The following is a 420,279-nucleotide window of genomic DNA, read 5'->3' on the forward strand; positions in this document are numbered from 1 at the left end:
ATCTCTGGGAGACGATCCACAAAGCCTTCACGCGCTTCTCGCCCGAGGAGTGCCGCAACTACTTCACCGCGGCCGGCTACGAGGATGATGCTTATGCTTCAAGCTGATCGGGACCCGCTCTAGCCCATCTGGGCGCTGTAGATAGGCCAGAACGTTCCTAAATTGATTGCACAGTTCTGCCAGCTCGCAAAAGTTGGTGGCAGCATTTTTAATGTCATTCGATGACATCCCAATAAGTTGAGACCTACCGTCGCCTTCCCTTTCGCGTTCGGCATTCTCAATCATCCGCTTTAGATCGGGATTACCGCCGCCAAGATCAAATATGGGCTGAGTCAATCTGACATTTTGCCTGCGAGGTTCCTTAACCGTCGATATGTTTCCGTGAACGACATAATTTCTAGTACGCTTTGCCCTTCCGATGGCTTGATTGATCTGCTTCCACGCGGAAAAGAAACGATCATCCGAAGTGTAGGCAGAGCAAGTCATCGTAACAGCTTCGCTTACGATGCTTAGTCGCGTCTCAGTTGCGCTTGGGGTGTAATAGATCGCCATACCAAGCGCCCCGCCGTGTTGGGTGATGACCGCCCCAAGCAGACGAGCAAGCGCGTTTTCTAGACCGGCCCAGCCCGCGACAGCGGCTGCCACGCCCTCATGGACGGCCTTGGTCTCAGCCATCAAGGCAATTTCCTCCGCTGATGGCGGAGGCAATGGCGGCGCTTCGGCAGGCTCGTACGGCTCAATTGTTTCGCCGTTCCAGCGCCGCTGGCCTTGGAACTCTAGGAACTCCATGTAAGCGAGGTAGGGGATCTCGACCGCTTCCGGCGGGGCACTCTCGCGTGTGTAGATCGGTTCGGGATAGAAACCCTGAGGGCGCCCATCTTCATCAAAGACGGCGTAGATGACGGGATCTGACATGACCGACCGCGCGGCTGACCAGCGATCATCTAAAAGCCCACAGCCTGAGGCTGCGGACAAGGCTGCGCTGGACACCCCGCCCGACTGGGATCGCATGGGCCAGATAGCCGACCGGCTGCTCGCGCCCCGCCGAGAAACGGGCGAACCGCGAGATAAGAGGCACGCTCCTAAGCGATGATCAGCTTATGACCTCTGGCGCTGCGAGAAAGCCACACGGCGGAATATTCAGCGATTTTGTCACGGTGCTGAATATTGAGGCCAAGGGTTGAGTGCTAAGACCAGCCATGCGTTTAGGCGCTTGGGTTGGATCAATGCCAAACTATCACCCCGATACACCAACCGGATGCCCCTACCAAGGTGCGCGGGCGCACAACGGATTGATTTATCGGGGGGCTAGACGGGCGCAGGTTGCAGAGAGGGATTTCCTTTCTCATGCCGAGCGCCCTCAGTCCGAATGTGACAGAACTGTGTGCGATTACTGGGGATTATCAGTCTGGCTTTCAATCGAAGATGCGAAATTTGGTAGAAAAGCGAGTTCGTTTTTGCGAAAGCAGCATATCGCGGAAGGCCCCGTCACTGAGGCGGACGGTTGTATAATGCACACTCCAAAAAACGATCAACCAAATCACCATACATTTTGGAAAGATGTAAATGTTAATCTGGCAGAACGATTTACTGTAATACTTGCTCCTGAAGTTTAGTATCATGACCGCATGGCTCCCCGATACTGCACGGATTGATCTGGGCGGCCAACAAACGTTGGCTGCAAATGAAGTATTGTTTTATTACGACGAGCCGCTAATATTTACATCGGTGTTTTTATGCACGCCTGTTATTTGCTATAAATACGCAGAAAGTGACGAGGAAGAGTTCTCCTACTATATCGTAACCGCAACAAGCGAGAGAATTCTTTCGGCGCTGAGGGAAGGTCATCTTTCAATAAGGGGCGCCCTAGCGATGCCGACTTGTTGGATAGCCCAGCGTGGCCAAGGTGGAGTTGTTGGAGGATGTTGGGTTTGCTCATTCGGTGACATTCCGGAAATTGAGTTGCCTACCAGAAATACTGGGCTGCGACCTGACTTCGGATCTGTCCCTGACCAATTGACCCTTAGAAGCGCAGAGGCTCCTTTCATATCGATAAATTTTCTTGGAGGTAAACTACATGCAGGCGATATTAATTTTATTGATTTTAGAAATCTAGTCGAGAGCACTTACACTTGCTTGCGAGATATTGTACAAAGGGTCTTGCTTGAAAATTCGAGCGACGCGTTGTCGGTCGGTCAGTTGGAACGTATGCTTCATATACCATTCCAGCAGCCGCGGCTGGCTAGCCTTAAGCTCGATATAGGTCGACCAAGCCTTGAGTTCTCTGCTCGACACGACAATGCTAATGTTGATCTTGCTCGTGTAAATGAAGGGCTGGATAGAAATCGCGCTAGGTTTTTGGAAGTTGCCGGCCTTATTGGTGATCGAGCGGACGGAAGACGCATTCCGGCCGCGTTTGCCCGTGAATACATTGAAGCAATTGAAAATCTTATCGGGCTTATACCATCTCAAGATAGCATTTTTGATACTGTCGAAATCGTGGCAGAAGGCTCGCAGCGCGAGCGTGTCCGGATAGACTCTGAGGCAGGTCAAAGAATTATAGACGCCTACAAAATTGCTCAAAAACAATCAAGAACGCTTTCCGGCCAAGTGGTTGAAGTCAATTTTAGAAGCGATACATTTATCATTAAAACGGATACGGGAAGAGAAGTTACCTGTGTGGTTCCGCTTGGTTGGACCGGAGATCGTCCACGAAGGGCGGGGGAAGTGGTTACGCTATCAGGCAGACTACAGAAACGAAAGAGGAGAGATCTCTTCCTCATTGATAGAGATCCAAATTAAGTATGGTTTCATCGGCGTCTTAACAAGCGGCGGCGAAACCTCTCAGCCGTGTAGGTGTCGTTGGGCGCCGTCAGTCCGCCGATAGGTGAGGCGCTTGCCCGCCATGCCTTCTACGAGGCGGCAGGAACGCTCATAATCGCCGTATCCGACCGCGACGCGGTGATTGTAACGGAAATCGAACTCGGCAAGGTAGCGGTGCAGGTGCTTCTCAGCGCAGTGCTGATAGATGCCCTTCATGCCGCGCTTGAAGATCGAGAAGTAGCCCTCAATCGTGTTTGTGTGGACGACGCCACGGGCATACTCGCCATGCGAGTGCTTGACGGTGCTGTGCTCACCGAAGTGAGCCGAGAGACCGAAATACAGGCGGCTCTCGTCAGTGTAGACCTTGGTCTCAGTAGCGATATTAGCCTTCACAATGTCCATGACGGCGGGCTTTGTGGCGACCGCCGGATGGAATGAGCGAACCGAGCCACCACGCTCGACCAGCGAGACGACGGCGAGCTTGTTAGCCGGGCCGGTTCTGCCGCCCTTCGTGTAGGGGCCAACGCGGTGCGGGGACACGCGGCTCTCTTGGGTCTTGCCGATGTACGTCTCATCGGCCTCAACGGTCTTGCCCTCGCCACCAATGGGACCAGCGTCGTCAGCCGGGCGCATAGCCTCGCGCAGACGGTGCGCCATGAACCAAGCGGTCTTGTAGGTGATGCCGAGCATACGGTGCAGCTGGTGCGCGGAGACGCCCTTCTTGCTCGACGCCATCAGGTGCGTGGCCATCACCCACTTATGCAGCGGGATCTTGGAACGCTCCATGACGGTGCCGACCGTGACGGTGAACTGCTCGCGGCAGGCGTTGCACTGATAGACGCCGGGGCGGTGCTTCTTGCCCTTGAGGCCGGTGATCGCGGCTTGGTCGGCATTGCCACAGTGAGGGCACGTCTTGCCGTTCGCCCACCGACGCGACTCAAGCCACTCACGGGCGGCAGTGTCGTCGTGGAAGCGGGGATCGGAGAGGTTCATGGCGGGCAAGTCCGTTCGATTGGCCGAACTTACACCCGCCCACCTGCTTTGTCACGTATATAATTGCGATAAAAATCGTATCGTAGGCTCTTGGTCTTTTAACCTGTGATGGCGGCGCATGTCCGTCCTGCGATGCCGGAACGGCACCACACCCGGCACGTTGACCAGCGCGTTTCCATCGGCCACCCATCCCGACAGCGCATAAGAGTTCAGCATGGGCGAACCCCCATCATCGGCCGGTCGGAGCGGATCCCAGGTGTCGGACGATGCGGGCGCGGCGGCCCTGAGCGACAGCTTTCGCCAATTCGCGGACGTGGTCCCTCTCATGTTGTGGCGTTCCGACCAATATGGTCAGGCGGTCCACCACAATGAGTGCTGGTTGGAATTCACCGGGCGCACCCTGGAGGACGAGCTCGGGCGGGGCTGGCGCGAGGGCCTGCACCCCGAGGATTTCGAGCGCCACGCCAAGATCGTCGAGACGGCGCTGGCGGCGCGGGAGCCCTTCACCGTCGAATTCCGCCTGCGCCGGCACGACGGCGTCTACCGCTGGCTTCTCGACACGGCCCGCCCCCTCGTCGAGGAGGGGCGGTTCCTGGGCTATCTCGGCTCCTGCTTCGACATCACCGACCGGAAGCATGCCGAGGAGCATATCGAGCATGCGCTCGCCGAGAAGGAGGCTTTGCTTGCCGAAGTCTACCACCGGGTGCGCAACAACCTTCAGGTGATGGTGAGCCTGATCGGCCTCTATGGCCGCGCCGCTCCCGATGCCTGCCGGGGCAGCTTCGAGGCGCTGGGCCAGCGGGTGCGGGCCATCGCGCTCGTGCAGCAGCACTTGCACGAGGCGCCCCACATCGCCTCCATCGACCTGCGCGACTACCTGCGCCGCCTCGCCTCCGGCCTCGGGCAATTGCGCCGGGCCGGGCGGATCGGCGTGCAGGTGAATGGCGGCGGCAACGGTCTCGTGGAGCCCCGCACCGCCAACGCGCTCGGCATGATCGTCGCCGAGATCGTGGCCGAATGCCTCGACGCCACGGCCGAGACGGTGGCCTGCTCCATCGCTATCGGCATCGAGGCGCCGCCGGATGCGCCAACCACCGTGTCCATCGTCTCCAACGTCCGGGACGTGGCCGAGCCAAACCGACCGAACGTGCCGAAGCTCGGGCCGCGCCTCATCGCGGCCTATGCCGCGCAGGCCGAGATCCTGGCGAGCGGCGAGGCAACCCCAAGCGACCCGCTGCGGCTCGAACTGCCCTTGCCCCGCGCCCCCGAGGCGCCTTAAGTCCGACCATGCTGCCGCCGATCACGACCATCATCGACAATTTCGAGTTCATCGACGATTGGGAGGAGCGCTACCGCTACCTGATCGAGCTGGGCCGCCTGCTGCCCCCCGGTGACGAGGCCCTGCACAGCGAGGCCAACAAGGTGCAGGGCTGCGCCAGCCAGGTCTGGCTCGACCTCGCCGTCGACGAGGCCGAGGGTGCCCCCAAGCTCCGGGTGAAGGGCGACAGCGACGCCCATATCGTGCGCGGCCTCGTCGCCCTGATGGTCGCCCTGTTCGACGGCAAGTCCCCGCGCGAGGCCGCCGAAACCGATGCCTTCGCCCTCTACACCAAGCTCGGCCTCGGCGAGCACCTGACGCCCCAGCGCTCGAACGGCGTGCGGGCCATGGCCGACCGCATCCATCGCGACTCGGTGCGCCTCTCGGCCTAGCCGTTCATCCGCCACAGGCGGGTGCGCGCGCGCTCCGGCCCGCGCGCCTCGCGCTGCAACCCGTAATGCTCGGCGAGACGAGCGAGGGCGATGCGGGCCACCACCTTGGCCGAACGCGCCGGCCAGCGGCGCTCCGCCTCGATCCGCTCCAGCCCCTTCAGGAATCCGCAGAGGTCGAGGAGCAGGTCGGACAGGTCGGTTCCCACCGCCGCCATCGCCCCGCGCACCCGCTGGCGCGCCGCCACCGCGCTGTCGGACCCCGAGGCCGGGTCCCGCGCGCCGCCGCCATCGACGCGGGGGGCGGTCCAGTCCGCGCCCATCTTCGGCAGCATCAGCGCCTGGGCGATGTCCCGGCGCAGGCGCTCGCCCGCCTCGTATTCCACGGGGTCGATCATCGGGCGGCCATCGCGGTCGCGGCGGCGGGCCATCCAGGCGAGCGGGCTCTCCCCGGCATCGCGCAGCGGCGGTTCGTGAAGGCCCCTGCCCCGCACCGCGTCGAGATGCTGGTTGCGGAACGGCTCGACCTCGCCACCCTGCTCCCGCCGCAGCCGCGCGAGGCCCGGCGCCGTCACCACCACGCGCCCGCCCGCCATGGCCGCGGCGAGATCCGCCGCGCGCAGTTCCTCCCCGGCGCGCCGGGCGAAGCGACCACCGCCGAGGGAGACCCCGCCCGCGTCACGGCGGACGATCAGCGTCTCGCCGTCGAACGGATCGGGCCGCGCCTCGGCGCCCGGCGTGGCGAGGGCCGCCAGCAGGCGCGAGGCATCCCGCGAAAGGATCACGCTCGCCTGCGCCGCTCGCCGCTTCTCGCCCCGGCGCGTCGGCCCGAGGGCTCCGGTTTCCGTGCGCTTGTTCATGGTTTGTTCCCTCAACAAGACTCAATCGACTGCCAAGGGGAAGCACTAACAGAAAATAGTCTTAAGTCAAGAATTCAGGCCGCGCCGTCCACAGGTCGGGTCGGCTTGTGGCGCAGCACCTCGGCGATCTCGTCCTCGTCCTTGCCGCGGATGTCGTAGCCCATGGCTTCGAACCGCTCCACCAGCGCGTCGCTGTCGGCGGCGGACCGGGCGGCCCATTCCGCGAGGCGAGCGTTGATCGCCTCCAGATCCTCGGCGGGGCTCGCCTCGCCGGTTACGGGATCACGCGCCATGATCGTTCCTCGCCGCTGGGTCAGCTCGGCTTCAACGCGGCGGGCGCGCAAGCGTTGCCCTGCCCCGGACCGGAGTCCGGGGCTGGGTCGGAGGATCAGGCGGCCTGCCCGAGCCCGCCGCGCGGCTGGCCGAGACCGATCGCCTTGGCGAGGTTGGAGCGGGCCTGGGCGTAGTTCGGCGCCACCATCGGATAATCCGGCGGGAGGCCCCACTTGGCCCGGTACTGCTCGGGGCTGAGGTTGTACTTCGCCCGTAGGTGCCGCTTCAGCGACTTGAAGTTCCGCCCATCCTCCAGGCAGACGATGTATTCGTCGGTCACCGACTTCTTGATCGGCACCGCTGGCTCCAAGGGAGCGGTGAGCGCCGGCGCCACGACCTTGCCGGTCGCCACCCCGACCAGCGCATGATTGATGCGCTCGATCAGCGGGACGAGCTCTTCCGCCGGGACATTCTTGTTGCCGACATAGGATGTGGCGATCTTGACGGTCATCCGCATCCGGTCGAGCGCGACTTGCTGTCTTTTCATGACCTTAGATCCTTACCGCAGGGGCGGTTAATGATGAGCCCGAGTCTTTTCTCGTTGCGTGCTGAGTTTCTTAACGCGCAGAGTGAATTTTCATTGACTATTGTGCTCAATGCAGCCGGAGCCTGACTTCGAGACGACGACACCATGCAGCATTTGATTCGGATATGACATCGAAAAAGGCATCGCAAGACTCATGTTTGGGAAAATTGACGAATCAATTGCTTCAACGATTGCGTATTTGACTTGGTAAATCTCTCCTGCGGTAGTATTTCAGTCTATAATTCGATCTTCAGTTGCTTTTCGTCTCGCCGGCCGCCCCGCTTGCCACCGCCGGCCGCACACGGCACACCCGGCACCCTGGAACCGCGGACGGAGTGGGCACGGATGCTGAAGGGTAAGGGCGGGGACGCACCGGTCGCCGAGATCCGTCCCTCGCAGGTCACCGTCCACGGACGGGTGATCGAGGACGATTACGCGTGGCTCAAGGCCGCGAACTGGCAGGCGGTGCTGAAGGACCCCGCCGCGCTGCCGGAGGACATCGCCGCCTACCTGCGCGCCGAGAACGCCTTTACCGACGCCGCGCTCGCCGGCACCGCCGACCTGCGCAAGCGCCTCGTCGCCGAGATGCGCGCCCGCATCCGCGAGGACGACAGCGGCGTGCCCGAGCCGGACGGCCCCTTCGCCTACTACACCCGCCACCGGGATGGCGGGCAGCACCCCCTGGTCTGCCGCCGCCCCACCCGACCGGAGGCGCCGCTCGGCCTGCCGGAGGAGGAAACGATCCTCATCGACGGCGACAAGGAGGGCGCGGGGCTCCCCTTCTTCGAGATCGCCTCGGCCTCCCATTCGGACGACCACGCCCTTCTCGCCTGGGGCGCCGACACCAAGGGCTCGGAACTGCACGCGATCCGCGTGCGCGACCTCGCCACGGGGGAGGACGGGCCGGACCTGATCGAGGCGACCTCCGGCGAGGCCGTCTGGACGGCGGACGGCAGCGGGTTCTGGTACGTCGCCCTCGACGCCAACCACCGCCCGGCGCGGGTGATGCTCCACCGGCTCGGCCACCCCCAGGCGGAGGACGAGACGGTCTACGCCGAGCCTGATGCCGGCTACTTCGTCCATATCGGCAAGACGCAGTCGGGCCGCTTCCTGGCGATCGTGGCGAGCGACCACGAGACCTCGGAGGTGCGCCTCATCGAACGTGCCGCGCCCGAGACGCCGGCCATCCTCGTCCAAGCCCGGACGCCGCTGCTGATCTACTCGGTGGACGACCACGGCGAGAGCCTGTTCATCCGCACCAACGCGGACGGCGCCGAGGACTTCAAGGTCGTCACCGCGCCGCTCTCCGATCCCGGTATGGAGAACTGGCGGGATCTGGTGCCGCACCGGGCGGGGGTGATGATTCGCCACCTGCACGTGCTCTCCGGCCACATGGTGCGGCTGGAGATCGAGAACGCGAAGCCGCGCATCGTGGTGCGCGACCTGCTCGACGGGCAGGAGCACCCGGTGGCCTTCGCAGAGGAGGCCTATTCCCTGGGCCTCCAGCCCGGCAGCGAGTTCGCGACGGCGCGGATCCGCTTCGTCTATTCCTCCATGACGACCCCGGCCGAGACCTTCGACTACGATTGTGCCAGCCGCGAGCGCTACCTGCGCAAGCGCCAGGAGGTGCCGAGCGGGCACGATCCGGACAAGTACGTGACGCGCCGCCTGTTCGCGACCGCCGAGGACGGGCAGGAGGTGCCGATCTCGCTGCTGCACCGGAAGGGACAGGCCCTCGACGGCTCGGCGCCGCTGCTGCTCTACGGCTACGGCTCCTACGGCACGCTGATGCCGGCGGCCTTCCGCACGAACTTGCTTTCGCTGGTGGATCGCGGCTTTGTCTACGCCATCGCCCATGTCCGGGGCGGCACCGAGAAGGGCTGGCGCTGGTACCTCGACGGCAAGCGCGAGAAGAAGCCGAACACCTTCACGGATTTCGTGGCCTGCGCGCGGGCGCTGATCGCGGCCGGCTACACGGCGGAGAAGCGCATCGTCGCCCATGGCGGCTCGGCGGGCGGAATGCTGATGGGGGCGGTGGCCAACATCGCGCCGGAACTCTTCGCCGGCATCGTCGCGGACGTGCCCTTCGTGGACGTGCTGAACACGATGCTCGACGCGGAATTGCCGCTCACCCCGCCGGAATGGCCCGAATGGGGCAACCCGGCCGAGAGCGTCGCGGCCTTCGAGACGATCCTCGCCTATTCGCCCTACGACAACGTGCAGGCGAAGGCCTATCCGGCGATCCTGGCGCTGGGGGGCCTCACCGACCCGCGCGTGACCTATTGGGAGCCGGCGAAGTGGGTCGCCCGTCTGCGCGCGACGATGACGGGCGGGGGGCCGATCCTGCTCAAGATCAACATGGAAGCCGGCCACGGCGGCGCCGCCGGCCGCTTCGACCGCCTGGAGGAGGTCGCCCTGATCTACGCCTTCGCCCTGGCGGCGGCGGGGGTGGAGTAGGAAAGCCGAAGCTCCTCGGCGAGTTCGGGGTGGCGGTCCAGCACGCGCATGAGTTGGATCGTCGGCCCGCTCGGTTCCACGAGGCCGCGCTCGTACTTGTCGAACGCGTTCTCGCCGACCCGCAGCAAGGTGCCGGCCTCGCGCTGGGAGAGTTTCAGCTTGCGCCGGACCCGGCGGATGGTCGCCGGGCTCGGCAGCCCGTCGATCCTCTCCTTCAGGGTCCGCAGAGCCGCATCCACGACGGTCATGTCATCGCCGACATGAACCCCCTCCCCCTCGCCTTCGGGGTAATAGCCCGGCAGGTCGACGGTGAGCGTCTCGCCCTTGTACGTCACCGCGAAGGGGCGCACGCCGCGCGCGAGCGTCAGGCCCGTCTCCGGCGAGGTCATCGTCTCGGGCAGGATCGGCGGGGGCATCTCACCGCTCCTTGAACGACATGAGGCGAAACTCGGTCACCACGTCTGCCTGAACCTTCACATAGAGAATCAGGCCGTCGACGGGTGCGTGATAAACGTCCTGCCAGACGCGATGGTCGGCGAAGGTGGTCATCGACTTCACGAACATCGCGCGTTCGAGGCCTGCGATCGTCGCGGCGATGCCATGCCGGTCGAACCCCAGCGCCGTGGCATCGCGCAGCGCGGAGGTCGTGATCGCCAGCGTCTCCCGTACGCCAAGCACCTGCTTGACCGCATCGAGGTCGTAGGTCGGTCGACGCTTCTCCATAGCAGGATACGCTGCCACCATAAAGGTGGCAGATCAATGTGTCGCTACGGTTGCGGCGAGACCGGCTCCGGGGCCACCGGGGCGGGCGCTTCGCTGCGTTCGCGGGCCTGGCGCTCGGCCTCCTCGGCGGCGAGCTTGTCCGCGTAGGCCTTGAGGGCAGCGGCGCGGGACTTGTCGAACTCGATCCGGTCGCGGCGGCGCTGGCGCTCGATCTGGTCCGCCTCGTTCAGCTCCAGCGTCTCCAGTTCGCGCTGCAGGACGAAGGCCGCGAGGCCGGTGGAGAGCGGCCCAACATCGACGCTCCGCGCCGGGTCGGCGAGGCTGCCGGTGAGGCCGTACTGGATGGATGGCGGACCCGCCGGCCAGCCCTGGGGCACCGCGCCGCCGGTGAGGGTGCCGCGCGCGTCGAGGCGGCCATCGCGAAGGTCTTCGCTGACGCTGCCGGCCCAGCGCGCGGGGCCGAAATCGATATCGAGGGGGCCGGCGCGCAGGACGCCGCCGACGATGGTGGCGGGCGCCGAGACCGGCGCCGGAGACTGCGCTCCCGCCTTGGCGAGTTCCTGCGAGACCAATGCGCCGAGCCGCCCCTCGCGGAGCGGATCCTCCATCTCGGTGGCGACCGCGAGGGCACGGCCGGGGGCGGTGGGATCCAGGCCCGCAATGGCGAGGTTCTTCAGCGTCAGGCGCCCGCTCCCGGCGAGGTTGGCCGCGAGCGCCGGCAGCGTCTCCGCGCTCGCCGCGAAGCGCAGCCCGGCGGTGAGGCGCCCGGTGAGCGCCCGCCCGCCGGAGAGACCGGCGAGGGACAGGTCTTCCGCGCTCCCCTCCCCCGTCACGGCGAGGCTATCGCCCCGGCGCGCCAGGGTCGCGGTGCCGGACAGGCGCCCGTCCGCCAGCCGCGCCGTCAGCCCGCCGAGGGTGAGGCTGTCCGGCTCGATGCCGAGGGTGAAGGCCGCGTCGGAGGCCACGAGCCCCCGCCCCAGATCGAGGCTTCCGACGCTGAGGTCGAGGCTGCCCTGCGGCCGGGGCGGCAGCGGGGCGGCCCGCCCGCCCTCCTGCGGCATGAGCAAAGCGGCCGCGAGGCGGGGCAGCGACAGCCGCGCGAGGCGGGTGCTGCCGCGCAAGGCACCGTCTCCGGCGCGGATGAGGGTGCCCTCGACGGACGCGCCCGCGACCGTTCCGGCGATCGCGGCCTGCGGATCGCCCCCCTCCGCCGACAGGGTCGCCGTGAGGTCGGCGGGCCATGGGCCCGGATCGAGCCGCGCCGCGCCGGCCAGCGTCAGGAACGGCGCGATGTCGGCGCCGCGCAGGGTGATCCGCCCGCCCTCCGGCGCCGCCCCCTTCGCGGGCAGCAGGATCGGCTGATCGGTGGCGAGATTCACGCCCGCCACGGTGCCGGCGAGGGTGACGGAGAAGCCCGTGCCCTGCGGCTCCTTCGGAAGGCGCAGTTCGGCGGCCGGACCGCGCGGCTCGGCGGTGAGGTGCAGTTCCGCCGGCTGCTGCAATCCGGGAATGTCGGTGCGGCCGAACCATGCGCCCGCGCGGGGCGTGGCGAGCGTGCCGTTTCCGGCGACGAACCGCCCATCGCGGCTGCGGATCGCGAGGTCGAGGGTGCCGCCGCCCGCCTTGCCCTTGGCCTGTACACGCAGGACACCGCTTTCCGGCGCGTCCCGGTCGAGGATGACGGCGAGGTCGAGGGGCGCCGTGCGCAGGAAGGCGGGGATCGCCTGAAGCTCGTCCGACCACACCCGTTCGAGCAGCCCGATGAGCGGCGCGGCGGCGGGCGCCTGGAGCTTGCCGGCGATGCGGCCGGTGCCGTCCGCCGCGATCGAGCCGGAGAGCTTGGCGCTGGCGCCCGCCAAGTCCGTCACGTCGAGGCTGTCGACCACGATGCGGTTTCCGTCGGACTGGATCCGCGCGGCGATGGTGCCCGCGCCGGAGCCGACCGCGCCGAAGCGCACGTCCCTGGCCTGCAAGGTCAGGCTCAGGTCCATGGTCTGGAGGGCGGAGAGCGCCGTGCCGGAGGGCGGCAGGGCGGAGATGTCGAGCCCGCTCGCCAGCAGCTGCGCCTCGAACCGGCCGCGCCCCCCGCTCTCGGGGGCGACGTAGCGGGCATTGCCGCTGAGGCGGGCGGTGCCGAACCCGGCGCGCAGGTTGCGCAGGGAGAAGTCCGAGGGAGAGGCGGCGACATCGGCCGAGAGGTCGATGGGTCGCCCGTCGAGGAGGCCCAGCCACGGCCCCTCGGCGCCGAGGCGGCGCAGCAGACGCCCGAGCCCGTCCGATTGCTTGGCCAGCAGCGAGACCGGCCCGGTGAGTTGCAGCGGCGACCCTTCGATCTCGCCGCTGGCGGTGATCCGCGCCTCGCCGGGGGCGGTGGCCGCAAGGCGCCGGAGCAGCAGCCCGCCGCCCCGTTCCGCCGTCCCGGCCATCGCGATGTCGCTCCATTCGGCGCCCCCGAAGGCGGCGCTGTCCATGGCGAGGTCGAAATCGAGCATCACCGGCAGATCCCAGCCGCCGCGCGGGATGCCGCGCGCCAGCAGCGCCCCACCCTCGGTGGAGGTGAGGAAGGCATCGAGATCGAGCCGGCGCGCCTTGAGCGCGAGGGAGGCCCGCCACTGGTGCAGGTCGAGCCGGCCGCTGCCTTCGAGGCGTAAGGACTTGCCGCCGGGATCGACATCCAGGCTCGCCTGATCGAACCGCACCTGCGTGCCGCGCGACTTGAAGGTTCCGGCGAGGGTGAACGGCAGGTACGCCCCCGCCGCCTGGCTCGGCGGACCGACGACGAGGCGCGCGTTGCCCTCGGCGCGCACGAGGCTCGCCTCCGCGTCGGCCTCGTCGGGGGCGAGGCCGAACCTCGCATCCACCTCGAACAGCGGAAAGGCGTCGCCGCCGCCGGAGATCTTCACCGGCAGGCGGCCCTCGGGATCGGGCGTCCCGCTCACGGCGCGGAACGGCACGCCGCCGCTCGTCGCCTCGACGCGCCAGGGGCCGATGAGCGCGGGCGCCTGCACCCGCACGTCGTCGGCGGTGAACTGGTCCGTCCGGCCGGTGGAGAGCACCGCCGTGGTGACGAGGAATTGCTGGATCTGAAGGTTCTCGATGGCGAGATCCTTCGCCCGCAGCCCGTCGAGCAGGCCGCGCGGCAGGCGGATCGATTCGCCCTCGCCCACCGGCAACCGGATCTCGGCCCGGCCGATCCGCGTCTCGGTGAAGCGCGCCTCGCCCTTGAGGAGGGGGGCCAGCGCGATCTCGGCCTTCACGAAGCGCGCATCGAGCGCCACGCCGTCCCGGCCGCCGATGACCAGCCGGTCGACGCGCAGGCGCGGCGAGGGCAGCAGCCGCACCTCGACCGTGCCCTGGCTCTGCACGGGCACGCCGAGCGATTGCGACAGGGTGCGGTCGATGAAGGCCCGGTGGGCCGTCCAGTCGATAAAGGGCGGAATGGCGAGCGCCGCGATCAGGACGAGGACGATCGCGCCTGCCAGCGCGGTCAGCAGATCACGCACCGTTCCCGTTCCAGACCTCGCCGCGTGCCCCCGTGGGCCGCCCGCCCGCGCCTATAGCATGAAGGGGGCGGGCTCGCGCGAGCCCTCAGCGGCCCGTGGCGCCGCCAGCCCTGGGGATGGGCGACGGGACGGGCGGCGGGGTCGGGGCGCTGCGCGGCTGGTTCATCGTCGCACCGCTGTTGGACGACGGGCTGGCGCCGATCTCCTGCGACCGCTGGGTGCTCATCCGCGACATGGATTCGTTGGCGGCGTTGGGATTGTTCTGCTGCACCTGCGCCATGGCCGGCGCGGCGGCGAGGGCGAGGGGCATGGACAGGGCGACGAGGGCGGTGATCCGGCGCATGGCGTGACCTTGCGGTGTCTGTTTTCGGGGCGTCTGACAGGTCAAGCGGTGGCCGGCGACGGGGTTCCGGCCTCGACGCCGTTCGCGATTTGGTCCAGTGAGGGGCGATGTCGAACCGCCCGAATGCCCTGCCCACCGCGGACGGCCCCTCCGCTTCGATCACCGCCCGCGCCCTCGGCTCCCTGAGGCGGGATTCGGATTCCTATCTGGATGGGTTGAACCCCGAACAGCGCCTCGCCGTCGAGACGACGGAGGGGCCGATCCTCGTGCTCGCGGGCGCGGGCACGGGCAAGACGCGGGTGCTGACCACGCGCATCGCCCACCTGATCTCCACCGGCCGCGCCCGGCCGTTCGACATCCTGGCCGTGACCTTCACCAACAAGGCCGCCCGCGAGATGAAGTCGCGGATCGGCACGCTGATCGGCCCGGCGGGCGAGGGCATGCCCTGGCTCGGCACGTTCCACGCCATCGGCACCAAGATCCTGCGCCGTCACGCCGAACTGGTCGGGCTGAAATCGGACTTCACCATCCTCGGCACCGACGACCAGCTGCGCCTGATGAAGCAGGTGCTGGCCGACCAGAACATCGACGAGAAGCGCTGGCCCGCCCGGTCCCTGGCCCACACGATCGACGGCTGGAAGAACCGCGGCCTCTCGCCGGAACAGGTGCCGCCTGGCGAGGCGACCTCCTTCGCCTTCGGCAAGGGCGGCGCGCTCTATGCGGCCTATCAGGCCCGCCTCGCGACCCTCAACGCGGTGGATTTCGGCGACCTGCTGCTGCTGTGCCTCAAGCTCTGGCGCGAGAACCCGGACGTCCTCGAAAACTACCAGGAGCGCTTCAAGTACATCCTCGTCGACGAGTACCAAGACACCAACGTCGCCCAGTACCTGTGGCTGCGCCTGCTGGCGCAGAAGCGCAAGAACGTGGCCTGCGTCGGCGACGACGACCAGTCGATCTATGGCTGGCGCGGCGCCGAGGTCGACAACATCCTGCGCTTCGAGCACGACTTCCCCGGCGCCACCGTGGTCCGGCTGGAGCGCAACTACCGTTCGACGGGCCACATCCTCGCCGCCGCCTCGGGCCTCATCGCCAAGAACGAGAGCCGCCTCGGCAAGACGCTGCGCACCGAGGACGAGCCCGGCGAGCCGGTGACGGTGACGGGCGCCTGGGATTCGGAGGAAGAAGCGCGCCTGCTCGCCGAGGCCATCGAGTCGCTTCAGGTGAAGAAGCACCCGCTCTCGGAGATCGCGGTGCTGGTGCGCATCTCGGCGCAGATGCGCGAGATCGAGGACCGGTTCGTGCAACTCGGCCTGCCCTACCGGGTGATCGGCGGCCCGCGCTTCTACGAGCGGGCCGAGATCCGCGACGCGCTCGCCTACCTACGCGTCACCATGAACGGCAGCGATGATCTCGCCTTCGAGCGGATCGTCAACACGCCCAAGCGCGGCCTCGGCGACGCCACCTTGCAGCAATTGCACGGCTACGGCCGCGCCGAGCGGGTGCCGCTGCTCACCGCCGCCCGCCGCCTGTGCGAGACCGACGAGCTCAAGCCCAAGGTCCGCCAGACCCTGCGGGCGCTGACCGAAAGCTTTTCCCGCTGGGCGCGCCTCGTGGAGAGCCAGCCGCACAGCGAGGTCGCGCAGACGATCCTGGAGGAATCCGGCTACACCGAGATGTGGCAGAAGGAGCGCTCCGCCGACGCCGCAGGCCGGCTGGAGAACCTGAAGGAATTCGTCCGCTCCATGGAGGAGTTCCCCGACATGGCGGCCTTCCTCGAACACGTCTCCCTGGTGATGGAGGCCTCCGAGGCCGAGGGCGCCGACAGGGTCTCGCTGATGACGCTCCATGCCGCCAAAGGCCTAGAATTCGACACGGTGTTCCTCCCCGGCTGGGAGGACGGGCTGTTCCCGAACCAGCGGGCGCTGGACGAAAGCGGCCGCGCCGGCCTCGAGGAAGAGCGCCGCCTCGCCCATGTCGGCCTCACCCGCGCCCGCAAGCGCGCGAAGCTCTCCTTCGCGGTGAACCGGCGCATCCACGGGCTGTGGTCCTCGACCATTCCCTCGCGCTTCATCGACGAATTGCCCGCCGCCTCGGTGGATGTGGTGGACGCCCCCGCCCATTATTCGGCCGGCGCTTCGCGCTTCGACCGCAACCCACAGCCCTTCGGATCGAGCTACGGCACGCCGGGCTGGCAGCGGGCGCAGGAGCGCACGAATGCCAATACCGGCGGGCGCGGCTTCGGCGCCTCGCCCGGCCGGCGGGGCACGGCCTCGTCGGGTCCCCGGCAGATCGAGGGCGAGCTGATCGCCAAGTCGACGGGCACCCCGTCGGCCTACAGCACCGGCCAGCGGGTGTTCCACACCAAGTTCGGCCCCGGCGAGGTCGCGGCGATCGACGGCAACAAGCTCACCGTCGATTTCGACAAGGCGGGGCGGAAGATGGTCCTCGACAGCTTCATCCAGCCCGCCTGAGCGTGTCCGCCGGGACACGGCGAACCGCCTGATTCGCCTTTCTGCGCCCCCGGCCCAAAACCGTCACCCGTGAGTCACACCCGGCGAACAAATCTGGCGCGCGGCCGATTTTGGTGTGTCGGTTGCTTCGCCGGCTCCGTTCCGGGGGTGAAATGGTTTACTCTCCACAGGCAACCTTCGATGCCCCGGAACTTCGATGAGTGACAAGAATTGGCTCATCGCTATGCTTGAAAGTAGCAGGAGTACGTAGATTACGTCGGTTCAGGTACACGTCCAGATAGGCCAGCCCCGTTGGAGTGTTGACCCATGAAGAGACGCCGCGCACGCCTTGAATTGGTTGAAGACCGAACGACCCGCCTCCACCGCACACGCTTCGACGAGGAACGGCACCTCAGCCCGATCCAACCCCTCACAGACCGACAGGCCGAGTATCTCGAAGCCCTCGGCCGCTCCCCTCAAGTGATCGTCCTCGGCCCCGCCGGCACCGGCAAGACCTTCATCGCCGGAACCCGCGCCGCCGACCAGCTCCGCCAGCGCCGCATCGCCAAGGTCGTGATCACGCGGCCGAACGTGCCCTCCGGCCGGTCGCTCGGCTTCTTCCCCGGAACCCTTGAAGAGAAGATCGCCCCCTGGGTCGCCCCGCTCACTGAGGCGATGAAGGAGCGGATGGGCGCCGGCGCCTTCGAGATCGCGCTCAAGGCCGGGGACATCGAGATCGTCCCCTTCGAGGTGATGCGCGGACGCACCTTCAAGAACTGCCTCGTGATCCTCGACGAGGCGCAGAACACCACCACCAGCGAGATCAAGATGTTCCTGACCCGCATCGGCGACGATTGCCAGGTCATCATCAACGGCGACGTGTCGCAGACCGACCTGCGGGAGACCTCGGGCCTGCGCACGGTGATCCACCTCGTGAAGAGCCGGATGATGCCGATCCCGGTGGTGGAGTTCACCCGCGCCGATATCGTGCGGTCCGGCATCTGCGCCGAATGGGTCGCAGCCTTCGAGGAAACGAATCTCTGACTTGACCGTTACTCACGGCGGACCGGCAACGGTCCGCCGTGCCCTCGCGGGCACGAGAAAGCTCCCCGAACCTCCCCCAGCGGGAGGACAAACCGGGTGTCATCCCGGCAAACGGAAGAATTGGAGTCTCCCTCGTGAGGAAACTGACCCTGACCGCCGCCGCCTTCGCGTCCCTGTTCGGCGCGGCGCTGGCGACCCCCGCCCTTGCCGTCCCCGCCTCGCCGACCGCCATCGCAGCCCCCGAGGCGATGACCACGACGGTGCAGATGGAGCGCCGGATGATGCACCGTCGCATGGAGCGCCGGATGATGCACCGTCGCATGGAGCGTCGGATGATGCACCGTCACATGGAGCGTCGCATGATGCACCGTCGCATGATGCGCCACCATATGTGATCGGCTTCGGCGCCTTCCGGCATGCACCGGGGGGCGCCACCCCAGACGACGACGAACCGAGCCGGGCCGGCGTTGCCCCGGCGCCGCAAGATTCTTATGTCGGGGCGCTTGCGGTCCCCGGAACGGCCAGCGCCGCCGGCGCGGCTTCCGGAGGACCGTCCCGGGAGACGGACGATGCCCCCCTCCAACCGCCTGTTCGACGACCTCGCCCGCCTGATGACGGACGCCGCCGGTGCCGCCCAGGGCGTCCGCCGCGAAGCGGAGACCGTCGTGCGCGCCCAGGCCGAACGGCTGATCCGCGATCTCGACGTGGCCTCCCGCGAGGAGCTCGACGTTCTGCGCGATCTCGTCACCACGCTCCGCACCCAGAACGAGGCCCTGACCGCCCGCGTCGCCGCCCTGGAAGCCAAGGCCGGCTCCGCCGCCGCCGGGGTCGCGGGGCTGAGCGAAGGGGCTTGATTCCGGCGGAAACGGTTTTGCACAGGAAGCCGCTCCGGCGATTCCGTTTCCTGTTCACCGATCCTGCAATCGGCTTTGTGTCGCGAGTCGCGCCCGGTTTATATTGGGCCATGGACTGATTCGGGGCCGGTGGAAGGATGAGAGCGGACGTTTCCTAGTCGTTCTCGTCGTCCACCGACCAATCAGTCAAACAACTCTCGATCTCGGGGCGTCGAGGCGCCTCCCGTCACGTCGTCTTTGCGCCGGCACGGAGTACATCCGCGCCGTCAACCTGGATCGTCATGCCGCTGCTTCACATCGACTATTACGATCCGAACCGGTCCGAGCACCCGCTCGACGTGGTCGAACGGCTGGCCTCGCTGCGCGACTGGATCTTCGACCGGGCGGAAACGGACGAGATGTCCGTGACCAGCCCCGGCCGCTGGACTGATTATCACGTGGCCTTCACCTGGATCGAGGATGTGGAGGCCCTGCACGTGGCCTGCGCCTTCGACCTGAAGGTGCCGGAGCGCCGCCGGCCCGAGATCCAGAAGCTGATCGGCCTCGTGAACGAGCAGCTCTGGATCGGCCATTTCGACCTCTGGTCCAGCGACCATGTGGTGATGTTCCGCCACTCCCTGCTCCTGGCGGGCGGGGCGGTGCCGACCCAGCCGCAATGCGCGACCATGATGAAATGCGCGGTCGATGCCTGCGAGCGCTACTATCAGGCGTTCCAGTTCGTGCTCTGGGCAGGCAAGAACGCCCGCGAATCCCTCGACGCCGCCCTGTTCGAGACCGAAGGCGAGGCGTGAGCGCCGAAAACGGAATGCCCGCCTCGCTGATGCTGGTCGGCGCGGGCAAGATGGGCGGGGCGATGCTGGCGGGCTGGCTCGATGCCGGCCTCGACCCGGCCGCCGCCACCGTGATCGACCCGGCGCCCTTGCAGACCATGGCGCGGCTCTGCGCCGAGCGGGGCGTGGCCCTCAACCCGGCCGACCCCGTGCCGGCCGCCGTGCTGGTGCTGGCGATCAAGCCCCAGGGGCTCGACGGCGCGGCACCCGGTATAGACCGGCTGATCGGGCCGGACACCCTCCTCGTGTCTGTGCTGGCCGGCAAGACCGTCGCCGACCTGCGCGGGCGCCTGCCTGCGGCGCGGGCGGTGGTGCGGGCGATGCCGAACCTGCCGGCGAGCATCGGCCACGGCGCGACGGGGGCCTTCGCCAACGGCGAGGTCTCCGAGAGTGGGCGGTCGGGCGCAGATGCGCTGCTCGCGGCTGCCGGCACGGTGGCATGGCTCGACGACGAGACGATGATCGACGCCGTCACCGCCGTGTCGGGCTCCGGTCCGGCCTATGTCTTCCTGATGGTCGAGACCCTGGCCCAGGCCGGGATCGAGGCCGGTCTGGCGCCGGACGTGGCGACGCGGCTGGCGCGGGCGACGGTGGCCGGCGCGGGCGCCCTGCTCGACGCGGACCCGACCGAGGCCGGCGCCCTGCGTCAGGCCGTGACGTCTCCCGGCGGCACCACGGCGGCGGCCCTTCAGGTTCTGATGGCCGAGGACGGGATGGCGCCGCTGATGCGCCGGGCGGTGGCCGCCGCCAAGCGCCGCGCGGGCGAATTGTCGGGCTGATCCGGGGCCGCTCTTTCTGCGGCATCCCGCGCCCGCCCCTGACATGGGGCCGATCCGCGCCTAAATGGGATGCAGGACAGACCGGAACGACGACCTGCGATGACCGAACCCAAAGGCCCGCCCAAGCGCCCCCGCAAGGCCGCGGCCCCAGCCGCCTCCCCCGCCGCAACGCACACCTCTGCACCGGAGCACGAGGCGGCGCCGGCCGCCCCGAAGCTCCCGCCGCGCGAGGCCGCCGTCGAGGCGCTGATGCGGCTCGCCGCCGAGCAGCCTTGGAACGACATCGAAGTGAGCGACATCGCCCGCGAGGCGGGGCTGACGCTCGGCGAATTGCGCGAACTGTTTCCCTCCAAGGGCGCCGTGCTCGGCGGCCTCGCCCGCATCATCGACCGGAAGGTTCTGGAGGGCGACGGATCGGACCTCGCCGACGAGCCGACGCGGGAGCGCCTGTTCGACGTGCTGATGCGCCGCCTCGACGCGATGACGCCTTACAAGATCGCGCTGCGGCGGATTTCCTACGCCCTGCGCGGCGACCCGTTCTCACTGCTCGCCCTCAACGGCGTGATGCTGAACTCGCACCGCTACATGCTGGCCGCCGCCGGCATCGACACGGAGGGGCCGCTCGGCCAGTTGAAGCTGCAGGGCGTGGTGATCGCCTTCGCCCGCGTCACGCAGGTGTGGCTGGACGACGAGGATCCCGCGCTCGCCCGGACCATGGCGCGGCTCGACAAGGAGATTCGCAACGGCGAGCGGTTCATGGAGCGGGCGGAGGACGTCCGCCGCCTCACCGCCCCCCTGCGCGCCGTGGGCCGCTCCCTCCTCGACCGCCGCTCGCGGGCGGACCGGGACGAGACCGCTCACGACGAGCCGCCGAGGATGTGAGCGCCGAAGGAGAGCATTCCCCTCGCCTCGCTTGCGGGGAGAGGGCCGCGACGACCCCGTCGTCGGCGCGGTGAGGCGGCAGCCGAGGGTGAGGGGGCTCACAGGACGAGCCTCACCCGGCACGCCCCCTCACCGCCGCTCCGGCTTCGCCTGCGCTTCCCACGGACACGACAAGGTGTCCGTGGGCCTCTCCCCGCAGGCGGGGAGAGGGGTTGCCCGCGCTTGGTGAGGGGCGGGTAAGAGAGCGTCGGCGGTGAGCATTCCCCTCGCCCCGCTCGCGGGGAGAGGGCTTCGGCGACCTTGTCGTCGCCGAAGCGAGGCGGCAGCCGAGGGTGAGGGGGCTCGCCGAAAGGAGCTCTCCCGGCGAGCCCCCTCACCACCGCTCCGGCTTCGCCTGCGCTTCCCGCCGACACGACAAGGTGTCAATGGGCCTCTCCCCGCAAGCGGGGAGAGGGGTTGCCCGTGCTTAATGCAGGCCGGGTATAAAATTGCGTCTCAGGACAACCGCCCCGCCAGCACGTCCCGCACGGTGCCGACCATTTCGCCGCCGGTGAGGCGGTCGCGCTCCACGGTGAGGGCGTCGGGGATCATGTCGGCGATGCCGTCGTCGGTGTCGTCGCTCGCGAAGACGATGCGCAGGTTCGGCCGCAGCGCACGCGCCTCGACGGCGAGGCGGCTGCAGCATAGGCCGCCCTGTAACGCCGCGTCGATGACCATCACATCGACAGGCAGACCCAACGCCAGCACCGTCATCGCATCGACCCCACGGTCACAGACCGTCGCCTGGAAGCCGACGCGGTGGACATGCGCCGCCGCCTCGTCGCGCCAGCGTTTGTTATGCCCGACCACGAGCACTTGGATGCGGTAGCAACCCCCGGTAGCGGAAGGAAACCGTACGGAGGGTCCGACGGCGGCTGATCCCATGCGCGTAAGACCACCACTTCGCGTTGCGATGCGGTATGCTAAGCCGTCAACGTGAATTCACGCAAGGGTGGAATCGCGAAATTGCCCCAAAGGGCGCCCAGCTTGCCCAAAGGGAAGGCATGCGCCAAAGGCGCCGCCGTATTGGGCAACCGCCTCGGAATCGGTTGACGCGGCGGGGACGTGGCGGGCAACACCACGCTGCGGCCGGCTCTCAGCCGGATCACGGAGCTTCCGATTCGATGTCGTCCAAGCCGTCGCCCGTCTCGCCCCTCGCGCCCACCCCCTATCCCGATCTTCCGCCGGTCGCCGGGGTCCGCCTCGCCACGGCGCAGGCCGGCATCCGCTACAGCGGGCGCACGGACGTGCTGTTCGTCGGGCTCGATGCCGGCACGCGGGCGGCGGGGGTGTTCACCCGCTCGAAATGCCCCTCGGCGCCGGTCGATTGGTGCCGCGATTCGCTCGCCAACGGCGCGGCCCGCGCCCTCGTGGTCAATTCGGGCAACGCCAACGCCTTCACCGGCCGGCTCGGCCGCGAGGCGGTGGCGCTGACCGCCCGGATCGCCGCGCAGGCCGCCGGTTGCGCCGAGGACGAGGTCTACATTGCCTCGACCGGCGTGATCGGCGAGCCGCTGCCGGCCGAGCGCTTCGAGGGTGTGCTCGCCGAATGCGCGGGCCGCGCGCAGGACGGCGCCGAGGCCTGGGCCGAGGCCGCCCGCGCCATCATGACCACCGACACCTTCCCCAAGCTCGCCACCCGCGAGGCCGAGATCGGCGGCACCAAGGTTCGCATCAACGGCATCGCCAAGGGCGCGGGGATGATCGCCCCCGACATGGCGACGATGCTCGCCTTCGTCTTCACCGACGCCGCCCTCTCCAAGGGTGCCGCGCAGGCGCTGCTGGCGCAGGGCGCGAACGACAGCTTCAACTGCGTGACCGTCGATGGCGACACCTCGACCTCCGACACGCTGATGCTGTTCGCCACGGGCCAGGCCGGCAACGCGGAGGTGGCGGATGCCGCCGACCCGGCGCTCGCCGGCTTCAAGGCGGCTTTGGACGATCTGCTCGTGGAACTGGCGCAGCTCGTCGCCCGCGACGGCGAGGGCGCGCGCAAGTTCGTGACGGTGAAGGTCGGCGGCGCCGAGAGCGATGCCTCGGCCCACCGCATCGCGATGTCCATCGCCAACTCGCCGCTGGTGAAGACCGCCGTGGCCGGCGAGGATGCCAATTGGGGCCGGGTGGTGATGGCGGTGGGCAAGGCCGGCGAGCCCGCCGACCGCGACCGCCTCGCGATCTGGTTCGGGGATGTCCGCGTCGCCGTCGATGGCGCCCGCGACCCCGCCTACAGCGAGGAGGCCGCGAGCGCCGTGATGCGCGAGCCGAACGTAGAGATCCGGGTCGATCTCGGCCTCGGTTCGGGCCAAGCGCGGGTATGGACCTGCGACCTGACCAAGGGCTACATCGAGATCAACGGGGATTACCGCTCGTGAGAGCGGCCCCCCTCGCCCTCCTCGCGGCGCTGGCGGTCGGCACGGCGCGCGCCGACGAAAGCCCCTGCGCCCGGCATATCAGCATCACCGGGCACGCTTCCTCGACACAGGCGCCGGATTACGCCGAGGTCGCCGTCGGCATCGAGGCGAAGGGCGCCAACGCGGCGGCCGCCCTCGATGCCGCTTCCAAGGCGGTGGCGGGCCTCTCCGCCATCGCCCGCGAGGCCGGCCTGTCGCCCGCCGAAATCGGCACGGCGGCGGTGAGCCTCCAGCCCGTCACCCGCACGGTCAACCGGCCGGGGGGCGTCACCGAAGAGCCGGACGGCTATTCGGCGACCAACGTCGTGCGCCTGCGCGTCGGCGACATGGCTCGCCTCGGCGACATCCTGCGGAAGGCGCTCGACTCCGGCGCGAACCGCATCGACGGCATCACCTTCGGCCTGCGCGACCCGGACGCGGCCCGCGCGGCCCTCGAAGTGGCCGCCGCCAAGGATGCGCGCACCCGCGCGGCGGCCCTGGCCGAGGCGGTGGGCGCCAAGCTCGGGCCGCTCTGCACCCTCACCGCCCTCGACGCCGGCCCCGCGCCCTTCCCGATGCGCACCATGGCGGCGCCGTTCGCGAAGGCGCGGCCGGTGCCGATCGAGGCCGGCATGATCGAGAGCGCGGCGTCCGTCTCGGCCACCTTCGCCCTCGACCGATGAGCAGCCTGCGCCTCCTCCTCGTCGTCGCCGTGGCGCTCGTGGATGCCGATGGGCGCGTGCTGGTGAGCGAGCGCCCCGCCGGCAAGCAGCTCGCCGGCCTGTGGGAGTTCCCCGGAGGCAAGGTCGAGCCCGGCGAGCGGCCGGAAGAGACCCTGATCCGCGAACTCGCGGAGGAGCTTGGCATCACGGTCGCGGAGCCCTGCCTCGCGCCCCTCACCTTCGCGAGCCACGCCTATCCCGACTTCCACCTGCTGATGCCGCTCTACGTCTGCCGCCGCTGGGAGGGCACGCCGCGCTCCCTCGAGGGACAGGCGCTGAAATGGGTCCGCCCGAAGGCCCTGCGCGACCTCGCCATGCCCCCGGCCGACGCGCCGCTGATCCCGTTCCTGATCGACCTGCTGGGGTAAGCGCCCCGCCCAGGCATGGCCGCAGACCAAAGGCACGACGCCCCCGTCATTGCGAGGCGGAGCCGAAGCAATCCAGGGCGCGCTCCCTCCGGATGTGGCAGTGCCGACTGGATTGCTTCGCTGCGCTCGCAATGACGGCGCGGGCGGCGAGCCGCGTTCGCGAAGCGGCTAAATATTTTTTATCCGAACCTCAAGACGAAGGGGCACCACGACGCGTCATAGCCCGGTGTCCCAAAGCATTTCGCAGCGCACCATTGCATACGGTTCGTGCTGCGTCCGCGAAGAAGGCTAGGTGAACCAGCAAATCAAAAAATTTGACGGGCGGAATCGTGGGCTACAAGTAAAATAAACGCCGAACACGGGTCACCAAGAGACACCGGAGGAGGCGCCGCATGGACGTTCACGAGTACCAGGCCAAGGAGCTGCTCGCGAGCTTCGGAGTCGCGGTTCCGAAAGGCGCCATCGCCTTCAGCCCGGACCAGGCGGTCTACGCCGCCACCGAACTCGGCGGCTCCTTCTGGGCGGTGAAGGCGCAGATCCATGCCGGCGCCCGCGGCAAGGCCGGTGGCATCAAGCTCTGCCGCACCTACAACGACGTCCGCGACGCGGCCAAGGAACTCCTCGGCAAGCGCCTCGTCACGCACCAGACCGGCCCCGAGGGCAAGCCGGTCCAGCGCGTCTACGTCGAGACCGCCGACCCCTTCGAGCGCGAGTTGTATCTGGGCTTCGTCCTCGACCGGAAGGCCGAGCGCGTCCGCGTCATCGCCAGCCAGCGCGGCGGCATGGAGATCGAGCAGATCGCCGCCGAGGAGCCTCAGGCGCTGATCCAGGTCGTGGTGGAGCCCGCCGTAGGCCTGCAGCAGTTCCAGGCCCGCGAGATCGCATTCAAGCTCGGCCTCAACATCAAGCAGGTCGCTGCGGCGGTGAAGACGATCATGAACGCCTACCGGGCGTTCCGCGATTGCGACGGCACGATGCTGGAGATCAATCCGCTGGTCGTCACCAAGGACGACCGGGTGCTGGCGCTCGACGCCAAGATGTCGTTCGACGACAACGCCCTGTTCCGCCGCCCCGGCATCGCGGACATGCACGACCCGTCCCAGGGCGACCCGCGCGAGGCCCAGGCCGCCGAGCACAACCTCAGCTACATTGGCCTCGAGGGCGAGATCGGCTGCATCGTCAACGGCGCCGGCCTGGCCATGGCCACGATGGACATGATCAAGCACGCGGGTGGTGAGCCGGCGAACTTCCTCGATGTCGGCGGCGGCGCCTCCCCCGAGCGCGTGGCGACCGCCTTCCGGCTGGTCCTCTCGGACCGCAACGTGAAGGCGATCCTCGTCAACATCTTCGCCGGCATCAACCGCTGCGACTGGGTGGCCGAAGGCGTCATCCAGGCCGCCCGCGAGGTGAAGATCGACGTGCCGCTGGTGGTGCGGCTCGCCGGCACGAACGTCGAGGCCGGCAAGAAGATATTGGCCGAAAGCGGCCTCGACCTCATCACCGCCGACACGCTGACCGAGGCCGCGCGCAAGGCGGTCGACGCCTGCAACGCCGCCAAAAACAACCGCTGAGTTCAGGGGGGAGATCGCGCCATGAGCATCCTCATCGACGAAACCACGCCGATCATCGTCCAGGGCATCACCGGCGACAAGGGCACCTTCCACGCCAAGGAGATGCTGGATTACGGCTCCAACGTCGTCGGCGGCGTCACGCCCGGCAAGGGCGGTCGCACCCATCTCGGCCTGCCGGTGTTCAACACCGTGAAGGAGGCCGTGGAGGCCACGGGCGCCACCACCTCGATCACCTTCGTCGCCCCGCCCTTCGCGGCGGACGCGATCATGGAGGCGGCCGATGCGGGCCTGCGCCTCGTCTGCTCCATCACCGATGGCATCCCGGCCCAGGACATGATGCGGGTGAAGCGCTACCTCTACCGCTACCCCAAGGAGAAGCGGACGATGGTGGTGGGCCCGAACTGCGCGGGCATCATCTCGCCCGGCAAGTCGATGCTCGGCATCATGCCCGGCCACATCTACCTGAAGGGCAATGTCGGCGTGATCTCGCGCTCCGGCACCCTCGGCTACGAGGCCGCCTCGCAGCTGAAGGAACTCGGCCTCGGCATCTCGACCTCGGTGGGCATCGGCGGCGACCCGATCAACGGCTCGTCCTTCCTCGACCACCTCGCCCTGTTCGAGATGGACCCGGACACCGACGCGGTGCTGATGATCGGCGAGATCGGCGGCCCGCAGGAGGCCGAGGCCTCGGCCTGGATCCGGGACAACATGTCGAAGCCGGTGATCGGCTTCGTCGCCGGCCTCACCGCCCCGAAGGGCCGGCGCATGGGCCATGCCGGCGCGATCATCTCGGCGACCGGCGACAGCGCCGCCGAGAAGGCCGAGATCATGAAGAGCTACGGCCTCACCGTGGCGCCGGATCCCGGCTCCTTCGGCCAGACCGTCGCCGACGTGCTCGCGCGGGCGGCGTAGCCGCTTCCAAAAGCCTCATCGTCTTTGCGAGCGATAGCGAAGCAATCCAGGGCAGCGGGACGTCTCAGACCGTGGCGTGTCCCTGGATTGCTTCGCTCCGCTCGCAAAGACGGAGCCCGGTTTGAGAGAGGGCGCAGGCGTCGCCGCGACCTTCGAGACGAACGACAGAAAAGAGGGCGACCCCATGCCCACCACGCTTCACGCCAGCCCCTCGGCCTCGGTCACAGGCTTCGCGCCGCCGGTCATCACCGGCACCTCGTCCGAGGGCGCGCTGGACATCCTGTTCCAGGCCCTGCTCGACGTCGCCCGCCGGCACGATCCCGAGCTGGAAGCGGTGCTGCACGGCACCGCCGACATCTCGCGGTTCTCGCCGGAGATGCTGGCCCGCGCCCTTCAGGTGCAGGGGATCTGGTTTCAGCTGATCTCCATCGCGGAGCAGAACGCCGCCATGCGCCGCCGCCGCCACACGGAGCGGACGGAGGGGCGCGCGGCGCTGGGCGGCTCCTTCGCGAAGGTGTTTTCCGAGGCTCGCGCCCGGGGCATCCCGCCGGAGACGATCCAGGCGCTGCTCAACGACCTGCGCATCCGCCCGACGCTCACCGCCCACCCCACCGAGGGCAAGCGCGTGACCGTGCTGGAGAAGTTCCGCCGCATCTACCTCGTGCTGCGCGAGCTGGAGATGCCGCGCTGGACCGACCGCGAGCGCAACGGCCTGATGAACGAGCTGCGCGACCAGATCGAACTGGTCTGGATGACGGGCGAGTTGCACCTTGAGAAGGCGACGGTGGAGCGCGAGGTCGCCTGGGGCCTGCACTTCTTCGATGAATCGCTGTTCGAGATGCTGCCGGAGACCATGGTCTCCCTGGAAGAATCGCTGAGCGAGGCCTATCCCGACACCCCGTTCAAGGTGCCGCCCTTCTTCCAGTTCGGCTCGTGGATCGGCGGCGACCGGGACGGCAACCCGTTCGTGACGGCGGCGGTGACGCGCACCACGCTCCAGCGCAACGCCCTCGCCTCGCTCAGCCGCTACCGCGACGGCGTGCGCGAACTCGGCCGTACCCTGTCGCTCACCGAGCGGACGCTTCCCGTGCCCCCGGCGTTTCGCGATGCCCTCGCACATCAGTTGGCCGAGAGCGGGCAGGCGCGGGCCATCGAGCGCCGCAACCCCGGCGAGGCCTATCGCCAGTATCTGTCCTGCGTGTTGCGCAAGATCGAGGCGACCATCGCCCGCAACGAGGGGCGGCACCCCTCCGGCCCGGATTATCCCAGCGCGGATGGGTTGATCGAGGATCTGCGCACCCTGGAACGCGGCCTCGCCGACGCGAAATGCGGCGCGCTGGCCCGCGACCTCGTGCGGCCGGTGCGGCGGATGGTGGAGATCTTCCGCTTCTCGACCGTGCGCCTCGACCTGCGCGAGAACACCACCCGCACCAGTGAGACCCTGCGCGCCCTGTGGCAGCAGGAGAACGGCGAGGGCGAGCCCCCCGCCCTCGATTCCCCCGCATGGCGGTCCTGGCTCGACGCGAGCCTCGCCCGTCCGCGCGACCCGGAGCGCTCCTTCGAGAACCTGCCGGACGCCGCCCGCGAGACGCTGGCCACCTTCGCCCTCGTGGCCGAGATGCGCGAGAACCTCGACCGCGAGGCCTTCGGCGCCTTCGTCCTGTCGATGACCCGTTCGGTGCCGGACATCCTCGGCGCCTACCTGCTCGCCAAGGAGGCGGGGGTGTTCCTCGACGCCTCCGGCACCGAGATCTGCCCGCTGCCCATCGTGCCCCTGTTCGAGACCATCGACGACCTGCGCGCCGCGCCCGCCATCATGCGCGAATTGCTCGCCGTCCCGGTGGTGCGCCGCTCCACCCGCTGGCAGGGCGGGGTGCAGGAGGTGATGATCGGCTATTCCGATTCGAACAAGGATGGCGGCTTCGTCGCGGCAAACTGGGAACTCTACAAGGCGCAGAGCAAGCTGACGCGGCTCGGCCAGGAGCTCGGCGTACCGATCGCCTTCTTCCACGGGCGCGGCGGCTCGGTGAGCCGGGGCGGCGTACCGACCCATCGCGGCATCGCGGCCCAGCCGCCGGGCTCGATCCGGGGACGCTTCCGCATCACCGAGCAGGGCGAGGTCGTCTCGTTCAAATACGCGAACCGGGGCACCGCCGCCTACCAGATGGAATTGCTCGCGGCCTCGGTGTTCGAGCATGCGCTCGCCGGCGACGGCAACGGCCAGCCGGCGGGCCATGACGACGCCCTGGAAGCCCTCGCGGGGGCCTCGCGGGCGGCCTACGTCAACCTGCTCAACACGGAGGGTCTGGTCGATTACTTCCAGGCCGCGAGCCCGCTGGACGAGATCGCGCTCCTCAACATCGGCTCCCGCCCGGCCCGGCGCTTCGGCGCGCGCTCGCTCTCGGACCTGCGGGCGATCCCGTGGGTGTTCGCGTGGTCGCAGAACCGGCACGTCGTCACCGGCTGGTACGGCGTCGGCTCCGGCCTCGCGAGCTTCATCGACGTGCGCGGCAGGGAGGGCGAGGCCACCCTGAAGCGGCTGTTCGCGGATTCGCGGGTGCTGCGCCTCGTGCTCGACGAGGTCGAGAAGACGCTGCTGATGGTCGATCTCGACATCGCCCGCGCCTATGCCGGCCTCGTGCAGGATGCAGGCATCCGCGACCGGATCTTCTCCGCCATCGAGGCCGAATACGCCCTGACGCGGGAGATGGTGCTGCGGGTGAGCGGCGGCTCGGAACTGGCCGAGCGCTTCCCCCTGTTCCGCGACCGGCTGAAGGGGCGGCTGCCGACGATCAACCAAGTCTCCCGCGAGCAGGTCGAACTGCTCGCCCGCTACCGCAGCGAGACCGACGAGGACCGGAAGGAGGCGGTGAAATCCGCCCTCCTCCTGTCGATCAACTGCATCGCCGTCGGCTTCGGGGCGACGGGGTGACATGAGCCTTTCATTGCCATCCCATCTATCCCCCTCATCCTGAGGTGCGGCGTAGCCGCCTCGAAGGAGGGCTCCAGACACTGCCGCGACGCCTGGAGCCCTCCTTCGAGGCCCGCCAGGGCGGGCACCTCAGGATGAGGAAGAGTTGTGGGACAGAAACGATCTTTTCGCCTGTTCCAAAAGGATAGCAACACCAGTTGAAACCCCGGCGCCCCATCCCACCCGCGCGGGACAAGATCACCCAAGGAGGAAAACAAGAATGAGCTTCACCCTGATCCAACAGGCCAAGGCGCGCCTGCACCGCTCGGAACTCGCCGTTCCCGGCTCGAACCCGACCTTCATGGAGAAGTCGGCCTCCTCGGCCGCCGACGTGATCTTCCTCGACCTTGAGGATGCCGTCGCGCCCGACGACAAGGAGCAGGCCCGCAAGAACATCATCCAGGCGCTGAACGACCTGGATTGGGGCAACAAGACCATGATGATCCGCATCAACGGTCTCGACACCCACTACATGTACCGGGACGTGGTGGACATCGTGGAGGCCTGCCCGCGCCTCGACATGATCCTGATCCCCAAGGTCGGCGTGCCGGCCGACGTCTACGCCATCGACGTGCTCACCACCCAGATCGAACAGGCCAAGAAGCGCGAGAAGAAGATCGGCTTCGAGGTGCTGATCGAGACCGCGCTCGGCATGGCCAACGTGGAGGCCATCGCCCAGTCGTCCAAGCGCCTGGAGGCCATGTCCTTCGGCGTGGCCGACTACGCCGCCTCGACCCGCGCCCGCTCCACCGTCATCGGCGGCGTGAACCCCGACTTCTCGGTGCTCACCGACAAGGACGAATCCGGCAACCGCCAGACCCATTGGCAGGACCCGTGGCTGTTCGCGCAGAACCGGATGCTGGTGGCCTGCCGCGCCTACGGCCTGCGCCCCATCGACGGCCCGTTCGGCGACTTCTCCGATCCGGACGGCTACCGCTCGGCGGCCCGCCGCTGCTCGGCCCTGGGCTTCGAGGGCAAGTGGGCGATCCACCCGAGCCAGATCGAGCTAGCCAACGAGGTGTTCACCCCCTCTGAGGCCGAAGTGACCAAGGCCCGCCGCATCCTCGAAGCGATGCAGGAGGCCGCAAAGGCCGGGCGCGGCGCCGTCTCCCTCGACGGCCGCCTCATCGACATCGCCTCGATCCGCATGGCCGAGGCGCTGATCGAGAAGGCCGACGCAATGCGCTAGCCGCGCGCACCGGATAGGAGGCGTGACTTCGGTTGCGCCTTCTGTCCGTACTGATAGGGATATTGTCGCGGGCCTGACCAGCCCGCCCGTGATGGGCCGCACGCGGCCGGTTGCGGCCGGGAGTAAGCGAATGGTCTTCGCTCTGACGATCGTCAGAAGAGCAGACGGCGAGTGGAGAGTTCATCTCCGACTCGCCGTCCACATGTTCGGTCTGACGTGGCTAAACCCTAACGGGTAATCGCCAGGAGCCGGTGTAGCCATCACCGGCTCCACTCCCGAATATAAGCGAAATCGCCCGCCGCGCCAAGAACCGACGCTTTCGGTTGCGCCACTCGAATCCAACTTGATAGGAAAGTTTCCGCGGGCCTCACCAGCCCGCCCGTGACGGGCCGCACGCGGTCGGTTGCGGCCGGGAGTCGGACGAATGGTCATCGTTCTGACGATCGTCAGGAAGGGAAACGGCGAGTGGAGTGTCAGGCTCCGCCTCGCCGTCCATCCAATCTTCCTGAAATGGCTAAACCCTAACGGGTGATCGCCAGGGATCGGTGTATGCCGCACTGATCCCACTCCCGAATGATAAGCCAAATCGCCCGCCGCGCCAAGAACCGGCGAAGCTTCCCCTCAAGACAGTGGATGGCCTGTCAGAACGGCCGCTCGTCCGGCAGGCGGGCGGCGGCGATCTCCTCCGGCGTGGGGTCGCGCCGCAGCGTGATGCCCTCCCGCCAGGTTTTCGCGATGAGGCCAAGTCGGGCGAAGCCGTCGAGCCATCCGTCCATCGGCCAGATCCCGTGGCGATCATGGAAGCGCTGCGCGTTGGCGACGATGTCGCGAAAATGCTGCAGGGGCGGGTCGTAGGCCGCATGGTGCTGGTGAAAGGCCAGCGGGCCGCCGAGGAACAGGATCGGCACCCCCATCGCCGCCGCGCGGAAGGCGAGATCCGTATCCTCCGCGCCGTAGCCGGAGAAGCTCTCGTCGAACCCGCCGATCCGGTCGTAGGTCGAGGCCCGCACCGCGAAGGCCAGCGACCAGAACAGGCCGGGCTGCGGCGAGGCCACGATCCCCGATTCGGGGAAGTGCCGCACTGGATGCAGATGCCCCGCCGCCGCGAGGTCGGCCTCGTGCCAGCCGTCCCGCACGGCACCCGCCGGGAGGTAGCGTACCGCGCAGCAGATCAGCCCGTCGCGCTCCGCGACCGCCGCCGCGAGGCCCGCGACGAGATCCGCCGAGGGGATGCAGTCGACATCGAGATAGACCAGCGTGTCCGCCTCGCCCGCCGCCCGGCGCCCGGCATTGCGCGCCGCCGCCAAGGGTAGGCCCTCGCCCGCGAGGGGGACGCGCTCCACGGGGAAGGGCAGCGGCGGCAGCGGCGTCGTATCCCCGCCCATCTCCACGATGATGCAGCGATCCGGCGCCTGCCCCCGCGCCAGCCCTTCGAGGAGCCGCGCGAGATGCGCCCCCCGCCCCTTGTTCAGGGTGACGACCGCGAGGCTCATGCGGGGATCGCCACGAAGCGCTCGCTCGGCCCGCACAGGCGCTCGATCATTTCCGGCTCCAGGCGGAAGCCGGTGGGGTCGTCGCTGATGAGGCCGGTGGTCTGCGATTCGTGGGCGTGGACCGCCTTCGCCTTGGTGGCTGCATGGGCCGACACGTCGAGGCGCATCCCCTCCGGCGGGGGGCCGACCTCGGTCTCCGGCGGCAGGGTCCAGCCCCAGACGGGGTATTCATAGATCCGCACGCCGGGCATGTGGCGCCGGGCGAGGCCGACGATGGCGGCGGAGGCCTTGTGGTCGCAATGGGGATCATGCCGCCACGTCACGAACACGGCACTCGCTGCGCCCGCCCGCGCCGCCTCGGCCACGGCGAGCGCCGCCGCCTCGGCCTCGTGCCCCTCGCTCGGGACATGGGCGTCGGGCAAGCGCAGGAAGGTGACGTGGGCGGGGTCCATGCCGAGCGTTGCGGCGGCGCGGCGGGTCTCGTCCTCGCGTAAGGAGCGCAGCCGCTCCGGCGGATAGAGGGCCGAATGGGTGTGCGAGCCGCAGCCGTCGCTCACCACGACGAGGCGCACGTCGCGGCCCTCGGCGCGGGCGGCGGCGATGAGCCCGCCGCAGCCGAGGCTCTCGTCGTCCGGATGCGGCGCAACCACAACGAGACCGCCCGGCCCCGCCAGGGCGTCGAGGGTACCGAACGGCAGGGAATCGGCGGCGGCGAGGAAGTCGTCGGCACGCATCGCGGTCGGGGCTCTCCAGGTTCGGCCGGACCATCGGCCAGGCCGGCTGAACGAGCCCTGAGCGCGTCAGCGGTCGTTCTCGGTCGTCAGGTTGCCGAGCCGCGTGCCCTCGTCGACGCCCCGCGCCTCGCCGAGGCTCACGCCGGGATGGGGTGATTCGGTGAAGACGATGCCGGCGGCGGTGAGCGCGCTGCGCAGCACCTCGATCTGCCCCGAGGGCGAATCACCGTAGCCGTTCTCGAAGCTGCTCACGAGCGAGGCCTCGCAGCCCGCCTTCTTCGCGAGGTCCGCCTCGGACCAGCCGAGCAGCCCCCGCGCCGCCCGCGACTGCGCCGGGCTCATCGCCAGGGGCACTGCGCCGCTCTGGACGCCTTCGTCGGATCCCGTCACGCCAAGCCTCCCGTCATCGTGGTCCACAACGGCGCCGGCCCGGCAACGTTTCCTTGCGGCGCCCGCCGTGATCATAATTGTGCTGAAATTCCGCGCCATGGACGGCGTCGCCGGGTCCCGCAGGGGGGCGGCGCCGGACAGACCAACGAGCGCGAACGCGCGACTGAAGGGACAGAACGATGAGAGCGGTGCTGATCGCCACGCTGGCCTGTACCGTGACGGCCGCGAGCGTGGTCGCGACGAGTCAGGCGCAGGCGCAGATGGGCGGCCCGACCACGGGCTTTGGCAAGGGCTATCGCCGCCCCGGCGGCGAGGATGGCAAGAAGCCCCAGTACGTGCCGGGCGCCAAGACGCAGGAGAAGAACTTCCCGCTGGACTCGACCTGGACGGCGGTGAGCCTGAACGGCAAGCCCTTCGGTGGCGCCGACCGGCCGAGCTTCATCGTGGACAAGCAGTACCGCGCCCGCGGCTACGGCGGCTGCAACACCTTCGCGGCGACCGCCTTCCCGCTGAAGGAGCAGCACATCGCGGTCGGCCCGCTGGCACTCACCAAGAAGGCTTGCGACAAGGCGCTGGCGGCCAGCGAGCAGGCGTTCTTCGTCGCCCTGCGCACGGCAGGCGCCTGGGATCTCGTCGGCTCGCAGCTGGTGCTGAAGAGCCCGAGCGGCGAGTTGAAGTTCGACCGCGCCCTGTAAGAATCTGTTCATGACGATCCCGGAAAGCCGTTTGGGTTCAGGCGGCTTTCAGGGCTTCCGGTATTCTCTCTCCCGACGACAGGGAGGTCGCGTATGCCGGTCGGTTTGGGTTCGGGACATGGCGCCGCGCCACGGTGCGGCCTGACGCCGGCGCGAGCCGCCGGCCCCAGCGGCTTCAACCCCCTCGCCCTGTGGATCGCCGCCGCCGCGCCGGTCGCCGCGACCCTGCTCCTCCTCTCGCGGCTGGCCGCCTGACCAGGCTCCCCGCCACCCGGTGAACGCCATCCCCGACGCCGAATCGAAGCCGGCCACGCCCCGGCGCGGCACATCTCTGCTGCTCGGGCTGCTGCCGCCCGTGGCGCTCGCCCTGCTGTGGGAAGGGGGCGTCGATGCGGGGCTGTTCTCCGGCCGCTTGCTGCCGCCGCCGAGCCGGATCGGCGCCACCCTCCGGGACCTTGCGCTCTCCGGCGATCTCGCGATCCATATCGAGGCGACGCTGACCCGCGTCGGCCTCGGCTTCGCCTTCGGGGCGCTGGCGGGCATCCTGGCCGGCGCCCTCGTCGCCACACTGCCCCGCCTGCGCGCGCTCATCGATCCGAGCCTTCAGGCGCTCCGGGCCGTGCCCTCCCTCGCCTGGGTGCCGCTGTTCATCCTGTGGTTCGGCATCCTGGAGACGCCGAAGGTGCTGCTGATCGCCGTCGGCGTGTTCTTCCCGGTCTATGTCGGGGTGGCGGGCGCCATCGCCTCGGTGGACCGCAAGCTGGTGGAGGTGGGCCGGGTCTTCCGCCTGTCGAAGGCGGCGCAGGTGCGCCGGATCCTGTTGCCGGCCGTGCTGCCCGCGACCCTCACCGCCCTCAGGACGGGGCTGGGTCTCGGCTTCCTGTTCGTCGTGGCGGCGGAACTGATGGGCGCCTCGGAGGGCCTCGGCTACCTGCTGGTCGACGGCCAGCAATTCGGCAAGCCGGACCAGATCATGGCCGCGATCATCGCGTTCGCCGTGGTCGGCAAGCTCGCGGATGCGCTCCTCGTCGGCCTCACCGCCCCGTTGGTGCGCTGGCAGGATACGGCGCGCGATTCGCTCTGATCAGCGCTCGCCGCGCTCGCCGGACCGCTCGGTCAGGCCCTCGGCCCGGCGACCGTCCTGCCCCTGGCACGGTTTCGGTGATTCGACCGGCGGGAACAGCTGCGCCAACCCGGCCGCGACCCCATAGAGCACGGGGTCGGCATTCGGGCCGTCATGCGGCGGGTGAAGGTCACTTTTCAGCATCGTCCTGGTCCGGCCCTCGCGACAGGCGGCGAGCACCGGCCTTTCACAGCGTATGGGAACTTTGCCGGAACAATGCGGCGCGCGCGACTTCGTTGCACGCCGCCCCATGTTTTTCCTGAATAAGCATTATTTTCCTTCACGGCCGCGCACAGGCACCCGGGCGTGACAGGAAACCGCTCAGCCGCGGCGGCGGAGGATCACCGTGCCGGGCGGGACAGGCAGCGGGCAGGCGACGGGCCGCACCGTCATGATTACCGCGCTCCGGCACTGGGCCCGACACGCTTGCGCCGCGTCGATCTGATCGCGCCCGCAGCCTTCCGCGAAGCAGAATTGGCCGAGATCCTCGCAGGTCGCCAGGAAGCGGCCGAGGGGGGCCGGCGGGGGGACGGGCCGCAGCAGATCGGCCGCCGGGGCGGGCGAGGCGGCGGCGAGCGCCATGAGACCGACAGCGAGCTTCCAACGTGTCATCGCGCCCTCCGTGGCCCCACTTAGCATTGGCAGGCCGGACTCACCTGTGCCATTCCCGCGACAGGGAGCGGGAGCCGAGAACGGCTTTCAGGACAAGCGGAGCGCGGCGTGCTCGCCATCGGCGACCTGACCAAGACCTATGCCGACGGCACGCGGGCGCTGGAGCGCATCGCGCTGACCGTGCCGCCGGGGGAGATCCTCGCCCTGGTCGGCGGCTCCGGTTGCGGCAAGACCACCCTGCTGCGCCTGATCGCCGGCCTCGACCGGCCGAGCGCCGGGGCGATCTCCCTCGACGGGGAGGCCATCGCCGGGCCGCATCCCGGTGTCGGACTGGTGTTCCAGGAGCCGCGCCTGCTGCCCTGGCTCGATGTCGCCGCCAATGTCGGCTTCGGCCTGTCCGCCCTGAAGCGCGGCGAGCGCCGGGCGCGGGTGATGCACGCCCTGGAACGCGTCGGCCTCGCGGACCATGCCGGGCGCTGGCCCCGCGACCTTTCGGGCGGCCAGCAGCAACGCGTCTCCATCGCCCGCGCCTTCGTGGCCGAGCCCCGGGTGCTGCTCCTCGACGAGCCGTTCTCGGCGCTCGACGCCTTCACCCGCAAGGGCCTGCACGGGCATCTCCTCGCCCTGTGGGAGGAGCACCGCCCGACGGTGATCCTCGTCACGCACGATGTCGGGGAGGCGGTGGCGCTGGCCGACCGGGCCGTGGTGATGCGCCCGCGCCCCGGACGGCTCGACGAGACGATCCGCATCGGCCTGCCGCGCCCGCGCGATCCGGCCTCGCCGCAGAGCGAGGCGGCGGTGCGGTCGATCCTGTCCGCCCTCGACCGTTCGCTGAAGCCGGCCCCGTCCCGGCTCGACGCCGCGCCCACCAACGCCAATTGGTGGTAGCCCCCCTTCCCGGAGAGACGCCATGCCCCTCTACGCCCTCGACGAGCACGTCCCCCAGCTCGCCGACCCGGACCGCACCTGGATCGCGCCGGACGCGCAGGTGATCGGGCAGGTGCATCTCGGCGTCGATGTGGGGATCTGGTTCGGAGCGGCCCTGCGCGGCGACAACGAGCCGATCCGCATCGGCGACCGCAGCAACGTGCAGGAGGGCGTGGTGATGCATGTCGATCCGGGCTTCCCGCTGACCCTCGGCGAGGACGTCACGGTGGGCCACGGGGCCATCGTCCACGGCTGCACCATCGGCGACGGCACGCTCATCGGCATGGGCGCGACCGTCCTGAACGGGGCGAAGATCGGGAAGGGCAGTCTCGTCGGCGCCAACGCCCTCGTGACCGAGGGGAAGGAGTTCCCGGACAACAGCCTGATCGTCGGCGCGCCGGCCAAGGCGATCCGCACCCTCGACGAGGCGGCCATCGCGGGCCTGCGGGAGGCGGCCCGCCGCTACGTGGAGAACGGGCGGCGGTACAAGAAGGGCCTGCGGCGGGTGGATTGAGCGGGGCACTCAGCCCTCCCCCCTCTGCGGGGGAGGGTGGCCCCCGAAGGGGGTCGGGAGAGGGGAGCGACGGTGCAGGATGAAGCATCGGGAGCGATCCATCCGGCACTATCGATCCCCTCTCCCCCCCTGCTTCGCAGGGTACCCTCCCCCGCAGAGGGGGGAGGGAGAGTTGGCCTCAGTTCACCTTGCCCTTCACCACCTCGTAGACCTTCTCGGTCAGCGGTCCGGCTTCGGCGAGGATGCCTTCAAGCTCGTCCAGGCGCTCCTGAGCGAACTCGCGATCCTCGAGCCCCTTCGCGTTGACGTAGACGTTCAGCGCGGCGCTGCGCAGACCGGCATAGGCCGAGAGCACGGCCACGCCCGCATCCGACACGACGTTCAGGTTGCCCTTCTCCGCCGTGATCGCCGCGAGGTCGATCACCGCCCGGCAGGCCCGGCAGCAGGAGAGCGGCACGTCGCACGCCTCCTTCAGCGCCGCCTGGATCTTTTCGGATCGGGCGGCCTTCTCCTCGTCGGTGCCCTTCGGCAGGCCGTAGGCGCCCATCACCGCATCGAAGGCGGCGACGTCCTGGGCGATCATGCCGGTGAGGCCGACGCGCAGGCCCTCCGAGCGGGCCAGCACGTCCTTCAGTTCCGCCTCGACCTCGACGTACTTCTTCTTGCCGATGGTCAGGTTGCACACCATCGAGACCAGGGCCGCGCCCATGGCCCCGGAGATGGCCGCCGCCCCGCCGCCGCCGGGGGTGGGGGCGGCGCTGGCGAGTTCCGTCAGGAACGTCTCGATCGAGTCGGATTCGGGCCGGGTCTTGTCGCCCATCACGCCATCTCCTTGGCGAGCGCGTAGATCTCCTCGGCGTCGAACATCGTGTCGGTGCTCTCGAACAGCTTGCCGATGCAGGCGCGGTGCAGCTTGAGCTTCAGGCCGCCGATGCCGAGCGCGCCGAACGCGCTCTTGCCGTGGCGCTCCTTGCCCTTGTCCATGGCATCGAGGCCGCCGATGCCCGTCGGGGGCTGGGCGTTGTAATCGGCCAGGAACTCCACCGCCGGATCCTGGCTCCAGGCCGCTTCCGGCAGCAGCTCGACGCCGATGGCGCCGGCCGTGAAGATCAGGTTCTTGCCCTTGGCGAGCGCGATCCGGGACGCCTCGTCCGGCGTCGCCGCTGCCTGGACGTTCACCTTGAAGCGCTTGTTGATGGCGTCCGCCGCGGCCTGCGTCTTGTCCAGCGCCCGGCCGGCGATGGTGACGTGCGCGCCCTCGCCCGCCAGGAGCGCGGCCGAGCGCATGCCCACCGGGCCGGTGCCGGCGAGCACGACGGCACTCTTGCCCTGCAGCGAGCCGGCGGCCTTGGCCACCAGCGCGACGCCGGCGGCGGCGGTGGTGTTCGAGCCGTTCGAATCGAGCATGCAGGAGACGCGGAACGGGCCGAAGAAGCGCTTCTTCACCGCCTCGAACACCGCCTCGCCCTCGGCCATGGAGCCGCCGCCGACGAAGATCGCGGTCGACTTCTTCTCCGAGCCGCCCCGGGTGTAGATCGTCCCGTCGACATAGGCGCCGACATTGTCCGGCGTGACGTTGCCGTATCCGGTGATGTGATCGGCCCCACCATCGTAGCCCACCACCACGTCGAAAACGCTCGGGGCCGCATCGGTGTCGAACTGGAACAGCAGCTTTTTCATACGTCTCGGACCCTTCAGTCGATTGCGATCATGAGCCGGCTCATCCCGCCCAAGCCCTCATCCTGAGGTGCCCACGGAAGTGGGCCTCGAAGGAGGCCTCCAGAGCCCGGCGCGATCCCTGGAGCCCTCCTTCGAGGCCGCTGACGCGGCACCTCAGGATGAGGTTCAGGGGTGAAACGGTGAGGCGAAACCTACCCCTCGACCACGTTCTGCGGCTTGCCGGCGACGAACGCCTCGACGTTGTCGACGAGCTGGTCGGCCAGGATCTGCATCGCCTCCTTGCTCGCCCAGGCGACGTGCGGCGTGACGATGAGGTTCGGCAGGTCGGCGTCGCAGAGGATGTTGCCGTCGCGGGGCGGCTCCTGCGCCACCACGTCGAAGCCGGCGCCCGCGATGGTGCCGTCCTTGAGGGCTTCCAGCAGCGCCGCCTCGTCCACGAGGCCGCCCCGGGCGGTGTTGATGAGGATGGCGTTCTTCTTCATCCGCTTCAGTTCGGCGGCGCCGATCAGGCCCTTCGTCTCCGGCGTGAGCGGGACGTGCAGGGTGATGACGTCGGACTGGGTGAGCACCGTCTCGAAGTCGGACAGGCCCTCCTGCGGGAAGGTGTCATAGGCCAGGACCTTCATGCCCAGGGCCTCGGCCCGCTTGGCGATGGACTTGCCCAGCGCCCCGTAGCCGACGATGCCGAGCGTCGAGCCGGCGATGTCGTAGATCGGGTAGTCGAAGTAGCAGAACTGGCGAGACTTCGCCCAATCGCCCCGCTTCACCGAATTGGCGTAGGGCACGATGGCCCGGCGCAGGGCGAACATCAGGCCGACCACGTGCTCAGGCACGGTGTTGAAGGCGTAGTTGCGGATGTTGACGACGGTGATGCCTTGGGCCTTCGCCTGGGCCTTATCCACCACGTCCGTGCCGGTGGCGGCCACCGCGATGAGCTTGAGGTCCGGGAGCTGCTTCAGCACCTCGGCGCGCATCGGCACCTTGTTGATGAGGGCGATCTCGGCGCCCTTCAGGCGGGCGACCGTGTCCTCCGGCGTCCAGGTCGATTCGTGCTCGACATACTCGTGCTCGAAGCTGAACGGCTTCAGGGTCGCATCGAGCGATTCCCGGTCGAGAAACACGATCTTTTTCGCCATGGGTCGTCGGCTCCCTCTCCGGCGGCCGGGCGGCTGCCGGCTCTGTCTGGATTGTCATTCTTATTGGCGTCCGGCGGAGGGGGCGAGCCCTCCGCCGGCCACGGATCACGCCTTGTGCAGCGGATTCTCGCGCAGGTAGCTCGACGCGGCGGCGACGCCGGAGCCGGGCGTGACCTTCACGCCGCAATCGATCATCGCCATCTCCGCGCCCGCGATGGCGCCAAGCAGCGACAGCTCGTTGAGATCGCCGAGGTGGCCGATGCGGAACACCTTGCCCGCGACCTTGGACAGGCCGGCGCCGAGGGAGAGGTTGTAGCGGTCATAGGCGTGGCTGATCACCTTGGCCGCATCGGTCCCCTCCGGCACGACGATGGCCGTGACGGTGTCGGAGTTCCACTTCGGCTCCTTGGCGCAGGTCTTCAGGCCCCAGGCGGCCACGGCCTGGCGGGTCGCCTCGGCGAGCACGTGGTGGCGGTGATAGATGTTCTCCATCCCCTCCTCCTTCATCACGGCCAGCGCCTCGCGCAGGCCGTAGAGGAGCGGCAGGGCCGGAGTATAGGGGAAGTAGCCGCCCTTGTTGGCGTTCAGCTGATCGGCCCAGGCGAAGTAGACGTGGCCGAGCCGGTCGTTGGCGCCGCCCTGGCCGCCCTCGGCGACCTTCAGCGCCTTCTGGCTGACGCAGAGCAGGCCGAGGCCGGCCGGCAGCATGAAGCCCTTCTGCGAGCCCGCCACCGCGCAATCGACCTTCCACTCGTCCATCTTGAAAGGCAGCGAGCCGATGGAGGAGATGCCATCCACGAACAGGAGCGCCGGGTGGCCGGCGGCGTCCATCGCCTTGCGCACGGCGCCGATGTCGCTCGTGACGCCCGTGGCCGTCTCGTTGTGGACGATCATCACCGCCTTGATGGCGTGGTCCTTGTCGGCGCGCAGGGCCTCCTCGATCTTCTGCGGATCGGCGCCGGTGCCCCACTCCTCGTCCTGGACGATGACGTCGAGGCCGAGGCGCTGGGCCATGTCGACCCAGAGATGGCTGAACTGGCCGAAGCGGGCCGCGATCACCTTGTCACCCCGGCAGAGGGTGTTGGTCAGGGCCGATTCCCAGATGCCGGTGCCCGAGGACGGGTACAGCAGGATGGTGCCCTCGGTGGAGCCGTAGACCATCTTGGCGTCCTGGAAGAGCGGCTTGGCGAGCTCGGGGAAGCTCGGCGAGCGGTGATCCTCGGACTGCACCGACATCGCCCGGATCACCCGGTCGGGAATCGTGGTCGGACCGGGGATGAAGAGGTGGTTGCGACCGGGGCGCCGGGTTGCGGCCATGATGTCTCCTCCGAATTGGTTTCGCGCACGGGATCGGGCCCGGCGCGGGAAGTGTCGCGCTCGTCGGGGTGTCGGGCTTCGGGGAGTTGCCGGGAAGGCCCGCCCGCTCTCGCGGCCGGCGCCCGCCCTGGACCCTGGGCGCTGCGGAGCGGCAGGCGGCGCGTGCCGCTCGCGTCGCGGCGCGCTGAACCCTCGCGCCGGTCGCCTCCGATGTGCCGTCCTATCCTCGCGGCGCCGGATCTCGCGCCGCCTTCCCTTCCGCGCTGGCCCCACCGGCGGCCCGGCCGGGGCCGTCGGATCGCATGTATTATGGGAGCGTCACGCTCCAAAGCAAAACCTATTAATCTTCGACGGGGCCGCAAAAAAATTTGGCGTGCAGTGCAACCTCTTGCCGGGAAGGTTGAACGAAGCTTCTCTCGACAGTCGCTCCGACCTAACGCGCAGGCATCGTCATCAAAACGAGACGTAATCGCGCTCTGGATCCCAGCACATGTCGCAGGGAGACCAAAGAGTGGCAGAGGACGACGACAGGCCGATCCGCGTCCGCACGCTGTTCCTGTCCGACCTGCACCTCGGCACGAGGGGGTGCCAGGCGGGGATGCTGCTCGGCTTCCTGAGGGACTACGACGCGGACACCATCTATCTCGTCGGCGACATCGTCGACGGCTGGCAGCTCCGCTCCGGCTGGTACTGGCCGCAGGCCCATAACGACGTGGTGCAGAAGCTCCTGCGCAAGGTCCGCAAGGGGACGCATATCGTCTACCTGCCGGGCAACCACGACGAGTTCCTGCGCGACTATGTCGGCACGACCTTCGGCGGCATCGAGATCGCCGACACGGCGATCCACGAATCGCCGGACGGGCGCCGCTACCTCGTGATCCACGGCGACCAGTTCGACATGGTGATGCGCCACCAGCGCTGGCTCGCCCATCTCGGCGACGGCGCCTACACCCTGGCCCTGTGGCTGAACACGATCCTCAACCGCTTCCGCCGCCGCTTGAACCTGTCCTACTGGTCGCTGTCGGCCTGGGCCAAGCTGAAGGTGAAGAACGCCGTCAGCTTCATCGGCAAGTTCGAGGAGATCCTGGCCGAGGAGGCCCGCCGCCGGGGCGCCCAGGGGGTGATCTGTGGCCACATCCACCACGCGGCCGACCGCGCCATCGGCGATCTGCGCTACCTCAACACGGGGGATTGGGTGGAATCCTGCACCGGCATCGTCGAGCATTACGACGGCCGGATCGAGGTGATCCACTATCCCTCGCTCCTGCGCGCCAAGGAGGCGGCGGCGCAGGCCGAGACGCAGCAGGCCCTGCCGCCGGGCCGGAGAGCGGTCGCTTGAGGCTGCTGATCGCCAGCGACGCATGGCACCCGCAGGTGAACGGCGTGGTGCGCTCCCTGGAGCAGATGGTGCGGCGCGCGCCCGCCCATGGCTTCAAGGCGAGCGTGCTGAGCCCGTCCGAGTTCCCGTCGATGCCCCTGCCGGGCTATCCCGAGATCCGCCTCGCCTGCCCGGTGCCGGGTCGCCTCGCCGCCCGCTGGGACGAGGCGGCGCCGACCCATGTCCACATCGCCACCGAGGGGCCGGTGGGGTTCGCGGTACGCCGCCGCTGCCTCGCGCAGAGGCTGCCCTTCACCACGAGCTACCACACCCGCTTCCCCGAATACCTCGCCGCCCGCGCCCCCGTGCCGGAGGCGTGGTCCTACGCCTATCTGCGCCGCTTCCACGGCGCCGCGAACGGCACGATGGTGAGCACGGGAAGCCTGCAAACCGAGCTGGAATCGCGGGGCTTCGGCCGGATCATGCGCTGGACGCGGGGGGTCGACACCGACCTGTTCCGCCCCGCCGCGCCGGGCACCCCGGAGCCCGCCGACCTCGCCGGCCTGCCCCGGCCGTTCTTCCTGTTCGTGGGGCGGCTCGCCATCGAGAAGAACGTGGCCGCCTTTCTCGCCCTCGACCTGCCGGGCACCAAGGTGGTGGTGGGCGACGGGCCGGACCGGGCGCGGTTGCAGGGGCTAGCGCCTCAGGCACGCTTCCTCGGCACGCGGACGGGGGCCGACCTCGCGGCGCTCTACGCCGCCTGCGACGCCTTCGTCTTCCCGAGCCTCACCGACACGTTCGGCATCGTGCTGCTCGAAGCGCTGGCCTGCGGCCTGCCGGTGGCCGCCTTCCCCGTGCCCGGCCCGCTCGACGTGATCGGCACGAGCGGGGTCGGCGTGCTGGACAACGACCTGCGCGCGGCCTGCCTGCGGGCGTTGGCCCTCTCCCGCGACGCCTGCCGCGACGAGGCCCTGCGCCGGGGCTGGGACGAGAGCGCCCGGCAATTCTACGGGAACATCCTCCTCGCCCGGCGCCTCGCCGAGCCGCAGGCGGCGTGACGCCGACGCCCGGAGATGCCAGGAGGGCGCCATGCCGCCCTTCGACCCCCGCCACGCCGCCAGCTACCCCACCGTCATCGGCTGCGACGAGGTCGGGCGCGGTGCGCTGAGCGGACCGGTGGTGGTCGCCGCCGTGTGGTTCGACCCCGCAGCCATTCCATCGGATCTCATCGCCGCCCTGGACGACAGCAAGAGGCTGCCCGAGCCGGTGCGGAACCGTCTCGCGCCGCTGATCCGCCGGCATGGGCGCGTCGCCCTGGCGGCGGGCTCGCCCGCGCTCATCGATAGGATCAACATCCGCGCCGCCACCCTCGACGCCATGGCGCGGGCGGTGACGAAGCTCGGGATCGACGCGCCGGTTTATGTCGACGGGCGGGATGCCCTGCCGGGCTTCGCGGGGAAGGCCCTGGTGGGGGGCGAGCGGCTGGTGCCGCAGATCGCCGCCGCCTCCATCGTCGCGAAGGTCATGCGCGATGCCTTCATGCGGCGCCTCGCCCGGACGCATCCCGGCTATGGCTGGGAGCGCAACGTCGGCTACGGCACCGCCCTCCACCGCGCCGGCCTCGCCACCCTCGGCCGCAGCCCGCACCACCGGACGAGTTTTACGAAGACGTTCGGATAGGCTCGACCTTCCGCCCATCCATCTCTCTCGTCCCGATCGTCTGGCCGGAAAGGTGCCCCCTCCGTCATTGCGAGGAACGAAGCAATCCAGGGACGCGCCACGGTCGGAAGCGGCCCTCCCGCCCCTGGATTGCTTCGCTCACGCTCGCAAAGACGGTGAGGTGTGAGGCGCCGTCGCGTCCTTCCCGGTCAGATGGAACGCGGGGGTGGGGCCGCTCCGCCTAGAACAGGCTGAGCTGCGCCCCCGGCGGCCGGAAATCCTGCGTGTTCAGGGCTGAGCGCCCGAACGAGAAACCGAGTCTTCGTCCCGCGAGCCGCACCCGCTGGCCCACCATCTCGGCATAGGGCCCCTCCCCCCGGAAGCGGTGGCCGAAGCGCGAATCGTTCTCCTGGCCGCCGCGCGATTGGCGCAGCAGGGCGAAGGCCCGCTCCTTCCGCTCGGGAAAATGCTCCGCGAACCAATCGGCCACGAGGTCCTTCACCTCCCGCGGCAGGCGCAGCAGCGCGTGGCCGATGCGGCTCGCCCCATGGGCGCGGGCGGCCTCCAGCAGCGATTCGATCTCGTGATCGGTGAGGCCGGGGATGATCGGCGAGACATTGACCATCACCGGCACCCCCGCCATCGCCAGGGCGCGCATGGCCGCGAGACGCTTCTCCGGGCGGGGCGCACGGGGATCGAGGCGGCGGGACAGGACCGGATCGAGGGTCGGCAGCGAGATCGCGACGAGGGCGAGGTCGCGCGCGGCCATCCGCGCCAGCAGGTCGAGATCGCGCAGGATCAGGTCCGACTTGGTGGTGACGCTCACCGGATGGCGGGCTTCGTCCAGCACCTCCAGCACGGCGCGGGTCAGGCGCTGCTCCCGCTCGATGGGCTGGTACGGGTCGGTGGCGGTGCCCAGCGCGATGGTCTCCGGCCGATAGCCCGGCGCCGCCAGTTCCCGCCGCAGCAATCGCGCCGCGTCGGGCTTGGTGAACAGCCGCGATTCGAAATCGAGCCCCGGCGAGAGCCCGAGATAGGCATGGGTCGGCCGCGCATAGCAGTAGATGCAGCCGTGCTCGCAGCCCCGGTACGGGTTGATCGACCGGTCGAAGGGGATGTCCGGCGAGGTGTTGCGGGCGATGATCGAGGCCGCCCGCTCGGGCCGGACGTCCGTCCGCAGGGGCGCGGGCGCCTCGCGCTCCCAGCCATCGTCGAAGGCCTCCCGCCCGGCGGGCTCGAAGCGGCCGGTCGGGTTCGCCGTGGCGCCGCGCCCTCTCCGTCCCTCGGGCGGCGTGGTGCTTCCCGACAGGCGCAGGGCGGGGGGCGGGTCGTGGCGCATGGGGCTCGCTCCTCGGCCGGAACGTAACACGAACATTCCGCTCGGTCTGCCGAAAATGCGGGCAATGCGAGAGACTTGAACTCCCTGATGCGGAAGGGGCGTTGTCCCGCGTGCAGAATCGGGTATGCGCGCCGCATGCTCTCCGCCGTGACCCTCCTGGACGATCCGGCCGATCCGGACGCGATCGACCGGCTGGCCGACACCCTCAGCGTGCTCGTGTCCGGCGTGGCGGGCGGACTCGTGGGCGACGCCATCATCGTCGTGCCCCGCGAGGCCCCGGCGGTGGCCACCGTCGCCGAGGCGACCGGCGCGGTGCTCGTCACCCATGCCGGCGGGGCGCCCTTCGCGGCGGGGGCGGCGCTGGCCCGGCGCGATTGGATCCTGTGCCTGGAGGCGGGGGACGTGCCAGCCGAGGGCTGGATCCGCACCCTCGACCGCTTCGTCGGCATGGCGAAGCCGGAGATCGGCATCGGCCGCCTTCAGCGGGCCGCGCCGCTGCGCACCCGCCTCCTCGCCCGCGTCGAGGGAGTCATCGGCGCGCGCGGCGTCAGGGCCGGCGACGTGGTGCGGAAGGAGGACCTTCTCGGCCGCTCCGGCCGGACCGGGCGGCTGCGTATCCGCGCCCTCAACGGCCGGATCGACCGTTCCTGAGATACAACCTCGACGCGGCGAAAGCTCATCCAATGTAATTGCAAGCTGCATCCCTGGCGGAACGGCCGGAAACTTGCTCAGTTGCCGGCAACGATAAGCCGCCGCCCTGGCGGAGCCGCGACGGGAAGACTTGGATGGATGCCTCCGGCCTGATGGCGCGCAAGTCGGTCGACGACATCGTCTCGGGCGGGGAAGCGGAGGAACAATCCCTCTCGCGGACCCTGGGGCCGCTCTCGATCATGGCGATGGGCATCGGTGCCATCATCGGCGCGGGCATCTTCGTGCTGACCGGCACCGCCGCCGCGCAATATGCCGGGCCGGGCATCATGCTCTCCTTCGTGCTGGGCGGCATCGCCTGCGCCTTCGTCGGCCTGTGCTATTCCGAGATGGCGGCGCTGATCCCCGTGGCGGGGTCGAGCTACACCTATACCTACGCGACGCTCGGCGAATTCTTCGCGTGGCTGATCGGCTGGGACCTGATCCTCGAATACGCGATGGGCGCGGCCACCGTGGCGGTCGGCTGGTCGGGCTACGTCACGAGCATCCTCAAGGATGTCGGGATCGTCATTCCGGCCCAGATCGCCCACGCGCCGGGCACCGCCATCGAGGGCGGCGGCACCGCCCTGTTCAACCTGCCCGCCGTGCTGATCGTGGCGGTGCTGACCCTGCTGCTGATGCGCGGCACCAAGGAATCGGCCAAGCTCAACAACGTGATGGTGGTCATCAAGCTCGCTGTGGTTCTCGCCTTCATCGGGCTCGGTTGGCGCTACACGAACAGTGCGAACTGGTCCCCCCTGATCCCGCCGAACGACGGCACCTTCGGCCAATACGGCTACAGCGGCATCCTGCGCGGCGCGGGCGTGGTGTTCTTCGCCTTCATCGGCTTCGACGCGGTCTCGACGGCGGCGCAGGAGGCCAAGCGCCCGCAGAAGGACATGCCCATCGGCATCCTCGGCTCGCTGGCCGTGTGCACGATCCTCTACGTGCTGGTGGCGGCGGTGCTCACCGGCCTCGTCCCCTACAAGGAGCTGAACGTGCCGGACCCGATCGCCAAGGGCGTCGACGTGATCGGCATTGGCTGGTTCGGGGCGCTGATCAAGCTCGGCGCGCTCACCGGGCTCACCACGGTGATCCTCGTGCTGCTCTACGGCCAGAGCCGGATCTTCTACACGATGGCCTCGGACGGGTTGCTGCCGAAGATGTTCTCCCACGTCCACCCGACCTACCAGACGCCCTACCGCAGCCAGGCGCTGATCGGCACCTGCGTCGCCCTGGTGGCGGCGCTCGTGCCGATCAACATCCTCGGCGAGATGGTGAGCATCGGAACGCTGGCCGCCTTCTGCCTCGTCTGCGGGGCGGTGATCCACCTGCGCCGCACCGAGAAGCGGATGAAGCGCCCGTTCCGCGTGCCCGCCGTGCCGCTGGTGCCGATCCTCGGCATCCTGTTCTGCCTGCTGCTGATGGCGGGCCTGCCCCTCGACACGTGGCTGCGCCTCGTCATCTGGATGGCGGTCGGCCTCGTGATCTACTTCTTCTACGGACGGAAGCACTCGGTGCTGCGGAAGAAGAACGGGACGACGGCGTAACCGCCCTCCCCCGTCATTGCGAGGCGGAGCCGGCTGGATTGCTTCGCTTACGCTCGCAATGACGGCGTGGGTGGACTCACCCCCGCCGCAAGTGCTCATCCAGCCGGGGCATGATCTCGACGAAGTTGCAGGGTCGATGCCGGTAGTCGAGCTGCTGGCCGAGGATGCCGTCCCAGGCGTCCCGGCAGGCGCCGGGGGAGCCCGGCAGCACGAAGACGTAGGTCGATTTCGCCACCCCGGCGGTCGCCCGCGATTGCAGGGTCGAGGTGCCGATCTTGTCGTAGGAGATCCGGTGGAACACCGCCGAGAAGCCGTCCATGCGCTTCTCGAACAGAGGCTCCAGGGCCTCCGGCGTGACGTCGCGGCCGGTGAAGCCCGTGCCGCCGGTAGTGAGCACCACGTCCACCGCCGGATCGGCGAGCCACGCCTCCACCTGCCCCCGGATGCGCGCCACCTCGTCGGGGACGATGGCCCGGCCGGCGAGGCGGTGCCCGGCCTCGGTCAGGCGCCCGACCAGGGTGTCGCCCGAGCGGTCGTCCTCGGGCTTGCGCGTGTCGGAGACGGTGAGCACCGCGATCCCCAGGGGGATGAAGCGGCGGGCTTCGGAAACATCGGCCATCGGTCAGGGCTCTCCCGGTCGTGACGGGAGATATGGGACGGACCCGAACGAAGGGTTAGGCCGCGTGTCGTCGCGCGGCCGCTCCGGCGGCCGGCACCGCCATCGGCTCGGGCAGGCCGGTCGCCCGAAGGACGCCCTCGGCCCCGCTCAACGCGCCCTCGCGCAGTTCCAGCCCGAGGAAGCGGTCGCGCTCGAACGGGCCGGGCATGGCGAGGCCGGCGGCGAGGTCGCCGCGGAAGCCGAAGCGGGCATAGTAGGGCGCATCGCCCATGAGCAGGATCGCCCCGTGGCCCAGCGCCTCGGCCCGGCCGATGGCCGCCTGCATCATCACCGAGCCGAGCCCCTGGCCCTGGATCGCCGGATCGACGGCGAGCGGCCCGAGCAGCAAGGCGGCCCGGCCCAGCCCGGCCTCGACGTGCCACAGGCGCAGGGTGCCGACGAGCCGGCCCCGGCGCGTCGCGGCGAAGGCGAGGCCGCGCGCGGGCAGACGCCCCTCGCGCAGGCGCTCGGAGGTCTTGGCGCGGCGGTTGCCGGGGAAGCAGGCGTCGAGAAGGCGCTCGCGCGCCGGCACGTCGTGGGGGAATTCCGAGCGGATCTCGATCACAAGCGTGCCCTCCCAGGGTCGACCCAGGTGACGGAATAGGGTTTCGAAAGGACGTGTCCTTTCGCGGGTGCAGGGCGGCGCCCTGCAAGGAGCCTCAGGGCTTCGCCCCGAGACCCCACCCAAGGGCGTGACGCCCTCAGGACTCCCCCTCAGATCACGATCTGCTGGAGCGGCGGGAAGCCGTTGAAGGCGACGGCCGCATAAGTCGTGGTGTAGGCACCCGTTCCCTCGATCAACACCTTGTCACCGATCGAGAGGGAGACCGGCAGCGGGTAGGGCTGCCGCTCGTAGAGCACGTCCACCGAATCGCAGGTCGGGCCGGCGATCACGCAGGGCTCGGTCCGCTCGCCGTCGTGGCGGGTGCGGATCGGGTAGCGGATCGCCTCGTCCATCGTCTCGGCCAAGCCGCCGAACTTGCCGATGTCGAGATAGACCCAGCGCACCTCGTCCGCGTCCGTGGACTTCTTCGAGACGAGCACGACCTCGGCCTCGATCATCCCGGCATTGCCGACCATGCCGCGACCCGGCTCGATGATCGTCTCCGGGATGCGGTTGCCGAAATGCTTGGTGAGCGCGCGGAAGATCGCGTCGCCGTAGCTCTCCACACCCGGGACCGCCTTCAGGTACTTGGTCGGGAAGCCGCCGCCGAGGTTGACCATCGACAGGAAGATCCCCCGCTCGGCGCACTCGCGGAAGATCGTCGCGGCCGAGGCCAGCGCTCCGTCCCACGCCTCGGTGTTGCCCTGTTGCGAGCCGACGTGGAACGACATGCCGTAGGCGGCGAGGCCCTGGCGGTGGGCGTGCTCCAGCACGTCGGTCGCCATCTCCGGCACGCAGCCGAACTTGCGCGAGAGCGGCCAGTCGGCGCCCGCGCCGTCGCACAGGATGCGGCAGAACACCTGGACGGCGCCCGGCTCGAGGCCGGCGGCGGCGGCGGCGCGGGCGATCTTCTCGACCTCGGCCTCGCAATCCACCGCGAACAGGCGGATGCCGTGCGCCAGGGCGCGGCCGATGCAGCGCTCCTTCTTGATGGTGTTGCCGAAGGAGATCCGGTCCGGCGTGGCGCCGGCGGCGAGCACCATCTCGATCTCGGCGACCGACGCGGTGTCGAAGCACGAGCCCATTTCGGCCAGCAGGCGCAGCACCTCCGGCGCCGGGTTCGCCTTCACGGCATAGAACACGCGGGTGTCCGGCAGGGAGCGGGCGAAGGCCGTGTAGTTGTCGCGCACGACATCGAGGTCGAGCACCATCACGGGGCCCTCGTCGTGGCCGAGGTCACGGCGCGCGCGCAGGAAGTCGCGGATCCGGTCGGTCATGGTAGGCTCCCATCCACGTCTCGAGAGCGCCCTCTGCCGGGGCGCGATGTCGAAATCAGGCGGCTTCGCGAGGCCGCCGGCGTCAGGGGGCGATGCGACGCGCGGTCCGGCGTGCTTTGGAGACACGTCGACCCGAGCGGGCGCAGAGCACCCGGAAGCTGCCGTGGATTGGAAGGGAGAATCCCCACCGCACGCCGGGCAAAGAGAAACAAGCCTCTTCGGTGCCGACCTTTGGAGGGTCGGCGAGACCAAAAAAGCCCGTTCGTCGTTGCTTTAAGCTGCGTCCCCCGTGGAGAGCGGGGTTCGCCGGTTTCGCCTCCGGCTGCCGGTTGTTGTCGGGGTCCGGTGTTGCCACCTGGATTGCCGGAAGCGGGGGATCCACCCCCACGACCATCGATCCTAAGACCCCTGGCGGCTGTCCGGCAGTTGACCGGATACCCACCAACCGACACGCGGCCACAGGCACGTGCGAAATTGGGCAGGGGGGACATAATCCCAGGCGGCCCCGACGGCAAGACCGAATTGTGCGCTATCCGCAAAATGCAACCGGCTGGGCCGATGGTGTTGCAGCGGCGCCGCATCCGGGGCATCTCCCTCCGGCAGATGATCCGACGGACGGGCGATGGCAGGGCCGAGAATATCGCAATCGGGCGCAGCGCGGGCCACCGCGTGAACGCTCCCCTCCGCGAGATGCCGCCGGCGCGGCCGGTTCCCGATGTGCGCCCGGCGACGCTGGGCGACCTCGACGCGCTGGTGGCCCTCGAACACGCCGCCTTCGCCACCGACCGGGCGGAGCGGCGGGCGATCCGCCACGCGATCCGCTCGCCGACCATGGACGTTCTGGTGGCGCTCCTCGACGGCGATGTCCTGGTGGGCGCGGCGGTGCTGGAGCGACGCCGGGCGAGCCGGATCGCCCGCCTCGCCTCCATCGCCGTGGCCCCGAACCGGGGCGGGCTCGGCCTCGGCGGCCATCTCCTCGACGCGGCGGAGGACACCGCCCACGCCCATGGCTGCGACCGCCTGCGCCTCGAAGTCCGCGCCGACAACGGCGCCGGCATCCGCCTCTACGAGCGGCGCGGCTACACGCGCTTCGCAGTACGGCCGGATTATTACGAGGACGGGATGGAGGCGTGGCGCTACGAGCGGCTGCTCGGGTAGCCTGCCGGGGGGAGTCAGGGGGCGCCTTGCTTCGGTGGGTCGGCGGGTCTGGGTTCCGGGCTCTTGCCTGCGGCAAGCCCCGGAATGACGGTGTGGGTTTCATGACGAACCCCGTCATTCCGGGGCCGCGCAGTGGAGCCCGGAATCCAGACCCGCCGACCTCCCCGGCCTTGACCCCGCCCGATTAGGGGATTCTTACGCCGCCGCCGATACTGTCATCGGGTCTGCCGCACCGCACGAGACATCCGTTTTGGCCGTCATCGCCGCCTTCATCATCAATGCGGGGCTGAACTTCGTCCTCGGCCTGCTGATCGCCAAGCTGCTCGGCCCGGCCGATTTCGGCCGCTTCGCCCTGGCGACGACGGGCGCCATCGTCCTCAACACCGTGCTGTTCGAGTGGCTGCGCCTCTCGGCGACGCGCTTCTATTCCGGCCGCGTGCGGATGGACGAGCCGTGGATCCGCCACGGGCTCGACCGGGCCTACCTGCGCTTGGGGATTGCGCTCGCCGCCGCCGCCGCCCTCTGCGGCGCCTTCGGCTACGGCGAGGGCGCGGATGGACGCGAGGCGGTCCTGTGCGGCACCGGGCTCGCGGCGCTCGGCATCGGCGTGTTCGATTATCACGCCGCGCTCGCCCGCGCCCGGTTCGACGGCAAGCTCTATCTCGGCCTCGTCGCGGTGAAGAACATCGTGGCCTTCGTGATGATGGCCGGCGCCGCATGGTTCCTGCCGCAGCCGGCCTGGGTGCTCGCGGCGGCGGGCGTGAGCCAGCTCCTCGCCGTCGTGGTCCTACGCGGCCCCCTGCGCGACCCCGCCACGTCGTTCGAGCGGACCCGCCTCTCCGCGACATGGAGCGTCTTCGCCCGCTACGGCCTGCCGCTGATCGCGGCCAACGCCGCCTACCAGCTGCTCTCCTTCGTGAACCGGGGCGCGGTGGCGGCGAATGCCGGCTTCACCGAGGCGGGCTATTTCGCGCTCGCCGCCGACGTGACCTCACGCGCGCTGATGACGCTCGGCACCGCCCTCGACCTGCTGCTGTTCCAGATCGCCGTCCATGCCGAGGAGCATCGCGGTCGCGCGGCGGCCGAGGCGCAGGTGGCGCTCAACGCCGCCACGGTCTTCGCCCTTCTGGCGCCCTGCGCCGTGGGGTTCTGGGCCGTGCTGCCCGCGCTCCAGGCCCTCGTCGTCCCGGAGGCCTATCGGGGGCCGTTCGAAACCTACAGCATCGCCCTGATGCCGGGCCTCTTCGGCCTCGCGATGATGTTCTACGCGGTGAACCCCGCCTTCCAGATCCGTCGGCGAACCCTGCCCGTCGTAGCGGGCGCGCTGGTCGGGCTCGGGCTGAACGGGATCGGGCTCCTCGTCCTGCCGCCGCTGTTCGGCGGGATCGGCGTGGCGCTCGCCCAGACCCTCGGCCTCCTGGGCGCCTGCCTCTGGCTCGGCTGGCGGGCGCTCACCGGGCGTGACAGGCTCGTCCTGCCCTGGGGGCAGATCGGCACGGCGGCCCTCGCCTGCGGCGCGATGGGCCTCGCGCTGGCCCCCTTCCGGCACCTGCCGCCGGCCGTGGCGCTCGCGGTGCTGGTGCCGGCCGGAATGGCCCTCTACGGCGCACTGGTCTGGGTGTTCGACATCGCCGGCCTGCGCGGCCAGGTGATGGCCCGCCTGCGGCCGACGCGGACGGTCGCGGCGGAGTAGCACCCCTCGCCGTCATTGCGAGCGGAGCGAAGCAATCCAGCCGGCACCGCCTCATCCGGATGGGGCGCGCGCTGGATTGCTTCGGCTTCGCCTCGCAAGGACGGGGTGGCTGATGGCACCCCGCCGCGCTTGCTCAGTCGATGTCTTCGACCGCCTCGCCGCCGCCATAGACGCGCTGGGCCAGCGACGCCTCCATGAAGGGGTCGATATGGCCGTCCAGCACCTCGTCCGGGTCGGTGGACTGGGTGCCCGTGCGCAGGTCCTTCACCAGCTGATAGGGCTGCAGCACGTAGGAGCGGATCTGGTGGCCCCAGCCGATATCGGTCTTGGAGGCGGCCTCCGCATTGGCCTTCTCCTCGCGCTTCTTCAGCTCGGCCTCGTAGAGGCGGGCGCGCAGCATGTTCCAGGCGGTGGCCCGGTTCTTGTGCTGCGAGCGTTCCTGTTGGCACGCCACCACGATCCCCGTGGGATTGTGGGTGATGCGCACCGCCGAGTCGGTGGTGTTCACGTGCTGGCCGCCCGCGCCGGAGGAGCGGTAGGTATCGATCCGGCAGTCGGATTCCTTGATCTCGATCTCGATCCGGTCGTCGATCACCGGATAGACCCAGACGCTCGCGAAGCTGGTGTGCCGGCGGGCGTTCGAATCGTAGGGCGAGATGCGCACCAGCCGGTGCACGCCGGACTCGGTCTTGAGCCAGCCATAGGCGTTGTGGCCCTTGATCAGGAGCGTGGCGCCCTTGATCCCGGCCTCTTCGCCGTCGGTCATCTCGACCACGTCGACCTTGAACTTCCGCCGCTCGGCCCAGCGGGCATACATGCGCTGGAGCATGTTGGCCCAATCCTGGCTCTCGGTGCCGCCCGCGCCGGCATGGACTTCGACATAGGTGTCGAACCCGTCCGCCTCGCCGGAGAGCAGGGTCTCGACCTGCCGGCTCGCGGCCTCCTTCTCGACGGCGAGGATCTGCTGCTCGCCCTCGGTGATGGAAGCGGCATCGCCCTCCATCTCGCCGAGTTCGATCAGCGTCGCCGCGTCCTCGAGGTCGCGTTCGAGCTTGCGGATGATCTGAACGGCTTCATCGAGCTGCTGCCGCTCGCGCATGACCTTCTGCGCGGCCTCGGCGTCGTTCCACAACTCGGGGTCCTCGGAGCGGGCGTTCAGCTCCGCGAGGCGTTTATCGACTGTATCCCAGTCAAAGATGCCTCCTCAGCAGTCCTATAGACTGCTTGGCGGCATCCGAGGCTTGCTCGATCTCGGCGCGCATCTGGTGTTTCAAAGTGAGGTGTCAGGGCCGGGGTGATACCGGTGGCGTCCAGCGGTGTAAATGGCGCCGTCGCTATTCCGGCTCCGGCACGGGGGGCGGGTGAGACGCATTCGGCGAGCCCCCTCACCCTCGCTCCGGCTTCGCCTTCGCTTCCCACCGACACGACGCGGTGTCGGCAGGCCTCTCAGGCTGGCGCCCATTGGTGGAACACCGCGCTGTCGAAGGCGAAGACCGGCTCGTCGCGCTGGTTCACCCCGGTGTTGCGGGCGAAGACGAGACCCCAGCCCGGCCGCGAGGCCGAGGCGCGCTTGTCCGTCACCTTCGTGGCGAAGCGGATCGTATCGCCCGCATAGACCGGCCGGATCCAGCGCATGTTGCGGAAGCCGGGCGACGGCCCCGATTCCGGCACCGGCCCGCGCGCGGCCGTGAAGGCGCGGTCGCGGGCGCGGGTGGTGAGCAGGCGGTTCATGTAGGCCGCCGCCGTGTGCCAGCCCGAGGCGCACAGCCCGCCGAAATGCGTCTGCCGTGCCGCCGCGTCGTCGAGATGGAAGGCCTGGGGATCGTAGGCCTTCGCGAAGGCGACGATTGCGTCCGCATCGAAGCTATAGGCCCCGAGCTCCCGCGTCGCGCCGATGGCGACATCGCACAGAAAGGGGACGGCTTCGGCATCGTCGGGCTGCGTGTCCGGAGCCGGCACGCCGGTCGTGACCGGTCGCGGCGGCAGGGGCTGTGTGCCGCGCCGCGCCAGCATGAAGGTGAAGCGCTGCGTCATCACCGTCTCGCCGCGCCCGTTCTTCAGGCCGAGCATGGCGTTGACGAAGCCGAGCCCGGGCTTGGTGGACGAGTCGCGCAGGCCGGTGATCGTCAGGCTCACCCGCAGGGTGTCGCCCGGCAGGACCGGGGCGAGCCAGCGCAACTCGTCGATGCCCGGCGCCCCCAGCGACGAGCCGCCCTGGAACGGCCCCTGCTGCAGGAGCCGCATCCCCAGCGCCGCCGTGTGCCAGCCCGAGGCGATGAGCCTGCCGGCGAAGGTCTTCTCCGCCGCCGCCTCGTCCAGATGGAAGGGCTGGAAGTCGAAGGATCGCGCGAAGCCGACGATGTCCTCGCGGGTCACCGTCAGCGGCTCGCCGGTCAGCACATCGCCGACGGCGTAATCCTCGAAGGCCAGTTCGGGCATTCAGCTCTTGGGGGTGATCAATTGGCGAAGCGGAAATGCAGCACGTCACCGTCCTGCACGACGTATTCCTTGCCTTCAAGCCTCAGCTTGCCGGCATCGCGCGCGCCGGACTCGCCGTTGAGGCTGGTATAGTCCTTGAAGGCGATGGTTTCGGCGCGGATGAAGCCCTTCTCGAAATCCGAGTGGATCACCCCCGCCGCTCCCGGCGCGCGGGTGCCCTTGGTGATCGTCCAGGCGCGGGCCTCCTTCGGGCCGACCGTGAAATAGGTGACGAGGCCGAGAAGATCGTAGCCGGCGCGGATGACGCGGTTCAGGCCGGGCTCGGCGAGGCCCACGGCCTCTAGAAACTCGGCTTGATCCGCCTGCGGCATCACCGCGATCTCGCTCTCGATCTTGGCCGAGACCACCACCGCCACGGCGCCCTCGGCCTTGGCGCGGGCGAAGACGGCCTGCGAATGGGCGTTGCCCTGGTCGGCATCGCCCTCGTCCACGTTGCAGACGTAGAGGACGGGCTTGGCGGTCATCAGGCCGAGGGTCTGGAACAGCCGCTCCTCCTCGGGCTTGCGCTCCACGAGGCGGGCGGGCTTGCCCTCGCGCAGCAGCGGCAGGGCGCGGTTCACGAGGTCCAGCGCCTCCTTGGCCTCCTTGTCGGAGCCCTTGGCCTTCTTCTCCAGGGCGACGGCGCGGCGCTCCAGGCTGTCGAGGTCTGCGAGCATCAGCTCGGTCTCGATGGTCTCGATGTCGGCGGCCGGATCGACCTTGCCCTCGACATGGGTGACGTCCCCGTCCTCGAAGCAGCGCACCACGTGTGCGATGGCATCGACCTCGCGGATATTGGCGAGGAACTGGTTGCCGAGCCCCTCGCCCTTCGAGGCGCCGCGCACCAGCCCGGCGATGTCCACGAAGGTCAGCCGGGTGGGGATGATCTCCTTCGAGCCGGCGATGCGGGCGAGGTCATCCAGGCGCGGATCCGGCACCGCCACCTCGCCGACGTTGGGCTCGATGGTGCAGAACGGATAGTTCGCCGCCTGCGCCGCCGCCGTCTGCGTCAGCGCGTTGAAGAGGGTCGACTTGCCGACGTTCGGCAGGCCGACGATGCCGCATTTGAAGCCCATGGGTCAGTTCCGTCGCAGCACGTCGTCCGGCGACGCGCGAAAGGGGTTGATGAGTGTCATGCCCTCGAACACGGCGCCGTGCGTCATGTCCTCGGTCAGGAAATAGCGGCATCCGTGGAGATGGGCGGAGGCGACGAGCAGGCAGTCGAACCATTGGTAGCCGAGAGATTCGCGGACGCGCCAGGCGAGTTCGGTATCGTCCTCGCCTAGCCCCCGCGACCCCCATAAGCCGATCACGGCGATCTCGCCCTGAACGTCATGCAGATTGCGGCTTGGCTCGTTCTTCAGAATCCAACGAGTCAGTTCGTTGAGGACTTGCAGGTTCGTGACGGCGAGGCCCGCATCGCTGATGGCCGCGAGCCACTCGTGGGCACTTCGCCGTTTGGCGGGATCTCGTTTGTCGCGGACGTAGATCAGAACGTTCGTGTCGATGAAGAACGACTCAGTCGTAGAGCTGGTCACGCGTAGGCGCCTTGCCGTTCTCATCCGTCAAATCCATGAGCGGCCCGGCCAGGAAGCGCTCAAGCGCCTCACGCTGGGTCAGCGGCGGACCGACGACCTGCTCGACAGCTTCGGCCACCAAGCGAGACAGGCTCTTGCCGTCACGCGCCGCGGTCAGGCGCGCCCTCTGCAAAAGTGCCTCATCCAAGCTCACGGTGACGTTCGTCATCGCTCCACTCCCGCTCCACGATCCTCGATATCGTGTCCCCGTGTTTTCGTGTCAATTTTTCGCGCCCAGCGGCTTCACCTCGTCCCAGCCGCGCCCGGCCATGGCGAGGTGGACCTTGTTCTGGAAGCTCGCGTCCTCGCCCGCCGCGAGCACGGCGGCGTGGTCGGCCACCGCCCGGCACAGGTCCTCGACCCAGGGCATCTCGGCCTTGCCGAAATCGTTGAGGACGTAGGCATGCACCAGCGCCTTGTCGCCGGGGTGACCGATGCCGAGGCGCACCCGGCGATACTCGTTCCCGCACTGGGCCGTGATGGAGCGCAGGCCGTTATGCCCGGCATTGCCGCCACCCTGCTTCACCCGGAGCTTGGCGGGAGGCAGGTCGAGTTCGTCGTGAAGCACGATCACGTCGGAGAGGGCGATCTTGTAGAAGCGCTGCGCCTCCGCGACCGAGCGGCCCGATTCGTTCATGAAGGTCTGGGGTTTGAGCAGGATCGCGCGCTCGGATCCGAGCGCCACCTCCGCCGCCTCGCCCTGGAAGCGCCGCCGGAACTGGGCCGCCCTGTGGACGCGGGCGATCTCGTCGATGGCGAGGAAGCCGATATTGTGCCGGTTGGCGGCGTAGCGGGGGCCTGGATTCCCGAGGCCGACGATCAGACGCATCCTGTCCCGGAGCGTCCCGCAGGCCGCCCCGTCCTCCTATGATGCGCTCACCCAAGGGCGTGCGCGCGGCGGGAAAGGCCCGCGCATAGCAGATCGCCGGAAGGCCCCCAAACCGGACCCTCAGGCGGGGGCGTGCCGGCGCAGCAGGTCGCGGATCATGCGGAAGGGCAGGAGCGGCAGCTTGATCAACGCGCCCAGGGCGACGACGACGAGGACAGTCAGGATCGCAAGGACGGTCTTGAACACGGCGGCGGCCTCCGTGGCGCTGCGGCCACAACGCGCCGCGAAAACGCAGTGAGCGCCCGAAACCGGGCAACACTGTGGACACATGGCACCCATGGCTGCGTCGGATCGCGCATCGGATCGCCCTGGGATCACTCATGAGCCCATCGCATCGCAGGCATGGCAAGGGGCGCGGAGCCGTCCCGGATTGCGCCACGCTCATGCCATCGTCCGAGGGCATCCGCTCCGCCGCCGCTGGAGTTCGCTCCGGCGGCTGTTGAGTGGAAGGAAGTCCGATGTCCAAGACCCTGGCGGCCCTGCTGGCCCTCGCCGTTGGCGCGGCCCCCGCCGTGTCCCTCGCCGAATCCTCGCCCGCGCGGGATGCGCTGAAGCGGTCCTGCACCGGCGACTACATGGAATTGTGCAGCGAATTCGCCCCCGGCGGCCCGGAGGTCGAGGCCTGCTTTCGGGCCAACATGAAGAAGCTCTCGCCCGATTGCTCCTCGGCGATCACCGCCTACAAGAAAGAGCAGAAGGCCACCCGCCGGGTCAGCGAGGCCCGCTGACGGCCCTCGCCCGCGCCGGCATCCAGGACGCGCTCAGGATGCCCGCGCGAGGGTGATGATCGCCTCCCGCGGGACCGCGTCGGGCAGGATGGCGGCGGGCGCCTTGCCCTCCTCCGAGTCGCGCAGGACATCGTCCATCTCGGATTTCGGCATGGCCCGGCCGAACAGGTAACCCTGCCCGAAATCGCAGCCCTGATCGGAGAGCCAGTCCACGCTCGCATCGGTTTCGATGCCCTCGGCCGTGGTGGCGAGCCCGAGGCTGGAGCCGAGCTTGATGATGGCGTCGACCAGCTTCGCCCGCTCGTCGCTCATCGTGATGGCGTCGACGTAGCTGCGGTCGATCTTCAGCTTGTCGAACTTCAGTTCGCGCAGGTGATACAGGCTGGAATAGCCGGTGCCGAAATCGTCCAGCGCGATGCGCACGCCGAGCCGCTGCAGGGAGGTGAGCGTCGCCCGCGTCGCCTCGAGGTCCTGGATCAGCGCGCTCTCGGTGATCTCCACTTCGAGCCGGCCCGGCGGGAAACCCGTCTCGGTGAGGATGGCGAGGATCCGCTCGGCGAGCCACACGTCCTGGAACTGGTGCGGGGCGATGTTGACCGCGAGGATCAGGTGGGCGGGCCAATCCCGGGCATCGAGGCAGGCCCGGCGGATCAGGTTGTAGCTGAGTTCGGCGATCATCCCCGTCTCCTCGGCCACGGGGATGAATTCGTTCGGGCTGATCAGCCCACGCTCGGGATGGCGCCAGCGGGCCAGCACCTCGAGGCCGACGATGTCCTTGTGCGGCAGGGCCACGACCGGCTGGTAGAAGGGCTCGATCGCCCCCTGCTCGATCGCCGTGCGCAGTTCCGCCTCGAGCCGGGCGCGGGCGCGCAGCTCCTCGTCCATGGCGCTGCGGAAGAAACGGTAGGTCCCCCGCCCCTCCTTCTTGCCCTGGTACATGGCAAGGTCGGCCGCGTGCAGGATGGCGTCCGCGTCGGTGTAGTCCGGCGAGACCGCCGCGACGCCGACCGTGGCGCCGACCTTGAGTTCATTCTGGCTCCAGTTGATCGGCATGGCGATGGTGGCGATCACGCCCTGGGCGAGGCGGGTCAGCCCCTCGCTGCCGTGAGAGAGCGGGACGAGGAGGGCGAACTCGTCGCCCCCCAGCCGGGCCGCGACGCCGCCCTGGGGGAGCAGCCCCTTGAGCCGCTCGGCGACGGCGCAGAGCACCGCGTTGCCGGCGGCGTGGCCGTAGAGGTCGTTGACCGGCTTGAACCGGTCGAGATCGATGAGGAGCACCGCCGAGGGTTCGGCCGTGGCGTGCTGGCGCACCCGCTCGACTTCCTCGAGGAAGCGGCGACGGTTGGCGAGGCCGGTGAGGCCGTCATGCCGGGCGATGGCCTCAGCGTTGGCGGCGGCGGCGTCGCGCTCCAGCATCAGGCGGCGCATCAGGATCGACTTGCGGATGCTCGCGCCGCAGATCGCGACGCCCATACAGGCACCGAGGATCATGAAATCCCCGAGCCGATAGGCCTGGACGGCCTCATGGAGCACGTCGAAGGAGCCGAGGGTGATCCCCACGAACCAGATGCCCGCCCCGATCAGGAGCAGGCACAGCGTTTCGTAGAGTTCTCCCTTCCGCCACTGGATGATCGTCGCCTTGGTCATTCCGGCCACCTTTCACGCCGGCATCTCAGCACGAATCACCTAAAACGTCGTGAAGTCGGTTCCGGAAAGATCGCTTTCGCCGGCAGGGGTTCGGTCACTGGAATTGTATCGTCTTCCCGGATCGCATCGAAGACTGTTTCGAGCCTGAGACGCGCGCGGTACGCCGCGCCGTCAGGAAGGACGCCGCATCCGCGACGCCCGGCGCGGCGGCGGCCTGCAGATCGGCCCGCGTGAGACCGAGCCGGGCAAGATCCTCCTCGGACGCGCAGGCGAGACGGTGGAGGATGCGCCGGTTCATCGCCGGGCGGCCGAACTCCTCGCGCAGTCCCGCCGCCACCCGAGCCAGTCCCTTGCGCAGGCGATCCGCCACCATGTCCCTCTCCTCTCGCGGGGATGAGGGGCAAGGATGCCGCCCGTGCCCTAGGAAAGACAGGGACGATTTCGTACGGTTCGCCCGAATTGTCCGAAGATTGGACCAGTACGGATGAGCCTCGCAGATCAGATCGGCCGCACGGAGGCCGTCGCCGCCGGCATCCGCCAGCGCATCGCGGCGCGGGCGCTGCCCCCCGGCGCGCGGATCCCCTCGGTGCGCGCCCAGGCCGAGGCGATGGGCGTGTCGAAATCCACCGTGGTCGAGGCCTATGAGCGGCTGGCCGCCGAGGGGGCGATCGTTTCCCGGCCGGGCTCCGGCTTCTATGTGGCGGGCAAGACGAGGCCGCTCTGCCTGAAGGCGATGGCGCCGGAACTCGACCGCGCGGTCGATCCGCTCTGGCTCGCCAAGCAATCGGCGCTCGCCGGCTCGACCATGATGACGCCGGGGGGCGGCAACCTGCCGGAGAGCTGGCTGCCCGACGAGGCGGTGCGGCGGGGCCTGCGGGCGGTGGCCCGGGCCGACACCGCCGTCCTGACCCGCTACGACCAGCCGCTGGGATACGGCCCGCTGCGGGCGCTGATCGCCCGGCGGGGGGCGGAAAAGGGCGTGGTCGCCGACCCGGACCAGATCGTCCTCGTCGATTCCGCGACGCAGGCGCTCGACCTGATCGGCCGGTTCCTGCTCCAGCCCGGCGACACGGTGCTGGTGGACGATCCCTGCTACTTCAACTTCGTCGCCCTGCTGCGGGCGCAGCGGGCCACGGTGATCGGCGTGCCGATGACGCCGGAGGGACCGGATCTCGCGGCGCTCGCCGCGCTCCTGGCGGAGCACCGGCCGCGCTTCTACCTGACGAACTCGGCGCTCCAGAATCCGACCGGCACGAGCCTCCTCCCGGCCACGGCCCACCGCATCCTGCGCCTGTGCGAGGCGCACGAGACCCTGGTGGTGGAGGACGAGATCTTCGGCGATCTCGAACCCGACGCGGCGCCCCGCCTCGCCGGATTCGACGGGTTCGAGCGGGTGATCCAGATCGGCGGCTTCTCGAAGACGCTCACCGCCGCCGCCCGCTGCGGCTGGATCGCCCTGCGGCCGGATTGGGTCGAGCCGCTGGTCGATTTGAAGCTCGCGCTGAGCCTCGGCAACGGCCATGTCTGCGCCGCCCTGGCCCACGGTCTCCTGACCGACGGCAGCTACCGCCGCACCGTCGCCGAGACCCGCCGGAGGCTGGCGGGGGCGATGGCGCAGGTCTCCCGCGATCTCTCGGGCTGCGGCCTGCGGATCTGGGCAGAGCCGCGCGGCGGCTACTTCCTCTGGATGCGCCTGACGGACGGGCGCGACGCCGCCGACGTGGCCCGCCGCGCGCTCTCGCGGAACATGCTGCTCGCCCCCGGCGTGGTGTTCAGCCCCTCCGGCGGCTGGCGGGACTTCCTGCGCTTCAATGTCGGCCATTGCGCCGACCCACGGGTGATGGAAGGCCTGCGCGCGGTACTGGGCTGAGGCCCTACCAGACCAGCCGCTCGATCACCGCATCGGGATGCACCGTCTGCCGGCTGAGCCATGCGGCGATGTCGCCGAGGGTGTGGTGGTCGGCCGTCACGCCCAGTTCCTCCGCGTGGATGCCCCGGGCGACGAGGAGGCTCGCGATGCCGAAGGCGCTCGCCCCGGCGATGTCGGTGCGGATCGCGTCGCCGATGGCGATGACGCGGGCCTTGTCGTCGGGCGGGCCGCCGTCGAGGGAGGCGGCGAGGGCGAGGGCCGCCTCGTAGACCGGCCGGTGCGGCTTGCCGGCATAGACCACCGCGCCGCCGAGATCGGCATAGGCGGCGGCGAGCAGCCCGGCGCAGGGGATCAGCCGGTTGCCGCTCTCGACCACGAGGTCGGGGTTGGCGCAGATCATCGGCAGACCGCGCCGGGCGAGGCGGGTGAGTTCGTCGCGGTAATCGTCCGCCGTCTCGGCGCGGTCGTCGAACAGGCCCGTGCAGACGACGAGGTCGGCCTCGTCCTCCGGCACGAGGGTGAGGTCGAGATCCTTGAACACGCCGAGGTCGCGCTCCGGTCCGAGATGGCGGATGCGCGCGCCGGGCCGGGCCGCGATCAGCTCGCGGGTCAGGTCCCCGGAGGTGAGGATCGCGTCATAGGCCTCGCGCGGGACGCCGAACCGGTCGAGGATGCGTCCGACGCCGTCCCCCGGACGGGGGGCGTTCGAGACCAGCACCACCCGCCGCCGCCGCGGACCCGGCAGGGCGCGGAAGCGGATCAGCGCCTCGCCCGCCGCGACATGCGCCGTCTGGCCGTCGTGGAGCACGCCCCAGACATCGCAGAGGATCAGGTCACGCTCCTCCGCGATCCCGGACAGGCCGGCAAGGGTGGGGATCGGCGCGGTCATCGAACAATCCTGGTCGTTGGCATCAATGGGATTTCGCGAGCGTGTGCTCGGCGAAGAAATCGAGCATCGCCCGCGAGGCGTCCGGCCCCTCCGGGTCGGTGTAGGAGCCCTCGGGCCGCCCGCCCGACCAGGCGTGGCCGGCGCCCCGGATGCGCCAATCCTCCACCACGACACGGCCCTGGCGGTCGGTGAAGCGGGTGCGGGTGAAGGGATGGCCGCCGAAGCGGTCGCTCGCCCCCTCGAAATGCTCCGCGCCGGCGGTAAGGCCGGCGGCCTCGGCCTGGGCGAGGATCTGGTCGGCGTTGCGCACGCTCACCGTGTTGTCCTCCATGCCGTGGAAGACGATGGTGGGGATGCGCTTGTTCGCGACCGGCGCGCCGAAGTTCGGCCCGGTGCCGAGGCCGGGAGCACCGACCTGCATCGCCATCAGCGCCGAGCCGAGGTCGCGGGCGCAGCCGGCCGCGAGCCCCGAATGCACGCCCACGGCGGCGTAGAGATCCGGGTAGGCATGGGCGATGTTGAGCGCCGCCGCGCCGCCCGCCGACATGCCCGCGATGTACACCCGTGCCGGATCGATCGGATAGGCGTCCATGATCGCGCGGGTGATGCCCGCGATGATCGCCGGCTCGCCGCTCTCCCGGCTCTGGTCGCCCGGATCGTACCACTTCCAGCACTTCTGCGGATGGGCCGACCGGCTCTGCGCCGGGTAGGCCACGAACAGACCCAGGCGCTCGGCCAGCACGTTCATGCCGGTGCCGGCGGCGAAATCGTCCGGGTTCTGGGTGCAGCCGTGCAGCATCACCACGAGGGGCGCGGGCGCCTGGGGGCTGCTCGGCACGAACAACTTGTAATCCCGCGCGCCGGCGGCGACCGCATGGCTGCGCGGCAGGAAGGCGCTGGTGCCGCCGCTCCGCTCCGGGGGCGGGGCGGGCGGGCGATGGCCGAGGCCCTTCAGCACGGGCGCGATGCCGCGCACCATGGTCTCCACCACCTCGCGGACGCGCAGGCTGGGCGACGGGTCGGCCGCGCCGTGGCGATGGGGGGTCGCGGCATTCGACGAGGGCGAGCCGCCGCGCCCGGTGAGGGTGCGCTGGATGAGGGCCGTCGCCTCCTCCAGCCGGCCGAGGCCGGTCAGCCGGGTGGCCTCCGCGAGATCCGAGAGGGGATCGCCGGAGGGACGTTTCCCGGACGTCTGGTCGGACTTGCCGAAGATGTCGGACATGGGGGTCGCCTCGTCTCGGGTTGCGGTCAGCGCAGGCGGTCAGCCAGCGCCGCACGGACGGCGGGGCTGGCCTGGAGGCTGCCGAGCACGGTCAACGTGCCGATGGTCTCGCGGGCGAGTTCGGGGGTGACGTCGGGCCCTATCGTTGCGAGCCCGAGGACGCGGATGTCGAGCATCCGCCCTTCGGCGCGGGCCGCCTCGAGGTCGGCCCGGCCGATCCGGCAGAGACCCAGCTCGACGCTGCGGCGCTCCACCGATTGCTTGGTGATGTCGGAATGGCGCCCGATCTGGTTGCGGATCGCCGTGCGGATGAAATCGCTGCGGTTGGCATAGACGCCCTCCGCGACGAGCAGATCCACGTAGCCCAGGTCGACATGGCCGAGGTTGATCGTGATCTTCTCGCTCTCCGGCACCCGCGCGCCGGCCAACCCATGGCCCTGTGCCATCGCCGACCCTCTACCATCCGTGTGGATGGTATATAGAGGGGCTATTTTGCATTGCAATAGAATTCCGCCGCATTGCAGCATGGCGGATCGGCGTCACGCGGGATCGGCGGTCCCGATGTAATCCGCCCAGATCGCGTTGGCGCCGAGGCTCGCGCGGAAGGCATCGTGGCGCTCGCGTTCGGCATCCGTCAACCGGCTGCGGAAGGTGCGCGGCCCCTGCCCCGTCGCGCCGGAGATGTCGGAGGCGGCGGGGGCGGCGGCCTCGGCCACGAGGAGGCCGAGGCTCGTCTGCTTGCCGCCGAGCAGCTCGACATAGACCTCGGCGAGGATCTGGGCGTCGAGGAGCGCGCCGTGCTTGGTGCGCCGGGAGTTGTCGATGCCGTAGCGGGAGCAGAGGGCATCGAGGTTGTTGGCCGCGCCCGGATGCTTGCGCCGGGCCATCGGCAGGGTGTCGACCACGTCCTCGAGGCGGATCGGCGGCGGGGCGGCGGCCCCGAGCCGGGCATATTCCATGTTGAGGAAGCCCACGTCGAAGGGCGCGTTGTGGATGACGAGGCGCCCGTCGGCGAGGAAGTCGAGGAGGTCGGGCACGATCTTGGCGAAGACCGGCTTGTCGGCGAGGAACGTGTCCGAGAGCCCGTGCACGGCATAGGCCCCCTCGGAGACCGCCCGCTGCGGGTTGATGTAGCAGTGGAAGGTGCGGCCGGTGGGGATGTGGTTGAACAGCTCCACGGCGCCGATTTCGATGAGCCGGTCGCCGTTCTGGGCTTCGGTGCCGGTGGTCTCGGTGTCGAGGACGATCTCGCGCAGCATTCTGTCTGGCCCTGCCGGTCGGGCGGCGACCCTACGCCTTTCCGGGAATGGGGGCCACCGACGGTGAGGCGGTCAGGTCCGCCACGATCCGCGCCACGGCCGCTTCCGCCGCCGGAAACCCGCTCCCCGTGTCGATGACGTAATCGGCCCGCGCCCGCTTTTCCGCATCCGGCATCTGCTTCGCGAGGATCGCCGCGAAGGCCGCCTCGGTCATGCCGGGGCGAGCGAGCACCCGCTCGCGCTGGATCGCGGCCGGGGCGCTCACCACCGCGACGGCGTCGCAGCGCCCCTCCCCGCCGGTCTCGAAAAGGAGCGGGATGTCGAGGACGACGAGCGGCGCATCCGCGTGCCGGGCGAGGAACGCCTCCGATTCCCGCCGCACCAGGGGATGGACGAGGGATTCGAGCCGCTTCAGCCGCGCGGCGTCGCCGAGCACCGCTTCCCGCAGGGCCGCGCGGTCGACGCCGCCCTGCGCATCGAGCGTTCCGGGAAATTCGCGGCCGATGGCCTGCGCCGCCGCGCCGCCCGGCCCGTAGAGGTCATGGACCGCCGCGTCGGCATCGTGGACCGGCACGCCGCGCTGGGCGAACAGAGCGGCGGTGGCCGACTTGCCCATGCCGATGGAGCCGGTGAGCCCCAGGACGAAGGGCCTGCCGCTCACGGCCGGAGATCCGCGACGATGAGGTCGCGCAGGCGCGCCGTCACCTGCGGGCGCACGCCGAACCACGCTTCGAAGCCCGGCACCGCCTGGTGCAGCAGCATCCCGAGCCCGTCGACCGCCGCGAGCCCCCGTTTCCGCGCGGCGGTGAGGAGTTCCGTTTCCAGGGGTGCGTAGACGATATCGGCCACCGCCGCCCCTGCCGGGAGCGGCGCGAGGTCGATCGCCAGCGGCGGCTGGCCCTTCATGCCGAGCGAGGTCGTGTTCACGAGAAGCCCCGCCTCGTCCAGCGCGGCGGGCAGGTCATCCCAGGCGAGGGGCTGGGCGATGCCCGGTGCCAGGGCAGCGACCGCCTCGGCCCGGGCCGGCGTGCGGTTCGCGACGCGGATGCGGGAGACGCCCCGCTCCGCGAGGCCGACCACGATGGCGCGCGCCGCGCCGCCCGCGCCCAGGATCACCGCCTCGCCGCGCTCCGGCCATGCGGTGCCGAGGCTCTGGTCGAGATGGGCGCAGAAGCCCGGCGCGTCGGTGTTGTCGCCGTGGACCCGGCCGTCGCCGCCGACGACGAGGGTGTTCACCGCGCCGATGCGCTGGGCCCGCTCGGTCAGCGTGTCGGCCAGCGCGAAGGCCGCCTCCTTGTGCGGGATGGTGACGTTCCCCCCCGCGAAGCCCGATTCGGGCAGGCCGCGCAGGAAGGCTGGGAAGTCGGCCGGCGACACGTCGATCCGCTCGTAGGAGCCACTGATCCCGTGCTCGGCGAGCCAGTGCCCGTGGATCAGCGGCGAGCGCGAATGGGCGATGGGGTGCCCGGCGACGAAGGCCTTGATCATGCCGCGCAGGCTCCGGCGAGGCGGCAATCGGGCCCGCCCGCCTCCTCGATCTGAAGGGTGGCGTGCCCGATGCCGAACCGCGCGCGCAGGCCCTCGCAGGTCTCCACCAGGAAGCCGTTGCCGGGGTGCCCCTGCGTCATCACCAGATGGGCGGTGAGCGCCACGCTGGTCGTGCTCATCGACCAGATGTGGAGGTCGTGGAGGTCCGCCACGCCGGGGCGTTCGCGCAGAAATCCCTCGACGGCGGCGGGGGAGATCTGCGGCGGCACGGCGTTCAGGGACATGGCGACGCTGTCGCGCAGGAGCCCCCAGGTCGCCCAGACCACGAGGCCCGCCACGACGAGGCTGACCGCCGGATCGATCCAGGCGAGGCCGGTCATCCAGATGACGAGACCCGCCACCACCACGCCGGCCGAGACCGCCGCATCCGCCGCCATGTGCAGGAAGGCGCCCCTGATGTTGATGTCGTCCTTGGCGCCGCTCACGAACAGCCACGCCGTGATCCCGTTCACGAGGATGCCGATGGCGGCCACCACCATCACCGTCACCCCCGCCACCGGCTCGGGGTAAAGGAGGCGCAGAACCGCCTCCCACATCACCGCCCCCATGGCGATCAGCAGGAACACCGCGTTGAACAGCGCCGCCAGGATCGAGGAGCCCCGCAACCCGTAGGTGAAGCGGGCCGTCCGCTGGCGGTGCACCAGCACCGAGGCGACCCAGGCCGCGATCAGGCCGAGCACGTCGGACAGGTTGTGGCCGGCATCGGCCACGAGGGACATCGCGTTGGCGGCGTAGCCGTAGCCGGCCTCGACCACCACGAAGACCGTGTTCAGGGCGATGCCGAGGGCGAAGGCCGTGCCGAAATGCTTCGGCGCATGGGAATGGGCCCCATGGGAATGGCCCGCGTGGGAATGGTCGCCGTGGCCATGGCTCCCGTGCGAATGGTCGTGTCCCGCCAAGGATCGTCCCCCCTCGTCCTAGAAGCGCAGCAGGCCGGCGTCCCGCAGCCGGGCCAGCAGCGGCATCAGCGGCAGGCCGAGGACCGTGCTGTGGTCGCCCTCCACCCGCGCGAACAGGTGGATGCCCGGCCCTTCGAGCTGGTAACCGCCGACGCTGGCACGGACCCGCGCCTCGCCCGCACAGGCGAGGTAGGCCTCGATGGCCTCCGCTGCGAGGGGGCGCATCGTCATCCGCGCCGTCTCGACGAAGAGATCGGCCCGCCCGTTCCGCACCAGGGCGACGGCGGAATGGAGCGCATGGGTGCGCCCCGCGAGACGGGCGAGATGCTGCCGCGCGGCATCCAGGTCGGCGGGCTTGTGGAACACCGTGCCGTCGAGGTCGAGCACCTGATCGGCGCCGATCACCACGCGATCGGGATGGCAGGCGGCGACCGCCTCGGCCTTGGCGCGGGCCAGCGCCTTCGCGAGATCGACGGGCGAGAGGCCGGCGGAGGCCGCCTCCACCGCGCGCTCATCGACGCCGGGCGCTTCGGTCTCGACGGGCAGGGCCGCGCTGTCGAGGAGCAGGCGCCGTGTCGCGCTGGTCGAGGCGAGGAGGAGCGGCGCCGGGCCGAGCCAGGGGGAGGTCATCGCCCCAGTGTCACGGAACGCTTCGCAGCCGCAAGGGGATGGGCCGTGTTGTGCGACGCGCCCCACCGGCGGATTCGAACCGCGCGGCAGGGCTGTCGCTGGGGCCGCTACGCCACTTGGCCCCTGACGAGACCTTGGCAGGAATCGGTTAGCCGATTGTCAACGCGCCTTGCGCGTCAGACCGGGCACCGCCTTGTCGCTGATGACATGGCGCTCGGCGATGGCGGTGTTGATCTCCCACAGGAGCAGGTCCGCCGCGAGCCGCAGCGCGCCATGGCCGGTCCGGCCCAACGCCTTGCGCAGCTCAACGGCCAGCCCGGCGGCATCGGCCAGCGGGTCGGAAGCCGGAGCGGGCGCCGCCGTCGGCGGCTGCCGCACCGTCATCACACCGGCATGGCTGGGAATCGAACCGGACCACGCATGGATGTCCGTGACATCGAGCAAGACACCCCGGCCCGTCATCACGCCGCCCATGCCAAGCGCATATTGGCCACGGATCTGGACCCAGCGGATGTTGCCCTCCGCGTCGATGACCCGGAATTCGCTCAGGAAGGGGCCGCCGCTGCGCGTCACGTCCAGGTGGACCTCCCGCATCAGGTCGCGATCCTCGTCCTGAACGCGGCTCATCACCTCTTCCAGATGCACGGGGCGATCGGGGCTATGGCCCTCAACTTGCAGCAATGCAGCCGCGCGCCGGTCGAGTGTGGCGAGATTCGTGCTCGCATCGACCTGCCACAGGCCAACATCACTGTCGGCCGTCGGCATAGCAGTCCGACGGCCCAAACGAGACCCCATCAACGCCCCCAGAAAATTGTGGCCGTGAATGAGTATCTACCGAGTCTTACACGACAAACAAGCAGGTTTTATCAAGGTTCACTTGAATTTTAGGTATTCATGGAATCGAAGAAATCAGTGTTCGTTTTCGTCTGACGCAGCTTGTCCAGCAAGAATTCAATCGCGTCGGTGACGCCCATCGGGTTGAGGATGCGGCGCAGTACATAGGTCTTCTTGAGCGAATCCGGCGGGACCAGAAGCTCTTCCTTGCGCGTGCCCGACCGGGTGATGTCGATGGCGGGGAAGATTCTTTTATCGGAGACCTTCCGATCGAGAATAATCTCCGAGTTACCGGTACCCTTGAACTCCTCGAAGATCACCTCGTCCATGCGCGACCCGGTATCGATCAGCGCCGTGGCGATGATGGAGAGCGAGCCGCCCTCCTCGATGTTGCGGGCGGCGCCGAAGAAGCGCTTCGGCCGCTGGAGGGCGTTGGCATCAACACCGCCGGTCAGCACCTTGCCGGAGGACGGCACCACCGTGTTGTAGGCGCGGCCTAGCCGGGTGATCGAGTCGAGCAGGATGACCACGTCGCGGCCATGCTCCACGAGGCGCTTGGCCTTCTCGATCACCATCTCGGCGACCTGCACGTGGCGGGTGGCCGGCTCGTCGAAGGTGGAGGCGATGACCTCGCCCTTCACCGAGCGCTGCATGTCGGTGACTTCCTCCGGCCGCTCGTCGATGAGCAGCACGATCAGGTAGCACTCGGGGTGGTTGAGGGTGATCGACTGCGCGATGTTCTGCATCAGCACGGTCTTACCCGTGCGCGGCGGCGCCACGATCAGGGCGCGCTGCCCCTTACCGATCGGGGCCACGATGTCGATGATGCGGGGCGAGAAGTCTTTCTTGGTGGGGTTGTCCAGCTCGAGCTTGAACCGCTTCGTGGGGAAGAGCGGCGTCAGGTTGTCGAAATGGACCTTGTGCTTGATCTTCTCGGGGTTCTCGAAATTGATCGTGTTGACCTTGAGGAGCGCGAAATAGCGCTCGCCGTCCTTGGGGCCGCGGATCGGCCCCTCGACGGTATCGCCGGTCCGCAGGCCGAAGCGGCGGATCTGGGTCGGCGAGATGTAGATGTCGTCCGGACCCGGCAGGTAGTTCGAATCGCTGGAGCGCAGGAAGCCGAAGCCGTCCTGCAGCACCTCGACGGTGCCGGCGCCGATGATCTCGACATCCTTCGAAGCGAGCTGCTTCAGGATGGCGAACATCAGCTCCTGCTTGCGCATGGTCGAGGCGTTCTCGACCTCGACCTCCTCGGCGAAGGCGGTGAGTTCGGTCGGCGTCTTGGCCTTGAGTTCGGAGAGCTTCACCTCCCGCATGCCCTCGAGGGCGGCGATGGGCGTCTCGGCCGGCTCAACGGTCTCAAGATCGGCGAGGGCGTCGGAGTCTGGCGTCATGGAGTCTATAGGACCGACGAAGGGACGGGACAGGGAGGTCGGTTTCGCGTCAAACGCCCCGGGGAGAGGCGCCGGAGGGCGGGCCGCACCGCGGCGTGTGGCCCGTACATCGACTATGGCGAACCGTCTTGGCAGGACCCTGAGGGCTCACCGGCGCGCTACGGCGCTGACCTTGTGAGGAGGGCATGACCTTCATACCGTGTTTTCGCCACCGGCTCAAGGGCCTTCCGTCTTCCGGTGGCGGACGCGCCGGGAACCCGGCCCGCGCGTGCCCGTTCCTCCTGCCGTTCACCGCGCCGCAGCGAAGGCCGGACGGAACCTCGGACGGGTTCCACGACAGGATTGCGAAAGACCGTTTGCATGCTCGATGACGCCACCGGCCGCACCATCGTCGCCCACGAGCCGCGCCGGATCCCGTGGCTCGACCTCGTGTTCGGTTTCGGGCCGATGGTGCCGATCGCGGCGGGGGCCTTCGGCGCGTGGTGGCTGCAGGGCCAGCCGCTCGATTACCTCGTCATCCTCGTGACCTTGCTCTACTCGGCCTCGATCCTGTGCTTCCTGGCCGGCGTGCACCGGGGCGTCAGCTTCCGCACCGAGGGCGGCCCGCGCCTGTCGCAGATGGTGACGATGCTCGTGCTCTACGGGCTCGGCCTCGGGAGCCTGATCACCGTGGTGACGGGCAAGGTCGTCCTCGGCCTGTCGATGCTGATCCTCGGCTACGCGCTGGTCGCCGTGCTCGACCCGCTGGAGGCCCGCAGCGGCAGCGTGCCCCTGGCCCATGCCCGCCTGCGGCCGATCCAGATGCCGATCGCCGTGGTGAGCCTCGCGGTGGTGCTCTGGATCAAGCTCAACGCCCCCTACTGACGGGCCGCGCTTGCCGCTTCCCGACCGCCTGCGCTAGAGCCCGCCACGAGAAGCCCCCTCGGGGCGCGGCAAAAAGCGAAACGAATCACAGCCATGTCGAAGGGCGAAAACCGGGCCGACACCCTGAAGCCCCGCCTGCCCCGCGGCTTCGTGGACCGGCGCGCGGGCGAGATCGCCGCGCAGGCGCGGATGCTGGAGACGATCCGCGCGAGCTTCGAGCTCTACGGATTCGAGGCGCTGGAGACGCCCTTCGTCGAGTACACCGAGGCGCTGGGCAAGTTCCTGCCCGACCTCGACCGGCCGAATGCCGGCGTGTTCTCGTTCCAGGACGACGACGAGGCGTGGCTGTCGCTCCGCTACGACCTCACCGCGCCGCTGGCCCGGTTCGTGGCCGAAAACTTCGATTCCCTGCCCAAGCCCTATCGCAGCTTCCGCAACGGCTACGTCTTCCGCAACGAGAAGCCGGGGCCGGGCCGCTTCCGCCAGTTCATGCAGTTCGACGCAGACATCGTCGGCGCGCCGACCGTGGCGGGCGATGCCGAGATCTGCATGCTGATGGCCGACACCCTGAACCGCCTCGGGTTGGCCGGGCAGTTCGTGGTGAAGGTCAACAACCGCAAGGTTCTCGACGGAGTGATGGAGGCCGCCGGCCTCGCGGGCGCCGACAAGGCGGGACAGCGCCTCACCGTGCTGCGGGCCATCGACAAGCTTGACCGCCTCGGTGTCGACGGCGTGCGCGACCTCCTCGGGCGCGGCCGCAAGGACGAGAGCGGCGACTTCACCAAGGGCGCCGGCCTCGACGAGGCGGCGGCCGAGCGCATCCTCGCCTACGTCTCCCTTCAGGCGGATCCGGGCGAGGGCGCCGACCGGGTGGCGTTCTGGGAACGGTTCTTCGAGGGCTGGCACGCGGCGGTGGGCGAATCCGAGACCGGCCGCGAGGGCATCGCCGAATTGCACGCGATGATGCGCCTCTGCGGCGCCGCGGGCTACGGCCACGACGTGATCCGCGCCGACCCGAGCGTGGTGCGCGGCCTCGAATACTATACCGGCCCGGTCTACGAGGCCGAACTGACCTTCCCCGTCACCAACGAGGACGGGCAGGTGGTGCGCTTCGGCTCGGTGGCCGGCGGCGGGCGCTACGATGGGCTCGTCGGACGCTTCCGCGCCGAGCCCGTGCCGGCGACCGGCTTCTCCATCGGCGTGTCGCGCCTGTTCTCGGCCCTGCAACTGGTGAAGAGCCCGCTGCTCGCCGGCACCGAGGCCCCCGGCCCGGTGGTGGTGCTCGTCCTAGACCGCGAGAACATGGCCGATTACCAGCGCCTCGTCGCCCTCCTGCGGGCGGACGGCATCAAGGCCGAGCTCTATCTCGGCACCGCCGGCATGAAGGCGCAGATGAAATACGCCGACCGCCGCAGGGCGCCGGTGGCGATCATCCAGGGCTCGAACGAGCGCGTGGCCGGCGAAGTGCAGATCAAGGACCTGATCGAGGGAGCCCGCGCCGCCGAGACCATCGGCAGCAACGCCGAGTGGAAGGCCGCCCGCCCGGCCCAGTTCTCCTGCGCCGAGATGGACATGGTGGCCGAGGTGCGGGCCGTGCTGGCGCGGCATTTCTGAGACGCGGACTTCACCCGCTCCGTCATCGCGAGCGCAGCGAAGCGACCCAGGGCAGCGGGCCGCTTCCAGAGGTGGAGCCGCCCTGGATTGCTTCGCTTTGCTCGCAAGGACGGAAAAGGAGATGATGATGACCGACCGCATGCCGGAGCTCCCGGCCGAGGCCCTCACCGACGCGCAGCGGGAGGCCGCCGCCGTGTTCCAGGCTGAGCGCGGAGTGCCGGTCTTCGGGCCGTTCACGCCGCTGCTGCGCAGCCCCGAGATGATGCAATGCGCGAGCCGGATGGGGCTCTACCTGCGCTACAACAGCGTGCTGCCCCTGCGGATCAGCGAGTTCGCGATCCTGATCGTGGCGCGGGAATGGAGCCAGCAGGTGGAGTGGCACATCCACCACCCCATCGCCCTCAAGGCCGGCGTCGCCCCGGAGACGGCCGCCGCCCTCGCGGAAGGGCGCCGCCCGACCACGATGAGCGAGGACGAGGCCCTGGCTTACGATTTCTCCCTCGAACTCCAGCGCAACCGCGCGGTGAGCGAACCAACCTACGCCGCCCTCGTCGCCCGGTTCGGGGAGCAGGGCGCGATCGACCTCACCGGCATCAACGGCTACTACGCGCTCCTCGCCATGACGATGAACGTCGCCCGCACCGCTCTGCCGGAGGGCGCCCCGCGCCCCCTGCCGCCGCTGGTGCCGTGACGCCCCCGCTTGTGGCGGCGGCCGCTTCGGTCTAACCCCCGCCATCCTTCTTCCTCCGGCCGGACGAGAGCCATGGTCGCCCATACCCGCGCCGACGCGGCGCGCCGCCCCGCCGACCCCAGCGTCGCCGGAGCCCGCATCCTCGTCGTCGAGGCCCGCTATTACGACGGCCTCGCCGACGAACTCCTGGCCGGCGCCCGCGCCGCCATCGAGGCCGCCGGCGCACAGGCCCATGTCGTCACCGTGCCCGGCGCCCTGGAAATTCCCGCCGCCGTGGCGATCCTGTTCGAGACCGGCGCCTACGACGCCGTGGTGACGCTCGGTTGCGTGATCCGTGGCGAGACCGGCCATTACGACATCGTCGCGGGCGAGAGCGCCCGCGCCCTCATGGACCTGTCGGTCGAGCGGCACATTCCGCTCGGCAACGGCATCCTGACCGTCGAGAACGAGGAGCAGGCCTGGGCCCGCGCCCGCGTCTCCGACATGGACAAGGGCGGCGGCGCGGCCGAGGCGGCGCTGGCGGTGCTGGCGATCAAGCGGGCGGCGGCACGATGACGGAGGACCGCATGGCCGAGGGCGAGACCGTTCAGGAGGGCAAGTCCCCCGCGATCAACCCACGCAGCGGCGCCCGGCTCGCCGTAGTGCAGGCGCTCTATGACATGGACATCTCCGGCAAGGGCGTCCTCGACGCGCTCGCCGAGTTCGAGGCCCATTGGATCGGCCGGGAGATCGACGGCATCGTCCATCCCCCCGCCGAGACCGCCTTCTTCCGCGATCTCCTGCGCGGCGTCGTGGACGAGCAGCGCGCCATCGACCCGCAGCTCGACGCCGCCCTGAGCCAGGGCTGGCCCCTGCGCCGGATCGAGACCGTGCTGCGCGCCATCCTGCGCGCGGGCGCCTACGAGCTGATGTTCCGCCCCGACGTGCCGGCGCGCGCCGCGATCTCGCAATATGTCGACGTCACGCACAGCTTCTACAACGCCGACGAGCCCGGCCTCGTGAACGCCGTGCTCGACCGCCTCGCCCGGCAGGTCCGGCCCGACGAAGTATCCGAGAAGCCCGGCACGAAGCGGGGCTGAGCGTGTCCGGGGGGGCGCCGCGCCCGAGCGAGGACGGGCTGATCGCCCGCTACTTCGCCCCCCTCGCCGGCCCCGGGGCCGATGGGATGCGCGATGACGCCGCCACCCTCACGCCCTCCCCCGGCTGCGACCTCGTCCTGACGACCGACGCCATCGTCGCGGGTGTCCACTACTTCCCCGACGATCCCCCCGCCTCCATCGCCCGCAAGGCGCTCGGGGTGAACCTGTCGGACATCGCCGCCAAGGGCGCGGTGCCGCGCGGCTTTCTCCTGACGCTGGCCCTGCCCGACGATTGGTCGGAGGCATGGCTCGCGGCCTTCACGGCGGGGCTCGGCGAAGCCGCGCACGCGGCCGGCTGCCCGCTGCTGGGCGGCGACACGGTGCGCTCCGGCGGCCCGGCGCTGATCGGTGTGACCGTCTTCGGCGAGGTACCCCAGGGCGGGATCGTGCGGCGCACGAGCGCGCGGATCGGCGACCGGCTCTGCGTCAGCGGCACCCTGGGCGACGGCGCCCTCGGGCTCCTCCTCCGCCGGCGACCCGCCTGGGCCTTGGCCCTCGATGGCGCGATGCGCGACCACCTCGCCGACCGCTACTGGCATCCGCGCCCGCGCCTCGCCCTCGCGCCCGTCCTGCGCCGTCATGCGAGCGCCTCTATGGACGTGTCGGACGGGTTCGCGGGCGACCTTGCCAAGATGCTGAGCGAGGGCCGCAGCGCCGTCATCGAGGCCGATGCGGTGCCCCTCTCCCCCGCCGCGACGGCCGCCCTCGCCGCCGAACCCGGCCTGATCGCGCCGATCCTGACCGGCGGCGACGATTACGAGATTCTCTGCGCCGTCCCGCCCGAACGCCTCGACGCCTTCCTGGCCGAAGCCGCCGCCACCGGCATCCCGATGAGCGCCGTCGGCACGGTCATCGCGGGCGATGGCCCGCCCGCCTTCGCGATGGCGGACGGCACGCACCGCGTCTTCGCGGCGGGATCCTTCAGCCACTTCTGAGGCCGGGGCTCCCCCACCTCAAGTTCTTCCCCGTCGCACCTGCGAAGAAAACGCGCCGGCAAAACGCTTTTATTTCGCAATGCACCAAAAGCCACGATGATCCGAAGGTCTCGTTTGCGCTCTGCGGCGAAGTTTGGCAATCAATGCATGGTTCTGGGAAGGAAAGCCCGAATCCGAGCGTCTCGTCCCGCGGCCTCGACGGCCGAGCTCGTCAACGACAAGCCCCAGCCAGGCATCCAAAACCCAAGGACGGTCGAATGCTTCCCCTGATTCTGATCATCGTAGGCGGGCTCTGCGCCATCGCCTACGGCATCGTCACGATCACCGACGTGATGAAACGCGACGCGGGCACGCAGCGCATGCAGGAGATCGCGGGGGCGATCGCCGAGGGTGCGCAGGCCTATCTCAAGCGCCAGTACCTCACCATCGGCCTCGTCGGGATCGTGCTGTTCGTGGCGCTCGCCGTGTTCCTCGGGCTCAAGGTCGCCTTCGGCTTCCTGATCGGCGCCGTCCTCTCGGGCGCGGCCGGCTTCATCGGCATGAACGTCTCGGTGCGGGCGAACGTGCGCACGGCGCAGGCCTCGTCCTTCTCGCTGGGCGCCGGCCTCGACGTGGCGTTCAAGTCGGGCGCCGTCACGGGGATGCTGGTGGCGGGCCTCGCGCTGCTGGGCGTTGCCCTCTACTACCTCGTGCTGACCCGCGGCGCCGGGCTCGACCCGTCGAGCCGCGAGGTGATCGACGCGCTGGTGGCTTTGGGCTTCGGCGCCTCGCTGATTTCGATCTTCGCCCGCCTCGGCGGCGGCATCTTCACCAAGGGCGCCGATGTCGGCGGCGATCTCGTCGGGAAGGTCGAAGCCGGGATCCCGGAGGACGATCCGCGCAACCCCGCCACCATCGCCGACAACGTCGGCGATAACGTGGGTGACTGCGCCGGCATGGCCGCCGACCTGTTCGAGACCTACGCGGTGACGGTGGTCGCCACGATGGTGCTGGCGGCGATCTTCTTCTCCGGCCCCACCGGCACCGGCCGGTCGGTGCTGGAGCCGATGATGCTCTACCCGCTCGCCATCGGCGCAGCCTGCATCGTCACCTCCATCGCCGGCACCTATGCGGTGCGGCTCGGCGCCAACCAGTCGATCATGGGCGCCCTGTACAAGGGGCTCATCGCGGCGGGCGCGCTCTCCATCGTCGCCATCGCCGCCGTGACCTACGCGATGTTCGGCGGGTTCTCGACCGCCTTCACCACCTCCACCGGCGTCACCTTCACGGCCGGCGGCCTGCTCGGCTGCGCGGTGATCGGGCTCGCCATCACGGCGCTGATCGTGGTCATCACCGAGTACTACACCGGCACGAACTTCCGGCCGGTGAAGTCCATCGCCGATGCCTCCGTCACCGGCCACGGCACCAACGTGATCCAGGGTCTGGCGATCTCGCTGGAATCGACCGCGCTGCCGGCCATCGTGATCGTGGCCGGCATCATCGCGACCTACGCGCTCGCCGGCCTGTTCGGCATCGCCATTGCGGTGACGGCGATGCTGGCGCTCGCGGGCTTCATCGTGGCGCTGGACGCCTTCGGCCCGGTGACAGACAACGCGGGCGGCATCGCCGAGATGGCGGGCCTGCCGCCGGACGTGCGCAAGTCCACCGATGCCCTCGACGCGGTGGGCAACACCACCAAGGCGGTGACGAAGGGCTACGCCATCGGCTCGGCGGGCCTCGGCGCCCTGGTGTTGTTCGCGGCCTACACCTCGGACCTGAACTACTTCATCGCCAATGCGAGCCCGACGCAGTACCGCTTCTTCCAGGGCGTGAGCGTCGATTTCTCCCTCTCGAACCCCTACGTCGTCGTCGGGCTGCTGCTCGGCGGGCTGATCCCGTTCCTGTTCGCGGGCATCGCCATGACCGCCGTGGGCCGCGCCGCCTCGGCGGTGGTGGAGGAGGTCCGCCGCCAGTTCCGCGAGAAGCCCGGCATCATGCAGGGCATCGACCGGCCGGATTACGGCCGGGCGGTCGACATGCTCACCCGCGCGGCGATCAAGGAGATGATCGTCCCCTCGCTCCTGCCGGTGCTGTCGCCGATCGTGCTGTTCTTCGTCATCCAGCCCATCGCCGGAAAGTCCCAGGCCTTCGCCACGGTCGGCGCGATGCTGCTCGGCGTGATCATCACCGGGCTCTACGTCGCGATCTCGATGACCTCGGGCGGCGGCGCCTGGGACAACGCCAAGAAGTACATCGAGGACGGCCACCACGGCGGCAAGGGGTCCGAGGCCCACAAGGCCGCTGTGACCGGCGACACGGTCGGCGACCCCTACAAGGACACCGCCGGCCCGGCCGTGAACCCGGCGATCAAGATCACCAACATCATCGCCCTGCTGCTGCTGGCGGTGCTGGCGCACGCTTAAGTGATAGCCGATCCAATGATCAGTTTCGGGACATCAAAGTTCCGCATCGGATAAACCTAGAGTAAACAAGGGGTCGCTGTTCAATCAGCGGCCCCTTGCCTTCATTTCCCGGCGATTTTGGCTATGAAGGCGAAGTTTGGCCCAGATCCATGCCGAGGCGGTCAATCCCTACGGCTTTCCGCTTGGCGCAACAAACGGGTTGGTCTCGGTGGCCGAGCCGTTCTTGGCGTAACACGCCTCCAATCGGTCGAGGGCGGCCGCGCTCTTATCCAGCGCCACCTTAATGGTCGCGCCCTCGCCCTTCACGTCCAGGCCATCCGCGAGCTTGAGCGACCGCAGAAACTTCTCGTCCTTCACCGGCAACGACACCGTATTGCCGGAGGCGGCCACATCCGCCTGCAGCGTCGAGGACCCGGCGGCGAGTTCGACCGGATAGCTCTTCCCGCGCCCGAGCTTCCACTTCGGCGAGCTCATCGTCAGGTCGAGTCCGTCCGCGTCACGGGTGAACCGTACCTCGACCCCGTCATCCGTCGTCCGGGTCATCGTGCATCGCTCGAACTTCGGGCCTTTCGAGACCGCCTCAACCTTCCAGGGACCGATGGCCACGGCATCCGCTGGCGCTTCCGCATGGGCGACGAAGGTCATCCCCGACAGGGCGATGGTAGCGATGGCGAGGCGCATGCGGGGCTCCCAATTCGTTGGACGGGATCAGGTCACGAGAACGCCAGTGGTTCCCGAACGACCTGTCACCATCCATGGCAGCCACCGACGACGGGGGAACGAGCCTACCGGTCGGACGCATGGACGCGCCGCAACGGCCGCAGCATACGTCCCACGCTTGCGCCGCGAGCGGTCGGTCATCCTCCTTCGCCCGTTTCGTCCGCTTCGGAAGGTGGGCCTCGTTCGTCCGGGGGCGGCGGCAGGTGTGGTGGCGGCAACCGCCCCGGGCTTGGCGGCGTCGGAAGGCCGGTCCCCTCGTCCACCGGCGGCAGGTCGTCGGGTTTGGTGCCGTCACTCATCCTGATGTCTCCCGTGCCCGGGCCAACGCAAAGGACGGCACACGTTTCCGCCGTTGGACGGTCCCCTGTCTGGCGTTCGGGCCAACACGGGCTTCGGCGCTCAGGTCTTGGGGACCTCCATGCCGCGCCCGACGGCGGGCCGCTCGCCGACCCGCGCCAGCCATGCATGCACGTTCGGGGTGTTGACGAGCGTACCCGCGAGCGGCTCCTTCAAGAAGGACGTCGCCGCCAAGGTCCAGGCATAGCAGGCGATGTCGGCGATGGAGTAGTCCGCCCCCGCCAGGTACGGCCCCTCACTTAGACGCCGGTCCATGACGCGCAGCAGGCGGTCGGCCTCGTCAGTGAACCGTTTGATGGCCAGCGGCGCCTTCTCGTCGGAGCGTACCGCGAAGAAGCCGAGTTGCCCCAGCATCGGCCCGAGGCCGCCCATCTGCCAGTGCAGCCATTCCAGCGCCTTGTAGCGGGAAGCCCCCGAGGGGGCGAGGAAGCGCCCGGTCTTCTCAGCGAGGTAGGTGAGGATCGCGCCGCTCTCGAACACGGATAACGGCCCGCCCTCGGCCTCGTCGTCGACGATGGCCGGGATCTTGTTGTTGGGCGAGACCTTCAGGAAGTCGGGGGCGAACTGCTCGTCCTTGCCGATGTTCACCGGCACCACCGTGTAGGGCAGGCCGCACTCCTCCAGCATGATCGGGATCTTGCGGCCGTTCGGGGTCGACCAAGTGTACAGCGTGATCATGCGGTCCCTTCCGTCTCGCGGCTTCCGTCGGTCCCGGCCCCTATCGCAAGGTGGGGGATTCGCCGGGCTTGAGGTGCGGGTCGCCACCGTCGGGACCGCTCAGGGAGACGTGGTCGTTCAGGCGTCCCAGATGTTCGAAGACGTGCTCGAAGGCCTCCGTCACCGCCCGCTCGAAGGAGCCGTCCCCCTTGCCCTGCGCCTCCCTGAGGGCACCCAGCAGCGCCCTGTGCTTCTCGGTATCCGTCGACATCGCGTTCCTCCCAGCCGGTTGCAACCCCGGCTCGGGAAGCCAATCTGCCGACGGCATGCCGGTTCCCGGCGTACCGGTCCCGCGATGCGGCCCTTGCAGGGTGCGGTGACGGGCAAGCCGACAAGGGGTATGCGGGTCCGGCCGCATTCCGAGCCCATCGCCATGGAGACCCGCGCGTGGAGCGTGCCGCGAACCTGACCACGGACGACTTCCGCGCCCTCGCGGACGCACTGCCGCAGATGGCTTGGGTCGCCGAGCCGAGCGGCGACATCATCTGGTACAACCGGCGCTGGTACGACTATACCGGAACCACCATCGAGCAGATGCGGGGCTGGGGCTGGCGCGACGTCCACCACCCCGACCACGTCGAGCGCGTGGTGGACCGCATCGGCGAGGCGTTCCGGACGGGCGAGCCGTGGAAGGACACATTCCCGCTCCGCGGCGCCGACGGCGAGTATCGCTGGTTCCTGTCGCTGGCCCAACCCCATCGCGGGCCGGACGGACGCATCCTGCGCTGGTTCGGGACCAACACCGACATCACCGAGCGCAAGGGGATGGAGCGCCGGCTCGCGCGCCACGCCATCGACCTGCGCCGCTCGAACGAGGAACTGGAGCAGTTCGCCTACGTCGCCTCCCACGACCTCAAGGCGCCGCTGCGCGGCATCGAGAACCTCGTCGGGTGGATCGAGGAGGACCTGGAAGACTCCCTGACCGGCGACGTCCGGACCAACATGGAGCTCCTCAAGAGTAGGGTTCGGCGGCTCGACAGCCTACTTGACGACCTCCTCGCCTACTCGCGGGCGGGGCGGGCCGACGCGACGATGGACACGGTGGACACGAAGGCCCTCGTCGAGGAACTCGCCGTGCTGGTCAGCCCTCCAGAGGGCTTCGCCATAACGGCGGATGCTTCCCTGCCGACGTTACAGGCGGCACGGGCCCCGTTGACCCAGGCCTTGCAGAACCTGATCGGCAACGCCATCAAGCACCACGACCGGCCGGCCGAGGGACACATCCGGGTCGAGGCGAGGTCGGCAGGGGACGTGGTCGAGTTCGTCGTGACAGACGACGGCCCCGGCATTCCCGAACAGTTCCGCGAGCGCGTGTTCGGCATGTTCCAGACGCTCAAGCCCCGCGACGAGGTCGAGGGCAGCGGCATGGGGCTCGCCATCGTGCGCAAGCTGGTCGACCGCCAGGGCGGAAAGGTCTGGCTCGCCGATGGGCCGGACGGGCGCGGGCTGGCGGTGCATTTCACGTGGCCGCGCGACGGCCGGAAGGGACAGGCGGATGGGCTCGACGGTTAACATCCTGCTGGTCGACGACGACGAGGTCGACGTCCAGGGGCTCAAGCGCGCCTTCAAGAAAAGCAGGATCGGCAACCCGATCACGGTCGCCCGCGACGGCATCGAGGCGCTTGAGATCCTGCGTGGCGAGAACGGACGTGAGCGGCTGCCGAAGCCGCACCTGATCCTGCTCGACCTGAACATGCCGCGCATGAACGGCATCGAGTTCCTGGAGGCGTTGCGCGCCGACGAGGACCTGCGCTCGGCGGTGGTGTTCATGATCACCACGTCGAAGGCGGACGAGGACCGGATGCGCGCCTACGGGCACAACGTGGCCGGCTACATCGTCAAGCGCGATCCGGCCAACACCTTCATGGAGGCGGTGGCGTTGCTGGAGCACTACTGGAAGGTCGTCGAGTTTCCTGCATAGTCTTCGCTGTGACGCACCCGACCCGCATCCTCCTGATCGACGACGATGCGGTCGACCGTGCGGCCGTCCGGCGGGCGCTCGCCAAGTCGGGGCTCAAGCATACCCTGACCGAGGCGTCCGGCGGCGAGGAAGGCCTGCTCCTCGCCTCCGAGGCGACCTTCGACTGCGTGCTGCTCGACTACCGGCTGCCGGGCATCGACACCTTCGCTCTGCTCAAGACGTTGCTCGCGGCGGAGGGCGAGGCGCGGGCGGTGCTGATGCTGACCGGCGAGGCCGACCCGGAGCTCGCGACCCGGCTGATGCGAGCCGGCGCGTTGGACTACCTCGACAAGGCCGAGGTCACGCCCTCAGGCCTCGCCCGGGCGATACGCTTCGCCGCGGCGCGTCGGGCGTTCCAGGACGAGCTCGCCGCCGCGCGGCGCGAGGCGGAGGCGAAGTCGCTCGAACTCGACACGCTGAACAGACAGAAGTCGCTGCTGTTCTCGATCATCGCCCACGACCTGCGCAACCCGTTCCAGGCTCTCCTTGGCCTGTCGGAGGTTCTCGGGAAAGCTGTCGCGGCGCGCGAGCCCGCCTCCATCGAGCGTCGGGCGAAGGGTATCCACGAGGCGGCGACGCAAGCCTACGCCTTGCTGGAAAGCCTGTTCTCCTGGGCGAGCCTGCAGATGGATACGATGGCGGTCACCCTGACCGACGTCGACCTCGAAGCCGTGACCAACGAGGTGGTGCGGGGCGCGGCGGAAGCCGCCTCGGACAAGGGGCTGACCATCGAGGTTTCCTGCGGCGGGATCATCGTCCGTGCGCAGCGGGACATGCTGACCACGGTGTTGCGCAACCTTGTCGGCAATGCCGTCAAGTTCACGCTGCCCGGCGGGACCATTTCCGTCGCGGGCCGCCAGGATGGGGACGACGTCGAGATCTCCGTTACGGATACCGGGGTCGGCATGCCGCCGGGCAAGGTCGACGACCTGTTCCGGCTGGATAGGCGGACCACTACGAACGGCACGGCGGGCGAGCGGGGAAGCGGGCTCGGCCTGCTACTGTGTCGCGACCTCGTCGAGCGACAGGGCGCCGTGCTGACCGTGACGAGCGCCGTCGACCGGGGCACGACCTTCCGGTTCCGTCTGCCTGCACCGCTCGTGGCCAGACAGGTTCCCGCCTCCGCAGCGTCGGCTTCCTGACCTCAACCGACAACCCTGACCGTTCGGAGGTGACGAAGCCTCCGTCAGCTCGGGAAAAACGGCGCCTCCCTGGACGACTTTGGCGTCACTTGTCAGGTATCGGACATCTTCCCGCCAGGAAGTCCGCTAGTGGACAACCCGACGGCCAGCACTGCGACCATCCCCGTGAACATCCGACCTTCGCCCCCCATCGACGGCAACCTGCTGCTCGAAGCCCTCGACGCGGCCGACCGCGCCCTCCTGGCACCGCACGCCGAACGCCGAGAGGTCCGGCGCGGCGACGTGTTGTTCCGTGCCGGCGACGACGTCAGTCACGTCACCTTCCCCGCGCATCATTGCGTCGTCACCTTGGTGGTGCCGCTCATGGACGGGAAGTCCGTCGAGACCGCCACGGTCGGTCGCGAGGGCGCGATGGGCGGGGTCGTCAGCCACGGTTACCTACCGGCATTCGGACAGGCGGTCGTCCAGGTCGGCGGCCCGGTCATCCGGATCGACGCTGCGCGTCTGTCGGAGGCCAAGCAGGCCTCGAAGGGCATCCGCGACCTGTTCGTGCGCTACGCCGACTGCCTGCTGGCGCAGGTACTGCAGTCGGTCGCCTGCAACGCCGCCCACACCATCGAGCGGCGCTGCCTGCGCTGGCTCCTGACCCTGCAGGACCGGATCGGCACGCCCGAACTCCCTGTCACCCACGAGCTCCTGGCCGACATGCTCGGGGTGCGCCGCGCCTACCTGACCGAGGTGCTCGGGCGGATGCAGCGCGACCGCCTGATCACCATCGGCCACGGACGCATCACCCTTCCGGACAGGGAGCGCGCCGAGGCAGGCTCGTGCGAGTGCCACGCCGCCGTGCGGAAGCACTTCGAGGAGGTGATGGGCGCCGTCTACGCCCCGAGCGGCCGCATCGTCGCCGTCGACGTCGGCGAGCCGGAACGGCTGCGTCCCCCGTCCGGGCTCGTGAAGGACGCGACCCCGTGAACCAGGTCACGCGTCCCGTCCGGGTCGAGGAGGACGCGCGGCTGTCCGCGCTCGCCGCGTTCGACATCCTCGACACCCCGCCCGAACGCGGCTTCGACGACATCGTCCATCTCGCGCGCCGCCTCTGCGCCGTACCGGTGGCGCTTGTCAGCCTGGTCGACCGCGACCGCCAGTGGTTCAAGGCCCGCGCAGGCTTTCCGTCCTGCGAGACCGACCTCGACCGCTCGGTGTGCAAGTTCGTGCTGGCCGAACCCGGCGTCCTGCAGATACCGGACCTCACACGCGACGCGCGCACCTGCGCCAACCCGCTCGTGACCGGCGAGCCACACCTGCGATTTTACGCCGGCGCGCCCATCCGCACGCCCGACGGGCAGGTGCTCGGCAGCCTGTGCGTGATCGACCACGTCCCGCGCCCGGGGGGCCTCTCCACGGAACAGGTTGCGGACCTGGAGGCGCTCGCCCGCCAGGTCATGGACCAGCTCCTGCTGCGCCGCTCCAGGTCGGACCGGGATCGCGCCGGGCGTCAGGGCGAGGCTGTCGCCGTGACCCTGGCCGGCGTCGCTGCGGCGGGTGGCGACCTCGACGAGAGCTTCCGGGCCGTGCTTGCCGGCGCGATGCACGCCGTCCCCGCCGCCGAGGCCGGCACGGTCGAGATCCGCGAGGGGGATACCCTGGTCTACCGCGCCGTCACGGAGAGCCTCGCGCCGCATCTCGGCCTTCGCGTCCCGCTCCGGGGAAGCCTCGCGGGTGCCTGCTACCGGGAAGGCGTCCCGCTCCTCGTCCCCGATGTCCTAAGCGATGACCGGGTCGATCCTGAACTGGCCGAGCGGCTCCGCCAGCGCTCGTGCATGCTGGTGCCCGTCCGCCGTGGCGGCGTCGTGGTCGGTGTCCTGAAGCTGCAATCGAGCCGCCTGGGCGCGTTCGCGGAGGAGGACCTACAGGTTCTCGGCGTCCTCGCCGGTTCCGTCGCCTCCGGCCTTGCCGAGGCCGGCGAGCGCGCCGCCAACCGAGCGGCAGCCCTGACCGAGTACCGGCGCCGCGCCGTGTTCGACAGTGCGCAGGACTATGCCATCATTCTGCTCGACCTCGACGGCCGGATCACGGACTGGAACGCCGGCGCGACCCGCATCCTCGGCTGGCGTCCCGAGGAAATGTGCGGCCAGACCGCCGACGCGTTCTTCACGCCCGAGGACCGGCGCGACGGCATCCCGGCCATGGAGATGCAGTCGGCCCTTGAGAAGGGCACCGGCATCGACGAGCGCTGGCACCTGCGCCGCGACGGTGAGCGCTTCTGGGCCAACGGCGAGATGATGGTCCTGAGCGACGAGGCAGGCGCCGCAATCGGATTCGTGAAGATCCTGCGCGACCGGACGGAGCAGAAGGAAGCCGCCGCCCGCCTGCAGGAGAGCCAGGACCGCTACAGGCTTGCGGCCCGGGCCACCAACGACGCGATTTGGGACTGGGACCTCGCCACCAACCACGTTCTCTGGAACGAGGCCCTCACCGAGGCCTACGGCCATGCACCCGAGACGGTCGAGCCGACCGGCGACTGGTGGATCGCGCAGATCCATCCCGAGGACCGCGCCCGCATCGACGCCTCGATCCACGCCGTCATCGACGGCGTCGGCACGACCTGGACGGACGAGTACCGCTTCCGCCGCGCGGACGGCTCCTACGCGCATGTCCTCGACCGCGGCCACGTCATGCGTGACGCCCAGGGCCGGGCCTGCCGAATGATCGGCGCGATGCTCGACCTGACCGAGCGCAAGCGGGCCGAGGACGCGATGAGGGAGAGCGAGCGCCGCCTCGGGATTGAGCGCGGCTTGCTGGAGTCGATCTTCCGTCAGGCCCCCGTCGGCATCTCCATCGCCGGGGCCGAGGCCGGCATGCCATCGTCGTTGAACGCCAAGGCCGAGGAGATCCTCGGCCATGGGCTCGGGACGGAGGGCGACGCCCGCTACGTCTCCTACGGCGCCCTGCACCCGGACGGTCAAAGGTACGAGCCGGCCGAGTACCCGACCCTCCGCGCCCTGCGGAAGGGCGAGACGGTGCGGGGCGAGGAGATGCGCTATCGCAACCCTGCGACGGGCGAGCTGCGCCTCCTGGAGGTGTCGAGCGGACCCGTGCGCGACGCCGAGGGCGCGATCCAGGCCGCGGTGACCGTCCTGGTCGACGTCGGCGACCAGCGCCGGGCCGATGCCGAGACGCGCCGCCTCGCCGCCCTGGTCGAGCAGAGCCAGGACTTCATCGGCCTGGCTGCCCCCGACGGGAGCGTCGATTTCGTCAACGAGGCCGGCCGACGCCTCATCGGCCTGCCCGACCTCGCCGCGGCCAGGGCCATGCCCATCGTGGACTACTTCGTGCCGGAGGAGCGCGCGCGCGTCCTCGACGAGGTTCTGCCGGCGGCGGAGCGGGACGGCTTCTGGGAAGGCGAACTGCACTTCCGCCACGTGGTCACCGGGGTGGCGGTCCCGGTCTTGTACAACCTCTTTCCCGTGCGCGACGCTGACGGGCGCAAGCTCGGCTACGGCACCGTCACGCGCGACCTCACGGAACAGCACCGCGCCCGCCAGGCCCTGCAAGCCAGCGAGGCGACGTTGCGGGCCGTGCTCGACACGGTACCGGTCGGCATACTGTTCGCGGAGGCGCCGTCCGGTCACATCGTCGCCGGCAACCGGCGGCTGGAGGAGATCCTCCGCCATCCCATCCTGCCGTCGCCCAACGCCGACAGCTACGGCGAATGGGTCGCCTTCCACGAGGACGGCCGGCTGGTCGAGGCCGCCGATTACCCGCTCAGCCGCATCATCCGAGAGGGAATGGAACACGCCGAGATGCGCTGCGAGTACCAGCGTGGCGACGGCACCCGGCTCTGGATCGAGATCGCGGGTGCGCCGATGCGCGACGAGGCCGGCACGGTGGTCGGCGCGGTCGTCGCCGTGTCCGACATCGACACCCGCCGCCGGGCCGAGGAACGGCAGGACCTGCTCAACCAGGAGCTCTCGCACCGCATGAAGAACCTGCTGGCGATGGTGCAGGCCATCGCCGCCTCGACCCTGCGCGGCGCCACCGACATGGACGCGGCGCGCGAGGTCCTGGGCAGCCGGCTGGTCGCGCTCGGCAAGGCGCACGACGTGCTCCTCGGCGGCGCTGCCGAGAGCGCCTCCCTGGCGGCAGTGGTCCGGGAGGGGGTCGGCGTCCAGGAATCGGCGGGGCGGCGCGTCGCGTTCGAGGGGCCGGACGTCGAGATCGGCGGCAAGGCCGCCTTGTCCCTCGCCCTGACCCTGCACGAGTTGACCACCAACGCGGTCAAGTACGGCTCCCTGTCCGTACCCCACGGCAGGGTCGCGTTGACGGCCTCGCTGGTTGGGCCGGAAGATGCGCCGCGGCTGCGCATCGCATGGATGGAAATTGGCGGTCCACTGGTCGTGCCGCCATCGCGAAAAGGGTTCGGGTCGCGGCTGATCGAGCGTGGGCTGACGGCACAAGTCAACGCCAACCTAGCCCTCGACTACCGCCCGGAGGGTGTGGCGTGCGTCGTCGAGGCGGCGCTGGCCGACTTCCAGGCGGTCGTTTGACGGGGCGACGCAACGAAGGGTCGCGCGGGCCGTTGCCGCTCGCCATGACGGATGCCCCGGACGCGAAGACGGCCCTGGTGGTCGAGGACGAGATGCTCTTCCGCTTGGAGGTCCGCGACCTCCTCGAAGCGAAGGGCTACGCCGTTGTCGAAGCCGGAAACGCCGCCCAGGCGCTGGAACATCTGGACGGCACGGTCACCCTGATGATCACCGACGTGCGCATGCCGGGCACGATGGACGGCCTGGCGCTCGCGCGCGAGGTCACCCGCCTTCGGTCGGGCGTGGCCGTCGTCGTCGTGTCGGCACAAGTGACGCCTCGCCCCGAGGCCTTGCCCGGGCACGTTCCCTTCGTCGAACGCCCATTCATTGAAAGCCGCTTCCACGCCGCCATCGACCGGGCCGTGTCGGCGAGGACCGAAAGCCGATGATGACGTCGACTTCCTGTTCGGCCAAACCGCACGAGGCCTCGACCCGACCAAAGGCCGCATCCGATTTCCGTTCTGTCGCCCCCGAGGGCGTTAGTTCCCGAATGGACGCCCTTTAGAGATCCAGGCCATGAGCATCGAGGATCTTCGGGGGGAGGTCGAGCGGCTGCGCCGGCGCGAGAGCGAGTTGCTGGCGGAGGTCGCCCGCCTGCGTGCCGGTCGGGAACCGCATGCACCTTCGACCGCCAGCGAGGCCGGCGTCGGGACCCTCAGGCCCGATCTGCTGTTCACCGCCGCCGACAAGACGCGGATGGCGATGATCGTCACCGACCCGAACCTCCCCGACAACCCCATCGTCTTCGCCAACCGCGCCTTCCTGGAACTCTCCGGCTACGCGGCGGAGGAGTTGATCGGACGTAACTGCCGCTTCCTCCAGGGGCCGGAGACCGACCCGGCCCACGTCGCCCGCATCCGGGATGCCATCGCGGCACGGCGGGACGTGGTCGTGGAGTTGTTGAACTACCGGCGCGACGGCAGCCCCTTCGTCAACGAGCTCTACGTCAGCCCGGTCTTCGGCCCGCATGGCGAGCTGCTGTTCTTCTTCGGCAGCCAACTCGACCTCACGCGTTTCCGTGAGCAGGAGGGCAACGCCGTCCGGCGGGGCGCCTCCTTCCGCAGCCTGCTGGAGGACGGCGAGGCCGGGTTTTGCATCATCGAGATGCGGTTCGACGGGGAAGGCCGGGCCGAGGACTACCGCTTCGTCGAGGTCAACGCCGCCTTCGAGCGCCAGTCCGGGCTCGCGAACGCCGAGGGCCGCTGGATGCGCGAGCTCGAACCCGAGCTTGAGCGGCACTGGTTCGACACCTACGGCGAGGTCGCCCGCACGGGACGCGACGCGCGGTTCAGGGGCGCGGCGTCCCGGCTGGGGCGCGTGTTCGACGTGCATGCGGTGCGCATCGGCAGCCAGGCGCAGAACCGGGTCGCCGTGCTGTTCGAGGACGCCACCGTCAGGCAGGAGGGCGAAGAGCGGCGGGAGGCCCGTGACCGCGACAACCTGGTCGAACGCGACTTGGTCTGGCGGACGAGCCGCGACCTGCTCGTCGTCTGTGGTCTCGACGGGAGTATCCGCGCCGTCGGCCCGGCCTGGGCCGAGACGCTCGGCTGGCCGGCCGGCAGCCTCATCGGGGTGCGCATCGACAGCCTCGTGCATGCGGACGACCAGGAGGCCGCGTCACGCGCCTTCGAGATGCTGCGCGCCGGCCTGCCCCTCTCCGACCTGGACGTCCGCTTCAGGACGGCGGACGGCGGCCACCGCTGGATCTCGTGGAACGCCATCCCGCAGGGGGACCGCTTCCACGCAACCGGCCGGGACGTGACCGAGCGTCGGGCCCTTGAGGAGCAGTTGCGGCAATCGCAGAAAATGGAAGCGGTCGGGCAGCTGACAGGCGGCGTCGCGCACGATTTCAACAACCTGCTGACCGTCATCAAATCCTCCACCGACCTCCTGAAGCGCCCGAGCCTGAGTGAGGAGCGCCGGAGCCGCTACGTCGACGCCATATCCGACACGGTCGACCGTGCCGCCAAGTTGACCAGCCAGTTGCTCGCGTTTGCGCGACGGCAGGCGCTGCGCCCGACCGTATTCGATGCCGCGCAGTCGGTGGCCGCCATCGCCGACATGGTGCGCACGCTCACCGGCGCGCGCATCCGCGTTGAAACCGACACCGATGCCGGCCAGGATGCGGACGGCGAGCGGCTGCCCTGCCACGTCGATGCCGACCCGAGCCAGTTCGACACCGCGCTGGTGAACCTCGTGGTGAATGCCCGCGACGCGATGCAGGGCGAGGGTCGGTTGCGCATCGCGGTCAGGCGCGTCGACCGCATCCCGACCTTGCGCTCGCACCCGGCAGTGCCGGGCGACTTCGTGGCCGTGTCGGTCTCAGACACCGGCGGCGGCATCGAGCCTGACTTGCTCGAACGCATCTTCGAGCCGTTCTTCACGACGAAGGGCGTCGGCCACGGCACCGGGCTGGGCCTGAGCCAAGTGTTCGGCTTCGCCAAGCAGTCAGGCGGCGACGTCGCGGTCGATAGCGAGGTCGGCGCCGGGACCACCTTCACCCTGTTTCTCCCCCGCTCCGCCGATGGCTCGGCTCGGGAACCCGCGCGTGACGATCCTGGACCACTGCCCGAAGGCCACGGCACCCCGGTCCTGGTCGTCGAGGACAACGTCGAAGTCGGCGCCTTCGCCACGCAAGCGCTCGGCGAACTCGGTTACCAGGCCGTCTGGGTGAAGGACGCCCAGGCCGCCCTGGCGGAGATCGAAGCCTCAGGCCAGCGGTTCGAGGTGGTCTTCTCCGACGTGGTGATGCCCGGCATGAACGGGGTCGACCTGGCCAGGGAGATCCGGCGGCGGTGGCCCTATTTGCCGGTCGTTCTGACCTCCGGCTACAGCCACGTGCTGGCCTTCGAAGGCACCGACGGCTTCCCGCTGCTGGGCAAGCCCTATTCAGTGGCCGACCTCAGCCGGGCCCTGCGCAAGGCCCTGCGGGAGCGGTTGGCACTGACGTTCGGCTGACGGGTGATGCACGCGGCTGAAAGCGTCGGGCGAGTGCGCATCCGCCAGGGACCGCGCGCGTTATCTTTCGGCGCCAGCCGGACGCGCCAAGGGGACAAGGTCATGCAATCGGACACGCCACGCCCAGGGGACGAGCCGTTGCCACCCATCGTCGACCCGCCGCCGGACCCGGCGCCGCCCGAGGGCGATCCGCCGACGGAGCCGCCGGCACCGCAGCCACCCGGTCCGATCAACGCGTTCTGACCGCACGCGCCGCTGCGGTCGGCCGCCACTCCCGACCGTGCCACCACATCATTGAGTTTGCATCTTCCGACCCGTCGCGGGCGAAGCGGTCGGAAACTATCGAGCCAGCATGCACGCACCCACACCGGACCCGGGAACGATGGCCCGCGAGGAACTGGAAGCCGAGGTTCGCCGGTTGCGTGGGCATTCGGCTTCCCTCGCGCAGATGTTCGAACAGGCTCCGAGCTTCATCGCCCTCCTGAGCGGCCCCGAGCACCGCTTCACGCTGACCAACGCCGCCTACCAACGCATCGTCGACGGTCGCGACGTGGCCGACCGTACCGTGGCGGAGGCACTGCCGGAGGCTGCCGCCCAGGGTTACGTCGACCTGCTCGACGAGGTGTTCCGCACAGGCCGACCTCACACGGCGACGGGTGCCAGGCTCGATCTCCAGCCCGTCGCGGGAGGGGCGATCACGGAGCGCTACCTCGACTTCGTCTATCAACCGGTCGCCGGCCCGGACGGGCGGGTCGAGGGCATCTTCGTCGAGGGCCACGACGTCACGGAGCGTACACGTGCGGAGGTCGCTCTGCGCGAGAACGAGGCGCGCTACCGGACCCTGTTCGAGAGCATCGAGGTCGGGTTCTGCATCGTCGAGATGAAGTTCGAGGGCGAACGCGCCATCGACTACCGCATCGTCGAGGCCAACCCCGCCTTCGTCGCGCAGACCGGAGCAGACGTCGCCGGCAGGTGGGTGAGCGAGTTCGCGCCGGACCTGGAGCGGCATTGGTTCGACACCTACGGCCAAGTCGCGCTGACCGGCGAGCCCGCCCACTTCGAGCATTACGCCGACGTGTTCGGGCGTTGGTTCGACGTCAGGGCCCTGCGCACCGGCGAACCCTCCGCGCACCGGGTCGCGATCTTCTTCTCGGACATCACCGAGAGGCGCCGTGTCGAGCAGCGCGCCGAGGCCGGCGAGCGCGAGTTGCGCCTGATCGCTGACGCCCTTCCGGTGCTTATCGCCTTCATCGGCGCGGACCACGTCTACCGCTTCGCCAACGAGGCCTATGTCGACTGGTTCTTTATCCCCGCCGGCGAGATTGTCGGCCGGGACGTCCGGGACCTGCTCGGGCCGGACGCCTACGCGGCACGTCGGCCGTACATCGACCGGGCCCTCGCGGGTGAACCCGTCACCTTTGAGATGGACTGGCCCCACCGCGACGGGCGTCCCCGCGTCGCCGAGATCCGATACCTGCCGCGCCGGGACGCCGACGCTCGCGTCGACGGCTTCCACATCTTCGTGCAGGACGTGACCGTCCGGGTGCAGACCGAGGCCGACCTCGCCCGCCAAGTCGCCGCCCGGACCGCCGAGCGCGACCAGATCTGGCAGGCCTCGTCCGACCTGCTGTGCGTGGCCAATTTCGAAGGCTACTTCGTCGGCCTCAACCCAGCCTGGCCGCAAACGCTCGGCTGGACCGATGCCGAGATGAAGGCGCGCCCGTTCCTCGATCTCGTCCACCCCGACGACGTCGAGGCGACCGTGGCGGCGGCGGAGGGTCTGTCGCGCGGGGAGGCGCAGCTTACGTTCGAGAACCGCTACCGCCGCAAGGACGGCAGCTACGTCTGGCTGTCCTGGAACGCCGTGCCGCGCGACGGGCTGATCTACTCGTCCGTACGCGACGTGACCGAGAGCAAGCGGCAGGCCGAGGCGCTGGCAAAGACGGAGGAGGCCCTGCGGCAGGCGCAGAAGATGGAGGCGGTCGGACAACTCACCGGCGGCCTCGCGCACGACTTCAACAACCTGCTCGCGGGCATCTCAGGCTCGCTGGAACTCATGCAGACCCGGATGAGCCAGGGGCGGATGGGTGACCTCGACCGATACATGACCGTCGCCCAGGGCGCGGCCAAGCAGGCTGCCGCCCTGACCCACCGCCTGCTCGCCTTCTCCCGCCGCCAGACCCTCGACCCGAAGCCCACCAACGTGAACCGTCTCGTCACCGACATGGAGGAGCTGATCCGGCGCACCGTGGGCCCGGCCGTCCACCTTGAGGTCGTCGGCCTCGCGGGCCTGTGGCCGGCGCTGATCGACCCGGGGCAATTGGAGAACGCGCTGCTCAACCTGTGCATCAACGCCCGCGACGCGATGCCGGACGGCGGTCGCATCACCATCGAGACCGCCAACCGCTGGATCGACGAGGCCGGCGGCCGCCAGCACGATCTCGCTCCCGGCCAGTACCTCGGCGTCTGCGTGACCGACACCGGCACCGGCATGGCGCCGGACCTGATCGGAAAGGTGTTCGAGCCGTTCTTCACGACCAAGCCCACCGGCGAGGGCACCGGCCTCGGCCTGTCCATGGTCTACGGCTTCGCCAAGCAGTCCGGCGGGCAGGTGCGGATCTACTCCGAGGTCGGTGAGGGGACGATGGTCTGCCTGTACCTGCCGCGGCACTACGGCGAGGCCGACGAGGACGAGGTGGCCCGCAGGCTTGCCGAAGTGGAGCAGGCCGGCCAGGGCGAGACGGTGCTGATCGTCGACGACGAGCCCTCCGTGCGCATGCTGGTCACCGAGGTGCTGGAGGATCTCGGCTACACCGCCATCGAGGCCGCCGACAGCGTCGCCGGGCTGAAGGTACTTCAGTCGGACGTGCGCATCGACCTGCTAGTGACCGACGTCGGCCTGCCGGGCGGGATGAACGGGCGGCAGATGGCCGACGCTGGCCGTGAGCGGCGCCCCGACCTGAAGGTGCTGTTCATCACCGGCTACGCCGAGAACGCCGTTCTGGGGAACGGCTATCTCCGACCCGGCATGCAGGTCCTGACCAAGCCGTTCGTGCTGGAGACGCTCGCCACCCGCATCAAGGAGCTCATCGCGGAACGCTAGGCGGGGCGTCTGACCGGTCGTCCGTTCGCCGCAGGAGATCAGATTCCGGCATGCCAGGCATAGCCCTGGTCCTCCCAGTAGCCGCCCTTGCCCTCGCCGATTTCGGCGAAGCTCTCCACCACCTCGACGCGCATCACGTACTTGGCCTGCTTGTAGCCGAGGTTGCGTTCGAGGCGCAGCCGCAGGGGGGCACCGTTCGCCACGGGCAGGGCTTTTCCGTTCAACTCGTAGGCGAGGATGGTCTGGGGGTGGAAGGCATCCACCAAGTCGATGCTCTCGTAGTAGCGAACGGACGCGTCGTCGCCGGCGGAGCTTCCCTCGGCGGCTTGCTGGCCCCCGGAATCACGCTTGTCCTCCCCCTCGCCCGATTGCTTCGTCATCGCAGGGTTGGCGTTGCCGCCGGACGAGACGTCCTCCGTCCCATCCCCTTCGGCGCCCTCGTCCTCGCCCTGGTCCATCGTGTCGGCGCAGCGGAACACGACGTAGCGCGCCTGCGGTTTGAGCCGTGCCCGGTCCAGGATCTCGGACAGGGGCACGCCGGTCCACTTGCCGATGCAGCTCCACCCCTCGACGCAGTCATGCCGGGTGATCTGCGTCCGGGAAGGAAGCTTGCGCAGCTCGGCCAGGGAGAGCTTCAGCGGGGTCTCGACGAGGCCGCCCACCTCCAGCCGGTAGTCCGCGAACTTGCGCCGCGCCAGCGCCTTGTAGGCCCTGTCCGGTGGGTCCTCGGTGCCGTTCGGCTTGAACCACGGCGAGATGTCGGCCTCGGCGTACTCGGGCGCGAGCGTTCGCTCCGTGAGGAGCAGCCGTTGTACGAACAGGTTGGCATCTTCGCCGGTCTTGAGCGTGCGCCGGAACCAGTCGGCCTCGCCGAGGCGGTCGCAGCCACCGAGCATCGCGGTGCCGGCCACGGCGGTGGCGCCGAGCAGGAGGGAGCGTCGGCTGGGCGGCTGGATCATGCGCGGTGCTCCCGAACATCATCCCCCGCAGCGGGCTCGATCCGGCGCTCGATCACGAACCAGCCGGTGAGCATGCCGCGCATGTTGTTCCAAAACCCAGAGAGCACGACCAGGGCGACGTGGACGAACACGAACAGAACCAGCAGGGCCGCCACGACGAAATGGACCGTGCGGGCCGACTGTCGCCCATCGAACAGTGTCAGCAGGAACGGGAACGCCGCATCCATGGCCGGCGACATCGCCAGCCCGGCCAGCACCTGCACCGGCAGCAGCACGAACAGTACGACGGCGTAGGTGAGCTTCTGGATGACGTTGTAGCGCTTGGCCTCGTCGCCTTGCGGGAAGCGCAGGGTCAGGTGCTCCCATACCGAGGCGGCGAAATGCCGGACCTGGTCGCGCTGGGGCACGACGCGGAAGCGAAGTTGGCCGCTCAGCAGCCCGTACAGAAGGTACAGGGCGCCGTTCAGGACGAAGGCCCAAGCGAAGAAGAAGTGCCAGGAGCGCCCTCCCGTGAGATCCTGGTCGCTCGGCAGCGTCAGCCACGACGGGAAGCCGCGGTCTGCCGGCTCGCCGTCGGCACCGGGCGAGGAGCCGAGCCAGCCGGTCGTGTCGAACGTGCGGCCCAGGACCGTGGTGACGCCCTTGGGCGGGTCGTCCTCGGTCGAGGTCATCGACAGCATCGGCGTGTCGAAGGTCGAGACCTTGCCCCAGTACAGGGCCGGGTGGGCGTTAAAGATCTGCAGGCCGCTCATCAGCAGAACGAGCAGGCATAGTGCGTTGATCCAGTGGGTGATCCGGATGACGGCGGGGTGCCGGAACATCCAGCGCCGATGCTCCACCTCGCCGGTGTCGGGGGCGGAGCGCGTCAGGTAGGTGCGGGGCACGAGGGCGGCTCGTCCTGGGGACCGAGGGGCGCGGCGACCGGACCGAGGGCCGGGCCGCCGCGTTCGGGATGGCCGCTTACATGCGGTTCATCATCATCTTCCGCTTCATCATCCGGCGCTTCATCATCTTCTTATGCATCATGCGCTTCTTCATCATCATGCGCTCGCTATGCGTCATGCGGACTTGCGTGATGCCTGCCGGGCCGGCCTGAAGGCCGTTCGGACCCATCGGGGCGGCCGAGGCGGCGCCGGTTCCGAGCGCGAGGCCTCCGAGGACCGAAGCGGCGAGCGCGAGGGTGGTGATCTTCATTCGTCGTCTCCTGTACGGGGAAGGGCTCCCCTTTCGCACAGTGGGGCAAGACGAAGAACGCGCCGCAAGTTCCTGATTTATCAAATTAATTTACCTGATTGATGGTCTATGGGCGCAACTCTCCGGACGCTAGGGCGAGGCCCCACGCCGCGCCCTGGCCGGGCGTACGCCGACCTGTACGGAGGCCCAGTTCGAAAGGTTTCAGCATGCGTCGCGACCGGATCATCCGAAAGCGGCGGCGACAGGCCCTTGTCTTTCGACACGTTGGCGATCCGCCCCGGTCTTCCCGGCGCCTGCTTCTCATTCAGGGCGCTCGGCATGGGCGCCGACGGCTTGCCAAACCTCAAGTAAATCGCGGAGAACACCGCCCGCCTCCCTTACGAACGCGGCGGCAAGACGGAGGGACGATGATCACCATTGGCATCCGTGCGGCTCCGAGGGCCGTGACCTTCGCGATCTACGACACCAAGAAGGCGCGCGTGCTGAACATCGAGGAGATCAAGATCCCGGCGGCGTTCGCGACGCCCGAGGCGTTGAAGTACGTGCGCAGCAACCTCTTGGACGTCCTCAGGGAGTATGGGGTGCAGCAGGCCGGCATTCGCGTCACCGAGGCGGCCGCGCGAGGCGGCAACCTCGCACGGGTGCAGATCGAGGGCGTCATCCAGGAAGCCTTCGCGAGCAGCGACCTCGGTGCCTACTACGTCGGCCAGATCGCATCCATTTCCTCGCGCATCGGCATCGACCGCGCACGGTTCAAGCCGCTGGTCGCCGGCGACGAGGCCTGGGAGGTGAACGGCTGGGCCAGGATGACCAAGGAAGGGCGCGAGGCACTCCTCTGCGCCGTGGGAGCCGCCCGTGCTTAAGCCTCACCAGAGAGCCGAGCTCAACTTCGACATTCTGAAGGAGATCGGGTTCGACGGACGCAACTCGCGCACCTACGTGGTCAGGGACCACCAGCTCGACGCCGAGATCGTGGCCAAACAGGTCGCCAAGGCCGGGTTCAACGATCCGGCGGCGTTTTTCGCGGAGGCACAGGCTCTCTACGCCAGCGCGCATCCGAACGTGGTGCAGATCCACTACGCCTGCCAGGACGCCGACTTCCTGTACCTCGCCATGCCCTACTACCGGGACGGGTCGGTGAAGGGGCTGATCTCAGGCGGGCGCCACGTGACGGTGCGGGAAATCGTGACGATGGGCTGCCAGGTCCTCACCGGGCTCCACAACATCCACGCGAAGCGACTTATCCACTTCGACGTTAAGCCGGACAACATCCTGCTCTCGCCCCGCGGCGAGGCGCTCCTGTCGGACTTCGGTCTCGCCAGACGGATGAACTTCGCCGGCAAGGCCGAGCAGGATAGGCACTACGGCCCGATGTACCCGCCGGAGGCCTTCAGGTCCGACCGTTTCGACCGAACCTTCGACATCTACCAGTTCGGCCTCACCCTCTATCGCATGTGCGTCGGGAACGAAGCCTTCCACGCACAACTGGCGAAGTTCGGACCGAGGATCGCCGACCGCGATGCGTTCCGGTTCGCGGTCACGACCGGTCGGTTCCCGAACCGGTCGGAATTCCCGGCACACGTTCCGAACAAGCTGCGTAAGATCGTCCTCCGATGCATCGAGGTAGACCCCGCCGACCGTTACCAGTCCGCCATCGACGTCGCGAACGCCCTGGCCGCCATCGACGACAAGACCTTCGACTGGCGTTTCACAGAGAAGGCTGGTACGAGGACGTGGATGAAGAACGAAAACGGAACAGACCTCCGTTTCGAGGTGAAGCCGGACCAGAGCTGCGCCCTGTACAAAACCACGAACGGAGGTCAGCCTCGCCGGGTCCGCGACGGATGCAGGTCATCCATCTCGGAGAAGGAGGCGCAGAAACTGCTAGGGTCATACTGATGGCCAAGATCAAGAACGATCCAAGTCGCTACCTGACCCGGGCCTCGCTGGGCGGGCGACACGCCGCCGCCGGTTCCGAGAAGGACGAACCCGGTCGGGTCCGGACCGCTCAGGACTTCCGTGAAGCCCACGTCGATGACGGCATGTACGTCACGTTCAAGACGCGCGACCGTCAGCCCAAGGACCGTTAGGTCGACGTCCGAGGTTGTCGGGCGGCCGTGTCATCCGACCCTGCGACGGTACCACTTGCTGCCGTCGCCGCGCTCCTCGCTCTCGAAGTATTTCGTATGGGTCACCCGGATGCCCATCTTCGCGTTGAGCTTGCCGCGCGTCAGGGGTTTCCCACGGGAAATGGCTTCCCGGGCGAGCGACGGCGGCAGGAGCTTGAGCACTTGGTGATCGGGCACCCAACCGCTCTCCGGCAGCACCCCCTCGATCTCGCGCATCACGCGGTCCCAGAACTCCTCGGCAACAAGGTCGCTGACCCTCTCCCGAAGTGCCGCCACCTCGGCCTCCCGTTCCGCCAGCCGTGATTTGAGGGTCGCGTTCTCCCGGATGGCCACCTCGGCGTCCATGTACGCCTCATCCATCAACTCGCGTGCAGCCCTGCTCTCGGCCTCCGCCTTCCGTCGGTCGTCGTCGCAACGGAGCGCCGCCTCGACCAGCGCCGCGTCCCAGACGCGCGCGACGAAGCCGACGAGCTCGCCCTGCAAGCGTTCCGGCAATCCCTTCACCTCCAACCGTGGCTGGTAGTTGCGCGCCGCCTTCCAAGTCAGCAGGTGCGGTCCGACCTGGCGCGGCGTCCCGCCACGCCAGCGCTTGCGTAAGACCTCGATCACGCGCGCCTGGGTGACCGTGTCCCCGGTCCTGTGAACCTCGTCCGCGGCCAGCCAGACCTGCTTCTCAGACGGCATCAAGGAACCTCGCGCGACGCACGAAGCCTGCCGCGAACGCAGTCAAGGATACCTTAAGACCAGGGAAGCGGAGAACGGGAAGCGCATCCCGCTTCCCGCTTCCCTCGGAGCCGCACGGCATCCGTCCCCGAGCCCCCGTGGCGCGCCTAGTCGAACCGGAACCCGTAGAGGCCGCCCGTCTCGTGGTCCGTCAGGCGTACCGGCAGGATCGCCTCGGCGACCCCGGGATCGTGCTGCAGCCCGGTCCGATTGAACTCGTCGCTGTTCATGGCGACCAGGTACTGGCCGTGAACCCGGCCGGCGACGGTGGACCCGAACCTCACGGCCGCCCTCACCTGACGGGCATCGACGCCGTCGAAGAGGTGGCTGTCGTGGAAGACGAACCCCGGCCCCCCCGAGAAGCGTTCCGCCGCCACCTGAAACAGCATCATGTCGAAACAGAAGAGCTTCATCATGTCGATGCCGCCGAGATTGCCGCCCCCCGAGATCGAGATCTCCAGTTTCGGTCCCGTCTTCGACGCCGAGACGATCAGGTTGCCCTGGTGGTCGTCGTAGAGCGTGGCGATGCACTCGTCGACGAGCAGCATCGCCCTGCGGATCGACGCATCGTGCGTCTTGAGGTCCTCCTGGAGCCGCAGCTCAAGGGCCGCGCTCTCCAGCTTATGCTGCGTCACGCTGTTTTCGAGCATGCTGGCGTGCTTGAGCTTGCTCGTCAGGGTCTCCTCGCGGCTGATCAGCCGCGCGAGATCCTCGCGCATGACTATGAGGTCCTCGAACGCCCCCTTGCCATCGAGTTTCCGAAGGATGGCGGACCGCTCCTCATCGTAGCGCACGAGGGCCGCATCCACCTTGACCCTGCGCTCCGCGGCCTCCTCCACCTGCCTGGCGAGATGACGCCGACGGTTCTCGGCCACCGAAGCCTGGAATCGCTCGACCTCGTCGAAGCGTCGCAGCGCTACGCCGGGCAATTCCACGCCCGCGGCTTGGTACAGCCGCTCGACGGAGGCATGCCCCGGCGCGGTCGCCTCGCCCATGGACGTTTCGAGGTACGCGATGGTCTCCTCAAGGGTCGCGAGCTCGATGGCCGCCTCGGACATCGCGTCCTTCAACTGCGCGGCCCGGTCAGCCATTTCCCGGTAGTTCTCGTGGACCTCGAAGGTCTTGAGTTGACCCCGCAGCGTCGCGATCTGCTTCTCGGTCCTCGCAAGCTCCGGCCTTATCTCGGCCACGGTGCCGAACAGCGACCCGAGTTCGCCCTCCTTGATCGCCTGCTTCAAAGTGGCGGTGATCTTCTTGCGCGAGCGTAGCTCCTGGAACTCGCGTGAGACCTCCCACCCCAGCCCGAGAAGGTAGGACAGGTTGACCTGCCAGTCCCAGGGCTGCTGTTCCGCGTTCTGTTTCTCAATGCTGGTGAACCCGCCCGATTTCCGGCGCCGGATGAAGTAGCCGATCATCGAACGGAAGGTCGGCGCGAAGCTCGTCTCGAAGGGGCTGTTCGAGCGGTCGGCCGGCATGCCGAACCATCCGCGACCGAGTTCCGCCCTCCATTGCTCCAGCGTGATCCGACGCGTCGGCGCGCGAACCCGTCCCTCGGGGGCTCCGTCAGGCGGAGCGGCGTCCAACTCGGTGACGACGACGCCCCGGTCGTCCCCGCAATCCCGGCTCACGAGGACGTCGCGGCCGGCGACGGTGAAGACGCCCGAGAAGGAGTGCTCGACGATCCCGGGCTTCTTGAAGGTCGAGCTCTTGTCGGCGTTGCTCCCCAGGAGGAAGTGGATGGTCTCGACGAGGCTGGTCTTCCCGACGGAATTGCGGGTCTGCCGCTCCGTGGAGGAAGCCGTGACATCCGCCAGGAGGACGTTCAGCCCTGGCCGGAACGCCAGCGACTTGAACGTGGGGATGGTTGAGGTCACCGCCTTGATCATCCGCCGGCCCTCACGATGAGGCCGTCGACCATGTCCACCGCCCCCATCGCGTACAGGAGCGAGACCGCCAGCACGAACCAGTCGAACGGCAGCGGCGACACGTTCTGGCGGCCGGCCCGCTCGGCAAGCACACGCTCCCAAACGTCCGAGACCGGCGCCGGCTCACCGAGCACCGACAGGATGTCGCCCCCGACCGAAAGCAAGGCACGGTCGGGCCGAAGATGCTTTCCGGGCAGGATCACGCGGCCTCCTCCGCGACCGGTCGGTCCTTGAAGATGGTGCAGCCCTCGAAGAAGTGCGCCAGCACCGTCCAGACGGCGACCTCGCGCCGCGTCGTCGCACGATGCCCCGCCATCGTGAACTCGTAGAGATCGTCCATGATCTCGCCCGGCCCCAGGCCCTGCAACTCAAGCTCGCGGTACTTCTCCTTGAAGGCGGAAGCCAGGGCCGGGGCGAGCAGCGGGTCGGGATGACCGAGCAACAACCGCTCGACCGTCGGCGCGCCCTGGAAGCCGTTCCGGATGCGGTCCTGGAACGCGTCCTCCAAGCCGTTGAAGTCCAGCTTGTCGAAGGGGACCTCCCGCGGCTCCTCGTCGATCTCGCGGCGGACGCTCACCTTCGCCATGACGTCGTCGACCACCTCCAGGATCTCGACCGGCTGCACGTTGCGGAAGTCCTCGTCGGTGATGGCGTTGGCCAGCAGGTCCTCGATGTCCTCGATGTCGAGGCCGAGGAGATGACGTTCGAACTGCTCCTTGCCGAAGGTGCGGATCTCGCAGTCGGACACCTCACTCCTCAGGCGCGAAATCTCCTGCGTGATCTGCGCCGGGGGTTCGAGGTAGTTCGTCACGAAGACCCAGGCCTTCATGCCCGGCCACTCGGCGCGGGCGCCCTCGAAATCGCTCCGGACCTTGGCGACCGCGTGCCTCATGGAGGCGTCCCCCGCATGGTCTCCCGAATTCACCGGCCCGTAACAGGCGAAGATCGTCTCGGGCTCCACCAAATGACCGTCGCACTGAAGGTCGCCGCGGGAATAGTCCGTGCTGGTGGACTCGAAGTTGTGACCGTGGACCTTCCCCATCAGGGCCGCGAAGAAGGCCTGCAGTTCGGTGCCCTTGCAGCGTCGCAACGTCAGTTCGAGGGTGTTCTTGAACGCCCTTCTCTTCGGTGCCGTGAGACCCAAGACAACCATCCCCGAATCGCACGCCTTCCAGCGGCCCCATGGTAGGCCGCCGGGAAGCGAACGTAGCAGAAACGTCAGTAAGGCACCGGCCCTCCCCAGCAAACATCGTCAGGATGAGGCATTGACGTCATCGGTGACCAGGGCGCTCCCGGGTACCGGGCCACGGTTCATCGACCGATCCCCAGGGCCCAGGCTTCATCGCCCCCGGTTCGACCTGTCCGGTTGACCAGCGTCGTCCGAGCTGGAAGGGTCAGTCCACGCCACGGAGCGTCCCGTCGACGGCATCCTCGACAGGTCGGTCCAGGCTTGCACGCGGCACTTGCGAGAGGGCCGCCGTCGTTCAAGAGACATCGCCATGAAACCCGCGAGCCAGCACCTGACCGACTGACCGCCGGAGTGCCGCCGCGTGCCGGGCCTCCGCATCCCGCGAGGCTCCGATGGCATCCAGAACCCTGTTTTCGAGCGACCACCATTTCGGACACCGGGCGCTGCTGGGCGAGCGGATGACCACCCGCCGTCCGTTCACCTCCATCGAGGAACACGACGAGGCGCTGATCGCGAACTGGAACGCCGCGGTTGGCCCCGAGGACACCGTCTGGCACCTCGGCGACTTCTGCTACCGATGCGGCGAGAACTACGCCCGGTCCGTCTTCGCCCGCCTGCGGGGCCGACGCCGCTGCCTCGTCCGGGGCAACCACGATAAGATCGGCGCGCGGTTGCCCTGGGACGGCATCGTCGACGTGGCTCGGGTCGTCGTCCCAGGTCCGGACGGCGCGGCGCAGGGCATCTGGCTGAGCCATTACGCCCACCGGGTCTGGCCGCGCATGCACCGCGGCGACCTGCACTTCTACGGGCATTCTCACGGCACCCTGCCGGGCACCGCGGCCAGCACCGACGTCGGCATCGACTGCTTCGGCTTCCGGCCCGTCACCCTTGATGAGATCCGGGCCCGGTTGGCCGAGAACGCATCGGCGGCGCCAGGAATGCCATGACCAGTCACCGCGCAGGATCCGTCCACACCTATCCACCGGCCGGGCGGTGCGGATTACCGAAGTCCGCTCGACGGCTTGACGTCCTGACTGCCGATTGCCAATTTGTTCCGACCCTGGGCGGTTACCCGTCCCCTCGCGAGATCACCGTGCCTCGTTCCCTGCACCTCATACGGAGAGCCCCGGCCACCGGCCGAACCTCGCTTTCCCCCCACGCCCTGCAGGGGGCCTGACCGACGCGCGGCGTCCGGCGGCCCCACGGAGGCCGCTTTGACCGACGCTGTCACTGATCCCGCCGATGCCATCACCGGGCCCGGCCGCTCCACCATCCCGTCCTTCGTCGCACCCCTGCCCGAGACAGAAGACCCGGCCCGCCAGGTCGGCGAGATCTTCCGGAGGCTGAGCGGCTGCCACGCCACCTACGGCGAGAAGGCGTTCGTCCGCATCGTCGCCGCCGTGCTGGTCGCCCTCGGCAGGGCCGCCATGGAGGAAGCAGAGGCGCAGGCCCTGCGGCTGAGGGAACGGTCTGCCCCGGCCCGCCCCGGAATCAGGGTGTCCGCGACGGCCCGCCGGGTCGACTTCGACGCCTGGGACCCCGGCGACCGGGACTGATCCTCGCAGGCACGAACTTCCAGGAACATCCCATGTCCCGCCGCCTGAAACGCATACCGCGCACCGCCGGTGCCAAGCCGGCCAAACACTCCACCCGATTCGAGAAACCCGCAGGGGCCTGACCGGCGCGCATCGACGAGCGGCGGCCCCATGCCGGAGGCCGCCATGCGCACCAGGAAGACTCCCGCCAGCACGCTGCTGAACCACGCCCGACGCCAAGCACGCCAAGCCGAGCGGGGCGACTTTCCCGAACTTCTTGCCGAGGACGAGGCGGCTCCGCGCGCGGCGCCCGAGGACGACCACGCCGCCATCCTCGACCGGGCCTCCGTGCCGCGGATGCTCGCCACCGCGATGCTGGTCGAGGCCATGTCCGTGCGCGAGCAGGCCGCTATCGGCAGGCGCAACGGCCTCGCCGTCGTCGTGGAGGTCGCCCACCCCGAGATGGTCCAGCCGGTGGGCGATGCCCTTCGGAGCGCCGGCGCTTTCACGGAGATCTTCCGGCGCTCCGGCGCCAAGAGGACACAGGATCTCCCCGACCAGGGATGCGGTACGGTGGCCGCCCTGCTCGGGGGCGGCTCCAACGTCGCGGGCGTCTCGCAGGCGCCCGAGCGCTACCTGCCGTCCACCCTGACCGCGGCCGCCGACATCCGGCTCAAGCTGGGCGCCCCGACGCCCAAGGCCGTCAGGACGGTCATCACGCTGGTCACCGGTCGCCGACCCCGCAAGCTGCCGCCGCTCGCCGGGCTGACGTTCCTCGACGCCTGCTCCGCCATCCGCCGCAACTCCAGCGCGGCCACCTGCGGGAAGCGGCTCGCCGCGGTGGTCGCCGCGAGGCAGGCCGTCGTCGCGACCAACGACGCCCCACCCCTGGAACAGGTTTTCGGGCTCGGCGAGGCGAAGGCTTGGGGCTTGGCGCTCGTGGCCGCCGTCGACGCGTGGCGCACCGAAGGCATCCCCTGGGCGGAAGCCGTCCAAGGTGACCGCGCGGTCATCGTCGCGGGGCCGCCCGGCAACGGCAAGACCAGCTTCGCCGTCAGTTTGGCCAGGAGCCTGAAGCTCAAGCTTCACGTGGCCAGCGCGTCCGCGTGGTTCACGAACAACTCCGGACACCTTGGCGACGTGATCCGAGCCATCTCCAGCACGTTCCAGGAAGCATCCGCGAACGGTCCGGCCGTGCTACTCATCGATGAATTGGACGGCGTACCGTCCCGCGAAAGCCTGGATAATCGTCACAGGGATTTTTGGACGCCAGTAATCACGGCCCTGTTGCAGGAGATCGACTCGGCTGCTTCGTCGAGCGCCAACTTGATCATCGTCGCGGCAACAAATTACCCGGACAGACTTGACCCGGCACTCGTCAGGCCGGGTCGCCTCAACAGGGTTTTGAGGATCGGCCTCCCGGACGCCGAGGCCATCGTCGGCATCCTCGGCCAGCACCTCGGCGACCACGTCCCGCCCGGGGAGGACCTGACGCCGCTCGGCATCCTCGGGCTCGGTGCCACCGGGGCCGAAGTCGCCGGCTGGGCCAGGGGCGCCCGCGCCGCCGCCCGGGCCGCCGGCCGCCCCGTGGCGATGGCCGACCTCGTTCGCCAGGTCTGCCCGCCCGAGACACGGGACCCCGCAACCGTCCGGGCCATCGCGCGGCACGAGGCCAGTCATGCCGTGATCGGCGAGGTGACCGCCACGTCGACGCTCGACGTCGTGACCATCGTCGAGCGTGGGGCGTGGGCCGGCAGCACGAACGCGCGCCTGAGAAATCCCGTCATGATGACGTCCGCGCAGGTCGAGGCCCTGGCCTGCACCCAACTCGCCGGGAGGGCGGCCGACGAGGTCTTCGGCGAGCCGACCTCGGGCGCCGGGGGCGAGCGCTTCAGCGATCTCGCCACCGCGACGGCCCTGCTCGCCTCGAAGGCAGCGTCCTGGGGCCTCTCGGGCTCGCTCCTTTACCGGGGCGACCATTCTGAGATGCACGCGCTTCTCCGTGCGGACGGTGCGCTCAGGAATAGCACGGCGCGCGAACTCGACCGCCTCTACGTCCAGACCCTCGGCCTGGTCCGCGCGAACGTCGACCGCATCGAGCGCGTCGCCTCCCGGCTGGTCGAGCGGCGCGTCCTGGGCGGGGACGAGGTCCGCGCGATCATCGCGGAAACCCCGGGGACGCCGGCCGGCGAGGCGGGCGCCGTCGAAGGAGGCCCCCATGCCCGGTGACGTCGACGCCCGCATCGCGGAGATCGTCCTCGGCCTGGTCCGCCTCTCGCGCCTCCTGCCGCCAGACGACATGGACAGCCTGTTGGGGTCCGTGGCCGTCGAGGTCGAGACCGGCATGGAGATCGTCGAGGAACGCCGCCTGACCCGCCGGGCGGACGGCAACGTCGTGGCCTTCCCCGGGGCGGGACGCCCGTGACCGGGCGTCGCCGTCCGCCACGCGTTGTCCACAGCCGTCTCACCGAAAATCCACCGGCCAGGGAATTGTTAACCGGCCGTCAGCCTGGGCGATGGCACGTTAACTCCACCGCCCGAACATCCATCCACCGGCCAGCGCTTGGCCCCACCGAAGGAGAGCAAGCATGCCCTGCATGACCCTACGTCTCCCCCGGACCGGCGCTTCCCGAATAGCGGCGACATCCCCCCACCGGAACTGACCTCGGAGCGCCCACGGGCGCCCGAACCTTCGCGTGACCACGAAGGCCCGCCCCGTCACGGGGTGCGGTGTCCAGCTTTCTTCCCGGGAGATGCCACGATGTTCAATCGCCACACGACCCTTGCCGACATGTGCGCCGGCCGCCAGACCCTGTTCTCGGCCCCGGCCCTCGTCGCCCCCAAAGGGTGACAGGCTAGTCCCGGCCAAAGGGGGACACGGGAACGGTCGCGCGAGCGGCTCCCGATCTCGTCGGCATCGACTACGCGCGGACCGATCCGGACCGCGTACCCCGGTCGCGCAAGCACGGGCCCTCGGTCGGAGACCTGCCCGATCCGGTCAGGCGCCGGACGCACGGCTTCGACAGCGAGTCCGAGCGGACCGTCATCACGGTCCTCGCCTCGTTCTCGACCGTCCGTGCGATCCACGAGCAGGTGAAGGTCCACTTCCGCCGCAACGGCGTCCTGCACGTCTACTTCATCGACGTCGTCGTCGAGCATCGCTGCGGCCATCGCAAGGCCTACGCGGTCAAGGACACGGCCAAGTCGGCGAAGGAAGACGACACCTGAGCGAAGCTGGAGCTCATCTGCGAGCAGGACACCGCAGGGGTCGCCGATGACTTCAGACTGGTGACCTTCGAGGGGCTCGACCCCGCGGCGGTCGAGAACGCCAGCCTGATCACCCGCTGCGGCGCCGAGCAGGACAGCGAGGCTTGGGAGGCCGTCCGCGCGACGCTCCCGAACCTTCCCGGGACCGTCACCGCCGCCGCCATCGGGCAGGCGTCCGGATACGGCGTGAGGGGGATGAGGGCGGCCTTCGCCCTCATCCCGGCGGGTCTCCTGAGGAACCCGCCGGGCGAGCGCCTCCACATGGACACCCCCTTAACCAACGGGTCGAGCCTGATCGGCGCTAACCACGCCGCTTAACAGACCCTGCAGCTCGCACCGGGAGGATGTCCTTCAAAGCCACCCTCCCGGCACCCTCAAAGGAATGACGAATACATGCCAAACACCCGACTTTATCTCTCCCTCAACGACCGCGTCCGGCGGAACGGCGAGTGCTACCGCCCCGCGGAACGTCTCGCGCAGGCCTGGGTGCTGATGCACGTTGTGGACGGCGAGATGCTCGTCGACGACGACGATGCATGGCACCTCACCGACAAGCGCCAGCAGGAGCTTCGGGACGCCAAGCTCATCGCCGTCGACGAGAACTACTTCTCTGCGGCCGCGAGGGACCTTGCCCTCCGCGACGACGACCTCCTGCTGCACGACCTGAACGACGAGGAGTTGCGGACCATCGCCTGGAAGGTCGAATGGTGCACGCGCGTCCAGCGTGCCCGCGCCGGCCTGGATGGCCACGGGAAGAAGCCCGCCCTCTCGCAGGAGGGTCTCGCGGCCTTCATCGAGCGCGAGCGCGACGCCGTGCATCGCTGGTACCTCGACCGGTATCGGATGGCGCGGCCTCCCGGACGGCGGATCGCCGGGCAGGAGGCCAAGACCTACGACTACCCGGGGCCGACGACCCTCAGAGAATGGCTGGCCGATTACGAGGACGCCGAGTTCCGGTCCAGCGCCTTCAAGCCCGGCTACCGCCGGTGCGGGAACCGCAGGCAACTCGACGCCCGGGTCCTGGAGATCATCGAGCAGCAGATCGACCAGTACGCCAGCCGCGGGATGCCCGCGAAGGACGATGTCTTCATGGACGTCGACGCGGCGGTCCGTAAGCGCAACAAGGAGCTGCCCAAGGACGCCCAACTGTCGGTGAACGAGCGGGCAGTCCGACGCCGCGTCAACAGGATGGCGCCGATGGTCGTCGACGCCGGACGGCTCGGCCCGGAGGTGGCGGGCCGCAAGTACGCACCGGTTGGCCAGGGCCTGCGGACCTACGACGGGCTTGAGGTCATCGAGCGGATGGGCCGCGTCGAGATGGACGATTGGGAGATGGATCTCTTCGCCATCCTCAACGACGCCGAGGTCTACGACACGTTGACCCCGAAGGTCCGCGAGGCCGCGCAGAAGGTCGACCGCAGGGTCCGCTGCACGGTCACCGCCGGCATCGACGTCGTCACCCGCTGCATCGTCGCCTTGAACGTCACGCCCGACAAGCCGTCCACCATGGGCTCCCGGCGCGCCCTCCACTCGATGTTCATCGACAAGTCGGGATGGGCCAAGCTCGCCAAGGCTACCTCGGAATGGAACATGGCGGCGAGGTCGCGCGAGGTCGCGACCGACGGCGGACCCGCCTTCGAGGGCGACTTCCGCGACACGGTCCGGCGCGTCGGCATCACCCACCGCTACCCCGGCGGCAATCCCACCTCGCGCGGCCACATCGAGTCGTTCTTCCGGACCTTCAAGCGCTTCTGCCGCACTTTCACCGGCCAGGCTTTCTCCAACGTGGTGAAGCGCGGCGACTACGAGGCGGAGGCGCTCGCCAGCGTCATGGCCCACGAGATCGAGCTCCTGCTCGTCCGCTTCATCGTCGACGACTACCACCTCCGCCCCCATTCCGGCCTCTCCGGAATGAGCCCGCTCTCGGCCTGGGAGCGGTCCTCCAACGACCTGCTCCCCCCGCCGGACGAGGTGCAGAGGCACGTGGCGTTCGGCATCCGGAAGCGGGGCCTGCGCATCCGCCCGCCGGGCATCACCTTCATGCACGTGCAGTACAAGCACCCGAAGATGGGCGTCCTCCTCGGCCTGGTGGGCAAGCGCGAGCTGACCGGGGTCATCAACCCCAACGACCTGGGCACCATGCTCGTGCTCGTTCCGGAGGAAGCCCGGCGCGCCATCGGCGCCGCGGGCGACTTCATGGAGTTCAAGGCGGACGAGTTCCGCGGGGTGCCGCTGACGAGGCTTGAGCACTTCAACGACGAGATCAAGCGCTTCGCCGCCGACGAGGACGCCGCCGGCCGCAGCGTCAGGTACGAGGCGCGCCAGTTCATCAAGCGGGCGGCGGAAGAGGCGCGCATCCGGGCCGGCGTCCCGTCCGACATCATGACGAACGACCAGCACCTCGCCTTCTTCGAGCGCCTTGAGCGCGGCGGCGACCGGGCGTCGGCGCCCAGGCCGAAGCCCGTGGGCGCGCCGATGTCCGCCGCGGACGAACCGGACACGCTGGGCGTGTCGGTCGCGAGGAAGCCGGGCTCCGGCCGGGTGGCCGACCCTGCCAAGCCGACCAAGCGTCGGTCCGTGAACCGCTACCGTGACGAGGAACGCTCATGACCGCCCAACTCGAAGCCGCCACCCGCCTCTCCTTGGACGAGGACGACTACTTCCGGGGCGTCAGCGCCGGCATGCCCGAGGGCAGCCGGCGCGTGATCGACGGCCTGGAGAAGGTCAAGTCGGTCTACGTCGAGTGCGACCGCGACGACGCCCTCCTCACGGGATTCAACCGCTACCTGGAGCGGTACGTCGCGACGCGCCGCCTCCCCCGGCAGGAGGCGGACTGCTTCTTCCTCGTCGGGGCGAGCGGCGCCGGCAAGACGGCCGCCATCGGGCGCCTGCTGAGCGGTCACGCGGCGCTGCGGCCCGTCCCGACGCCCTACGGGCTCAAGCCGCGCTACGTCTCGATCAAGCTCAAGGGCTACGCGCCCCCTCGCCTCGTCGGCCTGCAGATCGTCCGGGAAGCTGGATACGGGCTGGCCATGAAGACCGGACGCGGCGAGGTCTGGGACGGGATGGCCGGACATCTCCAGTCGCAGGGCGTGTTCCTGGTCCACATCGACGAGGCCCAGCACCTCCTGAAGCGGAACGCCTCCCAATCCGACCGCGAGGAACTCGCGAACGCCATCAAGGGCGTGGCCATCGACACGAAGTGGCCCGTCGCGTTCGTGTTCTCCGGCCTGCCCGAGGTTCTCGGGCTGCCCATCGGCGACGATCAGGTCGAGCGGCGCGGGAACTTCGTCCGGTTCGCCGACGTGGCGATGCCCGAGGAAAAGGATCTCGTCCTGAACATCCTCTCCCGGATGGGCGAGGCGGTCGGCATCGCGTCGAGCCACCTGGCGGATACCGACCTGCCCGAGCGCCTGGCCTTCGCGGCCCGGCACCGGTACGCCCGGATCTGCCAGCTCGTGGAGGGAGCCCTCCAGGAGGCGATGCACTGGAAGAGGGAGGCGCTGACCTACGGTCACTTCGCCGTCGCCTTCGAGCGCCGCTCCCTGGCCTACGGGCAGGACGACAAGAACCCGTTCTTGGCGGAACACTGGAGGGGGCTGCGCCAGGGCTCGTTCCTGACCATCGACGACGCACCGGCGCAATCGTCGTGAACGGGGGCGCAACCACCCTTCCGGCCCGGGATACGTTCCTGAACCTCGGGCATCCTTTGCAGCCGAAGGAACCGGCGATGGGCTACGCAGCCCGCCTCGCCGCCTTGAACGGCGTCGACCTGCGGACCCTCCTGAGGGACATGCGGATCGACGTCGAGGCCCTGGGGCGCGGCGACGGGCGCACCCTGGACGCCCTTGCCGCCTTGAACCGGCAGAACCCGGCCAGCCGGTCGGACCTCGGTCGGTACACGCCCTCGCACGACGTCGGCGACAAGAACGTCGTGGTCGGCGGCCACCGCTTTCCACCCGGATCGGCATTGGCGTCGGCGACGCGGGTGTGCCCGCACTGCGTCGCGGAGGATCTCGCCCGGTTCGAGGGACCGACGGAGGCCCGGCCGTGGTCGAGGCTCGAATGGCTGCTGGAGCCGGTGAGGGTCTGCGGCCGGCACGGGACGGTCCTGGTGCACGTCGAGGCCAACGCGACGCTCCGGGCCGGCCACGATTTCTCGGCGACGCTGGCCGACCGCGTCCTCCCCGTTCTGGACCGGCTACGCACGGAGGCGGCACCCGCCCCCGGAACCGCCTTCGTGGACTGGTTCGCCGCCCGTCTCGACGGCACGTGCGATCCGGGCAACTGGCTGGACGACGTGCCGCTGCACGCCGCCTCGGCCTTCTGCGAGGCGCTCGGCGTCTCGGTCATCCACGGTCCCGGAACGCATCCCTCGGACATGGGCGACCTCGCGCGGGCGGCGGAGGAAGGGTACCGCATCGCCGCGCGGGGGGCGGACGCGGTCGAGGATGCGCTCGACGGCATCGTCGGACGCCTGAGCTTCGGGAAGCGCGGCTCCATCGGCCACGGCAAGGTCTACGGACGCGTCCACGCGGTCCTGCGTTCGAATCGCCAGGACCCAGCGTTCGAGAAATTCCGCCACGTCCTGCGGGAGCACGCATTTTCCAAGCTACCCATAAGCCCGGGGACGGCCTTCCTCGGCGTGCGGCTGGACGAGCGGCGCATGCACACGCAACGGAGCGCCGCCTTTTCGAGCTCGCGGTCCGACGTCGGCCTGCTCCGGCTGATCGGGGCCGAGGCCGTCGCGGAGGGGCGCCGGCTCTGGATCACCGTCGAGGAATTCGGGAAGGTCGTCGCGAACGTCGAGGACCACCTCACGGCCAAGGACGTCGCCGCCCGGACCGGGTTCTCGGTGAAGCAGGTCGGGCACCTTGAGGAGGCGGGATTGCTGCCCGTCCTGCCCGAAGCCGACCGGAACGCGGGCTCGAAGCGCCGCTTCCTGCGCCCAGAGGTCGATGCCTTCATGTCGAGGCTGTTCCAAAACGCCGTGCCCGTGGCCAACCCCGCCGAGCCGCGGATGACGATTGATCGGGCCGCGCCCGGCCTGCGGGTCGGCACCGTCGAGATCCTGAACCTGATCCTCGATGGACGGCTCGCATGGGTGGGACGCCATACGACGGGCAGGCGCTACGGCGACCTCCTGATCGACCGCAACGAGCTCTTCAGGGTCATCCAGGGCGAAGGCTCCGCCGACGACGTCACCGAGACCGAGGCGGCCGCGATGTTGGCCGGCGTCGACCCGAAGAACCTGTGGTGCCTCGTCAGGGAAGGCATGCTGGAGTGGTCGCCCGGATACCGCCCGCGCGATCCGCGGTCGGTCAGGGCGCTGACCAGGGCGAGCGTCGAGGCATTCGCCTCCGAGTACGTCACACTCATGGAGGCGACCGCCTACCTCGGCCTCTCGCCGCAGCAGGCGATGCGCCGGCTCGCGGAAGGCGGTGTCCGAGAGGCGGCGCCATACGACCGGGTCCGGACGAAGCTCTATCGACGCCGCGACCTGAAGGCGTGTCGACCGGGAGCCGACGCCGCCTGAACTCGGCGCTCAGTGCATCCCGAAAGCCGACGCCGAGACCGGTTCAAGGTCCGCCTGCGGATCGTACGAGACCTGCATGATCCCGAAGGCCATGGCGGCGCAGCACATGCGGCAGGCGTCGTACCGAAGCTGGAAGTCCGCGGCCGCCCAGGCCTCGGCCGTGACGGGGGCGTCGCCCGCGATGTCGGCACGAAGGAGATCGAGCTCCTTCCGGATGTGCGCCGCGTCGAACGCGACCACGGAGACGCGGGAGGCGAAGTGTTCCAGCATCTCCGGGTCGACCGGGACCTCGTGATCGTCGAACCGGAACCAGCGCAGCCCCGTCTTCGGGTCCGGAGGAGTGATGCCGTCGCGCTGGGCGCACATCGACATCATCTCGACGACGCTCTCGACGGCCTCCGCTCGCGTGGGGACGGGTTCCGGGGTGCCGACGATCCGGGGAACGCCCGGCGGCAACCCCTTGAACTCAAGGTCGGCATGCCAGCCGCCGCCCTCCTGGTAGAGGTGCACGCCGGCCGCCTTGGATAGCTGCCAGTACGCCTCGGAGGCGGCGAAGAGGTTGCTGCGGGCTTCGACCTGCGCGCCCGTCACGTCTATAAGTTGGACCTTCAACTGCCGCAGCATCGAGGCCGCCTTCGCCCGGTTCTGCGGATTGTTGTGATTGTAGCCCATGGCGACGCCTCGTCCCGCCTTCGGCGAACTTGCCGGCCGGTCGAGGGATTCTCGGATCCGAGGCTGCAAGCGACAAACCTCGCGAGGGGCATCTCACGTGAGGTTGCGCGGCCTCCAAATTATGTGCGGAACTTTGGTGTTTCAGGCAGGCAACTATGGTGTTGCCTGCCCGGCCTGCCCTTCGGGCTCAATGCGGAATATTGGGTCGGCTATTATTAAGCTCAAGGCCGGCGCGGATCCGTTCGCGCCGGCTTCCCCGCCAGCCCGCACCGTCATTGCGAGCGAAGCGAAGCAACCCAGGGACGCGCTACGGTCGGAAGCGGCCCGCTGCCCTGGATTGCTTCACTGCGTTCGCAATGACGGGTGTGGCGACGGTCCAGGCGCCGGCAGCATCGCCAGGGAGGCCCTGGCGATGCGCTCCAAATCCTCGCGCGGGGCGCCGTCCCGCGCTTGGGCCGACATGCCCTGGAGCACGGCGGCGAAGGTGGCCGCCAGGGCGTCGACATCCGCGTCGGGCGGCAGGTCGCCCTCGGCGCGGGCGCGGTCGAGCCGTTGATGAAAGCCCGCCTTGCTCGCCTCCCGGAGCAGGCGGAGGGCGTCGCGGACCTCCTCGGAATCCGGCGAGACGCTGCCGGAATTCTGCACCACGAGGCAGCCGCACGGCACATCGCGCGAGGACAGGATCGCCGCCGCCTCATACAGGAAGCGCTCCATCCCCCGGCGCAGGTCCGCCTCGTCCGCGAGGGCCTTCCAGGGGGCGGCCCAGTACGTCGTCTCGTAATGCTGAAGCGCTTCGAGGAAGAGCGCGTCCTTGTTGCCGAACGCCGCGTAGAGGCTCGGCGGGTTGATCCCCATCGCCGCGCAGAGTTCCGCCACCGTCGAGGGGCCATAGCCGCGCGTCCAGAACACCTCGAGCGCCCTGTGCAGGGCCTGATCGCGGTCGAAGCTGCGGGGACGCCCCTTCCCCCGGACCGGCGTGATCGCGCTCATCTCCTCCCCGCGTGCTGTTCCTCGCGTGCCGTGCCGCACATCCTGCGGCCGGATCCGCGCATCCGCCTTGACGCTCCGTAGCGGTCATTACAGATATAGCATCCGTAGCGGCCGCTACAATAATTGATTCCCGGCGAGGCGGCGAGCCATTCCCGCTCCAGGGTGCGCCCATGCGCCCCTTTGCCCTGGCGTACCCGGGGCGAAGCGCCATCTCGCCTTCCGAACCCTCTCCAACCCAGCGAGACGATCCAGCATGCCGTCCTTGTTCGATCCGATCCGTATCGGCGCCATCGAGGCGAAGAACCGGATCTTCATGGCCCCCCTCACCCGTGGCCGCGCCACCCGCGAGCACGTGCCGACGCCGATCATGGCGCAGTACTACACGCAGCGCGCGGGCGCCGGCCTGATCCTCACGGAGGCCACCGGCATTTCGCAGGAAGGCCTCGGCTGGCCCTTCGCGCCGGGCATCTGGTCCGACGCGCAGGTCGATGCGTGGCGCCCGGTGGTGAAGGCCGTCCACGACCATGGCGGCAAGATCGTCTGCCAGATCTGGCACATGGGCCGGATGGTCCATTCCGACTTCCTCGGCGGCAAGCCCCCGGTCTCGTCCTCGGCCACCACCGCGCCGGACCAGGCCCACACCTACGAGGGCAAGAAGCCCTATTCCCAGGCCCGCGCCCTGGAGGTCGCCGAGATCCCGCGCCTGCTCTCCGATTACGAGAAGGCCACCGCCAACGCCCTGGCGGCCGGGTTCGACGGCGTGCAGATCCACGCCGCCAACGGCTACCTGATCGACGAATTTCTGCGCGACGGCACCAACCTGCGCACCGACGAGTACGGCGGCTCCATCGAGAACCGCGTCCGCCTGCTCCGCGAGGTGACGCAGGCCGTGGTGAAGGTCGCGGGCGCCGAGCGCACAGGCGTGCGCCTTTCGCCGAACGGCGCGATCCAGGGGACGAACGATTCGAACCCCGAGCCGCTCTTCGTCGCCGCCGCCAAGGCGCTGGACGAGATCGGCATCGCCTTCCTCGAGATGCGCGAGCCCGGCTACGAGGGCACCTTCGGCAAGGCCGATCATCCGCCGATCGCCCCGGCGATGCGCAAGGTGTTCCGCGCGCCGCTGATCCTGAACGCGGATTACGACGCCAAGAGCGGCCAGGAGGCCCTGGACCGGAACGAGGCCGACGCCATCGCCTATGGCCGGACCTTCATCGCCAACCCGGACCTGCCGGAGCGCTTCGCCAAGGGCGCCCCGCTGACCAAGGACAACGCCCAGACCTGGTACTCGCAGGGGCCGGAGGGCTACACCGACTACCCGACGCTCACCGAGCAGAAGGCCGCCTGAGCACTCTTCCGCATGCCGGCCCCGAACCGGGCCGGCATGCCCAGGCCCTTGCAGCCGCACGATGATTCGGAGCCGGCTGTTTCCACTTTTCCGTGACGTGCCCTAGGCATGGCCGTTAGGGGCGATTAAGTGTCGGGCATACCATGACCAAGCCGATGCCCGGCGCATGCGCCCTCCCCGACATGTCCGAATCCCGCCGGGACGCTGCGGACCGGGCGGCGGAGCTCGATGAGCTCGGCATCCTCGATACGCCCGCCGAGCGCGCCTACGACGATCTCGCCGCCGTCGCGGCCCATGTCTGCGCGGCCCCTGTCGCGCTGGTGAGCCTGCTCGATTCGGACCGGCAATGGTTCAAGGCCGAGATTGGCCTCGGCCTGCGGGAACTCGGCCTCGACCGGACGATCTGCGTCCACACCCTCGCGATCGGCGGCGAACTGACGATCCCCGACCTCACCGCCGATCCGAGGACCGCCGACAGCCCCCTCGTCACGCAGGACGGCTACCGCTTCTACGCCGGCGCGGGCATCCCCGGCCGGAACGGCGTGTTCCTCGGCGCCCTCTGCGTGCTCGACCACAAGCCCCGCCCGGAAGGCTTGAGCTCCGCTCAGAGGTCCACGCTCGCCGCCCTGGCCCGGCAGGTCTCGACCCTGTTCGAGAACCGCCGTGCCCTCTCCCTCGTCGCCAAGCGCGAGGCGGAACTGGCCGCCACGGAGCGCCGCTTCCGGGTGATGACCGCCTCCATGCCGCAGATGGTCTGGACCACGCTGCCGGACGGGTTCCACGACTATTACAACGACCGCTGGTACGAGTTCACCGGCGTGCCCTACGGCTCGACGGATGGCGAGGGCTGGAACGGCATGTTCCACCCGGAGGACCAGGAGAAGGCCTGGGCGCGCTGGCGCCACTCCCTGGAGACGGGCGAGCCCTACGAGATCGAGTACCGGCTGCGCCACCACAGCGGAGTCTATCGCTGGACCCTCGGGCGCGCGATGCCGATCCGCGATGCGGAGGGCCGGATCGAGCGGTGGTTCGGCACCTGCACCGACATCGATGACCTGAAGCGCGCGGAGGGCGAGGCGCGCCGGCTCGCGGCCATCGTCGCGGCCTCGAAGGATTTCATCGGCCTCGCGGGGGACGACGGCAGGGTCGATCACCTCAACGAGGCGGCCCTGGCGATGGTCGGCCTGCCCGACCTCGATGCCGCCCGCGCCCTGACGATCCCCGATTTCTTCACGGCCGAGAGCCGGCTTGCGCTCGCCGATACGGTGATGCCGGCGGTGCGCCGGGACGGCTGGTGGGAGGGCGAGCTCGCCTTCCGCCATTTCACGACCGGCGAGAGCCTCGCCGTGCATTCCACGATCTTCACCGTGCGCGATGCCTCCGGCGCGCTGGCGGGCTTCGCCACCGTCACCCGCGACCTGCGCGAGGCGAAGCGCGCGGAGGAGGCCCGCGATCTGCTGATCCGGGAATTGTCCCACCGGATCAAGAACATCTTCGCCGTGGTCGGCGGGCTCGCCGCCTTGACCGCGCGCAGCGATCCGGCCTCGAAACCCTTCGCGGCGGCGTTCCGGGAGCGGCTCGGGGCCCTGGCCCGCGCCCACGAATATGTGCGCCCCCACTCGCCCGACAGCGCCCCGGCGGTGGCGGGCCAGACGGTGCTCGGGCTGATGCGCCTGCTGATGGCGGCCTATGTCGAGGGCGGCCGTCAGCGCGTGGCGATCAGCGGCGACGACGTCGCGATCGGCGAGCGCACCGCCACGGCGCTGGCCCTCATCATGCACGAGCAGGCCACCAACGCCGTGAAGTATGGCGGCCTCTCCCAGGCCAGCGGCCAGGTGGCCCTCACCGGCAGCCACGCCGACGGGCGCTACACCCTCACCTGGGCCGAGAGCGGCGGTCCGGTGGTGGCCGCCCCCCCGACGCGAAAAGGGTTCGGCACGGTGCTGGCCGAACGCAGCATCGCCGGGCAGCTCGATGGGGTGCTGGAACACGATTGGGCGCCGGGCGGCCTCGTGATGCGCCTCGACGTGCCGGTGGCGAACCTGCGCCATTGATGGCACGCGGCGGCCCCTACGGCCTCGTGGTGCTCGATGTCGATGGGACGCTCATCGACAGTTTCGGCTGGTTCTGCGGGGTGCTGAACGGCGTCGCCGACCGCTACCGCTTCCGCCGCGTGGAGGCGCACGAGGCCGAGGCCCTGCGCCGGCTCGGCGCGCGGGAGATCCTGCGCCATCTCGGCATCCCGCGCTGGAAGGTGCCCTTCATCGCCCGGCACATGCACGGGCTCGCCGCGCGGGATGCCGCGAGCCTGCGCCCGTTTCCCGGCATCCCCGCCATGCTGGCGGGGCTGTCCGGCACGGGGGCAGGGCTCGCGATCCTCTCCTCGAACCGCGAGGATGTGGTGCGGCAGGTGCTCGGACCGGCGGATTCGGCGCGCATCGGCGCGTGGTCCTGCGGCGCCTCGATCTTCGGCAAGGCGCGGCGCCTGCGCCGGCTCGTCGAGGCCTCGCGGCTACCGCCGGAGCGGGTGCTCTGTGTCGGGGACGAGGTTCGCGACTCGGAGGCCGCGCGGGCGATGGGCTGCGCCTTCGGGGCGGTGGCCTGGGGCTACACCGATCCGCAGGCGCTCGCCGCCCTCGCGCCGGACCACCTGTTCCGGGAACCGGACGAGGTCGTTTCCGTCGTGGTGGGATGACGGCGCGGGTGGATCGGCCGCGCCGACCACCCGGCTGCCGCCCCTATTGACCGCGCGTGGCGCCCGGCACGACGCTGGTGCCGGAGCCCGAGCCGAACGGCTCGTAGCGGGTGAGGCCGCGGAAGAGCTGGCTGAGGAAGGCGCGATCCTGGCCGCTGGTCGGCGTCGTGCGCTCGATGAAGTCGAACACCTTCCCGTCCTGCAGGCCGTAGAGCGCCACGCGCTCCACCTTGAAGCCCGGCGTGAAGTAGACGGCGATGACCTTCTGGTCCTGCACCTGCTCGCCCAGGAACATCACCGTGCGGCTGGTGTTCTGGGAGATGTAGTACCAGGACTTGTTGCCGACCGTGGACACGGTGGAGGGCGTGCCGAGAATCTGGAGCACCTGCTCCGGCCCCATGCCCGGCTTCACCGTGGCGAGGGCGGCCTGATCGACCTGATAGCCGTGGCGCAATTCCTCGCCGATACAGCCGGACAGACCTGCGCCGACGAGGCCGAGCAGGGCGAGGCGTGCGAAAGACGAGACGAGACGGCGCCGCATCGGCCCCCCAAGCAATCCGTTGACGACCGGAACGCGGCGGACCGGCCACACGATGTGCGGCGGCGCTTGCGCCCCGGGCGTCGGTTGGCCTACCGCGTGGTCATGGCTTTGACAAGGCAAGCTTGGCCACACCGCCGTGGCCATCTCGTTCCCTCGCACGCGGGCTCCTCCCGGTGATCGCCCGGTTCTTCCGGCGCGGCGCCGCGCGCCGGCGCCCCGTGGAGGCGCTGCACGCGGCCATCGTCGCCGCCGCGCGGCAGCCCGGCCTCTATACCGCCCTCGCCGTGCCGGACACGGTGGAGGGGCGGTTCGAAGCCCTGTGCCTGCACGTCTACCTCGTCCTGCGACGGCTCGACCGGATGCCGCCCCCAGCCGCCGATTTCGCGCAGGAGCTTGTGGATACGGTCTTCGCGAACCTCGACGCCAATGTCCGCGAACTCGGCGTCAGCGACGTGGGCGTGAGCAAGCGCATGAAGAAGATCGCCTCCGCCTTCTACGGCCGGGCGCGCAGCTACGATGCCGCCCTGGCGGCAGGCGACGATGCCGGGTTGCGCACGGCGCTGGCCCGCAACGTCCTGGCGCCGGATGCCGACCCGGCGGGCCTCGCCGCCTATGTCCGCGCCGCCGAGGCATCGCTGTCCGCCGTCGATTTCGACTCCCTGCTCCAGGCAGGGCCACCCTTCCCCGAACCGGCCGCCTTCGCGCGGCCCGCGACCACCACGGACAATCCGGCATGAGTGCCACGCCCCGCCAGCCCCTCTCCCGCCCCATCGAGGTCGGCCGTCTGCCGCGCGGCCGGGCCGAGGTCTCCGTCGAGGCGACCGCGGAGGAATGCGCCGCGCTGGCCCGCGACTTCGGCATCCCGGCGGTGCGCGACCTCGTGGGCCGCTACGCCCTGACGGGAACGGTGAGCCGGCTCACCGTCACCGGCACGGTGGAGGCGGTGGTGACGCAGGTCTGCACCGTGACGCTGGAGCCCTTCGACACTGCCGTGCGCGAGCCGGTAGAGGTGGTGTACAGCGACGCCCCGCCGCCGGAGGAGCCGGAGGAGGGTCCGCCCGAGGGCGCCCCCGAGCCGCCGGACCCGATCGTGAACGGCCGCATCGACCTCGGCGCGCTCACCGCCGAATTCCTCGCGCTCGGCCTCGATCCCTATCCGCGCAAGCCCGGCGTGGATTTCGAGCCGGTGGCCAGCGGGCCGGAGAGCAGCCCGTTCGATGTCCTTCGCCGGCTCCGCGACGAAGAGGCGTGAGAGGCGGAACCGAGCCCCACACCGAATTCGTTTGCCCATGCGGCGGGCATCGCTATGGTCCGCCGCGCCCGGCGGTCCCCCGCCGGATCCCTCCCCGCCGAGGCCGCGAACCGTAATCATATGTCCGACCGCGTCCGCATCTCGCTCGACGCCATGGGTGGCGACCACGGCCCCGCGACGGTGGTGCCCGGTGCCGCCATCGCCCGCGAGCGCCACCCCGGCATGACCTTCCTGATGTTCGGCGACGAGGCGATTCTCGCGCCGCTGGTGGCCGCCGAGCCACGGCTGAAGGATTGCGTCGAGATCCGCCACACCACCGTCTCCATCGCCATGGACGACAAGCCGAGCCAGGCCGTGCGCCAGGGGCGCGGCAAGTCCTCGATGTGGCAGGCGGTGCAGGCGGTGCGCGACGGGCAGGCCGATGCCTGCGTCTCGGCCGGCAACACCGGCGCGCTGATGGCGATGTCGAAGATCTGCCTGAAGACCATGTCGGGGATCGAGCGCCCGGCCATCGCCTGCCTGTGGCCGACCGTGCGCGGCGAGAGCGTCGTGCTCGATGTCGGCGCCACCATCGGCACCGATGCCGAGCATCTGGTGGAGATGGCGGTGATGGGCTCGGCCATGGCCCGCATCGTGTTCGACCTCGACCGGCCGACGGTCGGCCTGCTCAACGTCGGCACCGAGGAGATGAAGGGCAACGAGGCGGTGAAGGAAGCCGCCCGGATGCTGCGCGAGATGGAAGCCGCGGGCCTGACCTACCATGGCTTCGTGGAGGGCACGGACCTCGGCAAGGGCACGGTGGACGTGGTCGTCACCGAGGGCTTCACCGGCAACATCGCCCTCAAGACCGCCGAGGGCACGGCCAAGCAGATCGGCTCCTATCTGCGCTCGGCCATGACCCGCACCCTCTCGGCCAAGATCGGCGCCTTCTTCGCCCGCCACGCCTTCAGGGCGCTGAGGGACAAGATGAACCCGAGCCGCGCCAATGGCGGCGTGTTCCTCGGCCTCGAAGGCATCGTCGTGAAGAGCCACGGCTCCGAGAACGCCGCCGGCTTCGCCTCCGCCGTGGACCTCGCCCACGACATGGCCCGCCACGACATGATCCGCACCATCCGCGAGATGCTCGACCAGACGCCGGCGCTCGCCCCGGCCTGAGCGCCGCTTGAGGAGACGGGCGGGCCGCACGACGGGCCTGCCGGAAAGGACCACACGATGTCAGCCCTGCGTTCCGTCGTCCTCGGCACAGGCTCCTGCCTGCCCGAGCGGGCGGTCACCAACGCCATGCTCGCCGAGCGGGTCGAGACCTCCGACGAATGGATCGTCCAGCGGACCGGCATCCGTCAGCGCCACATCGCCGCCCCGCACGAGACCACCGTGACACTGGGCAGCCGGGCCGCCCAGGCCGCCCTCGACGCAGCCGGGCTCGGCCCCGACTCCATCGACCTCGTGATCTGCGCGACCTCGACGCCGGACCACACCTTCCCCGCCACGGCCACCGAGATCCAGGCGGCACTCGGCATCGGCCAGGGCGCGGCCTTCGACCTGCAGGCGGTCTGCGCCGGCTTCGTGTTCGGCGTCACCACCGCCGACAAGTTCCTCGTCACCGGGGCGGCCCGACGCGCGCTGGTGATCGGCGCCGAGACCTTCTCGCGAATCGTCGATTGGGAGGACCGTACCACCTGCGTGCTGTTCGGCGACGGCGCCGGGGCCGTGGTGCTGGAAGCCCGCGAGGGCGGCGAGCGCGGGGTGCTCTCCTCGGCCCTGCGCTCGGACGGGCGGTATCGGGACAAGCTCTACGTCGACGGCGGCCCCGGCTCGACCGGCGCGGTCGGCCATCTTCGCATGGAGGGCAAGGACGTGTTCCGCTTCGCCGTGGGGCAGGTGACGGACGTGATCGTGGACGCCTTCGCGAAGGCGGGCGTGACCGCCGACGATCTCGACTGGTTCGTGCCGCACCAGGCCAACCGCCGGATCATCGAGGCTTCCGCCGACAAGCTCGGCATCGCCCGCGAGAAGATCGTGATGACCGTCGACCGCCACGGCAACACCTCCGCCGCCTCGATCCCGCTGGCCCTCGACGTGGCCGTCCGGGACGGCCGCATCAAGCCGGGGGACCTCGTGATGATCGAGGCGATCGGCGGCGGCTTCAGCTGGGGCGCAGCACTCCTCCGTTGGTAATGGGCGAGGCCGCGAAACCCGTGGTTGACCAGGCCGCCGCAGCGGATTAGCGTGGTGGATCATAGAGATACGTCCCACAGGGCACGGCGGGAACACCGCCCGGAGGCCCGCATCGGGACAGGGCCAAGCCGGCGAGGGGACGAGGAATGGCGGGGAAGACGGTGACGCGTGCCGACCTGAGCGAGGCCGTCTATCATCAGGTCGGGCTGTCACGGACCGAGTCCGCCGCCCTGGTCGAAACCGTGCTCTCCGAGATCTGCTCCTGTCTCGCCAACGGCGAGACGGTGAAGCTGTCCTCGTTCGGTTCCTTCGTGGTGCGCAGCAAGGGCCGCCGGGTCGGCCGCAACCCCAAGACCGGCGTCGAGGTGGCCATCGAGCCCCGTCAGGTGATGGTGTTCAAGCCCTCGAACGTCCTCAAGGCCCGCATCAACGGCCTCAACGGCGAGGGCGAGGACGACGACGAGTGAGGGTCCCCTTCATCGTCATTGCGAGCGCAGCGAAGCAATCCAGGGAAACGCCACGTTCTGAAAACGGCCCTCCGCCCCTGGGTTGCTTCGCTCCGCTCGCAATGACGGAGGGTGGAATCCAGGCTTGAGCGGGAACCCCGGCGACGGCAGAGTTCCCTTCACACACCGGATCACCCCGAATCACGATGCCCCCAGCGCTCGCCTCCACCGACGACACGAACGAGGCGCGGGAGAAGAGCGCCGGCGCCTTCCGCACGATCAGCGAAGTGGCGCAGGAACTGGACGTGCCGCAGCATGTCCTGCGCTTCTGGGAGACGCGGTTCGGCCAGATCCGCCCCATGAAGCGGGCCGGCGGCCGGCGCTACTACCGGCCGGAGGATGTCGACCTCGTCGCCGGCATCAAGCACCTGCTCCATGTCCGTCGCTACACGATCAAGGGCGCGCAGCGGATCATCAAGGAGAACGGCATCCGCTTCGTCCAGGCGGTCGGCCGGGGCGAGGCCATGGCCGCGCCGCCGCCGCTGCAGGACCTCGATGCCGGCGCCGAGGGGCACGCCGCCGACGATTCGGCGAGCACCGCCCTCCCCTCCGTCGATCAGGCCGCCCTGGAGGACGCCCTCCTCGAGATGCGGGCCTGCCGGGCGATCCTCGACGGGCTGCGCCAGCCGCCGGACTAGCGAAGGCAAGGCCCGGCAAGGCTTTGTCGCAAGGGCCGAACTTTACCGGGAGACTTGCGTTGTCGCCCGCATGGCCGCCCCTAACCAGAAGTTGTCGCCCAGCCAGGAGTTGATGGCCCGCATCCTGCGGATCGTCCGCGCCTGCCCGGACGCGGCCTCCGAGATCCTCGAACTGATCACCTTGGTCAGTCAGGTCGAGGCGGCGACCGCCGTCGACCCGAAATACCGCGACGCGCGGCGGGTGATCGCGCGCCTGCGCGCGCCCCTGTGGGAGATGGGCCCCGCCGACCGCCAGAAGCTGCTCGCCGCCGCCGAGACGATCCGCAAGGTCTGCCGCCTGAAGGAGGACGAGATCCCCGCCTCCCCCATCGCCGACGCCGGCGAGCGGGCGCGGGTGGAGGAACGGCTGGCCTCGACCCTCAGCGGTGAGTTCACCCCGGCCCAGATCGCCCGCGTCACCGGCATCGTCGCGGCGGCGCTTCAGGACTGAGGCGGGTTCGTCGGCGGGCGCCCCTCGACGCGCGCCGTGGACGTTCCCACATGCCCATCAGGCGGGCCGGTCCACTGCCCGCGATGGAGACCTGCCCCGTGACGATCGCCACCGCCCTCCCCGGCCGCTGCTTCCCGGCCCTGTTCGGCGTCCTGTTGCTGGCGGTCCCCGCCGCCGCCCAGACGACGGTGACGCGCTCCAAGACGGTGGCACCGGGCCAGACGGTGCGGCTGGAGATCGCGCCCAACCTCAAGAAGGATTGCAGCTCCGGCCCGATGCCGGAGTTCAAGGTGTCCGGCGCGCCGAAGAACGGCTCGGTGATCACCAAGGTCGGCAAGCTGAAGACCCCCGCGAGCTACCGCTGCCCGAACAAGGAGGCCGCCGTTCAGGCACTCTTCTACCAGGCCAATGCAGGCTACAGCGGCCAGGACGAGGTCACGTTCGAGGTCAAGTCTTCGGACGGGCAGATCCAGACCCAGACGATCAAGATCACCGTCGGCGGCGCCACCGCCAAGCCATCGACCGATGCCAAGAAAGAAGGCACCGACCTTTAAGCCGCAGGCAGTCGAATTCGCTCAATGCATCGTTTTTCGGCGACGACAACAGAGGCTCTTGGAAGAATACCACTCCGTAGTCTGACGAGTGCGGAATTCGTGTCCACGAGTGTTGCACGCAATCACCATGATTGCGTCGTCGTCGCCGCACTGCGACAAATGGCGGACCTGTCGGTTGCATCCGAGCCGGGACAGGATGAAGCTGTCCCGGTCTGAGAGGGTGACGCGAATGCCTATGCAAGCGACGAACGACCTCTTCCAGAGCTTCGCCCGCGGCTACGAAGCGCGCCGCGACACGGAGATGAGCCTCTCCGAGTATCTCGAAGCCTGCCGCGACGAACCGCTGATGTACGCCTCCGCGGCGGAGCGCATCCTGGCGGCGATCGGCGAGCCGGAATTCGTGGATACGGCCAAGGATTCCCGCCTCGGCCGGATCTTCATGAACCGGACGATCCGCACCTACCCCGCCTTCCGCGAATTCTACGGCATGGAGGAGACGATCGAGCGGATCGTCTCGTTCTTCCGGCACGCGGCGCAAGGGTTGGAGGAGCGCAAGCAGATCCTCTACCTCCTCGGCCCGGTCGGCGGCGGCAAATCCTCCCTCGCCGAGCGGCTGAAGCTGCTCATGGAGTTCCACCCGATCTACGTGCTGAAGGCCGGCAACGAGGTCTCCCCCGTCTTCGAGAGCCCCCTCGGCCTGTTCGACCCGGAGGTGATGGGCGAGGAGATCCAGCGCCGCTACGGCATCCCGCGCCGCCGCCTCACCGGGCTCATGAGCCCCTGGGCGCTGAAGCGCCTCGACGAGTTCGGCGGCGACATCTCCCGGTTCAAGGTCATCAAGGTGCGCCCGTCGCGCCTGCGGCAGATCGGCATCGCCAAGACCGAGCCGGGCGACGAGAACAACCAGGACATCTCGTCCCTCGTCGGCAAGGTCGACATCCGCCGGCTGGAAACCCTTTCCCAGGCGGACCCGGACGCCTACTCCTATTCCGGCGGCCTGAACCGGGCGAACCAGGGCGTTCTCGAATTCGTCGAGATGTTCAAGGCGCCGATCAAGATGCTCCACCCGCTGCTCACCGCGACGCAGGAGGGCAACTATGTCGGCACCGAGAATATCGGCGCGATTCCCTTCACGGGCGTGATCCTCGCCCACTCGAACGAGGCCGAGTGGCAGACCTTCAAGACCAACAAGAACAACGAAGCCTTCATCGACCGCATCTACGTCATCAAGGTGCCCTACTGCCTCCGGGTGACGGAGGAGCAGAAGATCTATGACAAGCTGATCTCCGGCTCCGAACTCTCGGACGCGGCCTGCGCGCCGGGCACGCTGGAGATGCTGGCGCGATTCTCGGTGCTCTCGCGCCTACGCGACCACGCGAACTCGAACCTGTTCTCGAAGATGCGCGTGTACGACGGCGAGAGCCTGCGCGAGGTCGATCCCCGCGCCCGCTCGATGCAGGAGTACAAGGATTCGGCCGGCGTCGACGAGGGCATGGACGGGATCTCGACCCGCTTCGCCTTCAAGGTGCTGGCTGCGACCTTCAACCACGACACGACCGAGGTGTCCGCCGACCCCGTGCACCTCATGTACGTGCTGGAGCAGTCGCTCCGCCGGGAACAGCTCCCGCCGGAGACCGAGAAGAAGTACCTCGAGTTCATCAAGACGGAACTGGCGCCCCGTTACGCCGAGTTCATCGGCCACGAGATCCAGAAGGCGTATCTCGAATCGTACCACGATTACGGCCAGAACCTGTTCGACCGCTACATCGACTACGCCGATGCCTGGATCGAGGATCAGGACTTCAAGGATTCCGAGACCGGCCAGCTCATGAACCGGGAGCTCCTGAACCAGGAGCTGACTAAGATCGAGAAGCCGGCCGGCATCGCCAACCCGAAGGACTTCCGCAACGAGGTGGTGAAGTTCGCCCTGCGCTCGCGGGCGCAGCATGGCGGGCGCAACCCGAGCTGGACCAGCTACGAGAAGCTGCGCGAGGTGATCGAGCGGCGGATGTTCTCCCAGGTCGAGGAGCTTCTGCCGGTCATCTCCTTCGGTTCCAAGAAGGACGGCGACACCGAGAAGAAGCACGGCGAGTTCGTCGAGCGGATGGTGTCGCGGGGCTACACCGAGCGGCAGGTCCGCCGTCTGGTGGAATGGTACATGCGGGTGAAGCAGGCGGGCTGAGGGCCGGGTTCGAACACCCTCAGCCGCCACAGTTTCGGACGATCGGCCGGCGAGACTTCCAGCCGGCCGGACACGCGGGCGAGGGCTTGAGCACCTGATGCACATCGTCGACCGACGCCTCAATCCGGGGGGCAAGAGCCTCCCGAACCGTCAGCGCTTCCTGCGCCGCGTGAAGGACGTGGCCCAGCGGGCGGTGCGTGAATCGGCCCGAGAGAACGACATCAAGAACCTCGGCAAGGACGGCCGCGTCACCGTGCCGGCGGATGGGGTGCGCGAGCCGCGCTTCAGCCGCCAGCCCGGCAGCGGCCGGCACGACCACATCCTGCCCGGCAACAAGACCTACGTCGAAGGCGATACGATCGACCGCCCGCCGGGCGGCGGCGGGAGCGGCGGCGGCTCCGGCGAGGGCGGCGACGGCGGCGAGAACAGCGAGGACGCCTTCCAGTTCGTCCTCACCCGGGACGAGTTCCTGGAACTGTTCCTCGAAGACCTCGAACTGCCGGACCTTGCCAAGCGCCGCCTGTCGATCGTGGAGACGGAAGGCCTGCGCCGGGCCGGCTACACGGTGACGGGCTCGCCCGCCAACCTCGCCCTGACGCGGACGCTGCGCAACTCGATGTCGCGCCGCATCGCCCTGAAGCGGCCGAAGCCCGAGGAGGTCGAGGCCCTGGAGACCCGCATCGCGGCGCTGCTCGAGGGCGACCCGGTGCGGGCCGACCTCGAAGCCTCGCTCGCCCTGCTGCGGGAGCGGGCGAAGCGGATTCCCTACGTCGACCCCATCGACCTGCGCTTCCGCCGCTTCGAGCCCTATCCGCGACCCATCGCGCAGGCGGTGATGTTCTGCCTGATGGACGTGTCCGGCTCGATGACCGAGCACATGAAGGACCTCGCCAAACGGTTCTACATCCTGCTCCACATCTTCCTCACGCGGCGCTACCGCCACGTGGAGATCGTCTTCATCCGCCACACCGATCGGGCCACCGAGGTGGACGAGGAGACCTTCTTCGGCTCCCGCGAGACCGGCGGCACGCTGGTCTCCTCGGCGCTGATCGAGATGAAGCGGGTGATCGCCGAGCGCTACGACCCGAACGACTGGAACATCTACGCCGCCCAGGCCTCCGACGGCGACAACGTGTCGAGCGACGGCCCCACCGCGACGGACCTGCTGCGGGCCGACATCCTGCCGGCCTGCCAGCACTTCGCCTATCTCGAGGTGGGCGACGAGAACGGCCCCCGTGCCGGCTTCGTGGAGCACCGCACCACCCTGTGGCGGACCTACGAGGCCATCGCCAAGGCGGGCGGCCCCATCGCCATGCGCAAGGTGAACCACCGCCGGGAGATCTACCCCGTGTTCCGCGAGCTGTTCGGCCGCAAGGACAAGGCGGAGGCTTGACGGTGGTGGGCATGGCTCGTCCGTCCCGCCACGCCGCTCCCCCTCCCCCCTCTGCGGGGGAGGGTACCCTGCGCAGCAGGGGGGGAGAGGGGAGCGCCCGTGCCGGACGGGGCAGGCGTTTGACGACGGGCGGCACCACATCCTGCGCCGTCGCTCCCCTCTCCCGACCCCCTTCGGGGGCCACCCTCCCCCGCAGAGGGGGGAGGGAGATTTCCGAGATCCTTCGGGAGATGCCATGACACGCCTCGCACCCCCGCCGATCGCCCGCGCCGACAAACCCCTGTTCACCGGCAACGACTGGGATTTCGACACCATCCGCCGCATCCACGATGCCTGCGAGGTTGAGGCGCGGCGGCTCGGGCTGTCCTGGTATCCGAACCAGATCGAGATCATCACCGCCGAGCAGATGCTGGACGCCTATGCCTCCATCGGCATGCCGCTGTTCTACAAGCACTGGTCCTTCGGCAAGCATTTCGCCCAGCACGAATCGGGCTACCGCCGGGGCCTGATGGGGCTCGCCTACGAGATCGTCATCAACTCGGACCCGTGCATCTCCTACGTGATGGAAGAAAACACGGCGACGATGCAGACGCTCGTCATCGCCCATGCCGCGTTCGGCCATAACCACTTCTTCAAGAACAACTATCTGTTCCGGCAGTGGACCGATGCCGAGGGCATCCTGGACTATCTCGACTTCGCCAAGGGCTTCATCACCCGCTGCGAGGAGCGCTACGGCCACCAGGCCGTGGAGCAGGTGCTCGACGCCGCCCACGCCCTGATGAGCCAGGGCGTCCACCGCTACCCGCGCAAGAAGCGGCCCGATCTCGCCTCCGAACAGCGCCGGGAGCGCGAGCGGGTGGAGCACGGCGAGCAGATCTACAACGACCTGTGGCGCACCCTGCCGAACAAGCCGGGCGCCGCCCCCTCCGACATGGCCGCCGAGCGCCGCCGCGCCCTGCTGGAACTGCCGCAGGAGAACATCCTCTACTTCCTGGAAAAGGTCGCCCCGCGCCTGCGCCCCTGGCAGCGGGAGATCCTGCGGATCGTGCGCCTCGTCGCGCAGTACTTCTATCCGCAGCGCCAGACCAAGGTGATGAACGAGGGCTGCGCCACCTACGTCCACTACCGGATCATGAACGCCCTCTCCGAGAGCGGCCAGATCACCGAGGCCGCCTATCTCGAATTCCTGCAATCGCACACCAACGTCATCCGCCAGCCGAACTACGACGACCGGTCCTATGGCGGGCACAACCCCTACGCGATCGGCTTCGCGATGATGCAGGACATCGCCCGGATCGCGGAAACGCCGACGGACGAAGACAGGGAGTGGTTCCCCGACATCGCCGGGCGGGGCGACGGGATGGAGGTGCTGCGCGACTGCTGGGAGAACTACCGCGACGAGAGCTTCATCGCGCAGTTCCTCTCGCCCAAGCTGATGCGCGATCTGCGCCTGTTCCACGTGGTGGACGATCCCGACGAGCAGGCCCTGCGGGTCGAGGCGATTCACGACGAGCGCGGCTACCGCCGCCTGCGCCGCTCCTTCGCCCGGCAATACGACGTGGCGTGGCTCGATCCCGACATCGAGGTGGTGGACGTCGATCTCGAAGGGGATCGCCGCCTCGTCCTCCACCACAAGGTGCTCAACAAGATCACCCTGCAGAAGGACGACGCCCGCCGCGTGCTGCAGCACCTCGCCGACCTCTGGGGCTACGACGTGGTGCTCAAGGAGGTGGAGGCGTCCGGGAACGTCCTCAGCGAGATGAGCGCAAGCGCCCGGCCGACCTTCTTCTGAATCCTCGTCCTATCTCCGGCGAACCGGCACCGTTCCCCCGTCCTCGCGAGCCGGAGCCGAAGCGAGGGCGGGGGAGCGACGCGACCGGTCGACCGGAACAGCCATCACGCCCGCTGCGCGTGGACCAGAACGGCGGCGGTCGCCTCGGTGCAGACGCGGTTGCGGCCGAGGCGCTTGGCCCGGTACAGGGCGGAATCGGCCTGCGCGACCAGAGTCTCCCAGTCGCGGTCGGATCGCGATCCGCGGCAGGCGACGCCGAAGCTGCCCGTCACGGCGGGTCCGTTCTGCCGCGCGTCCGGCGCGGCGAGGCAGACCCGCATCCGCTCCGCCATCTCCCTGGCCGCCTCCTCATCGAGGCCGGGGGCGAGGATCAGGAACTCCTCGCCGCCGTAGCGCGCGAGCAGATCGTCGGACCGCACGATGGATTTCAGCACCATCGCCACCCGCCGGAGCACGGCATCGCCGCAGGCATGGCCGTGAAGGTCGTTGACCGTCTTGAAGTGATCGATGTCCACGAGGATCGCCGCCACCGGCAGGCCTGACCGCGCGGCGGAGGCGATCATCCCCGGCGCCTGATCCGACACCGCGCGACGGTTGTAGAGGCCGGTGAGCGAATCCGTGTGCACGAGCACCTTGAGGTTGCGGTTGGTGCGGCGCCGCGCCCGTTCGAGCACGGCCTTGCGCCGCAACTCCCCGCGCAGCACCGCGAGGCCCGCGAACATGCCGTCGATCTCCGGGCCGCAGGGGGCGCGGGGCGCCGGCTCTTCCAGCCGCCCGACCGACAGGGCGAGGATGTCCTCGCGCACGGCGATGAGCGGCGCGAACAGGCGCTTGCGGAACGTCAGCCCGAGCCAGAGCAGGACCAGAACGACGGACGCCGTGATGCCGGCCGAGGCCAGGGTCGCGGCGATGGCGGCTTCGCGGGCCTTCTCGATCCGGCGCAGGGTGAGCGCGCCGAGCCGGTCCTTTAGGGCGGTCGGCGCGGCGAGGCCCGGCACGTAGCGGCGGGTGAACTCGGCGGCGCTGCCCCTCAGGGTCGGCTCGGCGAACACCTCCATGGCCATGGGTAGGCTGCCGGCAAAGTAATCCGCTTCCACCCGCGCCAGTGCCTCGCTCACGGCGGGGTCGTCGGCGTAGTTCTTCCCGAACGTGGCAAGGTTCCGCCAGAGGTGCCGGATGGTGTCCCGGGTGCGGAGCACCGCGAACCTCGCCTCGTCGACCGGCAATCCGCCCGTCAGCGTCATCACGGCGTAGGAGCCGAGGCGGCCGGCCTGCTCACGCAGGCTGCTGGCCTCCGCCTGAAGCAGCACCTCGGCGCCGACCTCGGGCGCGTTGCGCAGGAGCCGGCGCCCGAACTCGCTGCGAAGCGTCTCCGCCTCGTCCGCAACGGCGAACATCGCCTTGATGGCCTCGGAGATCATCGCGCCTGAGCGCTCTTCCGGCGCCTTGGCGCAGATGGCATCGACCTTGGCCCGCGCCGCCACGAGACGGCGCGCGACGGAGTCGAGCACCGCCTTGTCCTGCAAGGCGGCGCTCTGGACCTCCGCGAGACGCCGATCCGTGGTCGCACGGATGGTGGCAAGCCGGCTCAGCACCTCTTCGGAGGATGGCCCGAACGGATCCATCGCCGCGTTGCTGGGGCCGCGCTCGGCAGAGATCATGTCGGTGGCGGCCATGACGAGGCCGAAACGCGACGCGTCGTCGACCGCCCGCCCTGCCCGGCTCAGCTCGGTGAGGTTGGACACGACGAGGGTGCCGCCCAGCGCCGAGCAGCCGAAAGCCGCCAACGCCCCCACGACCCATTGCAGATGTTGAATTCGGATCGTCACCGCCATGCCAGTCCGGGAAGACCCGGACCTCACGCCAGACGTGGCGGGAGCATCCAGGGTTCGCAGCATGGTTTTAGCGCAAACACCACAACGACAGGTGAAGTGGAGCCGGCGAATGCTCCGGAGAGAGCGCCGAAACTAAGCGGAACCTGTCATTTCTGTGTGAGTGTCATCCGATGGTGGACAGGAGACGGGGTGCGATTGCCCCGGGCGGCGTGCCGTGCTGCATGGAGCGCATGAGTGGCACGATCATGAGCCTCGCGCAGACGCAGGCTTTCCTCGACACCGAGTTCCCGCAGATGCAGGCGGGGGGCCGCGCCTATCACCTGGAAGCGGTGGGGCCGCTGACCGCGCGGATGCGGCTCGAGGCGCATGAGCGCTTTCTGCGGCCCGGCGCCACCGTGTCGGGGCCGGCGATGATGGCCCTGGCCGACTATGCCCTCTACGCGGCGATCCTCGCCAATATCGGCCCGGTCGCCCTGGCGGTGACGACCAACCTCACGTTCAACTTCCTGCGCAAGCCCGCCTCCGGCGATCTGCACGCGGAGTGCCGGCTGATGAAGCTCGGGCGGCGCCTCGCCATGGGCGAGGTCGCGATCACCTCGGTCGGGCACGAGGACGTGGTCTGCCACGCGACGGGCACCTACTCGATCCCGCCGCGCTGAGGCCTCAGCCCCGCGCCTCCGAGAGCCGGGCGGCGTAGCGGGCGATGAGATCCACCTCGAGGTTCAGCCTGTCGCCGGCCTTCCGCTCGCCCCAGGTCGTGACCTGAAGGGTGTGGGGAATCAGGAGCACCGAGAACAGGTCGCCATCCACGGTGTTCACGGTGAGCGACGTGCCGTCGAGGCAGACCGAGCCCTTCTCGGCGATGAACTTCGCGAGCGCAGAGGGCGCGCGGAGCGTGAAGCGCTCGCTCGGCCCCCAGGCCCCGCCTGTCACCGTGTCGCGGGCGACGATCTCCGCCAGCCCATCGACATGCCCGGTGACGAGATGTCCGCCGAGTTCGTCACCGATCTTGAGGGAGCGTTCGAGGTTGATCCGCCGGCCCGGCGCCCATTCCCCGACATTGGTGCGCGCCAGGGTCTCGGCCGCCGCATCGACCTGGAAGATCGCGCCGCCCTCGGCCGGCTCGATCGCGACCGCCGTGAGGCACGGGCCGGAGCACGCGATGGAGGCGCCGAGCGCGATCCCCGCCGGATCGTAGGCGCAGCGGATGGCGATGCGGCGCAGTTCGCCCTCCCCCGCCACCGAGAGAACCGTGCCGACATCGCTGACGAGACCCGTAAACATGCCTCAGACGCTCCGCGCATAGGTGACGGCCCTGTCATGCCCGAGGACCAAGTCCTCGGCCATGGCGAATCCGGCGATCCGGCGGGCCAGCGCCGGGCCGATGGCGGGCAACCCGCCTTCCGGCCCCGCCGGTTCCGGGCCAGTGAGCAGCGTGACGGCATCGATGAGGTCGGCCTGCGCCAGCGCATCCGCGAGGCGGGGGCCGCCCTCGCTGCACAGGCGGGTGAGGCCGCGCTCGCCGAGCAGGCCCAGGGCCGCCGCCAGATCGATCCGCCCCTCGGCACCGGCCGCGACCGGCACCACCTCGACGCCGAGCGATTCGAGGGCGCGGCGGGCATGGACCGGTGCGGAGCGGGTGGTGAGGACCAGCACCGGCACGTCCCGCGCCGTGCGGGCCAGGACGCTCGCGGGGGAGAGGTGCAGGGCGGAATCGAGCACGATCCGCAGGGGCGAGCGCGCCGCCAGCCCCGGCAGCCGAACGGTGAGCGACGGGTCGTCCGCCCTGACCGTGCCAATGCCGACGAGGATCGCGTCGGCATGGGCGCGCCAGAGATGCACCGCCCCGTCCGCCACCGGCCCGGTGATGCGCAGGCGTTCGGTGCCGGCCCCGGCGGCGAAGCCGTCGCGGGTGCGGGCGAGCTTCAAGTGCAGCATCGGCCGCTTGAGGGTGACGCGGGTGATGTGGCCGCGATGGTCGCGGGCCGCCTCCTCCCGGCACAGGCCGGTGTCGACGGCGATGCCCGCCGCGCGGAGCAGGTCGTGGCCGCGCCCGGCGACGCGGGGATCCGGGTCTTCGAGGGCGCTCACCACCCGCCCGATCCCGGCGGCGATGATCGCCTTCGAGCAGGGCGGCGTACGGCCATGATGGGAGCAGGGCTCCAGCGTGACGTAGAGCGTGGCGCCGCGCGCCGCCGCGCCGGCCTGGGCGAGGGCCTGCGGCTCGGCATGGGGGCGCCCGCCCGGCGCCGTGACGGCGGCTGCGATGATCGTGTCCGTATCCGGCGCGACCACCACCGCCCCCACGGAGGGGTTCGGCCATGTCCGCCCGAGGTTCCGGCGTCCCAGCGCCAGGGCGAGGCGCATGAAATTCGCGTCCCGGCTCACGGCTTCAGAGCCCGGCGGCGAGGGGCGGGCTTCGGCTCCGGGTCTGGCTCCGGGTCGAGGGCGGGCACCAGGGTGCCGCCGAGGGTGCCGAGCAGGTCCTCGAAGTCCTTGGCTTCGCGAAAATTCTTGTAGACCGAGGCGAAGCGCACATAGGCGACGTCATCGAGGCCCTTCAGCCCCGCCATCACCAGTTCGCCGATCGCCTCCGAGGCGACCTCGGCCTCGCCCGCGCTCTCCAACTGGCGGGTGATGCCGCTGACGAGGCGCTCGATTCGCTCCGGCTCGACCGCGCGCTTGCGCAACGCCACGTCGATGGAACGCTGGAGCTTGTCCCGGTCGAAGGGCACGCGCTTGCCGGAGCGTTTCACCACGGTGAGTTCGCGCAGCTGCACCCGCTCGAAGGTGGTGAAGCGGCCCCCGCAATCCGGGCAGACCCGGCGGCGGCGGATGGCGGCGCCATCCTCGGAGGGGCGCGAGTCCTTCACCTGCGTGTCGGACCCACCGCAATAGGGGCACCGCATCGGGCGGGTTCTCTCGGTCGAAACGGAAACGGCCGCGGATCGGGCTGATCCGCGGCCGTCTCGTAACAAAGGGGTTTCCAAAGGGCGAGCCCTTTGGCGGGGCGCGGGGCGGAGCCCTGCCATTCCCAGGGGCCTTGCCCCTGGACCCCGCCAAAGGACTTGGTCCTTTGGGATCCCGGACTCAGCCGTAGATCGGGAAGCGGTCGGTGAGGGCGTGGACCTTCTGCTTCACGCTCTCCTCCACGGCGCCGTCACCGGCTTCGCCCTTGGCGGCGAGCCCGTCCAGCACTTCCACGATCAAGCCGCCGATCTGCTTGAACTCGGCGACGCCGAAGCCGCGCGAGGTGCCCGCCGGGGTGCCCAGGCGGATGCCGGAGGTGATGGTCGGCTTCTGCGTGTCGAAGGGCACGCCGTTCTTGTTGCAGGTGATGTGCGCCCGCGACAGCGCGGCTTCCGCCGCCTTGCCGGTGAGGCCCTTCCGCTGCAGATCGACCAGCATCAGGTGATTGTCGGTGCCGCCGGAGGTGATGTCGTAGCCGCCGGACATCAGCGTGTCGGCGAGCGCCTTGGCGTTCTCCACCACCTGGCGGGCGTAGATCTTGAACTCGGGCTTCAGCGCCTCGCCGAAGGCCACGGCCTTGCCGGCGATGACGTGCATCAGCGGGCCGCCCTGGATGCCGGGGAAGATCGCCGAATTGAACTTCTTGGCGAGCGCCTCGTCGTTCGTGAGGATCATGCCGCCGCGCGGGCCACGCAGGGTCTTGTGGGTCGTCGTGGTGGCGACGTGGGCGTGCGGGAACGGCGACGGATGGACGCCGGCCGCGACGAGGCCCGCGAAGTGGGCCATGTCGACCATGAAGTAGGCGCCGACGGAATCGGCGATCTCACGGAACTTGGCGAAGTCCCAGTGGCGCGGGTAGCCCGAGCCGCCGGCGATGATCACCTTCGGCTTGTGCTCCTGCGCGAGCTGGGCGACCTGCTCCATGTCGATGCGCTGGTCGTCCCGGCGCACGGTGTAGGAGACCGGCTTGAACCACTTGCCGGAGACGTTCGGCGGGGCGCCGTGCGTGAGGTGGCCGCCGGCCGCGAGGTCGAGGCCGAGGAAGGTGTCGCCCGGCTGCATGAGGGCGAGGAACACGCCCTGGTTGGCCTGGGAGCCCGAGTTCGGCTGCACGTTGGCGAAGCCGCAATCGAACAGGCGCTTGGCGCGCTCGATGGCGAGGTCCTCGGCGATGTCCACGAACTGGCAGCCGCCGTAGTAGCGCCGGCCCGGATAACCCTCGGCGTACTTGTTGGTGAGCACCGAGCCCTGCGCTTCCAGCACCGCGCGGGAGACGATGTTCTCGGACGCGATCAGCTCGATCTCGTGCTGCTGCCGGCCGAGCTCCTGCTCGACGGCGCGGGCGATCTCGGGATCGGTCTCCGTCAGCGGAGCGGCGAAGAAGCTGTTCGAGAAGTGCTTGTCGGTGGCGGTCCCGGCGCTCATGGCGTGCCTCTGTTCTGATTGGGTGCCCGGCCGTGGCGCGGCGCAGGCGGCGTTTCTCACAGGAGTCCTACACGGGGCGCCGGGCGAGGCCAAGCGCAGGCATTTTTCGGGATGGCTGAGAAAAATTGAAAGGGGGTTCGCACCGCCTCTCGGCAGCGGCTGCAGACAACCGCGGCAGAGGCTGGGACGAAAATCTTACATTTGGCCATTGCATTTTTGTGAGAACATAAGGTAAACATTTGAGTCGAATTAGGAGGCAGCAATGATTCGAACCGATGAACTCAGAGCTGCATATAAAGCTTCAGCGCAACTTGTTGAGTTATTACTTTTAAAACTTGCAGTTGCTGAGATCAAAGCCGGGTTCAGAGAGGACGAGTCGCGCGGCCGCAATGGCCAGTGGATTATCGGTGACGGCAACTATGTAGTCTCGCAGCGAGAGACTAAAGGAAATAAGCAAATAGATGCGACCACCGATAAGATCATAGACGTCCTTGATAAGGTTCTGTCGTCCGTCGGCGGCGGAAGCGGCGCTTGGTACGGAACACTTGTTCACACTCGTGCCGCCGCACTCTTACGAGCCCTCGATATTCCTGGCATTCGCCAAGACGGCATCGAACAAAGCTTCAGTTTCGGCGATCTCGTCAGTTACGGATTCAGCGGCAGCATACGAACTGATGTCATCCAGCGAAATGAACAGACTGGTGAAATTACAGCGGTTTGGGACATAAAGACAGGCGGCGCGACTCTTTCACCGAATCGTGTCAATAGAATTCGAAGTCATCTAAATATTCCTGAAGATGTACCAGTAATAGAGGTTCACATCAATCTCGGAGCGACAATCAAGGCAAATGCGCTCGTGCTCAATTTGATCGTTCACTAAAGGTTAGAGGCTTCAAATGACGATGGATCTGTACATGCTCTGCGATCGCCCTCTGGTATCGATCGATGAATGGCAGGGCGCGATCGAGGAAATTGGCTTCGATCTCGCGCTCCCCTTAACCTGCGACGTGGCTACAGCTGAGGGTGCGCTGACGGCAACTTGGCGCGGAGAGCCTGTGGTCTTCGAGTTCTCACCGTTTCCATATCACGAGATAGAGGAAACTTATCCCGATATCGAATTCGGACCGACATGGCCCCATGCCTACGTCATGTACACCGGATCGCTCGGCGGCTTGGTCGGGGCGATCATCGCGGCGGCGGCCATCGTGCATCGCACGGGGGGACGTGTCTTCGATCCTCAAGGGAGCTGTTTCCTGAAACCGGACGAAGCCGTGCGCTATGCAAAGGAAACGGAGGGACAGCTCCTCACCTTCCAACGCACGGCTCAGCACTGAATGAGGCTGAGCCGCCGCATGGCGCGGGGCGGGCTCAGGCTCCCTCCTCCGATCGGCTCCTCCGGGGTCGCGGCGCCGGCGGTGGCGCCTCCGGGGTCGGAGCCGGGTTGACGCCCGGGGGGCCTGCGTTCGGACCACCGGCAGGCGCGGCCGGCTTCGTTCCCGACCCCGGCCAGAACGCCTCGAACAATTGCTGCATCGCCTTGAGGTTCTGCTCCTGAACCTCCGCGCCGGTGCGGAACATCTGGCTGATGACGTCGGCGCCGGCAGTCTCGCCCTGCGGCGGGCGGGGCGCCTCCATCTGCGGGGCGGACGTCGGCGCCGGAGCGGGCGTCGGGGTCGGGGTGGCCGGCTGCGGCGTCATGAAGGTGCGGGCCATGTCCGTCCACAGGGAGACGAAGGCCATCGGCGCGGGCGTCGCCGCGGCAGCGGGCGCCGGCTTGCGGGACGCCTCCCCCTGGGGCTGGTTGAGCATGACGTGGACGATGCTCGCGACCACCGCGCCAGCCATCATCGGGAGCATCTGCCGCAGCACCTGCGACCCCACGCCACTCGCGGTGGAAGCCTGCTGCAGCACCGCCTGCATCAATTGCGCGGACCCAAACATCTGGCCCAGCGCGTCGAGGCCCAGCGGCATCGCGGTGCGGGCCGTCTCCGGCGCGGAGAACATCCGCGCGAAGCCCGTGGGGTCGAGGCCGGCGCCGCGCTGGAGGCCGAGGGTCAGGGCCGGCATCAGCGCCTCGAAGGCACGCTGGGTCTGATCCACCGTCAGACCGAACTGCCGGGCCATCGCCTGCATCTCGGGTCCGCCGGCGGCCTGGACCATGTCGAGGGGATTGAACATGATGCCTCGGTGTCCGCCCGGCCCCGCGGCCCGTCGGGTCCGCTCATCTGTGCGGGGTATCGTGGCCCGCCCCGGGCGGAAACGCCAGTTCCCCAGTGACAATCCCTGTCGATCCCTGCCCGGACCGTATCCTATTCGACCGTTCGGCGAGCCGGACGACCGTCCGGCGGGCGAGGACGAGCCCCGCGACGCCAAACACCAGGGAGCCGACGCCCATGCCGGCCACGATGCCACGCGTGCCGAACAGGGCGCTGCCGAGATAGGCCGGCGGCACGGTACCGAGCGTCGCCCGGCCCCAGTTGAGCAGCGACGAGCGCAGGGGGAAGCCGAGATTGTTGAAGGCGGCATTGCCCAGGAACAACAGCCCGTTGAAGAACCAGATCGCCCCGCCGACGAGGCAGAAGAACGCGAACAGCTCCGCCGCGTCGCCCTTCAGCCCGAACAGCCCGGCCAGCGGCCAGCGCAGGGCGATGAGCAGCAGCCACACGGTGGCGGCGTAGACCAGCGTCGCCTTCACGCAGGAGCGCAGGGTCTCGCCCATCCGGTCGAAGCGCGACGCGCCCCAGTTCTGCGCCAGGATCGGCCCGATGGCCCCCGACAGGGCGAAGAGCCCGCCGAAGGCCACGGGAGTCAGCCGGTCGATCACCGCCGCCGCCGCGATGGCATCCGGCCCGTAGCCGGCGAAGAGATGCGTGAGGAAGGCGCTCGCCACCGAGGGGGCGAGGTTGGTGAGCACCGCCGGCCCGGCGATGGTCGCCATGCCGGGGGCGTCGGCCACGACCTCTGCCACGCGGGGCCGCCGCAGCAGGCCATGGCGGGCGAGCGCCCGCCAGCCGATGACGACGAAGGTCGCGCGGGCGACGCAGACGGTGATTGCAGCGCCCTCGACGCCGAGCCCGGCCCCGAAGATCAGCAGCGGATCGAGGAAGGCGGTGACGATGGCCCCGCCGAGCGTCACCCACATGGCCCGCAGCGCGTCGCCCTGCGCCCGCAGCAGGCCGGTGAACAGCATGCCGAGGCCGAGGAGCACGTTCGACGGCAGGGTGATCGTGAGGAACAGGACGGCGACGCGCAGGGCCTCGCCCCTTGCGCCCACGAGGCCGAGGAGCTGGCCCGCGAAGGGCAGCATCAGCGCGGCGAGCAGCCCGGAGACCAGCACGCCGAGGGCCATGGAGGAGGCCGCGAGCCGCCGCGCGAGGGTCTTGTCGCCCGCGCCGAGCGCCCGACCGACCTGCGCGCCGGCGGCGATCATCAGGCCGATATTCACGGCGGTGGCGAAGAACTGCACCACGGAGGCGAGGCCCACCGCCGCCGTCAGGGCCGGGTCCCCCAGGCGCGAGACGTAGAGCAGGGACATCAGGTCCACGACGAAGATCGCCATCAGCCCCACCGAGCCGGTGGCGCTCATGACGAGGACGTGGCGCATGATCGAGCCGGCGACGAAGCGCCCCTGCTCCGCATGGCCCGCGCCGGGGGGCACGGGCGGTCCGTCAGCCATCGCGTCGGCCGCCTTCCGTCTCAAGTTCAGGTTCGCCCAGGGTTTCGTCTTCGTTGTCGTCCCGGGCCTCGTCCTGAACCTCGCCGGGCTCGTACGGTTCGGCCCCGGGCTTGGCGAGCACACGCTCGGCCGCATCCCGCCGGTCCTGGCCGAGGAGATCGCGGGTCTGCGCGTTGAGGGCGCGGGCCGGGCGCACGGGCTGGGTCAGCGGCTCGGGCCGGACTTCCCCCGCTTCGGTGCCGCCGAGCCAGGTCGCGCCTTCCGGCAGGGCGCCGGCCTGCTGCAGCACGAGGCGGGCGATGTCGCGCTTGCGCACGTCCTCGGCCCGCGCGGCGGCGGCCTCGGCGGAGAGGCCGAGCCCTTCGAGCGCCGCCCGGCCGAAGGCCAGGGCCGATTCGGAGGTCTCGCGGATCTGGAAATCCACGTCGCGGTTCATGAGCTCGACGGCGTGAAGGCGGTCGTAGGCGCGCACGAAGGTCCGCACCGCCACGAATTCCTCGTGGACGATATCGACGATCTTCAGCGCCGCCTCGCGGTCGTCCACGCAGATGCAGACCAGTTCCGCCTTGCCGATGCCGGCCGCGCGCAGCACGTCGAGGCGGGTGCCGTCGCCGTAATAGATGCGGAAGCCGAAGCGGGTCGCCGCGCGCAGCTGCGCCACGTCCTTGTCGATGACGGTGACGGGCACGCCCTCGGCGAGCAGCACCTGCGTCAGGATCTGCCCGAACCGGCCGAAGCCGATCACCAGCACTCGCGCGTCGGCGGCGCCCTCGGCGAGTTCGGTGGGGGATTCCTCCGCCGCCGCCTGCGCCTCCCGCGAGAGCCGGGCGTCGATCAGCCGGTCGAGGCCCTTGGCCATGATCGGCCCGATCAGCATGGTCAGCGCCGCGAGCGCCACGGCGAAGCGCGTCGCGGTCGGGCCGGTGAGGCCGAGATCGGCCGCCTGCGGCAGGAGCACGAAGGCGAATTCGCCGGCCGGCGCCAGCACCGCTGCGCCGCGCAGCGCGCTCAGCGTGTCCGAGCCGAACAGCCGGAACAGGCCCGCGACGAGGGCGACCTTCACGAGGATCGCCGCGAAGGTCGCGCCGAACAGGGCGGGCCAGACGGTCTTCACGAGGCCGCCGTCGATGGACATGCCGACGCTCATGAAGAACAGGCCGAGCAGCATCCCACGGAACGGCTCGATGTCGGCTTCGAGCTGGTGGCGGAAGTTCGACTCGGCGAGCAGGATGCCGGCGAGGAAGGCGCCCATGGCCATGGAGAGGCCGACCTTCTCCATCAGCATCGCCGTGCCGAGCACGACGAGGAGGGCGGCGGCCGTCATCACCTCGCGGGCGCCGCTCGCCGCGAGCAGGCGGAAGAACGGGTTCAGGCCGTAGCGCCCCACGAGCACGGCGGCGGCGATGGCCGCGAGCACCCGCCCCGTGGAGAGGGCCGCCTCGCCGAGCCACGGCCCGCCCGTCCCGTGCCCGGCCGAGGCGGCGAGCGGCATCAGGGCGAGGATGCCGACGACGCTCAGATCCTGGAACAGCAGCACCGCGAAGGCGCGCGAGCCATAGGGGCTACCGAGGTCGCCGCGCTCCTCCAGGAGTTGCAGCGCCACCGCCGTCGCGGACAGGGCGAGCGCGATGCCGACGACCGCCGCCGCCCCGAGCGGCTGGCCGGCGAGGACGCCCGCGCCGCCGAGCACGAGGGAGCACAGCACGAGCTGCGCCGCGCCGAGGCCGAAGATGTCGCGCCGCATGGAGACGAGCTGCGACAGGTGCAGTTCGAGCCCGACGATGAACAGCAGCAGCACCACGCCGATCTCGGCGACGCTGGCGGCGGTTTCCGGCTCGGCGATGAGCGACAGGCCGGAGGGCCCGATCAGCACCCCGGCGACGAGATAGCCGAGCACGGCGCTCTGCCCGAGCCAGCGGAACACCGGCACGCCGACGACGGCCGCGGCCAGGAAGGTCAGGACCGGGGGCAGAAAGCTCGCGTGTTCGCCGGGGCTCGCCATGCCGTTCCGCTCGGGCCTTCTCCGCGATTGAGAGTTTCGCTTACCCCGTAGGCGCCGCCGATGCGAGCGTGGCTGCGTGCCACGCGGCACGCGGGGGATGTCGGTCCGCGTGCATCCCCCTCTCCCCGCCTGCGGGGAGAGGTCCACGGACACCGTGTCGTGTCCGGGGGAAGCGCAGGCGAAGCCGGAGCGGTGGTGAGGGGGCACGCCGGATGAGACTCCTCCGGCAGCCCCCCCCACCCCCGGCTGCCGCCTTGCCGCGCCGACGACGGGGTCGTCGCGGCCCTCTCCCCGCAGGCGGGGAGAGGGGCTCCGTCGCCGAGCCGGCGCCCGGCGCGCGTTGCATTGCCTCTCCAGGCGGCTTGCGCGCATTCCCCTCTCCCCGAAGGCGGGGAGAGGCCCACGGACACCTTGTCGTGTCCGGGGGAAGCGAAGGCGAAGCCGGAGCGGCGGTGAGGGGGCACGCCGGACGAGACTCCTCCGGGGCCACCCCTCACCCCCGGCTGCCGCCTCGCCGCGCCGACGACAGGGTCGTCGCGGCCCTCTCCCGGCAGGCGGGGAGAGGGGTTCCGTCGCCTACAACCCCACCGGCGCGGGGGGCACCAGCCGCGGCTGCGGCTGGTCCTCCGATCCGGTGCCCAGCGCGCATTGCACCATCACGCTGTCGGTCCAGCGGCCGTACTTGTAGCCGACCGAGGGCAGGAACCCGACCCGGCGGAAGCCGCAGGTCTCGTGCAGGCGCAGGCTCGCCTCGTTGGCAGCGTCGATATAGCCGATCATCTGCCGGTAGCCCCCCGCCGCGCAGGCCTCGATCAGCGCCGGCAGCAGGCGCCGGCCGATCCCCGCGTGCAGATGGCCGTGATGCACGTAGATCGAGTGCTTCAGCGTGTAGCGATAGGCGGGACGCTTGCGGAAAGGCACGGCGTAGGCATAGCCCGCCACCTCCCCGTTCCGCTCGGCCACGAGATGCGGCAGGCGCTTCTTGCGCATGGTCTTGCGGCGGCGCTTCAGGTCGTCAGGGAGAAGGCGCTCCTCCTCGAAGTCGCCCGTATCGCCGACGCCCTTGCCGATGTGGTGCTCGTAGATCGCGATCATTGCCGCCACATCCGCGTCGGAGGACGGGCGGATGACGATCTCGGGCCAGGATTCGGGGCTGCCGTCCGGCGCCATCAGGCCCCCTCGCGCAGCACGTAGGTGTGGAAGCGGATGCGCCCGTCCGGATCGACCTCGCGGTAGACGCCCTGGATCTCGGCCTCGAAGCCGGGGAACAGGTTGGCCGAGGCCTCGAACATCTTGAAATAGTCGAGCATGGGCTTCGCCCGCTCGTCCAGGCGCTCGCCCGGCAGCACCGTGCCGATGCCCGGCGGGTAGACCAGCATCAGCGTCGTGGCGATCCGCCCCTCGGCCTCGGCGATGGGCACGTAATCGACCTTGTTGCGGGTCAGCATCTGCGCCGCCTGCTTCGGCGGCATCACCATCTCCGGCAGGTGCTCGGGCATGAACTGCTTGCGCTGGAGCGCGGAGGTGCCGTGCTCCCGGTGGAAGGTGTGGAAATCCGCGCAGAGGTCGCGCAGGCGCACGCCCCGGTAGCGGTTCGGCCGGCGCTTCACGAATTCCGGCATGGCCTCCTCCAGCACCACGTTGTCGTCGTGCAGCCGCTTGAAGGCGACGAGCCCCGAGATCAGCGTGCCGGCCTTGGACGATTCGACGCCCGGGGTCAGCAGGAAGAGCAGCGAGTTCAGATCGTTCTTCTCGGCGACGATCCGGTTCTCACGCAGGTATTGCGCCACGATGGGCGCGGGCACGCCGTGCTCGGCATAGGCGCCGGTCTTCCGGTCGAAGCCGGGGGTCAGCACCGTCAGCTTGTTCGGGTCGGTGATGGCGTAGCCGGGCGCGACATGGGTGAAGCCATGCCACGCGGCGCCGGGCGCCAGTTCCCAGAAGCGGGCATCGGAGGCGAGCTGGTCGGTCGGCACGCTCTCCCAGGTCTGCTCGCCGTCCGGGCCGTTCACCCGGTCGGGCACGAAGGGGTCGAAGAACCAGCGGCGGGCGGGGTCGGCCTCGTTCTCCTCGAACTCGCGGCGGATGGCGCGGACCTTCTTGCGCCACTCGATGCCGAGCCGGATCGTGTCGTCCCACAGGATCATGCCCGAGCGGCCCTTCATCATCTGCGCGCCGACGTCGAGCGAGGCGAACAGGGGATAGAAGGGCGAGGTCGAGGCGTGGACGAGGAAGCTCTCGTTGAGCCGCTTGTGCTCCACCCGGCGGGTCTGGCCGCGGATGTGGCTGTCCTTGGTGTGGATCTGCGAGGCCTGGCTGAAGCTCGCGAGCTGCTTGTGGGTCGATTGCGTGGCGACGATCCCCGGCGATGTCTCGTCGAGGCCGGTCAGCCCCATGGCGTAGCGGCCCTGGAACAGCGGGTGGAACTTCATGAAGCCGGCCCAGGCCTCATCGAACAGGATGTAATCGCAGAGATGGCCGATCTTCTGCACGATCATCCGCGCGTCGTAGATCGTGCCGTCGTAGGTGCATTGCTCGATCACCGCGACGCGGAACGGCCGCTCTCGGCGCCACGCCTCCCGGTCGGTCACGAGGGGGTTTTTTCTGATTTTTTCCCGGATCCGTCCTTCGTCCAGCGCCTCATGGCAGATCGGGCCGATCAGGCCGAAGGCGTTGCGGTCGGTCTCCAGGAAGATCGGGATGCCGCCGCCGAGGAACAGGGCGCCGTGGTGGGCGGCCTTGTGGTTGTTGCGGTCGAACAGGACGAGGTCGTCCTCGGCCACCAGAGACGAGAGCACGATCTTGTTGGAGGCGGAGGTGCCGTTGAGGACGAAGTAGGTCTTCTCCGCCCCGAAGATCGCGGCGGCCTCCTTCTGCGCCCTGAGGGCCGGACCCTCGTGGGTCAGCAGGTCGCCGAGGTCGAGGACCGAGTTGTCGAGGTCGTCGCGAAAGATCGCCTCGCCCAGATGCTCCACGAAGATGCGGCCGATGGGCGAGCGGTTGTAGAAGATGCCGCCGTTATGGCCGGGGCAGGTCCAGAGCTGGTTGCCCTTCTCGGCGTAATCGACCAGCGCGCCGAAGAAGGGGGTCTTCAGCGTCTCGGCATATTGCGTCACCCGGCTGACGAGGCCGCGGGCGATGAATTCCGGCGTCTCTTCCGCGAGGAAGATGTAGCCGTCGATGAAGTCGAGCAGTTCGACGGGGATGTCTTCGAGGCGCTTGCGGCGGACCATGATGACGATGGGCATTTCCAGCCCGCGCCGGCGCATCATGTCGATGAGGGCGGCGGCCTTGCCGTCGAGCCCGCGCTTGCCCCAATCGACCACGAGGCAGCCCACCGCCGCGTCGGTCTGCACGGCGATGGCCGCGTCCTCGACGCGCCGCGCGCGCACCACCTCGAAGCCCCGCTGCTCGACCGCCGACACGATCTGGTTGACGCGCGCGCCCTCGAGATCGTCCGGGTCGAAGGCCGGGGTGCACATCAGAACGGTAAAGCGGCGGTGGAAATCCATGCCGGGGCCCCTTTGGCGGAGAGTTCGCCCCGTGCCTTGTCGGACGCTCTGTGACCGTTCGATGACGAAGCCGGAAGAAGACGTCCGCTCAAGCGCGGCGTTCAGCCTCTGGGACGCCGCATCGGCGGGCGGCGGGAGCCGTCGATGAACTCCAGCCCCCCTGCCGCGCTGTACATGTGCAGGCGCGAGCCCGGCCAATCGGGGCCGGCGGCGAGCCGCGCCTCGACGCGCTGGGCAAAGTCCTCCTGATCGAGCCGCAGGATCCGCGCGAGGCCGAGCGCTGCGCCGTAGCCGCCCCGGCAATCCTGCACCGGGCGGATGAGCGCCCCGTCGCGCGAGACGATGGGTCCGGCGGGCCGCGCCGAGGCGACGTCGATTAGGACGGGGTTGCGGGGATGGGCGGTCCACGGCCCCCGGAAATCCGCCGCGTGCCAGAGATGCAGGGAATCGGAGAACGAGCCGCCCCCCACCCGCACCGTGGCGAAGAGCCACCAGCGCCCGTCATGGCGCAGGAGCGTCGCGTCGCTCGCCACGACGCCCTCGACCAGCACCGCCTCGTGCACCCAGCCGCCGGGAAATTGCGTCGCCCGGTACAGGTCGATCGTGGCCGACCGGCTCGATTCGGGAATCATCCAGACCTCGCCCCCCGCCTCGAACACGAAGGGGTAGGACAGGTGCGTGTCGCGCTCGAGCACCGGTTCCGGCCGCCCGACAGGCCCGCGCGGCCCGAAGCGCACCGCCGAGATCACGCCCTTGGCGCGGCTGTAGTCGAACTCCTCCACGAACAGCGTCACCGCCCCGTTGCGGGCGACGGCCACCGGATCGGCATAGAAGCGGCGCCCGTCGTCGGGCAGGTCGGTCCAGCCGCCGGGCGGGTGGCGGCGCAGGTCGATCAGGTCCGGCCCCTGCGTCCGGCGCCAGCCGACCCGCCAGCGCTCGCCGTGGAAGCACAGGCCGTAGAGCCGCCGGGCGATCCGCCGGCCGAGGTTTTCCGCCGCCCGGCGCCGGGCGGTCCAGCCGTCGATGTCGAAGCCCCCCGCCGGGACGAGGGGCGCCAGCACCCCCTCCGGCAGCTCGCGCGAGGCGCCGCCCGAGAGCGCCGCCTCGATGAGCGTGATGGTGCGGGCGAGGTAATCCTCGAAGGCGACGAGCATCACCGTCTGCGATTCCGCGCCGAGCCGCCCGGCGGCCACCGCCGCGCCGTCGCCGTCGCGCAGGGCCGCCACGGGCACGCGGCCCGCGAACAGCGAGGCGAGCATCCCCGCCTCGCCCGGTACGCCGTCGACGTCGAGGCGCCACACCGCCCCGTCTTCGCCCGAAGGCCGTTCGCACAGGTCGATGACGAGGTCGGGCGCGGTCGCCTCCGCCGCCTCGTAGGGCGCGAGCGCCACGGGCGCGGCGGGGGTGGCGAGGCCGGGCCGGGGCAGGCCGTGGATCGTCGCCTCCAGCCGGAACAGCAATTCGGCGTTGGCGGGCAACGCGGACGCGCCGCCCTCGACCGCCTCGATGCTGAGCCGGCAATCATCCCGCTGGGTCAGGCGTTCGAGGAGCCGTAGGTGCCAGCCGCGCAGGGCGGTGCGGTCGAGCCGCACGCAGACGCGCCGGACCGGCCGGGACGGGATCGCGGGACGCAGGCCTGCTTCCAGCGCGTGCGGCATCACGGCCCTCATCGGAAGCCATCGCGGCGAGATACATGATCCCCCCGCCTCTTCCGCGCGTTCCGGGGAAACTCCGGACGCCTCCTCCCAATCATTGCAACCGATCCCGGCCGCCAAGACTTGCGTTTGCCAAGACCTTCTGCGGCCGCAATGGTCCTGTCCATCGGCACTATTGGGTATTCTCAGGTCGCGGTCCAGCCATCTCCGGCCGATCCGGCGCCCGCAGACTGCCGGGAAAGCGGGGATACTGAGTGCGTACGCGTCGTGTCCCGGACAGTCCGTTGCCGGTCATGCCTGCAAACGCGCCGCGGCAAACCAGTAACAGAGTGCCTTTCCGGCCTCGTTCCTGCCCGGTTCGCGAGCAATGACCGTTGACAGGATAGCCCTGCCCTCGCCACATCCGTCGTATGATCGTCGAACCTGCAACTCCCGAGTCCGGCCCGGCCGCGAACCCAGCAGCCAAGCCCCCGCTCAACATCCTCCTCTGCGCCCCGCGCGGCTTCTGCGCCGGCGTGGTGCGTGCCATCGACGTGGTGGAGCGTGCCCTCGCGATTCACGGCCCGCCCGTCTATGTCCGCCACGAGATCGTCCACAACAAGTATGTGGTCGAGAGCCTGAAGCGGAAGGGCGCCGTGTTCGTCCGCGAGCTCGAAGAGGTGCCGGACGGGGACGCCCCGGTGATCTTCTCCGCCCACGGCGTCGCCAAGACGGTGCCGGCCAACGCCGATTCGCGCGGGCTGACCACCATCGACGCCACCTGCCCGCTGGTGACGAAGGTCCACCGCGAGGCGGAGATCCACCACAAGCGCGGGCGCCACGTGCTGCTCGTCGGCCATTCCGGGCACCCGGAGGTGGTGGGCACGATGGGCCAGTTGCCCAAGGGCTCGATCACGCTGGTCGAGGATGTCGACCAGATCGAGGCCCTGACGCCGGCCGATCCCGACAACCTCGCCTGGGTGACGCAGACCACCCTGTCGGTGGACGACACCCGCCACGTGGTCGAGGCCCTGAAGCGGAAGTTCCCGAACATCACCGGGCCGCACAAGGACGACATCTGCTACGCCACCACCAACCGCCAGGAGGCGGTGAAGCAGGTGGCGCCGCTGGTGGACGCTCTGATCGTGGTGGGTTCCTCGAACTCGTCCAACTCGCAGCGCCTGCGCGAGGTCGCCGAGCGCGTCGGCTGCCCGATCACCCGGCTCCTGAACCGGGCCGAGGAAATCGACTGGCCGGCCTTCGAGGGCATCGCCAAGCTCGGCCTCACGGCCGGCGCCTCGGCCCCCGAGGTGCTGGTGGAGGAGATCATCGACGCCTTCGCCAGCCGCTACGACGTGACGGTGGATACCGTCTCGACGGTGGTCGAGGACATGGTGTTCCCCCTGCCGCGCGAATTGCGCAGCGAGGCTGCGGAGTAAGCAGTCTCCGGGCCGCCCTCGCGCGGCCCTTCCCGTCCGCACCCTCATCCTGAGGTGCCCGCGTCTCGCGGGCCTCGAAGGAGACCTCCAGGATCCGCCGCGATCCCTGGAGCCCTCCTTCGAGGCCGCTTGCGCGGCACCTCAGGATGAGGTTTGAGGGCTGGAAGTCATCATCTCAGAAATTCCGAGCGCACGACGTGGCCGTCTACACCGAGGTATCCGACGCGGCGCTCGCTGAGTTCCTGGCGGCCTACGACATCGGCACCCTGCTGTCCTGCAAGGGCATCGCCGAAGGGGTCGAGAACTCGAACTACTTCCTGCACACGACCGGCGGTTCGTTCATCCTCACCCTCTACGAGAAGCGGGTGCGGGAACAGGACCTGCCCTTCTTCGTCGGGCTGATGGAGCATCTGGCGAGCCGCGGCCTCGCCTGCCCGCAGCCGGTGCGCGACCGCAGCGGCACCGCCCTCGGGCGCCTGTGCGGGCGGCCCGCCGCCCTCGTCAGCTTTCTCGAAGGCGTCTCTCTGTCCTCGCCGGGGCCGGAGCATTGCCGCGAGGTCGGCGTGGCGCTCGCCCGCCTGCACGCGGCCGGCCGCGACTTCCCGATGGTGCGCGAGAACAGCCTGTCCGTCGCCGCCTGGCGCCCGCTCTTCGCGCAGGCCGGCGATCAGGCCGATTCCGTCTCCCCCGGCCTCGCCGCGCGCACCCGCGACGACCTCGCCGTGCTGGAAGCCGCCTGGCCGAAGGACCTGCCGCGTGGCGTGATCCATGCCGACCTGTTCACCGACAACGTGTTCTTCATCGGCGACGGTCTGTCGGGGCTGATCGACTTCTACTTCGCCTGCACCGACGCCTTCGCCTACGACCTCGCGATCTGCCTGAACGCATGGTGCTTCGACGCGCAGGGCGCCTTCCACCGGGATAGGGCGACCGCCATGATTGCCGGCTACGAATCCAGGCGTCCCCTTGAGCCGGCAGAGGTCGAGGCCCTGCCGATCCTGTGCCGGGGGGCGGCCCTGCGCTTCATGCTGACCCGTCTGGTGGATTGGCTGAACGTGCCGCCGGGCGCGCTGGTGAAGCCGAAGGACCCGCGCGAGTACGACCGGCGCCTCACCTTCCACCGGCAGGCCACGAGCGCGGCCGATTACGGGCGCGCGGCATGAGCGAGGACGGCAAGGTCAAGATCTACACGGACGGCGCCTGCTCCGGGAATCCGGGGCCGGGGGGCTGGGGCGCGATCCTGATCTTCGGCGAGACCCGCAAGGAGATCTCCGGCGGGGAGGCGCACACCACCAACAACCGCATGGAATTGCTCGCCGCCATCGAGGCCCTGGAGGCGTTGAAGCGGCCCTGCCGGGTCGACCTGTTCACCGACTCCCAATACCTGCGCCAGGGCGTGACCGCCTGGATCCACAACTGGAAGGCGCGCGGCTGGCGCACCGCCGACAAGAAGCCTGTGAAGAACGAGGACCTCTGGCGCCGGGTCGATGCCGCCCGCGAGCGCCACGAGGTGGAGTGGCACTGGGTGAAGGGCCACGCCAGCGACCCGCTGAACAACCGGGTCGATGCGCTCGCCGTAGCGGCCATGGTGCCGTTCAAGCGGCGGTAGGAAAATCAGGCGGCGCGAGCCCGCCTCCCCACCGTCATTGCGAGCGTAGCGAAGCAATGACGGGAGAGATCAATCCGTCGTCCCGTCGATCCCGAGCCAGTGGCGGCCGTCGCGGGCCAGCAGGTCGTCGGCCTCCTTCGGGCCGGCGCTCCCGGCGGCGTAGGGGGCGGGGCTCGCCTGCGGCCAGCCCTTGAGCAGCGGGTCCACCGCCGCCCAGCCCGCCTCGATGTTGTCCGCCCGCTGGAACAGCGTCGCGTCGCCGATCATGCAATCGTAGAGCAGGGTCTCGTAGCCCACGTTCGGCGTGTTCGCGAAGAAGTCGTCGTACTTGAACGCCGTGCGCACCCGGCCGATCCTCATCTCCGGCCCCGGCACCTTCACGTTGTACTCCGTGCTGATCCCGTGATCCGGATCGATGGTGATGCGCATCACCGTCGGGCTCAAGGAGTCGGTCGGCGTCTCCTCGAACATCTTGAACGGCGCGGGCTTGAACAGCACCGCGATCTCCGTCCGCCGGCCGGTCATCCGCTTGCCGGTGCGGATGTAGAACGGCACCCCCGCCCATCGCCAGTTCTCGATGTGGAGCTTCAGGGCGATGTAGGTCTCCGTCGCCGAATCCTTGGCGACATGCGGCTCGTCCCGGTAGCCCGGCACCTGACGGCCCTCGGACGTACCCGCCGTGTACTGGCCCCGCACCGCGTCCTCCGGCGGGATCGGCCGCACGGCCTGCGCGAGCTTGGCCTTCTCCGTGCGCACGGCCTCCGCGTCGAAGGAGTTCGGCGGCTCCATGCCGACCATGCAGAGCAACTGGAACATGTGGTTGGGCACCATGTCCCGCAGCGCGCCGGTCGGCTCATAGAAGCCGCCGCGCTCCTCCACGCCCACCGTCTCGGCCGCCGTGATCTGCACGCTGTCGATGTATTCCCGCCGCCAGACCGGCTCCAAGAGCCCGTTGGCGAAGCGGAAGGCCATGATCGACTGCACCGTGTCCTTCCCCAGGAAGTGGTCGATCCGGTAGAACTGGCCCTCGTCGGCCTGTTTGAGGATGCGGGCGTTGAGGTCCCGCGCCGAGGCGAGATCGGAGCCGAACGGCTTCTCGATCACCACCCGGCGGAAGTTGTCGCCCTCTTGGCGGAGCAGGCCCGCCTGCCCGAGCCCGTCGACGATGGTGCCGAAGAACCGCGCGGCCACGGCGCAGTAGAACACCGCGCTGCCCGTGACCTTCTCCTTCACCGCCTGGAAGGTCTCGGGCTTCTCGAAGTCGCCCTTCAGGTAATGCAGCCGGTCGCGGATGAAGCCCCAGCTCTTCGCGTCGATGCTGGCGGCGTGGAACTCGGAGGACGGGTCCTTGCTGAACTCCTCCATCGTCTTGGTGAGGCCGTCGCGGAGGCTCTGGTCGTCGCCGTCGCCATGGTCGACGCCGATGATCGAGAAGCCCTCCGGCAGCAGCCCCGCCCCCGCGAGGTTGTAGAGCGAGGGCATCAGCAGGCGCTTGGTCAGGTCGCCGCCCGCGCCGAAGATCACCAGGGTGCAGGGCGGAGCAGGCTTCGTCCCGCAGGCGGCCTTGTCCTTCAGGGGCGTGGTCTCGGGCATCGGCGATCCCTTTCGGTTGCGGCGCCGCAACGAAATCGGCGGAACAACCCCTCGTGCCGAAGGGCGTTCCTCACTCGTCGGGGCGCACCGCCTGCCCGCCGTAATCGATGGGCAGGCTCGGCCCCTTCAACTCGGAATCGCTCGGGAGCGCGCGGGCGTCCCAGCCGCCGCCGAGGCCGCGGATCAGGGTCACGGCCGCCGTGTAGCGGTTCAGCAGCACCTGAAGGGCGGTGATCTCGTTGTTCACCAGAAGCCCCTGCGCCGTCACCACGGTGGTGAAGTTCTGCGTGCCGGCCCGGTATTCGTTGAGGGTGATCTCCACCGCCTTGCGGGAGGATTCCACCGCCGCGTCCTGGGCGCGCTGCTGCTGGCGCAGGATGCGCTGGGCGGCCATCTGGGTCTCGACCTCGGCGAAGGCGGCGAGCACCACCTGCCGGTAATTGGCCACCGCCGCGTCGTAGCCCGCCTGGGCGGCGCGCACGGCCGCGACGCGGGCGCCGCCCTCGAACAGGGTCTCGCTCCCCGCCGCCGTCACCGCCCAGACCTGATTGACCGGCGAGAGGATGCCGTTGCTCGTCAGCCCCGAGATGCCCCCCGAGGCCGAGATGGTCACCGTGGGGAAGAAGGCGGCCACCGCCACGCCGATCCGCTCGCTCTGCGCCTGCACGAGGCGCTCGGCCTGGGCGACGTCGGGGCGCCGCTCCAGCAAATCGGCGGGGATGCCGGCGGGCACCTCCGGGGGAGTGCGCGGCAGGCTGGCGACGGCGATCGCCACCTCGGACGGCGGGCGCCCGATCAGGGTGGCGATCGCGTTCACGAACTGCACGCGGGTGAGGCGCACCGCGATGGATTGCGCCTCGATCGTCTGCACCTGCGTCTGCGCGGTGATCACGTCCGAGCGCGCGGCGACGCCGGCCGCGTATTGGTTCTCGGTGATCTTCAGGGTCTTGCGGAAGTTCTCGACGTTCTCGTCGAGCACCTTCTGCAGGGCGTCGGCGTAGCGCACCGAGAAATAGTCGGCGGCGACCTCGGCCTGGATCGACAGGCGCGTCAGGGCGATGGTGGCGGCGTCGGACTGGGCGAGCGCCGTCTCGCTCTCGATGTTGCGGCGGGTGCCGCCGAACAGGTCGAGTTCCCAGCTCGCCTGCCCCTGGATCGAGACGCTGGTCCGTTCCGAGCCCGCCGTGCGCGAGCGGGTGATGGAGGGCGCGCCGATCACCGTGGGGTAGAGCGCCGCCTGCGCCGAGGCGACCAGCGCGCGGGCCTGCCGGTAATTCGCCACCGCCTGCCGGAGGGACTGGTTGTCCACGTCCACGAGGCGGATCAGCCGGTCAAGGGTGGAATCGTGGAACACCCGCCACCAGTCGCCGCGCTCGACGGCATCGGCGGGCCGGGCCTCGCGCCAGCCCTTACGGCGGGCGGCGACGTAGCCGGGGCTGTCCTCGCGCACACCGCCCTGCTTGTAGGCGAGCGGGGTTTCGACGGAGGGCCGGGAATAGTCCGGGCCGACCACGCAGCCGGCGAGGGCGGTGGCGACGGCGAGGGTGGCGGCAAGGCGAGACACCAAGCGTGCGTTTCCTCGCCCCGATCCCATCCCCGGCCTCATCCTGAGGTGCTGCGCAGCAGCCTCGAAGGAGGGCTCCAGACGGAGCCGAGATCCCTGGAGCCCTCCTTCGAGGCCCACTGACGTGGGCACCTCAGGATGAGGGGCAGGGTGGGATGAGTGTCGCGGCCCTCTCCCCGCACGCGGGGCGAGGGGGTGCGTCCCGGCACCGTCGGCGTCGTCCCAACGAAACACCCGCATCACTCCCCCGCCGGAACGGGGAGCGCCCCGCCGGCCCGGCCGCGACGGTTCTGCCAGCGCTGCCGGAGGCGGTCGAGGGAGAGGTAGACGACGGGCGTGGTGTAGAGGGTCAGGATCTGGCTCACGATCAGGCCGCCGACGATGGCGATGCCCAGGGGCCGGCGCAGCTCCGCGCCCTCACCGGTCGAGGCGATGAGGGGCACGGCGCCGAGCAGGGCAGCGAGCGTCGTCATCATGATCGGTCGGAAGCGCAAGGTGCAGGCCTCGCGGATCGCGTCCACCGGATTCGCGGCGCGGGTGCGCTGCGCATCGAGGGCGACGTCGACCATCATGATCGCGTTCTTCTTCACGATGCCGATCAGCAGGAACACGGCGATGAGGGCGATGATGGTGAACTCCGTGCCCGTCACCAGCAGGGCCAGCACCGCGCCGACGCCGGCCGAGGGAAGAGTCGAGAGGATGGTGAGCGGGTGCACGAAGCTCTCGTAGAGGATCCCGAGCACCGCGTAGACGGCGAGGATCGCGGCGAGGATCAGGAGGGGCTGGCGAGACGCGGAGGACACGTAGTTCTTGGCCGCGCCGGCATACTCGCCGTGGATGCTCGCGGGCAAGCGTAAGGACGCTATCGCCTTGTCGATCGCCTCGGTGGCATCCGACAGGCTCTTGCCCGGCGCGAGGTTGAACGAGATCGTCGTCGCCACGAACAGGCCCTGGTGGCTGATCTGCACGGGGGCGTTGCCGGTCTCGAACCGGGCGAAAGCCGAGAGCGGCACCATCGTCTCCTTGGCCGAGGAGACCGGCGCGCTGGACGAGGCGCCGCCCTTGCTGGCGGCCAGCGCGTTGGACGAGGCGTTGCGCGCCGAATCGGAGGCGATGGCCGCCGCGTTGGTGCTGGCATCGGTGCTGGCGGTGGAGGTCGCGGCCGTGGCGGCGGCGAGCGCGCCGGCCGTGCCGCTGCCGACCGCCCCCGTGCCCAAGGCCGCGCCGGACGTCGTCGTGGCGGCGGCGGTGGGGCTGCTCGTGCCGGTCGAGGCGTTGGTGTTCACCGTGCCCCCCGCCGCGACGGTGCCCGCGACGGCGTTGGTGGTGGCCGAGCCCTTGGCGTTGCCGCCGGAGGTCGAGACGTAGATCCGCTTGATCGTCTCCGGCGTCTCCAGGTAGCGCGGCGCGATCTCCATCACGACGTGGTACTGGTTCAGCGGGTTGTAGATGGTCGAGACCTGCCGCTGGCCGAAGGCGTCGTAGAGCGTCTGGTCGATCTTGTCGGGGGTGATGCCGTAGCGGAAGGCGGTGGCCCGGTCGATCACCACCCGGCTTTCCAGCCCGCCCTCCTGCTGGTCGGAGGTGACGTCGGAGAAGGTCGGGTCCTTCTGGAGCGCGGCGACGAGCTTCGGCGCGGCGGCGTAGAGTTCCTCCGGCGTGTCGCCCTGCAGCGTGTACTGGTACTGCGCGAAGCTCTGGCGCCCGCCCATCTGGAGGTCCTGCCGGGGGAAGACGTAGAGCCGCGCGCCCGCCACCTGCGCGAGCTTGGGGCGCAGGCGGCCCATGACGGTGCTCATCGCGTCGCGCTCGCCCAGCGGCTTCAGCCCCACGAACACGTTGGCCGAGTTGGTGCCCCGCCCGCCGGTGAAGCCGACGACGCTCTCGACCGCCGGGTCCGCGCCGACGATCCGCGTTGCCTGCTTGAGCTTCGTCTCCATGGACTGGAAGGAGATGCGCTGGTCGGCCTGGACGCCGCCCATCATCTGCCCGGTATCCTGCTCGGGGAAGAAGCCCTTCGGCACGATGACGTAGAGGTAGACGTTCAGCCCCACCGTCGCCAGCAGCGTCAGCAGCACGAGGCGGGGGTGGCGCAGGGCGATCTCGAGGGTGCGGGCATAGCCCGACAGCATCGCGTCGAACCCGCCCTCGAGCGCGCGGACGAGGATGTTGCGCCGCTGCGGTCCCTCGGGTCCATGCCCCTCGCGCTTGAGCAGCCGCGAGCACATCATCGGCGTCGTAGTCAGCGACAGGACGAGGGAGATCAGGATCGCCAGCGACAGGGTGACGGCGAATTCCTGGAAGATGCGCCCGACGAGGCCGCCCATCAGCAGGATCGGCAGGAACACGGCGATGAGCGACAGGCTCATGGAGATGACGGTGAAGCCGACCTCCCGCGCGCCGATCAGCGCCGCCTGGAACCGGGGCTTCCCCTCCTCGATGTGGCGCTGGATGTTTTCCAGCACGACGATGGCATCGTCCACGACGAAGCCGGTGCCGATGATGAGCGCCATCAGCGACAGGATGTTGATGGAGTAGTTCAGCAGATACATCGCCGAGAAGGTGCCGACGATGGAGATCGGCACCGCCACGGCGGGGATGAGCGTCGCCCTGCCGGAGCGCAGGAAGGCGAAGACCACGAGGATCACGAGGCCCACCGCGACGAGGAGCGTCTCCTCCGTCGCCTCCAGCGAGGCGCGGATGGTGAGGCTGCGGTCTCCGGTGAGCTTGATGTCGATGCCGCCGGGCAGCGCGGCGGTGATCTGCGGCAGGGCCGCCTTCACGCCGTTGATCGTGTCGATGACGTTGGCGCCGGGTTGCTTGTAGACGAACAGCAGCACGCCGGGCTTGCCGTTGACGATGCCGAGGTTGCGCTTGTCCTCGACGCCGTCGAGCACTTGGCCGACATCGGTGAGCTTCACCGCCGCGCCGTTGCGGTAGGCGACGACGATGTCCTTGTAGTCGGCGGCCTTGCGGCCCTGGTCGTTGGCGTAGAGCTGGTAGCGCCGGTTGCCGACATCGATGTCGCCCTTGGGCGAGTTGGCGTTGGCCGAGGCCAGCGCCGCGCGGATGCCCTCCAGCCCGATGCCGTAGTGGAACAGGGCGGTGGGATCGAGCTCCACCCGCACCGCCGGCAGGGACGAGCCGCCGACATCGACATTGCCGACGCCGGGCAGCTGCGAGAGCTTCTGCTGCACGACCGTGGCGGCGGAATCGTAGACCTGTCCGCGGGTCAGCGTGTCCGAGGTCATGCCGAGGATGATGATCGGCGTCTCGGCGGGGTTGAACTTCCGGTAGGTCGGGTTCTGGCGAAGGGCGGTCGGCAGGTCGGCGCGGGCGGCGTTGATGGCGGCCTGCACGTCACGGGCGGCGCCGTCGATGTCGCGGTTCAGGCCGAACAGCAGCACGATGCGCACCGTGCCGAGCGAACTCGTGGACGTCATCTCGTTGACGTCGGCGATGACCCCGAGCCGCCGTTCCAGCGGCGCGGCGACAGTGGTCGCCATGGTCTCGGGGCTGGCGCCGGCCATCTGCGCCTGGACGAGGATGACGGGGAAGTCGATCTGCGGCAGCGGCGCGACGGGCAGCTTCAGGAACGCGAACACGCCCGCCAGCAGCACGCCGATGGTGAGCAGCGTCGTGGCGATCGGCCGCCGGATGAATGGGGCGGAGATGTTCACGGGGAAACGCCCCCTACGGCATCGTCGCTCCCCTCTCCCCCCCTGCTGCGCAGGGTACCCTCCCCCGCAGAGGGGGGAGGGAGATCGCCGCGCTTGAGCGAGGCAAGGGGGTCCTGACTGAACGCATCCCGTACATGCCCTCCCCCCTCTGCGGGGGAGGGTGGCCCCTGCGTCAGCAGGGGTCGGGAGAGGGGAGCGACGGTGCCGGAGAGGTCGCGCCCTAGCCGGGCCCCGACAGCCGCTCCGACCCTATCGAGCACGGCCCCGAGGTTCATCAGCACGAGGTCGTTCGGAAACCGCAGGACGTCGAACCCCTGCGCCTTCAGCCACTCATCGCGTTTGGCATCGCGCTGGCGACGCTCCTCCGTCTCGTGCGGCTCGCCATCGAGTTCGACGATCAGACGCGCCGAGGCGCAGAGGAAGTCGGCGATATAGGGCGGGATCGGGGCCTGCCGCCTAAACTTGACGCCATGAAAGCGGCCTGCACGAACTTGCTGCCAGAATTGGTCTTCCGCCTTGGTCCGCAGCCGACGCTGGTCCTTGGCAAAATCGCGAAGTCGCGGCGAGACCGGCGCGCAGCGGCGACGGGCGGGGTCTCGTTCGGAAACCGCGCTCCCCTCTCCCCCCCTGCTTCGCAGGGTACCCTCCCCCGCAGAGGGGGGAGGGAGATCGCCGCGCTCGCTCACGGCACCGCCTCCCCGCCCTCCAGCCCCGGGCCGCGGCCGGCGATGCGGCGTTCCAGGCGGTCGAAGGCGAGGTAGATCACCGGGGTCGTGAACAGCGTCAGCACCTGGCTGACGATCAACCCGCCCGCGATGCAGATGCCGAGCGGCTGGCGTAGTTCCGAGCCGACGCCCGTGCCGAGGATCAGCGGCACCGCCGCGAACAGCGCCGCCAGCGTCGTCATCAGGATCGGCCGGAAGCGCAGAAGGCACGCCTGCTCGATGGCGTCGCGTGGGCTCATGCCGTCCTCGCGCTCGGCCTGGAGCGCGAAGTCGATCATCATGATCGCGTTCTTCTTCACGATGCCGATCAGGAGCACGATGCCGATGATCGCGATGATGTCGAGGGACAGCCCGAACAGCATCAGCCCGAGCAACGCCCCGATCCCCGCCGAGGGCAGGGTCGAGAGAATGGTGATCGGGTGGATGAAGCTCTCGTAGAGCACGCCGAGCACGATGTAGACGGTGACGATGGCCGCCAGCACGAGGAACAGTTCGTTCCCCAGCGCCGCCTGGAAGGCGAAGACCGAGCCCTGCGGCACCACCCGGAAGGAGGGCGGCAGGTTGATCGCCGCCTTGGCCGCGTCGATCGCCTCCACCGCCTGCCCCAGGGCCGCTCCCGGCGCGAGGTTGAACGACACGGTGGTGGCCGGGAACTGGCCGAGATGCGAAATCAGCAGCGGCGCCCGCTTCTCGGTGATCCGCGCCACGGAGGAGAGCGGCACCTGCCCGTTCGTCGCCGTGGAGGACGGCAGGTAGATGCCGTTCAGGCTCTCCAGCGTCTTGTGCAGGTTCGGGTCGGCCTCGAGGATCACCCGGTACTGGTTCGACTGCGTGAAGATGGTCGAGATGATGCGCTGGCCGAAGGCGTCGTAGAGGGCGTTGTCGATGGTCGCGGGCGTGATGCCGTAGCGGCCCGCCGTCGGACGGTCGATGGTGACGTAGGCGGCGAGCCCCTGGCCCTGGTGGTCGCTCGTCACGTCCGCCACCACGGGCGAAGCGGCGAGCGCCTCGGTGAAGCGGGGCACCCAGGTCTCGAAATCCTCGAGGTTCGGGCTCTCCAGCATCACCTGGTACTGCGTCGCCGAGACGGCGGTGTCGATGGTCAGGTCCTGGACCGGCTGCATGTAGAGCCGGATGCCGGGCTCCGCGTTCGTCGCCGCGCCGAGGCGCCGGATGATCTCGCTCGCGCTGGAGGTGCGCTCCGCGCGGGGCTTGAGGTTGATGAGCATCCGCCCGGAATTCAGCGTGACGTTCTGGCCGTCGACGCCGATGAAGGAGGACAGGTTCGCGACGTCCGGGTCCTTCACGATGATCGCGGCGAGCCGCTGCTGCCGCTCGGCCATGGCGGCGTAGGAGACTGACTGGTCGGCCTGGGTGATGCCCTGGATCACCCCCGTATCCTGCACGGGGAAGAAGCCCTTCGGGATCACCACGAACAGATAGGCGGTGAGCGCCACCGTCCCGAGGGTGACGAGGAGCGTAACCCCCTGGTGGTCGAGCACCACCCGCAGCGCCCTGCCGTAGGCGGCGATGGTGCCCTCCGTCGCTCGCCGGCCCATCCGCGCCAGGGGCCCCTCCCGCCGGACGGCTACCCCCGCGGGGACGTGCTTCAGGAGCCGGGCGCAGAGCATCGGCACCAGCGTCAGCGAGACCACCGCCGAAATGACGATGGTGGCCGCGAGCGTGATCGCGAACTCGTGGAACAGGCGGCCGACCACATCGCCCATGAACAGCAGCGGGATCAGCACCGCGATCAGCGAGACGGTGAGCGAGATGATGGTGAAGCCGATCTCGCGGCTGCCCTTGAGGGCCGCTTCGAGGGGCGTATCGCCCTCCTCGACATGGCGGGCGATGTTCTCGATCACCACGATGGCGTCGTCCACGACGAAGCCGGTCGCGATGGTGAGCGCCATCAGCGACAGGTTGTCGAGGGAGAAGCCGTAGAGGTCCATGATCGAAAGGGCGCCGACCAGCGAGAGCGGCACCGACAGGCTCGGGATCAGCGTCGCCGAGACACTGCGCAGGAACAGGAAGATCACCAGCACGACCAGCGCGATGGCCAGCCCGAGTTCGAACTGCACGTCCTCCACCGAGGCGCGGATCGTCGTGGTGCGGTCGGTGAGTGGGGCCACCGCCACCGCCTGGGGCAGGCTCGCCTGCAATTGCGGGAGCAGCTGCTTGATCTTATCGACGGTGGCGATGACGTTGGCGCCGGGCTGGCGCTGGATGTTGAGGATGACGGCGGGCGTCTCGTCGGCCCAGGCGCCGAGCTTGGTGTTCTCGGGCGCGTCCACCACGTCCGCGACGTCCGACAGGCGCACCGGCGCGCCGTTGCGATAGGCGATGATCGCCGAATCGTAAGCCTTCGGGTCGCGGATCTGGTCGTTGGCGTTGATGGCGTAGGATTGCTTCGGCCCGTCGATGGTGCCCTTCGGCGTGTTGACGTTCAGGTTGGTGATCGTCGTGCGCAGGTCGTCGATGTTGAGGCCGTAGGCCGCGAGCTGGCGGGCGTTGAACCGCACCCGCACCGCCGGACGCTGGCCGCCGGAGATGCTCACGAGGCCGACGCCGGCCACCTGGCTGATCTTCTGCGCGAGGCGCGTCTCGGAGAGGTCGCGCACCTGCGTGAGCGGAAGGGTCTTGGAGGTGAGCGCCAGCGTCAGGATCGGCGCGTCGGCGGGGTTCACCTTGGCGTAGACCGGCGGCGCCGGCAGGTCCGAGGGCAGGAGGTTGCCCGCCGCGTTGATCGCGGCCTGGACCTGCTGCTCGGCGATGTCGAGGGCGAGATCGAGGTTGAACTGGAGCGTGATGACCGACGCACCCGCTGAGGATTGCGAGGTCATCTGGCTGAGGTTGGCGAGCTGCCCGAACTGCCGCTCCAGGGGCGCGGTGACGGAGGAGGTCATCACCTCGGGGCTGGCGCCGGGATAGAAGGTCTGGACCTGGATCGTCGGGTAATCGACCGACGGCAGGGCCGAGACCGGCAGGTTCAGGTACGACACCCCGCCGACGATCAGGATCGCCAGCATCAGCAGCGTGGTGGCGACCGGGCGCAGGATGAAGAGGCGGGACGGGTTCATGGCCGGAGCGCCCGACGCGAACCGTGCATCCCCTCGCCCCGCTTGCGGGGAGAGGGCTCAGCCGACCTTGTCGTCGGCTGAGCGAGCCGGCAGGCGATGGTGAGGGGTCGGCGCCGGATGAGGCTCCTGCGGCCAAGCCCCCTCACCCCCGGCTGCCGCCTCGCCTCGCCCCCGGCAAGGGGGGCTCGGCCCTCTCCCCGCAGGCGGGGCGAGGGGATGCCAAACCCGTTCATCACTGAGCCTGCCGGTGGCGCCTGTGACCGCCCTGCTGGGGGGCGCCCTCGGCGGTCGCCGCCTTGGCCGCGTCGCCGCCCGGCGCCTGCGGGCCGGCGGCCAGGGCGTCCTTGCCGCCGGCGGCCGAGGCCTGCGCCCCTTCGGTGATGCGCACCTTGGCGCCGTCCTTGAGGCGGTCGGTGCCGTCGGTCACCACCCGGTCGCCGGGCTTGAGGCCGGAGAGCACCACCGTGTGGATGCCGTCCGTCTCGCCGGTCTTGATCGGCCGGACCGAAACCTTGTCGTCGCCGTCCATCAGGTAGACGTAGGCGCCGGGGCTGCCCTGGAGGATGCCGCCGTTCGGCACCAGGGTGGCGTCGTGCAGCGTCTCGACGGTGAGGCGGGCGTTCACGAACTGGTTCGGGAACAGCTCCTCGTCGCCGTTGTCGAACAGGGCGCGCAGCTTCACCGTGCCGGTGGTCGTGTCGATCTGATTGTCCACCGTGTCGAGCTTGCCGGTGGCGATCTCGTGGGAATCGCCCCGGTCGTAGGCCTTCACCGCGAGGCTCGCCCCCGCCCGCACCCGGCGCATCACGCGGGCGACGTCGTCCTCCGGCAGGGTGAACACCACCGAGATCGGGTGAAGCTGCGTCACCACCACGATCGCCGTGGAGGCCGCGGAAATGTAGTTGCCCTGGTCCACCTGCCGCAGGCCGACCCGCCCGTCCACCGGCGAGGTGATGTGCGTGTAGGCGATGTTGAGCTTCTGCTGGTCCACCAGCGCCTGATCGGCGGCGACGGTGCCCTCGTTCTGCTTCACCAGCGCAGCCTGGGTATCGACGTTCTGCTTCGAGATCGAATCCTGGCGGTTCAGGGTCTGGTAGCGCTGGAAATCGAGCTTGGAGTTCTGCAGCAGCGCCTGATCGCGGGCGAGCTGGCCCTGGTACTGCGCGAGCAGCGCCTCGTAGGGGCGCGAATCGATCTGGGCGAGGGCATCGCCCGCCTTGACCATCTGGCCCTCGCGGAACTTCACTTCCGTGAGGTAGCCGCTGATCTGCGATTTCACCGTCACCGTGGCGAGCGGCGTCACTGTGCCGAGGCCCTGCAGCACCACCGGCATGTCGCCCGTCGTGATCGGCGCGATGCCGACCGCCTGGGGCATGTCGGAGCCGCCGCGCCGGCCGGCATGGCGCCCGCCCGTCTGCCCGGCGGCCTGTTCGGTGCCCGTCTGGGTGCGGGAATCGTACCAGCGGTGCCCGATGGCGCCGATGGCCGCGAGGGCGACCAGCAGCACCAGCCAGCGGATGGGGCGGAAGCGACGGCGCGTGCGAACGGGGGCCTGGATCGGCCCCGGCTCGTAGGCACGAGCGGTCTCGGTACGGATCGGCGAACTCTCGTTCATTCCCGACTCAAGCACATTCCGGGTACGCCACCTATCGGCAGGATCGCCGCGCGACCCCAAAGCCGGGCCGCCTCGAATCGGTGTCGCATGGATCCGGTGACGAACCCTGAACTAGGCGTCCAATGAGCCTGCACTAGGGCGACGACGTTTCGGAGGTATTGCTGACCGGAGCGCCATAGGAACGCAGAACCTCGCGAAAGGCCTCATCCACTGGCAGCGGCACGAGCGACGTCCTGAGGACGACACCGAGGCCGGTGAAGAGAAGGGCGAGGAACAGACACCGCGTCATGGAGGACAAGCCCGCTGCAAGGCGCGACCGATAGCCTCCGGATGCGGAAAGGGCCACCGGCCGACAAGCCGGTGGCCCTCTACACGCGGCCGGTGCGACGCACCGCGGGAAAGGCGGAGCGAGGGGGCAGAGCCCCGCCGGTAACGGGCATCGCCCTGGCCGTGACGCCAACCTATTCCTCGGCTGATGAATGTCAACAATCGTCAGCCGTCCCGATGCGTTCGGTTAGGTGCTCGGTGCGCGAACGCACATTCGAAAGCGCCCGGGCACCGTGCTAGAGCCTGCGCCATGAATCCGGTCTTCGCAGAGCTCCCCACCACCGTCTTCGAGACGATGTCGCGGCTCGCCCGCGAGCATGGGGCGGTGAATCTCGGCCAGGGCTTCCCCGACGATCCCGGCCCGGCGGACATCCGCGAGGCCGGCGCCCGCGCCCTGATCGACGGCCCGAACCAATACCCGCCGATGATGGGCCTGCCCGCTCTACGCACGGCGATCGCCGCGCATTACGCCGCGCATCAGGGCCTGACCCTCGACCCCGAGACGGAGGTGATGGTGACCTCGGGCGCCACGGAGGCCCTGGCCGGGGCGCTGCTGGCGTTGATCGAGCCGGGGGACGAGGTGATCCTCTTCGCGCCGATGTACGACGCCTACCTCCCCCTGGTCCGCCGGGCCGGCGGCGTGGCGCGGATCGTCAACCTGATGCCGCCCGCCTTCCGCCTCGACGCGGCGGCCCTGGCCGAGGCCTTTTCCGACCGGACGAAGCTCGTCCTCCTCAACAACCCCCTGAACCCGTCTGCGACCCTGTTCGGCCGGGACGATCTCGACCTACTCGCGACGCTCTGCTGCCGGCACGATGTCGTCGCCCTGTGCGACGAGGTGTGGGAGCATATCGTGTTCGACGGCGCCCGCCATGTGCCGCTGATGTCCCTTCCGGGGATGCGCGAGCGGACGGTGAAGATCGGCTCGGCCGGCAAGATCTTCTCGCTCACCGGTTGGAAGGTCGGCTTCGTCACCGCCGAGGCCCGGCTGATGCGGGTGCTGGCGAAGGCGCACCAGTTCCTCACCTTCACCACGCCGCCGAACCTCCAGGCCGCCGTCGCCCTCGGACTCGGCAAGGAGGAACCGTGGTTCGCGGCGATGCGCGCGGGCTATGCCCGCTCCCGCGACCGCCTCGCCCTGGGCCTGACCGAGCGTGGCTTCACGGTGCTGCCGGCGGCGGCGACGTGGTTCCTCAACATCGACATCGCGCCCCTCGGCCACCACGACGACGTCGCCTTCTGCGAGGCCCTGGTGACACGGCATGGGGTGGCCGCGATTCCCGTCAGCGCCTTCTATCCCGATGGCGCGGTGCGCCACCTCGTGCGCCTCTGCTTCGCCAAGGCCGATGCGACGCTGGATGCGGCGCTCGACCGCATGGGAGCGGTCGCGCGAATCGCGGCGTGAGACTCCTTGCGCGCAACCGGAGGTGCTTCCACATCGTTGCTCATGACGATGTCGAGCGCACGCATTCCTCCGCAGGGTTTTCCGCCCTCACAGGGTTTCCCGCCCCGGCAGGATTTCCCGCACCAGGCCGGATCGTTCTCCGGCTCCCGGACCCGCCCCCTCGGGGGTGAGCCCGATTTCGCGGCCTTCGACCCGGGCCGCGAAAACCTGGGCCGCGAAGCGAGCCTTGCCCGGCTCGAAACCCTGGCGCACCTGATGGACAGCGCCTTCGTGATCCCCGGCATCAACCGGCGGGTCGGGTTCGACGCGCTGATCGGCCTCGTGCCCCTCGTCGGCGACGTGGCGGGCATGGTGATCTCGTCCTTCATCGTCTACGAGGCCCGCCGCCTCGGCGCGCCGCGCTGGCTGATCGGCCGGATGGCGCTGAACGTCGCCTTCGACGGCGTGATCGGCGCCGTGCCGGTGGCCGGCGACATCTTCGATGCCGCGTTCAAGGCGAACCGCCGCAACGTCCGCCTGCTCCGACGCTGGATGGAACGGCACGGCGGCGTGCGGCCGAACGAGATCGAGGGGACCGCGACCCGGCTCTCCGACTGAGCGGGCGGGCGCCGCGCCTTGACAACGGCGCCCGTGACGGCAAGTCCCGGGCATGACCGACGCCGTCCCGATGCCCGGCGCCCAGGCGCCCCTGGTCCGCGGGGGCCTCTCGCCCCTCAACCGGCGGCGGCTCGCCAATTTCCGGGCGAACCGGCTCGGCTACTGGTCCTTCGTGATCTTCGCGCTGCTGTTCGTCGTCAGCCTGTTCGCGGAGTTCATCGCCAACGACAAGCCGCTCCTCGTCTCCTACAAGGGCGAGTGGCTGGTGCCGGTGCTGGTCGATTACCCGGAAGAGAAGTTCGGCGGCTTCCTCGCCGTCACCGATTACCGTTCGCCGGAAATCCGCAAGGAGATCGCCGGGAATGGCTGGGCGATCTGGCCGCCGATCCCGTTCTCCTACGACACGATCAACGAGAACCTGCCGACCCCCTCCCCCTCCCCGCCGACTTGGATGCTCTCGGACGCGCAGTGCAAGCCGGTGGCCGAGCGGCTCGGCGGCACGGGCTGCGCCGACATCCCCTGGCATTGGCTCGGCACCGACAACACCACCCGCGACGTGCTCGCCCGCGTCATCTACGGCTTCCGCATCTCGGTGCTGTTCGGGCTGATCCTCGCCACCGTCTCCTCGGCGATCGGCGTCCTCGCCGGGGCGGTGCAGGGCTATTTCGGCGGCTGGGTCGATCTGGCGTTCCAGCGCTTCATCGAGGTCTGGGGCGGGATTCCGACCCTCTACCTGATCATCATCATCTCGGCCTTCATCGCGCCCGGCTTCTTCGTGCTGCTCGGCATCATGCTGCTGTTCTCATGGGTGGCGCTGGTAAGCGTGGTCCGCGCCGAATTCCTGCGCGCACGCAACTTCGAGTACGTGCGCGCCGCGCGGGCGCTCGGCCTGTCGAACGTGCGCATCATGCGCGTTCATCTCTTGCCCAACGCGATGGTCGCGACGCTGACCTTCATGCCGTTCATCCTGAACGGCTCGATCACCACGCTGACCTCCCTCGACTTCCTGGGTTTCGGCCTGCCCCCCGGCTCGCCCTCGCTCGGCGAGCTCCTGGCCCAGGGCAAGGACAATCTGACCGCCCCCTGGCTCGGCCTGACGGGCTTCGTGGTGATCGCCGCGATGCTGAGCCTCCTCGTCTTCGCGGGCGAAGCCGTGCGCGACGCGTTCGATCCCCGGAAAACCTTCGCGTGATCCCGTTCCATTGCGGCGAATGAGCCAGATTGACGCAGGGGAGGAAAGGCCTACCCCCCGATCCGGCGGACCGCGATCAATTGCGTGCAATTGATACAACTTTTAGTGGATTAATTCGACATCTCCAGGCTGCCGGGGCCGGGTTTCAGCCACCGGTAACGTTTTCTTTTCTCAGCAGAAAACTCTTCCGGCTTCGATCGGATGATAAACTCGTCGGCGCGAGTGATAAAACGTGGGATCTTTCATTCACCAGCCCACCGGCATCGTGGCCCGCAAAGGAACTGTGCGTAAACTATCAACCGATCACAGGTCACCTTCGGAAAACACCTTGCTTTTTTCGGCGATCCTCATAACTCGACGCCGAGGGGCCATTTCATCAAAAAACCAATGAGGGTATCGAGGATGTCAGAAACCGCGCCGACATCGCAGTTGGACTACATCGAACGCACCGTCGACGTCGTCGCGGCTTATGTCTCGAACAACTCCGTGCCCACGGCGGAGCTTCCGGCCCTGATTGCAAGTGTGCATGAGGCGCTGAACAGGGTCGCCTCCGGTCCCGTCGCCCAGACGTCCGAGACCGTCGAGAAGCCGACCCCCGCTCAGGTTCGCAAGTCGATCCGCCCGGATGGTCTGGTCAGCTTCATCGATGGCAAGTCCTACAAGACGCTGAAGCGCCACCTGACCAAGCACGGGCTCGATCCGCACACCTATCGCGAGCGTTACGGCCTGCCGGCCGACTACCCCACGACTTCCGCGAACTATTCGGCCCAGCGTTCCGCCCTGGCGAAAAGCCTCGGCCTCGGCCAGCCCGGCCGTTCGGGACAGGGCGGCGACGTCATCGACGAGGCGGAAGAGGATGCCGCTCCGGCTCCGCGCGGGCGCCGCAAGGCCGCGACCGCCGCCGCCAAGACCCGCTCCAGCCGCAAGACGGCGGACGCCGAGTAATACTTGAAGGAAACTTCGACCGGCCGTTCGGCGACGCAACAATTCCTGGTTGCGTCGCCGTTGAACGTTCCGGCCCGCCTCAGGCGGCGATCCGCCCGTCGAGGGGGAACACCTTGGCGGGGTTCATCATCCAATCGGGGTCGAACACCGCCTTGACCCGCATCTGCTGCTCGAGGTCCTCCTGAGCATATTGGAAGCGCATCAGGTCGCGCTTCTCGATGCCGACGCCGTGCTCGCCCGTGAGGCAGCCGCCGACCTCGACGCAGAGCTTCAGGATCTCGTCGCCCGCCGCCTCGGCCTTCTGCAATTCGCCGGGCGTGTTGATGTCGAACAGGATCAGCGGGTGCAGGTTGCCGTCGCCGGCATGGAACACGTTGGCGACCCGCAGGCCGTGGCCCGCGCAGATCGCCTCGATCCGCTCCAGCACCGGCCCGAGCTGCCCGGTGGGGATGGTGCCGTCCATGCAGATGTAGTCGGAGATGCGGCCCGTGGCGCCGAAGGCCGACTTGCGCCCCTTCCAGATGGCGGCCGATTCCGCCTCGGAGCGGGAGACGCGGATGCTGGTCGGCCGGAAATCGGCGGCGATGGCCTCGATCCGCGCGAGCGTCGCGTCGCACTCGGCCTGCGAGCCCTCGACCTCGATGATGAGCATCGCCTCGGCGTCGCGGGGATAGCCGGCCTTCGCGAAATCCTCGGTGATGAGGATCGCGTTGCGGTCCATGTATTCGATGGCCACGGGGATGATGCCGGCGGCGATGATCGCGGCGACGCAATCCCCCGCATCCTCCACCTTCGAGAAGCCGACGAGGACCGGCCGCGCGCCCTCGGCGGCGCGCAGGATGCGCACGCTCGCCTCGGTGACGATGCCGAGCTGCCCCTCCGAGCCGCAGACGAGGCCGAGCAGATCGTAGCCCGCCGCGTCGAGATGGTCGCCGCCGAGCTCGACCACGGTGCCGTCGTTCATCACCAGGGTGACGCCCATGAGGTTGTTGGTCGTCACGCCGTATTTCAGGCAATGGGCACCGCCGGAATTCATGGCGATGTTGCCGGCGATGGTGCAGGCGAGCTGGCTCGACGGGTCGGGGGCGTAGAAGAACCCCTCGTGCGACACGGCGCCCGAGATCGCGAGGTTGGTGATGCCGCTCTGCACGCGCGCCACCCGGTCGGCGAAGTCGATATCGAGGATCTTCGTCATCTTGGCGGTGCCGAGGATGATCGCGTCGCCCTGCGCGATCGCCCCGCCCGCGAGCGACGTGCCCGCTCCGCGCGGCACGACCCGGACGCCGTTGGCGTGGCAATAGGCCATCACCTTCGAGACCTCCTCGGTGGTCGAGGGGAGCACGACGGCGAGCGGCATCTGGCGGTAGGCGGTGAGTCCATCCGTCTCGAAGGCGCGGCGCTCGTCCTCGGAGGTGATCAGCGCCTCCGGCGCGACGAGGGGCGCGAGGCCGGCGATGATGTCGTCCCGCCGCGCGAGGATCGCGGGATCGGGGTCGGGGAAGCGGATGGTCATGGGAGTCCCTCGGTGCGCGAGGTGGTCTGGCGTTCACCGTATCATGCACCTCCGCCGGGGGGCGGGGCAACGGTGGTAGCCGGGTCACAATCCGGCCATGGGGCGACCTTAAGCGTCGCAGCCAACGAACCGTACCGGAACGCCATGACGCCCTCGGCCGCGCCCGCCCTCTTCGACGAAGCCTTCGACCCCGCCGTCGCCCGCGACGCGGAGGGCGCACGCGAACTGGGCCTTCGCAGCCTCAACCTCGGCATCAGCGCCCTGCAGGAAGTCACCGCCGCCTTCGACGGCCCGCTGGGCGAAGCCTTCGAGCGCGCGGTGGAGACGATCCTCGGCACCGAGGGCCGGGTGATCGTGAGCGGCATCGGCAAGAGCGGCCATGTCGGGCGCAAGCTCGCGGCGACGCTCGCCTCCACCGGCACCCATGCCTTCTTCGTCCACCCGACCGAGGCGAGCCACGGCGACCTCGGCATGATCGCCCGCGACGACGTGATCCTCGCCCTGTCGTGGTCGGGCGAGACGGCGGAGCTGTCCGATCTCGTCGGCTTCTCCCGGCGCTACTCGATTCCCCTGATCGCGGTGACGCGCAACGCCGCGAGCACGCTCGGCAAGGCCGCCGACGTGGTGCTCGAACTGCCGCGCGTGCGCGAATCCTGCCCGCACGACCTCGCCCCGACCTCGTCGAGCCTGATCCAGCTGGCCCTGGGCGATGCCCTGGCGGTGACGCTCCTGGAGCGGCGCGGCTTCACCTCGGCGCGCTTCCACACCCTCCACCCTGGCGGCACCCTCGCCGCCCGGCTGAAGACGGTGCAGCACCTGATGCATGGCGGCGCCGAGATGCCCCTCGTGCACGAGGACGCGCTGATGTCCGAGGTGCTGATCGAGATGGCCGCCCGCCGCTACGGCTGCGTCGGCGTCACCGGCCCGGACGGTCGGCTCGTGGGCATCGTCACGGACGGCGACCTGCGCCGCCACATGGGCCCGGCGATCCTCGCGACGCCGGTCCACCGGGTGATGACCCGCGACCCGATCACCCTCGAGCCGCACAAGCTCGCCCATGCAGCGCTCGAACTGATGAACCGCCGCCTCATCACGGCGGTCTTCGCCGTGTCGGACGGCAGGCCGGTCGGCATCGTGCACGTCCACGACCTGCTCCGCGCCGGCATCGCCTGAGGGGCGTTAGAGCGTCCCGATCCGGCTACTGGTCATCGGCAATTCGAACATGGAGCCGGGCTGCGCCCGGTCCGCGAACGTCTCGATGCCGCTCCAGAGGGCGAGGATGCGTTCGGCCTGCTTGACCAGAGGCGCCTTCGTGAGGCCGGCAGACAGGAAGAAGCCGATCAGCCGGGAGGCGCGGAAGGCGTTGAACTCGGCCTTGTTGCGCCGGATGCGGCGATCTCCCGACAGTACGATCCAGCGCCCCTCGCGGCTCAGCGTGGTGATCCACTGAAGATCGGTGACGCCCGGCCCGAAGCGTGAGCGGATATGAGTGATCTCGTGTTCGTCCGCGAACAAGGCATGGAGTGCACGGGCGAGGGCAGGCGGAAGATTCTCGTCGACGATCACCTTCACGCGGCGTGCAGGGAGTCTTCGAACCGCACGGCATCGCGGACGACGGCGGGCGGGACCTCGTAGAGGCGGGCCACACGCTCGACTGATCCTTCCGCTTTCACGGCCTCGGCCAAGGTGACTGTCGGCACCCCGGCCTCAGTCGCGATGGGCTGGCCGAAGGCACGCTCGGGGTCGATGACGATCGTGGCCTTTCCCTGATAGGGCCGCCAACGGGTGACCACCTCGCCGTCGAGATCGAGGTCGCGAAACGTCTGCTCCAGCACGGCCTTGATGACGTACTGACCCCGCTTGAGATCGAGCACCTCACTCGCCCCATCCGCCTTGAGGCTATCGAGGAAGATGGTCCGCCCGTCCGTCTTGAAGCGTCTGGTCGAGAACGGGCGTGGATCGTCCACGGCCTCGCGTGCCGCGGCAAGACAAGCTCGGATCACGCGGAGATCGACGTTCTCGCGCATGAATGCCTGGATGAAGCGCAACTCGATGAGATCGCGAAAGCCGAGCTCGAGCTTGTCGTCATTCGCCGGCAGTTCCGGCTTCCACAGCGGCGGCATCCGTCGGGGCTGGCCGCCGGACCTGTATGCATAGCCGCCGAGCCAGCGATTGATGTTCCTGGCCGGCATGTGAAGCAGTCGCGCGGCCTCTGGGACGGTGTAGCAACCGATCCCGAGCGCGGGGACCTCTAGGGCCGGAATGATCGAACGCGGTGACATATCGCGCGGATATCCTAGCAATCAGAGCCGCGCCAGCAACTCCGCCTTCTTGGCCTGGAACTCCTCCGCGGTGAGCACGCCGCGGGTGTGGAGATCCGCCAGCCGCTCGATCGTGGCGAGGACATCGCCGCCGGAACCCTTCACGGTTTCCGGCTCCGGTGTCGCGGGCTTCGGCTCCGGGGCCTCCGCGCCGATGCGTTTCAGCGTCTCGAGGGCGATGGGACCGGCCGAGCCGGTGAAGCGGAGCACGCCGTTCGCTTGCGAGACGCCGGAAATGTCGTGCTCGCCCGTGTCGTAGACGACGACGCCCGAGGCTTCCTCCACCGCGAGCCGCCGGCTGCCGGGGAAATACGCGTAGCGCATCCCGTTCTGCGAGCCCGTCGCGGACGGGTGGCCGAGATCGCCGGGCCACCACGCCTGCGCGGCCGCTGCGGACGCGAAGCCCTCCGCCGGCAGGGTGCCGGCGAGTTCGGTGCAGAGCGCGGACACCCGCGCCCGCAAGCCATCGTCGAACATGCGGCCGACCATGGTCATGCCGCCCGCGCTCCACTGGCCCATGCCGCCGAGATCCGGATGGTCGAACTGGGCCATCCGGCCGTGACCGCGCTCCAGCGCCCGCACGAGATGGCGCACCGCGTCGAGGCTCACCCCGTGCCGGTCCGCGATCGTCTGCAGGCCGGTGACGTGATCGACCCCGCCCCCGTCGATGAAGCCCGTCGCCGCAGCCGATTCGGTCTCGTCCATCCGCGCCATGGCCGCACCCAGAAGGTTCTTGAGGAAGGATAGGACAGACACGAGACCGGCCCCGGGGACCGCGAAGCCTCGCTCAGTCGGCGTCGGCGGGAAAGGCCCCCGCGATCACGAAATCCGTGATCGGCCGGCGCCCGTTCGGCGCCTCGCGGGGGCGCTGCTCCTCGGTGAGGTCGGCGGTCGCCGTCTTGCGGCCCACGGCGAAGGCCGCCTCGATCCGGTGATGCTCCGGCAGGCGCAGCACCTCCGGCGCGCGGGCATGATCGAACCCGGTCATGCCGTGGGCGTGCCAGCCCTGGCGAATCGCCTGGAGCTGGAAGGCGAGCGAGGCCGCGCCGGTGTCGAAGGAGTGGCTGTAGGAGGGCTTCAACTCGTCGCCCACCCGCATCCGGGCGTTGGAGACGAGGAACAGGATCGCCCCCGTATCGGCCACCCATTTCTGGTTGCCGGGCACGAGGAGGTCGAAGAAGGTCTGCCAGTTCCCGTCGCCGCGCAGGGCGTAGAGGAAGCGCCAGGGCTGGGAATTGTAGCCCGAGGGCGACCAGCGGGCCGCCTCGATCATCCGCATCAGCTCGGCTTCCGGCACCGCTTCTCCGGTGAAGGCCCGGGGCGAGTGCCGCTCGATGAAGAGGGGGTCGATCGCGTGGTCGGGCTTACGAGGCTCGGTCAAGGTCAGCATCTCCGCAATGGCGGCCGACCATGCCCGAGGGGCGCCCCGCGAAGCAATCGCTGCGATGCAATCAGCGGATCCGGCCGGGGCGGGCCGGCTCGAACACGATGCGGCGGTGGAACGCGCACCAGCTCTTGCCGTCCTGCACGGGCGCGCCGCAGCAGATCGCCTGATCGCTCGGCTCGCCGATGATGTACTTGCACACGAAGGCGCCGGACTGGGCGAAGGGCACGCGCAGGTCGGCCGAGGGCTCCTTGATGCTCTCGGCGTCCCCGATCTGCGACATGCGGACGAGTTGGTTCATCGGTCGTGTCCTGACGGCGACCGCCCGGGTCGCCTCTCTGAAGTGCGGAAGTGAAACGCCCTACGGCCGCGCGAGGAGAGGCACCCACTGTTGGCAATGTGGCGCCCTACATCCCGCGTGCAACCGGTTCGCGACCGGCGCAGAGCTGTCATGGTATTGTCGTAGCTGGGGTGCACTGCCTTGAAAACAAGTGCGTCCTGCACTGCACGCAATAGACCACGGTGAGGGATGCGTAGCTGAGCGCCCCGGCGTGACGGAATGCAGCCGCCGCGAAGCCGGCGATGCGCCGAACCCCGTGCATCCTCCGCCGCCCTGTGGTTCATTCGCGCCGTTGCATTCAGACGGAGCGACCATGACGCACCCGCCCCTCGTCTCGCCGGCTTGGCTGTTCGAGCGCCTCTCGGCGCCGGACATCGTGGTGCTCGACGCCTCGTGGTACCTGCCCGCCGCCGGCCGCGACCCGGAGGCGGAGTACCGCGCCGCCCACATCCCCGGCGCCATCCGCTTCGACCTCGACGCGATGAGCGACACCGAATCGCCCCTGCCGCACATGCTGCCCCGGCCGGAGGTGTTCGCCTCGCGGATGCGGGCACTCGGCGTCGGCGACGGTCAGCAGGTGGTGGTCTATGACGGGATGGGCCTGTTCTCGGCCCCGCGCGTCTGGTGGATGCTCAAGACCTTCGGGATGCGCGACGCGCTGGTCCTCGACGGCGGCCTACCCGCCTGGACCGCCGCCGGCTACCCGACCGAGGAGGGCGAGGGCCAGCCGCGCGAGCGCCGCCACTTCACCGCCCGCCTCGACCACGGCGCCGTGGCCGACGGATCGGACATCGCCCGCGCCCTGGAGAGCGGCGCGGTCCAGGTGGTCGATGCCCGCTCCGGCACGCGCTTCCGGGGCGAGGAGGAGGAGCCGCGCCCCGGCGTGCGCCCCGGCCACATGCCGGGAGCCAGGAACCTGCACTACGCCGCCCTGCAACGCGACGGCCGGATGAAGAGCCCGGAGGAGCTGGCGGAGGTCTTCGCCGCCGCCGGGGTGGACCCGCGCCTGCCGGTGATGACCACCTGCGGCTCGGGGGTGACGGCGGCGATCATCAGCCTCGCCCTGGAGACGATGGGCCACCCGGCCCGCAGCCTCTACGACGGCTCGTGGTCCGAATGGGGCGCCGACCCGCAGCGCCCGGTGGAGAAGGGCTGAGGTCTTCGAATCCAGCCGGACAAATGGCGTGATCTCACCCGTGACCTCATCCTGAGGTGCCCGCCTTGGCGGGCCTCGAAGGAGGGCTCCAGGGATCGCGGAGCCCTCTGGAGCCCTCCTTCGAGGCCGCCGCTTTGCGACGGCACCTCAGGATGAGGGCAGAGGAGGGGAGAACGGGCGTGGACGTTTCCTACGCCGTCCGCACCGCCCGGCGCTTGTCGATGGCGACCCACTGCATCAGCACCACCATCACCACGATGGTGGCGATGTAGACGGCGAGTTGCAGGGCGGTCGGGCGGTCGGTGTAGCCGACCAGGGCGTGCAGCACCCGGCCCGTCCACGAATTCTCGGCGATGATCGCGGAGCTGTTCCAGACCGTGTGGCCGAGGATGTCGATCACGCCGGCATTGGCCAGGAACTGCGCCGCCTGCGAGGCGAGGCCCGCCGCCAGGAAGGTGATGAGCACGCTCGTGACCGAGAAGACGTAGCGCGCCGGGATCGAGGCGAGGCCGAGATAGCTCACCGCCGAGAGGAGCACGCCCGCGCCGACTCCGGCCAGCGCGCCGAACTGGATGTCCGCCCCCGAGGTGCCCGAGGCCACGAGGCCGTAGAGGAACAGCACCAGCTCCGCGCCCTCGCGCAGGATCGCCGCGCCGACGACGATGGCGAGCGCCGCCGCCTCGCGCTGGCCGCTGCGGACGGCCTCGCCCGCCGCGCGCAATTCGCCCGCCATTTCGCGGCCGTGCTTGCTCATCCAGGTGTTGTGCCAGATCAGCAGCAGCACCGCGACGATCAGCACCGCCGCGTTGAGGATGTCCTGCCCGCTGCCCTCGAAGGCATCGGAGATCCGCTCCGCGAACAGTGCGACCAGGGCCGCGCCGCCGAGCCCGCCCGCCACGCCGAGCAGCACCCAGCGCATCCGGCCGGGAATGCCCCGCGTCGCCGCGAGCACGATGGAGATGATGAGGCCCGCCTCGATGACCTCGCGGAAGGCGATGACGAAGGCACCGATCATGATGCGTAATCCCTGAAGATGCGCGGGACCCGCGCTACCAGATCCAGAACAGCAGCACCCAGTTGGCGACGGAGACCGCCGCCGCCCCGGCGATGCAGGCGCAGGCGAGCGCCCGGCGAAGCCCCCCGGCCGAAAGGCCCGCGACCCGCCACGCGAGCCACGCGCTCCACAGGGCCGCCCCGGCCAGCAGCGTCGCGCGGATCTCGGCCACGTAGGGCACGACGATCCCATCGCCGCGCAGGAAGGTGATCGTGAGCGCCGAGAGGCCGAGGAAGACGCCGCAGCCCGCGATGGGAATCAGCGTCTGCGTGAGGTGGTGGAAGCGCCGCAGGGAGAACGGCCCGAGCATCCGCGCGGAGAGCGCCACGAGGGCCGACAGGCCGAGGCCGAGCACCAGGGTCGCCGCGCCCATGTAGGCGAGCAGGACCGCCCCATCCAGAAGGGTCATCACGTCGTTCTTGTCGGGGTAGTTCGTCAGCACGAACCAGGGCGCGGAGGCTTCGAGCGGCCATGTCGTGCCGTGCTCGATCAGCCAGGTCGCCGCCGCCTGCTTCATGTCGAGGAAATACGGGCTCGACGACCATTGGAACGCGCCGACCGCCAGCCCCAGCATCCCGAACAGGATCAGGCTCGTCTGCTCCCAGGAGGGCTCGTCCCCCGCCACATGGACGATCTCGTCGTTGGGCGAGCGCAGGGCGAGGCGCACCGCGCCGCGATGGCCGGAACAGCGCCCGCACATGTGGCAGGCCCCTGCCCCGCGCATGGCCTTCACCGGCACCAGCGGCGCGCAGTTGAAGCTCGCCGTGCCCCTGGCCGGCTTCGGCGAGGCGGCCCAGGCGGCGCGGTCGACCTGGAAGCTCAGCGGGGCGAGCTTCGACAGCACCGCGAAGACGCCGTTCACCGGACAGAGGTAGCGGCACCAGACCCGCTTGTTGCGGCCGTAGAGCAGGCCGACCACGATGGCCGCGAGCGTCGAACCCCCGAGCACGGCGAGTGCCGGCTTCGGATAGCCGTAGACGCTGGTCATCTGCCCGTAGACCGTGGTGCCGGCGAAGGCGATGAACGGCCAGCCGCTCCAGGTGATCCAGCGCGGCACGGCATAGCCCCGGCTCCACCGGCTCGCGGCCTCGGACAGGGCGCCCTCGGGGCAGAACACGCCGCACCACACCCGGCCGACGAGCACCATGCTCACGAGCACGAAGGGCCACCAGATGCCCCAGAAGGCGAATTGGGCGGCCAGCGTCAGGTTGGACCAGATGTGCTGCGTGTTGTCGGGCAGCGGCAGGAAGGCCGGCACCGCCACGAGGAACACGTAGAAGCCCACCACCACCCATTGCACCGCGCGGATGGCGCCGGCATGGGCGCGCAGCCAATCGCCGAAGCGGGCGATCCCGGCCTCGACGGCGCCGGCCCGGCGCGGGACAAGGGCCCCGGAGGCCAGCGACAGGTCGCCGGCCATGGATCCACCCGCGCGCGCACTCACCGGGCGCGCACTCACTTGGCCACCAGCTTGGCCTTCGCCTCGGGGTGGAAATCGTCGAACACGTCGTAGCTGCCCGCATCGAGGGTGCGGAACACGATCGCCGAGGTCGAGCCGGCGGCGAGCGCCTTCTCGCGCTTCAATTCCAGGCTCTCGAACTCCACCGGCGACTGGCCGGTGTTCGAGATTTCCAGCTTGAAGCGGGTGTTGGCCGGAACCTCGATGATGGCGGGCAGGATCACCCCGTCACGCATCTCCACCTTGATCACCGGCATGTCGTCGGCCCGCACGGCGGCGCCCGTCGAGAGCAGGAGAAGCGCGGCGAGGGTGAGGTGCGGGATCACGGGAACGCCCATCCTTTTCAGTCGGAGCCCTTCTCTCGGGCTCAGTAGGAGCCCTTCTTGCCGGTGCCGGCGAAGGTGAAATCCTGCGTCATGTCGAAGGCCTCGAACCACGGGCCGACGCCGGTCTCCTTGTCCACGTGGCGGCCGAAATGGCTGTGCTTGCCGGGCGGCGCGACGCTGACGGTGATCCGGTAGCGGCCGGGGCCGAACAGTTTGACGTTGTCGCCGTAATGGGGGCCGTCATTGGCCACCATCGGCATCAGGGCGCCCTCGACCTTCTGGTCGGTGGGCTTATCCCCATCGAGTTTCACCAGGGTGAAGCGCACATCGAGCGCCGGGACGAAATCGCCCTCGGCGAAACCATTGCGGTTGTCCTTGGCGGCGCGAATATCCGTCTCGAGGTGGATGTCGGATTGCGCGGCCGGGCGCATCATGTCCGGCGGGTCCATCTCGATGGGTTGGAGATAGACGGCGGCGACTTCGAGCCCGTTCTTGGTGAGATGCGGGCCGATCGGCACCTCTTTGGCGCCGGCCGTGGCGACGGCAAGCAGCAGGGCCGGAACGGCAAGGGCGAGTCGGAACGGAGCAGGGGCGCGCATGGCTTCGCCACATAAGGCCAACCGAGCGAAGTTCAAAGACCTTCGCTGCACAATGAAATCATAACAGTTCTAAAGAGGAACGGCCAGCACAGTCGTTCCAACTAGCTCCTTAGAACCGCTAAAATATTCAGACGCTCCGCATACGTGAATAGCAGACTCGCACGACCTGTGGCATGCGGTCACCTGTCCGAGCGACCGTCACCGCAACGTCGTACAGATTCGCGGATGATCGGCTAAGGGCCGTGGCGAGCCGTTCCGCGCCCCTTGCCAACCCCAGGTGGCGTGGCTACGGACTAACATTATAGCAATTGCTATATCGGGGGATCGGGTGATGGGCCAGCAGGGAGGGAGCGCGTCGCGGACCGCACGGGCGAGCGGCTTCGTACGCCTGCGCCGCGCCGTCGCCGGCCTCGCCTTCCTCGGCCCGGCGGGCACGGCCTCGGCCGCCGACCTCGCTTCGCCCGCAGCGCCATCGGCGAGCTATGCCGACTGGTCCGGCCCCTATCTCGGCCTCGAGGGCAGCGCCAGCGGCTCCTACGGCGCTTACTCGTTCGGCCCCTCGACGGTCGGCGGGCGCGGCGTACCGGCCTTCAAGAGCGGAGATTCCACCGGCCGCAGCGACCGGGGCCGCGACGCCACCACGGCGGTCGGGGGCGCCTATGCCGGCTGGAACTGGCAGAACGGGCCGTGGCTCTACGGCATCGAGGCCGCGATCGACGCGGCGAACCTGAAGCGCCCCGTGCCCTCGACCATCGTGGGCTTCGGCTACGAGGGCGTGGACCCGGCCTTCGACGTGATCCGCGCCAAGACGGATGTCTACGGCACCCTGCGGGCGCGGCTCGGCTACAGCTTCGACCGCTATCTCGTCTACGCCACCTTCGGCCTCGCCGGGGCGAATGCGCGGGTGCTGGCCACCTATCCCGATCTCGCCACCGGCGCGGTGAGCACTGCGAAGACCGATCTCGGCTATGTCGGCTTCACCCTCGGCGCGGGCGTGCAATACGCCATCTCCGACACCCTCGCGCTCGGGCTCGACTACCGCTACGTCGATCTCGGCGAGAGCGGGCGCTTTTCGCTCGGCGCGGTGCCGGGGCTCGGGCCGGTGACGAGCCGGGCGAGCTTCACCTCGAACCAGATGTTCCTGCGGCTGATGTGGTTTCCGGGGGGCCTGAAGGTGCCGCCGGACCCGGACGAGACCGCCCCGCACGATCCCGACAATGGCGACACCGGGCGCTTCTCCCTGCACGGGCAGACCACGCTGATCGCGCAGGGCGTGCCGGGCTTCCGCTCGCCCTATCTCGGCGACCAGAGCCTGATCCCGCATCAGGCCCGCCAGACCACGACGGCGACGATCTTCCTCGGGCTGAAGCTCGCGGAGGGGACGGAGCTCTATTACAACCCCGAATTCAGCCAGGGCTTCGGCCTGTCGCGGACGCTCGGCGTCGCGGGCTTCGTCAACGGCGAGGCGCAGAAGGCCGGGGCGCCGTTCCCGAAGCTGCGCTCCAACCGCTACTACATCAAGCAGACGATCGGGCTCGGCGGCGAGACCGTCGAGGTGCCGGACGGCCCGAACCAGGTGGCGACCCGCTACGATGCCGAGCGCATCACCCTCATCGCCGGCAAGTTTGCGCTGGGGGACTTCTTCGACGGCAACGTCTACGCCCACGACCCCCGCGTGGACTTCTTCAACTGGTCCCTGTGGGGCTCCTCGGCCTGGGACTTTCCGGCCAACCTCCCCGGCTTCACCCAGGGCGTCTACGCCGAGTACAACCGGCCGGAATTCGCCGTGCGGGCCGCCTATACGCAGGTGCCGAAGGAGCCGTCGAGCGACGTCCTCGACCCGCGCGTCTTCCGCCGGGCCGGGCTCAACATCGAGTTCGAGGAGCGCCACGTGCTGCCGATCCTCGACCAGCCGGGCAAGGTCCGCATCGGCCTGTTCTCGAACGAGGGCAATTCCGCGAACTATCGCGATGTGGTGACGCTGACCCAGCTCGGCGTCTTCGGCGACATCAACGACGCGGTGGCGGCCACCCGCCGGCCGCGCCGCAAGAGCGGCGGCTACATCAACCTCGAACAGGCCCTGACGCCGGAACTCGGCCTCTTCGCCCGCGCCAGCATCGGCGACGGGCGCACGGAGAACATCTCCTTCACCGACATCGACCAGAGCTTTTCCGGCGGCCTCTCCTTGAAGGGCAAGGCCTGGGACCGGCCGGACGACACGGTGGGCCTCGGCGCGGCGATGAACGGCCTCTCGCCCTCGCACCGGGCCGCCTTCGCCAACGGCTATTACGGCCTGCTGATCGGCGACGGGCAGCTCCGCTACGGCACCGAGCGGGCGATCGAGACCTATTACGCCCTGAACCTCACGAAGTTCGTGACCCTGACCTTCGACTACCAGTTCATCGACAACCCCGCCTACAACCGCGACCGCGGCCCAGCGCACTTCTTCGCCTCGCGGCTGCACGCGGATTTTTGAGGGGCTGTCAGTCCTCGTTCGGATAGGCCGTGACGAGGCGGGCGACATCGTCGCCCGGCGGCACGATCCAGACCGCGAGGATGCAGGGATCACGGCCGTCCGGCGTGCGGATCCGGCATTGGACGGTGTACTTCACGCCCCAGAGACTGCCCTCGACCGCAGCGGTCGGGTTGCGATCCGGGTGTTCCGTGAGCGCGTTCGCCATGGCGTCAAGGCGGTCGAGGCCGAAGCCGAAGGCTCGAAAGAAGGCGGCCTTCGGCCCGCCGGCCGGATGATCCGCCTTGAGCAGGTAGTCGGTGAGCTTGGCCGGTGGAACGATACGCGGCGGAACGGGCGGGTTCACGCGTCGGAGCGCCGCGTGAGAAGGAAGGCCGGCACCGTCTCCACGGCATGGAACGGTTCGATGAACTCGACCTCATACGCCTCGCCTCCGCCATGGACGAAGACGACGGCGCCCCTCGCGCCCGGCGGCAGGACCCTGCCGTCCTTCAGGGTGTGACTGACGGACAGGTCGACCATGCTGTGTTCGGGGATCGGCGCATCCCTCAGCATCCGGCGCAATCCACCGACGAAGCCTTGGGAGAAGACGCCCCCGTCGATGGCCTTGCGCATGAGCTTCAGCAACTCCTCCTCGGGCAGATCGAGGGGCCGGGTCTGAAAGCGACCGTCCTTCCACCAGGAGAAGCGAATCTCATCGACACCGGTCGCCTTGATTCTCAGGCGCTCGATGCGGGCGCCGCCTTCATCGGCATGCGCGATTTCATCTGCGTAGGGTGTCGATCGCATCGGCCGTCCCAGGTCGGACCCGAACTCCCTATAAACCGTTCCGGCGGCGGGCGCATCGCGCGTCACGCCGCGTCCTCCCCCACCGTCTCCCCAAACACCGCCTCGAAGGCCGCGCGGAGCTGCATGTCGACCTCCGCCATGCTCACGAGGTGGCCGAGGTCCACGAGGCTCGTCACGCCGTGCTCGCGCACGCCGCACGGCACGATGCCGGTGAAGTGGGTGAGGTCCGGCTCCACGTTCAGGCTGATGCCGTGGAAGCTCACCCAGCGGCGCACCCGGATGCCGATGGCGGCGATCTTGTCCTCGACGCTCGCGCCCTTCTCCGGCCGGCGCACCCAGACGCCGACCCGGTCCTCCCGCCGCTCGGCGCGGACGTTGAAGGCGTCGAGCGTCGCGATCAGCCACGCCTCCAGGCTCGCCACATAGGCCCGCAGGTCGGCCCGGCGGCGGGTCAGGTCGAGCATCACGTAGGCCACCCGCTGGCCGGGGCCGTGATAGGTGTATTGGCCGCCCCGCCCGCTCGGGAAGACCGGGAAGCGCTCCGGCGCGACGAGATCCTCGGCCCGGGCCGATGTGCCGGCCGTGTAGAGCGGCGGGTGTTCCAACAGCCAGACGCATTCGGCCGCCTGCCCCGCCGCGATGGCGGCGGCCCGCGCCTCCATCCAGGCGACCGCCTCCTCGTAGCCGACGAGCCCTTCGCTCACCCGCCACGCGACGGGGGGCGAGCCGGGAGCGGGCAGGAAACTGGCCGGAGAGACCGCGAGGCGGGCAGCGTTTACCAAGACTTCACCATCATGAAGGGATGGTCTCACAATCATTCCGGGTGAACGGTGGCAAGGTCGATTTGGGCGTGGGCGTGTTCGAGACCCTCAAGGTCGATCTGACCGTCGTGCTCGGCCGGGCGCGGATGCCGCTGCACATGCTGCTGCGCATGGGGCGCGGCGCCGTCATCGCCCTCGATGCCACCGATTCCGACATGGTCGAGATCCTGGCCAACGACCATCCCGTCGCCCGCGGGCAGATCGTCGTCACCGGCGACCGCATCTCCGTGGAGGTGACGGAACTGATCCGCAAGGAAGCCGCGATCATCGACCCAAGCGTCACCATCGGCGACGGCGCGGCGCCCTTCCTCGACGACGGCCCCCTCGCGGCCTGACGAAGGCGGGCAACATTCGCTTGTCGGGGCGGAAGCGATCTGTTATCGCCTCCCGCGCCGGACGACACGAGGCCCCACGGGGCACGGGACGACTGAGCTTTCGGAGAGACGATACTCTCATCCGATGCGGCCATGGCGGAATTGGTAGACGCGCTAGCTTGAGGTGCTAGTCCCGCGAGGGGTGGAGGTTCGAGTCCTCTTGGCCGCACCAACTGTTCTTCTGAAACAGTGGTGCTAGACTGTGGCGAAGACCGGCGCGCGACCGCGCCGAGAGCCATCTCCGCTTTTGGCAACAAACCAACCCGATCGACATGGCCGCGACGGCGCGCGTTCGCGACACTGCACGGGCGATAGCAGCCTGCGGGCTCGTCCGGGCCTGTTTCCACTCGGACCCACCGTGTAGCGGCCACGATGATCAGGACCGCCCGCGCCCATTCTAGCTGCCGGGTGACGAATAGCTGAATCGCACCCGCTGAAAGCGGCAGTTCGATTTATCGTGTGACCCGGAGAGTTGGACGGCTTGATTTTATCCAAGCTCTTCTTCACTCTTCATATCGGCACCACGACGTTTGAGCGGTGCTCCGCGCCGTGAAAGCGTGGTTTGACCCTCTTTCATCGAGATTATCCTGTCCATGCGCCACCCTCGCGTGCGGCGTCCGTTCATCGTCGAATCCCGTGGCTCCTCGCGCGATGGCAATTCCATCGCGATCCCGAAGCGGGCTCCGCAGGCGACCCAGCCACAGCAGAAGACCCAGGGCGCGGCGCGCCCTCTCTTCGATCCCTGGGCCGCCATCACGGCGCCGACACCGGCCAATGCCACGGCCGAGCGGCGCATCCTCCCGAACATCATGGCGCCGTCCGAGCCCGCCTCCAATGAGCCGGAGCCCGAGCTTCACGCCGAGCCGCCGCTGCCGCGCGTGCGCCGGGTGAAGCCCCGCGCCGTCGCCGCGCCGAGGCCCGCCGCTCCGGTGGCGGAGGCGCCCAAGGCGCCTGCCCCTCTCCCGGTCGCCGAGCCGAAGCGCCTCGTGGCCGCCCCGCGCCTGTCGCCGCGCGACGAGCGTTCGGCGCGCGCCGCCCTGCCGGCCGGGCAGCGCTGGAAGGCCCGCCTCCCCCGCGCCTGCTGGTAGCACCGGGAAGTCGCCACAGATGGATCGTCCGGCCCTTCGGCCGGAGGCGATGGACGTCTCCGGTCTCCTGTCCCCGCGCGTGCGCGGCATCCGCACGAGCCAGATCGGCCTCGTGGCCGACCGGGGGCGCGACGACCCCGACGTGGTGAAGCTCTGGATCGGCGAGGGCGATTTGCCGACGCCGCCCTTCATCGTGGAGGCCGCCCACCGGGCGATGCAGGCGGGGCATACGCGCTACGCCACCTCGCTCGGCCTGCCGCGCCTGCGCGAGGCGCTCGGCGCCTATCACGCACGCCATTGGGGCGTGGCGATCCCGCCCGACCGCTTCGCCGTGACGGCAGGCGGCATGAACGCGGTGATGCAGGCTGCCCAGGCCCTGCTGGAACCCGGCGACGAGATCATCATCCCCTCCCCCGCCTGGCCGAATCTCGGCGAGGCGGTGCGGGTGACGGGCGGCGTGCCCGTCTCGGTGCCGTACCGGGTGGATGCGCAGGGCCGGTTCTCCCTGCCGCTGGCGGACATCGAGGCGGCGCTGACCCCGCGCACGCGGGTCATCATGGTGAACTCGCCCTCGAACCCCACCGGCTGGATCATGCCGGCGCAAGAGATGGTGGCCCTGCGCGACCTCGCCCGGGAGCGGGGATTGTGGATCCTCGCGGACGAGGTCTACGCGCATTTCACCTATGACGGGCCGATCGCGCCGTCCTTCCTACAGATCTGCACGGAGCACGACCGGCTGATCGTCGCCAACACCTTCTCGAAGAACTGGGCGATGACCGGCTGGCGCGCCGGATGGCTGATTTTCCCGCAAGGTCTCGCCGAGACCTTCGCCAAGCTCGGCCAATACAACACCACCTCGATCCCGACCTTCGTGCAGCACGCGGCCATCACGGCGCTCGACGAGGGCGATGGGTTCATCCGCACCATGGTGGGGCGCTGCGCCGAGGCCCGCGCCATCCTGATCGACGGGCTGTCGCGTCTGCCGGGGGCGTCCATCGCGCCGCCGGAGGGGGCCTTCTACCTCATGGCCCGCCTCGTGGAGGACGAGCCCAGCCTGCCCTTCGCCCTGCGGCTGCTGGAGCAGGCGAAGGTCGGCGTCGCGCCCGGCACCGCCTTCGGCCCCGAGGGCGAGGGCTTCGTGCGGCTCTGCTACGCGATCAGCCCGGAGCTGGCGCAGGAAGCCGTGCGCCGGATCACCGCCCTGCTGGGGCGCTGAAGCCCGTCAGGTCACGGGAAGCCGCAGCACCTTCGGGCGCCAGATGCCGAGGGCCACGTTGGCGGTCGCCACGGCCAGCAGCACCCAGAGGCTGTTGCGCTCCGGCCCGATCGAGGCGCCGAGGAGCAGGGGATCGAGCTTTCCGGCGAGCGCCGCCGCGCTCATGCCGGCCTCGCGCTGCATCGGCCCCTGGATGTAGACGAAGCCGCCCTCGAACATCAGCACGCCCGTGGCGAGCTTCAGCCACGCCCAGCCCGCGCCCCGGTAGACGGGGTGGATCGCCATGGCGAGCAGGCCGGCGATCAGCACGAGGGCGAGGGACGGCAGGAAGATCCAGGTCGCGACGGCGCCCATGGCCCCCCGGATCAGCGCGTAGCCGGCCAATTGCGAGGGCGGCGGCGCGACGGAGAACATCACGAGCAGCGCCGCCATGGCGCCCATGAGGCCGATGGATCCCATCGTGTGCAGGAACTTGAGCAGCCGCCGCATGAATTCGGGCTCCGGACGCCCTGGCAACATAGGTTGCGCCACTCAGCCGGCAAACACATCATCGTCTTTGCGAGCGCAGCGAAACCATCCAGGGACACGCCATCTCCGGAGGCCGCCCGCTGCCCTGGGTCGCTTCGCTGCGCTCGCGATGACGGAGGAGGGCAATAACGGCGAGGATCGCAAATGTTGGACAATGCCGGCAAGCATGGCCCGCCCCCGCCACCATCCCCCCGTCTTTGCGAGCGCAGCGAAGCAATCCAGGGACGCGCCATCGTCGGAGGAGGCCCGCTGCCCTGGGTCGCTTCGCTGCGCTCGCGATGACGAGAGGGTGAGAGAGGCGACGGCTAGACCGCCGCGCCTTCCACGAGGATCTCGCGCTTGCCGGCATGGTTGGCGGGGCCGACGAGGCCTTCCATCTCCATCCGCTCCATGAGCGAGGCGGCGCGGTTGTAGCCGATCTGAAGCCGGCGTTGGATGTAGCTGGTCGAGGCCTTCTGGTCGCGCAGCACCACCTGCACCGCCTGATCGTACAAGTCGCCGCCACTCTCGCCGAAGGCACCCGCATCGAACACCGCGCCGTCGATCTCCAGATCGTTCGAGGCGCCCTTGCCCTTGCCGCCCTTCTCGGAAGCCGGCTCCTCATCGTCCGCCGTGACGGCGTCGAGGTAGCTCGGGCGGCCCTGGCGCTTCAGGTGCGCCACCACGCTCTCGACTTCGCTGTCCGAGCAGAACGGCCCGTGCACGCGGGTCGTGCGCCCGCCGCCGGCCATGAACAGCATGTCGCCCTGGCCCAGAAGCTGCTCCGCGCCCATCTCGCCGAGGATCGTGCGCGAGTCGATCTTGCTCGTCACCTGGAAGGAGATCCGGGTCGGGAAGTTCGCCTTGATCGTACCGGTGATCACGTCCACCGACGGGCGCTGCGTCGCCATGATCAGGTGGATGCCGGCCGCGCGGGCCATCTGCGCGAGACGCTGGATGGCGCCCTCGATGTCCTTGCCGGCCACCATCATCAGGTCGGCCATCTCGTCGACCACGATGACGATGTACGGCAGCGGGGCGAGGTCCATCTCCTCGTCCTCGTAGACCGCCTCGCCGGTCTGGCGGTCGAAGCCCGTCTGCACCGTACGCGTCAGGACCTCGCCACGGGCGGCGGCCTCGGCCACGCGGGCGTTGTAGCCGTCGATGTTGCGGACCGCGATCTTGGCCATCTTCTTGTAGCGCTCCTCCATCTCGCGCACGGCCCATTTGAGGGCGATGACCGCCTTCTTCGGGTCCGTCACGACGGGGGAGAGGAGATGCGGGATGCCGTCGTAGACGGAGAGTTCCAGCATCTTCGGATCGACCATGATCAGCCGGCACTCTTCCGGCTTCAGCCGGTAGAGCAGGCTCAGGATCATCGTATTGATGGCAACCGACTTGCCCGAGCCGGTGGTGCCGGCGACCAGCAGGTGCGGCATCCGCGCGAGGTCGGCGATGATCGGCTCGCCGCCGATGTTCTTGCCGAGGCACAAGGCGAGCTTGTGCTTGGTGTCCACGAAGTCTTCCGAGGCGAGGAGTTCGCGCAGGAAGACCATTTCCCGCCGGGCATTCGGCAACTCGATGCCGATGGCGTTGCGGCCGGGGACCACGGCGACGCGGGCCGAGACCGCCGACATCGACCGGGCGATGTCGTCGGCCAGCGCGATGACGCGGCTCGACTTGGTGCCGGGCGCCGGCTCCAGCTCGTACAGGGTCACGACCGGGCCGGGGCGCACGGCGAGGATATCGCCGCGCACGCCGAAATCGCCCAGCGTCGCTTCGAGCAGCGTCGCGTTCTGCTCCAGGGAATCGGCCGAGACCAGGCTCGCCTGCGACGGGCCGCGCGGCTCGGCGAGGAGATCGAGGGCGGGCACCTCATACTCGTGCGGCGCACGAGGCGGCGCCGGGCGCCGGGCGGGGGCCGGACCCGCCGGAGGGGCGGCGACCCGCGAGGGCACGGGCGCGGGCGCGGCCAGGACCGGCTCGGGCTCGTCGTCCTCGGCCTCGTCATGGATGACCGGCTCGGCGCGCGGGCCGGCATCGAAGACCGGCTCGCGCCGCTTGACCGGCGCGCGTTCGGCTTCGGGGATGTGGTCGGCCCAGGGCACGTCGCCATCGGAGAAGGCGCGCCGGGCCGCCAGCGCCGGGGAGGCGCCGTCGATCTCGTCGCCCCGGCCGGCGCGCAGGCCCTCGACGCGGTTCGCCACGGAGGCGCGGGCGCGCATCAACCCCTGCGCCAGGGCGCCGATGCCCACGAGCCCGAGGCCGGGCTCGTCGCCGTCGCCCTCCCCGTCGCGGCCGTCGCGGTTCCGGTCGGGAACGCGGCGGACGGGATAGGGCTCGTCCGGGCTCTCCTCCTCGTCCGGGAGGAAGCGGCAGGCGCCGGTGAGGCAGATGATCGCCACGGCCGCGAAGCCGAAGCCGGAGAGCGGCGCGAGGCCGGAGAACAGGCTGCCGAGAACCCGGCGAACCATATGGAGCATGCCGTCGCCGGCCACGCCGCCGAGGCCGGTGGGCAGCGGCCAGCGGGCGGTGGGCGGCAGGGCGCTCGCCACCGCGCTGGCCGCGCAGAAGCCGATGATCCACAGGGCGATGCGCGCCCCGCCGCCGGGCAGGGTGCGCTCCCGCATCAGCCGCACGCCCCACAGGGCCGGCGGCAGGACGAAGGCGAGGGAGCCGAGCCCGAGCAGCTGCATCGCGAGATCGGAGACCACCGCCCCGGTCTGGCCGAGGACGTTGTGGGCGGCGTGCTCGGTGGCGTGGTTGAGACTCGGGTCGTCCACCGACCAGGTCGCGAGGGCCACCGTCATGGCGACGGCGGCCGTGAACAGCACGAGCCCGCCGAGCTCCGTCAGGCGCTTGCCCAGGAATGGGCGAAAGCCATCGACGAAGGTCTCGTAGGGCGACGCGGGGCGGCGAAGCGAGCGCATGCGGGACCGGACGCAGAACGAAGGACTCGTCGATGACGCTGGCAGAGAGGGCTTAACGAGCGGCTAAGGTTGAGGAAGGCTTGCGTGGACATCCCACGGGCGGTCCCGCCTTCGGGCGCGTGCAAAGCCGGTCCCGTTGTGGCACATGCCCCGCATGAAGATCGACGGCCGCTCCTATCGCACCATCTTCGCCGACCCGGACGGCCTCAGCGTCCAGGTGATCGACCAGACGCGCCTGCCCTTCGCCTTCGAGCTGAAGCGACTCGCCACCCTGGACGACGCGGCGGTGGCGATCCGCACCATGATCGTGCGCGGGGCGCCGCTCATCGGCGTCACCGCCGCCTACGGACTGGCGCTCGCCATGCGCGAGGATTCCTCGATGGAGGGGATCGAGCGGGCCTGCGCCACCCTCGCCGCCACGCGGCCCACCGCCATCAACCTGCGCTGGGCGCTCGATCGGGTCTCCGCCAACCTGCGTCAGATCGAGCCGCACGAGCGCTTCGCCCGCGCCTTCGCTGAGGCCGGGCGAATCGCCGAGGAGGACGTGGCGAGCTGCCGTGCCATCGGCGCCCATGGCGGCCGGCTCATCGAGGATCTGCACAAGGCCAAGGGCCGGCCGATCACCGTGCTGACCCATTGCAACGCCGGCTGGCTCGCCACCGTCGATTGGGGCACCGCCCTGGCGCCGATCTACGATGCCCATGATCGGGGCATCCCGGTGCATGTGTGGGTGGACGAGACGCGCCCGCGCAACCAGGGCGCGGCGCTCACCGCCTTCGAGCTTCACGGCCACGGGGTGCCGCACACGGTGATCGCCGACAATGCCGGCGGCCACCTGATGCAGCACGGCAAGGTCGACCTCTGCATCGTCGGGTCCGACCGCACCACCGCCGAGGGCGACGTGTGCAACAAGATCGGCACCTACCTGAAGGCCCTGGCGGCGCGGGACACGAACGTGCCGTTCTACGCCGCCCTGCCCTTCTCCACGATCGACTGGACCCTGCGCGACGGCGTCGCCGAAATCCCGATCGAGGAGCGCGACGCCCGCGAGGTCACGCATCTCACCGGGCGCACGGAGGATGGCGGCTTCGCCACGGTGCAGGTGGTCTCGCCCGGCAGCCCCGTCGCCAACCCGGCCTTCGACGTGACGCCGAACCGGCTCGTCACCGGCATCATCACCGAGCGCGGCGTCTGCGAGGCGAGCGCGGAGGGGTTGCTCGGCCTCTACCCGGAGCGCCGCAAGGCCGCCTGAGCCTGCGGCGGCGCATCGCAGGGACCGCTCCGGGCGTCGGGCGTTGCCCGCTGGATTTCATTTTCCAGCGGACAGGGCAGGCCGATGTCGGACGATCACGGGGCGATCTGGGACGAGTTCAAGGACGCGGTCAACATGACCCCGGCCGCCCTGCGCAAGCACCTCGACAGCGAGGACAGCAAGGAGGTCGGCCAGAAGAAGGGCGGCGGCGAATCCACCGGCCACGCGATGGGCCGGCGCATCCTGGAGATCAAGGACAAGAAGAAGGCCGACCTGACCGACGACGATTACGCCGCGATGAAGAAGGTGGTCGGCTACGTTCACCGCCATCTCAAGCAGGGCGGCGAGGCGCGCAAGGACCCGGATTCCGCGTGGCGCCTGTCCCTGATGAACTGGGGCCACGATCCGCAAAAGGATTGAGCGGCGCGCCCCCACTCAGTCGCGCGGGGGCACCACCCAGGAGGGGGCGATCACGTATTCCTTCGGCCGCCTGCGCTGGCCGAGGCGCCCTTCCGATTGCTGATCGTTGTAGTAATCGAAGCCGGTGAGGCCGAAGCCGCCGCCATTCATCACCTGCGCCACCGGCACGGCGGGCCGCACGAGGTCGGGCCGGCCGGCGGGGGCGACGGGGCCGAGGACGGTGCCTTCGAGGACGCTCGGCGCATCCGGCGCGATGAACACGAAGCCCTGCGGGCGCACCGGGACGGGAACCTCCTGAGCCCAGGCGCCGCCGGCACAGGCGGCCGTGGCGAGGAAGGCGGCGGTCAGCGCCTTGCGCAGGGTCGATGAACTCACGCGATGCTCCGTCGGTGACTGGGATGGGGACCGTAGCAGATCCACCGGAGCCGAGAAACGCCGGCTCAACCGCGAGACTGGAGAACCACCGGCGGCGTCGCGGGCACCGGATCGCATCCGGTGATGAAGGCGTTCAGCGGCGCCGGGCGTGACTTGCAGGCATAGGCATCGGTCGGGCCGGGGGCCGGCACGGGATCGCGCGCGATGATCGGATTGGGCGCGCAGGCCGAGGCGGCGGCGGCGAGCAGCAGGGCGGCGATGGTGGACAGACGGCGCATGCGGCTCTCGGGACGCGGGACGGGACACCCCCGTGCCAACCCTGCGCAGGCGGGCGGCGCCTGACAAGCGCCACCACCGGGCGAAAGGACCCTTTGACGAGTCCTGTCGCCCGGCGGCAACATGCGCGAGCGGCTCAAGACCCGTCAGACGGCCTGCGCCATCGGCACGACATTGTGCAGGGACTTGTCGGCCGCATCGAAGAACTTGCGCAGGTTGCGCGCCGCCTGCCGGATGCGCTGCTCGTTCTCGACCATGGCGATGCGGACGTAATCGTCCCCGTGTTCGCCGAAGCCGATGCCGGGGGCGACCGCCACGTCGGACTTCTCCAGCAGCAGCTTCGAGAATTCGAGGCTGCCCATGGGGCGGTAGCGCTCGGGGATCGGCACCCAGGCGAACATCGAGGCGGCCGGCGCCGGGATCTTCCAGCCGGCCTTGCCGAAGGAATCGACCAGGGCCTCGCGGCGCTTCTTGTAGGTGGCGCGCATCTCGTGGATGCAATCGTCCGGCCCGTTGATGGCGGCGGTGGCCGCCACCTGGATCGGCGTGAAGGCGCCGTAATCGAGGTAGGATTTCACCCGAGTCAGCGCCGCGAGCAGCCGCTCGTTGCCCACCGCGAAGCCCATGCGCCAGCCGGCCATGGAGTAGGTCTTCGACAGGGAGGTGAACTCCACCGTGCAGTCGATCGCGCCCGGCACCTGAAGCACCGAGGGCGGCGGCTCGCCGTCGAAATAGACCTCGGCATAGGCGAGGTCGGAGAGCAGGATCAGCTCGTGCTTCTTCGCGAAGGCCACGAGGTCCCGGTAGAAATCGAGCCCGGCGACATAGGCGGTCGGGTTCGAGGGGTAGCAGACGACCAAAGCCACCGGCTTCGGGATCGAGTGCTGCATCGCCCGTTCCAGGGCCGGGAACATGGCGGGCGTCGGCTCGGCCGGCACGGAGCGGATCACGCCGCCGGCCATGAGGAAGCCGAAGGCGTGGATCGGGTAGCTCGGGTTCGGCACCAGCACCACGTCGCCCGGGGCGGTGATCGCCTGGGCCATGTTGGCGAAGCCTTCCTTCGAGCCGAGCGTCGCCACCACCTGGGTGTCGGGGTTCAGCTTCACGCCGAAGCGGCGCTCGTAATAGCCGGCCTGGGCGCGGCGCAGGCCGGCGATGCCCTTCGAGGCGGAATAGCGGTCGGTGCGCGGACGGCCCGCCGTCTCGCACAGCTTGGCGATGACATGCCGGGGGGCATCGAGGTCCGGGTTGCCCATGCCGAGATCGATGATGTCGGCGCCGTTAGCTCGGGCGGCGGCCTTGATCCGGTTCACCTGCTCGAACACGTAGGGCGGGAGGCGCTTGATGCGGTGGAAGTCGGTCATCGGCGTTTCCATAGGGCGCGCCCGTGTCGTTCAGGTCCCTGCCGGGGCGCGAACCGCTGCGTATAGCAGAGCCGGCCTCGCCCGCCGACCCTTAAAAATCGGTCACTGCGGCGCCGGCGCGGCGGAGTCCGGCGCCGGGGCGGGCGGGGGCGCGATGCCCTTGGCGACCCCCTTGGCCGCGCTCTCGGCCGCCTTGCCCCGCGCCACGTTGCGCCCTCGGGCGTTCTCCAGCTCGGATTCAAGGGCCTTCTGGCTCTCGGCGTTCTTGGCGCGGACCGTGCGCTTGGGGGCATCGACGCCCACCGCCATGAAATCGGGCGTGTCCTTCGGGCGGGTGCTCGTCACGAAATCCGGGGCATCGACCTTGCGAGGCCCGTAGCCGGCATCGGACGCGAGAGTGCGCACCGTGTCGCCGGAGCAAGCCCCCAGGGGCGCGACAAGGAGGGCGAGGGCAACGCAGCGTCGCAGGGCGAGCGTCATGAAGGATCTTCCCGCGCGGTGTATCCGTTGCGCGATGAGAACATGGGTCGGTTGTCGCGGGGGAAACCCGCGGCGGGGTGGCGAAACGTCCGGCTCGCTCCTTAATGTGTCGGAAACGAGGCTCGCCGGCACAGGCGGGCCGCGATGATCCAGGGAGGCATGCCGTGACGAGCCCGCAGCAAAGGCAGGCGGCGGAGAAAGCCGCGCTCAATCCGGCCACCCCGGCGCCGGAGGCCGGTCCCGCCCTGCCCGATTTCGAGGCGATGTCGCGCAATGCCGGCCAATTGGTCGAGGCGCTCGGCCGCAGCGCCGCCCGCTATCTGAAGCCCGAGACGCAGGTCGGCGCCTCCCCCGAGGTCGGCGAGATGGTGCGGACCCTCGGCAAGGTCGCGGAATCGTGGCTGACCGACCCGAGCCGCACCGTGGAGGCGCAGGCGCGCCTGTCGCAGGACTTCCTGACCCTGTGGGGCTCCACGTATCAGAAGCTGCAGGGCCAGCAGGCGCCGCCCGTGGCCGCGCCGGAGCCGCGCGACAACCGCTTCGCGCACCCTGACTGGTCGGAGAACCCGTATTTCGACTTCATCAAGCAGGGCTACCTGATCGCCACCCGCTGGGCGGAGGAACTGGTGGAGGATGCCGAGGGCATCGACGAGCAGACGCGGCACAAGGCGCAGTTCTACCTGCGGCAGGTGACGAGCATGCTCTCGCCGTCGAACTTCCTGGCGACCAACCCGGAACTGATCCGCCACACGCTCTCCGAGAACGGCGCCAACCTCGTCCGCGGCCTCAAGATGTACGAGGAAGACGTGGCGGCCGGGAACGGGGCGCTGCGCGTGCGCCAGACCGACCCGACCGGGTTCGAGGTCGGCCGCAACATGGCGGTGACGCCGGGCGAGGTCGTGTTCCGCAACGACCTGATCGAGCTGATCCAATACGCGCCCACCACCGAGACGGTGTTCAAGCGCCCGCTCCTGATCGTGCCGCCGTGGATCAACAAGTTCTATATCCTCGACCTGAACCCCCAGAAGAGCTTCATCAAGTGGATGGTGGACCAGGGGCTGACGGTGTTCTGCATCTCGTGGGTGAACCCGGACGAGCGGCACGCCGAGAAGGACTTCGAGTCCTACATGAACGAGGGGATCGAGGCTGCCATCGACGCGGTCGGCGCCGCGACGGGCGAGACCGAGGTGGCGGCGGCGGGCTATTGCGTCGGCGGCACGCTGCTCGCGGTGACGCTCGCCATGCAGGCCGCCACGGGCCGCAAGCGCATCACCAGCGCGACGCTGCTGACCACGCAGGTCGACTTCACCCATGCCGGCGACCTGAAGGTCTTCGCGGACGAGGAGCAGATCAAGCAGGTCGAGAAGACCATGGAGGAGCGCGGCTACCTCGAGGGCGCGCGCATGGCCAACGCCTTCAACATGCTGCGCCCGAACGATCTGATCTGGCCCTACGTCGTCAACAACTACATCAAGGGCAAGGCGCCCTCGGCCTTCGACCTGCTCTACTGGAATTCGGACGCCACCCGGATGCCGGCGGCGAACCATTCCTTCTACCTGCGCAACTGCTACCTGGAGAACAACCTCGCCAAGGGCCGGATGGTCATCGGCAACGTGCGCCTCGACCTGAAGCGGGTGAAGATCCCGGTCTTCAACCTCGCCACGCGCGAGGACCACATCGCCCCGGCCCTCTCGGTGTTCAAGGGCTCGAAGCGGTTCGGCGGCCCGGTGGACTACGTCCTGGCGGGCTCCGGCCACATCGCGGGGGTCGTGAACCCGCCGGCCAAGCCGAAATACGGCTTCTGGACGGGGGGGCCGGTGAAGGGCAAGTTCCAGGATTGGCTGGAGAAGGCCGCCGAGACGCCCGGCTCGTGGTGGCCCTACTGGCTGCGCTGGATGGAGGCGCAGGCGCCCGAGCGGGTGCCGGCCCGCAGCCCCGGCGGGGGCGCCCTGCCCTCCCTCGGCCCGGCGCCGGGCACCTATGTCCGCGTCCGGTCCTGAGGCCGGACGCCGCGTACAGGAGAAGACGCAGGATGAAGCTGATCCGCCACGGCGCGCCCGGAGACGAGAAGCCCGGTCTCGTGGATGCGAAGGGGGGCCTTCGCGACCTCTCGGGCATGGTGAGGGACATCGCCGGCCCGGCGCTCTCGCCGGAATCCCTCGCGCGGCTGAAGCTGATCGACCCCGAGCGCCTGCCGCTCCTGCCGCCTGACACGCGCCTCGGCCCCTGCGTCGGCGGCACCCGCAACGTGGTGGCGATCGGCCTGAACTACGCCGATCACGCCGCCGAGACCGGCGCGGCGATCCCCTCCGAGCCGATCGTGTTCAACAAGGCGCCGTCGAGCCTGTGCGGGCCCAACGACACGGTGATCCTGCCCAAGGGCTCCTCCTGCACCGATTGGGAGGTGGAGCTGGCGGTGGTGATCGGCCGCCCGGCGAGCTACGTCCATGCCAACGAGGCGCTGGACTACGTAGCCGGCGCCTGCATCTGCAACGACGTCTCCGAGCGGGACTGGCAGATGAACCGGGGTCCGACCTGGACCAAGGGCAAGAGCGCGCCGACCTTCGGGCCGCTGGGTCCCTGGCTCGTGACCCTCGACGAGGTCGGCGACCTCAAGAGTCTCGCCATGAGCCTCGACGTGAACGGCGAGCGCCGCCAGACCGGCTCGACGGCGACCATGATCTTCGATGTCCCGCAGATCGTCGCCTATTGCTCGCACTTCATGCTGCTGGAACCCGGCGACGTCATCACCACCGGCACGCCCCCCGGCGTCGGGCTCGGCATGAACCCGCCGACCTACCTGAAGGAGGGCGACGAGATGGTGCTGCGCATCGCCAAGCTCGGCGAGCAGCGCCAGAAGGTCGTCGCCTTCGACGCCTGGACCGCGAAGGCCGCCGCAGGGGCTTGATTTTTCCCGGCCGAGCCCGGCAAGAAACGGCATGAGCGAGCCTGCCGTGACCCTCCGGGACGACATCCGCCACGATTGGACCGTGGAGGAGATCCGCGCGATCCACGATGCCCCGTTGATGGACCTCGTGTTCAGGGCGGCGACGATCCATCGCCGCTACAACGACCCGACGGACATCCAGCGGGCCTCGCTGCTCTCGATCAAGACCGGGGGCTGCCCCGAGGATTGCGCCTATTGCCCGCAATCGGCCCACCACAAGGAGGCCGGGGTGGAGCGCGAGCGGCTGATGAAGCCGGAGGCCGTGCTGGCCGAGGCCGCCGCCGCCAAGGCCGCCGGCGCCCACCGCTTCTGCATGGGCGCGGCGTGGCGCCAGCCGAAGGACGGACCGGAATTCGACGCGGTGCTCACCATGGTGCGCGGCGTGCGCGCCATGGGCATGGAAGCCTGCGTGACGCTGGGGATGCTCTCGCCCTCGCAGGCCGGGCGCCTCGCCGAGGCGGGGCTCACCGCCTACAACCACAACCTCGATACCGGGCCGGATTTCTACGGCGACATCATCTCCACCCGCACCTACGACGACCGGCTCCGCACCCTGGAGAACGTCCGCGCGGCGGGGATCGGCGTGTGCTGCGGCGGCATCGTCGGCATGGGCGAGGAGACGACCGACCGGGCCGCGATGCTGCAGGTCCTGGCGAACCACGCGCCCCACCCGGAGAGCGTGCCGATCAACGCCCTCGTGGCCGTGCCGGGCACGCCGCTGGCCGACCAGCCGGCCGTCGACCCGTTCGACCTCGTGCGGATGTGCGCCACCGCCCGCATCGTGATGCCCCGCGCCCGGGTGCGCCTCAGCGCCGGCCGCAAGAGCCTGACCCGCGAGGCGCAGACCCTGTGCTTCCTGGCCGGCGCCAACTCGATCTTCTACGGCGAGCGCCTGCTGACGACGGCCAATGCCGACGAGGACGCGGACGTCGCCCTGCTGGCCGATCTCGGCATCCGCGTGCCGGTGGAGACCCGCGCGGCGGCGGAATAGGCGACACCGCACCCCACGAACCGCCCACTCGTCCTCCCATCCTGAGTGCCAGGCCGGAAAGGTCGCGACGGCGCCTCACACCTCACCGTCTTTGCGAGCGTGAGCGAAGCAATCCAGGGGCGGGAGGGCCGCTTCCGATTGTGGAGCGTCCCTGGATTGCTTCGTTCCTCGCAATGACGGAGGGGGACGCGACCTTTCCGGGAAGACTCCGAGGTGCCCGTCTCAGGATGAAGAAGAGAGGTGGGCAGCCTTTCCCCCCTCACGCCGCCGGCAGCACGATCCGGAAGCGGGTGCCGCTCGGCGTGTCGTCGAGGCAGAGGCTGCCGCCGTTCATCTCGATGAGTTCGGCCGCGATGGGCAGGCCGAGGCCGGTGCCGCCGGCCTTCACCGAGCCCTGGAACGGCGCGAACAGGTTCTCCCGCGCCCGCCGGGGCAGGCCCGGACCGTTATCCGAGACGAGGATCGTCACCTTGTCCTCCGGTCCCGCCGCCGCCGTGACCCGCACCGTCGCCCCCGCGACCGCCGCCCCGTCGAGGGCCTGAACCGCGTTGCGCACGAGGTTGGCGAGCGCCCGCGCCAATTGCTCGGAATCGGCCAGGACCGAGAGGCCGCCCGCATCGACGCTCACCGCCACCGGCTTCGCGGCGAGGGCGGCGATATCCGGCAGATCCGCCAGCAGGGGCGCCAACGGCGTCGGCGCGAGCTGCGGCTCCGGCTCGATGGCCCGGCCATAGGCGAGCGTTCCCTCGCAGAAGCGGATCGCCCGCGCCAGGGTGCCGACGAGGAGCGGCGCGATGCGCTGCACCGAGGGGTCGGCGGCCGATTCGAGGCGGTCGCCGAGGAGTTGCGCCCCCGTGAGGAGGTTGCGCAACTCGTGGCTGATCTTGCTGACGGCCAGCCCGAGTTCCGCGAGGCGCCGCTTCTGGCGCAGCTGGTCCGCGAGGCCGCGCTGCATCTTCGCCAGGGCGGCCTCGGCCTGCCCGATCTCATCGGTGCGGTTGGACGGCGTGATGATCCGCGCGGCATCCTCCGGGGCATCCGCGAAGGCGGTGATGTTGGTGGCGAGCCGGCGCACCGGGCGCACGATCAGCACCTGCAGCGTCACGAAGACGAGCCCCGCCGCCACCGCCGCGATGATCAGCGAGGAGACCGCGAGGCGCAGCGCGTAATCGATCATCGCCGTGCGCAGGGGTGCCTCATCGAGGAGGATCTCCACGCGGCCGAAGCCGGGCTTGCCCTGCCCGAGGACGCGGATCGGCTCCGTGACCGGCGAGACCAGGGTCCGCCACGCCCCGCGCAGGGCGCTCCAGGTCGTGACCTGCCCGAGATCGACCGTGTCCGCGACCCGCTCGGGGATCGGCTCGATGGCGAGAAGGCGCTGCGCCCCGCTACCGCGCACGGCGATGGCCCGCGCGTTGACGCCCTGGAGCAGCCGGCTCTCCAGCTCCTCCGAGACGGGTTCCGCCGTGCGGCCGTCGAGGACCAGGGCCGCCACCTGCGCGGCGGTCAGCCGGTCGTCCATCCATTCGATGCGGTAATTGGCGACGGCGGGGACGAAGGTCAGGATCTCGGCCACCACCACGAAGGCGACGGTGACGAGGAACAGCCGCCCGGACAGGCCGAGCCTGCGCGGGCGCAGGTCGACACCGGCCACCGGGGCGGCCGACACCTCCCGAGCCGGTCCGACAATGCTGTCGGTCTCCGCTTTCACGCGAACTCACGCCCCCCCGCTTCCACCGGCTTCAGACGGCCAGACGATGGAGCAGCCCGCCGTCGATAGCGCTGGCTCGCCCCAGCGTCGAGGGCAGGATGGCGGGCTGCGTATGAATACCTCTGCAACGATGACGCGCGTCAGGCCCGGCGTCGCATCCGCCGGCTGAGGACGAGGGTCACGAGGCCGAAGGCACCCAGCGAACCCAGCCCGGCCACCATCTTGGGCGTGACGAGGGCGGACAGGGCGATGGCGTCGTCGCAGCCCGAGGCGCCCTCGGCGAGGCAGGCGGCGCGGGCCGTCTCGTGGGCGGCGACGACATCCTCGATCCCCGCCCCCGTGGTGGCATAGACGAGGGCGCCCGGCAGCAGGCCGAGGAAGGTCGCGGCGGCGAAGGTCCGTAGTGTCACGCCGCAGGCGGCCGGCGCGAGGTTCGTGACCCAGAACGGGAAGAGCGGCAGCACCCGGAAGGTGGCGATATAGCCGAAGGCGTCCCGCCGGAGGGCCGCCGCGAACCGTTCGAGGCGCGGGCCGCCGAAGCGCTGGAGCAGATCCCGGCCGGGGCCGCGCCCGATGGAGAAGACGAGGGAGCCGCCGGTCGTCGCGGCGCAGACCGCGAGCAAGGCGCCCGGCACGATGCCGAACAGGAAGCCGCAGACCATGGTGAGGAACAGCGTCGCCGGCACGGAGACGATCACCGCGCCGAGATAGACGAGAAACGCCACGACCATGGCCCGCCCGTAGCCCTCCGCCACGAAGCCCTTCAGCCACGCGCGGGAGGCGAGCAGCCTGTCGAGGCTAAGGAGATGCGCCGCGCCGGAGACGAGCACCGCCACGGAGAGGCCGACGAGGAGGAGGAAGGGCAGCCAGCGGCGGACCCGCCGCCAGCGGCTCTCCAGGGGCGCCTGCGCGCTCACCCGGCCTTGCGCATCCGCAGGATCTTGAAGAAGCCGCCGGGGAAGGTCGGCTTCAGGCCCAGCACCTCGACGCCGTTGCGCCGGGCCCAGGCCTCGATCCGCGCGGCCTTGAAGTCCGACGACCAGCCGATCTTCGTGCAGAGGGGGGCCACCACCTCCTCGACCTTGGCGAGCGGCCCGGCATCCTGGCCGAAATGGTTGGCAAGCACGATGCCGCCGCCCGGCCGCACCACCCGCAGGAACTCGGAGAGCGCGGCCTCCGGGTCCGGCACGAGGGTGATGAGGAACTGCGCCACCACCGCGTCGAAGCTCGCATCGGCATAGCCGAGGTGGCACACATCCATCACCTGAAGGCCGCGCACATGCGACAGGCCCTTGCGTTGGACCTTGCCGCGGGCGCGCTTCAGCATGTCCTCCGAGAGGTCGACGCCGCAGACGAAGCTGCCCTTCGGGTAGTAGCCCAGCGCCAAGCCGGTGCCGACGCCGGCTTCGAGGATGCGCGGCCCGTGGACGGAGGCCGCCTCCACAGCCGCCCGCGCGGCGGGCTCGGTGAGCTTGTCGTAGACGACGTCGTAGACGGGCGCCCAGCGGGCATAGGCCTTGCGCATCAGGGCCGTGCTCGGCCCGGCCACCTGCGGCTCGCTCAACATGGCTGTCGGATGGTCCTGGGTTGGGAGAAGCTAGGCCGCCACGGGGGGCAAGTGGCGCACGATCAGGCCGCTTCCAGCGGCTTGGCCGAGAACGCATCGACGCGGCGAATGGTGCCGCCGCCGAGCACCCGCGCGCGGGGATCGTCGTCGTCGTAGATGACGCAGGCCTGCCCGGGGGAGACGCCGTCCTCGGCTTCCGCGAGGACGATCTCCGCGCCCGCCTCGTCGAGGGTGAGCAGAGCCGGCCGGGGCGGACGGGTGGAGCGCACGCGCACCGCCACGGGCAGGTCGCGCACCGCCTCGCGGGCGCCGTCGCCGAGCCAGTTCAACTCGGTGAGGCGGATGCGGCTGGTGGCCAGCGCCGCGCGGGGGCCGACGACCACGCGGGCGGTCTCCGCTTCCAGCCGCACGACGTAGAGCGGTTCGCGCCCCGAGAGGCCAAGCCCCCGGCGCTGGCCCACCGTGTAATGCAGGATGCCCTCGTGGCGTCCGAGGGAGCGGCCGGACAGGTCCACGATCTCGCCGGGACGGGCGGCGTCCGGGCGCAGGCGCGCGATGACATCGCTGTAGCGGCCCTGCGGGACGAAGCAGATGTCCTGGCTGTCGGGCTTCTCGGAGATGGCGAGCCCGAGGTCGCGGGCCAGCGCCCGCGTCTCGTCCTTGCCCATCTCCCCCAGCGGGAAGCGCAGGAAGGCGAGCTGCTCGGCGGTGGTCGCGTAGAGGAAGTAGCTCTGGTCGCGGGCCGGGTCCATCGCCCGGTGCAGCGCCCGGCCGCCTCCGGCCAGGGGCCGGCTCGCCACGTAGTGGCCGGTGGCCAGCGCATCGGCGCCGAGTTCCTTGGCCAGCCCGAGGAGGTCGCGGAACTTCACCGTGCGGTTGCACTCGACGCAGGGAATCGGCGTCTCGCCCGCGAGGTAGCTCTCGGCGAACTTGTCGATCACCGCGTCGCGGAACCGGTCCTCGTAATCGAGGACGTAATGGGGAATGCCGAGATGGTCGGCCGCTGCGCGGGCGTCGTTGATGTCCTGCCCCGCGCAGCAGGCGCCGCGCCGGTGGGTCGCCGCGCCGTGGTCGTAGAGCTGCAGGGTGACGCCCACCACGTCGAACCCCTGCCGCTTGAGCAGGCCGGCGACGACGCTGGAATCCACGCCGCCGGACATGGCGACGACGACGCGCGTCTCGTGGGGTGGGTTCGGAAGGTCGAGGGTGTTCATCTCGGGCCGCGTCAGGCGGCCTTGCGCCCGAGGCCGCCGGTCCGCCGGCCCCGTCTATAGCGGTTGCAGGCCCCGGTGAAAACCGCCACCCGGCAGATCCTGCCGGCCGGACGGCAGCTTCCGCCGTCGCAGGCGGGCCGGGACACCGGGGATCGCTCGGCATTCCCACGTCATTCCAATGGTTTAGACGATTTTTGGCTCTGGCTCGGCCCTTGCTCGCTCGGCAGGGAGGAGTCAGGTGCATGGCATTGGGCGGGACGGATCGGGTGGAGACCAAGGCGTGGCGCTCGCAAGGCCAGAGGGCCGAGCCGGCGTGGCGCGCGGCCGACTCGCAGCCGTCGCGGTTCGACGCCATGCTCGCCAAGCCGGAGGCCGCGACCCCGCGCAAGGCCGACGACACGCAGCCCCAGGATCGCAGCGCCGCCCGGAGGGACGACAGGTCCGCCGACACCCGCGAGACGACCAAGGCCCGTTCGTCCGCCGACGACTCGCCCCGCGCGGCCCGCTCCGACGACGGAAAGCCCCTCCGCGACAAGGCCCCGGCGAAGCAGGATTCGGGCGACGGCAAGACGGCCGATGCCGACGCGACCCCGGAGAGTGCAGGCAAGCCGGCGAAGGCCGCCGCCACCGACGGCACGGCCAAGGAGGAGGCTGCGGCAACGACCCCCACACCGACCCCGGTGCTGATCCAGATCCAGCAGAACCCGACGGCGCCGTCCCCTTCCGCCCAGGCCGCCGCCCCGGCCCAGGCCGCCGCGACGGCCACGGTTGAGACGGCCGCCGCCGCGAGTGCCGCCGCCTCCATGGCCGGCGCCGTCGACGCCTCCGGGACCGGCGACGCCAGCGCACCTACGGACGGCAAAGGCTCCGACGCCAAGGATTTCCTCGCCCTTCTCGGCGAGACCGGCCCGGGCGCGGCCAAGGCCGATGCGTCCGCCGCGACCGCGCCGCAATCCACCGCGACCACGGGTGTCACGCAGACCACGTCCAGCGCCCCGGCGACGGCGACCCAGGCAGCCCAGGCCGCAGCGCCGACGCCGCCCGCCGTGCCCATCGGGCAGGTGCCGATGACCATCGGCCTGCGCTCGCTCGCCGGCTCCAGCGAGTTCCAGATCCGCCTCGATCCCGTCGAGCTGGGTCGGATCGACGTGAAACTCGAGATCGACAAGGCCAAGGGAACGGTGGCGACCCATCTGGTCGTCGACCGCCCCGACACACTCGCCCTGCTCCAGCGCGACGCAGGCCAGTTGCAGCAGGCCCTGACCCAGGCTGGGCTCGACCCCAGCGCGGGAGGGGTGAACCTCTCCCTGCGCGGCGAGGGCGGCGGCAACGCGGGCGGGCAGGCCGGCGACCAAGCCGGCGGCGACGGCCGTCAACACAACCCGTGGTCGGCCGAGAACGCCGACATGCCCTCCGAGGCCGTGCCCCTGCGCATGCTGCGCGGCTACGGCGGCCTCGACATCCGAATCTAAGGAGACACTCCCATGACCGCCGGCATCTCAAGTCTCGTCAGCAGCGGCACGTCCTCCTCGAGTTCGTCGAGCTCGTCGAGCAGCACGACAGACGCCACCGGCATCGCCAACAACTTCACCCAGTTCCTGACCCTGCTCACCACGCAGCTCAAGAACCAGAACCCCCTCGACCCGATGGACACCAACCAGTTCACGCAGCAGCTGGTGCAGTTCGCGGGCGTCGAGCAGCAATTGAAGACGAACGACCGGCTCGACAGCATCCTCACCGCCTCGCAGACGGCGAGCACGGCCACGGCCACGAGCTATATCGGTAAGACCGTCACCACCGACGGCACCTCGGCCCAATTGCAGAACGGCGCGGCCACCTGGACCCTCGATCCCGCCCGCGCGGCGCCGAAGGCCGTCATCACCATCAGCGATTCCAAGGGGAACGTGGTCGCGACCCAGACCACGGCCCTCACCGCCGGCAGCCAATCCTTCACGTGGAACGGCAAGACCTCGGCGGGCCTGACGGCGGCGGACGGCACCTATTCCCTGAAGGTCGCGGCACAGGACACCACGGGCGCCAATGTCACCGTGGATACAAGCGTGACGGGCACTGTGACGGAAGTCGATCTCAGCGGAACCACGCCGATGCTGCTGGTGGGATCGCAGAAAGTACCCCTGTCCAGCGTCCAGCTGATCGGGTTGTCCACAAGCGGCTCGTAACGAATCGCATGCGAGCGGTCTGCTTCACCATCTCTTAGGTGAGCGCAAGTAGCTTCATCCCTCGACGGGTTAGTCGAGTGTAGAGCGTATCATGACAGAACCCCACCGCCCGAGAGTGAAATACGTGATCGGGCCCGACGGCAGTCCCCTGACGATCGCGGACCTGCCGCCGCCGACCACCCGGCGCTGGGTGATCCGCCGCAAGGCCGAAGTCGTGGCCGCCGTGCGCGGCGGCCTCCTCAGCCTGGAGGAGGCCTGCAAGCGTTACACGCTGACCACCGAGGAATTCCTGAGCTGGCAGTTCTCCATCGACCAGCACGGCCTCGCGGGCCTACGCACCACGCGCATCCAGCATTACCGGCACTAACGGCGGCGGGACGTGCCAGCCGACCCCGGCAGCCGTCCCTCCGAGCCTCCGCCGGCCCGAGCCGCGCCCGGATCAACCCCGGCGCGGCTTTCGCACGTCCGGACATCCCGCACGGATCTTAACGGGTCGCTAACCACAAACCGGGCAATTTCTGCCGAGTGGTCCCGTTCCGGGGCCGCCCGCGTCCCGAGCGTCCCACCCGTGAAGCCGATCATCGATCTCGTTACGAAGCTCGGCCCGGCCCGGCTCGCCGCGATGGCGGCCGTGACCCTGACGCTCATCGGCTTCTTCGCGTTCATCATCCTGCGCGTCTCGCGCCCCGACATGGGCGTGCTGTTCTCCGACCTGTCGATGCAGGATTCGGCCGCCGTGATCCGCGACCTCGACGCGCGCGGCATCCGCTACGAGACGAAGGGCGACGCCGGCCAGACCATCCTGGCCCCCCGCGCCGACCTGCCGCGCCTGCGCATGGACCTCGCCGGCAAGGGCCTGCCGACCCAGGCCGGCGTCGGCTACGAGATCTTCGACAAGGGCGACGCGTTCTCCTCCACGAACTTCGTGCAGAACGTGAACCACCTGCGGGCGCTCGAAGGCGAGCTCGCCCGCTCGATCCGCGCCATCGGCCGGGTCCAGGCGGCCCGCGTCCACCTCGTCCTGCCGGAGCGGCGCCTGTTCGAGCGCGACCGCGAGACGCCCTCGGCGGCGATCGTGCTCAAGCTGATGGGTGACCTCGATCCGGGGCAGGTGCGGGCGGTGCGCCACCTCGTCGCCTCGGCGGTCGAGGGACTGCGGCCGGACCGGGTCTCCATCGTGGACGAGCGCGGGCGGCTGCTCGCCGATGGCGCGCGCGGCGCGGATCAAGAGGGCGCGGCGGCCATGGAGGACCGGCAGCTCGTCCTGGAGAAGCGCCTGCGCTCGCAGATCGAGGACGTGGTGGCCGGCATCGTCGGCCCCGGCCGGGCGCGGGTGCAGGTGAACGCCGAACTCGACCTCAACCGGATCGAGAGCCGCTCCGAGACCTTCGACCCGGAGAGCCGGGTGGTGCGCTCCACCCAGACGCGGACCGAATCCTCCCTGACCGGCGGCCCCGAGGGCGGGACGACCTCGGTCGGCAACGAGTTGCCGGGCGCCAATGGAGGCGACAAGCCCCCCGCCCAGAAGGACGCCACCAACAAGAACGAAGAGACCACGAACTACGAGATCTCCCGCGTCACCAAGACCGAGGTGGCCGAGGGCGGCCGGCTCAAGCGGCTCTCGGTGGCGGTGGTGGTGGACGGCGTCTACGCCGTCGGCCCGGACGGCAAGCCGGTCTACAGCCCGCGCCAGCCGGCCGAGATCGAGCGCATCACCGCCCTGGTGCGCAGCGCGGTCGGCTTCGACAAGGCGCGCGGCGACCAGATCGAGGTGGTGAACCTGCGCTTCGCGGAAGGGCCGGCGGGGACGCCGCAATTCGACGAGCCGGGGCTGATCCAGTCGCTGCTCTCGCCCACCAAGGACGACGTGATGCGCCTGGGCGAACTCGGCGTGCTCGCCCTCCTGACGCTGATCGTGCTGATGACCGTGGTGCGCCCGCTGGTGAAGCAGGTGCTGGCCCCGCCCGCCGAGGCGGCGGCGGCCGCCGCGGCCGGCGGCCTGATCGAGGGCCTGCCGCCCGGCGCGACGATCACCCTGCCCGGCGGCACCGGCGGCACGGTGACGGTGGTGGAGCGCGACAGCCCCACCGCCCGGCTGATGGAATTCGCCAAGATCAACGGCCAGGTGCAGGCGGAAACGGTGCAACGGGTGGTCGACATGGTGCGCGCGAGCCCGTCCGAGACGGTCGAAGTGCTGCGCTCGTGGATCCACGAGGATTGAGGAGCTGAGGAAGGACGATGGCGGCGGGTGTCGGCGTACCGGAGAAGGCGAACGACGTGGAGTTGGTGCGGCTCGACGGCCCGCAGCGCGCGGCCGCACTGCTGCTGATGCTCGGCGACGAGGAGGGCGCGCCGATCTGGCAGGCGCTGGAGGAGGAGGAGATCAAGAAGGTCTCCGCCGCGATGGTGCAGCTCGGCGCGCTGGAGGCGCGCACGGTGGAGAAGCTGATCATCGAGTTCGTCACCAAGCTCGGCAACAGCGGCGGCATCTCCTCGAATTTCGAGCGGACCGAGGCGCTGCTCCTGAAGATCTTCCCCAGCGAGCAGGTCTCGCTGATCATGGCGGAGATCAAGGGTGCGTCGGGCAAGCGCGTCTGGGCCTCGATCGCCCAGGTCGATCCCGAGATCCTGGCCTCGTTCCTGCGCAACGAATACCCGCAGACCGTCGCGGTGGTGCTGTCGCGGGTGCGCGCCGACTACGCCGCCAAGGTGCTCACCATCCTGCCCGAGGATTTCGCCATCGACGTGCTCAACCGGATGCTGCGCATGGAGACAGTGCAGAAGGAGGCCCTTCGCCACATCGAGGAGACGCTGCGCGTCGAGTTCGTCTCGACCATCGCCCAGACCCAGCGCCGCGACGCCCACGAGATGATGGCCGACGTGTTCAACGCCTTCGACCGGCAGACGGAGGGCCGGTTCCTCGCCGCCCTCGACCAGGCCAACCGCGGCTCGGCCAAGCGCATCCGCGAACTGATGTTCACCTTCGAGGATCTGCTGAAGCTCGATCCGGGCAGCGTGCAGACCCTGATGCGCAAGATCGAGCCCGAGACCCTGTGCCGGGCGCTGAAGGGCGCCAACGAGCGCACGCGGGCCTTCTTCATGGCGCAGATGTCGACCCGCGCCGCCAAGAACCTGACGGACGAGATGCAGGCCCTCGGCCCCGTGCGCCTCAAGGAGGTCGATGAGGCCCAGGCCAAGATGACCGAGATCGCCAAGGACCTCGCCGAGAAGGGCGAGATCATGATCGCCAAGAACAGCGCTGAGGAGGAGCTGGTCTATTGAGCCCCGCGCGCCGGACGACGCCATTCCTGTTCGACACCGACTTCCGCCGGCCCCAGCCGAGCGCCGAGGCCGCGCGCGCCGCCGAGGAGGCCGCGCAGGCCGAGCAGACCGGCTACGCGCGTGGGGTGCAGGAAGGCCGCCTCCAGGCCGAGGGGCAGGCGCAGGCCCGCCTCGCCGACGCGATGACGCGGCTCGCCCTCTCGGCCGCCGGGTTGCTGGCCTCCGCCGACGCGCGGGAGGCCGAACGCGAGGCGCAGGCCGTGGAACTCGCCATGCTGATCGCCCGCAAGGTGGCGGGCGAGGCCCTCGACGCGCAGCCGCTCGCCGGCATCGGCGAGGCGGCCCGCACCGCCCTCCAGCACCTGCGCGGGGTGCCCCACCTCGTGGTGCGGGTCCATGACAGCCTCGTCGAGGAGGCCGAGACCCTGGTGAAGCGCCTCGCCCGCGAGCGCGGCTTCGAGGGCCGCCTCGTGGTCCTCGGCGACCCCGATACGGTGCCGGGCGATGCCCGGATCGAATGGGCCGATGGCGGCGTCGTGCGCGAGCGCGCCCGCATCGAGGCCGCCGTCGCGGAGGCCCTCGGCCTCCCCTCCTTCTCCTGACGCGGAGGACGCATGTCCGACGATTTCAGCCTACCCCAGCTCGGCGACACCGACGGCGAATTCGCCCCGGAATCGATCCGCGACGCGCCGACCACGCCGAAGACCGCCGCCGACCTCGAGCAATTGTTCGACGTGCCGGTGATGGTCTCGGCGGTGCTCGGCGCCGCGCGGATGCCCATCGGCGACCTGCTGCGCCTCGGCCCCGGCACGGTGCTCGAACTCGACCGCAAGGTCGGCGAAGCCATCGACGTCTACGTGAACAACCGCCTGGTCGCCCGCGGCGAGGTGGTCCTCGTCGAGGACCGGCTCGGCGTGACGATGACCGAGATCGTCAAGGGCGAATGAAATGGGGATCCCGAAGGGCCGAGCCCTTCGGCGGGTGCGGGGCGGCGCCCCGCATGACCCCCTCGAACCGTTGGTAGAAGGAACAGGCCCATGCGGCTCCTGATGATCGGCCGGCTCAACGGCGAGCTCATCACCGCCTCGAAGATCGCGATGTCGCGCGGCGCGTCCGTGACGCAGGCCGACGGCGTGCCCCAGGGCCTCACCGTCCTGCGGGCCAAGGGCGCGGACCTCGTGATGGTCGATGTCGGCCAGCCCATCGCCGGGCTGATCGGCGCGCTGGAGGCCGAGCGCATCCGCACGCCCGTCGTCGCCTGCGGCGTCTCGGCGGATGCCGACGCGGCGGTGGCGGCGATCCGGGCGGGGGCGCGGGAATACATCCCCCTGCCGCCCGACCCCGAGATGATCGCGGCGGTGCTGGAGGCGGTGGCCGCCGACCGCAGCCCGTTCGTCTGGCGCGATGCGGCGATGGAGCGGGTGGTGCGGCTCGCCGAGCAGGTCGCCCGCGCGGAGGCCTCCGTGCTGATCACCGGCGAGAGTGGCACCGGCAAGGAGGTGCTCGCCCGCTACCTGCACGCGAAGTCGAACCGGGCGGCCAAGCCCTTCGTGTCGGTGAACTGCGCCGCCATCCCCGAAGCCCTGCTCGAATCCGAGTTGTTCGGCCACGAGAAGGGCGCCTTCACCGGGGCCATCGCCCGGCGCATCGGCCGGTTCGAGGAGGCCCATGGCGGCACGCTGCTCCTCGACGAGATCTCCGAGATGGACGTGCGGCTGCAGGCCAAGCTGCTGCGGGCGCTGCAGGAGCGGGTGATCGACCGGGTCGGCGGCACCGCCCCGGTCAAGGTCGATATCCGGGTGCTCGCCACCTCGAACCGCAACCTCGCGGAGGAGGTCCGCAAGGGCACGTTCCGCGAGGATCTGCTCTACCGGCTGAACGTCGTCTCCCTGCGCCTGCCGCCGCTGCGCGAGCGCCCCGGCGACATCCTCGAACTCGCCGCGCATTTCGCCCGGCGCTACGCCGAGTCGAATGGCCTGCCGATGCGCCCGCTCTCGGTGCAGGCGCAATCGCTGATGCTGAAGAACCCGTGGCGCGGCAACGTGCGCGAGTTGGAGAACACGCTCCACCGGGCGGTGCTCCTGGCCTCGGGACCGGAGATCGGCCCGGAGGCCCTTCTCACGCCCGAGGGCGATACCCTGACGGCGGACGGGCCTGCGGCCCGGGCGGCCCAGGCCGCCGAGGCGGTGACGCGGGGTCTCGTCGGGCGCACCGTGGCGCAGGTCGAGTGCGACCTGATCCTCGACACCCTGGACCATTGCCTCGGCAACCGCACCCATGCGGCCAAGATCCTCGGGATCTCGATCCGTACCCTGCGCAACAAGCTCAACGAATACGTGGCCTCGGGCCTCGACGTGGCCGAGCCCGGCCAGGCACGGGCGAGCGCGGCGATCGGCTGAGGACGCCCTATCGCCGCCCGAGGGATTGCGCCTTGTGCTCCCTCGCCTGGGCGGCGAAGGCCTCGTCCAGCTTGCGCAGGGATTCGTAGCGCGCGACGTCGCTCTCGATGTCGCGGATCGTCTCTTCCACGAGGTGGCGGCGATAGGCGGCGCGGGGGTCGGACGGGTCGAGCCCGTCGCGCTCCTGAAGCCGCAGCACCGCTTCGCGCACCCGGCCATAGACGGTCTCGCGCGCCTCGCGCGACATGGAGGGATCGATCGCCTTCGCGACGAGGGCCGAGAAATCCGACATGGGTGGCGAGGACGGGGACGAGGCGGACATCGCGGCCTGCTGTAAATCAGCCGGTGGGAAAACGGTATCCGCTTCCCGCCCGGTCAGCTCCGCTGATCCTTGATGCCGGCCTTGACCAGGGTGAACGAACTCCACAGCACCGTGAAGCAGAACAGCATCACGAGGACAGTCCGCACCCGCTCGGGATAGAGCGATTCGGTCGGCAGGACCGGCTGCTCGAAGGTCGCCAGGAAGATCTGCTGCTTCGAGGCGGAAATCCGCGCCCGGTCGAACAGCGTGTGGGCGGATTCCTCGAGCTTCTCGGCGATGGTACGCTCAACCACCAAGCCTTCGTAGGCGAGCAGGGCCTCGGTGAGGTTCTGCTGACCCTCCGACGGCCCGCTGCTCGTCATCTCGTCCTGGAGGCCCTTCATCTGCTGATCGAGGGCGGCGACCTGTGCGGCGAGCGTCTGGATCGAGCGCGAGCGCTCGTCGAGGTTCGAGGAACGCAGGACCTGAAGGTCGCCGTCGAGCTTGAACTTCTCCTTGCGCAGGAGGTTCAGCGTCACCAGCGTGCCCTCGGCGGTCTTCACCGGATCGATCAGGCCCCACTTGTTGCGGAAGCTCATCACGGCGAGATGCGCCTTGCGCAGGCGCTCCTCGGCGGCGGCGGCGTCCGACTTGGCCTGGGCAACCATATCGGCCTGGGCGCGCTTCGAAATCTCGTTGATCAGCACCTCGGAGCGGGCCACGACCTCCCGGGCGATGGTGACGGCATCCTCGGGCGTGAAGGCGCGCACGTTCAGGCGGATCACGCCGGAGATGGCGTCGATGTCCGCGCTGGTCTGCTTGCGCCAGTATTTCGTGAGCTCCTCGATCGGCTCGTTCGGGTTGAACCGCGCCCAGAAATCCGCTTCCGGCCGAGAGTACATCTTCGAGATGTGGAGCTTCTTCTCCAGCTCCTCGACCAAGGCCTGGCTCTGGATGTAGTCGCGAACGATGTAGCCGTCCTGGCTGTTGTGCTTCTGGATCAGCGACGTGAACTGGCCGACGCTGGTGTGCTCCATCGGCTCGACGTTGCCGCGCACGGCGAACTGGGCCGAGGCGGTGTACTGATCCGAGGCGAAGGCAAACATGTAGACGGCGACCACCATGGTCGGGAGCAGCACGAACAGGCCGACCCGGCGCATCAGCATGCCGCTGTAGCTGGCCTGCACCTCCTCCTCCCGCGAGGGGCCAAGGCCCGGCAGGCGGCGCCAGTCCAGGCGCGTCGAGGCCGAGCGCAGCCGCGCCAGCGCCCCGCGCTTCTCGGGGATGGGCCGGATGGTCTCCGCCTCGCGGCGAAGTTCGGTCATCGTCGGCTGGACCAGCGTGACGAGTTCGCCCTCGCGCTGGTCCTCCTTGACGTCGTCCAAGCTCATCCGCTCGCTGTTCCTGATCTGCGCCGGTCCCTCGACAAGGAAGCCGGCCGAGGACGGCCGTGCGCCACTTCGGGATCCCGCTCTTTTCGGCCCTTTTTAAGGCATCGCCGGGCCGCGTTGCTGCGCCGCATCGCAACCGCTACCGCCGGCCTCCCCTTCCTGCGATGGTCGCGCCCGATGACGACGGATGCACGACACAGCGCGACGACACTTCCCGCCGGGAGCCGCAGCGCGAAGCCCAAGCCGCGTGGCGCGAAGTCGAAGTTCGGCGGCCTCGCCGTGGTCTGCGCCAAATGCGCCAAGCGGCAGGGCCTGCCGGCCAAGGCGATCCGCAAGCTCCTGAAGGAGGCCCATGCCGGCCTCGCCCCCGCTCCCGAGGGCAAGGCCAAGCGGCGCAAGCTCTGCGTGATCGAATCCGGCTGCCTCGGCCCCTGCCCCAAGCGGGCGGTGGCCGTGGCGACGGGGGCGAGCCTCGCGAGCGGGCGGGTGCTGCTCCTCGATCCGGCGGACGGCATCGAGGGCGCCCGCGCGGTCCTGCTCCCCGAATTCGGCCCCATTGCCCCTCTAGCCGCTGGTGCGGATACTGGCGGCGCGGGGGACGACTCGCCCCGCTCCCCCTGAGACGCCACGGCGAGGACGCCCCGCCCTTGGATTTCGCTTCGAACCGGTCGCACCGGGCCTGCATCGGGCACGCGGTGCTGCGGCGGCTGCCGCTCGCCGGCACGCTCGTCGGGCTCGGCCTCGCCGCGTGGCTCGTGGCGACGAACGACCTCGCCGCCGTGGCGACGGCCTTCGGGAAGATCGGCTTCCTCGGCCTCGCGGGCGTCGTGCTGGCGCGGGCGGCGGCGATCCTCATCTGCGGCCTCGCCTGGGCGCGGCTGCTCGACGGGCTCGTGCCCTCCCCGGCCGGCGCCTGCCTGACGCTGCGTTTCGTGCGCGAGGGCATCAACGTGCTCCTGCCCGTGGCCTCGGTGGGCGGGGACGTGCTCGGCGCGCGGCTCCTCACCTTCTGGGGGGTGCCCGGCGCCCTGGCGGCGGCCTCCGTGCTGGCGGACATGCTGTTCCAGGTCGGCACTCTCGCCCTGTTCGCGGGCCTCGGCGCGGGCCTCCTCAGCCGGGTCCAGAGCCCGGAGGCGGTGGAACTCGCCCATTGGACCCTGCGCTCACTCGGGGTGGCGGCCCTGCTGCTCACCGCCTTCTTCGCCCTTCAGCGCACCGGGCTGGCGCGGGTACTGGAAGAACGGATCGCCGCCCTCGGCCGCCGCTTCGTGCGCGAGGCCGAGGCGCAGCCGGAGCCCCGCCCGCAGGTGCAGGGCGCCCTCGACGCGGTGTGGGGCAAGGGCCGGCGCGGACGCCTCGTCCAATCCCTTTGCCTGCATGCCCTGGCCTGGCTGTTCGGCGTCGCCGAGGTCGCCATCGTCCTCGCCTGCATCGGCGACCATCCGTTCGGCCTGACGGAGGTGGTGGCGATCGAGGCGCTGGGGCAGGCGATCAAGGCGGTCGGCTTCCTCGTGCCGAGCGGGCTCGGCGTGCAGGAGGGCGGCTTCGTGCTGGTCTGCGGCCTGTTCGGGATCGATGGCGGGACGGCGCTCGCCCTCTCCCTCGCCAAGCGGGTGCCGGATGTGGTGCTGGGCCTCCCGGCCCTGCTGGTGTGGCAAAACCTTGAGGCGCGGAGAACCGGTGTCAATCCGGCCGCGACGCCGTGATGACCCGTCTCCTCCTCGCCCTCGCCGGGCTGATCCTCCTCGCCGGCCCGGCCTCGGCCCAGAGCCTCACCGTCGATCTTGGCGCGGGGGGCACGACCGAGCGCGCCCTGCAACTCGTGGCGCTCATCACCGTGCTGGCGGTGGCGCCCTCGGTGCTGGTGATGGCCACCGCCTTCACCCGCATCGTCGTGGTGCTCTCGATCCTGCGCTCGGCGCTCGGCACCCAGACCGCTCCGCCCACGGCGGTGATCATCAGCCTCGCCCTGTTCCTCACCGCCTTCGTCATGGCCCCCACGGGCCGCGAGGCCTACAATGCCGGCATCGAGCCGCTGGTGGCGGGGCGGATCACCCAGGCGCAGGCCTTCGAGCGCGCCTCGGCGCCGTTCAAGAGCTTCATGCTGAAGAACGTCCGCGAGAAGGACCTCAAGTTGTTTCTCGACCTCGCCAAGGCTCCGGTGCCGAAGGGTCCGGAGGATGTCGGACTCGAGATCGTGACTCCCGCCTTCATGATCTCCGAGTTGCGGCGCGCCTTCGAGATCGGCTTCCTCCTGTTCATCCCCTTCCTCATCATCGACCTCGTGGTCGCCTCGGTTCTCATGGCGGTGGGCATGATGATGGTGCCGCCCGCCACGGTCGCGCTGCCGTTCAAGCTGATCTTCTTCGTCCTTGTGGACGGGTGGGGATTGGTGGCCGGCTCGCTCGTGCAAAGTTACGGAAATTAAGGGTTACCGCCGCCCGCTGGCTGGATTCGCGCAACCCTACCGAGAAGATTAGGCTGGTTCTGCAATCAAATTAGCTCGGATTTAAGCTGTCGGCGCTTAAATCCGCTCATGGTCGCGTTCCGAAAATTCATCGGCGACCGGCGAGGTGCGGCGGCTGTTGAATTCGCCCTCGTTGGCACGCTCTTCATCATGACGACGCTGTTCGTCATGCTGGTCGGCGTAATCCTGTATATCACCCAGGCGGTGGATTACGCGACGAGCGCCGCCGCCCGCGACATCCTCACCGGCACGGCCCAGGCGAATGCCGTCACCGCCGGCACGTTCACGCAGAGCCTGTGCACCCGGCTGCCGCCCGGCATCCAGTGCGCCAACTTGGTCGTGAACCTCTACAAGATCACGGAGGCATCGCAGCCGGCCGGCTATTACAGCTACGTGAAATCCGACACGAGCGGCCTGTCGATCCCGGCGCTGACGCCGGGGATCGGCACGTTCGACCTCGGCGGCCAGGGCGATTACCAATACCTCCAGGTGATCTACCCGATCACCTTCCTGCCCTCCGGCTTCGCCTCGATGCTGAGCGGCGGCGCGACCTTCAACGGACAGCCTGCCTACCTCGCCATCGCGACGGCGGCCTTCCGCAACGAGCAATTCTGATGCGCCCGGCGCGCGTCCGTCCGGCCGCCTGGAGCCGCCTGCTCGGCCGCTTCCTCGGGGCGGAGCGCGGCGTCGCGGCCATCGAATTCGCGGTGATCCTGCCGATCCTGCTCACCCTGCTGCTCACCGGCACGCAGGTGGTGATCTACATCAACGCCAGCCGCAAGGTCGGGCAGGTGGCGCGCTCGATCAGCCAGATGATCTCCCAGGCCAAGCCGCCGCCGGACAATTCCACCACGACGGCGACGGTCAACGCGCTCGACCTGCATTTCAGCTTCGACGCGACGATGGTGATCTTCCCCTACCTGCTGAGCGACGCCAAGCGGCAGAACCTCGCGTGGTGGTCCGACATCTCGATCAACTACGCCAGCATCGCCTTCACCAAGACCACGGCCACCTGCAACGACCCGACCGACCAGAGCGCCTGCTACACGGCGAACGTCGTCTGGACGAGCACCGGCACGGCCCAGCCCTACGGCACGAGTTACCGGCCCTGCACGACGGCGCAGCTGCCGGCCGACAACACGGCCGCGCCGAGCCGCACCGCCCTGCCGCGCTCGGTCTTCGGCCCGGCCTCGCTCGTCGTCATCGACGTGGTGTTCAACTTCACGCCGACACTCGGCTCCAAGTTCTTTCCCGCGATCAAGATCGCCCGCAGCGCCTACGTGCAGCCCCGCTACGCGAGCCTGATCAACTACAACACCGACAACAGCGACGGCATCGCCACCAAATGTCCAGGCTACTGACCCGCGTGAGCCGGCTCGCCGGCCGGGGCGCCACGCTGCCCCGCGCCCGCGAGGGCAACATCAGCATCATCTTCGGGCTGAGCCTGATCCCGGTCCTGGGCCTGATGGGCCTGGGGGTGGATTACGGCATGGCCATCACCACCAAGGCCAAGCTCAACGCCGCCGCCGACGCGGCCGCGCTCGCCGGCGTCGTGACTGCCAAGGCCTTCATCGCGGCCAACCCCACCGACCCCAACGTCACCCAGAACGCCATCGCGGCGGGGAAGCAGCAGGCCATCAACTCGTTCGCGGTCAATGCCGGCAAGGTGCCCTACACCACCGTGAGCGTGACGGCCAACACCGTGGAACGCGACGGCCAGACGATCAATTCGACGATCCAATATACGGCCACGATGCAGAACAACTTCGGCAAGCTGTTCAAGACGCCGACGACGTCCATGTCCAACACCGTCCAGGCCTCGGCGGACCTGCCGAGCTACCTCGATTTCTACCTGATGGTCGATGTCTCGGGCTCGATGGGCCTGCCCTCCTCGACGACGGCCATGGCCAAGCTCGCCTCCCAGAACACGGACATGTGGTCGGACTACCAGCAGGGCTGCCAGTTCGCCTGCCACTTCCCCGGCTACAACGGCTGGAACTTGGCGGCGGGCAAGATCCCGCTGCGCTCGGATGCGGTGAACAATGCGGTCTGCAACCTGGTCAAACGGGCGGCGGTGCCCCTGGTGCCGAACCAGTACCGGGTCGGCATCTACCCGTTCATCAACCAGCTCGGCACCCTGGCGGGCCTGACGAGCAACATCGCGGCCCTCTCCACGGCGGCGCAATGCGGCCTCGCGTGGCCGCTGGCCTTCACCAACCTCCTCGATACCGGGACGACGCAGCTCTACACCGGCAACGATCCGAGCACCGGGACGGGGTCGGGCGGTACCCATTTCGAGGTGGCGATGCCGCAGATGAAATCGACCGTCGCAGTCTACGGCGACGGATCGGCCGCCTCCAAGCCGAGGCCGTTCGTGTTCCTCGTCACCGACGGCATGCAGAACGGCCAGCACTTCTTCACGTGGAACGGCAAATATACCTACCCCGGCAACCCGTCGAACTTCTCGGGCTACAATGCAGCCTGGTGGGACGGCTCACAGCCGGCGCAGATCGACCCGAACACGTGCACGGCGCTGAAGAATGCCGGAGCGACGATCTCGATCCTGTACATTCCGTACAATCAGATCAACTTCGTCAACAACAGCGGCGGCATCGCCTGGGAGAACAACCGGGTCAACGGCTTCAGCCCGACGCTGGCGACGCCCCTCCAGGCCTGCGCCTCCACGGGCTATTTCTACACGGCCAATTCGCCGGCCGACATCAACAACGCCCTGGACCAGATGTTCACCCAGGCGCTGAAGGTCGCCCGCATCATCAAGTGAGGCCTCCGGCCTCACCCCGGCGGCGAAGCGGCCGGGCTGTCGGCGCGGCTCTGGCTGCCCTCGGCCTTGGCGGTGCCGCGATCCGGCACGGCGGCCTCGGGGTAGCGCTTGCGGTATTCCGCGAGGAAGGCCGACATGGTCTCGGCCTTGGTCGCCCGCGCGGCGATGCTGCGGAAGCCCTGGGTGCGGGTCGCCCCGTCGCTGGTGAGGAGCGCGAAGGTGCGCGCATCCGGCCCCAGCGCCATCGGCCCTGAGAATTTCGCCTTCAGCCGTTCGAGGCCGAGCCGCTCGCCCGCGAGATCGTAGGCGATGGCGGCGCGGATGCAGTCCGCGCGCGCGGCCTCGTCGAGGGGGGCGGCTGCGCGCCACGCATCGCCGAGCAGCGCCTCATGGGCCTCGCCGGCCTCGCGCCAGCGCCGAGCGCTCCACAGGATGTCGGCGCGCAGCCGGGCCACATCCGGCCCGACATCGTCCTCGACGGCTTCCAGGGCGAGATCGGTGCGGGTGAGGTCCGAGAGCGCCCGCGCCCGCACGAGGGACCGTGCCCGGCGCAGGTCGCGGGGCAGTTCCGGCATGTCGGTGGATTCGAGCGCGGTGAGCGCCCGCATCGGCTTGCCGTCCATGAGCAGGACGGTGGCGAGCTTCGCCGCCACGGCCGAGCGCGCCGGGCCGGTGAGCCGGTTGTCGACCTGGTATTGCAGCAGGTCGGCGGCCGAATCGAGAAGATCGAGCCCGACCAGCCGGTCCGCGAGGCGGCGCACCACCGCATCGCCGCGCCGGCCGATCGGGGCGAGTTCCTTGAAGTCGAAATACAGGGCCACCGCCGCGATGCCCGAGAGCGAATCGCCCTTGCCGGCGAGGTAGAGATCCTCGAACGCCCCCTGCGCCTCCGCGGTGAGGGAGCGCGTCAGCGTCGAGTTCGGGGCGAGCATGTTGGCCCGGCGGACGGCGGCGAAGGCCGCGCGCCAGCGCCCGTCCGCGAGATAGAGCCGGGCGAGGCCGGCATTGATCGCCTCCTCGACGGGGCCGCCGTGCCAGAGGAGCGCTTGGCGTTCCAGCCGCTCGATGGCCGTGGGTATGTCGATCTTGCCCGTGGCGCGGGCGAGCAGCGTCCCGCGCAGGCTCGCGGCGGCGGCCACCGGGCGCTCGGCCTTGTCGGCGAGCTTGGCATAGGACTCGATGGCGGCGGCATCCTGCCCCGTCGCCTCGGCCGCCCGCGCCCGCACGAGGGCGAGCCTGTCGCGCACCAGCGGATGCAAATCCCGCGCATCGCCGGCACGGGCGGCGGCGGTCTCGGCATCGCCGGTCTCGATCGCCGCCTCGGCCGCCGTGGCGCGGATCTCGTCCGCGATCTCGGGGGGGTAGCGCTCGGCGAGCGACAGCACCTTCTGGAAACCCGTTTCGGCGCCGGTCCAATCGCCCAAACCCGCGGAGGCCATGGCGCGCCACAGCGCGGCCTCGGGGTCGGCGGCCACGAGCGGCACGGAGAGCGCCTTCAGCGCGTCCGCGTGCCGGCCGATATGCTGCAGCAGCATCCCGCGCAGCACCGCCGTATCCCGCATGTCGGCCACGAGGGGGTCGTCGGCCGCCGCCGCCTCCAGGGCGGCCAGGGCCTCCGTGTCGAAGCCGTTGGCGAAGGAGGCGCGGGCGAGCGCCATGCGCGCCGGGCCGCGCTCGATGGCGGGTCCCATCGCCGCCGCCGCGAAGAGATCGCGCAGCGTCTCGCGCACGTTGCCGAGACGGATCTTGTCCCAATAGCCCCGGTCGATGATGAGGGCGCCGGGCTGGTCGAGCACGGTTTCCGGCTTCTTCGGAGCGCTTGAGGCGGCAAGCCCGCCCTCGCGGGCGATCAGCACGCCGTCGAGATCCGGGCGCACGGCGAGATCGTCCGCCGCCGCCAGAACCGCGAGGCCATGGCGGCTCGGCAGGATCTCGAAATCCACGAAGCGGCGGTTCTTGGGGTTCCCGACCGCCTCCAGCGCCGAGGAGGGCACCACCGCGATCCGCTCGCCGTCGAGGTCGAGCCAGCCGGCCGCCCCGGCGCGCGGAAGCGGCACGGCGACCGCCACCTGCCCGGATTGGCTCGGGCGGCGGACGGGGTCCAGGCTCGCGCTGGGGGCGAGGCCCTCGCCCGCCGAGAGTTCCCAGGCGGGACCGCTCGGAGCGACCACGGCCCCCAGGTCGAGGAGTTTTCCCGGCGGGATCGCGAAGCGCAGGACGGTGAGGGGGCCGAAGCGCACGGGCTCGCCGAGCGCCCGCAGCCCCGTGGCGCCCTGGGGCGGGACGACCACGGGATCGGCCGTCTCGAAGGCGAGGAAGGCGACGCCGCCGCGCTCGAACAGAGCCGCCGCCGGCAGGCGGGCGAACGGGAAGACGAGGCCGGACCCGGCGCGCTTCGTCGGCACCGCCTCGGCGGCGGGCGCGGGAGCGGGTTTCGGGGCCGCCCCCGGCGCGGGACTGGCCGCGGCCGCTTTCGGGGCTGGCGTGTCCTTGGGCGCGGGGGCGTCCGGCACCACGACTTCGGTGCTCTTGGGCGGTACGACCACCTTGCGAACCACGTCGATCGTGTAGAGCCCGTCCTCGCGCTCGCCACGGATGAAGTAGCCCTCGGCGGGTGTGATGATGACGCTCGCCGAGCCCTCGTCGGCATCGGTGGCGAGGATCGCGACCCCCGGCCTCGGGCGACCGCGCACGGCCCCGGCATCGATCGTGAAGCGGCCGGCAACGCGCAGGCGCGTGGCGGCCCCCTCCTCCGTCAACGTGGCGGAAATCTCGTCGGGAAGGCGCAAGGAGAAGCGCGTCAGCGTCGGCAGGTGGGCGAGGTCGAGGGCCAGCGCCTTCGGCAGCGGTACCGGCGCGCGGGCCTGCAGCGCCTCCTCGGCCGCCCGCGCCCGGCGGGCGAGATCGGCCACCACCTCCTGCGGCAGGGGCGGCGGCAGGCCCTTCCAGCTCTCCGGCAGGAGATCCACGAAGACGCGCTCGCCCGCGAGTTGAACGTTGGTCCGCACTGGCTTCTGCAGGGCGAGGCGCAGGCCGGTCCCGTCGGGATCGCGGCGGACGGCGGCGACGTAGCCCGCCAGCTCCTCGGACAGCCGCTCCGGCCCCGCCGTGGCACGCTCGCCGTAGCCGAGAATCAGGACGCCGCCCGAAACGGCCGCCTTGACGGTGACGGGCTTGTCGAAGGTGAGGACGAGGCGGCCATAGCCATCGGTCTCGGAGCCCTTGGCCGACACGAGCCGGGCGGCGAGGGCCGGATCGAGCCCGGCGGCCAGGAACAGCGTGGGCACGAGGAGTGCGCCCACGAGCGGAACGGATCGGGCGCGAAGGCCGCGTCCTGTCCGGTTTCGCCCGCGCAACGCTGCCATCGCCTGCTAGTGATCCGATCCCGGCGCGGGGGCGAAAGCCGCCACGCCTCGACGCCATGGGACCGACCTTGCACCAGCAGGGCTAATAGCGGCTTAACCGCTGAGCGCGACCGCCCGGTCGAAGGCCTGCGGGAAGCCGACCAGCGGCACCACGATGGTGGCGGGCTCGTTGTTGCCGGATTTCTGGGCGGTAATGGTGAGGGTCTTGGCGTTGCGCATCCCGTCCGTCGCCAGCGTCGGGAAGCTGATCGGCACGAGGCAGCCGTCGCCCGTGCAGGCGGAATAGGGCGCGCCCTTGCCGAGCGCCTGCTCGTCGAGCTTGAACGTCACGCCGGGCTCGATCGCCATGCCGAAGGGCATCAGGATTACGCCATCGGACCTGCCGTCCTTCGGCACGCTGAGCTCGAAACCGAACTGGCGCCGGCCGGTCTTCGAATCACCCTGGGACTGCACCACGATGCAGTTGACCTTGGCTTCGGGCCGCACGCACGAGACCGTCCAGTCGCCGTAGCTCTCGCTGACGCTCGTCGCCCCCGTGGGCCAAGCCGCCACCGGCGCGGCGGCGGGAGTCGGCGCTGGGGCGGGGGACGCCTTGGCGGCGGGCTTCGGCGCCGGCTTGGGCCTCGGTTTCGCCTTCTGCACCGCACCCGATTCGGGCGCCGGGCCGGCAGCCGCCGGGTCGGCATCCTGCGCCCCGGCCCCCGTGGCGCTGAGCAACGCCGCGAGGATCAGCGCCGCAGGGCGGGCGAACAGACGGATCGGCGGCATGAAAACGGTTCCCCCGGAACGCGGATCGGACGCGAAGGCGCCTAACGCCTCGCCGGGGCTGACGCAATCGGCGCGCTCAGAGGGGAATCGGGCCGCCGCTGCGGGCGATGAGATCGCAATGGCGGTTCAGGGCAGCCGATGACTCGCGGCGGACGGCGCGCACCAGCATGAAGGCGAGGGTCAGGAAGCCGGGATCGCGGATGGCGGATTCCTCGGCGGGGGACGGGACGCGAGAGGCGATGAGGGCGAGCATTGACGACTCCATGTCGAAAGGCTCGGACGTTTCCGCGACGGCTTTTCCCGTCTGCTGCATTGCAATATGAGCCTCCCGTATTTGACGTTCCATGGCCCCAAAAGCCGCCGAGGCATGCGTGCGACACATGTCGACCGGCACTGGGCCTTAACCATCGGTCAAGGTTTGCCCGCGCGCGAGGGCTGTTGACCCTGCCGGGGCGAGGCGCCATGGAGCGGGATGACCGCGATGTCGGCCCCGGTGGCCGGACCGTCGCTGAACTGTCACCTGCGCGGCCTACCGCCGCCCGTGCGAAGCCGCGGCCCTCGCGCCGCGCACCAGACGAGGATTGCAGCATGACCGACGCGCCCACGCGCTGGCCGATCCACGGCCGCATCAGCGGCCCCATCGTGATGATCGGCTTCGGGTCGATCGGGCGCGGGACGCTCCCGCTGATCGAGCGCCACTTCGAGTACGACAAGGCCCGCTTCACGGTGATCGACCCGGTCGACACCCACAAGGCGCTGGCCGAAAAGCATGGCCTGCGCTTCGAGACCGTCGCGCTCACCCCCGAGAACTACCGCGACGTCCTCACCCCGCTCCTCACCGAGGGCGGCGGCCAGGGCTTCTGCGTGAACCTGTCGGTGGACACCTCCTCCCGCGCCATCATGGAGCTGTGCCGGGAACTCGGCGCCCTCTACGTCGATACCGTCGCCGAGCCGTGGCCGGGCTTCTACTTCGACAAGACCCGCAGCCAGGGCGACCGCACCAACTACGCGCTCCGCCAGGACATCCTCGACGCCCGCGCGCAGAAGCCGGGCGGGCCGACCGCCGTGTCGTGCTGCGGCGCCAACCCGGGCATGGTCTCGTGGTTCGTGAAGCAGGCGCTGCTCAACATCGCCAAGGACACCGGCGTCACCGATCCGGAGCCGAAGAGCCGGGAGGAGTGGGCCGCGCTGATGCACAAGCTCGGCGTGAAGGGCGTGCACATCGCCGAGCGCGACACGCAGCGGGCCAAGAACCCGAAGCCGCGCGGCGTCTTCGTCAACACCTGGTCGGTCGAGGGCTTCGTCTCCGAGGGCAACCAGCCGGCCGAGCTCGGCTGGGGCACCAACGAGACCTGGATGCCGGAGAACGCCCGCGAGCAGGAGAAGGGCTCGCGCTGCGCCATCTACCTGCTCCAGCCCGGCGCCGACACCCGCGTGCGCACCTGGGTGCCCACCGCCGGCGCGCAGTTCGGCTTCCTCGTGACCCACAACGAGGCGATCTCGATAGCCGACTACTATACCGTCCGCGAGGGCGAGAAGGCGGTGTTCCGCCCGACCTGCCACTACGCCTACCACCCGGCCGACGACGCGGTTCTGTCGCTGCACGAGATGTGGGGCAATGCCGGCACGGTGCAGGAGAAGCACCACATCCTCGACGAGACCGAGATCGTCGACGGCATCGATGAGCTCGGCGTGCTGGTCTACGGCCACGCCAAGAACGCCTATTGGTACGGCTCGCAGCTCTCCATCGAGGAGACCCGCCGGATCGCCCCCTACCAGAACGCCACCGGCCTTCAGGTGACGAGCGCCGTGCTCGCCGGCATGGTCTGGGCGATCGAGAACCCCGAGGCCGGCATTGTGGAGGCCGACGAAATCGACTTCCGCCGCTGCCTCGAGGTGCAGACGCCGTATCTCGGACCGGTCGTCGGCGTGTACACCGACTGGACCCCGCTCACCGACCGTCCGGGCCTATTCCCGGAGGATATCGACACGAGCGATCCCTGGCAGTTCCGCAACGTGCTGGTTCACCGCTAAGGCTATGATCGGCGGCCGGGCCAGGATTCAGGCCCGGCCGTTCCTACAGGGGTGTCGGCGATGAGTGCGACGGTCGAACAGAAGATCCTGATCGAGCAGCGGGTCACCAACGAAGGCCCGAGCGTCGTGGCGGCCTACCTGCTGTGGTTCTTCCTCGGGTTCGTGTCCGCCCATCGGTTCTACCTCGGGCGAATCGGCAGCGCGATTCTTCAGCTGGTGCTGAACGTCCTGATCGTCGGGCTGATCTGGCTCGTCATCGACCTGTTCCTGATTCCCGGCATGGTGCGGGCGAGGCAGGCCCATCTGCGCGAACGCCTGACACGGGAGATCGCCCCCACCACCTCCGCGATCCTCACCGGGGCGGGGCCGGCATTCCGGTTCTGAGGAGGCGGGCCGGACAGCTCGCGCCCCACCCGGACTCTCACCGCCATCGCGCGAGCCTCACACCTCCACCGTGAGATCCGCCCGATAGGTCGCCCCCTCGACCGGATTCGCGACCCAGCGGCAGCGGCCGATCCGCATGTCATGGCCGGCATGGAAATGGCCCGAGACCCACAGATCGGGTCTTGTTTCGTCGGCTAAATCATCGAGCAAAGTCGTCGCGTAGAAGGCCGGCACCCACCAGGGCACGCCGGGGGCATCGCGAAACCGGTCGGCGGCCAGCGGGCTCGCCGGGTGGTGGGTGACGACCACCGTCCTGCCCTCATGCGGCGCGGCCAGCGCGGCGAGCAGGGCCTCGCGCTCCGCGAGATGGGCCGCCATCGCATCGGCCGGCTGCCAGGGATGGCCGTCCGCCCGGCGGATCGAGCCGAGATATTCCCGCGAGCCCGTCACCGGATCGGTCATTCGCATCGCCGCATAGGCCGCCGGGTCCGCCGGCCGGTCCGGCGCATCGGGCGCGAGCCAGCGGCCGGCGAGGCGCCAATCGCTCCACAGTGTCGTGCCGACGAAGCGCACGCCGCCGATCACCGCTGCTTGCCCTTCCCGGAGCAGATGGATCCCCGCGCCGAGGGCGTTCAGCCGCTCGACCTCCGCGACCAGGGCGGCGAGCAGTTCCGGCGCCGTGCGGGTGTCGCCGGTCGGCGCGTAATGCTCGTGGTTGCCCGGCACCAGAACCACGGGCCGCCCCTGCGCGAGGTGCAGCAGCGCGGCGAGCCCCCGCTCGGGATGGCCCTCGTAGAGATCCCCCGCGCAGGCGAGCACATCGAAGTCGCCCGTGGGCGGCGCGATGAGGTCGAGGCGGCGCCGTTCGAGGTGCAGGTCGGACAGTGGGAAGATGCGCATGAGAGGTCTCAGCCGGCGGCGCGCCGCTCGGCAGCGGCGGCGCGGAGGATGTCGATGGCCGAATCGGCATTGAGGATCGCGATCAGCCCGGCCGCGATCAGGTCCGGCCAGGGGGAGGGCACGAACACCGTCGTCAGCCCCGCCGCGACCACGGCGAGGTTGGCCACCGTGTCGTTGCGGGCCGAGAGGTAGGCGGCGCGGGTGAGGCTGCCGGAGCCCGAACGGTGCCGGGCGAGCATCGTCGCGCAGGCGAGGTTCACCGCGAAGGCCCCGAGCCCGGTGAGCATCAGCGGCAGCGGCGCGGGCGGCGTGAAATCCGAGAACTTGTCCCAGGCGGCATAGGCCCCGGCCAGCGCCGGCAGGATGAGCAAGAACGCGAGGCCGGTGCCGAGCCGCGCCCGGTTGCGGGCGCTCCAGCCGAGGCCGGCGAGGATCAGCAGGTTGATCGTCGCGTCCTCCAGAAAGTCGAGGCTGTCCATCACCAGGGAGACGGAGGCGATGGAGAGCGCCACCGCGATCTCCACGACGAAGCAGGCCCCGTTCAGCGCGGCCACGCGCGCCACGACCGGGCGCAGGGCGGCGGGCGGGGCGGCGGCGGGATCGGGGCTCATCCGGTATCCGGGCGGGAGGGATGCGGCCCGCCTCTTGTCCCGGCGCGGGCCGCCTGTCGAGGCGCCGCCCGTCAGAAAAGTCTGCAGGCGGGTCAAGAAAGTTGCGCCTTGGTCCGGGTGGATTCGTCGCCGCGCCTGTGCGACCCCCTAGAGACTCAGGCCGACATGCACGAGCGGCCGCAACCGGAGGTCCCGTCGAGCCATGCTGCCGGAACTGCGCGTCCTGTATTTCGAGGATCTGGAAGTCGGTCTGTCCGAGACCCTGACGAAGACCATCGCCTCGTCCGATGTGGTGGGCTTCGCCGAGATCACCGGCGACCGCAACCCGATCCACCTCTCCGAGCACTTCGCCGCGCGCACGCCCTTCGGCACGCGCATCGCCCACGGCCTCTACACCGCCGGGCTGATCTCCGCCGTGCTCGGCACCCGCCTGCCGGGGCCGGGGGCGGTCTACATTTCGCAGACCCTGAACTTCCGCGCCCCCGTGCGCATCGGCGACACCGTGGACGTGACGGTGACGGTGGCCGAGCTGATCCCCGAGCGCCGCCGCGCCCGGCTCGCCTGCCTCTGCGCCGTCTCCGGCGAGCCCGTGCTCGACGGCGAGGCCTGGGTGAAGGTGCCCAACCGCGCCGAGGCCGATCCGCTCGCCGCGCGGATGGAGAAGAGCCGCATCGCGCCGAGCGATGCCTGAGCTCCGTGACGCCTGAGCCGATCCACGACCCGGCCGACCCGCGCCTCGACCCCTACACTCGGATGCGCGAGCGCGATCTGGTCGGCCGCGCCGGGCGGTTCGTGGTGGAGGGCGAGGTGACGCTGCGGCTGCTGCTCGGCCCGCGCTCGCGCTTCCGCCCCGAATCGCTCCTCCTCGCCCCCGAGCGCCTGCCCGGCCTCGCGGCGGCGCTGGGCGGGTGCGAGGCGCCGGTCTACGTGGCGGACAAGCCGGTGATGAGCGCGGTGACGGGCTTCCCGATCCATCGGGGCGTGCTGGCGATCGGCCTGCGCGGGGAGGAGGCCGCCCCGGAGGCGATCGTACCGCCTGGGCCGGCCCCCGCCCTGGTGCTGGCGCTGGCCGGGCTGACGAACCACGACAATGTCGGCGCCGCCTTCCGCAACGCCGCCGCCTTCGGGGCGGACGCGGTGCTCCTCGATGCCACGGCCTGCGATCCGCTCTACCGCAAGGCGATCCGCGTCTCGGCGGGGGCGGCCCTGGTCACGCCCTTCGCGCGGCTGGTGGAGGGCACCGACTGGCTGGCGCTCGCCGACAGGCTCGGCCTCGAAGCCCTGGCGCTCAGCCCCGGCGCGGGGGAGGATCTCGGCGAGCGCCCCCTGCCGGCCCGCGCGCTGCTGCTGCTGGGCACCGAGGGGCCGGGATTGGAGACGGGCCTGATCCGGCGGGCGCGGGGTTTGCGCATCCCGATGGCAGCAGATTTCGATTCGCTGAACGTCGCCACGGCGGCGGGGATCGTCCTTCACGCACTCGCACGGGTACAGGGAAGGCTGAATCCGGCCCTCCCATGATCATCCCGATTCACCTTGTGCGGGAGATACGGACAGTCCATGCGCAATCGCACGCGCGACAATGGGCTGCAATTGCCGTTCGACGCGCTATCTTTAGCTTGGCCCTACAAGACCAGGGGTTGAACGGGAGTTCGTGGCGTTGCTTCAGGCGCGGGAAGGGTTGAGGGCGCTCTCGGGGCGTCGGGTCGCCGTCGTGGGCGCCGGCCCCGGTGGTCTGGCCACCGCCCTTCTGCTCGCGCGGGCGGGGATCCACGTCACGCTGTTCGAGAAGGACAGCCAGGTCGGCGGCCGGACCAAGACGGTCGAAGCGCCCGGCGGCTACAAGTTCGACATCGGCCCAACCTTCTTCCTCTATCCGCAGATCCTGGCCGACATCTTCAACAGCTGCGGCGAGCGGCTCGAAGACCATGTGAAGCTGGAGCGGCTCGATCCGCAATACCACCTCGTGTTCGAGGGCGATGGCAGCATTTCCGGCGAGATCCGCGCCACCGGAGACCTCGACAGGCTGGAGGCGGAGATCGCCCGCCTCGCCCCGGACGACGCGAAGAACGTGAAGAAGTTCTTCACGGAGAACCGCAAGAAGCTCGACTATTTCAAGCCGGTGCTAGAACAGCCGTTCCACCGCTTCCTCAGCATGGCGAGCCCGGCCATGCTCGCCGCCCTGCCGCATCTCCATCCCGGCCGCAGCGTCGACAGGGACCTGAAGCGCTACTTCGCCGACCCGCGGGTGCGGCTCGCCTTCTCGTTCCAGACCAAATACCTCGGGATGAGCCCGTTCCGCTGCCCGAGCCTGTTCACCATCCTGTCGTTCCTCGAATACGAGCACGGGGTGTACCACCCGGTGGGCGGCTGCGGCGCCATCTCGGAGGCGATGGCGGGGCTGGCCCGGCGGATGGGCGTGGACGTGCGCCTGAACGCCGATGTCGAGCGCGTGACCTTCGACGGGGACCGCGCCAACGGCGTCGTGGTGGACGGCGAGGCCTTCCGCTCGGATGCGGTGGTCATCAACGGCGATTTCGCCAAGGTGGTGAAGGCGCTGGTGCCGGAGCCGCGCCGCCCCCGCTGGCGCGACGCCAAGATCGCCGACGCGCGGCTCTCCTGCTCGACCTTCATGCTCTATCTCGGCCTCGAGGGGAAAATGCCCCCGAGCCTGTCGCACCACACGATCCTGCTCGCCGAGCATTACGAGCGGAACATCCGCGAGATCACCGAGGGGACGCTGCCGATGCAGCCTTCCCTCTACGTCCAGCACGCGGGCTACACCGATGGCGGCATGGCGCCCCCCGGCCACACCGCCCTCTACGTGCTGGTGCCGGTGCCGAACCTGAAGGCCGGGATCGACTGGCCGGCGATCCGCGAATCCTACCGCGCCCTGGCGCTGGAGCGGCTGAAGCTGCTCGGCCTCCACGACATCGAGGAGCGCATCCGCTACGAGCGGGTGATCGACCCGACCCAGTGGGAGAGCGATTTCGCCGTCCACGAGGGCGCGACCTTCAACCTCGCCCACGACCTGATGCAGATGCTGTGGTTCCGGCCGCACAACCGCTTCGGGCCGGGCCTCTACCTCGTCGGCGGCGGCACGCATCCGGGCTCCGGCCTGCCGGTGATCTACGAGGGCGCGCGCATCTCGGCCAAGCTGCTCATCGAGGAACTGGCCGGCGCCCGCGCCGCAGAGAATGCCGGCATCCCGGAGACCGCGCCCCTGGCGGCGCCCGGCGAAGCGTCTTGACGCGTCCCGTCCTCGCCCACCTCTGCGGCGCCGCCCTGCTCCTGGCCCTCGCGGGCACGGCGCGGGCGGCGGCGATCCAGGTGGAGGTCGATGGGGCGGAACCGGGCGCCGGGCCGATCCTCGTCGCCCTTTGCCAGGGCGGGCTGTCCGGCACCGCCTGCGACCGGGGCGACAAGGCCGACGGGGCCTCCGGCGGCGCTCGCTTCCTGTTCCGCGACGTGGCGCCGGGCACCTACGCGGTGGCGGCCTTCCAGGACATCAACGGCAACGGCCAGCTCGACCGAACCGGCCTCGGCCTGCCGCTCGAGCCCTACGGCTTCTCCAACGAGTCCGGGCGGAGGGGGCGGCCCGATTACCGCGAGGCGGCCTTCACCCTGCGCGAACCGGGCGTCTCCCTCCGCGTGCGGCTCGTCCGCGCCCTGCCGAGGCGCTGAGACCGATGGGGCCGCTGGCGGTCCTCGGCGGCGTCTCCCTCGCCCTGCGCGGCCGGAAGGTCCTCGACGGGATCGACCTCGCCCTCGGGGCCGGCGAGACCCTGGCGCTGCTCGGCCCGAACGGCGCGGGCAAGACCTCGCTGATGCGCCTCGTCGCGGGCCGCCTCGCCCCCGATTCGGGGAATGTGCGCGTCGGCGGGGCCGATCCGCACCGCTCCGGCGAGGCCCGCCGGGCGGTGGGCTGGGTGCCACAGGAGATCGCGCTCTACCCGCGCCTGACCGTCGCCGAGAACCTGTCCGTCTTCGCCCAGCTCTCCGGCATTCCCCGGCGGGAGCGGCGGGAGGCGGTGGCGCGGGTGCTGGCCCTGGCCGACATCGCCGACGTGGCGGGCCGCGTGGTCGCGACCCTGTCGGGGGGCTACCAGCGCCGGGTCAACATCGCCGCCGGGCTGATCGGGCGCCCCGCCCTCGTGCTCCTCGACGAGCCGACCAACGGCGTCGATCTCGCGGCGCGCTCCGCGATCCACGGCGTGCTGCAGCGCCTGCGCGAACAGGGCACGGCGATCCTCATCGCCACCCACGACTTTCCGGAAGCCGAGCGCTTGGCCGACAGGGTCGCCTTCCTTGCCCAGGGGCGGATCGTCCGCGAGGGGCACTTGGCCGATCTTCTCGCCCGCCTGCGCACCGGCCCGCCGGAGCGGGAGCTGATCCTCGAGACGCCCCCCGATGCCGCCGCCGAATCGGTGCTGCGCCGGGCGGGCTTCGCGCCGGCCGGGGCCTCGGGCCTGCGCTGGCGGGCGGGGGAGCGGGCAGGGCTCGACGGCGCGGCGCTCCTCGGGACGCTGCGCGCCCAGGGCGTGCCGGTGAGCGAGGTGCGCGTGCGCTCGCCGCGCCTCGAAACGCTCTATCTCGAAGCGCTGCGCCCCCGCGACGTGGGCGAGGCGAGCGCCGCCGCGCGACCCCTCACCGCCGGGCTGACCCGATGATCGGCGCCGCCTTCCGGGTGATGCTCCTCTCGCTGGTCCGCGACCGGGCGGCCCTCGTCATGGCCTTCGTGCTGCCGACGGTGATCTTCTCGATCTTCGCGGCGATCTTCTCCGGGGCCATCGGCGACCGGATCCGCATCCATCTCGGCCTCGCGGACCTCGCGGGCACGCCGGCCACCCACCGGCTGATGGACGCGCTCGCCGCCGACCCCTCGCTGCGCGTCACCCGCCTCGACGCGAAGAGCCTCGCGGCGGTGGCGCGGGAGGTGCGGGCGGGCGAGGTCGACGTGGCGCTGGTGCTGCGCGGCGACCTGATCGCCGGAACGTCGGGCGATGCCCCGGCCCCGGCGGATCAGCCGATCGTGCTGGTCGAGAACCCGGCCAAGGCGCTGGCGACGCCCATCGCGCTCGGCCAGTTGCAGCGGGTGCTGAACGAGGCGCTGCCCGACGTGGTGCTCTCGCGGGTGATCGCGGATGTGGAGCGCAGCGGCAAGATCGGCCCCGACGAGCGGCGCTTCCTCGACGACGCCTTCGCCGAGCAGCGGGCGAAGAAGGAGCCCTTCTCCTTCGCGAGCCTCGTGGAGCGGGTGAGCACCGCCTCCGGCACCGCCAACGCGCGGGTGAGCTACTATGCCGGGGCGATCACCGCCGTGTTCCTGCTGTTCGCGGCGATGCAGGGCGCCCTCTCCCTGGTGGAGGAGCGCGAATCCGGCCTCAGCGACCGCCTGATGGCCGGGCCGGGCGGGTTGCCGGTGGTGGTGCTCGGCAAGTTCGGCTTCCTGACCGCCCAGGGCGTGATCCAGGCCGGGCTCATCTTCCTCGCGGCGGGGCTGCTCTACGGGGTCGAGATCGGCCCGCACTGGCCCGCCTTCCTCGCCGCCTGCCTGCTCGTCTCGGCCATGGCCGCCGGCCTCGCCCTCGCCGCCTGCGCGCTCGCCGCCTCGCGGCAGCAGGCGCACCTCGCCGCGACCTTCGGCGTGCTGCTCCTCTCGGCCATCGGCGGCTCGATGGTGCCGCGCTTCCTCATGCCGCCCTGGCTGCAGCAGGCCGGCTGGCTGACCCCGAACGCCTGGGCGATCGAGGCCTACCAATCCGCCCTCGGCGAGGGCTTCGCCACCGCCCTGCCGGCCCTGGCGGTGCTCGCCGCCGTGGCGCTGGCCGGGCTTGGCGTCGCGCTGGCGAGCGTGTCGCGCCGGACGATCTGAGCCGCCTACGCCGCCCGCACGGTGGCGAGGAAGCGCCCGACCTCCTGCGCGAGATGCTCCGAATGGCGCGAGAGTTCGGAGGCCGCGCCGAGCACGTGGCCCGCCGCCGCGCCGGTCTCCTCGACGGCATTCGCCACGCCCGCGATGTTGGTCGTGACCTCGCCCGTGCCCAAGGCCGCCTGCGAGACGTTGCGCACGATCTCCTGCGTCGCCGCGCCCTGCTCCTCCACCGCCGCCGCGATGGTGGTCGCCACGCCGTCGATCTGCCGGATCCGCGCAGTGATGCCGGTGATCGAGGTGACCGCGTGCGTCGTCGAGGACTGGATCTGCGCGATCTGGCCCGAAATCTCGCTCGTGGCCTTCGCGGTCTGCTCGGCGAGGGTCTTCACTTCGGCGGCCACCACCGCGAAGCCCTTGCCGGCGGCACCGGCGCGGGCCGCCTCGATGGTCGCGTTGAGCGCCAGCAGGTTCGTCTGGCCGGCGATGGTCGAGATCAGCCCGACCACGTCGCCGATGCGCGAGACGGCCGCGCTCAGCTCCTGCACCAGGGCGCCGGTCCGGTCGGCCTCGCCGACGGCGAGGCGGGCGAGTTCCGCCGAGCCGCCGACCTGCCGCCCGATCTCCTGCACCGACGAGCCCAGCTCCTCGGCCGCCGCCGCCACGGTGTTGACGTTCGAGCCCGCCTGCTCCGCCGCCGCCGCGACCGTGGTCGACCGGCTCGCCGTCTCGGTCGCCGTGGCGGTCATGGTCCGGGCGGTGGCCTGCAACTCCGTCGCGGAGGAGGACACCATGCCGATGATGCCGCCCACCGCCGCCTCGAACCCGTCCGCCATCTGGCGCATCCCGACCTTGCGCTGCTCCTCGGCGGCGAGGCGCGCCAGGGCGGTCTCCTCCTCCAGCGCCCGCGAATGGATCAGGTTGTCCTTGAACACCTGCACCGCCGAGGCCATCGCGCCGATCTCGCTGCGCTCGCCAGCATGGGGGATCTCGACCGTCGCGTCCCCGTCGGCGAGCCGCGCCATCCGCGCCGCCATGCGCCGAATCGGCAGGGAGATCGTCGCCACCGACATCCACGCCACCGCCAGCGTGATCGCCGCCGCGATGGCGACGACGATGGCGATGGCGGATTGCGCCCGCGCGCCGAGGTCGGCGGCGTTGTCGGCGCTCTGCTTGTCCAGCGCGTCGTTGAAGGCCATGTCGGCCTTCATCGCCGCCCGCGCCGCGTTGAGGGCCGGCAACATCGTATCGAGCAGGTATTCCTGGGCGCCGGCGGAATCACCGCCGTGCAGGCGTTGCAGGAAGCCCTTCGTCATCCCGGCATACGCGGGCACCGTCGTCTTGACCGCCGCCCAGAGCGCATCCTCGCCGGGGCTGACGAGCGGCGCGTATTCCTCGATGTCCTTGTCGAGATCGCCGAGGCTCCCCTTCAGCCGTGCCAGGGATTGCGGGCGGCGCTCCTCGCCGGAGATGAGGTAGGCCAATTGCCGGCTGCGCAGGGCTTCGAAATCCGTCGCCAGCTTGCCGAGGACGCGGGTCGCCGGCAGCGAGTGGGAGGCAAGATCGTTCGTGGCGGCGCTCAGCGTCTGGAGCCGCAGATAGCTGAACCCGCCGAGCCCGCCCACCAGGAACAAGAGTGCCATGAGCGCGCCGACCAGACGGGCGCGGATTGTCACATTGGCAAGCATGAGAACGGCCCTGCGATGATCGATCCTTCCATAAATCAATTATACTAATCGAAAATGAAGCGCTTCGTCTTTGCAACATCATCGCACGAGAACAATTACTGCTTGAATTATAATTACTGCCACTCTTGCTGCGTGTTTCTATGCAATCGTCGGCATCGATGCGCCGGGTTCGATCGAGAAGCCTTTCCCCACGGCGAAGACGGCCACCGCAGGATGACGTCCCGCCGGACGAATGCGCAGGACGACGAAACACGGCGATTGCCGTTTGCCGCGACGGCTGGGCACGTTGACCCCCGCCGTGTCAGGTCTAGCTTCCCAGGGAGGGCCGGGCCATTCGTCCCGCCCATGCGGAGCGTGCCCAGTTCATGAGCCAGGATTCGAGGGTCGCGGTGATCGGCTCAGGCCTCGGGGGCCTCGCCGCCGCCTGCGTCGCCGCCGCCAGGGGCCATCGCGTCACCGTCTACGACAAGAACGGCTGGCTCGGCGGCAAGGCCGCCGTCCTGCACGAGGGCGGCTTCCGCTTCGACATGGGGCCGACCATCCTCACCGTGCCGCGGGTGCTGGAGCGAATCTTCGCCGAGGCCGGGCGTTCGGTGCACGATTACATGGACCTGCGCCGGCTCGACCCGCAATGGCGCTGCTTCTTCGAGGACGGCACCCGCATCGACCTGATGCAGGACGTGCCCACCATGGCCACCGCCATGGACCGGTTCGCCCCCGGCACCGGGGAGGGCTACAAGAAGTTCATCGACATCTCCGAGCACCTGCACGGCGTCTCGGAAAAATTCTTCTTCTGGAAGCCGGTCGAAGACCTGTTCGACACGATCAACATCCGCGAGAACATGAACCCCGGCACCCTGCGGGACGTGCTCTCGCTGCGGATGCACGCCTCGGTGGCCTCCACCATCCGGGGCAAGGTCAAGGACGCGCGGCTGGCGCAGATGCTCGACCACTTCGTGCAATATGTCGGCTCCTCGCCCTACGGCGCGCCGGCGGTGCTCTGCGCCATCGCCCACATGCAGACCTCCGAGGGGGTCTGGTACCCGATGGGCGGCACCCGTGCCGTGGCGGAAGGCCTCGCCAAGCTCGCCGAAGAGCTCGGCGCGACGCTGAAGCCCGGCATCGAGGTGACGGGGATCGACACCACGGGCGGGGCCGTGCGCGGTGTGCGCACCGCCGAGGGCTCTACGCCCTTCGACGCCGTGATCTCCAACATGGATTCGGTGCGGACCTACAAGGAGCTGATCGGCGGCGAGCCGGGCAAGTCTTACGCGAAGAAGAACCCCGAGCCGGCCTGCTCCGGCGTGGTGCTCTATCTCGGGCTGAAGGAGCGCTACGAGCACCTCGCCCACCACGATTTCGTCTTCTCCCGCGATCCCGAGGAGGAGTTCGAGTACATCTACCGCAAGGGCGAGCCCGCCCCGGACCCGACCGCTTACCTCGCGGCCCCCTCCTCCACCGATCCGTCCGTGGCGCCGGAGGGCGGCGAAGCGCTCTACGTCCTCGTCCACACGCCGTACCTGCGCCCGCACCACGATTGGCGCCCGGACGGACCGCTGTTCCAGAACTACCGCCGCACCATCCTCGACAAGCTGAAGCGCACCGCCGGCCTCACCGATCTCGAGGACCGGATCGTGGTGGAGCGCCACCTGACGCCCCAGGACATCCACGAGCGCTACAAGGTGCTGAACGGCGCGATCTACGGGCTGGCCTCGCACGGCAAGGTGATGGGCGCGTTCAAGCCGGGCAACCGCTCGCGGCAGGTGCGCGGCCTCTACCTCGCGGGGGGCGCGGCCCATCCCGGCCCCGGCATGCCGATGGTGATGATGTCCGGCTGGATCGCCGCCGACGCCCTCGACACGGATGCGCGTGGGCAGGCGGCGCAGGAGCGGAAATCGGCGTGAGCCGGGCCGTCGCGAGGCAGGGGGGGACGAGGGACCGGCGCCCCCTGCCCCGCACGTCCCCCGCCCTGTGGCGCTTCATGGTGGCGTGGTTCGACCGCTACCTGCGGCGCCACCTCGACGGGCTGAACCAGCCGCTGTGGAGCGCCCCGCCGGTCGCGGGGCATCCCGGCCCGGTGGTGATCTATTGCAACCACCCGGCGTGGTGGGATGCGGCGGTGATCATCCTGCTCGCCGGAAAACTCTATCCCGGCCGCGACCACCGCGCGCCGTTCGATGCGGCGATGCTCGCCAAGTACCGGATCTTCGAGCGGATGGGCGCCTTCGGCGTCGATCTCGAGACCGCGCGGGGCGGGGCGCAGTTCCTCGCCGCCGCGCGGGACATCCTCGCCCGGCCCGGTGCCCTGATGTGGATCACCGCGCAGGGCCGCTTCCAGGACGTGCGGTTGCGCCCCCTCGGCCTGCGCCCCGGTGTCGCCCGGCTGGCGGAACTGGCGCCCGACGCGCTGTTCGTGCCGCTCGCGCTTGAATACGCCTTCTGGGAGGAGCGCGGCGCCGAGGCCTTCGCCGCCTTCGGGCCGGCGATGAGCGCGGCCGACCTCGCCGCCCTGCCCCGCGCGGACCGCCTCGCCCGGCTCGAAGGGGCGCTCACCGACACCCTCGACCGCCTCGGCGCCGACGTGATGAGCCGCGACCCCACCCGCTTCCATCCGCTTCTCGCCGGGCGGAAGGGTGTCGGCGGCCTCTACGACCTGTGGCGGCGCGGAGCCGCCCGCCTGCGCGGCCGGCGCTTCGACCCAGCCCATCGCAGCCCGAGCCGCTGAGCGAGGCCATGCTCACACTCCTCGCCCTGCTCTGCCTGATCGCCGCCCTCTTGCCGGCAGGGCTCGCGGTGGCGAACCTCCTCGTCCTGAAGAGCCCCGAGCCGGAACCCGGCGACGACCTCGTCTCCATCCTGATCCCCGCGCGCAACGAAGAGGGCAACATCGCGGGCACCGTGCGCGCGGCGCTGGCGAGCACGGGCGTGCCGGTGGAGGTGATCGTCGGCGACGACCATTCGACCGACGACACCGCCGCGATCGTCACCGGCCTCGGCGACCCGCGCCTGCGCCTCGCCCCCGTGCCCGACCTGCCCGAGGGCTGGACCGGCAAGAACCACGCCTGCGCCCACCTCGCGAGCCAGGCGCGGGGCCGGTGGCTGCTGTTCATCGACGCCGACGTCACGCTTCAGCCGCAGGCCGCCGCCGCCCTCTCGGGCCGCGCCCGGAGCACCGGGGCGGCCCTGGTGAGCGCCGTGCCGCGCCAGCGCATGGACACGTTCGGCGAGCGGCTTACCGTGCCGATGATCAACTTCCTGCTCCTCGGCTACCTGCCCATGCCGCTGATGCGGAAGCTGCCGAACCCGTCGCTCGCCACCGCCTGCGGGCAGCTCGTGCTGTTCGACGCGGAGGCCTATGCCGCCACCGGGGGCCATGGCGCCGTGCGGGCCTTCCTTCATGATGGCGTGCGCCTCGCGCCGATCTTTCGCCGGGCGGGCTACCGCACCGATCTCGTGGCGGGGGCCCGCATCGCCACCTGCCGGATGTATGACGGCCTCCCCGCCGCCTGGGCGGGCTTCTCGAAGAACGCCCACGAAGGCCTCGCCACCCCCCGCGCCCTGCCCCTCTGGACGGCGCTGCTGGGCCTCGGCCACCTCCTGCCGGTGTTCCTCGTCCTCGCCGGGCTGTTCGGCCTCCTGCCGCCGGAAGCCACGTGGCTCGCCGCACTGGCGCTCGCCCTCTCGCTCGCGACCCGCGCCGCGATCACGGTCGCGACACGCGAGCCGGCGGCGACCATCCTCCTGCACCCGGCCTCCATCGCCGTGGCGCTGGCCATCCAATGGAACGTGCTGCTGCGCCGGGAGCGCGCCGGGGCGGCGACGTGGAAGGGGCGCAGCTACCCGGTCGGCGGGGCGTAGGACCGTTCCCAGTCGATCGCTTCGGTGCCCTTATCGTCTTTGCGAGCGTCAGCGAAGCAATCCAGGCGGCGCGGACTTATTCGGAAAGGTCGCGCGCTGGATTGCTTCGGCTCCGCCTCGCAATGACGGAGGGGGTCGGACCATGCCGTTCACCCGGCATTGGTATGAGTCTCCGCCAGGATCCACGCCAGGGTATCGGGGTCGGCCCCGTCCACCGGGAGCGTCAGGAGAATCGGCGTCTCGTAGGGGTGGCGGGCCTTCACGGCGGCGAAGAGCGCGTCCTTCAGCCCCTCGCGGCTCTTGAGGAGGGCGGAGACCTCGTTCGCCCGTTCCACGGCGCCCTTCCAGGCATAGACCGACTTCATCCCGGACAGGACGTTGACGCAGGCGACCAGCCTCTCGCGCACCAGGGCCTCGCCGATGTTGAGGGCGGAGGCCTCATCGGGAAAGGTCGTATAGACGAGGAGCGGGCGCTCCATGCTATGCCTCCATCGCGCGGTCCCCTTGAGTGGGTGCCGCGACGGCCGACGTCAACCGGGCGGGTCCGCTCGACAGCTTGGGAGCCCCCGACGTGACCCCGACGCTCCGGCCCTGTCCGATCTAGCGCCATGCGCACCAAGACCATCGCCTTCGTGGCGAGCCCGACCCGCGATGCCCGCGAGGCCGCCGCCCTGCTGATGCGGCGCTACGACCACGTCTCGCCCGAGGAGGCGGACGTCGTCGTCGCGCTCGGCGGTGACGGGCTGATGCTGTCGGTGCTGCACCGCTTCATGGATGCACCGAAGCCCATCTACGGCATGAACCGGGGCACGGTCGGCTTCCTGATGAACGAGTTCGGGGAGGACGACCTGCGCGAGCGCCTGGAAAAGGCCCATCGCAGCGTCATCCACCCCCTGCTCATGCAGGCGACCGACACGGAGGGCCGTGCCCATGTCGCGCGCGCGATCAACGAGGTCTACCTGCTGCGCCAGACGCACCAGACGGCGAAGCTGAAGATTTCCGTCGACGGGCAGGTGCGGCTCGAACAGCTCATCGCGGACGGGGTGCTCTGCGCCACCGCCGCCGGCTCGACGGCCTACAACCTCTCCGTGGGCGGCCCGATCCTGCCGCTCGACGCCAAGCTCCTGGCGCTCACCCCGATCTCGGCCTTCCGGCCCCGGCGCTGGCGCGGGGCGCTGCTGCCGGATTACGCGCGGATCCGCATCGAGGTGCTGGATGCCGGCCACCGGCCCGTGGCGGCGGTTGCCGACCACACCGAGTTTCGCCGGGTCTGCACCGTGGAGACCTCATTGGACCGCACCACGGACCTCGTGCTCCTGCACGATCCGGGGCACAGCCTCGACGAGCGGATTCTCAGGGAGCAGTTCGGGTAGCGAGCCTTTCCACGGTTTCTCCCACCCTCGCCCTCCTTCGAGGCTCGCCGGGGCGGGCGCCTCAGGATGAGGAGGCGGAAGGGATTTCGATTCGAGCTGGATCGTTTGCTCGACCGTCATTGCGAGCGGCAGCGAAGCAATCCAGGGACGCGGGACCTAACCGGACGTGGCGCGTCCCTGGATTGCTTCGCTTCGCTCGCAATGACGGGACACGGTCGGGGTGACTCAGGGCCGCCGGTACACCCAGACCCGCGCGGGCGGCAGGTTCAGCCACACCCGGTTCGAGGGCGCGGCGGTGTAGCTGCCGGCCTCGCACTTGGCGGGAATGGGCGGCACCACCGCGTAGGTGAACTGGATGAAGGGCGCGCCCGGCCGCATCAGGTCGTGGGCGGCGTTGAGCAGGTCGAGGCGCTGCTCCAGCGGCTTCGTGAACAGCGGCAGGCTGGAGATCGTCGCCGCGCCGGGCTCCGCGAGCACCGAATCGAGCGTGGCGCGGATGTCGTAGGCATCCCCCCGAATCACCGTGACGCCGGGAAAGCGCCGGGCGAGGAGGCGGCAGAAATCCGGGTTGAACTCCACGAGGATCAGCCGCTCCGGCGCGATGCCCCGGCGGATCAGCGCCTCGGTCACCGGGCCGGTGCCCGGTCCGAGCTCGATCACCGGGCCGTCCTGCTGCGGATCGACGTAGGAGGCCATGGTCCGGGCGAGCATCCGGCCCGAGGGCGTCACCGCCCCGGTGACGAGGGGCCGTTCCAGCCACGAACGCAGGAACCTCGCTTCGTCCTCCAGCGGATCGCGGCGGGGCCCGAAAAGACGGCCCTCGCGGAGGCGGCCTTCGAGGCCGGGGACCTTTGCACTGGAGTGGCGCAGCGGCGGCAAGTCCTGGATTCCCGATGCCGTTGAGAGTCGAATGTGCGTGGCAGGCTAACGTTCTTATCGTCCGGCCAAGGCGCCGCCTAGGGCGTCCGTGCCACGGCAGGGTGCCGCGCGCGCATGGCCGGAGCGGGGGCTCATGCCTTCGCGGCGCCCCCAAAGAACTCGCGAACCTTGGAAAAGAACCCTGCCGATTCCGGATGATTTTCCGGCGAGGCGGATTGGTCGAACTCGAGCAGCAGCTCGCGCTGGCGCTTGGTGAGGTTCTGCGGGGTCTCGACGAAGACCTGGATGTAGAGGTCGCCGATCTCGCGCGAGCGCAGCACCGGCATCCCCTTGCCCTTGATGCGGAACTGCTTCGCCGTCTGGGTGCCGGACGGGATGCGCACCTGGGTCTGCGAGCCGTCGATCACCGGCACGGTGATCTCGCCCGAGAGCGCCGCCGTCACCATCGAGATCGGCACCCGGCAGAACAGGTCCGCCCCGTCGCGCTGGAAGAACTCGTGCGGCTTGATCGAGAGGAAGACGTAGAGGTCGCCCGAGGGCCCGCCGCGCAGGCCGCTCTCGCCCTCGCCCGCGAGACGGATGCGCAGGCCGTCATCGACGCCCGCCGGCACGTTGATCGAGAGCGTCCGCTCGCGGTTGACCCGCCCCGCGCCCTGGCAGTTCGGGCAGGGATCGTCCACGATCTCGCCGCGCCCGTGGCAGTTCGGGCAGGTCCGCTCGATGGCGAAGAACCCCTGCGCCGCCCGCACCCGGCCGAAGCCGCCGCAGGTCGCGCAGGGACGGGGCTTCGAGCCGGGCTTGGCGCCGGAGCCCGAGCAGGTCTCGCAGGTGATCGAGGTCGGGATCTTGATGGTCTCGGCCTTGCCGATGAAGGCCTCCTCGAGGGTGATCTCGAGGTTGTAGCGCAGGTCCGCGCCGCGCTCGCGACCGGGGGTGGCGGTCCGGCGCCCGCCGCCGCCGCCGGCTCCGCGCCCGTCGCCGAAGAAATTGTCGAAGATGTCCGACATGAAGTCGCCGAACTCGTTGCCGAAGCCCGGCCCGCCGCCACCGCCCTGGCTGAAGGCGGCATGGCCGAACCGGTCGTAGGCGGCGCGCTTCTGACCGTCGGAGAGGCACTGATAGGCCTCGTTGATCTCCTTGAACTTGATCTCGGCTTCCTTGTCGCCGGGATTGCGGTCCGGGTGGTAGGTCATCGCGAGCTTGCGGAAGGCGGACTTCATCTCGCCTTCCGTGGCGGTCTTCGCGACCCCCAGCACCTCATAATAGTCCCGCTTCGACATCCCTGCCCTCAGGTGCCTTCCCGTCCGCGCCTTGCTCCCGGATGAAGGAGAGCGTGCGCACGCACAAGCGAAGACGGGGCCGGATCACTCCGGCCCCGCAAAGTTTCAGATGAGCGTGGCGATTAGGCCCGCTTCTTCTGGTCCTTGTCGTCGACCTCCTGGAAGTCGGCGTCGATGACGTCGTCCTTCTTCTCGGCCGACGCCTCGCCACTGGCCGCCGCGCCGTCCGGCCCGGCCGACTGGCTCGCGGCGTACATCGCCTCGCCGAGCTTCATCGACGCCTGCATCAGGTCCGTGGTGCGGGCCTTGATGGTCTCGACGTCCTCGCCTTCCAGGGCGGTCTTGAGGGCCGTGATGGCCGTCTCGATGGTGCCCTTGTCGGCGGCCGAGACCTTGTCGCCGTACTCCTTCACCGACTTCTCGGTGGAGTGCACGAGGCTCTCGCCCTGGTTCTTCACCTCGACCAGCTCGCGGCGGCGCTTGTCCGCCTCGGCATTGGCCTCGGCGTCCTTCACCATCCGCTCGATGTCCGAGTCGGACAGGCCGCCCGAGGCCTGGATGCGGATCTGGTGCTCCTTGTTCGTCGCCTTGTCCTTGGCCGTGACGTTCACGATACCGTTGGCGTCGATGTCGAAGGTCACCTCGATCTGCGGCATGCCGCGCGGGGCCGGCGGAATGCCGACGAGGTCGAACTGGCCGAGCAGCTTGTTGTCCGCCGCCATCTCGCGCTCGCCCTGGAAGACCCGGATCGTCACGGCGTTCTGGTTGTCTTCCGCCGTGGAGAAGGTCTGGGACTTCTTGGTCGGGATCGTGGTGTTGCGGTCGATCAGGCGGGTGAACACGCCGCCCAGCGTCTCGATGCCGAGCGACAGCGGGGTGACGTCGAGGAGCAGCACGTCCTTCACGTCGCCCTGGAGCACGCCGGCCTGCACCGCCGCGCCGATGGCCACGACCTCATCCGGGTTGACGCCCTTGTGGGGCTCCTTCCCGAAGAAGGACTTCACCACCTCCTGGATCTTCGGCATGCGGATCATGCCGCCCACGAGCACCACCTCGTCGATCTCGGCGGGGGTGACGCCGGCATCCTTGAGGGCCTTGCGGCAGGGCTCGATGGTGCGCTGGACGAGATCGTCCACCAGCGACTCGAACTTGGCGCGCGAGAGCTTGAGCGCGAGGTGCTTCGGGCCGGTCTGGTCGGCGGTGATGTAGGGCAGGTTGATCTCGGTCTGCGTCGAGGACGACAGCTCGATCTTGGCCTTCTCGGCGGCCTCCTTGAGGCGCTGGAGGGCGAGCTTGTCCTTGGTCAGGTCGATGCCCTGTTCCTTCTTGAACTCGGCGGTCAGGTACTCGACCACGCGGTTGTCGAAGTCCTCGCCGCCGAGGAAGGTGTCGCCGTTCGTGGACTTCACCTCGAACACGCCGTCGCCGATCTCGAGGATCGACACGTCGAAGGTGCCGCCGCCGAGGTCGTAGACCGCGATGGTGCCGGCCTTCTTCTTGTCGAGGCCGTAGGCCAGCGCCGCCGCCGTCGGCTCGTTGATGATGCGCAGGACCTCGAGGCCGGCGATCTTGCCGGCGTCCTTGGTCGCCTGACGCTGGGCGTCGTTGAAGTACGCCGGGACGGTGATGACCGCCTGCGTGACCGGCTGGCCGAGATGGGCCTCCGCCGTCTCCTTCATCTTCTGAAGGGTGAAGGCCGAGATCTGGGACGGCGAGTACTTCTTGCCGTCGGCCTCGACCCAGGCGTCGCCGTTGTCGCCGCGCACGATCTTGTAGGGGACGAGACCCTTGTCCTTCTGGGTCATCGGGTCGTCGTAGGTGCGCCCGATCAGGCGCTTGATGGCGAAGAACGTCCGCTCGGGGTTCGTCACCGCCTGCCGCTTGGCCGGCTGGCCGACGAGTCGCTCGCCGTCGTCGGTGAAGGCCACGATCGACGGGGTGGTGCGGGCGCCTTCGGAATTCTCGATGACCTTCGGCTGCGTGCCTTCCATGACGGCCACGCAGGAATTGGTGGTGCCGAGGTCGATACCGATTACTTTACCCATGGTGGGATCCCTCTTCTGTCGCGTTCAAGCAGACCGCCGAGCCCCGAAGCAGCTCGGCCCATGGCATTTCAGAACTCGCGGTGGAGACTGACGCATCTGATGTGAGTACGGGACCCGGGCCGGATCAAGGGCCGCGAACGGCCGAAATCCAGCGGATAATCCCGCGTCGTCGGCGATATAAGAACCGCCGCTCTGCGCCGCAAGAAGCCTCGGCGTGAAGGGCGACGCGCGAACAGCGCCTTCGTCCGTCACGGGTTTTCAACCCGCGGCACCGAAACACCCGCCAGCGCAGCCGCAATTTGTTGCTCCGTTGCCACGTCAGTGCCACCGATGGCGTGTTAACCCTGTCCCGTGGGATCGTGACAGGCCCCCCGCAGGAAAATAACACCACAGAGCCGTCCTTGCCCGCGCGCCAGCCCCGTCAGACCCGCATCCTCCTGCTCACCGCCGTCGCGGCGGGGCTCGCCCTTGGCGCGCCCGTCCGCCCGGCCCAGGCGCAGAATTTCCTGGAACGGCTGTTCGGCATCAAGCCCGAACGCCCGCCCGTGCCGACCCTTCGCGTGCCGGAGGGTGGCCCCAGCCCCGCCGCGCCGGAGGAACCCGGCCAGCCGGGCGCCGCGGCCCCCGAGGCGGCTCGCCCCGCCCCCGTTCCCCGCGGGCCGGTGGTGCTGAAGGCACCCAGCGAGGACGGAATCCTCAACCAGGACCTCCAACTCAACGGCACGAACGGCGCGCTGAAGCTCGAACGCGCCGGCGCGGGCCTCACCGCCGCCGTGACCCTGCCGGGCACGAAGGTTTCCCAGCCGACCGAGAGTTGCAGCGTGAAGCTCGGGGGCGGCAAGCCGATCCCCCTCACCTCGGCGGGCAAGCCGGAGGGCGTGCCGCGCTACGAGGCCCCCGCCGCCGAATGCCCCCTGCGCCTCGACGTGACCGAGGGCGGCGTCATGGTGACGACCGTCGATTCGGGCCAGACCTGCACCTTTTCCGCCGCCGATTGCGCGACGACGCCGGTCGGGTTGTGGGGGCCGCCGGCCGCGACGCTGATCGCCCGCGCGGGCGAATTCGACCAGGCGCGGGGCGTCGCGGACAAGTCGGTGCGCGACAATTACAAGCTGATGACCCAGCGCGCCCGCCGGGAGGATGTCCGCCCGATCGTCGCCGAGCAGGCCGCCTTCTCGGCGGACCGTGAGCAGTTCTGCCGGAGCTACGCCCGCGAGGGCACCCATGGTTTCTGCCACCTGCGCTTCACCGAGAACCGCTCGCTGGCGCTGGCGACGCGCCTGGGCGCCAACACCGCCGCGCCCACCACGACGACGGCCGCCGCCCCGCGCAAGCCGAAGCCGAAGCCCTCCGTCGAGGGCATGAACCCGGACGTGTTCGGCGGCCCCGAACCCGAGTAATGGATTGCGGAGGGCGGCCCGTCAGGCCCGCCCGACGCTCGCGGAGAGCATGGCCGGATCGATCCCGTTTTCGCGGAGCGTCCGCTCGTATTTCGCGTCCAAGTCGGGGTTAAAGATCAGGCTTGGATCCGCCTGGCAGTTGAGCCAGCCATTGGCCATGATCTCGCTTTCCAGCTGCCCCGCCTGCCAGCCGGCATAGCCGAGGGCGAGCACGGCGTTGGCCGGCCCCTCGCCGCTGGCGATGGCGCGCAGGATCTCCACCGTGGCGGTGAGGCAGATCCCGTCATCGATGATGAGCGTCGATTGGGCGATATGGAAATCGTCCGAGTGCAGGACGAATCCCCTCCGCCCCTCCACGGGCCCTCCCATCAGCACCGGCATGTGGCCGACGCGCTCGCGCAGGCGGATCGCGTCCGCCTGGGGCGCCACGTCGAGCTGCACCAGCAGGTCCGGCATGCTGATGTCGGTAGCCGGCTTATTGACGATGATTCCCATCGCCCCGTCCGCCGAATGGGCGCAGATGTAGATCACCGAGCGCGCGAAACGCTCGTCCGCCATCCCCGGCATCGCGACCAGGAACTGGCCATCGAGGAAGCTGGAGCCGGAGAGCGCCGTCTGCCGGGGGGGAAGGGTGGTCGGCATGGCCTTATGCTGGCTCCGCTCCGGTGTGTTGTCCAGCGGACAATGGATTTGGGTGGCTTCGATTTCCATCCCGCGACACAGGCTGCCTCGACAGGCCCATCCCATCACGCTACGTCAGCGCCGACCCAGCGGAGAAACCCAATGATCCAGGTCGGCGAACACCTGCCTCAGGCGACCTTCCGGGTGAATGGCCCCGAAGGCCCGATGGCGCGCACCACGGACGACGTGTTCAAGGGGCGCCGGATCGTGCTGATCGGCGTGCCCGGCGCCTTCACCCCGAGCTGCCACCGCAACCACCTGCCGGGCTTCGTGCAGCACCGGGACGAGATCCTGGGCAAGGGCATCGACGCCATCGCCGTCACCAGCGTCAACGACGTATTCGTCCTCGACGCCTGGGCCAAGGCGAGCGCCGCCGACGGGATCGAATTCCTGGCGGACGGCAATGCCGACTTCGCCAAGGCGGTCGGCCTGGAGATGGACGGCACGGGCTTCGGCCTCGGCACACGGTCCAAGCGCTATTCCATGCTCGTCGAGGACGGCGTGGTGCGGATCCTCAACGTCGAGGAATCGCCCTCCAAGGCCGAGGCGTCCGGCGCCGAGGCCCTCCTGAAGGTGCTCTGACCGGGGGCCTGACGGGCGCGCCCTCGTGAGGCCATGTTCTGCGGGCTAAGGCAGCGTCCTTCAGTCCGCAGCCGGCCCCCGAGGACCCATGGCCTTCCTGCACGATCTGCCCATCGCCGACCTGATCGCGAATTACGGCTACATCGCCATCTTCGTGATCATCACGCTCGAGAGCGCGGGCGTGCCCTGCCCCGGCGAGACCGTGCTGATCTCGGCGGCGGTCTATGCCGGCAGCACCGGCAACCTCGACATCGCGGGCGTGATCGCCGCCGCCGCGACGGCCGCGATCCTGGGCGACAACCTCGGCTACTGGGCCGGGCGGCGCTGGGGCATGCCGTTGCTGCTGCGCTACGGCCACCTGATCGCCCTCGACCATGGCCGGCTGAAGCTCGGGCAGTACCTGTTCCGGCGGCATGGCGGGAAGATCGTGTTCTTCGGCCGCTTCACCGCGATGCTGCGCGCCTACGCGGCCCTGCTCGCCGGGGTGAACCGCCTGGATGCCCGCCGCTTCTTCGTCTTCAACGCGCTAGGCGGTGTTGCCTGGGCGGCAAGCATGGGTCTCGGCTCGTATTATTGCGGCCGCTCCATCGAGAAGATCGCCGGGCCGGTGGGCTTGACCCTCCTCGCCCTGGTGATCTTCGGCGGCATCGCCCTCTGGGCCTTCGTGCGCCGCCACGAGGCACGCCTGCTCGTGAAGGCCGAGAGCGCGATCCCCGGTCCGCTGGCCTGAGCGACTTGCCGAGGACGGGGCGGCACGCCACACTGTCCTCCATGTCGGTCGATTTCTCCTACCTGCTGCGGAAGGACGAGCCCGGAAGCCAATTCCGGGAACTCGACGACGTCGTCGTGCTCGCGCCCGTCGTCAGCGACGATGGGGACACGATCCCGGTCGGCCGGGAGGGCACCATCCTTGGGGTGTGGCGCGAGGGTGAGGCGTTCTTCGTGGAATTCGCCGAGCCGGAAGGCGCCATCGCGACCGTTCGGCCGCAAGACCTGAGACGCCTCGGCCGCCATGCGCCGTGAGCCATGACGGTCCGACGCCCCTTGGCCTGCATGTAGGCCGGGAGAAGCTGGTCGGTTACCTCCTCGATCCGACGCATCCGAAGGGCCGTTCGAAGGCGATCTTCCTTCTGCGGTTCGGCTTCACCGCGTCCGATCCAGCCGTCCTCGCCGACGCGCTGGTCGATCATTTCAGTCGCGCGCCCGACATCCGCTCGACGACGGACGAGTTCGGCGCGACGCGAATCGTCTGCGAGGGGTCACTGCGCGGCCCGGATGGGCGTGAGCCCACGATCCGCTCGGTCTGGGTGCTTGAGCCGGATCGATTCGCCCGGCTGCTGACGATCATTCCCAAGCCCCGTCCGCGGTAACGTCCAGCTCCTCCAGATCCCCATGGTGGAGCAGCAGCACCCCGGTGGCCCCCGCGAGGCGGCGGGCGGCGGGGGTGAAGCCGGCATTCGAGACCACCGCCGCGCGATCCCCCTCCCAGTAGCGCAGGGCGGCGGCGGCCTCCTGCACGGCGGCGTTGCCCACCGGGCGCCCGAGCCGCTTACACTGAACGACGAGGCGAATTCCCTCCCGCTCGGCCACGACATCCGCCCCCTGGTCGCCGCTCGGCGGGGTCCGGTGGGTGCGCCAGCCCGCCCGCGCCAGGAGCCCGGCGCAGAAACGCTCGTAATCGATGCCGTCCTCCGGCGCCTCGTCCTCGTCGGGCAGGTCGATGTCGGCCGCCGCCGCCTCGATCTCCGCGAGCATCCGGGGGCGCTCCCGGTCGAACAGGTCGGCGTCGCGGGCGCCGAGTTGCGGCAGCACCGTGCGGTCGAGGAAATACGCGCACTCGCGCAGCCAGCCGTCGTCGATGAGGTTGCCATAGGCGTCCTCGAACCGCTCCTGGCGGCGGCGGAGCGCCAGGGTCTCGCCGTGGCGCCGGGCGATGCGGCGGACGCGAGCGCGCAGGCGGCGCGGCCGGTCGAGATGGCGGGCCAGCACGGCGGCGAGCGCCAGCCCCGTGCCGGCGAAGGCCGCCGGCCCGTACCAGAAGGCGATGGACGCGCCCGTCACCCCCGTCCAGAACAGGCGGGCGACGAGGTTCGGCGGGCGGGCGGGCTCCTCGCCCGCGCCGGGCGAAGCGGGGCGCGCGGACGGTATCGGCATCGGCAACTCGATCGGTCGTGAGGCTTTCAACCTCGCAAGCCCCCCTTGCCCGATCCTGAAGCAGCGGGGAAAACCTGTGGATCGCCCGATGCGGCCGGGGACGGCATGAGCACCTATCGTTTCGACAGGCTTCTCGCCCCGCGCTCGGTCGCCTTCGTCGGCGCCGGCGCCCGCGAGGGCAGCGTGGGCCGCAGCGCGCTCGCGAACCTGCGCCGCTCGGGCTATCCGGGTCGAATCCTGCCCGTGCATCCGGCGGAAGCCGAGATCGAGGGGCTCGCCACGGCCCCGAGCCTCTCGGCCCTGCCCTCGGCTCCCGATCTCGTCGTCGTCGCGGTGCCGCCGGAGGGCGTGCCGGAGGTGGTGGAGGAGGCGGGGCGGATCGGCGCGGCGGCGGCGATCATCCTCACCGCCGGGCTCGGCACCGGGCCGGAGGATCCCGGCCCCCGGGCGCGGATCGCCGCACGCGCCCATGGGCTGCGCCTGCTAGGGCCCAGCACTGCCGGCCTGTGCGTGCCATCGCGACAACTCGATGCGAGCCTGTTCGCCCACGCCCCCTCGGCGGGGGACCTCGCGCTGATCTCGCAATCCGGGACGGTGGCGGCGGCCATCGTGGAATGGGCGAGCCGGCGGGGGAACGGGTTCTCGGCGGTGATGGCGCTCGGCGGCGCCCTGGACATCGACGCCTCCGATTGCCTCGACCATTTCGCCGCCGACATCCGCACCCGCGCGATCCTGCTCTGCCTCGACCGCGTGGAGGATGCCCGCCGCTTCATGTCCGCCGCCCGCGCGGCGGCGCGGGCGAAGCCGGTGGTGGTGCTGCGCGCCGGACGCCGACGCCCGGACGCGCCGGGCTGGGCGGGCTCCACCGTGACGCATACCGGCGCGCTGGCCCGGCCGGACGCAGTCTACGCCGCCGCCTTCCGCCGGGCGGGCCTGCTCGCCGTGCAGGATCTCGACGAGATGTTCGCCGCCGTCGAGACGCTCGGCCGGCAGCGGCCCTTCCCCGGCAAGCGCCTGTCGATCCTCACCAACGGGCTCGGCATCGGCTGGCTGGCGGCCGACAAGCTCGCCGACCGATCCGGCCTCCTCGCCGCGATCCCCGCCGGCAACCCGGTGAATCTCGGCATGGATGCGGGCGGCCCCGCCTTCGCGGAGGCGCTGGCGCCGCTGCTCACCGACGACGCGGGCGATGCGGTGCTCGCGATCCACGTCCCGACGATCCGCTCCGACGCGAAGGCCGTGGCCGCCGCCATCGCCGAGACGGTGACGCAGGCACGCAAGGGCCAATCACGCAAGAAGCCGGTCTTCGCCGTCTCCCTCGGAGAGGCCGAAGCCGTGCGCGAGACCTTCGCGGGCGCCGGCATCCCGCATTTCTCCTCGGATTCGGAGGCGATCGAAGGGTTCCTGCACCTCGTCCGCTACCGGGAGGCGCAGGACGACCTGATGCGCACGCCCGATTCGCTGCCGCGCGATTTCTCCCCCGACACCGAGGCGGCGCGGCGGATCGTAGCCGACGCCCTGCGCCAGGGGGCCTCCTGGCTCGACCCGATTGCGGTGAGCGCCCTGCTCTCGGCCTATCGCATCCCGGCGGTGCCGCTGACGCTGGCCCCCGACATCGACGCGGCCGCCGCCGCCGCGTGGCCGCTGATCGCGGCGGGGCAGACGGTGGCGCTCAAGGTCGTCTCGCCGGACATCGTGCACAAATCCGACATCGGCGGCGTCCACCTCGACCTCACGAGCGAGGCCGACGTGCGCGAGGCGGCGCGCAGCATCCTCACCCGGGCGCGGCGGGAGCGGCCGGATGCCCGCGTCACCGGCTTCGCCGTGCAGCCGATGGTGCGCCGGGGCCGCCGGCGGGAGTTGATCGCCGGGCTCGCGGAGGATCCGGTCTTCGGACCCGTGGTGGTGTTCGGCCGGGGCGGCACCGCCGTCGAGGTGATCGACGACCGGGCGCTGGGCCTGCCGCCCCTCGACATGATCCTCGCCCGCGACCTCATCGGCCGCACGCGGGTGGCGCGGCGCCTCGACGCCTACCGCGACGTGCCCGCCGCCGACCTGTCGGCCATCGCCCTCACGCTGGTGAAGATCGCCCAGCTCGCCGCGGACCTGCCGCAGGTGCGCGAACTCGACATCAACCCCCTGCTCGCCGACGAGACGGGGGTGCTCGCCCTCGACGCGCGGGTGCGGATCGGCCGGGTGCCGCTGAGCCGCTTCGGCACGCGCGACCGGCGCGGCGGCGGGCATCCGGGCTTCGCGATCCGCCCCTATCCGGTGGAATGGGTGCGCATCCTCAACCTGAAGGACCGAACCGTGCGGGTGCGGCCGGTGCGGCCGGAGGACGAGGACCTGTTCCGGGTGTTCTTCGAGAACCTCGACCCGGAGAGCCTGCGCCTGCGCTTCTTCGGCCCGGTGCGGGCCTTCAGCCACGCCTTCCTCACCCGGCTGACGCAGCTCGACTACGCCCGCGCCATCGCCTTCGTGGCGGTGGAGATCGGCCCGGACGGGCGGGAGCGGATGCTCGGCGCGGTGCGCCTCCACGCCGACGCCAACAACGACAGCGGCGAATACGCGATCGGCGTCGGTCAGGACGTGCGCGGCACGGGCCTCGCCTTCGCGCTGATGCGGCTGATGATCGACTGGGCGCGCTCGGAGGGAATCGGCCGGGTGGAGGGCACGGTGCTTTCGGAGAACCGCCCGATGCTCGCCGTCTGCCGCCGCCTCGGCTTCACCCAGAAGCGCGACCCGGAGGATCCGGGGGTGATGAAGGTGCGGCTGGATCTGGCGGAGGACGCGTGAGCAGCCTTGATAACAGTTATCACCACAGGGCATGATCTAGCAGGAGTGCCGCCATGCCCAGCAGTGCCAATCTCGGCCCCCACCTCGAACGCTACGTCACCGAACTGGTGAAGACGGGTCGCTACCATTCGCGCAGCGAGGTGCTGCGCGAGGGCGTGCGCCTCGTCGAGGAGCGGGAGAAGAAGCTCGCGGCCCTGGATGCCGCGCTCGCCCGTGGGCTCGCGGATGCCGAAGCCGGCCGGGTCGCGCCGATCGGTGACGTGGCGGACAGGCTGCAGGCCAAGTACCGCGCCATGGAGCAGAACCGCAGCCGATGAGGGTCGTCCTCACCGCCGAAGCCGAGGCGGACCTGGAGGAAATCGGCGACTTCATCGCGGCTGACAACCCGGCACGGGCCGCGACTTTCGTCGGCGAACTTGTGTCCTGCTGCGCGCGGATCGCCGAGGCGCCGCAAGCCTGTCCCCTCGTCCCACGCTACGAGCAAACCGGGATCCGCCGCCGCGTCTTCGGCCGCTACCTGATCTTCTACCGGGTCAGCGAGGCGGCCGGATGCATCGATGTGCTTCACATCCTGAACGGGGCGCGCGACTACGAGACGATCCTGTTCACCGATGGTGGTGCGCCGCCGGCCTGACAGCGGCACAAAGAAAAGCCCCGCGCATCGCTGCGCAGGGCTTCCTCATCTCACCTTGGGTGGCTCAGTGGCCGCCGTCCGTCGCGTTGCGGGTGGCCTCGTAGAGGAACCACGTGCGCTCCTCGGACTGGTCGATCCACTCTTCCAGCAGCGAGGTGGTCGAGACGTCGTTGGCCTCGTCCGTGATCTCGTGCAGCTCGCGCATGTGCGCGGTAAGCGCCTTGTTGTCGTCGCGCAGCTCCTTGAGCATGTCGAGCGGGCTGACATACTCGGCGTCGTTGTCGGCGACGCGGGTCAGGCTCTTGGCCTGGCCGAGCGAGCGCAGCACCGTGCCGCCGATCTTGCGGGCGCGCTCGCCCACGGCGTCGATGATCGCGAAGATCTGCTGGGACTGCTCGTCCATCAGCAGGTGGTAGTCGCGGAAGTTCGGGCCGCTGACGTGCCAGTGGAAGTTCTTCGTCTTGATGTAGAGGGCGAAGAGGTCCGACAGGAGGACGGTGAGCCCCTCGGCGATCTTCTTGGTGTCGTTCGGATCGAGATCGGTCGGGGTGTTGAGGCGATCGCTCTCGATGCGGCTGACCGGATTGGCCTTGGCCATCGTTCAGGCTCCCATGGCAGGTGGTGTAACGATGCGGGCCGGTCCACTGCGGGTCCGGCCGCGTTCACACCTGCAATCGCAACGCGACGGGTTGGTTCCGCTCCCTACCCCCGCCGCATGGCAGGGTCTCCCTCAGCGGAGAAGGGCGGGCGCGTCCGTATTGCGGCGCTCCGTCGCGACGACCTGGGGTGCCGGGCGGGGGCTCGCGGCGCGGACGCCGACGGAGCCCGTGGCGGCGGGCTCGGACGGCTTGGCCGTCGCGAGGGGCGCCGCCGCCGGCGCGGCCGGCTTGGGGCTGTCGATCCCGTACACGTCGTCCCGGAACTGGGCCCGCCCGTCCGGCCCGGCATAGCCGGTGAGATAGACGAAGGCGACGGGCACCGGCTTCGGCAGCTTGATGTCCCGCCGCTCGCCATCGGCGATGCCGGTCTCGATCTCCATCGGGCCCCAGGTCGAGCCCGGCCCGTTCGGCCCCTCGACGCCCTGCAACAGCCAGCCGACCAGCTCCTTCACCTGCCCCACGCGGACGCAGCCATGGCTGTGGAAGCGCACCGAGCGCGCGAACAGCGATTTGGCCGGCGTGTCGTGCATGTAGACGGCAAAACGGTTGGGCATGTCGATGCGGACCTGCCCCAGCGAATTGTCGAGGCCCGAATCCTGGCGCAGCGTGTAGTTCGCCGCCTTCTCGGTCGCCCAATCGACCTTGGTCGGGTCGACCTCGGTCCCGCCCGGCCCGAGGATGCGGATCCGGTTCTTGGCGAGATAGCCGGGGTTCTTCCGCATCTGCGGAATGATCTCGTTCTTCACCACCGAGACCGGGACCGTCCAGGTCGGGTTGAAGTTGATGTCGGTGATGCGCGTCTCGATGGTCGGCGTCGCCTTGTCGGGGGAGCCGACCACGGCGACGTAGCGGCGCGCCACCTGCCCGTTCTCCACCGCCTCGACCGTGGCCGAGGGGATGTTGACGGCGACGTAGCGCTCGCCGAACGGAAATTTCGTGGCCATCAGCCGGGCCGCCGAAGCCGCAAGCTGCTTCTGGCGGATCTCCGCCGGAACGTTCAGCGCGTTGATCGTGAGCCGACCAAGTATCCCGCTGTCGGGCAGGCCGTGGCGGGCCTGGAAGGCTGAGATCGCCGCCACCAGCGGCGGGTCGAGCCGGTCGTTCGGCGGGGCATCGGCGGGCAGGTCGCCCTCAAGGGTCAGATGGTGGCGCAGGGCCGGGATCGCCGGATGCCGCTCGCCGGGCTTCAGGGTAATGAGGCTGTCGGGCACCTTCTCCCACCCGCCCGCTTCCACGAAAGCGGCGTAGCGCTCGGCGGCGCGGAGCGTGTTCAGGAAGGTCTGCGGCGAGAGCGTCGGGACCGGGTCGGTCGAGACCTTGGCGTAGACCAGCGGCGCCTGCTCGCGGCTCTTGCGCGGGGTTTCGGCAGCCTTCACGGGGCCGGGCTCGGCAACGGGTGGAGCGGCGGCCGGGACAGCCTCGACCGGCTTGGCCGCAATTTCTTTTGCCGGCTCTATTTTGGCTGCCTCAGGGGCGGGCTGCTCCTTCGGCGCGCCGACCGCCAGGTCCTGCGCAGAGAGGGGTCCGGTCCCGGTCAGCAGGGCGGACAGGCAGAGGCCGGCCGCGAGGGCGGCACGGGGGCGGCTCTGGGTCGGGACCATACGCAACTCTCCCGACGGCGCCTGGGACGGCGCGGTCGCTGCCGAGAATGGGGGGCGATGGTTACCAATCCCCTCCGGCGCCGCCGCTCACGCTGTGCCACGCAGGCGCGCCCGTGAGGCCGCGTGATCGGGCGCATGGCGAAAGGCCGCGATCAGCGCCTCGCGGAAGGGCTTGGGCCGCATCATATCATCGAAGGGCAGCGGGCGCTGGCGGCGCCCGTCCCGGCGGCGATGGTCGGGATGATCGTTGAGCCACGTATCGCCGTCGAACAGGCCCCAGGTCACCACGTTGAGGAGCGCCGGCTCGTCCAGGGCGACATCCAGGAAGCGCCGGGCGAAATCCGCCACCGCGCGGTCCCGCGCCTTCGGGTCGCCGGGATAGGCCTTGTCGTCGATGTCGAGCTCGGTGATCTCGAGGCCGAACCCCATCTGGCCGATCTCGCGCAGGAAGCGCCGGAACTTGCCGGCATCGAACGGCTGATCGCTGACGAGATGCGCCTGGATGCCGAAGCGCCGGATCGGCACGCCCTTGGCGCGCATCGCCTCCAGCCGCTTGAGGACGCGGGCCCGCTTGGCCTCCGCCCAGGGGAAATCGTGTTCGAGGGAATCCTCGTTCCAGGCGAGGGCCGCCTGGGGATCGGCCTCGTGGGCGATGCGGAAGGCGAGGTCGATGTAATCCGGCCCGAGCGCGGCGAGCCAGGGCGACTCGCGCAGCCCGTCCGCGCGGGTGACGGGGCCGTAGCCGGCCATGACCTCGTTGACCACGTCCCACGAGGCGATCATCCCCCGGTAGCGCCCCATCACCGTCCCGGCCCAGCGGCGCAGGAAATCCTCGGCCTTCGCCGGCCCCGCCCCGGCGAGGAGCGGCGCGACCCAGCCCGGCAGGGCCTCGTGCCAGACGAGGGCGTGCCCCCGCAGGCGCTGCCCGTGGGCGCGGGCGAAGCGCACCACCGAATCGGCCGGGGCGAAATCGGTGCGGCCGGGCTCCGGCAGCACGACGGCCATCTTCATCTCGTTGTTGCCGAGAAGCAGCCCGCAATCCCGCGCGAGGAGGGTCCGGAACTCCGCGCTGCGGTTCAGGAGGTTCGAGGGCACCGCCGCCCCGAAGGCGAGGCCCTTGCGCGCGGCTGCGCCCTGCGGCCCCTCCGGCGACCATGACGGCTTGGCGAGCGGCCCGAAATCCGCTGTGGCCGCGACCGCAGGCTGAGCGAGGCCGGACGCCGCTACCCCCGCGAGCAGGCTTCGCCGATTCAGGGGGATCGACATGCGCTTCCTTGCCGCCGCCGGCCTTGCGGGGCGATGGCCTTCCCGCCACCCTGCCCCATCTCACGCCTTCGCATGAAGATGGAGCAGGAAGCGATGTCCCGACACCCCGCGATCAGCCCAGGCCACAGCGCGGTGGTGACGGGCGCCGCGAGCGGCATCGGCCTCGCTGCCGCGAAGGCCTTCGCCAGCGCCGGCATGAATGTCTGGCTCGCCGATCTGCCGGGGGAGGCCCTGGACGCCGCCCGCGTCGAGGTGGGCGCCCTGGCGGCGGTGGACGTGCGCGCCGTGCCGACCGACGTCTCCGACCGGGGCGCCATGGAGGCGCTGGCGGCGGCCGTGCTGCGCGGCGGTCCACCCGCCCTCGTGATGCTGAATGCCGGGGTCGAGGCGGGGGGCAAGCTGTTCTCCGACGCCGCCACCTGGGAGCGGATCATCGGCACGAACCTCTGGGGCGTGGTCAACGGCATCCGCGCCTTCGCGCCGGCCATGGCGGAATCGGGGCGGCCCGGCGCGGTGATCGTCACGGGCTCGAAGCAGGGCATCACCACGCCGCCGGGCAACGCGCCCTACAACGTCTCGAAGGCGGGGGTGAAGGCCGTCACCGAGGCGCTGGCCCACGAGCTGCGCAGCCGCGAGGGCTGCCGGACCAGCGCGCATCTGCTGATTCCCGGCTTCGTCTATACCGGCCTCGCCAAGGCCCGGGGCGTCGCCGAGAAGCCGGCCGGCGCCTGGACGCCGGAGGAGACGATCACCTTCATGCTGGAGCGCATGGAGCAGGGCGACTTCTACATCCTCTGCCCCGACAACGAGACCACGCGCGAACAGGACGAGAAGCGCATGGAATGGGCGATGGGCGACATCATCGCGAACCGCCCCGCGCTTTCCCGCTGGCACCCCGATCATGCCGAGGCGTTCAAGCGGCACATGGAAGGGTAGACTCTCGGCCCCGGGAGCCGCCCTTGGCGCGGCTCCTGCACCGGGGTAAGCCCAGCCCCTCCCAGGCTCGTTCGGGAGCCGCCACGCGGGGTATGCCGCCACAGAGGGAGCCGCCCTTGGCCACGACGATCATTCCCGTCGCCTCGTTCGATTGCGTCGTCTTCGGCGCGACCGGCGACCTGACCGCGCGCAAGCTCCTGCCGGCCCTGTATTATCGCTTCCGCGATGGCCAGATCCCCGGCACCAGCCGGATCATCGGCGCCTCCCGCTCGGACCTCTCGGTCGATGCCTTCCGCGAGCATGCCCGCGACGCCCTCAAGCGATTCGTGCCGGGCCACGACCTGCCGGACGACGCGCTGACCGACTTCCTCGCCCATCTCGACTATGTCGCCGTGGATGGCACGGGCGACGACGGCTGGGAGGATCTGGCGAACAAGCTCGCCGAACGGCCGGATCAGGTGCGGCCCTACTACCTCGCCACCTCCCCCGACCTCTACGGCGCGATCTGCCGCAACCTCGCCAAGCACGGGCTGATCGGCGAGAAATCCCGCGTCGTGCTGGAGAAGCCGATCGGCAAGGACCTGAAATCCGCCCAGGCGATCAACGACGCGGTGGGTGAGGTCTTCCCCGAATCGCAGATCTTCCGCATCGACCACTATCTCGGCAAGGAGACGGTGCAGAACCTGCTCTCGCTCCGCTTCGCCAACACCATCTTCGAGCGGCTGTGGACGGCGGACGTGATCGACCACGTCCAGATCACCGTCGCCGAGACGGTCGGCGTCGAGGGCCGCGCCGGCTATTACGACACGTCGGGCGCCCTGCGGGACATGCTGCAGAACCACATCCTGCAGCTCCTCTGCCTGACGGCGATGGAGAGCCCCCTCAACCTCGAAGCCAACTCCGTCCGCGACGAGAAGCTGAAGGTGCTGCGCGCCCTGAAGCCGATCACCGACCACGACATCCAGGCGGTGACGGTGCGGGGCCAGTACGTCGCGGGGGCGGTGGGCGGGCAGCCGGTCCCCGGCTATCTCGACGAGCTCGGCCACGACAGCCGCACCGAGACCTTCGTCGCCATGAAGGTCGAGGTGCAGTCCGGCCGCTGGGCGGGGGTGCCGTTCTACCTGCGCACCGGCAAGCGCCTGCCCCAGAAGCTGTCCGAGATCGTGGTGCAGTTCCGGGCCTCGCCGTTCTCGATCTTCCCGCTCGAAGCCTTCGGCCGGGAGCCGAACCGCCTCGTGATCCGCCTGCAACCGCAGGAGGGCATGAAGCTCGAGGTGATGACCAAGGATCCCGGCCCCGGCGGCCTGCGCCTGCGGCCGACCGATCTCGACATCTCCTTCGAGGAGACGTTCAAGCAGCGCTACCCCGACGCTTACGAGCGGCTGCTGATGGACGTGGTGCGCGGCAACGCCACCCTGTTCATGCGCCGGGACGAGGTGGAGGCGGCCTGGGCCTGGGCCGGCACCATCCTCAACGCCTGGGCCGAGCGGCCGGAGGCCCCGCGCCCCTACGCGGCGGGCTCCTGGGGGCCGACCGCCGCCATCGCCCTGATCGAGCGCGACGGGCGCACCTGGCACGAGGAGCTGCGGCTTTAAGGCCGGGGACGGGACGGGGCGGCGGGTTGCCTTACGGCCAAGCTGCCCTTTTCCGGCCAAGCCTCGTCCCGACACTGGGCCACCCGGGAAACCGGCACGGCACAGGGACGAGACCATGCAGGATCGCGACGGACACGACCATTTCGATGCCGAGCGGCGGCTGCAACGCTCGGTGGCCTCCGTCCTGCGGATCATCCACGCGGCGCAGGCCGAGCGGCAGGCGCCCCCGGTGCGCGCGGCGCGCCAGCATCTCGGGCAGATCTACCGGGCGACGCGCCTCGCGCGGGCGAAGGAGCGGCTCTCCGCGTCCTGAGGCGGGCTGCGGCTGGCGACCCCGGTAGGGCTCGAACCTACGACCTGCCGCTTAGAAGGCGGCTGCTCTATCCAGCTGAGCTACGGGGTCTGGTGCCGGCCGCCCCCGAAAAGCCATGGAGGAGCCCTTCGGTCAAGGCGTGGCGCCGGCCCTGCGGCGGAACGGCTTGCGCGCCGGGCCGGTTTTCGACACCTCACGGGCCACGCCCACCAGGAACGCCTCCTTGTCCGCCCCCTCCCCGCAGGCCCCCTCGCCCCACCGCGTCCGGCGCGGGAGGAACGACGGGCGCGGCAGCCTCGGACAGCCGGGCGCCGACCTCGCTCGCCTGCCGATCGCCCTCGACCTGCGCAGCATCCAGATCTCGGAGGGCGTGCGCGCGGGCTTCGCCTTCGGCGTCGTGTTCCTGCTCCACGCCATCGTGGACTGGCCGCCGCTCCTCTCCATGGCCTTCGCGGCCAACCTCGCCTGCTTCTGCGACACGGGCGGGCCGATGCGGGTGCGCCTGCGGGCGCTGACCGCCTTCTCGCTGGTCGGCGGCCTCGTCTGGGGCGGGCTCGGCCTGCTGCGCCCGATGGGCCTGCCCATCGTGGTGCCCGTCGCCTGCGCCGTGATCTTCGCCTGCACCTATATCCGCGTCTGGAGCATCCAGGCGCAGGCGGCGGGCAACGTGCTCGTCGTGGTGGTGTGCATCGCCCTCGACCGGGCGCTGACGCCCGAACAGGCCGGGCTTACCGCCGTGATGTTCGCGGCCGGCGGCCTGTGGGCCACCTTCCTCGCCCTGGTGATCTGGCGCCTGCACCCCTACCGGCCGGCGCACCGGGCGGTGGCCGATGTCTGGCGCGGCCTCGCCCGGCTGGTCGGCGACCTCGAACGGCTGGCGGCCCTCCCCGAGCCGGAGACCGAGGCATTCGACGGCCATGCCCGCGCCCACCGGAGGGGCGTGCGCACGGGGATCGAGACCGCCCGCGCGATGATCCTCGATCTCGCCCGCAGCCGGGAGCGGGTCTCGGAGCGCACCGCGCAGGCGCTGCTGCGGCTGGAGAGCGCCGAGCAGATCTTCTCCAACCTCATCGCCATCACCGAGCTGCTCGACAGCCGGCCCGCACCGGAACAGCGCGCGGCGGCCAAGCGCTTCCTGCGGCGCCTGCGCCCGCTCCTCGTGGTGATCGCCCGCGCGATCCGCGACGACGCGAGCCTCGACCTCGCCCGCCTGGAACCGGCCCTGGCGCGGGCCACGGAAGGGCTCTCCGCCGAGCCGACGCTGGCGCGGCTCGCGGAGCGGATCGTCGGCCGGGTGCGGATCGGCGCCAAGCTCTCGACGCCGGAGGGCTATCGGCCCGGCGGCCTCGACGAGGGCGGACGGCTCGGCTGGCGGGCGCGCACCCTCGACCCGCTCGTGCAGAACCTCACCACCTCCTCGCCGAACCTGCGCCACGCGGTGCGGGCCACCGCCGTGGCGGCGCCCGCGCTGGCGGGCACGCTGAGCTACGGCGGCACCTTCGCGCACTGGCTCGTCATCACCCTGGTGCTGACCATGCAGCCCTATTACGCCGCCACGTGGCAGAGGGCGCTGGAGCGGATCGGCGGGACGGTCCTCGGCGGGTTGGTGGGGGCCGTGCTCGCCTATTTCGCGGCCACGCCCCTGTGGCAGGCGGGGCTGATCCTGGCGCTCAGCATCGTCGGCTTCGCCGCGCGGCAGATCTCCTACGGCTTCTTCGTCACCTGCCTCACACCCCTCGTGGTGCTGCTGGTGGAGGTGCTGGAGCCCGGCCATTCCTCCTGGGAGATCGTGGCCGAGCGGGCGGGCTTCACGGTGCTCGGCGGGCTGATCGCCGTGGCGAGCTGCCTCCTGCTCTGGCCGATCTGGGAGCCCGACCAGGTGCGGCGGGAGCTGCGCCGCGCCCTCGTCACCCACGCCGCCTTCGCCCGCGCCGTGCTCGCCTCCGGCGAGGGCCGGGACGCGGCGATCGAGGCCTCGGCCCGCGCGGCGGGTCTCGCCCTGAACGATCTGGAAGCGGCCCTCTCCCGTGCCCTGCAACAGCCGCGCGCAGGGCACCACCCGGAGGTGGAATCGGCGATGGTGGCAGACGCGACCCTGCGGCGAATCAGTGCCCGGCTCTCCGTCCTGCGCCATGCCCCCGATGCGGCGGGGCCGGTCGCCCCGGCCTGGAAGGACTGGATCGTCGACACGCTGAAGGCGCTCGGCACGGACGAGCCCGCCCTGCCGGAGCGACCGCAGGCGGCGCAAGGCCCCTCCCTGGCGCGGCTCTCGGCCCAGGTCGACCTGCTGACCGGCACCCTGCGCCCCGGCACCGCCCGCGCCGCCCTCGCGCCGGCTTGAGCCGCCGCGCCCCGGCTGCTAGCAAGTGACGGCTCGCGAGCAGCCGGGCCGGCGTAGCACAGCGGTAGTGCAGCGGTTTTGTAAACCGAAGGTCGGGGGTTCGATCCCCTCCGCCGGCACCATCATCCGGGCAATGACCAGCCTCGGAATCCGGCCGGACAGGCGAAGATAACCCCCATCGTTGCGACCGCAACCACGCAAAGACGGGGCAGGATGGAGGCGCCGCTCAGGCGTCTTGGCCGGACACCGAAGTCTTCGGAACCGGACGGTCCGTGGACCGCAGCTTCGCCAGGGCTTCGGCCTGGACGACCAAGCCCTCCAGATCGCTTTCGTTCAGCGTGCGCGCAGCGAGGACCAAGCGGTCGTGGAGAAGCGAGCCGGCGTCCGGCTCAACCTCGTTCGCGCCGAGCAGGGGGTCGGGCGTGACGCCGAGAACCTTCGCGATGCGGAGCAGGGTCGCCAGATCCGGCTCCCGCGTCCCGGCGACGTAGTTCGCGTAGCGCCGCTCACTCAGACCGGCCCGCCGGGCGACCTCGGCATTCGAGAGGCCGAGCGCCTCGGCCCTGCGGCGCAGATTTGCGGTGAACGGCAGCATTGGAACGAAATGTTCCGGCTTGCCGGCACGCGTCCATGAACGATACGTTGTTTGTTATAGGTACTTTATGTTCCGAACGAATGGGCAATCATGATCCGCGAGGGCACCGAACGGGTGGGCGCGCACGATCTGGTCCTCGCTGAGGCGGAAGAGGCGTGCGGCTCTCCCCGAGGAGCCGCCTGCGCCCGGTGTCGCCGGGGCTTCGATCCCCTCTGCCGGCACCCGGGCGTAGTCGCGGCGCGTTCCGTCAACGACCCATGAAGGCGTCGAGCATGTTCGCCGCTCGCGCCATCTGTTCGTCGTTCATGTCGGCCAGGGCCTGCTGAATTCGCGCGAGCAGCTTCCCGCGCTCACCTTTCGGAAGGGCGTCGGTGCCGGCACCGAAAAGCGCCACTGAAGGAAGACCCAAGGCGTCGGCAATCTTCTCGACAGTGTCGAAGGACGGGGCCGCGGCGCCCCTCTCGATCTTGCCGATGGTTTCGACGGACAGGTCCACGAGGGCGGCAAGCCGCTCTTGTGTCATGCCCGAGGCGCGCCTGTGATGGCGAACGCCGGCTCCGAAGACCTGCTTGAGTTCCAATCCCACCTCCGACGATTCATCATCGGCGGCGGGCTCCCACCTTGTGAGGAACCAGAGGTGCAGATTCGTCGCTTTACGAATCAGAACATCTTGTTATAGAAATTCCGACTTGTCGTTACGGGTCGGCACGCCCGCTTCAATCCACCAGCGCCGCGAGCATCCGGTCGGCGCGCACGAGCTGGTCCTCGTTGAGGCGGGAGAGGCGCGCGTGGATCTTGCCGAGGAGCCGCATGCGCTCGGTGTCGCCGGGGGGCACGGACCCGACGCTGAAGAACATCACCGCCGGCAGGTCCAGGATGTCGCAAATCCGCTCGATCGTGGCCATCGACGGCGCGGCGATGCCACGCTCCATCTTGCTGATCATTTCGGTCGACAGGGAGGTCCGCTCCGCCAGGGCGGCCTGAGTCAAACGACGACCCTTCCGGTGATGCCGCAGGTTCGCTCCAAAGATAACCGCAACCGACACACCGCACCTCCGGGGACGGGCATTCCGCGGCGGTGACGTCCCTGGAAACGCCAAGGTATCTCGTACTGACCTGAAACAGAGGGCATATTCATCGGATCGAGGCTCTGGAAGCACCCTGGCATTCCCCCAAATCCGCGTTTACGGTGTGGGTAGAAGTTTGGGTGAGGATCCTATGCAGGGTAAGCTCACAGCCCTTGGCGTAGCTCGGCTGAAGACGCCGGGCATGTACGGCGACGGGCACGGCCTCTGGCTCCAAGTCTCAGGCAAGGGGGCCAAGAGTTGGGTCTTCCGCTACAAACTCTCCGGCAGGGCGCGAGAGATGGGCTTGGGCTCAGCTCACACTTTCAGCCTCGCCGAGGCGCGGGAGCGTGCTCGTGATTGCCGCAAGCTGACCGCAGACGGCATCGATCCTATCGAGGTCCGCAAGGGTAAGCGCCAGGAGGCCGCGCTGGAGGCCGCAAAGGCCGTCACGTTCCGTACCTGCGCCGAGAAGTACGTTGAGGCTCACCAAGCCGGCTGGCGTAATCCCGTTCACGCTGCGCAATGGCCTTCATCGCTGGAGAACCACGTCCATCCCGTGATCGGCGACCTACCAGTGCAGGCCATCGACACCGGTTCGGTGATGAAGGCGCTGGAGCCAATCTGGGTGACGAAGCCTGAGACCGCGACGCGGGTAAGGGCAAGGATCGAGTCGGTTCTCGATTGGGCGGCTACCCGTGGCTATCGGCGAGGCGAAAACCCGGCGCGTTGGCGCGGCCACCTGCAGAACCTGCTTCCGAAGCGGTCCAAGGTGAAGCAGGTGAAGCACCACGCGGCGCTGCCCTTCAAGCAGATGCCGGCCTTCATGGCCGATCTCCGCGCCGAGGACACGGTTCAGGCGCGAGCCCTAGAATTTACGATCCTGACTGCTGCTCGATCCAGTGAGGCATTGGGTGCTCGGTGGTCAGAGATCGACTTGGTGGCGGGCATCTGGAGCGTGCCGGCCGAGCGGATGAAGGCCGGGCGGGAGCACCGCGTCCCTTTGTCGACGCCGGCCTTGGGCATCTTGGAGCAGATGCGCGGCCATAACGACACCTTCGTGTTCCCCGGCAGTCGAACTAGGCGAGCACTTACCGACAAGATGGCGCGCGAAGTACTCGCGAAGATGGGGCGTGACGGTCTGACCGTTCACGGTTTCAGATCCTCGTTCCGGGATTGGGCCGGCGAGTGCACCTCGTTCCCGCGGGACTTGGCTGAGATGGCGCTGGCGCACACAGTCGGCGACGCAACCGAGCGGGCCTACCGCCGGGGCGATCTGTTCGGGAAGCGCCGTGAGCTTATGAATGCTTGGGCGGCATGGTGTTTTCCTAAATCGGAGTAGAGTAGTGAGCGGCGACGACTTCACTCATTCCGGAGATGCTATCAGGCGCCATAACAGGTCCATTGATGATCTTATGGCAAAACGTCGGCGTTCAATAGAAAAGATCGCCGATACGTGCAGCAGGGCACTTTCTGACGCGTTAAAAAAAGGAGAAGTTTCCGAGAGCGAAGTGAAGCTAGCGGAAGATGCATTGTTATTTTTGTCTGTTGGACGTCGTGATGCAGAGCGAATTCGCATTGCTCTGCAATCTTTAGACTTAGAACTTAGCTATCAATTTGATATTGTGCTCGCATTTATGATGAGGGGTGTATTCATTAGTGGTGGACTTGTTATAAGCTCAAAGACAATTAGGGCAAATAGAACGCGGGGCGCACTCAATACCATGGAAGGGGTGCGTGATCTGCACCTTGAGGCGATACGCTATACGCTTGCGCAACCTCCAAAGCGGCCACTTGGAAAAGCGCGAGGTCCATATGCAATCGCGAGCAAGGCATTGGATGCCGCAAACCAATGGTTGAAAGATAACGGGCACGCGCCCGATCTGACTGTCGGCAAAATCAAAAACAGGCTGGTCCGAAATCCAGAATATTTTCAGCCATCTGACGGTTGGCTGAAATAAAAACAGCCGGGCGACGTTTGGCTGAAACTGCCAGTATTGATCAAAATCTAGGCGCAATTACTATCGAGTCATCCCCGGGCATTTCGCGGGATAGAGCTTAGGAAAGCAGCCATGAACGCAGTTGTTCAGGGCGCCGCAGCAGACCTGCGCGCGCCGAAGGGTAAGCTTTTGCATCGTCGCCTCGACGCTCAGCATACCCTCAGCGTCAGCAACACCACGTTCCACCGTTTGGTCGAGCAGGGAAAGCTAAAGGTCGTTCACATCGGCCGGTCGAGCTTCGTCACTGACGAGAGCCTGCGCACCTACGTCGACTCCCTAGTGCAGGAGGCCGCTTGAGCCATGAAGAAACCCGCGCATCGCGGGGCGACGGCGGGTCTCAATGCTTTCCGGCAAGTCAGCGTTGAGAGATATGCGCCAGATCACGCCCCTCTTCAAGCCCGTATTCTGATCCACCGCTTTGGCCTCCCGCCCGCGACAGCGGCGATGCTGGCCGAGCTTGCTTATCCCGTCCTCGACACATGGAGGGCGCAGCGATGAGCGCGATCCTTACCCCTGCCTACATGGGCACGCTCAACGACAAGCCGTTGCGGTTCTTCAAGTCACCGCTGCCGGGACCTCACTTACCTTGGCACGCGCCCGAAGATCTTCATCGCTGCCTTGATCTTCCGCGAGACCTTCGCCGTGACTTCCAGCGCAAGCTTCATTCATCAGAGTGGAAGGGCGACATCCGCACCATCGCAACGGCGGACGGCATAGTGATGATTGCTCCGCACTTCATGGCGCAGGGCCTTATCGGGGCGATGCACGATGCCGGTCGCGCCGATGCGCAGGCCGAGTTTCAATACGCCTCCGAGGCCAGGAAGGCTTGGGATCTGATCTACCCAGGTCGGGATTTTGGCGAGGCTATCAGCCTGCTCATTGCGGCCTTCCACAACCAGGGAGGCCGGGCATGAGCACCCCTCCCGAACTCTGCATTGTCGCGATTGACCCTGGCCTGACGGGCGCCGTCGCCTTCTACTTCCCAGCCTTGCCCGAGCGGGTGTCCGTCGAGGACATGCCGGTAGTGAACGGCGAGGTAGACCCGCACACCTTGGAGCGGCGGATCAAGCAACTCGGGCCCACCGTCGCGGTGATTGAGCGGCAGGGCCCCCAGCCCCGCGACGGCTGCCGGCAGGCATTCGGCATCGGCTCGGCCTTCGCCACCGTGAAGACCGTCGCGGCGCTCTGTCATCTGCCAGTTCATCTCATCACGCCAAGCATCTGGAAGCGCCATCACGGCATCCTCGCCGCCGCCGATCCGAAAGAGGCCAGCCGGGCGCTGGCGATCAGGCTGTTCCCAGCCTCGGCCGAGTCATTCAGCCTGAAGAAGCACCACGGCCGCAGCGATGCCGCCCTGCTCGCCCGCTACGGCGCCGACATCATCGCGAAGGGAGAGGCCGCATGAAGCAGTCGATCCCCAACCCTGAGCGGATCGCGATGGACGGTCTCAGCTTCGACGCCATCGGCGAAGCGGCCGATCTCGCGGCCACCTACGCCGACATGGCCGTGCGGTTTGCCTCGGTGAATGACGCGCGAGGCGTGGCCTACAGCCTGCGGTGCGCGTCGGCGGCACTTTTGACTGCAAGCCAAGCGGCCGAGATGCTTCAGCGTCCTGCCCCGCGACGAGGAGGTGCGTGATGTCTGAGCGCGCCTTCAACGGTGTCGCCTTGGATTGGCCGGCGCCTGCCAACGAACACCGGCAGCAGATCGGTGGCCGTAATTCAAAGGAGCGCGCCGCCGTGGCGCGCTTCCCCCTCGTCGCGTTCGACCAGATCAGGTTAAGCACGACGCCTCGCTATCGGGTGAGCAAGTTGCTGCCGATCCATGGCCTTACTGTCATCTGGGGGCCGCCGAAGTGCGGGAAGAGCTTCCTGGCCTTCGACATGCTCATGCACGTCGCGCTCGGGTGGGATTATCAAGGCCACCGCGTCGAGCCCGGCACCATCATTTACTGCGCGTTGGAGGGACAGAAGGGCTTTGAGGCCCGAAAGATCGCCTTTGAGCAGGCGCACCTTGAGACCTACGACGAGCCCGTCCCGTTCCACCTGATGCCGGCGAGTTTCGCCCTCGTGGCGGATGCAGCCGAACTGATCGTCGCGATCCGTGCGCAGTTGCCAGACGGCGAACCGCCCGCCGTCGTCTGCCTCGACACCCTCAACCGCAGCTTCACTGGCTCGGAGAGCGACGACCGGGACATGACTGCCTATGTGCGAGCCGCCGACTCGATCCGCGACGCCTTTGGCTGCCTTGTCGTAATCGTCCATCACTGCGGGCTGGAAGGCACCCGCCCGCGCGGTCACTCATCCTTGGCCGGCGCGGTCGATGCCCAGCTCGCCGTGAAAAAGTTGGGCGACGGTCTGCTGACTTGCGCCGTCGAGTTGATGAAGGACGGGCCGGACGGAGAGACGATCACATGTCGGCTTGAGCGCGTTGAGGTCGGCGTGGACGATGCGGGGGAGCCGATCACGTCATGCATCGTCCGACCAGGGCAGGCGGGCGATGGGCAGTCTATTGTTGATCGCCCGCGTAAGCCTCTGCGGCCCGAGCAGCGCGTCGCCCTCGAAGCGCTATCGGAAGCACTCATCAGCCACGGGAAGCCTGCGCCTCGATCCTGCGGCGCGCCAGAGAAGACCAATGCTGTCCATCGCGACGCTTGGCGTGAGGAGCTTTTCCGACGCGGCGTGCTCGACAGGAACCATTCCAATCCAAGCGTAGCCTTCGGTCGACTTCGCACGGGATTAGCCGCCGTAGGGGCAATTGCAGAGCGGGACGAGTTGATCTGGCGACCTAACATCGTGCCCTAACACCTAACACCCTCTTAGAGGGGTGTTAGGTTAGGTTAGGTCCGGCACGCGCCTAACATGTTAGCAAAATGTTAGGTTAGCGTTAGGCGTTAGGCCGCTGTGAGTGGCCGTAGCGCGGATGTCGGCCTTCAGAGCGACTTCAGCGGCGCTTTAGAACTGGACCTGAGGGCGGTGGGAGAAGCAGAGCTATCGAGCAGTTGCTAGGTGCTCACGCTGTAAGGAAGTCACTTATTGGGACGGTAAGGGTTAGGCCCAACGCCCGAGCCGCCACCCTCAAAAAATCTGGCTCAGACACCGCGACCCGCCGAAAGCCCCAGCGGCGGATACCTCATCCGCGACCATCGCCAGATAAGCGAATTAAGTCATCTAGATAGCTTTTGGCCTTAGTAGCTACCCACACCCTGCCCCACGTTTGGGGGCGTTTCTAACCGGATTTTGCGCCAGTGCGGCCGGTCACTTCCCTTTCTGCCGGGGCGCAAGTCCGCAACGCCGGCTTGAGAAGTAGCTCCACAGTTGAACGGCAGGGAACGCCAGCGAACTTCTAGGGACTGTAATTAGGATTATTAGACAAATCGTCTGATATGACCTATATTATGCAGACTACAGCCGGGCGCCAGAATGTCGTTCCAAGCACAATCTGCCACTACTCGTTCTGCCAAGCAGCGTTCTGCACTTGCCAACGGCAGCCGCCCGTTCCTCGTGACCGTGCCCGGCAGCACCGAAGCGGCCCGGCACTACAAGTCAGTGCTGGATGAGGTGGAGGCCGAGCGGGGCGGACGAGCCGCTATGTCGGTCACTCAGCGCGAGGCGGCCCGCGCCTATGCCGGGCTCGCGGTGGAACTCGCCAAGCTGCACGCGGCCATGGCGGGCGGTCAGAACATCGACTTGGAAGCCCTCGGCCAGATCGGCGACCGCATGGACCGGCAGGCTCGACGGATGGGGCCACCGAAGGCGCCGGAGCGGCAGACCGTCCGCGACCGCTACGCCAAGGGCCGCACGGCATGAACCCGGCCTGCCGCCCTCTCTGCACTATGCGGGAAGCTCTGGCTGATCCCGCCATCTTCGCGGAGATCCTGCCCGGCGATACGTGGGCGCCGTGGCGGGCCATCCTGATCGCATCGCGGGGCGAGCTGCTGACCGACGACGAGCGCGTGATCTACGCTGCTCTGACCGGCCGTGATCGCGAGCCTGAGCGCCCGGTGGACGAGCTATGGGGCATCGTCGGCCGTCGCGGCGGCAAGTCCCGCGCCTTCAGCGTGTTGGGCGCCTACCTCGCTGGGTTGGTGGACTACAGCGGCGTGCAGGCCCCCGGCGAGCGGATCAAGCTGCCGATCATGGCCTCGACCACGGTCCAGGCCGCCAAGATTTTCTCGTACATGCTGGGGGTGTTCGAGCACTCGGCCGAGATGCGGGACATGGTGGACGGCGATCCGACCGCCGACACGATCCGGTTGAACGCTGGCGTGGACATCGAGGTCCGCCCGGCGAATTTCAAAACGATCCGGGGTGAGACGCTGGCGGGCTGCCTCGCGGACGAGGTGGCCTTCTGGCACCTGGAGAACAGCGCCAACCCGGACACCCTGATCCTCGACGCGGTTCGCCCTGGCTTGGCCACGACAGGCGGTCCGCTCTGCGTCCTGTCGAGCCCCTACGCCCGGAAGGGTGAACTGTACCGCACCCATCAGCGAGACTTCGGGCCGAACGGCGACCCGGCGGTGCTGGTGCTGCGGGCCCCCTCGCAAACCATGAACCCGAGCCTCGACCCAGCGGTGGTGAAGCGGGCCTACACCCGCGATCCGGCGGCAGCCTCGGCTGAGTACGGCGCCGAGTTTCGCCGGGACGTCGAGGCTTACATCGCCCTGGAGACCGTACAGGCGTGCATGGCCGTTGGCTTACGCGAGATCGCTCCGGTCTTCAGCATCACCTACCGTGCCTTTGTCGATCTCGCGGGAGGCGGCGCCGATGCGATGACGCTGGCTATCGCGCATCGGGAAGGCGACGTCGCCGTCCTCGATGCGGTACGGGAAGTGACCGGTGGTTCGCCCGACGCCATCGCGGAGGAGTTCGCTTCGCTGTGCAAGCTCTACGGCGTGCGAGAGGTCACTGGCGACCGTTATGGCGGGGAATGGCCTCGGGAGCGTTTCCGGGCGCAGGGCATCGAGTACCAAATCTCCGAGCGGAGCAAGACGGAGATCTACGCCGCTTTCCTCCCAGTGCTGAACAGCGGGCGCTGCCGTCTGCTCGATGTGCCGAAGCTTGAGACGCAACTGGTCTCGCTAGAGCGCCGCACCACCCGCGGGACGGGACGGGATGTCATTGATCACCCGCAGTTGAAGGGCGCTCATGATGATGTGGCCAACGCCGTAGCAGGTGTGCTGGTCTGCCTTGAGAAGCAGCAGGGCGACTATGACCCTGAGATGTGGGCGAGGCTTGTCGATGCCTGAAGCACCCTGCCCTTCTAACCTCAGACCCTCACGGATCGGGCGGCGGGTCGCCTTCACCCCGCGGCCCGATGCAAGCCGGCCGGTTGAGCGCAGGGCTTTCGCCCGTCCTGCTGCTCCCGGCCGAGGAGCGCATCTCCTCGCCGTTAATTTCCGCCCGAACTCGTAGGATTGGAGCAAGCCATGCCGACAGGTACCCACAAGCTTGTCGCGAGTACGAAGAAGATCCTCGCGACGGCGGACGGCATCAAGCCGTCCCTGGAACGCACTGCGCAGACCGCTTCCGTCCTGCGCGCGCTTGTTGAAACCATCAACCCTTCGCCGAAGACGCGGGCCATTCGCGACCGCGCGGCCCTCGACGCGTATTGGCGAGATCGCGCAAAGGCAGAACGGGCAAAGCTGCACGACATGCAGGTGAAGGCGGATGAATTCTACGGAAGGACGACAAGATGACGAATGTTGCAACCCACGACTTTGCGCCCCGCTTCAACACCGCGCGACCCGATGCTGAGGTAGACCGCCGCGACCATTCCGCCGCACAGGTTCCATCCCAGCTCGCTGCCCCCGCGCCCCTCGTGGATCGGACCCTGCACAACCCCGTGGACAAGCGCGTCACGGTGGTGCCCGCCACTACCCCTTTGGCGCCCGCGCTTCGGGAGGCACCGCGCAATCATGCTGAGTTGCAGACATTCATCGCTGAGCGCGCGCAGACCTCGATGGCTGAGAAGAGTAAGGGACTAGCCCCGCACCTCTCCCTCGCGCAGCAGACCGGCTCCGCGCTGGCCGTGCTCACGGCGGCGCAGACGGGCGATACCGTCGCCCCGCCGATGCCGGCTATGGAAGCCGAGGCACGCGCTCGCTTGCAGGATGCCATCAATGTGCGGGCCGGCGCCCGTGAAGCGCTTGCTGCCAAGGAAGCCGCCCTCGCCAAGGCCAGGGAGGTTGAGCACGAGGCCATCGTCGCAGAAAGCCGCGCCGGCCTCGTGGAGGCGGAAGGTGGGGATGCGCTGGCGCGCAAGCTCGTAGAGTGGGCTGAGCGGGGCGGGGAGAAGCCGGATCTCGCCCCCGATGCGGCGAGCCTTGATGCTCGGCATGAGCGGGACCGCGCTCGCTGTCATGCTGCTGCAGCACGACAGGCGGTCGCGGCCATCGCTGATGTGGTCGAGACGAAGCGCCATGCCCTCGACCAGGCCAACGATACCGTGAAGGCAGCGGCGGCGGGCGTGGTCGAGGCTGTCGCGGAAGACATCGCAACGGAAGGTCGGAAGGCTGGTGTCGTCCACCGTCGCGCAGAGACGGCCGCGCTCGCCCTTCAGCACATGGCGCAGCAGACCTTTGGCAGCGGCCCCCGCTATGCCCTGAAGCCGGAAACGGCGGATCTCGCTATGAACTACACCGGCCATCGCCACAACGAGCCTCAGAACCTTGTAGCGAGGGCAACGACGACCTGGACGGAGTTTCAGCGGTCTTTAGAGACGGATGCGAACGCTGCGCTTGGGTGATCCGATCTCCTCAAGTGCAGTACCCGGTATTTAAAGGCCGGGCGAGGCAATGCGGCGAGTGCTTCGTTAACTTGATCCACCCCCATTGAAGTGGTCCGCCCTTTGGTATGGCTTTTGAGCCTGGAGGACGGACGACATGGCCAAGCATCCGAAGCCCGAGGAGATCGTCGCCAAGCTACGGCAGGCCGATGTGCTGATCTCGCAGGGCCAGAGCGTCTCCGACGCGATCCGTGCTATCGGCGTGAGTTCAGTGACGTACTACCGGTGGCGGCGTGAGTTCGGCGGCCTGAAGAGCGATCAGGTGCGCCGAATGAAGGATCTGGAGACTGAGAACCAGCGGCTGCGTAAGGCGGTCGCCGACCTCACGCTCGACAAGCTGATCCTGCAGGAGGCGTCCCGGGGAAACTTCTGAGCCCCGCGCGCCGACGCGCCTGTGTCGAGCACATCATCGATGTCCTGCACGTCTCCGAGCGTCGCGCCTGTCGGGCGCTCGGTCAGCATCGCTCGACACAGCGCAAGGTCCCGCGGGGCCGTGATGACGAAGAAGCACTGACGGCCGACCTCGTGGCGTTGGCCGAACGGTACGGGCGCTATGGCTACCGCAAGATCAGCGCGCTGCTGAAGGCGGCTGGGTGGCTCGTCAACGACAAGCGCGTCGAGCGGATCTGGCGGCGCGAGGGCCTGAAGGTCCCGGTCAAGCAGCCCAAGCGGGGGCGGATCTGGGACAACGACGGTTCCTGCCTCCGTCTTCGCCCGGAACACCGCAACCACGTCTGGTCGTATGACTTCGTCGAGGCCCGCACGCATGACGGGCGCAAGTTCCGGATGCTCAACGTCGTCGACGAGTTCACGCACGAATGCCTGGCCATCCGCGTCGCCCGCAGGCTGAAGGCGATCGACGTGATCGACGTGCTCTCCGACCTGTTCATCCTGCGTGGGGTGCCGGGGCACATTCGTTCGGACAATGGCCCGGAGTTCATCGCCAAGTCGGTGCAGGCTTGGATCACCGGGGTCGGTGCCAAGACGGCCTACATCAGCCCCGGTTCGCCGTGGGAGAACGGTTATGTCGAGAGCTTCAATGCTCGCCTGCGGGACGAACTCCTGAATGGCGAGCTTTTCTACACGCTCAAGGAGGCCCAGATCGTGATCGAGAGCTGGAGACGACACTACAACGCCGTTCGCCCCCACGCGTCGCTCGGATACCGCCCGCCAGCCCCGGAGGTGTTCGTGCCAGCCTTCACCGCTTGGCCGGCTGCGCTCGCCCGACCGACTACGTCGACCAAGCTACCCATGGTGGAGCGGCCCACCGCACACTAACCTTGCTCTTGGACCACCTCGTGGGGGTTGATCACTAGCGACTATCGAAGCACCGGTAGGTTGAAGCCGATCAACAACAGCCCGGCGACCACAAGGCACCCGGCAGCGGCTTCGATAGTTTCCTGCTGTTCAGTCCGACGTCGACCCACATACGCGAGCGACACCCCCGCTATAAGACAGACTATGGTCAAAATGAACATAACGATCGTCCCAGAAAAGCTTGTGTGCGCCCTGTAGCAAGCTTCCTTCCATTGAATTCACGATTTCGTGATAGAGCACAAAGCGCCGAAGTCTGATCAAAATCGGGACGAGTGAATTCATAAACAATAATGTATTTTTGCAACGATGGAGTATTTTCGCAGGCTAAAACACACAGTTGCCGAATGTCTGATTGCTCTTCCAGAGCATAGCTCCTAACTTGGTCATTCTCTGATTTGCCGATTCTATGAGCAATCGCCGCATAATGGAGCAAAGTTGGGGCAGCAGTGGTTGTTGGTCTGAGCCTTGGCGCCTGCTGGCTGAGCAAACGTCAAGCTTTCGCCTCCAGGGTGACGAGAGCGCATGAGTGAGGGGGGAGATATTGATACACTGGACCGCCGTTCTCCTCGCAGCCTACGCAGCGTGCTTCCTCGAATTCTGGCGACTCTGCGATGAGGCGCCGATCGCGCCCGAGGATCATTCAGGCGGCCTCTGACGGTGTGTCAGCGCCCCTTGCTGAAGGCCATGACCCAAAGGCGATCCGGCAAAAGGTAGACCTTCGTCACTACAGCGATCGTCACAGCGAAGCCTGTAAAAGTCGAGGCCATCGCTGACAGGACAGGTCCCGGCTCCTCGCCGGGCTCCACATGATCGTACCAAAGCGGGTTGTCATCGTGCATGGCGGCCTCCCGGCTCAGCGGCTGCCGCGCTGCGCGAAGACAGCGGGAACGGTCCTGACCAGGATCATGAGGTCGCGCTTGAGGCTCCAGCGCGCAGCGTAGTCGAGGTCGAGGGCGATACGCTCCTCATAGGTCGTGTCGGAGCGACCCGAGACCTGCCACAGGCCGGTGACGCCGGGCGTGACCGAGAAGCAGGCGCTGAACGCCGCGCCGTAACGCACGACCTCGGCCTGTACGATCGGGCGGGGACCGACGAGGCTCATGTCGCCAAGCAAGACGTTGATCAGTTGCGGCAACTCATCGAGGGAGGTCTTACGCAGCATTCGTCCCAGCGCAGTCACCCGCGGGTCGTCAGTGAGCTTGTGCGAGGCGGCCCATTCGGCCCGCGCTGCGGCGCTCGCGGCGAGATGTGCGGCGAGCACCACTTCGGCATCGACCACCATGGTACGGAACTTCAGGCAGCCGAACGAGCGACCGTTCCGACCCAGCCGCTTGTGCAGGAAGATCGGCGATTTGCCATCGCCCATACAAATCGCGATTGCGATGAGAACAAGAAGCGGCAGGAGCAGGAGCAGGGCTGTTAAAGCCACGGCTACGTCGATGGCCCTCTTAGCTGACCGGTCCAGCCACCGATGCCGCATCAAAACGAATGAGGTATCTATTTGGATACTACCCACGGCGTCAGCGTCTGTTGATGTTGGCGCAGCGTGAAGCATGATCTCTGCCCCTCGGGAAAAAGACAGAAGGGATTTCGGGCATTGCCGTTGGTGAACGTTTTGTTAATCCGAACTGTCTAACCGCAAGGCAAACTCCATGCAATCGGTTTTATGCTGTATTCAGCATCATGCTCGATGCTGCTTAATGACATGAATTAATTAGTTTATTTACTTAAGTAGCATGAAATATCTCCACCTCGATTGTTTTGCGCACGCTATGATCGCGAGCGCTCGCGGTCTCCGGGACGCAAGCCGATCGATAAGTAAGGGTAGGTTCGCCAACAGTGCATCACGGCAGCTGATGATCTATTGCTAGGCTTGTCGAACAAAACAGCTATCTTCCGGTTGACCTCGTCCACCGTCGCACCGTTCTCCGCCTGACGTAGGGCAAAGGCGATCTGCTCGTTCGTGAAGCGTTTGCGAGGCATGGCATCCACCCTCCTTCAGGGTTCAGGATGCCCGAAAAACTTGCGCTCGGCCTGGACCAGTTTGCTGGGTCAGGGTCAGTCCAGCGTGCGCGACGAGCCAAGTATAGCAACTTTCAGCGCGGACGTATGGTGATGCTGCCCGGCAGCATCACCCTTCGATCAACCCATTGATACAGGAAGGTTGGAGGGTCAAGCGCGAACGACATTTTGGAAGCAAAGTCTGCCGAGTAGGTGTGCCTTCGCGAGATGGTGGTTTTGACCGCGCCGACTTGCGAATCTTCAATGCATCGCCTAATCGTGGTTAACATCACGCTTCGCTGACGGCAGGAGGACGCCTAAAATGACATTCGCTCTGTGGTCGTCTTATGAGTTTGGCGATCAGACGACACATTTCTTTCGTCCCACGTCGGCGGGAAGCATCAACCCCCTGTTTGGCTTTGGTATAGTTCCGACATCCGGATATTCAGCTTCTGGCGATAACAATCTTTACCTTTCCCTTACCGGTCAGGACTATTTCGGAAATCTCGACGAGACGCCGGCTATCATCGGACCGTTCCTGGCAAATCCGAGTAAGGTCGGTGGCACCGCGGCCGGCGTGATGGTGTTTGGCAATGGGAGCGCAAGCACACCAACGGTTGCGGGTGGCGCGTTCTGGCTCACGGAAACCGCGTCGGGATCGAACACGTACAACGTGAATTACGAGACCTTCAACTACTCGGTCTCTGGAATACCCGCCTCGGGATCCTCGGTCACGCTGTCCGGCTCATACGCTCCTATCGAGACCAATGTCGCCAATATAACCAGCTTCAATTGGGATTGGACCGGATCCACATTCGTATTTGGCTACGAGACAACGGCAAGCGGCGCACCCACGAAAAGCATATTCCTGCAAAGCTTTACGTCGGGTGGCTCTGCGCGCGGCCCCCTCACGGAAGTCGCCACGCTGGCAACCGGAGCGATCTGGGACGTGCGGGAGTTCTCGACGACGACCGACGGGTTTCTCTTCGAGGACAACAGTAGCGCGAATGCCGGCTTGGCAGTCGAGTCTTTCACGCCGGGCAGTGGCGCCCTGACCTCTCTCGGCAAAATATCGACTTCGTTGACCGATCTGACCGCTTTCAATTTCGCAGGCAGCGTCTATGCATTTGCCGGCAAGGATAGCGCTGGAAATGCTAAAATCGAATTTGATCTCGTAGACAATAGTTTTAATGTTACAGCTTCGCACTCGTTGACACTTTCCGGTGCAACGGCGGCAACACGGATCATCGCGACAGCCCTGCCGAACGGGGCAGGTGAGGTTTTCGCTTACGCGGACCCGAACAATAACAACCTTCATCTCGTGCAAGTCGACGCTGCTGCTAATATCGTTCAAGACCTCATCGTTGGACAGTCGACGGCCGCCGATCGGCTTCGTTCCTTCGGCGACGGACGCGTTGAGATCGAGTGGCGCACGACCGTGTCAGGCGCCCAGAACGAGGTCCATTTCGCCGTCTATGATACGCGCACGGCAGGGATTAGCTCGACCGGCGGCAACTCGAACGACTGGCTAGCTGGCACGCCATTCAATGATACGATTGCTGGCGGTGCGGGCAACGATCGCATTGGGGCAAGCGCCGGTTCGAACACGCTCGACGGTGGTACAGGCGATGACACCGCCCTGCTTGGTTTCAAGCTGACCGATGCGAGCTTGAGCTTCGATAGCGCTGGGCACGTCGTGCTCGACGGGCCGGGTACCCACGACGTGCTCAGCAACTTCGAGCACTTCCAGTTCAACGACGGCACGGTTACACGCTTCACGGGCTCGCCGCTTGTCGACAATCTCTACTACGATGTTGCCTACAAGGACGTGTTCGCGGCCCACGTCGATCCAGCGGCCCACTACTTCGGCTCGGGCTGGACGGAAGGGCGCAATCCCAACGCCTACTTCTCGACGGTCGGTTATCTGGCCGCAAACCCCGACGTGAAGGCCGCGGGCTACAACCCGCTCACCCATTTCGACAGCGCGGGCTGGAAGGAGGGCCGCGATCCCTCGGCCAGCTTCGACGTCGGGCTCTACCTGCAGCACAACCCCGACGTCGCGGCCGCTGGCATCGATCCGCTCTTTCACTACCTCTCCTCCGGGCAGGCCGAGGGACGCCAGGCCTACGCCGCCATCGGATCGGCGGCGCAGATCGCGGCCAACGGCTTCGACCGCGAATACTATCTGCTGGCCAACCCCGACGTAGCCGCAGCCGGCATCGACCCCTACACCCACTTCGAGACGACGGGCTGGAAGGAAGGCCGCAACCCGAATGCGCTGTTCGACACGAAGGCCTACCTCGCCGCCAACCCCGACGTGGCCGCAGCTGGCATCAACCCGCTCGACCACTACGCGTCCTCGGGCTGGAAGGAAGGGCGCAACCCCTCCACCAGCTTCGACACCGATCTCTACCTCAAGCAGAACCCGGACGTGGCCGCCGCCAACATCGACCCGCTGACGCACTACCTGCTTGGCGGCCACGACGAGGGACGTCAGCCGCCGGCCTCCGGCCAGATGGTATCCACGGACGTCAAGATCTTCAACTTCGCCTTCGCCACCGCGGCCGTCAGCTTCGACTATGCCGGGCACGTCACCATCGACGGGGCGGACGGCAGCCACACCACGCTCAATCTGAGCGACGTCGGCCACTATCGCTTCACGGACGGCGTCATCAACGAGAGCCATACCGGCACGCGCCTGCTCGTCGACGACTTGTTCTACTACGCGCAGAACAAGGATGTCTGGAACGCGCACCTCGACGCCGCGGACCACTTCTACGCGTCTGGCTGGACGGAGGGGCGCAACCCGGACCTCTACTTCGACACCAAGGGCTATCTGTCCGCGTACCCCGACGTTGCGGCCGCCGGCCTCAACCCGCTTGCGCACTACGACCAGTCAGGCTGGAAGGAAGGGCGCGATCCCTCGACCCACTTCGACACGCAGCAGTACGAGAGCCACTATCCCGACGTTGCGGCCGCCGGCGTCGATCCGCTCCTGAACTTCCTCTCCTCTGGACAGGCCGCCGGGCGCCATGCCTTCGACGACGGCAGCTTTCACCAACTGTAGGAGCAAGGTCCGTAGCATGAAGGAAAAGAGGTTGAAGCCGGTGCGACCATCGACGGCCGCCTTACACGCCTTCCCCAAACGCCATTTGTTCCGACGCATACGGGCGGTGAGGGTGGCGATGCAGAGCACGTCCCAGGGCAAGAGTCGGCGTTGGGCTGGCATTTCCGTCGGGAACGCCAACCGGTCGGGCAGCGTGGTCGGCATCACGCGAGCCCATAGAGGATGAGCAGCAGGGTCGCCGTGACCACGTTGCCGTCCCCGGCCTCATGTCCTGCGGCGTCGAGGAGCTGACGGTGCGCCCGGCGGATACGGGCGACGGCGTCGGCGGCTTGGGCGCGACGGATCGCGGCGCGGATCGGGTCGGACGCGGCGGCCGGGGCGCGGCAGGCGGCGAGAACGAAGGCGGCCAGGGCCGACCGGCCGGTGAGGCGGCCGGGCATCAACGCGCCCTCTCCTGCGGCGCCTTGACGAAAGCGCGGGTGACGGGATCGCGCCAACGGCGGGTGCGCTCGCACCAGACCGGCGCGGCCGTCACGGGGGCGAGCGCGCGGCGCGGGGCGAACAGGCCGGCGAAGTCGAACGGCAAGCCGTTCTCGGCAGCGTAGGAGGCGAGGAACGCGCCCCCGGTGGCAAAGCCGGCGAGGCCGAAGGCGGCGGCGGCGAGGGCGATCATGCGATCTCTCGCGAGAGGCGGTGCGGGAAGCGGGCGCGGAGCTTTCGGGCCTGCCCGAGCGCCCAGGCGTGACGAGCGCGCATCGAGGCGTCCCCGGTCGAAAGCTGGCGGCGATACCAAGCGGCCAGCCGGAGGCAGCGGGCGTGGTCCTGCCGGCCGTCGAGAACCTAGCGGGCCGGGGTACGGATGAGTGGATGCTGCACGGTCTCCGGCCCCTTCCGCCCACAAGCGGTACATTGCAGGTAGAGCCCCACGTCTCGAACCGCCATCGTCAGCGGGAAGCGGTCTACGGCCACCTGCCCCTCATGCCGGCAGGGCGGCGGGCAGATCGCGCGAATGAACCGGACGCCGTTCTGAGAGGCGTTCGTCAGATCCATCGGCAGCACCTCGCGCCCCTCTCGGTCATAGGCGCGGCGCGGGTTGCGGCGGTGGCGCGGGACCGGATCGCCCCGGCCGGTCGAATAGGCTTGGGCCGGGTAGCGGGGCTCGGTCATCAACGGATCGTTAACCCGGCTAGTCCTTACTTCGTCCAGCGACCGGGCTCCACCCTCACCCGAACGCCTTCAGAGCAGCGCAGGGTAACCGCGCGGCCTCGTCGGCGCAGTCGCTACAAACCTGCACGGCACCTATCGGCATGACGGCTCCCAACAAAGACCATTGCGAGGTCATAGTCGAAGGCGCTTGGACGCTCTTATCGCCGGCCGAAGCGCACCTGCACCACCGCGATGCGGACAAGCGCTGTCCCTCCTGCCATGGACGGCTCCGCACCAGCGGAACCTACGGCGTGCTGCGAAACATCTCCATAGCCCACTATCGGGGACACGATGGCTGCCCCAGGATGCCGCAGCGGTTCGACGGGACGCCGAAACCGCATCCCAATGCGCTGACCTGACAACGTTTTGGTCGCCCTCCTCGTGGCGCGCTTCGGCGCCGATGCGGACCTAGATCGTGTTCGGCGCGAGCTGGCGAAGCCGTGCCACCGCCTTGAAAACTCGGGTACGGCTATGCGGCCGGGATGCAGGGTGGACTATCCCGACCTGCGCTATGGCTCGCAGCGGCGCCATGATCTCCCGCCGAGCTATTGAAGCCGCTTGATGGCCAGCAGCGCAACGCGAAGCTTACGGCGCTGGTCTCAATGTGGAACGCTCTCAGGCTCGGCTGCTAGCACGACGCGCTAACCAGCCTCGTTCACCTTGCGCTTCGGCCGCGTTGCGTAACCGGCCCCGCTGGTGAGATCGGACGCTCCCCTGCCCCGTGATCAGATCGGGGTGGGGCCGAGCGGCCGATACCTGATCGCAGTTCCGTGATGGCGCGTTAGGTAGCGCCTTCGTCGTATCGAGCTTAGCTTCGCTGCAACTCCCAAGGCTCTTTTTGCCCGCCCGGCTCTGCCGTGGCGGGCCTTTTCGTCTCAGCCTTGTTCAAAGGTCGCCGTCAGCGGCGAGGGTCACGCTTCGTTAACAAAGTACATCTCTACTGGTATCGCGACCGGGCTCCACCCTCACCCGAGCGCCCTCAGAGCAGCGCAGGGCGACCGCGCGGCCTCGTTGGCGCAGTCGCGTCAAATGCCCTCATAGCGCCAGTATTGCACGGCGCCATGCTGCTTGTGCCGAACGAACGGGGAGAGGCGATGTCCGAACCAGCGGCTGACCCAACGCCTATCCTCTTCACGGCAACCTGCGAAATCGCTACCGCCTACGTCTCAAACAACCATGTAGCTCCGGCTGACCTGCCGGCTCTGATCACAAGCATCTACGCTTCGATCACGGGCTGGGTTTGCTGGCCAACGGTACCTGAGGCTGCGCCTAAGGCTGAATTAAAGTCTGCACCTGCTCAGATCCGCAAAAGCATCACGCCCGATGCTTTGATCAGCTTTATCGATGGTAAGCAGTACAAAACGCTCAAGCGGCATCTTATGAAGCACGGCTTTACACCGGAAGCTTACCGCACCCGCTTCGGCCTGCCACCAGATTATCCGATGGTAGCTACGAGCTATGCGGAGCGCCGCTCAGTGATTGCGAAGCAGATAGGCTTTGGCATGAATATGGGTCGCGGTATAAAGCAACATGTAAACTAAAAGGTATTTCTTACTTCCACGGTGGCCTGCTATTCCGGGACGGGAAACTCCGCACCGCCCAGTGCGGGTGCCGACCATCCGACATATCTTGCGGCCACTCTCTAAGCGACATCACAGCAACGTGATTTCTGCAGGCCGCATGTCAAGCGCAACATTTCGATAAATAATTAACTCAAGCACGGGATTATCGCGAAAAATATTTCGGAAGCGCGCGATGATTGGTCTTAAGTTCCGCCAGGTAGCAAAACCTGCCTCAGAACCGGATACCGGCAGCAGTGAGAGTGTTCGACGCGAAGAAGTTCAGCGGTTGCTCGCGGCCGTCGAGCAGTTGATCACGAGCCAAGACTTATCTGCTAACGATCTGCCAGAAGGCCCTTTACGTGAAGCCTTTGCGCGCCTGATCAAGCAAAAGCGCCAAGATCGGCATAGTGACCTCGGCGTCCTCGCTACGGTAGCCAAGGAAGCCTCCGAGGCGGCCATCAACGTCGGTTGGACTACCCACGATGTCGGCCAAGTCGCAGAATCTGCTCAGACAATCGCCAGCGCCACCGAGGAGATGGTCGCCTCCATCGCTCAGGTTTCGGACACCTCCGAGGCTGCGGGCGGTTCGTCGGAACTTGCACGAACGGCCATGCTCGCCTGCCTCGGCGAATTGCAGCAGGTCCGGCAGGCCATGCAGGCCATCGACGCGCGCACGACGCAGATCGATGAACGAATGAGTGTCCTGCAAGGGGCTGTCGCACAGATCGGGACGATGGCAGGTACCATCGCCAGCATCTCAGGACAGACTAACCTCCTTGCCCTGAACGCCACTATTGAGGCCGCTCGTGCAGGGCAGGCCGGAAAAGGCTTCGCCGTCGTCGCCTCCGAGGTCAAAGCGCTGTCGGCCCAGACTGCAAAATCGACGAATGAGATCCGTACCTGGCTTGGGACGTTGCAGGCCGAGATGGGGCAGATCACGAACGCCGTAAGCGAAAGCCGTACTGCGGTACTCGCCGGCTCGGCGACGGTCGAAAAGCTCGGTGTCTGCGTCGAGGAGGCCGATGCCAGTATCCGGCAGACCAGCGACCTGAACCGTGCGCTGTCTGACATGCTAGCTCAGCAACGGCAGGCTACGCAGGAGATCGCGCAGAACGTGCAGGGCATCGCCGAAAAGGCGACCAAGACACGGGGCGAGATCGCGAGCATCACCGAGCGGCTGGTCAAAGCCGAGGGCACGGCTCAGATGGCTCTCGATGCTGTCGAGGACGCTACGGCGGCCTATCCGCTCGTGCGATTGCCCGTGGACGTCGGGGCTTGGAAGCGTCGGCTAGCGAGCATTCTGCTGGGACAAGTTGCACCAGACAGAAGGGCAGCCTTCTTGCGGGATGAAGGCTCACCTGCGCTAGCTGTGCAGTTGAGGGGCACGCCCTACGAGCAGCATCCAGCTCTGGCCCGATTTGCTCGGGCGGAACAGGAGGCTCAGGCTGAAGCTAAGCGGTTGGTAGCAGCCCTGTCGAAGCATGATTGGGACACCGGCACCCCGGCCTTCAACGCAGCATCTGAGGCGATGATGATCATGCTGGCCGCAGCAGATGAGTTGGTCGCTAGCCCTGCCTAGCGCGATCCAGCGTGTGCAACGGCCAGTTCGTTGATCCAACAGGCCAGCTGAGGGCAATGAGGGCTTTGCCCGCGTTCTGAGCGGCGAAGGTAGCAAGGATCTTGGGCTCGTCCATGCGGGCGAGATAGGGCGGCTGGATCACCGAGAAGGGGTCGATTTCTGCCGGTCTGCTTTCGGACGGCTGAACGACGAAACGGAAATCACCGCTGTGCCAGCTTACCACCTTTTGCGCAGGTACAGTGTAGGTACGTACAGATCCAGCGTCAGGCTGGCTGCCTGTCGTCCCGCAACCCGAGTTGCTCGACGAGTGACGCCCTGGCTCGGCTGACCCGGCTCTTCACCGTGCCGACCTGGCACCCGATCAGGACTGCCGCCTCCTCGTAGGTCCGCCCCTCGGCCCCCACCATCAGCAGGGCCTGGCGCTGCGCTTTGGGCAGGCCGCCGATCCTGTCCCAGACGACCTTGAGGGTGCTCGCGTCCTCCTGGTCGGCCGGCCACATGAGCTTGCCCGCCTGAACGCCCTCGGCGTCCTCGACCTCGCGCTTGCGCTTCCTCATCTCCGAGTAGAGCTGGTTGCGCAGGATCGTGAAGAGCCAAGCGGTGAAGTTCGTGCCGGGTGTGAAGTGGTGCCACTTCGTCCAGGCCCTTGCGAAGGTCTCCTGCACGAGGTCGTCGGCACGGGTGACGTCGCCGGTGAGTGAGAGCGCGAAGGTGCGCAGCGCCGGCAAGGCGCGCAGAAGGTCGTCACGGAACTCGTTGGCGACGGTCTGCCCTTGCCGGGCGAAGGCGGCCTCGAACCGGGCGACGAGGTCCGTCAGCGTGGCCGGAAGCGGCTCAGACTGGATATGGCTGAAGTAGTCGCGGAGCGGTGCAGCTAGATAAACTGACAGCTCGCGCGCAAGTATTTCATGCCCGACATCATTGCGGTCGATGTCATCGCCCCCTTGTAAATTATCGCTCATGATGAAACGAACCGAAACCAATTAAGCTACGCCATTTGTAGCTCTTCCAATTCGATAGCAATCGAAACATGAACCCGTGCTAAATGGGAAGGAAGACTTAACTGTACTGGTCGCCCTGACGCATGACCCCCGGCTGCCGGGTATGCGCGCGGTGCTGCGCGGCCATAGCTCGCCCGCCCTCGCCCATGTAGCTCGACGCCATGTCAGCCAGTTCCGCGCCGTCGCCCCTCCCCGATCCCGTCGCCCGCTGGAGGGACGCGCTCGACACTCTGTCGCCGCACGCCTCGCCCTGCCGCTACCTCGCCCCAGTCAAATGGGCGGCAATCAGTGAGCGCGGTATCAGGTTTTGACGGTGGTGTGTGACCGGACCACACCCGTCGTTCGAGTGGAAGCAGAAGTGTACTGGTTCGAGTGCTATTGTATCCGTGCTCAAGCTTGGCAGAGTAACATCCAAAATATGCTTGGTTTCACGTTGCATTGGCGACATTTTGCTTGCTCGGCATAGGGCCCTTGATCCGAGGCGGGGCGATGCCTGTTCCGGACCGACGTGGGGGGTGGGGATGGTCAGGATCGTATGGAGGCTAAGCGCGCTGTGCCTGCTCGCAGTGGCCGTATGGAGCTTTTCGGCCGCCGTGCGGGCCGCCGATATCACCGTCCTCTGCTCCCAAAGCCTGAGGACCTCTCTGGTCGAGCTTGCGCCACAATTCGAGCGCGCCGGCGGCGACCGCCTCCTCATCACCTACGACACGTCCCACAACCTCAAGGCGATGGTCGAGGGAGGAGCGCCGTTTGACGTCGCGATCCTGACCCCGGCTCTGGTCGTTGCCTTGATCCAGCAGGGCAGGATCGCTGACGGCAGCGCTGCAACCATCGCTCGCACGGGAGTTGGCATCGCCATCAGGAAAGGTGCCCCTCGGCCGGACATCGGCTCCGCTGAGGCGCTGAAGCGAACACTCCTCGAAGCGAGTTCGGTCGCCTACAGCACCTCCGGCGCGAGCAGAGCGGTGTTCGTCGCGGCCCTCCGGCAGCTCGGGATCGAGGACGAGGTGAAGGCCAGGGGCAAGGCGGTGTCCCAAGGGTTGACTGGCGAGCTTGTCATGCGGGGGGAGGCCGATCTCGCCGTCCAATTGATGCCGGAGTTGATGGCAGTCCCCGGCGTAGACGTCGTCGGCCCGTTTCCTCCCGACGTGCAGTCGTACCTGGTGCTAAATGGTGGAATCTCTGTCGATACGGCGCACAGAGAGCGGGTGAAAGCGTTCCTCGCGTTCCTCAAGACCCCAGCGGCCGCAGCCGTCATTCGAGCTAAGGGGCTGGAGCCCGGTTGAGAAATGAACTTACGGGCATAGCTCAAGGGGCGTTCGCAAGCGGCGCATCAGTGCAATCTGAAAGACGCATCGCTTCAGTCTTGCTGACTCGGCGACGAGACGCATCGGCTCAGCTGGACGGCGGCCGAACTGTTCGCGGTTCACCCGAAGCACGTGACGCTGCGCATCGACTATTGCGGCGTGCTGATGATTGCGGACAACCGGCCGAAGGGCACTTGAAGCCGGCGGCCGATCTCAGCGCCATACTGCCCGAACAGGACCGATCAAGGCACGAGGGGTGGGTGGTAGCCGAAGGTCATCATTAGCACGCTGGCCAACGTAGGCAGCACCAGGGTATGCGCGAGGAACTGCATCGCGGTGTAAGCGATCTGTTCATGCGGTCGCAGGCTGAACACTGATAGCGGGGATGCGCAGGCGACCAGTTCCCTGGTTCGCTGGGCACTCAGCGACGTCTGCGCGCTCTTGCTGCGGAATGTATCAGTGGCGGTGCAGTAGGCCGAGGCGCCTTCGGCCGGATGGATAGTATGAAGCTGGCGAACGCGCAGTCGGAGATGGCTTAGGTAGGTACGCAAATCCAATGCGACATCCCAAAGATTGCCACTCAAACTTTGAAGACGCTCCATAGCTTAGGCGAGTTACAGCCATTCCGAGCAGAAAAGAATAAATGTCAGTGGTGCAAGTACGCAAAACGACACAACGAATGAATGAACATTTCCACCCAAATCAAACCCTTTTTCGCGGCAATTGCCGGCACATTCTGCGACAGATTGCGTCCCGTCGTGTTCTTGTTGGAAACAAGGGCAATTATTCATAGCGGTCCCTCAAATTACGAGAGGGTAGAGGCCGACTCACTTGGCCCCAGCCAAATTAAGTCATAACTTTTGATTAGTAGGCTGTCCACCTTGCACTGCAAAATCGGTATGTAGTTACGACTTGCATTCTTGAGGTAACGAATGCCGAGCAGAAAACTGAGATGCAATCATATATGTGATTGTTCACACGACCAGCACTTAAACGGCCAAGCTGTGTTGGGGCTCATCACAGGCGTGCGCTTTCAATCATTGGCATGAACTGGCGTTGCTGAACGCGCAAGCGGCAGTGACGTAGGCCGTGTCTCTCGTTCGTCAGCTCTATATCTCTCCCAGAGACGGAGAGCATGTCGTGTTCACGGTGAAGGGAATCGATCCGAAGGGCCGGGCTATGACCTTCGCCTGCGGGACCGACGAGCAGGCGATGGAGAAGACATGGGAACTGCAACGGCGCGGCTTCCGAGAGGTCGTAGTCGTCGACCTCAAGGGTAAGGAGCTGCCCGCTGCCTCTTTCGAGCGCTCGCTTGAGATAGACTGAGACTAGCTAGGATGCAATGGCTAGTCGAGCGGGCGTGAGCTGTCGCAGCTCTTTGAAGCTTAGTCAGTTAGTTGTTCGCGCCAGCATTTAAAGTCGATCAAATGTGAGCATTATTCCGCATCAATCCAGCGGCGGCATAGTTCTCCTCATATAAGAGTCAAATAGTGGAACCGTAAACGCTGTCTCGCCATGACGGGGCGAATAGATCATACCCTTTTTAATCAAGTTGTTGCGCGTTGGAGCTGCGCTTGTAGTCTTCTGGCCGACCTGATTAGCAACCTCTCCGGATTTATGGGTACCCGGTCCCAATTCCGCGAGAGCCCTCATATACTTCTTTTCTGATGGATTGCATCGGTCAAATCTTACCTTAAAGAAATTTTCGTCCAAGGTGGCAAGAGACTGTCCTGTCGCTGCCTCAACATCATTTTTAGTGATAATGTTACCTTTTGCCACGTTCCACGAGTCGTGGCCCCATTGCTGTAAAAAGTATGGGTAGCTCTCAGTAACCCGAAGTATCTCTTTGAGTGCGTCGTCAGTGACCTCAGCTCCCTCTGCATGGGCAGGCTTAATTATAGCCTCTTCGGCGTCAGACTCAGACAAAGCGCCGATATTTGGATATTTGAAGAGCCGTTCAGCGTAGGATTTTGACTCTCCGGCCAAAGCCAGGATTTGCGGAAGCCCCGCACCAATAAGTGTAAGGGGAAGATTTGCTTGCGAAATCCTATGCACTGACATGATAAGCGCGCTAAACTCCTTAATACTAAGGTACTGAAGTTCATCTATTAAGACCACGACTGGTCGATTGGCTGCTTTTGCGGCCTCTGCTACTATGACAAACAAGGATGGAAGATCGTGCTCCAGGTCTCCGCTGTCTGCGTAACCAGCTTCTGCATCCATATTGATGCCAATATCAAAATCATTTATGCTTAAGCTTATACCATTAAAGAAGCTTTTTAGCACTCTTAAGCCTCTGCGCGCGTGATCTTTTGCGCTTTCTACGTAGCTCAGCGACAGAAGCACGGATTTAAGTCCCGGGCCTATCATCTCGGCCAGAGATTTGCCTTCATGGGCCTCAACCAGATACGCTTTATACCCTTTTATCTCGGCTATCTCTCGGGTTTTGTTTAGAAGTACTGTCTTTCCTACACCTCTTAATCCAACCAAGATAGAACTTTGCGTTGGTCGCCCGATTGCTACACGTTGCAAAGCGACGTCAATATCGTTGATTATAGCCTTTCTGCCGGCTAGTTCGGGAGGGGGCGTGCCGGCTCCAGGAGCAAAGGGGTTCCGGACAGGGTCCATATTGATCTATTCCGACTTTATACGTTTATAGCGAATTTCGAGCGTGATCCGCTATAAATCGATAAACTCGCTATGTGGTCGTTATGCTCAGGCGTTCAAGCCCGTCCGTTTCCGAGTTGGGGGCAGCGTTGCCTCCCGCGAGGTGAGGCTAATCAACAATCCGTACAAGTTCGGCGAGGGCATGTTTTATTACATCCTCGACGTTTTCGGTTTTAAAATCGGCTGTAGGTATAAGTGAAATGCGTTGAGCGGGGCTATTAGATGAATAGTCATCGGGCCAAAATACCGCTTCTATTCCATCGCTTTGACGCACTCGAAAGCCATGCAAGCTCGTCGGTGTAGTTCCTCCATGTGAATTCTTCTTATACAGTCGGAAATATCTGTGGACTTTAAATCCATCCCTATGTCTGTGAGATAGATCCGGGTCCGAATTGATACTCACCCCATGTGGCGCAAGTTGCTTTTTAGCCTCTTCCACAGCGGGCTTAAATGCCGCATCTAAAGGTGCAGCTATTGCATCGAGTATGTCCTGAGCCTTTCTAGCTTCGCGCTCCCGAGTCGCCTGCGCTTCGTCCTCACGCTGACGTCGCTTCTCGTTTTCGGTTTCTAGAAACTTGCCGTAATCAGTTGCCATAGTGCTCGCCTTAGCTGTGATCTTTAGTCCAATCGGCACCTAAGTTTCATCTTCTCGGCGTTACGATCGCGTTCATTTGGGAACTTCGCGTTTTTGCGCATACCCCTGACCCATGAGCCAATCAGCGAGGGCAAGGCGAATTGCCTCTGGTCGGGATGGCTTTGGATTGGGCTGATCGGCAATCCAAGCGTCGAGGGGCGAGAGGCTGTCTGGCTGTAGCCGCACCTGAATAGGAACGCCTTGACCGGTCGGTTTAGGACCGCGCCGTTTCTTTGGTTGCAAAGTTTCTTGCGTAGCCATGGCAATCATGGTACCAAAGAAACGGCCCAGCAGGAAGGTGAGATTTCCCGCCGGGCCTAACCACCAACTGCACCGGGAGTGCTGTTTATGGCTATCCACCACCTTACACCGCCCATTCGCGGCGGTGAACGCCCGCGCTTGTCTTGCGCACAGCGTGGCCCCGTCACCATCGCCCTCGCGGCTATGCACGCCGCCGATCCCGACCGCCAGCGCATCCGCGACCTGCGCCGCCGGATCGCCGAGCGGATCGAGGCCGACATCGCCCTGCTCGACGCGCTGGACGGCGATACCGACTTGGAGGCGGACTACACCCACGTCGGTCGCGATGCCGATGGGAAGGTCTGCACCTTCGGTTGCAGCAGCGACGACGAGGGCCTGACCGACGACAACGGGCTCGGCGACTTCGACGCGCTCACTGAGCAGGGCTTCTTTGGCTACGGGAGGTGCGCATGAACGCCCCCGCGAACCGTCGAGGCTTCCTGCGCGGCCTCACCACCCTGCCGCTGATCGGCGGCGGCATTACCCTGATCGGCGCTCCGTCTGCCGTGGCGCAGCCCGTCACAGATGGGTTGCTGATGGCCTACAACGAGTGGCTGTTCATGGAACGCCGAATGCTCTGTGAAGAACAGTGCCCCGGCGATCCGAACGCGGAGCGATTCGTCCCCACGAACACAGGAGCCCATACCTTTCATTTTTGGGATGAGGATTGGCGCGCTCCGCACCGGCAACCCTCAACCCGCGCGGCTCTCGTGTTAAGTGCCGTTGGCTGCGAATGGCAAGGGAGGGGGATATGGTAGCCCCCGTGCAGCGTCGTGGCTTCCTACGCGGCCTTGTTTCACTCCCCCTCATCGGGGGCGGCGTGACGCTTATCGGTTCGCCGACTGCTGTAGCCGAGCCTTGCAGCCTTAGCCTGTTGGATCGCTACACCGACTGGCTGGCGGTCGAGTATGGCGAGGCCCTCATCGAGCGGTGCGCACTAGCGCCGAGCACCAGCCACGCCCATTCGCTCGCGATTATGAAATTCCGACGCGATTGGGTTCAGGACAACCGTACGCTGAACCCTCGGCAGGACCGCTTGAAAAGCGCTCCGGCCGCGCTGCCATCAACCCGCGCTGCACTCGTTCTCAGCGCGGTCGGATGTAACGGGCGGGAGGGCTCGGCATGGCTGTGACCTCACACAAGCCAGTTCGTCTGGCGGCTGAAAATGGTCGTCGCGTCGGACGCCTGAGTAGGTCCAAAAGGCAGGCCGCGCTCCCCGCGATGGAAGCAGCGCGGCTTCGACGATCTATCGCAATGATCCGCGAGGAGGCGGAAAAGATCACTAAGCGCGGCGAGGAGGCCAAGAAGGTATTGGAGAAGGCGTTCTTCGTCGCCGGCGGCGATGATCGCTTAGTAGCGAGGGCGCTCGCCCGTGAAGCCCTGATTGAATGCTCGCACGCAATGGGTGCCTACATGGTCCTCCGCTACTGCGAGATGGCCGAGGAGGGCACGCTATGCGCGTGATCTATCCCTTCATCTACGCCGTGGCGTGGTGGAACATGCGCCGCGTCCGTCGTGCTGAAGCCGACTTCCGCAAGGCCACGTTCTACGCGATCCGCGCCGAAAGGACGCTTGTCGCTGTCGGACTAATGCCAGCGATGCTTACGGATAGCGGTCTTCCAGCCGTGCCTCAGCTCCCCAACTTCCGACGCTGATACCCGGCCCGGCCGCTTGCGCGGTCGGAAACACCTCCGAGCCGGAATTCATTCCCCGAGCCCAGTCGGGCCTCACGAACGCTGCTCGCGCATCCGGTGCGGGCGGCGAGTTCTCTAGCGTTCCTAGCCGTTCCTTAGAAGCCGCTCTCACGATGCGGGCTGAGGTGTGGGTAGACTAGATACAAGAAAGGATAACCAATTGGAATTAATTAAGAATATCAGCTCACATTGCGGACGGGCATTCCGCGGCAGAGGGCGACGGCTGAAGGGAACACCGTTGCGACTCGGAAAAAATCCGTAATATAAGTACGTAATCCTGGCAATGGCCGAGGGTGGGCCAAGGCATGTTCGACTGGCTGTGGTTTAGCGCCCTCTGGGTTTTACTTGTCGTGGTTGTGTCGTCCATTGCGGCGGCGGCGCTCTGGATCCTGGGCGAGCCGTTCGTCCTGGCGCGCCTCGTGCCGCGCCCCCAGGTCGAGGCCCTGGCCGACGCGGTGATGCGCGATCACCCCGAGGACCCGGACGAGTGGGCCTTCCTCGAGGAACACGCCGCCTGGCACCGCAGCCGGAGCCGCGAGCAGGCCCTGTGGCGGCAGGTGCGGCGGGAAATCCGGCGCCGCCGCGATGGAGCGGCGCCGCCGCCCGTTCAGCGGCCGTAGACGTCCTCGATGCGGATGATGTCGTCCTCACCGGTATAGGACCCGACCTGGACCTCGATCAGCTCGAGGGGGATCTTGCCGGGATTGGAGAGGCGGTGGACGCAGCCGATCGGCAGGTAGATCGCCTCGTTCTCGTGGACGAGGGAGACGCGATCATCCACCGTGACCTCGGCGGTGCCGCGCACCACCACCCAATGCTCGGCGCGGTGATAGTGCTTCTGCAGCGAGAGCCGGGCGCCGGGCTTGACCGTGATCCGCTTCACCTGGAAGCGCGAGCCGATGTCGATGCGCTGGTAACTGCCCCAGGGGCGGTACATCAGGCGATGGGCATCGGCTTCGGGCTCGCCCCTGGCGCGCAGCTTCTCCACCAGCCCCTTCACCTCGCCGCCCCGCTCGCGGGTGGTGACGAGCACCGCGTCGGAGGTCGCCACCACGACCACGTCGTCGAGGCCGACCACGGTGGTGAGGAGTTCGCCCTCGCTGTGGACGAGGCTGTTGCGGGTGCCGTGCAGGGCCACGCGACCGCGCGTGGCGTTGCCGTCCGCATCCTGCGGCGAGACGTCCCACAGGGCGCCCCAGGTGCCGATGTCGGACCACGGGAACGAGACCGGCAGCACCGCCGCGCGCGCGGTCCGCTCCATCACCGCGTAGTCGATCGAGATCTGCGGCGACTTCAGGAAGGCCTCGGTGTCGAGGCGCAGGAAATCGAGGTCGCGCACGGCCCCGGTGAGGGAGGCCGCCGCCGCCGACAGCACCTCCGGCGCGTGGGTGCGCAGCTCCTCGAGCATCACGTCGGCCCGGAAGAGGAAGTAGCCGCTGTTCCACAGCGCGCCCTCGGCGATGAGGCGCTGGGCGCGGACGGCATCGGGCTTCTCGAGGAACCGCTCGACCACCCGCGCCCCGGCGTCTCCGGCCGCGTCGGGCAGGGGCTCGCCGGGCTGGATGTAGCCGTAGGCCGTCGCGGGCGAGGTCGGCACGAGGCCCAGCGTCATGATGCGGCCGGCCCGCGCCCCGAGGCTCGCGGCGCGCACCGCATCGAGAAAGGCGGCATCGTCGCCGACGATGTGGTCGGCCGCGAGGATCAGCACGAGGGCGTCGGGCTGGCGGGCGGCGGCGTGGAGCGCGGCCACCGTGACCGCCGCCGCCGAGTCGCGCCGGGCCGGTTCCAGCAGGATGTCGGCCGCGAGGCGGGCCTGCGCCAGCTGCTCCGCCACGATGAACCGCGCGTCGTTGGCGGTGATCACCGCAGGCCGGGCGAAGAGGGTCGCGTCCGTGACGCGGGCGGCGGTCGCCTGGAAGGAGGAGCGGTGTGCCTCGGCCAGCGGAATGAACTGCTTCGGGAAGCTTTCGCGCGAGGCCGGCCACAGCCGCGTGCCCGAGCCGCCGCAGAGGATGACCGGATGGATGAGATCTATGGTGTCACCCGACATCGGCTCGCTCCTGCCGTCGCATTGGTTCCGCACCGGACCGCATGGCGTCCCGTCATGGCGGCGCGATGACTTGCGGGCTCTGTATCAGAAAGCAGAAATGCCCGGTTAAAAAACGGATTTTAACCTCACCACGGCGTCCCAATCCTATCGGGGCCGGCAATAACCGGGCCAGGACGGATGGGTGCTCACCCGAATCGACGTCCGGGCTTGCGCTGGATCAAGGCACCCACCCGCACCTGCGCGAGGATGGCGCCCACGACGCGGGAGGCGATCATGGGCGCGATCCTGGACTATGCGAGCATCATGGTGGCGGTCGACTCCGAGGAGGGATCGCGGGACCGGGTGAGGATGGCGGCGCATCTCGCCGACTCATTCGGCGCGCGGCTCGTCGGCATCGCCGCGGAGCGGCCGGATTACGGCCTCTTCGTCACCGATCCCGGCGCGGGCGGCCCGTCCGTCCTGCCGGTGCTGCACGAGAACTGCCTGGAGCGGATGCGGCAGGCCGAGGCCCTGTTCACCGAGGCCGCCGCCGGACGCAGCCGGCTGGCCTGGCGCTCCGACATCGCGGACCCGCTCTTCTTTCTGCTCGGCCAATCCATGGCGGCCGACCTCGTGGTGATCGGCCGGAAGGCCCGGGACAACCCGGCCGAGCGCTTCGCCGTGGCCCCCGCCGATGTGGTGATGCAATGCGGGCGCCCGGTCCTCATCGCGCCGCCGGGCGTGTCATATTGCGAGGCGAGCCGCATCGCGATCGGCTGGAAGAACACCCGCGAGGCGCGGCGCGCCGTGGCCGACGCGATGCCGTTCCTGCGCCGGGCCTCGCGGGTCGTGGTCTGCCACGTGGCGGACGGAAGCGGACCGGACGAGGGCGACGACCTCGTCCGCGTCCTGGAGGCCAGGGGCATCGCCGCCTGCGCCGCCCGGACCGAGGGCGACGGCGCCGACACCGCCTCGGCCCTCGTGGACCTCGCCTGCGAGCACGCGGCCGGCCTCCTCGTAACCGGCGCCTACGGCCATTCGCGACTCAGCGAATGGGCCTTCGGCGGCGTCACCCGCGATCTGCTGCGCGCGAGCCCGATCTGCTGCTTGATGAGCCATTAGCGCGGTTTCGGTTTGATCCGGATCACCTGCTTTACCGTCTTTGCGAGCGACAGCGAAGCAATCCAGGGCAGCGGGACCTGAACGGATGTGGCGGATCCCTGGATTGCTTCGCTTCGCTCGCAAAGACGGGAGGCGCAGCATGATCCGGGGACGCGCCATGTTCGGAAGCAGCCCCAATCCCTGAATTGCTTCGCCGCGATCGCACAGACAACGGAAGAGACGCGATCCACGAATCACTCAATTTGCTTGAGCAAAGCCGTCGCGGAGCGTGGCACAGGGCTTCGAACGTGGTAGCTTTCCCGTCACGTCCGGCGCCGTGACATCGACTGAAGTCGAACGCTTCTTTGCGAGGCGGCCAATTGGCCTGAACGATTATTCGCGTTAATCTTGTGTCGTTGCGCCGTTTCATGGCGCAAAACGGGATGCCGGCGCATGATCACCACCGAGACGACGCCTGCGCCCGCCCATGTCTGCCATCACGGGCGGCAAAGCGACGGCTGCCTCGATTGCAAGGCGCGGCTGTTCAGCGTCTGCGCCGCCCTGTCCACCGACGAACTCGAGGAGTTGGAGGCGCTAAGCCGCCAGATCGGCCTCGCCCCCCGGCAGGCGCTGTTCGCGCAGGACGACGAGGCGACGGCCGTCTACAACCTGACCGACGGGGCGATCCGCCTGTCGCGCCTGCTGCCGGACGGGCGGCGCCACGTGATGGGCTTCGCCCTGACCGGCGACTTCCTCGGCCTCGCCCTGCCGGAGCGCTTCGGCGTCACCGCCGAGGCCCTGGGGCATGCCAGCCTGTGCCGGTTCGAGCGCGGTGCCTTCAAGGCGCTGGTGGCGGACAAGCCCCACCTGCTCCAGCGAATGCACGAGCGCGCCGGCTACGAGCTGACCCTGGCCCAGGACCAGATGATGCTTCTGGGCCGCCGCACCGCCGAGGAGAAGGTCGCGCTGTTCCTGGTGGGCCTGCGCCGGCGCTACGCCCGGATCGGCCACGATTCGATCACGCTGGAATTGCCGATGGGCCGGCAGGACATCGCCGACCATCTCGGCCTCACCATCGAGACGGTGAGCCGGATGCTCACCCGGTTCGACCGCGAGCGGATCATCCTGATCGTCCCCGGCGGCGTGCGCCTGCTCGATCCCGCCCGGCTGGAGCGCCTCGCTGCCGGCTGACGCGGGATCAATGGCTCATCAGGCAGCAGACCGGGCTGCGCTGGATGAGATCGCGGGTGACGCCGCCGAAGGCCCATTCGCGCAGGCGGGAATGGCCGTAGGCCCCCGTCACCACGAGGTCGGCCTCCTGACGCCGGGCGAAATCGAGGATCTCCTCGCCCGCGCCGCGCCTGTCCTGCAGGAGATGGGTCGTCACCGCCGCCCCGTGCCGGGCGAGGTAGGCGGCCACCTCCTCCGCGCCCTCCGCGCCGGAGCCGTCGCCGACGGAGGCGACGTAGACCTGATCGGCGTGGCGAAGGAAGCCGAGGGCGCCGGACACCGCCCGACGCGCCTCCACCGTATCCTTCCAGGCGACGACGATGCGCGAGGCCCGGAGCGCATCGATCCCCGGTGGCACCACGAGGACCGGACGCCCGGCCTCCATCAGCACCGGACCCGCCGGCACCCCGAGTGGCCCCGGCCCGTCCTCCCCATGCTGCCCGACCACCACGAGGTCGGCCGCGCGGGCAAGCGCGACCAGATGGGTGAGCGGACCCGCATAGGAGGCCCGCCATTCGGTGTCGAAGGCACCCTCGGCATTGCGCGCGAACACCTCACGGGCGCGGCCGAGTTCGGCGAGAACGGCCTCGCGGTTGCGCTCTTCCTGACGCTGCGCGTCGTAGATGTCGCTGACCAGCACCGGCGCCGGCACCTTCCGGGCGGCCGCACCGGTGAGAATCGCCTCGAACCGTTGCGTCAGGCCGGCGGCCAGCCTGATGCGGCCGGGCGCACCCGCCGTCAGGTCCACCGAGACCAGGATCTTCGCGTAGGACATGGTGACCTCCACTGCTCGCGCCGCCGGCCCCTCGGGCGGACGGCGCCGTTCAGAGGGCGATGCGCATCAGCGCGGTGACGAGGAGCGCGGCCAACGCCGCGAGCACGAAGGCGGTGAAGCTGCCGAGACGGCCGTTCAGGTGGCCCGTGCCGTTCCGCGCCCTGCTCGACGGGCTCGGCGCGGTGACGGCCGTGCCCCGGGGCATCCGGACCACCGGGGTGGGCTGGGGCAAGGGAACGGAGGCGGGAAGGGGCTGCGTCGTCATCGGGAACCTCCTCAGCGAGGTCCCCATGGTGGCGCACCGGACCCGGCGCGCCTTGATCCAGCGCAAAGGCCCGCGCTACTGCACGGGCGCGTTGGTGCTCGCCACGATGGGAAGCCCGGCCGGAGCCTCCCCGCAGGCGATGCAGCGTAGGCGCTGGGCGACCGCGACGACATCCTCGTCGGCCCTTGCATCGAGCTGGCCCCAACTCGCCCAGGTCGAGGCGCGACAGGTCGGGCAGCGGGGAATGCGCAGGCCGCGATGGCCGGTCTTCTGCCAGTCGCCGACCGTCTGGGGACGGAAGACGCTCATGTCCGACGCGTGCCGCACGGGGCGAAGGCCGGATCGCTCGCCTGCATCATCGTTGTCCCCTGAGACCGTGTTTGCGCGGGTCTATGCCCCGCGAACTGTCTGACGTCGATCACGAGTTAGTGTTTTCGCGTAACATCTGAGGAATTTGTCTCCGGGAAACTCCGGCAATGTCGAACGGTTCCAAATACACGCATGTTTCTAAATTACGTAGACCGAAGCCATAGCCGCGTGTCTTGCACTATAAACCGCTCGAATCCACGCCGAATGCATTCTGCCGTAGCGCGATAGATTTGCAGTCGCGCAGCAGTTGTAATACGCCGCGCGGCCTCTCATCGACGCCTGCGGGTCTCCCGGCCTTGATCCCCATCAAGGACCATGGGCGCGCGACACGATTTCCCGCCCGGTGCCCGGAGCAGCGGCCGATCACGTCGAGGCGGCCCCCACCCTCTCCCCTCACCGTCTTTGCGAGCGCGAGCGAAGCAATCCAGGGGCGGGCGAGTCGCTTCCGACCGTGGCGCGTCCCTGGATTGCTTCGTTCCTCGCAATGACGGAGGCGGACGCGACCGTTCCGGCCAGATTCTCAGGCTGAGGGGACGATCTGGAGAAGGCGGGCTGAACCGATTCGTTCGGGTGCGGCTCCAGCCGCCGGATCGTCCGTTTGCGCTGGATCAAGGTGAGGTTGCCCGCGCGGGATCACACAGGTCGGCATCGGGATCGCGCGATTCCGCTCCCGTCGAGGAGGCCCGCCATGGAGACCGTTCCCCCACTCCGACCCTGCACCTGCGGCAACGAGGCGACGTGCCGGACGGCGCGCGAGCGCGAGGCCGCCTATCCCGGCGCTCCGAAGGAGCCGGGGCGGGAGCCGGATCCCGAGCAGGCCCCGGCGCCCACCCGCGACCTCGACTGGCTCGACCCGCTGGACGAATCGGAGTTCGACGCCCTTCGCCTCGCCTGGGCCTTCATGCAGTAGCGGGACCCGGCAGCGCGGCCTCGTCCCGCCGAAGCCCGACGCCGCTGAGCCGCTGCGCGAACATGGCGCGCAGCAACGACTCCATCTGCGCGCCCGCCGCCTCGATGGAGAGGCCGTCCTGGCGGATGTTGGAGATGCAGTTGCGCCGGGAATCCGGCAGGCCCGGCTCCGGCGCGAAGGTGACGTAGCAGCCGAGGCTGTCCGAGGCCGAGAGGCCCGGCCGCTCGCCGATCAGCACCACCACCGCCCGCGCCTTCAGGCGCGCGCCGATGGGGTCGCCGAGCGCCACCCGCGCTTGCGTCGCCACGACGAGGGGCGCGAGGCTCCAGCCGGCCCGCTTCGCCCGCGCCGCCAGCGCCGCCGCCGCCGGCACCGCATTGAGGGCGACCGCCGTCGCGGAGAGCCCGTCCGCGATGACGATGGCGAGGTCGGCACCCTGCCCCGCCCCGTCGAGGACGGTTTCGCAGTCGGGATGAAGCGTCCGGCCCTTGTCCGGCCGCCGCAGGTATTCCGCCCTGTCGGTGGCGTTGGAGCGGACTTCGACCGTGTCGAGCCCCTGCGCCGCCAGGGCCTCGCGGATCGCCGCCGGATCGAGGGGCGTCCACACCGCCTCGCGGGCGCGGGCATGGTCGAGGCCGAAGGCCAGCGAGGCGGCGGTGGGCCAGCCGGCGCCGTGGGCGCCCAGCGCAATCCGGGCCTGGGTGAGGGAGCGCAGGTCCCGCAGGGTCGGGCGCGGGGGCTCGCTCATGCGGCCTTCCCCGGAAGGAGACGGGACGCCTCGGCGAAGGCACCGGGCAATTCGCCCGCGCCACCGCGCAGCAGCCCGCGGGCGTCGGTGACGCCGACCTCCCTAAGCCACGCCTCGAATTCCGGGGCCGGCGCCCGGCCGAGCGTCTGCCGCGCGAATACGGCATCGTGGTGGGAGAGGGACTGGTAGTTCAGCATCACGTCGTCCGCCCCCGGCACGGTGATGACGAAGTTCACCCCCGCCGCGCAGAGCAGGGTGAGGAGGGCGTCCATGTCCTCGCCATCGGCGTCGGCATGGTTGGTGTAGCAGACGTCCACCCCCATCGGCAGGCCGAGGAGCTTGCCGCAGAAATGGTCCTCCAGCCCGGCGCGGATGATCTGCTTGCCGTCGTAGAGGTATTCCGGCCCGATGAACCCGACCACCGTGTTGACGAGGAGCGGATCGAACTCCCGCGCCACCGCGTAGGCGCGGGCCTCCATCGTCTGCTGGTCGACGCCCCAATGGGCCTCCGCCGAGAGAGCCGAGCCCTGCCCGGTCTCGAAATACATGAACTGCCCGTCCGCCGGGCAGCGGCCCAGCGCCCGGCCCGCCTGCGCCGCCTCGCGCAGCACCGCGAGATCGACCCCGAACCCGGCATTGGCCTTCTGCGAGCCGGCCACCGACTGGAACACGAGGTCGACCGGCGCGCCCCGCGCCATCGCCTCGATCGCCACGGTGACGTGTCCGAGGCAGCAATGCTGCGTCGGCACGTTGAGCCGCAGCCGGAGGGTTTCCAGCAACTCGACGATGCGGATGTAGTCCGGCAGCGAGTCGGTCGCCGGGTTCACGCCGATCACCGCGTCGCCCGACCCCATCAGCAACCCGTCGAGGGCCGAGACGAGGATGCCTTCGGACGAATCGGTCGGGTGGTTCGGCTGGTTGCGGGTGGACAGCCGCCCCGGCAGCCCGATGGTCGAGCGGAAGCGCGTCACCACCGCCCGCTTGGCCGCGATGGCGACGAGATCCTGAAGCCGGCAAATTTTTGCGACGGCCGCCACCATTTCCGGCGTCAGGCCGGGGGACAGGGCGGCGAGCGCCGGCCCATCGGCCTCGACGCGGAGCAGCCATTCCCGGAACGCGCCCACCGTGAGGGACGAGACCGGCGCGAAGGCCGCCGGATCGTGCCGCCGGGCGATGAGGTCCGACACCTCGTCCTCCTCGGAGGGAATCAGCTCCTGTGCGAGGAACGTCTTGAGCGGCAGGTCCGCGAGGGCGATCTGCGCCGCCAGCCGCTCCACCGGCCCCTCGGCGGCGATCCCGGCGAGCTGGTCGCCCGAGCGCTCCGGCGTCGCCTTGGCCATCAGGCTCTTCAGGTCGGGGAAGGTGAAGCGCGTCCCCTCGATGGTGGTCGCATACGCCATGGCGGGATCTCCGCAGGAGCCTGAGGCGATTCTCGCCGCTCCGGCGCCGGAACGCTAGTGCAGTGACGCACTCACTCCGTTCATGCGCCTCCGCACTAGCTCTTTGTTTTTGCATCAATTTTTCCAGACCCGGCTGACGCCTTCGTCTGGATCGATGCACTAGGGGCCGCCCCAATCCGGCCACGCTTCACGCTCAGGAACCGTTCATCCTCGTTACTCCATAGTCATTGCCAAGCTTAGATATATTTCTGCTTTGTTACTTGTTACATTGGCGAAACAATTGGTGAGACTAGTGCGTGTCGCCACTTAATATTTGCTGAATACAAAGTTCAGAACTGATTAAATCCCCAAATCCTATCAGCGCCGCCATCAGGGCGATGCGCCGAGACGCCGCCGGACGGACCGCACGATACGTCGAACGGACCGCACGGATGTGAGCCGGGCTCGCCCGTCCGAAAGGGCGAGACGATGGCTGACGATCACGATGAGGAGGCGGGGCCCGGCGCGATCCGGGCCGGGCCCCGAACGGCGAATCCCCGCCGGGGCTCCGTCGATGCCGTGTCCCGTGCCCGGATCGGGCGCGAGTTGCAGCGGCACTACGCGCAGGTCTTGGCCCTGCCGATCCCCGACCACTTGCGCGCCCTCGTGGACGGCCTCGCCGAAACCGGCGGGATGTCCGAGCGCGCCGAACGGGAGCCTTCGCGATGATGCAATCCCTTGCTTCGCCCCCCGCCCCGGTGGGGACGCCCCCGGGCGCCGACGCGGAAATGCGCGAGCTTCTGCTGGGCGCGATCCCGGCGCTGCGTGCCTTCGCCTTCTCGCTGACCTACGACCTCGACCGGTCGGACGACCTCGTGCAGGACACGCTGGTGCGGGCCTGGACGCGGGCCGAGAGCTTTCGCCGGGGCACCAACCTCACGGCGTGGCTGTTCACCATCCTGCGCAACCTGTTCTATTCGGAGCAGCGCAAGCGCAAGCGCGAGGTGGAGGATGCCGATGGCGTCCACGCCGCGCGCCTCGCCGCCCTGCCCGAGCAGGAGGTGCGGATGGAAATGGCGCAGTTTCAGGATGCCCTGAACCTGCTGCCGCATGCCCAGCGCGAGGCGCTGATCCTCGTGGGCGCGCAGAGCTTCACCTACGAGGAAGCCGCCGAGATCTGCGGCGTGGCGGTGGGCACCATCAAGAGCCGGGTCAGCCGCGCCCGCGTGCGGCTGATCGAGAGCCTCGGCATGCAGGGCACGGACGATATCGGCGCCGATAGCGCCACGCGGGCGGCGCTGGAGGACCGCTGAGCCGCCCTACTTGATGAGCCGCACCACCTCGCGGAAACGGGGATGGGCGGCGGTGCCGAGCCATTCGAACACCACCATCTCGGTGGTGACGATATCCGCGCCATGGGCCGCGAGGCGGGCGAGCGCCGCGTCGCGGTTCTCGGTGCGCCGGGAACCGACCGCATCGCGCACGATCCGCACGCGATGCCCCGCCGCCATCAGGCCCATCGCGGTCTGCAGCACGCAGATATGCGCCTCGCAGCCGGCGAGGATCACCTCCGCGCCGTCCGGGACACGGGCCAGGAATCCCTCCTGCCGGGTCACGTCGAACTCCATCTTGGCGATGGTCTCACCGCCCGACAGGTCCGGTACCGTGGACCCCAGCGCGCCGGGGTTCTGCTCGGTGAGCAGCACCGGCACGCCGAGGATTCCCGCCGCGTCCTTCAGGCGCCGCGCATTGGCCACCACCGCACCCGCCTCGGCAATGGCCGGCATGAGCCGGGCCTGAAAGTCGATGAGCGCGAGGAGCGAGCGCGCGGCTGCGATGGGCGGCAGCGTCATGGACGGCTTTCAGTAGGTCGCGAAGAAGGTGGCGATCGTCGCCGGATCCTGTGTCACGGTGAGCGCCAGGGACAAGAGGATCCGCGCCTTCTGCGGCGTCAGGTTGTCGGCGGTGAGGATGCCGCGCTCGCGCAGGCGCGTGCTCAGGGGCACAATGCCGCTGCCCGCCCGCGTCGACATCACCACGGTCAGCCCCGCCGCCGCCGCTTCCGCGAGGGCGTCGGCCTCGGCGGGCGGCACCATGCCGGGGGCGAGCCCCGCCGCCACGAGGCCCCGCGCGCCCGCCGCCCGGAAGGCGCGCACCGCCGTCCCGTCCGCGTCGGCATAGGCGTAGGTGATGTCCACGCGCGGCAGGGCGGGCAGCGCGCGGATGTCGAACGGCGTGCCGGGGGCGTGCGCCCGCTCGGTGCGGCGGTAGTAGCGCACGCTGTCGCCATCGACATGGCCGAGCACCCCGAAATCCGGCGTGCGGAAGGTTTGCAAGCGGGTGACGGAGGTCTTCGTGACCTCCCGCGCCGCCTGGATCTCATCGTTCAGGACGACCAGCACACCGCGCCCGCGCGAGGCCGGCGCGGCGGCGGTGCGCACGGCCGCCACGAGGTTGAGCCCGGCATCGGTGGACAGGGCGCTCATCGGCCGCTGCGAGCCGACGAGGACCACCGGCAGATCGACCGTGAGCGTGAGGCTCAGGGCATAGGCCGTTTCTTCCAGCGTCGCCGTGCCGTGGCCGATGACGATGCCGGCGAGGTCGGGATGCTCACCCGCGACGCGCTCGCAGAGCAGGACGAGATCGCGCCATTCCGCGAAGCCGATGGCCGGGCTCGTCACAGCCTGGAACGGCACCGGCACGATCTCCGCGACCTGCGCCAGGTCCGGCACCGCCGCGACGACGCCCCCGGCATCGAGCCGCCGGTCGGTCGCCGTGTAATCGAGGATATCGAGCGGGTCGCGCCCGAGCGACGAGATCGTCCCACCCGTGCCGATGAAGGCCACCTTCGGCTTGCCGGTCATCCCTGCCTCAATCCCTGTCCAACGGGCCTGCGATGCGCCCGCCGGTGAGGGAGTGCAAGTCGCCGGCCGGCCTCAGCTATTGAAGTCGAACAGCAGCGCTGAGGATTGCGTCGACGCGGTCTGCCCACTCGCGGCATAGCTTGCGCTGTTCGATTGGGCAGCCTGGACCTGCTGGATGAAGGTGTTGAGCAGGTCGCTCGCCGAAGTTCCGGTGCTGGAACTCGTGGACGAGGACGCGCTCGAGGAGGATGTGCCTGAGACGCCGCCGACAGGAGGCGGGCCGGGCGGGGGACCATCCGGACCATCGCCGTCGGCATCGGAACTCGAACCGGAGCTCGTGACGCTCTGGCCGTGACTGGCGAAGAGGTTCTTCAACTCGCTCGCCTGTCCGCTCGTGAGGGCGCCGCTGCTCTCCTGATCCGAGATCAGGCTGTCGATCCGGTCCTTGATCGACGACGGGTCGAGCTTGTTGCCGCTCGACGGACCCGACGTGCTCGTGGCGGATGTGCTCGAGGACGAATCACCCTGCAGGCTCGAATCGATCGAGCTGAGGGCGCTGGTCAGGGCGGTGGCGTCGGTGCTGCTCAGGGCACCGCTCTGCTCCTGCTGCTGAATGGCGTCGGAGAGGCGGTGCCGACCTGAATGGGCGTGGGATGTCGATTGCGGCGTATACGCCTGGGTCGCGGTGGATGAGATGCTCGTCACGGGGGTCGTCTCGTCACGGAATCACCGGCACGCCCGGCAGCGGGTCCGTGTGCAAATTACCCACGCTCACCTTAAGAGGCCGTTGACGCCAGCCGAACACCTCTCCCCCTCCCTCACCTCATCCTGAGGTGCGGCGAAGCCGCCTCGAAGGAGGGCTCCAGAAAGCGCGGAGACCTCTGGAGCCCTCCTTCGAGGCCCGCTGACGCGGTCACCTCAGGATGAGGGAGTGGTGGGGGACAAGCTAAACCTCACACCACCAGATTCACGATCCGCCCCGGCACCACGATGACCTTGCGTGGGGCCTTGCCCTCCAGAACCTTCTGGACGGCCTCGAGGGCGAGCGTTGCGGCTTCGACGGCCTTGGCATCGGCATCGCGGGGGACGGTGACGTCCGCCCGCTTCTTGCCGTTGATCTGCACCGGCAGGGTGATCTCGTCCTCGACCAGCAGCCCGGCCTCGGCCTCCGGCCACGGCACCGCCGCGACGAGGTCGTCATGACCGAGCGCCGTCCAACACTCCTCCGCGAGATGAGGCATCATCGGCGCAATCAGCTGCACGAGGATGCCGGCGGCCTCCTTGGCGGCGGACTGGGACGCGGCTCCGCGCAGACCCTCATCGAGGGCGTTGGCCAGGGTGTAGATGTGCGCGACGCAGCGGTTGAAGCGCAGCCGCTCCACATCCTCGCCGACGGAGGCCAGCGCCCGATGGGCCGCCTTGCGCAGCGCCAGATCGGACGCGCCGTCGCCCGTGGCAGAGCAGGCGGTGTTCACGAGGCGCCACACGCGCTGCACAAAGCGGGCGGCGCCCTGCACGCCCTCCTCCGTCCAGATCACGTCGCGCTCCGGCGGCGAATCGGACAGCATGAACCAGCGGGCGGTGTCAGCGCCGTAGCTGGCGATGATGTCGTCCGGGTCCACGACGTTTTTCTTGGACTTCGACATCTTCTCGATCGGCCCGATGGTTACCGGGCCGTTAGTTTTCACGTGAAACGCCTGCCGCTCCCCACCCTCGCTGGCGAGGCGGATATCGGCCGGGGGCACCCAGGCGCCGGCCGCATCCTTGTAGGTCTCGTGGACCACCATGCCCTGCGTGAACAGGCCGGCGAAGGGCTCGGACACGCCGGACCATCCGGTCTCGCGCATCGCCCGCGTGAAGAACCGGGCGTAAAGCAGGTGCAGGATCGCGTGCTCGATACCGCCGATATACTGGTCCACCGGCAGCCAGCGGTTCACCGTCTCGGCATCCGTGGGCTCGTTCGTCAGCCACGGGGCGGTGAAGCGGGCGAAGTACCACGACGAATCCACGAAGGTGTCCATCGTGTCCGTCTCGCGCCGGGCGGCGGCTCCGCATTGCGGACAGGGAACCTGCCGCCACGCCGCATCCCGCTCCAGCGGGTTGCCGGGCTGATCGAAGGAGACCTCCTCCGGCAGCTTCACCGGCAGGTCCGCCACCGGCACCGGCACGGGGCCACACGAGTCGCAATGGATGATCGGGATCGGGCAGCCCCAGTAGCGCTGGCGCGAGACGCCCCAGTCGCGCAGGCGGAACTGAACCTTGCGGGTCGCGACCCCCTCCCCTTCCAGGCGGCTCGCCACCGCCGCGAAGGCCTCGTCCGTGGTCATGCCGTCGAGGAAGCGCGAGTGGATCATCCGCCCGTCGCCGTCATAGGCGGTGTCGGTGATGACGAAGCTATCCGGGTCCTGCCCCTCGGGGCAGACGACCGGCGTGTTGCCGAGCCCGTACTTGTTGGCGAAGTCGAGGTCGCGCTGGTCATGCGCCGGGCAGCCGAACACGGCGCCGGTGCCGTATTCCATCAGCACGAAATTCGCGACGTAGACCGGCAACTCCCAGGATGGGTCGAGGGGGTGGCGGACCCTCAGGCCGGTGTCGAAGCCGAGCTTCTCCGCCGTGTCGATGGCCGCCTGCGCCGTGCCGATGCGCTGGCATTCGGCGATGAAGCCTTGCAGCGCCGCGTTGCCCTCGGCGAGGCTCGCGGCAATCGGATGGTCGGCGGCGATGGCCAGGAACTTCGCGCCGAACAACGTATCGGGCCGCGTCGTGTAGACAGTGACACTATCTCCGTAGCCGGCAACGCTCTGCGTCAGGCCGAAGCGGACCTCCAGGCCCTCGGAGCGGCCGATCCAGTTCTTCTGCATCAGCCGAACCTTCTCCGGCCAGCGGTCGAGGCCGTCGAGGGCGGTGAGCAGATCCTCCGCGAAATGGGTGATGCGGAAGAACCATTGGGTCAGCTCGCGCTGCTCCACCAGGGCGCCGGAGCGCCAGCCGCGCCCGTCGATCACCTGCTCGTTGGCGAGCACGGTGTGGTCCACCGGGTCCCAGTTCACCTTCGCCGTGCGCCGGGCGACGAGCCCCTTCTCCAGGAAGTCGAGGAACATGCGCTGCTGGTGCTTGTAATAATCGGGGTCGCAGGTCGCGATCTCCCGGCTCCAATCGAGCGACAGCCCCATCGACTGCAACTGCCCGCGCATCGTGGCGATGTTCTCGTAGGTCCAGGTACGCGGGTTGACCTTGCGCTCCATCGCGGCGTTCTCGGCCGGCAGGCCGAAGGCGTCCCAGCCCATCGGGTGCAGCACGTTGAAGCCCTTGGCGCGCTTGTAGCGGGCCACCACGTCGCCCATCGCGTAGTTGCGCACGTGGCCCATGTGGATGCGCCCGGACGGGTACGGGAACATCTCCAGCACGTAGTATTTCTGGCGCGGGTCCGCGTTGTCCGTCTCGAAGATCTTGGCCTGCGACCACGCCGCCTGCCAGCGCGGCTCGGCATCCTTGGCGTTGTAGCGTTCGATCGGGGTGGGAGCGTCGGTCATCGGGCCGGGTCTGTCGCGGGAACGGGCGTCTTGCGGCGCAGTAGCATATCCGGGAGGCGACGGGTCAACGGCCCTTGCATGGCGGCTGCGTCCGTGCTTGCCCCCATCGGCGAGACCGAGGAGCCTTCCATGCCTGCCCCCCTGCCCGGACCGCCCGCCCGCGCCGAGACCGGCCACATGCCCCCGGTGGGCGAGGCCGACGTCGCCGCCGGGCTCGCGGAGGTGCGCGAGGGCGTCGCCCGCGCGGCCCGCGACAGCGACCGCGACCCGGCCGACGTCCATCTCATCGCCATCTCGAAGACGGTGCCGGCGGAGGGCATCCTGCCGGCGCTGGAGGCCGGGCAACGCCTGTTCGGCGAGAACTACGTGCAGGAATCGGCCGCGAAATGGCCCGCGCTGAAGGAGCGGTATCCGGACGTGGAGTTGCACCTCGTCGGGCCGCTGCAATCGAACAAGGCGCGCGAGGCGGTGGCCCTGTTCGACGTGATCCATTCCCTCGACCGGCTCTCGCTGGCCGCCGCCCTGGCCAAGGAGATCGCCCGCCAGGGACGCACGCCGAAGCTGCTCATCCAGGTGAACACCGGCGACGAGGCGCAGAAATCCGGCGTTCCCGTCGATGAGCTCGACACGCTGCTCGCCGCGTGCCGCGATACCCACGGGCTCGCGATCCAGGGCCTGATGTGCATCCCGCCCGTGGAGGATCCGCCCTCGGCGCATTTCGCCCTGCTGGCGAAGCTCGCCCGCGAGCGCAACCTGCCAATCCTGTCCATGGGCATGAGCGCCGATTACCCGGCGGCGATCCAGGTGGGCGCGACCCATGTCCGCGTCGGCACCGCGATCTTCGGGCAGCGGCTGAAGAAGGGGTAAGGGGCTCCGCACCCTCCGCCGCCCTCACGCCCTCCGCCGTCATTGCGAGCGAAGCGAAGCAACCCAGGGAACCGCTACATCCGGAAGCGGCCCGCTGCCCTGGGTTGCTTCACTGCGTTCGCAATGACGGCGAGGGTCTTGGGACTGACGGAGCCGGGTCGCACCACGCTCCCGCCCCCCCCCGGCAACCGTCAGTCGATCACCAGCCGGTAGCCCACGCCGCGCACCGTCTGCAGGAAGGAGGGGTTGGCCGGGTCCACCTCGATCTTCCGGCGCAGGCGGTTGATCTGCACGTCGATCGCCCGCTCGGCCGCCGCGCCGCCCGCCCCCGCGAGGTGCTCGCGCTCGACGCCGGCTCCGGCGGCGTGGGCGAGGACCGCCAGGATCTCGCGCTCGCGCTCGGTGATGCGCAGGGTCTCGCCGTCGCGGCGCAACTCGCCCTTGTCGGGCCGGAACACGAAGGGCCCGAAGGAGACCGGCGCCGCGTCGGCGTCGCGCGGGCGGACGGGGCCGCGGTTGATGATGTTGTTGAGCCGCAGCGTCAGCTCGCGCGGATCGAAGGGCTTGGGCAGGTAATCGTCGGCGCCGATCTCCAGCCCCATCACCCGGTCGTTCGGGTTCGAGCGGGCGGTGAGCATCAGGATCGGCACCTTCGAGGTCTCGCGGACGCTGCGGGCGTAATCGAACCCGTTCTCGCCGGGCATCATCACGTCGAGCACCATGGCGTCGAAGACCAGGGCCTGGGCGCGTGCCCGCGCCTCCTCGGCGCTTGCCGCCGCCGTCACCCGGAAGCCCTGGTCCGCGAGGTAGCGGGCGAGCAATTCGCGCAGGCGGCGGTCGTCGTCCACCACGAGGATGTGGGGGGCCTCGTCGGGCAGGTCGGGCGGGTCGAGACGGACGGGGGACGACATCAGGCGCCCTCCCCGCCACGCACGGGCCGCACGGTCCTGCGGGCCATCAGGCGGCGCACCGCCGGTCTGTCCTCCGGCTCGATCATCGCCATCAGGAAATCCTCCGGTGACGCGGTGGCGTCCGGCGAGGCGAGCGCCCGCGCCAGCCGCCGGGCCTGGACGCGGGTGAGGTCGGCGGCGAGCGCCGCGCCCGATTCGGTGCAGGAGAGCAGCCGCTGGCGCCGGTCGGTCTCGCCCGGCCGCTGGACGACGTAGCCCTGGCCGATCAGGTCCTTGAGCACCCGGTTGAGGCTCTGCTTGGTGATGCGCAGGATGTCGAGGAGTTCGGCGATGGTCAGGCCGGGATAGCGGTCGACGAAGTGCAGCACCCGGTGGTGCGCGCGGCCGAAGCCGTAGGCGGAGAGGATCCGGTCAGGGTCGCCGACGAAGTCGCGGTAGGCGAAGAACAGGAGCTCGATCAGGTCGTCGCCGGCGGGCTCGTGCCGCGCGGGGCCGGCGACCGATTTCGAGACGGCGGGCTCCTCGCGCGGGGCTATCGGTATCACGGCGCGGCCGCTCCCCGAACGGGCGATAGGTCAGTGCCCGTGACGTTTCTCAGCGCGGGCGCGGCCCGTCAACCCTGGCCGGGAGGCGGAGCACGGTCACGACCCGGCTCTTGTCTCGGCCGCTGCACCGGTAGTAACGTTTCTACACATGCTCATCGTGGGGAGCGCGGCGATGCCGAGCACCATCCTGTCCAGCCGCGAATTCAACCAGGATACCGGGCGGGCGAAGAAGGCCGCCGCCGAGGGGCCGGTGTTCATCACCGATCGTGGGCGGCCCGCGCACGTCCTGCTGAGCATCGAGGAGTACCGGCGCCTGACGGGACAGGGCCAGGACATCGCCGACGCCCTCGGTTGGCCCGCCGGGGTCGAGGATGTCGAGATCGACTTTCCCCGCTCACGGGATCCGGCCGGCGGGGCCGACTTCTCCTGATGGTCCTTCTCGACACCAACGTCGTCTCGGAACTGCGGAAGGTTCGAACGGGCAAGGCGCATCCGAATGTCGCCGCATGGTCGCGCACGGTCTCCCCGGCGAGCCTGTACCTCTCCGTGATCACCGTTCACGAGCTGGAGGTCGGTGTCGGCCTGCTGGAGCGGCGGGACCCGGTGCAGGGTGCGCTCCTGCGGACATGGCTCGACGGCCATGTGCTGCCGACCTTCGTGGGGCGATGCCTCCCGGTCGATGCGCCGGTCGCCCGCGCCAGCGCGCGCCTGCACATCCCCGACCCGCTTCCCTTTCGGGACGGGCTGATCGCCGCCACGGCCCTCGTCCACGGACTGACGGTGGTCACCCGAAACGTCGCCGATTTCGCGGCGACGGGGGTGCCCCTCGTCAATCCCTGGGAGCCTTGAAGCCCTAGAACAGCCCGTCGATCTGGCCGTTCGCGTCCAGCCGGATCGTGTCGGCCGCCGGGACCTTGGGCAGGCCGGGCATGGTCATGATCTCACCGCAGATCGCCACGATGAAGCCCGCACCGGCCGAGAGCCGCACGTCGCGCACCGCCACCACGTGGCCCTCGGGGGCGCCCATCAGGGTCGGGTCCGTCGAGAACGAGTACTGCGTCTTGGCCATGCAGATCGGCAGGTGGCCGTAGCCCTCCTTCTCGAAGCCGGCGAGCTTCTGCGCGGCCTTCGATTCGATCTGCACGTCCCCCGCGCCGTAGAGCTTCGTCGCGATGGCGCGAATCTTGTCGGTGAGCTTGGTTTCGGTCTCGTAGGTATAGCGGATCGGCTGCGCGCCGCCCTCGGCGAGCTTCACCACCGCGCGGGCCAGCGCCTCGGCCCCCGCGCCGCCATCCGCCCAATGCTTGCAGGTGATGGCCTCGACGCCGAGCTTCTCGCTGCACAGCGCCTTCAGCTTGGCGTGCTCGGCATCGGTGTCGGCGTAGAAGTGGTTCACCGCCACCACCACCGGCAGGCCGAAATTGCGCACGTTGGTGACGTGGCGGGCGAGGTTGGCGAAGCCCTTCTCCAGGGCGTCCACGTTCTCGGAGCCGAGGTCCTTCTTGTTCACGCCGCCATGCATCTTGAGGGCGCGGACGGTGGCCACGATCACCACCGCCGAGGGGCCGATGCCCGCCTGCCGGCACTTGATGTCGAGGAACTTCTCCGCCCCGAGATCGGCGCCGAAGCCGGCTTCCGTCACCGTGTAATCGGCGAGCCGCAGGCCGGCGCGGGTGGCGATCACCGAGTTGCAGCCGTGGGCGATGTTGGCGAAGGGCCCGCCGTGGATGAGCGCCGGGTTGCCCTCCAGCGTCTGCACGAGGTTCGGCTGCAGCGCGTCCTTCAGGAGCACCGTCATGGCGCCCGTGGCCTTCACGTCCTTGAGGGTCACGAGCTTGCGGTCGCGGGTCTCGGCGATCACGATCCGGCCGAGACGCTCTTCCAGGTCCTCGAGGTTCTTGGCGAGGCAGAACACGGCCATCACCTCGGAGGCGACGGTGATGTCGAACCCGTCCTCGCGGGGGAAGCCGTTGGCGACGCCGCCCAGCGACTGGGTGATGGCGCGCAACGCCCGGTCGTTCATGTCGACCACGCGGCGCCAGAAGATGCGGCGCACGTCGATGTTGAGCTCGTTCGCCCAGTAGACGTGGTTGTCGATCAGCGCCGCCGCGAGGCTGTGCGCCGAGGTGATGGCGTGGAAGTCGCCGGTGAAGTGCAGGTTGATCTGCTCCATCGGCACGACCTGCGCCTTGCCGCCGCCGGCCGCGCCGCCCTTCATGCCGAAGCACGGCCCCAGCGAGGGCTCGCGCAGGCAGATCATCGTCTTCTCGCCGATGCGGTTCAGGGCGTCGCCGAGCCCCACCGTCGTGGTGGTCTTGCCCTCGCCGGCCGGCGTCGGGGAAATGGCGGTGACGAGGACCAGCTTGCCCTCCGGCCGCCCTTCGAGGGACTGGATGAAACCGTGGTCGAGCTTGGCGATGTGCTTGCCGTAATGGTGCAGGGCCTCGTCCGGGATGCCGAGCTTCTCGGCGACCTGGGCGATGGGCCTCAGGGTCGCCGCGCGGGCGATCTCGATATCGGACGGCATGGCATTCCCTCCCTGTCAGCCGCAACCTGTTCCCGCCGGGCGTTGCCGCGGGGTGGGCCGCTCATGGCGCGGCTCGGTGCGATCGTGGCGGCTAATGTGCGTCAAAGCGCCGGGAAATGCGCGCCGATTTTTCTCAAGCGGTGGACAAAAAGGACTTGTCCTGTCGCGGCGGTGTTCGCGCTTACGGGCGGACCCCACTATCCGCACCGTCATTGCGAGCAACGCGAAGCAATCCAGGGATCCGCCACAGTTCGTTGAGGTCCCGCCGCCCTGGATTGCTTCGCTGCGCTCGCAATGACGGCGCTGGCAGGCGGGAGCGTTCAGAGATGCCGCACGGCTCCATCATCCCAGCCCCCATCCTCATCCTGAGGTGCCCGCCTCGGCGGGCCTCGAAGGAGGGCTCCAGGGGGCGCTGAGCCCTCTGGAGCCCTCCTTCGAGGCGGCTTTCGCCGCACCTCAGGATGAGGGGACAAGATGGGACGGGGCGTCGCCGGCCCCGGGTTCCCGACGCCCTTCCGCAGGAAGCGCGCCCGTTGTGTCAGCCCCCCGATTTAGGCTTCGGCTTGTCGGCGGCGCCCGGCGCCTCGTGGGGCTGGGGGGCGCCCTTCGGCAGTTCCGGGTTGTCGGGGTTGTGCGGCGCCGCCACCGGGGCCGGCGGGTTCTCGGCGGTGGCGGTGGGCTTGCTCGTTTCCGGCAGGCCGTCCTTCAGCTTCTCGTTGATCTTGGCGAGGTCATCCGGCTCGGGGTTCAGGTCCTTGGCGTGCTGCCACTGGAACTTGCCCTCGAGGCGGCGGCCGGAGCGCCAGTAGGCATCGCCGAGATGGTCGTTGATGGTCGGGTCGCCGGGCTTCAGCTCGACGGCCTTCTCCAGCTCGCGCACCGCGTCGTCCCAGCGGCCGAGGCGGAAATAGGCCCAGCCCAGGCTGTCGACGATCATGCCGTCGCGGGGAGCGGAATCGGCGGCCTGCTGCAGCAGCTTGAACGCCTCGTCGATGTTCATGTTCTGGTCGACCCAGGAATAGCCCAGGTAGTTCAGCACCTGCGCCTTGGCGGCGGGCTGGCTGTCCGGCACCAGGGAGAGCGCCTTCTTCAGGTCCGCCTCGGCCTTCGGCCATTGCTTGGCGCGCTCGTAGGCGACGCCGCGGAAGTAGAAGGTGGTCCAGTAGTTGGTGAGCGGCCGGTCGCCGATCAGGTCGATGGCGCGGGTGTAGCTCGCGGCGGCCTCGTCGTATTGCTTGCGCGCCCGCTGGACGTTGCCCAGCGCGGTGATGACGTCGATGTCGTCGGGATGGGCCTTCATCGCGGCGTCGAGCTGCGCCACCGCCTCGTCGCTCTTGCCCATCTGCTCGAGGTTGAGGCCGATCTGGATGTCGGAATTGAGCTTCAGGGGCGAGGCCGCCGGGATCTGCGCATAGGCCTCGTTGGCGCGCTCGGGCTGCTTCATCCGGTCGAGGGTGTCGGCGAGCGTCAGGCGGGCCAGCGCATGGTCCGGCGACAGGTAGAGCGCGAGGCGCAGGTAGATCACGGCGGGCAGCTCGTCGCCCTGGGTCGAGCCGGCCGAGCCGAGGCCGTAGAGCACCTCGGCGGCGCCGTCCTGGGCGGTGGTGATGAGCTTGCCCAGCGGCTTGCCGGCCTTCAGCTTGTCGAGGGCGTCGCGCACCAGCGGGTGGCGGGGCGAGAGCCGGTCGAAATCGGTATAGGCCTGGATCGCCACGTCGGTGTGGCCCATGCTGGCCTCCTGGCGGGCATAGGCGTCCACGATGCGCAGGGTGTTGCGGTCGCCCTCGTAGGCGGCCTTCAGGCGCGCCTCGGCCTCCTTGTCGTCGCCGGTCACGGCGGCGATCAGGCCCGCGTGGTAGTCGCGGAACGTGTTGTAGTAGCGCTCGCCCCGGAGCTTGGCGACGGTGTCGAGGGCCTTCTTGCCATCGCCCGCGCCGGCATAGGACCACGCGGTCAGCAGGGTGGCGGTGAGGTCGGTGGCCGCGCCACGGCCGCTGCGCGAAAAGTTCTGGCGGGCGGCGGCCCACTGGCTTGCCTTGATCTGGCGGACGCCGAGGGAGAGGTTCGCGAGCCCGTTGGTCGGGTCGCGGGCGACGAGCTTCTCCGCCGTGCGGAAGGCATCCGGCAGGGCGCCGTCGGCGAGCAGGGAGATGAAGGCCCGCTCCACCAGCTCGGCGTTGCGCGGATCGGCGCGGACGGCCTCGCGGTAGAAGGTGGCGGCCGCCGTCGTGTCGCGGGCGGCGCCGGCGATGTAGGCGGAGAGGAAGTTGCCTTCGAGGGATTCGGCCGGCTCGTAATCCCCCGCCGGGACCGAGACGGTCTCCTTCGGCTGGGCGGCCTGCGCGCCGGGCACGAGACCGGCGGCGAGCAGGAGGGCGAGCGCCGAAGCGGTGCGGCGGGCGCGAAGATGGGTCATGAACCGTTCCGGCTCCTGAGACGTCGGACCTGGGCGGGTCCGGCGCCTGATAACAGGCTGGGCGCGAGCACCCGGGCGAAAAGCGCCCGGAGACTGGACTCATCCCGCCACCGCCGCAAGGCGAAAGGATGGCGCGGGGCTCACGGGTTTGTCAGGCCAGAATGTCGAGGGTCCGCTTGGTCATCGTGTCGGCGGTGCGCGCCACGGCGGCGTTCAGGGCGAAGCTCGTCCTGGCCTCGATCAGGTCGAGGGCCGTCGCCGAGAGGTCGATTGTCGCGGCCGGCGGCAGCGCGCCGCCGCGATCGGTCACCGTTTCGGTCCCGAAGGCGGCGACGCGACCGGCCACGGCGTCGAGCCGCTGGCTCGCCGTCGTCATTCCGCCGGTCGCGATCGTCAGGGCGTCAGGCATCGTCACCTCGTGCCCGCGAGGATCGGTGCGAGGCGTGAAGATCGCGCTCGGAAAATCGCTCCCATTCGAACGATCCGTCCGTCTTTGCGAACACCGTGAAGCAATCCAGGGAAGAGCTTTGCTCGGAGAGCGTCCCGCCGCCCTGGATTGCTTCGCGTCCGCTCGCAATGACGGCTCTGGTCACATGTTCGGGTAGTTCGGCCCGCCCGGCCCCTCCGGCGTCACCCAGTCGATGTTCTGGTTCGGGTCCTTGATATCGCAGGTCTTGCAGTGGACGCAGTTCTGCGCGTTGATCTGGTAGCGCACCCCGTCCGAGGCGGAAGCGTCCTCGACCCACTCGTAGACGCCGGCCGGGCAGTAGCGGTTGGAGGGGCCGCCGAACACGTCGTGCTCGGAGCGCTTCTGCAACTCCATGTCCCGCACCTTGAGGTGCGGCGGCTGGTCCTCCTCGTGGTTGGTGTTCGACAGGTACACCGAGGAAAGCCGGTCGAAGGTCAGCTTGCCGTCCGGCTTCGGGTAGGTGATCGGCGTCACCTCCGAGAGCGGCTTGAGGCAGGCATGGTCCGGCTTGCCGTGGGAGAGCGTGCCGAACGGCGACGTGCCGAGGACGCTCGTCGCCCACATGTCGATGCCGCCCAGCCCGATGCCGACCAGCGTGCCGTACTTGGACCAGAGCGGCTTCACGTTGCGCACCGGCTTCAGGTCCTGCCCGATGGGGCTGTCGCGCCAGCCCCGGTCGTAGGCGGTCAGCTCGTCGCCCTGGCGCCCGGCCTTGAGGGCGTCGGCGATGGCATCGGCCGCCTGCATCCCGGAGAGCACCGCGTTGTGCGAGCCCTTGATGCGCGGCACGTTCACGAAGCCCGCCGAGCAGCCCACCAGGCAGCCGCCGGGGAAGACGAGCTTCGGCACCGATTGCCAGCCGCCTTCCATGATCGCCCGCGCGCCGTAGCCGATGCGCTTGGCGCCCTCGAAGGTCTCCGCGATCATCGGGTGGGTCTTGAAGCGCTGGAACTCCTCGAACGGCGACAGGGTCGGGTTCTCGTAGTTCAGGTGCGTCACGAACCCCACCGAGAGCAGGTGGTCGTCGAAATGGTAGAGCCAGCTTCCGCCGCCGGCCTTGTTCGGCAGCGGCCAGCCCATCGTGTGCTGGACGAGGCCGGGCTCGAACTTGCCGGGGGCGAGCTGCCACAGCTCCTTCACCCCGAGCCCGTACTTGAAGTGATCGCTGTGGGCGTTGAGCCCGTAGCGGGCGATGAGCCCCTTGGTGAGGTTGCCCCGCGCGCCCTCGCCGAACACCGTGTACTTGCCGCGCAATTCCATGCCGCGGGTGTAATCGTCGCGCGGCTCGCCCGCCTTGCCGATGCCGAGATCGCCCGTGGCGATGCCGACCACCGCGCCGGCCTCGTCGAACAGCACCTCCGAGGCCGGGAAGCCCGGGTAGATCTCGACACCGAGCGCCTCGGCCTGGGCGCCGAGGTACTTGCACACGTTCGACAGAGAGCCGACGAAGTTGCCGTGGTTCGACATCAGCTTGGGGAAGAACAGGTTCGGCAGGGTGATGCCGCTGTTTTTGGTGAGCATCATGAACTCGTCCCGCTCGACGGCGGTCTTGAGCGGGCGCTCGGGATCGGTGCGCCATTCAGGAAGCAGGGCATCGAGCCCGATCGGATCGATCACCGCCCCGGACAGGATGTGGGCGCCGACCTCGGAGCCCTTCTCCACCACGACGACGCTGATCTCCTCGCCGATTTCGGCGGCGCGCTGCTTCAGGCGGATGGCGGCCGAGAGACCCGCAGGCCCGGCACCGACCACCACCACATCGAAATCCATGCTCTCCCGTTCGGGCAGCGCCATCCTCACCACTCCTGATCTTCTTGTGTCAGCTTTGTCTGCCGTCTGAACCGATTCCAAGCTAGAAACGCAAGCGCACTTAAGGCAGCACCGCGCCGAGGCCATGGCCGGAACGTTGTCCACAGGCCCGGCCGCCCCCACTTAGAGACGATGCCGAACCCCGCCGACGCGCAGGCCGACCTCATCGCCATCCTCGACTTCCAGACGGAGGCCGGGGTCGATGTCGCGCTCGACGAAACGCCGCACGACCGCTTCACCGAAGCCGACGCGCCGGAGCCCATCCGCGCCCGGCCCGCGCCCCGCCGGGCGGCGGCGCCCGCTCCGGTCCCCTCCCCTCCCCCGCAGGAGGCGCCGCGCCCCGCGCCCCGCGCCACCTTCGGCCGGGCCGCCTCCGCCGAGCCCGAGGCGGCGGCGGGCGATGCCCGCGCCAGGGCCCGCAATGCCGCGAGCCTGGAGGAACTGGAGGCGATCCTCGCCGCGTTCGATGCCTGCCCCCTGCGCTTCACCGCCAAGAACCTCGTGTTCGGGGACGGCAATCCGCAGGCGCGGGTGATGTTTCTGGGCGAGGCGCCGGGCGCCGACGAGGATCGGATCGGCAAGCCGTTCATGGGCCGCTCCGGCCAGCTCCTCGACAAGATGATGGCGGCCATCGGCCTCGACCGGAGTTCGGCCTACATCGCCAACGTCGTGCCGTGGCGCCCGCCGGGCAACCGCAACCCGACCCCGCAGGAGGTCGCGACCTGCAAGCCCTTCGTGGAGCGGCAGATCGAACTGGTCGACCCCGAGCTGATCGTCTGCCTCGGCGCCCCGGCGACGCAGACGCTCACCGGCACCAAGGACGGCATCCTGAAGACCCGCGGGCGCGTCTTCCCCTACACGCTGCCCTCCCGCGAGGCGAAGCTCCTCGCGACGCTGCACCCGGCCTTCCTCCTGCGCCAGCCCCTGCAGAAGCGGCTCGCGTGGCGGGACTTCCGCGCCGTGCGGGCGGCCCTCGACGGGAAAGCTTGACGGTGCGCGCGGAACCGGGTCTCCCCTCCCGCCATTAGACCAGGCCGGATGCGGCCGGTGCGGCACGGATGGCGGGATCATGCGCTGGGAAGATCTACGGAGCTCCGACAACGTCGAGGACCGGCGTGGTGAAGGCGGCGGCGGCGGTGGCGGCATGGGCTTCCCCGGCGGCGGCGCCGGCGGGCTCGGCATCGGCACCATCGTCGTGGTGCTGATCATCAGCTACTTCACGGGCATCAACCCGGCGATCCTGATGGGCGGCGCCGAGTCGATCACCCGGGGCGGCGGTCAGCGCCAGGAGCAGACGGACCCGCAGACCCAGGCCAAGCGCCGCCAGGCCCCGACCGACGAGAGCGGGCGCTTCGCCTCCAAGATCCTCGGCAACACCGAGGACGTGTGGAGCACGATCCTGCCGCAGCAGACCGGCAAGCAATACACCCCGACGACGCTGGTGCTCTACACGGGCGGCACGCGCTCGGGCTGCGGTTCGGCGCAGGCGGCGATGGGGCCGTTCTACTGCCCCCTCGACAAGAAGGTTTACCTCGACACCAGCTTCTTCAAGGAGATGGCGACGAAGTTCGGCGTGAAGGGCGATTTCGCCTATGCCTACGTCATCGCGCACGAGGTCGGCCACCACGTGCAGGACGTGCTCGGCATCCTCGGCAAGGTGCAGGCCCGCCAGCAGCAGGCGTCGAGCAAGAGCGAGGCGAACGCCCTCTCGGTCCGCATCGAGCTGATGGCCGATTGCCTCGCGGGCGTCTGGGCCAAGAACTCGAACGACAAATACGCCGAACTGGACCAGGGCGACATCGACGAGGCCCTGAACGCCGCCGCGCAGATCGGCGACGACGCCCTTCAGCAGCGCTCGCGCGGCTACGTGGTGCCGGATTCCTTCACCCACGGCTCCTCGGCCCAGCGCCAGCGCTGGTTCTCGGCCGGCTACAAGAGCGGCCAGACCAAGGCCTGCGACACGTTCCGCACCGCCAACAACTGACCCTCGCCGTCATTGCGAACGCAGTGAAGCAATCCAGGGATGCGGGACCTTCCGGACCTTGGCGGCTCCCTGGATTGCTTCGCTCCGCTCGCAATGACGGGTGAACTCAGGAACGCCGGCTGAGCCGCGTGGCGTTCGCCTGCACCTTCCGGCGGTAGCTGTGAATCACCTTCTGGTTCGACGCGCCGGAGGCCATCATCATCATCGCCTCGCCGGCCGCGTAGACCTTCTCTGTCACCATGCGCTGCGCCTCGACCTGCGCGGCGGGGCCGCCCATCGACAGCATCGTCATACGCTGCAGGATCACCCCCTGCGCTTCCATCGCGAGCATGGACATGTCCATGCCCATCTTCCACCAGCCGAACAGCATCGTCGTCCTCTCGTTGCGCTTGGCAACTCGCAACAGCGTCGCCGTTTCCCGGGTGCGACGCTGCGCTGCCATGCTTTGCGTGGGCGCGGCCCATGCCGTAATCGCCTCGGGCCCCTCTTCCGAGACTCGACCCCGACCCATGATACGCCTTGACCGCATAACAAAGCAGAACGGCAAACAACTGGTCTTCATCGAGGCCAGCGCCGCCTTGCAGCGGGGCGAGAAGGTCGGGCTCGTCGGCCCGAACGGCGCCGGCAAGACCACCCTGTTCCGCATGATCACCGGCGAGGAGCAGCCCGACGAGGGGCAGGTCCAATCCGAGCGGGGGGTGACGATCGGCTATTTCAGCCAGGATGTCGGCGAGATGGCGGGCCGCAGCGTCGTCGCGGAAGTGATGGACGGGGCCGGGCCGGTGAGCGCCATCGCCACCGAACTCGCCGAACTCGGCGCGGCCTTGGCCGACCCTGATCGCGCCGACGAGATGGACGCGCTGATCGAGCGCTACGGCGAGGTGCAGGCCCGGTTCGAGGAACTCGACGGCTATGCCCTCGATGGCCGGGCGCGGGAAACCCTCGACGGCCTCGGCTTCAGCCAGGAGATGATGGAGGGGGATGTCGGCGCCCTTTCCGGCGGCTGGAAGATGCGCGTGGCGCTGGCCCGCATCCTGCTGATGCGCCCCGACGCGATGCTCCTCGACGAGCCCTCGAACCACCTCGACATCGAGAGCCTGATCTGGCTCGAAAACTTCCTGCGCGGCTACGACGGCGCCCTGCTGATGACCTCCCACGACCGGGAGTTCATGAACCGCATCGTCAACAAGATCATCGAGATCGACGGCGGCACCCTCACCACCTACTCGGGCGATTACGCCTTCTACGCGCAGCAGCGCTTGCAGAATGAGGCGCAGCGGCAGGCGCAGTACGAGCGCCAGCAGGCGATGCTCGCCAAGGAGATCCAGTTCATCGAGCGCTTCAAGGCCCGCGCCTCGCACGCCGCGCAGGTGCAGAGCCGGGTGAAGAAGCTCGACAAGATCGAGCGCGTCGAGCCGCCCCGGCGCCGCCAATCGGTGGCCTTCGAGTTCCAGGCGCCGCCGCGCTCCGGCGACGACGTGGTGATGATGAAGGGCGTGGCGAAGCGCTACGGCAGCCGCGCCATCTATGACGGGCTCGACTTCTCCATCCGCCGCAAGGAGCGCTGGTGCGTGATGGGCGTGAACGGCGCCGGCAAGTCGACGCTGCTCAAGCTCGTCACCGGCATCACGACGCCGGATGCCGGCACGGTGACGGTTGGCGGCAGCGTGAAGCTCGGCTACTTCGCCCAGCACGCCATGGACGTGCTCGACGGCGAGCGCACCGTGTTCGAGACCCTGGAGGAGGCCTTCCCGCAGGCGGGCCAGGGCTCGCTGCGCACGCTCGCCGGCTGCTTCGGCTTCTCGGGCGACGACATCGAGAAGCGCTGCCGCGTGCTCTCCGGCGGCGAGAAGGCGCGGCTGGTGCTCGCGCTGATGCTCTACGACCCGCCGAACTTCCTCGTGCTCGATGAGCCGACGAACCATCTCGATATCGGCACCAAGGAGATGCTGGTGGAGGCGCTGGCCTCCTTCGAGGGGACGATGTTGTTCGTCTCCCACGACCGGCACTTCCTCGCCGCCCTGTCGAACCGGGTGCTGGAAATCACTCCCGACGGCGCGCACCAATATGGCGGCGGCTACACCGAGTACGTCGCCAGCACGGGCCGGGAGGCGCCGGGCCTGCGCAGCTGAGGGAGGGAGCGATGGGCCATCGCCTGACGCGGGAGATCGCCGAACGCTTCGCGTCCATCGCCCTGGGGCATGTCGCTCGGGAGTATCCGCACAAGCCCGGCATCGTCTTCGCCGGGCCGGACGACGTGCGCCCGCCCGCGGCGATGCACCCGGTGTTCCACGGCAGCTTCGACTGGCATTCCTGCGTCCACGGCTACTGGCTGCTCGCCCGGCTGCTGCGGGCGTTTCCCGATCTCGCCACGGCGGGCGCGATCCGCTCGCTGTTCGACCACCAGCTCGTGCCGGAAAAGATAGCTGGCGAATGTTCTACCTTCGATGCGCCTTCGGCACGAGGTTTCGAGCGCCCCTATGGTTGGGCTTGGCTCCTGAAACTCGCCTCCGAACTCCGGGCGGCCGAGACCCCGCGCTGGGGCGAAGCGCTGGCCCCACTGGCGGAGCGGATCGCCAACCACTTCACCAAGTTCCTGCCGATCGCCCCGTACCCGGTACGGGTGGGCACGCATTTCAACACCGCCTTCGCCCTGCGCCTCGCCGCTGACTATGCGGGAGACGACCTCGAAGCCTTGCTGCGGGAGAAGGCCCTTGCCTGGTACGGGGCCGACACGGATTGCCCCGCCTGGGGCGAGCCCGGCGGCGACGACTTCCTGTCCCCGGCCCTGATCGAGGCGGAAGCCCTGCGCCGGCTGCTTCCGTCGGAGGCGTTCGCACCATGGTTCGACCGCTTCCTGCCCCGCCTTGCGCAAGGCGAGCCCGCGACCCTGTTCATGCCCGCCCTCGCCACCGACCGCAGCGACGGCAAGATCGCCCATCTCGACGGGCTGAACCTCAGCCGGGCGTGGTGCCTGCGCGCCCTCGCCGAGGCCCTGCCTTCCGACGATCCCCGCCGCGCGCCGATGCTGCATTCCGCCGACCGGCATTGCGACGCGGCGATGCCCCATCTCGCAGGCGATTACATGGGCGAGCACTGGCTTGCGAGCTTCGCGCTGCTCGCCCTCGACGCCTGATCCGCGTCACTTGCCAATACAGAAGCCGGCAAACAATCTGTCCAGCACGTCCTCGACGCCGACATGACCCCCGACCTCGCCGAGCGCCCGCACGGCGAGGCGCAGATCTTCCGCCGCGAGTTCCGGCAAGCCGCCTCCGGCCCCGGCACAGAGCCGGTCCAGATGGCTCAGGCAGCGTTCCAGCGCCTCCCGGTGGCGGGCGCGGGTGATGAGGGCATCGCCCTCCCCCATGCCCGCCTCGGCCCGCTCCCGCAGGGCGTCGAAGAGCGCCGGCATTCCCTCTCCCGTGCGGGCCGAGACCGCGAGACCGTCCGGCTTCGTCCCCGGCAGGTCGGCCTTGGTGTGAACCGTCAGGGCGGGAGCCTCGCCGAGATCAGGCGCCGCGCCGCCCGGCGGCACCAGGGCGAGGACGAGATCGGCCTCCGCGATCCGCGCGCGGCTGCGGCGGATGCCCTCGGCCTCGACCACCTCCTCCGTTTCGCGCAGGCCCGCCGTATCGACCAGCACCACCGGCAACCCGTCGAGATCGAGCCGCACCTCGATAGCGTCCCGCGTCGTGCCGGGGATGTCGGAGACGATGGCTGCGTCCCGCCGGGCGAGGGCGTTGAGCAGGGTCGACTTGCCGGCATTCGGCTCGCCCGCCAGCACCACCCAGAACCCGTCCCGCAGCCGCTCCCCGCGCCGCCCATCCGCCAGGGATGCCGCGATGGCCTCGCGCAGAGCCATCGCGCGGCCGATCAGGCCCGCATCCAGATTGGCCTCATCCACATCGCCCTCGTCGGAGAAGTCGAGGGCGGCCTCCGCGCCCGCCAGCAGGTCGATGGCCTCTTCCCGCCACGCGGCCACCTGCCGGCTGAGCGCGCCTTCGAGCTGCCGCAGTGCCTGCCGCCGCTGGCCCTCGGTCTCGGCGTCGATCAGGTCCGCGACGCCTTCGGCCTCGGCGAGGTCCATGCGCCCGTTGAGCACCGCCCGGCGGGTGAACTCGCCCGGTCCCGCCGCCCGGCAGCCGGGCAGGCGCGACAGTACATCGAGAACCCGTGCCCGCACGGCGAGCCCGCCATGCAGGTGAAGCTCGGCCATGTCCTCGCCGCTATAGGTCTCGGGGCCGGGAAAGAAGGCGACGAGGGCGCGGTCGAGCACCGTGCCGTCGGCGGGGTCGCGCAAGGTCCGCAGGGAAAGCCTTCGCGCCGGGGGGAGGGCGCCGGCCAGAGCCGTCAGCGCGCGGCCCGCTTCCGGCCCGCTGATGCGCAGCACCGCCACCGCCGCGCGGCCGAACCCGCTCGCGGGGGCGAAAAGCGTCCCTGCCATTCCGGTCGAACCTCCGCCGCGTCCTCGCCGGCTCCCTATCACGGCCGGTGCCACGGAACAGCCGCAAACCGGGACCACCGCTGCGCCCGGTCCTTCCCGAAGAGAGGATTCCCATGGGCCTCATCACCCGTCGCGCGGTCTGCACCGGTCTGCTGGCCGCTGCCGCCTCGGTTCCCGCCCTCGCCGGAGGGGAAATCGAAGCCCGTCTGCAGGCCATCGAGGCCGGTACGGGGGGCCGCCTCGGGATCAGTCTCGCGGGGGAAGGCATCGCGCCGGTCGGATGGCGGGCGGACGAACGGTTTCCGTTCTGCAGCACCTTCAAGGTCCTGGCCACGGCCGCGGTTCTCGCCCGTGTCGATACCGGGTCGGTCCGGCTCGACCAGGTCGTGCCGCTGCGCGAGGCGGACCTCCTGAGTTATGCGCCGGTCAGCCGGAAGGCGTTCCAGGAGGGCCGGAGCCTGACCGTGGCGCAGGTCTGCGAGGCTGCGGTGGTGTGGAGCGACAACACCGCCGCGAACCTGCAATTCGCGCTCCTCGGCGGGCTGGCGGAGCTGACGCGGTGGGTGCGCGGCACGGGCGATGCCGTCACCCGGTTCGACCGGACGGAAACGGATCTCAACACCTCGCTCCCCGGCGATCCCCGGGACACGACCACCCCCGCCGCGATGCGCGAAACCCTGAACCGTGTTCTCCTCGGGACGGTGCTCACCCCCGAATCGCGGGCGCGGCTGGAGGGCTGGATGGTGGGCGGCCAGACGGGCTTCAAGCGTCTCCGGGCAGGCTTGCCGGCGACCTGGACGGTCGGCGACAAGACGGGCACCGGGGGGGCCGACACCGGCACCTACAACGATGTGGCGATCCTCCGTCCGCCGGGGCACGCGCCGCTCATCGCCACGGTCTACCTCACCCGTGCGACGGCGCCGCAGCAGATTTGTGAGGCCGCCCATGCGGAGATCGGGCGCCTGATCGCGGCACGCATCATGGGCTGAACCCTCAACCGAATCCCCCGTCCCCGTTGCCGGGAAAAAACGGGATCCCGTAGGATCCGACGATGGCTCCCAAGACGACTCGCGCGACGCAGGCCCTCGACAAGGCCGGTATCCGCTTCACCCTTCACGCCTACACATACGATCCCGATGCACCCCGCATCGGCCTGCAGGCCGCCGAGGCCTTGGGCGTCCCGCCCGCCCGCGTGCTGAAGACGCTAATGGCCACCGTCGACGGGCGCACCGTGTGCCTGCTCGTCGCCTCCGACCGGGAAGCCGCCATGAAGCGAGTGGCCGCCGCCTTCGGAGGCAAATCAGCCGCCATGCTGAAACCCGCCGATGCCGAGCGGCTGACCGGCTACCATGTCGGCGGCATCAGCCCGCTGGGGCAGAAGCGCCCCTTCCCCACCGCCATCGACGCCCACGCCCTGACCGACCCCGATGCGGAGATCCACGTCAACGGTGGCGGGCGCGGCCTTCAGATCCGCCTGCGGGAGGAAGACCTTGTGGCGGCGCTGAAGCCGGAGATCGTGCCCCTCACCGAGGGCCGGTAACGGATCGTTTACCTCACCCCCATCAGTGTCGAAGGCTCTGCGGATGGGTGGGAGTGCGGTTGTGCGGCTCGGCGGATCGATGGCGCTGGCGCTCGTCCTGCTCGCCGGCCCAGGCTTTGCCGCCGACCTCGCCGAGCCCTTCGGCGGCGATCCCGGCGCGCCCCCGCTGCCGCGCTACTTTCCCCGTGGCGACGGGATGGAGGCCGAAAGCCCCCTCCCCCTGCCCAGGCGCCGGGCGCGGATCGTGTGTACGCCGCGCCGGGTGCCGACGCCGACCAACGTCCCTGACGATCCGAGCTATGTCGGCTCGCCCTACGGCCTCGGCAAGCCGAGCTATTACGGGTTCACGCCGCCGCCGGGCATCGACGATCCTTATGGCAGGTCCGTGCTGCCCTACTGCCCATAGCGCTCGAGAATCGGCTAGACCGAGCCTGACTGACATCAGGGTTCGGCCGTGACTGCCTCGACACCTCTCCATCTTTCCGATCTCCCGGCCCTGCGCGCCGCAATCTGCGGCTGGCGCGCCGTGGGGGAGACCGTCGCCCTGGTGCCGACCATGGGCGCCCTGCACGAAGGCCACCTGACCCTCATCGCCGAGGCGAAGCGCCTCGCGACGCGGGCCGTGGTGAGCGTGTTCGTGAATCCGACCCAGTTCGGTCCCAACGAGGATTTCTCCCGCTATCCCCGTGACCTCGCCACCGACCTCGCGGCCATGGCGGGCGCGGGCGCCGACGCGGCCTGGACGCCCGACGTCGCGACCATGTACCCGGCGGGCTTCGCGACGCGGATCGAGGTGGCGGGACTGACGGATGGGCTCTGCGGCCCCCTGCGGCCGGGCCATTTTTCCGGTGTCGCCACCGTCGTCACCAAGCTCCTGAACCAGGTGCGGCCGGACATCGCCCTGTTCGGCGAGAAGGACTTCCAGCAGCTCCAGGTGATCAAGCGGGTCGTGGCCGATCTCGATATGGCGCCCGAGATCCGGGGCGTGCCGACCATCCGCGAGGCGGATGGCCTCGCCCTCTCCTCGCGCAACCGCTACCTTTCGGATGACGAGCGCGGCCGTGCGCCGAGGCTCCACGCCGTGCTCGCCGCCATCGCCGCCAAAGCCCGCGACGGCGGGCCGGTGGCGGGCCCGGTGGCCGAAGGCGTGGCCAGCCTCGAAGCGGCAGGCTTCGCCGTGCAGTACCTGTCGGTTTGCGATGCCGCGAGCCTCGCACCGGTCGAGCGCGTCACCGGCCCTGCCCGCGTGCTGGTGGCCGCCATTCTCGGGCGGACGCGGCTCATCGACAACGTTCCGGTCTGAGGCGCCCTCACCCGGCCCGTCGCAGGATCGACCGGAACGAGCGTCGCTCGGAACCGGGATCGTCCAGCGGCGGAGGCGGCGGCTCCGGCGGCAGGAGCGCGAGGATATCACCGCGCACCGGCCGCGCCGGGGCGAAGGCCGCACCCTGCGCATAGGGCACGTTGAGATCGATCAGGTCGGGCACGTCCGCCTCGGATCCGACCTCGTTGACCACGAGCCGGATTCGCGCACGGGCCAGGGCCGGCGCCAGATCCTCCACCGCGATGTCGCTGAGCGCGCCCGGCGCCACGCTCGGCCGCAGCAGCATCTCCGCCGGCACCTTCACCTGCCCGATCCCGTACTCCGCGAGATCGCGGGCATCGAAGCGCAGATCCGTCGGGCGATCGAGGCAGAAGCCGACATGCCCGCGCAACGCCGAAAGAAGACCCAGCTGCCCGCGGTCGAGCCCGCGCCAGCTCGCCTGGGGCAACGCAATGTCGAGCCCGACCAGCGCGTGCTCGTCACCGGCCATGCGGCCGATCTCCTTCAGGAAGCCGGGCTCGAACAGCGAGAGCGGCGACAGGCCGTAGGTCACGCGCGCATCGCTGCCGCGCTTCGCGAGATGGCGGACGATGGTGCCGGTACGCGCCAGCATCCGCCGGTCGAGCTCGGTGGTGCGCCCGTTGCGTTCCAACGCCGGCAGGTACTGCTCCACCGCGAGCATCTGCGCCTCGACCCGCAGCCGTGCGAGGGCTTCATAGGCCACGACCTTGCGCTGGGGCAGGGTGACGATGGGCTGGAGGAACACCTCCAACAGATCGCGGTCGAAAGCGGCGAGGATCTCGGTTTCGTCCGGGCCTCGGGCCGGCTCAGGCGAACGGGGCGGGATCGGCCTCGGCGGAACCGGCCTCGGCTCGGCAACAGTCGGCGAAGGCTCGGGCAGCCGGGTGAAGGCGGGCGGCGTCCAGGATGTCTCGGCGGGAGCCGGCGTGGGCGGGGGAGGGGCCGGCACCGGCTTCGGCGCGGAGGGAGGCTCCTTCGCCACCGGCACGTCGCGGGCCTTGAGGGCGGCGATCTCGTCGTCCTGGCTGCGAATCACCGCGCTGAGGTCGCGCACGATTCCGCTGAGTAACCCGATCTCGACGGTGAGTTCATTCACCTCGGAGCGGAGCGTATCCGGCGGCGATTCGCCGACAGGACGCGGCGGTGTAGCCTCCGCTTTCAGAAGCCTCTTCGAGAGAACGTCGACTTCTTGCGAAAGCTTCTCGCATCGGGCGTTCACACGGGAAGCCCGTGCCAGGGCCGTGCCCGCGCTCAGGCTTCCGGCCAGGGCGAGAAGCATGGCGCCGGCGCTCGGTGAGAAAACGGCGACCGGGCCGATGGTGACGAGGCCGAGCGCGCCGGCGGTCCACAGCCCAATATTCCGGCCGAAGACGCGGGCCATTGTCACTATCATCCATCGCGAGAGAGCGTTTCCGTCTATCGGAAATCAGCACTCCCAAACTGTTGCCGAGCGCCGGGGCGGCGGCAAGCCCACCGGACCGGGCGGCGTTCGTTTTTTGCTCGCTGTGGCCCGCGAGACTGTTTCACGTGAAACACTCAGGCGCGGGTCAGATACATCCCAACCAAAAGGAAGCCGAAACCGGCCAATCCCAAGGCTCCCTCCTTGCGATGGGTCGTGTCCAGAAAGTGCGCCGCGGCTCCGGCCGCGCAGCACGCGGCGCCCAAACCAATCGACAAGGATGACATCGTTGCCTCCCCTCGCTGAGCGAAACCAAACACCTCGCCAATACCGTAACGCCATGATTACAGAGCATTGAGCCGGCTTCAAGATCTCGCCACATTCTTGCCGCGACGAATGAGATTGAGTGCACCCTTGCGCGAAGCTTCGGCAGAGTGGCCCGCCTTTAGGCAGGTCTTGATCAAAGCCCAGGCAGCCGACTCGATAGGCTGGGGCAAGCAGCCCTCAGAGCCCCGCGAATCACCCCTGCTGCGTTGACCCGCCCCTGCCCTCGCGCGTAAGCACGGGCATGCCCCATTCCCGTCCCACCCGCTTCGACGTGATCGTCGTCGGCGGTGGCCATGCCGGTGTCGAAGCCGCTGCGGCCGCCGCCCGCTGTGGCGCCCTGACGGCTCTCGTGACACACGATCCCGCGACCATCGGCGCGATGTCGTGCAACCCCGCCATCGGAGGCCTCGGCAAGGGGCACCTCGTCCGCGAAGTCGATGCCCTCGACGGGCTAATGGGCCGAGTGGCCGACGCCGCCGGCATCCAGTTCCGCCTCCTCAACCGGCGCAAGGGACCGGCGGTCCGCGGCCCCCGCACCCAGGCCGACCGCAAGCTCTACGCGGCGGCGATGCAGCGGGCGGTGGCCGAGACGGCGAACCTGCACGTCGTCCCGGGCGCCTGCGAAGACCTTCTCCGCGATGCGGCCGGGCACGTCGCCGGGATCGCGCTGGCGGACGCCACGACGCTTGGGGCAGGGGCGGTGGTGATTACCACGGGCACCTTCCTGCGTGGCCTGATCCATATCGGCGAGGTGCAGATCCCCGCCGGGCGGGTCGGAGAGGCGCCTTCGGTGGGTCTCGCGCGCAGTCTCGACGGGCTCGGCCTGCGTCTCGGCCGGTTGAAGACCGGCACGCCGCCTCGCCTCGCCCGCGACAGCATCGCCTGGGACCGGCTCGAGATGCAGGAGGCGGACGAAGATCCCGTCCCCTTCTCGACCCTCACCGAGCGCATCACCACCCCGCAGATCGCCTGCGGCATCACTCGGACCACGCAGGCCGTCCACGACATCATCCGCGCGAACCTGCATCGCTCACCGATGTATTCCGGCGGCATCGCCAGCCGGGGGCCGCGCTACTGCCCGTCCATCGAAGACAAGGTCGTCCGGTTCGGCGACCGGGAAGGGCACCAGATCTTCCTCGAACCCGAGGGCCTGGACGATCCGGTCGTGTACCCGAACGGCATCTCCACCGCCCTGCCGGAAGAAGTGCAGCGGGCCATCGTCCAGGCGATCCCCGGCCTGGAGCGGGCCGAGATCCTGCGGCCGGGCTACGCCATCGAATACGATTACGTCGATCCGCGCGAACTCGATGCCGGGTTGCAGGTGAAGCGCCAGCCCGGCCTGTTCCTGGCCGGGCAGATCAACGGCACGACAGGCTACGAGGAAGCGGCGGGGCAGGGGCTTGTCGCCGGCCTCAACGCCGCGCGCTGTGCCGGCAACCAGCCGCTCGCGACCTTCGACCGGGCCGAATCCTATCTCGGCGTGATGATCGACGATCTCATCACCCATGGGGTGAGCGAGCCCTATCGCATGTTCACCTCGCGCTCCGAGTATCGCCTGAGCCTGCGCGTGGACAATGCCGACGAGCGGCTGACCCCGCGCGGCCTCGCCCTCGGCCTCGTCGGCTCACAGCGCGCAGAGCATTTCGACCGATCGCGCACCGCCCTCGCCGCCGCCCGTGCCCGGCTCGATGCCTTGAGCCTCACGCCGAGTCAGGCCGCCGCACACGGCCTCGTCCTGAACCAGGACGGCATCCGCCGCAGCGCCTTCCAACTTCTCTCCTACCCGGAGATCGATTGGGCCCGCCTTGCCGCCGTCTGGCCAGACCTCGCCGAGGTCCCGCCGCGCATCGCCGACCGCCTGCGGACGGATGCGACCTATGCCGTCTATCTCGACCGCCAGAGCGCTGACATCGCCGCTTTCCGCCGGGACGAGGCGGTGCGTCTGCCGGATGGGCTCGACTATGCCGGGATCAGCGGCCTGTCGAACGAGATGCGCCTGAAGCTCGAAAGCGTGCGCCCCGGCACACTCGGTCAGGCGGCGCGGATCGAGGGCGTGACCCCGGCGGCGCTTACCCTCCTGGCGGCTCACGCCAAGCGCGGCCAGCGCCCGGTGCGGCAACCGGCATGAACGACCCGGCCCGCGAACAGGTCCTGAAGACCTACGATGTTTCACGTGAAACAACGCAGGCCCTTGATGCCTACGTCGCCCAGCTCCATCGCTGGCAGACGGTGAAGAACCTCGTCGGCCCGTCGACCCTGTCCGAGGTGTGGAGCCGCCACGTCGCCGATGCGCTGCAACTCCTCACCCTCGCGCCGGAGGCCCGCACCTGGATCGATCTCGGCTCCGGCGCCGGCATCCCGGGCCTGATCCTCGCGATTGCGGGGAAGGAGAGGGGCATCCGCGTGACGCTGGTGGAGAGCAACACGCGCAAATGCGCCTTCCTCACCGAGGCCGCTCGGCTGACAGGCGCCCCGGCCACGATCCGCAACGGGCGGATCGAAGCGGTGATCGGCGACGCGGTGGGGACGGAGATCGTCTGCGCGCGGGCGCTCGCCGCCCTCGATCAGCTGCTCGATTGGTCCGCGCCTCTGTTGAAATCCGGCACCATCGGCCTGTTTCCGAAGGGGCGGGATGTGCAGGCGGAATTGACCCAGGCCTCCACCCGGTGGAGAGTTACGTACGATCTCGTGCCGAGTCGGACCGATGCCGACGCCCGGATCGTGCGGGTCACCGCCCTCACCGAAACGAGCCCACGATGAGCGACGCGACGACGGTCGACGCCTCCGAGCGACCCGACATGAGCCATCCGGCCAAGCCCCTGCGGATCCTCGCTCTGGCGAACCAGAAGGGCGGCGTCGGCAAGACGACCACCGCCATCAACCTGGGCACCGCGCTCGCCGCCATCGGCGAGGAGGTTCTGGTGATCGATCTCGATCCCCAGGGCAACGCCTCGACCGGCCTCGGCATCGAGAAGGCCCGCCGCCGGATCTCGACCTATGACCTCATGGCCGGGGAGGCGAGCCTCGCACAGACCGTCATCCCGACGGCCGTGCCGCGCCTGTCCATCGCACCGTCGACCATGGACCTGCTCGGCCTCGAAATGGAGATGGCGACATCGCAGGACCGGGCGCACCGCTTGCGCCAGGCGCTGAAGAGCATGGCGCAATCCGAGAGCCTGAAGCGCATCAGCTACGTGCTGATCGATTGCCCGCCCTCCCTGAACCTGCTCACCATCAACGCCCTGGCGGCGGCCGATGCCGTGCTGGTGCCGCTGCAATGCGAGTTCTTCGCCCTGGAAGGGTTGAGCCAGTTGCTGCGCACCGTCGAGCAGGTGCGCGGCGCGCTGAACCCGCGCCTCACCATCCAGGGCATCGTGTTGACGATGTTCGATCCGCGCAACAACCTCTCGGCCCAGGTCGTGGCGGATGTGCGCAGCTTCATGGGCGACAAGGTCTATGAGACCATGATCCCCCGCAACGTGCGTGTGTCGGAAGCGCCCTCGCACGGCAAGCCGGCATTGCTGTACGATCTGAAATGCGCCGGCAGCCAAGCCTATCTGCGCCTCGCCTCCGAGGTGATCCAGCGCGAAGGCCGCGTACCGGCGGCGGCGTAAGTTTCGAGGACAGGTGAGAGACGATGGCTGAAGAGGTCGCAAGGCCCCGGCTGGGGCGCGGGCTCGCGGCCCTGATCGGCGATTTCGGGGATCCGGCGCAGCCGCCGCCCAAGCACGAGGGCCAGCGCAAGGTCGCCGTGGAGTTCCTGCGCCCGAACCCGCGCAACCCCCGCCGCCATTTCGGCGAGGAGGAATTGTCCGAGCTCGCCGGCTCCATCAAGGCGCGGGGCCTCATCCAGCCCATCGTCGTGCGGCCCCTGGCCGACGTGCCGGGCGCCTTTGAGATCGTGGCCGGCGAGCGGCGCTGGCGCGCGGCGCAGCGGGCCGGGCTCGATGAGGTACCGGTGGTCGTCGTCGAGATCGACGACCGCGCCTCGCTGGAATTCGCGATCCTCGAGAACGTCCAGCGGGCGGATCTCAACCCGATCGAGGAAGCCTCGGGCTACGAGCGCCTGATGCGCGACTTCTCCTACACGCAGCGCGAATTGGCCGAGATCCTCGGCAAGAGCCGCAGCCATCTCGCCAACACGCTGCGCCTCCTCAACCTGCCCCAGCCGGTGCAGGACCGGCTGAGCGCGGGCGAGATCACCGCCGGCCATGCCCGCGCGCTCCTTGCGCTGCGCGATCCCGAGGGCGTCGCCCGGCGGATCGTGGCCGAGGGCCTGTCCGTGCGCGAGGTCGAGGCCCTGGCGGCTGCGGAGGCCGAGCCTTCGGAGACGCCCCGTCCCGGCCGTCCGCGTCTCGCCGCCGAGCGCCCGGCACCGGTGCGTTCGCTTGAGCTTCGCCTGCACAAGGCGCTCGGCGTCGCCGTCAGCTACAAGCCGAAGGACGAGGAGACGGGCGAGATTCGCCTGCGCTACGCCAGCCGCGACGAGTTGCGGAGCCTGCTCGACCGGCTGAAGGTCCCGGCGGAGGACTGACGCGCCTCAGCGGCGGCGGCCAGCTTCCGCAATGCGGAGCAGGGCCGTCGAGGCGATGGCCTCGGCCAGCGTCGGGTCGGCCCGGCGGCTGGCCAGCACCGCCTGCGCGAGGATGTCGATGGCCTGCCGCAGGCGGGCAGGACCCCACAGGCCGAGCTGCCGCTCGATGCTCGCCCTGCGCTTGAAATGCAGGCCGCGCCACGCGGCGACCATGGCGCTCGGCGACTTCTCGGGGTTGTCGAGCCGCAGGGCGAGCATCGTCGTGGCATGGCGCAGGGCCGAGCCGAGCACCTGCGCCGGGTCCAATCCCTCCTGCCGGAAGCGCCGGGAATCACGCTCCACCACGTCGATTCGCCCGTCGAAGGCGGCATCCACCAGGGTGTTGAGGACACTGGCGGCGACATCGCTCACCACCGCCTCCACGTCCTCCAGGGTGACGCTGCCCTTGCCCGCCGCGTAGACGGCGAGCTTCTCGATCTCCATCAGGCTCGCCCGGCGGTCGCCGCCGAGGCTGCGCACCAGCACCTCCCGCGCCTCGCGCTCGATGCGCAGGTCATGCCCCCGCAGGGTCCGGTCGATGAGGTCGCCGAGCGCCCGCTCGTCATCCGGGTAGCAGGCGATGGCGAGCGCCCGCTGCGACTTCTCGCAGAGGGCGCGGACGGGGTTGCCCTTGGCGAGATCGCCCGCCTCCACCACGATCCGCGTGTCGGTGACGGGGATGGAGAGCACTGCCTCGACGGCGGGGGCGATGTTGCGGCTGCTCGGCCGCACCCAGATCGCGCGCTTGCCGCCGAACAGGCCGACCGTGCCCGCCTCGTCGCAGAGCCGGCCGGGATCGGAGGCGAGGGTATCACCGTCGATCCGCACCAGGGCGAAGGGATCCGTGGCGTCGGGCAGGAACGATTCGGCCAGCGCCTTGGCCCGTTCGGTGACGAGGCCGGTATCGGGGCCGTAGACGAGGATGACCGGGATGCGCGGGTCGGGACCCCGCCGGATCAGATCCTCGACATCCCCCGGCCGGACAGCCGTCACCGTGCGCTCACGGCTTGGCCGCCAGCACCGAGGCGATCCGGGTCTTGATCTGGTCGGCCAGGGTATCGGCGAGGCGGATCTCCGCGTCCCGGGCAGCGCGCTGGCTCGCGAAGCGCTGGACCGAGCGGTCGTAGGTCGCCGTCGAGGTGGCGACGCCCTCCGCGATCACCTTGGTGCCGCTAAGGTCTTCCAGGCTGTAGCGGATGTTGCCGATCACCGTGCCGGCCTCGGCGCGGCCGGTGGTGGAGGAAACGATGGGCGTCTGCACCGTCTCCGAGCCCGAGAGTTTCAGGCGGTACTGCTTCTTCACCGGCTGGCCCGAGCCGTCGAGGTCGAACACCAATTCGCTGCGCAGGTAATGGCCGAGCCGTTCCTGGCCCTGGGCCATCACGATCTCATCAACCTGTACGGAGGCCAGCAGCGCCTGGATCGACTCGCCCGAGGCCGTCGGCCCGTAGAGAGGGCGGAAACAGGCCGAGAGGCTGAGGCTCATGGCCGCCACAAGGCCGAGCCGCCCGGCCCGCACCACCACCGATCCCACGTCAAGCCGCATCACGCTGTCCGCCCCGTTCCGCTCCGGTTCTAGCGCGGACTGGGGGGTCCGCGCCACGACTCTCGGGGCAGGGCCTTACGATTCCTCTACGGCGAGAGGATGGTCGTCGTGTTTCGGGGATAACTCACCACCGGTAGATCAGGCTGCCGATCACCGTGGCGGGGGTGCCGCGATAACAGTAGCCGCTCTGGCAGGTGGTGTAGGTCCGGTCGAAGACGTTGGTGGCGTTGACCTGCGCCCGCAGCCCCTGGAACTTCGGGTCGATCGCCGCGAAATCGTAGGCGATCAGGGCATCGTAGAGGGTCTTGGCGGTGTTGCGAACCGTGTTCTCGTCGTCGGCGTAGCTCGGGCCGATGAAGCGCACGCCGCCGCCGAGGGTTAGCCCGCGCAGGGGCGAGCTCGGTGGGAAGGCGTAGGTCAGGAACGACGTATAGGTGTGGCCCGGAATGCCGGAAACCTGGTTCCCGTCGAGGGATTGGCCGCTGTACGACGTCTGCCGCACATAGCGGAAATCGAAGTAGCTGTAGGCGATGGTCAGGTTGGTGCCGGGGGCGAGGTTCGCCGTCGCCTCGGCCTCGAACCCCTTCGAGCGGACGGCGCCCGTGGCGGCCTGGAAGGCGATATTGGTGGGATCCGGCCGCAGGATGCTCGATTGCACGATGTCGAAGCCGGCGAAGGCCGTCTGGATGTTGGTGCCGGGGATCAGATATTTGACGCCGGCCTCGATCTGGTCGCCCGTGGAGGGCCGGAACGGGGTTCCGGTGGCGCTCACGCCGACCTGAGGCACGAAGGTGGTGGCGTAGCTCGCATAGGGCACGAGGCCCGGCGCCAGCAGGTAGTTGAGCCCGACCCGGCCGGTGAAGGCGCTGTCGTTCTGCCGGGTGAGGGTACTGTCGGGGGTCGCCCGGTCGTCCTGGAACACCCAATCGTGCCGGCCGGTGAGGGTGAGCACGAAGTCGCCGAACTTCGCCTGATCCTGCAGATAGACGCCGACCTGATCCTGGTTCTGCCGGGTCGCCGAACCGAGTGCCGGCGTCGGGACGAACTGCGTGCCGTAATTGCGGGTCACGAGGTTGATCGGCGGCGCCTCGCCGAAGCCCAGGCGGTAGCTGAAGCCGTAATGGGCGTAATCCAGCCCGGCGAGCAGGGTGTGGGCGACGGGTCCGGTGCGGAACCGGGTCTCAATCTGGTTGTCGAGGGTCTGCTGCACGAGCCCCTCCCGCAGATAGCCCGTGGAGCGGTTGCCGAAGGTGCGGGTGTCGTCGAGGGAGTCGATCTGCGTGTATTTCGCGCTCAGGAAGATGCCGTAGTGGCGGAAGTTCTGGCGGAAGATGAGATCGTCCGAGAACCGGTGCTCGAAGGCGTAGCCGATCCGGTATTGGGTCTGGTCGAGGCCCTGGAAGGCCGGATCGCCGCCGAAGAAGCGGGTCACCACGAAGCCGGGATCGTTGTAGAAATAGACCGAGGCCGGCGTCTTGCGCTCCTGATACTCGCCGAGGAAGGTCAGGGTGGTGTCCGCCGAGGGTTTCCAGGTGAAGGCCGGCGCGATGTAGAGCTGGTCGTCCATCGTCCCGCGCCCGATGAAGGTTCCGGCCTCACGGCGGACGCCGGTCAGGCGCCACGCCATCGTGCCGTCCGAACCCTGGACGGGTCCGCCCAGGTCGAAATTGCCCTGCGCCCGGTCGAAGCTGCCGCCCTGAAGCCAGACCTCGCCGAACGGCGCGAAGACGGGCCGCTTCGTGGTCGCGTCGATGATCCCGGCCGGTGAGCCCTGCCCGTAGAGGCCCGAGGCGGGGCCGCGCAGAACGGTGATCGCCTCCAGCCCGTAGGGCTCGATGCGGGGGAAGATGAAGCCGCTGCCGATCTGGCGAAGACCGTCCCGGTACGTGCTGTTGGCGAGCGCCGGAAAGCCGCGGATGAAGATCTCATCGAAGCGGGGATCGAAGCCGGAGGCGTTGATCGTCGCCCCCGGCACGTAGGCCAGCGCCTGATCGAAGGTCTGGATGTTGCGGTCGTTCAATTGCTCCCGCGTGACCACCGAGACCGATTGCGGCGTCTCGATCAGCGGCGTGTTGGTCTTCGTCACGGTCGGGCTCACCCGGGCGACGTAGCCGGTGACGCCGGAGGGGCCGCCGCCGCCGCCGCTGGTCGCCGCGCTGTCCTGCGAGGTGGCGACGTTGCCCTGCGGCGCCCGCACCGCCTCCACTGAGAGCTCGTCGAGCTGCACCTGCCCCTCCTGCGCCCGCGCCGGGGCTCCGAAGGCCGTGGCAGCCAGAAGCACGGAAGGAAGAAGCACGCCGGAGCGGAGGGAACGATCGGTCATGGCACGTCTCCGACGGGTGCCAGGATCCGGCCCCCGCCTTCGACTTCCCCGATCACGAGCCCGCGATCAAGCCGAAAACGTGTTGTAAATCACACAGTTAAAACGCTTCAAATCTGAAGCCATTCCAATTCAAAACTCGAAGGGCGGCTCGCGGAGGGCCTCGGCCTCCCGGGCGCAGAGGGCTGCGTCCGGCGCGGCGCCGCCCTGGGTGAGCGCGGCGCGCATCTCGGCGCGGGCCTTGTCGAGGTCGGCCCGGAAGCCGGCATCGCCCATCAGCGCGGCGAAGGTGGAGGAGCCGTTGGTGCGCCCCGCCGCGACGTCGCTCAACCAATGGACGCCGCAGACCACGCGGCTCTCGCCATAGGCCCGGCCGCGCGCGAGGATGGCGGTGGATTTCTCAGGGACGAGGGCGGCCATGATGAGGGCATAGGCCCAGCCCTGCGTGGCATGGCCGGAGGGATAGCTGAAGCTGTCGGCCAGCGCCTGGGTCCGCTGCACGCAGATCGGCGATTCGTTGCCGACGAAGGGGCGCAGCCGGCGGTAATGGACCTTGGGGATGCGCGTCATGTGGGCGAGGTCGAGCCGCGCCCGTTCCAGCAGGTTGAGGGTGGCGGGCACCTGCCCCTGGTCGATGCGCACGCCGAGCACGCAGGCGAAGTTCTCCAGCACCGCCGCCGCGCCCTCGGCCACATCGTTGGCGGCGAGGTTCCACCGGGCGGACCCCTTCAGGGCGCGGGTGTTGGTGAAGGCCGCATGGTCGGCATTGTCGAGGGGCGAGTGATGGGCGGGCGGCGGCGGCAGGATCTTCAGCGGGTCCGGCAGGGCGCCCTCGGCGAGATACGGCTTCACCGCCGGCTTGCCGGGCTTCAGCGGGTCCGCCTGCAGGGAAGGGGCGGATGTCGGTGGCGCCCCCTGATCGGGGGCGGCGAACGAGGGTGAGACGGTGAAGAACGCGGCGAGCGACAGGGCCGTCGTGAGCGAAAGGCGGCGCATCTCGTATCCTCGCTTGGCGACCGGCATCGGGTGGGCGTCACACGAGGCAGACGGATCGCGGCGGCGTGACCATCCCTGCCTTCGGTAAGTCCCCGAGTCCAGGCCGCCCGGTGTCAGGCAGCGCGAATCGCGGCGGCGATCGCGGCCGGGTGTTCCTCGTGCGCGCTGAGCGCCCCCGGCACGCGCGTGGCGGTGACGAGACCGCTCTCCGCAAGGGCATCCATTTCGGCGCCGGAGCGGCGCGGCGCCCCCTCCGGGCGTAGCACGAGCACCGGCGGCAGGTCCGGCCCGAACAGGGCCAGGAACGCCTCGCGGCTCGCCACGGGATCGAGCCCGCCGGTCACGAAGGCCGCCGTGCCGAAGCGGCCGTTGCGCTGGCGGGTGATGGCGTGCTTCGCGCGCACGAGATCCGGCGTCACCGTTTCCCGGTCGCCGTAGACATGGGCGCGCATCATCCGGCCGATGATCGGCGGGCTGATGTTGATGCGGTAGAGCGCCTCGCCGATCAGCGGCGCCTCGACGGCGGCGCGGATGCGGGGGAACCACGCGGCCTTGTCGGGCATCGCCGTCGGCAAGGGACCGCGCCAGGTCGGCGCCACGAGGACGAGGCGGCCGAAGGCGTTCGGGTGCCGCCGTGCCGCCGCCACGAGGTAGCCCGCCGCATGGCCGGCGGCGACGCCCAGCGCATAGGGGCCGGGGGCGGCCTTCAGCAGGGCATCGAGGAAGGCATGGTAGGTGGCGGGCTCCAGCTTCAGGCGCTGGCGCGGCTGCGCGCCGAAACCCGGCCAATCCGGCACGAGGCAATGATGGTCCCAGGCGAGCTCACGGGCCAACCCGGCCGCCTCCCGCCGGGACGAGATGGTCGAGAGAGCCGGCAAAATAAGCGCGCCCGGCCCATGGCCGTAGAGGTCGTAGGGCACGGAGAGCCGCTTGCCCCCGAGCGTCAGGTCGAAGGTGCCACCGGTCTCCATGGATCCGCGCCTCAGGTGCGCAGGAGGTCGTTGATCGCGGTCTTGGCGCGGGTGCCCGCATCGACGCGCTTCACGATGACGGCGCAGTAGAGGCTCGGGCCGGGGGAGCCATCCGGCAGGGCCTTGCCGGGCAGCGAGCCCGAAACCACCACCGAATAGGGCGGCACGTAACCGTAGGTCACTTCGCCGGTGGCGCGGTCCACGATCTTGGTCGAGGCGCCGAGATAGACGCCCATGGACAACACCGAGCCCTGGCCGACGATCACGCCTTCCACCACCTCGGAACGGGCGCCGATGAAGCAATCGTCCTCGATGATCACCGGGTTCGCCTGCAGCGGCTCCAGCACGCCGCCGATGCCGACGCCGCCCGAGAGGTGGACGTTCTTGCCGATCTGGGCGCAGGAGCCGACCGTCACCCAGGTGTCGACCATGGTGCCCTCGCCGACATAGGCGCCGAGGTTCACGAAGCTCGGCATCAGGATGGCGTTCGGCGCCACGAAGGAGCCCCGGCGCACGACGCAGCCCGGCACCGCGCGGAAGCCCGCCTGCTGGAAGCGGGCGGCGTCCCAGCCCTCGAACTTGGAGGGCACCTTGTCCCACCAATGGGCGCCGCCGGGGCCGCCGGGAATCGCCGTCATGTCGTTGAGGCGGAAGGAGAGCAGCACCGCCTTCTTCAGCCACTGGTTGACCTGCCAGGTCTCGCCCGACTTCTCGGCGACGCGGGCCCGGCCCGAATCGAGGAGGTTCAGGGCCTCGTCCACGGCCTCCCGCACAGCGCCCGTGGTGGCGGACGAGATGCCGGCGCGCTCCTCCCAGGCGGTCTCGATGGTCCGGGCAAGGTCGGCGTGGGACATGGGTGCAGCGGTCTTTTTCGAGAATGGAAGACCGTGCTTACAGGCGCCCGCGGGGGCTGTCGACGGGGGCCGGACAGCCGGTCGGGCCTCGTCGCTCACACCCCGCCGAATCGGGCGCGGACGCGTTCGAGGTCGTCGGTGAAGGTCACGAGGTCGAGGGCCATGGCGTCGTGGATCGCCCGCGCCGCGCCGGGGAATTCCTCCAGCACGCGGCGCATCAGGGTGGGGGTGATGCGGACGAGTTCGCAGGGTCCTTCCGCGATCGCGTCGCAGGGGCGCTCGCCGCGCACGAACAGGGCGAGGTGGCCGATCAGCGCCGAACGGGACGCCCTCACCGGCGCGGCGTTCCTGCGCTCCAGGCGGATGGTGCCGGACATCACCACGAAGCCGCCATCGGCCGGCTCGGCCCGGGCGAACAGGCGGTCGCCGTCGCGCAGTTCCCGGCGCTCGGCGGCGAAGCTGAGGAGGCGCAGGGCATCCCGGTCCAGAAAACCGAACACGGGCGCCGCCGCGAGGATCGCGATGTCGTCGTCGAGCCCCACGCTGCCCTGCCGCTCCGCTTCCGGCATCCCCGGCAGACTGGCCTATCCGAAAAAGCCTAATAAATCAGGGAAGGAGCTTGTAACCACCACCCTCGGTCACGAGGATCGCCGCCACCGCCGGGTTCGGCTCGATCTTCTGGCGCAGGCGGTAGATGTGCGTTTCCAGGGTGTGGGTGGTGACGTGGGCGTTGTAGCCCCACACCTCGGCGAGCAGCGTGTCGCGGTTCACCACCGCCCGGCCCGCCCGGTAGAGGAAGCGCAGGATCGCGGTCTCCTTCTCGGTGAGCTTGAGCTTGGAGCCCCGCTCGCCGATCAGCAGCTTGGCGCTCGGCCGGAACGTGTAGGGGCCGATCTGGAACACCGCGTCCTCGGACGCCTCGTGGCTGCGCAGGTGGGCGCGGATCCGCGCCAGCAGGATGCCGAACTTGAACGGCTTGGTGACGTAGTCGTTCGCCCCCGCCTCCAGCCCCTCGACGTGGTCGGCCTCGGAATCCTGCGCGGTCAGCATGATGACCGGGCTACGGAAGCCCGCCTGCCGCATCCGGCGCACGGCCTCGCGGCCGTCCATGTCGGGCAGGCCGACATCCATCACGGCGAGGTCGATGCGCTCGTCCGCGACCCGGCGCATGGCATCGGCGCCGCAGGCTTCGCCCACGACATGAAATTCCTCGGACAAGGCGAGCTGCTCGATCAGCGTGTCGCGCAGGATCTCGTCGTCGTCACAGATCAGCAAACGGTAGGCATTCGACATCGTCACGAAGCCCTAGCGTAAAAGCGCCGGCGTGCGAAATCCCCGTGATGAAGGAAGGTGCGCGGGCCGACTGTCCAAGCCGTCCTTGTACACCGGGATATCGTCGGTCCGGATGAAGCGGACTTGCAAAGGATGAGCTTTGTGACCGGAAACAGGCTTGCGCGCAATTCGCATTCGGGTTTCTCAGCGAAGTTGCACAGCCGGAGGCAAGTTTTCGTGGTGAGAACCACTCTCGCGGAGATTCGCGTGCGCCCCACCGTGGGTGATCGGCGCAAGGGGCACCTCCTCGTCGGCGCCTCGGTGATCCCCTGCGCACTGGGGGCCTGCGGCATCGTCGGGCGCAAGCGCGAGGGCGACGGCGGCTCGCCGCGGGGCCGGTTCCGCCTGCGCGGCGGCGCCTACCGGCCCGACCACCAGGGAATCCGGCCGCGCACCGCGCTGCCCCTGCGCCCGATCCGCCCCGACGACGGCTGGTGCGACGATCGCCGGGACCGCCGCTACAACAGGCCGATCCGCCTGCCGGCCCCAGGCGTCAGCGCCGAGGCAATGTGGCGAGAGGACGGGCTCTACGACGTGGTGCTCGACATCGACTACAACCGCGCCCCGATCCGCCCGGGGAAGGGCTCGGCGATCTTCATGCACGTCGCCCGCGAGGGCTATCGCCCCACCGAGGGCTGCGTCGCCCTCGCCAAGGCCGATCTCCTGCGGCTGCTGCGCCGGCTCGGGCCGCGTACCGTCCTGCGAATCGGCTGAAGCGTCAGACGCGCCGCGTCTCGCCCGGCTTGAGGGCGAGGGTCTTGGCGGTGCGGGTCGAGAGGCTGCCGACGATCACCGCCTCCTCGCCCTTGCCCGCCTCGGCGGCCACGGCGGCGAGGGCCTCGGCGGCGCTGCCCGTCCGCACCGCGTAGACGGGCATGCCGGAAGCCCGCGCCTTGCCGAGGGCGACGAGGAAGGTGGTGTAGCGTTCGCGCGGGCGGGAGGGCATCCCCGATCCTTGGCATGTCGGCTAAATAACGCCAGGGCTTTTCGCGCCGGGCGGCAATGAGAAGACGACGGCTTGTGCATCGAGACAACCACCAATTGGTCGACTCGCCCCCCTCCGCCGCCATCCGTTTTTGATTAGCCAGCGCAGCATGGTGGGGCCAGGGTCCTCCCGCGTCCTGCAGGAACTTCTCATCAGGAACTTGGCCGTGGCCGCCCCTGCTTGTTCGGGAGACGGGCCCGTTTCAGGCCAGCCCCGCGCGAGGACACCACGACCATGAAGGCACTCTGCTGGCACGGTAAGGGCGATATCCGCTGCGACACCGTTCCCGACCCGAGGATCGAGGATCCGCGCGACGTCATCATCAAGGTCTCGTCCTGCGCCATCTGCGGCTCGGACCTCCACCTGATGGACGGGCTGATGCCCACGATGGAATCGGGCGACATCCTCGGCCACGAGTTCATGGGCGAGGTGGTCGAGACCGGCAGCGGCCATTCCAAGTTCCGCAAGGGCGACCGCATCGTCGTGCCCTTCAACATCAATTGCGGCGAGTGCCGCCAGTGCAAGCTCGGCAACTGGTCGGTCTGCGAGCGGTCGAACCGCAACGCGCAGATGGCCGCCGCCCAGTTCGGCTACACCACCGCCGGCCTGTTCGGGTATTCGCACCTCACCGGCGGCTATGCCGGCGGCCAGGCCGAATACGTCCGCGTGCCGATGGCCGACGTGGCGCCGATGAAGGTGCCGGACGGCATGGACGACGAGGCCGCCCTGTTCCTCACGGACATCCTGCCCACCGGCTGGCAGGGCGCGGAGCATTGCGAGATCCAGGGCGGCGAGACCATCGCCATCTGGGGCGCGGGCCCGGTGGGCTTCTTCGCCATCCAGTCGGCCAGGATCATGGGCGCCGAGCGGATCATCGTCATCGAGACGGTGCCGGAGCGCATCGCGCTCGCCAGGAAGGCCGGCGCCACCGACATCATCGACTTCGCGAACGAGGACGTGTTCGAGCGCATCAAGGAGATCACCAAGGGCCAGGGCCCGGATGCGGTGATCGACTGCGTCGGCATGGAAGCCAGCGGCGGCCACGGCCTCTCCGGCTTCATCACCGCCGTACAGGAGAAGCTCACCACCACCGAGCGGCCCCTGGCGCTGGCGGATGCGATCAAGGCGGTGCGGCCCTGCGGGATCGTCTCGGTGCCCGGCGTCTATGGCGGGCCGGTGCCGATCAACATGGGCTCCATCGTCCAGAAGGGCCTGACCATGAAAAGCGGCCAGACCCACGTAAAGCGCTACCTCGAACCGCTGCTGAAGCTGATCGAGGAGGGTAAGATCGACACGTCGTCGCTCATCACCCACCGCTCCACGGACCTCGCGGACGGACCGGACCTCTACAAGGCATTCCGCGACAAGCAGGATGGTTGTGTGAAGGTGGTGTTCCACCCTCAATAACCATGCGACGGTCTCGGATGACATACCCACGGTGGATGTGTCGTCCTGCCGCGAATTCGCTCGAAAGTTCTTTATACCACGACAGGTTGTCGCGGTGAGAGAACGGCCCGCGCGAGTTCCTGCCGTCGTCCGAGACCCCGATGCCTACCCCCGGCTTCAACCCCGCCCTCGTGGCCCTGTCGGTGGCGATCGCGATGTTTGCCGCCTACACGGCCCTCGATCTCGGGGCGCGGGCACGCGGCGTCGCGGACGGCACCGTCCGCTCCGGCTCACGGGGGCTCTGGATCGCCGGCGCCGCCGTCACGATGGGCGGCGGCATCTGGTCGATGCACTTCATCGGCATGCTCGCCTTCGAGATGGGCATGCCGACGGCCTACGACCTCGGGCTGACGGTCCTGTCCTTCCTCATCGCGGTGGGCGTGACCGGTGTGGCCTTCGCCTTCGCCGGGCGCAGGGGCGCCGGCCCCCGCACCGTGCTGGTCGCCGGGCCGCTGATGGGGCTCGGCATCGCGCTGATGCACTACACCGGCATGGCGGCGATGCGGATGCCCGGCCACGTCGCCTACGATCCGGCGCTCGTTGTCGCCTCGATCGCCATCGCGATCCTCGCCTCCACCGTCGCCCTCTGGCTCGCCTTCCGCCACAACAGCGTGAGCGAGAAGGTCATCGCCGCCGTCGTCATGGGGCTTGCCGTCGCCGGCATGCACTACACCGGCATGGCGGCCGCGACCTTCTCCGGGGATCACGGCGCCCATCCGGCCGTGCACGGCCTCGCCGCCGCGCCCCAGGCGCTGGCCTTCGCCGTGGCCGGGGCGACCTTCCTGATCCTGTTCGTCGGGATGCTCGCCATCGCCGTGGACCAGCACCGCATCCAGGGCGAACTCGCCGCCAGCGAGGCGCGGTTCCGCGCGGCCATCGCGGCGGTGCGGGGCGTCCTCTGGACCAACGACGCGCAGGGCCGGATGGTGGGGCCGCAGCCGGGCTGGGCCGCCATCACCGGCCAGACGCCGGAGGAATACAGCGGCTTCGGCTGGGCCAACGCCGTCCACCCGGACGACGCGGCCCCCAGCGTCGCCGCCTGGAACGAGACTGTCGCCGCCCGCAAGACCTTCGTGTTCGAGCACCGGGTGCGGGCGAAGGACGGCGGCTACCGCCATTACGCGATCCGCGCCGTGCCGGTGCTGAACCGCGATGGCGCGATCCGCGAATGGGTCGGCGTCCATACCGACATCACCGCCCAGCGCGAGGCCGAGGCGGAGCTGCGCGAATCGAACGAGGAGATCCAGCGCTACGCCTACATCGTCAGCCACGACCTGCGGTCGCCGCTCGTCAACATCATGGGCTTCACGAGCGAGCTGGCCGAGACGCGCACCGAACTCCGGACGATCCTCGCCGGCCACCCGGACGCCGAGCGGATCGATTCCGACCTCGGCGAGGCGCTCGGCTTCATCGGCGCCGCCGTCACGCGGATGGAGCGGCTGATCGCGGCGATCCTGAAGCTCTCCCGCGAGGGGCGCCGCCGGTTCGAGCCGGAGCCCCTCGACATGTCGGCGGTGATCGAGCGCCTCGCGGACACGATCCAGCATCAGGCCGGCTCGCAGAACGCGGAGATCATCGTCGCCCCCGGCATGCCGGTGATCGTCGCGGACCGGCTCGCTGTCGATCAGATCTTCGGCAACCTCCTCGACAACGCCCTCAAATATCTCGACCCCGCGCGCCCCGGCCGCATCACCGTCACGGCGCAGCCCCTCGGCACCGAGCGGGTGCGATTCGCCGTGGCCGACAACGGGCGGGGCATCGCCCGCACCGACCATGACCGGGTCTTCGAGCTGTTCCGCCGCTCCGGCACGCAGGACCGGCCGGGGGAGGGGATCGGCCTCGCCCACGTCAAGGCGCTGGTGCGGGCGCTGGGCGGGCGCATCGATCTCGACTCCGAGCCGGGCCGGGGCTCCACCTTCACGGTGACGCTGCCGCGCGGCGCGTCTATGGAGCGCGGGGTGGCGGCGCCCCTGTCGATGGCCGCCGAATGAATCGAGAGCCGGACATGCATCCCGTCTGCATCGTGATGATCGAGGACGACGAGGGTCACGCCCGCCTCATCGAGCGGAACATCCGCCGGGCGGGGGTGAACAACGAGATCGTGCCGTTCCGCGACGGCACCTCGGCGCTCGCCTACCTGTTCGGGCCGGACGGCTCGGGCGAGGTGAGCCGGCGGCGCCACCTGCTGATCCTCCTCGACCTCAACCTGCCGGACATGACCGGCATCGACATCCTGGAAAAGGTGAAGGCCAACGCGCACACGCGGCGCTCGCCCGTGATCGTGCTGACGACCACCGACGACGCCCGCGAGATCCAGCGCTGCTACGATCTCGGCGCCAACGTCTACGTGACGAAGCCGGTGAACTACGAAGGCTTCGCCAACGCCATCCGCCAGCTCGGCCTGTTCTTCTCCGTCATGCAGATCCCAGAGACCCCATGACGACAGGTCCAGGCGGCCCGGCCCAGCCCGCCACCCGCATCCTCTACATCGACGACGATGCGGGCCTCGCGCGCCTCGTGCAGCGCAGCCTCGCCGCGCGCGGCTACGCGGTGGAGCACGCCGCCGACGGCGAGGCGGGCCTCGCCCGCCTGCGGCAGGGGGGCATCGACCTCGTCGCCCTGGACCATCACATGCCCGGCCAGACCGGGCTCGATCTCCTGCCCGAGATCCGCGCCCTGCCGGACGCGCCCCCCGTGGTCTACGTCACAGGCTCGGAGGACAGCCGCGTCGCCGTCGCCGCCCTGAAGGCGGGGGCCGCCGATTACGTGTGGAAGGACCTCCAGGGCCAGTTCCGCGAATTGCTCGGGGAGGCTGTCGCCACGGCGCTCGGCGCCGAGGCGATGCGCCGGGACAAGGAACGGGCCGAGGCCGAGGTGCGCGCCGCCCGCGACCGGGCCGAACTCCTCCTGCGCGAGGTGAACCACCGCGTGGCGAATTCGCTGGCCCTCGTCGCGGCGCTGGCGCGGATGCAGACCACCGCCGTCGCCGACCCCGCCGCCAAGGCCGCCCTGGAGGAGATGCAGGCGCGCATCTCGGCCATCGCGGGCATCCATCGCCGGCTCTACACCTCCGAGGACGTGGAGGCGGTGGAACTCGACGCCTATCTCGGCAGCCTCGTGGAGGAGTTGCAGGCGGCGATGAAGGCCGCCGGCCGCGACCATGCCATCCGCCTCAGCGCCGATTCCGTGCGGCTCGCCACCGACAAGGCGGTCTCGGTGGGTGTCGTCGTCACCGAACTCGTCACCAACGCCTACAAGTACGCCTACCCGCCGGAGGAGCCGGGCGAGATCCGCGTCGCCCTGCGGCGCATCGCCGACCGGCTCGAACTGGCGGTGGAGGATGACGGCGTCGGCTGGACCGGCGAGGGCAAGCCGCGCGGCACCGGCCTCGGCTCGCGCATCGTCAAGGCGATGGCGACGAACCTGCGCAGCGCCCTGGTCTACGCCCCGGCCCCGAAGGGCACGCGGGCCTGCCTGTCGTTCGAGGGGTAGGGGCGGGGACTCGCCAGGTTGCCGAAAGACCCGCTTCGTCTTTGCGAGCGAAGCGAAGCAATCCAGGGATCCGCCACATCCGGTCAGGTCCCGCCGCCCTGGATTGCTTCGATACGCTCGCAAAGACTGTGGAGCGGCCAATCCTGATCGTCCCGAAACCGCTCAGTGCCCCGAGCCGCGCAGGATCATCTTGATGCGCTGGTCGGCATTGGTCAGCCGCTCGCCGATGCCCCGGCGGATGCACTTCTCCACCGTGTCGCCGGTCATGAAGCCAATTGTCCGGCCCTGCGTGCGGCAGGCATCGACCGGGGGCCACGCCACCACGGCGGCGACGGTGCCGATCACCACGAGGCTGTCGACGAGGAGCCAGCCGAACCAGCCCAGCCGAAAACGACCGGTCGCCTCTTCCTCCTCGTCCTCCCGCGGGCGGCGACGGGCGGGATAGCCGCCGCCCTCGCTCACCCGCGCCATGCGGGCGCGGAAGCGGGCCTCGTCGATCTTGTCCGATTCGGAGGAGAGAGGTCCCGACATGGTCCGATCCGGTCAGTCGATGATCCGCCGCAGCGCCGCGAAGCCGTCCTGGGCGGTGGTGGCGTTGCCGATCATGGTGTGCCGCGCGCAGGCGCTGGCGCCGATCATCGAGGTCCAATCCGCGAAGGACGGGCGCGCCTGGCAATCGGCGAAATAGCTGCCGAACAGGAACAGACCGAGGGGCATGAGGAACAGGGCGAGCTTCACCAGGGTGAAGACCCGCCCGACGCCGCTCTTCCGGCGGCGCGGACGACGGCGCGGGCGCTCGTCCCACTCCCACTCCGCATCCTCGTCGCGCTCGTACCCGCGCATGCCCTGACCCTCGGCGATTCGCACGCACAAGTTGTCATCCCCGCGTGAAGGCGGGACTAAGCAGCGTGGTTAAGGCGACGTTCTCAGGCCGCGAGCGCCCGGCGCACGGTGGAGCGCAGGTCGGCGAGGGAGAAGGGCTTCGTCAGCACGTCGGTGACGATGGCATCGAGGCCACGGGCGCGCTCACGCTGGTCGGCGAAGCCGGTCATCAGGAGGATGGTGAGGTCGGGGAAGTCGCGCTTGGCGGCCAGGGCCAGGGCGATCCCGTCCATCAGCGGCATGCGGATGTCGGTGAGCATCAGGTCGAAGGCGCCGCCGGCCTCGTTCAGGCGGTCGAGCCCGTCGCTGCCGTCGGTGGCGGTCACGACGGCATGGCCGTCGATCTCCAGCCCCCGCTTCAGGAAGCCGCGGACCGTCTCTTCGTCATCCACCAGAAGGATGCGCGCCATGATGAACCGGATTCGTCCCGCTGCGACAAGGAGGTAAGGCTGTTCCCGCCGTTAGAACGCGGGAGGAACCCTTTCCCTGTCAAGACAGAGGGCGCGCAAAAGCTGCTTCGCAACGCAGCAAAACGCCAAAATGTCGCGATCTCAGGTGCCACCGAACAAATCGGGATCGGTGTTTCCGTAGTCTACCACACCGACGAAGGGCAGCTGGCGGTAGGCGTGGGCCGCGTCCATCCCATAGCCGACGACGAACACGTCGGGGCAGGTGAAGCCGACGAACTCGGCGTCGATGGAGACCGCGCGCTTGCCGGGCTTCTCCAGCAGCACCGCCGTCAGTACCCGCTTGGCGCCGCGCGCCATCAGCAGGTCCTTGGCGAAGACCACCGTGCGGCCGGATTCGAGGATGTCGTCCACGAGGAGCACGTCGCGGCCGCGCACCTCGCTCTGCACGTCGCGCAGGATCTCGACCTGTCCGGTGGAGACGGTGCCGGTGCGGTAGCTCGACAGGTGCACGAACTCGACCTGCGGCGCGAGCCCGACCCGGTGCATCGCCCGCAGCAGGTCGGCGGCGAACATGAAGCTGCCCTTCAGGATCGCCACCACGAGGAGGTCCTGGGGCTGCGTCGCGAGAATGTCCTTCGCCAATTCAGCGTTGCGCCGGGCGATGGCATCCTCATCATACAGGGTGCGAACGGGCTTGACGGGCATGTTCATGGTCGGTCTCATCCCGCCTCTCGCCGGGCGGCGCCCGCGAGGGCCGCGTGCGGAACGGATCGGGACGCCGACTTGAAGGATGGTACCACCGCCCCGGCTCGAACGGGGGACCCCCAGATCCACAATCTGGTGCTCTAACCAACTGAGCTACGGCGGCACTGGCGGGGGGTGTATCGCGGGTCCGAACGTATTTCAAGGCGAGTATCGCCGTTTCGGACCCCGCGTCTCACAGCATCGGCACGCCGCCCGTGACGGGGATCAGGGCACCGGACATGTAGCTGCCCTCGCGGGAGGCGAGGAGCACATAGGCCGGGGCCAGTTCGGCCGGCTGCCCGGCGCGCCCGAGGGGCGTATCGGTGCCGAGCTTCTCCAGTTGCTCCGGGCTCTTCACGATCGGCTGGATCGGCGTCCAGACCGGTCCCGGCGCGACGCAGTTCACGCGGATGCCCTTGGGCGCGAGGAGGTTCGACAGGCCGATGGTCAGGCTGGCGATGGCGCCCTTAGTGGCGGCATAGATCAGCATGGTGGGGTCGGCGATCTTGGCCTGCTCGCTCGTGGAGTTCACGATCGCCCCGCCCGGCTTCATGTGCGGCACCGCCGCCTGGGCGAGGTAGTACATGGCGAAGACGTTCGCGCGGAACGAGCCTTCGATGTCGCTGGCCTTCAGGTCGTCCAGCCCCTCGTTCACCACCTGCGCGGCGGCGTTGTTGACGAGCACGTCGAGGCGCCCGAACGCTTCCACGGTGCGGTCCACGAGGGACCGGCAATGGGCCTCGTCGCGGATGTCGCCCGGCAGGAGCAGGCAGCGCCGGCCCGCATTCTCGACCCAGGTCTTCGTGTCCTCGGCGTCCGATTGCTCCGACTCGAGATAGGAGATCGCCACGTCGGCGCCCTCGCGGGCATAGGCGATGGCGACCGCCCGGCCGATGCCGGAATCGCCGCCGGTGATGAGGGCGGCCTGGCCCGTCAGCAGGCCCTTGCCGACATAGCTCTCCTCGCCGTGGTCGGGCCGGGGCGTCATCTTGGACGTGAGCCCCGGCCGGGGCTGTTGCTGGTCGCCCGGATAGGGCGGCCGGGGACCGGCTTCGCGCGGATCGTTGGTCATGGTGTCGCCGGTCCCCGTCGCGCTCAGAACGACCGGGTGCGGGCGGAGTGCGACCGGCTGTAGCGGCGGCGGATGACCTCGATGATCTTCGGCAGCAGGAACGCCATCAGGATCTTGCGCATGGGAAACCTCGCATCACGGCAGTGTGAGCGGGTAGCGCGCGAGACCTGCGGGGGTTCCGTCCGTACGGGACCCTGCGGCAGGACGTGCAGGTCGATGCGGCGGGCACCCGCCTCTCCGGCCCTGCCACCTTCGGAATGGCGCGGGCTTCCCCTCTCCCCGCCTGCGGGGAGAGGCCCGCCGACACCTCGTCGTGTCGGTGGGGAGCGCAGGCGAAGCCGGAGCGGCGGTGAGGGGGGCTCGCCGGAGGAGCCTCAACCGGCATACCCCCTCACCCTCGGCTGCCGCCTCGCCGCGCCGACGACGGGGTCGTCGCGGCCCTCTCCCCGCAAGCGGGGCGAGGGGACCACACACCCTTCCCGGCCAGACCATGGGACGAAGCCGGCTCTGCGCTCAGCCATTGTGTCCGCGCAGGGCTGGAATGGCGCGGGCTTCCCCTCTCCCCGCCTGTGGGGAGAGGCCCGCCGACACCTCGTCGTGTCGGCGGGGAGCACAGGCGAAGCCGGAGCGGGGGTGAGGGGGGCTCGCCGGAGGAGCCCCGTCCGGCACGCCCCCTCAACTTCGGCTGCCGCCTCGCCGCGCCGACGACGGGGTCGTCGCGGTCCTCTCCCCGCAAGCGGGGCGAGGGGAATGCAGACCTTTGGGATGAGGGGAGGGTGGGACAGGGTGCGATGGAAAGCTCGGGCTGGCCCTACAGGTCCAGCGCCAGCGTCACGGGCGCATGGTCGGACGGGCGCTCCCAGCCGCGGGCCTCGCGCAGCACCGTGACGGAACGCACCGTGCCCGCGAGGTCGGGGGAGACCCAGGCGTGGTCGAGGCGGCGCCCCTTGTCGGCGGCGTTCCAGTCGGGGGAGCGGTAGCTCCACCACGTGTAGATCTTCTCGGGCTCGGGGGTGAGGTGGCGCGCCGCGTCGATCCACCCGGCCTCGCCGCGCAGGGTTTCGAGCGCCTCGGTCTCGCCGGGGGTGTGGCTCACCACGTCGAGCAACTGCTTGTGCGACCACACATCGTGTTCGAGGGGCGCGACGTTGAGGTCGCCCACGAGGATCGCCGGGCCGGAGGGGCGCTTGCCGCCCCAGGCGCGCAACTCCTGCAAGAAGTCGAGCTTGTGCGCGAATTTCGGATTGAGGTCGCGGTCGGGCACGTCGCCGCCGGCCGGGACGTAGAAATTGTGCAGGACGAGGCCCGCCGCCTGTCCGGCCTCCGGCCCCAGCGCCGCCGAGATGTGGCGGGCATCGGGCTTGCCGCAGAAGCCCATCACGTCGCGGGTGTGGAGCGGCAGCCGCGAGAGGATGGCGACGCCGTTGTAGCCCTTCTGCCCGGCGAACACGACGTGCTCGTAGCCCGAGCCCCGGAGCGCCTTCAGGGGGAAGGCGTCGTCCGGGCACTTGGTCTCCTGCAGGCACAAGACGTCCGGCTTGTGCTCGGCGAGGAAGCGCAGAACGAGGTCGATGCGCAGGCGCACCGAGTTGATGTTCCAGGTGGTGACGGTGAGGCGCACGGGCGGTCGGTCTACTGGCGTTGCGAGGATTGGATCGCCTGCTGCGCCGCCTTGTCCTCGGCCCGGCCGTAATTGATGAAGAACAGGCTGGCCTCGACCGGCTTGCCCTTCTGCAGGTTCGAGAGTTGCACGGTGGTGACGTAGCCCTGCGGATCGGTGATCCGCCATTGCGACAGGGTCTTCACCTCGGGGTCGAACAGCAATTGGATCCGCGAGGTGCCGCCGAAGGTCGCCCGGTCCTCCAGGCTGATGCGCACCCCGGCCGGATCGTTCGACACGTCCGTCACCGACAGGTCGCGGGCGAGGTCGATCTTCTCGCGCAGCAGGAATTTCAGGGGCGTCTGGGCGATGAAGTAGAGGTCCTGGGTGGCGAGCTTCTTGTCGCGCACCGCCACCGACGTGCCGTCCGCCACCACTTCGAGGGGGGAGGGGGCGTCGTAGTCGAAGCGCAGGCGGCCGGGCTTGGCGAGCGTAAGCTTGCCGCCGATGCGCCGCCCGTCCGGGCCGATCTGCATGAACGCGCCGGTCAGCGTCGAGATACCGTTGAAATAGGCGTTGGCCTGGGCGAGCACGGTCGCCGGGTCGGCGGGCTCGGCGGAGGCAGGGGCAGGCGTCGCCACGGTCGCGACCTTGGATTCGGGCTGGCGGGCCGGCATCGCGGGCGCCTTCTCGGCGGCCTTCGCGGCGCCGGGCTTGATGCTGCCGGTCTTGTCGGTGGGCTTGTCCTTGGCCGATGCGGCCTTGGCGGAGTCCTTCGGCGCCGCCTTCTTGGGCGCGGGGGCTTCCGGCGCGGCCTCGGGCTCGGGCGCCGCCTGCTCCTTGCGGCCGCCGAACAAGCCGTCGAGGAACGACTGAACCTGCGCCTGCGCCGGAAGCGGCGCGAGCCACAGGCTCGCGGCGATCAGGGTGCCGGCTTGGCGAGTGCGGCGGCCGATCATCCAGGGACTCCTTGCACCGCGGAGGTGCGCGGCTCGGGCGGAAAAGGGGCGAAGTCCGCTTAGAGACCCGCCCTGTGGCGAAGATGCGACGCGGTGTGTGTTTCCCTCCCCCCTCTGCGGGGGAGGGTGGCCCCCAAAGGGGGTCGGGAGAGGGGCAGCGCGACAGTCGCAGGATGTGTCTGCGGTCGCGACCTATCCGGCACCGTCGCTCCCCTCTCCCCCCCTGCTTCGCAGGGTACCCTCCCCCGCAGAGGGGGGAGGGAGAGTGAAATGAGGGAGCGGCGTGTTCACTCGTCGTCGTACATCACCCCCGCGCCGTGGGTGCCGCCGTTCACGAGGATCTCGCGCTTGCCGGCGTGGTTGGCCGGGCCGACGATCCCCTCGATCTCCATGCGCTCCATGATCGAGGCGGCGCGGTTGTAGCCGATCTGTAGCCGGCGCTGGATGTAGCTGGTCGAGGCCTTCTGGTCGCGCAGCACCACCTCGATCGCCTGCTTGTACAGGTCGTCCGAATCGCCGCCCGTCGCCGCCGCGAAGGCGCTGATGTCGAAGACGGGGGCGTCCTCCTCCGGCTCCTCGGCGCGCTCGGCCTTCTCCGCCGCCTTGCCGCGACGGCCGGTCTCCTTCGGCGCGTCCTCCGGCGTGTCGTCGGCGGTCACGGCGTCGAGGTAGCTCGGGCGGCCCTGGCGCTTCAGGTGCGCCACGACGCTCTCGACCTCGCTGTCCGAGCAGAACGGCCCGTGGACGCGGGTCGTGCGCCCGCCGCCGGCCATGAACAGCATGTCGCCCTGGCCGAGCAACTGCTCCGCGCCCATCTCGCCGAGGATCGTTCGGCTGTCGATCTTGCTCGTCACCTGGAAGGAGATCCGGGTCGGGAAGTTCGCCTTGATCGTGCCGGTGATGACATCCACCGAAGGGCGCTGCGTCGCCATGATCAGGTGGATGCCGGCCGCGCGGGCCATCTGCGCGAGGCGCTGGATGGCGCCTTCGATGTCCTTGCCGGCCACCATCATCAGGTCGGCCATCTCATCGACCACGATGACGATGTAGGGGAGGGCCGAGAGGTCCATCTCCTCCTGCTCGTAGATCACCTCGCCGGTCTCGCGGTTCACGCCGGTCTGCACCGTGCGGGTGATGGTCTCGCCCTTCTCCCGGGCCTCCTTCATCCGCGCGTTGTAGCCGTCGATGTTGCGCACGGCGATCTTCGACATCTTCTTGTAGCGCTCCTCCATCTCGCGCACCGCCCATTTGAGGGCGATGACCGCCTTCTTCGGGTCGATGACGACGGGGGAGAGCAGGTGCGGGATACCGTCGTAGACCGACAGTTCCAGCATCTTGGGATCGACCATGATGAGGCGGCACTCTTCCGGCTTCAGCCGGTAGAGCAGGCTCAGGATCATCGTGTTGATGGCGACCGACTTGCCGGAGCCGGTGGTGCCGGCGACCAGCAGGTGCGGCATCCGCGCGAGGTCGGCGATGATCGGCTCGCCGCCGATGTTCTTGCCGAGGCACAGGGCGAGCTTGTGCTTCGAATCCACGAAATCCTCGGAGGCGAGGAGTTCGCGCAGGTACACGGTCTCGCGCACCTCGTTCGGCAACTCGATGCCGATGACGTTGCGGCCGGGCACCACGGCGACGCGGGCCGAGACCGCCGACATGGAGCGGGCGATGTCGTCCGAGAGGGCGATGACGCGGCTCGACTTGGTGCCGGGCGCCGGCTCCAGCTCGTAGAGGGTCACGACCGGGCCGGGGCGCACGGCCAGGATGTCACCGCGCACGCCAAAATCCTGCACCGTCTGCTGCAAGTTGAGGGCGTTCTGCTCCAGCACGTCGGCATCGACTTCCTCGCCGGCGTTGGGGGCCGGCAGGGCGAGGAGATCGAGGGAGGGCAGCTCGTAATAGGCGTTGTCGAAGGAGGCGATCTCGAGGTGGCGCGGCGCCGCGATCATGCGCGGGCGGGCCGCCACGAGGGGCAGGTTCGCAGGGGCGGATTCCGACGTGACTTGCTCGGGCGTGACCTGCTCCGGCGCGAATGGGTCCAGCGGCGCGGCCTCCTCGACCGGCGCGGCCTGGACCTCGATCACCTCCGGCGCGGGGGTGGGCTCGGGCGCCGGGGCGGCGCGGCCACGCAGCAGCGCGGGCCGGACGGCGAGGGGGATCACCACGCGCTCCTCGGTGCGCGTCTCCACCGGAGCGGCAACGGGCGCCGGGGCTGCCGGGGCAGGCTGGAAGCCGGCGCGGATCGCCGCCCGCGCCGCCATGGCGCAGGGCATGGTCGGCTTGCGCGGCGAAAGGGTCGGCGCGGCGGCCTGATGCGGGCCGAAGACCAGCGAAAGGCCGGGCTTCTCGGCCGGGGCCGGCTCGGCCGCACGGCCGTTATCCTGCGCCTCGGCGGGGCGGGGCGGCTGGTCGAAGCGCACGAGACGGTCGAGGACATAGGCCGGCTTCGGCGGCAGGTCGCGCAGCAGCGAGATGTCGAGGGGCACGGCGACCACGGTCTCGGGGGCCGGCGGCGCAGCCTCGAGCGCGGGAGCCGGGGTGTCGAGGGAGGCCCAGACATCGACGGAGGACCAATCGTCCCCGCCGAACCAGGGCTGCGCCTGCGACCAGTCGGACAGGTCGGACCAGTCGCGCGGCTCGGGCGGGGCGACCGGGGCCGGAACGGGTGCGGCGGCCACGGCGACGGGACGGCGATCGGGGGTGCGGAAGTAGCGCACGCCGGGATTGGCGACGAAAGGCTGCTGCCAGCGCGGCAGGCCGGCCTCGGCCGCGAGGGATTCGGCGCGGGCGGGCGCGGCGGCGGCAGAGGCCGAGGCCTCCTCGCGGGCGCGGCGCTCGGCCTCGACGGCGAGGGCGGCGGCCTGGGCCTCGGCGCGGGCGCGCTCCAGGGCGACGCGCTCGGCCTCCAGCGCCCGCTGGCGGCGCTCCTGCAGCACCGAATCCGGCGTACGGACGTAGCGCACGGAGGAGGCCTGCGGCGGCGCGACGGGCGCGGCCACGGGGGCAGGCGCAGGCGCGGGTGAAGAGGTGTCGGCGAAGGGTTCCTCGGGCGCGATGGCATCGGGCCGGCGGGGCTGGCGCACCAGCACGCCGGGCGTGGAGGCCTGACGGTCGATTCGGCTCTCGGCACGGGGCAGGGGGGGCATCGCCCGGTCATCGAACACGGCCGAGGGCCAGGACGGCGTGGCGGGGGCCATCTCGTCCGCCCAGTCGAGGCGCGGGGCGCGTTCCAGACCCTCGCGGCCGACCATGGCGGTCGGCGGGGTCAGCCAGCTCGGCTCGGCGCGGCGGCCGGACGTGCCGTAGCCGACCCGCGACGGGCCGGCGGCGCTGCCGGCGAGGCGGCGGGTGAGGGTGGCGCGCAACGCCATCAAGCGATGGGCCAGGGCCCCGAGCGACAGCCCGGAACGGTCACCGCCCCGCACCGGGCGGGCAGGGTCACGGTGGGAGTGCGGGGGTCGTCCCGATGCGCGCATGGGCTTCCAATGAAACGCTGGATACAGGGCCACCGGCCTTCGGCGGCTCGGCAGAGTTAGAAGCGTCAGCGTTAACGGGGGCTTTCGGCGCGGGCGTTCGCTGGAGCGATCCGACGCCCCATACTAAGGATGCGGTGAGTTTCGGAGACGGGCCGGTACGTGTCGAACCCAAGCGCTTCCCAGGCGACCTTCCGGTCGCTCTACCGGCACGGCTTCGCCCGCGTCGCCGCCTGCACCGGGCGTAGCCATCCGGGCGATCCCGCCCGCAACGGCGCGGCGATTCTCGCCCTGGCCGAGACCTGCCATGCGCAGGGCGCGGCCCTGGCCGTCTTCCCGGAACTGGCGCTCTCGGCCTACGCCATCGAGGACCTGCTGTTGCAGCAGGTGCTGCTCGATGCCGTCGAGGCGGCGGCCGGAGAGCTCGCCGCCCGCACGCAAGCCCTGCGGCCGCTGCTGATCGTCGGCGCGCCGCTGCGCTGGCGCCACCGCCTCTACAATTGCGCCCTGGCGATCCAGGGCGGGCGGCTCCTCGGCGCCGTGCCCAAGACCTTCCTGCCGAACTACCGCGAGTTCTACGAGAAGCGCCATTTCGCCTCCGGGTGCGGCATCACCGGCGAGACGATCCTGGTCGGGGGCCACGCGATTCCCTTCGGGACGGACCTCCTGTTCGAGGCGCAGGACCTGCCCGGCCTCGTGGTCGGCATCGAGATCTGCGAAGACCTGTGGGTGCCGCAGGCGCCGGGCATGGACGCTGTCCTCGCCGGGGCGACGGTGCTCGCCAACCCCTCCGGCAGCCCGATCACCATCGGCCGGGCGGAGGCGCGGGAAGTGCTGTCGCGCTCGGCCTCGATGCGGGGGGCCTGCGCCTATCTCTACGCCGCCGCCGGCCACGGCGAATCGACCACCGACCTCGCCTGGGACGGGCAGACCAGCATCGACGAATGTGGCGAGCGCCTCGCCGAGGGCGAGCGCTTCGCCTGGAAGCCGGTGGCGACGCTGGCCGACATCGACCTCGACCGGATCGCGCAGGAGCGCCTTCAGGCCGGCAGTTTCGACGACGACGCCCGCGCCGCGCCCTCCGGCCCCTGGCGCCGGGTGCCGTTCCGGGTCGATCCCCCGGCCGACGATCTCGGCCTGATGCGGAAGGTGGAGCGCTTCCCCTTCGTGCCGAACGATTCCGCCCGCCTCGCGCAGGATTGCTACGAGGCCTACAACATCCAGGTCGCCGGCCTCGCCCAGCGGCTGGAGGCCACCGGCACCAGGAAGGTCGTCATCGGCATCTCCGGCGGCCTCGATTCGACCCACGCCCTGATCGTCGCCGCCAAGGCCTTCGACCGGCTGGGTTATCCGCGCGCGGACATCCTCGCCTACACGATGCCGGGCTTCGCCACCTCGGCGGGCACCAAGACCAACGCCCACGCGCTGATGAAGGGGCTCGGCACCACGGCCGCCGAGATCGACATCCGCCCCGCCGCCGAGCGGATGCTCGCCGACATGGGCCATCCCTACGCGGCGGGGGAGAAGGTCTACGACATCACCTTCGAGAACGTGCAGGCGGGCCTGCGCACCGATTACCTGTTCCGCCTCGCCAACCAGGCGGGGGGCCTCGTGATCGGCACGGGCGACCTGTCGGAACTGGCGCTGGGCTGGTGCACCTACGGCGTCGGGGACCAGATGAGCCACTACGCCGTCAATGCCGGCGTGCCCAAGACCCTGATCCAGCACCTGATCCGCTGGGTGATTTCGTCCGGCTTGTTCAGCACGGACGAAGGCCGCGTGCTTCGGGCCGTCCTCGATACCGAGATCTCGCCGGAATTGGTGCCGGCGGAGGCCGACGAGGCGCCCCAGAGCACCGAAGCGGCCATCGGCCCCTACGCCCTGCAGGACTTCACCCTGTTCTACACCCTGCGCTACGGGTTCCGCCCGTCGAAGATCGCGTTCCTCGCCCTCCATGCCTGGGGGGACGCGGCGCGCGGCGCGTGGCCGCCGGACTTCCCGGCCGAGAAGCGCGTCGCCTACGGCCTGCCGGAGATCCGGCTCTGGCTCGGGGTGTTCCTGAAGCGCTTCTTCGCCTTCAGCCAGTTCAAGCGCTCGGCTATCCCCAACGGACCCAAGGTGGCGGCGGGCGGGGCCCTCTCGCCCCGGGGGGACTGGCGGGCGCCGTCCGATGGATCGGCCCGCATCTGGATCGAGGAATGGGAGCGCAACATCCCTGAAACCTGACTGACACAAACGCGGCTCATTGTGCCATTATGACAACGGTCAAGCTGATTCCTCGCGTTGCGGCGAGGATCAGCCTCCGAGGGCGGCCAAGCGGAGGGTTTCCGATGCGGAACTACAACCTCTTCCGGCTGACCGAGGTGGAGGGCCTGTGCTGCGCCGTCCCCGAATCGAGCGCGGTGCCACCCTTCATCGGGTCCGGCCGCTGGACCTTCGGCGGCAAGATCGACGATGGCTGCCGGCCGCCCCTCGATTTCGACGGCCGCGCCGCCGACACCGCCGTGCGCTTCAACGGCTTCTACCTGTTTCAGACCGTCGACCGGCGCTTCCTCGCCTAAGCCGGCCTGCGTCTGCGATTATGGCGAATATTCCTTAACTCGCGGTCGGCACAGTGGCCGCGTTCGCGCTTATCGGAAATCGTCGCATGTCCATGGAACAGCGAAGGCAGCCGCGCCTCCGGGTGTTTTTGAAGGGACGGATCTACTTCAACAACGGCTCGTCGAGCATCGATTGTCTGGTGCGCGACATGTCGAGCACGGGCGCACGCCTGTTGCTCAGCGAGACCGCGACGCTGCCCGAGAAATTCGACCTGCATATTCCGCAGAAGGACCGCACCTACCGCGCGCAATTGCGCTGGCGCCGCGAGGACGGAATCGGCGTGACCTTCGACAACGGCGCCGACGCCTCCGAGACCGCCCCCGACCTGACCATGACCGCCCTTCTGCGCCGGGTCGGCGAGCTGGAGGCCGAGAACGCCGCCCTCCGCCGCCGCCTCACGCAGATGATGGAGGCCGAAGCGCGCGCGATCTGACGGGGAAGGGCGATCAGCAGCACTCCCGCCCCTCACCTCATCCTGAGAGTCTGGCCGGAAAATCGATTCCTCCCCTCATTCCCCCTCATCCTGAGGTGCCGCGCAGCGGCCTCGAAGGAGGGCTCCAGACCGCGCTGCGATCTCTGGAGCCCTCCTTCGAGGCCTCCGCTGCGCTCCGGCACCTCAGGATGAGGTTGAGGGTGAAAGAACCGCCGACTTCTCGGTCAGACACTGAGGTGACGTTGCGGGACGAGGTTTGCAACACTCCCGCCCGACCGATCAGCCCTTCAGCGCCGCGCGGATCCTTTCCGCGTGGGCGGCGAGCAGCGCCGGATCGGCCATGCCGCCCTCGTGGCGCTTCAGGGGCACGCCCTCCCTCCGGGGGATGATGTGGACGTGCAGGTGAAACACCGTTTGCCCGCCCGCCGCCTCGTTGAACTGGAAAACCGTCAGTCCGTCGGCGGCGAAGGCCGTCTTCACCGCGCGGGCGACGATCTGGACGCTGCGCATCAGCGCGGCGAGCGTCTCCGGCTCGGCATCGAGCAGCCCGCGCGAGGGCGCCTTCGGAATGACCAGGGTGTGGCCCTCGCCCTGGGGCATCACGTCCATGAAGGCCAGGGTGTGCTCGTCCTCGTAGACTGTGTGCGCGGGCATCTCGCCCCGCAGGATCTTGCCGAAGACGTTGTTCGGGTCGTAGGCCGTGTCCGCCATGCTGCCTCCCATTCGGGCGGCCACGATGCACGGCGCGGGCGCTTCCGTCCATGGTCCGGGAACCGGGGGGCGGCCAAGCTCCTTCTCTCCCGGCGCCGGCCGGGCGCGGGGGAGGGCGTGACGGTTGGCACACGAGAGCACGGGCGCGATCTACGCCGCAGCCGGGGCCAACCTCGCCATCGCGGTGGCGAAGTTCGCGGGCGGCTTCCTCACGGGCTCGACGGCGATGATCGCCGAGGGCGTGCACTCGGTGGTGGACACGCTCAACCAGATCCTGCTCCTCATCGGGCTGAAGCGGGCCGAGAAGCCCGCCGACGCCCGACATCCCTTCGGCTACGGGCGCGAGGTGTATTTCTACGCCTTCGTCGTAGCGCTGATGATCTTCCTCGGCGGCGGCCTGTTCGCCATCTACGAGGGCGTGGAGCGGATGCTGCATCCCGAGCCTGACAAGGACGCGCATCTCTTCGGCTATACGATCCCCGGCCTGTACGTGAACCTCGCCATCCTCGGCTTCTCCATCGCCGCGGAGGGCTATTCCTGGGCCGTGGCCATGAAGCAGTTCTGGGCCGAGAAGGGCAAACACTCCGCGATCCACGCGATCCGGCGCAGCAAGGATCCGAGCCTGTTCACGATCCTCGCGGAGGACACGGCGGCGCTGGCGGGCCTCGTCATCGCGCTCGCCGGCGTCCTGCTGGCGCATGTCCTGGAGAAGCCGGCCCTGGACGGCGCGGCCTCCATCGGCATCGGGCTCGTCCTGATCGGGATGGCGGTGTTCCTAATGATCGAGACCCACGGCCTCCTCATCGGCGAGGCCGCCGACCCCGCCCTGGTGCAGGCGATCAACGAGATCGTGCGGGACGAGCCAGGGGTGATCCATGTGAACGAGGTGCTGACCCAGCATCTCGGGCCGAGCGACATCCTCGTGAATCTCAGCCTCGACATGGCCGACGACCTCACCGCCGGGGCGGTCGAGGCGGCGGTCTCAAGGCTCGACAAGGCGCTGAAGGCCCGCGATCCGGACGTGACGCGGGTGTTCATCGAGATCCAGGCCAAGCCGGAGGATGCGCGGGCGGTCGCGGCCTGAGGCCGAACCGCAGCAGGCATGACTCCCTCGCCGTCTTTGCGAGCGAAAGCGAAGCAATCCAGCCGGCGCCGTCTTGTCCGGACAAGTCGCGCCCTGGATTGCTTCGGCACCGCCTCGCAAAGACGATGGCGGCTCAGGCGTCGCGGCCGACCTGATCGAGGCTCACCCGCCAGAGGCGCTCCTGCACCGCCTCGTCCCGGCTTTCCGAGGAGGAGGTCTTGGGCTTGCCGTGGGAGAAGTAGCGGCCCGTCACGCCGTCGAGCTCCGGCGCGGTGGCGACGTGCAGCGAGGTGCGGGCCCCCTTCTCGGGGGTGATCAGGAAGGGGCGGATCAGGTTCCAGGCCATGCCGAACAGGCCGCTGGTGTTCTTGGCGAAGCCCGTATCGACCACGCCGGGATGCAGGCAATTCACGGTGATGCCCCGGCCGGCGAGGCGCCGCGCCAGGGCGTAGGTGAACAGCACGTTGCCGAGCTTCGCCTGCGAATAGGCGCGCATCGCGCCGAAGGACTTCACCCCGCCGAGGTCGGCGAAGTCGATATGGCCCCGGTAATGCGCCGCCGAGGCGACGTTGACGATCCGGGGCTTGCCGCCGGATCCCGCCGTCGTCGCCAGGGTGTCGAGGAGTTCGAGGGTGAGCAGGACGTAGCCGAGATGATCGAGCGCCCAGGTGCGCTCGATGCCGTCGACCGTCGTCTCGCGGCGGTCGAAGATGGCGCCCGCATTGTTCACGAGCAGGTGGAGCTGCGGGCAGGCCGCGCGAACCTCGCCCGCGAGGCGGCGGATCTCCGCCTGCGAGGACAGGTCGGCGCGGTAGGTGTCCACCCGCGCCTCCGGCGCCGCCGCGCGGATCTTGTCCGCGCAGCCGGCGAGCTTGCCGGCATCCCGCCCGACGAGGCCGACCCGCGCGCCCATCCGCGCGAGCCCGAGGGCCGTCTCGTAGCCGATGCCGCCCGTCGCGCCCGTGACGAGGCAGACGCGTCCGCGCATGGGACTAGAACACCACCTGCCCGACGGCGAAGGCGATGACGACGATCACGATCGCCACGATCAGGAACAGGCCGAACAGGATCCGCGCCAGCGAGCCCGCGCCCGACGCGATGCCGGTGAAGCCGAGGCCACCCGCGATCAGCGAGATCACGAAGCAGATCAGGGCCCATTTCAGAAGGGTCATCAGGCATCCTCCCTTGGCCCGGCGGGAGGCGCCGGGCGGTCGTCAATCGCGCAGTCAACCTGCGGCCAAGCGGGACTGTTCCGTCCCGCCGGCCCCGGATGAAGCCTTTATTCTCAGGCGGTGCGGGTCACGGGTTCGGCCTGGACGTCGGCGCGCTCCAGCATGATCTCCGCGAGGGTGTGGTAGAGCCCGCCCCGGCACACCGCCTTCGAGGCCGCGTCCGCGATCAGCGCGGCCACCATGAGCGGGATCATCAGGGCGTGGTTCTGGGTCATCTCGGTGACGATGACGAAGCTGGTGATCGGCGCCTGCAACACCCCCGTGAGATAGGCCACCATCCCGACGAGCACGACGGCGCCCACCGGCACGTCCGACACGAGGGGATGCATCATGCCCCCGAGCCCGGCTCCGATCGCCAGGGAGGGCGCGAACAGCCCGCCGGGGATGCCGCTCACCGAACTCAGCACCGTCGCGAGGAACTTCAGCGGCGCGTAGAGGAGGCTCGCCGGGGCGTCGCCGTGCAGGATGGTGCGCGCCTCCTCGTAGCCCGTGCCGTGGGCCGCCCCGTGGGTGGCGAGGCCGCACAGGGCGACAAGGAGGCCGCAGAACGCCGCGAACACGATCGGCCTGCGGGCGACGAGCCGTCCGGCCCGCCCCGGCAGGCCCCGGGCGAACAGGATCACGAGGCGGCTGAAGGCCCCGCCCGCGAGGCCGCCGACCACGGCGAGCACCGGCACGATCCACCCCGCCGAGAGGGGAAGGGCGGCGGGCGTCGTGCCGAAATAGGTGTAATTGCCCATGAGCCACAGGGAGGTCAGGCCGGCGGCGACGATGCCGGCCACGATCAGCCCGGAGGAGCGCGCCTCGTAGGCCCGGCCCAGCTCCTCGATGCCGAACACGATGCCGGCGAGCGGCGTGTTGAAGGCCGCCGCCACCCCGGCCGCGCCGCCCGCGAGCAGCAGGCCGGGCAGCCGGTCCGGCGTCAGGCGGCCGAAAGCGGCCATGATCACCGCGCCGACCTGCACGGTCGGCCCCTCGCGCCCCGCCGAGGCGCCGCAGAGCAGGCCGAGGAACAGCACCACCACCTTGCCGAATCCGACCCGCAGGGAGATCAACCCGTGGCGGAACCGGGCATCGCGGGCGTGCCGCGCGGCGATGACCTGGGGGATGCCCGAGCCCTGAGAGTTCGGAAACACGGTCTTGGCGAGCAAGGCGGCGAGGGCGAAGCCCGCCGGGGTCAGCGCCAGGGCGATGAAGGGCGAGGGAGCGGTGAGCGCCTTGAACCCCTCCTGCGCGAGGTCGGCGCCCTTGGCCATCACCACCGCCGCGAGGCCGACGCAGATGCCCCCCACGAGGAACAGCAGCCGCGAGCGCCAGAGGGGGTAGGCGTCCATCGACACCGAGCGGAGCCGGGCGATCGAGCGGCCGGTGCGGGAACGGGTTCTCGGCGCCTCGTCCGTCTCCGCCTCAAGCTGCCCCGACATCGCCGTCCTTCGTCTTTCGCTCCGCGAAAGGCTTAGCGGGCCGGGGCACGAAGCGCGAGGGCGTTCAGCCCTCCGCCGCGCAGAGCGTCTCCACGGCCTTTGCATAGGATTTCGCGTCGAACTTCTTGAGCGAGTTCTCGCTCTGGTAGCGGACGGTGCCGAACACCTTGCGCTGCTGCCAGGGGCGGTCGTGCAGGCCGTAGACCCAGGCGACGTTGGTGAAGGAGTTCGCGTCCCGCCCATCCAGGAAGTAGCGGTTGTTCAGCCGCAGGGTGCGGGCGAAACCCTCCTTGGGCGAGGGCGACCATTCGAGGATCTTCTTGCCCCAGTACATCCGCAGCTGGTTGTGCATGTAGCCGGTCTCGCGCATCTCGCGCATGGCCACGTTCCAGTAATGGTCGTGGGTCTCGCCGGCCGCGAGCTGCTTTTCCGTGTAGGTGTGCGGGCGTTCGTCCTCGGCGTGGTCGGCCAGCGTCTTGCGCGCCCAGTCGGGCACGGCCTTGTCGTACTCGTCGTAGCCCTTCGTGTAGAACACGTGGTTCATGGCGAGCTCACGCCGGACGATCAGCTCCTCCAGATAGGCGCCGCGATCCTCGTCGTCCCCCGCCTTGGCCTCGCGGATGGCGAGGGCGATCTCGACGGGGGAGATCTGCCCGAAATGCAGGTAGGGGCTCATATGCGAGGCCGCCGCCGCCTCGGGCTTGTTGCGCCCGGCGCCGTAGCCCTCGAACCCGTCCTTGAGGAACGCCTTCAGCCGCTTGCGCGCCTCATCCTCACCGCCGACGAAGCGCTTCACCGGGCCGACCTCCCGGTCGAGGCTCATGCCCGCGAGCACCTTGTCCGGGTCGGAGACGTCGATCTCGCTCTTGAGGCCGAGCGTGTCCGCCTTGTGCTTCACCGGGCGCGACCGCAGGTCTTCGATGAACGGGTCCCAGAGCCGGTTCAGCTTCGGCCGCAGGGTGCGGGCGGCGAATTCGTGCTTGGTCGAGGCGGTCTCGACCGGCACCACCACGTCGCCCTCGACCTGCACGATCCGGCAGCCGACATGCTTGCCGATCTCGGCGTACCAAGCCTTCTGGATCGCGAGATAACCCCGGTCGAGGACGAGGAGCGCCGCCTCGTCCGCGAGGGCGATGGCGACCTTCGCCGGGGAGGCCTTGCGCATCACGAAGGCGATGCCGCGCTTCTCCAGCCCCGCCTTCGCCTCCGCGAGCCCCTGGAGCAGGAAGGCGTAGTGCCGGGCGTTGGCCTCGGGGAAGCCGCTCTTGCCGTCGAGCAGGCCGAAACAGGCCACCACCGGCAGTTTCAGCCGATTCGCCTCCTCGATGGCGAGTTCGAGGGCCGGGTTGAAGCGGGCGCGGTTGGCCTGCTGCATCAGGTAGAGGACGTAGCGGCCCTCACCGTCGGGCTCCACATCGTTGAGCACCCGAACCCGCTCGCCCTGTATCGCCACGCTTCCCCCCACGCTCCGCCTCGGCCCGAGCTAGGGCGCGAGCGGGCGAAGGGGAGGCGAGGGCGCGATCCGAGGATCGGCCCTGAAGGCGACCTCGACAAGACGTCGCAGGCCCCAACAGCGGGGAAATAGCGGGTGTAGAAGCCAAGGTGCACTATCCTAGGCTGTCCCACTGCCTATTAACCCATCTTTTCGCGAGACTTAGAGCTTGTTGCAAATGCGGCGGCAGCATTCGCATCGGGCGATTGCGCTGCGACATTTTCAGCACGGCTCAACCTAAATCAGTGCCGGCGCCAGTCCGGGTGCAAGAACTTGTGCAAGAAGCCCTTGTCATCCGGCGCCTTTGCACTCAGTTTTGCATTGCGAGACAGCGATGGCGTCGCTTTCTCGCTGCCCTCCTTGGGCGTTTCCTCCCTAGACTTCGGGCCGCTCCTTCGGGGGTGGCCTTTTTTCTTGGGTGCTCAGCGCGAGGGCGCCGCGCCGCTCCGCCGGCTTGCGGCGAGGGCGGCCGCCTGGCCTGCCGCCTCGTAGAGGTTCAGCCGGGAATAGACGCCGAATTCCGAGCCGTCGTCGAGGAAGCCGCCGCCGGGTCCCTGAGTCTCTGTGAGGATGCGGTTCGCCTCGGCCAGCGACAGCTCCGGGAAGGCGGCGGTCAGCAGGTGGCCGGCCTCAGGGGCGAGCGCCGCGACGTCCTCCGTCTTGCCCGCCGTCTCGGGGTGGACCACCGGCAGGCCGTAGGTCTGGGTCGAGGCGTAGAAGGCGGCGTTGGCGGCCTCGTCCTTGAACCGGCTCTGGTCCTGCGCGGCGCAGGCGGCGGTGTCGGCGCCGCAGGTCTCGGCCACGAAGGCGTCGATCTCGGCGCGGGCCGCCTTCACCACCGCCGGGTAGTCGGAGAGCGAGACCGTCTTGGCCGTGTCGGCGGTAGCGGGATCGAGCACGGCCGGGTTCATGCGGATCTGGCCGACATAGGCGGGATCGTTGGCGAGCAGATGCGCCAGCGCGTGCAGGGAGGTCGCCCGGCCGCCGATCACGTCCATGGCGTAATGGGCGCCGACGACGATCCGGTCGTTGCCGTACTCTGCGGCGCGGACCACCATCTGCCGGTAGCGGCTCGGCACGAGGATCGCGAGCAGCATCGACTCCGTGGTGCCGTAGGTCGTGTGGCCGCTCGGGAAGGCGGGGCTGTCGGTGAGGTCCTGCTTCGGTCCCCGCAGCCAGTCGAGGCTGTGCGACGGATGGCCGAAATAATCCTCGCCCCGGTAGGCGGTGAGGACGGGCAGGGTCTGCACCGGCCGGGCATTGCCGGAGGCGTCCGAGCCCGGCGTGCCGGCGGGGCGGCCATAGGCGCGGCCGAACGCGTCCGTCACGCCCCCCTTCGCCAGGATCGCCGATGCCTCCTCGGAGACGGGCGTCTTCCCGTCCCGGGTGCCGTTGGCGAAGAAGTACTTGCCGGCGTTCGAATCGGACTTGGTGATGGTGTTGGTGTAGCCGATCAGCTTCGCCAAAGCGGGCGAGACGCTGGTGAAGGTCTTGTAGTCGGCGTAGCGCGCCTTGGCCTGATAGGCCTCGCCGATCCGCGTGCCGAGGCCGTCGGCGAGCTGCGTCGCGTTGCCGTCGGTGATGAAGCAATCCTTGAGGGCCAGCAGGCGCTGCTCGGGCAGCGGCAGCAGCATCGGCTGGTTCGCGGCCCCGCTCTGGATGTCGCCCGTCACCTTCAGGTTCGCGGCGAGGGCGGCCTGGCCCGCCGGGCTCTGCGGCAGGCGGGCGAAGGGGGCGAGGCCGCGCAGGGCACTGAGGTTGGCTTGGCTCTGCGCCAGCGCCGGAACGGACACGGTCAGGCACAGGGCCGCGAGCCCGAGGGTGGAGAAGTGTCTCATGGCTGGCGCTCTGCTGAGGTTTCAGGCGGCGTAGGCCCGCCGTATGACCGGTCTGTGACGGCTCAGCCCCGGGCGCGGGCGCGGATCATGAAGTTGTCGAAGGTGTATTCCGCCACCTGAAACCACAGGTATTCCTCGTTGCGGAACACCCGCAGGGCTTCGTAGACCCGGCGGAAATCCGCGTTCTTCGCGGCGATCTCGGCATAGACCTCGTTGGCGTTCTTGAGCGCGGCCTCCATCACCTCCTGCGGGAAGGGACGAAGCTGCGCGCCGGCCGCCACGAGGCGGCGCAGGGCGCGGGGGTTGCGCGCGTCGTACTTCGCCTGCACCTCCGCGCCGACCTGGGCGCAGGCCGCGCGCAGGATCGCCTGATAGGACTTGGGCAGGCTCTTCCACTTCTCGGCGTTGATCCAGACATGGAGCATCGCCCCACCCTCCCAGAAGCCGGGGTAGTGGTAGACCGGGGCGACCTTCTGGAGGCCGAGGCGCTCGTCGTCGTAGGGGCCGATCCATTCGGCGGCGTCGAGCTTCTTCGATTCGAGGGCGGCATAAAGGTCGGGGCCGGGCACGGCCTGCGGCTGCACGCCGAACTTCGTCAGCACCTGCCCGCCGAGGCCGCCGATGCGCAGCTTCAGGCCCTGCAGGTCGGCGAGGCTCTTGATCTCCTTGCGGAACCAGCCGCCCATCTGCGCACCGGTATTGCCGGCGGGCAGGCCGACGAGGCCTGCCTTGGCGAAGACCTCGGCGAAGAGTTCGGCCGCGCCACCGGCCTGCCACCACGCCGCCTGGCCGCGGGCGTTGAGACCGAAGGGAATGGCGGTGGCGAGCGCGAAGGTCGGGTCCTTGCCGACCGCGAGGGAGGCGGGGCCGTGCCCCATCTCCACCGTGCCGGCGGCGACCGCATCGAGCAGCCCCTCGGCGGGCACCGGCTCGCCCGGTCCCTGGACCTGGATCTGGAAGCGCCCGTCGCTCGCCTCGGCGACGATCCGGCTGAGCGATTCGGGGGCGCCGAACAGGATGTCGAGGGTCTTGGAATAGGCCGAGGACAGCCGCCAGCGCAGGTCCGGCGCGGCCTGTGCCAGGGCGGGCGCCGCGAGCGGCGCGGCCAGCGCGGCGCCGAGACCGGCCGAGAGGAGGCCCCGCCGGGCCGGGGAGGCGGGGCGGGCCGGGGCGTGCGTATCGTCCGAAGGCATCTCGTCCGGGGGTTGGTCGTCCGTGCCGCAGGGATGGGGCCACAGGGAATCGGCCGGGGTCGGTAGCATGGCCGACACCCGTCCCGAAACGGATCACCGGCCAGGACGGTTCAGCCCCGGCCGGAACTTTGCGCCGACGTCGAGCGCTTGGCGCCGTTCGGACGTGTAGAACCAGCCGAAATTCGCGGCCATGACGTGACGAGATCAGCGATGTCCAACCCCGCCCTCACCCTCCACACCGTCTGCGGCCTCGAGGAATTGTCGGGCCATGGCGAGGCTGGGGTCAGCCATGTGCTCTCGCTCCTCGATCCCGGCACGCCGGAGCCCGTCGCCTTCGAGGGCTACGGCGTGCATCGGCGGACGACCCTGCGCTTCCACGATTGCCTCGGCCCCGGCACGGACAAGCACGGCACGACCCTCGTGCCCCCGGAGCGGGAGGACGTGGCGGCGATCCTCGCCTTCGGCCGGGATTGCGGCGACGCCGCGCATGTCCTCGTCCATTGCCATTACGGGCTGTCGCGCTCGACGGCGGCCCTGCTGATGCTGTTCGCGCAGGGCCAGCCCGACATGGAGGCCGGGGCGCTCGTGGAGCGGCTGCACGCCCTGCGCGAGCCCGCCTGGCCCAATGCGCGGATGATCGCCTTCGCCGACACGGCGCTGGGACGGGGCGGGGACCTCAGCGAGGCGGTGCGGCGGCTGCACGCGCTGCAACTGACGGTGCGGCCGCATCTGGCGGATCTGTTGCGCGGGCTCGGGCGGGGGGCGGAGGTCGAGGCGGCGCTTCGCTGACCGCAGGGCTCCGCCCTGCACCCGCCAAAGGGCTTGCCCTTTGGGAACCCGTTACTTGCCGGCGGGGGTGAAGCTGCCGTCCTTCCAGACGTAGAGGACGTAGCCCTGAGCGGTCACGTCGCCCTTGGAATCGAACCCCACCGTGCCGAGCACGAGGTCGAACCGCTCGGTGTGCAGCGCCTGGGTGATCGGACGGGGCTCCGTCGAGTGGGCGAAGTTGCCCGCCGCCACCAGCGCCTGCATCGCGGCATAGCCGTAGATCGTCGAGCCGGTCGGGTCGACGCCCTGCGCCTTGAACGCCTTCACCACCCCAGCGGCGGCCGGCTGGCGGCTCGGATCGAGGTAGAAGGTCATCAGCACGCCGTTGCTCGCCGGCCCCGCCACCTTGGCAAAGTCCGGCGTCGCGATGGCCGAGGTGCCGAACCATTGCGGCCGGTAGCCCCGGTCGGCGGCGATCTTGACGAGCCGGCCCATCTCGGCGGCGTCGCCCCCGTAATAGACCACCTCGATCCCCGCCGCCTTGAGCCGGTCGGCCAGGGCCTCGTCGTCCTTCTCGGAGGGCTGGAAGGACAGGAACAGCGCCTCGTTGACGCCGATCCGGTTCAGGTTGTCCTTCGTCGCGGCGGCGAGCAGCCGCGCGGGGGCGCTCTGGTCCTGCAGCAGCGCGATCTTGCGGTCGCGGAACCGCTCGGCCAGCACCGCCGCCGAGAGCCGGGCCTGGTCGTCGTCGCGCCCGCATACGCGGAAGATCGTCGGCAGGCCCCGGTCCGTCAGCTTGGCCGCCACGGAGGCCGCCGTGATCATCACGATGCCATTGGCCGCGTAGAGGTCCGAGGCGGCGATGGAGGCGTTCGAGCAGACATGGCCCACCACGAGCCGCACGTTCGAGCGGATGAAGTGGTTGGCCACCGCCGTCGCGGAATTCGAATCGCAGGCGTCGTCCTGCACGTCGAGGACGACCGGCTGCCCGTCGAGCCCGCCCATGGCGTTGGCCTCCCGGGCCGCCGCCTCGACGCCGCGCAGCACCTGCTCGCCCACGGCGACGTAGGGACCCGAGCGCGGCACGGCGACGCCGACGGTCACGTCGGCGCAGGCTGGCCGGGCGAGGCACAGGCTGGACACGAGCAACGCGGCGGCGAGGAGCCCGCGGGCGGGGACGACACGTCCGGCTTTCATCGGGCTCTGCTCAGCACCCTCATCGCAGGCTACGGACGGGGCCTCCGGCCCCAGAGCCGCAGCCCATACGCGAGGTGATGCCGGAACGCGATTTCTTTTCCGTATCCCCCCGCTACTTCGAATAGCTGTACACGGCTGCGGCGGAGGCCACAGGCCCCGTGACGGTGGACAGGACGCCCAGCACCTTCTGGACCTCGGTGAACGGCGCGTTCGACACGTAGACCAGATCGCGGTTGCGCATCCGGAACGCCTGCGCGGTGAACAGGCTGTTGGGGTCGCGCATGTCGATCCGGTACACCACCGGCACCAGCGGCGTGCCCGTCAGCTTCGAGCCCGGCGCCAGGCGCCGCACGATCGCCGCCGGCTCGAACCGGAAGATGAACGTGCCCGCCGGGTCGGCCTGGAAGTCCGACAGGCCCCGCGCCTTGGCCAGCGCCTGCGCCAGGGTGATCCCGTCCGCCTGGAACGGCAGTTCGGTGGAGTTGCCCAGCGCGCCCACCGCCAGGAAGGTCTGCGGGTCGCGCACCAGGGTCAGCACGTCGTTGGGCCGCAGGTAGATGTTCTCCTTCGGGTTCGACACCACCGTCGTCAGCGGCACCGTGGCCGTCACGGGGCCGCGCGACAGCCGCACGAAGGTCTCCGACACCGGCGAGCGCACGCCGCCGGCGGCGGCGAGCACGTCGAGCAGGCGGTCGCCGTGGCCGGTGAGCGGCAGGCGGGCGCCGGCCACGGCCTCGCCGGTCACGGTGACGGTCTGCGAGATCGGCTTGGTGACGGAGACGAGCACCTGCGGCTGGATGGCCTTGCCGGCGAGTTCGTTCTCGATGAGCGCCTGCACGTCCTGCGGGCGGCGGCCGGCGACGGAGATGCGGCCGGCATAGGGGACGGAGATGGCGCCGTCGCGCCCGACGGGCTGCTCGGGGATGAGGGCGGATTTGGAGCCGGCGGAGAAGCGGTCGGCGACGAGGGGGCCGGAGAACAGGCCGCCGGAGCCAGCCTCCCAGATCGAGACGGCGACCATGTCGCCGATGCCGATGACGGGCTCGGCGGAGGGGCGGTGATCGCCGAAGGAGGCGAGCAGGCTGTCGAGCGGGCGTCCGCGCAGGGCCTCGATGACGGCGGGGGTGACGTCGATGATCTCGTAGCGGGCGAGCAGGCCGCCGCCGGCATCCGGCACCTCGGCCCCCGCCTGGATCGCGTCGGCCGTCGGACCCGCCGCCGGCAGGAGCGTGCAGCCCGACACCGCCAGCGTGGCGAGTAGGAAGATCGGGGTTATGCGCATCCGGACGATGTCCATGGGTCTGGCCGGGATCGTGCCTACCCCATGGGCAGCGGCGAGTCCGTAGCGGGCTGGCCACACTGCCTGTCGCACGGCCCATGCGGCCGTTTCATCCTCACAACCCACGGTTTCCCAGAGGATGAATCAGACCGGCCCGGTCAATTCGCCTGCGCGATGGTGCTGCCGATCTGCACATAGACGGTGTCGAGCTTCGCGCCGTAGAGCTTGAGGGATCCTGCGATGACGGCGAAGATCAATCCGCCAATCATCCCATACTCGATGGCGGTCGCCCCGCTCGCGTCGCACAGGAAGCGGCCGAGGAGGGAGGATTGGGTCGCGCTCGCTGTCCGCTCGCTCATCGTTCCGAAACCGTCAGGCTCCCGTCCTCCGATCGATCGGCGACGGGAGCGGGCCTCAGCTATAGCGGCCGCGAATTGCCGCAGGCTTAACGCGATCCCCCACGGCCGCCTTCAATCGCCGATCAGGCATGCCCGGCCTTCTGCCGCAGGGAGTCGATCCGCTTCGAGGCCTCGGCCTTATCGATGGAATCGTCGAAGGCGTCCGGCTCCTTGGCTTCCTCGGACAGGGTCTTCAGGTAGGAGGCCTGCGCGCCGGTCATCGGCTCGCCGCCGGTTGTCCACTGATCCGGATCCTTGATCTGGTTCGAGACATCCTTGGGATCGGTCTTCGGGTTCTCCGAGTGGGCGGAGTCCTTCGCGGTCGACTTGGCCATTGCTCTGTCTCGTTCATGGAATGTTCTGGCCAACGCGGGGGAGGGGTCGTGGTTCCGCGCGCAGGCGAGATGCGGTCGCGGCATCCACACCCTAGAATGACGGCCCTCGGGGCGCGGGCGGTGAGCACATGAACGGCGGGCAGGTTCTCGTGGTGATGGGAGTGTCGGGCTCGGGCAAGAGCACCATCGCCGCCCTCGCGGCGGAGCGGCTGGGCTGGATCTTCGTGGACGGAGACAGTTTCCACACGCCGGAGCATGTCGCGAAGATGCATGCGGGCATCGCCCTCGACGACGAGGACCGCGCGCCCTGGCTCGCGCGGATCGCCGCCTGGATCCGCCAGCGGCTGGAGGCCGGCGAATCCGGCGTCATCGTCTGCTCGGCCCTGCGCCGGGCCTACCGCGATGTCCTCACCGGCGGCAGCCGCCGGGTGCGCATCGTCTATCTGAAGGGCGACAAAGCGCTGATCGCGGCCCGGCTCGCGGGGCGCCACGGCCATTTCATGCCGTCCGGCCTGCTGGACAGCCAGTTCGCCGTGCTCGAACCCCCCGGCCCCGACGAGCACGCCATCGTCGTCGGCATCGCCGAATCGCCCGACGCCATCGCGGACCGCATCGTCGCCCGCGTCGCGGCCGGAGACTGATGCCGGCCGGGCCTGTGCCTGTGGCGGGGCGAGCACAGGGGGCGGCGGCCGGGCCATAAGGCGGGAGAGCGCCGGCCGCGTCCCCCTTCCGCCGCCACTCCGCCGGCTCGGGGCCGTTTTCCGGCCTCATTTCCCGGTGACCTAGCTTGACCATAGAACAAGCAGCACCGGGTCTCGGAATGCACCGCCTTCTCCTCGCTGCCGCCATCGCGGTCGCGCCAGCGTCCGCCTTCGCACAGACGCCGCGCGACAACATCGACGCGTTGATCGAGCAGCAGGCCAAGGCCAACGGAGTGCCGGCGAGCTTCGTGCACGCCGTCGTCAAGCGCGAGAGCAACTACAACCCCAAGGCCAAGGGCGGCAGCGCGCTGGGCCTCATGCAGATCAAGCACGCCACGGCCCGCGCGCTCGGCTACACCGGCGACGCGGCGGGGCTCTACGACCCCGAGACCAACCTCCGCTACGGCGTGGCCTACCTCGCGGGGGCCTACCGCACGGCGCAGGGCAACATTCACCAAGCCTACCAGTACTACAACCGCGGCTATTATTACGCCGCCAAGCGCCAGGGCGTGCCGACCGTCGTCGCTTCCACCGTGGCGCCCGTGGCCGCCTCGGCCAGCGCCCTGGCGAGCCTCTTCACCGGCCGCGCTCCGGCCGAGGCCGCCCAGGCGAACGCCGCCCTGGCCTATGCCGCCGCCGAGCCGCCGCCGGTCGAGGCGGTGGAGGTGCCGCTGCCGCCGCGCCGGCCCGCCGCCCTGGCCGGGGGCGCACAGGTGCAGTTCGCGAGCCTGACCACCGATCCCTCCTCCCCGGCCCAGGGCGCCGCGCCCGCCACTGCCACCGCCACGGTGGACGTGCCCCTGCCGCCCCGGCGGCCGGACGATTTCGGCGGCGCGGCGCAGGTCGCCGCCGCGACGCCCGCTGCCCTCACCGAGCTTCGCCTGTCGCCCGCCGCCCAGGCCGAAACCCCTGCCGCGACCGCCACCGCCGCCGTGGCGGAAGCCATCGCCGTGCCGCTGCCGCCCCGGCGCCCGTCGCCGAAGCTCCTGGCGCTCGCCGCCGCGCCGCGTCCCGCCACCGCAGCGCCCGTGCTGCAGGAGGCGGCGGCCCTGCCATCGCAATAGAAGCACACCCCGTTGCCCACACGGCATCGGTCCCGAGGCTTGACCATCGGGTCGTTCCGCAACACATAGGCCTGACGCTGCGGTCGGCGCCGGACAGGTGCCCATGCGCCCGTGAGAGGCGACGGCGTCAATATCGAATTCATCGGGGTAGGGTACGCTGGTTTCGCACGGATCGTCCGTGTCGGCCCTGCCCATCCCTGTCGGGAGGCTTGGCTGCCGCAGGCGTCTGGGCGGAACGGCGTCCCAAAACGGCAGGAAAGCGAACGGCGCCATGGCCGGCGTGATCGAACAGGAGACACTCTTCCTCGCGGATCTCGGCCGCCGGGTGCGCCATGCGCGCACGGTCCGGGGCCTCTCGCGAAAAGTGCTGTCCCAGCTCTCGGGCCTGTCCGAGCGCTACATCGCCCAGCTCGAAGGCGGGCAGGGCAACGTCTCCATCATCCTGCTGCGGCGGGTCGCCAACGCCATGGGCGTGCGCCTCGACGACCTGATCACCGGGGACGACAGCAGCCCCGATTGGCCCCTCATCCGCGATCTCCTCTCGCAGGCGGATCCGAGCCGGATCGCGGCGGCCAAGGACATCCTGTCCGGCGGCAACCGCAACGAGGCCTCCGGCGCGGCGCGGGTGGCGCTGATCGGCCTGCGCGGCGCGGGCAAGTCGACGCTGGGCAAGCTCGCGGCGGAACGCCTGGGCTGGACCTTCGTGGAGCTGAACGCCGAGATCGAGCGTGAGAACGCCCTGTCGGTGCAGGAAATCTTCGCGATCTACGGCCAGGAGGGCTACCGCCGCCTGGAGCAGGCCGCCCTGCGGCGGCTCACCGAGCATCCCGGCCCGCTCATCCTCGCGACCAGCGGCGGCATCGTCGCCGAGCCGCTGACCTACGATCTGCTGCTGCAGGCGTTCTACACGGTCTGGCTGCGCGCCCGGCCGGAGGAGCACATGAACCGCGTGCGCGAGCAGGGACACCTGCCGACCACCGGCGACCACGCCTCCGCGATGCAGGAATTGCGGGCCGTGCTGGCGAGCCGCGAGCCGCTCTACGCCCGGGCCGCCGCCCAGGTCGATACGTCGGACATCCCCGTGCCGGTGATGCTCGACCGGCTGACGGCCGCCATCGAGACCCGGTTCGGCCTCGTCCGCGCCGGGTGACAGGCGCCCGGCGCGGACCAGCCCTGAGGGGGTTCCGGTCTTGATCCGGGCGGGGTGGGGCACCACGCTGTAGGCGGGGAGCCAGGGTAGTGCGCTGCACGGCGCTGCCCTGCACCCGCGAAAGGGCTCGCCCTTTCGAAACCCGGATTCACCGAGAGACCATTCAGCACGGGCGCGGAGCATGAGCGCAAGTCCAGCCTTCACCAAGACGGACCTCGCCGTCTGCGATCCCGTCTGGTCGCGGGTGCGGGACGAGGCCGAGGAGGTGCTACGCACCGAGCCGCAGCTCGCCTCCCTGATGGTGGCGACGATCCTCAACCATCCGACCCTGGAGGGAGCCGTCGCGCACCGGGTCGCCGCCCGGCTCGGGCACCCGTCCCTGCCGGCAGAGCTGATCGCCCACGCCTTCCACGAGGCGATCCAGGCGGACCCCTCCATCGGGGCCGCCTTCCGTGCGGATATCGGGGCGGTGATCGACCGCGACCCGGCGACCCTGCGGGCCCTGGAGCCGGTGCTGTACTTCAAGGGCTTCCACGCCCTGCAGGCCCACCGCCTCGCCCACCATGTGTGGACGCGGGGGCGGCGCGACCTCGCCCTCTACCTCCAGAGCCGGGTCTCGGAGGTGTTCCAGTGCGACATCCACCCCGCCGCGCGGATCGGCCGGGGCGTGTTCCTGGACCATGCCACCGGCCTCGTGGTCGGCTCCACGGCGGTGATTGAGGACGACGTGTCGATCCTGCACGCGGTGACGCTCGGCGGCACCGGCAAGCAGCGGGGCGACCGCCATCCGAAGATCCGCCGGGGCGTGATGATCGGGGCCGGCGCCAAGATCCTCGGCAACATCGAGGTCGGCGCCTGCGCCCGCGTCGCCGCCGGCTCCGTGGTGCTGCGGCCCGTGCCCGCGAACACGACCGTAGTGGGCGTGCCCGCCCGCGTCGTCGGCACGGCGGGCTGCGACGACCCGGCCCGGGCGATGGACCAGCTCGTCGCCCTCGACGCCTTCATCCATGTGGGCGAGGGGATCTAGACCCGCACCCGAACGAGTCGGTTCAGTCGGCCTTCTCCAGTTCTTCCCCTCATCCTGAGGTGCGGCGAAGCCGCCTCGAAGGAGGCCTCCAGCCTGCTGCGCGATCCCTGGAGCCCTCCTTCGAGGCCCGCTGACGCGGGCACCTCAGGATGAGGTGAGAGGGTGGGGGCCGCCTCACCATGATCCGTCGCTGCTCTAGCCGGCCCTGCGGCCACGCTTGCGGTGGGGCATCGGGCGTGGCAATCGCTGCGCCTCGCTCCACGCCGCCAGCGGAGAACAGACAGCGTGACCAAATCCGAGATCGCGAAGCTGCAAGCCTACATGCGCCGCACCTTCGCGAACACCAACATTCGCATCCAGGCCATGAAGACCGGCGACACGGCCGAAGTGTTCATCGGCGAGGAGTCGATCGGCGTGGTCGCGGACGACAAGGAGGACGGCGACGATTCCTTCGTGTTCCGCATGGCGATCCTCGACATCGACCTCGAAGACGTCTGAGCCGCCTGTGCACCGGTTAACGCTAAGTAAACTCTCTGCTTAACGTTCGGTAAACGATGGGTCAGATTGCGCGGGCCATTCCGGGACCGCGTGCCATGACCCTCAGCCCCGCCGCCGTCGAATCCCTCCGCACCCTGTGCATCGGCCTCGCCCTGTCGGGGCTGATCGCCAGTGCCTTCGAACTGTTCGCCGCGCGGCGGGCGAGCTTCAACCTGCTGGAGCGGGGCGGCCTCCTGGCGGTGGCGGCCCTGCCGCTCCTGGCCTTCTCGGCGCCGTTCATCATCCTGCGCAACACCGTGCGTGGGCGCCGCATCGAGGGACGACCCTTCCCCTTCGTGATGCTGGCGACGATGATCGCCTGCGGCTGGGGCCTCGTCTCGGGCCGCGTCGCCCTCGACCTCGCGGCGATGATCGTCGGGGTGTGAGCCCTACGGCTCGGCCGTCGCGACCCGCGCGCCCTCCGCCCGTCCCCCGCCGGCATCCTCCTCCAGCGACACCCAGGCCGCGCTCTCCTGGCCCGCCCGCTTGATGAAGGCGTAGGGCACGCTCTTCCACGGGCGGATTTCGTCGGTCTTGTTGTCGAGGATGAAGTCGCCCCGGTCGGTGCGGACGGTCAGCACGGCGTGGCCTTCGTTGATCTCGTCGATCACCACCGTCATCAGCAGCGCCCGCCGGGGCAGGCCGCGCTCGGCGAGCATCCGCCGCTTCAGCAGCTGATAATCCTCGCAGTCACCGAACCCGTCATCCGGGAAATCCCAGCGGTCGGTGATGCCCCAATGGGCCTGGTCGGTCATCGGCTTGATGCGGGCGTTCACCCGCGCGTTGACGCTGCGCAGGGTCCGCCACACGGCGAGCGTCAGGGGAATCACCTTCGGCTGCGTCGGGTCGATGCTGCATTCGTCGGGCATCCGGCGGCAGAAATCCGCCCAGCCGGCGATGCTCCGCGTCGGACCGCCGCCGACCTCGATCGCACTGTCGGGGAGGTCCACGCCGCGATGGGCGTGGGTCGTGGCGCTGCCGAGGGTGAGGATCAGCCCCGTGATGGCGAGGCTCGTGCCCTGGCGGACCCGGCGGAGCAGGAAGCCGGCGCGCCATCGGCCGGCGGTCCAATCGCCGAAGGGAAAGCCCGGAACCGCCGCTCCCTCGCCCATGCTCATCCCGCGTCGCGTGATGAGGGGAGGCTTGCACGCTGCGGTTGCACACACAACCAGAAAATGAACGCGAGTTAATGCGCTGGGTGCCGCCGAGGTTCCATGGGGAATCACATTTTTGCGCGCAGGACTCGGCCCCTGCTCATGCGCTTACGGCATACCGGTCCTGCGAACGCCCCGGTAACCCTTTCACGCTCTTGCTTTTCTCACCCTTTGCCGGCTTGAAATGCGCTGCACTCAACGGCCGGTTGCGGTGCGCCATCGACCATCTTCGCAAGAATGCGGCCACGGAACGGCACCGTGGCGCCAGGGATCCGAGGACATCTCCATGCAGCCCGCCATCCAGCAGGTCATCCGCGCCCTCGCCGAGGATGGACGGGTCGGCGCCCTCGGCATCGCGGAGCACGCGGTGAACGCCTATCTCGAAGGCTCGCCCTCGGCCGGCGACCGTGCCCTGTCGCTCGACATCCTGTCCCGCGACCTCGCCTCGCTGCGGGGAATCGCGCCGCATCTCGCCGCCTTCATCGGCCGGGTCGAGGCCTACGTCGCCGGGCTCGCCCGCTCGGACCTGCCGCGCGCGGCCTGATCAGCGGTTGGCGGTGGTCACCGGCGAGGTGGCACCGCCCAGCGACACCCAGGCCAACGCGTCCTGGCTCTCGCGCTTGATGAACACGTAGCCGGTGCGATTCCACGGCAGGACCGTGTCGGTCTTGTTGTCGAGGATCAGGTCGCCCCGGTCGGTCAGCAGGGTCAGCACGGCGTGGCCCTCGCCCTTTTCGTCGATCACCACCGTCATCCGCATCGCCCGGCGCGGCAGCCCGGACAGGGCGAGCAGGCGGCGCTTCAGCAGCTGGTAATCCTCGCAATCGCCATACCCGTCCTCCGCGAGGTCCCAGTGGTCGGCGACGTGCAGGTGCTCCATGTCGGTCATCGGCTCGACCGCCTTGTTGATGCGGCGGTTGATGGTGACGATGCTGGTCCAGATGGCGGGGGTCAGGGCGATCCGCGCCGGCTCGTTGCGGTCCACGGCGCATTCGTCCGCGTAGGTCTCGCAGAACGTCACCCAGGCCGCGATCGGCCGCGCCTCGGCCTTTGGGACGAGGCCCGGCTCGGTCGGCAGGCTGGCCAGGACCTGCGCCTGGGCCGCCGTGGCCATCCCCGCGAGCGCCAGCGCGGCGACCACCACTCCCCGCACCGCTGTGAGAAATCCCGCGCGCATCGCGTGCAATCCCATGCCTCTACAGACCTAGGATTGCAATCGGTCCACCTCTTTCGCGCTGAAGCGAATACCGACAATTTTACGCATCGGCCGCCGGGCGACGGCAGGCGCGGGGCAAGGTCGATGCGACCCTCGCCGGTTCCGCTAAATGCTTCGGATTGCAGCAAGCAAGCAGTAACCTTGAGGGCTTCTGCCGCGCCTCGACACGTCTTTGCGAGCGCAGCGAAGCAATTCAGGGCAGCGGGACCTTAAAAGACGGAGCGGATCCCTGGATTGCTTCGCTGACGCTCGCAAAGACGGCGAGGGGAGGGTTGCGTCCCTCACCCCGCCGTCTGGTCGGGCTTCTTCTCGGCCTCGCCCTTCAGCTCGGGGAAATCCGCTTGCGTGAAGGCGGTGCCCCGGTATGGGTCGTCGGTGACACCGTCGTGCTCCAGCCGGCGCAATTGCACCCGGCGGATCTTGCCGGAAATGGTCTTCGGCAACTCGTCCACGAATTCCAGGGCGCGCAGGCGCTTGAAGCTCGCGAGCTTGGCATTGGTGAAGCGGAAGATGTCGAGCGCCGCCTCCGGCCCGGCCTTGGCCGCGGCGGTGAGCAGCACATAGGCCTTGGGGATCGTGTAGCGCAGGGGGTCGGGCACCGGCACCACCGCCGCCTCGGCGACGAGGGGGTGTTCGATCAGCACGCTCTCCAATTCGAACGGGCTGATCCGGTAGCCGGAGGATTTGAACACGTCGTCCGCCCGGCCGACGAAGGTGTAGCAGCCCTGCGCGTCCACGAAGGCGACGTCGCCCGTGCGGTAGACCTCGCCCTCGGCCCCGGTCAGGCGCCCGCGCCCGTCATCGTAGCCCTGCATCAGCCCGGCGGGGCGGTGGGCGCCGAGTTCGAGGCAGACTTCGCCCTCGCTCGCCGGCTCGTCGTCGGCATCGAGCACCCGGACCCGGTAGCCGGGAAGCGGCCGACCCAGGGCGCCGGGCACCACCGGCTGGCCGGGGGTGTTGGCCATCAGCGCCGTGGTCTCGGTCTGGCCGTAGCCGTCGCGGATGGTGAGGCCCCAGGCCGCTTTCACCCGCTCGATCACCTCCGGGTTCAGGGGCTCGCCCGCCGCGCAGACCTCGCGCAGGCGGAGGTCGCGGCCGTCGAGCGTTTCCTGGATCACCATGCGCCAGACTGTCGGCGGCGCGCAGAGGGTGGTGGCCCCGGTCTTCTCCAATTGGTCCAGCAGGATGCGCGCGTTGAACGGCGCCTGGTTGATCACGAGGATCGTCGCTCCCGCGTTCCAGGGGGCGAAGAACGACGACCACGCGTGCTTGGCCCAGCCGGGGGAGGAGACGTTGCAATGCTGGTCGCCGGGCTGGAGCCCGAGCCAGTACATGGTCGAGAGGGCGCCCACCGGATACGAGCGGTGGCTGTGGCGCACCAGCTTCGGCTTCGCCGTGGTGCCGGAGGTGAAATAGAGGATCAGCGGGTCGTCCGCCCCGGTCGGCCGGTCGGGCGAAAAGCGTGCGGATTCCGCGAACGCCGCGTCATAGGCGCGCCAGCCCTCCGTCGCCGGTCCGGTGACGATGCGAATCACATCGGCGGTGTCGAGCGTGGCGAAGCGCGGCAATTGCTCCGGCCCGGCGACGATGGCCTTGGCCCGGCCACGCTCCAGCCGGTCGGCCAGTTCCTCGGCGGTGAGCAGGGTGGTGGCGGGGATCACCACCACGCCGAGCTTCATCGCGGCCAGGAACGTCTCCCACAGGGCCGGCACGTTGCCGAGCAGCAGGAGCAGGTGGTCGCCCCGCTTGAGGCCGAGGCCGGCGAGGTGGTTCGCCACCTGGTTCGAGCGGCGGCTCAGTTCGGCGAAGGTGAGCGATTGTTCGGCCCCCGTCGCGGCCTCCACGATGCGCAGCGCCGGCCGGTCGGGATACTCGGCGGCGAGCCCGGCATCGAACCAGTCGAGCGCCCAGTTGAACGGCACCGGCTCCGGCCACGCGAACTGCGCGACGGCAGCGGCGTAATCTGTGCGATGGGCCAGCAGCAGATCGCGGGCCTCCCGGAAGCTCGGCATGGTGTCCTCCCCCTTCTTATTGGTCTCGCATACCCCGATCCGACCCTCGTCTCGCTGGCTCGGCCGGACAGTCTGCTTTTTCCCACCCGTTCCCTCATCCTGAGGTGCGGCGTCAGCCGCCTCGAAGGAGGGCTCCAGACGGCTCCGCGATCCCTGGAGCCCTCCTTCGAGGCCCGCCGAGGCGGGCACCTCAGGATGAGGTGAAGGATGGGATGAATCCGGCTGTGCGGCCAGCCTCCGAGGCCGAGGCCGGGAATGCCCCTTACCGATGCGAAAACGTCGCCGGACGCTTCTCGACGAAGGCGGCCATGCCCTCCTTCTGATCGTCCGTGGCGAACATGGCGTGGAACACCCGCCGCTCGAAGCGCAGGCCCTCGGTGAGGGTGGTCTCGTAGGCGCGGTTCACCGCCTCCTTGGTCATCATCGCGCTGGGCTTCGACATGCCCGCGATGGTCTGCCCGGTCTTCACCGCCTCCTCCACGAGGTCGGCGGCAGGCACGATCCGCGAGACGAGGCCGCAGCGCTCGGCCTCGGCGGCGTCCATCATCCGGCCGGTGAGGCACATCTCCATCGCCTTGGCCTTGCCGACGTAGCGGGCAAGGCGCTGGCTGCCGCCCATGCCGGGCATCACGCCGAGCTTGATTTCCGGCTGGCCGAACTGGGCATTGTCGGCGGCGAGGATGAAGTCGCACATCATCGCCAATTCGCAGCCGCCGCCCAGCGCATAGCCTGCCACCGCCGCGATGATCGGCGTGCGCACGGCGTTGAAGCGGTCCCAGTCGGAGAAGCGGTCCTTGCCGTAGACCTCGGCGTAGGTGAGGTGCTGCATCTCCTTGATGTCGGCGCCGGCCGCGAAGGCCCGCTCCGAGCCGGTGAGGACGATGCAGCCGATGTCCGGGTCGGCATCGGCGGCGGAGGCGGCGGCGATCACCTCGGCGGTGAGCTGCGCGTTGATCGCGTTCAGCGCCTTCGGCCGGTTGAGGGTGATGAGGAGCACCCGCCCCCGGGTCTCGGTGAGAATCGTTTCGTAGGACATCACGCCTCTCCTGCGTCGCCGCGAAGCATACGGATGATGGCGGAAAAGTCCTCACCCCCGTGGCCGAGGCCGTCGAACAACCCGTAGATCTGCGCGGCCTCGGCGCCCAATGGCGTCGCGGCGCCCGCCGCCAGGGCGGCGGCCTGGGCGAGGCGCAAGTCCTTCAGCATCAGGGCGGCGGCGAAGCCCGGCTTGTAGCCGTTGTTGGCGGGGGAGGCCGGCACGGGGCCCGGCACCGGGCAGTAGCTCGTCAGCGACCAGCACTGGCCGGAGGAGACCGAGGCGACGTCGTAGAGCGCCTCGTGCGACAGGCCGAGCTTTTCGCCCAGCGCGAAGGCCTCGCAGACGCCGATCATCGAGATGCCGAGGATCATGTTGTTGCAGATCTTGGCCGCCTGCCCGGCGCCGGCCTGCCCGCAATGGAACACGTTCTTGCCCATGGCCTTCAGCAGGGGCTCGGCCCCGGCGAAGGCGGCCTCGTCGCCGCCGGCCATGAAGGTGAGCGTGCCGGCCTTGGCCCCGCCCGTCCCGCCGGAAACCGGCGCATCGACGGAGAGGCAGCCCCGCGCTTGCGCCAGGGTGTGGGCCTTGCGGGCGCTCTCGACGTCGACGGTGGAGGAATCGATCAGCAACGTGCCGGCCGGGACGGCCTCGGCGATCTGCGTCCAGACCTCGATGACGTGCCGGCCGGCGGGGAGCATGGTGATCACCACCTCGGCGCCCTCGGCCGCCTCAAGCGCCGACCCCACCACCGCGACGCCGGCCTCGCGGGCGAGGTCGAGGGAGGCGGGCACGAGGTCGAAGCCGCGCACGGTATGCCCGGCCTTCACGAGGTTGGCGGCCATCGGCCCGCCCATATTGCCGAGCCCGATGAAGCCGATCGTGCGTGCCATGCTGATGTCCTCCCGTTCTTCTCTCGGTTCTTCCCCTCTCCCCGCCTGCGGGGAGAGGCCCGCCGACACCGCGTCGTGTCGGCGGGAAGCGAAGGCGAAGCCGGAGCGGCGGTGAGGGGGGATCACCGGGCTAGCCCCTTTCGGCGCGCCCCCTCACCCTCGGCTGCCGCCTCGCTTCGCCCCCGGCAAGGGGGGCTCAGCCCTCTCCCCGCAAGCGGGGCGAGGGGATGCCGACCTCACACCGGCCCAGTGCGGTCCTTCGCGAAGACCGGCGCGGCCCGCATTTCCAGCCATCGCGCGATCCGGGCGGGATCGACCTGATCGAGGCGCGGCGGGTTCCAGCGGGGCGACTTGTCCTTGTCGATCACCGCCGCGCGGATGCCCTCGCGGAAATCGCCTTCCTCCAGCAGGGCCAGCGAGGCGTGGAATTCGCGCTCCAGGCAGGCCTCGAGGTTCGGCGCCGCCCGGCCCAGCCGCAGCAGGCACAGCGTCAGCACGAGGCTCGACGGCGCCTTGGTGAGGAGCACCGCCTTCGTCTCGGCCGCGAAATCCGACCCATCCGCGTCGAGGGCGGCAAGGATCTCGTCCACCATATCGAAGGCGAAGCAACGGTCGATCACGTCCCGGTGGGCGGCGAGCGGCGCCGGGCCGGGGTCTTTCGCGAGGCGGGCGAGGACGGCCCCCACCGCCTCGCCCGAGCCAAGCGCCGCGATCACGTCCGGCAGCGACGTGGAGGGGACGAACGCATCGGCCATGCCGCACAGGATGGCGTCCGGGGCGCCGATCTGCGCGCCGGTCAGGCCGAGATAGGTGCCGAGTTCGCCGGGCGCGCGCGGCAGGAGCCACGTCCCGCCGACATCCGGCAGGTAGCCGATGCCCGTCTCCGGCATGGCGATGCGGGAGCGCTCGGTGACGATCCGGTGCGCGGCGTGGCCCGAGAGCCCGACGCCGCCGCCCATGGTGATGCCGTCCATCACGGCCACGAACGGCTTCTCGTAGCGGCTGATCCGCGAATCGAGGCGGTACTCGTCCCGCCAGAACGGCTCGGCGGCGGCCGTCTCGTTCTCGTAGAGGGAGCGCAGGTCGCCCCCCGCGCAGAGCCCGCGCTCGCCCTCGCCGGTCAGCAGCACCGCCGTCACGGCCTTGTCGGCGGCAAACCGGTCCAGCGCCCGGTCGATCAGCCCGACCATCTCATGGTTGAGGGCGTTCAGCGCCTTCGGCCGGTTGAGGCGGAGGCGCCCCAGGCTGCCTGCGGTCTCGACGATCACCGCGTCCATCAACGGCCCCCGATCAGGGCGCGGGCGACGATCACCCGCATGATCTCGTTCGTGCCTTCCAGGATCTGATGCACCCGCAGGTCGCGGACGATCTTCTCGATCCCGTACTCCGCGAGGTAGCCGTAGCCGCCGTGCAGTTGCAGCGCCTGGTTCGCCACCTCGAAGGCGGCGTCGGTGACGTGGCGCTTGGCCATGGCGCAGAGCTGCGTCGCCTCGGGCGCCTTGGCGTCGAGCGCCCGGGCGGCGTGGTGCAGGAAGGTCCGCGAGACGGTCAGCGCCGTCTGCATGTCGGCGAGCCGGAATTGCAGCGCCTGAAAGTCCGTGAGCTTCGCGCCGAAGGCCCGGCGGTCGCCCATATAAGCCAGCGCCTTGTCGAGCGCCGATTGCGCGCCGCCCAGCGAGCAGGCGGCGATGTTGATCCGGCCGCCGTCGAGCCCGCTCATGGCGATACGAAACCCCTCGCCCTCGGCGCCGAGGCGGTTGGCGACGGGCACGCGGCAGCCGTCGAAGCGCACGGCGCGGGTGGGCTGCGCGTTCCAGCCCATCTTGCGCTCGTTGGCGCCGAAGGAGAGGCCGGGCGTGTCGCCCTCGACCAGCACGGTGGAAATGCCCTTCGGCCCCGCCTCGCCGGTGCGGACCATGCAGACGTAGAGGTCGGCGGCGCCGGCGCCGGAGATGAACTGCTTCTCCCCGTGGAGCACGTAATGGTCGCCGTCCCGCTCGGCGCGGGTGCGCAAGGCCGCCGCGTCGGAGCCGGAGCCCGGCTCGGTGAGGCAGTAGCTGGCGATGGTGTCCATCGTCGTGAGGCCGGGGAGGAAGCGGGCCCGCTGTTCGTCCGAGCCGTAGGCGTCGACCATCCAGGCGCACATGTTGTGGATCGACAGGAAGGCCGCCACCGTCGGGCAACCCATCGCCAGCGCCTCGAAGATCAGCGCCGCCTCGATCCGCCCCATCCCGGTGCCGCCGGATTCCTCACGGACATAGATGCCCGCCATGCCGAGCCCGGCCGCCTCGCGGAGCGTGCCGACGGGGAAGGTCTTGGTCTCGTCCCATGCGAGGGCGTGGGGGGCGATGTGGTCGGCCGCAAAGGCGGCGGCCATGTCGCGGATCGCGGTCTGGTCCTCGTCGAGGCCGAATGGCATGGGTGATTCCTCCCCGTCCCGGAACGCAGCGCGGGTTTCCCCCTCTCCCCGCGAGCGGGGAGAGGCCCGCTGACACCCCGTCGTGTCAGCGGGAAGCGCAGGCGAAGCCGAAGCGAGGGTGAGGGGGGCTGCCGGAAGAATCTCGTCCGGCCCACCCCCTCACCCCCGGCTGCCGCCTCGCTCCGGCGACGACAGGGTCGCCGGAGCCCTCTCCCCGCGAGCGGGGAGAGGGGATGCCCGCCCTTTACCGCATCGTGGGAATCGAGAACTCCGCGCCGCTCTTGATGCCGGAGGGCCAGCGCTGCGTGATGGTCTTGGTCTTCGTATAGAAGCGGATCGAGTCCGGGCCGTGCTGGTTCAGGTCGCCGAAGCCGGAGCGCTTCCAGCCGCCGAAGGTGTGGTAGGCAATCGGAACCGGGATCGGCACGTTCACGCCGACCATGCCGGTGTTCACGCGGGTGGTGAAGTCGCGGGCGGCATCGCCGTCCTGGGTGAAGATCGCGACGCCGTTGCCGTACTGGTGCGTGGAGGGCAGGGCGAGCGCCTCCTCGTAATCCTTGGCCCGCACCACCGAGAGCACCGGCCCGAAGATCTCTTCCTTGTAGATCGTCATGTCCGGGGTCACGCGGTCGAACAGCGAGCCGCCGAGGTAGAAGCCGTTCTCGTAGCCCTGGAGCTTGAAGCCGCGCCCATCGACGGCGAGCTGCGCGCCCTCGCGCACGCCCGTCTCGATGTAGCCGCGCACCTTCTCCACCGCGTCGCGGGTGACGAGGGGGCCGTAATCCGCCGCCTCGTCATGGGACGGGCCGATCTTCAGCGCCTCGACGCGGGGGATCAGCCGTTCCATCAGCCGGTCGGCGGTCTTTTCGCCCACCGGCACGGCCACCGAGATCGCCATGCAGCGCTCGCCCGCCGAGCCGTAGCCGGCGCCGATGAGCGCATCGACCGCCTGGTCCATGTTGGCGTCGGGCATGACGATCATGTGGTTCTTGGCGCCGCCGAAGCACTGGGCGCGCTTCCCCGTCTGCGCGGCGCGGACGTAGATGTATTCCGCGATGGAAGACGAGCCGACGAAGCCCACCGCCGAAATGTCCTCGTCATCGAGGATGGCGTCCACGGCTTCCTTGTCGCCGTTCACGACGTTCAGGATGCCCGGCGGCAGGCCGGCTTCCAGGAAGATCTCGGCGATGCGGAGCGGCACGCTCGGGTCGCGCTCGGACGGCTTCAGGATGAAGGCGTTGCCGCAGGCGATGGCCGGGGCGCACTTCCACAGGGGGATCATCGCCGGGAAGTTGAACGGCGTGATGCCGGCGACCACGCCGAGCGGCTGGCGCAGGGAATAGACGTCGATGCCGGTTCCGGCCGATTCGGTGAACTCGCCCTTCAGCAGGTGCGGGATGCCGCAGGCGAACTCCACCACCTCGACGCCGCGCTGGATGTCGCCCTTGGCGTCCGGCACCGTCTTGCCGTGCTCGGAGGCCAGCAGCTCGGCCAATTCCTGGTTGTAGCCGCGCATCAGTTCTAGGAAGCGCATCATCACGCGGGCGCGCTTCTGCGGGTTGGTCGCCGCCCAGGCCGGCTGGGCCGCCTTGGCGTTCTCCACCGCCGCGCGCATCTCCGCCTTGCTGGCGAGGGCGACCTTGGCTTGAACCTCGCCCGTGGACGGGTGGAACACGTCCGCCGTGCGGCCGCTCTCGCCGCCGACGGTCCGGCCGCCGATGAAATGCCCGATGGTGTGCATGGCGTATCTCCCTGTGATTCGAGCCATATCGGCTTTTGCCGCAACAGTATCAGCCCCTGCTGAGCGATAAAGCTGGACCGGCTCGCATCGGTCGTGCATCGATGCACGGCGTTTGTCATGCGGCGGGTCGGGTCATGGTCGCGCGGAAGATCGCGGGAAGCTGGGACGACCTGCGCTTCTTCCTGGCCGTCGCGCGGACGGGCACGCTCAGCGCCGCCGCCCTCCAGACAGGCACGGAGCACACCACGGTCGGCCGGCGCATCCGCGCCCTCGAAGGGGTGCTCGACGCGCGGCTGTTCCACCGCAGCAACGTCGGCTACGCGCTGACCGAGGCCGGCGAGAATCTGCTGGCCGCCGCCGAGGGCATGGAAAGCGCCTTCCTCTCGGCGAGCGCGGCGGCAGAGGCCGCGCACACCGTGTCCGGCACGGTGCGGATCGGCGCGCCGGACGGGTTCGGCAGCGTCTTCCTGGCGCCCCGGATGCACCGTCTGACCAGCCGGCATCCGGGTCTGGAGGTCGAGATCATGGCCACCGCCCGGATCTTCAGCCTGTCGAAGCGCGAGGCCGACATCGTGGTGAGCCTGTCGCCGCCGCAGCAGGCGCGGGTGGTGGCGCGGCGGCTCACCGATTACCGGCTCTTCGTCTACGGCGCCGAGAGCTACCTGGCGCAACACCCGCCGATCCACGCAACCGGCGACCTCGAAGGGCATTCCTTCGTCGGCTACATCGAGGACATGCTGTACACGCGGGAGCTGAACTATCTCGGGTTCCTCGGGCCGGCGGTTTCGGCGCGGCTGCGCTCCACGAACCTGCTGGCCCAGGTCCACGCGACACTGGCCGGGGCGGGCCTGTGCATCCTGCCGGCCTTCATCGCCGCCGCCCATCCGGGGTTGGAGGCCGTGCTGCCGGAGGCGGTCTCGCTGACTCGCGCCTTCCACATGCACATCCACGAGGACCACCGGCAGGCGGCGCCGATCCGGGCGGTGGCCGCCTTCATCGCCAGCGAGGTCGAGGCGGCGCGGGAGCTGTTCGCGGGCAGCGCGCTCGCTTCCTGACCCACGCCCCGTCATTGCGAGGCGGAGCCGAAGCAATCCAGGGCGCGCCTTGTCCGGATTGGGCAGTGCCGGCTGGATTGCTTCGCTGTCGCTCGCAATGACGGGGACGGTGCGAGGCGCGTCGCCCCCAGGTCACAGATGGCGCAAATCGCCCCACCAAGCTCGACATCGCCGCAGCGATGGGACATGAGGCAGGCTGAACGGGCTCGCGCCGGGTTGACTTGATTCCGCGCCGCGCCGTTCGCAGCTAAGATGCTGGATAGATCAGTCTTCGCGCCACGCGGCCCTGGATCGTCCGAATCGATCCCCTCGGCCGCCCTCCTGCCCCCGTGGCAGGCCCGGGGCGCAGGTGGAAGTCAGGAAAGCGAACATCATGGAAGCCGGCAGCGACAGCGAGAACCTCTTCACCGGTGGCTCCCTCGCCGGTCTCGGCCCGGAGATCGCCGGCCCCGCCCCGCGCCACCGCACGGTGGGCGTCACGGTCGGTGAGGGCGAGGGCGCCGTCACGGTGGGCGGCGGCGCGCCGATCGTCGTGCAGTCCATGACCAACACCGACACGGCCGACATCGACGCCACCGTGGCGCAGGTCTCGCAGCTCGCCCGCGCGGGCTCTGAGCTGGTCCGCATCACCGTCGACCGCGACGAGGCCGCCGCCGCCGTGCCGAAGATCCGCGAGCGCCTGGACCGGATCGGCGTCCATGTCCCGCTCGTCGGCGACTTCCACTATATCGGCCACAAGCTCCTGTCCGACCATCCGGCCTGCGCCGAGGCGCTGGCCAAGTACCGGATCAACCCCGGCAACGTCGGCTTCAAGGAGAAGAAGGACACCCAGTTCTCGACCATCATCGAGCAGGCGATCCGGTACGGGAAGACCGTGCGCATCGGCGCCAACTGGGGCTCGCTCGACGGCGAACTCCTCACCCACCTGATGGACGAGAACGCGAAGGCCCCGCGCCCGATCGACGCCCGCGCCGTCATGCGCGAGGCGATGGTCCGTTCGGCGCTGGGCTCGGCCAAGCGCGCGGAAGAACTCGGGCTGGGTAAAGACAAGATCATCCTGTCGGCCAAGGTCTCGGCGGTGCAGGACCTGATCGCGGTCTACCGCGAGGTCGCCCGCCGCTCGGACTACGCGATCCATCTCGGCCTCACCGAGGCGGGCATGGGCTCGAAGGGCATCGTCGCCGCCTCCGCCGCCATCGGCGTCCTGCTGCAGGAGGGCATCGGCGACACGATCCGCTACTCGCTGACCCCGGAGCCCGGCGGCGACCGCACCGTGGAGGTGAAGGTCGCGCAGGAACTGCTGCAGACCATGGGCTTCCGCACCTTCGTGCCGCTGGTCGCGGCCTGCCCCGGCTGCGGGCGCACCACCTCGACCACGTTCCAGGAACTGGCCCGCGACATCCAGAACTGGATCACCACCTCCATGCCGGAGTGGAAGAAGACCTATCCGGGCGTCGAGGGGCTGAACGTGGCCGTGATGGGCTGCATCGTGAACGGGCCGGGCGAATCGAAGCACGCGGACATCGGCATCTCGCTGCCGGGCACCGGCGAGACCCCGACCGCCCCGGTCTTCATCGACGGCAAGAAGGCGATGACGCTGCGCGGCGCGACGCTCGCCAAGGATTTCGAGACCATCGTCATCGACTACATCGAGCGCCGCTTCGGCCAGGGCTCGCGCAGCGCGGCGGAATAAGCCGCCGGATCCCCCTCTCCCCGCCTGCGGGGAGAGGGCCGAGCCCCCCTTGCCGGGGGCGAGGCGAGGCGGCAGCCGGGGGTGAGGGGGTGCGCCGAACGAATCGCATCCGGCGAGCCCCCTCACCGCCGCTTCGGCTTCGCCTCCGCTCCCCGTCTGCACAACAAGGTGCAGACGGGCCTCTCCCCGCAGGTGGGGAGAGGGGACCCCCGCCCCGCCCCGCTCCGCTCCGCTCCGCCGCGCAGCGATCACAACCGCACATGGTTCCCGCCCGCCCGAGGGCGTGTTAGTCAGGCGCCACGAACCCAAGTGCCGGCCAGTCCGGCGGATTCTTCGCGCCCCGATGGCCCCATGATCCGGACCGCGAAGAGCCGCACCGCGCACCGCCGGCCGAGCGGACACATTCGACACCCCACATGAGCCAGACCGTCGTATCGGGCACCTCCGCCCAGCCTGACGCAGCGCCTGCGGACACGGACGGGCCCGCGCCCTCCGGTGCCCTCGACGCGCCCGAACGGGCCGAGACCCGGCATGGCCATGCCGGGTTCTGGACCCTCCTCGTCGGTTCGGTCGGCGTCGTCTACGGCGACATCGGCACGAGCCCGCTCTACGCGTTCCGCGAGGCCCTCGCCCCGGCCCGGGCCGACAACATCCTGCTGCCCGAGGAGGTGCTGGGCACCGTCTCGCTCATCCTCTGGGCGCTGTTCCTGATCGTGACCGTGAAATACGTCATGATCCTGCTGCGCATGGACAATAACGGCGAGGGCGGCATCCTCTCGCTCATGGCGCTGGCCCGCAAGGCGCTCGGCGGGTCGCGGATCGTGTTCATGCTCGGGCTGATGGGCGCCTCGCTGTTCTACGGCGACGCCGTCATCACCCCGGCCATCTCGGTCCTCTCGGCGGTGGAGGGGCTGAAGCTCGTCACGCCGACGCTGGACGATTACGTCCTGCCGATCACGGTGGCGATCATCCTCGGCCTGTTCCTCGTCCAGAACAGGGGCACGGCCAAGGTCGCGGCCTTCTTCGGACCGATGACCATCGTCTGGTTCCTCGCCATGGCGGCGGCGGCCCTGCCGCACATCCACCTTCACCCGGAGGTCTTCCGCGCCGCCAACCCCTGGCACGCGGTGAACTATCTCCTCGGCCACGGCACGGGGGCGCTGGTGGCGCTCGGCGCCGTGTTCCTCGCCGTGACCGGCGCGGAGGCGCTTTTCGCGGATCTCGGCCATTTCGGGCGCAAGCCGATCCAGGTGGCCTGGATCGGCCTCGTCTTCCCGGCGCTCGCCCTGAACTATCTCGGCCAGGCCGCCCTGGTCCTGGAGAAGCCCGACACGTCCGACCCGTTCTTCCAGATGGTGCCGGCCTGGGGCCTGCTGCCGATGGTGATCCTCGCCACCCTCGCCACTGTCGTGGCGAGCCAGGCGGTCATCACGGGCGCCTTCTCCCTGTCGCGGCAGGCGATCCAGCTCGGCCTGCTGCCGCGGCTCGAGATCCGCCACACCTCCGAATCGCATGCGGGGCAGATCTACCTGCCACAGATCAACACGTTGCTGATGGTCGGCGTCGTGCTGCTGGCGATCCTGTTCAAGACCTCCTCGTCGCTGGCCTCGGCCTACGGCATCGCGGTGACGGGGACGATGCTGCTCACCGCCTCCATGACCTACCTCGTCATGTGGCGGATGTGGGGGTGGTCGCCCATCGCGGCGGCGGCGGCGATGCTGCCCTTCATCGTGCTGGAGTTCCTGTTCCTGCTCTCCAACCTCATCAAGGTGGTCGAGGGCGGCTACGTGCCCCTGCTGCTCGCGGGTGCCCTCATCGTCCTGATGTGGACCTGGGTGCGGGGCGTGACGATCCTGTTCAACAAGACCCGCAAGACCGACGTACCGCTCACCGAACTCGTCGCCATGCTGGAGAAGAGCCCGCCGCACCATGTGCGCGGCACCGCCGTGTTCCTGACGAGCGACCCCGAGATCGCCCCGGCGGCTCTCCTGCACAATCTGAAGCACAATAAGGTGCTGCACGAGAAGAACGTGATCCTCACCGTCGAGACGGTAGACACGCCCCGCTCGAACGAGGCGGACAAGGTGCGCATCGACCCCGTGGGGCCGCATTTCTACCGGGTGGTGATGAAGTTCGGCTACATGGAGACGCCGAACATCCCGAAGACCCTGACCCTGCTGCGCCGCCAGGGCTTCAAGTTCGACATCATGGCGACGTCGTTCTTCCTCTCCCGCCGCTCGATCCGCCCGGCCGCCCATTCCGGCATGCCGCTGTGGCAGGACCGCATCTTCATCACCCTCGCGAAGAACGCCAACGACGCGACGGACTTCTTCCAGATCCCCACCGGACGGGTGGTCGAGGTCGGGACGCAGGTGACGGTGTAGGGCGGCGGCGATCGCTCTCAGACGAGCATGGTGGACATGCCGAGCCGCCGGCCGGCCTCGGCCAGTTTGCGATCGAGGGTCGCCAGAACGAGCCCTTCTCCGGCGGCGATGGCCAGATGCAGCGCATCACCGGCCCGCAAGCCGGTCTCCGAGCGGTCCGCAAGCCGTGCCGCCTCATCGAAGACGGGTTCCGAGATCGGCAGCATCACGAACGAGTCTGTGACGAGGCGTGAAAAGACCGCCAACACGGTCTCATGCTGGCCGGGCCCGAGCTGGCCCATTCTGACCTTGATGGACAGCGCGGCGGAAAACTCCGTGATGACCCAGGGGCTGATGGTCAGCTCATCGGCGTCTTGCGCCGTGATCCAGGCCTGTATCCGCGCGGTCTCCGGCTCCGCCGTGAGCGCGGCAACCAGCACCGACGTATCCAGGTACGGCATTCAGTAGCGGGCGCCGTCGCGCATGGCCCGCACGAACGCCGCCGCGCCCTGATCCTGCACCGGCGCACCCGCCGTCGCGGTGCGAAGGACAGCGAGGTCGACGGGCTTGCGCGGTTCGGCGCGAACCGCCGTCAGCTTGGCGACCGCACGTCCATGGCGGGTGATCGTCACGGTGTCCCCGGCCGCGACGCGGTCCAGCAACGTCTCCAGATGGGCTTCTGCCTCGGCGAGGCTGACCGTGCTCATGATCGTGGTTCGCGGTGATCGTGCAGGATTGTGGGGGCACCGGATCGCGAGGTCAACGCCGGCCCCGCTTACGTGCGCCACCGCACATGCACGAAAGCCCTGCATTGCGGCCGAACCGGCGCCTCCTTACACCCGTTCCAATTGAGTGCATTCGCTGCATTCCGCCGTTCGGACAGTGCGCCCCGGGCCGCCGTCCCTCGAACCGCTCGGCGAGCGGTCGCCATGCGAGGACTTCCCATGATCAAGCTCACCGTGAACGGGGCTGCCCGCAGCTTCGACGGCGATCCCGATATGCCGCTCCTCTGGTACCTGCGGGACGAGGTCGGCCTCACCGGTTCGAAGTTCGGCTGCGGCGCGGCGTTGTGCGGCGCCTGCACCATCCATCTCGGCGGCACCGCCGTGCGCTCCTGCGTCACCCCGGTCTCGGAGGCCGAGGGCAAGGAGGTCGTCACGATCGAGGGCCTGTCGCCGGACGGCAACCACCCGGTCCAGGTGGCGTGGCGCGACCAGAACGTCGCCCAGTGCGGCTACTGCCAGGGCGGCCAGATCATGCAGGCCGCGTCCCTGCTGAAGGACACGCCGAAGCCCACCGACGCGCAGATCGATGACGCCATGAGCGGCAACATCTGCCGTTGCGGCACCTATCCGCGCATCCGCGCCGCCATCCATCAGGCCGCCGGCCAGACTGCCGCCCCGAAGGGAGAGCGCCTGTGATCCACGAACTCAAGCTGATGGCCGAACAGGCTTCCCAAGAATCGGCGACCCAGCCCGCGCCCCGTCCGGTGCTGGCCAATGTGAGCCGCCGGGGCATCCTCGGCGGCGCGGGCGCGCTGGTGCTCGCCCTGTCGCTGCGTGGCCCGGCCCGGGCCGACGAAACCCAGACCCAGGAGCAGAAGGAGCACAAATTCGGCGCCGACGGCATGCCGCATGGCTGGCGCGACGATCCGAAGGTGTTCATCGCCATCGCCCCCGACGGCACCGTGACGGTGACGAACCACCGCTCCGAGATGGGCCAGGGCGTGCGCACCTCCATCGCGCTCACCGTCGCCGACGAGCTCGAGGCCGATTGGCCGAAGGTGAAGATCGTCCAGGCCTATGGCGACGAGAACCGCTTCGGCAACCAGGACACGGACGGTTCGCGCTCGCTGCGCCACTTCTTCCAGCACTTCCGCCACGCCGGCGCGGCGATGCGCGCGATGCTGATCGAGGCCGCGGCCAAGCAGTGGAACGTGCCGGCCTCCGAGGTTACGGCCAAGAACCACACCCTCACCCATGCGAAGTCCGGCAAGACCCTGGGCTACGGCGCGGTGGCCGAGGCGGCCGCCAAGCTGCCCGTGCCCACCGACGTCACGCTGAAGGACCCCAAGGACTTCCGCTACATCGGCACCGGCAAGATCGGGCTGATCGATAACGTCGACATCACCACGGGCAAGGCGGTCTACGGCGCCGACACCAAGCTCGACGGGATGCTCTACGCCACCATCGCCCGCCCGCCGGTCTATGGCGGCAAGGTGAAGTCCTTCGACGATTCCGAGGCCAAGAAGGTCGCCGGCGTCGTGAAGATCTTCAAGATCGACGGCGGCGAGATCCCGTCCGAGTTCATGCCGCTCGGCGGCGTCGCGGTGGTGGCCAAGAACACCTGGGCGGCGCTCAAGGCCCGCGAGGCCCTGAAGATCACCTGGGACGACGGCCCGAACGCCACTTACGACACCGACGTGTTCCGCAAGGAACTGGAGGAGACCGCGCGCAAGCCCGGCAAGGTCGTGCGCACGCAGGGCGACGTCGACGCCGCCATGGCCAAGGCCAAGACGAAGGTGGTGGCCGAGTACTTCGTGCCCCACCTCGTCCAGGCGCCGATGGAGCCCCCGGCCGCCATCGCGCGGGTGAAGGACGGCATGTGCGAAGCCTGGGCTTCCACCCAGGGGCCGCAGGCGGCCAACGACCGGCTGATGAAGGCGCTCAACCTGCCCGACGACAAGGTCAAGGTGAACGTGACGCTGCTCGGCGGCGGGTTCGGGCGCAAGTCCAAGCCCGATTACGTGGTCGAGGCGGCGCTCTGCAGCCGCGAGGTCGGCGGCGCCCCGGTCAAGCTGGCCTGGACCCGCGACGACGATATCCATCACGGCTTCTACCACACCATCTCGGCCGAGCGGATCGAGGCGGGGCTGGACGAGAAGGGCATGCCGGTGGCGTGGCTCCACCGCTCCTGCGCGCCGACCATCGGCTCGATCTTCGCGCCGGACCCGAAGCACGAGCTGCCCTTCGAGCTCGGCATGGGCCTCGTGAACACGCCGTTCGCGATCCCCAACATGCGGATGGAGAACCCGGAGGCGGCCGCCCATGTGCGGATCGGCTGGTTCCGCTCGGTCTCGAACATCCCCCACGCCTTCGCGATCCAGTCCTTCGTCTCGGAGCTGGCGCACAAGGCGGGGCGGGACCCGAAGGACTACCTGCTCGATCTCATCGGCCCGGCCCGCAAGATCGATCCGACGTCCATCGGCGACGTGTGGAACTACGGCGAGGATCCGTCCCGCTATCCGATCGACACCGGCCGCCTGCGCGGGGTGATCGAGGCCGCCGCCAAGGGCGCCGGCTGGGGTCGCGAGATGCCGAAGGGCCGGGGGCTCGGCATCGCCGGGCACTACAGCTTCGTCACCTACACGGCGGTCGCGGCCGAGGTGGAGGTCGACGACAAGGGCCAGGTGAAGGTGCACGCGGTCGACATCGCCGTCGATTGCGGGCCGCAGGTGAACCCGGAGCGCATCCGCTCGCAGATGGAGGGCGCGGTGATCATGGGGATGGGGCTCGCCCTCACCTCCGAGATCACCTTCAAGCAGGGCCGCGCCCAGCAGAACAACTTCGACGGCTACGAGATCATCCGGATCGACGCCGCCCCGAAGGTCGTTCGCGTCCACCTCGTGCCGACGGGCACGTACGACGGGCCGCTCGGCGGCGTCGGCGAGCCGGGCGTCCCGCCCGTGGCGCCGGCCATCGCCAACGCGGTCTTCGCCGCCACCGGCCGCCGCATCCGGCAATTGCCGATCCGCGATCAGGCCGCCAGCGCCTGAACCCGGCCGCGATCCGGTGCGTTGGGCGCAAGCCAGCGCTCTCCGCACCGGATCAGCGACCGAGGACAATTTCACGATGCTGCGTTCCGCCTCCGCCCTTGCCGTGCTCATCGCGGCCGGTGGCCTCGTTTCCGTCGCCCCCTCCGCTCAGGCCTCTCCCTGCGCCCAGCAGATCGATGCCCTGTCGGGCAAGGTGAAGGCCGAGACGCGCGACGCCATCGCCGCGAACACGAGCGGGCAGGGCACCGCCGCCAAGCGGAGCGGCGAGGGTGTCACCGGCACGGAGGGCGCACGGGCGAACGAAGCGCCCCAGGCCCCGCCGGAGAAGTCCGCCGAGGCCGGCAAGGGTGCGGACGCCGCCCAGCAGGCGAAGGTGGCCCTGGACGAGGCCCGCACCGCCGAGGCGAAGGGCGACACCAAGGGCTGCGAGGCCGCCGTCGAGCGGGCGAAGTCGCAGCTCGGCAAGGCGCCCTGATCGCCCCTGCGTCCCCGCTGACCAGCACCGTCATTGCGAGCGGAGCGAAGCAATCCAGTCGGCACCGCCTTGTCCGGACAAGGCGCGCCCTGGATTGCTTCGGCTTCGCCTCGCAATGACGGCGGCGGGATTCAGGGCTCGCCCACATCCTGCAACCGCCCGGCCAGCACCGCGAAGCGGGTGAGGAAGCGGGCCTGCGCATCGGCCGTCGGCCAGGGGTCGGCGAGCGCCAGCACCGCCTCCGGCAGGGCTGGAGCGGGGCCGAAATAGCGGTCCGCCTCCTCCTCGGAGAAGCCCGCGAGGCGTACCGCCTCCACATGGGCCGCCATCCGGTCCGCCCGCTTCACCCGCCGCGTGAGTGCGGGGGAGGGCGCCGGGAGTCCGAAGCGCTGGCGCACCGCCGCCAGCAGCCGCTTCTCCACGCCCCGGTAGGCATCGCCGATCGCGGCCTTGAGCGGTGAGATGATGTCCCCCACCACGTATTCCGGCGCGTCGTGCAGCAGGAATTCCAGGCCGTCCGCCAGGGTGCAGGCCGGGTCGAGATGGCGCCCGATCCCCTCCACCAGCAGGCTGTGCTGCGCCACCGAGAAGACGTGCGGCCCCGCCGTCTGCCCGTTCCAGCGGGCGACGCGGGCGAGCCCGTGGGCGATGTCCGCGATCTCGACATCGAGGGGAGACGGATCGAGCAGGTCGAGCCGCCGCCCGGAGAGCATCCGCTGCCACGCCCTCGGCGGCTCCTTCGGCCGGGGGACGCTCATGCCTCGCTGAGGGCGGCGCAGGCCGCGTGGCGGTGGCACCCGGTGAGGTGGTCGTTCACCATCCCCACCGCCTGCATGAAGGCATGGATGATCGTCGGCCCGCAGAAGGAGAAGCCTTCCGCCTTCAGGGCCTTGGCGATGCGCCGCGACACCTCCGTCTCGGTGGCGATGTCGGCGCGGCTGTGGGGGTTGGCCTGAATCGGCCGCCCGTCGCAAAAGTCCCAGAGGAAGCGCGAGAAGCCGGGGCCGCTCTCCTCGATGCGCAGCCACGCCCGTGCCCCCGCGATCGTGCCGACGATCTTGGCCCGGTTGCGGATGATGCCCGTGTCCGCCATCAGCCGCGCGATGTCGGCGTCGGTGTAGCGGGCGATGGTCTCCGGCGAGAACCCGTCGAAGGCCGCGCGGAATCCCTCCCGGCGCTTCAGGATGGTGATCCACGACAGGCCCGCCTGGAACCCGTCGAGGATCAGCTTCTCGTAGAGGGCGCGGGACTCGTATTCCGGCACGCCCCATTCGGTGTCGTGATAGGCGACGTAGAGCGGGTCCTGCCCGGCCCACCAGCAGCGGGGGTATCCGTCAGGGTGGAGGATCAGCCCCTCGGGCAGCGGCGCGTCCACGCTCAACCCGCCGCCTCGCCGCCCGCGTCCGGCATGGCGAAGGTCGCGTAGCCGGGCCGCCCCACGGCCAGGGGCTTTCCCTCGGCCCGGAGGATCTCCCCGGCCGCGAGGGCGTCGCCCAGCCGGTCGAGGCGCACCAGGGCGAGGCCGCGCGATCCGGCGACGCTGCCCGTCCGCCCCAACACCTTCTGCCCGGCCTGGATCTCGGAGCCCGGCGCGGGCGCGCCTTCGGCGAATTCCGCCGCCAGGAGGCGGGTGCGGGCCGTGCCCCGGTGCTGCATCCGCGAGACGACCTCCTGGCCGACGTAGCAACCTTTTCGGAAATCGACCCCGCCGAGTTGGTCCATCAGCGCCTCGTGCGGGAAGGCGTCGCCATAGGCGTAGTCGCGCCCGCCCTCCGGCACGGCGAGGCCGATCCGGTGGGCGTGGTAATCGTCCTCCGACGCATCCGCCGAGAATGCGCCCTCGGACGCATAGAGCCTCTGGCCGAGATCGGGATGCCGGCTGTCGGCGACCGTGGCGGTCTCGGCGGCGGTGGTCGCCCCGCCCCAGGCGGCGGCCACGGCCACGGTCGGATCGGCGGCGATCTCGACCTGCGCGCGCAGCTTGTAGAGGCCGAGACGCTTGGCGAGGTCGGCGGCCTTGTCCATCGCCACGTCGAGGCGGAACCCGTCGGGCAGGGGCGAGATCAGGAAATCGAACAGGATCTTGCCCTGCGGGGTCAGCAGGGCGCCCAGGCGCGCCTCGCCCTCGCCCAATGTCTCGACATTGCAGGTCAGGACACCCTGGAGGAGGCTCGTGGCATCCGGCCCGGTCACGGTGACGAGGGCGCGGTCCGGCAGCAGGGCGATGGGCATTCGGGGATTTCCTCACGCGGCGGGCGACAGCCGGGAGGTAAGGGGGAAAGCGGCCCGCCTCAACCGGCGGGCCGGGATCGATCAGTGCTGGAGCGTCGTGGTGAAGGCGCCGCCCCGGATGCGGTCCGGGAAACCTTCGGCGTAGCGCGCGGTCGCTTCCTCACCGTAGGTGGTGACGAGTTCCTGGAACGCGGCGAACAGGGCCGCCTGCGCCATGCAATCTCCGTCGAGTCCGTCCAGGCAACCTTCGGCGAACGCCTCCGAGACATAGCTCAGGGCGGCACGCTTCTCCTCGACATCGGCCTCGATGGGGGCGCTTTGCGAGATGGTCTGCATGGTCCGACACTTCCATTGCGCCGGTCTGAAACAGGCCGGCGGACACAATGGATGATAGGCGGCTCATAGCGGGACGCCTAGCCGGTAATTGCGAATCGGTTAATGCGACCGTTCGAATGCTGACCTTTCTCGTGATCACCCGACCCTGTGGCAGACCTGCATCACCTCACCCGCCGAACCGCCCGGCCAGGGCATGGGAGAGGCGTTCACCCTCGGTGAGAAAGCGGGCGGCGGCCTCGTGCGCCGCCGCCGTGCAGACGCGGTAGGTCAGGGCGTAGCTCCGATACCCCCGGTTGTAAGCCCCCGCCAGCCTGTCCCGCCGGGCGGGGGTGTTCCCCTCGGCCTCGATCAGCGCCTTCATCCGCGCCGGCCATTCCGCCGCGTCGGGGGTGGCGCAGAGGCCGCGCAGGAAAGCGAGGGAGCCGATCACCTCGGCCATCCGCATCAGGTCGCGGTCGTAGGGCGCGGGGGCGTCCGCCGGGGCGGCCGGTTCCTTGGGCTGCTCCTTGGGCGCGTCCTTCGAGGACGGTTTCGCCCGCTGCTGCGCCTGGACGGGCGGGGCGACGAGCGCCACGGCCAGCGCGAGGACGGCAACGCGATGCCACGGGACGGGCCGCATCAGGCCATTCCCCGGGCGTCAAGCCGCGCGAAGGCCTCGCGCAGGGTGCCGATCAGCCCCGGCGTGGTCTCGAGCCCAGCGATCTCGTCGAGGGCCGCCCAGCGCACGCCCAGGGCCTCCGGCCCAGGGACGGGCTCGCCGCCGCACCACAGGGCGGCGTGGGGATGGACGACGTAATGGTGACGCGCCCGGCCCGCCTCGTCGCGGACGATGATCTCGGTGGGGGAGAGCACGCCGACCACCTCGGCGGTGATCCCGACCTCCTCGGTGAGTTCGCGTAAAGCCGCCTCGGCCAGGGTCTCGCCGGCCTCCACGAGGCCGCCGGGCAGGGTCCAGACGCCGCGCATCGGCTCGTTGGCGCGGGAGGCCAGCAGCACGCGCCCGTCCCGGATCACCGCGATGGAGGCGCCGACGAAGGGCCGGGCCGGAAAGGTGCGGGATTCGCCCTCGCTCACGGCGTCCCCCCGTCGAGGGCGACGGCCGCCACCCGTCCGTCGCCGAGCCCCACCACGAGGCGCGCGAGCGCGCCCTCGCCGAGGACAGCGACGCCCGTGCCGGCCGGGGCGGGAAGCGTCACGCGGGCACGCTCGCTCAAGCCCTGGCGGGCCGAGACGATGGCGAGGGCCGGCACGCCCGCCACCGGCACGGCGAGATCCGCCCCGCCCTCGCGGGGGAGCGCATCGGCGAGGTCGGCCCCGCCGTCGCCGAGGGTGTAGCCGGCGGCCTCGGGGCCGGGCTCGATCCTGTCGGGGGCGAGGCTCCACAGCTTCAGCCGCCCGGTGGCATCGACGGTCGCGACGCCCAAGCCCTTGCCGGAAAAGTCGCCGACCGCCGCGATGGCGGGGCGGGGGCCGGGCTCCGTGCGGGCGCCGAGCGTCCAGGTGGAGGAATTGGCGGCCGGCCGGGTGGCGAGGACGAGGCGACCGGATTCCGCGCCCGTCAGGGTCGCGGCGAGCACGGCCGGGCGCCCGGCGAGGGAAACGATCCACGGCGCGCGCGGGGCGAACACCGCCCCGTCCCCGGCGGGGAGGGCGGCGGTGGCCACCGGCACGGGCTTCGGATCGGTGCTCACCGCCAGGGGCTGGCGCTCGCGCAGGGTGAGGGTCGTCGCAGCGGGGGCACCGTCGGGGCCGCGGGTACGGCCGGTGAGGAAGGCGCTCAGCGGCCCGTCGAGGGCGCGGCGGATGCCGGGCAGGGCGCCGCGCGGGGTCTCGGAGGCGACGAGGTCCTCCACCGCCTCCCGGCCGACCGGCTTGGCGGCGATGCGGCCGTTCTCCACGGTGAGGATGGCGCCGCCCTCTTCCCCCCAGACGAGGACGAGGGGGGCCGGCTCCTTGCCGGCGCGGGCGATGGGCAGGAGACCGGAGGTCGCCACCGCGACGGCGACCTCGCTGCGCGGCCCGCGCATCTCGCGGACCTTGAACGGCAGGTCGAGGACGCGCACGCTCGGCTCGGCGCGGGCCGGGCCGGCGGCGAGGAGGACGAGCAGGATCGCGAGGCGGGCGCGCCCCGGCGCGTCAGACATGCTGTCCGCCGTTGATGTGCAGCTCGGCGCCGTTCACGTAGGACGAGGCCTCGGTGCACAGGAAGTAGATCGCCTTGGCGACCTCGTCCGGGGTGCCGAGGCGGCGCTGCGGGATCTGCTCCACCAGCTTCTCCGTCCCCGGCGAGAGGATGGAGGTGTCGATCTCGCCCGGCGAGATCGCGTTCACCCGCACGCCGAGCGGGCCGAAATCGGCCGCCATCTCACGGGTCAGGCCGGCGAGCGCCGCCTTCGACGTGCCGTAGGCCGAACCGGCGAAGGGGTGGACCCGCGAGCCGGCGATGGAGGTGACGTTGACCACCGAGCCCTTGGCCCGGGCCAGTTCCTCGCGCAGCCCCTGGGCCAGGAGGATCGTGGCGAAGAAGTTCACCTGGAACACCCGCTGCCAGTCGGGGAAGCCGGTGGAGAGGACGCCGAGGCGCTCCCCTTCCGGACCCTTGGGCGAGATGCCGGCATTGTTGACCAGCGCGTGCAGCACCCCGCCCTCGGCGGCGAGGCGTCCGCGCACCTCCTCGACGGCGCGCACCGTGTCGGCCGCGTCGGAGAGATCGACCTGCAGGTGGTCTTCCGGCCCCATTTCCCACGGGCAATTCTCGGGGAAGGGGTGGCGGGAACAGGTGATGACGCGCCATCCGGCGGCGGAGAACCGCTTCACGGTGGCGTGGCCGATGCCGCGGCTGGCGCCCGTGAGCAGCATGATGCGCCGACGTTCGTTGGGGGAGAGGGCCACTGTCGGAGCCTCACTGTCGCGCGGGGATCCCGGGGGGCCGGTCCCGCCGGTGCACTGCAACGTCTAGGCGGACAGGCGCGGGAAATCCAGGGCCAGCGATTCAACCGGACCTCCGGGTCGACGCCGAACCGGTCTGCGCATAACCACGCGCGCTTGTCGTGCGCGCATCGTGTCGCCAAGCCGGGCGGCGGTTGCTACAGAGCGGCCGCAAGAGGATGACCATGACGCGACCGGAGCCCGACACGGAAACGGCTGAGCCCGCACAGGCCCGGCTGATCGCCCATCTCGCGGCGGCCGGCTATGCGCCCGTGACGCCCCCGGTCCTTCAGCCGATCGAGCCGTTCCTCGAACTCTCCGGCGAAGACATCCGGCGGCGGATCTTCGTCACGCAGGATGCCGGCGGCGCCGAACTGTGCCTGCGGCCGGAATTCACCATCCCCGTCTGCCGCCTGCACCGCCAGCGGGCGGACGGGCAGGCCGCCGATTACAGCTATTGCGGGCCGGTCTTCCGCCTCACCGCCGGGGAGCCCGACGAGTTCTTCCAGGCCGGCATCGAATCGATCGGCCGCACCGACACCCCGGCCGCCGACGCCGCGGTGCTGGGCCTCGCCCTCGAAGGGCTCGCCCTCCTCGGCCGGACGAGCCCGTCCGTCCGCCTCGGCGACATGGGGCTGACGGTGGCCCTCCTCGACGGCCTCGCCGTGCCGCCGGCCGCCAAGCGGCGCACGCTACGGGCGCTGGCCGCCGGCCGCTCCCTCGACGCCGTGACCAATGGCGCGGAGGGCGCCCCCGGCGAGGACCGCCACGCGGGCCTGCTCGCCGCCATCCAAGGCCAGGATCCGCAGGGCGTGCGCGCCTTCGTGGAGGATGTGCTCGCCATCGCCGGCATCTCGGCGGTGGGCGGGCGCAGCGCGGGCGAGATCGCCGAGCGCTTCCTCGGCAAGGCCGCCGCGCAGGCCAATGGCGGCGCCGGGCTTAACGCCGAGAACCGGGCGATCCTCGACCGCTACCGCGCGGTGACGGGTGATCCCGACGCGGCGGCCCGGGACCTGCGGGCGCTGGTCGCCGATGCGGGGGTGCGCCATGGGGCGCTCGACGCCGCCCTCGACCTGTTCGAGGAGCGCACCGGCTTCATCGCCGCGCGGGGGCTTCCCATCGAGAGCTTCCGCTTCCAGGGCGGCTTCGCCCGCAACCTCGACTATTACACCGGCTTCATCTTCGAGGTTTCCGAGGGGGACGGGCCGGTGCTGGTCGGCGGCGGGCGCTACGACGGCCTGCTCGCCCATCTCGGCAGCGCCGCGCCGCTGCCCGCCGTGGGCTGCACCTTCTGGATCGAGCGCGCGACGGGAGCCGGGCGATGAGCGATGCCCTCGTGCTGGCGGTGCCCTCCAAGGGGCGCCTGCAGGAGAACGCCAACGCCTTCTTCGCCCGCGCCGGCCTCAAGCTGGCGCAGGGGGCGGGGGCACGGGATTACCGCGGCAAGCTCGTCGGGGTGCCCGGCGTCGAGGTGCGCTACCTTTCGGCCTCGGAGATCGCGAGCCAGCTCGCCTCCGGCGCCGCCCATCTCGGCGTGACCGGCGAGGATCTGATCCGCGAGACCCTCCCCGACGTGAGCGGGCAAGTCGAGCTGCTGACGCCCCTCGGCTTCGGCAACGCCACGGTGGTGGTGGCCGTGCCCCAGGCCTGGATCGACGTGCGGGTGATGGCCGACCTGGACGAGGTCGCCGCGACGATGCGCGTGCGCCACGGCCGCCGGCTGCGCGTCGCGACGAAATACGTGAACCTCACCCGCCGGTTCTTCGCCGAGACCGGCGTGGCCGATTACCGGATCGTGGAGAGCCTCGGCGCCACCGAGGGCGCCCCGGCGGCGGGCTCGGCCGAGATCATCGTGGACATCACCACCACGGGGGCGACGCTGGCCGCGAACGCCCTGAAGATCCTCGATGACGGGATCATCCTGCGCTCGGAGGCGAACCTCGTCGCCTCGCTGAGGGCGAACTGGGGCGAGGCCCAGCGCGGGGCGCTGCGTGCCGTGCTCGGCCGCATCAGCGCCGAGGAGCGCGCCCGCACCACCCGCGAGGTCCGCGCCGGCATGCCCGAGGCGGGCGCCATCGACCTCGCCACCCTGGCGGGCCTGCACGAGGCCGAGTTGCCCTACGGCGCCCCGGCGGGTGCCGACGGCGAGATCGTCCTGCGCTGCCCCGAGGCCGGCGCCATCGATCTGGCCGAAGCCCTGGTCCAGGCCGGCGCACGGGCGGTGAGCGTCCGCCGGATCGACTACGCCTTCGCGGCCGAGAACCCGCTGGCGGAGCGGTTGCTGGCGCGGCTGTGAGGTTGGACGGATCGAGGGATATCCCCTAAGATCATGTGGGATATCCCTCGAGGTGAGTCCGTGCCCCTCTACGTGAAGGATCCGCAGGTCGATGCCCTGGCCGACGAGCTGACGGCGCTCAGGGGATCGACCAAGACCGAGGCCGTCCGGCAGGCCCTGCTCAACGAGATCGCCCGCGCCAAGGAGAGTGTGCGCGCGCGTGGCGAGACCGACCTCGTGGAGCGTACGCTCGCCTTCACGCGGCGCCTGCGGGCGCGGGCCGGCTCCGGCCAGCCCGCCGACAAGGCCTTTATCGACAGCCTCTACGAGCGCGAGTGATGTTCGTGGACGCGTCGGCGCTCACGGCGATCCTCACGGATGAGGACGACGCGAGGAGGCTTGCGGCCGGGCTGAAGCGCGCGGAGCGGCGGATCACGTCGCCGCTGGCAGTGTGGGAGGCGACGATCGCCGTCGCCCGCCGCCTGGGCCTTCCCCTCGGGGAGGCGCGGGAGGCCATCGCCGATTATCTCGCCCTCGCCGGCATCGTGGTGATGGCCGTTCCCCCCGAGGTCGGGGACGGGGCACTCGATGCGTTCGAACGCTACGGGAAGGGCCGGCACCGGGCCTCGCTGAACTTCGGCGATTGCTTCGCCTACGCCTGTGCCCGCCATTACGGCGCGACGCTGCTCTTCAAGGGCAACGACTTCCCGCACACGGATATCGAGCCGGCCCTGGCGGAATAGGGGGCCCGTCGGGCTCCCCGCTCTACTGCGGCCCCTGCTTGGCGAATTCCGACAGCACCCCGCGCAGCACCTTGAGGCGCGCGTCGTAGGTATTGCGCAGGCACTCCACGTCGGTGGCGCAGGTGCGGCGCTCGGTGAGCCAGGTTTCCTGGTCCTCGCGCAGCTTCGACTGGCCGCCCATCGGCAGCACCGCCTTCAGGATCTCGAACCGGGTCGCCATCTCGACGTCCCGGTCGTTGAGGGGGAGATGGGCGCAGATCGCCTTCTCGTCAGGGGCCTCGGCCTTGTCGCAGGGAAAGCTCGCGGCCTCGGCGGAGCCGCCGGCGAGGACGAGGAGAAAGGCGAGGGTGGAAGTCGTGGGGCGCATGGGCTCATAACGGCCGAGCCTGCCGGAGGCTCCCGGTCAGAAGCCCGGCTTCACCGTCGCCAGCACCACGATGATGATCATCAGCAGCGTCGGCACCTCGTTGATCACCCGGTAGAACTTGTGCCCTCGGGTGTTCCGGTCGGCGGCGAAGTCCTTCACCATCCGGGCGAGCCAGCCGTGGATGCCTGACAGCGCCACCACCAGGGCGAATTTCGCCTGGAGCCAATGGGCGGCGTAGTAGCCGCTCATCCAGGCCAGGATCAGGCCGAACCCCCAGGTCGCGATCATGGCGGGCGTCATGATCGCCTTGAGCAGCCGCCGCTCCATGATCTTGAAGGTCGCCGATTGCGCCTCCGAGCCCGGCGGCAGGTTCGCGTGGTAGACGAACAGCCGGGGCAGGTAGAGCATCGCCGCCATCCAGGCGATGAGGCTCACGATGTGCCCGGCTTTGATCCAGTCGTAGAGCACGCCCCTAGCCCCTGAGCCGGGCGAGCATCCGCTCGACATGGGCCACCGGCGTCTGCGGCGTGATCCCGTGGCCGAGGTTGAAGACGTGGGGCGATCCCTGCACGGCCTCGCGGATGCCGTCCACGGCGGCGTCCAGGGCCGCGCCACCCTCGATCAGCGTTTCGGGGTGCAGGTTCCCCTGCGTGACCGTCGAGGCCGGTACGCGGCTCCGCAGGGCCTTCAGATCAACGCCCCAATCGACACCCACCGCGTCGGCGCCGGTCTCGGGCACCACGCGGGCATGGCCGTCGATGCCCGAGCCCCGGGCGAAGACGATGATCTTGGCGCCCGGCACCCGGGCGCGGACACCCGCGATCATCCGGGCGATGGGTCGGAGCGACCAGCGGGTGAGGGCGTCCGCCGTCGCCCCGCCCGGCAGGGCGCTTTCGGTGACGTCGCCCACCGGCTCGACCACATTGGCGGAGACGGGGACCGCCCTCGGCAGGGTGCCGGCATGGGATTCGAAGATCTGCACGGCGTCGGCACCAGCCTCGAGCTGGCGCACGAGATAGTCGGTCTGCACCGTGACGAGGCGGTCGATCAGTTCGTCCACCAGGGCCGTGTCGCCCTCGGCGAGCGCCCGGGCGGGGGCGAGGTCCGGGGTGCCCCGGCCGCCGATCATATAGCTCGCCACCGTCCACGGCGCGCCGCAGAAGCCGAGCAGGGTCGTCTCGGCCGGCAGTTCGGCCCGCAGCCGCGTCACCGTCTCGAAGACGGGGGCGAGGTGGGTCATCACCGAACCGTCTCCCGCCTCGCGCAAACGCCCGAAGGCGGCGCGGTCGCTCAGGGGATCGAGGCGCGGGCCTTCGCCCTCCACGAAGCGCACGTCCTGGCCGAGCGCATGGGGCACGACGAGGATGTCCGAGAACAGGATCGCCGCGTCGAAGCCGAAGCGGCGGATCGGCTGGAGCGTCACCTCCACGGCGAAGTCGGGCGTGTAGCAGAGGTCGAGGAAGGAACCCGCCGTCGCCCGGGTGGCCCGGTACTCCGGCAGGTAGCGTCCGGCCTGGCGCATCATCCAGGCGGGAGGCGGCCAGACCGCCTCGCCCGAAAGGACCCGCATCATCGTCCTGTCCGCTCGAACCGTCATGCGCTCCCGCACCTGCCTTCTCGCAAACCGGTCCGGTCGCGACGATCCCCAGGGGACCTCTCATAAAGAAAGAGAGAGATTCTTAGACTCTGTTTTTTCTCTTGGAGGCTGATGAGCGGGAGCGCAACCGTGTCCACACCCGATCCCCGGTTCGGCGCCGTTAACGGAGCTTTAAAGGATTTGCGCGAAGATGATGGAAGAGGGTTCCTGCTCAAGGCTTTGCGCCGGGTGGTGAGCCGGTCCGGCGCTCGTGTGTCCGGCTTTTCCCGAACCGGGCGCGGAATCTGCCCCGATCAGACGGCCTGTGTATGCAGGAGTCGATAGCCGGACGCGTTTCCGCTCTGGACCGGCCGGACAGGCCTGCCTATCCACACTTATCGACTCCTCGGCGGTCGCCGTTGGATAACCGAACCGGCCGGAGACGCCGCGTATGGGCCGCAGCTACTTCCACCTTCATCTCGTGTCGGATTCCACCGGCGAGACGCTCATCAATGTCGGGCGTGCGGCGGCGGCGCAGTACGAGGGCGTCTCGGCCATCGAGCACGTCTATCCCCTCGTCCGCTCCGCCTCGCAGCTGGAGCGGGTGATCTCGGAGATCCGCGCCGCGCCGGGCCTCGTGCTCTACACCCTGGTGGGGGGCGATCTCGGCCAGCGGCTGGAAATGGCGGCGCGGGAATCCGGCTCGCCCTGCCTGTCGGTGCTGCAGCCGGTCCACGACCTGCTGCAATCCTACCTCGGCACGCAGAAAGCGGCGCGCCCCGGCGCCCAGCACATGCTGAACGCCGAGTACTTCAAGCGCATCGACGCGATGAACTTCACCCTCGCCCACGACGACGGCAACCTGCCGGAGGATCTGGAGGAGGCGGATGTCATCCTGCTCGGCGTCAGCCGCACCTCGAAGACGCCGACCTCGATCTACCTCGCCAATCGCGGCCTGAAGACCACGAACCTGCCCCTCGTGCCGGGCATGCCGGTGCCGCCGGGCATCGAGGCGGCGCGGAAACCCTTGATCGTCGGGCTGTTCGCCTCGCCGGAGCGGATCATCCAGATCCGCCAGAACCGGCTGTCGAGCCTGAACGCCGACGAGAGTTCGATGTATGTCGACCGCGAGGCGGTGTCCGACGAGATCACCGCCTCGCGCCGGCTGTTCATCAAGAACCGCTGGCCGACCATCGACGTGACGCGCCGGTCGATCGAGGAGACCGCCGCCGCCATCCTCGACCTGCATCGCGATCACCGGATGAAGTTCATCGCGGAGTAAACCGCACCGTCATCGCGAGCGAAAGCGAAGCGACCCAGGGCAGCGGGCCGTCTCCGAATGTGGCGTGTCCCTGGATTGCTTCGCTTTCGCTCGCAATGACGGCGGGAGTCATGATCCGCTGAGCACCGCCCGCACCAGGGCCATGCCGGCAATCAGGCCGAGGAGGCCGCCCGCAACCGAGGCGAGGACGTAGCCCGCCGAGAGGGCCGTCTCGCCCCGCTCGTACAGGGCGATGGCATCGAGGGAGAAGGTCGAGAAGGTGGTGAAGCCACCGAGCACGCCCGTCGTCAGGAGCAGACGGGCGGGGTGGCCCGCCGCGCCGCGCAGGGCAAATCCCTCGGCCAGCACGCCCATCAGGAAAGAGCCCAGCACGTTGATGAGGAGCGTCGCCACCGGGAAGCCGAGACCCGGCAGCAACCGCGCCACCGCCACGTTGAATCCATGGCGAAACCCGCCGCCGAGTCCGGCGCCGAGGAAAACGATGAGGGTGTTGATCATGCCTGTCCCGTCCCGGTTGGACGGGCGGCCCGGCCGCGATGCGGGCACGCCCCCACCGCAGGCGGAAGCCGCCCTTGCGGTAGGAGCCATCAGCCCTGGCCGGTCATCCGGCAAGGCGGTTGTCGGGGAGCTCCATCCCCATCCCGCCGAGAGTTAACGCACGGACGGGACGAGGAAAAGGGCCTGCCCCTACGCCGCGACGGCGAAGTGGCTGCGCTGCTCGATCTGCGCGACGTAGAAATCCTCGATCACGTCCCGGACCACCTCCGCGAGGTCGGCGCCGCGATGCTCGTCGAGATGGATGTCGCTGCCGATCACCCGGCCGATATGCGCGCTGGCGCTCGAACCCGGCACAAGGCGCTCGTTGTAGCGCTGATGCAGGCCGGAAATCGAAATATAATTCTTGCCGCCGAGCTCCGGCCCGTACTTGATCTTGATCTTCTGCTCGCAATCGACCCCGCGCAGCTTGGCGCAGAGGGTGACGAAGTTGTCGGTGTCGATCAGCAACTCGGTTCCCGTGATGCTGCCATGGGCATTGTGTTCCTCGTTCAGCACATCGGCCATCAGGTTCAGCACCTCGACCACCGGCTGGAGGGCGCGGGTGCCGTCATCCAGCAGCTTCTGCCGGAAGCCGTTGCTGCGGGCATCGGCGGCGGCGAGGCGGGTGCGGAAGCGATCCTTGACTTCGGTGCTGTGGGACATGGTTCTTCTCTCCAGGCGACGTCGAAAACGCGGACTCTTCGTCCGTTGAATTCTGGTCTATGGAGCGAATGCTGTTGACGCAAGATAGTGCAAAACATTGATGCTTGCCCATGACTTGGGCTTTTGCTTAAAACCTCAGCCTGCCTGAAAAACAGGCAACATCATGCAGGTCCGTCGAGCGGCTTCAGCACGAGGGAGGGGCCGAAAGCCCGGCCGGGCTCGCTCTTCGTCAGGGCGCGGGCCAGGGCGGCCAGGTCCGGGACCTCGCCCGAACCGGGGCCGTAGACGGCGCGATCGAGGGCGGACAACGCGTCGCGGGTCTCGGGTCGCTCGCGCCAACGGCGTGCGAGGGCCGGCAGAGCGGCCTCTCCGGCCGCGACGGCCGCGCGGAAGGCGCCCGCGTCACCGGCACGGGCGGCCCGGCGCAGATCGCGGGCGATGGAGGCGGGCAGGCGGAGGGCGCCGCGCTCGCGCCGGAAGCCGAGAAGGGCGAGGCCGAGCCCGAAAGCGAGCACGCCCGCCGCCACGGCGATCAGCGCGGACGACGCCACGTTCTGTCCGCCATCGGTTTCGCGGTCCGGCAGCCCACCCCCGATCTGGCGGGCGGGGATCTCGGCTTCACGCATGGTGCGCGAGACCGTGTCGAACCACGGGATCGCAATGGCATCGAGGGGGATCACCTCCGGCACGCCGGGTTTCACGTCCCAGACATAGGTGGCGCGGGCCACGGGACCGGCGGGGGTGATGATGGTCTCGCGGGTCACTGGCCCGGCGAAGGTGATGATGCCGCGCGTGCGCATCACCGGCCGGGGCGGCAGGCCCTCGGCGAGCATCCCCTGCGCCTCGAGGACCACCGTCCGCCGGACGGTCTCGTAGATCTTCACCGTCTCCGGGTCGCGGCTCCACGAATCGGTGATGCTCACGTCCTTGGCCGGGAGCCACCAGGGCTCCTTGGCGTCGGGGCCGCCGGTCGGGGCGGTCCAGGGGGCGACGGTGAAGGGAATCGGCTGCGAGCGCACGTCCACCACCTTGCGCTCGCCGACGTCGTTGATGGTCAGCCGGTGGACGAAGGGTTCGAGGGTGAACGCGCCCGCATGGTGCGGAAAGATCGCCACCGTCCGGTCGAAGGCGACGGCGGTCTGGCCGTCGGGGAGCCGGGTCTTGCTCCAATGGTCGCGGCCGAGCTGCGTCCAGGTGAAGTTGGCGAGCGGCGGCTGGATCACCTCCTCCAGCAGGATCGGCTGCCGGTAGACCCCGTGGATCTTCAGGAGCACCATCTCGCGGGTATAGGGCGCCGCGCCGCCGTTCAGTTCGGGGGTGACGGTGAGGGTGAGGTCGCCCGGCTCGATCTCGGCGCGCGCCGGCGCGGAGATCGCCATCAGGAAGGCGGCCATGAGGAGAGCCCACCCTCCGCGCATCCCGTCCTTGCGAGCGAAGCGAAGCAATCCAGGGCGGCGGGATCGTCCCGGATGTGGCGTGTCCCTGGATTGCTTCACTGCGTTCGCAATGACGGAGCGGGTGTGGTCGCGACCCCAGTCCCAAAAAATCACCATGGGTTGCTCCCGGCGGGCATGGCGGTGCCGGCCTCGACGCGGCGGGCCTGCTCGGCCTTGAGGCGAAGCTTGAGATAGCGGCCGGGATCGTCGGGCAGGGTCTGGAGCCACAGGCGGTCGGGGCGGATCTCGTGCGCCTCGAAGCTCTTCGTCACCCGACGGGCCTCGCGCTCGGGGGCCTCGGCGACCATGGCGAGGCCGGTGCCGGAGCGGCCCCGCCCGGCGGCGTCACCCACCGAGCCGCGCGCCTTGCCGCCGGCCGCGTCGATGGCGGCCTGCTCGGAGCGGCCCCGCCGGGCGACGGCGCTGTTGCCGGGCAGCGAGGCGCTGCTGTTCGATTCGCGGTTGCCGGCCAAGCCCTCGCCGCTGGAGGCGGCGTTGATGTCGTTGTTCTGGTCGTGGTTGGCGGTGTTGTTGTAGCGGGCGCCGTATTGCGCGGTGCCGTTGGCGATGCCGCCGCCGGGTCCCCGGTCGATGGCCTCTTCCAGCATCCGGGCGATCAGCGAGCGGTTGGCCTGGGCGTCCGCGTCGCGGGGGTTGAAGCGCAGGGCCTCGTCATAGGCGGCGACGGCGCCCTCCAGATCACCGGAGCGGGCGAGGGCGTTGCCGAGGTTGTAGCTCGCCCGGCGCCCGCCGTTGCGGAACAGGGCGGCGGCCTCCTGGACGCGGCCCGCCTCGTAGAGGGCGGCGGCCCGCCAGGCCGGGTCCTCGAACACCCGCGCGGCGAGGCCGGGCAGGTGGACGCTCATCAGCAGGCGCCCGACGCCGGTCCTCGGCTGCGACAGGGCGACGAGGGTCACGATCCCCGCGCCCACGAGGACGAGCCCACCGATCCGCGCGCTCCGGCGCCACGCCTGCGGCAGGCCGATGGTCCGGGGTGACACGAGGGCGGCCGGCATCAGGCGCTCCGTCGGAACAGGAGGAGGGCGGGCAGTGCCGCCAGGGCCAAGAGCCAACGCCCGAGATCGGCGAAGGCGACGACGCCGTAGCCGCCGGCCGCGAGGTGCTGGGCGGTGGGTGCCGCGACGGCCTCGAGCACCGGGGTCGCGGCGCGGATTTCGGCGCTGGTGCCGCCGCCCGCCGCCGCGAGGCGCTGGAGCGGGGCCGGATCGGGCTTCGGCACGCCCGGCGGCAGGGCCTTGGTGGCGGGCACGAACAGGGTGTCGAGGCGCCAGCCCCGGGCGCGGATCGCCCCGGCCTCGCGCAGGGCGGCCTCGCCGATGCCGTCGCCGTCGCTGATCAGCACCACATCGGCAGAGATCACGTTGGCCTCGGCGAGCGTCCGGCTGGCAAGCGCGAGGCCGCGCTCGGGGTGGCTGCCCCGGTCGGGCACCGTGTCGGCGTCGAGGGAGAAGAGCGTGGTGCCGAGGCTGTCCCGGTCGGTGGTGGGTGAGGCGGCGAGGTAGGCGTCGCCCGCATAGATCACCAGGGCGACGGGGCGGGTGCCCGCGGCCTCCGCGACGGAGGCGGCGGCCTCGCGCACGCCCTGCAGGTTGCCGCCCTCGGCGACCGAGCGCGACAGGTCGACGACGAGGATCGTCTCGTCGAGGTTGCGGAACGTGCCGGTGTCCCGGCGCTCCACCGCCGGCCCGGCGAGGCCGAGGACGAGCCCCGCCGCGCATAGCCCCGCCGCGAGGTTGGCGCCGCGCTTGCCCCCGAGCACCGATCCGGTGCGCGAGAGATAGGCCATCAGGGCGGGATCGACCTCCCGGCCCCAATCGCCGAGCGGCGCCGCCCGGCGCACGGCATAGAGCGCCAGGGCGACGACGATGGGGAGCGCCGCGAGCCACCACGGCCGCAGGAGGGTGAGGCCGGCGAGCGTCATGCAGCCCTCCGCACGGCGAGCAGCCCCACGGCGAAGGCCAGTGCCAGGGCACCCGGCCAGACCCACAGGTCTTTGCGCAGGGGCAGCGGCGGGGGCGGGGTGCGCCCGCCCTCCAGGGTGTCGATGGCGGCGGCGACGGTGATGAGGTCGTCCGTGGTCTTCACCCGGAAGAAGCGCCCGCCGCTCGTCTCGGCCATGGCCTTCAGGGTCTCGCTGTCGACCACGTCCTGCTCGCCATCGGCGTCGGCGAGGTCGCGGGGGCCGAGCGCGATCGTGTAGACGCGCACGCCGATCTCCTTGGCGAGGTCGGCCACGTCCTTCGGGGCGGTCTGGCCGGCGTTGTTGGCGCCGTCCGAGAGCAGCACCACGGCCTTGGTCGCGGCGGGGCGCCCCTCCGGGATATGCGCGTCGCGCGGGTCGAGGCGGCGCAGGGCGAGACCAAGCCCGTCGCCGATGCCGGTGGAGCGGCCGGAAATGCCGATCGTCGCCTCCTCCAGGGCGCGGGCGACGGAGGCGGTGTCGAAGGTCAGCCCGGCGGCGACGTAGGCCTGGTCCGCGAACAGGACGAGGCCGATCCGGTCCCCCGCCCGGCGGCGGATGAAATCGGCGCCGACGCGCTTCACCGCCGCCAGCCGGCTCACGGTCTCGCCATCGAGGGAGAAGTCCCGCCGCTCCATGGAGCCGGAGAGATCCATGGCGATCATGATCTCGCGCCCCGAAGCAGGGAGCGCCGCCGAGGGCATCACCACCCGCGGCCCGCTGAGGGCGGCGACGAGGCAGATCCACAATCCCCAGACCAGGGCGGCCCGGCGGCGGCCGCGCCCCGCGCCCTCGTGGCCGGTGCCCGTGCTCGCGGCGAGCGTTCCGGGCACGCGCAGGGCGCCGCCTTCCACCTGCTCGCGGGGCAGGAACCGCGCGGCGAGGAGCGGCAGCGGCAGGGCGAGGAGCAGCCAGGGCGCCGCGAGGTCGAAGCCGGAGACGAAGGCGGCGAGCCAGCCGGGCATCATGCCTTGAGCCTTCCGATCAGCCGGGTCAGCTCCGCGTCGAGGAGCGCGGGGTCGGGCACCTCGCGCCGGTAGAGCCCATCCACCAGCACGCGCCCGGCGCCGGCGGTGAAGAAGTCGGTGCGCAGACGCGCGTCGAGGCGCGCGGCCCACGGCGCGCCGTGGGCGGAGGCGGCCTCGTCGCCGTCGAGGGTGCGCACGAGGCGGCGCAGCAGCCGCGCCTGGGCGAGGATCCGTTCCGGCGGGGCGAGGGTACGGCTCCCGGCGAGGTCGGCGAGCGCCGCCCGGCGGACGCTGGCCCGAACCCGGCTCACCACGACGCGCAGCAGCCCGACGAAGAGGGCGGCGCCGAAGCCGAGGACGAGCGCCAGCAGGATCTCCCCAGGCACGGGGCCGCTCGCGCCGCCCGGCAGGTGCAGGCCGCGCAACTGGTCGAGGGTCGCGGGGGCGTCGGCGGGAGTCATAGGGTCCCCCGCCGCCGAAGCCGCGCACCGCCCCTCCGCGCATTGCCGTCATCGCGAGCGCAGCGAAGCGACCCCTGGGAGCGGGACGTCTCCGAAGGTCGCGCGTCCCTGGATTGCTTCGCTGCGCTCGCAAGGACGAAGCGGCGGAGGGGAGGCTCAGAGCACGGCATCGAGCCGCTCCATCAGCGGCGCGTAGGCCTCTGGCCCCGCCTCCACGTCGAGGCGCAGGCCGGCGATGCCGCGCGCGGCGTAATCCGCGAGGCGGGCGTCGAGCATCCGCTCCCCCGTGCCGTCGGCCCGGAGCGAGCCGCGCCGCCCGTCCGAGAGGGCGAAGGGGAAGAAGCCCGGCCGCCGGGCGCGTTCGAAGGCGTCGCTCACCAGGAGGAGGCGCACGGAGACCCGCTCGGAGACGAGGCCGAGCAGGCGCTCGAAATCGGGGCCGGGGGCGTCGAGGGCGCTGGCGATGACGAGATGGCCGCCGGACGGCAGGAGGCTCGCGGCGATGCCGAGCAGGGGTTCGAGGGGCGGGTCTTCCGCCCGCGCCGCCTCGAGGGCCTGGGCATGGGCCACCGCGAGGGCGCCGGTCACGGAGGCCATGGCGCGCTCGCCCCCCGCCGGGCGCAGCACGGTGGGCTCTCCGGCGGCGCTCGCCACGGCGAGGCCGACGCGCCCGCCATCGGCGACGATCCGCCAGCCGAGGAGGGCCAGCGCCTCCGCCGCCGCGACGGAGCGCAGCGTCCGCTTCGTGCCGAACAGCATGGAGGGCCGGAAATCCGCGAGGAGGATCACCGCCCGGTCGCGCTCGTCGTGGTGGGTGCGCACGTGCAACTGCCCGGTGCGGGCGGTGGCGTTGCGGTCGATGTGGCGGCGGTCGTCGCCCTCGGCCCAGAGGCGCACGTCCTCCGGCTCGGAACCCCGGCCCCGCCGCTTGGTGACGATGCCCCCCGGCAGGCCGGCGAGGGTGCGAGTCACGGGCGCCGCGCCCCGCCGGGCGAGGTGGCGCAGCCCCATCAGCGCCTCGCCCGAGAGGTGGATCACAGGATCCTGGGCCGGATCTCGGGAAGGGGCCGCCGTGCCTCGGCTCAAAGGGCCTTCACCCGCCGCACGAGGTCGTCGATCAGCCCCCGGGCGGTCTTGCCCTCGGCGGAGGCCCGCCAGGTCAGGCCGATCCGGTGGGACAGGGCGTCCCGCGCCAGCTCGGTGACGTCCTCGGGGATGACGTGGTCGCGCCCGCGCAGCCACGCCCGCGCCTTGCCGGCCATCATCAGGGCCAGCGTCCCGCGCGGCGAGGCTGGGTGCTCGATGGCGCCGCGCAGGTCCGGCGCGGCCTCGTCGGTGCGGGTCGCCGCCACGAGGCGCACGAGGTAGTCCTTCAGCGCCGGGGAGACGTAGGTGGCGAGCGCCGCCTCGCGGGCCGCGCGCACGTCCGCCATCGACAGGCGGATCGGCATCGGCGCGATGCGGTGGGTGATCTCGCCCTCTACGAGGTCGAGGATCGCCCGCTCGGAGGCCGCGTCGGGCATGTCCACCACGACGTGGAGCAGGAAGCGGTCGAGCTGCGCCTCGGGCAGGGGGAAGGTGCCCGCGTGCTCGATCGGGTTCTGGGTGGCCACCACCATGAACGGGTCGTGCAGGCGGTGGGTCTCGCCGGAGACCGTCACCTGCCCCTCGGCCATGGATTCGAGCAGCGCCGACTGCACCTTGGGGGGTGCGCGGTTCACCTCGTCCACCAGCACCAGGGCGTGGAAGAGCGGGCCGGGCAGGAATTCGAAATGCCCGCTATCCTGCCGCCACACGGTGGTGCCGGTGAGGTCAGCGGGCATCAGGTCCGGGGTGCACTGGATGCGGGCGAAGGAGCCGTCGAGCCCCTCCGCGAGGCGCTTCACCGCGCGGGTCTTGGCGAGGCCGGGCGCGCCCTCGATCAGCAGGTGGCCCCCGGTGAGGAGGCCGATCAGCAGCCGCTCCACGAGGCCGGAGGCGCCGATCAGGCCGGTCTCCAGCCCGTCGCGCAGGGCGAGCACCCGCCCGTGCAGGCCGGAGGGATCGGTTCCCGGCGCGGGACGGTCGGCGAGGGCCGCGCCGCTCATGAGTGGATTGGTCCCGACAGGTCGGCGCAATCCGGCATCCTGCACGTCTCCTCACGGCCGGGTCCCGCCTCATGGACGGGCTCTCTCGAAGCCGTCTCGGGTGTGCCCGCAGGCCGGGTGCCCGTCAATCCTGTGGGGGATCAGCCCTCTGCGGGCATCATGTCACGGTTTCTTCACGGGCGCGGAGGATGAGCGGCCCGTCATGCATTTCGACTTTTCCTACGCCGACCTGCCCGAGCCCGTGAAATCGGCGCTCGGCCTCCTCGTCGCCTTCTGCCTCGGCACCTTCATCGGTGCCGAGCGGCAGTACCGCCAGCGCACGGCGGGCCTGCGCACGGCCGTGCTCGTGGCGGTGGGCGCCTCGGCCTTCGTCGATCTCGGCATGCGCCTCACCGGCGGCGAGGGCGGCACCCGCACGGTGGCCTACGTGATCTCCGGCATCGGCTTCCTCGGCGCCGGCGTGATCATGAAGGAGGGGATGAACGTGCGCGGCCTCAACACCGCCGCGACGCTCTGGTGCTCGGCGGCGGTGGGCGCCTTCGCCGGGGCGGACATGCCGATGGAGGCATTGTTCGTCACCGCGACGGTGCTCGCCTGCAACACGGCGCTCCGCCCCCTGGTGAAGCTGATCGACCGCCTGCCGATCCGCGAATCGGAGACGGAGGCGACCTACGAGGTCCAGGTGACGACGACGCCCGGCGCCACAGGGCCGGCGCAGGACCTGCTGATCGAGCGGCTGGAGGCGGCGAACTACCCCGTCAGCGCCATCGAGATCGAGGAGCGGGGCGAAGACGCGGTCGACGTCATCGCTACCCTGACGGCCAGCGCCGTCGAGCCGGACGAGCTCGACGCGGTCACGGCCGAGCTGGAGAAGGCGCCCGGCATCCGCCACGCCACCTGGACCAGCCAGACGACGGCCGACTGAGAGCTCCGTACGACACTCCCGACCACCGGGCGTTCTCCCTCCGGCCGCGTCGCGCAGCGGGAGCGTCGTGAGAGGCTCCGAACCGGATCAGCGGTGCGGCGTCAGCGGCCGGCTGCGGCGCTCGACCACCACCGTCGGCCGGGTGCGGCGCTCGACGATGACTGTGCGGGGCGCGCGGCTCGGGCTCGCGTGGCTGAGGATGCGCTCGGGCGCCCGCTCCGGCTTGGCGTGCTTGGCGGCTAGGACGTGCGGGCGGACCTCGTCGGCCGGGAGGCCGATCAGCCCGGCGGCGATCTCGACCTGCTGCTCGACCTCGTCGGCGAGGTCCTGGGCGGCGGCCACCGCCTCGACGATCGTCGGCGGCTCACGGCGCACCCGGATCGGCGGAAGGTCGGCGAAGCTCTTCTGTGTCTTCTTCACGGGGCGACTCGCGGTCTTCATGCCGGCAAGCATAGCGCGCCTGGGGCCGGTTGTGCAGTGCATCAAACGATGGTGATCACAGGGTCCCTGCTCGCTCGCAGGGCTCGTGCGGATGGACGGATGGGGCTCCGCCCCGCATCCTGGCGCGACGCCATGCCGCATCAGGCGCGGCCTCTGTCCGCCTCTCCTGCGGTCTCGTCAAGCCTTCCGCATGACGGCCGCGTTTCGCGTTAACCCGCCAGCGCCTATCCTGCCGCCATGACCATGCCGTTCGATCCCCGCCTCACGCCCGCCCGGCCGCATCTGGCCGATGCGGGCCTGCGCGGCCGGGTCGAGGCCGCGCGCTTCGTCGAGGGGCAGGCGCGGCGCGTCACCGTCCCGTCGGCGCCACTCCGGCGCTCGCCCTCCGCCGAAGCGGGCACCGAGACCGAGGCGCTGCTCGGCGACGCCGTGACCTTCTATGCGGAAGAGGGCGACCACGCCTTCGTGCAGCTGAAGCGCGACGGCTATGTCGGCTACCTGCCCGCCGGCAGCCTCGGCCCGGCCGGGCCGGACCCGACCCATGTGGTCACGGCGCTGCGCAGCTTCCTCTATCCGGCGCCGGACCTGAAGCGACCGCCGCTCGGTCATCTCAGCCTCGGCGCCCGTCTCACGGCGACCGGCCGGGAGGGCGACTATCTCGCGACGTCCGCCGGCTTCGTCTTCGCCGCCCATTGCCGCGAGACGGGGTTCATCGCCCCCGATGTCGCCGGCACCGCCGAGCGGCTCGTCGGCACGCCCTATCTCTGGGGCGGGCGCACGAGTCTCGGGCTCGATTGCTCGGGGCTGGTGCAGCTCTGCCTGCATCTCGCCGGGCACGATTGCCCCCGCGACGCCGACATGCAGGAGCGCGGCCTCGGCATCGCCCTGCCGGACGACCCCGCCGCGCTGGAGCGGGGGGATCTGGTGTTCTGGCGCGGCCATGTCGGGATGATGCTCGACGCCATGCGCCTCATCCACGCCAACGGCCACCACATGGCTGTGGCGGTGGAGTCCCTGGCGGATGCGCGGGCGCGCATCCTCGCCAACAGCTACGGCCCCGTGACATCTGTCCGCCGGCCCGTTTCAGGAACCGCCACCCCGGCGCACCCGTTCAACCGTCAAGTTCACCAACCCGGAGACCTGGAATGACTGGTACTCGGATCGGCCTCGCCCTCGGCGGTGCGCTGCTCGCAATGCTGCCCGGCGCGGCCCTGGCCTTCGGCGGCGGGGGTGGCGGCGGAAATTCCGGCAGCGGCCTCTCGCCGTACTCGGCCCTGAACGGCAACGATCGTTCGGCGGGCGTCAACAACGGCAATTACCGTGACCCGGCCTACGACCCCTATCTGCGCACCTACGCGCCGGAGGCGGCCGAGGGCTACGCGCGGCCGCCGGGCCCGCAGCCCGAGCCGGCCGGCCGGCTGCGCATGCGACCCTATTACGGCTACCCCTACTGAGGTCGGCCCCGTCGCGGGCGGCTCATCGGGGCCGCCCGCCCCTCACTCGTCCGCCTTGTCCTGGCCCTTGCCGAGTTCCTTGCCCGGGGCAGCTGCCCTGTGCATCGCCTGCAGCGTCCATTCGCCGCCCGAGGGCTTGCAGCCCGTGCCGCGCACGAAGCGGCTCTTCTCCGAGCCGATGACTGAGGCGAGGAAGTTCCGGCAGATCCGGTCCTCGGCCACGTAGGGAAGGCCGGTCGGGTTCACCGAGCCGTGCATCCCGGAATCGGGGTTGTCCCACTTCACCGGGCGACCGTTGCCCTGCGGGTCGAGGGCGACCGTCAGCGCGGCCTGCGCCCGCCGCCAATCCTCGCCGTTGAGGTCCGGCCCGAAGGTCTTGGGCGGCGCGATGCTGCCCGTGGTCAGGGGCTCCTCGACGGCGGCGGCCACCGCCGGTTCGGGCGTGCCGCGGAACAGCAGCAGCGGCTGGCTGCACCCCGCGACGCTCATGCCCAGGCACAGGGCTGCCCCCGCCGGAACGAGGGTCCGGAGACCTTTACAGTGACGCGAGACCATCAGACCATCACACCTGACTCAACGGCGGTCTTTTGCGTTCGACGGACGCGCCGTTGCCCCCTCAGGCCCCGGACGTGGCAGGCCAGGAGTCTTCCCTTGAACGAGTTAACGATCGGTGGCCCGGCTCCCGCGATCCCGGAAGATTTCACCCGTGCCGAGAATCCGGTCACTCTGTTCGCGGCCTGGATGAAGGAGGCCGAGGCGGCCGAGCCGGAGGATCCGAACGCCATGTCGCTGGCCACCGCCGGCAGCGACGGCCTGCCCGACGTGCGGGTGGTGCTGCTGAAGGCCTTCGATGAGCGCGGCTTCGTGTTCTACACCAACACCCAATCGACCAAGGGCGAGGAACTGGCCGCCAACCCGCAGGCCGCCCTGGTCCTGTACTGGAAGAGCCTGCGGCGGCAGATCCGCGCGCGCGGCCCCGTCGAGCGCGTGACCGACGCGGAGGCCGACGCCTATTTCGCGAGCCGCCGCCGGGAAAGCCGCATCGGGGCCATCGCGAGCCAGCAATCCCGCCCCGTCGCCGACCGGCAGACGCTAATGAGCGAGGTCGCCGCCGTGACCGAGCGGGTCGGGGAGGGGCCGGTGCCGCGCCCGGCGCACTGGACCGGCTTCCGCATCCTGCCGACCACCATCGAGTTCTGGCAGAACGGCGATTTCCGCCTGCACGACCGGGTGCGGTTCGTGCGTGACGGCGAGGGCTGGCGGGGGACGCGCCTCTACCCGTGAGGCGGGCATGAAAAAGCCCCGGCCGCGAGGCCGGGGCTGTTGTCGTTGGCGGCGAGGGCCGGGCGATCAGGCCTCGGAATCGTCCGCCTTGTTCTCCTCGGCGGCTTCGGCCTCGGCCTCGGCCTTCTCCTCGGCAGCCTCGGCGGACTGCGCCTCGGCGATCGCGGCCTCCTCGGCCTCGACCTCGGCGCCCAGCACCGTCGGCGGGACGATGTTGGCGACCGGATCGCTGGCCTCGCCCGTGTAGGCGCCGGCCGGGATCTTGATGTCGGAGACGTGGATCACGTCACCGATCTGGCGGCCGGTCAGGTCGACCTCGATGGCATCCGGGATCTGGTCCGGGGCGACGTCGAGCTCGAGGGTGTGGTGCGAGATGTTGAGGGTGCCGCCGCCCTGCTTGATGCCCGGGGCCGCGTCCTCGTTGACGAAGTGCACCGGCACGGCGACCGTCACGGTCTGGCCCGAGACGACCCGCAGGAAGTCGACGTGCAGCGGCACGCCGGAGACCGGATCGAGCTGGAAGTCGCGCGGGATGGCGCGCAGCTTGCGGCCGCCCACGGCGATCTCGAACACGGTGGTCTTGAACCCGCCGGCATAGATCAGCGTGCGGGCACGGATGAGGTCGATGGCGATGGAGACCGGCGGCTGGCCCGCGCCGTAGACGACGGCGGGAATCTGGCCCTGGCGACGAACGGCCCGGGCGGCCCCCTTGCCGACCCGGTCGCGTGCCACGGCCTCAAGCGACTTGATGGCGCTCATAGGCGTGATCCTTCAGATAGCTGGAGCCGGAACGCGAAAAAGCCGCCCGAAGCGGACGGCTCAAGCCTTCCCGGCGCGCCCCTGCCTCCAAGGGTGTCTCGGGGGCGCGGGGTGGCCATACACGAAAAGGGGGTAGGATGGCAATCGTTTGGAATGCAGCGCCGGCTTAGCTCTGAGCCGCATCATTCAACGGATATCGAACCCTCCTGCCTACGATGGTGCGAAAATAATTCACGCTGTGCCTGATTGATTGCGGAATCATTCCAATCCACTTCCCGCTTCGTTGCAGGTATAATTCTGCGTTCATTGTCGTAATATAGAGTTCCGTGTATTCCCTGCACATCTCTTTTCAAAACAGGCTGGTTCCAGACTGACTGTAGAATATTTTTAACCTTACGTTGACCGAGTCTTTTTATTAAATCTTCTATCAATTCCATGTCTTGACCGTTGGGAAATATCGAAAGAAAATCGTCATCGTTGACTTGAAAAACGCTGAAAGTCGCATTCGTTGCGCCGTCAATAATCTGAATGTTCTTCATTATATCACTAATTCGGCGAGATAGATTTGTTAATAACTAAGAATTTCGGTTGCGCTGCAGAAAGAACATCCAGGCATCCAAGTCCTGTGATGAACCGATAATGCTTTACTGGAAAAAATACTTCTTTCCAAGTCGCTGACTGGGTCCGTTCGAAGATCGAGTCCGTCGCCTCATAGGCAAAATGATTGCAAACTAAGCCTTGCGAGATATCTTCTTCTGTACTTAGCGGGAATTCGTCCAAGATACGAACAATACAACAGTCATCGAAAGTCACCCGTAGTAAGTTTTCCAAGTCATTAGGGATATAAAAATCCGTTATGATCCCGTCAGATTTCCACTGGAAGTATACAAGATCGCTGTATACAGTTTCAAATTGCACAGTTGAGTCAATGGGTCGATGGATCGTCATGCACGAAGCTTGTGATATTAGCTTGTTTCTTGCAAGCCCATTAAGGCGAGCGGCGTTATCGAGGTGGGGTGAAACGGCAACATCTTTGGATGGCAGGTTGCCGTGACTTCGCTGTGACCGCGACCTCACCGCGTACCGTGCCGGAACAACTCCGAGTCGATTCCGTCCTGTCCGCTTCTGCGTCGAAGAGTGGAAGCGGACATCGAGGCCCGTCAGCCCCTGACCGCGAGGTCAGGGGCTGACGCGTCGGGATCAGGCCGCGCGGACGGTCGCGAGGAAGCGCGTCACCTCGGCCTTCAGGTGCTCCGACTGGCGCGAGAGTTCGGAGGCCGCCCCGAGCACTTGGCTCGCTGCCGCCCCGGTCTCTTCCGCCGCGCTCGCTACCCCGGCGATGTTGCCCGTCACCTCTCCGGTGCCCGCCGCCGCCTGGGCGACGTTGCGGACGATCTCCTGCGTGGCGGCTCCCTGCTCCTCGACGGCTGCGGCGATCGAGGTGGCGACGCCGCTGATCTCGCGGATGCGCCCGGTCATATCGCCAATCGAGGCGACGGCCTGCCCGGTCGAGGACTGGATCTGAAGGATGTGCCCGGAGATTTCGCTGGTCGCCTTGGCGGTCTGCTCGGCGAGGGCCTTCACCTCGGCCGCCACGACGGCAAAGCCCTTTCCGGCCGCCCCGGCGCGCGCCGCCTCGATCGTCGCGTTGAGCGCCAGAAGGTTGGTTTGCCCCGCGATGTTCGAGATCAGCCCGACCACGTCACCGATCTTGGCCACGGCGGTGTTGAGGTCATTGACCATCACCCCGGCATGGTCGGCCTCCGCGACGGCCCGCTGGGCGAGATTCGCCGAGCCGTCGACCTGCCGGCCGATCTCCTGCACCGAGGATCCCAGTTCCTCGGCCGCCGCCGCGACGGTGTTGACGTTCGAGGCCGCTTCCTCGGCCGCCGCAGCCACGGTCGCGGATTGCGAGGCGGTCTCCGCGGCGGTGCCGCTCATGGCTCCCGCGGTCGCCTGCAGTTCGGTCGCCGACGAAGACACCATGCCGATGATGCCGCCGACCGCCGTCTCGAACCCGTCGGCCATCTCCCGCATGGCGCGCTTGCGCTGCTCCTCGGCGGCGAGGCGAGCCTCAGCCGTCTCGGCCTCGAGTTGGCGGGTGCGGATCAGGTTGTCCTTGAACACCTGTACGGCGCTCGCCATCGCTCCGATCTCGTCCCCCCGCTGACGGTAGGGCACTTCCACCGTAGCGTCCCCTCCGGCCAGATGGGCCATCGTCCCGGTGATGGTTTCGATGGGGCGGGAGATCCGGAAAAACCCGAACGCTGCGGCGCTCGCGGCGGCGGCGATCGCCAGTGCCATGGTGACGTAGGCGGCCAGCGTGGCGGCATCGGCCCCGGACAACGCCAGGTCGGCGTCGGCTCGGGCGCCACCGTCATTCAGCGCCACGCTGCGGACCAGGATTTCGCGCGCGTCGTTATAGATCTGGATGTTTTCGGGCTTGGCGATCAAGGCGAACGCCTTGGCCGACTGGCCGCCTTCGACGAACTTGATGGCCTGAGCTTCCGTCGCCTCATAGCGGCTCCAGCTCGCCGCGAAAGCGTCATACAGGCTACGCTCATCCGCCGACGAAATCATCGGCTCGTAGGTCTTCCGAGCCTGTGTCAGCTTCGCGCTCGCGAGATCGAGCTGGTTCTTGATCTCTTCCGCCGGTGTCTCGGTCGAGAAGGCGAACAGGCGCAGCTGCTTGATCCGCATGTCGGCTGCCGCGTCCCTGATATTGTTCAAGGCGATGACAGACGGCAGCCAGTTCGAGGCGACCTCCCTCACGGAGTGACGCACGGTCGACAGTTTGGTGATCGCCAGAAAGCCTTGGCCGGCCGTGATGAGAGCCAGGAAGCCGAAGGCGAGGGCGAGGGACGCCTTGAGGGATAGACGGATGCGCATGGACGGCTTTCGCGCGGGAGAAATGCAGCGCCGCACCGCACGTGCAGCCGCTTGCTATCAAGTATCGAAAGCATTGGCTGCAACTTATTGATAAAATTTTTACTTTGCTCACGCCTGGTGTCACGAAAATGTGAGCGTTAAGTTTCTATAGATGGCGGCACAACCCGCTGAATTTGGCAAAACACGGAAACAAATCGCAGCATCAAGGCCAGCACAAAAGAGGCTTGCCCCCCATGATCGCTGTCCGCTGGGGAGACTTCATCCATGCAGATCGAGCGGCCTCACTGGGTCGGAAGCAGTCCAGGCCCGGCGAGGACGAGACAGCATTGCCTCACCGCATCCCGTGCCGGGCCAACTCTTCCGGCACCAGCTCCGCTGCCTGCAGGCGCAGGAGAATCGCGTCGAGATCGACCGGCCGCGCATCGCAGGCGTCGATCCCCACGTCGCAGGAGCGGCTGGTGTCCGGAAGCCAGCCATGGCTGTGGCCGAAGAGGTGAAGCGTCTCGCGCCACAGGCCGGGCCACGCGCGGTGGGCGTAGTGTGACAGGAACAGACGGCGGTCGCGCCCCGTCCCGTCCGTCACGGTGAGGCGGACGCTCTCCGCCGGGGGCTCGGCCCACGGCAGGTCGAGGATGCGGTTCGAATCGTGGTTGCCGCGCACGAGGTGTTTCACCCCGCGCAACGCGGAGAAGATCGCGGCGCAGCGCTCCCGGCTCGCCTCCACGGCGAAGTCGCCGAGGTGCCAGACCACATCCTCCGGCCCGACCACCGCGTTCCAGGCGTCGATCAAGGCCGCGTCGTGGGCCTCCACCGTGCCGAACCGCGCGCGGGCATGACGCAGGACATGCGGGTCCCCGAAATGGGTGTCGGCGGTGAAGAAAGTCGCCATCGGCTCCGGCTGCGTGCTCCGTCCCGGACGAGGTGGAGCCTCAGGCGCGGCGCGCAAGGCGAAAAAGACAGCGGCTTAAAGTCTCGCACAGTCTCGAATCCGCTGGCGAAGCGCCACGGCAGAAAATCCTAACGAAAACGAATCACGTCGGCGCGATCTGTCAAGAACTGTCCAGCTTGTGACATCCACGCTACAAAGGCCAAGCTTGGTCCGAGGCGTCGCGGTCCGGTCCAGGCGTTCGTTGAAGCCACAAGGGGAAGCGAAGACCCATGCAGAACTTCACCGTAACCGACCGAGAACGCGACACCGTCCTCGCCGCCTTGCGCTATTACCAATTCTACCGGATGCAGGGTCATCCGTTCGACCCGCGTCAGGACCACCTGATCGACACCATCGCCGGCCAGACCGGCGACGCCCTGGATCTCACCGAGATCGACGACCTCTGCGCCGGCCTCGCGGGCAATCCGCACGCGCTCGCCGTCAACGCCGCCTGACCGGACGTCTGTCGGGGCTTGGCCCCGACACCTCCCGCCCTCGATCGGACACGATCCCACGTCACGGGCGGACCATGCCGACCCTGCACGTCTGCCCGCTCTCGCGCCTGCCCGACACCGTCCTCGCGACGGGAGCGAGCCATCTCCTCACCCTCGTCACCGTGGGGATGCCGGTCGAGCGCCCGGCCTCCATCGCGGCCGCGCACCACGCCACGATCGGCGTGAGCGATATCGCCGCACCGCAGGCGGGCCATGTCCTGCCCGGCGAGGAGCATGTGGCGGCGCTCCTCGCCTTCATCCGCGCCTGGCCGCGCGAGCAGCCGCTGGTGATCCATTGCTATGCCGGCATCAGCCGCTCGCCGGCCGCCGCCTACATCGCCGCCTGCGCCCTGGCGCCGGAGCGGGACGAGGGCGCCATCGCCGATGCCTTGCGCGCCGCCTCGCCTTCGGCCACCCCCAACCGGCTGTTCGTGGAAATCGCGGACCGGCTGCTCGGGCGCGAGGGCCGGATGGTCGCCGCCATCGAACGGATCGGGCGCGGCGCCGAAGCTTTCGAGGGCACGCCCTTCAGCCTCGCCCTGGAGTGATTCCGCCCGGATCGGGTGTGGCGCAAACGCGCCCGTTCCGGGCAAAAGCGGCGGATGACGGGTCCGGCTCCGGCCGGGCCGGGTTGTCCCCGCTTCGCAAGCCGCCTTAGAACCGGACAAAGGATTGAGTGAGGGATGACCGCAGAGACACCAGCGACCGACCCGTTGATCGATGCCCTGCCGTTCGAGAAGGCCCTCGAGCATCTCGAGGAGATCGTGCGCAAGCTCGAGCGCGGCGACGTGCCGCTCGACGAATCGGTGGCGATCTACGAACGCGGCGAGGCACTGAAGCGGCGTTGCGAGGCCCTGCTCAAGCAGGCCGAGGCGCGGATCCAGCGGATCACCCTCACCGCCGAGGGGCGGGCGGAGGGTGTGGCGCCCCTCGACGTGTCGTGAAGTCTCGGGTCGGTCCCGTGGGAAATGAGGTTTTGACCGTGGCGATCACCCCTGAGCAATCAGCGTTGCTGGATCGTGTGAACGAGCCGTCGGATCTGCGGACGGTGCCGGAAGGCGAGCTGCAGGCGGTGGCCGATGCCGTGCGCGCCGAGATGATCGACGCCGTGTCGATCACCGGCGGCCATCTCGGCTCCGGGCTCGGCGTCGTCGAGCTGACCGTGGCGCTCCATCACGTGTTCGACACCCCCGACGACCGGATCGTCTGGGATGTCGGCCACCAGTGCTACCCGCACAAGATCCTCACCGGCCGCCGCGACCGCATCCGCACCCTGCGCCAGGGAGGAGGCCTGTCGGGCTTCACCAAGCGGAGCGAGAGCGTCTACGATCCGTTCGGCGCCGCCCACTCCTCCACCTCGATCTCGGCCGCGCTCGGCATGGCGGTCGGCCGCGACCTCGATGCCGCCGCCGCGAAGGCCAGGGGCCAGACGCTGAAGCGCCGCAACATGGTCGCGGTGATCGGCGACGGCTCGATGTCGGCGGGCATGGCCTACGAGGCCATGAACAATGCCGGCGCCCTGCACTCGCGCCTGATCGTCATCCTCAACGACAACGA

At 69.2% G+C, this 420,279-nt stretch carries 415 protein-coding genes, 4 tRNA genes, 4 pseudogenes and 1 riboswitch; of the genes and pseudogenes, 213 read left to right on the forward strand and 210 right to left on the reverse strand.

What is annotated here, in order from left to right:
* Positions 1–107 (forward strand): annotated as a pseudogene (locus ACS5Q7_RS13125) (IS630 family transposase); the annotation flags it as partial.
* On the opposite strand, the gene ACS5Q7_RS13130 reads toward ACS5Q7_RS13125, so the two are convergent.
* The gene (locus ACS5Q7_RS13130) at positions 64–915 is read right to left on the reverse strand and encodes a hypothetical protein (protein ID WP_478339763.1); all 852 of its coding nucleotides are present in this window, start codon (positions 913–915) and stop codon (positions 64–66) included. The pseudogene ACS5Q7_RS13125 and the gene ACS5Q7_RS13130 sit on opposite strands and share 44 nt — an antisense overlap.
* A 705-nt stretch (positions 916–1,620) precedes the next feature.
* Here ACS5Q7_RS13130 and ACS5Q7_RS13135 point away from each other — a divergent pair.
* A complete protein-coding gene (locus ACS5Q7_RS13135; RefSeq protein WP_478339764.1) occupies positions 1,621–2,802 on the forward strand; it encodes a hypothetical protein in 1,182 nt (393 codons plus the stop codon).
* Between the two features lie 42 nt (positions 2,803–2,844).
* On the opposite strand, the gene ACS5Q7_RS13140 is transcribed toward ACS5Q7_RS13135, so the two are convergent.
* Positions 2,845–3,816 carry an IS1595 family transposase gene (locus ACS5Q7_RS13140; RefSeq protein WP_478339765.1) on the reverse strand — a complete coding sequence of 324 codons (972 nt, stop codon included), beginning with the start codon at positions 3,814–3,816 and terminating at the stop codon, positions 2,845–2,847.
* Positions 3,817–4,030: 214 nt separating this feature from the next.
* Here ACS5Q7_RS13140 and ACS5Q7_RS13145 point away from each other — a divergent pair, with 214 nt between their 5' ends.
* Positions 4,031–5,095 carry a sensor histidine kinase gene (locus ACS5Q7_RS13145; RefSeq protein ID WP_478339766.1) on the forward strand — a complete coding sequence of 355 codons (1,065 nt, stop codon included), beginning with the start codon at positions 4,031–4,033 and terminating at the stop codon, positions 5,093–5,095.
* Between the two features lie 8 nt (positions 5,096–5,103).
* Positions 5,104–5,526 carry a SufE family protein gene (locus tag ACS5Q7_RS13150; protein WP_478339767.1) on the forward strand — a complete coding sequence of 141 codons (423 nt, stop codon included), beginning with the start codon at positions 5,104–5,106 and terminating at the stop codon, positions 5,524–5,526.
* On the opposite strand, the gene ACS5Q7_RS13155 is transcribed toward ACS5Q7_RS13150, so the two are convergent.
* The 3 genes from ACS5Q7_RS13155 to ACS5Q7_RS13165 form a co-directional block, all read right to left on the reverse strand.
* Positions 5,523–6,383, reverse strand: a complete 861-nt coding sequence (locus tag ACS5Q7_RS13155; protein ID WP_478339768.1) for a DUF6456 domain-containing protein — start codon at positions 6,381–6,383, stop codon at positions 5,523–5,525. The two genes, ACS5Q7_RS13150 and ACS5Q7_RS13155, sit on opposite strands and share 4 nt — an antisense overlap.
* A gap of 74 nt (positions 6,384–6,457) precedes the next feature.
* Positions 6,458–6,676, reverse strand: coding sequence for a hypothetical protein (locus tag ACS5Q7_RS13160; RefSeq protein ID WP_478339769.1), 219 nt, complete (start codon positions 6,674–6,676; stop codon positions 6,458–6,460).
* 95 nt (positions 6,677–6,771) lie between these two features.
* Complete coding sequence (locus ACS5Q7_RS13165) at positions 6,772–7,203, reverse strand: Ros/MucR family transcriptional regulator (RefSeq protein WP_478339770.1); 432 nt, start codon at positions 7,201–7,203, stop codon at positions 6,772–6,774.
* Between the two features lie 384 nt (positions 7,204–7,587).
* Here ACS5Q7_RS13165 and ACS5Q7_RS13170 point away from each other — a divergent pair, with 384 nt between their 5' ends.
* The gene (locus tag ACS5Q7_RS13170; protein ID WP_478339771.1) at positions 7,588–9,699 is read left to right on the forward strand and encodes a S9 family peptidase; all 2,112 of its coding nucleotides are present in this window, start codon (positions 7,588–7,590) and stop codon (positions 9,697–9,699) included.
* Here the strand turns inward: ACS5Q7_RS13170 and ACS5Q7_RS13175 are convergent.
* From ACS5Q7_RS13175 to ACS5Q7_RS13190, 4 genes are all read right to left on the reverse strand, one after another.
* Positions 9,663–10,115 carry a type II toxin-antitoxin system MqsA family antitoxin gene (locus ACS5Q7_RS13175; protein WP_478339772.1) on the reverse strand — a complete coding sequence of 151 codons (453 nt, stop codon included), beginning with the start codon at positions 10,113–10,115 and terminating at the stop codon, positions 9,663–9,665. The two genes, ACS5Q7_RS13170 and ACS5Q7_RS13175, sit on opposite strands and share 37 nt — an antisense overlap.
* 1 nt (position 10,116) lies before the next feature.
* Positions 10,117–10,422, reverse strand: a complete 306-nt coding sequence (locus ACS5Q7_RS13180; protein ID WP_478339773.1) for a type II toxin-antitoxin system MqsR family toxin — start codon at positions 10,420–10,422, stop codon at positions 10,117–10,119.
* 44 nt (positions 10,423–10,466) lie between these two features.
* Complete coding sequence (locus ACS5Q7_RS13185; protein ID WP_478339774.1) at positions 10,467–13,925, reverse strand: AsmA family protein; 3,459 nt, start codon at positions 13,923–13,925, stop codon at positions 10,467–10,469.
* A gap of 85 nt (positions 13,926–14,010) precedes the next feature.
* On the reverse strand, positions 14,011–14,268 hold the full coding sequence (locus ACS5Q7_RS13190; protein ID WP_478339775.1) for a hypothetical protein: 258 nt from the start codon (positions 14,266–14,268) through the stop codon (positions 14,011–14,013).
* Positions 14,269–14,375: 107 nt separating this feature from the next.
* Between ACS5Q7_RS13190 and ACS5Q7_RS13195 the strand changes: the two genes are divergently transcribed.
* From ACS5Q7_RS13195 to ACS5Q7_RS13225, 7 genes are all read left to right on the forward strand, one after another.
* Positions 14,376–16,739: an ATP-dependent helicase gene (locus tag ACS5Q7_RS13195; protein WP_478339776.1), complete on the forward strand. Its 2,364-nt coding sequence runs from the start codon at positions 14,376–14,378 to the stop codon at positions 16,737–16,739.
* A 306-nt stretch (positions 16,740–17,045) separates the two neighbouring features.
* The gene (locus tag ACS5Q7_RS13200) at positions 17,046–17,762 is read left to right on the forward strand and encodes a PhoH family protein (protein ID WP_478339777.1); all 717 of its coding nucleotides are present in this window, start codon (positions 17,046–17,048) and stop codon (positions 17,760–17,762) included.
* A gap of 134 nt (positions 17,763–17,896) precedes the next feature.
* Entirely contained in the window at positions 17,897–18,157 is a 261-nt protein-coding gene (locus tag ACS5Q7_RS13205) for a hypothetical protein (protein WP_478339778.1), read from the forward strand.
* Between the two features lie 174 nt (positions 18,158–18,331).
* Positions 18,332–18,616: an accessory factor UbiK family protein gene (locus tag ACS5Q7_RS13210; protein ID WP_478339779.1), complete on the forward strand. Its 285-nt coding sequence runs from the start codon at positions 18,332–18,334 to the stop codon at positions 18,614–18,616.
* 281 nt (positions 18,617–18,897) lie between these two features.
* Positions 18,898–19,407 carry a type III secretion system chaperone family protein gene (locus ACS5Q7_RS13215; RefSeq protein WP_478339780.1) on the forward strand — a complete coding sequence of 170 codons (510 nt, stop codon included), beginning with the start codon at positions 18,898–18,900 and terminating at the stop codon, positions 19,405–19,407.
* Between the two features lie 14 nt (positions 19,408–19,421).
* Positions 19,422–20,225, forward strand: coding sequence for a pyrroline-5-carboxylate reductase (gene proC / locus ACS5Q7_RS13220; protein WP_478340127.1), 804 nt, complete (start codon positions 19,422–19,424; stop codon positions 20,223–20,225).
* 99 nt (positions 20,226–20,324) lie between these two features.
* Positions 20,325–21,107, forward strand: a complete 783-nt coding sequence (locus ACS5Q7_RS13225) for a TetR/AcrR family transcriptional regulator (RefSeq protein ID WP_478339781.1) — start codon at positions 20,325–20,327, stop codon at positions 21,105–21,107.
* Positions 21,108–21,602: 495 nt separating this feature from the next.
* Here ACS5Q7_RS13225 and ACS5Q7_RS13230 read toward each other — a convergent pair whose 3' ends face one another.
* A complete protein-coding gene (locus ACS5Q7_RS13230) occupies positions 21,603–21,956 on the reverse strand; it encodes a response regulator (protein ID WP_478339782.1) in 354 nt (117 codons plus the stop codon).
* A 314-nt stretch (positions 21,957–22,270) separates the two neighbouring features.
* Between ACS5Q7_RS13230 and argJ the strand changes: the two genes are divergently transcribed.
* From argJ to ACS5Q7_RS13265, 7 genes are all read left to right on the forward strand, one after another.
* On the forward strand, positions 22,271–23,518 hold the full coding sequence (gene argJ, locus ACS5Q7_RS13235; protein ID WP_478339783.1) for a bifunctional glutamate N-acetyltransferase/amino-acid acetyltransferase ArgJ: 1,248 nt from the start codon (positions 22,271–22,273) through the stop codon (positions 23,516–23,518).
* Positions 23,515–24,219, forward strand: coding sequence for an SIMPL domain-containing protein (locus ACS5Q7_RS13240; protein ID WP_478339784.1), 705 nt, complete (start codon positions 23,515–23,517; stop codon positions 24,217–24,219). The genes argJ and ACS5Q7_RS13240 overlap by 4 nt, the downstream gene beginning before the upstream one ends.
* Positions 24,216–24,626 carry a (deoxy)nucleoside triphosphate pyrophosphohydrolase gene (locus ACS5Q7_RS13245; RefSeq protein WP_478339785.1) on the forward strand — a complete coding sequence of 137 codons (411 nt, stop codon included), beginning with the start codon at positions 24,216–24,218 and terminating at the stop codon, positions 24,624–24,626. The genes ACS5Q7_RS13240 and ACS5Q7_RS13245 overlap by 4 nt, the downstream gene beginning before the upstream one ends.
* Positions 24,627–25,018: 392 nt before the next feature.
* A complete protein-coding gene (locus ACS5Q7_RS13250; protein ID WP_412759819.1) occupies positions 25,019–26,197 on the forward strand; it encodes a malate--CoA ligase subunit beta in 1,179 nt (392 codons plus the stop codon).
* Between the two features lie 21 nt (positions 26,198–26,218).
* Positions 26,219–27,109 carry a succinate--CoA ligase subunit alpha gene (gene sucD / locus ACS5Q7_RS13255; RefSeq protein WP_243959259.1) on the forward strand — a complete coding sequence of 297 codons (891 nt, stop codon included), beginning with the start codon at positions 26,219–26,221 and terminating at the stop codon, positions 27,107–27,109.
* 184 nt (positions 27,110–27,293) lie between these two features.
* A complete protein-coding gene (locus tag ACS5Q7_RS13260) occupies positions 27,294–30,041 on the forward strand; it encodes a phosphoenolpyruvate carboxylase (protein ID WP_478339786.1) in 2,748 nt (915 codons plus the stop codon).
* A 259-nt stretch (positions 30,042–30,300) separates the two neighbouring features.
* Positions 30,301–31,269, forward strand: a complete 969-nt coding sequence (locus ACS5Q7_RS13265) for an HpcH/HpaI aldolase/citrate lyase family protein (RefSeq protein ID WP_478339787.1) — start codon at positions 30,301–30,303, stop codon at positions 31,267–31,269.
* A gap of 641 nt (positions 31,270–31,910) precedes the next feature.
* On the opposite strand, the gene ACS5Q7_RS13270 is transcribed toward ACS5Q7_RS13265, so the two are convergent.
* The 3 genes from ACS5Q7_RS13270 to ACS5Q7_RS13280 form a co-directional block, all read right to left on the reverse strand.
* Complete coding sequence (locus ACS5Q7_RS13270) at positions 31,911–32,762, reverse strand: galactosyltransferase-related protein (protein WP_478339788.1); 852 nt, start codon at positions 32,760–32,762, stop codon at positions 31,911–31,913.
* Positions 32,759–33,496 (reverse strand): PIG-L deacetylase family protein, encoded by a 738-nt coding sequence (locus ACS5Q7_RS13275; protein ID WP_478339789.1) that lies wholly within the window; start codon positions 33,494–33,496, stop codon positions 32,759–32,761. The genes ACS5Q7_RS13270 and ACS5Q7_RS13275 overlap by 4 nt, the downstream gene beginning before the upstream one ends.
* Positions 33,497–33,562: 66 nt before the next feature.
* Positions 33,563–33,886: a helix-turn-helix domain-containing protein gene (locus ACS5Q7_RS13280; protein ID WP_478339790.1), complete on the reverse strand. Its 324-nt coding sequence runs from the start codon at positions 33,884–33,886 to the stop codon at positions 33,563–33,565.
* A 179-nt stretch (positions 33,887–34,065) separates the two neighbouring features.
* Here ACS5Q7_RS13280 and ACS5Q7_RS13285 point away from each other — a divergent pair, with 179 nt between their 5' ends.
* The 3 genes from ACS5Q7_RS13285 to ACS5Q7_RS13295 all read left to right on the forward strand — a co-directional run bounded on the left by ACS5Q7_RS13285 (position 34,066) and on the right by ACS5Q7_RS13295 (position 35,665).
* Entirely contained in the window at positions 34,066–34,581 is a 516-nt protein-coding gene (locus tag ACS5Q7_RS13285) for an META domain-containing protein (protein ID WP_478339791.1), read from the forward strand.
* A 93-nt stretch (positions 34,582–34,674) separates the two neighbouring features.
* On the forward strand, positions 34,675–34,836 hold the full coding sequence (locus tag ACS5Q7_RS13290) for a hypothetical protein (protein WP_478339792.1): 162 nt from the start codon (positions 34,675–34,677) through the stop codon (positions 34,834–34,836).
* A 19-nt stretch (positions 34,837–34,855) separates the two neighbouring features.
* Complete coding sequence (locus tag ACS5Q7_RS13295; protein ID WP_478339793.1) at positions 34,856–35,665, forward strand: ABC transporter permease; 810 nt, start codon at positions 34,856–34,858, stop codon at positions 35,663–35,665.
* Here the strand turns inward: ACS5Q7_RS13295 and ACS5Q7_RS13300 are convergent, their stop codons facing one another.
* Both ACS5Q7_RS13300 and ACS5Q7_RS13305 read right to left on the reverse strand, forming a co-directional pair.
* Entirely contained in the window at positions 35,666–35,848 is a 183-nt protein-coding gene (locus ACS5Q7_RS13300; protein ID WP_478339794.1) for a hypothetical protein, read from the reverse strand.
* 177 nt (positions 35,849–36,025) lie between these two features.
* On the reverse strand, positions 36,026–36,316 hold the full coding sequence (locus tag ACS5Q7_RS13305) for a hypothetical protein (RefSeq protein WP_478339795.1): 291 nt from the start codon (positions 36,314–36,316) through the stop codon (positions 36,026–36,028).
* Between the two features lie 108 nt (positions 36,317–36,424).
* Here ACS5Q7_RS13305 and ACS5Q7_RS13310 point away from each other — a divergent pair, with 108 nt between their 5' ends.
* Together ACS5Q7_RS13310 and ACS5Q7_RS13315 are read left to right on the forward strand one after the other, a co-directional pair.
* Positions 36,425–37,204 (forward strand): ABC transporter ATP-binding protein, encoded by a 780-nt coding sequence (locus tag ACS5Q7_RS13310; RefSeq protein WP_478339796.1) that lies wholly within the window; start codon positions 36,425–36,427, stop codon positions 37,202–37,204.
* A 22-nt stretch (positions 37,205–37,226) separates the two neighbouring features.
* On the forward strand, positions 37,227–37,757 hold the full coding sequence (locus ACS5Q7_RS13315; RefSeq protein ID WP_478339797.1) for a gamma carbonic anhydrase family protein: 531 nt from the start codon (positions 37,227–37,229) through the stop codon (positions 37,755–37,757).
* A 178-nt stretch (positions 37,758–37,935) separates the two neighbouring features.
* On the opposite strand, the gene fchA is transcribed toward ACS5Q7_RS13315, so the two are convergent.
* From fchA to ACS5Q7_RS13335, 4 genes are all read right to left on the reverse strand, one after another.
* Complete coding sequence (fchA, locus tag ACS5Q7_RS13320; RefSeq protein ID WP_478339798.1) at positions 37,936–38,577, reverse strand: methenyltetrahydrofolate cyclohydrolase; 642 nt, start codon at positions 38,575–38,577, stop codon at positions 37,936–37,938.
* The gene (locus tag ACS5Q7_RS13325; protein ID WP_478339799.1) at positions 38,577–39,437 is read right to left on the reverse strand and encodes an NADP-dependent methylenetetrahydromethanopterin/methylenetetrahydrofolate dehydrogenase; all 861 of its coding nucleotides are present in this window, start codon (positions 39,435–39,437) and stop codon (positions 38,577–38,579) included. Before ACS5Q7_RS13325 ends, fchA begins: the two co-directional genes overlap by 1 nt.
* A gap of 191 nt (positions 39,438–39,628) precedes the next feature.
* On the reverse strand, positions 39,629–40,573 hold the full coding sequence (locus ACS5Q7_RS13330) for a D-2-hydroxyacid dehydrogenase (protein ID WP_478339800.1): 945 nt from the start codon (positions 40,571–40,573) through the stop codon (positions 39,629–39,631).
* Between the two features lie 105 nt (positions 40,574–40,678).
* Positions 40,679–41,890, reverse strand: a complete 1,212-nt coding sequence (locus tag ACS5Q7_RS13335; protein ID WP_478339801.1) for an aminotransferase class V-fold PLP-dependent enzyme — start codon at positions 41,888–41,890, stop codon at positions 40,679–40,681.
* Between the two features lie 490 nt (positions 41,891–42,380).
* Between ACS5Q7_RS13335 and ACS5Q7_RS13340 the strand changes: the two genes are divergently transcribed.
* From ACS5Q7_RS13340 to ACS5Q7_RS13350, 3 genes are read left to right on the forward strand one after another with little or no spacing between them, the layout of a single operon-like run.
* On the forward strand, positions 42,381–43,229 hold the full coding sequence (locus ACS5Q7_RS13340; protein WP_478339802.1) for a UDP-2,3-diacylglucosamine diphosphatase: 849 nt from the start codon (positions 42,381–42,383) through the stop codon (positions 43,227–43,229).
* On the forward strand, positions 43,226–44,266 hold the full coding sequence (locus tag ACS5Q7_RS13345; RefSeq protein ID WP_478339803.1) for a glycosyltransferase family 4 protein: 1,041 nt from the start codon (positions 43,226–43,228) through the stop codon (positions 44,264–44,266). Before ACS5Q7_RS13340 ends, ACS5Q7_RS13345 begins: the two co-directional genes overlap by 4 nt.
* Before the next feature lie 31 nt (positions 44,267–44,297).
* Positions 44,298–44,888 (forward strand): ribonuclease HII, encoded by a 591-nt coding sequence (locus ACS5Q7_RS13350; protein WP_478339804.1) that lies wholly within the window; start codon positions 44,298–44,300, stop codon positions 44,886–44,888.
* A gap of 220 nt (positions 44,889–45,108) precedes the next feature.
* On the opposite strand, the gene ACS5Q7_RS13355 is transcribed toward ACS5Q7_RS13350, so the two are convergent.
* Positions 45,109–46,206, reverse strand: a complete 1,098-nt coding sequence (locus ACS5Q7_RS13355) for a PA0069 family radical SAM protein (protein ID WP_478339805.1) — start codon at positions 46,204–46,206, stop codon at positions 45,109–45,111.
* Between the two features lie 135 nt (positions 46,207–46,341).
* Here ACS5Q7_RS13355 and ACS5Q7_RS13360 point away from each other — a divergent pair, with 135 nt between their 5' ends.
* Both ACS5Q7_RS13360 and ACS5Q7_RS13365 read left to right on the forward strand, forming a co-directional pair.
* On the forward strand, positions 46,342–46,857 hold the full coding sequence (locus ACS5Q7_RS13360; protein ID WP_478339806.1) for a hypothetical protein: 516 nt from the start codon (positions 46,342–46,344) through the stop codon (positions 46,855–46,857).
* A gap of 134 nt (positions 46,858–46,991) precedes the next feature.
* Entirely contained in the window at positions 46,992–48,443 is a 1,452-nt protein-coding gene (locus ACS5Q7_RS13365) for an amino acid permease (RefSeq protein WP_478339807.1), read from the forward strand.
* A gap of 76 nt (positions 48,444–48,519) precedes the next feature.
* Here the strand turns inward: ACS5Q7_RS13365 and moaB are convergent, their stop codons facing one another.
* The 3 genes from moaB to ACS5Q7_RS13380 all read right to left on the reverse strand — a co-directional run bounded on the left by moaB (position 48,520) and on the right by ACS5Q7_RS13380 (position 50,982).
* On the reverse strand, positions 48,520–49,062 hold the full coding sequence (gene moaB / locus ACS5Q7_RS13370; RefSeq protein WP_478339808.1) for a molybdenum cofactor biosynthesis protein B: 543 nt from the start codon (positions 49,060–49,062) through the stop codon (positions 48,520–48,522).
* Positions 49,063–49,117: 55 nt separating this feature from the next.
* Complete coding sequence (locus tag ACS5Q7_RS13375; protein ID WP_478339809.1) at positions 49,118–49,666, reverse strand: GNAT family N-acetyltransferase; 549 nt, start codon at positions 49,664–49,666, stop codon at positions 49,118–49,120.
* A gap of 149 nt (positions 49,667–49,815) precedes the next feature.
* The gene (locus tag ACS5Q7_RS13380; protein ID WP_478339810.1) at positions 49,816–50,982 is read right to left on the reverse strand and encodes a type III PLP-dependent enzyme; all 1,167 of its coding nucleotides are present in this window, start codon (positions 50,980–50,982) and stop codon (positions 49,816–49,818) included.
* 690 nt (positions 50,983–51,672) lie between these two features.
* Between ACS5Q7_RS13380 and ACS5Q7_RS13385 the strand changes: the two genes are divergently transcribed.
* Positions 51,673–52,140, forward strand: a complete 468-nt coding sequence (locus ACS5Q7_RS13385; RefSeq protein ID WP_478340128.1) for a GNAT family N-acetyltransferase — start codon at positions 51,673–51,675, stop codon at positions 52,138–52,140.
* Positions 52,141–52,390: 250 nt separating this feature from the next.
* Complete coding sequence (locus tag ACS5Q7_RS13390) at positions 52,391–53,833, forward strand: lipopolysaccharide biosynthesis protein (RefSeq protein ID WP_478339811.1); 1,443 nt, start codon at positions 52,391–52,393, stop codon at positions 53,831–53,833.
* Between the two features lie 133 nt (positions 53,834–53,966).
* Here ACS5Q7_RS13390 and prfB read toward each other — a convergent pair.
* The 7 genes from prfB to ACS5Q7_RS13425 form a co-directional block, all read right to left on the reverse strand.
* A protein-coding gene (gene prfB / locus ACS5Q7_RS13395) for a peptide chain release factor 2 (RefSeq protein ID WP_478339812.1) occupies positions 53,967–55,095 on the reverse strand; the annotation gives its coding sequence in 2 pieces (ribosomal slippage) (positions 53,967–55,025 and positions 55,027–55,095; 1,128 coding nt in all).
* A 184-nt stretch (positions 55,096–55,279) separates the two neighbouring features.
* The gene (locus ACS5Q7_RS13400; RefSeq protein ID WP_478339813.1) at positions 55,280–56,272 is read right to left on the reverse strand and encodes a MaoC family dehydratase; all 993 of its coding nucleotides are present in this window, start codon (positions 56,270–56,272) and stop codon (positions 55,280–55,282) included.
* 17 nt (positions 56,273–56,289) lie between these two features.
* Positions 56,290–57,387: a redox-regulated ATPase YchF gene (gene ychF / locus ACS5Q7_RS13405; RefSeq protein WP_478339814.1), complete on the reverse strand. Its 1,098-nt coding sequence runs from the start codon at positions 57,385–57,387 to the stop codon at positions 56,290–56,292.
* 3 nt (positions 57,388–57,390) lie between these two features.
* Positions 57,391–57,849, reverse strand: coding sequence for a PIN domain-containing protein (locus ACS5Q7_RS13410; RefSeq protein WP_478339815.1), 459 nt, complete (start codon positions 57,847–57,849; stop codon positions 57,391–57,393).
* Complete coding sequence (locus ACS5Q7_RS13415; RefSeq protein ID WP_478339816.1) at positions 57,830–58,057, reverse strand: hypothetical protein; 228 nt, start codon at positions 58,055–58,057, stop codon at positions 57,830–57,832. Before ACS5Q7_RS13415 ends, ACS5Q7_RS13410 begins: the two co-directional genes overlap by 20 nt.
* Positions 58,058–58,108: 51 nt before the next feature.
* Entirely contained in the window at positions 58,109–58,717 is a 609-nt protein-coding gene (pth, locus tag ACS5Q7_RS13420; RefSeq protein ID WP_478339817.1) for an aminoacyl-tRNA hydrolase, read from the reverse strand.
* 120 nt (positions 58,718–58,837) lie between these two features.
* The gene (locus ACS5Q7_RS13425) at positions 58,838–58,963 is read right to left on the reverse strand and encodes a hypothetical protein (RefSeq protein WP_478339818.1); all 126 of its coding nucleotides are present in this window, start codon (positions 58,961–58,963) and stop codon (positions 58,838–58,840) included.
* A 272-nt stretch (positions 58,964–59,235) separates the two neighbouring features.
* Between ACS5Q7_RS13425 and ACS5Q7_RS13430 the strand changes: the two genes are divergently transcribed.
* On the forward strand, positions 59,236–59,505 hold the full coding sequence (locus ACS5Q7_RS13430) for a hypothetical protein (protein WP_478339819.1): 270 nt from the start codon (positions 59,236–59,238) through the stop codon (positions 59,503–59,505).
* Between the two features lie 33 nt (positions 59,506–59,538).
* On the opposite strand, the gene ACS5Q7_RS13435 is transcribed toward ACS5Q7_RS13430, so the two are convergent.
* Both ACS5Q7_RS13435 and ACS5Q7_RS13440 read right to left on the reverse strand, forming a co-directional pair.
* A complete protein-coding gene (locus tag ACS5Q7_RS13435; RefSeq protein WP_478339820.1) occupies positions 59,539–61,152 on the reverse strand; it encodes a putative bifunctional diguanylate cyclase/phosphodiesterase in 1,614 nt (537 codons plus the stop codon).
* A gap of 94 nt (positions 61,153–61,246) precedes the next feature.
* Positions 61,247–61,522, reverse strand: coding sequence for a DUF1127 domain-containing protein (locus ACS5Q7_RS13440; protein ID WP_478339821.1), 276 nt, complete (start codon positions 61,520–61,522; stop codon positions 61,247–61,249).
* 114 nt (positions 61,523–61,636) lie between these two features.
* Between ACS5Q7_RS13440 and ACS5Q7_RS13445 the strand changes: the two genes are divergently transcribed.
* Positions 61,637–63,022, forward strand: a complete 1,386-nt coding sequence (locus ACS5Q7_RS13445) for an aminotransferase-like domain-containing protein (protein WP_478339822.1) — start codon at positions 61,637–61,639, stop codon at positions 63,020–63,022.
* Between the two features lie 4 nt (positions 63,023–63,026).
* Here ACS5Q7_RS13445 and ACS5Q7_RS13450 read toward each other — a convergent pair whose 3' ends face one another.
* The 10 genes from ACS5Q7_RS13450 to rho all read right to left on the reverse strand — a co-directional run bounded on the left by ACS5Q7_RS13450 (position 63,027) and on the right by rho (position 71,697).
* Positions 63,027–63,911: a TIGR01459 family HAD-type hydrolase gene (locus ACS5Q7_RS13450; protein ID WP_478339823.1), complete on the reverse strand. Its 885-nt coding sequence runs from the start codon at positions 63,909–63,911 to the stop codon at positions 63,027–63,029.
* 22 nt (positions 63,912–63,933) lie between these two features.
* Positions 63,934–65,133, reverse strand: a complete 1,200-nt coding sequence (locus tag ACS5Q7_RS13455) for an extracellular catalytic domain type 1 short-chain-length polyhydroxyalkanoate depolymerase (protein WP_478339824.1) — start codon at positions 65,131–65,133, stop codon at positions 63,934–63,936.
* Positions 65,134–65,159: 26 nt separating this feature from the next.
* Positions 65,160–65,579, reverse strand: coding sequence for a CopG family transcriptional regulator (locus ACS5Q7_RS13460; protein ID WP_478339825.1), 420 nt, complete (start codon positions 65,577–65,579; stop codon positions 65,160–65,162).
* Between the two features lie 93 nt (positions 65,580–65,672).
* On the reverse strand, positions 65,673–66,392 hold the full coding sequence (gene dnaQ, locus ACS5Q7_RS13465) for a DNA polymerase III subunit epsilon (protein ID WP_478339826.1): 720 nt from the start codon (positions 66,390–66,392) through the stop codon (positions 65,673–65,675).
* 31 nt (positions 66,393–66,423) lie between these two features.
* Positions 66,424–67,053, reverse strand: a complete 630-nt coding sequence (gene coaE / locus ACS5Q7_RS13470; RefSeq protein ID WP_478339827.1) for a dephospho-CoA kinase — start codon at positions 67,051–67,053, stop codon at positions 66,424–66,426.
* On the reverse strand, positions 67,050–67,880 hold the full coding sequence (locus ACS5Q7_RS13475; protein WP_478339828.1) for a shikimate dehydrogenase: 831 nt from the start codon (positions 67,878–67,880) through the stop codon (positions 67,050–67,052). The genes coaE and ACS5Q7_RS13475 overlap by 4 nt, the downstream gene beginning before the upstream one ends.
* The gene (locus tag ACS5Q7_RS13480) at positions 67,877–68,839 is read right to left on the reverse strand and encodes a cation diffusion facilitator family transporter (RefSeq protein ID WP_478339829.1); all 963 of its coding nucleotides are present in this window, start codon (positions 68,837–68,839) and stop codon (positions 67,877–67,879) included. The genes ACS5Q7_RS13475 and ACS5Q7_RS13480 overlap by 4 nt, the downstream gene beginning before the upstream one ends.
* A gap of 18 nt (positions 68,840–68,857) precedes the next feature.
* The gene (locus ACS5Q7_RS13485; protein ID WP_478339830.1) at positions 68,858–69,469 is read right to left on the reverse strand and encodes a Maf family nucleotide pyrophosphatase; all 612 of its coding nucleotides are present in this window, start codon (positions 69,467–69,469) and stop codon (positions 68,858–68,860) included.
* Positions 69,470–69,628: 159 nt separating this feature from the next.
* Positions 69,629–70,234 carry a PAS domain-containing protein gene (locus ACS5Q7_RS13490; RefSeq protein ID WP_478339831.1) on the reverse strand — a complete coding sequence of 202 codons (606 nt, stop codon included), beginning with the start codon at positions 70,232–70,234 and terminating at the stop codon, positions 69,629–69,631.
* Positions 70,235–70,353: 119 nt separating this feature from the next.
* Positions 70,354–71,697 carry a transcription termination factor Rho gene (gene rho, locus ACS5Q7_RS13495; protein ID WP_342162432.1) on the reverse strand — a complete coding sequence of 448 codons (1,344 nt, stop codon included), beginning with the start codon at positions 71,695–71,697 and terminating at the stop codon, positions 70,354–70,356.
* A 360-nt stretch (positions 71,698–72,057) separates the two neighbouring features.
* Between rho and ACS5Q7_RS13500 the strand changes: the two genes are divergently transcribed.
* The 7 genes from ACS5Q7_RS13500 to ACS5Q7_RS13530 all read left to right on the forward strand — a co-directional run bounded on the left by ACS5Q7_RS13500 (position 72,058) and on the right by ACS5Q7_RS13530 (position 79,342).
* Entirely contained in the window at positions 72,058–72,561 is a 504-nt protein-coding gene (locus tag ACS5Q7_RS13500) for a DUF3429 domain-containing protein (protein WP_478339832.1), read from the forward strand.
* Between the two features lie 93 nt (positions 72,562–72,654).
* A complete protein-coding gene (gene hisS / locus ACS5Q7_RS13505; protein ID WP_478339833.1) occupies positions 72,655–74,175 on the forward strand; it encodes a histidine--tRNA ligase in 1,521 nt (506 codons plus the stop codon).
* A 127-nt stretch (positions 74,176–74,302) separates the two neighbouring features.
* On the forward strand, positions 74,303–74,866 hold the full coding sequence (locus ACS5Q7_RS13510) for a carboxymuconolactone decarboxylase family protein (RefSeq protein ID WP_478339834.1): 564 nt from the start codon (positions 74,303–74,305) through the stop codon (positions 74,864–74,866).
* Between the two features lie 72 nt (positions 74,867–74,938).
* A complete protein-coding gene (ribH, locus tag ACS5Q7_RS13515) occupies positions 74,939–75,421 on the forward strand; it encodes a 6,7-dimethyl-8-ribityllumazine synthase (RefSeq protein ID WP_478339835.1) in 483 nt (160 codons plus the stop codon).
* A gap of 11 nt (positions 75,422–75,432) precedes the next feature.
* Positions 75,433–75,945, forward strand: coding sequence for a transcription antitermination factor NusB (gene nusB / locus ACS5Q7_RS13520; RefSeq protein ID WP_478340129.1), 513 nt, complete (start codon positions 75,433–75,435; stop codon positions 75,943–75,945).
* The gene (thiL, locus tag ACS5Q7_RS13525) at positions 75,942–76,940 is read left to right on the forward strand and encodes a thiamine-phosphate kinase (RefSeq protein WP_478340130.1); all 999 of its coding nucleotides are present in this window, start codon (positions 75,942–75,944) and stop codon (positions 76,938–76,940) included. The genes nusB and thiL overlap by 4 nt, the downstream gene beginning before the upstream one ends.
* A gap of 257 nt (positions 76,941–77,197) precedes the next feature.
* Positions 77,198–79,342, forward strand: coding sequence for a sodium-translocating pyrophosphatase (locus tag ACS5Q7_RS13530; RefSeq protein ID WP_478339836.1), 2,145 nt, complete (start codon positions 77,198–77,200; stop codon positions 79,340–79,342).
* A 168-nt stretch (positions 79,343–79,510) separates the two neighbouring features.
* Here the strand turns inward: ACS5Q7_RS13530 and ACS5Q7_RS13535 are convergent, their stop codons facing one another.
* From ACS5Q7_RS13535 to ACS5Q7_RS13545, 3 genes are all read right to left on the reverse strand, one after another.
* On the reverse strand, positions 79,511–80,023 hold the full coding sequence (locus ACS5Q7_RS13535) for a hypothetical protein (RefSeq protein ID WP_393958221.1): 513 nt from the start codon (positions 80,021–80,023) through the stop codon (positions 79,511–79,513).
* A gap of 438 nt (positions 80,024–80,461) precedes the next feature.
* A complete protein-coding gene (locus tag ACS5Q7_RS13540; RefSeq protein ID WP_478339837.1) occupies positions 80,462–81,097 on the reverse strand; it encodes a glutathione S-transferase family protein in 636 nt (211 codons plus the stop codon).
* A gap of 40 nt (positions 81,098–81,137) precedes the next feature.
* Entirely contained in the window at positions 81,138–81,347 is a 210-nt protein-coding gene (locus tag ACS5Q7_RS13545; RefSeq protein WP_393958224.1) for a hypothetical protein, read from the reverse strand.
* A 176-nt stretch (positions 81,348–81,523) separates the two neighbouring features.
* Between ACS5Q7_RS13545 and ACS5Q7_RS13550 the strand changes: the two genes are divergently transcribed.
* The 8 genes from ACS5Q7_RS13550 to ACS5Q7_RS13585 all read left to right on the forward strand — a co-directional run bounded on the left by ACS5Q7_RS13550 (position 81,524) and on the right by ACS5Q7_RS13585 (position 94,888).
* Positions 81,524–82,648 carry a sensor histidine kinase gene (locus ACS5Q7_RS13550; protein ID WP_350416852.1) on the forward strand — a complete coding sequence of 375 codons (1,125 nt, stop codon included), beginning with the start codon at positions 81,524–81,526 and terminating at the stop codon, positions 82,646–82,648.
* A complete protein-coding gene (locus ACS5Q7_RS13555; protein ID WP_478339838.1) occupies positions 82,632–83,057 on the forward strand; it encodes a response regulator in 426 nt (141 codons plus the stop codon). Before ACS5Q7_RS13550 ends, ACS5Q7_RS13555 begins: the two co-directional genes overlap by 17 nt.
* Positions 83,058–83,065: 8 nt before the next feature.
* Positions 83,066–84,238, forward strand: coding sequence for a sensor histidine kinase (locus ACS5Q7_RS13560; protein WP_478339839.1), 1,173 nt, complete (start codon positions 83,066–83,068; stop codon positions 84,236–84,238).
* Between the two features lie 165 nt (positions 84,239–84,403).
* Positions 84,404–85,213, forward strand: a complete 810-nt coding sequence (locus ACS5Q7_RS13565; RefSeq protein ID WP_043761454.1) for a Crp/Fnr family transcriptional regulator — start codon at positions 84,404–84,406, stop codon at positions 85,211–85,213.
* Entirely contained in the window at positions 85,210–88,788 is a 3,579-nt protein-coding gene (locus ACS5Q7_RS13570; protein WP_478339840.1) for a PAS domain S-box protein, read from the forward strand. Before ACS5Q7_RS13565 ends, ACS5Q7_RS13570 begins: the two co-directional genes overlap by 4 nt.
* A 32-nt stretch (positions 88,789–88,820) precedes the next feature.
* Entirely contained in the window at positions 88,821–89,216 is a 396-nt protein-coding gene (locus tag ACS5Q7_RS13575; RefSeq protein ID WP_478339841.1) for a response regulator, read from the forward strand.
* Between the two features lie 127 nt (positions 89,217–89,343).
* Complete coding sequence (locus ACS5Q7_RS13580) at positions 89,344–91,785, forward strand: PAS domain S-box protein (protein ID WP_043759370.1); 2,442 nt, start codon at positions 89,344–89,346, stop codon at positions 91,783–91,785.
* A 382-nt stretch (positions 91,786–92,167) separates the two neighbouring features.
* Positions 92,168–94,888, forward strand: a complete 2,721-nt coding sequence (locus ACS5Q7_RS13585; RefSeq protein WP_478339842.1) for a hybrid sensor histidine kinase/response regulator — start codon at positions 92,168–92,170, stop codon at positions 94,886–94,888.
* 38 nt (positions 94,889–94,926) lie between these two features.
* Here the strand turns inward: ACS5Q7_RS13585 and ACS5Q7_RS13590 are convergent, their stop codons facing one another.
* The 3 genes from ACS5Q7_RS13590 to ACS5Q7_RS13600 form a co-directional block, all read right to left on the reverse strand.
* Positions 94,927–95,847 carry a molybdopterin-binding protein gene (locus ACS5Q7_RS13590; RefSeq protein ID WP_478339843.1) on the reverse strand — a complete coding sequence of 307 codons (921 nt, stop codon included), beginning with the start codon at positions 95,845–95,847 and terminating at the stop codon, positions 94,927–94,929.
* Entirely contained in the window at positions 95,844–96,731 is an 888-nt protein-coding gene (locus tag ACS5Q7_RS13595) for a cytochrome b/b6 domain-containing protein (RefSeq protein ID WP_478339844.1), read from the reverse strand. The genes ACS5Q7_RS13590 and ACS5Q7_RS13595 overlap by 4 nt, the downstream gene beginning before the upstream one ends.
* A 76-nt stretch (positions 96,732–96,807) precedes the next feature.
* Positions 96,808–97,041 (reverse strand): hypothetical protein, encoded by a 234-nt coding sequence (locus ACS5Q7_RS13600; protein ID WP_342112192.1) that lies wholly within the window; start codon positions 97,039–97,041, stop codon positions 96,808–96,810.
* Positions 97,042–97,484: 443 nt separating this feature from the next.
* Between ACS5Q7_RS13600 and ACS5Q7_RS13605 the strand changes: the two genes are divergently transcribed.
* The 3 genes from ACS5Q7_RS13605 to ACS5Q7_RS13615 are packed head-to-tail and all read left to right on the forward strand — an operon-like array spanning position 97,485 to position 99,131.
* A complete protein-coding gene (locus ACS5Q7_RS13605; protein ID WP_478339845.1) occupies positions 97,485–97,904 on the forward strand; it encodes a hypothetical protein in 420 nt (139 codons plus the stop codon).
* Complete coding sequence (locus ACS5Q7_RS13610; RefSeq protein WP_350377063.1) at positions 97,897–98,940, forward strand: serine/threonine-protein kinase; 1,044 nt, start codon at positions 97,897–97,899, stop codon at positions 98,938–98,940. The genes ACS5Q7_RS13605 and ACS5Q7_RS13610 overlap by 8 nt, the downstream gene beginning before the upstream one ends.
* On the forward strand, positions 98,940–99,131 hold the full coding sequence (locus ACS5Q7_RS13615; RefSeq protein ID WP_350377064.1) for a hypothetical protein: 192 nt from the start codon (positions 98,940–98,942) through the stop codon (positions 99,129–99,131). Before ACS5Q7_RS13610 ends, ACS5Q7_RS13615 begins: the two co-directional genes overlap by 1 nt.
* A 30-nt stretch (positions 99,132–99,161) precedes the next feature.
* Here the strand turns inward: ACS5Q7_RS13615 and ACS5Q7_RS13620 are convergent, their stop codons facing one another.
* From ACS5Q7_RS13620 to ACS5Q7_RS13635, 4 genes are all read right to left on the reverse strand, one after another.
* Complete coding sequence (locus ACS5Q7_RS13620) at positions 99,162–99,854, reverse strand: DNA-binding protein (RefSeq protein ID WP_350377065.1); 693 nt, start codon at positions 99,852–99,854, stop codon at positions 99,162–99,164.
* Between the two features lie 146 nt (positions 99,855–100,000).
* The gene (locus tag ACS5Q7_RS13625) at positions 100,001–101,767 is read right to left on the reverse strand and encodes an ABC-three component system protein (RefSeq protein WP_478339846.1); all 1,767 of its coding nucleotides are present in this window, start codon (positions 101,765–101,767) and stop codon (positions 100,001–100,003) included.
* A gap of 8 nt (positions 101,768–101,775) precedes the next feature.
* On the reverse strand, positions 101,776–102,021 hold the full coding sequence (locus ACS5Q7_RS13630) for an ABC-three component system middle component 6 (protein WP_350377067.1): 246 nt from the start codon (positions 102,019–102,021) through the stop codon (positions 101,776–101,778).
* On the reverse strand, positions 102,018–102,962 hold the full coding sequence (locus ACS5Q7_RS13635; RefSeq protein WP_478339847.1) for an ABC-three component system protein: 945 nt from the start codon (positions 102,960–102,962) through the stop codon (positions 102,018–102,020). Before ACS5Q7_RS13635 ends, ACS5Q7_RS13630 begins: the two co-directional genes overlap by 4 nt.
* A gap of 503 nt (positions 102,963–103,465) precedes the next feature.
* Between ACS5Q7_RS13635 and ACS5Q7_RS13640 the strand changes: the two genes are divergently transcribed.
* From ACS5Q7_RS13640 to ACS5Q7_RS13680, 9 genes are all read left to right on the forward strand, one after another.
* Complete coding sequence (locus ACS5Q7_RS13640) at positions 103,466–103,954, forward strand: hypothetical protein (protein ID WP_350377156.1); 489 nt, start codon at positions 103,466–103,468, stop codon at positions 103,952–103,954.
* 267 nt (positions 103,955–104,221) lie between these two features.
* Positions 104,222–104,563 (forward strand): hypothetical protein, encoded by a 342-nt coding sequence (locus ACS5Q7_RS13645; protein WP_478339848.1) that lies wholly within the window; start codon positions 104,222–104,224, stop codon positions 104,561–104,563.
* 150 nt (positions 104,564–104,713) lie between these two features.
* Entirely contained in the window at positions 104,714–106,771 is a 2,058-nt protein-coding gene (locus tag ACS5Q7_RS13650) for an AAA family ATPase (protein WP_478339849.1), read from the forward strand.
* Positions 106,761–106,967 (forward strand): hypothetical protein, encoded by a 207-nt coding sequence (locus ACS5Q7_RS13655; protein ID WP_350377071.1) that lies wholly within the window; start codon positions 106,761–106,763, stop codon positions 106,965–106,967. The genes ACS5Q7_RS13650 and ACS5Q7_RS13655 overlap by 11 nt, the downstream gene beginning before the upstream one ends.
* Positions 106,968–107,635: 668 nt before the next feature.
* Positions 107,636–107,770, forward strand: a complete 135-nt coding sequence (locus ACS5Q7_RS13660; RefSeq protein ID WP_478339850.1) for a hypothetical protein — start codon at positions 107,636–107,638, stop codon at positions 107,768–107,770.
* A gap of 60 nt (positions 107,771–107,830) precedes the next feature.
* Positions 107,831–108,127, forward strand: coding sequence for a hypothetical protein (locus tag ACS5Q7_RS13665; protein WP_478339851.1), 297 nt, complete (start codon positions 107,831–107,833; stop codon positions 108,125–108,127).
* A 75-nt stretch (positions 108,128–108,202) separates the two neighbouring features.
* Complete coding sequence (locus ACS5Q7_RS13670; protein ID WP_350377073.1) at positions 108,203–110,419, forward strand: hypothetical protein; 2,217 nt, start codon at positions 108,203–108,205, stop codon at positions 110,417–110,419.
* A complete protein-coding gene (locus ACS5Q7_RS13675; protein ID WP_350377074.1) occupies positions 110,416–111,462 on the forward strand; it encodes an ATP-binding protein in 1,047 nt (348 codons plus the stop codon). The genes ACS5Q7_RS13670 and ACS5Q7_RS13675 overlap by 4 nt, the downstream gene beginning before the upstream one ends.
* Positions 111,459–113,345, forward strand: coding sequence for a TniQ family protein (locus ACS5Q7_RS13680; RefSeq protein ID WP_478339852.1), 1,887 nt, complete (start codon positions 111,459–111,461; stop codon positions 113,343–113,345). Before ACS5Q7_RS13675 ends, ACS5Q7_RS13680 begins: the two co-directional genes overlap by 4 nt.
* 9 nt (positions 113,346–113,354) lie before the next feature.
* Here the strand turns inward: ACS5Q7_RS13680 and ACS5Q7_RS13685 are convergent, their stop codons facing one another.
* Together ACS5Q7_RS13685 and ACS5Q7_RS13690 are read right to left on the reverse strand one after the other, a co-directional pair.
* Positions 113,355–114,017: a hypothetical protein gene (locus ACS5Q7_RS13685; protein ID WP_478339853.1), complete on the reverse strand. Its 663-nt coding sequence runs from the start codon at positions 114,015–114,017 to the stop codon at positions 113,355–113,357.
* A gap of 342 nt (positions 114,018–114,359) precedes the next feature.
* Positions 114,360–115,007 (reverse strand): TetR/AcrR family transcriptional regulator, encoded by a 648-nt coding sequence (locus tag ACS5Q7_RS13690; RefSeq protein ID WP_478339854.1) that lies wholly within the window; start codon positions 115,005–115,007, stop codon positions 114,360–114,362.
* A gap of 253 nt (positions 115,008–115,260) precedes the next feature.
* Here ACS5Q7_RS13690 and ACS5Q7_RS13695 point away from each other — a divergent pair, with 253 nt between their 5' ends.
* The 3 genes from ACS5Q7_RS13695 to ACS5Q7_RS13705 all read left to right on the forward strand — a co-directional run bounded on the left by ACS5Q7_RS13695 (position 115,261) and on the right by ACS5Q7_RS13705 (position 119,047).
* Positions 115,261–116,352 (forward strand): alkene reductase, encoded by a 1,092-nt coding sequence (locus ACS5Q7_RS13695; protein WP_478339855.1) that lies wholly within the window; start codon positions 115,261–115,263, stop codon positions 116,350–116,352.
* A 143-nt stretch (positions 116,353–116,495) separates the two neighbouring features.
* Positions 116,496–118,406 (forward strand): sensor histidine kinase, encoded by a 1,911-nt coding sequence (locus ACS5Q7_RS13700; protein WP_478339856.1) that lies wholly within the window; start codon positions 116,496–116,498, stop codon positions 118,404–118,406.
* Entirely contained in the window at positions 118,406–119,047 is a 642-nt protein-coding gene (locus tag ACS5Q7_RS13705; protein ID WP_478339857.1) for an HAD hydrolase-like protein, read from the forward strand. Before ACS5Q7_RS13700 ends, ACS5Q7_RS13705 begins: the two co-directional genes overlap by 1 nt.
* A 43-nt stretch (positions 119,048–119,090) precedes the next feature.
* Here the strand turns inward: ACS5Q7_RS13705 and ACS5Q7_RS13710 are convergent, their stop codons facing one another.
* A complete protein-coding gene (locus tag ACS5Q7_RS13710) occupies positions 119,091–119,588 on the reverse strand; it encodes an outer membrane protein assembly factor BamE (RefSeq protein ID WP_478339858.1) in 498 nt (165 codons plus the stop codon).
* A 173-nt stretch (positions 119,589–119,761) separates the two neighbouring features.
* Between ACS5Q7_RS13710 and ACS5Q7_RS13715 the strand changes: the two genes are divergently transcribed.
* From ACS5Q7_RS13715 to ACS5Q7_RS13765, 11 genes and pseudogenes are all read left to right on the forward strand, one after another.
* Positions 119,762–120,325, forward strand: a complete 564-nt coding sequence (locus tag ACS5Q7_RS13715) for a ubiquinol-cytochrome C chaperone family protein (protein WP_478339859.1) — start codon at positions 119,762–119,764, stop codon at positions 120,323–120,325.
* Positions 120,322–120,840, forward strand: coding sequence for a YceD family protein (locus tag ACS5Q7_RS13720; RefSeq protein ID WP_478339860.1), 519 nt, complete (start codon positions 120,322–120,324; stop codon positions 120,838–120,840). The genes ACS5Q7_RS13715 and ACS5Q7_RS13720 overlap by 4 nt, the downstream gene beginning before the upstream one ends.
* Positions 120,841–120,960: 120 nt before the next feature.
* Positions 120,961–121,995, forward strand: a complete 1,035-nt coding sequence (gene plsX, locus ACS5Q7_RS13725; RefSeq protein WP_478339861.1) for a phosphate acyltransferase PlsX — start codon at positions 120,961–120,963, stop codon at positions 121,993–121,995.
* A 57-nt stretch (positions 121,996–122,052) separates the two neighbouring features.
* Positions 122,053–123,018 (forward strand): beta-ketoacyl-ACP synthase III, encoded by a 966-nt coding sequence (locus ACS5Q7_RS13730; RefSeq protein WP_478339862.1) that lies wholly within the window; start codon positions 122,053–122,055, stop codon positions 123,016–123,018.
* A gap of 134 nt (positions 123,019–123,152) precedes the next feature.
* A pseudogene (locus tag ACS5Q7_RS13735) lies at positions 123,153–123,485 on the forward strand (integration host factor subunit alpha); the annotation flags it as partial.
* A 185-nt stretch (positions 123,486–123,670) separates the two neighbouring features.
* Positions 123,671–124,162, forward strand: a complete 492-nt coding sequence (locus ACS5Q7_RS13740; RefSeq protein WP_478339863.1) for a MerR family transcriptional regulator — start codon at positions 123,671–123,673, stop codon at positions 124,160–124,162.
* A 70-nt stretch (positions 124,163–124,232) separates the two neighbouring features.
* Entirely contained in the window at positions 124,233–124,652 is a 420-nt protein-coding gene (locus ACS5Q7_RS13745; protein ID WP_463847521.1) for a hypothetical protein, read from the forward strand.
* Between the two features lie 83 nt (positions 124,653–124,735).
* Positions 124,736–125,206, forward strand: coding sequence for an Ig-like domain-containing protein (locus ACS5Q7_RS13750; protein WP_478340131.1), 471 nt, complete (start codon positions 124,736–124,738; stop codon positions 125,204–125,206).
* Positions 125,207–125,435: 229 nt separating this feature from the next.
* Positions 125,436–127,388, forward strand: a complete 1,953-nt coding sequence (locus ACS5Q7_RS13755) for a PrkA family serine protein kinase (RefSeq protein WP_478339864.1) — start codon at positions 125,436–125,438, stop codon at positions 127,386–127,388.
* A gap of 97 nt (positions 127,389–127,485) precedes the next feature.
* Entirely contained in the window at positions 127,486–128,781 is a 1,296-nt protein-coding gene (locus ACS5Q7_RS13760; RefSeq protein WP_478339865.1) for a YeaH/YhbH family protein, read from the forward strand.
* A 235-nt stretch (positions 128,782–129,016) separates the two neighbouring features.
* Positions 129,017–130,573 carry a SpoVR family protein gene (locus ACS5Q7_RS13765; protein ID WP_478339866.1) on the forward strand — a complete coding sequence of 519 codons (1,557 nt, stop codon included), beginning with the start codon at positions 129,017–129,019 and terminating at the stop codon, positions 130,571–130,573.
* 104 nt (positions 130,574–130,677) lie between these two features.
* Here the strand turns inward: ACS5Q7_RS13765 and ACS5Q7_RS13770 are convergent, their stop codons facing one another.
* Positions 130,678–132,408: a GGDEF domain-containing protein gene (locus ACS5Q7_RS13770; protein ID WP_478339867.1), complete on the reverse strand. Its 1,731-nt coding sequence runs from the start codon at positions 132,406–132,408 to the stop codon at positions 130,678–130,680.
* A 230-nt stretch (positions 132,409–132,638) separates the two neighbouring features.
* Here ACS5Q7_RS13770 and ACS5Q7_RS13775 point away from each other — a divergent pair, with 230 nt between their 5' ends.
* The gene (locus ACS5Q7_RS13775; protein WP_478339868.1) at positions 132,639–133,067 is read left to right on the forward strand and encodes a PaaI family thioesterase; all 429 of its coding nucleotides are present in this window, start codon (positions 132,639–132,641) and stop codon (positions 133,065–133,067) included.
* A gap of 4 nt (positions 133,068–133,071) precedes the next feature.
* On the opposite strand, the gene ACS5Q7_RS13780 is transcribed toward ACS5Q7_RS13775, so the two are convergent.
* The 4 genes from ACS5Q7_RS13780 to glyA form a co-directional block, all read right to left on the reverse strand.
* The gene (locus tag ACS5Q7_RS13780; RefSeq protein WP_478339869.1) at positions 133,072–133,692 is read right to left on the reverse strand and encodes a riboflavin synthase; all 621 of its coding nucleotides are present in this window, start codon (positions 133,690–133,692) and stop codon (positions 133,072–133,074) included.
* A 3-nt stretch (positions 133,693–133,695) separates the two neighbouring features.
* Complete coding sequence (gene ribD / locus ACS5Q7_RS13785; RefSeq protein WP_478339870.1) at positions 133,696–134,775, reverse strand: bifunctional diaminohydroxyphosphoribosylaminopyrimidine deaminase/5-amino-6-(5-phosphoribosylamino)uracil reductase RibD; 1,080 nt, start codon at positions 134,773–134,775, stop codon at positions 133,696–133,698.
* Between the two features lie 17 nt (positions 134,776–134,792).
* Positions 134,793–135,317, reverse strand: a complete 525-nt coding sequence (gene nrdR / locus ACS5Q7_RS13790; RefSeq protein ID WP_478339871.1) for a transcriptional regulator NrdR — start codon at positions 135,315–135,317, stop codon at positions 134,793–134,795.
* 181 nt (positions 135,318–135,498) lie between these two features.
* The gene (gene glyA / locus ACS5Q7_RS13795; RefSeq protein WP_478339872.1) at positions 135,499–136,803 is read right to left on the reverse strand and encodes a serine hydroxymethyltransferase; all 1,305 of its coding nucleotides are present in this window, start codon (positions 136,801–136,803) and stop codon (positions 135,499–135,501) included.
* 262 nt (positions 136,804–137,065) lie between these two features.
* Here glyA and ACS5Q7_RS13800 point away from each other — a divergent pair, with 262 nt between their 5' ends.
* A complete protein-coding gene (locus tag ACS5Q7_RS13800; RefSeq protein WP_478339873.1) occupies positions 137,066–137,683 on the forward strand; it encodes a hypothetical protein in 618 nt (205 codons plus the stop codon).
* Positions 137,684–137,699: 16 nt separating this feature from the next.
* Positions 137,700–138,137 (forward strand): hypothetical protein, encoded by a 438-nt coding sequence (locus ACS5Q7_RS13805; RefSeq protein WP_478339874.1) that lies wholly within the window; start codon positions 137,700–137,702, stop codon positions 138,135–138,137.
* A gap of 34 nt (positions 138,138–138,171) precedes the next feature.
* On the opposite strand, the gene ACS5Q7_RS13810 is transcribed toward ACS5Q7_RS13805, so the two are convergent.
* From ACS5Q7_RS13810 to ACS5Q7_RS13835, 6 genes are all read right to left on the reverse strand, one after another.
* A complete protein-coding gene (locus ACS5Q7_RS13810; protein WP_478339875.1) occupies positions 138,172–138,981 on the reverse strand; it encodes a DUF937 domain-containing protein in 810 nt (269 codons plus the stop codon).
* 43 nt (positions 138,982–139,024) lie between these two features.
* Positions 139,025–140,479, reverse strand: a complete 1,455-nt coding sequence (locus ACS5Q7_RS13815) for an MATE family efflux transporter (RefSeq protein WP_478339876.1) — start codon at positions 140,477–140,479, stop codon at positions 139,025–139,027.
* Positions 140,472–142,481 carry a monovalent cation:proton antiporter-2 (CPA2) family protein gene (locus ACS5Q7_RS13820; RefSeq protein WP_478339877.1) on the reverse strand — a complete coding sequence of 670 codons (2,010 nt, stop codon included), beginning with the start codon at positions 142,479–142,481 and terminating at the stop codon, positions 140,472–140,474. Before ACS5Q7_RS13820 ends, ACS5Q7_RS13815 begins: the two co-directional genes overlap by 8 nt.
* Positions 142,482–143,057: 576 nt before the next feature.
* The gene (locus ACS5Q7_RS13825; protein ID WP_478339878.1) at positions 143,058–143,651 is read right to left on the reverse strand and encodes an N-acetyltransferase family protein; all 594 of its coding nucleotides are present in this window, start codon (positions 143,649–143,651) and stop codon (positions 143,058–143,060) included.
* Positions 143,651–145,993, reverse strand: a complete 2,343-nt coding sequence (locus ACS5Q7_RS13830) for an Orn/Lys/Arg family decarboxylase (protein ID WP_478339879.1) — start codon at positions 145,991–145,993, stop codon at positions 143,651–143,653. Before ACS5Q7_RS13830 ends, ACS5Q7_RS13825 begins: the two co-directional genes overlap by 1 nt.
* A gap of 101 nt (positions 145,994–146,094) precedes the next feature.
* Positions 146,095–147,651 carry a glucosamine inositolphosphorylceramide transferase family protein gene (locus ACS5Q7_RS13835; RefSeq protein ID WP_478339880.1) on the reverse strand — a complete coding sequence of 519 codons (1,557 nt, stop codon included), beginning with the start codon at positions 147,649–147,651 and terminating at the stop codon, positions 146,095–146,097.
* 407 nt (positions 147,652–148,058) lie between these two features.
* On the opposite strand from ACS5Q7_RS13835, the gene ispH reads away from it, so the two are divergent.
* From ispH to rnhA, 3 genes are all read left to right on the forward strand, one after another.
* Positions 148,059–149,066, forward strand: coding sequence for a 4-hydroxy-3-methylbut-2-enyl diphosphate reductase (gene ispH, locus ACS5Q7_RS13840; protein ID WP_478339881.1), 1,008 nt, complete (start codon positions 148,059–148,061; stop codon positions 149,064–149,066).
* 197 nt (positions 149,067–149,263) lie between these two features.
* Entirely contained in the window at positions 149,264–150,229 is a 966-nt protein-coding gene (locus tag ACS5Q7_RS13845) for a homoserine kinase (RefSeq protein ID WP_478339882.1), read from the forward strand.
* On the forward strand, positions 150,226–150,675 hold the full coding sequence (gene rnhA, locus ACS5Q7_RS13850) for a ribonuclease HI (RefSeq protein WP_478339883.1): 450 nt from the start codon (positions 150,226–150,228) through the stop codon (positions 150,673–150,675). The genes ACS5Q7_RS13845 and rnhA overlap by 4 nt, the downstream gene beginning before the upstream one ends.
* 69 nt (positions 150,676–150,744) lie before the next feature.
* On the opposite strand, the gene zwf (ACS5Q7_RS13855) is transcribed toward rnhA, so the two are convergent.
* The 6 genes from zwf (ACS5Q7_RS13855) to ACS5Q7_RS13880 all read right to left on the reverse strand — a co-directional run bounded on the left by zwf (ACS5Q7_RS13855) (position 150,745) and on the right by ACS5Q7_RS13880 (position 162,932).
* Positions 150,745–152,268 carry a glucose-6-phosphate dehydrogenase gene (gene zwf, locus ACS5Q7_RS13855; RefSeq protein ID WP_478339884.1) on the reverse strand — a complete coding sequence of 508 codons (1,524 nt, stop codon included), beginning with the start codon at positions 152,266–152,268 and terminating at the stop codon, positions 150,745–150,747.
* A 70-nt stretch (positions 152,269–152,338) separates the two neighbouring features.
* A complete protein-coding gene (locus tag ACS5Q7_RS13860) occupies positions 152,339–153,862 on the reverse strand; it encodes an efflux transporter outer membrane subunit (RefSeq protein WP_478339885.1) in 1,524 nt (507 codons plus the stop codon).
* Between the two features lie 209 nt (positions 153,863–154,071).
* A complete protein-coding gene (locus ACS5Q7_RS13865; protein ID WP_478339886.1) occupies positions 154,072–157,512 on the reverse strand; it encodes an efflux RND transporter permease subunit in 3,441 nt (1,146 codons plus the stop codon).
* Positions 157,509–158,198, reverse strand: a complete 690-nt coding sequence (locus ACS5Q7_RS13870; protein ID WP_478339887.1) for an endonuclease domain-containing protein — start codon at positions 158,196–158,198, stop codon at positions 157,509–157,511. Before ACS5Q7_RS13870 ends, ACS5Q7_RS13865 begins: the two co-directional genes overlap by 4 nt.
* Positions 158,195–161,317, reverse strand: a complete 3,123-nt coding sequence (locus ACS5Q7_RS13875; protein ID WP_478339888.1) for an MdtB/MuxB family multidrug efflux RND transporter permease subunit — start codon at positions 161,315–161,317, stop codon at positions 158,195–158,197. The genes ACS5Q7_RS13870 and ACS5Q7_RS13875 overlap by 4 nt, the downstream gene beginning before the upstream one ends.
* Positions 161,318–161,549: 232 nt before the next feature.
* The gene (locus ACS5Q7_RS13880; RefSeq protein ID WP_478339889.1) at positions 161,550–162,932 is read right to left on the reverse strand and encodes an MdtA/MuxA family multidrug efflux RND transporter periplasmic adaptor subunit; all 1,383 of its coding nucleotides are present in this window, start codon (positions 162,930–162,932) and stop codon (positions 161,550–161,552) included.
* A 577-nt stretch (positions 162,933–163,509) separates the two neighbouring features.
* Between ACS5Q7_RS13880 and ACS5Q7_RS13885 the strand changes: the two genes are divergently transcribed.
* The 4 genes from ACS5Q7_RS13885 (at position 163,510) to ACS5Q7_RS13900 (ending at position 167,398) form a co-directional block, all read left to right on the forward strand.
* Positions 163,510–164,664: an aminotransferase gene (locus ACS5Q7_RS13885; protein WP_478339890.1), complete on the forward strand. Its 1,155-nt coding sequence runs from the start codon at positions 163,510–163,512 to the stop codon at positions 164,662–164,664.
* A 48-nt stretch (positions 164,665–164,712) separates the two neighbouring features.
* Positions 164,713–165,261, forward strand: a complete 549-nt coding sequence (locus ACS5Q7_RS13890; RefSeq protein ID WP_478339891.1) for a DUF4112 domain-containing protein — start codon at positions 164,713–164,715, stop codon at positions 165,259–165,261.
* Between the two features lie 52 nt (positions 165,262–165,313).
* The gene (locus ACS5Q7_RS13895) at positions 165,314–166,453 is read left to right on the forward strand and encodes an ABC transporter permease (protein ID WP_478339892.1); all 1,140 of its coding nucleotides are present in this window, start codon (positions 165,314–165,316) and stop codon (positions 166,451–166,453) included.
* Positions 166,454–166,855: 402 nt separating this feature from the next.
* Positions 166,856–167,398, forward strand: a complete 543-nt coding sequence (locus ACS5Q7_RS13900) for a Ros/MucR family transcriptional regulator (RefSeq protein WP_478339893.1) — start codon at positions 166,856–166,858, stop codon at positions 167,396–167,398.
* 79 nt (positions 167,399–167,477) lie between these two features.
* On the opposite strand, the gene ACS5Q7_RS13905 is transcribed toward ACS5Q7_RS13900, so the two are convergent.
* Positions 167,478–168,911, reverse strand: coding sequence for an FAD-linked oxidase C-terminal domain-containing protein (locus ACS5Q7_RS13905; protein ID WP_478339894.1), 1,434 nt, complete (start codon positions 168,909–168,911; stop codon positions 167,478–167,480).
* A 144-nt stretch (positions 168,912–169,055) separates the two neighbouring features.
* Between ACS5Q7_RS13905 and ACS5Q7_RS13910 the strand changes: the two genes are divergently transcribed.
* On the forward strand, positions 169,056–170,084 hold the full coding sequence (locus ACS5Q7_RS13910) for a KpsF/GutQ family sugar-phosphate isomerase (protein ID WP_478339895.1): 1,029 nt from the start codon (positions 169,056–169,058) through the stop codon (positions 170,082–170,084).
* A gap of 6 nt (positions 170,085–170,090) precedes the next feature.
* On the opposite strand, the gene ACS5Q7_RS13915 is transcribed toward ACS5Q7_RS13910, so the two are convergent.
* The 5 genes and pseudogenes from ACS5Q7_RS13915 to ACS5Q7_RS13935 all read right to left on the reverse strand — a co-directional run.
* Positions 170,091–170,483 carry a PIN-like domain-containing protein gene (locus ACS5Q7_RS13915; protein WP_478339896.1) on the reverse strand — a complete coding sequence of 131 codons (393 nt, stop codon included), beginning with the start codon at positions 170,481–170,483 and terminating at the stop codon, positions 170,091–170,093.
* Complete coding sequence (locus ACS5Q7_RS13920) at positions 170,480–171,103, reverse strand: DUF433 domain-containing protein (protein ID WP_478339897.1); 624 nt, start codon at positions 171,101–171,103, stop codon at positions 170,480–170,482. The genes ACS5Q7_RS13915 and ACS5Q7_RS13920 overlap by 4 nt, the downstream gene beginning before the upstream one ends.
* Positions 171,104–171,214: 111 nt before the next feature.
* Positions 171,215–171,937: an SHOCT domain-containing protein gene (locus ACS5Q7_RS13925; RefSeq protein ID WP_478340132.1), complete on the reverse strand. Its 723-nt coding sequence runs from the start codon at positions 171,935–171,937 to the stop codon at positions 171,215–171,217.
* A gap of 82 nt (positions 171,938–172,019) precedes the next feature.
* Positions 172,020–172,622, reverse strand: coding sequence for a nitroreductase family protein (locus tag ACS5Q7_RS13930; RefSeq protein WP_478339898.1), 603 nt, complete (start codon positions 172,620–172,622; stop codon positions 172,020–172,022).
* A 61-nt stretch (positions 172,623–172,683) separates the two neighbouring features.
* Positions 172,684–172,929: pseudogene (locus ACS5Q7_RS13935) on the reverse strand (GcrA family cell cycle regulator); the annotation flags it as partial.
* Between the two features lie 340 nt (positions 172,930–173,269).
* Here ACS5Q7_RS13935 and sseA point away from each other — a divergent pair.
* Positions 173,270–174,112 carry a 3-mercaptopyruvate sulfurtransferase gene (gene sseA, locus ACS5Q7_RS13940; RefSeq protein ID WP_478339899.1) on the forward strand — a complete coding sequence of 281 codons (843 nt, stop codon included), beginning with the start codon at positions 173,270–173,272 and terminating at the stop codon, positions 174,110–174,112.
* Positions 174,113–174,302: 190 nt separating this feature from the next.
* Here the strand turns inward: sseA and ACS5Q7_RS13945 are convergent, their stop codons facing one another.
* The 4 genes from ACS5Q7_RS13945 to ACS5Q7_RS13960 are packed head-to-tail and all read right to left on the reverse strand — an operon-like array spanning position 174,303 to position 177,550.
* Complete coding sequence (locus ACS5Q7_RS13945) at positions 174,303–175,127, reverse strand: FTR1 family iron permease (RefSeq protein ID WP_478339900.1); 825 nt, start codon at positions 175,125–175,127, stop codon at positions 174,303–174,305.
* A gap of 34 nt (positions 175,128–175,161) precedes the next feature.
* On the reverse strand, positions 175,162–176,586 hold the full coding sequence (locus ACS5Q7_RS13950) for a 4Fe-4S binding protein (protein ID WP_478339901.1): 1,425 nt from the start codon (positions 176,584–176,586) through the stop codon (positions 175,162–175,164).
* Positions 176,587–176,621: 35 nt separating this feature from the next.
* Positions 176,622–176,963 carry a cupredoxin domain-containing protein gene (locus ACS5Q7_RS13955; RefSeq protein ID WP_478339902.1) on the reverse strand — a complete coding sequence of 114 codons (342 nt, stop codon included), beginning with the start codon at positions 176,961–176,963 and terminating at the stop codon, positions 176,622–176,624.
* A gap of 29 nt (positions 176,964–176,992) precedes the next feature.
* Positions 176,993–177,550: an iron transporter gene (locus ACS5Q7_RS13960; protein ID WP_478339903.1), complete on the reverse strand. Its 558-nt coding sequence runs from the start codon at positions 177,548–177,550 to the stop codon at positions 176,993–176,995.
* 331 nt (positions 177,551–177,881) lie between these two features.
* Here ACS5Q7_RS13960 and ACS5Q7_RS13965 point away from each other — a divergent pair, with 331 nt between their 5' ends.
* Entirely contained in the window at positions 177,882–180,026 is a 2,145-nt protein-coding gene (locus ACS5Q7_RS13965; RefSeq protein ID WP_478339904.1) for a carbohydrate porin, read from the forward strand.
* Between the two features lie 7 nt (positions 180,027–180,033).
* Here the strand turns inward: ACS5Q7_RS13965 and ACS5Q7_RS13970 are convergent, their stop codons facing one another.
* The 3 genes from ACS5Q7_RS13970 to lipB are packed head-to-tail and all read right to left on the reverse strand — an operon-like array spanning position 180,034 to position 181,594.
* The gene (locus ACS5Q7_RS13970) at positions 180,034–180,369 is read right to left on the reverse strand and encodes a DUF6883 domain-containing protein (protein WP_478339905.1); all 336 of its coding nucleotides are present in this window, start codon (positions 180,367–180,369) and stop codon (positions 180,034–180,036) included.
* Entirely contained in the window at positions 180,366–180,878 is a 513-nt protein-coding gene (locus tag ACS5Q7_RS13975) for a hypothetical protein (RefSeq protein ID WP_478339906.1), read from the reverse strand. Before ACS5Q7_RS13975 ends, ACS5Q7_RS13970 begins: the two co-directional genes overlap by 4 nt.
* Complete coding sequence (gene lipB / locus ACS5Q7_RS13980) at positions 180,875–181,594, reverse strand: lipoyl(octanoyl) transferase LipB (RefSeq protein ID WP_478339907.1); 720 nt, start codon at positions 181,592–181,594, stop codon at positions 180,875–180,877. Before lipB ends, ACS5Q7_RS13975 begins: the two co-directional genes overlap by 4 nt.
* Positions 181,595–181,662: 68 nt before the next feature.
* Here lipB and ACS5Q7_RS13985 point away from each other — a divergent pair, with 68 nt between their 5' ends.
* The 4 genes from ACS5Q7_RS13985 to ACS5Q7_RS14000 all read left to right on the forward strand — a co-directional run bounded on the left by ACS5Q7_RS13985 (position 181,663) and on the right by ACS5Q7_RS14000 (position 184,311).
* Positions 181,663–181,968: a FliM/FliN family flagellar motor switch protein gene (locus ACS5Q7_RS13985; protein WP_478340133.1), complete on the forward strand. Its 306-nt coding sequence runs from the start codon at positions 181,663–181,665 to the stop codon at positions 181,966–181,968.
* A gap of 126 nt (positions 181,969–182,094) precedes the next feature.
* Positions 182,095–182,179: transfer RNA gene (locus tag ACS5Q7_RS13990), tRNA-Leu, on the forward strand.
* A gap of 421 nt (positions 182,180–182,600) precedes the next feature.
* A complete protein-coding gene (locus ACS5Q7_RS13995; protein WP_478339908.1) occupies positions 182,601–183,095 on the forward strand; it encodes a hypothetical protein in 495 nt (164 codons plus the stop codon).
* A gap of 19 nt (positions 183,096–183,114) precedes the next feature.
* Entirely contained in the window at positions 183,115–184,311 is a 1,197-nt protein-coding gene (locus ACS5Q7_RS14000; RefSeq protein WP_478339909.1) for a pyridoxal phosphate-dependent aminotransferase, read from the forward strand.
* Between the two features lie 6 nt (positions 184,312–184,317).
* Here ACS5Q7_RS14000 and ACS5Q7_RS14005 read toward each other — a convergent pair whose 3' ends face one another.
* Complete coding sequence (locus ACS5Q7_RS14005; RefSeq protein WP_478339910.1) at positions 184,318–184,800, reverse strand: hypothetical protein; 483 nt, start codon at positions 184,798–184,800, stop codon at positions 184,318–184,320.
* A 344-nt stretch (positions 184,801–185,144) separates the two neighbouring features.
* Positions 185,145–187,748, reverse strand: coding sequence for a DNA translocase FtsK (locus tag ACS5Q7_RS14010; protein ID WP_478339911.1), 2,604 nt, complete (start codon positions 187,746–187,748; stop codon positions 185,145–185,147).
* 154 nt (positions 187,749–187,902) lie between these two features.
* Here ACS5Q7_RS14010 and mtnA point away from each other — a divergent pair, with 154 nt between their 5' ends.
* Positions 187,903–189,000, forward strand: a complete 1,098-nt coding sequence (gene mtnA / locus ACS5Q7_RS14015) for an S-methyl-5-thioribose-1-phosphate isomerase (RefSeq protein WP_478340134.1) — start codon at positions 187,903–187,905, stop codon at positions 188,998–189,000.
* A gap of 84 nt (positions 189,001–189,084) precedes the next feature.
* Positions 189,085–189,420, forward strand: a complete 336-nt coding sequence (locus tag ACS5Q7_RS14020; protein WP_478339912.1) for a DUF3140 domain-containing protein — start codon at positions 189,085–189,087, stop codon at positions 189,418–189,420.
* Between the two features lie 15 nt (positions 189,421–189,435).
* On the opposite strand, the gene ACS5Q7_RS14025 is transcribed toward ACS5Q7_RS14020, so the two are convergent.
* The 4 genes from ACS5Q7_RS14025 to ACS5Q7_RS14040 form a co-directional block, all read right to left on the reverse strand.
* Positions 189,436–189,795 (reverse strand): hypothetical protein, encoded by a 360-nt coding sequence (locus tag ACS5Q7_RS14025; protein WP_478339913.1) that lies wholly within the window; start codon positions 189,793–189,795, stop codon positions 189,436–189,438.
* Positions 189,796–189,860: 65 nt separating this feature from the next.
* Entirely contained in the window at positions 189,861–190,073 is a 213-nt protein-coding gene (locus tag ACS5Q7_RS14030) for a hypothetical protein (protein WP_478339914.1), read from the reverse strand.
* 144 nt (positions 190,074–190,217) lie between these two features.
* The gene (locus tag ACS5Q7_RS14035; protein WP_478339915.1) at positions 190,218–191,435 is read right to left on the reverse strand and encodes an LL-diaminopimelate aminotransferase; all 1,218 of its coding nucleotides are present in this window, start codon (positions 191,433–191,435) and stop codon (positions 190,218–190,220) included.
* Between the two features lie 102 nt (positions 191,436–191,537).
* Positions 191,538–191,915, reverse strand: a complete 378-nt coding sequence (locus ACS5Q7_RS14040) for a hypothetical protein (RefSeq protein ID WP_478339916.1) — start codon at positions 191,913–191,915, stop codon at positions 191,538–191,540.
* Between the two features lie 263 nt (positions 191,916–192,178).
* Between ACS5Q7_RS14040 and ACS5Q7_RS14045 the strand changes: the two genes are divergently transcribed.
* Genes ACS5Q7_RS14045 through bioB form a run of 3 tightly spaced genes read left to right on the forward strand, consistent with a single transcriptional unit; the run spans position 192,179 to position 195,853 of the window.
* Positions 192,179–193,915, forward strand: coding sequence for a PHA/PHB synthase family protein (locus tag ACS5Q7_RS14045; RefSeq protein ID WP_478340135.1), 1,737 nt, complete (start codon positions 192,179–192,181; stop codon positions 193,913–193,915).
* A gap of 32 nt (positions 193,916–193,947) precedes the next feature.
* The gene (locus ACS5Q7_RS14050) at positions 193,948–194,823 is read left to right on the forward strand and encodes a fumarylacetoacetate hydrolase family protein (RefSeq protein ID WP_478339917.1); all 876 of its coding nucleotides are present in this window, start codon (positions 193,948–193,950) and stop codon (positions 194,821–194,823) included.
* Between the two features lie 31 nt (positions 194,824–194,854).
* Positions 194,855–195,853: a biotin synthase BioB gene (bioB, locus tag ACS5Q7_RS14055; protein WP_478339918.1), complete on the forward strand. Its 999-nt coding sequence runs from the start codon at positions 194,855–194,857 to the stop codon at positions 195,851–195,853.
* Positions 195,854–196,112: 259 nt separating this feature from the next.
* On the opposite strand, the gene ACS5Q7_RS14060 is transcribed toward bioB, so the two are convergent.
* The 4 genes from ACS5Q7_RS14060 to mnmA form a co-directional block, all read right to left on the reverse strand.
* Complete coding sequence (locus ACS5Q7_RS14060; protein WP_478339919.1) at positions 196,113–197,522, reverse strand: sensor histidine kinase; 1,410 nt, start codon at positions 197,520–197,522, stop codon at positions 196,113–196,115.
* Positions 197,523–197,704: 182 nt separating this feature from the next.
* Positions 197,705–198,481: a TVP38/TMEM64 family protein gene (locus ACS5Q7_RS14065; RefSeq protein WP_478339920.1), complete on the reverse strand. Its 777-nt coding sequence runs from the start codon at positions 198,479–198,481 to the stop codon at positions 197,705–197,707.
* The gene (locus tag ACS5Q7_RS14070) at positions 198,478–199,131 is read right to left on the reverse strand and encodes a class I SAM-dependent methyltransferase (protein WP_478339921.1); all 654 of its coding nucleotides are present in this window, start codon (positions 199,129–199,131) and stop codon (positions 198,478–198,480) included. The genes ACS5Q7_RS14065 and ACS5Q7_RS14070 overlap by 4 nt, the downstream gene beginning before the upstream one ends.
* Before the next feature lie 62 nt (positions 199,132–199,193).
* Positions 199,194–200,345, reverse strand: a complete 1,152-nt coding sequence (gene mnmA, locus ACS5Q7_RS14075; RefSeq protein ID WP_478339922.1) for a tRNA 2-thiouridine(34) synthase MnmA — start codon at positions 200,343–200,345, stop codon at positions 199,194–199,196.
* Between the two features lie 242 nt (positions 200,346–200,587).
* Between mnmA and ACS5Q7_RS14080 the strand changes: the two genes are divergently transcribed.
* The 8 genes from ACS5Q7_RS14080 (at position 200,588) to flbD (ending at position 208,206) form a co-directional block, all read left to right on the forward strand.
* Positions 200,588–201,817 carry a flagellar hook-length control protein FliK gene (locus ACS5Q7_RS14080; protein WP_478339923.1) on the forward strand — a complete coding sequence of 410 codons (1,230 nt, stop codon included), beginning with the start codon at positions 200,588–200,590 and terminating at the stop codon, positions 201,815–201,817.
* Between the two features lie 12 nt (positions 201,818–201,829).
* Positions 201,830–202,525 (forward strand): flagellar hook assembly protein FlgD, encoded by a 696-nt coding sequence (locus ACS5Q7_RS14085; protein WP_478339924.1) that lies wholly within the window; start codon positions 201,830–201,832, stop codon positions 202,523–202,525.
* Between the two features lie 91 nt (positions 202,526–202,616).
* Positions 202,617–202,892: a CtrA inhibitor SciP gene (gene sciP, locus ACS5Q7_RS14090; protein ID WP_238204121.1), complete on the forward strand. Its 276-nt coding sequence runs from the start codon at positions 202,617–202,619 to the stop codon at positions 202,890–202,892.
* A 201-nt stretch (positions 202,893–203,093) separates the two neighbouring features.
* Complete coding sequence (fliF, locus tag ACS5Q7_RS14095; RefSeq protein WP_478339925.1) at positions 203,094–204,746, forward strand: flagellar basal-body MS-ring/collar protein FliF; 1,653 nt, start codon at positions 203,094–203,096, stop codon at positions 204,744–204,746.
* Positions 204,747–204,763: 17 nt separating this feature from the next.
* On the forward strand, positions 204,764–205,807 hold the full coding sequence (locus ACS5Q7_RS14100; RefSeq protein WP_478339926.1) for a flagellar motor switch protein FliG: 1,044 nt from the start codon (positions 204,764–204,766) through the stop codon (positions 205,805–205,807).
* Positions 205,804–206,409 (forward strand): FliH/SctL family protein, encoded by a 606-nt coding sequence (locus ACS5Q7_RS14105; RefSeq protein WP_478339927.1) that lies wholly within the window; start codon positions 205,804–205,806, stop codon positions 206,407–206,409. Before ACS5Q7_RS14100 ends, ACS5Q7_RS14105 begins: the two co-directional genes overlap by 4 nt.
* Positions 206,410–206,421: 12 nt before the next feature.
* Positions 206,422–206,754, forward strand: coding sequence for a flagellar motor switch protein FliN (gene fliN / locus ACS5Q7_RS14110; RefSeq protein WP_478339928.1), 333 nt, complete (start codon positions 206,422–206,424; stop codon positions 206,752–206,754).
* 90 nt (positions 206,755–206,844) lie between these two features.
* The gene (gene flbD, locus ACS5Q7_RS14115) at positions 206,845–208,206 is read left to right on the forward strand and encodes a sigma-54-dependent transcriptional regulator FlbD (protein WP_478339929.1); all 1,362 of its coding nucleotides are present in this window, start codon (positions 206,845–206,847) and stop codon (positions 208,204–208,206) included.
* Positions 208,207–208,213: 7 nt separating this feature from the next.
* On the opposite strand, the gene ACS5Q7_RS14120 is transcribed toward flbD, so the two are convergent.
* Both ACS5Q7_RS14120 and ACS5Q7_RS14125 read right to left on the reverse strand, forming a co-directional pair.
* Entirely contained in the window at positions 208,214–208,498 is a 285-nt protein-coding gene (locus ACS5Q7_RS14120; protein WP_478340136.1) for a hypothetical protein, read from the reverse strand.
* 83 nt (positions 208,499–208,581) lie between these two features.
* Complete coding sequence (locus ACS5Q7_RS14125) at positions 208,582–209,898, reverse strand: KpsE/RkpR family capsule polysaccharide export protein (RefSeq protein WP_478339930.1); 1,317 nt, start codon at positions 209,896–209,898, stop codon at positions 208,582–208,584.
* 177 nt (positions 209,899–210,075) lie between these two features.
* On the opposite strand from ACS5Q7_RS14125, the gene ACS5Q7_RS14130 reads away from it, so the two are divergent.
* From ACS5Q7_RS14130 to ACS5Q7_RS14155, 6 genes are all read left to right on the forward strand, one after another.
* The gene (locus tag ACS5Q7_RS14130) at positions 210,076–210,519 is read left to right on the forward strand and encodes a hypothetical protein (RefSeq protein WP_478339931.1); all 444 of its coding nucleotides are present in this window, start codon (positions 210,076–210,078) and stop codon (positions 210,517–210,519) included.
* A gap of 26 nt (positions 210,520–210,545) precedes the next feature.
* Positions 210,546–211,604 carry a lysylphosphatidylglycerol synthase domain-containing protein gene (locus ACS5Q7_RS14135; RefSeq protein ID WP_478339932.1) on the forward strand — a complete coding sequence of 353 codons (1,059 nt, stop codon included), beginning with the start codon at positions 210,546–210,548 and terminating at the stop codon, positions 211,602–211,604.
* Positions 211,604–212,326 carry a flagellar type III secretion system pore protein FliP gene (fliP, locus tag ACS5Q7_RS14140; protein ID WP_478339933.1) on the forward strand — a complete coding sequence of 241 codons (723 nt, stop codon included), beginning with the start codon at positions 211,604–211,606 and terminating at the stop codon, positions 212,324–212,326. Before ACS5Q7_RS14135 ends, fliP begins: the two co-directional genes overlap by 1 nt.
* A 108-nt stretch (positions 212,327–212,434) precedes the next feature.
* Positions 212,435–212,980, forward strand: coding sequence for a TadE/TadG family type IV pilus assembly protein (locus tag ACS5Q7_RS14145; protein ID WP_478339934.1), 546 nt, complete (start codon positions 212,435–212,437; stop codon positions 212,978–212,980).
* Positions 212,980–213,726: a TadE/TadG family type IV pilus assembly protein gene (locus ACS5Q7_RS14150; protein WP_478339935.1), complete on the forward strand. Its 747-nt coding sequence runs from the start codon at positions 212,980–212,982 to the stop codon at positions 213,724–213,726. The genes ACS5Q7_RS14145 and ACS5Q7_RS14150 overlap by 1 nt, the downstream gene beginning before the upstream one ends.
* Positions 213,711–215,147: a pilus assembly protein TadG-related protein gene (locus ACS5Q7_RS14155; RefSeq protein WP_478339936.1), complete on the forward strand. Its 1,437-nt coding sequence runs from the start codon at positions 213,711–213,713 to the stop codon at positions 215,145–215,147. The genes ACS5Q7_RS14150 and ACS5Q7_RS14155 overlap by 16 nt, the downstream gene beginning before the upstream one ends.
* Before the next feature lie 11 nt (positions 215,148–215,158).
* Here the strand turns inward: ACS5Q7_RS14155 and ACS5Q7_RS14160 are convergent, their stop codons facing one another.
* From ACS5Q7_RS14160 to ACS5Q7_RS14170, 3 genes are all read right to left on the reverse strand, one after another.
* Positions 215,159–218,512: a hypothetical protein gene (locus ACS5Q7_RS14160; protein WP_478339937.1), complete on the reverse strand. Its 3,354-nt coding sequence runs from the start codon at positions 218,510–218,512 to the stop codon at positions 215,159–215,161.
* 93 nt (positions 218,513–218,605) lie between these two features.
* Positions 218,606–219,280 carry an invasion associated locus B family protein gene (locus ACS5Q7_RS14165; RefSeq protein ID WP_478339938.1) on the reverse strand — a complete coding sequence of 225 codons (675 nt, stop codon included), beginning with the start codon at positions 219,278–219,280 and terminating at the stop codon, positions 218,606–218,608.
* 76 nt (positions 219,281–219,356) lie between these two features.
* Positions 219,357–219,533, reverse strand: a complete 177-nt coding sequence (locus tag ACS5Q7_RS14170) for a hypothetical protein (RefSeq protein ID WP_478339939.1) — start codon at positions 219,531–219,533, stop codon at positions 219,357–219,359.
* Between the two features lie 335 nt (positions 219,534–219,868).
* Here ACS5Q7_RS14170 and ACS5Q7_RS14175 point away from each other — a divergent pair, with 335 nt between their 5' ends.
* Positions 219,869–221,314 carry a homospermidine synthase gene (locus ACS5Q7_RS14175; protein WP_478339940.1) on the forward strand — a complete coding sequence of 482 codons (1,446 nt, stop codon included), beginning with the start codon at positions 219,869–219,871 and terminating at the stop codon, positions 221,312–221,314.
* Between the two features lie 60 nt (positions 221,315–221,374).
* Positions 221,375–221,698 carry a TM2 domain-containing protein gene (locus ACS5Q7_RS14180; RefSeq protein ID WP_478339941.1) on the forward strand — a complete coding sequence of 108 codons (324 nt, stop codon included), beginning with the start codon at positions 221,375–221,377 and terminating at the stop codon, positions 221,696–221,698.
* Between the two features lie 57 nt (positions 221,699–221,755).
* Here the strand turns inward: ACS5Q7_RS14180 and ACS5Q7_RS14185 are convergent, their stop codons facing one another.
* Together ACS5Q7_RS14185 and ACS5Q7_RS14190 are read right to left on the reverse strand one after the other, a co-directional pair.
* Positions 221,756–222,598, reverse strand: coding sequence for a metallophosphoesterase (locus ACS5Q7_RS14185; protein ID WP_478339942.1), 843 nt, complete (start codon positions 222,596–222,598; stop codon positions 221,756–221,758).
* A gap of 8 nt (positions 222,599–222,606) precedes the next feature.
* Positions 222,607–223,209 carry a cation efflux transmembrane domain-containing protein gene (locus ACS5Q7_RS14190; RefSeq protein WP_478339943.1) on the reverse strand — a complete coding sequence of 201 codons (603 nt, stop codon included), beginning with the start codon at positions 223,207–223,209 and terminating at the stop codon, positions 222,607–222,609.
* Positions 223,210–223,411: 202 nt separating this feature from the next.
* Between ACS5Q7_RS14190 and croR the strand changes: the two genes are divergently transcribed.
* The 6 genes from croR (at position 223,412) to ACS5Q7_RS14220 (ending at position 229,081) form a co-directional block, all read left to right on the forward strand.
* The gene (gene croR / locus ACS5Q7_RS14195) at positions 223,412–223,900 is read left to right on the forward strand and encodes a 3-hydroxybutyryl-CoA dehydratase (RefSeq protein ID WP_463847448.1); all 489 of its coding nucleotides are present in this window, start codon (positions 223,412–223,414) and stop codon (positions 223,898–223,900) included.
* 62 nt (positions 223,901–223,962) lie between these two features.
* Positions 223,963–224,727, forward strand: coding sequence for a TrmH family RNA methyltransferase (locus tag ACS5Q7_RS14200; RefSeq protein ID WP_478340137.1), 765 nt, complete (start codon positions 223,963–223,965; stop codon positions 224,725–224,727).
* Between the two features lie 139 nt (positions 224,728–224,866).
* A complete protein-coding gene (crtI, locus tag ACS5Q7_RS14205) occupies positions 224,867–226,456 on the forward strand; it encodes a phytoene desaturase family protein (protein WP_478340138.1) in 1,590 nt (529 codons plus the stop codon).
* Positions 226,453–226,890 (forward strand): DUF2141 domain-containing protein, encoded by a 438-nt coding sequence (locus ACS5Q7_RS14210; protein ID WP_478339944.1) that lies wholly within the window; start codon positions 226,453–226,455, stop codon positions 226,888–226,890. Before crtI ends, ACS5Q7_RS14210 begins: the two co-directional genes overlap by 4 nt.
* Positions 226,891–226,895: 5 nt before the next feature.
* Complete coding sequence (locus ACS5Q7_RS14215) at positions 226,896–227,876, forward strand: ABC transporter ATP-binding protein (protein ID WP_478339945.1); 981 nt, start codon at positions 226,896–226,898, stop codon at positions 227,874–227,876.
* Entirely contained in the window at positions 227,873–229,081 is a 1,209-nt protein-coding gene (locus ACS5Q7_RS14220) for an ABC transporter permease (protein ID WP_478339946.1), read from the forward strand. The genes ACS5Q7_RS14215 and ACS5Q7_RS14220 overlap by 4 nt, the downstream gene beginning before the upstream one ends.
* A 5-nt stretch (positions 229,082–229,086) precedes the next feature.
* Here the strand turns inward: ACS5Q7_RS14220 and ACS5Q7_RS14225 are convergent, their stop codons facing one another.
* Entirely contained in the window at positions 229,087–230,766 is a 1,680-nt protein-coding gene (locus ACS5Q7_RS14225; protein ID WP_478339947.1) for a methyl-accepting chemotaxis protein, read from the reverse strand.
* 365 nt (positions 230,767–231,131) lie between these two features.
* Between ACS5Q7_RS14225 and ACS5Q7_RS14230 the strand changes: the two genes are divergently transcribed.
* From ACS5Q7_RS14230 to ACS5Q7_RS14240, 3 genes are all read left to right on the forward strand, one after another.
* Positions 231,132–232,670: a phytoene desaturase family protein gene (locus ACS5Q7_RS14230; protein WP_478339948.1), complete on the forward strand. Its 1,539-nt coding sequence runs from the start codon at positions 231,132–231,134 to the stop codon at positions 232,668–232,670.
* Positions 232,671–232,747: 77 nt separating this feature from the next.
* Positions 232,748–233,491 carry a lysophospholipid acyltransferase family protein gene (locus ACS5Q7_RS14235; RefSeq protein ID WP_478340139.1) on the forward strand — a complete coding sequence of 248 codons (744 nt, stop codon included), beginning with the start codon at positions 232,748–232,750 and terminating at the stop codon, positions 233,489–233,491.
* Between the two features lie 8 nt (positions 233,492–233,499).
* Entirely contained in the window at positions 233,500–234,624 is a 1,125-nt protein-coding gene (locus ACS5Q7_RS14240) for a glycosyltransferase family 2 protein (protein ID WP_478339949.1), read from the forward strand.
* A gap of 149 nt (positions 234,625–234,773) precedes the next feature.
* On the opposite strand, the gene cutA is transcribed toward ACS5Q7_RS14240, so the two are convergent.
* Complete coding sequence (gene cutA, locus ACS5Q7_RS14245; RefSeq protein ID WP_478339950.1) at positions 234,774–235,103, reverse strand: divalent-cation tolerance protein CutA; 330 nt, start codon at positions 235,101–235,103, stop codon at positions 234,774–234,776.
* A gap of 129 nt (positions 235,104–235,232) precedes the next feature.
* On the opposite strand from cutA, the gene ACS5Q7_RS14250 reads away from it, so the two are divergent.
* On the forward strand, positions 235,233–235,997 hold the full coding sequence (locus tag ACS5Q7_RS14250) for an NAD kinase (protein ID WP_478339951.1): 765 nt from the start codon (positions 235,233–235,235) through the stop codon (positions 235,995–235,997).
* Between the two features lie 225 nt (positions 235,998–236,222).
* On the opposite strand, the gene ACS5Q7_RS14255 is transcribed toward ACS5Q7_RS14250, so the two are convergent.
* The 3 genes from ACS5Q7_RS14255 to dnaK all read right to left on the reverse strand — a co-directional run bounded on the left by ACS5Q7_RS14255 (position 236,223) and on the right by dnaK (position 240,201).
* The gene (locus tag ACS5Q7_RS14255) at positions 236,223–236,876 is read right to left on the reverse strand and encodes a class I SAM-dependent methyltransferase (RefSeq protein WP_478339952.1); all 654 of its coding nucleotides are present in this window, start codon (positions 236,874–236,876) and stop codon (positions 236,223–236,225) included.
* Positions 236,877–237,007: 131 nt separating this feature from the next.
* Positions 237,008–238,156: a molecular chaperone DnaJ gene (gene dnaJ / locus ACS5Q7_RS14260; protein ID WP_478339953.1), complete on the reverse strand. Its 1,149-nt coding sequence runs from the start codon at positions 238,154–238,156 to the stop codon at positions 237,008–237,010.
* Positions 238,157–238,278: 122 nt separating this feature from the next.
* The gene (dnaK, locus tag ACS5Q7_RS14265; RefSeq protein WP_478339954.1) at positions 238,279–240,201 is read right to left on the reverse strand and encodes a molecular chaperone DnaK; all 1,923 of its coding nucleotides are present in this window, start codon (positions 240,199–240,201) and stop codon (positions 238,279–238,281) included.
* Between the two features lie 401 nt (positions 240,202–240,602).
* On the opposite strand from dnaK, the gene ACS5Q7_RS14270 reads away from it, so the two are divergent.
* A complete protein-coding gene (locus ACS5Q7_RS14270) occupies positions 240,603–241,601 on the forward strand; it encodes a hypothetical protein (protein ID WP_478339955.1) in 999 nt (332 codons plus the stop codon).
* 21 nt (positions 241,602–241,622) lie between these two features.
* On the opposite strand, the gene ACS5Q7_RS14275 is transcribed toward ACS5Q7_RS14270, so the two are convergent.
* Positions 241,623–242,243 carry a YqgE/AlgH family protein gene (locus ACS5Q7_RS14275; RefSeq protein ID WP_478339956.1) on the reverse strand — a complete coding sequence of 207 codons (621 nt, stop codon included), beginning with the start codon at positions 242,241–242,243 and terminating at the stop codon, positions 241,623–241,625.
* 141 nt (positions 242,244–242,384) lie between these two features.
* On the opposite strand from ACS5Q7_RS14275, the gene ACS5Q7_RS14280 reads away from it, so the two are divergent.
* From ACS5Q7_RS14280 to ACS5Q7_RS14295, 4 genes are all read left to right on the forward strand, one after another.
* Positions 242,385–242,864 carry a redoxin family protein gene (locus ACS5Q7_RS14280; RefSeq protein WP_478339957.1) on the forward strand — a complete coding sequence of 160 codons (480 nt, stop codon included), beginning with the start codon at positions 242,385–242,387 and terminating at the stop codon, positions 242,862–242,864.
* 88 nt (positions 242,865–242,952) lie between these two features.
* Positions 242,953–243,594, forward strand: coding sequence for a DedA family protein (locus tag ACS5Q7_RS14285; RefSeq protein WP_478339958.1), 642 nt, complete (start codon positions 242,953–242,955; stop codon positions 243,592–243,594).
* 41 nt (positions 243,595–243,635) lie between these two features.
* On the forward strand, positions 243,636–243,887 hold the full coding sequence (locus ACS5Q7_RS14290; RefSeq protein WP_478339959.1) for a DUF4926 domain-containing protein: 252 nt from the start codon (positions 243,636–243,638) through the stop codon (positions 243,885–243,887).
* Positions 243,884–244,234 (forward strand): DUF6883 domain-containing protein, encoded by a 351-nt coding sequence (locus tag ACS5Q7_RS14295; RefSeq protein WP_478339960.1) that lies wholly within the window; start codon positions 243,884–243,886, stop codon positions 244,232–244,234. Before ACS5Q7_RS14290 ends, ACS5Q7_RS14295 begins: the two co-directional genes overlap by 4 nt.
* Here the strand turns inward: ACS5Q7_RS14295 and ACS5Q7_RS14300 are convergent.
* Entirely contained in the window at positions 244,209–245,018 is an 810-nt protein-coding gene (locus ACS5Q7_RS14300) for a restriction endonuclease (protein WP_478339961.1), read from the reverse strand. The two genes, ACS5Q7_RS14295 and ACS5Q7_RS14300, sit on opposite strands and share 26 nt — an antisense overlap.
* A 105-nt stretch (positions 245,019–245,123) precedes the next feature.
* Between ACS5Q7_RS14300 and ACS5Q7_RS14305 the strand changes: the two genes are divergently transcribed.
* From ACS5Q7_RS14305 to ACS5Q7_RS14315, 3 genes are read left to right on the forward strand one after another with little or no spacing between them, the layout of a single operon-like run.
* Positions 245,124–247,814 (forward strand): bifunctional acetate--CoA ligase family protein/GNAT family N-acetyltransferase, encoded by a 2,691-nt coding sequence (locus ACS5Q7_RS14305; protein WP_478339962.1) that lies wholly within the window; start codon positions 245,124–245,126, stop codon positions 247,812–247,814.
* A 53-nt stretch (positions 247,815–247,867) separates the two neighbouring features.
* On the forward strand, positions 247,868–248,131 hold the full coding sequence (locus ACS5Q7_RS14310; RefSeq protein ID WP_478339963.1) for a type II toxin-antitoxin system ParD family antitoxin: 264 nt from the start codon (positions 247,868–247,870) through the stop codon (positions 248,129–248,131).
* The gene (locus tag ACS5Q7_RS14315; RefSeq protein WP_478339964.1) at positions 248,128–248,448 is read left to right on the forward strand and encodes a type II toxin-antitoxin system RelE/ParE family toxin; all 321 of its coding nucleotides are present in this window, start codon (positions 248,128–248,130) and stop codon (positions 248,446–248,448) included. Before ACS5Q7_RS14310 ends, ACS5Q7_RS14315 begins: the two co-directional genes overlap by 4 nt.
* 64 nt (positions 248,449–248,512) lie before the next feature.
* Here ACS5Q7_RS14315 and ACS5Q7_RS14320 read toward each other — a convergent pair whose 3' ends face one another.
* The 3 genes from ACS5Q7_RS14320 to ACS5Q7_RS14330 all read right to left on the reverse strand — a co-directional run bounded on the left by ACS5Q7_RS14320 (position 248,513) and on the right by ACS5Q7_RS14330 (position 251,974).
* Entirely contained in the window at positions 248,513–249,046 is a 534-nt protein-coding gene (locus ACS5Q7_RS14320; protein WP_478339965.1) for a Dps family protein, read from the reverse strand.
* Between the two features lie 132 nt (positions 249,047–249,178).
* Positions 249,179–250,708, reverse strand: a complete 1,530-nt coding sequence (locus tag ACS5Q7_RS14325) for a L,D-transpeptidase family protein (protein WP_478339966.1) — start codon at positions 250,706–250,708, stop codon at positions 249,179–249,181.
* Positions 250,709–250,795: 87 nt separating this feature from the next.
* On the reverse strand, positions 250,796–251,974 hold the full coding sequence (locus ACS5Q7_RS14330) for an endo-1,4-beta-xylanase (protein ID WP_478339967.1): 1,179 nt from the start codon (positions 251,972–251,974) through the stop codon (positions 250,796–250,798).
* Positions 251,975–252,067: 93 nt separating this feature from the next.
* On the opposite strand from ACS5Q7_RS14330, the gene ACS5Q7_RS14335 reads away from it, so the two are divergent.
* The 3 genes from ACS5Q7_RS14335 (at position 252,068) to ACS5Q7_RS14345 (ending at position 254,818) form a co-directional block, all read left to right on the forward strand.
* Positions 252,068–252,910, forward strand: coding sequence for an SDR family NAD(P)-dependent oxidoreductase (locus ACS5Q7_RS14335; RefSeq protein WP_478339968.1), 843 nt, complete (start codon positions 252,068–252,070; stop codon positions 252,908–252,910).
* Positions 252,911–253,026: 116 nt separating this feature from the next.
* Positions 253,027–254,505, forward strand: a complete 1,479-nt coding sequence (zwf, locus tag ACS5Q7_RS14340) for a glucose-6-phosphate dehydrogenase (RefSeq protein WP_478339969.1) — start codon at positions 253,027–253,029, stop codon at positions 254,503–254,505.
* A 115-nt stretch (positions 254,506–254,620) separates the two neighbouring features.
* Positions 254,621–254,818: a hypothetical protein gene (locus ACS5Q7_RS14345; RefSeq protein WP_243959580.1), complete on the forward strand. Its 198-nt coding sequence runs from the start codon at positions 254,621–254,623 to the stop codon at positions 254,816–254,818.
* A gap of 13 nt (positions 254,819–254,831) precedes the next feature.
* Here the strand turns inward: ACS5Q7_RS14345 and ACS5Q7_RS14350 are convergent.
* Positions 254,832–254,908: transfer RNA gene (locus tag ACS5Q7_RS14350), tRNA-Arg, on the reverse strand.
* A gap of 133 nt (positions 254,909–255,041) precedes the next feature.
* Here ACS5Q7_RS14350 and ACS5Q7_RS14355 point away from each other — a divergent pair.
* Positions 255,042–257,159 carry an FUSC family protein gene (locus tag ACS5Q7_RS14355; protein ID WP_478339970.1) on the forward strand — a complete coding sequence of 706 codons (2,118 nt, stop codon included), beginning with the start codon at positions 255,042–255,044 and terminating at the stop codon, positions 257,157–257,159.
* A gap of 47 nt (positions 257,160–257,206) precedes the next feature.
* A tRNA-Thr gene (locus ACS5Q7_RS14360) sits at positions 257,207–257,281 on the forward strand.
* Positions 257,282–257,385: 104 nt separating this feature from the next.
* On the opposite strand, the gene ACS5Q7_RS14365 is transcribed toward ACS5Q7_RS14360, so the two are convergent.
* The 3 genes from ACS5Q7_RS14365 to ACS5Q7_RS14375 form a co-directional block, all read right to left on the reverse strand.
* The gene (locus tag ACS5Q7_RS14365) at positions 257,386–257,754 is read right to left on the reverse strand and encodes a helix-turn-helix domain-containing protein (protein ID WP_478339971.1); all 369 of its coding nucleotides are present in this window, start codon (positions 257,752–257,754) and stop codon (positions 257,386–257,388) included.
* A 247-nt stretch (positions 257,755–258,001) separates the two neighbouring features.
* On the reverse strand, positions 258,002–258,334 hold the full coding sequence (locus tag ACS5Q7_RS14370; protein ID WP_478339972.1) for a helix-turn-helix domain-containing protein: 333 nt from the start codon (positions 258,332–258,334) through the stop codon (positions 258,002–258,004).
* A gap of 136 nt (positions 258,335–258,470) precedes the next feature.
* Positions 258,471–258,914 carry a helix-turn-helix domain-containing protein gene (locus ACS5Q7_RS14375; protein WP_478339973.1) on the reverse strand — a complete coding sequence of 148 codons (444 nt, stop codon included), beginning with the start codon at positions 258,912–258,914 and terminating at the stop codon, positions 258,471–258,473.
* A gap of 58 nt (positions 258,915–258,972) precedes the next feature.
* Here ACS5Q7_RS14375 and ACS5Q7_RS14380 point away from each other — a divergent pair, with 58 nt between their 5' ends.
* From ACS5Q7_RS14380 to ACS5Q7_RS14435, 12 genes are all read left to right on the forward strand, one after another.
* Positions 258,973–260,160 carry a tyrosine-type recombinase/integrase gene (locus ACS5Q7_RS14380; protein ID WP_478339974.1) on the forward strand — a complete coding sequence of 396 codons (1,188 nt, stop codon included), beginning with the start codon at positions 258,973–258,975 and terminating at the stop codon, positions 260,158–260,160.
* 4 nt (positions 260,161–260,164) lie between these two features.
* On the forward strand, positions 260,165–260,779 hold the full coding sequence (locus tag ACS5Q7_RS14385; RefSeq protein ID WP_478339975.1) for a hypothetical protein: 615 nt from the start codon (positions 260,165–260,167) through the stop codon (positions 260,777–260,779).
* Between the two features lie 111 nt (positions 260,780–260,890).
* Positions 260,891–261,115 (forward strand): DNA-binding protein, encoded by a 225-nt coding sequence (locus ACS5Q7_RS14390; RefSeq protein ID WP_478339976.1) that lies wholly within the window; start codon positions 260,891–260,893, stop codon positions 261,113–261,115.
* A 197-nt stretch (positions 261,116–261,312) separates the two neighbouring features.
* Positions 261,313–261,732, forward strand: coding sequence for a hypothetical protein (locus tag ACS5Q7_RS14395; RefSeq protein WP_478339977.1), 420 nt, complete (start codon positions 261,313–261,315; stop codon positions 261,730–261,732).
* Positions 261,729–262,223 carry a hypothetical protein gene (locus ACS5Q7_RS14400; RefSeq protein WP_478339978.1) on the forward strand — a complete coding sequence of 165 codons (495 nt, stop codon included), beginning with the start codon at positions 261,729–261,731 and terminating at the stop codon, positions 262,221–262,223. The genes ACS5Q7_RS14395 and ACS5Q7_RS14400 overlap by 4 nt, the downstream gene beginning before the upstream one ends.
* Complete coding sequence (locus ACS5Q7_RS14405; protein ID WP_478339979.1) at positions 262,220–262,456, forward strand: hypothetical protein; 237 nt, start codon at positions 262,220–262,222, stop codon at positions 262,454–262,456. The genes ACS5Q7_RS14400 and ACS5Q7_RS14405 overlap by 4 nt, the downstream gene beginning before the upstream one ends.
* Positions 262,456–263,622 carry an AAA family ATPase gene (locus tag ACS5Q7_RS14410; protein WP_478339980.1) on the forward strand — a complete coding sequence of 389 codons (1,167 nt, stop codon included), beginning with the start codon at positions 262,456–262,458 and terminating at the stop codon, positions 263,620–263,622. Before ACS5Q7_RS14405 ends, ACS5Q7_RS14410 begins: the two co-directional genes overlap by 1 nt.
* Before the next feature lie 786 nt (positions 263,623–264,408).
* Positions 264,409–264,627, forward strand: a complete 219-nt coding sequence (locus ACS5Q7_RS14415; protein WP_478339981.1) for a hypothetical protein — start codon at positions 264,409–264,411, stop codon at positions 264,625–264,627.
* Complete coding sequence (locus ACS5Q7_RS14420; protein WP_478339982.1) at positions 264,624–266,066, forward strand: hypothetical protein; 1,443 nt, start codon at positions 264,624–264,626, stop codon at positions 266,064–266,066. The genes ACS5Q7_RS14415 and ACS5Q7_RS14420 overlap by 4 nt, the downstream gene beginning before the upstream one ends.
* 180 nt (positions 266,067–266,246) lie before the next feature.
* Positions 266,247–266,516: a hypothetical protein gene (locus ACS5Q7_RS14425; protein WP_478339983.1), complete on the forward strand. Its 270-nt coding sequence runs from the start codon at positions 266,247–266,249 to the stop codon at positions 266,514–266,516.
* Positions 266,513–267,565, forward strand: a complete 1,053-nt coding sequence (locus ACS5Q7_RS14430) for a hypothetical protein (RefSeq protein ID WP_478339984.1) — start codon at positions 266,513–266,515, stop codon at positions 267,563–267,565. Before ACS5Q7_RS14425 ends, ACS5Q7_RS14430 begins: the two co-directional genes overlap by 4 nt.
* Positions 267,566–267,701: 136 nt before the next feature.
* Positions 267,702–268,882, forward strand: a protein-coding gene (locus tag ACS5Q7_RS14435; RefSeq protein WP_478339985.1) for an IS3 family transposase whose coding sequence is annotated in 2 segments (ribosomal slippage) — positions 267,702–267,963 and positions 267,963–268,882 — 1,182 coding nt in all. Because the reading frame shifts where the segments join, the coding sequence is not laid out codon by codon here.
* Positions 268,883–269,583: 701 nt separating this feature from the next.
* On the opposite strand, the gene ACS5Q7_RS14440 is transcribed toward ACS5Q7_RS14435, so the two are convergent.
* The 3 genes and pseudogenes from ACS5Q7_RS14440 to ACS5Q7_RS14450 all read right to left on the reverse strand — a co-directional run.
* A complete protein-coding gene (locus tag ACS5Q7_RS14440; RefSeq protein ID WP_478339986.1) occupies positions 269,584–269,760 on the reverse strand; it encodes a hypothetical protein in 177 nt (58 codons plus the stop codon).
* A gap of 14 nt (positions 269,761–269,774) precedes the next feature.
* Positions 269,775–270,476, reverse strand: a complete 702-nt coding sequence (locus ACS5Q7_RS14445; RefSeq protein ID WP_478339987.1) for a sugar transferase — start codon at positions 270,474–270,476, stop codon at positions 269,775–269,777.
* A gap of 329 nt (positions 270,477–270,805) precedes the next feature.
* Positions 270,806–270,904, reverse strand: a pseudogene (locus ACS5Q7_RS14450) (transposase); the annotation flags it as partial.
* A 340-nt stretch (positions 270,905–271,244) separates the two neighbouring features.
* On the opposite strand from ACS5Q7_RS14450, the gene ACS5Q7_RS14455 reads away from it, so the two are divergent.
* The gene (locus ACS5Q7_RS14455; protein ID WP_478339988.1) at positions 271,245–273,989 is read left to right on the forward strand and encodes a hypothetical protein; all 2,745 of its coding nucleotides are present in this window, start codon (positions 271,245–271,247) and stop codon (positions 273,987–273,989) included.
* Positions 273,990–274,192: 203 nt separating this feature from the next.
* On the opposite strand, the gene ACS5Q7_RS14460 is transcribed toward ACS5Q7_RS14455, so the two are convergent.
* From ACS5Q7_RS14460 to ACS5Q7_RS14470, 3 genes are all read right to left on the reverse strand, one after another.
* On the reverse strand, positions 274,193–274,429 hold the full coding sequence (locus ACS5Q7_RS14460; protein WP_478339989.1) for a hypothetical protein: 237 nt from the start codon (positions 274,427–274,429) through the stop codon (positions 274,193–274,195).
* On the reverse strand, positions 274,429–274,662 hold the full coding sequence (locus tag ACS5Q7_RS14465; RefSeq protein WP_478339990.1) for a hypothetical protein: 234 nt from the start codon (positions 274,660–274,662) through the stop codon (positions 274,429–274,431). The genes ACS5Q7_RS14460 and ACS5Q7_RS14465 overlap by 1 nt, the downstream gene beginning before the upstream one ends.
* A 167-nt stretch (positions 274,663–274,829) precedes the next feature.
* The gene (locus tag ACS5Q7_RS14470) at positions 274,830–275,156 is read right to left on the reverse strand and encodes a hypothetical protein (RefSeq protein WP_478339991.1); all 327 of its coding nucleotides are present in this window, start codon (positions 275,154–275,156) and stop codon (positions 274,830–274,832) included.
* Between the two features lie 1,133 nt (positions 275,157–276,289).
* Between ACS5Q7_RS14470 and ACS5Q7_RS14475 the strand changes: the two genes are divergently transcribed.
* Together ACS5Q7_RS14475 and ACS5Q7_RS14480 are read left to right on the forward strand one after the other, a co-directional pair.
* Positions 276,290–276,736, forward strand: a complete 447-nt coding sequence (locus ACS5Q7_RS14475) for a Ros/MucR family transcriptional regulator (RefSeq protein ID WP_478339992.1) — start codon at positions 276,290–276,292, stop codon at positions 276,734–276,736.
* Between the two features lie 214 nt (positions 276,737–276,950).
* Positions 276,951–278,336: a methyl-accepting chemotaxis protein gene (locus ACS5Q7_RS14480; protein WP_478339993.1), complete on the forward strand. Its 1,386-nt coding sequence runs from the start codon at positions 276,951–276,953 to the stop codon at positions 278,334–278,336.
* 263 nt (positions 278,337–278,599) lie between these two features.
* Here ACS5Q7_RS14480 and ACS5Q7_RS14485 read toward each other — a convergent pair whose 3' ends face one another.
* Complete coding sequence (locus ACS5Q7_RS14485) at positions 278,600–279,298, reverse strand: sigma-70 family RNA polymerase sigma factor (protein WP_478339994.1); 699 nt, start codon at positions 279,296–279,298, stop codon at positions 278,600–278,602.
* A 560-nt stretch (positions 279,299–279,858) separates the two neighbouring features.
* Here ACS5Q7_RS14485 and ACS5Q7_RS14490 point away from each other — a divergent pair.
* Complete coding sequence (locus ACS5Q7_RS14490) at positions 279,859–280,623, forward strand: molybdate ABC transporter substrate-binding protein (protein ID WP_478339995.1); 765 nt, start codon at positions 279,859–279,861, stop codon at positions 280,621–280,623.
* A 263-nt stretch (positions 280,624–280,886) separates the two neighbouring features.
* On the opposite strand, the gene ACS5Q7_RS14495 is transcribed toward ACS5Q7_RS14490, so the two are convergent.
* On the reverse strand, positions 280,887–281,201 hold the full coding sequence (locus ACS5Q7_RS14495; RefSeq protein WP_478339996.1) for a hypothetical protein: 315 nt from the start codon (positions 281,199–281,201) through the stop codon (positions 280,887–280,889).
* Positions 281,202–281,784: 583 nt separating this feature from the next.
* On the opposite strand from ACS5Q7_RS14495, the gene ACS5Q7_RS14500 reads away from it, so the two are divergent.
* Positions 281,785–281,970: a hypothetical protein gene (locus ACS5Q7_RS14500; protein WP_478339997.1), complete on the forward strand. Its 186-nt coding sequence runs from the start codon at positions 281,785–281,787 to the stop codon at positions 281,968–281,970.
* 120 nt (positions 281,971–282,090) lie between these two features.
* On the opposite strand, the gene ACS5Q7_RS14505 is transcribed toward ACS5Q7_RS14500, so the two are convergent.
* A complete protein-coding gene (locus tag ACS5Q7_RS14505; protein WP_478339998.1) occupies positions 282,091–283,272 on the reverse strand; it encodes an AAA family ATPase in 1,182 nt (393 codons plus the stop codon).
* A 148-nt stretch (positions 283,273–283,420) separates the two neighbouring features.
* The gene (locus ACS5Q7_RS14510; RefSeq protein ID WP_478339999.1) at positions 283,421–283,906 is read right to left on the reverse strand and encodes a hypothetical protein; all 486 of its coding nucleotides are present in this window, start codon (positions 283,904–283,906) and stop codon (positions 283,421–283,423) included.
* Positions 283,907–284,344: 438 nt separating this feature from the next.
* Here ACS5Q7_RS14510 and ACS5Q7_RS14515 point away from each other — a divergent pair, with 438 nt between their 5' ends.
* From ACS5Q7_RS14515 to ACS5Q7_RS14535, 5 genes are all read left to right on the forward strand, one after another.
* Positions 284,345–284,659, forward strand: a complete 315-nt coding sequence (locus tag ACS5Q7_RS14515) for a hypothetical protein (protein WP_478340000.1) — start codon at positions 284,345–284,347, stop codon at positions 284,657–284,659.
* On the forward strand, positions 284,656–285,003 hold the full coding sequence (locus tag ACS5Q7_RS14520) for a hypothetical protein (protein WP_478340001.1): 348 nt from the start codon (positions 284,656–284,658) through the stop codon (positions 285,001–285,003). The genes ACS5Q7_RS14515 and ACS5Q7_RS14520 overlap by 4 nt, the downstream gene beginning before the upstream one ends.
* A 364-nt stretch (positions 285,004–285,367) precedes the next feature.
* Entirely contained in the window at positions 285,368–285,709 is a 342-nt protein-coding gene (locus tag ACS5Q7_RS14525) for a hypothetical protein (protein WP_478340002.1), read from the forward strand.
* Positions 285,700–285,900, forward strand: coding sequence for a hypothetical protein (locus ACS5Q7_RS14530; protein WP_478340003.1), 201 nt, complete (start codon positions 285,700–285,702; stop codon positions 285,898–285,900). Before ACS5Q7_RS14525 ends, ACS5Q7_RS14530 begins: the two co-directional genes overlap by 10 nt.
* A 344-nt stretch (positions 285,901–286,244) precedes the next feature.
* Positions 286,245–286,559, forward strand: coding sequence for a hypothetical protein (locus tag ACS5Q7_RS14535; protein WP_478340004.1), 315 nt, complete (start codon positions 286,245–286,247; stop codon positions 286,557–286,559).
* On the opposite strand, the gene ACS5Q7_RS14540 is transcribed toward ACS5Q7_RS14535, so the two are convergent.
* Entirely contained in the window at positions 286,547–287,989 is a 1,443-nt protein-coding gene (locus tag ACS5Q7_RS14540; RefSeq protein WP_478340005.1) for a mannose-1-phosphate guanylyltransferase/mannose-6-phosphate isomerase, read from the reverse strand. The two genes, ACS5Q7_RS14535 and ACS5Q7_RS14540, sit on opposite strands and share 13 nt — an antisense overlap.
* A gap of 285 nt (positions 287,990–288,274) precedes the next feature.
* On the opposite strand from ACS5Q7_RS14540, the gene ACS5Q7_RS14545 reads away from it, so the two are divergent.
* On the forward strand, positions 288,275–289,090 hold the full coding sequence (locus ACS5Q7_RS14545; protein ID WP_478340140.1) for a universal stress protein: 816 nt from the start codon (positions 288,275–288,277) through the stop codon (positions 289,088–289,090).
* A gap of 432 nt (positions 289,091–289,522) precedes the next feature.
* Positions 289,523–290,260, forward strand: a complete 738-nt coding sequence (locus ACS5Q7_RS14550) for a Crp/Fnr family transcriptional regulator (protein WP_478340006.1) — start codon at positions 289,523–289,525, stop codon at positions 290,258–290,260.
* A 7-nt stretch (positions 290,261–290,267) separates the two neighbouring features.
* Here the strand turns inward: ACS5Q7_RS14550 and ACS5Q7_RS14555 are convergent, their stop codons facing one another.
* The 3 genes from ACS5Q7_RS14555 to ACS5Q7_RS14565 form a co-directional block, all read right to left on the reverse strand.
* Complete coding sequence (locus ACS5Q7_RS14555) at positions 290,268–291,074, reverse strand: universal stress protein (protein ID WP_478340007.1); 807 nt, start codon at positions 291,072–291,074, stop codon at positions 290,268–290,270.
* Positions 291,075–291,123: 49 nt separating this feature from the next.
* A complete protein-coding gene (locus ACS5Q7_RS14560) occupies positions 291,124–291,339 on the reverse strand; it encodes a hypothetical protein (protein WP_478340008.1) in 216 nt (71 codons plus the stop codon).
* A 75-nt stretch (positions 291,340–291,414) separates the two neighbouring features.
* Positions 291,415–291,648: a hypothetical protein gene (locus ACS5Q7_RS14565; RefSeq protein ID WP_478340009.1), complete on the reverse strand. Its 234-nt coding sequence runs from the start codon at positions 291,646–291,648 to the stop codon at positions 291,415–291,417.
* A 748-nt stretch (positions 291,649–292,396) separates the two neighbouring features.
* Between ACS5Q7_RS14565 and ACS5Q7_RS14570 the strand changes: the two genes are divergently transcribed.
* Positions 292,397–292,618, forward strand: a complete 222-nt coding sequence (locus ACS5Q7_RS14570) for a hypothetical protein (RefSeq protein ID WP_478340010.1) — start codon at positions 292,397–292,399, stop codon at positions 292,616–292,618.
* On the opposite strand, the gene eutC is transcribed toward ACS5Q7_RS14570, so the two are convergent.
* Positions 292,608–293,366 carry an ethanolamine ammonia-lyase subunit EutC gene (eutC, locus tag ACS5Q7_RS14575; RefSeq protein WP_478340011.1) on the reverse strand — a complete coding sequence of 253 codons (759 nt, stop codon included), beginning with the start codon at positions 293,364–293,366 and terminating at the stop codon, positions 292,608–292,610. The two genes, ACS5Q7_RS14570 and eutC, sit on opposite strands and share 11 nt — an antisense overlap.
* Positions 293,363–294,766, reverse strand: coding sequence for an ethanolamine ammonia-lyase subunit EutB (locus ACS5Q7_RS14580; RefSeq protein ID WP_478340012.1), 1,404 nt, complete (start codon positions 294,764–294,766; stop codon positions 293,363–293,365). The genes eutC and ACS5Q7_RS14580 overlap by 4 nt, the downstream gene beginning before the upstream one ends.
* Before the next feature lie 468 nt (positions 294,767–295,234).
* On the opposite strand from ACS5Q7_RS14580, the gene ACS5Q7_RS14585 reads away from it, so the two are divergent.
* Both ACS5Q7_RS14585 and ACS5Q7_RS14590 read left to right on the forward strand, forming a co-directional pair.
* Positions 295,235–295,474 carry a NepR family anti-sigma factor gene (locus ACS5Q7_RS14585; RefSeq protein WP_478340013.1) on the forward strand — a complete coding sequence of 80 codons (240 nt, stop codon included), beginning with the start codon at positions 295,235–295,237 and terminating at the stop codon, positions 295,472–295,474.
* Positions 295,471–296,058 carry a sigma-70 family RNA polymerase sigma factor gene (locus tag ACS5Q7_RS14590; RefSeq protein WP_478340014.1) on the forward strand — a complete coding sequence of 196 codons (588 nt, stop codon included), beginning with the start codon at positions 295,471–295,473 and terminating at the stop codon, positions 296,056–296,058. The genes ACS5Q7_RS14585 and ACS5Q7_RS14590 overlap by 4 nt, the downstream gene beginning before the upstream one ends.
* Before the next feature lie 6 nt (positions 296,059–296,064).
* Here ACS5Q7_RS14590 and ACS5Q7_RS14595 read toward each other — a convergent pair whose 3' ends face one another.
* The 4 genes from ACS5Q7_RS14595 to leuS all read right to left on the reverse strand — a co-directional run bounded on the left by ACS5Q7_RS14595 (position 296,065) and on the right by leuS (position 301,142).
* Positions 296,065–296,592 carry an isochorismatase family protein gene (locus tag ACS5Q7_RS14595; protein WP_478340141.1) on the reverse strand — a complete coding sequence of 176 codons (528 nt, stop codon included), beginning with the start codon at positions 296,590–296,592 and terminating at the stop codon, positions 296,065–296,067.
* 15 nt (positions 296,593–296,607) lie between these two features.
* The gene (locus ACS5Q7_RS14600) at positions 296,608–297,609 is read right to left on the reverse strand and encodes an asparaginase (RefSeq protein WP_478340015.1); all 1,002 of its coding nucleotides are present in this window, start codon (positions 297,607–297,609) and stop codon (positions 296,608–296,610) included.
* 72 nt (positions 297,610–297,681) lie between these two features.
* Positions 297,682–298,314 carry a hypothetical protein gene (locus tag ACS5Q7_RS14605; protein ID WP_478340016.1) on the reverse strand — a complete coding sequence of 211 codons (633 nt, stop codon included), beginning with the start codon at positions 298,312–298,314 and terminating at the stop codon, positions 297,682–297,684.
* Between the two features lie 248 nt (positions 298,315–298,562).
* Complete coding sequence (gene leuS / locus ACS5Q7_RS14610) at positions 298,563–301,142, reverse strand: leucine--tRNA ligase (RefSeq protein WP_478340017.1); 2,580 nt, start codon at positions 301,140–301,142, stop codon at positions 298,563–298,565.
* Positions 301,143–301,271: 129 nt separating this feature from the next.
* Between leuS and ACS5Q7_RS14615 the strand changes: the two genes are divergently transcribed.
* Positions 301,272–302,009, forward strand: coding sequence for a YggS family pyridoxal phosphate-dependent enzyme (locus ACS5Q7_RS14615; protein WP_478340018.1), 738 nt, complete (start codon positions 301,272–301,274; stop codon positions 302,007–302,009).
* Between the two features lie 191 nt (positions 302,010–302,200).
* On the opposite strand, the gene ACS5Q7_RS14620 is transcribed toward ACS5Q7_RS14615, so the two are convergent.
* Complete coding sequence (locus tag ACS5Q7_RS14620; protein ID WP_478340019.1) at positions 302,201–302,920, reverse strand: response regulator; 720 nt, start codon at positions 302,918–302,920, stop codon at positions 302,201–302,203.
* Complete coding sequence (locus ACS5Q7_RS14625) at positions 302,920–303,381, reverse strand: MarR family winged helix-turn-helix transcriptional regulator (protein ID WP_478340142.1); 462 nt, start codon at positions 303,379–303,381, stop codon at positions 302,920–302,922. Before ACS5Q7_RS14625 ends, ACS5Q7_RS14620 begins: the two co-directional genes overlap by 1 nt.
* Positions 303,382–303,637: 256 nt before the next feature.
* On the opposite strand from ACS5Q7_RS14625, the gene ACS5Q7_RS14630 reads away from it, so the two are divergent.
* Both ACS5Q7_RS14630 and ACS5Q7_RS14635 read left to right on the forward strand, forming a co-directional pair.
* On the forward strand, positions 303,638–303,895 hold the full coding sequence (locus ACS5Q7_RS14630) for a type II toxin-antitoxin system Phd/YefM family antitoxin (RefSeq protein WP_478340020.1): 258 nt from the start codon (positions 303,638–303,640) through the stop codon (positions 303,893–303,895).
* The gene (locus tag ACS5Q7_RS14635) at positions 303,895–304,314 is read left to right on the forward strand and encodes a PIN domain-containing protein (RefSeq protein WP_478340021.1); all 420 of its coding nucleotides are present in this window, start codon (positions 303,895–303,897) and stop codon (positions 304,312–304,314) included. The genes ACS5Q7_RS14630 and ACS5Q7_RS14635 overlap by 1 nt, the downstream gene beginning before the upstream one ends.
* Positions 304,315–304,318: 4 nt before the next feature.
* Here ACS5Q7_RS14635 and ACS5Q7_RS14640 read toward each other — a convergent pair whose 3' ends face one another.
* The 4 genes from ACS5Q7_RS14640 to ACS5Q7_RS14655 all read right to left on the reverse strand — a co-directional run bounded on the left by ACS5Q7_RS14640 (position 304,319) and on the right by ACS5Q7_RS14655 (position 310,671).
* Positions 304,319–305,992 (reverse strand): formate--tetrahydrofolate ligase, encoded by a 1,674-nt coding sequence (locus tag ACS5Q7_RS14640; RefSeq protein ID WP_478340022.1) that lies wholly within the window; start codon positions 305,990–305,992, stop codon positions 304,319–304,321.
* Between the two features lie 538 nt (positions 305,993–306,530).
* A complete protein-coding gene (locus ACS5Q7_RS14645; protein WP_478340023.1) occupies positions 306,531–308,408 on the reverse strand; it encodes a tetratricopeptide repeat protein in 1,878 nt (625 codons plus the stop codon).
* A gap of 151 nt (positions 308,409–308,559) precedes the next feature.
* Positions 308,560–308,817 (reverse strand): flagellar protein, encoded by a 258-nt coding sequence (locus ACS5Q7_RS14650; protein WP_478340024.1) that lies wholly within the window; start codon positions 308,815–308,817, stop codon positions 308,560–308,562.
* Positions 308,818–308,997: 180 nt separating this feature from the next.
* Positions 308,998–310,671 (reverse strand): electron transfer flavoprotein-ubiquinone oxidoreductase, encoded by a 1,674-nt coding sequence (locus ACS5Q7_RS14655; RefSeq protein WP_478340025.1) that lies wholly within the window; start codon positions 310,669–310,671, stop codon positions 308,998–309,000.
* Between the two features lie 147 nt (positions 310,672–310,818).
* Here ACS5Q7_RS14655 and ACS5Q7_RS14660 point away from each other — a divergent pair, with 147 nt between their 5' ends.
* Positions 310,819–311,676: a uracil-DNA glycosylase gene (locus tag ACS5Q7_RS14660; protein WP_478340026.1), complete on the forward strand. Its 858-nt coding sequence runs from the start codon at positions 310,819–310,821 to the stop codon at positions 311,674–311,676.
* Positions 311,677–311,755: 79 nt separating this feature from the next.
* Positions 311,756–312,670, forward strand: a complete 915-nt coding sequence (gene ypfJ, locus ACS5Q7_RS14665) for a KPN_02809 family neutral zinc metallopeptidase (RefSeq protein WP_478340027.1) — start codon at positions 311,756–311,758, stop codon at positions 312,668–312,670.
* Between the two features lie 106 nt (positions 312,671–312,776).
* On the opposite strand, the gene ACS5Q7_RS14670 is transcribed toward ypfJ, so the two are convergent.
* Entirely contained in the window at positions 312,777–313,040 is a 264-nt protein-coding gene (locus ACS5Q7_RS14670) for a hypothetical protein (RefSeq protein WP_478340143.1), read from the reverse strand.
* Positions 313,041–313,179: 139 nt separating this feature from the next.
* Here ACS5Q7_RS14670 and ACS5Q7_RS14675 point away from each other — a divergent pair, with 139 nt between their 5' ends.
* Positions 313,180–314,802, forward strand: coding sequence for an ABC-F family ATP-binding cassette domain-containing protein (locus ACS5Q7_RS14675; RefSeq protein WP_478340028.1), 1,623 nt, complete (start codon positions 313,180–313,182; stop codon positions 314,800–314,802).
* Between the two features lie 11 nt (positions 314,803–314,813).
* Positions 314,814–315,806 carry a DUF2891 domain-containing protein gene (locus ACS5Q7_RS14680; protein ID WP_478340029.1) on the forward strand — a complete coding sequence of 331 codons (993 nt, stop codon included), beginning with the start codon at positions 314,814–314,816 and terminating at the stop codon, positions 315,804–315,806.
* 6 nt (positions 315,807–315,812) lie between these two features.
* Here ACS5Q7_RS14680 and mnmE read toward each other — a convergent pair whose 3' ends face one another.
* Positions 315,813–317,114 (reverse strand): tRNA uridine-5-carboxymethylaminomethyl(34) synthesis GTPase MnmE, encoded by a 1,302-nt coding sequence (gene mnmE, locus ACS5Q7_RS14685; RefSeq protein ID WP_478340030.1) that lies wholly within the window; start codon positions 317,112–317,114, stop codon positions 315,813–315,815.
* Between the two features lie 113 nt (positions 317,115–317,227).
* Here mnmE and bla point away from each other — a divergent pair, with 113 nt between their 5' ends.
* The 4 genes from bla (at position 317,228) to panC (ending at position 319,957) form a co-directional block, all read left to right on the forward strand.
* Complete coding sequence (gene bla, locus ACS5Q7_RS14690) at positions 317,228–318,103, forward strand: class A beta-lactamase (RefSeq protein WP_478340031.1); 876 nt, start codon at positions 317,228–317,230, stop codon at positions 318,101–318,103.
* Between the two features lie 62 nt (positions 318,104–318,165).
* A complete protein-coding gene (locus ACS5Q7_RS14695; RefSeq protein WP_478340032.1) occupies positions 318,166–318,654 on the forward strand; it encodes an aminoacyl-tRNA deacylase in 489 nt (162 codons plus the stop codon).
* 43 nt (positions 318,655–318,697) lie between these two features.
* Positions 318,698–319,060, forward strand: coding sequence for a hypothetical protein (locus ACS5Q7_RS14700; protein WP_478340033.1), 363 nt, complete (start codon positions 318,698–318,700; stop codon positions 319,058–319,060).
* Positions 319,061–319,108: 48 nt separating this feature from the next.
* Complete coding sequence (panC, locus tag ACS5Q7_RS14705) at positions 319,109–319,957, forward strand: pantoate--beta-alanine ligase (protein ID WP_478340034.1); 849 nt, start codon at positions 319,109–319,111, stop codon at positions 319,955–319,957.
* Positions 319,958–319,964: 7 nt separating this feature from the next.
* Here the strand turns inward: panC and ACS5Q7_RS14710 are convergent, their stop codons facing one another.
* Positions 319,965–321,380 carry an EAL domain-containing protein gene (locus ACS5Q7_RS14710; RefSeq protein WP_478340035.1) on the reverse strand — a complete coding sequence of 472 codons (1,416 nt, stop codon included), beginning with the start codon at positions 321,378–321,380 and terminating at the stop codon, positions 319,965–319,967.
* Positions 321,381–321,966: 586 nt separating this feature from the next.
* Here ACS5Q7_RS14710 and mnmG point away from each other — a divergent pair.
* The 4 genes from mnmG to ACS5Q7_RS14730 are packed head-to-tail and all read left to right on the forward strand — an operon-like array spanning position 321,967 to position 326,259.
* Entirely contained in the window at positions 321,967–323,853 is a 1,887-nt protein-coding gene (gene mnmG / locus ACS5Q7_RS14715) for a tRNA uridine-5-carboxymethylaminomethyl(34) synthesis enzyme MnmG (protein ID WP_478340036.1), read from the forward strand.
* Positions 323,850–324,485, forward strand: coding sequence for a 16S rRNA (guanine(527)-N(7))-methyltransferase RsmG (gene rsmG, locus ACS5Q7_RS14720; protein ID WP_478340037.1), 636 nt, complete (start codon positions 323,850–323,852; stop codon positions 324,483–324,485). Before mnmG ends, rsmG begins: the two co-directional genes overlap by 4 nt.
* Positions 324,482–325,339 (forward strand): ParA family protein, encoded by an 858-nt coding sequence (locus tag ACS5Q7_RS14725; protein ID WP_478340038.1) that lies wholly within the window; start codon positions 324,482–324,484, stop codon positions 325,337–325,339. The genes rsmG and ACS5Q7_RS14725 overlap by 4 nt, the downstream gene beginning before the upstream one ends.
* 23 nt (positions 325,340–325,362) lie before the next feature.
* The gene (locus ACS5Q7_RS14730) at positions 325,363–326,259 is read left to right on the forward strand and encodes a ParB/RepB/Spo0J family partition protein (protein WP_478340039.1); all 897 of its coding nucleotides are present in this window, start codon (positions 325,363–325,365) and stop codon (positions 326,257–326,259) included.
* Between the two features lie 6 nt (positions 326,260–326,265).
* Here ACS5Q7_RS14730 and holA read toward each other — a convergent pair whose 3' ends face one another.
* The 8 genes from holA to ACS5Q7_RS14770 form a co-directional block, all read right to left on the reverse strand.
* The gene (gene holA, locus ACS5Q7_RS14735) at positions 326,266–327,291 is read right to left on the reverse strand and encodes a DNA polymerase III subunit delta (RefSeq protein ID WP_478340040.1); all 1,026 of its coding nucleotides are present in this window, start codon (positions 327,289–327,291) and stop codon (positions 326,266–326,268) included.
* A gap of 7 nt (positions 327,292–327,298) precedes the next feature.
* Positions 327,299–327,844 (reverse strand): LPS assembly lipoprotein LptE, encoded by a 546-nt coding sequence (gene lptE / locus ACS5Q7_RS14740; protein ID WP_478340041.1) that lies wholly within the window; start codon positions 327,842–327,844, stop codon positions 327,299–327,301.
* Positions 327,845–327,968: 124 nt separating this feature from the next.
* The gene (locus ACS5Q7_RS14745; RefSeq protein WP_478340042.1) at positions 327,969–330,167 is read right to left on the reverse strand and encodes a TonB-dependent siderophore receptor; all 2,199 of its coding nucleotides are present in this window, start codon (positions 330,165–330,167) and stop codon (positions 327,969–327,971) included.
* A gap of 129 nt (positions 330,168–330,296) precedes the next feature.
* Positions 330,297–331,160, reverse strand: a complete 864-nt coding sequence (locus tag ACS5Q7_RS14750) for an acid phosphatase (RefSeq protein WP_478340043.1) — start codon at positions 331,158–331,160, stop codon at positions 330,297–330,299.
* Between the two features lie 113 nt (positions 331,161–331,273).
* Positions 331,274–332,131, reverse strand: a complete 858-nt coding sequence (locus ACS5Q7_RS14755) for an alpha/beta fold hydrolase (protein ID WP_478340044.1) — start codon at positions 332,129–332,131, stop codon at positions 331,274–331,276.
* Positions 332,132–332,142: 11 nt separating this feature from the next.
* Positions 332,143–332,985, reverse strand: a complete 843-nt coding sequence (gene dapD / locus ACS5Q7_RS14760; protein WP_478340045.1) for a 2,3,4,5-tetrahydropyridine-2,6-dicarboxylate N-succinyltransferase — start codon at positions 332,983–332,985, stop codon at positions 332,143–332,145.
* A gap of 95 nt (positions 332,986–333,080) precedes the next feature.
* Positions 333,081–333,527 carry a cyclic nucleotide-binding domain-containing protein gene (locus tag ACS5Q7_RS14765; RefSeq protein WP_478340144.1) on the reverse strand — a complete coding sequence of 149 codons (447 nt, stop codon included), beginning with the start codon at positions 333,525–333,527 and terminating at the stop codon, positions 333,081–333,083.
* Positions 333,528–333,591: 64 nt separating this feature from the next.
* Positions 333,592–334,278 (reverse strand): response regulator transcription factor, encoded by a 687-nt coding sequence (locus ACS5Q7_RS14770; RefSeq protein WP_243959664.1) that lies wholly within the window; start codon positions 334,276–334,278, stop codon positions 333,592–333,594.
* A 216-nt stretch (positions 334,279–334,494) separates the two neighbouring features.
* Between ACS5Q7_RS14770 and ACS5Q7_RS14775 the strand changes: the two genes are divergently transcribed.
* A complete protein-coding gene (locus ACS5Q7_RS14775) occupies positions 334,495–335,031 on the forward strand; it encodes a L,D-transpeptidase family protein (RefSeq protein ID WP_478340046.1) in 537 nt (178 codons plus the stop codon).
* Positions 335,032–335,035: 4 nt separating this feature from the next.
* On the opposite strand, the gene ACS5Q7_RS14780 is transcribed toward ACS5Q7_RS14775, so the two are convergent.
* Positions 335,036–335,263, reverse strand: coding sequence for a hypothetical protein (locus ACS5Q7_RS14780; RefSeq protein ID WP_478340047.1), 228 nt, complete (start codon positions 335,261–335,263; stop codon positions 335,036–335,038).
* Positions 335,264–335,536: 273 nt separating this feature from the next.
* Between ACS5Q7_RS14780 and ACS5Q7_RS14785 the strand changes: the two genes are divergently transcribed.
* From ACS5Q7_RS14785 to ACS5Q7_RS14800, 4 genes are all read left to right on the forward strand, one after another.
* Positions 335,537–336,709 carry a zinc-dependent alcohol dehydrogenase gene (locus ACS5Q7_RS14785; RefSeq protein ID WP_478340048.1) on the forward strand — a complete coding sequence of 391 codons (1,173 nt, stop codon included), beginning with the start codon at positions 335,537–335,539 and terminating at the stop codon, positions 336,707–336,709.
* Between the two features lie 140 nt (positions 336,710–336,849).
* Positions 336,850–338,739, forward strand: a complete 1,890-nt coding sequence (locus ACS5Q7_RS14790; RefSeq protein WP_478340049.1) for a sensor histidine kinase — start codon at positions 336,850–336,852, stop codon at positions 338,737–338,739.
* A 14-nt stretch (positions 338,740–338,753) separates the two neighbouring features.
* Positions 338,754–339,188, forward strand: a complete 435-nt coding sequence (locus ACS5Q7_RS14795) for a response regulator (RefSeq protein WP_478340050.1) — start codon at positions 338,754–338,756, stop codon at positions 339,186–339,188.
* The gene (locus tag ACS5Q7_RS14800; RefSeq protein WP_478340051.1) at positions 339,185–340,240 is read left to right on the forward strand and encodes a sensor histidine kinase; all 1,056 of its coding nucleotides are present in this window, start codon (positions 339,185–339,187) and stop codon (positions 340,238–340,240) included. Before ACS5Q7_RS14795 ends, ACS5Q7_RS14800 begins: the two co-directional genes overlap by 4 nt.
* Positions 340,241–340,402: 162 nt before the next feature.
* Here ACS5Q7_RS14800 and ACS5Q7_RS14805 read toward each other — a convergent pair whose 3' ends face one another.
* From ACS5Q7_RS14805 to ACS5Q7_RS14845, 9 genes are all read right to left on the reverse strand, one after another.
* Positions 340,403–340,771 carry a hypothetical protein gene (locus ACS5Q7_RS14805; protein WP_478340052.1) on the reverse strand — a complete coding sequence of 123 codons (369 nt, stop codon included), beginning with the start codon at positions 340,769–340,771 and terminating at the stop codon, positions 340,403–340,405.
* A gap of 12 nt (positions 340,772–340,783) precedes the next feature.
* Positions 340,784–341,083: a hypothetical protein gene (locus tag ACS5Q7_RS14810; protein ID WP_478340053.1), complete on the reverse strand. Its 300-nt coding sequence runs from the start codon at positions 341,081–341,083 to the stop codon at positions 340,784–340,786.
* 83 nt (positions 341,084–341,166) lie between these two features.
* The gene (locus ACS5Q7_RS14815; protein WP_243928550.1) at positions 341,167–341,532 is read right to left on the reverse strand and encodes a response regulator; all 366 of its coding nucleotides are present in this window, start codon (positions 341,530–341,532) and stop codon (positions 341,167–341,169) included.
* 141 nt (positions 341,533–341,673) lie between these two features.
* Positions 341,674–342,243: a hypoxanthine phosphoribosyltransferase gene (gene hpt / locus ACS5Q7_RS14820; protein WP_478340054.1), complete on the reverse strand. Its 570-nt coding sequence runs from the start codon at positions 342,241–342,243 to the stop codon at positions 341,674–341,676.
* A gap of 80 nt (positions 342,244–342,323) precedes the next feature.
* Positions 342,324–342,400: transfer RNA gene (locus ACS5Q7_RS14825), tRNA-His, on the reverse strand.
* A 69-nt stretch (positions 342,401–342,469) separates the two neighbouring features.
* Positions 342,470–343,348 carry an SDR family oxidoreductase gene (locus ACS5Q7_RS14830; protein ID WP_478340055.1) on the reverse strand — a complete coding sequence of 293 codons (879 nt, stop codon included), beginning with the start codon at positions 343,346–343,348 and terminating at the stop codon, positions 342,470–342,472.
* 811 nt (positions 343,349–344,159) lie between these two features.
* Positions 344,160–344,969: an exodeoxyribonuclease III gene (xth, locus tag ACS5Q7_RS14835; protein WP_478340056.1), complete on the reverse strand. Its 810-nt coding sequence runs from the start codon at positions 344,967–344,969 to the stop codon at positions 344,160–344,162.
* An 11-nt stretch (positions 344,970–344,980) separates the two neighbouring features.
* Positions 344,981–345,907, reverse strand: a complete 927-nt coding sequence (locus ACS5Q7_RS14840) for a LolA family protein (protein ID WP_478340057.1) — start codon at positions 345,905–345,907, stop codon at positions 344,981–344,983.
* Between the two features lie 287 nt (positions 345,908–346,194).
* Positions 346,195–349,278, reverse strand: coding sequence for a DNA translocase FtsK (locus ACS5Q7_RS14845; RefSeq protein WP_478340058.1), 3,084 nt, complete (start codon positions 349,276–349,278; stop codon positions 346,195–346,197).
* Between the two features lie 264 nt (positions 349,279–349,542).
* Between ACS5Q7_RS14845 and ACS5Q7_RS14850 the strand changes: the two genes are divergently transcribed.
* The 3 genes from ACS5Q7_RS14850 (at position 349,543) to ACS5Q7_RS14860 (ending at position 352,414) form a co-directional block, all read left to right on the forward strand.
* Positions 349,543–351,606, forward strand: coding sequence for an NAD(+) synthase (locus ACS5Q7_RS14850; RefSeq protein ID WP_478340059.1), 2,064 nt, complete (start codon positions 349,543–349,545; stop codon positions 351,604–351,606).
* Between the two features lie 104 nt (positions 351,607–351,710).
* The gene (locus ACS5Q7_RS14855) at positions 351,711–351,941 is read left to right on the forward strand and encodes a hypothetical protein (RefSeq protein WP_478340060.1); all 231 of its coding nucleotides are present in this window, start codon (positions 351,711–351,713) and stop codon (positions 351,939–351,941) included.
* A gap of 86 nt (positions 351,942–352,027) precedes the next feature.
* A complete protein-coding gene (locus ACS5Q7_RS14860; protein WP_478340145.1) occupies positions 352,028–352,414 on the forward strand; it encodes a PilZ domain-containing protein in 387 nt (128 codons plus the stop codon).
* 279 nt (positions 352,415–352,693) lie between these two features.
* Here the strand turns inward: ACS5Q7_RS14860 and ACS5Q7_RS14865 are convergent, their stop codons facing one another.
* Positions 352,694–353,125, reverse strand: coding sequence for an HIT family protein (locus ACS5Q7_RS14865; RefSeq protein ID WP_478340061.1), 432 nt, complete (start codon positions 353,123–353,125; stop codon positions 352,694–352,696).
* A gap of 124 nt (positions 353,126–353,249) precedes the next feature.
* Here ACS5Q7_RS14865 and ACS5Q7_RS14870 point away from each other — a divergent pair, with 124 nt between their 5' ends.
* Positions 353,250–354,209: a cation diffusion facilitator family transporter gene (locus ACS5Q7_RS14870; RefSeq protein ID WP_478340062.1), complete on the forward strand. Its 960-nt coding sequence runs from the start codon at positions 353,250–353,252 to the stop codon at positions 354,207–354,209.
* Positions 354,210–354,342: 133 nt separating this feature from the next.
* Here the strand turns inward: ACS5Q7_RS14870 and ACS5Q7_RS14875 are convergent, their stop codons facing one another.
* The 6 genes from ACS5Q7_RS14875 to ACS5Q7_RS14900 all read right to left on the reverse strand — a co-directional run bounded on the left by ACS5Q7_RS14875 (position 354,343) and on the right by ACS5Q7_RS14900 (position 361,388).
* Positions 354,343–355,197 (reverse strand): SDR family oxidoreductase, encoded by an 855-nt coding sequence (locus ACS5Q7_RS14875; RefSeq protein ID WP_478340063.1) that lies wholly within the window; start codon positions 355,195–355,197, stop codon positions 354,343–354,345.
* 4 nt (positions 355,198–355,201) lie between these two features.
* The gene (locus tag ACS5Q7_RS14880; protein ID WP_238247486.1) at positions 355,202–355,381 is read right to left on the reverse strand and encodes a DUF1328 domain-containing protein; all 180 of its coding nucleotides are present in this window, start codon (positions 355,379–355,381) and stop codon (positions 355,202–355,204) included.
* Positions 355,382–355,494: 113 nt separating this feature from the next.
* Positions 355,495–356,775: a chloride channel protein gene (locus ACS5Q7_RS14885; RefSeq protein ID WP_478340146.1), complete on the reverse strand. Its 1,281-nt coding sequence runs from the start codon at positions 356,773–356,775 to the stop codon at positions 355,495–355,497.
* A 154-nt stretch (positions 356,776–356,929) separates the two neighbouring features.
* The gene (locus ACS5Q7_RS14890) at positions 356,930–358,318 is read right to left on the reverse strand and encodes a deoxyribodipyrimidine photo-lyase (RefSeq protein WP_478340064.1); all 1,389 of its coding nucleotides are present in this window, start codon (positions 358,316–358,318) and stop codon (positions 356,930–356,932) included.
* A 461-nt stretch (positions 358,319–358,779) separates the two neighbouring features.
* A complete protein-coding gene (locus ACS5Q7_RS14895; RefSeq protein WP_478340065.1) occupies positions 358,780–360,195 on the reverse strand; it encodes a phosphatase PAP2 family protein in 1,416 nt (471 codons plus the stop codon).
* A gap of 62 nt (positions 360,196–360,257) precedes the next feature.
* A complete protein-coding gene (locus ACS5Q7_RS14900) occupies positions 360,258–361,388 on the reverse strand; it encodes a TRAP transporter substrate-binding protein (RefSeq protein ID WP_478340147.1) in 1,131 nt (376 codons plus the stop codon).
* Between the two features lie 210 nt (positions 361,389–361,598).
* Here ACS5Q7_RS14900 and ACS5Q7_RS14905 point away from each other — a divergent pair, with 210 nt between their 5' ends.
* On the forward strand, positions 361,599–362,177 hold the full coding sequence (locus tag ACS5Q7_RS14905) for a tyrosine phosphatase family protein (RefSeq protein WP_478340066.1): 579 nt from the start codon (positions 361,599–361,601) through the stop codon (positions 362,175–362,177).
* Positions 362,178–362,228: 51 nt separating this feature from the next.
* Here ACS5Q7_RS14905 and ACS5Q7_RS14910 read toward each other — a convergent pair whose 3' ends face one another.
* From ACS5Q7_RS14910 to ACS5Q7_RS14925, 4 genes are all read right to left on the reverse strand, one after another.
* A complete protein-coding gene (locus ACS5Q7_RS14910) occupies positions 362,229–363,353 on the reverse strand; it encodes a branched-chain amino acid ABC transporter substrate-binding protein (protein WP_478340067.1) in 1,125 nt (374 codons plus the stop codon).
* Between the two features lie 112 nt (positions 363,354–363,465).
* Positions 363,466–364,635: a polysaccharide biosynthesis/export family protein gene (locus ACS5Q7_RS14915; RefSeq protein ID WP_478340068.1), complete on the reverse strand. Its 1,170-nt coding sequence runs from the start codon at positions 364,633–364,635 to the stop codon at positions 363,466–363,468.
* 155 nt (positions 364,636–364,790) lie between these two features.
* Complete coding sequence (locus ACS5Q7_RS14920) at positions 364,791–364,991, reverse strand: Flp family type IVb pilin (RefSeq protein WP_478340069.1); 201 nt, start codon at positions 364,989–364,991, stop codon at positions 364,791–364,793.
* Between the two features lie 122 nt (positions 364,992–365,113).
* Positions 365,114–365,365 (reverse strand): DUF3072 domain-containing protein, encoded by a 252-nt coding sequence (locus tag ACS5Q7_RS14925; protein ID WP_478340070.1) that lies wholly within the window; start codon positions 365,363–365,365, stop codon positions 365,114–365,116.
* Positions 365,366–365,493: 128 nt separating this feature from the next.
* On the opposite strand from ACS5Q7_RS14925, the gene ACS5Q7_RS14930 reads away from it, so the two are divergent.
* From ACS5Q7_RS14930 to ACS5Q7_RS14955, 6 genes are all read left to right on the forward strand, one after another.
* Positions 365,494–366,006, forward strand: a complete 513-nt coding sequence (locus ACS5Q7_RS14930; RefSeq protein WP_478340071.1) for a gluconokinase — start codon at positions 365,494–365,496, stop codon at positions 366,004–366,006.
* A 179-nt stretch (positions 366,007–366,185) separates the two neighbouring features.
* Entirely contained in the window at positions 366,186–367,130 is a 945-nt protein-coding gene (locus ACS5Q7_RS14935) for a lytic transglycosylase domain-containing protein (protein WP_478340072.1), read from the forward strand.
* Positions 367,131–367,401: 271 nt separating this feature from the next.
* Positions 367,402–368,280 carry a helix-turn-helix transcriptional regulator gene (locus tag ACS5Q7_RS14940; protein ID WP_478340073.1) on the forward strand — a complete coding sequence of 293 codons (879 nt, stop codon included), beginning with the start codon at positions 367,402–367,404 and terminating at the stop codon, positions 368,278–368,280.
* A gap of 181 nt (positions 368,281–368,461) precedes the next feature.
* The gene (gene cysE / locus ACS5Q7_RS14945; RefSeq protein WP_478340074.1) at positions 368,462–369,307 is read left to right on the forward strand and encodes a serine O-acetyltransferase; all 846 of its coding nucleotides are present in this window, start codon (positions 368,462–368,464) and stop codon (positions 369,305–369,307) included.
* Positions 369,308–369,592: 285 nt separating this feature from the next.
* Complete coding sequence (locus tag ACS5Q7_RS14950) at positions 369,593–369,805, forward strand: DUF3126 family protein (RefSeq protein ID WP_243957216.1); 213 nt, start codon at positions 369,593–369,595, stop codon at positions 369,803–369,805.
* A 95-nt stretch (positions 369,806–369,900) separates the two neighbouring features.
* On the forward strand, positions 369,901–370,230 hold the full coding sequence (locus ACS5Q7_RS14955; RefSeq protein ID WP_478340075.1) for a DUF6949 family protein: 330 nt from the start codon (positions 369,901–369,903) through the stop codon (positions 370,228–370,230).
* A gap of 3 nt (positions 370,231–370,233) precedes the next feature.
* Here ACS5Q7_RS14955 and ACS5Q7_RS14960 read toward each other — a convergent pair whose 3' ends face one another.
* Positions 370,234–370,956: a transglutaminase-like cysteine peptidase gene (locus tag ACS5Q7_RS14960; RefSeq protein ID WP_478340076.1), complete on the reverse strand. Its 723-nt coding sequence runs from the start codon at positions 370,954–370,956 to the stop codon at positions 370,234–370,236.
* A gap of 328 nt (positions 370,957–371,284) precedes the next feature.
* On the opposite strand from ACS5Q7_RS14960, the gene ACS5Q7_RS14965 reads away from it, so the two are divergent.
* Positions 371,285–371,542, forward strand: coding sequence for a hypothetical protein (locus tag ACS5Q7_RS14965; RefSeq protein WP_478340077.1), 258 nt, complete (start codon positions 371,285–371,287; stop codon positions 371,540–371,542).
* Here the strand turns inward: ACS5Q7_RS14965 and ACS5Q7_RS14970 are convergent, their stop codons facing one another.
* The 7 genes from ACS5Q7_RS14970 to ACS5Q7_RS15000 form a co-directional block, all read right to left on the reverse strand.
* Positions 371,543–372,175: a transglutaminase-like cysteine peptidase gene (locus tag ACS5Q7_RS14970; RefSeq protein ID WP_478340078.1), complete on the reverse strand. Its 633-nt coding sequence runs from the start codon at positions 372,173–372,175 to the stop codon at positions 371,543–371,545.
* Between the two features lie 320 nt (positions 372,176–372,495).
* Positions 372,496–374,226 (reverse strand): AMP-binding protein, encoded by a 1,731-nt coding sequence (locus ACS5Q7_RS14975; protein WP_478340079.1) that lies wholly within the window; start codon positions 374,224–374,226, stop codon positions 372,496–372,498.
* Between the two features lie 262 nt (positions 374,227–374,488).
* Positions 374,489–375,262: an enoyl-CoA hydratase gene (locus tag ACS5Q7_RS14980; protein ID WP_478340080.1), complete on the reverse strand. Its 774-nt coding sequence runs from the start codon at positions 375,260–375,262 to the stop codon at positions 374,489–374,491.
* Positions 375,262–376,155: a 3-hydroxyisobutyrate dehydrogenase gene (gene mmsB / locus ACS5Q7_RS14985; RefSeq protein ID WP_478340081.1), complete on the reverse strand. Its 894-nt coding sequence runs from the start codon at positions 376,153–376,155 to the stop codon at positions 375,262–375,264. The genes ACS5Q7_RS14980 and mmsB overlap by 1 nt, the downstream gene beginning before the upstream one ends.
* Positions 376,156–376,391: 236 nt before the next feature.
* Complete coding sequence (locus ACS5Q7_RS14990; RefSeq protein ID WP_478340082.1) at positions 376,392–377,432, reverse strand: enoyl-CoA hydratase/isomerase family protein; 1,041 nt, start codon at positions 377,430–377,432, stop codon at positions 376,392–376,394.
* The gene (locus ACS5Q7_RS14995) at positions 377,432–378,574 is read right to left on the reverse strand and encodes an acyl-CoA dehydrogenase family protein (protein WP_478340083.1); all 1,143 of its coding nucleotides are present in this window, start codon (positions 378,572–378,574) and stop codon (positions 377,432–377,434) included. Before ACS5Q7_RS14995 ends, ACS5Q7_RS14990 begins: the two co-directional genes overlap by 1 nt.
* A 244-nt stretch (positions 378,575–378,818) precedes the next feature.
* Positions 378,819–380,315 (reverse strand): CoA-acylating methylmalonate-semialdehyde dehydrogenase, encoded by a 1,497-nt coding sequence (locus ACS5Q7_RS15000; protein ID WP_478340084.1) that lies wholly within the window; start codon positions 380,313–380,315, stop codon positions 378,819–378,821.
* Between the two features lie 134 nt (positions 380,316–380,449).
* Between ACS5Q7_RS15000 and ACS5Q7_RS15005 the strand changes: the two genes are divergently transcribed.
* The 3 genes from ACS5Q7_RS15005 to ACS5Q7_RS15015 all read left to right on the forward strand — a co-directional run bounded on the left by ACS5Q7_RS15005 (position 380,450) and on the right by ACS5Q7_RS15015 (position 385,447).
* On the forward strand, positions 380,450–381,370 hold the full coding sequence (locus ACS5Q7_RS15005) for a LysR family transcriptional regulator (protein ID WP_478340085.1): 921 nt from the start codon (positions 380,450–380,452) through the stop codon (positions 381,368–381,370).
* 373 nt (positions 381,371–381,743) lie between these two features.
* Positions 381,744–383,063, forward strand: coding sequence for a flavodoxin-dependent (E)-4-hydroxy-3-methylbut-2-enyl-diphosphate synthase (gene ispG / locus ACS5Q7_RS15010; protein WP_478340086.1), 1,320 nt, complete (start codon positions 381,744–381,746; stop codon positions 383,061–383,063).
* A gap of 416 nt (positions 383,064–383,479) precedes the next feature.
* The gene (locus tag ACS5Q7_RS15015) at positions 383,480–385,447 is read left to right on the forward strand and encodes a potassium transporter Kup (RefSeq protein ID WP_478340087.1); all 1,968 of its coding nucleotides are present in this window, start codon (positions 383,480–383,482) and stop codon (positions 385,445–385,447) included.
* 17 nt (positions 385,448–385,464) lie between these two features.
* Here ACS5Q7_RS15015 and ACS5Q7_RS15020 read toward each other — a convergent pair whose 3' ends face one another.
* Positions 385,465–385,887 (reverse strand): type II toxin-antitoxin system VapC family toxin, encoded by a 423-nt coding sequence (locus ACS5Q7_RS15020; protein WP_478340088.1) that lies wholly within the window; start codon positions 385,885–385,887, stop codon positions 385,465–385,467.
* A complete protein-coding gene (locus ACS5Q7_RS15025) occupies positions 385,888–386,133 on the reverse strand; it encodes a type II toxin-antitoxin system Phd/YefM family antitoxin (protein ID WP_478340089.1) in 246 nt (81 codons plus the stop codon).
* 237 nt (positions 386,134–386,370) lie between these two features.
* On the opposite strand from ACS5Q7_RS15025, the gene ACS5Q7_RS15030 reads away from it, so the two are divergent.
* The 3 genes from ACS5Q7_RS15030 to ACS5Q7_RS15040 all read left to right on the forward strand — a co-directional run bounded on the left by ACS5Q7_RS15030 (position 386,371) and on the right by ACS5Q7_RS15040 (position 389,676).
* The gene (locus tag ACS5Q7_RS15030) at positions 386,371–386,847 is read left to right on the forward strand and encodes a (2Fe-2S)-binding protein (protein ID WP_478340090.1); all 477 of its coding nucleotides are present in this window, start codon (positions 386,371–386,373) and stop codon (positions 386,845–386,847) included.
* The gene (locus ACS5Q7_RS15035) at positions 386,844–389,201 is read left to right on the forward strand and encodes a xanthine dehydrogenase family protein molybdopterin-binding subunit (RefSeq protein WP_478340091.1); all 2,358 of its coding nucleotides are present in this window, start codon (positions 386,844–386,846) and stop codon (positions 389,199–389,201) included. Before ACS5Q7_RS15030 ends, ACS5Q7_RS15035 begins: the two co-directional genes overlap by 4 nt.
* Positions 389,202–389,277: 76 nt before the next feature.
* Positions 389,278–389,676 (forward strand): hypothetical protein, encoded by a 399-nt coding sequence (locus tag ACS5Q7_RS15040; protein ID WP_478340092.1) that lies wholly within the window; start codon positions 389,278–389,280, stop codon positions 389,674–389,676.
* Positions 389,677–389,807: 131 nt separating this feature from the next.
* Here ACS5Q7_RS15040 and ACS5Q7_RS15045 read toward each other — a convergent pair whose 3' ends face one another.
* The 8 genes from ACS5Q7_RS15045 to ACS5Q7_RS15080 all read right to left on the reverse strand — a co-directional run bounded on the left by ACS5Q7_RS15045 (position 389,808) and on the right by ACS5Q7_RS15080 (position 395,103).
* Positions 389,808–390,434 (reverse strand): HD domain-containing protein, encoded by a 627-nt coding sequence (locus ACS5Q7_RS15045; protein ID WP_478340093.1) that lies wholly within the window; start codon positions 390,432–390,434, stop codon positions 389,808–389,810.
* On the reverse strand, positions 390,431–391,057 hold the full coding sequence (locus tag ACS5Q7_RS15050; protein WP_478340094.1) for a DNA-3-methyladenine glycosylase I: 627 nt from the start codon (positions 391,055–391,057) through the stop codon (positions 390,431–390,433). The genes ACS5Q7_RS15045 and ACS5Q7_RS15050 overlap by 4 nt, the downstream gene beginning before the upstream one ends.
* Entirely contained in the window at positions 391,054–391,908 is an 855-nt protein-coding gene (gene ygfZ / locus ACS5Q7_RS15055; protein WP_478340095.1) for a CAF17-like 4Fe-4S cluster assembly/insertion protein YgfZ, read from the reverse strand. The genes ACS5Q7_RS15050 and ygfZ overlap by 4 nt, the downstream gene beginning before the upstream one ends.
* 81 nt (positions 391,909–391,989) lie before the next feature.
* On the reverse strand, positions 391,990–392,244 hold the full coding sequence (locus ACS5Q7_RS15060; protein WP_463847343.1) for a hypothetical protein: 255 nt from the start codon (positions 392,242–392,244) through the stop codon (positions 391,990–391,992).
* 166 nt (positions 392,245–392,410) lie between these two features.
* Entirely contained in the window at positions 392,411–392,863 is a 453-nt protein-coding gene (locus ACS5Q7_RS15065) for a TIGR02301 family protein (RefSeq protein WP_478340096.1), read from the reverse strand.
* Complete coding sequence (locus tag ACS5Q7_RS15070; protein ID WP_478340097.1) at positions 392,863–393,318, reverse strand: NUDIX hydrolase; 456 nt, start codon at positions 393,316–393,318, stop codon at positions 392,863–392,865. The genes ACS5Q7_RS15065 and ACS5Q7_RS15070 overlap by 1 nt, the downstream gene beginning before the upstream one ends.
* Positions 393,315–394,388 (reverse strand): hypothetical protein, encoded by a 1,074-nt coding sequence (locus tag ACS5Q7_RS15075; RefSeq protein ID WP_478340098.1) that lies wholly within the window; start codon positions 394,386–394,388, stop codon positions 393,315–393,317. The genes ACS5Q7_RS15070 and ACS5Q7_RS15075 overlap by 4 nt, the downstream gene beginning before the upstream one ends.
* Positions 394,381–395,103, reverse strand: a complete 723-nt coding sequence (locus ACS5Q7_RS15080) for an SDR family NAD(P)-dependent oxidoreductase (RefSeq protein ID WP_478340148.1) — start codon at positions 395,101–395,103, stop codon at positions 394,381–394,383. The genes ACS5Q7_RS15075 and ACS5Q7_RS15080 overlap by 8 nt, the downstream gene beginning before the upstream one ends.
* 254 nt (positions 395,104–395,357) lie before the next feature.
* On the opposite strand from ACS5Q7_RS15080, the gene ACS5Q7_RS15085 reads away from it, so the two are divergent.
* Genes ACS5Q7_RS15085 through ACS5Q7_RS15100 form a run of 4 tightly spaced genes read left to right on the forward strand, consistent with a single transcriptional unit; the run spans position 395,358 to position 398,190 of the window.
* On the forward strand, positions 395,358–396,497 hold the full coding sequence (locus ACS5Q7_RS15085; RefSeq protein WP_478340099.1) for an ATP phosphoribosyltransferase regulatory subunit: 1,140 nt from the start codon (positions 395,358–395,360) through the stop codon (positions 396,495–396,497).
* Positions 396,494–397,468, forward strand: coding sequence for an ATP phosphoribosyltransferase (gene hisG, locus ACS5Q7_RS15090; protein WP_478340100.1), 975 nt, complete (start codon positions 396,494–396,496; stop codon positions 397,466–397,468). The genes ACS5Q7_RS15085 and hisG overlap by 4 nt, the downstream gene beginning before the upstream one ends.
* Before the next feature lie 60 nt (positions 397,469–397,528).
* The gene (locus ACS5Q7_RS15095) at positions 397,529–397,786 is read left to right on the forward strand and encodes a type II toxin-antitoxin system VapB family antitoxin (protein WP_478340101.1); all 258 of its coding nucleotides are present in this window, start codon (positions 397,529–397,531) and stop codon (positions 397,784–397,786) included.
* Positions 397,786–398,190 (forward strand): type II toxin-antitoxin system VapC family toxin, encoded by a 405-nt coding sequence (locus ACS5Q7_RS15100; RefSeq protein ID WP_478340102.1) that lies wholly within the window; start codon positions 397,786–397,788, stop codon positions 398,188–398,190. The genes ACS5Q7_RS15095 and ACS5Q7_RS15100 overlap by 1 nt, the downstream gene beginning before the upstream one ends.
* Positions 398,191–398,212: 22 nt before the next feature.
* On the opposite strand, the gene ACS5Q7_RS15105 is transcribed toward ACS5Q7_RS15100, so the two are convergent.
* Genes ACS5Q7_RS15105 through ACS5Q7_RS15115 form a run of 3 tightly spaced genes read right to left on the reverse strand, consistent with a single transcriptional unit; the run spans position 398,213 to position 400,130 of the window.
* Complete coding sequence (locus tag ACS5Q7_RS15105) at positions 398,213–398,557, reverse strand: lysozyme inhibitor LprI family protein (RefSeq protein WP_478340103.1); 345 nt, start codon at positions 398,555–398,557, stop codon at positions 398,213–398,215.
* 36 nt (positions 398,558–398,593) lie between these two features.
* Entirely contained in the window at positions 398,594–399,025 is a 432-nt protein-coding gene (hemJ, locus tag ACS5Q7_RS15110) for a protoporphyrinogen oxidase HemJ (protein ID WP_478340104.1), read from the reverse strand.
* Between the two features lie 4 nt (positions 399,026–399,029).
* Positions 399,030–400,130, reverse strand: a complete 1,101-nt coding sequence (locus tag ACS5Q7_RS15115) for a uroporphyrinogen decarboxylase (RefSeq protein WP_478340105.1) — start codon at positions 400,128–400,130, stop codon at positions 399,030–399,032.
* A gap of 454 nt (positions 400,131–400,584) precedes the next feature.
* Between ACS5Q7_RS15115 and ACS5Q7_RS15120 the strand changes: the two genes are divergently transcribed.
* Positions 400,585–401,415: a pyruvate, water dikinase regulatory protein gene (locus ACS5Q7_RS15120; protein WP_478340106.1), complete on the forward strand. Its 831-nt coding sequence runs from the start codon at positions 400,585–400,587 to the stop codon at positions 401,413–401,415.
* A 108-nt stretch (positions 401,416–401,523) separates the two neighbouring features.
* Here ACS5Q7_RS15120 and crcB read toward each other — a convergent pair whose 3' ends face one another.
* From crcB to ACS5Q7_RS15165, 9 genes are all read right to left on the reverse strand, one after another.
* Entirely contained in the window at positions 401,524–401,913 is a 390-nt protein-coding gene (crcB, locus tag ACS5Q7_RS15125; protein WP_478340107.1) for a fluoride efflux transporter CrcB, read from the reverse strand.
* A 73-nt stretch (positions 401,914–401,986) separates the two neighbouring features.
* A riboswitch (Fluoride riboswitch) is annotated at positions 401,987–402,062 on the reverse strand.
* 40 nt (positions 402,063–402,102) lie between these two features.
* On the reverse strand, positions 402,103–402,615 hold the full coding sequence (locus ACS5Q7_RS15130) for a hypothetical protein (RefSeq protein WP_478340108.1): 513 nt from the start codon (positions 402,613–402,615) through the stop codon (positions 402,103–402,105).
* A gap of 161 nt (positions 402,616–402,776) precedes the next feature.
* Positions 402,777–404,009 (reverse strand): hypothetical protein, encoded by a 1,233-nt coding sequence (locus ACS5Q7_RS15135; RefSeq protein WP_478340109.1) that lies wholly within the window; start codon positions 404,007–404,009, stop codon positions 402,777–402,779.
* A gap of 152 nt (positions 404,010–404,161) precedes the next feature.
* Entirely contained in the window at positions 404,162–405,067 is a 906-nt protein-coding gene (locus ACS5Q7_RS15140) for a tetratricopeptide repeat protein (RefSeq protein ID WP_478340110.1), read from the reverse strand.
* Complete coding sequence (locus ACS5Q7_RS15145; protein WP_478340111.1) at positions 405,067–405,993, reverse strand: vWA domain-containing protein; 927 nt, start codon at positions 405,991–405,993, stop codon at positions 405,067–405,069. Before ACS5Q7_RS15145 ends, ACS5Q7_RS15140 begins: the two co-directional genes overlap by 1 nt.
* A complete protein-coding gene (locus ACS5Q7_RS15150) occupies positions 405,990–406,997 on the reverse strand; it encodes a VWA domain-containing protein (RefSeq protein ID WP_478340149.1) in 1,008 nt (335 codons plus the stop codon). The genes ACS5Q7_RS15145 and ACS5Q7_RS15150 overlap by 4 nt, the downstream gene beginning before the upstream one ends.
* A complete protein-coding gene (locus tag ACS5Q7_RS15155; RefSeq protein WP_478340112.1) occupies positions 406,997–407,461 on the reverse strand; it encodes a DUF4381 family protein in 465 nt (154 codons plus the stop codon). Before ACS5Q7_RS15155 ends, ACS5Q7_RS15150 begins: the two co-directional genes overlap by 1 nt.
* Before the next feature lie 156 nt (positions 407,462–407,617).
* The gene (locus ACS5Q7_RS15160; protein ID WP_478340150.1) at positions 407,618–408,472 is read right to left on the reverse strand and encodes a DUF58 domain-containing protein; all 855 of its coding nucleotides are present in this window, start codon (positions 408,470–408,472) and stop codon (positions 407,618–407,620) included.
* 71 nt (positions 408,473–408,543) lie between these two features.
* Complete coding sequence (locus ACS5Q7_RS15165) at positions 408,544–409,548, reverse strand: AAA family ATPase (protein ID WP_478340113.1); 1,005 nt, start codon at positions 409,546–409,548, stop codon at positions 408,544–408,546.
* 202 nt (positions 409,549–409,750) lie between these two features.
* Between ACS5Q7_RS15165 and ACS5Q7_RS15170 the strand changes: the two genes are divergently transcribed.
* Positions 409,751–410,473 carry an MgtC/SapB family protein gene (locus tag ACS5Q7_RS15170; protein WP_478340114.1) on the forward strand — a complete coding sequence of 241 codons (723 nt, stop codon included), beginning with the start codon at positions 409,751–409,753 and terminating at the stop codon, positions 410,471–410,473.
* Positions 410,474–410,560: 87 nt separating this feature from the next.
* Here the strand turns inward: ACS5Q7_RS15170 and ACS5Q7_RS15175 are convergent, their stop codons facing one another.
* Positions 410,561–410,893, reverse strand: coding sequence for a hypothetical protein (locus tag ACS5Q7_RS15175; protein ID WP_478340115.1), 333 nt, complete (start codon positions 410,891–410,893; stop codon positions 410,561–410,563).
* A 258-nt stretch (positions 410,894–411,151) separates the two neighbouring features.
* Here ACS5Q7_RS15175 and ACS5Q7_RS15180 point away from each other — a divergent pair, with 258 nt between their 5' ends.
* On the forward strand, positions 411,152–412,063 hold the full coding sequence (locus ACS5Q7_RS15180) for a C40 family peptidase (RefSeq protein WP_478340116.1): 912 nt from the start codon (positions 411,152–411,154) through the stop codon (positions 412,061–412,063).
* Positions 412,060–412,368 (forward strand): hypothetical protein, encoded by a 309-nt coding sequence (locus tag ACS5Q7_RS15185; protein ID WP_478340117.1) that lies wholly within the window; start codon positions 412,060–412,062, stop codon positions 412,366–412,368. Before ACS5Q7_RS15180 ends, ACS5Q7_RS15185 begins: the two co-directional genes overlap by 4 nt.
* 42 nt (positions 412,369–412,410) lie before the next feature.
* Here ACS5Q7_RS15185 and ACS5Q7_RS15190 read toward each other — a convergent pair whose 3' ends face one another.
* Positions 412,411–412,857, reverse strand: coding sequence for an RT0821/Lpp0805 family surface protein (locus tag ACS5Q7_RS15190; protein ID WP_478340118.1), 447 nt, complete (start codon positions 412,855–412,857; stop codon positions 412,411–412,413).
* Between the two features lie 162 nt (positions 412,858–413,019).
* Here ACS5Q7_RS15190 and pdxH point away from each other — a divergent pair, with 162 nt between their 5' ends.
* Complete coding sequence (gene pdxH, locus ACS5Q7_RS15195) at positions 413,020–413,652, forward strand: pyridoxamine 5'-phosphate oxidase (protein ID WP_478340119.1); 633 nt, start codon at positions 413,020–413,022, stop codon at positions 413,650–413,652.
* Positions 413,653–413,718: 66 nt separating this feature from the next.
* Here the strand turns inward: pdxH and ACS5Q7_RS15200 are convergent, their stop codons facing one another.
* The 4 genes from ACS5Q7_RS15200 to ACS5Q7_RS15215 all read right to left on the reverse strand — a co-directional run bounded on the left by ACS5Q7_RS15200 (position 413,719) and on the right by ACS5Q7_RS15215 (position 418,189).
* Positions 413,719–414,411, reverse strand: a complete 693-nt coding sequence (locus tag ACS5Q7_RS15200; protein WP_478340120.1) for a 50S ribosomal protein L25/general stress protein Ctc — start codon at positions 414,409–414,411, stop codon at positions 413,719–413,721.
* Positions 414,412–414,593: 182 nt separating this feature from the next.
* On the reverse strand, positions 414,594–414,950 hold the full coding sequence (locus ACS5Q7_RS15205; protein WP_478340121.1) for a hypothetical protein: 357 nt from the start codon (positions 414,948–414,950) through the stop codon (positions 414,594–414,596).
* 661 nt (positions 414,951–415,611) lie between these two features.
* On the reverse strand, positions 415,612–417,300 hold the full coding sequence (locus ACS5Q7_RS15210; RefSeq protein WP_478340122.1) for a methyl-accepting chemotaxis protein: 1,689 nt from the start codon (positions 417,298–417,300) through the stop codon (positions 415,612–415,614).
* Positions 417,301–417,631: 331 nt separating this feature from the next.
* Complete coding sequence (locus tag ACS5Q7_RS15215) at positions 417,632–418,189, reverse strand: metallophosphoesterase (protein ID WP_478340123.1); 558 nt, start codon at positions 418,187–418,189, stop codon at positions 417,632–417,634.
* A gap of 269 nt (positions 418,190–418,458) precedes the next feature.
* Between ACS5Q7_RS15215 and ACS5Q7_RS15220 the strand changes: the two genes are divergently transcribed.
* The 4 genes from ACS5Q7_RS15220 to ACS5Q7_RS15235 all read left to right on the forward strand — a co-directional run.
* Positions 418,459–418,683: a hypothetical protein gene (locus tag ACS5Q7_RS15220; RefSeq protein ID WP_243957119.1), complete on the forward strand. Its 225-nt coding sequence runs from the start codon at positions 418,459–418,461 to the stop codon at positions 418,681–418,683.
* 74 nt (positions 418,684–418,757) lie between these two features.
* Positions 418,758–419,270: a tyrosine phosphatase family protein gene (locus tag ACS5Q7_RS15225; RefSeq protein ID WP_478340124.1), complete on the forward strand. Its 513-nt coding sequence runs from the start codon at positions 418,758–418,760 to the stop codon at positions 419,268–419,270.
* A 135-nt stretch (positions 419,271–419,405) separates the two neighbouring features.
* Positions 419,406–419,666, forward strand: a complete 261-nt coding sequence (locus tag ACS5Q7_RS15230) for an exodeoxyribonuclease VII small subunit (protein ID WP_478340125.1) — start codon at positions 419,406–419,408, stop codon at positions 419,664–419,666.
* 38 nt (positions 419,667–419,704) lie between these two features.
* Positions 419,705–420,279: 1-deoxy-D-xylulose-5-phosphate synthase N-terminal domain-containing protein (locus ACS5Q7_RS15235; RefSeq protein WP_478340126.1), on the forward strand; the 575-nt coding region annotated here is incomplete at its 3' end.

It is taken from the genome of Methylobacterium sp. Gmos3 (assembly GCF_056430985.1).

Excerpts from the sequence above, each read along its gene's own strand:
- ACS5Q7_RS13890 (WP_478339891.1), top strand. The coding sequence starts at position 164,713 with ATGTCGAGCGCACGCATTCCTCCGCAGGGTTTTCCGCCCTCACAGGGT.
- ACS5Q7_RS13435 (WP_478339820.1), bottom strand. The coding sequence starts at position 61,152 with ATGACCAAGGCGACGATCATCCAGTGGCGGAAGGGAGAACTCTACGAA.
- ACS5Q7_RS14425 (WP_478339983.1), top strand. The coding sequence starts at position 266,247 with ATGCCGACAGGTACCCACAAGCTTGTCGCGAGTACGAAGAAGATCCTC.
- ribD (WP_478339870.1), bottom strand. The coding sequence starts at position 134,775 with ATGCGCCTCGCCCTGGCGCTGGGACGCCGGAACCTCGGGCGGACATGG.
- ACS5Q7_RS13170 (WP_478339771.1), top strand. The coding sequence starts at position 7,588 with ATGCTGAAGGGTAAGGGCGGGGACGCACCGGTCGCCGAGATCCGTCCC.
- ACS5Q7_RS15065 (WP_478340096.1), bottom strand. The coding sequence starts at position 392,863 with ATGCGGCCCGTCCCGTGGCATCGCGTTGCCGTCCTCGCGCTGGCCGTG.
- fliP (WP_478339933.1), top strand. The coding sequence starts at position 211,604 with ATGACCCGTCTCCTCCTCGCCCTCGCCGGGCTGATCCTCCTCGCCGGC.
- ACS5Q7_RS14725 (WP_478340038.1), top strand. The coding sequence starts at position 324,482 with ATGAGCGACGCGACGACGGTCGACGCCTCCGAGCGACCCGACATGAGC.
- ACS5Q7_RS14620 (WP_478340019.1), bottom strand. The coding sequence starts at position 302,920 with ATGTCGTCCCCCGTCCGTCTCGACCCGCCCGACCTGCCCGACGAGGCC.
- dnaJ (WP_478339953.1), bottom strand. The coding sequence starts at position 238,156 with ATGTCGAAGCGGGACTATTATGAGGTGCTGGGGGTCGCGAAGACCGCC.
- nusB (WP_478340129.1), top strand. The coding sequence starts at position 75,433 with ATGGCCGAGGGCGAGACCGTTCAGGAGGGCAAGTCCCCCGCGATCAAC.
- ACS5Q7_RS13535 (WP_393958221.1), bottom strand. The coding sequence starts at position 80,023 with ATGCGCCTCGCCATCGCTACCATCGCCCTGTCGGGGATGACCTTCGTC.
- ACS5Q7_RS14420 (WP_478339982.1), top strand. The coding sequence starts at position 264,624 with ATGAACCCGGCCTGCCGCCCTCTCTGCACTATGCGGGAAGCTCTGGCT.
- ACS5Q7_RS14535 (WP_478340004.1), top strand. The coding sequence starts at position 286,245 with ATGTTCGACTGGCTGTGGTTTAGCGCCCTCTGGGTTTTACTTGTCGTG.
- ACS5Q7_RS13365 (WP_478339807.1), top strand. The coding sequence starts at position 46,992 with ATGGATGCCTCCGGCCTGATGGCGCGCAAGTCGGTCGACGACATCGTC.
- ACS5Q7_RS15030 (WP_478340090.1), top strand. The coding sequence starts at position 386,371 with ATGATCAAGCTCACCGTGAACGGGGCTGCCCGCAGCTTCGACGGCGAT.
- ACS5Q7_RS14680 (WP_478340029.1), top strand. The coding sequence starts at position 314,814 with ATGGGCCATCGCCTGACGCGGGAGATCGCCGAACGCTTCGCGTCCATC.
- ACS5Q7_RS14010 (WP_478339911.1), bottom strand. The coding sequence starts at position 187,748 with ATGCGCTCGCTTCGCCGCCCCGCGTCGCCCTACGAGACCTTCGTCGAT.
- ACS5Q7_RS15025 (WP_478340089.1), bottom strand. The coding sequence starts at position 386,133 with ATGAGCACGGTCAGCCTCGCCGAGGCAGAAGCCCATCTGGAGACGTTG.
- ACS5Q7_RS13360 (WP_478339806.1), top strand. The coding sequence starts at position 46,342 with ATGCTCTCCGCCGTGACCCTCCTGGACGATCCGGCCGATCCGGACGCG.
- ACS5Q7_RS13200 (WP_478339777.1), top strand. The coding sequence starts at position 17,046 with ATGAAGAGACGCCGCGCACGCCTTGAATTGGTTGAAGACCGAACGACC.
- ACS5Q7_RS15115 (WP_478340105.1), bottom strand. The coding sequence starts at position 400,130 with ATGATGCGGGTCCTTTCGGGCGAGGCGGTCTGGCCGCCTCCCGCCTGG.
- ACS5Q7_RS14565 (WP_478340009.1), bottom strand. The coding sequence starts at position 291,648 with ATGAGCGTCTTCCGTCCCCAGACGGTCGGCGACTGGCAGAAGACCGGC.
- ACS5Q7_RS14380 (WP_478339974.1), top strand. The coding sequence starts at position 258,973 with ATGCAGGGTAAGCTCACAGCCCTTGGCGTAGCTCGGCTGAAGACGCCG.
- ACS5Q7_RS15155 (WP_478340112.1), bottom strand. The coding sequence starts at position 407,461 with ATGACTCCCGCCGACGCCCCCGCGACCCTCGACCAGTTGCGCGGCCTG.
- ACS5Q7_RS14485 (WP_478339994.1), bottom strand. The coding sequence starts at position 279,298 with ATGAGCGATAATTTACAAGGGGGCGATGACATCGACCGCAATGATGTC.
- ACS5Q7_RS13210 (WP_478339779.1), top strand. The coding sequence starts at position 18,332 with ATGCCCCCCTCCAACCGCCTGTTCGACGACCTCGCCCGCCTGATGACG.
- ACS5Q7_RS15020 (WP_478340088.1), bottom strand. The coding sequence starts at position 385,887 with ATGCCGTACCTGGATACGTCGGTGCTGGTTGCCGCGCTCACGGCGGAG.
- ACS5Q7_RS15165 (WP_478340113.1), bottom strand. The coding sequence starts at position 409,548 with ATGAGCGGCGCGGCCCTCGCCGACCGTCCCGCGCCGGGAACCGATCCC.
- ACS5Q7_RS14615 (WP_478340018.1), top strand. The coding sequence starts at position 301,272 with ATGCCTGCCCCCCTGCCCGGACCGCCCGCCCGCGCCGAGACCGGCCAC.
- ACS5Q7_RS14050 (WP_478339917.1), top strand. The coding sequence starts at position 193,948 with ATGAAGCTGATCCGCCACGGCGCGCCCGGAGACGAGAAGCCCGGTCTC.
- ACS5Q7_RS13705 (WP_478339857.1), top strand. The coding sequence starts at position 118,406 with ATGGCACGCGGCGGCCCCTACGGCCTCGTGGTGCTCGATGTCGATGGG.
- ACS5Q7_RS14635 (WP_478340021.1), top strand. The coding sequence starts at position 303,895 with ATGGTCCTTCTCGACACCAACGTCGTCTCGGAACTGCGGAAGGTTCGA.
- ACS5Q7_RS14315 (WP_478339964.1), top strand. The coding sequence starts at position 248,128 with ATGAGGGTCGTCCTCACCGCCGAAGCCGAGGCGGACCTGGAGGAAATC.
- ACS5Q7_RS15105 (WP_478340103.1), bottom strand. The coding sequence starts at position 398,557 with ATGCGCCCCACGACTTCCACCCTCGCCTTTCTCCTCGTCCTCGCCGGC.
- ACS5Q7_RS14505 (WP_478339998.1), bottom strand. The coding sequence starts at position 283,272 with ATGGACCCTGTCCGGAACCCCTTTGCTCCTGGAGCCGGCACGCCCCCT.
- ACS5Q7_RS14805 (WP_478340052.1), bottom strand. The coding sequence starts at position 340,771 with ATGTCGGGACCTCTCTCCTCCGAATCGGACAAGATCGACGAGGCCCGC.
- ACS5Q7_RS13275 (WP_478339789.1), bottom strand. The coding sequence starts at position 33,496 with ATGCGTGCCGACGACTTCCTCGCCGCCGCCGATTCCCTGCCGTTCGGT.
- ACS5Q7_RS14990 (WP_478340082.1), bottom strand. The coding sequence starts at position 377,432 with ATGGACGCGGTGATCGTCGAGACCGCAGGCAGCCTGGGGCGCCTCCGC.
- ACS5Q7_RS14830 (WP_478340055.1), bottom strand. The coding sequence starts at position 343,348 with ATGACCAACGATCCGCGCGAAGCCGGTCCCCGGCCGCCCTATCCGGGC.
- ACS5Q7_RS13860 (WP_478339885.1), bottom strand. The coding sequence starts at position 153,862 with ATGGGATCGGGGCGAGGAAACGCACGCTTGGTGTCTCGCCTTGCCGCC.
- ACS5Q7_RS14980 (WP_478340080.1), bottom strand. The coding sequence starts at position 375,262 with ATGTCCTACGAAACGATTCTCACCGAGACCCGGGGGCGGGTGCTCCTC.
- ACS5Q7_RS14800 (WP_478340051.1), top strand. The coding sequence starts at position 339,185 with ATGACGACAGGTCCAGGCGGCCCGGCCCAGCCCGCCACCCGCATCCTC.
- ACS5Q7_RS14940 (WP_478340073.1), top strand. The coding sequence starts at position 367,402 with ATGGCCGGCGTGATCGAACAGGAGACACTCTTCCTCGCGGATCTCGGC.
- ACS5Q7_RS13135 (WP_478339764.1), top strand. The coding sequence starts at position 1,621 with ATGACCGCATGGCTCCCCGATACTGCACGGATTGATCTGGGCGGCCAA.
- ACS5Q7_RS14770 (WP_243959664.1), bottom strand. The coding sequence starts at position 334,278 with ATGTCGAATGCCTACCGTTTGCTGATCTGTGACGACGACGAGATCCTG.
- ACS5Q7_RS13925 (WP_478340132.1), bottom strand. The coding sequence starts at position 171,937 with ATGGACGAGACCGAATCGGCTGCGGCGACGGGCTTCATCGACGGGGGC.
- leuS (WP_478340017.1), bottom strand. The coding sequence starts at position 301,142 with ATGACCGACGCTCCCACCCCGATCGAACGCTACAACGCCAAGGATGCC.
- ACS5Q7_RS14840 (WP_478340057.1), bottom strand. The coding sequence starts at position 345,907 with ATGATCGGCCGCCGCACTCGCCAAGCCGGCACCCTGATCGCCGCGAGC.
- ACS5Q7_RS13780 (WP_478339869.1), bottom strand. The coding sequence starts at position 133,692 with ATGTTTACGGGTCTCGTCAGCGATGTCGGCACGGTTCTCTCGGTGGCG.
- ACS5Q7_RS13580 (WP_043759370.1), top strand. The coding sequence starts at position 89,344 with ATGAGCATCGAGGATCTTCGGGGGGAGGTCGAGCGGCTGCGCCGGCGC.
- ACS5Q7_RS13895 (WP_478339892.1), top strand. The coding sequence starts at position 165,314 with ATGACCGACGCCGTCCCGATGCCCGGCGCCCAGGCGCCCCTGGTCCGC.
- ACS5Q7_RS14580 (WP_478340012.1), bottom strand. The coding sequence starts at position 294,766 with ATGGCGTATGCGACCACCATCGAGGGGACGCGCTTCACCTTCCCCGAC.
- ACS5Q7_RS14460 (WP_478339989.1), bottom strand. The coding sequence starts at position 274,429 with ATGCCCGGCCGCCTCACCGGCCGGTCGGCCCTGGCCGCCTTCGTTCTC.
- ACS5Q7_RS14885 (WP_478340146.1), bottom strand. The coding sequence starts at position 356,775 with ATGGACGCCTACCCCCTCTGGCGCTCGCGGCTGCTGTTCCTCGTGGGG.
- ACS5Q7_RS14440 (WP_478339986.1), bottom strand. The coding sequence starts at position 269,760 with ATGCACGATGACAACCCGCTTTGGTACGATCATGTGGAGCCCGGCGAG.
- ACS5Q7_RS13490 (WP_478339831.1), bottom strand. The coding sequence starts at position 70,234 with ATGCCGACGGCCGACAGTGATGTTGGCCTGTGGCAGGTCGATGCGAGC.
- ACS5Q7_RS13380 (WP_478339810.1), bottom strand. The coding sequence starts at position 50,982 with ATGACCGACCGGATCCGCGACTTCCTGCGCGCGCGCCGTGACCTCGGC.
- ACS5Q7_RS13130 (WP_478339763.1), bottom strand. The coding sequence starts at position 915 with ATGTCAGATCCCGTCATCTACGCCGTCTTTGATGAAGATGGGCGCCCT.
- fliN (WP_478339928.1), top strand. The coding sequence starts at position 206,422 with ATGTCCGACGATTTCAGCCTACCCCAGCTCGGCGACACCGACGGCGAA.
- ACS5Q7_RS13800 (WP_478339873.1), top strand. The coding sequence starts at position 137,066 with ATGATTCGAACCGATGAACTCAGAGCTGCATATAAAGCTTCAGCGCAA.
- ACS5Q7_RS15220 (WP_243957119.1), top strand. The coding sequence starts at position 418,459 with ATGCAGAACTTCACCGTAACCGACCGAGAACGCGACACCGTCCTCGCC.
- ACS5Q7_RS14920 (WP_478340069.1), bottom strand. The coding sequence starts at position 364,991 with ATGAGCGAGCGGACAGCGAGCGCGACCCAATCCTCCCTCCTCGGCCGC.
- argJ (WP_478339783.1), top strand. The coding sequence starts at position 22,271 with ATGTCGTCCAAGCCGTCGCCCGTCTCGCCCCTCGCGCCCACCCCCTAT.
- ACS5Q7_RS15170 (WP_478340114.1), top strand. The coding sequence starts at position 409,751 with ATGCATTTCGACTTTTCCTACGCCGACCTGCCCGAGCCCGTGAAATCG.
- ACS5Q7_RS13750 (WP_478340131.1), top strand. The coding sequence starts at position 124,736 with ATGGAGACCTGCCCCGTGACGATCGCCACCGCCCTCCCCGGCCGCTGC.
- ACS5Q7_RS14855 (WP_478340060.1), top strand. The coding sequence starts at position 351,711 with ATGCGGAACTACAACCTCTTCCGGCTGACCGAGGTGGAGGGCCTGTGC.
- ACS5Q7_RS14390 (WP_478339976.1), top strand. The coding sequence starts at position 260,891 with ATGAACGCAGTTGTTCAGGGCGCCGCAGCAGACCTGCGCGCGCCGAAG.
- ACS5Q7_RS14215 (WP_478339945.1), top strand. The coding sequence starts at position 226,896 with ATGGGGCCGCTGGCGGTCCTCGGCGGCGTCTCCCTCGCCCTGCGCGGC.
- ACS5Q7_RS13745 (WP_463847521.1), top strand. The coding sequence starts at position 124,233 with ATGGCCGCCCCTAACCAGAAGTTGTCGCCCAGCCAGGAGTTGATGGCC.
- ACS5Q7_RS13260 (WP_478339786.1), top strand. The coding sequence starts at position 27,294 with ATGCCCACCACGCTTCACGCCAGCCCCTCGGCCTCGGTCACAGGCTTC.
- ACS5Q7_RS14550 (WP_478340006.1), top strand. The coding sequence starts at position 289,523 with ATGATCACCACCGAGACGACGCCTGCGCCCGCCCATGTCTGCCATCAC.
- ACS5Q7_RS13590 (WP_478339843.1), bottom strand. The coding sequence starts at position 95,847 with ATGATCCAGCCGCCCAGCCGACGCTCCCTCCTGCTCGGCGCCACCGCC.
- ACS5Q7_RS14345 (WP_243959580.1), top strand. The coding sequence starts at position 254,621 with ATGCAGGATCGCGACGGACACGACCATTTCGATGCCGAGCGGCGGCTG.
- ACS5Q7_RS14040 (WP_478339916.1), bottom strand. The coding sequence starts at position 191,915 with ATGACGCTCGCCCTGCGACGCTGCGTTGCCCTCGCCCTCCTTGTCGCG.
- ACS5Q7_RS14000 (WP_478339909.1), top strand. The coding sequence starts at position 183,115 with ATGGATCGTCCGGCCCTTCGGCCGGAGGCGATGGACGTCTCCGGTCTC.
- ACS5Q7_RS14925 (WP_478340070.1), bottom strand. The coding sequence starts at position 365,365 with ATGGCCAAGTCGACCGCGAAGGACTCCGCCCACTCGGAGAACCCGAAG.
- ACS5Q7_RS13485 (WP_478339830.1), bottom strand. The coding sequence starts at position 69,469 with ATGACCTCCCCCTGGCTCGGCCCGGCGCCGCTCCTCCTCGCCTCGACC.
- ACS5Q7_RS13265 (WP_478339787.1), top strand. The coding sequence starts at position 30,301 with ATGAGCTTCACCCTGATCCAACAGGCCAAGGCGCGCCTGCACCGCTCG.
- dnaQ (WP_478339826.1), bottom strand. The coding sequence starts at position 66,392 with ATGCTGCGCGAGATCGTCCTCGACACCGAGACCACCGGCACCGAAGCC.
- ACS5Q7_RS14785 (WP_478340048.1), top strand. The coding sequence starts at position 335,537 with ATGAAGGCACTCTGCTGGCACGGTAAGGGCGATATCCGCTGCGACACC.
- ACS5Q7_RS14405 (WP_478339979.1), top strand. The coding sequence starts at position 262,220 with ATGAAGCAGTCGATCCCCAACCCTGAGCGGATCGCGATGGACGGTCTC.
- ACS5Q7_RS15145 (WP_478340111.1), bottom strand. The coding sequence starts at position 405,993 with ATGACGCTCGCCGGCCTCACCCTCCTGCGGCCGTGGTGGCTCGCGGCG.
- ACS5Q7_RS15080 (WP_478340148.1), bottom strand. The coding sequence starts at position 395,103 with ATGCTGCTCACGGGCGCCAGCCGCGGCATCGGCCACGCCACCGTGAAG.
- ACS5Q7_RS14880 (WP_238247486.1), bottom strand. The coding sequence starts at position 355,381 with ATGACCCTTCTGAAATGGGCCCTGATCTGCTTCGTGATCTCGCTGATC.
- ACS5Q7_RS14810 (WP_478340053.1), bottom strand. The coding sequence starts at position 341,083 with ATGCGCGGGTACGAGCGCGACGAGGATGCGGAGTGGGAGTGGGACGAG.
- ACS5Q7_RS13165 (WP_478339770.1), bottom strand. The coding sequence starts at position 7,203 with ATGAAAAGACAGCAAGTCGCGCTCGACCGGATGCGGATGACCGTCAAG.
- ACS5Q7_RS14655 (WP_478340025.1), bottom strand. The coding sequence starts at position 310,671 with ATGGCGCTGCCCGAACGGGAGAGCATGGATTTCGATGTGGTGGTGGTC.
- ACS5Q7_RS14970 (WP_478340078.1), bottom strand. The coding sequence starts at position 372,175 with ATGCGCGCGGGATTTCTCACAGCGGTGCGGGGAGTGGTGGTCGCCGCG.
- ACS5Q7_RS13475 (WP_478339828.1), bottom strand. The coding sequence starts at position 67,880 with ATGATCAAGGCCTTCGTCGCCGGGCACCCCATCGCCCATTCGCGCTCG.
- ACS5Q7_RS15085 (WP_478340099.1), top strand. The coding sequence starts at position 395,358 with ATGACGCGACCGGAGCCCGACACGGAAACGGCTGAGCCCGCACAGGCC.
- ACS5Q7_RS13815 (WP_478339876.1), bottom strand. The coding sequence starts at position 140,479 with ATGGCTGACGGACCGCCCGTGCCCCCCGGCGCGGGCCATGCGGAGCAG.
- ACS5Q7_RS14070 (WP_478339921.1), bottom strand. The coding sequence starts at position 199,131 with ATGTTGAGCGAGCCGCAGGTGGCCGGGCCGAGCACGGCCCTGATGCGC.
- ACS5Q7_RS13965 (WP_478339904.1), top strand. The coding sequence starts at position 177,882 with ATGGGCCAGCAGGGAGGGAGCGCGTCGCGGACCGCACGGGCGAGCGGC.
- ACS5Q7_RS14555 (WP_478340007.1), bottom strand. The coding sequence starts at position 291,074 with ATGTCCTACGCGAAGATCCTGGTCTCGGTGGACCTGACGGCGGGTGCG.
- ACS5Q7_RS14590 (WP_478340014.1), top strand. The coding sequence starts at position 295,471 with ATGATGCAATCCCTTGCTTCGCCCCCCGCCCCGGTGGGGACGCCCCCG.
- crcB (WP_478340107.1), bottom strand. The coding sequence starts at position 401,913 with ATGATCAACACCCTCATCGTTTTCCTCGGCGCCGGACTCGGCGGCGGG.
- ACS5Q7_RS13510 (WP_478339834.1), top strand. The coding sequence starts at position 74,303 with ATGACCGACCGCATGCCGGAGCTCCCGGCCGAGGCCCTCACCGACGCG.
- ACS5Q7_RS13685 (WP_478339853.1), bottom strand. The coding sequence starts at position 114,017 with ATGGGCTACAATCACAACAATCCGCAGAACCGGGCGAAGGCGGCCTCG.
- ACS5Q7_RS14860 (WP_478340145.1), top strand. The coding sequence starts at position 352,028 with ATGTCCATGGAACAGCGAAGGCAGCCGCGCCTCCGGGTGTTTTTGAAG.
- ACS5Q7_RS14045 (WP_478340135.1), top strand. The coding sequence starts at position 192,179 with ATGTCGCGCAATGCCGGCCAATTGGTCGAGGCGCTCGGCCGCAGCGCC.
- ACS5Q7_RS14955 (WP_478340075.1), top strand. The coding sequence starts at position 369,901 with ATGACCCTCAGCCCCGCCGCCGTCGAATCCCTCCGCACCCTGTGCATC.
- ACS5Q7_RS14815 (WP_243928550.1), bottom strand. The coding sequence starts at position 341,532 with ATGGCGCGCATCCTTCTGGTGGATGACGAAGAGACGGTCCGCGGCTTC.
- ACS5Q7_RS14320 (WP_478339965.1), bottom strand. The coding sequence starts at position 249,046 with ATGGCCAAGGCCAATCCGGTCAGCCGCATCGAGAGCGATCGCCTCAAC.
- ACS5Q7_RS15160 (WP_478340150.1), bottom strand. The coding sequence starts at position 408,472 with ATGGGGCTGCGCCACCTCGCCCGGCGGGGCGCGGCGCCCGTGACTCGC.
- ACS5Q7_RS14230 (WP_478339948.1), top strand. The coding sequence starts at position 231,132 with ATGAGCCAGGATTCGAGGGTCGCGGTGATCGGCTCAGGCCTCGGGGGC.
- ACS5Q7_RS14335 (WP_478339968.1), top strand. The coding sequence starts at position 252,068 with ATGTCCCGACACCCCGCGATCAGCCCAGGCCACAGCGCGGTGGTGACG.
- ACS5Q7_RS13995 (WP_478339908.1), top strand. The coding sequence starts at position 182,601 with ATGCGCCACCCTCGCGTGCGGCGTCCGTTCATCGTCGAATCCCGTGGC.
- sseA (WP_478339899.1), top strand. The coding sequence starts at position 173,270 with ATGACGCACCCGCCCCTCGTCTCGCCGGCTTGGCTGTTCGAGCGCCTC.
- cysE (WP_478340074.1), top strand. The coding sequence starts at position 368,462 with ATGAGCGCAAGTCCAGCCTTCACCAAGACGGACCTCGCCGTCTGCGAT.
- hisG (WP_478340100.1), top strand. The coding sequence starts at position 396,494 with ATGAGCGATGCCCTCGTGCTGGCGGTGCCCTCCAAGGGGCGCCTGCAG.
- ACS5Q7_RS14875 (WP_478340063.1), bottom strand. The coding sequence starts at position 355,197 with ATGCGCGGACGCGTCTGCCTCGTCACGGGCGCGACGGGCGGCATCGGC.
- ACS5Q7_RS13600 (WP_342112192.1), bottom strand. The coding sequence starts at position 97,041 with ATGAAGATCACCACCCTCGCGCTCGCCGCTTCGGTCCTCGGAGGCCTC.
- proC (WP_478340127.1), top strand. The coding sequence starts at position 19,422 with ATGCCCGCCTCGCTGATGCTGGTCGGCGCGGGCAAGATGGGCGGGGCG.
- ispH (WP_478339881.1), top strand. The coding sequence starts at position 148,059 with ATGATCGTCGAACCTGCAACTCCCGAGTCCGGCCCGGCCGCGAACCCA.
- ACS5Q7_RS14185 (WP_478339942.1), bottom strand. The coding sequence starts at position 222,598 with ATGCGCATCTTCCCACTGTCCGACCTGCACCTCGAACGGCGCCGCCTC.
- ACS5Q7_RS14415 (WP_478339981.1), top strand. The coding sequence starts at position 264,409 with ATGTCGGTCACTCAGCGCGAGGCGGCCCGCGCCTATGCCGGGCTCGCG.
- ACS5Q7_RS14410 (WP_478339980.1), top strand. The coding sequence starts at position 262,456 with ATGTCTGAGCGCGCCTTCAACGGTGTCGCCTTGGATTGGCCGGCGCCT.
- pth (WP_478339817.1), bottom strand. The coding sequence starts at position 58,717 with ATGCGTCTGATCGTCGGCCTCGGGAATCCAGGCCCCCGCTACGCCGCC.
- ACS5Q7_RS13500 (WP_478339832.1), top strand. The coding sequence starts at position 72,058 with ATGCTCGATGACGCCACCGGCCGCACCATCGTCGCCCACGAGCCGCGC.
- ACS5Q7_RS13585 (WP_478339842.1), top strand. The coding sequence starts at position 92,168 with ATGGCCCGCGAGGAACTGGAAGCCGAGGTTCGCCGGTTGCGTGGGCAT.
- ACS5Q7_RS15230 (WP_478340125.1), top strand. The coding sequence starts at position 419,406 with ATGACCGCAGAGACACCAGCGACCGACCCGTTGATCGATGCCCTGCCG.
- ACS5Q7_RS13875 (WP_478339888.1), bottom strand. The coding sequence starts at position 161,317 with ATGAACCCGTCCCGCCTCTTCATCCTGCGCCCGGTCGCCACCACGCTG.
- ACS5Q7_RS13955 (WP_478339902.1), bottom strand. The coding sequence starts at position 176,963 with ATGGGCGTTCCCGTGATCCCGCACCTCACCCTCGCCGCGCTTCTCCTG.
- ACS5Q7_RS14645 (WP_478340023.1), bottom strand. The coding sequence starts at position 308,408 with ATGACCCATCTTCGCGCCCGCCGCACCGCTTCGGCGCTCGCCCTCCTG.
- fchA (WP_478339798.1), bottom strand. The coding sequence starts at position 38,577 with ATGGGCGACAAGACCCGGCCCGAATCCGACTCGATCGAGACGTTCCTG.
- ACS5Q7_RS14640 (WP_478340022.1), bottom strand. The coding sequence starts at position 305,992 with ATGCCGTCCGATATCGAGATCGCCCGCGCGGCGACCCTGAGGCCCATC.
- ACS5Q7_RS13355 (WP_478339805.1), bottom strand. The coding sequence starts at position 46,206 with ATGCGCCACGACCCGCCCCCCGCCCTGCGCCTGTCGGGAAGCACCACG.
- cutA (WP_478339950.1), bottom strand. The coding sequence starts at position 235,103 with ATGGAGCGCCCGCTCCTCGTCTATACGACCTTTCCCGATGAGGCCTCC.
- ACS5Q7_RS13655 (WP_350377071.1), top strand. The coding sequence starts at position 106,761 with ATGCCCGGTGACGTCGACGCCCGCATCGCGGAGATCGTCCTCGGCCTG.
- ACS5Q7_RS14965 (WP_478340077.1), top strand. The coding sequence starts at position 371,285 with ATGCAGCCCGCCATCCAGCAGGTCATCCGCGCCCTCGCCGAGGATGGA.
- ACS5Q7_RS13400 (WP_478339813.1), bottom strand. The coding sequence starts at position 56,272 with ATGCCCGAACTGGCCTTCGAGGATTACGCCGTCGGCGATGTGCTGACC.
- bla (WP_478340031.1), top strand. The coding sequence starts at position 317,228 with ATGGGCCTCATCACCCGTCGCGCGGTCTGCACCGGTCTGCTGGCCGCT.
- ACS5Q7_RS14630 (WP_478340020.1), top strand. The coding sequence starts at position 303,638 with ATGCCGAGCACCATCCTGTCCAGCCGCGAATTCAACCAGGATACCGGG.
- ACS5Q7_RS13695 (WP_478339855.1), top strand. The coding sequence starts at position 115,261 with ATGCCGTCCTTGTTCGATCCGATCCGTATCGGCGCCATCGAGGCGAAG.
- ACS5Q7_RS13810 (WP_478339875.1), bottom strand. The coding sequence starts at position 138,981 with ATGTTCAATCCCCTCGACATGGTCCAGGCCGCCGGCGGACCCGAGATG.
- ACS5Q7_RS13335 (WP_478339801.1), bottom strand. The coding sequence starts at position 41,890 with ATGGCCGCAACCCGGCGCCCCGGTCGCAACCACCTCTTCATCCCCGGT.
- ACS5Q7_RS13455 (WP_478339824.1), bottom strand. The coding sequence starts at position 65,133 with ATGTCCGACATCTTCGGCAAGTCCGACCAGACGTCCGGGAAACGTCCC.
- flbD (WP_478339929.1), top strand. The coding sequence starts at position 206,845 with ATGCGGCTCCTGATGATCGGCCGGCTCAACGGCGAGCTCATCACCGCC.
- ACS5Q7_RS14570 (WP_478340010.1), top strand. The coding sequence starts at position 292,397 with ATGGAGACCGTTCCCCCACTCCGACCCTGCACCTGCGGCAACGAGGCG.
- ACS5Q7_RS13730 (WP_478339862.1), top strand. The coding sequence starts at position 122,053 with ATGTCAGCCCTGCGTTCCGTCGTCCTCGGCACAGGCTCCTGCCTGCCC.
- ACS5Q7_RS13830 (WP_478339879.1), bottom strand. The coding sequence starts at position 145,993 with ATGGATTTCCACCGCCGCTTTACCGTTCTGATGTGCACCCCGGCCTTC.
- ACS5Q7_RS15225 (WP_478340124.1), top strand. The coding sequence starts at position 418,758 with ATGCCGACCCTGCACGTCTGCCCGCTCTCGCGCCTGCCCGACACCGTC.
- ACS5Q7_RS13245 (WP_478339785.1), top strand. The coding sequence starts at position 24,216 with ATGAGCAGCCTGCGCCTCCTCCTCGTCGTCGCCGTGGCGCTCGTGGAT.
- ACS5Q7_RS14280 (WP_478339957.1), top strand. The coding sequence starts at position 242,385 with ATGATCCAGGTCGGCGAACACCTGCCTCAGGCGACCTTCCGGGTGAAT.
- ACS5Q7_RS14745 (WP_478340042.1), bottom strand. The coding sequence starts at position 330,167 with ATGACCGATCGTTCCCTCCGCTCCGGCGTGCTTCTTCCTTCCGTGCTT.
- ACS5Q7_RS13555 (WP_478339838.1), top strand. The coding sequence starts at position 82,632 with ATGGGCTCGACGGTTAACATCCTGCTGGTCGACGACGACGAGGTCGAC.
- ACS5Q7_RS13950 (WP_478339901.1), bottom strand. The coding sequence starts at position 176,586 with ATGGCCGGCGACCTGTCGCTGGCCTCCGGGGCCCTTGTCCCGCGCCGG.
- ACS5Q7_RS13180 (WP_478339773.1), bottom strand. The coding sequence starts at position 10,422 with ATGGAGAAGCGTCGACCGACCTACGACCTCGATGCGGTCAAGCAGGTG.
- ACS5Q7_RS14755 (WP_478340044.1), bottom strand. The coding sequence starts at position 332,131 with ATGGAGACCGGTGGCACCTTCGACCTGACGCTCGGGGGCAAGCGGCTC.
- ACS5Q7_RS15205 (WP_478340121.1), bottom strand. The coding sequence starts at position 414,950 with ATGAAGAACATTCAGATTATTGACGGCGCAACGAATGCGACTTTCAGC.
- ACS5Q7_RS13805 (WP_478339874.1), top strand. The coding sequence starts at position 137,700 with ATGACGATGGATCTGTACATGCTCTGCGATCGCCCTCTGGTATCGATC.
- ACS5Q7_RS15060 (WP_463847343.1), bottom strand. The coding sequence starts at position 392,244 with ATGCAGACCATCTCGCAAAGCGCCCCCATCGAGGCCGATGTCGAGGAG.
- ACS5Q7_RS13670 (WP_350377073.1), top strand. The coding sequence starts at position 108,203 with ATGCCAAACACCCGACTTTATCTCTCCCTCAACGACCGCGTCCGGCGG.
- ACS5Q7_RS14455 (WP_478339988.1), top strand. The coding sequence starts at position 271,245 with ATGACATTCGCTCTGTGGTCGTCTTATGAGTTTGGCGATCAGACGACA.
- dapD (WP_478340045.1), bottom strand. The coding sequence starts at position 332,985 with ATGTCCCACGCCGACCTTGCCCGGACCATCGAGACCGCCTGGGAGGAG.
- ACS5Q7_RS14165 (WP_478339938.1), bottom strand. The coding sequence starts at position 219,280 with ATGCCGCCGATCCGTCTGTTCGCCCGCCCTGCGGCGCTGATCCTCGCG.
- ACS5Q7_RS14275 (WP_478339956.1), bottom strand. The coding sequence starts at position 242,243 with ATGCCGACCACCCTTCCCCCCCGGCAGACGGCGCTCTCCGGCTCCAGC.
- ACS5Q7_RS14430 (WP_478339984.1), top strand. The coding sequence starts at position 266,513 with ATGACGAATGTTGCAACCCACGACTTTGCGCCCCGCTTCAACACCGCG.
- ACS5Q7_RS13290 (WP_478339792.1), top strand. The coding sequence starts at position 34,675 with ATGCCGGTCGGTTTGGGTTCGGGACATGGCGCCGCGCCACGGTGCGGC.
- mnmA (WP_478339922.1), bottom strand. The coding sequence starts at position 200,345 with ATGAACACCCTCGACCTTCCGAACCCACCCCACGAGACGCGCGTCGTC.
- ACS5Q7_RS13960 (WP_478339903.1), bottom strand. The coding sequence starts at position 177,550 with ATGCGCGCCCCTGCTCCGTTCCGACTCGCCCTTGCCGTTCCGGCCCTG.
- ACS5Q7_RS13155 (WP_478339768.1), bottom strand. The coding sequence starts at position 6,383 with ATGAACAAGCGCACGGAAACCGGAGCCCTCGGGCCGACGCGCCGGGGC.
- ACS5Q7_RS14180 (WP_478339941.1), top strand. The coding sequence starts at position 221,375 with ATGAGTGCGACGGTCGAACAGAAGATCCTGATCGAGCAGCGGGTCACC.
- ACS5Q7_RS15135 (WP_478340109.1), bottom strand. The coding sequence starts at position 404,009 with ATGGCCGCCTTCCTGATGGCGATCTCCGCGCCGGCGCGCGCCGAGATC.
- ACS5Q7_RS14470 (WP_478339991.1), bottom strand. The coding sequence starts at position 275,156 with ATGACCGAGCCCCGCTACCCGGCCCAAGCCTATTCGACCGGCCGGGGC.
- ACS5Q7_RS13460 (WP_478339825.1), bottom strand. The coding sequence starts at position 65,579 with ATGGCACAGGGCCATGGGTTGGCCGGCGCGCGGGTGCCGGAGAGCGAG.
- ACS5Q7_RS14145 (WP_478339934.1), top strand. The coding sequence starts at position 212,435 with ATGGTCGCGTTCCGAAAATTCATCGGCGACCGGCGAGGTGCGGCGGCT.
- ACS5Q7_RS13945 (WP_478339900.1), bottom strand. The coding sequence starts at position 175,127 with ATGATCGGTGCCTTCGTCATCGCCTTCCGCGAGGTCATCGAGGCGGGC.
- ACS5Q7_RS14895 (WP_478340065.1), bottom strand. The coding sequence starts at position 360,195 with ATGAGACACTTCTCCACCCTCGGGCTCGCGGCCCTGTGCCTGACCGTG.
- ACS5Q7_RS14525 (WP_478340002.1), top strand. The coding sequence starts at position 285,368 with ATGGCTGTGACCTCACACAAGCCAGTTCGTCTGGCGGCTGAAAATGGT.
- ACS5Q7_RS15150 (WP_478340149.1), bottom strand. The coding sequence starts at position 406,997 with ATGCCCGGCTGGCTCGCCGCCTTCGTCTCCGGCTTCGACCTCGCGGCG.
- ACS5Q7_RS13690 (WP_478339854.1), bottom strand. The coding sequence starts at position 115,007 with ATGAGCGCGATCACGCCGGTCCGGGGGAAGGGGCGTCCCCGCAGCTTC.
- ACS5Q7_RS13615 (WP_350377064.1), top strand. The coding sequence starts at position 98,940 with ATGGCCAAGATCAAGAACGATCCAAGTCGCTACCTGACCCGGGCCTCG.
- ACS5Q7_RS13145 (WP_478339766.1), top strand. The coding sequence starts at position 4,031 with ATGGGCGAACCCCCATCATCGGCCGGTCGGAGCGGATCCCAGGTGTCG.
- ACS5Q7_RS13270 (WP_478339788.1), bottom strand. The coding sequence starts at position 32,762 with ATGAGCCTCGCGGTCGTCACCCTGAACAAGGGGCGGGGGGCGCATCTC.
- ACS5Q7_RS14030 (WP_478339914.1), bottom strand. The coding sequence starts at position 190,073 with ATGCGCCGTCTGTCCACCATCGCCGCCCTGCTGCTCGCCGCCGCCGCC.
- ACS5Q7_RS14250 (WP_478339951.1), top strand. The coding sequence starts at position 235,233 with ATGCGCACCAAGACCATCGCCTTCGTGGCGAGCCCGACCCGCGATGCC.
- ACS5Q7_RS13215 (WP_478339780.1), top strand. The coding sequence starts at position 18,898 with ATGCCGCTGCTTCACATCGACTATTACGATCCGAACCGGTCCGAGCAC.
- ACS5Q7_RS14995 (WP_478340083.1), bottom strand. The coding sequence starts at position 378,574 with ATGCCATTCGGCCTCGACGAGGACCAGACCGCGATCCGCGACATGGCC.
- ACS5Q7_RS14530 (WP_478340003.1), top strand. The coding sequence starts at position 285,700 with ATGCGCGTGATCTATCCCTTCATCTACGCCGTGGCGTGGTGGAACATG.
- ACS5Q7_RS14900 (WP_478340147.1), bottom strand. The coding sequence starts at position 361,388 with ATGCCTTCGGACGATACGCACGCCCCGGCCCGCCCCGCCTCCCCGGCC.
- ACS5Q7_RS15100 (WP_478340102.1), top strand. The coding sequence starts at position 397,786 with ATGTTCGTGGACGCGTCGGCGCTCACGGCGATCCTCACGGATGAGGAC.
- ACS5Q7_RS13150 (WP_478339767.1), top strand. The coding sequence starts at position 5,104 with ATGCTGCCGCCGATCACGACCATCATCGACAATTTCGAGTTCATCGAC.
- glyA (WP_478339872.1), bottom strand. The coding sequence starts at position 136,803 with ATGAGCGCCGGGACCGCCACCGACAAGCACTTCTCGAACAGCTTCTTC.
- ACS5Q7_RS15005 (WP_478340085.1), top strand. The coding sequence starts at position 380,450 with ATGGTCGCGCGGAAGATCGCGGGAAGCTGGGACGACCTGCGCTTCTTC.
- ACS5Q7_RS14865 (WP_478340061.1), bottom strand. The coding sequence starts at position 353,125 with ATGGCGGACACGGCCTACGACCCGAACAACGTCTTCGGCAAGATCCTG.
- nrdR (WP_478339871.1), bottom strand. The coding sequence starts at position 135,317 with ATGCGGTGCCCCTATTGCGGTGGGTCCGACACGCAGGTGAAGGACTCG.
- ACS5Q7_RS13175 (WP_478339772.1), bottom strand. The coding sequence starts at position 10,115 with ATGCCCCCGCCGATCCTGCCCGAGACGATGACCTCGCCGGAGACGGGC.
- ACS5Q7_RS13900 (WP_478339893.1), top strand. The coding sequence starts at position 166,856 with ATGTCAGAAACCGCGCCGACATCGCAGTTGGACTACATCGAACGCACC.
- eutC (WP_478340011.1), bottom strand. The coding sequence starts at position 293,366 with ATGAGCGAGCCCCCGCGCCCGACCCTGCGGGACCTGCGCTCCCTCACC.
- ACS5Q7_RS14175 (WP_478339940.1), top strand. The coding sequence starts at position 219,869 with ATGACCGACGCGCCCACGCGCTGGCCGATCCACGGCCGCATCAGCGGC.
- mmsB (WP_478340081.1), bottom strand. The coding sequence starts at position 376,155 with ATGGCACGCACGATCGGCTTCATCGGGCTCGGCAATATGGGCGGGCCG.
- ACS5Q7_RS13450 (WP_478339823.1), bottom strand. The coding sequence starts at position 63,911 with ATGACCGCGCCGATCCCCACCCTTGCCGGCCTGTCCGGGATCGCGGAG.
- plsX (WP_478339861.1), top strand. The coding sequence starts at position 120,961 with ATGTCCGACCGCGTCCGCATCTCGCTCGACGCCATGGGTGGCGACCAC.
- ACS5Q7_RS14730 (WP_478340039.1), top strand. The coding sequence starts at position 325,363 with ATGGCTGAAGAGGTCGCAAGGCCCCGGCTGGGGCGCGGGCTCGCGGCC.
- ACS5Q7_RS14780 (WP_478340047.1), bottom strand. The coding sequence starts at position 335,263 with ATGCCCTCCCGCCCGCGCGAACGCTACACCACCTTCCTCGTCGCCCTC.
- ribH (WP_478339835.1), top strand. The coding sequence starts at position 74,939 with ATGGTCGCCCATACCCGCGCCGACGCGGCGCGCCGCCCCGCCGACCCC.
- ACS5Q7_RS14290 (WP_478339959.1), top strand. The coding sequence starts at position 243,636 with ATGTCGGTCGATTTCTCCTACCTGCTGCGGAAGGACGAGCCCGGAAGC.
- ACS5Q7_RS13160 (WP_478339769.1), bottom strand. The coding sequence starts at position 6,676 with ATGGCGCGTGATCCCGTAACCGGCGAGGCGAGCCCCGCCGAGGATCTG.
- ACS5Q7_RS14490 (WP_478339995.1), top strand. The coding sequence starts at position 279,859 with ATGGTCAGGATCGTATGGAGGCTAAGCGCGCTGTGCCTGCTCGCAGTG.
- ACS5Q7_RS15215 (WP_478340123.1), bottom strand. The coding sequence starts at position 418,189 with ATGGCGACTTTCTTCACCGCCGACACCCATTTCGGGGACCCGCATGTC.
- dnaK (WP_478339954.1), bottom strand. The coding sequence starts at position 240,201 with ATGGGTAAAGTAATCGGTATCGACCTCGGCACCACCAATTCCTGCGTG.
- moaB (WP_478339808.1), bottom strand. The coding sequence starts at position 49,062 with ATGGCCGATGTTTCCGAAGCCCGCCGCTTCATCCCCCTGGGGATCGCG.
- ACS5Q7_RS14120 (WP_478340136.1), bottom strand. The coding sequence starts at position 208,498 with ATGTCGGATTTCTCGGCCCTCGTCGCGAAGGCGATCGATCCCTCCATG.
- ACS5Q7_RS14510 (WP_478339999.1), bottom strand. The coding sequence starts at position 283,906 with ATGGCAACTGATTACGGCAAGTTTCTAGAAACCGAAAACGAGAAGCGA.
- ACS5Q7_RS13825 (WP_478339878.1), bottom strand. The coding sequence starts at position 143,651 with ATGGCGCCGGACGGCAGCCCCGAATCCTGGCCCGAGATCGTCATCCGC.
- bioB (WP_478339918.1), top strand. The coding sequence starts at position 194,855 with ATGAGCGAGCCTGCCGTGACCCTCCGGGACGACATCCGCCACGATTGG.
- ACS5Q7_RS13330 (WP_478339800.1), bottom strand. The coding sequence starts at position 40,573 with ATGGCGAAAAAGATCGTGTTTCTCGACCGGGAATCGCTCGATGCGACC.
- ACS5Q7_RS14445 (WP_478339987.1), bottom strand. The coding sequence starts at position 270,476 with ATGCTTCACGCTGCGCCAACATCAACAGACGCTGACGCCGTGGGTAGT.
- ACS5Q7_RS14670 (WP_478340143.1), bottom strand. The coding sequence starts at position 313,040 with ATGCTGTTCGGCTGGTGGAAGATGGGCATGGACATGTCCATGCTCGCG.
- rho (WP_342162432.1), bottom strand. The coding sequence starts at position 71,697 with ATGACGCCAGACTCCGACGCCCTCGCCGATCTTGAGACCGTTGAGCCG.
- ACS5Q7_RS14600 (WP_478340015.1), bottom strand. The coding sequence starts at position 297,609 with ATGACCGGCAAGCCGAAGGTGGCCTTCATCGGCACGGGTGGGACGATC.
- ACS5Q7_RS14150 (WP_478339935.1), top strand. The coding sequence starts at position 212,980 with ATGCGCCCGGCGCGCGTCCGTCCGGCCGCCTGGAGCCGCCTGCTCGGC.
- ACS5Q7_RS13530 (WP_478339836.1), top strand. The coding sequence starts at position 77,198 with ATGCTTCCCCTGATTCTGATCATCGTAGGCGGGCTCTGCGCCATCGCC.
- croR (WP_463847448.1), top strand. The coding sequence starts at position 223,412 with ATGCTGCCGGAACTGCGCGTCCTGTATTTCGAGGATCTGGAAGTCGGT.
- ACS5Q7_RS13340 (WP_478339802.1), top strand. The coding sequence starts at position 42,381 with ATGTCGCAGGGAGACCAAAGAGTGGCAGAGGACGACGACAGGCCGATC.
- ACS5Q7_RS14845 (WP_478340058.1), bottom strand. The coding sequence starts at position 349,278 with ATGGCGTTGCGCGCCACCCTCACCCGCCGCCTCGCCGGCAGCGCCGCC.
- ACS5Q7_RS13910 (WP_478339895.1), top strand. The coding sequence starts at position 169,056 with ATGACGCCCTCGGCCGCGCCCGCCCTCTTCGACGAAGCCTTCGACCCC.
- ACS5Q7_RS14080 (WP_478339923.1), top strand. The coding sequence starts at position 200,588 with ATGGCATTGGGCGGGACGGATCGGGTGGAGACCAAGGCGTGGCGCTCG.
- mtnA (WP_478340134.1), top strand. The coding sequence starts at position 187,903 with ATGAAGATCGACGGCCGCTCCTATCGCACCATCTTCGCCGACCCGGAC.
- ACS5Q7_RS13920 (WP_478339897.1), bottom strand. The coding sequence starts at position 171,103 with ATGCCGGCCAGGAACATCAATCGCTGGCTCGGCGGCTATGCATACAGG.
- ACS5Q7_RS15130 (WP_478340108.1), bottom strand. The coding sequence starts at position 402,615 with ATGTCCCACAGCACCGAAGTCAAGGATCGCTTCCGCACCCGCCTCGCC.
- ACS5Q7_RS13770 (WP_478339867.1), bottom strand. The coding sequence starts at position 132,408 with ATGGCGGTGACGATCCGAATTCAACATCTGCAATGGGTCGTGGGGGCG.
- ACS5Q7_RS14085 (WP_478339924.1), top strand. The coding sequence starts at position 201,830 with ATGACCGCCGGCATCTCAAGTCTCGTCAGCAGCGGCACGTCCTCCTCG.
- ACS5Q7_RS13140 (WP_478339765.1), bottom strand. The coding sequence starts at position 3,816 with ATGAACCTCTCCGATCCCCGCTTCCACGACGACACTGCCGCCCGTGAG.
- ACS5Q7_RS14585 (WP_478340013.1), top strand. The coding sequence starts at position 295,235 with ATGGCTGACGATCACGATGAGGAGGCGGGGCCCGGCGCGATCCGGGCC.
- rsmG (WP_478340037.1), top strand. The coding sequence starts at position 323,850 with ATGAACGACCCGGCCCGCGAACAGGTCCTGAAGACCTACGATGTTTCA.
- mnmG (WP_478340036.1), top strand. The coding sequence starts at position 321,967 with ATGCCCCATTCCCGTCCCACCCGCTTCGACGTGATCGTCGTCGGCGGT.
- ACS5Q7_RS14200 (WP_478340137.1), top strand. The coding sequence starts at position 223,963 with ATGCGCGAGCGCGATCTGGTCGGCCGCGCCGGGCGGTTCGTGGTGGAG.
- ACS5Q7_RS13385 (WP_478340128.1), top strand. The coding sequence starts at position 51,673 with ATGCCGCCGGCGCGGCCGGTTCCCGATGTGCGCCCGGCGACGCTGGGC.
- ACS5Q7_RS13885 (WP_478339890.1), top strand. The coding sequence starts at position 163,510 with ATGAATCCGGTCTTCGCAGAGCTCCCCACCACCGTCTTCGAGACGATG.
- ACS5Q7_RS14020 (WP_478339912.1), top strand. The coding sequence starts at position 189,085 with ATGTCGGACGATCACGGGGCGATCTGGGACGAGTTCAAGGACGCGGTC.
- ACS5Q7_RS14130 (WP_478339931.1), top strand. The coding sequence starts at position 210,076 with ATGACGACGGATGCACGACACAGCGCGACGACACTTCCCGCCGGGAGC.
- ACS5Q7_RS13305 (WP_478339795.1), bottom strand. The coding sequence starts at position 36,316 with ATGACACGTTGGAAGCTCGCTGTCGGTCTCATGGCGCTCGCCGCCGCC.
- ACS5Q7_RS13315 (WP_478339797.1), top strand. The coding sequence starts at position 37,227 with ATGCCCCTCTACGCCCTCGACGAGCACGTCCCCCAGCTCGCCGACCCG.
- ACS5Q7_RS14330 (WP_478339967.1), bottom strand. The coding sequence starts at position 251,974 with ATGTCGATCCCCCTGAATCGGCGAAGCCTGCTCGCGGGGGTAGCGGCG.
- rnhA (WP_478339883.1), top strand. The coding sequence starts at position 150,226 with ATGAGCGAGGACGGCAAGGTCAAGATCTACACGGACGGCGCCTGCTCC.
- ACS5Q7_RS14395 (WP_478339977.1), top strand. The coding sequence starts at position 261,313 with ATGAGCGCGATCCTTACCCCTGCCTACATGGGCACGCTCAACGACAAG.
- lptE (WP_478340041.1), bottom strand. The coding sequence starts at position 327,844 with ATGCGGCTTGACGTGGGATCGGTGGTGGTGCGGGCCGGGCGGCTCGGC.
- ACS5Q7_RS14520 (WP_478340001.1), top strand. The coding sequence starts at position 284,656 with ATGAACGCCCCCGCGAACCGTCGAGGCTTCCTGCGCGGCCTCACCACC.
- ygfZ (WP_478340095.1), bottom strand. The coding sequence starts at position 391,908 with ATGCCCATCGCCCTGCTGCCGGACCGCGCCCTCGTCACCGTGACCGGG.
- ACS5Q7_RS13545 (WP_393958224.1), bottom strand. The coding sequence starts at position 81,347 with ATGTCGACGGATACCGAGAAGCACAGGGCGCTGCTGGGTGCCCTCAGG.
- ispG (WP_478340086.1), top strand. The coding sequence starts at position 381,744 with ATGGAAGCCGGCAGCGACAGCGAGAACCTCTTCACCGGTGGCTCCCTC.
- ACS5Q7_RS13755 (WP_478339864.1), top strand. The coding sequence starts at position 125,436 with ATGCCTATGCAAGCGACGAACGACCTCTTCCAGAGCTTCGCCCGCGGC.
- ACS5Q7_RS13930 (WP_478339898.1), bottom strand. The coding sequence starts at position 172,622 with ATGCTGACCTTGACCGAGCCTCGTAAGCCCGACCACGCGATCGACCCC.
- ACS5Q7_RS15075 (WP_478340098.1), bottom strand. The coding sequence starts at position 394,388 with ATGTCTGACGCGCCGGGGCGCGCCCGCCTCGCGATCCTGCTCGTCCTC.
- ACS5Q7_RS14190 (WP_478339943.1), bottom strand. The coding sequence starts at position 223,209 with ATGAGCCCCGATCCCGCCGCCGCCCCGCCCGCCGCCCTGCGCCCGGTC.
- ACS5Q7_RS14930 (WP_478340071.1), top strand. The coding sequence starts at position 365,494 with ATGAACGGCGGGCAGGTTCTCGTGGTGATGGGAGTGTCGGGCTCGGGC.
- ACS5Q7_RS14675 (WP_478340028.1), top strand. The coding sequence starts at position 313,180 with ATGATACGCCTTGACCGCATAACAAAGCAGAACGGCAAACAACTGGTC.
- ACS5Q7_RS14905 (WP_478340066.1), top strand. The coding sequence starts at position 361,599 with ATGTCCAACCCCGCCCTCACCCTCCACACCGTCTGCGGCCTCGAGGAA.
- ACS5Q7_RS15000 (WP_478340084.1), bottom strand. The coding sequence starts at position 380,315 with ATGCACACCATCGGGCATTTCATCGGCGGCCGGACCGTCGGCGGCGAG.
- ACS5Q7_RS14480 (WP_478339993.1), top strand. The coding sequence starts at position 276,951 with ATGATTGGTCTTAAGTTCCGCCAGGTAGCAAAACCTGCCTCAGAACCG.
- ACS5Q7_RS13740 (WP_478339863.1), top strand. The coding sequence starts at position 123,671 with ATGCCCCCAGCGCTCGCCTCCACCGACGACACGAACGAGGCGCGGGAG.
- ACS5Q7_RS15180 (WP_478340116.1), top strand. The coding sequence starts at position 411,152 with ATGACCATGCCGTTCGATCCCCGCCTCACGCCCGCCCGGCCGCATCTG.
- ACS5Q7_RS14790 (WP_478340049.1), top strand. The coding sequence starts at position 336,850 with ATGCCTACCCCCGGCTTCAACCCCGCCCTCGTGGCCCTGTCGGTGGCG.
- ACS5Q7_RS13835 (WP_478339880.1), bottom strand. The coding sequence starts at position 147,651 with ATGCCGCACGCGCTGGAAGCAGGCCTGCGTCCCGCGATCCCGTCCCGG.
- ACS5Q7_RS14935 (WP_478340072.1), top strand. The coding sequence starts at position 366,186 with ATGCACCGCCTTCTCCTCGCTGCCGCCATCGCGGTCGCGCCAGCGTCC.
- ACS5Q7_RS14155 (WP_478339936.1), top strand. The coding sequence starts at position 213,711 with ATGTCCAGGCTACTGACCCGCGTGAGCCGGCTCGCCGGCCGGGGCGCC.
- ACS5Q7_RS15185 (WP_478340117.1), top strand. The coding sequence starts at position 412,060 with ATGACTGGTACTCGGATCGGCCTCGCCCTCGGCGGTGCGCTGCTCGCA.
- ACS5Q7_RS14650 (WP_478340024.1), bottom strand. The coding sequence starts at position 308,817 with ATGCCTGACGCCCTGACGATCGCGACCGGCGGAATGACGACGGCGAGC.
- ACS5Q7_RS14240 (WP_478339949.1), top strand. The coding sequence starts at position 233,500 with ATGCTCACACTCCTCGCCCTGCTCTGCCTGATCGCCGCCCTCTTGCCG.
- ACS5Q7_RS14100 (WP_478339926.1), top strand. The coding sequence starts at position 204,764 with ATGGCGGCGGGTGTCGGCGTACCGGAGAAGGCGAACGACGTGGAGTTG.
- sucD (WP_243959259.1), top strand. The coding sequence starts at position 26,219 with ATGAGCATCCTCATCGACGAAACCACGCCGATCATCGTCCAGGGCATC.
- ACS5Q7_RS14365 (WP_478339971.1), bottom strand. The coding sequence starts at position 257,754 with ATGCTGCCGTTCACCGCAAATCTGCGCCGCAGGGCCGAGGCGCTCGGC.
- ACS5Q7_RS14910 (WP_478340067.1), bottom strand. The coding sequence starts at position 363,353 with ATGAAAGCCGGACGTGTCGTCCCCGCCCGCGGGCTCCTCGCCGCCGCG.
- ACS5Q7_RS14695 (WP_478340032.1), top strand. The coding sequence starts at position 318,166 with ATGGCTCCCAAGACGACTCGCGCGACGCAGGCCCTCGACAAGGCCGGT.
- ACS5Q7_RS14660 (WP_478340026.1), top strand. The coding sequence starts at position 310,819 with ATGCCGAACCCCGCCGACGCGCAGGCCGACCTCATCGCCATCCTCGAC.
- ACS5Q7_RS13640 (WP_350377156.1), top strand. The coding sequence starts at position 103,466 with ATGACCACCCGCCGTCCGTTCACCTCCATCGAGGAACACGACGAGGCG.
- zwf (WP_478339884.1), bottom strand. The coding sequence starts at position 152,268 with ATGCCCGAGACCACGCCCCTGAAGGACAAGGCCGCCTGCGGGACGAAG.
- ACS5Q7_RS13445 (WP_478339822.1), top strand. The coding sequence starts at position 61,637 with ATGAGCCTCGCAGATCAGATCGGCCGCACGGAGGCCGTCGCCGCCGGC.
- ACS5Q7_RS13775 (WP_478339868.1), top strand. The coding sequence starts at position 132,639 with ATGAGTGGCACGATCATGAGCCTCGCGCAGACGCAGGCTTTCCTCGAC.
- ACS5Q7_RS14325 (WP_478339966.1), bottom strand. The coding sequence starts at position 250,708 with ATGGTCCCGACCCAGAGCCGCCCCCGTGCCGCCCTCGCGGCCGGCCTC.
- ACS5Q7_RS13415 (WP_478339816.1), bottom strand. The coding sequence starts at position 58,057 with ATGACGAACGTCACCGTGAGCTTGGATGAGGCACTTTTGCAGAGGGCG.
- ACS5Q7_RS14160 (WP_478339937.1), bottom strand. The coding sequence starts at position 218,512 with ATGGCAGCGTTGCGCGGGCGAAACCGGACAGGACGCGGCCTTCGCGCC.
- ACS5Q7_RS14125 (WP_478339930.1), bottom strand. The coding sequence starts at position 209,898 with ATGAGCTTGGACGACGTCAAGGAGGACCAGCGCGAGGGCGAACTCGTC.
- ACS5Q7_RS15210 (WP_478340122.1), bottom strand. The coding sequence starts at position 417,300 with ATGCGCATCCGTCTATCCCTCAAGGCGTCCCTCGCCCTCGCCTTCGGC.
- ACS5Q7_RS13710 (WP_478339858.1), bottom strand. The coding sequence starts at position 119,588 with ATGCGGCGCCGTCTCGTCTCGTCTTTCGCACGCCTCGCCCTGCTCGGC.
- ACS5Q7_RS14235 (WP_478340139.1), top strand. The coding sequence starts at position 232,748 with ATGGTGGCGTGGTTCGACCGCTACCTGCGGCGCCACCTCGACGGGCTG.
- ACS5Q7_RS14915 (WP_478340068.1), bottom strand. The coding sequence starts at position 364,635 with ATGCGCATAACCCCGATCTTCCTACTCGCCACGCTGGCGGTGTCGGGC.
- ACS5Q7_RS13195 (WP_478339776.1), top strand. The coding sequence starts at position 14,376 with ATGTCGAACCGCCCGAATGCCCTGCCCACCGCGGACGGCCCCTCCGCT.
- ypfJ (WP_478340027.1), top strand. The coding sequence starts at position 311,756 with ATGCGCTGGGAAGATCTACGGAGCTCCGACAACGTCGAGGACCGGCGT.
- ACS5Q7_RS14975 (WP_478340079.1), bottom strand. The coding sequence starts at position 374,226 with ATGCCGAGCTTCCGGGAGGCCCGCGATCTGCTGCTGGCCCATCGCACA.
- ACS5Q7_RS13760 (WP_478339865.1), top strand. The coding sequence starts at position 127,486 with ATGCACATCGTCGACCGACGCCTCAATCCGGGGGGCAAGAGCCTCCCG.
- ACS5Q7_RS13880 (WP_478339889.1), bottom strand. The coding sequence starts at position 162,932 with ATGAACGAGAGTTCGCCGATCCGTACCGAGACCGCTCGTGCCTACGAG.
- ACS5Q7_RS14170 (WP_478339939.1), bottom strand. The coding sequence starts at position 219,533 with ATGCTCGCCCTCATCGCCTCTCGCGTCCCGTCCCCCGCCGAGGAATCC.
- ACS5Q7_RS14310 (WP_478339963.1), top strand. The coding sequence starts at position 247,868 with ATGCCCAGCAGTGCCAATCTCGGCCCCCACCTCGAACGCTACGTCACC.
- ACS5Q7_RS14225 (WP_478339947.1), bottom strand. The coding sequence starts at position 230,766 with ATGCTTGCCAATGTGACAATCCGCGCCCGTCTGGTCGGCGCGCTCATG.
- ACS5Q7_RS13430 (WP_478339819.1), top strand. The coding sequence starts at position 59,236 with ATGTCCAAGACCCTGGCGGCCCTGCTGGCCCTCGCCGTTGGCGCGGCC.
- ACS5Q7_RS14300 (WP_478339961.1), bottom strand. The coding sequence starts at position 245,018 with ATGCCGATACCGTCCGCGCGCCCCGCTTCGCCCGGCGCGGGCGAGGAG.
- ACS5Q7_RS13540 (WP_478339837.1), bottom strand. The coding sequence starts at position 81,097 with ATGATCACGCTGTACACTTGGTCGACCCCGAACGGCCGCAAGATCCCG.
- ychF (WP_478339814.1), bottom strand. The coding sequence starts at position 57,387 with ATGGGCTTCAAATGCGGCATCGTCGGCCTGCCGAACGTCGGCAAGTCG.
- ACS5Q7_RS14035 (WP_478339915.1), bottom strand. The coding sequence starts at position 191,435 with ATGACCGACTTCCACCGCATCAAGCGCCTCCCGCCCTACGTGTTCGAG.
- ACS5Q7_RS13820 (WP_478339877.1), bottom strand. The coding sequence starts at position 142,481 with ATGGCGAGCCCCGGCGAACACGCGAGCTTTCTGCCCCCGGTCCTGACC.
- ACS5Q7_RS13700 (WP_478339856.1), top strand. The coding sequence starts at position 116,496 with ATGACCAAGCCGATGCCCGGCGCATGCGCCCTCCCCGACATGTCCGAA.
- ACS5Q7_RS14305 (WP_478339962.1), top strand. The coding sequence starts at position 245,124 with ATGAGCACCTATCGTTTCGACAGGCTTCTCGCCCCGCGCTCGGTCGCC.
- ACS5Q7_RS14795 (WP_478340050.1), top strand. The coding sequence starts at position 338,754 with ATGCATCCCGTCTGCATCGTGATGATCGAGGACGACGAGGGTCACGCC.
- ACS5Q7_RS13190 (WP_478339775.1), bottom strand. The coding sequence starts at position 14,268 with ATGCGCCGGATCACCGCCCTCGTCGCCCTGTCCATGCCCCTCGCCCTC.
- ACS5Q7_RS14220 (WP_478339946.1), top strand. The coding sequence starts at position 227,873 with ATGATCGGCGCCGCCTTCCGGGTGATGCTCCTCTCGCTGGTCCGCGAC.
- ACS5Q7_RS14005 (WP_478339910.1), bottom strand. The coding sequence starts at position 184,800 with ATGCGGCGGCTGCTCAAGTTCCTGCACACGATGGGATCCATCGGCCTC.
- ACS5Q7_RS13225 (WP_478339781.1), top strand. The coding sequence starts at position 20,325 with ATGACCGAACCCAAAGGCCCGCCCAAGCGCCCCCGCAAGGCCGCGGCC.
- sciP (WP_238204121.1), top strand. The coding sequence starts at position 202,617 with ATGACAGAACCCCACCGCCCGAGAGTGAAATACGTGATCGGGCCCGAC.
- ACS5Q7_RS13675 (WP_350377074.1), top strand. The coding sequence starts at position 110,416 with ATGACCGCCCAACTCGAAGCCGCCACCCGCCTCTCCTTGGACGAGGAC.
- ACS5Q7_RS14560 (WP_478340008.1), bottom strand. The coding sequence starts at position 291,339 with ATGACGACGCAGCCCCTTCCCGCCTCCGTTCCCTTGCCCCAGCCCACC.
- ACS5Q7_RS15120 (WP_478340106.1), top strand. The coding sequence starts at position 400,585 with ATGGGCCGCAGCTACTTCCACCTTCATCTCGTGTCGGATTCCACCGGC.
- hpt (WP_478340054.1), bottom strand. The coding sequence starts at position 342,243 with ATGAACATGCCCGTCAAGCCCGTTCGCACCCTGTATGATGAGGATGCC.
- ACS5Q7_RS13350 (WP_478339804.1), top strand. The coding sequence starts at position 44,298 with ATGCCGCCCTTCGACCCCCGCCACGCCGCCAGCTACCCCACCGTCATC.
- ACS5Q7_RS14750 (WP_478340043.1), bottom strand. The coding sequence starts at position 331,160 with ATGCGCCGCCTTTCGCTCACGACGGCCCTGTCGCTCGCCGCGTTCTTC.
- ACS5Q7_RS14465 (WP_478339990.1), bottom strand. The coding sequence starts at position 274,662 with ATGATCGCCCTCGCCGCCGCCGCCTTCGGCCTCGCCGGCTTTGCCACC.
- ACS5Q7_RS14700 (WP_478340033.1), top strand. The coding sequence starts at position 318,698 with ATGGGTGGGAGTGCGGTTGTGCGGCTCGGCGGATCGATGGCGCTGGCG.
- ACS5Q7_RS13325 (WP_478339799.1), bottom strand. The coding sequence starts at position 39,437 with ATGAAAAAGCTGCTGTTCCAGTTCGACACCGATGCGGCCCCGAGCGTT.
- ACS5Q7_RS13650 (WP_478339849.1), top strand. The coding sequence starts at position 104,714 with ATGCCGGAGGCCGCCATGCGCACCAGGAAGACTCCCGCCAGCACGCTG.
- ACS5Q7_RS15200 (WP_478340120.1), bottom strand. The coding sequence starts at position 414,411 with ATGAGCGCCATCAAGTCGCTTGAGGCCGTGGCACGCGACCGGGTCGGC.
- mnmE (WP_478340030.1), bottom strand. The coding sequence starts at position 317,114 with ATGGCAGGGACGCTTTTCGCCCCCGCGAGCGGGTTCGGCCGCGCGGCG.
- ACS5Q7_RS14710 (WP_478340035.1), bottom strand. The coding sequence starts at position 321,380 with ATGGCCCGCGTCTTCGGCCGGAATATTGGGCTGTGGACCGCCGGCGCG.
- ACS5Q7_RS14540 (WP_478340005.1), bottom strand. The coding sequence starts at position 287,989 with ATGTCGGGTGACACCATAGATCTCATCCATCCGGTCATCCTCTGCGGC.
- ACS5Q7_RS15015 (WP_478340087.1), top strand. The coding sequence starts at position 383,480 with ATGAGCCAGACCGTCGTATCGGGCACCTCCGCCCAGCCTGACGCAGCG.
- ACS5Q7_RS13620 (WP_350377065.1), bottom strand. The coding sequence starts at position 99,854 with ATGCCGTCTGAGAAGCAGGTCTGGCTGGCCGCGGACGAGGTTCACAGG.
- hisS (WP_478339833.1), top strand. The coding sequence starts at position 72,655 with ATGTCGAAGGGCGAAAACCGGGCCGACACCCTGAAGCCCCGCCTGCCC.
- ACS5Q7_RS14960 (WP_478340076.1), bottom strand. The coding sequence starts at position 370,956 with ATGGGCGAGGGAGCGGCGGTTCCGGGCTTTCCCTTCGGCGATTGGACC.
- ACS5Q7_RS15045 (WP_478340093.1), bottom strand. The coding sequence starts at position 390,434 with ATGAGCGTCCCCCGGCCGAAGGAGCCGCCGAGGGCGTGGCAGCGGATG.
- ACS5Q7_RS13905 (WP_478339894.1), bottom strand. The coding sequence starts at position 168,911 with ATGACCATCCGCTTCCCCGACCCCGATCCCGCGATCCTCGCGCGGCGG.
- ACS5Q7_RS15190 (WP_478340118.1), bottom strand. The coding sequence starts at position 412,857 with ATGAGCGTCGCGGGGTGCAGCCAGCCGCTGCTGCTGTTCCGCGGCACG.
- ACS5Q7_RS13300 (WP_478339794.1), bottom strand. The coding sequence starts at position 35,848 with ATGCTGAAAAGTGACCTTCACCCGCCGCATGACGGCCCGAATGCCGAC.
- ACS5Q7_RS13250 (WP_412759819.1), top strand. The coding sequence starts at position 25,019 with ATGGACGTTCACGAGTACCAGGCCAAGGAGCTGCTCGCGAGCTTCGGA.
- ACS5Q7_RS14285 (WP_478339958.1), top strand. The coding sequence starts at position 242,953 with ATGGCCTTCCTGCACGATCTGCCCATCGCCGACCTGATCGCGAATTAC.
- ACS5Q7_RS14400 (WP_478339978.1), top strand. The coding sequence starts at position 261,729 with ATGAGCACCCCTCCCGAACTCTGCATTGTCGCGATTGACCCTGGCCTG.
- ACS5Q7_RS14475 (WP_478339992.1), top strand. The coding sequence starts at position 276,290 with ATGTCCGAACCAGCGGCTGACCCAACGCCTATCCTCTTCACGGCAACC.
- ACS5Q7_RS15040 (WP_478340092.1), top strand. The coding sequence starts at position 389,278 with ATGCTGCGTTCCGCCTCCGCCCTTGCCGTGCTCATCGCGGCCGGTGGC.
- ACS5Q7_RS13285 (WP_478339791.1), top strand. The coding sequence starts at position 34,066 with ATGAGAGCGGTGCTGATCGCCACGCTGGCCTGTACCGTGACGGCCGCG.
- ACS5Q7_RS15140 (WP_478340110.1), bottom strand. The coding sequence starts at position 405,067 with ATGCCGGCCGCCCTCGTGTCACCCCGGACCATCGGCCTGCCGCAGGCG.
- ACS5Q7_RS13720 (WP_478339860.1), top strand. The coding sequence starts at position 120,322 with ATGAGTGCCACGCCCCGCCAGCCCCTCTCCCGCCCCATCGAGGTCGGC.
- ACS5Q7_RS13765 (WP_478339866.1), top strand. The coding sequence starts at position 129,017 with ATGACACGCCTCGCACCCCCGCCGATCGCCCGCGCCGACAAACCCCTG.